This window comes from Neptunomonas concharum (genome assembly GCF_008630635.1).
Taxonomy (GTDB): Bacteria; Pseudomonadota; Gammaproteobacteria; order Pseudomonadales; family Balneatricaceae; genus Neptunomonas; species Neptunomonas concharum.
The window spans coordinates 2,477,537-2,847,500 of record NZ_CP043869.1 but is presented as its reverse complement, the minus strand read 5'-3'; the positions used below and the strand labels follow the sequence as shown (position 1 = coordinate 2,847,500).

Here is a 369,964-nt window from a genome sequence, read left to right as displayed (position 1 = left end):
TTCCGACCTGCACGAATGGCGTAACGATGGCCACACTGTCTCCACCCGAGACTCAGTGAAATTGAACTCGCTGTGAAGATGCAGCGTACCCGCGGCTAGACGGAAAGACCCCGTGAACCTTTACTATAGCTTCACAGTGGACTTTGACATTACTTGTGTAGGATAGCTGGGAGGCTTTGAAGCGTGTACGCCAGTATGCGTGGAGCCAATCTTGAAATACCAGCCTGGTACTGTTGAGGTTCTAACTCAGGTCCGTAATCCGGATCGAGGACATTGTGTGGTGGGTAGTTTGACTGGGGCGGTCTCCTCCCAAAGAGTAACGGAGGAGCACGAAGGTACCCTCAGGCTGGTCGGAAATCAGCCAATGAGTGCAAGCGCATAAGGGTGCTTAACTGCGAGACAGACACGTCGAGCAGGTACGAAAGTAGGTGCTAGTGATCCGGTGGTTCTGTATGGAAGGGCCATCGCTCAACGGATAAAAGGTACTCCGGGGATAACAGGCTGATTCCTCCCAAGAGTTCACATCGACGGGGGAGTTTGGCACCTCGATGTCGGCTCATCACATCCTGGGGCTGAAGCCGGTCCCAAGGGTATGGCTGTTCGCCATTTAAAGTGGTACGCGAGCTGGGTTTAGAACGTCGTGAGACAGTTCGGTCCCTATCTGCCGTGGGCGTTTGAGATTTGAGAAGAGTTGCTCCTAGTACGAGAGGACCGGAGTGAACGAACCTCTGGTGTTCCGGTTGTCACGCCAGTGGCATTGCCGGGTAGCTACGTTCGGACGGGATAACCGCTGAAAGCATCTAAGCGGGAAGCCCCCTTCAAGATGAGATCTCGCTGGGGCCTTGAGCCCCCTAAAGAGCCGTTTAAGACTAAGACGTTGATAGGCTGGGTGTGGAAGCGTTGTGAGGCGTTGAGCTAACCAGTACTAATTGCTCGTGAGGCTTGACCATATAACGCCAAAGGCGTGTGGAAGAGACAGAGTTGACGTAAAGAAGATAGAGTCCCATAGGGCTTGTGTTAGAGACAGGTTGTTATTCATCGAATCCGTATTGTGACAGTTTATGCTTGGCGACCATAGCGAGTTGGCCCCACCTGATCCCATCCCGAACTCAGTAGTGAAACGACTTAGCGCCGATGGTAGTGTGGGGTCTCCCCATGTGAGAGTAGGTCATTGCCAAGCGCCTTTTAGAGAACCCCGGTTACGCTGTAGCCGGGGTTTTTGCTTTTTGGGCGTATGAGGTAATTCTTTGCTGTTTGTTTTGCTAGCTGATTTTTAGGTTTTTTTAGAGCGCGGCATAGTGTTAAATATCTATCCCTTTATCAGGAAGTGATCGTGTTATGTATTCTGAAGAAGATATTCGTCGACTGACGTGGCAAAGCCGAAGAGGTATGTTAGAGCTGGATGTGTTGTTTATTCCTTTTATGGAGGAAGCGTTCAGAGATCTACAAAAGGAGGATCAAGACCGCTTTGTGAAGCTGTTGGCCTGTGAGGATCAAGATTTATTTTTATGGCTAATGGAGCGAGAGGTCCCTTCCGATCCTGATTTAAATCGTATGGTCAGAATTATTTTGGACCGTGTTCAGCCGAATTGACTTTAAACTAGGCCGCTCTCGTATAGATTTAGCGGTGAAAGCATCTGTCTTTGGTGTTGCTTTATGTGCGCTTGTTTATGCACAAATACAGCTACACTGGTTTTTTGTGTCCGTCTTAGTAGGGGCTTTGTTGGTTTCTATGGATAAGCGGATACATTGCCGTTTTCTTTGGGATATGCGTGTAGGTACTTTTAAAATCTATAGCGGCGATGTATGTCGGGCGGTTGTTAGATTAAGTAATATTAGGCTATTGCCTGGGTGGGTGGTTTTTAAAGTACACACCGAAGAGGGTAAGGTGAGTACTTTTGTAATATGCAAAGATGCTATGCCTGAAGAGGAGTATCGAAAGCTAAGGGTAGCACTCAAATATGCTTCCCTTAGCCTTGAGAAGGTCACCACTCATAGTTAATAGGCGTAAGAATTGTATCGCGTGCTTCTGCTGCTTGTTTCGGATAATCCAGCGTATAGTGCAAACCTCGACTTTCCTTCCTTCTAGCTGCTGAGCGAATAATCAGATCTGATACCAGAGCAAGATTCCTCAACTCCAGTAGATCCCTGCTTACTTTATAATTTGAGTAGTATTCAGTAATCTCTTGTTGCAGTAAATCAACCCGATGTTGTGCTCGCTGTAAGCGTTTGTTGGTTCTGACGATACCTACATAATCCCACATAAATCTGCGAAGCTCATCCCAGTTGTGTGAAATAATGACATCTTCATCTGAGTCGGTCACTTGGGACTCATCCCAAGCGGGAATTTCAACCGTACTCATATTCTCTTTCAGGTTTGGTAGAATATCCTCTGCGGCTGAACTGGCAAAGACTAGGCATTCTAGCAATGAGTTTGATGCCAATCTATTAGCGCCATGTAGCCCAGTAAAAGAGGTTTCACCAATGGCATATAGTCCTTTTAAGTCGGTTCGCCCTTTTTCGTCGGTCATAACTCCACCGCATGTATAGTGGGCGGCAGGTACTACAGGGATAGGGTCTTCCGTGATATCTATGCCGAGTTTCTTGCAGCGCTTATAGATGGTTGGGAAGTGCTCAATGATGAAGTCGGAGGGTTTGTGAGAAATATCTAGGTAAAGGCAATCGCTACCAAGCCGCTTCATTTCGTGATCAATGGCTCTGGCAACAATATCTCTGGGTGCGAGTTCACCTCTTGGATCAAACTTTTCCATGAAACGCGAACCATCAGGTAAAAGGAGTTGGCCCCCTTCTCCTCTCACCGCCTCTGTTATTAGGAAAGACTTAGCTTGTGGGTGGTAAAGACAGGTCGGATGGAATTGGTTGAACTCCATATTAGCGACACGGCAGCCAGCGCGCCATGCCATAGCAATGCCATCACCGCTAGCGCCATCAGAGTTGCTGGTATATAGATAGGCTTTTGACGCTCCCCCGGTGGCAAGCACAACCGCTTTCGCTTTGAAAACCTCAACTGCCCCTGTTTCATCATTAAGTATGTATGCCCCGACGCAGGCATTTTGTGGGAGTTTTAGCTTTCTGCGAGTGATTAAGTCGACGGCAACTCTGTGTTCAAATAGGTGAATGGATGGGTGCTCTTTAGCCCGAGAGATAAGGGTCTCTTGTACAGCACGCCCAGTCGCATCAGCAGCATGGATTATACGACGATGAGAGTGCCCACCCTCTTTTGTTAGGTGGTATTTGTTACCCTCTCGAGTAAAGGGTACTCCCTGCTCAATAAGCCAATCGATAGAGGCTTTTCCATGCTCAACAGTAAAGCTAACGGCATTCTCATGACAGAGATAGGCGCCTGCGGTTAAGGTATCGTTGATATGGTTTTGAATACCGTCTTCTTCATCAAGTACTGCGGCTATACCACCTTGGGCAAGCCAAGTTGAGCCACTTGTGAGTTTTCCTTTGCTGAGAACTGCGACCTTTGCATAGGGCGCAAGCCGTAAAGCCATGGATAAGCCAGCGGCTCCGCTACCGATAATAAGAACATCAAATTCCTGTTGCATGGTTACCTTATCTATTGGGTGACTTATGACATATTATGCCGCGGATTTCATGGTACAACATGCTTTTATTAAACATTGAGACGGAACTTTTTTTTAAAAGCTTAATCTTATTCAGTGAATTGACAAAACGGAAGAGGTTGCATTCTGGATATATCCAGTTACATACTGCGCTGATTAATGTATCCGTGGGTGTCGGGTAAGTTTTCGTTCTTTTGGTTTTTTAAGGATCTATGGTGTCGAGTGAGAACCAAACGGATATTGACCAGCAGTTGGTAGAGAGAGTTCAAGCGGGTGATAAACGCGCTTTCGATCTACTGGTGGGTAAGTATCAGCACAAGATTATTGGTTTAGTGGGGCGGTATGTGTATGACCACCACGAAGCGATGGATATAGCACAGGAAGCCTTTATTAAGGCCTACCGTGCTTTGCCTCGTTTTAGAGGGGATAGCGCTTTTTATACTTGGTTATACAGAATTGCTATTAATACAGCGAAAAACCACTTGGTTTCTCGTGGACGCCGTCCGCCTGATGTTGATGTTGATGTTGCAGACGCAGAGTATTTTGATGGCGACAATGATTTGAGGGAACTAGAGAACCCTGAAAATAGTCTATTCAGAGATGAGTTGGAGCTGGCGGTAAAAAAAGCACTTGATCAGCTTCCTGAAGATTTGCGCGCGGCGCTGACATTGAGAGAGTTTGAAGGGATGAGTTACGAGGATATTGCGATGGTTATGGATTGTCCGGTTGGCACAGTTCGATCGCGTATATTCAGGGCGAGGGAAGCCATTGATAAAGAGATAGCGCCTCTAATAACGTGATGCTATACGAACGATAAACGTTGGATAAAAATGCAAAGAGGGTTGTTGTGATGAGTAGTGAGTCTCACGAGTCGCTTTCGGCGGCAATGGATGGTGAAATATCATCCTTTGAGTTACGCCGTTTAATAGAGCGGACTCATCATGAGGAAGCGATTCCCCAAAAATGGAGCCGATATCATTTGGCTCAGCAGGTTATGCATTCGTCTGAGACAGTAAAAAGCTGGCCACTATCAAGTGATGTAAGCTTGATAGATAGAGTGCATGAGGCTTTAGAAAATGAGCCAGCTCTGTTAAAACATACCGAGGTCTCTCAGCCGTCTGATTCAGATGATCAGAACATATGGTGGAAGCCCTTGGCGAGTATGGCTATTGCCGCTTCTGTAACAGCTATGGTGATACTAGGTGGCCAACAGTTTTCTCAAGATGAGGGGGTAGATCCTTCTTTACGTCAGGCATATACCATTCCAGGTGTTCAAACCTCTAATGATTTTGTCCGAGCTCAGTATGGGAACTTCACGACGCCACGCTCTGCTGTAAACTCCGGTACTCAACCGGATGTTATCCGCTTATCTCAGGGGTTAGATCGTTATATTGATCAACACCGTCACCTTTTAAGCTCTACTCCACCTTCTTGGAAAACAGACTGGCTGCCAGAGGGGTTTGTACCTGTTCGCCATGAGGTCATGCCTCATGCCGAAGTTATGGTATATAGCGACGGGCGTCACTCTGTTTCTGTTAGCGTAGAACCTTTGGGGCGGCAAAGCGTCTCTGCAGGCGTGACTCAGTCAGATAACGTTGTTGCTGTTGGTATGGCGAAGTCTGAGAGCTTTGTAACGGTTGTCGGTGATGTCCCATTGATGATCGCGGACAGAATCGCTGCCTCTGTTAAAGAGATCCGATGATAGAAGAGTCTGCTACCGTTGTGAGTGTGTGCGAGGGGGCTGTAATTATAGAGTCGTCTCGTACATCTGCTTGTGCTCAATGTCAGGCAAAAGAAAGTTGCGGTCAAAAAGCACTGTCTGAGTGGGCATCTTCTAAGCTGATGCACCTTGAAGTCGATAATCCAAGTAAAATTGTTGTCAGACAAGGTGATAAAGTAGTTGTCGGTATTGATGAGGGAAGTTTTGTTGTTGCTTCCGCTTTGATATACCTGTTGCCGATTTTTACGATGATGCTAGGTGGAGCCATCGTATTCCTTTTTGATGGACCTGAGTGGGTGTCGATTTTGGTATCCTTTATCGGTCTTTTGATCGGGTTTGTCATGGTAAAACTGACAAGTAGGCGCCTAGAGCGTCGATGCCAGTATAAACCAGTGTTGCTTCGTACGTCTTAATAACTAATTTGAAAAGGATAGTTGAACAATGAAACGTTTATCTATTGCGTTTGTTTTTCTATTAACTGTCGTAGTCTCTTCCGTTAGTCGGGCTGAGTTGCCAGACTTTAAGTCTTTGGTCAAAAAGGCTTCTCCAGCCGTCGTTAATATCAGTACAGTTCAGAAAGTGCCAGATCAGCAAAATTATGGGTTTGATTTTAAAGGGCCGAATGGCGAAGAGATTCCCGAAATTTTCCGACATTTTTTTCGCTTCCCTGGTCAGGAACAGGGGCCGCAGCAGCGTCGTGCTCCCCAGTCACTAGGGTCGGGTTTTATTATCAGTGAAGATGGATATATTTTAACTAACCATCATGTGGTGAAAGGCGCGGATGAGGTTCTTGTTCGCTTAAATGACAGAAGAGAGCTTGAGGCCGAGGTGATCGGCTCCGATGAACGTTCAGACGTTGCTTTGCTCAAAATCAAAGCTACAGGTTTGCCAGTAGCAAAAATAGGTGATTCGACTCAGCTTGAGCCGGGCGAGTGGGTATTGGCGATAGGCTCACCTTTTGGGTTTGACCATACGGTCACCTCAGGCATCGTGAGTGCAACAGGCCGAGCCCTGGAAAATGAAACATATGTGCCTTTTATTCAAACTGATGTGGCGATAAATCCTGGTAACTCAGGCGGCCCTTTGTTCAATCTTGATGGAGAAGTTATCGGAATTAACTCTCAGATTTATACCCGCTCGGGTGGTTTCATGGGGCTGTCGTTTGCGATACCGATTGATGTGGCAATGGATGTTACTGAGCAGCTAAAAGCTGAGGGATTTGTTACCCGTGGATGGTTGGGTGTTGTTATCCAAGAGGTCAACAAAGATCTGGCAGAATCTTTCGGTTTAGAAAAACCTGCCGGTGCATTAGTAGCTAAAGTACTACCGGATAGTCCAGCTGAAGATGCAGGTCTTCGTGAAGGGGATATTATTCTTGAGTTTGATGGTCATGAAATAGAGTTGTCGTCTGACCTTCCGCATCAAGTAGGCAGAGTGATGCCTGGCTCTAAAGTGAAAGTGAAAGTGGTGAGAAATGGGAGAAATGAAAAAATTTCGGTCACCATTGGTACCTTACCTGATGCAGAGCGGCCTCTAAAGGCTGCGCGAAAAGGATCAGATGAGACCCCTGAGAATAATCGATTAAATGTGGTTATTTCCGAGTTGTCTCAAGCACAGAAAGACAAATGGAATATCCGTAATGGTGTTATTATACAATCTGTACTGCCAGGGGCGGGTGCCAATGCAGGTCTTGTGTCAGGAGATGTGATCACCATGTTAAATGGTCAGCGGGTTGAGTCTATTCGGCAATTTGTAGAGCTGGTGAATAAATTACCTGAGAAAAAGTCGGTTCCTATGCGAATCGTACGCAGAGGTAGTCCGTTGTTTATTCCCTTGCGTCTGGGAGATGAATAGTTAAAAGAATACAAAAGCACCCCGAAAGGGGTGTTTTTTCATCTAGATAGCGAGATAAAAGCCCCCCATTCTAATAGCTCAGAGGCGCCAAATAGGCTAAACTGGCGGCTTTAATTTTACCCGCTAATCGCCTAAATTCCTGAGAATTAAAATATCGTGAGTAAGCTCGACCATATCCGTAATTTCTCCATTATCGCTCATATAGACCACGGTAAATCTACCTTGGCTGATCGCTTTATTCAGACATGTGGGGGTTTAACAGCTCGCGAGATGGCCGCTCAGGTTCTTGACTCTATGGATTTAGAGAGGGAGCGGGGGATCACCATCAAAGCGCAAAGTGTAACGCTAAACTATACGGCGAAAGACGGTGTAACTTATCAACTGAATTTTATCGATACGCCGGGTCACGTAGATTTCTCCTACGAAGTGTCTCGCTCATTAGCTGCTTGTGAGGGTGCACTGCTCGTAGTTGATGCGGCGCAAGGCGTAGAAGCGCAGTCAGTAGCTAACTGCTATACCGCTCTCGAACAAGGATTAGAAGTACTGCCTGTTCTGAATAAAATGGACCTGCCACAAGCCGAGCCTGATCGTGTGCGTATAGAGATCGAGGAAGTAATTGGCATTGATGCAACTGATGCCGTACCTTGTTCTGCGAAAAGCGGTATGGGTATTGAAGAGGTGCTTGAAGCATTAGTTGCTACTGTACCAGCCCCAGAAGGGGATGTTGATGCGCCTTTGCAAGCGTTGATCATCGATTCTTGGTTTGATAATTACCTAGGTGTCGTGTCTTTAGTACGTGTTAAAAATGGTACTTTACGTAAAAAAGACAAAATCATCGTGAAGTCTACGGGACAGGCGCATCTGATTGACTCGGTCGGTATTTTTACGCCTAAACGAAAAGAAACCGGCGTATTACAAGCTGGCGAAGTAGGTTTTGTCGTGGCGGGCATCAAGGATATTCATGGCGCGCCGGTTGGTGATACGTTAACCCACGCTAAAACGCCGGATACTGAAAGTCTGCCAGGCTTCAAAAAAGTACAACCACAAGTCTATGCTGGCCTGTTTCCGACGAGTTCTGATGACTATGAAGATTTCCGCGAAGCATTAGATAAATTGACGCTGAATGATGCATCGTTGTTTTTTGAACCAGAAACATCTGATGCATTAGGATTTGGTTTTCGCTGTGGTTTCCTTGGTATGTTGCATATGGAAATTATCCAGGAGCGACTTGAGCGAGAGTATGATTTAGATCTCATTACCACCGCGCCAACGGTAATTTACGAGATTGTTCTAAACAATGGAGATATTGTCTCCATTGATAGCCCGTCCAAACTACCTGATCCTGCTCGTGTTAAAGAGATGCGTGAACCGATTGTTCAGGCCAATATCCTAGTACCCAACGATTATTTGGGGCAAGTGATTGGGCTATGTGTCGAAAAGCGTGGTATTCAGAAAAATATGCTTTTTGTCGGTCAGCAAGTTCAGGTTACCTATGAATTACCGATGGCTGAAGTGGTATTGGATTTCTTTGATCGATTGAAATCGGTAAGCCGAGGCTATGCATCACTGGAATATAACTTTGTCCGCTTTGAGGCGGCACCGTTAGTCAGGATGGATGTGCTGATTAATAGTGAAAAGGTTGATGCGCTTGCCGTTATTTTGCACCGAGATAATGCTCAGTATAAAGGGCGGCAATTGTGTGAAAAAATGAAAGATTTGATTCCACGCCAAATGTTTGATGTGGCGATTCAGGCAGCCCTAGGTGGGAAGGTTATTGCGCGTACAACCGTGAAAGCGCTGCGAAAAAATGTAACGGCTAAATGTTACGGTGGTGATGTCAGCCGTAAGAAAAAGCTTCTGCAAAAGCAGAAAGAGGGTAAGAAACGCATGAAGCAGGTAGGTAGCGTTGAAATCCCTCAGGAAGCCTTCTTGGCTGTATTGAAAGTTGATAGTTAAGGAGTTGCTATGAATTTTGATTTTGCTTTAATTTTAGTGCTTGTCACCTTTGCCACGGGATTGGCTTGGTTGGCAGATAAAATCTTTTTTGAAAAGCCTCGTCTTCAAATGATCGCTGCGGCTGAGCAGTCAGCAGGCGGCGTTTTACCCGAAGAGGTAAAAGAAAAAATCGAAGCGCTGCCGTGGTGGGCTGATTTCTCCAAGTCTATGTTCCCCGTCTTAGCGATTGTTTTAATCGTACGCTCTTTTGTTATTGAGCCTTTTCAAATCCCATCAGGCTCTATGTTGCCGACACTTAAAATTGGAGACTTTATTTTAGTTAACAAATTCCATTACGGCTTACGTTTGCCGGTTGTAAATACAAAGTTTGTCTCCTTGAATAGCCCTGAACGTGGGGATGTCGTTGTATTTAAATTTCCAAAAGACACCAAGGTTAACTATATCAAGCGTGTAGTGGGCGTGCCGGGTGACGTGATTACTTACAAAGATAAAATGATTTATGTTAACGGCGAGGTACAGATACAAACACTTTTGGCCAAGCTTCCGCCGCGTAGCCCTGAAACGATGCTTTATCGTGAACAGTTGGGTGCAGCTGAACATGAAATATACACGGACATTTATGCTCCCAACCTTAGTGGGGAGTGGACTGTACCAGAAGGCAAATACTTTGTGATGGGCGATAATCGTGATAACAGTAACGATAGCCGTTTTTGGGGTTTTGTGCCTGATGAACTGTTAGTAGGAAAGGCTTTTGCTGTTTGGATGCATTGGCCGGAACTTTTCAGCATACCTGATTTGACAGCGATACGTTCGATTAAATGAGCTAACAATGATAAGGAAATGGGCAATGTATAAACATGAAAAAGGTGCTTCTTTTTTTAGTATTCTGATCGTCCTTCTGATGGCTGGTACACTGTTGTCTATCGCGTTTAAATTGTACCAACCTTACATCGATCATTTAACGATAAAGTCAGTAGTTGAGGATATAACGACTGACTTAGATGAGCTTCGAAAGCCTCCTGCGACTATTCGCTCGGACATTAATAAGCGTCTATATATTAATCAGGTTAGTCTTCCATCACCTGAGGCTCTCGTTATCACAAAAGAGAAAGGTGTCATGACCTTTACCCTGAACTATGAAGTGCGTTTGCCGATGTTTTTTAATATCGATGCCGTAACAAAATTTTCTGAACAATATGAAGCAGTAGTCCCTTGATTAAACCGATTTCTGATTTAACACGTCGCCTTGGCTATACGTTTAACGATCTCTCTTTTTGTGAATTAGCCCTGACGCATCGTAGCTGCGGCAAAAACAATAATGAACGTTTAGAGTTTCTGGGTGACTCTATTGTTAATTTTGTCATTGCCGATGACCTCTTTGAACGCTTTCCAAAGGCTAGAGAGGGCCAATTGAGTCGCTTACGTGCTCGTATGGTGAAAGGTGAGACGTTAGCTGAGATTGCCAGAGAGCTACAACTGGGAGATTACCTAAGGTTAGGCCCGGGAGAGCTGAAGAGCGGTGGCTATCGCCGAGACTCTATACTAGCTGATTCGGTAGAAGCTTTAATCGGCGCTATTTACTTAGATAGTGATTTAGAAGTCGTGCGAGGGTTTATTTTAGGCTGGTTTGCTGAGCGTTTAGAAAAACTCGACATTGATGAGGCATTAAAAGATTCAAAAACGCGTTTGCAAGAGTTTTTACAGTCTCGTCGTTTGGAATTGCCTGAGTATGAACTCATCAGTGTTGAAGGTGAAGCGCATGCGCAAGTCTTTCATATCTGCTGTCATATATCACCCTTGCAAGCGCCTACCGAAGGTGTGGGTAGTAGCCGCCGTCAGGCTGAGCAAGAAGCAGCGAAACAAGCGCTGCTACGTTTGGAAAAAGAGGGCATAAAATGAGCGAAGATATGCAAAGCTGGTTACTTCCTAAAGAGGCTGGTAATCAAAAGTGCGGCTTTGTTGCCATAGTAGGTCGCCCTAACATGGGTAAATCTACACTGATGAATTTTATGCTCGGTCAAAAGTTGAGTATTACCTCCCGTAAGCCCCAAACAACACGCCATCAAATTTTAGGCATTAAAACCGAAGATGATCTACAAATTATTTTTGTTGATACGCCCGGCTTACACAAAGAGAAGGATAAAGCGCTCAACCGTTATATGAACAAAACCGCATCAGAGGCGCTTCGCGGTGTTGATTTAGTTTTATTTTTGGTTGATAGAACTGCTTGGACGGAAGAAGATCAGATTGTTCTAGATAAAGTAAAACATGCTTCCTGTCCTGTTATTTTGGTTGTCAACAAAGTGGACCAGCTAGCTGATAAGTCATCTCTTCTTCCGCAGTTGGGGCTATTATCTGAAAAAATGACGTTCGCAGATATTATTCCCATTTCTGCTAAAACGGGACGTAATGTTGATGCTCTTGAAGAGACTATTCGACGTTATATCCCAGATGGTGTTCATCATTTTCCTGAAGATCAACTAACCGATCGCAGCTCTCGTTTTATGGTAGCTGAAATTGTGCGCGAAAAGCTCATGCGAAATGTGGGTGATGAAGTGCCATACGGCGCGACTGTGGAAATTGAAGAGTTTCGTAATGATGGAACCTTGCTAACCATTAGTGCTTTAATTCTGGTAGAACGTGATGGCCAGAAAAAAATCATTATTGGTGATAAAGGCGAACGTATGAAAACAATCGGTAGAGACGCTCGCTTAGATATCGAAAAATTATTCGGTTGCAAAGTGATGCTGAATCTCTGGGTTAAAGTACGACGCGGCTGGTCCGATGATGAGCGAGCCTTGCGTAGCTTAGGGTATGATCACAGCGAGTAATGGAGTACCGGGTAGACACGCAGGCAGCTTATATATTGCACCTGCGCCCCTATTTAGAAACCAGCGCTATCGTTGACTTCTTTACGTTGAATAACGGTCGCGTAAGCGCTGTTGTTAAAGGTATCAGACGTCCACGCTCCAAATTAAAAGGTGTGTTGCAGCCTTTTGTACCTTTGCAGATTTCGTGGCAAGGAAAGCAGGAGCTTAAAACGCTGATTCATGCTGAAGCTGTTGGCTTAAATGGAATTCTCCAAGGGAACGCTTTAATGTGCGGCCTCTATGTCAATGAGCTTATGCAACGACAATTATCACCCTTTGACCCCCACCCCAAACTGTACGTTTATTACCAGTACGTGCTGAATGAACTGTTATCGGGTGAAGATATTCAGGGGGCATTACGAACATTTGAGCGAAGACTGCTTTCAGAAACCGGTTTCGGATTGCCATTGTCCGATATTCAGCCGCTGGATGTTTATTTGTTTAACATGGAGCAGTGGTGCTTTGAGCGGGTAAGTCAGGTGCCTGATCCTCTGCGCCGTTTTGCGTTTAGAGGGCAAGACCTTCTCGCGATTGCTGCAGATTGCTATGATACGCCTGCGCAGCAACAAGCGGCGAAGCGCTTAATGCGACTAGCGATTGATCATCTGCTCGCAGACCGGCCTTTGAGAAGTCGGGCTCTTTTTCAATAATTTTGAGGTATTAGATGTGATTGAACCAAGCCGACTACTGCTAGGGGTTAATATTGATCATGTGGCTACGTTACGCCAAGCAAGAGGTACTCGTTACCCTGATACGGTATTGGCTGCCGCGTTAGCAGAAGAGGCGGGCGCTGATGGCATTACCGTGCATCTCAGAGAAGATCGCCGACATATTCAAGACAGAGACATCTATCTGTTGCGTGATACGCTTCAGACGCGTATGAACTTTGAGATGGCTGTGACGAATGAGATGATAAGTATTGCGCAGAAAGTACGCCCTGCTCACTGTTGTTTGGTACCGGAAAAGCGAGAAGAGCTGACGACAGAAGGTGGTTTAGATGTGCTTAGTCATCTAGATCATGTTAAAGCGGCAACGGATAGGCTCCGTGCAAGTGAGATAGAAGTCTCTCTCTTTATCGACCCTGATAATGCGCAAATTGATGCTGCTATTGCTTGTGGGGCACCTGCTATCGAATTGCACACAGGCGCCTATGCTGATGCTGTGACGGCTGCCGAGCAAGCACAGGAGTTACAGCGTATACGGCATGCCGCTGCCTATGCGTATGAACAAGGCTTAATCGTTAATGCAGGACACGGTTTGCATTATCATAATGTTGAACAAATCGCCGAGATTCCTCATTTAAATGAACTGAATATCGGCCATGGTTTGATTGCGCGTGCAGTTTTTGTGGGTTTGAAAGATGCTGTTAGGGAGATGCGCCAATTGATGATGGAAGCTCAGGCTCGTGTCCAAACACAGCGAGACGCATTGGTGAGATGATTGTCGGAATCGGTACAGATATTCTGAGTATCGAGCGTGCCAAAGCTGCACTTATTAGAACGCCGGGCATTGCGCGGCGTGTGTTAACCGATGTGGAGCTTGAAAGGTTTAACGTTTCTCCTGATCAAGTACGCTATTTTGCTAAACGGTTTGCTGCCAAAGAAGCGATTGTTAAGTCACTAGGTACAGGCATCGGTAGAGGGGTGGGCTGGCAGCATATAGAGATTACTAAAACGCCCGCTGGGCAACCCAAGGTCGTACTCAGTGACGGTGCCCACGATGCGGCGCAGAATCTGGGGATTAGCAATGTTCATTTATCTTATAGTGATGAGCGTGACTACGTTGTAGCCTTTGCACTTGCTGAATCTCTGTAAGTAACCTTTAGATGCTGTTTTTACTGGGTTCGTCTTTGCTGGGTGATGAAATATCCAGTAAAGGGGCTGCATCGATAGACTCGGCATCCATCATTAAAGCGACTCGCTGCAGCGATGAAAGTATCTGCGTTTTCTCCCATTGATCTAAATTCTCAAATCGATTGATAAAGCGTTCATGTAGCATAGGTGGTGCACTTTCCAGCACTTGTAATCCTGCTTTGGTTAAGCGTGCATTGACTATTCTACGATCTGTAGTACCCCTAACCCGTTCAATTAATAATCTATCTTCCAAGCGGTTAAGAATGGTTGTGACTGTTGCTTGGCTGAGTGACACATCATCCGAAATACGTTTTACCGTGACATCACCTAAATCCTGAATAGCTTTGAGTACCATGATTTGAGGAATCGTGATGCCACACTCTTTCATGATTTTTTTAGATTGCAGATCGGTAGCACGAATAATTTTTCGTAAGGTGATCAAAACGTCTTGGCAATAGATGGGTGTATTCATTGGTCATTCCCGAATATAGATACCTTAGTATATATAAGACCGTGCTTTGAATTAATACAAGTGTAATAATTTGAGATGAAATCATTAGAGGTGTAAGGTATTAATTGAATTTAGATGATCATGAGGCAAGTAATTTATGAACAAGATGCTGTCAGCTATTCCTTTAGTTTTAATGAGTTCTATGGCATTTGCGAACGGAGAATGTGGCAAAGTGACCATCGCAGATATGAACTGGAGCTCAGCCAGTTTGATTGCCAATATTGATAAGTTTATCTTGGAACACGGCTTTGGCTGTGAGGCCGAATTGGTACCTGGTGATACTATGCCGACTGGCACCTCAATGATCGAGAAAGGTGAGCCTGAAATTGCGCCAGAGATGTGGAGTAACTCCATGCGTGAAGCGTTAGATAAAGGCGTTGCAGAAAAGCGCCTGCGCTTTGCAGGCCAGTCCTTGTCTGATGGCGGTGAAGAAGGTTTCTGGGTACCTGAATACTTAGTCAAACAGTACCCAGAAATGGCAACGATTGAAGGCGTCGTTAAACATGCCGCTATGTTTGAAAACCCCGAAGATCCAGACCGTTCCGCTTTTTATGGTTGCCCAGCAGGTTGGAACTGCCAAATATCGGCGGGCAATCTTTATAAAGCACTTAACTTAGACGGTGCGGGCTTTGACCTGATTGATCCGGGTTCAGGTGCAGGTTTATCTGGGGCAATTGCAAAGGCGTATGAGCGTCAGGAGCCTTGGTTTGGCTACTATTGGGCGCCGACAGCGGTCCTGGGTAAATACAAAATGGTAAAAGTCGATTTCGGTTCAGGTGTTGATAAAGAGGAGTATATCAACTGCACATCAAATGCCGATTGCTTAGAACCCAAAGTAACTATGTATCCACCATCGATGGTGCAGACGGTAACCACGGAGGCATTTGCTGCAAAAGCGCCAGCTGCTTATGAGTATTTAACGAAACGTTCTTTTAAAAATGACCAGATGAACGGGCTATTGGCGTGGATGGAAGAGAATCAGGCCGACGGTGATGTCGCTATGGAACATTTCCTGACGGAATATAAAGATAGCTGGAAGCCATGGGTATCGGCGGATGTTGCTGCAAAAATTGAACAAGCGTTGAATAACCTTTAATGCATTACGCCGGTCACGTTCGTTGGCCGGCTTCTCTTTTATCCGTTTTTTGTAAAGGTGCTAATATATGGCGGAGTCTTCATGGCTGACAAAATTCCCACAAATGGATCGCGCGAGCTTACTGGAGATCCGAAAAGGACTTGATTCAGCATACCGAGATTTTTCTCGTGAGTATGGCGATATTATCGAATCCTTCTTTGATCCCCTGTTAACGTTTTTAATTTGGTTTGAAAAGCTGTTACTGGCAACCCCTTGGTGGTTGGTGATTGTTATTGTCACAGGTTTGGTTTATATCGCCACACGATCAATTAAGCTATCTATTGGCGTGATCGTTTCTTTCCTACTGATTGGTTATTTTGGTATGTGGGAAGATACCATGAGGACCATGAGTATCATTACCGTCTGTACACTGATGGCGATAGCATTAGGTATACCGGTTGGTATTTTAATGGCGCGCTCAGATCGGGCCCAAAACCTGATCACGCCGCTTCTTGATATTATGCAGACCATGCCTGCATTTGTTTACTTGATACCTGTAGTGATGTTGCTTGGTATAGGAAAAATACCTGGGGTAATAGCCGTCATTATATACGCAATCCCACCTGTTATTCGCCTGACGAATCTAGGTATTCGACTGGTTGATCGGGAGGTATTGGAAGCCGCGACTGCCTATGGGGCCAGCCCTATGCAGCGGCTCTTTGGTGTGCAGCTGCCGTTAGCTATGCCTACGATAATGGCGGGTATTAACCAAACTATTATGATGGCGCTATCAATGGTAGTTATCGCGTCTATGATTGGCGTTAAAGGCTTAGGTCAGCCGGTGCTAAAGTCGATTACCAATCAATATTTCACATTAGGTCTATTCAATGGATTAGCTATCGTTGCCTTGGCCATTATCTTTGACCGTGTCTCACAAGCTTATGCTAAACGTACCCAGCGACATATGGGAGGTGGTCACAATGTCTGAAGCACTCATTCAAATAGAAGGGTTATATAAAGTTTTTGGTCGAGACCCTGCTAGTGTGATGCCGTTGGTGCATGAGGGTCGTTCTAAAGATGATATTTTGGCAGAAACAGGGCATACCGTGGGTCTGAAAAATATCAATCTCACTATTAATAAAGGTGAGATCTTTGTCATCATGGGGTTATCGGGTTCAGGAAAATCGACCCTTATTCGCCACTTCAATCGATTGATAGATCCTACCGAAGGGGTTATTCGTGTCGAAAATACAGACGTGATGCAGCTTTCCCCTAAAGCATTAGAAAGTTTTAGGCGGCATAAGATGTCCATGGTTTTTCAGCGCTTTGGCCTGATGCCGCATCGAAGCGTGATTGATAATGTCAGTTATGGCTTATCGATTCAGGGTGTGAGTAAAGAGGTTAGGCTTGAAAAGGCGAAAACTTGGCTGGAAACCGTGGGGCTTGCCGGTTATGAGGAGCAATACCCATCTCAGCTTTCAGGAGGTCAGCAACAGCGCGTCGGCTTAGCCCGTGCTTTATGCACAGATGCTGAGATTCTATTAATGGATGAAGCTTTTTCTGCCTTAGATCCGCTTATTCGAAGTGAAATGCAGGACCAACTCATTGAACTTCAAGAGAAACTGCATAAGACGATTATTTTTATCACCCATGATCTGGATGAAGCTTTGAGAATCGGTGATCGTATTGCCATCTTAAAAGATGGCGAAATGGTACAACAAGGCACACCAGATGAAATTTTGCTTAACCCGGCGACAGATTATGTTGAGGCGTTCGTAAAAGATGTGAACAGGGCTCGTGCGCTAACGGTCGAGACTGTGATGAAACCACCTTCGAGACGCATCACGGCAGATACCATCGGTGAAGCTTTATTACAGATGAAAGCCATCAAAGGCGATTATGCGTACTATGTCACCGATGATGGCTATCAGGGGATCGTCACTCAAGAAGCATTGGAAGCGGCTTACCAGCCAGGAGATGTTGCTCAACAGTTTGATGAAGAGATCCTAGAGGATCTAACGGCCATATCGCCTGATGCACTATTGGAAACAGTGATCCCCGAAACCTTAGAAGCAGATTACTCCCTGCCTGTTGTGGATGAAGAGGGTAATTTAAAAGGGGAACTCTCAAAAAGAAGCTTAGCGCAAGTACTTGGGGAGAGTGAGCGTCGTGACAGCGTAGCTGATTCACCTAAGTAAAGTCTCTATAATGGCCACTCATGAAGCACATTGGAGTGGCCATATTGTCCAGAAAAAAACGTTGGCTTATCGAGTTGTTCATTATGGCTCTGCTATTTTGGGCAGTAACTGCTTGGCAACAACGTGATCTCATTAAGCCTTCGCAGGTTGTCCCAAGCTTCACACTGGAACAGCTAGCTACTCACACCCCAACGCCTATTCATATGACTGGGCAGCGGACGCTCATCTACTTTTTTGCACCTTGGTGCTCTATCTGTAAATTGAGTATGAATAACTTGAATCATATCGATACAACCAATCTAAGAGTGGTGGCGGTAGCACTTGATTATCAGGATGAAGCATCTGTGGCCGCCTTCGTAGCGGATCAGGAAATTCATGTGCCTGTACTCCTAGGAACCAGCGAGGTCGCTGCTGCTTTTAGAATCAATGTATTTCCAACTTATTATGTACTTGATGAAAAGGGCAGCGTTGACTCTCGCAGTGTCGGATACAGCTCAGAGATCGGCATGAAGCTACGAACGGGTTGGTAAACTAATAGGTCAAAGGAAAACAGATGTCATTGTCGGGGAAAGAGATCCATCGAAGTTATGACGAATGGGGTCCCATTCGCGTCATGGATGATGGTAACAAGCGTTACCTAGCTTTTGGTGATACAGATGAGCAAAGTGCTTGGTTAAAATCGGAACCGACAGTCCCGCAGCATGAATATGCCCGTGCGATGCTACTGGTACTGCTTTTTTGTGACCCAAAGCGTTCCCTGAGTCTGGGTTTAGGGGCGGGGGCGCTTAACAGTTGCTTACATGCAAACTACCCCTCACTAAAACAAGAAGTGGTTGAGTTACGCTCTGGCGTCATCGACATAGCCTACAAGTATTTCCAGTTTCCACGTAGCAAACGTATAGCCCTGCATCATATGGATGCTTATGAATACCTTATGGCCGTTGAGGGAAAAAAGGTGGATCTGCTATTTACAGATATATACACCGAAGAAGGGCTTGACGAGCAGCAATTGCAACCGGATTTCATCCATGAGTGCCATCAGAGGCTAAAACCGAATGGCTGGTTAGTGATGAACTGTTGGCGTGATCATCGTGGTACAGCCACATTAGAGTGTCTCAAGAGCCTATTTGCTGATATTCGAAGCTGTCAAACTCAAAGTGGCAATTGGATTATTTATGCCGGAAAACAGCGAAATACAGAGACATTAAAACAGCTGAAAGTCCGAGCTAGAGATCTGGGGCAGCAACTTGGCTTCTCGTTCAGTACGCCATTAAGTAAGCTAAAAGAACACAGTTAACAAGGTTGTCCCTAAAATTATTAGCTTGGCGGTGCCGCTTAATTGACTAGCTCATCATGTCAGCCTATCATGCCTTAGTAGAATGCTCAGGTATAAGCCGAGCCTTTTTTATTCTTTTTGGTTTTGTCTAAGAGACAAGGTTTCGTTATGAATATTGAGTTCCCGACCATTGCTGATTATGTTGGCAAAACCCCGTTAGTCCGCTTGCAACGCCTAGGGGCTAATGAGAGAGGTAATGTGATTCTCTGCAAGCTGGAAGGTAACAATCCAGCGGGGTCAGTCAAGGACCGTCCCGCTTTGAGCATGATCGAGCGAGCAGAAAAACGCGGCGACATCTCTGCGGGCGATACCTTAATTGAAGCCACATCTGGGAATACAGGCATCGCGCTGGCGATGGCGGCAGCCATCAAAGGTTATCGTATGGTATTGATTATGCCAGATAATATGAGCATGGAGCGCAAAACAGCGATGACGGCTTACGGAGCTGAGTTAATCACCGTAACACGTGAGCAAGGTATGGAGTATGCACGTGATTTAGCCCTAGAGATGCAAGCAAAAGGTCAAGGTAAAGTGCTGGATCAATTTGCTAACCAAGATAACCCAGAAGCGCATTACTCGGGAACCGGGCCGGAAATTTGGGAGCAGACCCATGGGCGCATCACCCATTTTGTTAGTTCGATGGGGACTACCGGCACCATTATGGGTACATCACGTTACCTTAAAGAGCAAAATCAAGATATCACCATTGTTGGTTTACAGCCAGAAGACGGATCTCAGATCCCCGGTATTCGTCGTTGGCCTAAAGCCTATTTACCTACCATTTTCGATGAAAGCCGTGTAGATCGTGTATTGGATATTTCCCAACAAGTGGCTGAAACCACGATGCGAGACCTAGCTACCCAAGAGGGAATATTTTGCGGTGTATCCTCTGGAGGCTCTGTGGCGGGGGCGTTACGTCTGAGCGAACAGGTCGAAAATGCGGTGATCGTATGCATTATTTGCGATCGAGGGGATAGATACTTGTCAACCGGGGTGTTTGACCCCATATAGCCTATACTAAGAAAGCCGCTTTGCGGCTTTCTGCTTATTAGGCTGCTTGAGCTGTTACATGGAATGGAACTTGCTCGCGGTCTGCGGTCATAACGAATAGAATAGTCGGCTCTCTGATGTGGGGGCTGGTGGCCATTGTGTATCGTATAGGGCTATCACCCACACCAAAATAATAAAAATGATCCGCATAACGCGGCAGAGTCGAGAGTAGAGGAGTGGCAGCTTGCCATGGTAAAAGTTCGCGAAGATCACCCTGTCCATGAGGATGGGACGGTTGATCTTGATTTGTGGCTATTGCGTTTGCAGCAGCAGGTCGAGATTGACGATATAGAGCAGGTACGGCATGCCTGTGAAATGGCAAAACAGGTACTGAACCAGTCGGAGCCCCAAGACAATACGCGATCGGGGCGTTTAGCGGGAAGTTATCTTACCGGACTTGAGATGGCGCAAATCCTTGCCGAATTGCAGCAGGATCAAGAGTCCATCGTTGCCGCTATTTTGTACCGCAGTGTGCGAGAAGATAAGCTCAAACTCGATACTGTTGAGAACCAATTTGGCCCCACTATCAGTAACCTGATTTATGGTGTGCTACAAATGGCGGCCATTGGTAGCCGTGCTAATCCACGAGTTGATCACACGGTTCTTGGTGCTAATGCCCGCCAGATTGATACTGTACGTAAAATGCTGGTGGCCATGATTGATGATGTGCGTGTGGCACTGATCAAGATTGCTGAGCGAACCTGCGCTATTCGTGGGGTAAAAGATGCCTCACGGCGTAAGCGCTATCTGGTTGCACGAGAGGTGTTTGATATCTACGCACCCTTAGCGCATCGGTTGGGTATCGGGCATATCAAATGGGAGCTTGAAGACCTCTCTTTTCGCTATTTAAAGCCTAACGATTATAAGCATATTGCACAGCTGCTTGATGAAAAACGGCTGGATCGCCAAGAGTTTATCAATGATGTGGTTGGCACCCTTAAACGTGAATTGAAACTTCAAAATATTGAAGCTGATGTGAGTGGCCGTGCCAAACATATTTACAGTATTTGGCGTAAAATGCAGCGCAAAAACATCGATTTTAACCAAGTTTATGATGTTCGTGCCGTTCGGATTTTAGTGCCTGAAATACGCGACTGCTATACAGCACTGGGGATCATCCACGGTTTATGGCGCAATATTCCTCATGAATTTGATGATTATATCGCCTCACCCAAACCGAATGGTTACCGGTCTTTACATACCGCGGTGTTTGGCCCAGAAGGCAAAGTCTTAGAGGTGCAGGTGCGTACCTTTGATATGCATGAGGAGGCTGAACTCGGCGTCTGCGCGCATCACCTTTACAAGGGCACAGATACGAACTCCAAGAGTGATGCCTACGAAGATAAAATTGCGTGGCTGCGACAGGTTCTGGAATGGCATGAGGACTTGGGAGAGTCCGAAGCCTTTGGCGACATGTTAAGGGGCGATATTGTCCAAGATCGTCTTTACGTCTTTACCCCAGACGGGCATGTTATTGATATGCCGTTAGGCTCTACGGCGGTGGATTTTGCTTATCGAGTGCATACACAAATAGGCCATCGCTGTCGTGGTGCTAAGGTTAATGGCCGCATTGTTCCACTAAACCGAGCACTGAAAACAGGTGATCAAGTGGAGATCCTTACCGCAAAAGAGGAGATGCCGCGCAGAGATTGGTTAAACAATAACCTCGGTTTTGTTACCACATCCAGAGCCCGGGCTAAAATTGCCCACTGGTTCAAGATGCAGGATAAAGATAAGAACGAAGAAGCAGGCCGCCAGATTGTCGAAAAAGAGTTTAAGCGACTAGCGATTGATATACGCGAAGTCGATATGAAGCGCATCGCTGAAGAGGTGAACTACAAACTCGCGGAAGATGTGTTTGCAGCGTTAGGTGCAGGCGATATCCGTTTATCTCAAATACTCAATGCGGCGCAGCGTCAGGTAGATCACGTTGAGCATGACGAGCAGCTAGATCTTGGTTTACCTAGCGTCTCTTACGCTGGTAAGCAAGTCTCGCAGAAAGACCACGGCGTTCGTATTTTAGGGGTAGGCAATTTGTTGACCTCTATGGCGTCCTGTTGTAAACCGGTTCCGGGAGACCCGATTGTCGGCTTTATTACCCAAGGCCGAGGTGTCTCTATACACCGTGAAGATTGCTCTAACTTGTTGGCGTTGCGGGATAATGAACCTGAGCGAATCGTTGCTGTCGATTGGGGGGACGAGGGTGAAACCACCTATCCTGTCGATATCAGCATAGAAGCGTATGACCGTTCAGGTTTGTTACGGGATGTGATGATGGTTATGGCCAATGAAAACTTAAATATTCTTTCGGCGAATACCCTAACCGATAAAAACAGCAACATCGCACGGCTCTCCTTAACGGTAGAAATTTCCCGTTTAGAGTTACTTGGAAAGATCATGGATAAGATTAACCAAGTACCTAACGTCGTGGATGTCCACCGGCAACGCAGCGGGTTTGGTTCATGAGTCAGCAGCATTACAGTCTTGAAGACCTACGTTATTTGATGGCTCGGCTACGCCATCCTGAACACGGCTGCCCGTGGGATATCCAACAAACCTACGCAACCATTGTTCCGCACACGCTGGAAGAGGCTTATGAAGTTGCAGACGCTATCGAGCGCGAAGATTGGGATCATTTAGAAGATGAGTTAGGCGATCTGCTATTTCAGGTGATATTTTATGGCCAACTAGGAGAGGAGGAGCAAAGGTTCTCACTCGACTCGGTTGTCCATAATCTTGTTACCAAATTAATACGGCGTCACCCCCATGTCTTCCCTGATGGTGAACTACGTACGCCCCCAGGTGCTATCCATCTCACGGAAGAGGAGATCAATGCCAACTGGGAGCAGATCAAACAAGCAGAGCGTGCTGGTAAAAAGAAAGCGGGAATATTGGATGATATACCCAAAAGTCTACCTGCACTGATACGTGCCGATAAGCTACAAAAGCGCGCCTCTCAAGTGGGGTTTGATTGGAATGATCCACTATTGGTATTGGATAAAATAGAGGAAGAAATCGCTGAACTAAGAGAAGCGATTGAACAAGGCGACCAAGCAGCCGTGCTTGATGAGATGGGTGACTTAATTTTCGCGCAAGTGAATTTAGCCAGACACCTAAAAGTTAAAGCCGAGACCGCACTGCGCTCCACGAATCAAAAGTTTGAACGACGCTTTAATTACATTGAATCCAAAGTAGACAGCTCCGGTAAAGCCTGGGATAGCTACGCTTTAGACCAACTGGATCAGTTATGGGATGAGGCAAAGCAGAAAGGGCTATGAAAATGACATTATTTATTGTGGCGGTCGCCATTTTAGCCGGTTTAGGCTACTGGAATTGGAAAAAAGGCCAACAGCAGCTGGATCTGTTACGTTCCACAGGGTTTGTTGTGAGTGATAATTTAAATGGAAGCCCTCGGTTGGTCTTAGATCGTAATCAGCGGCAACTGGCTGTGGTTGCTGCCGATCGCCACCAGGTTGTTTCGATGGGCTCTGTCGTATCTGCGCAAGTAGCGTTTGATCGTGGTGTACAGATGGATGAAAACTTTCGCATTGAATTGACGACTACGACAGGCCAGCCATCTCTCCCAGCTATTCAGTATGAAAATGAAGCGATCGCCCAAACCGCGCTAAAAACTTTATTAGACGCGATAGAGTAAAAATATCCTCTAAAAACCGGCTATCAACTAAAGCCTGATTTGTGCAACGCGATAAAAGTACCTATGCTCAGTGTATTGTGATTGGAGATACACAAAGGAGCTGAGTTATGAGTGACCTGCATGAAGCTTTGCGGGATGATGTTCGTGCACTAGGGGGAAGTCTTGGCCAGACGATAGAAAATCACCTAGGCAGCGGCTTTCTTGAACGTGTAGAGCGGGTTCGCAAGCTCGCTAAAGCGGGCCGACATGGCACCGAGGAGGATCGAGAAAGCCTTCTGGAAGAGCTACGCAGCCTGAGTGAAGATGAAATGCTGCCTGTGGCACGTGCATTTACGCAATTTCTCAATTTGGCCAACATCGCTGAAGAGCACCACCGGGTGCGGCGCCACCAAGAGATTTGTGATCTGGAGTCCACCGACTCGTTTGTTCAGCTACTCAAACACTTGAAAAAAAGTGGTATTTCCCAAGAGCGTATTTTGGATACGCTTACCCAGATGCAGGTTGATCTTGTGCTGACTGCACATCCTACCGAAGTCAATCGACGCACGTTGATTCAAAAATATGATGCTATTACCGATTCTCTTCGAGCACAGGATCGTGGTGAAAATCAGCAACATCGCTTAAACGAACTTATTAGCCAGATCTGGCATACCAACGAAATACGACAAACACGCCCCACGCCTATTGATGAAGCTAAATGGGGTTTTGCGGTTATCGAGAACTCTTTGTGGGAGGCGGTACCTGCTTTTCTAAAACGTTTGGACCTTCAGACCAAAGCCATCATCGGTAAAGGCTTACCATTGGAGGCTTCTCCGGTTCGCTTTTCATCATGGATGGGCGGTGACCGCGATGGCAACCCCAATGTAACCTCAACCATTACTGAAGAAGTCTTACTGCTCTCTCGTTGGATGGCGGCGGATCTTTACCTAAGAGATATCGATGCGCTTCGGGCTGAGTTGTCCATGGAGCAATGTAGCAACGAGCTACGAGCGAAAGTAGGGGATGAGGCAGCCGAGCCGTATCGTGCCATTTTAGGCGATATCAGAGACCAGCTTGCGTGCACCAAGCGTTGGATTGAACAAAAACTGCATCATCAAACAGTGGATATTACCTGTCCACTGCTGACGTCAGAACAGTTACTCGAACCCTTAATGCTGTGCCATCGTTCACTGATTGAATGCGGCATGGAGATTATTGCCGAAGGGGCGTTAGAAGATATTATTCGCCGCATAGCCTGCTTTGGCGTAACTTTGGTGCGCCTTGATATTCGCCAAAGCTCGGATCGACATGCGCAGGTATTTGAAGAGTTATCCCAATTTTATGGCCTTGGCTCCTATACAGCATGGACTGAAGAGGGGCGTCAGGCTTTTTTACTCAAAGAGCTACAAAGTAAACGCCCATTAATCCCTCGGGATTGGCAGCCCTCAGCAGACGTTCAAGAGGTATTAGACACCTGTAGGGTAGTGGCTCTGGCCGATCCGGACTCACTTGGCTCTTATGTTATCTCCATGGCTAGTTCGCCATCGGATGTGCTATCCGTCATCCTGCTATTACGTGAGATGGGTATCACCCATGACATACGTGTTGTCCCCCTGTTTGAAACATTAAATGACCTAGAAAGTGCGCGTAGCTGTATCGATGCACTCTTATCTGTCCCTTGGTATAAACAGTACACCCATGGGCATCAGGAGGTGATGATTGGCTACTCTGACTCCTCAAAAGATGCAGGTCAGTTAGCGGCCGCGTGGGGGCAGTATAAAGCTCAGGAAGCGCTAACCGCGCTGTGTAAAGCTCATGATGTTCACTTAACCCTCTTTCATGGCCGTGGAGGCACCGTAGGGCGAGGGGGTGGCCCTAGCCATACGGCGATTATGGCGCAACCACCGGGATCGGTAGATCGCAGCCTACGTGTCACCGAGCAAGGGGAGATGATCCGCTTTAAATTTGGTATTCCTGAATTAGCGGTGCGTAATCTTGAGTTATATGCAGGTGCGGTTTTGATGGCGACCTTAGCGCCCACGCCAGCCCCAGAGGATGCTTGGCGGGAGCAGATGGAAAAATTAGCCGCGACGGGCCTGCAGGCATACCGTTCAGTTGTGAGAGAAGATCCGCAGTTTGTTCCCTATTTTCGTGCGGTAACACCAGAGCAGGAGCTTAGCAAGCTGCCATTGGGCTCCCGTCCTGCAAAGCGAAAAGCAGACGGAGGGGTAGAGAGCCTGCGTGCTATTCCTTGGATCTTTGCCTGGACCCAGATCCGTTTGATGCTACCGGCATGGTTAGGATCTGATACGGCGCTGTCATGTGCCATCAAAGGAGAAGAGTTGCCTGCGTTACGAGAAATGTACCGCAAGTGGCCTTTTTTCCGCTCCTATGTGGATATGCTGGAGATGGTATTGGCCAAAAGTGATAGCCGTTTGACAGAGTACTATGAGTCACGACTGGTTTCGGAAGAGCTTAAGGTGTTGGGTTCCAGCCTGAGAAGCCGGCTAGAAACGGCCGTAGAGATGGTGTTGACGATCAAGGAACGGGATCTGCTATTGGCCGATAACCCGGTGATTCGTCAGTCTATCGATGTGCGCAACCCCTACATTGACCCGTTGCACTTCTTGCAAGCTGAATTACTGTATCGAGATCGAAACAATCCTGACAAGCGCCTTGAAAAAGCGCTGATGGTGACAATGGCAGGTATATCTGCAGGAATGAGAAACACAGGATAAAGCAAAACGGGGTTGAGCTAATGTGAGCTTTAGCTTAACCTCACTGCTAAATAGTTGATGAACAACCTATAAACAGCAAAAATATCCTACTATTGGCGATTATGTAATCAAGTTGCTAGTGCTAACGTCGAATTGTCGTTATTCGGGCACGCCAGTAAGGTTCTGTCATCATAGTGCGGTCTTGTTTGAATAGATCATCCGAGACAAATACGCCGCTAACCATTAAAAGCGCAGCGTCAGCACAGAACGAATTCATTTTATTTATAAGTTAGAGCGGAGTAATCCTCAATGCGAATCATTCTTCTTGGCGCACCAGGCGCTGGTAAAGGCACTCAAGCGCAATACATCACCGAGAAGTACGGTATTCCACAGATCTCTACCGGTGATATGCTACGTGCCGCTGTAAAAGCGGGAACGCCGCTGGGTGTTAAAGCCAAAGCGGTAATGGATGCCGGAGAGCTGGTATCTGATGATATTATTATCGGTTTGGTAAAAGAGCGTATTACCGAATCTGATTGCGCTAATGGTTTTTTGTTTGATGGCTTCCCACGTACTATCCCACAAGCGGATGCGTTAAAAGAAGCGGGCGTATCTATTGATGCGGTTGTCGAGATCGACGTTGCTGATGAAGAGATCATCAAGCGTATGAGCGGACGTCGTGTACACCCAGGATCTGGTCGTACGTATCACGTTGTATTTAACCCACCTAAGGTTGAAGGCAAAGACGATGTGACTGGTGAAGACCTTGTTCAGCGTGCGGATGATGCAGAAGATATCGTACGTGGCCGTTTGAATGTATACCATGAGCAAACCGCACCACTGATCGCTTATTACAAAGGTTGGAACGAGTCCGACCCAGCTACGGGGCCTAAATACGTCTATGTGCCGGGTGTGGGTTCTGTGGATGATATTCGCGACAAAGTTTTCCAGGGTTTAAACTAAGATTTCAGCGAGTCTTAGATGAACGCAAGCCACCTTCGGGTGGCTTTTTTTATGCCTATACGTGCTTAACGCTTTTAACATTAATGCAATGCTGGGTTTTTCGGTGCATCTTCGGGATAATAGCTTTTTGAAACGGTAATACCACGTTATGCCCCCATCGACGAGAGACAACATGCAGCCTGAACTGATTTTTGGATTCCATGCAGTAAAAACAACACTGAAATATGACGCCTCCCGCGTCCAGAGTATTGTGGCACTCAAGGGCCGGGAAGATGAACGCCTCGTCTCGTTATTAGCAGATTCAACCCATATACCGGTTAAAAAGGCCAGCCGTCAGGAGTTAGACACAATGGCAGCTGGTGGAGTGCATCAAGGTATTATCGCAATCTGCACCCCCATGAAAGCCAAGGATGAACGCTTTCTTGATCACATACTAGAGCAGCTCGATGAACCCGCTTTTCTATTAGTGTTAGATGGCGTAACGGACCCGCATAATCTAGGTGCCTGCCTACGAACAGCGGATGCTGCGGGCGTTCATGCCGTTATCGCCCCAAAAGATAAATCAGCCCCCCTAAATGCAACCGTCTCCAAAGTAGCCTGTGGCGCTGCTGAAGTGGTGCCTTATGTGCAAGTCACAAACCTATCCCGAACCTTACAAGACCTCCAGCAACGAGGGATCTGGATTACAGGCACCGCAGGTGAGGCCGAACAAATGGTCTATCAATCAAGCCTGACGGGCCCCCTAGCTATTGTCATGGGAGCAGAAGGCAAAGGCATGCGTCGCCTGACCCGTGAATGCTGTGATTTTCTGATCAAAATCCCCATGGCCGGAGAAGTCAGTAGTCTCAACGTATCGGTCGCTACCGGTATTTGTTTGTTCGAAGCCGTACGGCAGCGTTCTATAAAATAGGTCATAGGCGCCTAGTCAATAAAACTTAATGCAGCATTCACTTGCGGGTTAGTGTTGTGCTGCATTAGTATCCATGGATTAAGGAATAAACAGGTTATGGAAAACTCCCTCGTATGGACACATATCTTCTTCTCACCGATACCTCCCTCAACAGTTTTATACCGCGAATCGTGCTAGCTCAATCCAACGTGGGTAAAAGAAAAGTGATTGAATTTTTCTTATCGCAGCTTAGGAAAAAGCAATCTAAAAGTTTAAGAGAGTTATAATGAAAGCCTTATTGGAGCCATTTTTTCTTATACCTTTAGTGATGTTTTTGATAAAACCTTTTCCAGACTTTATGTCCTTTCCTGAGAAAGAGCGCATTAACTATCACTACTTTAATATAATTGAGCCAGGTCGAATAGGTAAGCAATTTAATGGAGGGGGAGTTGCTTTTTATAAGCTGGATAATGAAAAGATATTAATGGAGACTTATTATGTTTATAAGAGTGGTTTGGGTAGTAAGATCTTTGATATAAAAAAGCCTGTTAGAGTAGGCTGGTATTCGTCCTGTATGCTAGCTGCGAATTTTATGTTTAGTGATGACTGTGGGATGGTTGTATCACTAGGTGAAGAGGGGAAGGAGTATTTAACCTATGAGCAGTCTAGGAGTATCTATTTAAAAAGAAGTGCTTTGGATAATTTTATAGATACCTATTTTATGCTGCTAATAGCATTTTTCTTTCTTGTCTTGCGAATATTTTTTGGATTAAGCTTGCTGAAGATGTAAGTGAGTATCACCGCTTATGAAAAAGCAATCTGAAAGTTTAAGAGAATTATAATGAAAGCCTTATTAGAGCCATTTTTTTTATACCTTTAGTGATGTTTTTGATAAAACCTTTTCCAGACTTTATGTCCTTTCCTGAGAAAGAGCCATTAACTATCACTACTTTAATATACTTGAGCCAGGTCGAATAGGTAAGCAATTTAATGGAGGGGGAGTTGCTTTTTATAAGCTGGATAATGAAAAGATACTAATGAGCACTTATTATGTTTCAAAGAGTGGTTTGGGTAGTAAGATCTTTGATATAAAAAATCCTGTTAGAGTGGGCTGGTATTCGTCCTGTATGCTAGTTGCGAATTTTATGTTTAGTGATGACTGTGGGATGGTTGTCTCACTAGGTGAAGAGGGAGAGGCGCATTTAACTTATGAGCAGTCTAGGAGTATCTATTTAAAACGAAGTGCTTTGGATAATCTTATAGATACCTATTTTATGCTGCTGATAGCATTTTTCTTTCTTGTTTTGCGAATATTCTTTGGATTAAGTTTGCTTAAAATATAGGGATATTATTCTGGGTCTTGAAAAGGCTGGTTATATGCCTGATTGTAAATGTTTGTTTTCTTATGGTTTTATTGGTTGTTTAAATAGAATAAGCTCAAATTTTGACTTTAAAAAGAGGTCGCTATGATCAGAATCAGCCAGACTGAATTACCCACTCAAGCACAGGTTGTTGCATTGTATCGTGCTAATGATTGGTCATCTGCTCAAAAACCTGATTTGTTGATGCAGGCGCTAGAAAATTCTCATAGCCTTGTGACGGCGTGGTCAGGTGATAGGTTGGTGGGGTTAGGGAATGCCATCTCGGATGGTTATTTAGTGGTGTATTATCCCCATATGCTCGTTGACCCTGAGTTTCATGGCTTAGGCGTGGGTCGGTTAATCATGAATACGATGCTGGCGCGTTATCAAGGTTTTCACCAGCAGATGCTGACCGCTGATGGCGGTGCTATCGAGTTTTACAAAAAAATGGGATTTGAGAGGGCGGGTAAGACAGAACCTATGTGGGTCTATGCTGGAAATGATCACTAATAGGGCTATTGGCTGCAATCAATCAGGCGTACCGCTTTGGGAAGATGAGTGATACGCCCGCCGTTATTATCAATGTTGAGTGGCTTGTTTTTTTAACTGCACCAAGCTTAGTGCTGTCAGCGTTGCGAAAAAAGCAGGGTCGCTCCAGCCAAAACCTGTAAAGATTCCCAGAACACCTGCATAGCCTGTGATCAAGACGCCTAACAGGTTAGTTATCAGTAAGGCTTTCAGTAGCTGAATCTGTGTCGGGGTATGTTCAATATCCCGTAACAAAAAGCTGACTGCGGCTAGTCCTCCCAAAAAAATACTGGTGTGTTGTGACAAGAAAAAGGCGTACTGGTCATTAATCTTGACGCCATACAGTGGCCAGACAGTTTCGGGCAGCATAAATAAGACGATAGCAAAGGCTGCATAAATAATACCGTGTAGTGTTAAGAAAGTTCGATTGCTCATGATCTTATCCTTCCTGAGGCACAGGGCCTTGGTTAATCCGTGTGAGTGGTAGGTTAACATCAAAAATGATCCCTCGAATATCGGATGCGCCCATTGTTTGTAGGCGTTTGCTATGCATTTGTAGATAGCGCTCGGCATTGGCCTCGCTATCAAATAAATAGATGCCGCCTCCGCGCTTATCTTTAATCTGCTCTGTCCAAATTTTCCAGATCAGTCCGGCTTCATCATTGATGCTATTAGCCAATTCGATCATCCCTTCAGAAAGTGTGCTTCCCATGAGATTAGGATAGGCAAAGTCTACTTGTAAGAGTTTCATGTTTTTTTCTCCCATGATGGTTTGTATGTAATTTCGATGGAGAGAATTTTCCTATTTAAAAAACGAACATTAAAGTTCATAATTTTGCGTATTACTGTTTAAAAAACTGACAGGTTTTACCGTGAGACTTAAAAGTACGTTAGAGCAGTGGGCAACACTGCAAGCCGTTGACCAAGCAGGCAGCATTCAGGCCGCGGCAACTGCGTTGAACAAAAGCCATACCACGCTGATCTATGCGATTAAAAAGCTAGAAGACCAGCTGGCGGTTCAGCTGGTAGAAGTGAGGGGGCGGCGCGCTGCTTTGACCCATCATGGCCGAACACTGTTGCGACGTGCAAACAGTATGTTAGAGCAGGCAAAAGCGCTGGAGGAGCTTAGTGCGCAGGTGAGCGCTGGGATGGAGTCTGAAATTATCGTGGCGGTTGATCATTTATGTGATCCGGCACTTTTGTATGCACCGATGGCTAATTTTTTGAAAGAAAATAGCAGCACTTCTATTCAGATCGTCGAAACATCCCTTTCCAAAACGACGGAGATGGTTGTATCAGAACTGGCCGATATTGCGATTATTAACCTGCCAATTACCAATTATCCAGCAGAGGCTTTTGCGTTGACTTCGATGGTGCTCGTGGTGTCGACTGAGCATCCGTTGGCGATGTTGTCACAGCTGACCATGGCGGATTTTTCTTCCTATTGCCAGATTGTTGTGCGCGATCTTGGTGCTCCGTCAACTACGCAGCCTGCGCAAAATGTGGGTTGGTTAAAGGCCAACCAGCGCGTCACGGTTGATAATTTTGATCATGCATTTTATGCCGTAGAACAAGGCAACGGTTTTTGCCGCTTACCTCTGTATTTGTTGAAAAAGCGTAACAGCGAACGCCTTAAAGTACTTCACGTGGAAGGGGGATCAAAATACAACGTACCCATTCATATCACTTTACCCAAAGGTGTCAGAACGGGGCCTGCTGCGCGACGTTTTTACGATTTTCTGCTGGGTAAACATGAGCCAACAACGGCGGTTTGATATGTGATGCTCAAGAACTTACTTGAGCAAACTTTTGAACTACCGGTACATAAGCTGCTAGGTCAGGGCGTCCTTGCCCTGAATCGCTTACTGATTAACCTTACCCGGTAAGCTTAAATCCCCCGAAGCCACATCCATCACATCCACCACACATAACAAGGGTGCATGTACACTTTGGTTGACCCGTAAGCCAGCTGTTACACCGTCATAGTTAGCGTTTGTAATATCGGTGGCGTTATCAAACGCGACTTTGACCTCAACGGTTTCACCATTAAATGTAGGGTTCCAGCCTGGGCTGTCTAGCAAAATAGGTAAACCTGGCCAGGTTTTTGGGAGTTTTGGTGTTGTACCGGCGGGAATATCCACCACGCCTAACGCACCCGGCCCACAAGCTTCGTTTGGTGTTAGCACCACCCAATGGCTATGCCATACATTGCCATCGTTGTTTGGGTTGTTGTCTGCATTTTCGTCATACAGTGGTGTGTCATCAAAGTCGGGATGTGCCGTTACGGCCAGTGCCAAAATACCTGCATTGTCTTCAAAACCAACCACCGCACTGTTGAGGCTGGTGGGCCAGACATATGAGAACACCTGACTACCCGCAAGTTTGCCGGTAGGCACCGGTTTGATGTTGCCAGCCTGTGCAGCAACCGCCATGTGAAAGGTTGCAATGTTATTTTGGGTGGTGACTTTGGCATGCACAATATCGAAACTGGTCAGTGTTTTATCTGCCGATGTTTGTGCCTGAATACCACCGTGGTGTGCGCCATCGGCCAGTGTAGGTTGAGCGATGCATGCAAAGATTGCGCTAAGGGAAAGACATTTAGTAAAGGTGTTCATGTGTTTTATCTCCTGTTGGTATCGAGTCGATACAAATAGATTTTCATAATAGAACTGCATTGTCAATATTGTTTTGATTCGATACTATTTGTTTATGGATATACAGATCACACAACAACTGCTTGAACGACTGGCTGGGCTGTTACGTAGCGAGGGGCGTAGTTTATTGCTGGAGCATGGCTTACAGCCGGTGCAGTTTGAGGCATTGCACTATCTTTCGATGTGTAATCGCTATTCGGATACGCCGATGGGCGTTACTGAGTTCTTAGGCCAAACTAAAGGTTCGGTTTCGCAGTCGTTAAAAATTCTGGAAAAAAAAGGGCTGATTACCAAAATGCCAGACAGTAAGGACAAACGAGTTACACACATGCAGGTAACGGATGCAGGCCGTGCAGTCATTGCTGCATTGTTACCATCGCCCCAGTTGCTGGCAGCCCAAGCACTGTGTGATACTCAAGATATCGAGTGCTTGAACACGCAACTAAGAGCGTTGTTAACGGCGATGCAACGCGCCAACCAGTTCCGTACGTTCGGACAGTGCGCCAGTTGTGTGCATAACCTACCAATGGAAGAGGGTGATTTCCTGTGCCGCCTGACTAACGAGCGCTTAAGTGCACAGGATGTTACGCTGATCTGTCGGGAGCATGAGCCTAAAACCTAAGGTATAAATCGTAAGGAGAGCGAGCGGTATGTCATCGGTTGTTAAATTGAGCTGCCAATGCGGGAATGTTCAAGGCGCGTTGAAGGTGGTTAAAGGCTCAAGCTTTCATGTGAAGTGTCTCTGCTGTGATTGTCAGAGTTACGCGTCTAAATTGAACAATGAAGACCTGATTTTGGATGAGCAGGGTGGCACTGAGTTGTTTCAAACCTACCCCGCCTATTTGACCATCACGCAAGGTCATGAGCATATTGGTTGTATGCAACTGAGCGAACAGGGCATCTTTCGTTGGCATACGACCTGCTGCAATATGCCATTGGGTAACACAATGCGCTCGCCTAACATGCCTTTTGTGGGTATTTCGGTTAAGTGGATGCAGTTTTCCGATGAACAAGAGAAGGAGCGTATTCTGGGGCCTGTAACGATGAAAGCTTTCGGTAAATATGCGCGCGGACCCATGCCGCACGATGCTTATGCTCGTTTTCCGCTATCTTACATGCCAAAAATTATAGGCTTTATGCTGAAAGGGATGATCGGTAAAAAGCAGTCGCCTTCACCTTTTTTTAAGGATGGTAAGCCCATCGTACCTGCCAAAATAGGTTAGGCATGGTTTGAAGGGATACGGCAGGGAGAACATCTCCCTGCGTTTAGCTGACGCTGATTAATGCCCAACACACTCAGTGACGTGCAGTGCGATCATTGCTTCTTCATTGGTTGGAATAACGCGCACGCTGATACGGCTGTCATCAGTGCTGATTACACGCTTGTTGGCTAAATTGGCTTTCTCATCAATGTTAATACCCAGCCATTGGCTTTGTTCCAGCACACGGGCACGAATGTCCGCATCGTTTTCGCCCACACCCCCGGTGAACACGATCTGCTCTAAGCCTTGCAGTGCCGCACTTAAACGGCCCACTTCTAGCGCAATGCGGTAGGCAAACATGGCGATGGCTTCTTCGGCTTCTGGAGCTTCGCTGCGGTGCAGCGTCAGCATATCAGAGGAGATACCCGACACACCTAACCAGCCGCTTTCCTTGTAGATCAGCTTTTCCAGTGCGTCTGCATCCATACCGTGATGGCGTTGTAAATACAGCATAACGCCTGGGTCGATATTGCCGCAGCGGCTGCCCATAGGTAAGCCATCAACAGCCGTAAAGCCCATAGTCGACGCAACGCTTTTGCCTGCTTTGACTGCGCACATGCTGGCACCGGCCCCTAAGTGGCAGATGATCGTGTTAGCTGTAGCGGCTTGTGGGCTGATCTCGGCGAGTCTGGTTTGAATAAACTCGTAAGATAAACCGTGGAAGCCATAACGCTGAATCCCTTCTTCGGTCAGCTTGCGTGGTAGGGCATAGTGTCGTTCGACAGCCGGTTGGCCAACGTGAAACATCGTATCGAAACATGCAATCTGTGGCAGTGTTGGTGCCAGCTGTTGGCAGGCTTCGATCAAGCGCAGGTTGTAAGGCTGGTGCAGGGGCGCCAACGGCACGAAGGCGCGTAGCGCTTCCAATGTGTTGTCATTAACGACCACTGGCGCACTAAAGTGTTCGCCACCATGTACGACGCGATGTCCAAATGCGGTAATGGGGTATTCAGGTGCATGTTCGGCCAGCCAATCTAGAACCGTTCCCAGTGCGGCCTGATGGCGTTGAGCCACAGGGATTGCGCTGACATCAATTTCGGGTGCGGCTAGCGATTTGCCCTGCGCGTCGGTAATACTGATGCGCGGGGTATCCAGAATATTACCTAACTTAAATACATACAGGGGGGTTAGCCCCTGCGGCTGAGCACTGAATAGTGCGCATTTCAGGCTGGAAGAGCCGCCGTTAACGGTAAGAATCGTCTGCATACTTATCCCTTAAGACACTGGGTGGTGGACCATGTGTGATGCGAGTGCGCATGAGGCCATTCTTCCCAAAGGTGTTTCAGCGCGGCTAGTCAGGATGATCGGTACTTTTGCGCCAACCGCGATACCCGCAGATTTTGCATCTGCCAAATAGATCAGCTGTTTAGCGATCATATTGGCGGCTTCAAGATCTGGTGCCAAAAGAATATCTGCATCCCCCGAAACTTCAGAGTTGATATGCTTATCCAGTGCGGCTTGTAGGGATATAGCGTTGTCAAAGGCGAGTGGTCCATCGAGCAAGGCGTTGGTAATTTGACCACGATCAGCCATTTTGCACAGGCAGGCTGCATCAATGGTGCTAGGCATGTACGCTTTTACTTTTTCTACAGCTGCTAAAATAGCCACTTTGGGTTGATTCACCCCCAGTGCGCGGCAAAAATCTACTGCGTTTTGGACAATATCGCGTTTTGTCATCAAGTCTGGCACAACGTTGATCGCACCATCAGTAATCACAAGCGGTTTATGATAGTTGGGCACATCAAAAACAAAGACGTGGCTTAGACGGCGCTCTGTTCGAATCCCTTTGGTTTTACTGATTACCGCACTGATCAGTTCTGAGCTACCCAGATCACCTTTCATAAGGGCTTCAACTTCACCCATTCGTGCTAATTCACACGCTTTTTCGGCTGCTGCGTGGCTGTGTTCTACATCAATAATTTCGTAACGGGTGATATCAAGGTTATCTTTTTCCGCTGCAGCTAAGATTTTGGCTTTGGGGCCGATCAATATAGGTTCTATTAAATGGTGTTCTGCCGACTCGATAGCACCCATTAATCCATTATGATCAACGGGGTGGACAACAGCGGTGCGGATAGGACGCGCTTTTACCGCTTGTTCAATAAAAAACTCAAGTTGGTTATGGACGGGAGGTGTTTCTTTGAGAATCATAATAGTATCGCCTTCACCATATAGTGCCTTGTGGGCTGGATGGAATGTTTTTCAAACTATAGTCTAGTCGAATGGCAGAATTATGACGCACTGCAACAAAAATAATTAGTGATCTATATCATAAAGTCTAATGATTCCCCGTTTGTTAGGGGATAGTCAGTGTCGGGTGGGCATCAAAATCCTCTAATGCTATGGCTGCATGTTGAGTCAGTGTTTGTGTCAGCTCTTGGGCCAAAGGGGCTTTGAGATTCCAGACGTGCCAGTAAAGCGGCACAGAAAGGTAGCTATTGGGCAATATCTCCGTCACGTGTCCCGACTCAAGGAAGGGTCTGACTTGTTGGTCTGGCACCATGCCGGTAGCAAGTCCTCTGATGATGAGATCCATAAAGGCTTCTGATGACGGTACTCTATGGGAGGGATAAGTCCCGCTATTTACTTTGAAAAACTGTTTTAAGTAGCGTTGCTGCAGTGCGTCTTTGTGATTGAATTCGACCACCGGGGCATAGCGGAATGCTGTTGCAGAAGGCCCATCGGGAAAGTGGCGCTCTATATACTCCAGAGAGGCAACGCAGCGGTAAACAGAGACCCCCAACGGAATACAGTGGCAACCTTGTAAAGGGGTAGAGCTGGATGTGATACACCCCATGACCTCGCCGTTTTTTAAGAATTTTTGCGTTTGATCTTGATCGTCAATTTTTAAGTCAATCAGGATTTTGTGCTGTTTAAGTAGGGGTTCAATTGCTGGTAAAAACCATGTCGCTAGGCTATCTGCATTGATACCGATAGATAATACCGTGTGGCCCGATTGCTCAGTAGAACTAAGGGACTGAATCACCTCATTTTGCAGTAGATCAACTTGGCGAAAGTGCTTCAGTAGTATTTTTCCTGCTGGCGTTGGCAGGATCGGTTGTGATCGTATTAAGAGTGCTTGCCCGATCAACTCCTCTAGTTGCTTAATCCGCTGAGAGACGGCGGATTGAGTGATGTTGAGGCGTAGCGCTGCTTTCTCGAAGCTTTGCTCTTCAATCACACTGGATAACGCTTTCAGTTGTCGATAATCAAGCATCAAAAACTCTAATGTAATATTAAACTTATTAGTTTTACTAATTTTGGTGGCGAATACATCATAGCCCTACTCACTCACTGAGGAAAGGTTATGTTCCTGTCTTTAATTAAGGGTTACTGGTCTGCGGCAGCATTAATTATGGCGATTGGTGCACAAAATGCGTTTGTTTTGGCACAAGCAGTTAAAAAACAGCACCATTGGCCGGTGGCGTGCCTGTGTATCGCCATTGACATGCTATTGATCAGTATCGGGATGATGGGGGCGGGGGCTGTGATCCAATTATGGCCTGCGGCGCTGAATATACTGTGTATCGGCGGTGTTGTATTTTTAAGCTGGTATGGCTTGCAGAGTTTTAAGGCCTTTTTTAACCCTGAGGCACTTTCAGCAGGCAGAGCGCAAACCACATTTAAAGCGGCTATTTTGACGGCACTGGGTGTTAGTCTATTAAACCCTCATGTGTACCTCGATACGGTGGTACTGCTAGGTAGTATTGGTAACCAGTTTCATGGTGCTGAAAAGTATGGTTTTTGGTTAGGGGCTATGCTGGCGTCTATCAGTTGGTTTGTGGCACTTACGCTATTAGCTAAGAGATTAGCTCCTTGGTTGGGGCGACCACAGGTTTGGCGCTGGGTCGAGCTGCTGGTTGCTTTAATGATGTGGGGAATTGCTTTTTGGCTAGTGTGGGAGCTATTAGCTGTTATATAGCGGCTTATACAAAGAAACCCGCATAAAGCGGGTTTCTGGAAGAAGTTTTGGAAGGTTTAGATAGACACGCCCAATGACTTCAGTGTTTTAATTGTTAGCTGGCCTGACGCCATACCTTTTGCTTTTTGATATGCGTTAACGGCTGCCATGGTATCTTGTCCCAAAACGCCATCGATACGACCTGGGTTGAAACCTTTAGCTTGCAGCGCTAGCTGAAGTTCACGAATTAAGCCCGGGTGAGTGTTGGTTTCACACAGAATTGGGCGCCACTCTAAGAAAGCATCGCTGACTTTTACACGTTTCTCGATCGTTTTGTACTCAGCTGGGATTGCAATTGCATGCTGTGCTGCAGGCTTAGCAAGTTTGCGTACTTTAATTGTCTTGTATTCCGCTGGAACGACAATCTTGCGTGTTGTTGCTGGTTGATCAACGACACGGCGGGTAACGGTTTGAGTTTTACCAGGAATAGCAACAGTTTTTACAGTTTCAGGTTCTACCATGACCGTTTTTGTTACTGTTTTATACTCGGCTGGTACTTCTACCAGACACATGATCTCACCTGTCGATGAGTCTACTTTTTGGATGGGGCCTGTGCCTTTTTTCCACTCGGTGTGGGCAGGACGAACCAGTACTTGTTCAGTCACGGTTTTGTACTTAGCAGGGACACGAACTAGCTGCTCAGACGCTTCGGCAGTCTGAATTGTCTCCGTTACCGTACGGTATGTTGCAGGGATTACTTCTAAACGCTCGTAAGCTTCTTTAACCAGTACTTGTTCTTCTGCCCAGGTGTATTCAGGAGCAGATGTTTCGATGCGTTTGCCTTCTGCGCGTACCTGAACGGTTTCCGTTTCAGTCGCGTATGTTGCTGGAATAACAACACGTGCGTAGCATTCGCCCGCTTTAGGGTTAGGCGGAAGCAAGCTTGTTGTTTTGCTTTCACGGGTGAGGCGTTCCAGCTCAGACTCCAGCTGTGCTGTACGGTTTGCATCCCCTTGTAAGCTCTTTGCCGCAGCAAGTTCTTGTTGTAGTGCTTTGTACTCAGCAGATTGTTTTACATCTACTTGAGCGGTGTTATTGGTAGCGGAGCAACCAGACAACACAGCGATAGCTAAAGCCGAAACAGCGAATGTAGAAATTTGTTTTTTCATGACAGAATGCCCTGCACGTTTTATTTGGGTGAGGGCAGTCTAGGCAAGAGGGTATTAAGCTAAAATGAACGAAAATGTTAATTTTTTGTTCATAATTGCCTGTAAAAATTCACTTAGATTGGTGCTTTTAACGTCTCTTGATAGGGAGGCCAGCCCATCGCTTTTCCACCTAATACGTGTAGGTGGATATGATAAACAGTTTGTCCACCATGGGTATTGCAATTGAAAACAGTGCGGTAACCATCTTCTGCAAAGCCTTGTTCTTTAGCGATTTTTCCGGCGGCCCCTACCATGGCGCCAACTAAGGTGTGATCAGCTTCACTAATATCATTCAGGGTACTGATATGCTTTTTAGGGATCACTAAAGCGTGGAAGGGGGCTTGAGGATTGATGTCATAAAAAGCAAGCACGTGTTCATCTTCATAGATGATATTTGCAGGAATTTCCTGATTAACAATTTTACAAAAAAGACAATCCATTTCGACTTCTCTACAGTAGTAAGTGTTGCTCCAGTATAGCGATGGCTATTCACTTAACTCAAGGGACTCTTTGGGTGGGCAATGATAACTCTGTACTAAGGTGTTATCTGGTTGCACAGACTCCAAGTGCACATCGAACCCCCATAGGTGGTGAATGTGCTTGAGAACCTCTTCGGTATCGCCACCGAGTGGTTGGTTGTTATGTACGAAGTGACGTAATGTCAGTGACCGATTACCTCGAATATCCACATTGTAGACCTGTATATTGGGCTCCCGGTTTCCTAGGTTATATTGAGCAGATAGGTCTTCTCTGATTTGGTAGTAGCCTTGTTCATTATGAATAGCAGAGACCTTTAGCGTAGGCTGATTAGCGTCATCTACGATAGTAAACAGTTTAAGTTCACGTATTAAATGGGGGGAAAGAAACTGCAAAATGAAGCTCTCATCTTTATAGTTTCGCATGGCGTAGTTGAGGGTTTCTTTCCAGTCACTGCCTGCATATTCAGGGAACCAGGCTTTATCCTCAGGCGTTGGGTTTTCGCAGTATCGCTTGATGTCTTGCATCATGTTGTAGCCCAGCGTGTATGGATTGATTCCTGAAAAATAGGGGCTATCAAACGGAGGTTGGTAGACAACACTGGTATGGGAGTGGAGAAACTCCATCATAAAGCCGTCAGTAACCAAGCCTTCATCGTAGAGTTGGTGTAACAGAGTGTAATGCCAGAAGCAGGCCCACCCTTCGTTCATAACTTGTGTTTGTTTCTGGGGATAAAAGTATTGCGCCATCTTCCTGACAATACGAATAATCTCGCGCTGCCAGGACTCTAAAAGTGGTGCATGCTTCTCGATAAAGTAGAGGATATTCTCTTCTGGCTCAGCTGGAAAACGAGGGAGTGCTGAGAGACTAGAATCTCCCTCTTTTTTAGGGATTGTGTTCCAAAGCTCATTAATGTGGCGTTGGTTATATTCCTCTCTGGCGTTAACCCGCGCTTTTTCTTCTTCCGGGGTGAGTGGTTTAGGGCGCTGGTAGCGGTTAACGCCGTAGTTCATGAGGGCATGGCAAGCATCTAAAATCGCTTCGACCTCTTCTACACCATGTCGCTCTTCGCACTTGGCGATATAGCTTTTCGCAAACACGATGTAGTCTATGATGGCTGAGGCGTCTGTCCATGTCTGGAAGAGGTAGTTGCCCTTGAAGAATGAGTTATGGCCATAGCAAGCGTGCGCAATCACGAGCGCTTGCATCGTCATGGTATTTTCTTCCATCAAATAGGCGATACAGGGGTCTGAATTAATGACGATTTCGTAAGCTAGCCCCATCTGTCCGCGTTTGTAGCGTTGTTCAGTTTCTACAAATTGCTTTCCGTAAGACCAGTGATGATAGTTTAAGGGCAGTCCAACGGAGGCATAGGCGTCCATCATCTGCTCGGAGGTGATGATCTCGATTTGGTTGGGGTAGGTGTCGAGCCCAAATTCGGCTGCGATGCGACCAATTTCACGATCATAGGTTTCGATCAGGTCAAAGGTCCATTCAGCACCAGTGGAAATGGGTTGTTTTTTCATACAGCCCCCTCGGTTTTACGCTCAAATAATCGACGAAATACGGGGTAGATATCTGCCAGTTCTTCAATATGTTGCATGGCAAACTGATCAGGATGCGTCTGGTGAACTTGCTCGTATTCATCCCATAGGTTTTGATGGGGGCCGTTGGTGATCTCGACATAAGCATAGTACTGCACCAAGGGCAGAATTTTTTCCTCTAGGAGTTTTGAGCACTTATGGGAGTCGCCTTCCCAGTTATCGCCATCGGATGCTTGGGCGATATAGATATTCCAGTCAGAACGTGGGTACTTCTCTTTGAGAATCTCTGCGGTCAGTTCTAGCGCGCTGGAGACGATGGTGCCGCCTGTTTCCCGTGAGTAGAAAAACTCCTCTTCATCCACCTCTTTTGCATGGGTGTGGTGACGAATAAAGACCACTTCAATCTGCTTGTAATTTCGAGTCAGAAAAAGATAGAGCAAGATAAAGAAGCGCTTTGCTATCTCTTTGATGGATTGTGTCATCGAGCCAGATACGTCCATGACACAGAACATGACGGCTTTGCTTGAAGGCATTGGAACCTTGACCACGTTGTTATAACGAAGATCAAAATCATCGATAAACGGCAGTTTTTTGGTGCTCTTTTCCAGTGTCGAGATCTGTTCTCTCAGTTCTGCCATCTGCTTGCTGCGCTCATCACTGGGTGGCTCTTCCTCTAGTGCCCATAACGCTTTTTTCAGTTCTCTGATGGTTTCTCTATTAGGCCCAGCGAGGGCGATGCGTCGGGCATGGGCAGCCCGTAATGAACGCACAATATTAAGCTTGTCTGGGGAACCTGCTTGAGTAAAGCCGGCTCGTCGGGTTTCAAACTGGGTGACATCCTGCAGTTGTTTTTTAACCAAATAGGGCAGTTCTAGGTCTTCAAACATAAAGTCTAAAAACTCTTCCTGATTAATAGAGAACGTGAACTCATCCTCTCCTTCACCTTGATCACTGGCTTTGCCTTGGCCACCTCCGCTACCGCCACCACCTTGTGGACGTTGGAACTCGTCTCCCGTGTTAAACTCTTTGTTGCCTGGATAAACGCGGGTTTGTTTGCCACCCTTGCCGTGGTGCAGTATAGGTTCCATGGTGCCCTTGCGGGGGATAGTGACTTCACCCCCCCGGTCAAGGTCTTGTATAGATCGCTCTTTAATAGCGCCTTCAACGGCTTGCTTGATTTGCTTTTTATAGCGACGAAGGAAGCGTTGCCGATTCACAGCACTTTTCTTCTTGCTATTGAGCCGGCGATCAATGATATAGCTCATGCTCCGTACTCCCTATCTCTGCAAACGAATAGAATGACAACTGCTTACTGGGATTTCCGTACCCGGATATACCATTCAGATAATAAGCGAACTTGCTTCTCGGTATAGCCTCGCTCTTTCATACGTTTGACAAACTCACTATGTTTGTTGTGATCATCGGTTGAGGCTTTGGCATTGAAAGAGATAACCGGTAACAGGTCTTCTGTGTTAGAGAACATTTTTTTCTCAATCACATTGCGCATTTTTTCGTAGCTCATCCACGTTGGGTTTTTACCATCGTTGCTCGCTCTTGCACGCAGTACAAAGTTGACAATTTCGTGGCGGAAATCTTTTGGATTGCTGATGCCTGCTGGTTTCTCAATCTTTTCTAGTTCCTCGTTGATGGATTGGCGATCGAGAATATCGCCGGTTTCGGGATCACGGTATTCCTGATCCTGAATCCAGAAGTCAGCGTAGGTGACATATCGGTCAAAGATGTTCTGGCCATATTCCGAGTAAGATTCCAGATAGGCGGTTTGTATCTCTTTACCTAAGAGCTCAATGTATTTAGGGGCGATATACTCTTTAATAAAGCCAACATATTTTTCTTGAACTTCTGGGGTAAATTGCTGCTGCTCGATCTCCCGCTCCAGTACATACATTAAATGGACAGGGTTTGCTGCCACCTCGGCTGGATCAAAGTTGAAGACCTTAGAAAGAATTTTGAAGGCAAATCGAGTTGATAGGCCATTCATGCCTTCATCAACACCAGCCATATCTTTGTACTCTTGCATCGATTTGGCTTTGGGGTCGGTGTCTTTGAGGTTCTCACCGTTATACACACGCATTTTAGAATAAAGATTGGAGTTTTCTGGCTCTTTCAGGCGCGACAGAACACTGAACTGGGCCAGCATGTTTAAGGTGTCCGGTGCGCAAGGTGCTTTACTCAAGGAGCTGTTTTCCAAAAGTTTTTCATAAATATGAATCTCTTCAGAGATACGTGTGCAATAAGGAACTTTGACGATATACACACGGTCGATAAAGGCTTCATTGGTTTTGTTGTTTTTAAACGATTGCCATTCCGATTCGTTGGAGTGGGCCAAAATGATGCCATCAAAGGGGATAGCTCCCATCCCTTCTGTGCTGTTGTAGTTGCCTTCTTGGGTGGCCGTCAGCAGAGGGTGAAGCACTTTGATAGGCGCTTTGAACATCTCGACGAATTCCATCAAGCCTTGGTTGGCATGACACAGTGCACCGGCAAAACTGTAGGCATCTGGATCGTGCTGTGGAAACTCTTCTAACTTACGAATATCCACTTTACCTACAAGGCTGGAGATATCCTGATTGTTCTCATCGCCTGGCTCGGTTTTTGCGATGGCGATTTGGTTGAGTATGGATGGGTAGAGTTTAACGACCCGGAATTTGGATATATCTCCCCCATATTCATGTAATCGTTTGACAGCCCATGGGGACATAATGCCCTTGAGGTATCGGCGAGGAATCGCGTACTCCTCTTCCAGGATTTGAGCGTCTTCTTCGGGGTTGAATAACCCTAATGGGGATTCGAATACGGGTGAACCTTTGATGGCATAAAACGGCACCTTTTCCATGAGGTGCTTGAGGCGTTCTGCCAATGAGGATTTACCACCACCAACAGGGCCTAACAAGTAGAGAATCTGTTTGCGCTCTTCCAAGCCTTGTGCTGCATGGCGGAAGTATGAAACGACGCTTTCTATAGCGTCTTCGGTGCCATAGAACTCACTGAAAGCAGGATAGCGCTTAATGACTTTGTTGGAAAATATACGGCTCAGTCGAGGGTCTTTGGCTGTATCTACCAGCTCGGGTTCACCGATCGCTTTCAGCATTCGCTCAGCGGCGCTGGCGTATGCCATCGGATCAGATTTGCAAAGCTCGAGATACTCCGTCAAAGACATCTCTTCTTGTGTCGTTGATGAATAACGTGTTTTGTAGTGTTCAAAGATACCCATAGCGTTCACCCTTCTGTTGGCTGGCGAGCTGGTAAGGCACTGCATATATCCTTGATTTTTAATCGCCTTGTAATGTCAGTGTAGCTCACAGTTGGTAAAAAGATCGGTTATTTCTTAGACATAAGTAGTGATTATTTGGTTTCAATTATTTACGAATCTTCTAATGCTCGAATAAATGTGGCTAAAAAACGGGCGGCTTCTCCTCCTGTGGCTACGCGATGATCAAAGGTCAGAGAGATGGGTAAGATGCGTCCAATGGCGAGTTTATCTCCCGAAACTACCGGTGCTTGCCTAATGACGCCCGCGCCGATAATGGCAACCTGAGGAGGGACGACAATTGGAGTGGCGTATCGGCCTGCCATCGTACCAAAGTTACTGAGTGTGATCGTTGCGCCTTGTAGCTCAGCTGGTGGGATGGTTCTTTGTGCGACATCCGCACGCAGTCGGTCCAGCCCGTCCCGCAGGTCAGCATTTTCGCGTTGACCGATATTGCGTAATACGGGTACGAACAACCCTTTTTCCGTATCAACTGCCACGCCTAAATCGATGTGATCATGTTGCCTTAGTGTAATGTTCTGACCATCAAACCAGCTATTGAGAATGGGTACCTCTTTGCACGCCATGGCGATCCCTTGTATAAGCCGCATGGTAATATCTGTGTTGTTGGGCCAATGGGTTATGTTGGCATCTTCAAAAAGGGAGACGGGTACGATATCTGCCTTGGCCAGCGTCATGTTGACGGCCATCTGTTTTCTAACGCCTTTAATACGTTCAGGTGCACCAAAGCGGGTATTGATGCGTGCCGTTTGTTCGAGGTCGGCTGTTGTGATGTTTCCGGATTTGCCTGTGCCTTGCACGGTGCTCAGGTCGATATTGAGGCGCTTTGCCAGTGCTCTAATGGCCGGTGTCGTGGCTTGTTGCTGGCGGTGGGCGCGTGTGCTGGGTGAGGCGCCGATAATAAAGTGATCTTCGCCGGAGGTCTCAGCGGCAGTGGCGAGTTGTCCGACCACCGTGCCGGAGTCATCATCGTCATCCGTTAAAAATTCAACAAGGGGTTCACCGGTGTGGATAGAATCACCTTCCTCGCCAAAAAGGTGAGCGATAACACCCGATTGTGGAGAGGGGACTTCAATCACAGCTTTGGCTGTTTCTACGGATACGAGCAGCTGGTCTTCTGCCACTTGGTCACCCACGTTAACATGCCACTCCAGAATTTCTGCTTCGGGTAAGCCTTCACCAAGATCGGGTAGTTTGAAGTATTTCATATCAGTCAAACTCCATTATCTGTTTTGCTTTGTCGACGATGTGTTGCGCTGTTGGCATATACTGCCCCTCTAAGCGGAAGTAGGGCATCACTGTGTCGTATCCTCCTATACGCCCCACGGGGGCGTGAAGATCTAAAATTCCTTCGCTAGCGAGCAACGCGGCTATTTCAGAACCGACTGAGCCATTTAAAGGGGCTTCATGGATAATTACACAACGGCCTGTTTTGCCAACGGACGCGAGTAGGGTGTCGCGATCCAAGGGGCTGAGTGTTGCGACATCGATCACCTCGCAATCAATGCCTTGTTCGGCGAGTTGGTCGGCCGCTTCCATTGTCTCTTTTATCATGGCGCCCCAGCTTATCAGGGTTAAATCGTTACCCTCTCGTAGTGTGAAGCAGGTATCCAAAGGAAGCGCTTCGCCGTTGTCTTCAACCGTTTGGTTTTGGCTGCGATAGATGCGTTTTGGCTCTAGGAATAGCACTGGATCTGGATTGCGAATGGCTGCCAGCAAGAGCCCGTAAGCCCGTTGCGCAGATGATGGCACCACAACCCTAAGGCCGGGTATTTGTGTGAACAGCGCCTCGGTGCTTTCTGAGTGATGTTCTGGCGCATGAATACCGCCGCCAAAAGGTGCTCGGATAACTAATGGGCAGCTTAAACGCCCTCGGGTGCGGTTTCTCATGCGGGCAGCATGGCAGATGATGTGTTCCATAGCCGGGAAGATAAAGCCCATAAATTGAATTTCAGCAACCGGGCGTAACCCTTGGGTCGACATACCAACCGCTAGTCCTGCAATCATATTTTCTGCCAAAGGAGTATCCATCACTCGTTTTGCTCCGAAGTTCTCCCGTAAATTAACAGTAGCCCTGAACACGCCACCGTTGGTGCCAACATCTTCACCTAGGATCACGACGTTTTCATCTTCTAGCATGGCACGGTGCAGAGCGAGGTTGACTGCCTCTACCATACAGATCATGTTTGCGTTATTCATGGTCATCCCTCCTTGAACTTTCACGAGCTAAGGCTAGTGATCGTTGTGATTGCAGGGCATTGGGTAAGGTCTCATAGAGATAGTCAAAGATCGTACTGATAGATTGGGCGGGTGTGTTGAGGTACTCGTCAACGGCTGATTGAACAGCTTGGCTAACCTCTTTTTGCAGAGCAGTTTCATCGGCTTCATTCCACCAATTTTGCTGATGAAGGAAGTTGCGTAAACGTTTAATGGGCTCTTTATCCCATGCGGATTTCAGTGCTTCTGGATCCCGATATCGCGTGGCGTCATCCGCTGTTGTGTGATCAGACAGTCGATAGCTGATAGCTTCTATTAACGTCGGGCCTTTTCCTTCTCTTGCTCGTTTTAGTGCCAACTCGATACTCTGGTGAAGTGCGATAGCATCATTACCATCTACTTGCTCACCCCGTATACCAGCGCCCAGAGCTTTTTGAGCTAAGGTGGGAGCTACGCTCTGTAAGCTGCGGGGAACAGAGATCGCCCATTGATTGTTATTAATGATAAAAACGACGGGAAGCTGCCAAACACCTGCAACATTTAAGGCTTCCATAAAATCACCCTTAGATGTAGCGCCATCCCCTTGCATACAGATCACGGCTTTATCTTGTTGGCGAATTTTTATGGCCGATGCAATACCACAAGCGTGTAAGCATTGTGTGGCGATAGGCACACAGTTAGGCAAATCTTGCCGCTGCGCCTCAGCGCTATTACCACGTTCGTCACCTCCCCAATAGAGTAAGACGTCTGAAAGTGACATACCGCGAATATGCTGCATGATGTGATTTCTATAATAGGGAACTAAGACATCGTTAGAGCTCATCAACGATGCTGTCACAACATCTATAGCCTCACTGCCGGCCAATGAGGCGTATGTCCCTAGCTGCCCTGTTCGTTGTAATGCAATGGCTTTGTTATCAAACTGCCGAGCAAGCACCATTCCCTTGTAATAGTCCGTTAGAGGTTGGCTATGGAGTGCCCATTCTGGTAAGGGCTCCACCACTTGGCTTCGCTCATCAAGATACTGTGAGAAGGTTATATTTCCTTCATAGACCGTTTTCATACGTATCCCTCCCCAAGTTGGGCTGATCTTTGGATGAAGTGAAAATCTGTTCTGCCATCTGGTTGGCTAATAAAAACGGAGCCATCTTGGCATCTTCAGCTTGTTGGAAAATGCGCTGCAAGGTGGGGTTAATTTGCATCACTTTGTGGCGAATTACAGAGGCTTCTTCATTAGCATGTGTAAGAGCAACATAGATCAGGCCGCCACTATTGATGACATAGTCAGGCACGTACAGGATTCCTCTTTCTGCCAACGCAATACCATGCCGCTCCTCAGCCAATTGATTATTAGCAGAGCCTGCGATAACGGGGGCTTTTAATCGAGGTAGGGTAGCGTCATTGAGAATAGCTCCCAAACCGCAAGGGCAGAAGATATCCGCATCAACATCATAGATGGCATCGGGTGTCACGGGGTGGGCGGAATATTCCTTTATTGCTGTCTGTACTAAGGAAGCGTCGATATCGGTTACCGTCAGATGCACTCCTTCCATGGCAAGGTGTGCAGCTACGGCCATGCCCACGTGACCTAAACCTTGAATAGCGACACGTAGACCTTCTAAATCCTGTTTTCCATAGCGATAGTGAACGGCGGCTTTTATGCCCTCAATTACCCCAATGGCTGTATAGGGAGAAGGATCACCACTTTGTGATGTGCACGAGACCCATCTTGTGCTGCAGGCGATAGCATCCATATCGGTGGTGAGGGTGCCACTGTCCATCGCGGTAATGTATCGACCATTAAGCGCTTCTATAAACTTGCCAAATGCTTTCATTAGCTTATGGCGATCAAATTCATGTTCTGGATAAATGATGACAGATTTGCCGCCGCCATGAGGTAAACCTGCCAATGCGGCTTTGTAGCTCATCCCCTTAGCAAGTCTGAGGGCATCTTCAACGGCGTCAAGTTCGTTGGCATATGGCAAGAAGCGGCAGCCGCCAATTGCAGGGCCAAGGTGGGTCGAGTGAATAGCGATAATAGCGCGTAGTCCAGAGGCAGGATCCAGACAAAAATGTAAATCAGTGGTTCCTGCACTTTCCATTCGGGTAAACATAACGGGGTCCTCCGTTTCTGTTAACACTGGGGAAATCAGGTCGTAATCACAGTCACTTTTGGAAACTGTTACTCTTACTGGATAGCACAGGAATAAAGAAAGTTCCGCCTATTTTTCTTTACAAAAAATTAAACCTACAGGAATTTTTGCGTTGCAAAAGCGTCATAAAGAACGATTCATGCGCACAATTGCTGCTAGATTTATGGGCTAATAGGCTTTTATGGTGCAATGAAGCAATTTATAAAATAATTTTTGCTAACCAAGTGTTATCGAGTAGTTGACTTGACTTTATATTGGCTAGCGATTTTTCTAAAATGCGAAGGAAAAATGGGGTACTATCTAGTATCTTTAAGGTATTTCCTTTATCTACTTATACGAAATTTGTGGTTTGGGCGACTAATGCAAACACTTAAGAAACTAATATTGGGCTCTTTGTTAAGCTTTTCACTCAGTGCCACTGCCTCCACCGATTATGGTATTTCAGAGGGAAATGAGGAGTTATTGATCCAAGGGTTGGAGTCCTTGGCTTCTCAGCAGTTTGACACCGCATTAACACAGTTTCGTGAATTAACCGAAAAACGCCCAGACTTTCGATTAGCACAGCTAGTGTATGCTGACTTATTAGCTGCTCAAGCTAACCCTCTGGGGGGAATTGGTAGCCTTGGTGGGCAGCGTCAAAAAGAGATTCAAGGCTTAATTGAAGAAGCAAAAGTGCGTTTGCGTGTTAATAAAGATAAGCCTGGCCCTGATCTTATCCCTGAAAGTCTGATTCAGATGAGTGACGATCAAAAGTATGTAATTGTGATTGATACAAACTACTCTCGATTGTTTCTTATGGAAAATCGCAATGGTGAACCCCATCTTGTCAAAGACTATTACGCATCCTACGGGCGAGGTGGAACAGAGAAGGAAAAGCGAGGCGATCTCAAAACACCACTAGGTGTGTATTTTGTTACGGGGCGATTTAAGGATGAAGCGTTGCCAGAACGCTATGGTTCAGGTGCATTGCCGCTAAATTATCCAAATGTATGGGATTATCGACATGGCCGAACGGGTAGTGGCATTTGGCTACATGGCTCGCCTGTGGATACCTATAGCCGTCCTCCGAAAGCGAGTGAGGGTTGTATCTCTTTAACGAACCCCGATTTTCAGGATTTAGATAAGCTGGTTGATATCCAGAATACCCCTGTATTGATTGGCCATAATATGAAGTGGGTTGGTCGTGATGAATGGCTTTCACGTCAAAAGAGTTTGAGGCAAACCGTTGAAAATTGGCGTAAGGATTGGGAAAGTCGTGATCATCAGCGTTATATTTCGCACTACTCTAAGCAATATAATGATAGCGATAAAAACTATGAGAGCTTTTCTGCCTATAAAGAACGGGTGAACTCCAGCAAGTCTTATATCAAGGTAGATATATCGGATTTAAGTTTGTTCACTTATCCCAATGATCCCAATTTGATGGTTGTGACTTTCAACCAGCGGTACGAATCGGATAACTATAAGGGAGATTCAATAAAAAGGCAGTACTGGTTAAACGAAAAAGGGAAGTGGAAGATTGCTTATGAGGGGGCGCCTTCAAAAGGGGTTCCATAGCGCTATTGTGTAACAAGGTTACTACATGCTTGATAGATTAGTCCCTGATGCTTTGAAAGGGCTGACACCTCAGAGTTCAAGCAGGCTACAAGATTGGTTGATTTCAGCCTTGCCTGAATTTGGCATCATTCAATTGGATGAGTCGAAAGATCGCCTAACCTCTATACTGACAGATATCCAGCTTTATAACTGGATACCTTCTATCTTTCCGACGTTCGCAGAATTTCTATGTGACCGGTTACAACTCTCCACGAGTGATCCCGCCTTGATTACTCATAGCCTTAGGCGCTGGGCTGAATCCGGAAATACGCTTTGGGTTTGTGTTGATGCGAGCGATTGCACGGATGACCAGTTGCTTGAATTATTGGCGTTCAGGCCTGTAAATCATTCGGGGCAATTTGCACTACGAATCATGCTGATTATGTCGGATCAGCGTTGCAAACAGGCAGCGCTTCGACCTCTCGTGGATGTGATTCCTGAGAGGCTTATCCGTCATACAGACGCTAAGAAGGCCCCGTTATCTAGGCAGGCTTCCCTTGCGTTGGGTGTTACTGTGGCGGCGATAGGAGTTTATTTAGGTGTTCGAGCGACTTCGGTTTTCCTGCCTGACTATTGGCATAACATTCAAATAGAAAGTGTGAGTGAGAAAAAAACGCTAAATAGTGTGGTAGACGTTCCTGCTGATGCAAACCCGCCAGAACTTATCCCTACCGAGGTGACGGCGGTTAAGGAGATGGTTTTTGAGTGGTTAAAGGCTTGGAATAATCAGAGCGTTTCGAGCTACTTGAGTTTCTACCATGAAGATTACTCAGGGCGTAAAGATATGTCTTCTGATGAGTGGCGTCGTTGGCGTGTTAAGCGCCTTATGGACCCTCTGTGGATTCGTATTGAGGTGGGGCCAATCACCGTTGAATCTTTAGGGGGGAAGGCGAGAGTGAGTTTTTGGCAAATCTATCGCTCACCAAGCTACCAAGATGAAACATTCAAAGAGTTGTTGTTAGAAAAATCGGATAAGCGCTGGGTCATAGTGGACGAGACTAGCCGGGAAGTTCGTCCACTCTAAGAGGCCTTTTTATAGAGAGCGCTCTTCAGTGATGCGCCACTGATTGTTGATACGTGTTAGCGTTAGCTGCTTGTTTGTAACATCACTATAAGTGTTTGATTTATAAATTTGTTTAAAAGAAACGTTGGCTGTTGTCTTATTGATAATACGTGTGCGCAAATCTTCAATTTTAACTTCGATGAACGTTGGTTTCGTTAAGCGCTGTTTACGTTGCTTTGCCCACGTTGAATGAGATAGACCATTGGATGGGCGGAAATCGTTGCTGTAGGCATTGAGGTAGCCTTCTGTATTTTGGCTACTCCAAGCACTTGCCCAGCTATCGACGTGTTTAACGGCCTCTTTAACCAAAATATGCTCCGGCACTGTTGGTGCAGGCTCTTTTTGTACTGGCGCTTTTGATACTGCAGGTGGTTGAGGTGTTGCAACCACTTGAGGCGCCTCTTTATCCTCAGGCTCGCTTTTGCTCGCTATGATAATGGGTTGGCTTTGTACAACTTCAGGTTCGATCACAGCCGGTGTAGGGGTAGGTTTACTAACCGTGGTGACGGCGCTGGTCACTGTTTTTGGAGCCGATTCTTTCACTTTATTTGAGTCGGCCAATACCAGTGTGCTTGATGTGGTATCTAATGCAGCGGGCTGGTAATTAATTTGTGGAAGATTGTTATCGGATGTTCGGCGTAACATTACCAATTTTGGTGCGTTAGCATTTTGTTCGTTGAGATCCAGTGCGCGCGTGTACGCCTGAGAGGCAACCGTGGCGTAAAGTTCACGTAGGTTTTGGTGAACCTGAGCATAGGTTGGATTGGTACTGAATGCCTGTAATAACGTTTCAATAGCTCGGCCATAATCGTTTTGGCCTGCATAAAGTACCGCTAGGTTGTTGTATGCTTCGGGGGAGGCAGGATAGCGGGCGATGGTGTTTTTAAGTAGAGCCTCAGCTTCTTTATCTTGTCCCATATTGCTCAATACGAGACTCTTGGTAAGTAAACCTTCCAATGCGTCAGGGCGAGATGCCATGTAACTATTAACTGCAGACATCGCACCACGATGGTTACCTTGGTTCGACATTGCCTCAATGCGCATAAGTTCTGGGTCAGTAGCAGCCGGGTTACGCACAGCAAGCCCTGAAGGGGGTGATGACTTTACTGTCGTACTAGGGGCTGATGTGCCTTCAGATTGCTCTTGCTGCAGCCATGCTTTGATTTCAGCTAGTTTGCTCTGCATCCAAGCTTCATCGGTCGAAGCTAAAGCGCGAGCGTCAATCAGCTCCTTATCTGGCTTTTGTGCATTTTCGTCACAAGTATAGTCGGTAGCAGAACCACCATTGCGACAATATTCAGAGTTATTATTGCCGTTGCTTTCGGCATTGCATCCCGTTGTTATCGTGGCGGCGAGAAATAGTGCAAGAGGGGTACGTTTAATATCCATGAATTGTCAACTTAGTCCGCTAAAGAGGTTGTAGCTTACTGCATTTCTTCACTATGAAAAATACAAATTCGAGCAATTATAACCTGAGCAAAGTCTGGTTGCGTAGGGTAGAACGCTATCCCTTAACTCGTGGTTAATTAATAAGTAATAATAAAGCCACCCTAAGGTGGCTTTATTAAAGGAAGATCAGACTTTCTCTCGAGCGATGGCGCGATAAGCGATATCGTTTCGATAATAAGCATCTTTCCAAGTCGTTTGTTCAACCAGCGTGTAAGCACGTTGTTGAGCTTCGGTGACCGTATTGCCAAGTGCTGTCACACACAGCACGCGACCACCTGCGGTTACCACTTGGCCTTGCTCTTCTTTTGTGCCTGCATGGAAAATCTTAGTGCCTTCCGGTGCTATGGCAGGGAAGGATATGACATCCCCTTTACGGTAATCACCTGGATAGCCGCCAGCAGCCATAACCACGCCCACCGCGCAGCGTGAATCCCACTCGGCTGTTGTTGTGTCCAGCTTGCCAGCTAAGGCCGCTTCACATAGCGCAACAATGCTTGTTTTCAGGCGAAGCATAATCGGTTGAGTTTCAGGGTCACCAAAGCGACAGTTGTATTCGATCACTTTTGGTGTGCCATCGGCCATAATCATAAGGCCTGCGTATAAAAAGCCTGTGTAGTCATTACCTTCGGCTTTCATTCCTTTCACCGTAGGCATGATCACTTCATCCATAATGCGCTGGTGGATATCAGGTGTAACAACCGGAGCAGGAGAGTATGCACCCATACCGCCAGTATTCAGACCGGTATCACCATTGCCTACGCGCTTATGGTCTTGGCTGGTGGCCATGCTAAGCACGTTGTTACCGTCGACCATCACAATAAATGAGGCTTCTTCACCATCGAGGAATTCCTCAACCACGACTCGGCTGCCTGCTTCACCAAAGGCGTTGCCTGCGAGCATATCGCGAATGGCATCTTCAGCTTCTTCTAGGGTCATTGCTACGATAACCCCTTTGCCTGCTGCTAAGCCGTCAGCTTTGACGACGATCGGAGCGCCTTTTTCACGTACGTAAGCGAGTGCAGGCTCAATTTCAGTGAAGTTTTGATAATCAGCGGAAGGTATGTTGTGGCGCGCTAAAAAGTCTTTAGTAAACGCTTTTGAGCCTTCTAGCTGAGCAGCACCCGCCGTTGGGCCAAAGATCGGAAGGCCTGCTGCTCTGAATTTGTCGACAATACCCGCAACCAAAGGCGCTTCCGGACCTACGATGGTCAGGTCAATAGCATTTTCTTTGGCAAAATCTATCAGGTTATCGATGTCTAAGACGTCAATCGCAACATTGCTCATACCCGGTTCTAATGCGGTAGCTGCGTTACCTGGTGCGACAAATACTTCGCTAACACGAGGGTCGTTAGTGGCTGACCAAGCTAATGCGTGTTCACGACCGCCTGAGCCTATAATGAGAATTTTCATATCATTTACTCTTTCCTAGGTAGGGGCCGAAGAAAGACCCCACACCGGTTAAACTTAGTGGCGGAAATGACGCATGCCGGTAAAGACCATTGCCATGCCGTGTTCGTTCGCTGCGTCTATCACTTCTTGATCACGCATTGAGCCACCGGGCTGAATGACTGCACTGATGCCTGCCGCTGCTGCAGAGTCTATACCGTCCCTGAAGGGGAAGAAGGCGTCAGAGGCCATCACAGAGCCGCGAACTTCTAAGCCTTCATCAGCCGCTTTAATACCCGCGATCTTGGCACTATACACGCGGCTCATTTGACCTGCGCCAATGCCAATAGTTTGCCCATTTTTGGCATAAACAATTGCGTTAGATTTTACAAACTTAGCGACTTCCCAGCAGAATAGAAGATCCCGAATTTCTTGTTCCGATGGGACTTTCTCAGTCACAACCTTTAGCTCAGCTGCGTTAACCATGCCAAGATCCCGATCCTGTACAAGCAAGCCACCATTGACGCGCTTATAATCAAAACCACGAACGCGATTAGCATCCCACTCGCCACATGCCAGTAAACGCACATTAGGTTTAGCAGCGACGATATCAGAGGCTTCTTGGGTAACGGAAGGAGCGATGATGACTTCAACAAACTGGCGTTCTACGATGGCTTGTGCAGTTTTGCCATCAAGTTCACGGTTGAAGGCGATTATGCCACCAAACGCAGAGGTAGGGTCTGTCTGAAAGGCTAAATTATAGGCCTCCAAGATGTCGTTACCTATCGCTACACCGCAAGGGTTGGCGTGCTTAACAATAACGCACGCAGGTTCACGGAAAGGTTTAACGCATTCAAGCGCCGCATCGGTATCAGCTACATTGTTAAAGGACAGAGCTTTTCCTTGTAATTGACGAGCCGTTGCAACAGAGGCTTCCGAAGGGTTAGCTTCTACGTAGAAAGCTGCGCGTTGGTGGGGATTCTCACCGTAACGCATATCTTGCGCTTTAACGAACTGCGTGTTGAAGGTTCGCGGAAAGTCTGCAGCTTCTTCCTCGTCATCACTCTCGACGATCGCGCCTAAGTAATTAGCAATCATGCCATCGTAAGCGGCTGTATGTTCAAAGGCTTGAACGGCTAAGTCAAAACGTGTTTTGTGGCAAAGTCCCTGATGGCTGGCAAGCTCTGCAAGTACAACAGGATAGCTGGAAGCATTGACAACAATGGCCACATCTTTGTGATTTTTAGCGGCTGAACGCACCATGGTTGGGCCACCAATATCGATATTTTCGATCGCCATAGGCAGGTCACAATCAGGGCGAGCAATGGTCTGTTCAAAAGGATACAGATTTACAACAACCATATCGATCGGTTGGATGCCATGTTCATTCATGATTGCATCATCTTGGCCACGGCGTCCCAGAATGCCGCCATGAACTTTTGGGTGCAAAGTTTTAACGCGCCCATCCATCATTTCAGGAAAGCCTGTGTAGTCAGACACTTCTACTGCAGGGATACCGTTTTCACACAGTAGTTTGTAAGTGCCGCCTGTGGATAGGATTTCAGTTCCCTGAGTGCTCAGTTCTTTTGCAAACTCAACGATGCCGGTTTTATCTGAGACACTGATAAGTGCTCGACGGATGGGTGTGTAATTTTGCTCAGCCATATTTATGCCACTATCGTTTTAAAAATGAAAATTTACAGTAAGCCGTATTGCTTCAGTTTTTTTCGCAGGGTACCGCGATTTAGTCCCAACAATTCGGAAGCTTTGGTCTGATTGTCTTTGGTATATGCCATCACTGTTTCGAAGAGAGGGGCTTCGATCTCCGACAGAACCATTTGGTACACATCAGTGACAGGTTGCCCATCCAACTGTTTGAAATAGTGGTTCAGAGAGCTCTGTACACTATCCCGTAGCGTTTGATGCTGCGTCTCTTCGTGTGATGTTCTGATAAAAGAGGTTGACATGTTTTCTTTAATATCCACAGTACTTATATACCCGTTGACTTGAATCAGGCAGCAGAGGAGCGAACCTGTTCGAAATAGTGTTCAATCGCTGCAACCTGTTCGACTGCTGATTCTAATTGGTTAAAATGAGCGCGGAACGATACGCCTTTTGGCTGATGATGCAAGTACCAGCCAACATGTTTTCGCGCAATTCGTACGCCCATAAAGTCGCCATAAAAGCGATGTAGCGCTGCAACATGGTGCAGCAGTGTATCTTTGACCTCTTTGCTTGAAGGCTTTTTAAGTAGCTTTCCATGGCGTAAATAGTGATCTATCTCTCTAAAGATCCAAGGATTCCCTTGAGCTGGCCGGCCTATCATGACAGCGTCTGCTCCGGTGAATTGCAAAACCTCTGCCGCCTTATGGGGCGAAGAGATGTCACCGTTTGCAAATAACGGAATATCAATAGCTTCTCTGACTTTGGCAATCGTTTGGTATTCGGCGTCGCCTCGATATCCGCAGGATCGAGTTCTTCCATGGATTGTTAAAGCCCGTATACCTGCATCTTCTGCCATCCTTGCGATTGTTTCTGCATTTCTGTTTTCAGGAGACCATCCTGTGCGAATTTTGAGTGTCACTGGCACATCAACAGCATCCACCACCGCTGTCAAAATGGAGCGCACCAAAGGCTCGTCTTTCATTAATGCAGATCCTGCCGCTTTGTTGCAGACTTTCTTAGCAGGACATCCCATGTTGATATCAATGATTTGAGCGCCGCGTTCCACATTCATACGCGCAGCCTCTGCCATCATATCCGGATCTCCACCGGCAATTTGTACAGAGCGTGGTTCTGCTTCCCCTGCATGATTGAGCCGATAGCTTGATTTTCGGCTTTTCCACAGTCGAGTATCGGAAGTCACCATCTCTGAAACCACCAAGCCGGCGCCTAAACGCCGACAAAGCTGTCGGAAAGGTTGGTCCGTTACACCTGCCATTGGGGCAAGTATCACCTGACTATCGATTTCATAGGGACCAATCTGGAACATTGCAAACCTTAGCTTCAGCAAGTGAACCATCCATCGCTTCAACGATAGATGAGAGAGTGTTCAAAGGAAGCGCGTAATGATACCCCTTAGCGCTTGTTGCTCCAACCTGTTTTGATGATTTTTTAACCGCTTTTTGGGGTTGCTGGAAGCAGTATAACCTGATAGCTGACGGCTCTTCGGCCGGGTGTCATCATGTCTAACTGTATCTGGATTGGTTGTGATACGGGCATCAGTGCTTGTGGGAAAAGCGTTGGGTCTATGTATTGCTTTGGGGATAATGTCCGTTGTGCTACAGGTCTGCCTTTTATGTCTGAAAAGACCAGCCTGAGTGTTGGGAAAGGTTGGCGAAAGCTTGCTGTATTTTCTAGGAGTAAGGAGATACGAATCGCATCCAAAAACTCTTCGTGAGGTTGAATGATCATCTGCTGATTCGTAATGAGATCCAAGCGACTGTTGTGAGGAAGCGCTTTATTCTGCAGTTCATAGACTGTGGCGTAGACCGGGCGAAGAAGGCTACTTTGTTGCCATTTATCTTGTTTGAACCAAAACAGCTGTACTACCAAAAGCACAGTAAAAAAGCCCACAGCTATCATGTAAAGCCAGTTTGCGGGTTGGCTTTTTTTTGTCGGGCTAAGGGACTCAGAATTTAGTTCTACAGGAGTCTCTGTAATACGTAAGGTTTGTGTAATGGCGCCCTCTTCAATATGGGAGGGAATTAATACCTGATCAACATCATTCTCAGGTGTTGAGTTTTGGGGTGAGCCATTTGAGGTCGGCTGCTCGGGATTGATAGGAGAGATCAGTGGCTCACTAACCTCAGCTTGCAAAGGTGGTTCCGGTTGGACGTTGTTTTCAGCGACAGCGTGCTTGGCTGCGTTAAAAACATTCAGACATGAGCCGCAACGGACGAGACCGTCAGCAATTTTTAACTGTCCATCAGTAACAACAAAAACAGTATTGCACGCAGGACAGCTTGTTTTTAGCTGCCCGTTGCTCATTTTTTAATGCCTGTTACCCGGATCCATTCCTCTTTCTCGGCAACCGGATCTAAATCAAACCAAGGGCTGTAAGCTTCGATAATTTCATCAGCTTGTTGGGTGAGTAGGCCTGATAATGCAAGCCGTCCTCCTGAGCGAATACGACCGGCGAGTTGAGGCGCTAAAGCAACCAATGGACCCGCGAGTATATTGGCAACGAGTAGATCGCTCTCCTCCTGTGGGGCATTTTCGGGAAGATAAACGTCCATTTTGCTGTTGGGTAACTGGTTTCTCTGTTGGTTATCTCGTGTTGCTTGTAAAGCTTGCGGGTCAATATCAACAGCAATGACATGTTTTGCACCCAACAGCAGAGCGGCAATGCCGAGTATTCCTGAACCGCAGCCGTAGTCTGTGACGGTGCAATCGGTCAGTGCCTGGCCGTCAAGCCATTCAAGACAGAGCGCCGTTGTTGGGTGAGTGCCGGTTCCAAAAGCGAGACCTGGATCCAGCATTAAATTAACAGCATTCGGATCAGGAACATCCCGCCAGCTTGGGCAGATCCATAAGCGTTGTCCAAATCTCATAGGGTGGTAATTGGCCATCCACTCGCGTTCCCAGTCCTTATCTTCGAGTATTTCGGCTTTAAAGGGAGGAAACGGCGTGTTGTCAAAGAGTTGCTGGTGCGCTTGTTTTATAAACGCTTCGGTTTCACTAATATCATGCTCTGCAGCAAACAGGCCTGTGATCGTTGTATGCTGCCAAAGAGGGGTCGTACCAAGATCTGGTTCAAAAATGGGTTGGTCGGCACCGTCTTCAAAGGTTACAACGGCGCAACCTGCTGCTAGCAGAATATCTTCAAACTGCTCGGAAGTATCGGGTTTGATATCCATTTTAATTTGTAACCAAGGCATTTTTTCTGGCGTCCTGACGATCTGGGATGGGTAGTATAGCGTGTAAATCACTGCTTCTGAAAACAAAAAAGCCCGCGATGCGGGCTTAGGGTATAAGTAAGGAGGCTTACAGTCCTAGTTTTTTCTCTAGGTAGTGGATGTTTACGCCCCCTTTACCGAAATGAGAATCTCTCATGATTTCCTGATGAAGCGGTATGTTGGTGCGAATGCCTTCAACCAGCATCTCGTCTAATGCATTTCGCATGCGAATAAGAGCTGTCTCACGATCTTCACCGTAGGTAATTAACTTAGCTACCAAAGAATCGTAATGAGGTGGTACGGTATAGCCATCATAGAGATGAGAGTCAACTCGCACACCGTTGCCGCCGGGAACGTGGAAGTGTCCTACCCGACCAGGACTTGGCAAGAAGGTTTTAGGGTCTTCTGCGTTGATTCTGCATTCAAACGCATGGCCGCGAGCCACGATATCTCCTTGCTTATAAGATAATGGCAAGCCTGAGGCGATACGCAATTGCTCTTTTACGATATCAACGCCCGTAATCATTTCTGTGACGGGGTGCTCTACCTGAACACGTGTGTTCATCTCGATAAAGTAGAAGTGACCATCTTCGTAGAGGAATTCGAAAGTTCCGGCGCCGCGGTAATTGATCTCAATACAGGCATCAACACAGGACTGCAGTACTTTCTTACGTGCTTCCTCATCAATGCCTGGAGCGGGTGCTTCTTCCACAACTTTTTGGTGACGGCGTTGCATCGAGCAGTCACGATCATAGAGGTGGATGGCATTGCCCTGACCATCGGCGATCACCTGAACTTCTACATGGCGAGGATTCTCTAAGTACTTCTCCATGTAAACGGTGGAATCGCCAAAGGCTGCACCTGCCTCGGATTGTGTAATATGGACGGAGTTCAAGAGAGCCGCTTCTGAGTGAACCACTCGCATTCCTCGTCCACCACCACCGGCAGCTGCTTTGATAATGACCGGATAGCCAATTTTCTTAGCGATTGCATGAATCTTATCGCCATCTTCAGGAAGTGGGCCGTCTGAACCGGGAACCGTCGGGACACCGGCTTTTTTCATCGCTTCAATCGCGGAAACTTTATCGCCCATCAAACGGATAACATCCGCTGTTGGTCCGATAAAGGTAAATCCTGAGCGTTCTACCTGTTCGGCAAAGCCTGCATTCTCAGCTAAGAAGCCATAACCGGGATGAATTCCGGTCGCGTCTGTTACTTCGGCAGCGCTGATAATGGCAGGGATATTTAAGTAACTCAGAGCAGAAGAAGCTGGGCCGATACATACAGCCTGATCTGCTAAACGTACATGCATAAGGTCACGGTCGGCTTGAGAGTGGATGGCAACCGTTTTAATGCCGAGTTCTTTACATGCTCTTAGAATTCGAAGAGCAATTTCGCCTCGGTTTGCAATAACTACTTTTTCCAGCATCTGGGTATTTCCTTTCGCTGACTTTCGGGCGATTAAACGATAGTAACCAGTGGCTGATCGTATTCGACAGGTTGGCCGTCTTCTACGAGAATGGCTTCGATAACGCCTGCTTTATCGGCTTCAATCTGGTTCATCATCTTCATGGCTTCAACGATACAGATCACATCACCCACTTTAACTGTCTGTCCAACCTCAATAAAAACCGGAGAGCTTGGGGAAGGGGAGCGATAAAAGGTACCCACCATCGGTGACAACACCACATGACCATTGTGTTTGGCTTCTTCTGGTTGGCTAGCGACCGGTGCAACTGCAGCAGGAGGAGCGACAGGTGCTGGTGCGGCTACAGGCATAGGGTACGGTGCCTGAATTGATGAGCCACGGCTGATGCGTACTGACTCTTCGCCTTCTTTAATCTCAATTTCGTTAATATTGGATTCTTCCAGAAGTTCAATCAGCTTTTTAACTTTGCGGATGTCCATTCTAATCTCTTTCTCTCAATAGAGGCGCGTATATACAGCGCAATTATCTGTTCGGGTTCAGGATTGTTCTGTCATCTTGATTGCAGAACTCAATGCATATCGATAGCCATCACTACCTAAGCCGCAAATGACGCCTTTAGCGATATCTGACAAGTAGGAATGGTGGCGGAAAGGCTCGCGAGCGTGCACATTAGATAAATGAACTTCAATAAAGGGAATGTTTACCCCTAGTAATGCATCCCTTATAGCAACACTGGTATGTGTATATGCCGCGGGGTTGATAATAATGAAGTCAATATTCTCTTTTTGTGCCTGATGAATCCGTTCAATTAATGCAAACTCTGCATTGCTCTGAAAATACTCAAGGTCGTGCCCAGCTGATATTGCCTCTTGTTGTAACTCTTGCTCGATATCCTGTAGGGTCGTTGCACCGTAAACATCAGGCTCACGAGTGCCTAGCAGGTTTAAGTTAGGGCCATTTAAGAGGAGAAATCTGGACATTCCAAGATGCCTTATTCACAGTGAGTTTGGTAGTGACAGTAAACTTGGGCAATAGTTTGCATTAAACATCGCAAACTGTCTACATGTAGGTTATTTATTTGCAGGATAGCCGCTTTTTTGCCGACGTTCGTTACTATATTCACAGCATTCTGCCCTGTGGTAGATGCTTGATTAAGTAGTTGTTCACTTTTATTTGCTAGAAGTCTGTTACCCCTACGCCGTATTGATTCTGGCCGGTAAATGGGTGATAGTGCGGTGCAGCACAAGCATTTATATGCAATGATGAAAAACGAGGGAAAATTTTGGATAAGTTGCAGCAGATCTGGTTTAGTTTCTGGGACTCACTCACTGCAGGAATTGGAGGAAGTCGGATTTTGAAAAGTTTTCTGGCTTTGGTTGTTGTGTATCTATTAATTGCAGGTGGCGTGGGTATTTACTGGAGTATTGAGCCTGATCCCTTTGAGGTGAGATCTACCGATGTTTCTGGTAAACCGGTTGTGGGTGTCGCAACGACAGGTGCGTTGGTACGAGTGACGGAAACATTATTAGAGAAGTCAGGCGGTTATTTGAGTAATGATCGAACTCCTCCCGGCGTCTGGTTGGATAATATGCCTAACTGGGAGTTTGGTGTATTGGTTCAAGCTAGGGACATGGCGAGAGCTATGCGTAAGGATTTCAGTCGCTCTCAGTCTCAATCAACGGAAGATCCTGATTTGGCTAAGGCTGAGCCTATGCTGCATTTCAATAATAACAGCTGGCTGTTTCCATCATCTGAAGGCGAGTATAGAAAAGCCCTTAAGGGGTTGAATAGCTATTACCTGCGTTTGCAGGACCCGTCTCAGCCTGATGCTCAGTTTTATGCTCGGGCGGATAATCTGAACAATTGGTTGGCAGATGTCAGTACGCGGTTGGGTAGTTTGTCCCAGCGCTTGAGTGCTAGCGTGGGGCAGAAGCGCCTAAATACTGACTTGGCTGGTGAGGCTGATGCAGGGCAATCAACTGCTTCTCTGAATGATATGGAAATTAAAACCTCATTTTTTGAGATTGATGATGTCTTTTATGAGGCAAGAGGAACGGCTTGGGCACTCATCCATCTACTAAAAGGTATCGAGCAAGATTTTGGTCCTGCATTGGATAAGAAAAATGCTCGAGTCAGCTTGTTGCAAATTATCCGAGAACTGGAAGCAACGCAGGGCACTATCTGGAGCCCTATGATTTTGAATGGAACGGAGTTCGGCTTTTTGGCAAATCATTCTTTGGTGATGGCTTCTTATATTTCCCGGGCCAACGCTGCCATTATCGATCTTCGTGAGCTATTGTCTCAGGGATAAGTGGAGTAATAACAGATGAGACGTGTCGTATTCAATCAGAAAGGCGGTGTGGGTAAGTCCAGTATCACCGCTAATCTTGCGGCTATCAGCGCCGCACAGGGTCTTAAAACGTTGGTTATTGATCTGGATCCTCAATGTAACTCAACCCAATACCTATATGGCCCCGGGAGTGAGAAACTCGATCAGGACATAAAGGCTTTTTTTGAGCAAACATTGACGTTTCAGCTCAAGCCTCAAGGTCCTGAGGCGTTTATCCATCAAACGCCTTACGAGAACCTTTTTTTACTGCCTGCGAACCCTGATGTTGCTGATTTACAAGCGAAATTGGAAACCAAGCATAAAATTTATAAGTTGAAAGAAGCGATTGAGCGTCTGGATGATTTTGATGCAATCTATATTGATACTCCGCCAGCGTTCAACTTCTTTACTTTGTCGGCGTTAGTCGCGGCGGAGCGCTGTTTGATACCGTTTGATTGTGATGAGTTTGCCCGCCATGCGCTTTATTCGTTGTTAGACAACGTTAATGAAACCCGGATGGATCATAACGAAGCTTTGCAGGTAGAAGGGATTGTGGTGAACCAATACCAGCCGCGTGCTTCGTTGCCCAAAAAGATGGTTGAAGAACTGCTGGCCGAAGAGCTACCTGTCCTTAATGCGAAGATATCTGCTTCAGTTAAGATGCGTGAATCGCATAATGAATCTAAACCTCTGATTCATCTAGCCCCTAAGCATAAGCTGACCCTCGAATTTGTGGAGCTGTTTAAAGAGCTTCACCCCTGATTTTCATTCTATTTACTGAGTAAAATGGCCGAACTTATCGGCCATTTTTTTAAGCACACTATTATTTGCCCTTGACTGCAAAAATGCCGGGCGCATTGCGCCAATAGCCGTGGTAATCCATTCCGTATCCAAAAATGTAGCGATCTTCTACATCTAAACCCACAAAATCTGCTTTTAAATCTTCGCTGGCTTTACGGTCATGCAGCTTATTTACTAGAACAGCGGTTTGAACGCTGGAAGCTCCTTTTTGGTGGCAGAAACTGATGATTTCAGCCAGCGTGTGGCCTTCATCAAGAATGTCGTCGACAATCAGAACTGGGCGGCCAGAAAAGTCGATCATCGGGGCTACTTTCCACTCCAGATCATGGCCTGATGTGGTATTCCGGTAGCGGGTAGCGTGCATGTAACCTGCTTCCAACGGGAAGTTAAGTTTAGTGAGAAGCTTCCCTCCAATGACCAAGCCGCCATTCATAATAGTAAAGATAACTGGGTCCGACTCGGCCAATGCGGCGGAGATGTCTGCTGCCATTTTATTGATGGCGGCTTCGACTTCGGACTCGCTATATAGCAAGTCAGCTTCAATATAGATTTTTTTTATATGATCGATATCAGTTTGGGACATAAATTAATCGCTTGATTGTGCTCATCTGTGAGCCTGAATAAGAAAACGCTGAAGATTGTGTAGAAACGATACTGTATCAGGGCAGAAAAGGGCAAGTTATTGATAACAAATCATGACATCAGAGTCAGGTTTCGCTACTCTTTCGACCTATGGATTATGAATTGAGTGCGTGTCGGGAAAGGCATCAAAGATTAGGAATAAAGCATGAGCGTACAAGAGATTAAACACCCACTGGTAAGGCATAAGCTGGGTTTGATGCGGTCGTCATCGAAAAGCACACGAGGGTTTCGGCAGTTGGCTGCAGAAGTTGGCGCTCTACTTACGTACGAAGCCACCAAAGACCTTGAACTTGAAACTTATGAGGTTGAGGGGTGGTGTGGCCCGATTCAGGCAGAACAGATCAAGGGGAAAAAGTTTACGGTAGTGCCCATTTTACGCGCTGGTATTGGGATGTTGGATGGCGTACTGGATTTGGTGCCGAGCGCAAAAATCAGCGTGGTTGGCCTATACCGTGATGAAGAGACTCTAGAGCCAGTTCCTTATTTTGAGAAGCTGGCACATGACATTGAGGAGCGCATGGCGCTGATTGTTGACCCTATGCTTGCGACGGGTGGCTCTATGATAGCCACTATCGATATGCTGAAAAAAGCAGGCTGTACTAGCATTCGTGCCTTGGTCTTGGTTGCTGCTCCTGAGGGTATCGCGAAGGTGGTCGCTGCCCACCCGGATGTGGATATTTTCACTGCATCTATCGATAGTCATCTGAACGAAGATGGTTACATCATTCCAGGTTTGGGTGATGCTGGCGATAAAATCTTTGGTACAAAATAGTGCATAATCATTCATAAGGCTGGAATAAAGATGAATTCAAACGAGTCTGTCTGGAAAAGTGCTTTAGCCGGTTCCCAGATGTTGTTCGTGGCGTTTGGTGCGCTGGTATTAATGCCACTGTTAACGGGTATGGATCCCAGTGTGGCCTTGTTTACCGCCGGTGTAGGTACGCTACTTTTTCAATTTGTGACAAAGCGGATGGTGCCCATCTTTTTGGCGTCGTCATTTGCGTTTATCGCCCCGATTCTTTACAGCGTTCAAACATGGGGGATGTCGGATACTTTAGGTGGTTTGTTTGCTGCGGGTGTTGTTTACATGATCCTCGGAGCGATGGTTAAGCTTAGAGGTGTGGGGTTTCTACATCGTTTAATGCCTCCCGTTGTGACGGGCCCTGTCATCATGGTGATTGGCTTGGGTTTAGCGCCCGTTGCAGTTAATTTAGCGATGGGTAAAACGGGTGATGGTGCTGCTGAATTATTCCCTTATCAGGATGCCATGATTGTTTCGATGATTTCGCTCCTGACCACTTTGCTGGCTGCCTCTTTAGCTAAAGGTATCTTTCGCCTTATACCTATCCTCTTTGGTGTATTGGCCGGTTATATCACAGCGAATGTTATGGGTATGGTCAGTTATGATGCAATTTCTGCGGCCCCCGTTTTTGCTATCCCAAACTTTACGTTACCAACCTTTAACTGGCAGACCATCCTTTTTATGGTGCCTGTTGCGATAGCTCCGGCTATTGAGCATGTTGGAGATATCTTGGCGATCAGCAATGTGACCGGTAAAGATTATGTGAAAAAGCCTGGTTTGCATCGTACGATCTTTGGTGATGGTGTAGCGACATCAGCAGCTGCGTTATTAGGTGGCCCGCCTAATACAACCTATTCTGAAGTTACCGGTGCCGTCATGCTAACGAGGTCATTTAATCCTGCAATCATGATCTGGGCAGCTATTTTTGCGATTCTGATGGCCTTGGTTGCTAAGTTTGGAGCTGCATTGCAAACAATTCCTACACCGGTCATGGGCGGCATTCTTATTTTGTTGTTTGGCTCCATTGCTGCAGTGGGTTTGAATACGCTGATCAAAGCCAAAGTGGATATGGCGCAACAGAGGAACCTGATTATCGTGGCCACGGTTTTGGTTTTTGGAATCGGTGGAATGGTTGTAGGTGGTAATGACTTTAGTCTGCAGGGTATCAGTCTGTGTGGTTTAGTTGCCATTGTACTGAACTTGATTTTGCCAAAAGAGTCTCCTGAATCTGATGATCTTCACGAAGAGCAAGAGGTTGTGGAAGATCTGATCGATCACGCTCGCTAGTAAAATTGTCAATAGAAGAGCTGCAGAGATTATCTAGCGGCTCTCTATTGCGCGGGCACTATTACTGTAGTCAGTGATGAGTGTCTTGCATGCGCGCCCTGCCAATTATATGCTTTGTGATATGAACAGCTCGTCTGGCAAGCCTTCGTTTGTCACTGTATCCGATCAGGATTGAACCCCATGCAACCTAAACAAAAACCTAAAGCCGCACCCTTTGGTACGCTGTTAGGTGTCGCACCTGGCGATGTGCCGGTGTTTTCTTCCGATTATGCATCAGCCGATGATAACGAGTTGCCTAATCGACATGCCTACCGCAGTTATGTGGATGGCATTTTTATGGGTTATAAGTGGCAGTGTGTCGAGTTTGCCCGCCGTTGGTTGTATATCAACCACGGCTACATCTTTGATGATGTGGCGATGGCCTACGATATTTTCCGGTTGCAGAATGTCCGCGTTGTGCAAGATAACACGCGCTTGCCGTTAAAGTCGTTCCGCAATGGCTCGCAACGCCATCCTGAGCCGGGTGCGATGTTGATCTGGAGCGAAGGTGGCGAGTTTGAAATCACTGGCCATGTTGCGATCGTCACCGAAGTTCACCCCGACCGTTTGTGCTTAGTGGAGCAGAACGTTACCCATGAAGTATGGCCACAAGGGCTGGGCTTTTCACGCGCGATACCAGCCAAAGTAACCGACGATGGCGGCTATTGGTTGCGCTGCTCATATGGTGATGCAACCATTCTAGGCTGGGTAATGCAGACTGAAGATGATCTGCATGCCGAAAAAATTGTGCCTGTCGACCCAGCGTTGTTTGATATTGCGTTGCGAGAGCTACCCGAGCCAACCGAGCCTGCCCGTAGTTGGCTGAATGTGGCAAACCCTGATGAAGAAGCGTACGTGGCGATGATGAAAGGCCATAAGCTAAGTAGTCAGGAGGCTGACCGTAACCGTTATATGGTGCTATCAGAAACCGCGCAGCGCGAGTTAAAACGCGCCACCAACGAGTTGCATGCGCTGTTTATGCATGCCACCGATTATGTGTTGCAGGATGAAGCCTTACTGGCCAAGTTTAATATCCCTTCTGCATTGTGGCCGCGTATCCGTCAATCGTGGGATAACCGTCGTAATCAGATGATTACCGGACGCTTTGACTTTGCTATGTCTGCAAAAGGTATCAAGGTATATGAGTATAACTGTGACTCTGCCTCTTGTTACATGGAAGCCGGCTTAGTGCAGGATAAATGGGCCGAATACCGCCATTGCACTGAGGGTGAAGGCTCAGCAGAAGAGCTGATCGAAGAGCTAGTCACGGCGTGGCAGCACAGTGATGTGAACGATGTATTGCATATCATGCAAGACACCGATCTTGAAGAAAGCTACCACGCGCTCTTTATGAAAAAGGCCATCGAAAGCGCAGGTATTCCCTGCAAAGTGATTACCGGTGTGAAAGGGTTGGCGTGGGATAGCGAGGGCAATGTCGTTGATGCCGTTGGCGATAAAATCTGCTGGGTCTGGAAAACTTGGGCGTGGGAAACCGCACTGGATCAGATCCGTGATGAGTGTGCCGATGATGAACGCCGATTAGCAACGTACAGTACCGAGCAGGTACGTAGTGAAACGCCTCGGTTGGTGGATGTATTGCTGCGCCCAGGCGTGATGGTGTACGAGCCTCTTTGGACGTTAATTCCCAGCAATAAAGCTATTTTACCCGTGTTATGGATGCTGTTTCCTGACCATCCTTATTTGCTGGAAAGTCATTTTGAACTGACCCCCGCACTGCAAAAAGCCGGCTATGTGAGTAAGCCGATTGTAGGGCGTTGTGGTGCCAACATCAGCCTGTATGACCGCGAATCCAACCTGATGGAAGAAACTCACGGGCAGTTTGCCGCGCAGGATCAGATTTATCAGGCGTTATGGAAGCTTCCTGATGTGTCGGGATATCGAGCGCAGGTGTGCACCTTCTCTACAGCTGGGCATTTTGCCGGCAGCTGTATGCGGGTTGATTCTGGGCTGGTTATCACCAAAGACAGTGATTTGATTGCACTGCGGGTAGTGGACGATAAGCGCCTGCATCAGTAATAATGCAGGCCTTGTTGTGGATGGAAGTATGTTTTGAACGCCAAACAGCCGCGTTATCAGCAGATCAAACAGCACATTGTTGATGCGATAGACCAAGGGGTTTACCCACCTCACAGCCAGATTCCGACTGAACATGCGCTGGCAGACCTGTTTTCTGTCAGCCGTATGACGGTGAATAAAGCGATTCGCGATCTGGTGCAGGTGGGTTTGCTGATTCGCACGGCGGGGCAAGGCACGTACGTAACGGATCTGAAAGCAGAATCCCCGCTGCAAACGATCAACAACATTGCCGATGAAGTGAAGCTGCGAGGCCACGTCTTTCATAGCGAAGTGCTTTGTTTAGAAGCGATTGCGGCCAGTGAGTCGGTGGCGGTGCAATTAGGTGTTCGAGTAGGCAGCGAGGTGTTTCACTCGCGGGTGCTGCACTTTGAGAATGAGCAACCTATCCAGCTTGAAGAGCGTTATGTGAACCCTGAGTGGGCACCTGAATACTTGGCGCAGGACTTTACCCGCGCCACACCCAATGAGTACCTGAGTAAAAACTGCCCTTTAACCGATATCGAGCACGTTGTCGAAGCAATTTTGCCAACGCCTGATACCGCTAATCTCTTGAAAATCAATACAACCGAGCCTTGTTTGCTTCTATTGCGAAGAACTTGGTCAGCGCGGCACCTCATTAGCTATGCACAGCTGATTCACCCCGGAAAACGCTATAAGCTGCGCTCGCAAATACACCTTTGAGAAACCAATAACACACCTTTTTGAACCAAGCTTTTCTAACGGGATCGCTTGACCCATTCGTTTATCTGTTATATTTGTATATACAAATAAATATTTGAGTATACAAATGCAGGCTTTTATCGACGCAGACCGTTACTGGCTGAATGTAAATCTGGCAACCATGCAGCAAGGGCGCTATGCCGTGCAGCAAGACCGTGCCGTGGCCGTTAAAGATGGCCGCATCAGCGCGATTGAGCCAATGAGTGCGTTGCAAGAATTTATTGGCCGCCCAGAAGCCTTGGCAGGTAAGGGCGGTTGGCTGACGCCCGGTTTAATCGATTGCCATACCCATTTGGTGTTTGCCGGTAACCGCGCCACCGAGTTTGAACAGCGCTTACAAGGTGTGCCCTATGAGCAGATTGCTAAGCAGGGTGGCGGCATTATGGCTACTGTGCGGGCAACGCGGGAGGCATCTGAGCAGCAACTGTTTGATTTGGCGGTGCCGCGCCTTCAGGCCTTGATGCGTGAAGGGGTAACCACGGTCGAAGTGAAGTCGGGCTATGGCTTAAGCGTTGCGGATGAACACAAGCTATTGCGGGTGGCGCGCCGTTTAGGTGAAGTGTTTGCGGTTAATATCGAGCCAACTCTCTTGGGTGCCCACGCACTGCCGTCTGAATATAAAGATAACCCCGATGCTTATATCGCACTCGTGTGTGAGGAGATGATTCCACAAGCAGCAGAGCAGCAACTCACCCGTGCGGTTGATGTGTTTTGTGAAGGCATTGGTTTTACTCCTGCGCAGTGCGAAGCTGTTTTTAGCGCCGCTAAAGCCCACGGGCTGGCCATAAAAGGCCATACAGAGCAACTATCAGATCTGAAAGGCTCACAGCTGGCGGCCAGTATGGGCGCGCTGTCGGTGGATCATCTGGAATATCTGGATGCAACACAGCTACAGCCTCTCGTGGATAACCACACGGTGGCTGTTCTGCTACCGGGAGCATTCTATTTTCTGCGCGAAACTCGCCTACCGCCCATTGAAGCACTGCGCGCGGCGGGCATTCCAATGGCAGTGGCCACCGACTTTAACCCGGGCACCTCACCTTTGGCATCCTTGCGCTGGATGATGGGTATGGCATGCACGTTATTCCGACTAACGCCAGAAGAGGCCTTAGCCGGTGTAACCTGCCATGCCGCTCAGGCGCTGGGTTGTGCTGCTGATCGCGGTTTACTGGCGGTCGGCCAGCGTGCGGATATGGTGCTGTGGGATATTCAGCACCCTGCCGAGCTTGCCTACCAACAAGGCGTATCTTGCCTGAAACAACGTATTTTTAATGGGGAGGTGCATCATGTTTAAAGCGCCCAATATGCAGTTATGGTGTGGCCGTGAAGATCATCTGGAAGGTGAGCAGGGTACGCGCTGGCATCAACACATTAAGCCGTGGCAGGAAGGGGCATCCTCTGGCGTGAGCTTATTGGGCTTTCCCTGTGATCAGGGGGTTATCCGAAATCATGGGCGCCCCGGAGCGCGATTAGGGCCTGATGCGATTCGCAGGATGTTAGCCAACCATGCCTGGCACCTGAAAACGCCGCTGTATGATGCTGGAGATATCGCGTGTGATGACTGCGACCTTGAAAGTGCACAACAGCAACTGGGCGATTGCATTAAACATCTGCTCAAGCAAGGGCAATTGCCGTTGGTGTTAGGGGGCGGCCATGAAGTGGCTTGGGGAAGCTGGCAAGGGCTGAATCAGTTTGCGCAAACACAAACGATACCGCCGGTAGTGGGCATTATTAACTTTGATGCGCACTTTGATCTGCGCGCGTATGACGAACAAGGTAGCTCAGGCACGCCGTTTAAACAGATTGCTGATCGCTGTGCCGAGCAGGGGAGCGCCTTTCACTATGCCTGTTTAGGAGTGGCGCAAAGTGCCAATACGCAGGCGTTATTCAATCGCGCTGACCGGTTAGGCGTGACTTATCGCAGCGATGAAGCGATGGGCATTCTGCAACTGGCCGAAATCCGTCAGCAGTTAGCCGCCTTTATGGCCGAGTGCGATTGGTTGTATCTCACCATTGATCTGGATGTATTACCCGCAGCGGTAGCACCGGGTGTGAGTGCACCCGCTGCCCGGGGGGTGTCGTTAGAGGTGATCGAACCATTGATCGCCGACATCAAAGCCACTGGCAAAATCAAGCTGGTGGATATCGCCGAACTAAACCCAGAAAAAGACATTGATCAGCATACCGCACGGGTAGCCGCCCGTTTGCTGGGGCTGATTGCGCGTTAACGCCTGCATCACCTGCTGTGATGTTGGCAAACGAACATAATAAGAGGAGTAGCCATGAGTTTTACCCGACTAGATACAACGCGTGAGATTCGCGCGCCACACGGCAGCCAGTTGCGCTGCAAAAGTTGGTTAACCGAAGCGGCCTTGCGCATGCTGATGAACAACTTAGACCCCGACGTTGCCGAGCATCCGCAAGCACTGGTGGTTTACGGTGGCATTGGTCGCGCCGCACGCAGCTGGGAGTGCTTCGATAAAATTGTCGAAGTGTTACAGCGCCTTGAAGATGATGAAACACTGTTGGTGCAGTCAGGTAAGCCGGTTGGCGTCTTTAAAACGCACAGTGATGCGCCTCGGGTATTGATTGCTAACTCCAACTTGGTACCGCATTGGGGTAACTGGGAGCATTTTAACGAGCTGGATAAAAAAGGTTTGGCGATGTATGGCCAGATGACCGCAGGCTCGTGGATCTATATCGGCTCGCAGGGCATTGTGCAGGGTACTTACGAAACATTTGTGGCCGTGGCTAAGCAGCACTTTGAAGGTGATGCATCGGGTAAGTGGATTCTTACCGGTGGCTTAGGTGGCATGGGTGGCGCGCAACCGCTGGCGGCGACGATGGCAGGGTTTTCGATGATCGCGGTTGAATGTGATGAAACCCGCATTGATTTCCGTCTGCGTACCCGTTATGTGGATAAAAAAGCAACGTCACTGGATGAAGCGCTGGCCATGATTGAAGCGGCTAAGCAGGCAGGCCAGGCTATTTCTGTTGGCTTATTAGGCAATGCTGCTGATGTCTTTGCAGATCTGGTAACCCGTGGCGTAACGCCTGATGTGGTGACTGATCAAACCTCCGCCCATGACCCACTCAATGGCTATTTGCCACAGGGCTGGAGCATGGCACAGGCTGCACAGATGCGCACGAAAGACGAAGCAGCGGTGGTCAAAGCGGCAAAACAGTCGATGGCTGTGCAGGTGCAAGCCATGTTGGCACTGCAAAGCCGTGGCGCAGCGACGCTGGATTATGGCAACAACATCCGTCAGATGGCACTGGAAGAGGGCGTAGCTAACGCATTTGATTTCCCAGGCTTTGTGCCAGCTTACATTCGCCCGTTGTTCTGTGAAGGTATTGGCCCATTCCGCTGGGCGGCGTTGTCGGGTGATCCTGAAGATATCTACAAAACCGATGCTAAAGTAAAAGAGCTGATTCCGGATAATCCACACCTGCACAACTGGTTGGATATGGCGAAAGAGCGCATCGCGTTTCAGGGGTTGCCGGCGCGTATCTGCTGGGTCGGCCTGAAAGATCGTGCGCGTTTGGCGTTAGCCTTTAACGAAATGGTCAAAAACGGTGAGCTAAAAGCACCGGTGGTGATTGGGCGTGACCATCTAGATTCGGGCTCGGTCGCTAGCCCTAACCGCGAAACCGAAGCGATGTTGGATGGCTCGGATGCAGTATCTGACTGGCCATTACTGAATGCGTTGCTGAACACCGCAGGGGGTGCAACCTGGGTATCAATCCACCATGGCGGTGGCGTTGGTATGGGCTTTAGTCAGCATTCAGGCGTGGTGATTGTTGCCGATGGCACAGACGCTGCGCATGCGCGTTTAAGCCGAGTGCTGCGCAATGACCCAGGTACCGGTGTGATGCGTCATGCTGATGCCGGTTACGATATTGCTAAACAATGTGCACGCGAGCAGCAGCTTGATTTGCCACTGCTGGATCTATAACGGTTTTACAGGAATAAATCCCATGTACGAATTAAATTTAACCCCCGGGACACTGACATTAGCGCAGCTGCGCCGGGTTTTTTTGGAACCTGTAAAGTTATCACTAGATACTGCCTGTTACGAGTCGATTGAGCAAAGTGCGGCGACAGTTCGCCAAGTGATAGAAGAGAACCGGGTCGTTTATGGCATCAATACCGGTTTTGGTTTGCTAGCGAATACTCGTATATCCACAGAAGATCTTGAACTATTGCAGCGTAGTATTGTGCTATCCCATGCCGCTGGGGTTGGGCAGGCGATGCAACCTTCGACGGTTCGCTTGCTGATAGTGCTTAAAATTAACTCACTTGCGCGAGGTTTTTCCGGTATTCGTCGAGAAGTGATAGAGGCGCTTATTACCCTGATCAATGCGGAAGTTTACCCCTGTATTCCTGAGAAAGGCTCGGTTGGTGCTTCAGGCGATCTTGCCCCACTTGCTCATATGAGTACCGTCCTGTTAGGAGAGGGAGAGGTGATCTATAAAGGTGAGCGTATTAGTGGGGCGGCTGGCTTGAAAGTGGCTGGATTGGGACCTATTACACTCGCACCCAAAGAAGGACTTGCACTGCTCAATGGTACTCAGGCATCCACTGCCTTCGCGCTGCAAGGGCTATTTTCGGCGGAAGATTTATATGCTGCAGCGACAGTGGCGGGAGCGCTCTCAGTAGAAGCAGCATTGGGTAGCCGTCGTCCATTTGATGACCGTGTTCATCAGGTTCGAGGACACAAGACTCAGATCGACGCGGCGATGGCTTACCGGCACCTATTGCAGGAGCGTTCCGAAATTGGGGATTCTCATCAAGGGTGTGAGAAGGTACAAGACCCCTACTCATTACGCTGTCAGCCGCAGGTGATGGGGGCGTGCTTACAACAGATCCGTCAGGCTGCTGATGTGTTGCTGGTGGAGGCGAACTCAGTCTCAGATAATCCGTTGGTTTTCGCAGATGATAACGACATCATCTCTGGGGGGAATTTTCATGCAGAGCCTGTTGCTATGGCTGCAGATAATCTGGCGCTGGCGATTGCTGAGATAGGCGCACTATCAGAGCGGCGTATGGCGTTATTAATCGATACAGGTTTGTCGAAGCTGCCTCCGTTCTTAGTCGATAACGGCGGCGTAAATTCCGGTTTTATGATTGCGCAAGTAACCGGTGCTGCATTAGCTTCCGAGAACAAAACCTTAGCGCACCCTGCATCGGTTGATAGTTTGCCCACCTCTGCGAATCAGGAAGATCACGTGTCTATGGCGACCTTTGCGGCGCGCAGATTGCGAGATATGTCTGAAAATACCGCCGGTATTTTAGCGGTGGAGTTATTAGCGGCTTGTCAGGGTATTGATTTTCGGTCACCACTTCAGCCATCGGTACCCTTGCAGAAAGCTCATAGCAAATTAAGGGCGGAGGTGACTTTTTATGATAAAGACCGATATTTTGCGCCGGATATCGAGCGTGCTCAGCGTTTAATACAGCGGGGTGATTTCAATAGTTTAATGCCTGGATCTATGCTACCTAGCTTTTAATTGTTTTTTGTAAAAAGAAACCCCGCCTAGGCGGGGTTCTTTGATATTTGTTACAAGGCTTTAGCTATATATTACAGCGGAGTGCCTGTACCATCCGCATGCCATTTGTAGATGCCAAATTCGAAGCCGATCAGGTCACCCTTTTGGTCCCACTTCAAAGGGCCCATAGCGGTATCGATGGTGTTCCCACGGATTTTATCAGCAACGGTATTGGCGTCTTCTGCACCGACTTCAGCAATCACTTTTGCCATCGTTTGTACGGCTGCAACACTGGTCCATACGAATGGGCCTGTAGGGTCCTGACCTTTTGACTTCATCAGGTCGACGATATCTTTGTTCATATCCAACAGGTCATAACGTGCAGGTAGCGTTACCAAAAGACCTTCAGCGCCTTCACCAGCGATGGTAGAAATCTCTTTGTTACCAACTGCTTCTGGGCCCATAAACTGTGGCTTAAAGCCTGTCGCGTGGCTTTGGCGCATAATCAGGCCAAGTTCGGGGTGGTAGCCGCCATAGTAAACGAAATCCACATTGTTCTTCTTCATCTTGGTAATCAATGATGAGAAGTCTTTATCGCCAGGTGTTACGCCTTCTGTCATAACGATATCGATACCTGCGTCCTTGAGGACTTTGTGTACTGACATCGCAATGCCTTCGCCGTATTGCTGCTTATCATGCACAATAGCTACGCGCTGAGGTTTGATGTTATTTAAAATATATTTGCCAGCCGTAGGGCCTTGGTCAGAGTCTAGGCCGATAGTACGGAAGATAAGCTGGTTTCCGCGTTCTGTGATAGAAGGGTTTGTAGAGCAAGTAATGGCGAGTACGCCTTCTTCTTCATAAACATCGGTTGCTGGCTGTGTAGAGCTGGAGCAAAGGTGCCCAACAACAAATTTAATGCCATCATTGACCACTTTGTTGGCAACGGCGACCGCCTGTTTTGGATCACAAGCGTCATCATATTCAACGGCTTCGATCATCATGCCATTAATACCACCGGCTTTATTGATCAGTTCGATTGCGGCGTGAGTTCCTTGGAATTGCATATCCCCATACTGGGAAACGGTGCCTGTCATTGGACCGGCGATACCGATTTTTAGGGTGTCAGCCGCGTGGGTTGCGACACTGACAGCCATAGATAGGGCCAGAATGCCAAAGGATTTCTTAAGAAGCTTCATTGTTGTTATACCTTTGTTTTTATTGGTTTTTTATTGCCTTTTGAGCGAGTTTCCAAATGGAAACATCTAAAACTACCACATTAAAGCTAGGCTTTGTAGTCTAAAGTCTTACTGATGATTGGGATATAGAGGCAACATGCCCGGACAGAGACTTCACTCGACTGTTCGGGCATCAAGAGGAAACGTTTACTTAGAAAGGTAACGGATACCTGCTTCTAGTCCTTCTAGGGTGAGGGGATACATATGGCCGTCGAGCTGCTGTCGAATCGCATCAGTCGTATGCGTGTAATCCCAAAAACGTTCTTGGGCAGGATTAAGCCAGATGGCTTTTTCCCACGTATCGAGTATTCGCTGAAGCCAGACATAGCCGGCTTCTTCATTCATATGTTCGACGCTACCATAGCGTTGTAATAGTTCATAGGGTGACATGGCAGCGTCTCCTATGAAGATGACGCGATAATCTTTGCCATAGGTATGTATGACATCCAATGTGGATAGCGTGTCATTATGACGACGATGGTTATCCTTCCAGACTTTTTCATAAACGCAGTTATGAAAATAAAAGTATTCGAGGTGTTTGAATTCGCTGCGAGCAGCCGAGAATAGCTGCTCACATAAGTGGATGTAAGGGTCCATAGAGCCGCCAATATCCAGAAACAGGAGTACTTTTGCGGCGTTATGGCGCTCTGGCACCATCTTAATATCCAACATGCCGGCATTTTGTGCTGTTGATCGTATGGTGTCGCTGAGATCTAATTCGTCTGCTGAACCGGTTCGGGCGAATTTACGAAGTTTACGAAGCGCCACTTTGATATTTCGTGTGCCTAACTCAACTTGATCATCTAGATTGCGAAACTCTCGCTTCTCCCACACTTTTACTGCACGTTTATGCTTACTTTCGCCGCCAATGCGAATCCCTTCAGGGTTGTAACCACTGTGTCCGAAGGGAGAAGTTCCGCCGGTACCTATCCATTTATTACCCCCTGCATGACGATCATGCTGCTCATTAAGCCGCTCGTTGAGGGTCTCTAATAGCTTATCCAGACCACCGAGGGCTTCAATCTGCGCTTTTTCCTCATCACTGAGGTTTTTTAAGAACTCAGAACGTAGCCAGTCTTCAGGTATATTGTTATCTGGAAATAAATTTAGCGCCTCAATCCCTTTGAAGTAGTGACCAAAAGCCCGATCAAAGCGATCAAAATGTTTTTCATCCTTGATCAAACAGGTACGGCTGAGTAAATAGAAGTCATCAATACTGGCGAACGCTATTTGTCGCTTTAAAGCTTCTATTAACACCAATAGCTCATTGAGAGAAACGGGTATCTGGGCGCGCCGCAAGGTGTTGAAAAAGTCGATCAGCATTAGCGGTTATCCCGTCGCGCCATAAATGCCAATCGCTGCAACATGTGTAAGTCCTGCTCATTTTTGAGTAGCGCACCGTACAGGGGAGGCATCGCTTGACTGTTGTCTTGATTCTGTAACAGGTCCGCTGGGATATCGTCAGCGATTAACAATTTCAGCCAATCAATGAGTTCAGAAGTTGATGGCTTTTTCTTTAGCGTATTCAAATCACGAATTTTGAAAAATATTTCCATCGCTTCGTGAACAAGGGTTTGCTGGATATTTGGATAGTGAACATCGATGATCTGCTTCATGGTGTCACGATCAGGGAAGTTGATGTAATGGAAGAAGCAACGGCGTAAAAAGGCATCGGGAAGTTCTTTTTCATTATTACTGGTAATAATGATGATGGGTCGATGCTTTGCCTGAACGCGCTCGCCAGTTTCATAGACATAAAATTCCATCTTATCGAGTTCAACCAGAAGGTCATTGGGAAACTCAATATCGGCTTTATCAATCTCATCTATCAGGAGTACTACTTGCTCGTCAGCGTCAAATGCCTCCCATAACATCCCTTTTTTGATGTAGTTTCCGATGTCATATACCTTTTCGTCGCCTAATTGGGAATCCCGCAAACGGGAAACAGCATCATATTCGTAGAGCCCTTGCTGAGCTTTTGTCGTTGATTTGATGTGCCAACGAAGCAGTTTTTTCCCTAAGGACGCCGCCACCTCTTCAGCTAGCATTGTTTTTCCTGTTCCAGGCTCGCCTTTAACCAGCAGCGGGCGTTGAAGCGTGATAGATGCTTTGACGGCCATCTGTAGCTCGTCGGTAGCTACGTATCGTTCGGTACCGTTAAAGTCCATAGTTGAATCCTATAAAAGCTAAGTGATTACCCTGATCTTAACAAAAAAATATTGGCTTTGTCGTGACAGATGCGTTCAGAATGTATGACAAGTTTATTTTTTACTATAGTTAATTGAACGGATACTCAACTTAATCATGCCGTTTGTGAGAAACCTATTGAGGTAGTGTTTGAAGATATTTTTGAATGTGTGCCTTGTTCTGTTTCTGCAGCTCTTCACTGTATCTGCTGCTATGGCAGATCATAAAGATATCAAGCTGCAGCTCAAGTGGAAACATCAGTTTCAGTTTGCTGGGTACTACGCTGCGCTTGAAAAAGGCTATTACGCTGATGCTGGCTTTAATGTGGAGCTGATCGAGGCTGTTGAAGGTGAAGATCCGGTAGATCGCGTACTGGCGGGGGATGTAGATTTTGGTGTAGGCACTTCTGAGTTGATGGTCCACCATGCAGGCGGTGCACCCGTGGTGGTATTGGGTGTGGTTTATCAGCATTCTCCTTTAGGTTTTTTGGCGTTAGAGGGGAGTGGGATTCGAACAGTACATGACCTTGCGGGTAAGCGTGTCATGATGGAACCGGGTGCGGCCGATCTAAAGCTGTATTTGCAGAGGGAAGGGGTGGCTTTAGAAGCCAGTGAAGTCCATAAGCATCAGTACAATACTCAGGCACTGGTAGAAAAACAAGTGGATGCTATGAGTGTATACACGACTGATGAACCTTATACGCTTGAGCGATTAGGATATAGCTATCGCTTGTTTGAGCCAACTTCGGCGGGTATCGATTTTTATGGAGATAATCTCTTTACCACCCAAGCGTTGGTTGAACATGATCCACAGTTAGTGGCTAAGTTTCGTGAAGCGAGCTTTAAAGGGTGGAAGTACGCGATGCAACACCCGGATGAGATCGTCCATTTGATATACAGCAAATATTCGCAGCGGCACTCCATAAATCATCTTCGTTTTGAAGCTCAGGAAATGAAGCGCTTACTTCTTCCGGATTTGGTTGAAGAGGGCTATATGCATATAGATCGTTGGCAACATATCGCCGATACGTATAAAGCGGTGGGGATGCTGCCTAAAGACTATGAGTTTCGAGATTTTTTATATCGTTTGCCTGAAGATCAGAAGCTGGAAAGGCTACAGAATTGGCTGCTAGTCTCGTTTGCTGTAACGCTGCTGATTTTTACAGCGGCCATCTATTTAGTAAGTCTCTATCGGCGTATCTCTTTGAGTGAGAGCAATCTGGCAACTTTGATGGAGCGTGCTCCACTTGCGTTAATGACGCTTGATCACAATGGAACAGTCGTTAGCTGGAATCGTGAGGCCGAAAAGACTTTTGGTTGGGCAGCCTCTGAAGCGGTTGGTTTACCAGTAGTTGATTTGATCGTTCCTGAGTCTGTCAGAGAGCACGTCAAGGCACTTATTCAAAAGGATAATGTTACTACGGCAAATAGCCAATCAGAAAACTGGAACGTTAGAAAAGACGGCTCAATGATTCTCTGTGAGTGGCGTAATACTTATGTTCAGCGGGTCGAGGGGCAATATCATATTATCTGCATGGCAAAAGATATTACCGAGCATAAGGAGTTAGAAGCTCAGCTAAGAGAGATGGCGCATTTTGACCCGCTTACTCAGTTACCTAACCGTATACTTTTTTATGAACGCTTCGATGAGGCGCTATCTCAAGCAAAAGCCGATCAGAGCCTGATGGGGGTTATTTTTCTCGATCTGGATGGTTTTAAAGTCGTAAATGACACCTTTGGTCATGAGGTGGGGGATAGAGTGTTACAGGTTGTTGCTAAGCGCTTAGCAACGTCTGTTCGGGATTCAGATACCGTTGCCCGAATGGGAGGGGATGAGTTTGTGATATTGCTTCCAGGGGTGCGTAATGAAAGTGATGTAGGCCGTGTGATTGATAAAATACAAAGTAAATTGGCCGACCCTGTGCAGCTGGATAGTGAAATATTTAGTTTTAAAGCCAGTATAGGAGTTAGTTTGTACCCGCGTGACGGCCAAATGAAAAATGACCTCTTACGTCATGCAGATAGAGATATGTACAAACAAAAGTATGCTTACCGAAAGGCTGCTGATGTAGGTTAACCACCTACAATCAGAAGCCCTTCTTCACATCTTTTTATACAGGGGTTCCTACTTCCTCGGCTTGAATAATTTCCTCTTCGCCCATTGCCTCGTCTGTCCACTCAATGACAGCAGGATGATTAAGTACTGAGGTGACATAGTCAGACGATAGGTCACTCAGTTTTGTTTGATAAGTTGCGAACCTAAGAGCGACGGGGGCATACATAATATCTGCAATCGAAAAGTCGCCGAATAACCATTCTCCTTGAGTGGATGACTTCTCTCTGCAGGTGGCCCAGATATTATCAATGCGTTTGATTTCCTCTAAGGCTAAATCTGATGGTTGCATGTTACGTTTAGCACGGCAATTCATTGGCATCTCTGCGCGCAGATTAAAAAAACCAGAATGCATTTCACAGCTGATAGAGCGTGCTAGCGCTCGATCCGAAGCTGAAAGAGGCCAGCCCTTCCCGTCAAGATACGTTTCATTGATATATTCACAAATCGACAGTGAGTCCCATACCCGAATATCACCGTCAATCAATGCCGGAACCTTTCTAGCGGCAGTATATTGGCCAATCTGTTGGTTAAAGATATCGGTGCGTAGTGGTAGCTTTATTTCGGTAAAAGGAATATCAAAACCTTTTAGCATTAGCCAGCCACGCAATGACCAGGATGAGTAGTTTTTATTGCCGATGATAAGTTCCATTAGTCAGTCTCCATTGATTGTTTGGGATAAAGTTATTCTGTCTACTTGTGTTTATATCGACTAGCGAATAGTTTTTATATGACTTATCAATAAAGCTGATAGATGGATACGGAGTTAATGTTTTGGATATAGAGGCTTTGAGAAGTTTTATTGCTTTTGTTGATACGGGTAGTTTTACAAGAGCTGCTAAACAGACCTTTAGAACGCAAAGTGCAATTAGTATGCAGATGAAAAAGCTGGAAGAGGACGCAGGTCAGACACTCTTTCAGAAAAATGGTCGGTATTTGGTGCTAACAGAGCAGGGGCGTTTGCTGGTTAGCTATGCACGCCGAATATTAGCCATGCATGATGAAGTTTTGGGGGAGCTCGCTAGCCATCGCCAGCACCAACCCATTCGAATCGGGTGCCCTGACGATTACGCCCAGTCCATACTTCCACAATTCGTAACGTTACTAATGCAGTCATTACCTCAGTCCAGTATTCGGATCCAGTGCGATTGCAGTACGCAATTACGCTTGATGTTAGATAACGGTGATATTGACCTGGCAATCCTTACCCGATCACCTGAAAAAGAGGAGGGATATTTGCTTAAACATGATAAAGGGGTATGGGTACATGGTGGTTTTCCTGAACTGATTGAGGCAGATGAGTTACCCCTAGTGATGTATGAAGCGGATTGTAAGTTTCATAGTACGGCAATTGATGGGCTGGAAAAGCAATCTCGTCGTTACCGTTTGCTGTGTGCGACATCCAGCGCGACAGCGATTAAAAGTTTGCTCAAGGAAGGCATAGGTATCAGTGCGATGGCCCGATCAAGCGTTTCGGAAGGGCTGCACAAAATCGATGAAAAGGCTCAATTGCCTGCGCTTCCAGCGGTCGATATTGTCCTAGCTGTGGCACCAATCCCACATCCATTAATCGGCGTGTCGATGGTGGCAGACCTGTGCGCGAAGTTTAGAGAAATAAACCATTAACGTGTAAGGAATCTGTATACCAAACGACTAATAAAAATAGCGGGTTCTACCGCTTATCAATGAGGAGTCGTTTATGTCGCTATTTTCTGTTGCGTATCGTTGCCTGTTTCGTGATTTAGTTCTGGTGTGCTGCTGCGTATTAGCGGCTGTATCGTCCTCCTTCGTAACAGCTGAGCCTGTTTCTGTTGGGCGCTTTGATAGCTCAAACTCTCAACCTGTCTCGCCTTGGCAAGTTGTAAGATTTGACGAGAAAATACCCGCGACACAATTTCAAATTATTGATTGGCACAACCGATCAGCGCTGGAAGCTGTTGCTGAATCCAGTATGGCTTTGCTGGCAAGACCAGTGGAAGTCGATATCGAGAAAACCCCTATTCTGTGTTGGCAGTGGTGGGTAGACATGCCTGTAGATCAGGCGGATATGAATATCAAAGCGGGGGATGATTACGCAGCACGACTGTATTTGACGTTTGATCTGCCTGATGATCAGCTCGGCTTAGGTACGAGATTAAAGCTATCCCTAGCCCGGCAAATTTATGGAGACCAAGTTCCGGAAGCTGCCATTAATTATGTATGGGACAACAAACACCCTATAGGTACACAACAAAATAATGTATATACCGACCGAGCTAAAATGGTTGTGCAGAGAACTGGGAGTGTGGATACCGGGCGCTGGGTAGATGAGCGTCGCAACGTTCAAACAGATGTCAATGAGCTGTTTAACTCAGCAGGTGCCAAGTTAATACAAATAGCTTTAGCCTCAGACACAGACAATACCAAAAGCTCTGCCCGTGCGCTGTTTGCTAATCTTCATTTTGTATCAAATAAAGAATCATGCTATTTCTAAAGGCTGGACATAATATCGCAACTGTTTTGTGATGATGTGCCTCTATGGATTCGACTTTTACAAATTAATGGATTATGGCCCGAAAAGACGACAACACTTTTACTGAGACACTCTATAACTACCTTACCGGTGATGAGGATGCTCGTGTATGCAAAGATATACCGGAGTCTGCATGCGATGATCAACCGCGTAATTTTTCGGCCTATCTGGCGGCTAATTTTTTTAGCAAACTTGCGGATGAGGCCGCAAGTGCCAAATTAATTTTACCTTGGCTTTTTGGAGCATTAGGCGTGCCCGCTTTTCTTACGGGTTTCCTTGTGCCTATTCGTGAGGGAGGGGTGCTCTTACCCCAGCTTGCGGTTGCAGCCATAGTCAGAAAGGTGGCTGTTAGAAAGAAAGTCTGGGTATTAGGTGCTTTATTGTCCGCGATTAGCCTATTGGTCATGGCCTACGTTGCTCTCAAATTAGATGGCATAGAAGCCGGGGCAGCCATATTAGTTATGCTATTGGTGTTTAGTGTTTGCCGAGGCCTATGCTCTGTATCAGCGAAAGATGTGCTTGGGAAAACCATTTCAAAAAGCCGGCGAGGAAAGCTTATGGGGTGGAGCGCCAGTTTTTCAGGCATTGCTGTTCTTATTCTTGGTCTGTACCTAGGAGGGAGCCATTTCCAACAGGCTGATACTCTTGTTTTTGCTGGCTTGTTAGCCTTTGGTGGTTGTGTATGGATTGTGGCAGCACTCTTCTTCTCATCAATTATCGAGCAGCCAGGTGCTACCGAGGGTGGTGGAAATGCGATCAGTGTCGCTTTGCAACAGCTTTCATTACTAAAAAGTGATCCCGTGTTTCGTCAGTTTGTTATTGCGAGGGGTTTGCTGTTATCGGTTGCTCTGTCTCCTCCCTTTTTCGTGCTTGCTATTCAAGAAAATGTAAGCGGTGCATTACTAGGGTTGGGTACATTGATCATCGCTAATGGGTTAGGTACAAGTCTATCGGCTCCTTTTTGGGGAAATATGGGGGATCGATCCAGTAAGAGTGTCATGATCATTGCAGCGACAAGTTCTGCTTTTATTGGAATATTCACTTTTTTGGCTATAACCAATGACTGGGCTTGGGTGATCAATGTCTATGGTTTTGCGGCTATCTTTTTTATTCTGAATGTAATGCATGGTGGTGTAAGACTAGGGCGTAAAGTGTACCTTGTTGATATGGCGAGTGCAGATAATCGAGCGGCTTATGTGGCCGTATCTAATACGGTTATCGGTGTTCTTATGCTGGCAGGCGGTTTGGTTGGCGTGGTAAGTGACTTATTAGGCGCTGAGGTGATTATCTTAGTATTATCATGTTTATCTTTGGTTGCCGCGATCTATATTAGGAAGTTACCTGATGTCAGTGGTGGCTCAGAGGATGGCTAGTCGATAGCATGACTCGACCGTGGGCTATGTCACTCCATCATAATTATTTACACAAAGAGGATTTACCGATGAGTGAAAAAATGAGTGAATCGGCATTGGAGGCTTTGAAAATAGCCTTTACTTATATGCCTAAGGCCATTGAGGTTACGAAATATGAGTATGGCGATCGATATCAGATTGTTCTGGATCATATTGAAGCGGTAAGGGAAGAATTGCTCATTAATGATGTAGATCCTGAAGAGGTTTATGGTGAAATAAATCCTGATATAACGCCTAATTCAAGTTACTAAAGTTAGGGGAGGTAAGAGAATATTTTTATGAATATTCCCAGCCTCCAAATGATTCAGCTAATTGGTCGAGTTGCGATACCGTTGTGTCGAAGCCACCTTCGGAGATGATATAGGATACTTTGACCTTATCCGCTCCTTGGAATAATTTCACTTTGACGTCGGTAACGTCCCATACTTTGAGGGTATTTAAAAATCGGTTAGCGTGCTGCCCTGTAGGAAAGGCGTAAACAATGTGTGATTCCATGATAGCTTCAGGATACCGAAAATCGCGAAGTGTGGCATAGTTCAAGTTACGAGAGCAACCACAGCCCCACTCAAAATGAAGGTGTTAGCCTTCACTATCATCGTAGGAGTGTGACATGTCTACCTATCGAGTTACAGGTAGTTGCCTTTGCAAGAAAGTTACCTATGTAATCACCGGTCATTTGGGAATATTCCAGTATTGTAATTGCTCCCGCTGCCGTAAATTTACAGGGAGTGCGTTCGCCTCCAATTTACTGATTTCTCCTCAAGATTTTAAGTGGTTAGAAGGTGAGCCCTATGTGGCCAACTATGAGCCACTAGAGACGAAACATTTCGCCACATCGTTTTGCTCTCATTGTGGTTCTTCCCTCCCGTGGGTCGCTAAAACGGGTAAAGCGGTCGTTATTCCTGCAGGTACGTTAGATGATGACCCACAAATTAAACCTAGCCAAAGCATCTTCTGTGCATCTCGTGGGGATTGGTATGTAGATCCTGAAAGTTTGCCACAGCATGATGAGATGCCGCCCAGAAAAGGGTGAATTAAAAGGTAAAGACTGATGAAAAAGCGCTTAGCTCAGGGGATGGCTTTATTCATACTCTGCTCTATGAATACGGTTATTGCAGGTGAAGTGAGTATTTTAGCCGCAGACTTTCGACATGCAGGTGGAAATACTTGGAATATCACTGTCACCCTACAGCATGACGATACGGGTTGGGATCATTATGCTAATCGTTGGCGCGTAGTGGATGCTAAGGGCAACCTATTAGGTGACAGGGTTTTACATCACCCTCATGTGGATGAACAGCCGTTTACCCGCGGGCTTAGCCAAGTAACTCTGCCTGATGGGATAACGACGGTTTACATCGAAGCGCAGGATAAAATTCATGGTTGGTCACCCATTAGGCTAGAGGTGGATCTGAAGAAGATAAAAGCGGGTAGAGTGCATGTAAAAGCTGCGGATTTAAATCATAAGTAGGCCTTGTTAATGCGAGATATAGCTGTATGACCCTACAAGACTATCATTCGGTATTGGCTGAGGTACGTGCTTGTACTTTGTGCGCTGCCCATTTAGCGCATGGTGTTAGGCCGGTGCTACAGCTAAATCCTAAGGCAAAAATTTTGCTTGTTGGACAAGCACCTGGCCGCAAAGTCCACGAGACAGGAATTCCTTTTAATGACGCGAGTGGTGACCGATTGAGATCTTGGCTGGGGATATCTCGCGAAGTTTTCTATGACGAAGAGCAAATCGCTATCGTTCCTATGGGATTTTGTTTTCCCGGTACCGGAAAGTCGGGGGATTTACCACCAAGAGCTGAGTGTGAACTGACATGGCGCGAAAAAGTACTCGCTCTGCTACCTAATATTGAATTTACGATAGTACTTGGCAAGTATGCCCAAGCGTATCATTTTCGAAATCATCGTGGGAATCTTACTCAGCTTGTGCAAACGTGGCAGCACTACTGGCCTGATAAGGTGCCTCTGCCTCACCCTAGCCCACGTAATAATCTATGGCTTCGTCGGAACCCTTGGTTTGAAGCAGAGCTACTACCTGAGCTTAGGCAGCGGGTCCATAGGCTTGTTGAAGCGCGTGTGAGTGTATGAATGTGCCTTTACATCTATTGTCAGACAGGTTGGTTATGCGAGAACTCGTCTTGGAAGATGCAGAATTCATATTTGACCTGTACAACACGCCTGCCTTCAAAAAGTTTGTTGGGGATAAACAGTTACGTACACTGGTTGATGCCGAAGCCTATTTAGTGGATACCTTGGTCGCAATGTACCAAATACCGGGTATGGGCTTATTAAAGGTCGAGCGTAAAGTTGATAATGTACCCATAGGACTTTGTGGGTTGATTAAACGTGATTCACTCAATGATATTGATTTGGGTTTTGGTTTTCTTCCGATGTGGGAAGGGCAAGGGTATGCTTTCGAGTCGGCCAATGAGGTACTGAATTTTGCTAAGCATGTGCTGGGCATAGATAGAGTGGTTGCAATTACGCTTTCTAATAATACCCCTTGCGTACGGTTATTAAGTAGGCTTGGTTTTTCATATGAGTGCGTCCAAGAGCGCGTATCGGATGAAGTGACATTAGGCTTATATGGAAAAGCGCTATAGCTAAATTTCCAGCCATAATCTGAGATAATGGCTGGTCGTCTTTGTTATGCCTGATTAAAAACAGGTGCATCAAAGTTTTCGGGTTCGTCGGTATAGATACATACGTTCCACTTTTCGACAGGCCCTTCTTCTGCAACGCAGTTGGTTTCAAAAAATTCTTGAATCTGTTTGCGCTGGCAGTGTGCTTCAAAGGTTTCCATATCCGCCCAAATTTCATGAAAAGCGATCGAATAGCTATCACCTTCAGCAAAAGGGCTGGGGATATGACGTGTTACCGTGTAAAGGATACAGCCATCTTCACGATGAGCGTTCGGTTCAAGTGCCTGTAGCAAAGCAAAGACCTCAGCTTCTTTGCCTGCTTTGGGTTGAAACTGTGCTGTGCAATAGACTTTCTTAGACATAATAATTCCTTTATAAATGAAAAAGCCTCCGCGAAGGGAGGCTTATCTTCGATCAGGGGTTAGCTTATTTTGCTGCTTCGTAAGCTTTAACGCCTTCAATGATCGCTGCACGTGCTGCATCAGCACCTTCCCAGCCATCCAGTTTAACCCATTTGCCTTCTTCCAAGCCTTTGTAGTTCTCGAAGAAGTGTTTGATGCGGGCCAGTGTCAGTTCTGGCAGGTCGCTGATGTCTTGCACATCTTTGTACATTTTAGTTAGCTTGTCGTGTGGTACAGCTAACAATTTAGCATCCTGACCGGCTTCGTCTGTCATGTTCAAAACACCGATTGGACGGCAACGAATCACAGAACCTGGGATTACCGGGTAAGGTGTCAGTACCAGTACGTCTACTGCATCACCGTCATCAGCTAGCGTATTATTTACGTAGCCGTAGTTTGCAGGATAGAACATAGGTGCAGCCATGAAGCGATCTACGAAGATAGCATCTTCTTCTTTTTCGATCTCATATTTTACCGGGGAGCTTTCCGCCGGGATCTCGATGATCACGTAGATGTCGTTAGGTACGTCTTTACCAGCAGGCACTTTTGCAAAGCTCATGGGATTCTTCCTGTGCTATAAAAGTTAAATAATAAAATTTTGATTAGGGCGCATTATAAGAGTCGTACACAAGGCTTTGTATACGACTAACCGCTGATTAAGCTTCTCGGGTGCTTTCTTCGCGTTCGTGGTACGCCATTAGTGTCTCAACTTCTTTAAGTGATCCTAATGCGATGGAGACGCGCTCATGGATATCATCTGGCTGAACATCCATAACATTTTTATAACAGTTTGTTGCTAACCCACCTGCTTGTTCAACCAACATACTCATCGGGTTACCTTCATACATTAAGCGAAGCTTGCCCGGTTTTCTGGGGGAGCGAGAATCCCAAGGGTAAGTGAAAATACCGCCACGGGTCAGTACGCGATGCACTTCAGCGACCATGGCTGCTACCCAGCGCATGTTGTAGTTTTTCTCGCGAGGGCCATCTGCACCGAGTAATAGATCGTCGATGTAGCTGCGCATAGCAGGCTCCCAGAAGCGGTGGTTTGACATATTGATAGCAAACTCACGCGTTTCTTCGGGGATGATGACATTTTCACGGGTCAATAAGAAGTCACCTGTGTGAGACAAGGTGAACATGTTGACGCCTTTACCGGTAGAAAGTACCAGAATCGCTGAAGGGCCATAGAGCACGTAGCCTGCGGCAATCTGCTTGCGCCCGTTTTGTAAATAAGCGTGTTCTTGGCTGTAATCTTCACCTTCTGGGGCTTCAAGAATTGAAAAGATCGTACCGACAGATACGTTGATATCAATATTGGATGAACCATCAAGTGGATCAAAGATCACTAAAAAGCGACCGTCAGGGTTACCCGCAACGGGTTCGCTTTCTTCTTCAGAGGCAACGCCTGCAACCAGAGAGTGATTTAGCAGAACGGTTTTCAGAATTTCATTGGAAATAACATCCAGTTTCTTCTGTGTTTCGCCCTGTACATTTGTGTTATCTGTTGTGCCGAGTACGCCAGCTAATGCGCCTTCGCGCAGTTGCAGGGCGATCTCTTTACAAGCCACCATTAGAGTAGCGATCAGATCCATAAGTTGTTCGTCAGTGTCGTGGCGTCTCAGAAACTGGCTAAGCAGTTGCATGGGGGGCATTACCTTTGCATTGATGGTTGAAATAGTGAGGCGATTTTACGCGATTTGCAGGGGAAAATCATGAGAAACTGGCAAAAAACAGTACCTAATTATCCTCCTTTCCTTGGTTTTTATCGGTATCATTACCCCTTGGCTTAGTTTGGAGTTTCAACGTGCATATTCATATCCTTGGTATTTGCGGAACCTTTATGGGGTCTTTGGCGATTTTAGCTCGTGAGTTGGGCTATCGTGTCACCGGTTCTGACGCCAATGTTTACCCGCCTATGAGTACCCAATTGGCGTCACAAGGCATTGAGTTGATGGTAGGTTACTCGCCTGATCACCTTGATCCGGCTCCCGATCTTGTGGTGATCGGCAATGCGATGTCTCGTGGCAATCCTGCGGTTGAATATGTGCTGGATAAAGGCCTTCATTATGTTTCAGGCCCCCAGTGGTTGTGTGAGCACGTGCTGCAAGACCGCTGGGTGTTGGCGGTGGCAGGCACACATGGAAAAACAACGACCGCTTCTATGCTGGCATGGATTCTTGAATACGCCAAGATGGAACCCGGTTACCTGATAGGTGGCGTACCGAATAATTTTTCAGTATCTGCTCGTTTAGGCGGCTCGCCCTTTTTTGTGATGGAGGCGGATGAGTACGATACGGCTTTTTTCGATAAACGCTCAAAATTTGTGCACTACCGCCCCAGAACCTTGGTGCTTAATAACCTTGAATTTGATCATGCCGATATCTTCCCCGATCTGGCGGCTATTCAACGGCAGTTTCATCATGTGGTGCGAACCGTGCCTGCCAATGGGCAGATTATTGTCCCTCATCATGATGGCGCCATCAGTGATGTGTTGGCGATGGGAAGTTGGACACCGATTGTAACAGCGTCGGTGGGTGAGGACGGGGAATGGCAGGCCCGACTCGTAAAAGAAGATGGTAGTGTTTTTGAGGTGATGCATCACGGCAACATACTCGGTCAAGTACATTGGGAAATGACAGGAAACCATAGTGTTTCAAATGGCTTAATGGCGCTCATAGCTGCCAGAAATGTGGGAGTGCAGCCACATCATGCTATCGAAGCGCTATCTGAATTCGGCGGAGTCAAACGTCGTATGGAGAAGATCGGCGAAGTCAGAGGCGTCACGATTTATGATGACTTTGCTCATCACCCAACCGCCATTCAGACAACCTTGGCTGGATTGAGAGCCCGCGTCGGAGATAAGCACGTGCTGGCTATCATTGAGCCGCGTTCTAATACTATGCGATTGGGATCGCATCGAAGTGAGTTGGCACACTCTGCAACACAAGCCGATCAGGTTATTTGGTATCAACCCCAAGGCCTCGACTGGTCATTAGACGATGTGATTGAAGGCCATGAAGCAACAATGCACGTTGCCAGCACGGTTGAAGCTATTATTGAAACTGTTGCGCAGCAAATGCAGGCGGGAGCCTATAACAATGGAGCGCATATTGTGGTGATGAGCAATGGTGGATTTGAAGGTATTCATCAACGTTTGTTAGCGCGTTTGCAGGAGGTGGGGCATGAGTGAATTTTCCCGCAGGGTGACATTGGCGATAACGGGTGCTTCAGGTGTGCAATATGCGATCCGTTTAATGCAGTGCTTAGTTGCTGCTGATGTACAGATTTTAGTAATGATATCGAGAGCGGCTCAGGTTGTGGCCGCGACCGAGACAGATCTAAAGATACCCGGCAGCAGCACAGATCAGGCGGCTTATTTCACGCAACTATTGAACGCCCGTGAAAATCAAATCGTCGTTTTTTCCAAAGAGCAGTGGATGGCGCCGGTAGCATCAGGTTCTGGTGCGCCCTCCAGTATGGTGGTGTGCCCTTGCAGTACAGGGAGCTTATCGGCGATAGCCACCGGGGCGAGTAATAACCTTATTGAACGTGCAGCGGATGTGGTGCTTAAAGAGCGCCGCCAGCTAATTTTGGTACCCCGTGAAGCACCTTATTCTGAGATTCACCTCGAACATATGCTAAAGCTAACACGGATGGGTGCGGTCATATTGCCTGCAAGCCCGGGTTTTTATCACCAGCCTCAGTCAATCGAAGACTTAATCGACTTTGTGGTAGCACGTATTTTGAGCCAGCTAGGTATTGAGCAGACACTTATGCCCCAATGGGGGGATGCGTTGCTGTAAATAGACCGCGCCAAAGGATGAAATACCGCCCTTGGATGATTAGAATGAGCCTCTTTTTCAACGCTAGATTAACAGGATTGGCTAATGCCTAAATTACTTGCTCTTGATACATCAACCGATGCCTGTTCCGTGGCGCTGTATTTGAACGGCGAGGTGCGAGAAGATTTTCGCGTGATTCCTCGTCAGCATACCAAGCAGCTGTTGCCAATGATTCAAACAATGTTAGAGGAAGCGGGCATAAAGGTGACGGATTTAGATGCCATTGCGTTCGGGCGTGGTCCGGGTTCTTTTGCCGGTATTCGCATTGCGACAGGTGTTGCTCAAGGCTTGGCTTTTGCTGCTGAAATTCCATTACTGCCGATCTCTACGCTGGAATCTATAGCGTTAAGCAAACTACAAACGGGTGACACACAGGTAGTGGCCGCCTTAGATGCACGTATGGATGAAATTTACTGGGCTGCCTACCGTAGTGAAGCAGGCTTGCCGATCGCCGTGACACCAGAGCGGGTAGATGCACCTGTGAATGTGGCCTTACCTGATGGCACTTTATGGTGTGGCGCAGGTTCCGGTTGGTGTTACTTGGCTGATATGCCAGAGTCGGTGCAAGCATCTGTAACCGTAAGTAGTGAGCTTTGTTATCCCACGGCCTCCACTATGCTAACGCTGGCGCTTAGAGATTTTGCAGCAGGCAAGGCGGTGTCGCCGGAGCAAGCACTACCGGTTTATTTGCGCGACGATGTCGCATGGAAAAAGAAGGGTCAGCAATAAATGGATTGGTTGCAGACGATTGTCCTAGCGCTTATTCAAGGATTGACAGAGTTTCTGCCAATTTCCAGTTCGGCGCATTTGATTCTCCCGTCACAGTTATTGGGCTGGGAAGATCAAGGGCTGGCTTTTGATGTCGGTGTACACGTAGGCACATTGGCAGCAGTGATGTTTTATTTTCGTAAAGATATCTACCAACTGTTGGCCGCCTTCTTTGCTTCATTAACCGGCAAGCACTCAGCGGATAGCCGTATTGCATGGTTTGTTATTTTTGCGACGATCCCCGCGTTATTGTTTGGTTTGCTACTAAATGATCTGATCGATCACTATGGTCGGTCTATTTTAGTGATTGCAGGTACCACGTTGATATTCGGTGCCTTGCTTTGGTGGGCTGATGTGACGCGAAAAGAGATTAAGCCGCTTGAAACAATCACACTGAAAGATGCCATCATAATTGGTCTGGCACAGGCTGTGGCGTTGATTCCAGGTACATCACGTTCCGGTATTACGATTACGGCAGCCCTTATGTTGGGATTTGAGCGCCAAGCGGCTGCGCGATTCTCTTTTCTGCTCTCGATTCCTGTTATCCTAGCGGCAGGCAGCTATAAAGGTTTGGAGTTAGCAACGACCGGTTCAGCGGCGCAATGGGAAATGGTCGCTGGTGGTATTGTGGTTTCAGCGTTAAGCGCCTTGGCTTGCATCCACTTTTTCCTAAAATGGTTAGATAAAATCGGTATGTTGCCTTTTGTTATTTACCGGTTCTGTCTTGGCGTTTTATTACTCTCTATTTGGTTTTTTGTGCCTGGCCATGTCTGAATCCATCGAAAACCTTTACGTTGCGGCGGCTGACCAGCCACTGCTTGAGCAAGCACGCCATATAGCAGGGCGCTTAGCCTTACCTTGTGCCGACGTTATTGAAGACATTGCAGCAACTGAATTCCCCATTCTTTTGTATGTCACCTATGACGGGTTGCAGTTACAGACCACAGGGCGCAAAGCACCGGGTCCTGTTTGGGTTGATTTTTTGTCAGGTGCCGTGGCCCATCGACGTAAATTTGGAGGTGGGGCAGGACAAATGATCGCGAAGGCCGTAGGCGTAAAAAGTGGTATTCGGCCAACGGTTTTAGATGCGACAGCAGGTTTGGGGCGAGATAGCTTTGTATTAGTGACGCTAGGATGTCATGTCACCATGACTGAGCGCTCTCCTGTGATTCATGCGTTGTTGGAAGATGGATTAGCGCGAGCCATGGCCGATGATGAGGTCTCAGACGTTTGTGGGCGAATGACGCTGCATCAAGGTAATGCCATTGAGTTGATAAGCCAAGGAGTGTTGCCAGCTCCACAAGTGGTTTATGTTGATCCTATGTTCCCCCATTCTGAAAAGTCGGCACTGGTGAAAAAAGAGATGCGTATCTTTCGCGATGTAGTGGGGGATGATCAGGATTCAGCAGCACTGCTGGATGCGGCATTGAGCATAGCCCAAGCCCGCGTTGTTGTGAAACGCCCCCGCAAAGCACCGACCATTGAGGGACGAGCGCCCAGTTATCAGCTGGAAGGCAAATCCAGCCGATATGACATCTATGCCTTAAGTAAATTGAGCTAGCGCGGTGTCAGGGCGTGTTCGATCCAAGCCGTATGCTGTGGATTAAGAATTTGATGGGCGCGTTTTAATAACGCATCATTATTGATGAGAGAGATCAAGCGTTGTGACTCCTCTGCTAGTACGTGTTGTTCTAACAGCGTATCTACAAAAACACTCAGCACGTTCTTGTCGGAGTATTCTGGTGAGTGAAAGCCAAACTGTCGATGCAAACTGGCAGCAATACGTTGGCTCTCTTCAATCACTCCCTGCTTTGTTAGCGGATGTCCGGTTGCCAGTAAGCGGAATACTAAATAGTACCGAAGCAGGACCGGCTCAGCGGTTTGCATAAGCACATAGGCAAGCGATTGATCCGACACCTCTAGGTACTTCGTTTGGCGGATCAATAAACCTCTTTTCTCAAGGTTTATTCGTATCTTCTTAATAGCCGGGGACAGTTCTTCAGAGCACCAAGGTAGGCACAGTTCTGCTTTCAGATAGGGGTAAAGTGGTGTCAGTAAGCGTGGCAACGTTTGTGGCAGGGGTTTAGGGTATCGGCTCGCTAATAGCAAATACAGCCCCGGTAGCAACGTTAGGTGGTGTAACTGATTGCGGTAAAACGCCATCTCCTGAGCCTGCTCTTCATAAAGAACGACCTCGCCATCTTCTAGGCTAAGTTGCTTACGTTGTGCTGCGTTATAAAGCCAGTCGTTGGGGTCGCCTTTTGCAATACCAGCAGGCGCATTAGGTAGGCGTTTTATCAACACCGATAACAGGGTTAGTTGCTCGACCATAGATTCGATGCCAAAAGAGCGCTTTGGGTTGGCCAACAGAATGGTAGCAATTAAGGCTGTTTCGTTAACCCAAGCCGCTTTGTTGATGCGGCTTAAGACCTCGTTACCAATAAAATGGGTATTGGTTTTTAGATCTTGTGTTTTACGGTATGCGTCTTGAAGAAGTACCGGCTCGCCAAAGCTTAAACTCGCATCACCAAAGCGCGTATTAAACATTTTTAACGTTTTTAGGAGTCCCCAAAAAGACTCCCCCCGCTTTTGTTTTCCTTGTAGCTCTTGCTGGTAGCTTTTACTTTCTACCAGCTTATCGTAGCTGATCCATACCGGAACGAGGGCAACGGGTTTACCGCGTTTACTGAGATGGTCTTCCAGGGTCATGGATAGTAGGCCAGTCTTAGCCGGTAAGAGTCGACCTGTGCGGCTACGACCTCCCTCAATAAAGTACTCTAACGAGTGTCCTCTACTCGCCATATAGCTCAAGTAGCTTTTAAATAGCTGGGTATAGAGTTGATCATTATTGAAACGACGGCGCATAAAGATAGCACCTCCCCGCTTTAAAATGCTTCCCAGAATAGGTGCGTTGAGGTTATCTCCAGCTGCAACATGCGGGATCATTAAACCATGCTGGTAGAGGCTCCATGACAGCATGACGTAGTCCATATGGCTACGATGGCACGGCAAGTAGACTAATTGATGATCTGGTGCGCAGGCTTGGACCTTCTCGATACCAGCTATATGCATCTTTCTGTAAACTTTATGCCAGAAAAAGCCAAGAAGTGGTGCTAAAAGTCGTGCGGTCGTTGGGCTGAAGTTAGCGGCAATGCCTTCAAGATTCGTTACTGCTTGTTTTTTAATAGATGCTAAAGAATGCGATGTGTGAGAAGCCTCGGCTTGTATTGCCTGTTTGACTTCTGGCGCGTTGAGAATGAGTTTTATCAGGGTTCTGCGGTGTGATAGGTCGGGGCCAATAATAGCCTGTCTTCGCCGATGAAAGTGAGCATGGAATACACGGGCTGCTTTATGGGCAACCACGCCGGCCGGTTGGTGAGGAGATTCCTGCTTCAGTTGTTTTAGTGACAGAGGTGGATCAATTTGGATCAATGTTTGTCGGCCATTGATCAACAGTTGCATCATACGGCCTATAATGCCCGCTTTATCCCAAGTTTCAGCGTAGAGTAAATTAAGTAACGAAGTTTCTCTCTGAGGCATTCTGCCGTGATAGATGGAAACAGGGATAATATGAATATCTTCATCATCAGCCAAAAACTCAAGACGTTCTACCTGCGATTCGAGCCGCCCACGTAAAGACTCTTGTTGATCATGAGCGGCACTGAGCATTTTTTGTTCGGGTAGCGTGTTACCGGCTTTGCGTAACTGCTCGATTACCAGAAAACGATGGCTATAGCGGGATGTTTCTAATACATACAAGGTATTAGGAGAAGGCGCGAGATAGTCTGCTCCTTGTACGTCTGAACGTACAAACAGCTTAACAATGAGTTGGCTTAGCCAGTAAAACCCTCGCATTGATGTACAACCTTAATAGTGGGGTGGAGGCGGTTCGTTATGTATTCCGCTCTGCCCTGAGTGATCTACTTTCTTAACTTGATCATGTAAAACCCGGATCATTTTTTCCAGATCCATGATGGTTTTATCTTGCTGAGCAATGACGTCGCTAAGTTTATCCAGCGCATCTTCCTGAAATGCGACGCGGCTTTCAAGCTCCGTTATGCGTTCATCGTAGTTCATGTTTTTACCAACAAGTGGGGTGAATGCGTAAGCATAACGGAGTGATGGCAGAAAAGTAAATTCAGATATAAAGGGTAAGCTATTGAAATTTTGAGTCTTATTCGGTATACCTGAGCGGTTGCCGTTTTTAGTTAAGTTCAGACGGCACAATTCTTAGTCATAATTTCTACAAAGAGATAGATAGATGAGTGGTAACCAAATAATTCGTAGTGTAGTTGTAAGTGGTATTGCAGCGGTTTTGATTCCTGTTTTGTTAAAAGCAATTGCAGGTGTAGAGGCCGGTCTGACAGCACCTGTTATCGCAGTGGTTTTCATTGTGGTGCTGATTAGTAGTCTGATTTCTGCTGCCGGTGGTAGCCAGAGCGTCGCTCCGGTTGAGAACGGTGCTGAAATGGATGATGATGAAGACCTCGAAAATGATGATCGTGAAATGGGCACGGTTAAGTGGTTCAATGTTTCCAAAGGCTTTGGATTCATTACCCGCGAAAACGGTGACGATGTATTTGTTCATTTCCGTAACATTCGTGGCCGTGGGCATCGCTCATTGAGTGAAGGGCAGCGTGTTCGTTTTAATGCCCGTGAGAGTGATAAAGGTCTGCAAGCCGAAGACGTTTCTATTGTACGTGGCTAATTGAGTCGCTTAGCGGAAGCCATAGGCTTCCGCTCTATCTTACAAACTTTCTCTGTTTTCCTTCCCTTGTTATGCATTGCTGAGCTGTTTTATAAGATCCCCAAGCCGTGCCTTAAGCGTTTCGGCGTCTGTATATCCATCACTTACCCGATAAACCTTTTCTTCATGCACTAAGCGTAACGAAGGAAAGCCTTGCGCCCCCAGCTGTTGCCCTAGCTGCATCTGCTGTGAGAGTTCTTTCTGGGTTGCGTCACTATCTAAGCGGCTTGCAAACGCGTTCGAATCCAGCCCTAGGTCAGTAGCAACAGTGATTAGTGTCTCTCGATCTGAGGGGTTCTTTGCATGAAGATAATAGGCTTCCTGTATGCCCTGTATCATATCGCCTGAAATGCCAGGCTGTAGCTGTTCTGCGCTAATGACTGCACGGCAAGCGCGCCATGTGCTGCGTCTGGGGATGCACTGTGTCCAGAAGTCATAGTTGAAAGTCGTTTGAGTTCGCTCAGCAATTTGCTGCCATATTGAAGCGATATAGTGTTTTTGCTCCTCGGGCATTGGCTCATCGGAGTCGGGTGCTAACCCTCCCATGACATAGGTGATAGGCAACTCAGGATGGACATTTTTTATGGATTTTAGTGTGGGAGAGAAAGCCCAACACCAGCTGCACATGGGATCCATGATATAGATAAGCTGCATTAGAAAAGCTCCGGTTGGGGGATATCTCTATCCCAGAGTGAGATCGCCGCAATATCGGGGCGAAGTTGATGGAGTGTTTGAGAAAAATACAGTGCAAGCTCAGGAGCTTCACGATTGTCGGGTGTATGAAAAAACAGATAGGGTGTGCGGCCCTCATCGATCCACTGTAGGGTTTTATTGATCCAAGGTTGGAGATATGCCTGACCTAACGTTAAGTCTAGCGGGCTGATAAAACGCACAAACGGTTGCTGACCTGTTGCGATCACATGAACCGGCATTCTCGGCTTTACATTTAGTGCCTCTTGGGTGGCGTCATCGGATGTTGGATGCTTGAATAAAGGGCGAGTATCAAAGGTGATGCGATTAACGCCATACTCCATGAGCAGTCGATTAAATTGCTTTTCCGTATCATCCTTAAGGAAAAATCCCGGGTGGCGTACTTCTATGCCGAGCGCGTAGTCTGTGGGTAAATGCGCCAAAAAGCGTTCCAGTTGCAGAATATCACTCGGCGAAAAGCTAGCGCCCATTTGCAGCCATAGCACCCCCAGTTTGTGTTCTAGTGGGCTGATACGCTTAAGAAACTCCGCCAGTGGCCGATCACAATGCCTAAGCTTAAGTTGATGCGTAATGGTGTTGGGAAACTTAAAGCAAAAGCGAAAGTGTGAGGGGCTACGCGTCTGCCACTCGTCAATGGTGGTGGCGCTAGGTAAGCCATAAAAGCTACTGTTACCCTCCACGCTGTTAAAGTGGCGAGCATAGGTGCTTAAGGCCGATGTTGTTGTGGCGCGCTCAGCATACCAATCGGGATGGTGCCACTGAGTTAATCCAATAAAGTATTTTGGTGGTTCTTGATTCATCAATCTATGGTGTACTGAACACCTGCTATACTCAAGCAAGTATTGAAATCAAATAAGAGACGGGAGTTTCTGACTTAATGGATTTTGCATCCCTTTTAGGCATTTTATCCGGCCTAGCCCTCATCGTATCAGCAATATTGATTGGCGGGAATGCGGATATATTTGTCAATGTGCCAGGGCTTATGATTGTCATCGGCGGCACGATGGCGGCGACGCTCTTAACGGTTCAGTTTCGCGATGTGATGAACGCCTTCAAAGGTGCCTATATTGTATTCACGCAAGATAAAACTAATCCGTCTGAAATGATCGATACCATGATCAAACTCAGTAAAATCAGCCACCGACATGGTTTACTGAAACTAGGGGATGTTAAAACCGACTCACCTGTTTTAAAAAGAGCCTGTAATTTGCTATCAGAAGCCGCCTCTGAGCAAGTGATTCGCAACACACTGCAAAATGAAATCGACTCCCTTATGGCTCGCCACTTCTCGGTACAAGATGTTTTCAGAAAAATGGCTGGTTATGCCCCAGCCTTTGGTATGTTGGGTACGCTGATCGGCTTGATACAGATGCTCAGCGAATTAGACAACCCGGATACCATTGGCCCTGCTATGGCGGTAGCACTACTGACAACCTTTTATGGATCGCTGCTTTCTACGATGGTATTTTTGCCGATCGCGGGTAAGCTAAAGGCCAGAACGCTACTTGAAGTCACCAATCTGGAGATCATACGCGAGGGCAGCATCAGTATTCTTACAAACGATCACTATGCGCATGTATATGAGCAGTTATCCTCATATCTTCCCGAGCGAGAGCGAAAATCCATCTTTAACCAATCCGATAAAAAAGAGGCTGCCAAAAAAGGAGCTAAGCAGTGAGTGCCCGCCGAGTCATTATGGATGAGCAGGAGCCTGGTTGGATTACCACGTTTGCTGACTTGATGACGCTGCTCTTAGTGTTTTTTGTCCTGCTGTTTTCTATCTCGACAGTGGAAAAAGAACAGTTCGCTACGACTGTGCGCTCCTTCCAATTAGCGATAGGGGATACGGGTGGAAGTATCATTCCATTACCCGAAGAACTCAGAGTACCGTCTATTGAGATGCCAGATAGCTTTGAGCCCACCAACTCTAAACCCCTCGAACAGCCGGACGTTATCGTTGAAGAAGCGCCCGAATACCAACCGCCTGAGAAGTCCAGCGTAGAGAAGCCTGAAGATTTAACCTATCTGTCAAATAGCCTGAAAGATGTATTTGCCACGATGGGGGTAACCGATGCCGTCGAAGTGGGTGCGCCCAAAGATGGAAAAATAAAAGTCAGAGTCAAAGGCGAAGTCCTGTTCGAATCGGGAGATGCCGCTTTTAACAGACAGATGATGCCAATACTTGACGGTATTCTAGGTACGTTGGAGAAAAATACTGAATTTAAAGTGGGCATACAGGGTCATACTGATGACATCCCCATAGAGACCGCTCAGTTCCCTTCTAACTGGGAGCTATCCGCTGTGCGCGCAACCACAGTGCTGCGCTACTTCATACGGGGAGGTGTTGACCCAGAGCGGGTCACGGCAACCGGGTATGGCGACTCCCTACCTATCAACCCCAATGATACGCCAGAGCAGCGTGCTAATAATCGTCGTATAGAGTTTGTGCTGGAGAAGATAAAGCAGTGAAACCCGTTATAGAAATAGATACCGACCAAGAAACACAGCGTAGGAACTTTAGGGTCGTACCTGCTAAAGATGACCCTGTAAGCCTAAAGGTTGCTGGGGTTCGGGTGAATATTGTTGATATTTCGGCACACGGTGTTGCGTTCCAATACGCAGGTGACGTTAAAAAAGAGGTCTACCCGATCACCCTGAGCTTTACCACCGATAAGGACTACGAAATTCACTGTCCGTTGAAACTCATCTGGCGTAAGCCACCAGAATACAGCGGCGAGTTTGTTGGGATAACGGAAAAAGACGTAAGCAACATCACAACCTTGATTGTCGAATGCCAAAAACGTGCAATCCGCAGACAAAAAGCGCAAGAAGCAGAGAAGCGTAAAAATAGTGGAGAATAAGGTTGCATAAGGTGAATGATGCCTATAATATACGCTCCACAATTTGATGCGGGGTGGAGCAGCTTGGTAGCTCGTCGGGCTCATAACCCGAAGGTCGTTGGTTCAAATCCAGCCCCCGCTACCAATTTTAAGAGGCTTATCAATAGTTTATTGATAGGCTTTTTTTGTGTCTGGGGTTTGTAAATTTGCGGTGTTTTTGGCACTGATTTGGCACATCCCCTAACATCACTTTCATTCATGCTTGAAAATTAACCATATAGTTTCACTATTTTTTAAATGTGTCCGCTAAGCAACCAGAAATAGCGCTTGCCTGCCCTTTAACAATTCTTCCAAAGCCTTAAAGACGTATATCCTTCTGTTTAAAGTTCGTTAAGGTATTCTAATGCATAAACCAGTTTTTCTTAGGAACGTTCTAGTTTCTCCTAAGTTCTCTATCTAGTTGTTAATTCCTCAATTTTCTCATATCCTCCCAATAGTCTAGAAGTGGATGATGTTATGAGTGATGAAATCTTGACCTTAAAAGAAGTAGCTGAATACCTGAAGCTCGCTGAGAAAACCGCATATCGTTTGGCCTCAGAAGGTAAGCTCCCCGGTTTTAAAGTGGGTGGTAGTTGGCGCTTTAAGAAGGAGGATGTAGAAAAGTGGATAGAAGAACAGAAGGTTAAAAACTAGCCAGATGTCGGTATGTTTGAGGTTTAATAAATAGTGAGCGGAGCAAAATATACTCTTAGTTTCACAACTGGCGCGGCGCTGATGCATGAATCAGTGCTAGTGGCTAGTTTGTATGCAGAGCTTCAGGGCTGGCCTGAAGTTCGATCCAGAGTAATGGCTGAAAATAGCTTTCAGTCACGTACTGAGAGTACCTTGAAAAAGCTCTATGGAGAAGTTTCTAGAAGGCTGAAGCACCTAACTGATGATCAGTTAAATCTACTGGCTACTGGTACTGAAGCACAGAAAAAGGCTTTAGTTTGGTTGGCTATTTGCCGCCAATACCAATTTATTTATGACTTTACCATTGAGGTCATCGTTCCCCAATATGACTCAGCACGGTTTTTGTTGACTCATGAAGACTATGATGCATTTTTTAATGCGAAGGCTGAGTGGCACGATAATTTGGATTCAGCCTCGCGACAAACAAAAGCAAAGGCGCGGCAAGTGGTTTTTAAAATGCTGCGTGAGTGCGGTTTTGTTGGGGATGGGAATGAATTAATGCATCAAATATTCAATGAGCAGTTGTGCCAAGTGATTGGTAAAGCATCTGGTGATTTAAGACTCTTTCTCGGCAATGGTTAAGAGCAATGATTGTAAATTGGGCTGCGGATATGAATAAGAAAGCGCGATGAAAAAATTAAAGCACACAACGATAAACACTAGGAATCTTCAGGAATGCCAAGAGCATCTTATGAAGGTCATCTCTAGTGACGCGTTTTTGAATAATGAGGGCTTGAACAATGAAGTCCCTTTTCATATCTGTCCTTATGAGCCATCTATTCAGAAAGATATAACGCAATTAACAAAACAACTTCGCAATGACCTTGAGGATAAAAAGATAAAAACGCTGGAAATAAACCTGTATGACTTAGTGGTTGAATTATTGAAGCGTGAAGGCGACTGGGATTGGATATTAGAAAATGAGCAGAAGATGTCCAGAGAAGAGCTAAAAGAAGAGCTTCAAGGCATTCTAGATATTGAAACCGTCATAACGCCGGAAATAGCGAAAAGAGTGGCAGATGAAAAACATGACTTAATGCTGCTAACAGGTATAGGAGAGGTATTCCCCTATATAAGGTCACATAACATTTTAAATAACTTGCAAAAAACAGCGAAAGATAAACCAACGTTAATGTTTTTTCCGGGAGAGTACCAGCATTCGTTGGAAAGTGGGGCATCCTTAGTTTTGTTTGGGAGTTTGCAAGATGACAAGTATTACAGGGCGTTCAATATACTAGACCGTGCAATATAAGCGTAGAGCGACTCTAAATAGGTGGTAAGGGATAAATATGCAATTAGAAAACCTATTCGTAAAAGCTGTAGACCGCCCTATCGAGGGTGTAATCAAAGCTGATGATGACGTTTCACTCTATGTCGAGCTTGATGAATATGTCATAACTAACGAAGTCGCTAAGCGACTTGATTTATTTCTTGATGCCTACCTTAACTACCAAGGTGCTAACGGTGTTTGGGTATCAGGCTTCTTTGGTTCTGGTAAATCCCATTTACTGAAAATGCTCGCTTTGCTATTGGAAAACAAGCCTATCGAAGACATTGCGCCTCTAGATATATTCCTAGAGAAACAACCGCTCAATGAAGGGGGCATATTTGCGAACGACCTAAAGCGTGCGGTCTCAATTCCTTCTGAAAGTATTCTCTTCAACATCGACCAAAAGGCAGACGTCATCAGTAAAACTGAAATTGATGCCTTAATTGCAGTGTTTGTAAAAGTATTTGATGAACACTGCGGTTACTACGGAAAGCAGGCTTATATCGCCCAGTTCGAGCGAGAACTGGATGCAGACGGCCATTTTGAGGCATTTAAAAGTGCATTCCAGAATGTCAGTGGTATGGATTGGGATAAAGGCCGAGCCCGTGCCAAGCGAATGGCAGACTCCGTAGATAGTGCCTATTCGGAAGTATCCGGCCAATCTGTCACAAGGATATTGGATAAGTACCGTCAAGACTATCGACTATCAATCGAAGATTTTGCCGATCAAGTAAAAGTTTATATCGATAATAAAGAGCCAGAGTTCAGGCTGAACTTCTTTGTTGATGAGGTTGGTCAATACATCGCCGATAACGTCAAACTCATGACCAACTTGCAAACGGTTGCTGAAAGCTTGGCGACTAAATGCCATGGTCAGGCATGGATCATCGTAACAGCACAAGAAGATATGTCGTCGGTGGTGGGTGAAACTAGCAAGCAGCAGAGCAATGACTTCACCAAAATCCAAGCCCGCTTTAAAAACAGAATGAAGTTAACGAGCCAAGACGTAGCAGAAGTCATTCAACTACGTTTGCTTGAGAAGCGTGAAGAGTATATCGAGCAGCTCAGTGATTTGTTCCACCAGCAAGAAAATAACTTTAAAACCTTGTTTGATTTTGCTGATGGCTCGGCAACCTACCGAAACTATCGAGATCGTGAGCACTTTATTCAGTGCTACCCCTTTGTGCCCTATCAATTCACGTTGTTTCAATCGGCTATACAAAACTTGTCAACTCACAGTGCATTTGAAGGGAAGCACAGCTCGGTGGGTGAACGCTCTATGCTGGGTGTCTTCCAACAAGTTGCTATCGCAATCAAAAGTCATAAGTTAGGAGAGCTAGCGACGTTTGATTTAATGTTTGAAGGAATTCGAACGGCATTAAAAACCGCGACCCAGCAGTCCATTCTAAAAGCCGAGCAGAATCTCGATAATCAATTCGCTATTCGGCTATTAAAAGCGTTGTTCCTTGTGAAATACATCAAGGAATTTAAGCCAACTATTCGAAATCTCTGCGTATTAATGCATGATAGTTTCGAGCGCGATATCCCGTCTCTCAAACTGCAAGTAGAAGAGGCTTTAAATATTCTTGAGAAAGAGACATATATTCAACGTAATGGCGACTTTTTCGAATACCTGACGGATGAAGAGCAAGATGTAGAGCAGGAAATCAAGAATACTGAGGTAGACAATGCTGCTGTAGCGTCAGAGCTGGAAAAGCTGATTTACGATGGTGTACTGAAAACGCGAAAAATTCGTTGGGATGAAAACGGCCAAGACTACCCCTTTACCAAGCGGCTTGATGACAATCTAAGTGGCCGTGAATACGAATTAGCGATCAACGTGATCACTTCATTTCATGATCATCGTGATGCTTTTGAAAAGCACAAGTCAGATACTGTCTTTAATGATGAACTGCGTATCGTCCTGCCAGAAAGTGAGAGGCTGGTTCGAGACCTGATCTTGTATAAGCAAACTGAGAAATATGTTGCCCATGAGACAAGAACCACTCAACAAGACAGCATAAAGCGAATTCTCGCTGAAAAAGGCTCCCAGAATACTGAGAGGCTCAATCAGCTAAAGCAGTTGAGTTCCAAGCTAGTGGGAACAGCAAAGTATTTTGTTGCAGGGCAAGAGCTGGAGCTGAGCGGTGAAGACGGCCAAAGTAAAATGATAAGGGCTTTTGGTGAGCTAATTAAGCACACATACCCAAATCTAAAAATGCTGCGCAGCGCGCAATACAGTGAAGCTCAAATAGCGGAAATTCTCACTCAAGCCGAGCAAGGCTTATTCGGTGAGGAAACACAGTTGCCTGAGCCGCAACAAGAGATGCTGTCGTTTATTCAGAGCAATAATCGTGGGGGCATACGCACTACGGTTAAAAGCCTGCTTCAAAAGTTTGAATCTAAACCTTATGGCTGGTCATTCGCAGCCGTGCTATGCACGCTGGCGCACTTGTGCGGCAGAGCCAAGATTGAAGTTCGAGAATCCACCAACTTACTGGATGACGCAGAGCTATCGCGGGCGCTTAGAAATACTGCTTCACACGGAAACTTGATTCTTGATCCGCAGGTTGAATTTAGTCAGTCACAGATTCGTAAGGTAAAAGAATTCTATAACGACTACTTTGAAAAAGTCGCACATGCAACCGAAGTGAAGGCGCTAGCGAAAGAGGTTCAAGAAGGCTTTGCTGAGCAGGCAATTGAATTAGACAAGCGTTTGGCGCAGGCGACACAGTATCCATTTTTACGCGCCTTAAGCCCTATTGTATCCGAGTTGCAAGAGCTGAAATCTAAGCCATATACATGGTTCATGTCCGAGCTAGCCTCGCAAGAAGACAAGTGGTTTGACTATAAAGAGAAGACCATTGACCCAATTTTGAAATTCATGAAAGGGCCAAATAAAGAAAGTTTCGATGAGGCAAGAAAGCTACTCGAAGATCAAAAGCCCAATCTGGAATATGTCAAAGGCGACGAACCCCAAAGCCTGAGAGAGGCCTTGGTTGATCCAACTATTTATAAGGGCTCTGCCGTTCAGCAACTCAAAGCAGATTGTGCGGCACTTCAACAGAAAATTGAAACCCAGATTGACGCTGAGCGCAACCAAGCACAAACCGTAATTGAAGCGCTAAAAGCCAAGTTGCTGGGCTACGGGGAATTTCAAAAGTTAGAGGCGGATAAGCAGGCCACGTTAAGAGCTGCTTTTGATGAGGTTGAATCTAAAGTTACGAGACAGTCCCTGATTGCGATGATTCGCGATGAAGCTCGCCGCTTTGAAGATCAACGTTACGCCTCTCTTGTACAACAACTTATGGAGTGGAACCAGCCGGAATCCGAGAAACTCGCTGGCCCAGTTGAAAGTGTTGAGCCTAAATCACCAAGCGAGGGGCAGTCTCCGGAGTCAACTGAGAATAAGGTTGATTCAAAGCCAGCAGTAGAGAAGCAGTTCAAACCAGCAACAGTATCTGCAAAAAATATCCAAGTTAACTTCCGCAAGCCTTGGCTAGCCGACGAAGCCGATATCGATGAATATCTTGCTAAATACCGCGATGCTTTGGTGGAAGAAATTAAGCAAGGTAAGAAGGTGCAGTTGTAATGGAAACCTCAAAACTCAAAAAATTCGCACAATTTGCCCGTAGAAGCCTCATTGAACAGGTGGGTAGCAAGCTTGCGCAGGTACTAAAAGAGGAAAGCTCGGAGCGCCGTGAGCTTCCCAAGGTTGTCGCAAAGCTAGAGGGTGGATTAAAGCAAAAAGGCAAAGAACAACTGATTGAGCAGGTGGCATACGTCTGGTTCAACCGCTTTTGTGCGCTTCGTTTTATGGATGTGAATGGTTATAACCGTATAGGTGTGTTGTCTCCCGCAGAAGGGCAGTTCCAGCCAGAAATACTGGCAGAAGCCAAAGCAGGTCATATTGATGAGGGTGTGGTCAATGATTCATCTAGAGAGAAAATCTTTGGTCTCTTGAATGGCTCTATAAAAAGTCGAGATGGGCAATCAGAAGCCTATCGCTTACTGATTGTCTCGGTCTGTAATGATTACCACCGCATCATGCCATACCTCTTCGAGCGCATTGAAGACTACACAGAATTGCTAATGCCTGATGACTTGTTGTCGGGCAACTCCATACTTGCCTACACCCGCGAGGCAATGACGCCAGAAGCCTGTGAATCTGTTGAATGTATCGGTTGGCTTTATCAGTTCTATATCTCAGAGAAAAAAGATCAGGTTTTTGAAGGGTTAAAGAAAAACAAAAAGATCACACCCGAGAACATCCCAGCGGCTACACAGCTATTCACCCCGCACTGGATTGTACGTTATCTGGTTGAGAATTCATTAGGCCGCTTGTGGATGTTGAATAATCCAAGCTCAAAAGTCATTGAGCAGATGGAGTATTACATAAAGCCCGTTGAAGAAGAGTCTGACTATCTTAAGATCACCAGCCCTGAAGAGATCAAAGTCTGCGACCCAGCCTGTGGTTCAGGTCATATGCTGACCTATGCCTACGACTTGCTTTACTCTATCTATCTGGATGCTGGTTACGATCCCGTTGATATCCCAGAGCTAATACTCACTAAGAATCTATACGGCATAGAAATCGATGAACGCGCCGCAGAACTGGCCGCATTTGCGCTGTCCATGAAGGCGCTCAAGGGTAATCCGAATGATGACAGTAATAATCGTCGCCGTTTCTTCCGTAACCCAATCAAACCCAATGTTTGTCGCATAGAAAGTATTGCCTTCAACAGCGATGAGCTGAATGAATATATTGAGTTTGTCGGTCGAGACCTGTTTACCCAAGACTTGCGAACTACCTTAAAAGAATTTGAAGAGGCTGACAATTTTGGCTCTTTAATTCAACCAACCTTAAAGTATGCTGAGGATGTAAGAGCTGATTTAGATGCAAAAGATGTTTCGGGACAGTTGTTTTTGGCAGAAATTCACAAACGCGTTTTACGAGCTATAGATCAGGCTGATTACCTGTCTCAGAAATATAATGTAGTTGTCGCTAATCCTCCCTACATGGGTGGAAAGGGTATGAATCCTAGATTGGCTAAGTGGGCAAAAGATAATTTCCCCGATAGTAAGTCAGACCTATTCGCAATGTTCATAGAGCGCGATATTGGTTTGACGGTCAATAAAGGGTTTTCAGCAATGATAAATATGCAGAGCTGGATGTTTTTATCATCGTTTGAAAGGTTGCGTCATAAGTTACTAAGAATGGCAACTATTACCTCTATGTGTCATCTGGGTGCAAGGGCATTTGATAGCATTGGTGGTGAGGTGGTCTCAACTACTGCGTATGTCTTAGAGAAAGGGAGTAATCCGCAGCGTAAAGGCCACTTTGTTCGTTTAGTTGATGGGAAGTCAGAAGCAGAAAAAGCACGATTGCTGTTACAGGCCTTGCGCGATCAAAACTGTAGTTGGTTTTACACAACCTCTTCAGAAAAGTTTCGTGTAATTAGTGGCTGCCCTATAGCTTACTGGATTAGTAGTAGGTTGGTGAGTTCTTTTAAAGAGAAAGAATTAATAGGGACAGGTTATGAGGTTAAGTCTGGGTTGACGACCGGAGATAATGAAAAATATTTGTTCTATTGGCACGAGGTTGGGTATTCAAGAATTTATTTTGGGTGCAAAGATGAGCAAGAGTATTTTTCACCGCACAACAAAGGTGGTGAATTTAGAAAATGGTACGGCAACATAGAATATGTCCTTAAGTATGGTGAGAACAATGTTGTTAACATGAAGAAATTGCCGGGGTTTAGAAACGATGGGGTCGATTACTTTTTTAGAGAAATGATCGGCTGGAGTAAGATAACTTCCGATAAAAGTGGGTTTCGATACTACCCAGAAGGACTTTCGTTTAACACTGCGGGCTTGGCAATATTTAGTCGCAGCGAGTCTGCGCAAGTTGACTATTCTTTGTTAGGTTTTCTTAACACAAAATTGTCAGAGCTGTTTGTGAGACTTCTTAATCCCACTATGAATGTCAGTCCCGGAATAGTGAAAAGCATACCGTTTGAGTCGGTTAATGTCGTGTCGCAGGTTAAACGCTGTGTCGAAATCTCCAAGATTGACTGGGATTGCTTTGAGTTGTCAATGGACTTTAGAAAGAACCCACTTCTTGAATATGCCGAGGAAAATGATTCGATAGCGAAAGCATATAAATGCTGTAAGGAATCATGGGAGGCGTTGGTTGTTGAATTGCAGCAGCTCGAAGTAGACATCAATACAAGATTTATTAACGCCTATGACGTTGAAGAAGAGGTTTCGGCTGAGGTCTCGTTAGATGAAATTACTCTGAATATTAACCCTGAATTTAAGTACAGTGCGTCCAAGGAAAGTGTAAAGAAGGAGAAAATGCTTAAGGGTGATGCGATTAGAGATTTCATATCTTATTCCGTTGGTTGTATGCATGGGCGTTATTCCCTTGATGGGGAAGGACTTGTTATTGCTGATAGGTCGAAAACTCTAAAAGAATTTATGGAACACTGCCCCAGGCTAAAATATATGCCGGATGAAGATAATGTCACCCCAATGATCGACTTCGAAGGCGACTGGTTCGAAGATGATATCAGCGAACGCTTTAAAGAATTTCTAAAAGTCACCTTCGGCGAAGAGCACTTCGTTGATAACTTAGTTTTTGTCGAAGAAGCCATCGGAAAAGACATCAAGAAGTACTTCGTTAAAGACTTCTATGCCGACCACGTAAAACGTTATAAAAAACGTCCAATCTATTGGCTCTTTTCTAGCCCCAAAGGCACCTTTAATGCCTTGATCTATATGCATCGCTATCGCTCCGATACCGTAAGCGTTGTATTAAACGACTATCTCCGAGAATTCCGCACGAAGCTGCAAGCGCGTAAAGAAAGCTACGAGCAAGTTGAAATAAGCGGCTCGAGTAGCCCGAAAGAAAAAACGCAAGCGATTAAGGCTATCGATAAAATCAAGAAAGTCTTGGATGAGGTGAATGACTACGAGCGCGATATTCTCTACCCCTTGGCTGGCCAAAATATTGAGATTGATTTGGATGATGGCGTAAAAGCCAACTACCCAAAATTTGGCAAGGCACTTAAGAAAATTGCGGGGTTGAGTTGATGGTGAAAAATACTCAAACCCCCACTATGCCCAACGGCTACGCGCCCTGGCTTGCGGATTTAAAAACGCGTATTCAGGGAGCGCAAAGCGGTGCGGCCTTAGCTGTTAATCGTGAATTGGTACAATTGTATTGGCATATAGGCCATGAAATTTTAACTCAACAACAAGCGCAAGGCTGGGGCGCGAAGGTGGTTAAGCAGTTGGCGCAGGATTTAAAGCGGGCGTTTCCTGAGTTGAAAGGTTTTTCTCGCGCAAACCTAATGCATATGCGTGCTTTTGCTGATGCTTGGCCTGATTTAAATCAAGATGCAATTGTCCAACAGGCTGTTGGACAATTGCCTTGGGGGCACAATTTAGCCTTGCTCAGTAAAATAAAAGATACCGAACAACGTTTGGCTTATGCTACGCAAGCCATAGAGCACGGCTGGTCACGCAATGTATTGGTGCACCATATTGAATCCAATCTGCTCACACGCCAAGGGGCGGCAACCACTAATTTTAAAGTGTCGTTGCCTGAGGCTACATCAGAATTAGCGCAACAAACCTTAAAAGACCCGTATATATTTGATTTTTTATCCCTTGGTGCTGAATCGAAAGAGCGCGATATTGAACGTGCCTTAACGCAACACATTAGCCAGTTTTTATTGGAGTTGGGTGCCGGCTTTGCATTTGTAGGCAAGCAGGTGCATCTTGAGGTGGCGGGCGATGACTTTTACATCGACCTTCTTTTTTATCACCTAAAACTGCGCTGCTACATTGTTATTGAGCTAAAGGCGGGTGCCTTTAAACCTGAGCATACTGGCCAGTTAAACTTTTATTTGTCGGCGGTAGATAGCCAAGTAAAAACCGATGCCGATGCCCCAACCATTGGTTTATTGTTGTGTAAAACGCGCAACAAGGTGGTTGCGGAATACGCCTTGCGCGACAACAGTAAACCCATTGGTATTGCCGAGTATCAGTTAGCCCAGTCGCTGCCAGCCGATTTAGAAGATCAGCTGCCAAGTATTGAACGTATTGAGCGAGAGCTAGGGCTGAATAATGACTGAAAACCGTATTCAACAAGCCATCAGTCGTTTATTTCAAAAGCACCGTATCGTGTTCTGGTATGACGATAAGCAAGAGCTGCGCGATGCTTTTGAAGCCCTTGCTATGGAGGGCGTTGAAAAGCTGGAAATTCAGAATAACGAATTTGGCATTAAACACAAACTGCTGCGTGAGGCACCAAAACAATCCTTCTTGGTTTACAAAGAAGGTAAGCAGCCAGAGCCTCTACAGAACTGGCTGTTAGATGTTGAGCTGGCGAACACGACCTTTAGAACCGATCAGGTAGCGATTTGGCTAAGTGAACTTGAGTTACCAAATGAGTTTACTGAAATTGTAGAAAAGCATACCGCTTTTTTTGATACCGCAAAGGCTAAGGTACAAGCGGAAAAACGGAAAGTTACGCTTAAAAAGCTACTCAATAATGAGGATACTCTCAGTAAAGTGCGGTTAAAAATGCTGGCTGTGTGCGTTGATGCTACTCAACTGGCTGATGCGCGTATTGATGTAATACTTGAAGCTTTGTTGGCGGAGTTGGTAAAACCAAAGCAGGCGCTGTTCGGATTGATACAGCGTTGTGAATTAGATGGCTTTTTGTGGCAGCAAGTAGAGCGTTTTTATGGCTATACCAGTAAGCAGCCCACGGTAAAAGACTTTGCGATTGAGCTATTTAAGTCTTGCTATTCTATGGGCGTAAACTCGTCACTCAATGGCGATGGCATTAATCTATCCAGTGATGCCTTAGTGTTTTTTAAACGCTGGAAAGACAGCCGTACACACCAAGAGGTGTTCGAAGCGCTATCGGATAATTACGCTGAGTTACTAGCGGTCGAAGAAGACCTAAACAAGCGAAATCTAAAAGAGGTCATCGAGCTAGATTACTTCCGTTTGATTGATAAAAAGGTGATCTATGAGCTGGTGAAGGCTGTCGAGCAGCGAACCTTGTCAGAGGGTGAAGTAACATTGTGGTGCCGTGGCAGACGCCAAGGTCACTGGTTTGGCGAGTTTAAATTTCTTTATGAAGCTGTCGATATTGCCAGCCAATTCTTTGCCCTGTTGGATGCTATTGCGCTTGATATGGCGACATCGAGTGAAGCTGTTCAGGGCTATGTTAGCCACTGGTATAAGCTGGATCAGCTCTATCGCCAGTATATCTATTGCCTTAAAGCGTCTTCTCAGAACACCTTGCTTAATTCACTCAGCGAGAAGATTGAAAATCTTTATACCAACCGCTATGTGCTGCCGCTGAATAATGCGTGGCAAACCCATGTGGATGGCATGACAAAATGGCAAGTACCTGATGTGACGTCTCAAAACCAGTTCTTCAGTAAATGGGTAAAACCCTATTTAGATAAGAACAACAAGATTTGTGTGATTATCTCCGATGCCTTCCGTTATGAGGCGGGTGAAGAGATGGTTGGTCGTGTACGCCAAGAAGATCGTTACCAAGCCAAACTAGAGCATGCGCTTTCTTCTCTGCCAAGCTATACGCAACTTGGCATGGCCTCACTTTTACCACAGGGTGACGCCTTGCTGAATATCGCTGATAATAAATCGGGGACGGTGAGCGCAGGAGCCCAGACTACACAGGGCACGGAGAATCGCGACAAGGTACTTAAGTCGGCGCTAGTTGAGCGTGCGGGTGCGGTGCAAGCCAAGCAAGTGCTAGAGATGACCATTGCTGAAAGCCGTGAACTCATCAAAGCGCACGATGTGGTTTATATCTATCACAATCGCATCGATCACACTGGCGACAAAATGCAGTCCGAAGGTGAGGCCTTTGAGGCGGTAGAAAAAACCTTTGATGATCTAATGAAGCTCATTAAAAAACTCGCAAATGCCAATGTAAACAACCTGCTGATAACTGCGGACCATGGCTTTATCTATCAGAACAAACCTTTAGAAGACAGTGACTTTTTGGCAAACGATGTCAAAGGCGAGGTGCTGTATAACGATAGGCGTTTTGTATTAGGCAAAAGTCTGAGTTGTGGCCAGTCTTTGAAGTCATTTACTGCCGAACAACTGGGCTTATCCGGTGATGTTCACGCTGTTATTCCGAAAGGTATCCAACGACTGCGTTTAAGTGGTTCTGGTAGCCGCTTTGTGCACGGTGGTGCTTCGTTGCAAGAAGTGATTATCCCGGTGATATCAATCAACAAGAAGCGTCAGAGCGATCTGACCTATGTTGAAGTGGATATATTGCGCGGTGGCACTAATGTCATTACTTCTGGCCAGCTTTCAGTTACGTTGTATCAGACCGAACCTGTGACAGACAAAATTCGCCCCAGACAGTTTAAGGCAGGTATTTATACCGAGAGCGGTACGCTTATTTCTGATAAGCATGACGTATTACTTGATTTAACTTCGGAAAACCCACGAGAGCGTGAACTGAAGCTACGATTTGTGCTCACGCAAGAAGCCGACGCGGCGAACAATCAACAAGTGTTACTTAAGCTAGAAGAGCCAGAGGAAGGCTCAAACCAATATCGAAAATACAAAGAGCTGCGCTATACCATTCGGCGTTCGTTTACGAGTGATTTTGATTTTTAATGGTGAGTTGGCAGAACTAAACAAACTAGAAGACGGAACTTCTGAGGAAAAAGAATGACAGGCTTAAACCAAAAAATATGCGATGTATTTGCGGGCTTAGTGGTGCGCAAAGATTTGGTTAAAACCGTAAAAGGTAATGCAATAGTCCCTTCTTATGTTCTGGAATATTTGCTTGGTCAGTATTGCGCAACGAATGATGAAGACAGTATTGAAAGCGGCATCCAAACGGTAAAAGAAATCCTAGCTAAACACTACGTACATAGGAATGAAGCGGGGCTGATCCGATCGACTATTCGAGAGAAAGGCCGCCACAAGGTTATCGATAAAGTTAGCGTCGCCTTGAATGACAAGAAAGATTGCTATGAAACCCAATTCGCAAATCTATGCATAAAGAAAGTTCTAATCGATTCTGGAACAGTAAAACAGCATCCCAAACTATTGGTAGGTGGTGTATGGGTTATCGCCGATATTGAGTATGAACATACTGAAGACAAAGACGCGAGCCCGTGGATACTAAGCACGATCAAGCCGATCCAGATGTCTCATTTCGACTATGACAGCTACATAGAAGCGCGTAGTCAATTTTCCTTAGATGAATGGATTGACGTGCTCGTCCAGAGCATTGGCTTTAACCCAGGGTACTTTGGCAAGCGTAGCAAGCTGACTCAGTTGGTCAGGCTCATTCCGTTTTGTGAACGAAACTACAACCTTATTGAGCTGGGACCAAAAGGTACGGGTAAGTCTCATATATACTCTGAATTCTCCCCGCACGGCATTTTGCTTTCGGGCGGTGAAGTGAGTGTGCCAAAGTTATTCGTCAACAACTCTTCTGGAAAGATCGGCTTGGTTGGCTATTGGGATACCGTGGCTTTCGATGAGTTTGCTGGCAAGCAGAAAAAGGTCGATAAAGCCCTTGTCGATATCATGAAGAACTACATGGCAAACAAGTCATTCTCTCGTGGTGTTGAAACCTTGGGTGCTGATGCTTCCATGGTGTTTGTGGGTAACACAGAGCACAGCCTCCCGTATATGCTCAAACATTCAGATTTGTTTGATGCACTGCCAGAGAAGTTCTACGACTCCGCCTTTCTTGACCGCTTACATTTTTATATTCCGGGCTGGGAAGTGGATATTATCCGTGGCGAAATGTTCTCGAATGGCTACGGTTTTGTCGTGGATTATTTGGCTGAAATTCTGCGCCACCTTCGTAACCAAGATTATTCAGATCAATATAAAGAGTACTTTACACTTTCATCAAACATATCAACTCGTGACCGGGATGCTATCAACAAAACGTTTTCAGGGTTGATGAAAATTCTTTTCCCGCAAGGCGGAGCAACGGCAGAAGAAATCGAAGAAATTTTGAAGTTCGCAATGGAAGGCAGGAAGCGGGTTAAAGATCAGTTATTCAGAATTGATACGACGTATGCTGATGTCAATTTCGCTTATTCTGATAAATCGGGTAAAGAAAAGCCCATCGCTACGTTAGAAGAACTTGAATACCCAAATTACTTCCACAAGACAGTTTCAAGTGACGACGTCAGCCTTCATGAATTACAGCCCGAAAAGGAGGCATCTGATACTTCATCGGCTGAAGCAAAAATTGTAGAGGAAAAACAGCCTATAGAAGGGCATCTTACCTTTTCTGAAAATCAGCGGGGCGTTTCTTATGACGACCTGTTCTCACCCTATTTACAGGGTGCAAAACACATCACCATTACTGACCCTTATATCCGTCTCTTTTTCCAAGCGCGTAACCTGATGGAATTGCTCGAAACTATCGTTAAAGGAAAAGTAGAAGAAGATGAGGTGGTAGTGAGCTTAGTGACCGTTGAGGATGAGTTCAAAGGGGATCAACAACGGGAGTTCTTTGAAAAGATACAGAGTGAAATGTTCACAGTAGGCATTAAATTCGCTTATTCCTTTGATAAAACTGGTTCGCAGCATGCTAGGCATATCGTTACTGATACAGGGTGGAAAATCTCCCTAGACCGAGGGCTCGATATCTTTCAGCAGTACGATATGGGAGATGCGTTTCAGCTTGCTAATCGCAACCAGAAGTATCGGGCGTGCAAAGCATTCGAAGTGACGTACATCAAGATATAACTCTACGTAGTATATGATAAAGTTGCTATTCGTTGCCTTCTTTTATCCTATTTCACTTCGTAACAGGCTCAGACGGTCTACTCCAAATAAACACTAGCGCGCCGACTACTGTCGCGGCGGCGAGCCCTTTTAAACCTAAATGGAAGCTTTTGAAAAGCAGCGGGTAGCTTACCATTACCAGCATCATGCTGGTGGCAAGCAGTTTGGCTTTGAAGGGGATAACGCCATGGTTTTCCCAATCCCTGATCAGGTGGCCAAACCAGGGATGGTTGAGCAGGTACTGGTGTAATCGTTCTGAGCTGCGGGAAAAGCAAAAGGCGGCCAGCAGTAAAAAGGGTGTGGTTGGCAAGAGTGGTAATACAACGCCAATTAGCCCTACCAATACGCAGAGCAGGCCTGCTAGCAGGTATAACAGACGTATAATCTGTCGGCTCATACTTTTCCTTATGCTATTTTCTTTAGCCCAGTACTCAAGGGGTTAGCTTTAAGATAGCGCATTTTCTCGCCCTTGATATACCCCTTCAGAGGAATAAGCTGTTGTTCTCTCCTGTGTAACAATGGTGGGCAGTACTATTAAGGAGGTTTTATGAGCGGTGAATTTTCAAAGTTGATCGAAGCTGCAAAACAACAGGAGCAACCGCAACGTTTGTTAATGTTATTTGCAAAAGCGGAAGGTAATAAGAAAAAAGGAAAAAACGCTGTTAACGAGACAGGTACGGTTACACCATTAATGTGTGTCGATAAGTTGCCAGAAGAGCTGCGGAGCTTTGATGCCCTGATTAAAGAGGCCGATGGTATTTCTGAGGATTGGAACTTTGTCTTAATCGCTGGCCTAGGAGGGAGCGATGGCGTTGCGCCACCGACCGAAGCGGCTGAACCTTACCTAAATCAGATGGCCAATGATGTGATGATGGGGCAAGATCTGACGGGATATACGATTCTTGATCGTCAGCAAAATCCTGTGCTACTCCAAGCTAGGTAAACATCTTAATCTTGTAGCCAAAGAGCGGCGATAAGGAACATCGAGGTGATAAACCAGACTAACGACATCATCTGCCAAAAAATAATATTGTAAGTTTGCTTCTCTTCCTTTTTAGGTAGTAAAAAGCTTGGATTTGGGTGTGTCGCGTCCTGCAGAAACTGTTCTATGGATTGATAACGTTCTTCGGGCCTAATGGAGAGGCCTTTCATGAGTGCTCGATCAAACCAAATAGGAAGGATGGGGTTATAGCGATCGGAGGGTATATATTTTAATTTCTCTAATTGCTGTGGCGTTTCGCAGCGCTCTAACCCCTCTCCGTAGGGCAGGTGATGGGTGAATATTTCATAAGTTATGCAGGCTAGAGAGAACAGATCGCCCTTAATACCTGTATTCTGGCCGAGTCTTAGCAGTGGGTCGGAGTAGTTAACGGTCCCCAGAATTTTATCCCGCTCGATGGGCACAAATATCTCGTCGATACCTGAGACATAAACCGAACCAAAATCGACAAGTGTGATATGCCCCTCTTTTGAAATCATAATGTTGCTGGGCTTTAGGTCTTGGTGAAGCGTTTCTCTTTGGTGAAAAGCTTTTAGGCCCTTGGCGATCTGCTTAACCAGTTTAATGGCTTCTGCCGGTTTCGGGTAAGGGTTCTCTTCAATCCACTGCTCCAGCGTAATACCGTCTACTTTTTGCATTAAGTAGTAAAGGAAGGTTTTAGGGCGGTTAGAGTTACAGATACGCACAACATGGGGGCTATCTATACGACTACCAACCCACTCTTCCATGATAAAGCGCTCAATATAGGCAGGGTCATCATTGTAGTTTTGGGAAGGGGTTTTCATGACCCACTCTTTGCCATCAGATAAATCCTTTACGCAATAAAGCTGGCTACGGTTGCTGGCATAGAGTTCGGAGAGGATTTCGTAGTCATCAATGCGCATTCCAGGCTCTAGATCAGGGGGGAAAGGAAGCGCCGTTAATTTGTCGGTGAGGTCATCAATACTTTCTCGAACCACTTGATCTACACGTATCAGTTGGCAGCTTAGGTTATCAGTGCTGCCCGCATTGTAGGCTTCAGTTATTAGCGTTTCACAGGCCTCATCCAGCGAGTCTGATTCATGAATAATGGTCTGGATCGTTCGTGGTTGTAACGTATCGTGAACGCCATCAGTCGTTAGTAAGAAGATATCGTGAGGCTCGATGGCGACGCTTCGGTAATCAATATCCAAATGAGTATCCATGCCCATTGCGCGTGAGAGGCAACTGGAGCTTTGGCTCAAAGGGGTCACATGATCGGTTGTCAAACACTCCATATGATCACCACGGATACGATAGATGCGGCTATCGCCAATGTGAAAAAGGTGAGCGGTATGAGATTTGATCACCAGTACCGAAAACGTACAAACAAACCCCCGAGTGCTGCTCAGGTATTCATGACTTCTGGCGTAAAGTGAGCGATTGATTGAGGTGAGGACTTTTTGTGCAGATTTTTTGACGGTCCAAATGTCAGGGGTGTCAAAATAGTCATTGATAAACTCCCGCACGCAGTACTCAGCGGCTTCGGCTCCCGCCTCAGCTGTGCTGACACCATCGGCGATCATACCACAGGCACCTTTCGTCGTTAGCAGATTACCCATAGGCATAAAAAAGCCCAAGCAGTCTTCATTACGCGCTTTGCGGCCGGTAATGCTCTGTTGGGCGGTGGATAATCTGATTTCACTGCTCAGGTGCATAATGCTTATTCCCCAGAGAAGGATGAGGGAGCAATGATGCTCCCTTTTTTGACTATAGCGTGTTATTCAACATCAATCAGCTGTACGGTGCCGTCAGGTAGAATCTCCGCCATTTTACCTGAGGGTTCATCCATAAATTGAACAAACAAGAAGACAACGGCTGCAGAAGCCCCGATCACCATGAAGAAAGTTGAGTAGTCCACGAAAGAGAGCACAGTTAAATAGCAAACAGCACCCACATTACCGTATGCGCCAGCCATACCTGCAATTTGGCCTGTCATGCGTCGTTGGATCAGCGGTACCGCTGCAAAGACAGCGCCTTCGCCTGCTTGAACAAAGAAAGAGCAGCACATAGTTGCAATAACAGCGAGCGGGATAAACCAGTTTGAATCAATCTGGCTAAGTACCATATAGCCGATAGCTAAACCTGCGATCAAAATCGATAGGGCTTTGCGACGACCATACTTATCGCTGAAGTGTCCACCCGTTGGGCGAGCAACCAAGTTCATAAAGGCAAAACCAGAGGCTAATAAGCCCGCTTGTACAGGGCTTAATCCCTCAAATGTTTCTAAGAAGAAGAGCGGTAACATAGAGACGACAGCTAGCTCTGATCCGAAAGTGACGAAGTAGGCGACATCCAACACCGCTACTTGTTTGAACTTATAGCGCTGGATTTCAGGTACGCCATGTTTTAAGTTTTCTTCGTTTACGTGGTAGATAGCTCGAACCTGAACCACAAATAACACGACTAATACGGCGTAGATACCATAGGTTGCTGTTTCGTTCAGTAGGCCGAGGTTAGAAGGTGAAAGCTTCCAAGTAAGTATTGCCAGTGCAAGGTACATTGGAATGTTCATTAATAGGTAAAAGAAGAAATCGCCTTTGCTGGTGACCTCTAAACCACCGTGTTTTTTCGGCTTGAAGTAAGTTGAGCCTTTTGGGGTGTCACGAGCAATTTTTCGGTAAAGTAAGCCATATAGGAATGCGAATACCCCAGTCATACCTAGCGCATAGCGCCAGCCATCCTCTCCACCGAACATTAAAGCAACCGTAGGCAGTGTCATAGCTGCAGCAGCAGAACCGAAGTTACCCCAACCACCGTAAATACCTTCGGCAATACCGACCTGTTTTGCAGGGAACCACTCAGAAACCATTCGAATACCGATAACGAAACCAGCACCGATGAAACCGCTCAGAAATCTTAATATCGCTAGTTGTTCGTATGTTTGAGCCGAGGCAAAGGCGATGCAGATCACGCCCCCGACCATCAACAACATACTGTAAATAGCGCGGGGACCATACTTATCTACAAGCGTCCCAATCACGATACGGGAAGGGATGGTTAGAGCAACGTTTAAAATTAACAGGGCTTTGACTTCTGCAGTTGTGAGGTCAAATGCCACTTTGATAGCTGCCAGTAGTGGTGCATGGCTGAACCACACAACAAAGGTCAGGAAAAAAGCGAACCAAGTGATATGTAATGTTTTAATTTTGGGGTCGCCAAAATTAAGCAATCGAAGTTTTTCAGTGGTCATAAGACTACTCCTGCAGCGGAACAGATCGCGACTACATGTGCGAATGAAACGGAAGTTAACAGTCTATCGATGTCGGTTTTTCGAAAGCCTGCTTACCAAGATGAGGCAAAAGTAGGTCAGATTCAGATGCAGCGTGTTGATGTGAATCAAAGCTTGTGAATAGCGAAACTTACCTAAAAATCGTAAGTACCTCCAAATAGGTATTACGATTTATTATTTCAACTTATTGATTCTTAATAAGTAAATCTTTTTTCTGGTCAAGGTTTCTTTGGTTCATACAGGGAGAGAATATTTAGGGGTAACAGTGTATACACAAAAGAGGCAAACGCCTCCTTTGTTATATCGTGCAGATTATGGTTTCTAATTGTGGATCAACCAATAAGCTGGTGGGAGTAATGGTACGACGTTGCCAAGGAATAAAGCCTAAATACCAAGCCCGCCAAAAGGTTAAGTTGGCTTGAGGGTTGGTTTCTATCAGCTCTTGGAGGGTTTCTACTTTTCCTACACTGATATCCAGAGCATCTTTGAAAACCTGATGAACAAACTTAGAACAAAACTGGCGAGTAGAGTCGAAGTTAAACCCGAGGTGGTACCAACGTCCCATACGCTTATCCGCCGCCGATTTGAGCTTTAGAACCTGCGTGGTGGTTAGTTCAGAGGGTAAACGGCGCAATGCAAATTCATTATTGCAGGTGCGCTTTAAAAATGTGTGAAGGGGTGTTTTTCGTACTGTAGGCACTGCGCTTTCTAGCACATACCATTTACCTTTTTCTTGGATGGCAAAACCAACGTGCGAACACCAGCTTCCTGTGCCCTGAGCCACTTGCTTGTAGAGAAAACTATTGATCGAAATGAATAGAATATCGCCTTCTTTGAGTTGCGCTGTTACTTGCTGTTCTAATGATGAGTGTGGAGACATTTGTATATCCTCGGCATTAATGACTTGCCAAGGAGTATGTTATGAGACGCTGACAATATGAACGGGAACGCAAAAGGTCTCACTATCTAATACCTTAAGTCGTGTTACTAGGCTTTGTGTTGCTGCATATAGTTAACAATAAAATCTAAAAGTCGTTTTGCCCGCACATTCATGAGTTTTCCGCCATGCCAAACGGCAATCACATCGCGGTTACGTCCCCTCCATTTTGGCAGAATGTGAATGAGACGACCGCTATTCAGAAGGTCGCGTATTTCTGTTTCGGGTAGCAAAGATATTCCTAATCCTTCACAGGCAAATTGTGTTGCTAAATTGACGTCATTAACCAATGTTGAAAAGCTGGGATGATAGGTTATTACCTGATCAGTTGCTTCGCTGGAAAGCTCCCAATTCATGATCGGCTTGGTGCCAATCAGGCGATGATTATTCAGTTCATCGATCATGGTGGGTGGGTTATTCTGTTGCAAATAGCGAGGGGCCGCTACTAATAAGGTTTTAATGACTCCTAGATGTTTTTGATAAAGATTAGAGTCTGGTTGTGGCCCTACACGTATCGCCAAATCGGCTTTTGATGCTAAATAATCCTCGAGCTGATTGCTTAAGCTTAGTTCTAACTGGATATGTGGATGATTGCGGATGAAGTCAGACCACATAGGCCTCATAAAGCCACTGGTAAGGTTAACAGGGGCCATGACTTTTAGCGCGCCTGACATACCGTGCATATCATCATGCAATTGGCGCTTAGTTTGTTCAAACTGATCCACCAAATGGCTGTATGCCCTGAAATAGACTTCACCCTCGGGTGTCAGGCTAAAGTTCCGTGCAGAGCGGTGGATCAACTGACAGCGCAATGTGTTCTCTAGCTTCTGTAACCGGCGGGTTACTGTCGCGGCTGGGATATCGAGTGCTTTTGCTGTAGGGGCTAAGCCCTGCTTTTGGACTATATGAATGAATAAGGCGATGTCATCTAACATGATTTCAAATATGAAATTAAATATTAATAAATAAGGTGTTTTTATTATATTTGTAATATTGGAGGATGGATACTTCTTGTATCAATTGGTAATAGGACTCAACTATGAACCCCTTATGGATCAGTGCAGGCCTTACGGTTTACGACAATCAATCACCGGCAAGAGCTAGAGAAGAGTTAGCGATATTGCGAGCCCACACAATGACTGAAGAAGGTTGTGTATCTTTTGAGATACGACCGCACCAGAATGCGCCGAATAAGTTTACATTATGGGAAGAGTGGATAAGTGCTGATGCGCTTACAGCCCACTTTGAGGCAGCCCACACAAAGCATTACCTATCATTAGAGTTAACGCATATCGATTATGTTGAGCGCTTGGAGGCAACTCTGTGAAGCAGCGTATTATTTTCTCTGTTTTGATGTCCTTTATGCTGTCTTCACTCATGACGGGCTGGGTAACATGGATCAATTTAGGCTGGAATGTAAACTTCTTTACACAGTGGCTGACTGCCTTTCTATCGGCTTGGCCTGCGGCGGCTTTGATATCAATGCTCAGTGGCCCTGAAATTCATCGCTTGTCAGCTTACTTGGCTAACCCTTCCCCTAAAGGTAAAGGGTGATACACATACGGAGGATTATTCGGGGGAGTAAAGCGACCTCTAACAGGCTGGTTCCTAAAGAAGAATCAGCCTGGTTTCTTAGTAGATATTTAGCCAAGCCCTTCCTGTACGGCCCAAACTGCAACCTCAACTCTCGATCGTAGCCTGAGTTTTTTCAGAAGGTGCTTTACATGGACTTTCACAGTACCTTCGGTAATGTTCAGCTTACGAGCGATCAGCTTGTTCGGTAACCCACCAGCGATTAACTTAATAATCTGCTTTTCTCGCGGTGTTAAGCTGCTGATATCGGCTTTATTACTACTTCGGCCTGACTGTAGTGCTTGGGCCAGTAGTGTGGTTAACTTATCGCTGATGACGACTTTGCCAAGCGCTGCCTGGTGCAGGCGTTCTAAGAGTTCTTCTGGCTCCATATCTTTGAGTAAATAGCCGTCTGCTCCCGCTTTAAGTGCTGCGACAACGTCCTCTTCATTGTCAGATACGGTGAAAACAATGATGCGTGAGGAGACATCCTCATCTCTTAGCATTTTCAGCGTTTCTATGCCGTTAATATCGGGCATATTCAAATCAAGTAAAATCAGATCAGGCTCTGTTTCTTTTGAAATTTTAACGCCTTCGATAGCATTACTGGCTTCGCCGACTACGCTCAGATCATCATCAAGCTCGATTAACTGCTTCACGCCTTTGCGTAGCAATGGATGATCATCTATCAGTACAATCGTTGCTGAAACCGATTCACTCATGAGGCTATTCCTTATTTTTATCGTTAGACGTGTTTAGATTTAAAGAGTAACAGAACTTCGACACCCCCGCCGTCGGTGTTCTTGACCGTGAGCTTGCCATTCAAGGTGGCAGCCCTATCTTGCATAATGACTAAACCGTAATGGTTGGTTGTTTCATTATTGTGTGGCAGGCCTACGCCATTATCCCGAATAGCGACAGATACTTGCTCATGGGTGGCTGTGACGGAGACACCAACATGAGAGGCTTTTGCATGTTTAACTACATTGGCGAGTGCCTCACGTACGACTTGTAGAACATGGATCTCTTCGTTTGGCGTTAGGGGTAAGTGTCGAATGCCATAATGGTAGTCAACAGGGAAGCCCAGCCGTTCAGTAAATTCGTTGATGGTGCTTTCAAGTGCAGGTTCCAGTCCTGGCTCATCGAGTTTTAGGCGGAATGTCGTTAAAAGCTCCCTGAGTTGGCGATAGGCATTGTTTAACCCCTCTTTGAGTTCTTCGATAACGTCGTTTATTTGCTCTTCGGGTACGCTTTTTCTGCGTAAAATTTGAAGTCTGGAGACTTGCATCTTTAAGTACGAGAGCGACTGGGCCAATGAGTCATGAAGTTCTCGTGCTATGACGGCACGTTCTTCGATCAGAGACATTTGCTGCTCTTGCTCGGCTTTCAGTTCTAACGACATGGCGGTAGCAAGGTTTTCTACAATCGTCTCAATCAACTTTATTTCAGAGGAGTTGGGTGGAGAGTGTGGGAGAAACTGTGCGTTAAACTCCCCAAAGTAAGTTTCTCTGGTTTGGATAGGCAGAGATAGCGTTTTATGGGAGCGAGGATCCACCTCAGAAACAATACAGTTGTTACAACTAAAATCCCGACACCCGTCAGGGCGTTCTAACGACTGGGTGGTTAGCTGACGATAGCTACGCTTATTGTTGGGCTCGCACAACGTGACTTCGATCGGTCCGAATGGACTGACGGTTTCGAGCTGTTGCATGACCGGCATCAGGCGGCGGCAAATATCTTCTTTGCGATTAAAACTCCGAGTCGTTTCATAGAGCAATTGTAGGGCCTCGTTAGATTGCTGCAGTAATGCGGTTTTGCGTTCGACTCGCTGCTCTAAATCGGAGTAAGTTTTTGATAGCTCTTCAGCCATCTGGTTAAACGTATCGCCTAGTACGCCAAGTTCATCTTGGCTTTCATATTCAACGCGGGCCTTTAGATCTCCGCGGCCTGCTCGCTTCGACATCTGAACGAGCTGCTGCAAGGGTAGGACGACATTGTTTTTAATATCTAGCATGGCGATAAAGATAATCAATACCGTCATGAATAGACTGATCCCCTGAACCAAGCTAAGGAGTTTGATCTTAGATTCAGTGCTACGTTCCAATAGGTGGACCATTTGGTCGATCCTTGAAACAAACGCTTCTATTTGTCCTATGTAACTTGGTGGGGCTAGCGGCTCAGCAAGGGCCTTCTCAAGCGCAGGCGTTATCTCTTCGTACCACTCTTTGAGTAGGTTATCGTGGTGAAGGTATAGATCATGGTCACCATCTTGAGGAATAACCGTCTCAAGAATAGGGCTGTTGATTCGTTTATCAAATTCATTGATCGTTGCTTTTATTTTAGCTTGGTTGCTTTCATTTGGGTTATTGGTGTACTGGCCTGTTTCCGCAATGATTCGATAGGAAAGCATACGTAGCGATCCAGCCAGATTGATACCAGCCGCATCTCCTTGAGTACTTTCAGCGACTATCACCGAGCCGATCATGCTGACAACCGCCATTAAACTGATGGCCAGCATAGCAGCGCCAAGACGGGCAATAATCGATTGTCTAAAGAAATGCATAAGTTATTCGTTTTCCAGAGTGACTGGGTACTCACAAAGATATCATGATGAATGGAGATCCAGATAGTTACATGAAGAACCCCTGTAAAATACCAGTGTAATCATGTGCTTACAAAGAGGATAAGAGGTACCACTAACGAGGTATATTCTTAAAATGTCATTTATTTCATATGGTTAGCAGTTGATTTCGATCAACAAACCTTATCTGTTGTTGGCTTATGTTCCCATCATCGAGCTTCCCCAAGTGGATGAAAAGATGATAGCCAATTCCAACCAACAGCAAATATCTGCGATCGCCATGGCTTCTCTGGCGTTTGCTGCCTGCTTTGCAGTCTGGACATTAGTCTCGGTGATTGGCTTACAAATTCGCCATGAGCTTAATCTTTCTGATACCCAATTTGGGATTTTAGTGGCCACACCCATTCTGACAGGTGCGCTTCTGAGATTGCCGATGGGTATTTTAGCGGAGAGGTGGAGCAGTCGTAATTTAATGATAGTACTGATGGCTTTTATCAGCTTACCGCTTTTTCTGTTTTCTTACGCGAGCACGTTTACACACTACCTGTTGCTTGGTTTATGTGTAGGGGCGTCAGGCAGTATGTTTAGTGTCGGTATTCATTTTGTTTCCTCCCGATCGAGTGAGCGTTCCCAAGGCTTGGCGATGGGGATATTTGGTGCAGGCAACTTAGGTGCTGCTATTACTAACCTGATCGTGCCTTTAGTGATTATTGCCTATGGGTGGCGTATGGCGCCGATGGTATATGGCGTGGTGCTGCTGCTGTTGGCTTTTCTTTTTTGGATGCTGACGGATTCTGACCCGCAAAGAACGAGGCCTACCCGTGTTGTTCCTTTAAAAGAGCAATTGCGCCCTTTAGCCGATGCGAGAGTCTGGCGCTTTGGGCTTTATTACTTTTTTGTGTTTGGAGGCTATATATCCTTGGTTTTGTGGTTGCCCGATTATTATGTCAATCATTACCGCTTGGATATCCAAACCGCCTCGTTTCTTACCTTGATGTTTACTTTGCCCGGTGCACTAACACGTGTACTGGGTGGCTGGAGTGCAGACCATATAGGGGCGCGCCATGTTAATTGGAGCGTTTTCTGGGTTTGCCTTGTTTGTCTGTTTTTCCTTTCTTATCCCCCCACCACCATGACCGTTCACGGAATTCGTGAGGACACGACGTTCGTGATCGATATGCCGGTCTGGCTGTTTACTGTACTTGTTATGGTGATGGGTGTGGCAATGGGATTTGGGAAGGCTAGCGTGTTCCGGATTGTCTACGACTACTACCCAGAACGGATGGGAGTAGTAGGAGGCACGGTGGGCATGGTGGGTGCAATTGGTGGGTTTGTTCTTCCCATTATGTTCGGTCTTGTGGCCGATATTATGGGGGTTCGTAGCTCCTGCTTCATGTTGCTCTACGGCGTGTTGGCTGTCTGTATGTGCGTTATGTACTACGGCATATCGGTTGAAGAGCGGCGTTCTCGATTGCAGGAAGCGATCCGCAATAACTTTCTGAAAGAAGATTCTGATGCAACAAGCGGCTGATATGTGCGTCAGCACGCGAGCATTAATCGGTTCAGGTTATGTAGGTCGAATACTGGGGCGCCGTAGGGCGGATAGTTCGGTATTCACTTTGGAGAAAAAATATGTCTGATATAAAAAAATGGGACGTAGAAGACGAGCAATTCTGGGAATCAGAAGGGAAGCGCGTTGCATCTCGCAACTTGTGGATTTCGATTCCCAGCCTATTGTGCGGCTTTGCGGTTTGGTTGTACTGGGGCATCATAACGGTTCAGATGCTGAATTTAGGTTTTCCATTTGCGAAAGCTGAGCTTTTCACACTGGCTGCCATTGCAGGATTAACAGGGGCGACGCTCCGAATACCCAGTAGTTTCTTTATTCGTATAGCGGGTGGGCGAAATACGATCTTCTTTACGACTGCGCTCTTGATGGTTCCGGCAGTGGGGGCGGGTTTTGCTCTGCAAGATAAAGATACGCCGCTATGGGTGTTCCAGTTACTGGCGTTCTTGTCAGGTATTGGCGGTGGTAACTTCGCATCTTCGATGTCCAATATCAGCTTCTTCTTTCCTAAGAAGCAGCAAGGCTTAGCACTAGGCTTAAATGCAGGCTTGGGTAATGCGGGTGTGACAACGATGCAGATCCTAGTGCCATTAGTGATGACTATGGGCATCTTTGGTGGCGCACCGATGATTCTGGAGAATACGTCAGGCACCTTGATCGGAAAAATTCCAGCAGGCTCTGAGACCTATATTCACAACGCTGGCTTTGTTTGGTTGTTATTCTTAATTCCTCTGGCCATTGCGGGTTGGTTCGGCATGAATAACATTCGTACCGAGGATGTGTCACCGGATATAGGCTCTCCTTTGGGGGCTATGTCTAAAATAGTGGGCCTTTTGCTCATTGGCTTTCTCACAGCGGCTGTGGGTTTATATATTATTCTTCCTGCACCTACAGGGTTGGGAGCCCCTGGCTGGGCTAAGTGGCCGGTAATTGCGGGTATTCTTTTCTTCACTGTGATGTTGATGAAAATGATACCAGGCGATATCAAGCCTAATTTGCAACGCCAATTTAAAATATTCAGTAACAAGCACACTTGGGTGATGAGCGTCATTTATACCATGACGTTTGGTAGCTTTATCGGTTACTCAGCTGGTTTTGCGTTAGCCATTAAAGTGGTATTCGGTTACCAACACATAATGGTAGATGGGGTAATGACGCATAATGTTGTCAATGCTAATGGCCCATCTGCGTTGATGTTTGCTTGGATGGGGCCTTTTATTGGCGCATTTATCCGTCCTATCGGTGGTTGGATGGCAGACAAAATGGGTGGTGCGCGTGTAACCCATTATGTATCTATCGTGATGATTGCAAGTGCGCTGGGTGTAGCTTACTTCCTAAAGGCTGCCTACCAGTCAGCTACACCTGAAGAGTACTTCGTGCCGTTCTTAGGGCTGTTCTTAGTGCTGTTCGCCGCAACCGGTATTGGTAATGGTTCTACCTTCCGTACGATTGCGATGGTGTTCCCTAAAGAGCAGGCAGGCCCGGCATTAGGATGGACATCTGCTGTTGCCGCATACGGTGCGTTTGTTATTCCTAAAGTGTTTGGTGAGCAAATTAAAATGGCTACACCAGAAATGGCACTTTATGGCTTTGCCGTATTTTACCTGCTGTGTTTGGCCCTTAACTGGTGGTACTACTTAGGCCCGAAAGCCGAGTATAAGAACCCATAAGCGTGATTGATGTGGTACTTTTCAAGAGCCCGTTCGGGCTCTTTTTTGTTTGTATGATGTAAGTTACGGACTGTCTTTTTAGGTGAAAAGCACTAGGCCCGTTACTCTACCTACAAAAAGCGCCGTTACCTGTTTACTACAATTTATCATTCGACTATTTGTTATTAACTACTTTTAAATCATATATTTATCTGTGTTTTTGGGTGATACCTCAAAAGAGGTATACGTCAATATACCCTCTCTGTCTCTGCCTTTCAGTGTTGATCTGTATCAACAAGCCTTAGCTGTTAATGCCGCTATTGTTGGCCCCACAGTAAGCAATAGAGTGTGTCTTCTATGGATGCTAGACACGCTTTAGGACCGGACAAATCGGCAAGCGCTGAATCGTTAAAACAGCAGCGCTTTAATAGAACGGCTCGGGGCTTCGACCCCGTCCTGACCTAGTGGTTTCAGGAGAGAATAAAATGAGTCATTTGCTTGATAGACTAAGATTTCTAAAGAAAAAACAGGGTACCTTTGCTAACGGGCATGGGGAGACTGTCAAAGAGAGTCGTGGATGGGAAGACGGCTATCGTCAGCGTTGGCAGCACGATAAAGTTGTCCGTTCTACCCACGGTGTTAACTGTACCGGCTCTTGCAGCTGGAAGATCTATGTTAAGAACGGTTTGATCACATGGGAAACCCAACAAACGGATTACCCCAGAACACGCCCTGATTTACCTAATCATGAACCTCGTGGTTGCCCGCGTGGTGCGAGCTACTCTTGGTATATTTACAGCGCTAATCGTCTGAAATACCCAACTATTCGTAAGCGCTTAATTAAATTATGGCGCGAGGCTCGTGCAACACAATCACCGGTTGAAGCGTGGGCATCGATTGTCGAAGACTCGGCTAAAGCTAAGTCTTACAAAAGCATGCGCGGCCAAGGTGGTTTTGTACGTTCAAGTTGGGATGAAGTAAACGAAATTATCGCAGCAGCCAACACCTATACCATCAAAAAATATGGTCCTGACCGCGTTATTGGCTTCTCGCCGATTCCAGCGATGTCGATGGTTTCTTATGCCGCAGGCGCACGTTATTTGTCACTGATTGGTGGTGCTTGCTTAAGTTTTTATGATTGGTATTGCGATCTACCGCCTGCATCACCTATGACATGGGGTGAGCAGACAGATGTGCCTGAATCCGCCGATTGGTATAACTCAAACTACATTATTGCCTGGGGATCAAATGTCCCTCAGACACGTACGCCGGATGCTCACTTCTTTACGGAAGTGCGTTATAAAGGGACGAAAACCGTTGCTATCACACCCGATTACGCCGAAGTATCTAAGCTGTGTGACCAGTGGTTAAATCCAAAACAGGGTACTGACGCGGCACTTGCGATGGCATTTGGCCACGTTATCCTTAAAGAGTTTCATGTGGAGAACCCAAGTGAGTACTTCACTGATTACTGTCGTCGTTACACGGATATGCCTTTCCTTGTTCAACTGGAAGCGCGTGAAGATGGCACTTTCGCCGCAGGCCGCTTTATTCGCGCCTCTGACTTTGATGGCAACATGGGGCAAGATAACAACCCTGAGTGGAAAACCGTTGCTTATGACGAAGAAACAGATAGCTTCGTTGTACCTAATGGCTCCATTGGTTTCCGTTGGGGTGAAAAAGGTAAGTGGAATATCGAGCAGAAAGAGGGCAGCGAAGGACGCTCGACTTCATTGAAGATGAGTCTGATCGAGCATCATGATGAGATTGCTTCAGTCGGCTTCCCTTACTTTGGTGGTGTTGAAAATGAACACTTCAGACACAATACCTTCAAAGACATTATCCATCACAACCTGCCTGCTAAGCGTGTCAAATTGGCCGATGGATCGGAAACCTTGCTGGTAACTGTCTATGACTTGATGCTGGCTAACTACGGTATAGATCGTGGCTTGGGCGGTGATTATGTCGCCAATAGCTATGACGATAATGCGCCATATACCCCCGCTTGGCAGGAACAAATTACTGGTGTGGATCGTAAAGTTGCGATTCAGGTAGCCCGCGAGTTTGCTGATAACGCAAACAAAACCAAAGGTCGCTCGATGGTGATTGTGGGTGCGGGTATGAATCACTGGTATCACATGGATATGAACTACCGTGGTTTGATGAACATGCTCATCATGTGTGGCTGTGTTGGCCAGACAGGTGGCGGTTGGGCTCACTATGTAGGCCAGGAAAAACTGCGTCCGCAAACTGGCTGGACTCCGTTGGCCTTTGCGTTGGATTGGCAGCGTCCACCACGCCACATGAACAGCACCTCGTTCTTCTATAACCACTCAAGTCAGTGGCGCTATGAGAAGCTGGATGTGACGGAGATCCTATCTCCTTTGGCTGATAAATCGAAATGGACAGGTAGCCTCATCGATTATAACGTGCGTGCCGAACGCATGGGATGGTTACCTTCTGCACCGCAGCTAGGCCGTAACCCGCTTGAGTTAACGAAAGCGGCTGAAGCGGCAGGAAAAACGGCCCAAGAGTATACCGTTGAACAGCTCAAATCGGGCGCTCTAGGCTTTGCGGCAGAAGATCCTGATAACCCGCAAAACTTCCCACGTAATATGTTTATCTGGCGCTCTAATTTGCTGGGTTCATCCGGTAAAGGGCATGAGTACATGTTGAAGTATCTACTGGGTACGAACCATGGCGTGATGAACAAGGATTTAGGTGAAGCAGGCACTAAAAAGCCTGAAGAAGTGGTATGGCATGATGAAGGTGCCGAAGGCAAAGTTGATCTACTGGTGACGCTGGACTTCCGTATGTCTACCACCTGCCTGTACTCAGATATCGTCTTGCCGACAGCAACGTGGTATGAAAAAGATGATCTGAATACATCAGATATGCATCCATTCATCCATCCATTGTCAGCGGCAACGGATCCTGCTTGGGAAGCTCGTTCTGATTGGGATATCTACAAAGGTATCGCCGAGAAGTTCTCTGAGGTTTGTGTCGGTCATCTAGGCGTAGAGCAGGATCTTGTTACCCTACCGATGCAGCATGACTCTCCGGGCGAACTTGCTCAGCCGTTGGGCGTTATGGACTGGAAAAAAGGTGAATGTGAGCCGGTTCCAGGGATCTCTATGCCACATCTTATGGTCGTAGAGCGTGATTATCCAAATACCTACAAGCGATTCACATCGGTTGGTCCTTTATTGGAAAATATCGGCAATGGCGGTAAAGGCATCGCTTGGGATACGAAAGACGAAGTTAAATTCCTTAAAGAACTTAACTGGACACATACGGAAGAAGGTATTCACAAAGGCAAAGCTAAGCTGGAAACCGCCATCGATGCCTGTGAAATGATTCTGAGTCTGGCTCCTGAAACGAATGGCCAAGTCGCTGTAAAAGCGTGGGATGCGTTAGGGCAGATCACAGGTTTGGATCATACACACCTTGCTAAGCCAAAGCAGGATGAAAAGATCCGTTTCCGCGATGTGCAGGCACAACCGCGTAAGATTATCTCTTCTCCAACCTGGTCAGGTTTGGAAGATGAACACGTCTCTTACAACGCTTGCTACACCAACGTTCATGAGCTGATTCCTTGGCGTACGGTGACAGGGCGACAGCAGTTCTATCAGGATCATGAATGGATGCGTGATTTCGGTGAGAGCTTTGTTTCTTATCGCCCACCGATAAATACCAAGTCGGTTGAGCCTCTAATGAACAAAAAACCGAACGGCAATCCTGAAATTGCATTGAACTGGATTACGCCTCACCAGAAATGGGGTATCCACTCAACCTATTCAGATAACTTGTTGATGCTGACCTTGTCTCGTGGTGGTCCGATCATTTGGATGAGTGAAGGTGATGCAAAAACAGCCGGTATAGAAGATAACGATTGGGTAGAAGTGTTCAACGCCAACGGTGCTATTGCGTGTCGTGTTGTTGTTTCCCAGCGCGTACCTGATGGGATGACCATGATGTATCACGCACAGGAACGTATTGTGAACGTACCCGGTGCTGAAACTACGGGAACTCGCGGCGGTATCCATAACTCCGTAACCCGTGCTTGCCCTAAACCGACCCACATGATCGGTGGCTATGCTCAGCAGGCCTATGGTTTTAACTACTACGGCACTGTGGGCTCTAACCGTGATGAGTTTGTCATTGTTCGTAAAATGAAAAATATCGAATGGTTAGATGGCGAAGATAATGATTACACTCAGGAGGCAGCCGTATGAAAATCCGTTCTCAAGTAGGTATGGTGCTGAACCTCGATAAATGTATCGGCTGTCACACCTGCTCCATCACCTGTAAAAATGTGTGGACCTCCCGTGAAGGGACTGAATATGCCTGGTTTAATAACGTAGAAACCAAGCCAGGTATCGGTTACCCGAAAGAGTGGGAAAATCAGGATAAGTGGAAAGGTGGCTGGATACGTAAAGGCGATGGCAGTATCGAACCACGTATTGGTGGAAAATGGCGTGTGTTGGCTAATATTTTTTCCAACCCAGATCTGCCAGAAATCGATGACTATTATGAGCCATTCGACTTCGACTATCAGCACTTGCATAACGCACCTGAAGGCAAGCACCAACCGGTAGCACGTCCGCGCTCGCTGATCACTGGCGAACGGATGAAAAAGATCGAATGGGGCCCAAACTGGGAAGAGATTCTCGGTACAGAGTTCACCAAGCGTTCGAAAGATAAAAACTTCGACAACGTGCAGAAGGAGATCTACGGCCAGTTCGAGAATACCTTCATGATGTACTTGCCACGTCTGTGCGAGCACTGTTTGAATCCTGCATGTGTGGCCTCATGCCCAAGCGGCGCGATCTACAAACGTGAAGAAGATGGTATCGTTCTGATCGATCAGGACAAGTGTCGCGGTTGGCGTATGTGTGTCAGCGGCTGTCCATACAAAAAGATCTATTACAACTGGAAAACCGGTAAATCAGAGAAGTGTATTTTCTGTTATCCGCGTATCGAGTCCGGTATGCCAACAGTGTGTTCAGAAACCTGCGTTGGTCGTATCCGTTACTTAGGCGTGATGCTTTACGACGCAGATCGTATTGCTGAAGTTGCAGCCTCTGGTAGCGAACAGGATCTGTATGAGAAACAGCTCGAAATCTTCCTTGATCCGTTTGATCCGAAAGTGATTGAACAGGCTAAGTTAGATGGTGTGACAGATAATGTCATCAAGGCAGCTCAGCAGTCTCCCGTGTACAAAATGGCGATGGATTGGAAACTGGCGCTGCCGCTTCACCCTGAATACCGGACATTGCCAATGGTTTGGTATGTACCACCATTAAGCCCGATTCAGTCAGCTGCCGATGCAGGCTCTATCGGTATGAATGGTGCTATTCCAGATGTCGACTCTCTGCGTATTCCGGTTAAGTATCTGGCAAACCTACTGACCGCCGGTGACGAAAAGCCTGTGAAGTTGGCGTTGAAACGCCTATTAGCGATGCGCGCTTATAAGCGAGATGAGCAAGTAGAAGGGCATAAAAACCTAGACGTGTTGGAAGAAGTGGGACTGACAGAAACGCAGGTACAGGAGATGTATCGTTACTTGGCGATTGCGAACTATGAAGATCGTTTCGTGATTCCAACCAGTCACCGAGAACTTGCGATGGATGCTTTCCCAGAACGTGGCGGCTGTGGTTTTAGCTTTGGTAATGGCTGCTCTGGCGGTGAAGAGGATATTAGCCTCTTTGGCGGTAAAAAGCAGACCGTGACTATGGTGAAAAAAATAAGTGGCGTACAGCAGGTTGATCCTGCGTTGCTAAACGATGGGGAGCGATAAGATGCGTAGTCTTAAAGTGATCTCATTATTGATGGACTATCCCAGCGCTGAGTTGTTCGAAGTCCGACAGGATCTGATTGAAGAGATCCGTGCTGATGGAGCGCTGCCCGAAGGGCAGCGTGCGCCGCTGATTGAGCTAATCGATCAGCTTTGCACTACCGATCTTTTGGATGCTCAGGATAGTTACGTTGGGCTGTTTGATCGTGGCCGCTCTTTATCTCTGTTGTTGTTTGAACATGTTCATGGGGAATCACGTGATCGTGGGCAAGCGATGGTCGATTTAATGGCGGTCTACGAAGATAACGGTTTTCAGATAGATGCGCGGGAACTGCCGGATTATATCCCTCTATTCCTTGAGTATTTATCAAAACGTCCAGTCGAAGAGGTACAGCATTGGCTATCAGACGTTAGCCATATCCTTGCCCTGTTGGAGGCGCGTCTTGAACAACGAAAAAGCCTCTATTCGGTTTTATTCACCGCGTTAATTGATATATCAGGCGTGGAAGTCGAGCGTGAAGAGCTATCCGAAAAAGTAGCATCTGAAACGCCTGACCACACACCAGAGGCTCTGGATAAGATATGGGAAGAGGAGATGGTGCGCTTTACTGAGCCGGCAGCTCAGGATTGCGGTAGTGATGCAATTACGCAACGCCGCCGTGAACTGGAGCAAGTGCAACCCTTACATATCAATCCTATCGTTGATCAATACGTACCCACTGGAACTAGTGGCTCTTAAGGGAGCCTGGGAGAAGAATAATGTCTTATTTAAATGACTTGCTCTTTGGAATTTACCCCTATATAGCGGGTGCCGTTTTCTTGATCGGCAGCTGGGTTCGGTATGACCGAGAGCAATATACCTGGAAAACAGGCTCAAGCCAGATGTTAAGCAGTGAAGGGATGAGCCTTGCCAGCAATTTGTTCCATGTGGGCATTTTGGCAATTTTCTTTGGGCATTTGGTCGGTTTGTTAACGCCTCACGCGTTTTACGAGCCATTTATGTCCTCAGGTACTAAACAGCTGATTGCGATAGTGATTGGTGGCGTAGCTGGCATTGCTTGTTTAGCAGGTGCTGCTATGTTGCTGAAACGTCGCTTATTTAATCCTCGTATTCGTGCGACCAGCACGACTGCTGATATTTTAGTGCTTGTCATTCTGCTGGTTCAGGTGACGCTCGGGTTGTTTACCATTTTTGCGTCTTTAGGGCACTTAGATGGTAGCGTCATGCTGCTGTTGGCAGGGTGGGCACAAAGTATTGTCACCTTCCAAGGAGGTGCAGCGGATTACCTTGTGGGAGTCAGCTTTATCTATAAGTTACATATCTTCCTAGGTATGACGTTGTTCCTTATTTTCCCGTTTACACGGTTAGTTCATGTTTGGAGTGTGCCGGTGAAATACTTCGCACGCAGCTACCAAATAGTCCGCCAGCGTTAATAAACCGATGATAATCGAGGGGTAGGTAACTACCCCTTTGTCAGGAGAATACTATGCAGCTTATTGACTCGGTCATGGTGTCTGATATCACCAATGATTTTCCTCGGGTACGTGTGAATGGTCAGCTTATAGAAGAAGCGATTATCCTGCAGGAGATGCAATATCATGGCGCAACCAGTGTAGAAGAAGCACATCAAAAAGCAGCTTCAGCGTTAGTGGTTAAAGAACTGCTTTTACAGCGAGCCAAAGAGCTTGAGATTGATACTGAGGTTCTTACAGGTGAGACGCCAGATGAAGCGCTTATTCGTGCGTTGTTAGCTCAGGAGGTGGATCAGCCCATTCCTGATGCAGATACATGCTACCGCTATTTTCGAGCAAACCCTGAAAAGTTTCGTACACCGGTCTTGATTGCGGCCAGCCATATCCTATTGGCAGCAGACCCTAAAGAGCCTGTGGATCGTGAAGAGGCTAAAAGAACAGCAGAAACAATAATCGATGAACTTCGTCAGAATCCAGAGTCCTTTGCATCAATGGCTAAGCGTTTTTCGTCATGCCCCTCTAAAGAGCTAAATGGCGAATTAGGGCAGCTTGAGAAAGGTCAAACTGTACCGGAGTTTGAGCGTCAGGTATTCCCTCAAGAAGAGGGGCTATGCCTTCATCCAGTCGAAAGTCGCTATGGATACCATATTGTCCGCATTGATAAACGCGTAGAAGGTGAGCCGTTGCCCTACGAAGCGGTCGCCGATCGAATAGCGACCTATCTAAAAGATCAGGTTTATCGTCGTAGTATCAATCAATACATTTCGCTGTTAGCGGGTCAGGCGAGTATTGAGGGGATCTCCATTCAAGGTGCTGACTCTTTACTGATGCAATAAAGGCAACCTATATGCTGAATGAATTATTGGACAACAACAAGCAGTGGGCACGCTTTATGGAAACCCAATGCCCGGGTTTTTTTAAAGAACTCTCTCAGCAACAAAAGCCGGATTATCTATGGATTGGCTGCTCAGATAGCCGAGTGCCTGCCAATGAAATCGTAGGTTTACTACCGGGTGAATTGTTCGTGCATCGCAATATAGCGAATCTCGTGCTGCATACTGACTTGAACTGTATTTCTGTCCTGCACTATGCAGTCGAAGTTTTACAAGTAAAACACATCATCGTGTGTGGACACTATGGTTGTGGCGGTGTTAAAGCGGCGTTGGGCAACCAAGATCTGGGTCTTATCGATAATTGGCTTCGTCATCTTAAAGATATCGGGTTTGAATATCGGGAGGTGTTGAGTGCTGAAGAGAGTGAAGATAAGCGGGTGGATCGCCTTTGTGAACTGAATGTGATGAAGCAGGTAGAGAATATCTGCCATAGCAAAGTGGTACAGCGGGCTTGGAAGCAAGGCAAAGAGCTAGCCGTGCATGGTTGGATCTATAGTATTGAAGACGGCATCATTAAAGAACTGAATGTAGACATTGCAGGGTTTGAGGATGTGCCGGATATTTATTGCATGGATACTTAGAAAGCCTGAGTGGTTAAGCATCGTAAGATAGATATGTTCATCTTATTGATATTAAGGAGCTTTTTGCAACGTTGTATCCCCTTTGCTCTCTTTAGTTACCACCTGTTAGGTATACTTTGGGGCGCTTACCACCCTCATAATAGAGCTAACTAAAAAGTGCCCATAACCTACCAAGATGTGGGCACTACCACTTGATATAAGACTGGTGGAATGACTATGAGCAGTACTACACTCCTAGAACTGAGCGATAGCTTTGGTCGACGAATAGAATATCTGAGGATGTCTGTTACGGATCGCTGTGATTTTCGGTGTGTGTATTGTATGTCAGAAGATGTTCGTTTTCTGCCTAGGTCTCAAGTACTTTCCCTTGAAGAGTTGGCGACAATAGGCCAAGCGTTTAGCGAGTTAGGTGTTAAGAAAATTCGTCTGACCGGTGGTGAGCCTTTAGTGCGCCACGATATCGTATCTTTAGCGGAAAAACTTGCCCAGTTGCCAGGGTTAGATGAACTCACCATGACGACCAACGGCTCTCAACTTGAGCGGTTTGCTATACCTCTTAAAAGGGCAGGGGTGAAGCGGTTAAATATCAGTTTGGATTCTCTAAACCCGCTCAGGTTTGCTGCATTAACGCGTCGTGAGAAGCTGAGTCAGGTTCTGACAGGAATACAAGCAGCTATTGATGCGGGGTTTGAGCGAATCAAACTTAATGCTGTGATCCTAAAAGGCCGTAACGACGATGAAGTTGGCTCTTTGGTCGCTTTTTCTCGTAAAGCGGGTGTGGATATCAGTTTTATCGAAGAGATGCCACTGGGTATTGTTAGTTCGCATAGTCGTAAAGAATCTTATTGTTCCAGTGATGATGTGAAAGCGTTGATCGACCAGCAGTTTCCCCTTGAAGCAGTCGCTGACAAAACCGGTGGCCCCTCTCGATACTACCAAATGCAAGATAGCGATATTCGTATCGGTTTTATTTCCCCCCATAGTCATAATTTTTGTGGCAGTTGTAACCGGATTCGTTTAACCGTCGAGGGCGAGTTATTACTGTGCTTAGGCCGAGAGAACTCTGTTGATCTGCGGGCAATTGTACGGCGTTATCCTGGTGACATTGAACGCCTAAAAGAAATCATTGTTGAAGCGGTGCAATACAAGCCAAAAGAACATCGTTTCTATCAGGATGATCAACCTCAGATCGTCCGATTTATGAATATGACGGGTGGTTAAATGAACCCAGTTTTAAGAGTGAAAGCACTGGATCAAGTGCGCTGCCACCCACTATTTAGTTCATTAGGTGAGGAGGCCTTGGCTCCTTTGTTTGAGAAGGCAAGGCCAATGGATTTAGTACCTCATGAAACCCTTTTTTCTCAGGGTGATAAGGCCGAGCGCTTTTATATTGTGCTATCTGGCAGCATTAAACTTTTTCGGTTCTCAAAAGAGGGGCATGAAAAAGTGATTGAAGTTATCGAAGAGGGTCACTCTTTGGCAGAAGCGATCATGTTTATGGATGGCATCACCTGTTATCCCGTGAATGCTGAGGCATTGGAAAAAACCACGGTAGTTGGGTTTAACAATCAGGTTTATCGTCAGCTGTTGGAATCCTCCCCGCAAAGTTGTTTCAAAATTCTTGGAGCACTTTCGCTTCGACTCCATAAGCGCCTTAATGAGATCGAAACACTGACGCTAAAAAACTCCCGACACCGCGTCTGCCGGTACTTAATGGATGTGATAGGGAAAGATGCGAAACCGGGAAGTCAGATTCATTTACCGGTAGCGAAGCAGCTCATAGCCGCTAGGTTAGCCATGCAGCCTGAAACGCTATCGCGCATTTTTAGAGATTTGATTGCTGAAGGAATTATCGAAGTAAAGGGGCGTTGCGTTACTGTTAGCAAGCCTGAAGGACTGATCATTATTGAGTAATGTTAAGCATTATTGTGCGGAGGACGTATGGGTCACGCAAAAGAGGGGGTTGTGTTTCAACCACTGAATATCGCTGTTTTAACGGTTTCGGATACACGTATACCAGAAACCGACACATCAGGAGATACACTGCAATCGTTGCTCGAAGAGAGCGGCCATCGGTGCGTAGAACGCAAAATAGTACCTGATGATATTTATCAGCTGCGAGCGGTTGTTTCAGGTTGGATTGCGGGTTCAGAGGTACAGATCATTTTAGTGACAGGTGGCACAGGTTTTACCGCCAGAGATAATACGCCAGAAGCATTAACGCCCTTATTTGATAAGCAAGTGGAAGGATATGGCGAGTTGTTCCGACATCTATCCTATGAAGAGATAGGTACGTCAACGATCCAGTCTCGCGCTATTGCAGGGATTGCAAACCGCAAAATAATATTTTGTATGCCGGGCTCGCCAAAAGCGTGTAGAACCGCATGGACCCGAATCATAGCTGAGCAACTTGATGCTCGCCATCGACCTTGTAATTTTGTCGAAATGGTCATTCCAGACGCTGCCACAGCATGTGGAGGTCGATCATGAATTGCCCGTGTGATACAGGGAAATTGCAATCCTTCGAGAGTGCGCTTGCACAATTGCTCAGTGCTGCAATACCTATTCAAGAAACCGAAATCATCGCCTTGGATCACGCACTAGGTCGCGTAGTTGCAAGGGATATGAGTTCCTCTATTGCTGTGCCTCCTGCGGATAACAGTGCAATGGATGGTTATGCGGTGCGTTATGCGGATATAGTTTCAGGGCAGATTTTGCCTATCTCGCAGCGAGTAGCTGCGGGTCAGCGAGCTGAAGCGATCAAGTCGGGCACGGTGGTTCGTCTGTTTACAGGCTCAGAAATCCCCGAAGGGGCTGATACGGTCATCATGCAGGAAGAGAGTATTCTGGAAGACGACGGTGTTCGTTTTACTACCCTTCCCAAACAAGGAGAGCATATTCGCCGTGCAGGGCAGGACATCAACATTGGCGATCAAATTATCGCCCAAGGTACGCTCCTTGCCCCCCAGCATTTAGGCGTCTTAGCGTCTATTGGCATAGCCGAAGTCTCTGTCTATCGTCGCTTGAAAGTTGCTGTGCTGAATACAGGTGATGAGTTAGTTATGCCTGGCGCATCTTGCCCAAAAGGTAAAATATACAACTCAAACTACTTTACGCTAGCTGGTTTACTCACCCGCTTAGGTTGTGACGTATGGACGCCAGGTGTTGTTAAAGATACCCCTGAAGCTACTGCGCAAGCATTAGCGAAAGCGGCAGTCAAAGCGGACGTAATCATCAGTAGTGGTGGCGTTTCGGTGGGTGAAGAGGATCATGTAAAAGCTGCCGTTGAATCACTGGGTTCTCTGAACCTATGGCGTTTAGCCATTAAACCCGGAAAACCGTTGGCGTTTGGCGAAGTAAAAGGTACACCGTTTATCGGTTTGCCCGGCAACCCATCGGCCGTACTCGTTACATTTTTAATGCTGGCGCGTCCTTACTTAATGAAGATGCAGGGACATAATAAACAGCAACCAAAAAGTTACCCTGTACTGGCGGGCTTTGACAGAGATAAGTTGGTTCAGAGGAAAGAGTTTTTGCGGGTATCGGTTGCTAACGATAACGGTCGACTCATGGCAATACCTGCACGCAGTCAGAGTTCAGGGATCTTAAGCTCTGCGGTGATGGCGGATGGATTATTAGTGATTCCAGAGCTGCATCCTATCGAGAGAGGAGCTTCGTATATGTTTATACCCTTTACTGAATTAGGTGCTATCTGATCAGGGGATACGTTGAAAAAATATTTCCATATCTCTACAACCCACAAATATGGATCGCTTAGTGTAATATGCATGTTAGGTCGATTAACACTGGCGTGAACAGAAGCATTGAATATATCGAAAGGGCGATTACCCCTAAAAAGCCTTAGCATTTTTGGCGTGGTTGCAGAGGTTAGCAGCTTTAAAAAAGCGGCTGAGGTACTTTGTGTTACCCCTCAAGCCGTTAGCTTGCAGATGAAAGGGCTAGAAGAGCAGCTGGGCTTGGTGCTATTTGAGCGCTTTCCGTCGGGGATTCGCCTGACAGCGGCTGGTGAGCGGCTCTATGAATATACACAACGTAGCTTTGGTCTACTTGAACAAGGCATAAAAGAGGCGCAGTCGTGCCAACAGCGTCGGCAGTTTCGCATCAATGCTTCACCTTGGTTTGCTGTGCATCGCTTACTACCGGCATTGAGCCAGTTTGAAAGCGCCTATCCCGATGTTGATATCCGTGTTACAGCGTCTGCTCGGTTCCCAGATTTTCAATCGGACAATTTAGATTGTGCGATTCAGTGGGGTTGGGGAGAGTGGCCAAGCAGTGCTAAACAGCTGCTATTAAAAGATGATAAACGGCTAGTGTGCGCACCCTCGCTGCTTAGCCAGCAGATGCCGCTGAAAACACCCCAAGACCTAAAGCATCACCGGCTTTTATGTACAGAGTTGTCGTTCTCATTATGGGAAAAACTAGCAAATACCTTAGGGCTAGATCTGCTAGTTGAGCAACAAGCGTTGATTTTAGATAGCCAAGCCAGTCAAGTAGAGGCTACTGAAAATGGTCTAGGGGTTGCGCTTTTATCAGACCGTGCTGCGCTGCCTGCGTGCGAGTCGGGTCGTTTAGTAATGCCTCTTTGGCAAGAATCTTTGAGCGAGATTAATCCCGCTTTGCTTCCCGGGTATTGGTTGGTTATGCGAGAGGGGCGAGAGGCTGACCCACTGCTAACCCACTTTAAGACGTGGATTAGCAGCTTCCTAACAGTATGAAGACTAGCCTAACTGCTCTCTGAGTGCTCTTTTGAGTAACTTGCCCGCAGTATTTTTAGGCAGCGAGTTGGCAAAGTTGATGGCTTTTGGCACCTTAAAGGCGGCTAAATGTTGCTGGCAATGTCTGATGAGCGCCTCTTTAAGTTCGGCGGATGCATCATAGGCCTCTTTTAGTACAACAACCGCCGTAATTGCTTCTATCCATTTTTCATGGGGGGTGCCAATCACGGCAACTTCGGCAACGGCTTCGTGTAGGTAAAGTGCCTCTTCTACGTCGCGGCTTGCCACTAATACACCGCCAGTGTTCACCACATCTTTGATACGGTCTACGATATAGATATAACCCTCTTCATCGGCATAGGCTAAGTCACCGGAGTGGAACCACCCCCCTGCAAATGCTTCTTCGGTTTCCTGTGGTTTATTCCAGTAGCCGACCATAAGATGGGGTGATCTATGGACAATTTCGCCACGCTCGCCGGGTGCGCACTCGACCAATGTGACCGGATCAACAATGCGAGTAGCTACCGACATGATAGGCTTACCGGCAGAGGCGAGCCGCCCTGCGTGTTCGTCTGGACCGAGTACCGTTGCCAATGGGGCAATTTCGCTCTGTCCGTAGCAGTTATAGAGACGGCTGCCGTTGAGCCGTTGCCCTAATTCAGCCACGATGGGTTCGGGCATGATAGAAGCACCATAGTAGATATTCTGTAGGGAGCTAAGATCATATTGATCGAACAGTTCATGTCGCAACAAGCTAATCCACACTGTAGGTGGCGCGAAAAATGAGGTGATCTTTTCGCGGCTAATAATATCGAAAACTTGATCAGCAACAGGTGCTTCCATCAGGTAGCTGACACTGCCGACCATCAGTGCGGGCATGGTAAACACATGCATTTGTGCTGAGTGATAGAGGGGCAGTGCGGCGAGTGAACGGTCGGCTGCGCTTAAATCTAAGTGCTGAATGCAACTACTATACTCGCACATAAAGGAGCGATGCGTATGCATAGCGCCTTTGGGATGGGAGGTGGTTCCTGAGGTGTAGAGAATCTGTACAACATCCGTATCGGCTATCTCTATCTGAGGCGGTTGATCGTCACCCTGAGCCTGCGCTGTTGCCAGAATATCAATATGATCGGCAGGGACGTTGCAACTACGCAGGCTGCCGACTAGTTCCAGTGCGGTTTCTGTTTCTACAGCACGTAGGTTATCGGCCAGTATGTCATCCACAAAGGCAGCTTTTGCCCCAGATTGTGCCAGCAGGTAGCTGAGCTCATCCTGTACCAATGCAAAGTTGATTGGCACATGAATCATGCCCGCCTTAGCACAGGCCAGCCATAGCATAAGGTAAGCGTCTGAGTTTTTTCCATACGCGGCTACACGGTCACCCTTGTTCAACCCACTGCTGAGTAGGCGGTTGGCAATGCGATTGACGGCTAAGTCTAACTGCTGAAATGTCCAGCGGCGGTTTCCAAAGACAACCGCTTCTTGATCAGAAAAGCGTAGGGCGGATCGTGTTAGTCCGTCGCCAATGGTATTTCGGGTGGCTTGCTGCACGTAGGAGGGCAAAGATAAAGATGTCTGCATACGATTTGGCCTCTGTTATTTTATTGTTTTTGTCATTACTGCCATGGATTTAGTCTCGATGAGTCAGGAGATCGAGACAATGATAGATCTGTCCAAAGCATTTAACGAAACCGGTCAGCTTAGTGAGCGAATAATTGATCTGTGTCGTAAAGCTAGCCTCTTCTTCGCCGATAGCTCCCTTAAGATGAGAACGATATAAATAATCTACAACCTAAACGAAAAAGTAGGTGTCCGTTTGAATACAGAACATTTCCAAGCAAGTACGGCGTACCTTGACGGTGCCTTGATGATGTTGGCGGGTGACAAGGTCGTTATCATTAGTTATGGGCAAAAGCAGGAACGATTCTACGTGTCTGAAACTGGTGAGGTTAACCGTTGTGGTGACCAAGGCCCGGTCAGTGGTACAGAAAGTGATTTCGAACTGTATCGTATGGCTTTTCTTGAGGCGCTGATGGATGGTGGTTCATTGCTGGTTCGCCAGCTCGGTGTGGGGGTTCTGCCGTTACCGCCTGCTTTAGGGGGTGGAAGTGTGCCGCTGGATTATCTGTCTGCCGCTAATGTAGGCCCTAAAGGGATACGCGCATTACGTGGGCAAGAACTACAGAGTTTCTATACTCAAGGGGCTGATGGCGCTGTAGAGTATCATGACTTTCCGAGTAAAGATCAGGTACGCATTGCGATGATGCAGCGTGTTGACACGGATTCCGAAACATAAGGGATCAGCGTCGGCTATAGGCACTTGGGGCGACTCCCGTCCAGTTTTTAAAGGCACGACAAAAAGCCGCCTGCTCTGTAAAGCCGGTGCGTTGGCTGATTTCTGCAATAGATAGGGATTCATCAGTGAGCAGGCGTATTGCGGTGTCGCAGCGCAGGCGATCTTTAATTTGTTGATAACTGCCACCCTCTTCTTTGAGCTTGCGTCGCAGCGTACGGGTGGTCATATGAAAAGCGTCGGCGACCTCGTCTAATGTAGGTAGCTGTTCAAGCCCTTTTTGATACAGCAGGCGGCGTATTTGAGCATGCAATGAGCTGTCATGGCCTACACGTCGTAAAACTTCCAGTGGCGCTTGGCGTAGAAACAGAGCGAGCTCATCTTCATCCCTCACTATCGGTAAGCTTAATAGCTTAGTCGGCAGTTTGAACCCGGCAGTTGGTTGCGAAAACAGCAAATGCTCTCCAAACATGGGTGGGTACTCTTCAATATGGGGAGGCTGAGGGTAATTGAAGCGTGTTTGTATAAAGGTGAGCTGTGTGTTTACCAGCCAACAACTAAAACGTTGCCACATCAATAACAGGTACTCCTGAAACAGGTGGTCAGGGTCATATTCAGGGTGTTGCAGGGTGAGTTCAATATCGGTTGTTTCGGCTTGCTCTTGGATAACAATGGCGATCTCATTTTGCACACGATTATAAAAGCGCGCACTTTGGTGCAACATGCCACCCAACGTTTTACTGTGCAGAACCGACTCGGCCATCAATTCAAATACCCCCAGATGACAAGGCGAAGCTGTTAGCCCCATAAACTCATCACCGGTTGTACGCCAGACTGCTCTTATCAGATTGGCGAGTTGTATTTCTGTAATTCGAGCACGGGGTTTGTCCATCAGCTCAGGAGGGATTCCCGCTTGGGCCAGCAATGGGTTGATGCAGTGCCCTGCTTTAAGTGCACCTCGTAGCGTTGCCTGAATATAGTGATTTGAAACCAGTTTCTTTTTCATAATGAATACGTAAAAACCCTAATCTTAGAGAATACTCTTTCGTGTATTGTCCTGCCAGTGACTTATTGGTAGCCCGTTTGGACATTTTGGTTAAACGTTTCGTCTGCTCTTGTCATGGTCAGACAGGCGCTGTTGTCGCGATACTCTTACGCCATTCATAGGTTAAATAACAATAAGTAAGAGGCACCCATGAACGACAATGAATCATTACCTCTCTACCGCGAGATGACCATTCGAGTATTAAAGAAAGAGGTAGAGCCTTTTTACGAAAGCTGGGAAGCCGCAGGCCAAGTACCACGTGAACTATGGAATATCTTGGGGCATGCGGGATTGCTCGGTGTCGATATGCCTGAATGTTATGGTGCGGCTGAGGCACCGTTCGATGTATCCCAAATGATCCTGCGTGAGGTATCTCGTATGGGGTTTGGTGGTTTGGCGAGTGGATTGAATATTCACTCTAACATCGTTATGCCTTATCTGCTGGCTTACGGTTCAGACGACCAAAAAACACAATGGCTACCCAAAATGATTGCGGGTGAAGCCGTTGGCGCCATAGCGATGACTGAGCCGGGGGCAGGTAGTGATCTGGCTGCCCTAAGAACCCGCGCCACCCGAGAAGCCGAAGGGTGGAGAATTAACGGTTCAAAAATCTTTATCACCAATGGATTGCATGCGGATCTTGTAATTGTGTGTGCAAAAACCGACCTGAACGCCGGGGCCAAAGGTGTTTCTCTCTTTTTGGTTGATGCCTCGCTGGCCGGTTTTTCCAGAGGGCCGGGTATTAAAAAGATTGGCCAACATGCCAGTGATACGACGGAGCTTTTCTTTGATGATCTGCTAGTGCCCCATGAAGCGTTATTGGGGGAAGAAAACCGTGGTTTTGCTTACTTGATGCAAGAACTACCCCGCGAGCGATTAGGGGTGGCGGCTCAGGCGTTAGGTGCGGCAGAAGGAGCGATGGCTCTGACGATCGACTATGTTCAGCAACGCAAAGCGTTTGGAAAGCCGATTGCTGAATTTCAAAATACCCGCTTTAAACTGGCCGAAATACAAGCAGACATTGCGTTGAACGATGCCTATTGCAAGCAATGTATGCAGGCCTATTTAGCCAGTGAAATGACAACCCAACAAGCCTCTATCTTAAAGCTTAGCGCTACCCAGATGCAGTGCCGCGTGGTGGATGAATGTCTGCAACTGTTTGGCGGATACGGCTACACCCAAGAGTATCCTATCTCCCGATTTTATCTGGATGCACGGGTGCAAACGATCTATGCCGGCACCTCTGAAATTATGAAAGAGGTGATCGCACGCGGTCTCTTCTCATCTCAGGCTTAACCGATAAACGGAGTGACAATAATGAAGCATGCAAAAATTGCTGGCGTTGGCATGATCAAATTTGCAAAACCTGGCCAACACCTGCCTTACAAACAGATGGTTAAGCACGCGGTAGAAGCTGCGTTAAGCGATGCAAATTTACCCTACAGTTCTATTCAGCAAGCTTATGCCAGTTATATTTACGGCGATAGCACATCGGGCCAGAACGCACTGTATCAGGTGGGTATGACAGGTATTCCCGTTATTAATGTGAACAATAATTGCTCCTCTGGCTCGACAGCACTGTTTTTAGCACGGCAAGCGGTTGCGTCGGGGGCGGCGGAATGCGTCTTAGCGTTTGGCTTTGAAGAGATGCAGCCGGGCGCTTTGGGCTCCCATTGGAGTGATCGTGAATCCCCCTTTGATCCGATGCTCAAGCAGCTTGAAATCATCGCCCCGCAAGCCCCCGAGGGGCCGCTGGCATTGAGAATGTTTGGTTCGGCAGGCACATGCTACATTGATACTTATGGTGCCAATCCAGATATTTTTGCCAAAGTTGCGGTAAAAACTCGCCAACATGCCGTGTTGAACCCTCTATCGTTATTCTCCCATGAGCTTAGCGTAGAGGAGGTGATGGCCGCCCCACAGATCTATGCTCCTTACCTGACACGGCTTATGGCTTGCCCTCCAACCTGCGGAGCGGCGGCGGTAATCGTGTGTAGCGATGCTTTCGCTAAACGTCATGGCATCAGGGCGAATGTCGACATCATAGGCCAAGCGATGGCAACCGATGTGGCGGATAGTTGGCAAAACCCTATGGACCTGATCGGTGCAAAAATGACCCAAAAAGCGGCCAATGAAGCCTATGAACAAGCAGGTATCGGCATAGACCGTGTTGATGTGATAGAGCTGCATGACTGTTTTACCCCCAACGAAGTGATCACCTATGAAGCACTGGGGATGTGTGGTGCAGGTGAAGCCGAACGTTTAATCAACGACGGCGATAACACCTATGGCGGGCGATTTGTGGTGAATCCCTCCGGTGGCTTAATGTCAAAAGGACACCCCATCGGAGCAACCGGGTTAGCCCAATGTGCTGAGCTGGTTTGGCACTTACGAGGGGCGGCCGGTAATCGACAGGTTGAAAACGCAAACGTTGCCCTACAGCATAACTTGGGGTTAGGCGGTGCCGCTGTAGTCACACTTTATAAAGCATCATAATTAAATGGGTAAATAAATCTTACTCTTGACGGTAAGTTTTATTGTTTGCGCAATCAGGTAATCCGTACCAGACTACATTGATTCCTATGTAGTCTGTTTTCGGAGTTTTGATCATGCAACCAGCCGCGTTCTTCCAGTCTCTTTGGCGTGATTACGTCAGTATTACCCCTCAGGCACAAGTCATACACGATCTATTTGAAGCCGCCGATGGTGAAGTGATTAATGACCATGTGGCGTTTCGAACCTTTGCAGATACGCCCCTACGCTTGGATGTGCTAGAACCTATCATTTTAGCGATGGGCTATGAGCGCCAAGACAGCTATGACTTTAAAGCGAAAAAGCTACGCGCCCACAGTTTTATTCATCCCGACCCAACCGTACCAAAAGTGTTTTGCTCCGAACTGCTGGTGGATCAACTCAGCGACGCGAGCCAACAGATCATCAAAAAATATACAGCCGAAATTCAAGAAGCAACACTCGATCCCTCTGTGTTCTGGTCAGGCCGCCATTGGTCCATGCCAAGCTGGGAGGAGTACAACGCGGTCATGGCAGAAAGCGAATATGGCGCTTGGCTGTTAGCGATAGGCGTACGTTGTAACCATTTTACCGTTAGTGTGAACCACCTAACGACAACAAGCGATATTCGCGAAGTACTCAACCGCGTAAAAACCGCAGGCTACGCGGTAAATACCGTCGGTGGCGAAGTCAAGGGAACCCCTGAAGCCTTGCTGGAGCAGGGATCAACCATGGCGGATAAACAGACATTCACCTTCGGCTGTGGCCAAGCACACGAAATCCCTACCTGCTTCTATGAATTCGCCCTACGCCATGCCGATAACCAAGGCGTAGTGTATCAAGGGTTTGTAGAAGCCAACGCTGATAAAATCTTTGAATCGACCAACGCGATGTAATCGCTAACCGATCGCTCCAACGCAAAACAGAAAAAGCTGATGTGTTATGCATCAGCTTTTTTACATATGGGCCCTGTACAGTGAACACCTATTGGTCGAAGCCGCCTTGTAAACCATCCCCAAGTACGTTAAATCAGTAGGTTAAAGTCATGGATGAAACATCTTAGGTGGAAATAGGTGGCCCGAATAGATGGAGTTTGTATATTAAGGTGTTAGGACACGTGTATTAAGATTGGAGCTTGAATGAAAGATTTGGATGATCACAAGAAAATGGCTGTGCTAATAGATGCAGACAATGCTCAATATTCAAAAGTTAAGGCTATATTAGATGAGATTTCAGCTCATGGTCACATTGTAATAAAAAGAGCCTATGGAGACTGGTCTAGCGAATACCTCAAGAATTGGAAACAGTCCCTAAATGAGTTGGCAATTCAGCCTATTCAGCAATTCGCCTATACAATAGGGAAAAATTCAACTGATGCATCAATGATTATTGACGCTATGGACTTGCTCTATTCCAATAAATTTGATGCTTTTGCTCTAGTTTCCAGTGATAGTGACTTTACGAAGTTGGCTTCTCGGCTTAGAGAGTCAGAAATTTTTGTTTTCGGTGTAGGAGAAAGAAAGACTCCAATTTCATTTAGGAATGCATGCGACGACTTTATTTTTACCGAAAACCTTGGTGATGAGGCTGTTTCATCCTCCTTAGAGCCTGAGCCTATAGCGAACCTAGCTAATATTTCAGAAAAGACTAATGCATCGGAGTTAGTGCCATTGCTAAAGAAGGCTTGGGAACAGTACCAAGATGATGATGGCTGGGCGAATGTTGCATCAGCTGGGTCGTTTGTGAAGCGTTCAACCCCTGATTTTGACCCCAGAAGCTATGGTGCAACAAAATTACCTGAAATAATTCAGGGCCTCAGTAATGACTTTGAAATGAAGAAATATAAGGGCAAAGGTACGGTAAATATCATTGCCTATCAGCCAAAAAAGCTTGACAAGGAAAGGTAGGCTGCGCGGTGAAACTGTAGGTGGCGAAGTCAAGGGAACATCCGAAGCCTTACTGGAGCAGGGTCAACCACGGCGGATAAACAGGCATTCACCTTCTGCTGCGGCCCTGTACAGTTACCACCTATTGGTCGAAGCCATATACTCAGTTATTATGTTTACAATGGACACAAGGAAGCGAGAGATTGTATATGAATGTTTTAAAGTGTTTAGTTTTTATAACTGTGCTCCTATCATCACCGGCGTGGTCTGATAAAGGGAGTGACATTAGCCTTAACTTTACTGATACACAAACAAGTAAAATTCTAAAAATTATTGCAGACTTCTCGGGCAAAGGCCTTGTTCTTCCTGATCCTAAGTTAGGTGTAACTTCAGTTTACTTAAAAAATGTGCCATGGAGAGAAGCTCTCCATGCAGTTACTTCGTCCGAAAATCTTAATTTTGAGATAACAGATAAGTTGATCATAATATCGAAGAAAAGATGCACTAAAGCCAGCATACTTTCAAAAGAAAAAACATAGTAATTAGATCTAGGGGGCGGAAGGACTACGCATTTGCAATGTATTTTTTCACGATCATTCAGCGATTCTTTTTCCCATAGAGTCATTGTTAGCTCCGGCTACGAATCTTTGCTTTTCGTTCAGCCATTCGTGCTTTGGCTGAGTCATGGTCAATAAATGAAGCTTCTCCAGAGTTAAACTTCTTAAATGCTAAGTCGACTTGTTCAGTTAACCACGCGTCGTGAGCTAATGCTTTTCGTTGCTGCTCAGCCATTTGCTGGGCTAAGCGTTTAATTTCGTCGTTAATGCGAAATTGAATTCGGGTGTCCATGAGTAGCTCCTAAATTGATGTGAATACAAATGTTAGCGCCAGCATTAGGCAAGGGCAATGTAAGGACCTCTTTTAAGGGAGTTATGGTATTACCCATCTAATATATATGAGTCTAAGTTACAGCTAATGCTCGATTACTATTTTCAACCCATTCTTGGTCTAGCCTTACGTTTGCAGTTGCCATAACATGTCTCCTACTAACATGAATTGATTTGTAGTAATGCGTTACATGTGTATAAATTGCTACAAAGCTTATCAATCTATGGATTCAAAAATAGATTCCCATATCGGCAATACTTAAATAGCTCTTAAATGTTGGTTACACATTTAAAAGAGCAGGGAATAAAAACTGTTTCCATTACTGTCATGGGTAAGGTTTGGGGCATGAGCTTTTCTGCAACTGAAAAAGAAAAATTGCTTACGCTCAAAGGTGTGGGTGAGACCGTTATCGCACGTTTGGAGCAAATTGGCTTTCGTCACTCTCGCAGTTAGTCGGGGAAGATCCGGCTTTTGTCACCAAGCAAATCTCTCAAATGATGGGTTCAACCTGCTGGCACAATAGTCCCCAAGCAAGAAACGCTATCAAGGCAATCATTACGCTTGCACAGGAAGACGCTAGGTAATTTATGAAACAGTTAGAGCTTAGTGTTCCTCCTGTTATCCAAGTGATCTTAACCGCTTTAGGTATGTGGGCGGTATCTTATCTACTGCCTGAGTTTGATGTCTATCTGAAGGTTGCGATACCTATTGGGGGCGCGCTTTTCTTAATCGGGATTACCATTGCATTTTTAGGTGTGCTTGCGTTCAGAAAAGCAAATACGACGGTTGATCCTCGGTTCCCTGATAAGTCGTCTCGGTTGGTCGTTACTGGTGTCTACCGCATCAGTAGGAATCCGATGTATTTGGGTTTCCTTTTTATGCTTTCTGGGTTTGCTTTTTATCTGATGAACTTTGCGGCTTTTCTTTTGTTACCGCTTTTTGTCGCTTATATGAATCGCTTCCAGATTAAACTTGAAGAGCAGTACATGCTGCAAAAATTCGAAGAGGAGTTTAACGAGTATGCTGAGAAAGTTCGGCGGTGGTTGTAGAACTTAGCGTATTCGAGCCTTCCTAAGTAAATAGATCAGTGATAAAACCCTTAGCGTAGGTGTAGGGTTTTATCACTTTTTTCGTATAGGGTTTGCCAGCAGCATTGCTGGCTTTTCCTTACGCTCGCTTGCCCATTTGTGCTTTTTCATCGGCGAGTTGTTTTGCTAAGTACTCTTCGTAAGTACCTTGGAAGTCGATGACTTGCTGATCTTTTATTTCGATCACTCGCGTTGCCAAAGAGGATACAAACTCGCGGTCATGGCTGACAAAAATCAGCGTGCCGGGGTAGTGTTCTAAAGCCATATTGAGGGCTTCTATGGCTTCCATATCTAGGTGGTTGGTGGGTTCATCCATGATAAGTACGTTGGGGTCCGCCATCATGAGTTTGCCAAACAGTAGGCGGTTTTTCTCACCACCGGAGCAGACTTTCGCTTTTTTGTTGTAGTCGTCGGCTGTGAATAGAAGTCTGCCGAGCGTGGCACGCACGATTTGGTCGCCATGGCTGGGCTTGCGCCATTGGCTCATCCAGTCAAACAGGTTGAGGTTATTGTCGAACTCAGCGGTACTGTCTTGTGGGCAATAGCCTATATCAGCATTTTCTGCCCATTTGATTTCCCCTTCATTGGCCTGTAACTCACCCAGCAGGCAGCGTAGAAAGGTGGTTTTCCCGACGCCATTTTCACCGATGATCGCGAGTCGGCTGCCTGCTTCCAGTAGGAGATTACCTCCTTTGAATAGGGCTTCTCCATCAAAGCCGTGGCCAACTTCTTTGAGTTCGATAGCTTGGCGGAATAGCTTTTTATCTTGGTTAAAGCGAATAAACGGATTCATGCGGCTGGAGGGTTTGACTTCATCCAGCTTGATTTTTTCTATCTGTTTAGCACGGGATGTAGCTTGCTTGGCTTTGGAGGCGTTGGCAGAAAAACGGCTAACAAACTGCTGTAAATCGGCAATTTGGGCGCTTTTCTTGGCATTTTCGGATAATAATCGTTCCTGTACCTGTGTGGCAGCGGTCATGAAATCATCGTAGTTGCCGGGGTAGACTCGCAGCTCGCCATAGTCAATATCGGCCATGTGGGTACATACGGCGTTTAAGAAGTGGCGGTCATGGGAAATAATTACCATGGTGCTTTTGCGCTCATTGAGAATATTCTCTAACCAGCGAATCGTATTGATGTCCAGGTTGTTGGTCGGCTCGTCCAGTAGCAGGATATCGGGATCAGAGAAAAGCGCCTGGGCAAGCAATACCCGTAGTTTCCAGCCGGGTGCGACTTCGCTCATTAAACCGAAGTGGAAAGCTTGGTCGATCCCAGCACCCGTTAAGATCTCTTGTGCACGGCTTTCTGCGCTGTAGCCATCCATTTCTGCAAAGAGTACTTCTAACTCGGCGACTTTCATGCCGTCATCTTCTGTCATATCTGGTAACGAATAGATACGATCGCGCTCTTGCTTAATCTCCCAGAGCGCTTTGTGCCCCATAATTACCGTATCTACAACGGTATATTGCTCAAACGCAAACTGATCTTGATGCAGTTTACCCACACGCTCATTCGGCGAAATAGAAACATTGCCTGAAGTCGGTGTGAGGCTGCCATCAAGGATTTTCATAAAGGTGGATTTGCCACAACCGTTTGCGCCGATCAGACCATAGCGATTGCCGCCGCCAAATTTAACAGAGATATTTTCGAACAGCGGTTTAGTACCAAACTGCATGGTGACATTAGCGGTGGCGATCACGAAGGGATTCCTGTGTTATGGATATTTATATGCTAATAAGCGGAGGCGTACTATATAGATAAAGCGCTGATAAGTCTCGCAATGTAAAAAGTGTTACTATCGAAAGAGCAGTGGGTTGATTTTGATAAATGGGGTAAGTGGTGTCACTAAATAAATTTTCCCGCCTTATATCTCAGGGGCGTACCATATTTGATATTAATCGCTTAAGGGAACAGCTATGGCTAAGGCCCTTTGTAATATGCCTTTTATCTATCTTAGGCGTGTTAGCGGCTAAATTAGCAGATGGTTCTGGTGATAATTTTATTCGGTATATTCCAGAGATAGATGCCGGTGCACTCGAAACCCTATTATCAATCATGGCCTCTAGTATGATGGTCATCGCTACTTTTTCGGTTACCTCTATGGTATCTGCCTACGCTTCGGCTAGTAGTACTGCTACACCTCGCTCATTTAAAGTGATTATCGCAGATGATGCTTCTCAAAATGCTCTGTCGGCTTTTATTGGAGCATTTATTTTTAGTATCGTGGCCCTAACGGCGTTGAAGAATGATTTCTTTGCGACAATAGGCGTTTTTATTTTATTTAGTTTAACTATTTTTGTGTTCAGTATTGTAATTATCACGTTTGTGCGTTGGGTCGATGGTATTGCCCGGTTAGGGCGTATGGGGTCCACTATTGGAAAAGTAGAGTCTGCGACTGCTAAAGCTTTAACGAGTAGAGCAAATGCGCCTGCCTTACATGGTTTGTGTAAAAGCGTTGCATCACTTGAAGGCCGTCCAATTTATGCTAACGCAGTAGGCTATGTTCAGCACATTGATATGGCTGCGCTCCAAAAGCACGCCGAAAAAACTCATGCTCGCATCACAGTCGTTGCATTACCTGGAACATTAGTAGCCCCAAGTAGAGTGCTGGCGTATGTCCAGACAGAGGCACAAACAGAACTAGATGAAGTGGACTTTATTCAATCATTCCAGATAGGTGAGGAGCGTTTATTTGATAATGACCCTAGGTTTGGATTAATTGTTCTGTCAGAAATTGCAGGCCGTGCTTTATCTCCGGCGGTCAATGATCCCGGGACAGCCATTGTGATTCTAGGAACAGTACTGAGGCTTTTTACGGACTACTCCCATATGCGGAAACACTGTAATGAGGAACCTATTTACAATCGTATTACCGTTCCAGAGTTATCGGTCGATGATATGTTTGATGATATATTTACGGTGATTGCTCGTGATGGTGCTGGACTGGTTGAGGTTGCTACTCGATTACAAAAATCCCTAAGCATATTGGCATCTTCGGGCGATCAAGAAATGAGATCGGCAGCGATACGGCATGGAAAATTGGCCTTGATGAGAGCTAAGAGCAGTCTTGTTATGGAAGAAGACTATAAAACCGTAACGGAAGCCAGTGGGTTTCATGAGAAAAGTGTAAACCTCTCTTGATTTTCCTAACATTTGGCTTATTTTTTGGGGTAAGGGTGCCAGTGTTTTCCTGTTTTAATAAACTTACTTTCCTGACGAATCGTAAATTCTTGGTTTTCTTGTTCAAGTGATATAAGGGTTAACTTTTTTGAATCTCCCTTGATAATATTGTAGCTGTTTGGTTGCCCTTCTATTAGTCGATCAGACACCGTTGTTCCTGCATGAGAAATAATTACCCCTCTGAGTATTTTCATAAAAGGGATATGAATATGCCCCCCCAGTATGATGTCTACACCTGCTTGGCTAAGTGCTTCTATTGCTTTGTCTCGTCCACCAATTAACTGCCTTCGCAAGTAGACAGTCGGTAACCAGAAAGGGTGATGGGCAACTAAAATTCGCAGCTTTTTCTCGTTAGTTTGATTGAAGTTTTCAACTACGTGGCTAATTTGTTTGCTATTGATACGGCCTCGTGACCAGTCGAGATATAGTCCTAGGCGTCGAGCAGAGTTAACTCCTACCACCTTACACTGATCATTTTCAATGCAAGGCTCAAGTTGTGGAGAAATGTATTGTTTCCACTTTTTCCACGGAAAAAAGAAACGCTCGATCAATTTATGAGCCGATAGATCATGGTTACCGGGGATAATGAAGTAAGGGTAGGGTAAGTTATCCAAAAATATTTTTGCTTGTTGAAACTCGTAACTTCTCGCACGTTGAGTTAAGTCACCGCTGATAATGACTAAGTCAGGACGTTGTTCTTGTAAAGAGGCAAGCAAATTATGTATTACTTGCGTTTGTTCTCGCCCAAAATGTAAATCAGAAAGATGTGCGATAGTAATCATGGTGTTTCTTCTAGAGGCCTCAATATATGCAGTACAGAAGGCTTAGAGTGGTAATCTAAAGGAAGTGAGTGCTCATTGAGTTCGCCATCGGTCATGATTTTGACTTTACGTCGCGGCTTGGATAACTGAATGCGCACATGGTCGGCCTTGAACATCAATATATCTTTATCGCTTTGCCAGTCTTTCCTAAGCAAGCGAAAAATTAAACGCGGTAGAGACCAAATAGATGTGTGTTTAGCAACGTAAACCCCGAGACAGCCTTTATCTAGTTGTTTCCTTTGAGGAATCAGCGAGCTATTTGGTTCCAGTAAGTTATTACTTATTGATATAGAGCGGGTTTGTAGGGTGTGGACTTGGTTACCCAGTTTGATATGGACTGATTGAGTTGGATAGGCGAACATAAATCTGATCATATAACCAGCCATTAAAGGCCAGCGTATCCAGCCAGATGTATGTCTCAATCGTTCACGCTCTTCAGTTAGTCGGGTTGACATGCCTATATTGGATATACACAGAAATGGAGCGCCATTAAGTTCAGCCATATCTATTTTGCTAATTGAAGCATGGCATAACTGTTTAATTGCAACTTTAACATCTAGAGACATGCCAAGGTCCCTAGCCATTAAATTCATAGTCCCAAAGGGAATAATGCCAATGGGTATGCCCGTATTAACGGACGATTGAGCGACGCTAAGGACTGTTCCATCGCCACCAGCAACCCAAATTTCATCCGGTTGTAGCTCGTTTAATTGTTCGCTAAGGAGGCTAGAAGGATCTGATTCTAGTTTGAAAAAAGTTAATTGGCATGTTTGTCTGTGCTCAGACAACTGTTCACGAAAGAAAGCCTCAGGATTATCTTCTTGTTTTTCCAGAAAATATCCTGAGGCTGGGTTATATATTAAAAGAATTGATTTAGGCATGTGCAAATTAATATTGCAGACGTGCACTAAGCTCGTCGATAACTTCAGCCCAGTCAGCATCCGCTGCTAAACCTTCTTGTAAGAACTTCGATTGGGAAGATGTCCAGAAAGAAGCATCGTGCAATTGGACGCCTTCGGGCAATCTATGATTCTGTATAAAAGTTTCTATTTCAGCTTGCTCTGCCGGTAAACCTAGCTGCTCAAAAAGTGTTTCTATCGAGTGATTAGGTTCAATCATCTTTGCCTCCATTATTCGCCTGAATATTACTTAGACACAAATATCTCTCTTTGTTCTTGCGTCTTTGTTACATAGTCACAGGTCAAGTTGAATTCTTTTCCCGAGGGTGGTTAAACCTAAACGGCAGCTCGCCCTCTGGGACCCATGAAGAACCACAAAATCAACCCAATAACAGGTAATAAAAGAATCAATAGTACCCACAGGAGTTTCGTACCGGTTGATGTTGGGCTTTGCAATGTCTGAATTACTGCCCAAATATCAAAAATAAGGATAAGTAGTCCTAAAATGCCACTGATTTCGATGCCCATGTTTTTCTCCTTGTTACTTTTAAGTGAGTAAGTTTTCATTGTGGTGATAACTTACATGAGATTAAGCATAATGCGTGCCAGTTTTATTTTTACTTTAATATCAATTGTTTATGGTTTTTTTTGAATAGGCTAGGTACAAAGGGTATAAATTTCACATACTTACAGTGAAAAAAATACAAGCTCTAATCACTATATTGTTCTAATTTGTTGTACAGGGTCTTTAAACTAATACCTAGCTGGTCAGCGGCTTGGGTTTTGTTACCACTGCAGCTATCTAATGTCGCTAAAATGAGAATTCTCTCTGCTTCCTTTAAGGGGGTTCCTGGTCGGATATCTTCTATGTTGGCAGTATTCTCATTGTCTGGCTTTAATAAAGCTAGTTCATTTGGACCTATAGTGTCAGAAGCAAGAATATGGGCTTGTTCGATACAGTGTTTTAATTCGCGTACATTTCCAGGCCACGTGTACTCCATCAATACTTGCATAGCACTATCAGATAAGACCTTATGGGTTCCTGTAACGGAGTTTCTATAGGCTAGAAAATGTTGAGCTAGCTCAGTAATGTCTTTCCCACGTTTACGCAGCGGGGGGAGCTGAATTGGAAAGTGTGCGAGACGAAAATAAATGTCTTCCCGTAAGAATCCGTCCTCGATTGCAGAGATTGGTTGGCGGTTTGTCGCAGCGATGATTCTGACATTAGTAGTTTTTACTTGATTACTACCTACCCGTTTGAACTCCCCACTTTCCAGCACGCGTAATAGCTTACTTTGTAAATCAACAGGCATTTCTGTTATCTCATCCAGAAAGAGAGTGCCTTCATTACCTTGCTCAAAACAGCCCTCTCGGTCTGAGACCGCACCAGTGAAAGCGCCTTTTAGATGCCCAAAAAGCTCGCTTTCAACCAACTCGGGCGTGAGAGCAGCGCTGTTAATAGCGATAAAGGGATGCTCCGCTCTTAGGCTTTGTTCGTGAATAGTGCGCGCTGCCAGTTCTTTACCTGTGCCACTTTCACCAACCAGCATGATATTAGTGTCTGTTTTACTGGCGCGCCGAATGAGACGATAGAGCCTTCGCATCACAGGGGATGAGCCTAGCAATAAGCCAAATTGATCTAATGTGGATGTAACTGGAGCTAAAGATTTTTGCTCCTCTTCCTGCTGAAACTCTTTGTGAAATTCTTGCAAAACCTCATTTAAGTGGTCGATGTCCAGTGGGGTTCTGAAATGGTAGCTGGCTCCCATGGTCATGAGCTTATCTATATATGGATTAGGTTTCCCATCGGTAATGATTATCCATTCGGTTTCATCGAACATGTCATGTTTTTGGAGCACGTCCAGCTCAACTTCACTGAAATGCTCAGGTGCATAAATAACCAGGCTAGAATTGGCTATTAATTCTTCCAGCGTCTCAACGCATGAGAACTGAAAACCTGATGTTTTAAGGAGGGGCACCAGCGTCTCTAAAAGCAGAGCTTGCTGAGAGATTAGGGTTATATGTAGCAAAATCATCTCCGTTACTAATCTGCCAAGCGAGTAAAGGCAGCAAAATAATATAATTCATGCTTAAAAGCATGGATTAGATCCTTGGAAGCGCTAACCCTATTCTAGGATTTGTCTAAGGAGGTAATGCTCTCAGATTGATAGGGGAGTGTATACTAATAGATAATGAAATAGATGACAGAGTTTGGAAAAGGCTTTGGGGGGAACAAAGCCTTTTCTGGACTCTATAGAGCTGATCGTTTTTCAAGTTCGACTTTATAAGCTTTTAGCTTGTCTTGTAACAATTGTAATGTCGCGATATGAAGAGCCAGTTTTTCTGCTAGTAGGGCATTTTTGATATTTTGTACACCTGCTCTAAACGTATTGATAACGTGCTCTTCTGCTAATTCCAGCTGCTCAACAAAGTACAAGCTATGTATGTCCGCCGTAAGCCACTTGAGCTGCTTATAGGTCGTTTTGGTTGTATCTACCACCTCATCAAAGCTACTACTTGTGCTCACTAAGTGGGCCTTTAGCGTAGATAGGTCACTAACAATATAGGCTCTGCAAGAGGCTATTTCGCGGAACAAAGACGCTAACGCAAGGTTCTTTGTATTCTGAGACATCTCGTGATAAAAGAGGCTGCCTTCTTGGCATACCTCAATCAGTTTATCTAAGAGGTCATGGTCGTATGTTCCGGACATAGGTACCTCCAGAGGGTCAGTTGACCACTCTTAGGTTGTCTTTTACGGATGTGACATCGTCATAACCTTTTGCGATCTCTACTGCTAGGTCTTTCGCTGCTTGGCTTTTGACTTCTCCCGTCAATTCGACAGCACCATTCTTGGTATCAATATCTATGCGAGTTGCCTCCAGCTCACTGTGCGCCGCAAATTCTATATTCAAACCCGCGGTTACTGCCATGTCCCGCATCTTTCTGGCGAACGTGGAGCCTTCATTGGCCTCACCTTCATATCCTTCTTTCACAGTCAATTTATTGATAACGGAGCTGACTCCATCCACTTTGGCAGCGATACGTCCGGCAAGATCTTTCTTGGCTTCGCTTCCTACTTCACCAGTTAACATGACTATTCCGTTGTTGACCTCGGTGTCAATTTTGAAGTTATTCACTTCTGTATTAAACATTAAGGCTGTTTCAACACGACCGTCTATCCATGCATCCTTCGCACTACCTTTCCAGCTTTTCTCTTTTGGATCGGGAGCAACGGTTATCTGATTTCGTACTTCTTTGATCCCGTCGACGTTGGACGCTAGTTGTAAAGCGAGATCTCGCTTCGCTTTCGTATCGATCTCACCTGATAGAATAGCGACGCCATTGTTAACGTCGGTGTCAATACGGAAACTGTTGATTTGCGTGTTCATCATGAGTGCGGTTTCAACTTTACCGTCTAACCAAGCATCCTTAGCTTCGCCTTCCCAAGTGTTAGCCATTGCAGGTACTGATACGAGAGCAGAAATTGTCATTGTTGCTAATAGCTTTTTCTTAGTATTCATATCATTCTCCTTTTTGTTGACTTCACTGTAGACTTAACATATTTCATGCCATTTTGAATTTTTTTATTAAAATCAAATAATTATTTGTTTTTTATGGTTCTGCTATTCATGTGCGTATGTATTTTTTACATAACACTTTGAAGGCATTTCATTTTTTATGGATAGCACTGATTATGTCCTCCAACACCATGAGATCGTGAATATGAAACTCAGTAAACGCCTGCAAGCTATCGATAACATGATTACTCAGCACTACGATCATCTTTGGGATTGCTGTTGTGATCATGGGTATCTGGGGATGCAGCTATTATCCAGACGTGCGGCAGGTCAGGTGCATTTTGTGGATCAAGTGCCAGATCTGATGGTGGATTTGCAGAGTAAGCTGGAGCGCTTTTTTCCTAATGAGCAAGCGATGTGGTCAGTGGAGTGTGTCGATGTTGCCACGTTGGTATTGCCGGATGTTAAAGCGCGGCATTTGGTTATCATTGCTGGCGTGGGTGGGGATCTTGCGGTGGCTCTGGTGCGAGCGTTGCTACGGAATAACCCCGATACTCCTATGGAGTTTCTTATCTGCCCTGTTTATCACACCTATTTTGTTAGAAAGTCATTGGCAGATGAAGGTTTGGGGCTTATCAATGAGGTGTTAATTGAGGAGGGCGGTCGCTTTTATGAGTTGATGCACGTTAGTCAAGCTGCAACGCGCGTGCTAACGCCAGTGGGTTCGCTTTTGTGGCAATCGGTATCCAAGGCGCATAGGGACTATTACTACGCCCTGTTGTTACATTATCAACGTATTGCGCAAAAGGGAGGTCAGGAAGCGATGAATGTTGTCGAGGATTATCAAGCGTTGGCCCATCAGATCCCAGCGCTCAAAGAGGTTTGACTCCCTGCGGTGCAGAGAGCCAAAGGGGATTAGTTGCGATCTTTTGCTTTACGCTTATTGCGCTCAGCCTGTTGCTGTTGGAAGCTTTTTAATTCGCTCTCACCCCATGCTGTTGCTTCTTCTTCGCTGGCAAAACCTGCCTGGCGCTTGGAAACGACAGTTTTTCTGGAACTTGCGCGGCGCAGAATTGATACTGCCCACTCAGCGTCGTTTTTCTCGACGCTGAAACTATATTTTTTACCTGCCGTCATAGCCTGTATCCTCGGTGGAATCATCATTGTGCAAAACGCGCTAAGGCTACCACAAAGTATCTGTAAGCGCTCAGGAATCATCGGGTTTATAGCGTAATAATCGCAAGGCATTGAGTGTCACCAGCACGGTTGCGCCGGTATCTGCCAAAATGGCCAGCCACAGACCTGTTATCCCTAAAATACTGGTGACTAAAAACACCGCTTTAAGCCCTAAGGCGAGGCTGATATTTTGGCGTATATTGCGCATTGTCGCTTTAGATAAGCGGATCTGTTCTGGGATGTCGGTAACGCGGTTTTTGAGGAGCGCGGCATCTGCGGTCTCTAGGGCAACATCAGTTCCACTTCCCATAGCAACGCCTGTCTGTGCAGCGGCCAGCGCTGGCGCATCGTTGATACCGTCGCCAACCATCATTACGTTTTGGGTGCTGGATAGGTTTTTGACGATGCTGACTTTGTCCTCTGGGAGCAGTGAAGCCTGAAAATCCAAGCCCAGCTCGGATGCGATCGCCTTTGCGGTACGAGTATTGTCGCCAGTGAGCATGAGCGGCTGAATCCCTAAAGATTTTAGCTGCTTGATAGCAGAAGCTGCATCAGCGCGTGGCGAATCTTGTAAGCTGATTAACCCCAAAATCTCGATGTTGCTGAAGAGGATGATAACGGTTTTGCCTTGTGCCTCCCAGGTTTCAATCTGTGTCAGTAGATCCGCTGCTATTGTTACTTTTTCAGCCGCAAATTTTGGTGAACCCAGATAGAAAGTTTCACCCGATACATCTCCATTGATACCTAAACCAGGCACGACAGACACAGCGTTTACAGGCTGGGGTGTAATACTTTCTTGAGTAGCATAACGTTGTAACGCCATCGCTAAAGGATGGCTGCTGCCATATTCCAAACCTGTTGCGATGGCAATGAGCGAAGCCTTGCTGGTGTTGATCGCTAGACAGTCAATAACGTGAGGTTGCCCCTCGGTCAACGTGCCCGTTTTATCAAAAGCAACTAAGGTAGTATTTGCCATGTTTTCCAGAGTGGCACCGCCTTTGATCAATAACCCATGGCGTGCTCCCGCTGAGAGTGCCGAGGCGATAGAGGCGGGAACCGAGATCACTAAGGCGCAAGGGCAGCCGATCAGAAGTAGCGCTAAGGCGCGATAGATCCATAACGACCATTCCTGAGCAAAGAATAACGGCGGAATAATACCAACCAAGAGCGCGGTAAGTACAATTGCGGGCATGTACCAGCGGCTGAAACGCTGGATAAAGCGTTCGGTGGGTGCTTTAGCCGCTTGGGCCTCTTCTACTCGCTTAATGATACGCGCAATGGTGTTGTCTTCGGGTGCGCGGGTAACGGTAACTTTGATGGCACTATCTAACACGATGGTACCCGCAAATACCGCCTCTCCTGTGGATTTATAAACGGGCACTGATTCGCCGGTTATAGGGGATTCGTCGATGCTGGTTCCTCCCTCAGCGATGTTGCCATCGGCTGGGAGCCGGTCGCCGGGGCGCACCAAAATCAGGTCGCTAATGCATAGTTTATCTGCATTAATTGGTATAGGGGTGGCTTGGTCATTGAGCTTAAGCGCGGTTTTAGGCACCAAATTACTTAGCGCTTGGATACTGGCGCGGGCACGATTGGCGGCTATGCCTTCTAGCCACTCGCCTAGCGTAAATAAAAATACGACAAGGGCGGCTTCTTGCTCGGCTCCAATAAATAAAGCGCCTAAGGCAGCAATGGTCATTAACATCTCAATGGTGAAGGGCATACCAGCGCGGAGCAGGGAGAGTGCTTTTTTTCCAATTGGCGCAAGAGCCACTAAGCAGGCACTGATAAATCCCCATTGGGCGGTGCTTTCGCTAAGGATAAAGCTAGCTAACCACGCTAATAACAGCAGTGTTCCGGTTAGTAATACCTGCTTGGCTTTTGGGTGGGAAAGCCAAGAGCTCTGTATATTTTGCGGCATATCCTTCTGGCCTTGTTCATAAAGGGAAGCCTGAAACCCCAGTGAGGAGAGGGAGTCTTCAATATGTTGTGTGCTGCTGTAGGTTGCGTCTAACGTCAGCGATAGCTTTCCTGACATAACCGACACCTGAATATCGGATACCCCCTCTAGACGACCGAGTGCATGTTCAATCTTGCCTGCACAGCTGGCGCAATCCATCCCTTTGACATCCCATTGATATTGGCTGTGAGTGGTGCTTAATAACGGGCTTTTCATCATGTTGATTCCTTGACGATCAATCGATGCAAACAGTATAAAAGCTCTAGTAACTATAGCTTCAAGGACTTTCTGTGACGACCTATTCGATTGGAAAAGCGGCAAAAGCTTCTGGATGTAAGGTGCAGACGATTCGCTATTATGAGCAGATTGGTCTTGTGCCAGAGCCCTTTAGAACGGAGGGAAACCAACGTTATTATCGGCAAGAGGAGGTAGACCGGATCGGCTTTATTCGTCATGCCAGGGCGCTAGGCTTTTCGTTGGCGGCTATCAAAGAGATTCTCACTTTAGCAGATATGCCTGATCACTCCTGTAAAGAGGCAGATGCGATTGCTAAAGCCCAGATAACAACGATTGAGCAACGCATTGCTCAGTTAGAGGCGCTAAAGATGGAGTTAACACGTATGGTGGAACACTGCAGTGGAGGCAAGGTGGCAAACTGTCGCGTGATACAGGTGTTAGCTGATCATCGTCTGTGCGCTGGTCAGCATCATGATAGGGTGGACTAGGGGATAGGTTTTCCCGTTTCGGCACAACGGTTTTCTAAGGCTAGTTGCACGAAGTTACGAATACTAGGTAATCCGCTGCGGGCTTTTAGCCAGACAACGTGCTCGACGATCTCCTCTTGTGCTTCCTGAATTGGCACCATTAGATATCGAGAGTCGGGGCGGATATCATTTGCCAAAGAAAAGCCGATACCTAGCCCGTAGATGACCGCTTCGCACGTATCATATCGGGAATCCATATGGATATGAGGAAAAGGCGTGAGCCCTGCTTCTTTGAAAGCATGATCGACTACTTTTTGTGTATAAGCATCAGTTTTAGAGAAAATCAGGGGATAATCAATCAGCTGATGAACACTAAGTTGCTTCTGATTACCCAGAGGGTGGTCGAGCGGTAAAATCGCCATTAAATGGTGGCTGTGATAAGCAAGTTTAGAGATGCTGTTCTCCTCCAGAGGGCAAGGAAATAAACCAATATCGACTTCACGATCCAGCAACATCTTGCGACACTCTGTTGTAGTGCCTGACACAATATGTAACTGGGACTCAGGGAAACGCTGGTAGAAGTTTGCAAATAACGGCATAAAGATGAGCGGAGAAGCCGTGGCGACATGAATGGTTTGTTGGGTCTGTCGTTCAGGCTCTGCTAATGCTTGAATTGAGGCTTCAAGGTCGGGGTATTGTCTGGTAACGCGATGGAGTTCTTGCCCGAGATTGGTCAAGCGCACGCCGTTGTTGATACGTTCAAATAGAGCACCATTAAAGCGTGATTCTATTTTACGTATCTGCACAGTAATAGCAGGCTGGCTGACGCCTAAATCTGATGCTGCTTTTGTGTAGTTACCGTTTTTAACCGTGGCATTAAATGCCCGGATCTCTGATAGGGATATGTCCAATACAGCTCCAGAAAATGACGTTTAAAAGACTATTGGATAACAGTTTGGTTACCGTGAGATGACGAAGCCCGTTTTGGGCGAGCAAGTGCTTCTGCGTCACTGCAGATCTCAAATGCGGCGGCCTGTTTTACTTTATCCAGCAAGGGGATAGCGCTAATCAGCTCTTGTGTGTATTGCTTTTCTGGGTTGAGGAAAATTTTCCTTACGCTGCCTTGTTCAATTAACTCACCGTGGCGCATCACACACACATGGTCGCAAAGGTTCGCTATGACACTCAAGTCATGGGATATGAACAAAATGGTTAAGCCTAGCTCCTCTTTGAGCTCTTTTAGCAGGTCAAGAATTTCGGCTTGTATCGATACATCCAACGCCGCTACCGATTCATCAGCCACCAGAAATTGCGGGTTCGCTACTAGCGCGCGAGCAATGCTGATACGTTGACGTTGCCCACCTGAAAACGCATGAGGGAAGCGACGTAGGTGGTTGATATCCAGATGGCACCGCTTTGCCATTTCGATAACCCGCTGATCGGTTTCAGCTTTGGAGCTTGTGAGCTTCATGGCTTCTAAAGGCTCCGCGATAATATCCCTTACTGTCATGCGGGGATTGAGTGAGCCATAGGGATCCTGAAAGACCATTTGCGCAACGGCGGCTATTTGGCGTCGTTTCAGTGCTTTGCCGGCCTTCAGCGTAAACGGTTGCTCGGTACGATATTCCACTTGCCCGGATGTGACGGGGGCAGCTCCCAGTATGGCTTTACCTAAAGATGTTTTACCGGAACCGCTTTCACCGACTAAGCCGATGATTTGTCCCTTAGGTAGGTCGAGAGAAACATTTTTTACCGCGTTAAAGTGATCCCCTTTACGGCCCTGCCCGGACATGGGATAAGTGATGGATAGATCAGATATACGCAGAATAGGCTCGGGTTGGTGTTGTGGAGGTTCCGGTAACGCTTCTAAATGCGGTAATGCGTCTAGCAATTTAATCGTATAAGGGTGTTGTGGACTATAGAGCACGTCGTCAGCTGTTCCTGCTTCAACCACGTTGCCTTGGCGCATCACGGTGACATTATCTGCGATTTTGCTGATCACGCCCAAATCATGGGTGATGAATAGAATTGCCATACCCATCTGTTCTCGCAGTTCTAACATCAAATCAAGTACTTGTGCTTGAATAGTAACATCGAGTGCGGTGGTCGGTTCATCGGCTATGAGTAGCTTGGGATTGGTAGATAAAGCCATAGCGATCATTGCCCGTTGGCGCATACCGCCTGACAGCTCGAAAACATATTGATCAAAGCGCTTTTCCGGCATGGGGATGCCTACTCGCTCAAACAGTTCTATACCGATTTTTCGAGCCGTGTTCCTGTCATGTTTAAGGTGAATCTGTATCGTTTCGATGATCTGCTCACCCAGTGTGATCGCTGGGGCAAAGCTCGCCATTGGCTCCTGAAAAATCATTGATACTTGCCCACCACGAACCGTGCGCAGATTTTTACCGTTTAGCCCCAGTACGTCGATTCGTTGTTGGCCATCATAAAGCTGTATTTCGCTTGGTTTCTGTATCAGAGCATTACCCGGATGCAAGCGCATAATTGCTTTAGCGGTGGCTGATTTGCCTGATCCGCTTTCGCCCACCAGCCCCATGACTTCGCCGGCATGAATATCCAGAGAAACACCATCTAGTGCCCTAACCAGCCCTTCATCGGTACGAAAATCCAATGTTAAGTCACGAATACTGAGCAGGGTGTTTATGGGATTAAGTGCCATCATTTACTTATTCCTCTCTGAGTAAGGGTCGGCGGCATCGCGTAGGGCATCGCCCACGAAAACAAAGGCCATAATCAGGGTGACAAACACCGCAACAGGGAAAAATTGCCAGACCATATTCTGCTGGATATCGGGATCTTGAGCTTTTTGTAGAAGAACCCCCAAGCTATTTACAGGCTCGGTTAAGCCTAGCCCTAAGAAGCTCAAACTGGTTTCTGCCAAAATGACATAAGGGAAGTTGATCAAAGTATCCACAATGATGTAGCTACCAAAACTGGGAATCAAATGCCGCCAAATGACTCGTCCATGGCTGGAACCGGCCAATTGTGCTGCCAGCACATAGTCTTGGGTACGCTCCACCAATATGTGTGTACGTAGGCGGCGACCCAATGCAGCAAAGTCCAACGCGCCAATCACTACAGCGATAGCGAAATAACGCTGGGTCGGTGTCAGGTCGATCTGAGAGAGCGCGACGGCACAGGCCAGATAGATGGGAATCGGCGGAATCACACGCACCGCTTCTGTGATGCTCATCAAGACGGCATCTACTTTACCGCCAAAGTAACCGCTGACGCCGCCAACAAGAAGTGAGACGAACAGCTTTACGATTAAGGCAACAATAGCAATGCTGATGGTTACCCAGATCGCATGTAGCGTTCGGCTGAACACATCCTTGCCGTCCTCATCTGTTCCCATCAGGTGAATAGATCCTTGGTCCACGCCAAACAGATGGCGATCCCATTTGATATCGATTCCTAATAGATCGATTTTCAGCAGTGAGTATTCCCACCCTGTAACTAAGAACTGCAGATAACGGCGTTGGTTTTTATCTACAGTAAATAAATTTTGAGTGGAAGAGTTCAATGCACCGCTGGATGTAAGGGCATCTAACGCTGCCAGATTACCGCCTTTGGCGAGGGCGCTTAAGTTGATTTTAGGTTTATCTTTGCTGTAGGTGTAAGTAAAGGGGCGCCATGAAAAGCCGTTCTCATCCCAAAAGTAGACCACCTGTGGTGCGCCGCGACGATAATCTGGATTCGCTCCCTCAATGGTGGGATCTACCGGAGAGAAGAAAGGGGCGAACAAACCGAGCAATACCATAAACCCCAGTAGTGATCCGGCAATCAGGCCTACGGTTTTTTTCATAAAGCGGGCTTTGATTAGCGCAAACTGCCCTGCGGTATAATAGCTCTCATCGTAGGTATCAGTTTGAGGCTTATTTTTACGAAAAATGGCTGTTAACATCAGGCTGGGCCTCCTGTGCCTAATACACTCTTGCGCACGCGTGGGTCTACGGCTGCAAGCACAATATCGGTAATAAAGTTCATCGAAATCACCACCAAAGCCACTAAAAACAGAATACCGGCGGCGAGTTCTTGGTCATTAGTCATTGCTAGAGCTTCAATTAAGAGGGCTGATGCATCGGTCAGACCAATCACAATGGCCACAATAGGGAGGTCGTTAAAGATTCGTTGGTAATCAAAGCCAACGCTGTTAAATAGCGGGCTAATGGAATGACGGACGGGATATTTTGCCCACAAGTTGAATCCATGTACGCCACGGGCTTTGGCTGCATCCACGTAAAGCTTGTTGGATTCGTCTACTACTAAGGCGCGAACAGTTTGCAGTTGAAGCGCTGTTGCTGACCAGCCAATAACAAAGATCGGTAGCCAGATATGCCCTAAAAAGTCGTTGAGTTTGCCCCATTGGAAACCGCTTTCGGTAAACCAGCTTACCTGTTTCCACTCATCAGAAAATAGCCCTGTGGGTGCCGCTTCTCCGGCAAACACGTAAAGCAAAATAATCGTGAGTGCCAAAAGGAAGTTAGGTAAAGCTAGACCGAGATAGCTGATGATTCGCAGCATCACGTCTGTCATTTTGGCAAGCCCTAGGCCTGCTGTGTTAAGGAGTCGTTTGGCTTGGGTGTGTTGAGGGCTCCGGTCTTTCCAGGGTTTGTTGAGTACCCATGCTGATAAAATCCCAAAAGGAACCGCGATCAGGTAGGAAAACACTAACCCAGCAATACAGAACCAGAAGCTTAACCAGAAACGGTCACCTAATGCCAAATTCACCGATTGTCGTTTTGCACAGCTAAAGCCTAGATCACCTTTTAACGTGAGATCGGTTACCCAGTTGACCCAGCGCTCGGGTAGCGATTTATCCAGCCCCATGCGTGCGCGTTCGGCAGCGATATCGGCTTGGGTGATGCTTTCACCCTGGGTATTTTTGTAAGCGATCATCTTTTCTGCACAGTCCCCAGGCAGTACTTCCATCAACGAAAAGACAATGGCACTGACGGTGAGTAAGGTAACCAGTGCTAACAAGTAGCGGTTAAATACATAATGAAAGTATTGACTGTTCCGGGAGGCTCGAAACAGAAGCGCACCGGTGAACAGAATCAACCAAAGGAGCCAAGTTTCTGATAAAAAGTGAATGATCACGGTATCAATATCTACAGTTAGTCAGAGAAAAGAACCCCGCCTGAAGACGGGGTTCATGTTTATTTACTGTTTAGCGACGCCGCCTTCTGATAAGAACCACTGTGTTGCCATGTAAGGGTAAACACGGTAGTAGTCGTAAGAGGAGGTTTTAGGTACTTCGAAGTTGCCTAGTTTGCGGCTGTAGTAGATAGGCGCAACGGCTTTTACCGTACCTATAACAAAGAGGTCATCGACCATTTTTTGAGCGATGGCATGACCAACTTTTGCAGAGGCGTCGCTACCCATGGGTAACTGAACAAACTCATTCGCTAATTGTTCCATTTCATCGACTGTGGCTGGTGGTTTGACGCCTTCAGCACCTTTTGTATTACGGTACTGCTCCCATAACATACCTGTGCGCAGATCAAAGAAGCTGCCGTAAGGAGGGAGTAAGTCAGTGGTATTACTAGCCAGCGTTGCCAGTGGACGTCCCATGGTCCAGAAAGTAACACTCAGGTCATTTGCAGACTGGGAGTTACGATACTCATCGGATGTCACTTCTTTCTGAGTGGTTTTAACACCTACTGCATTCCAGTTTGCGGCAATGATTTCAACAAGCTCAGTGGCAACGCCCTGAGTGGAATACTGGATGTTAAGTTCTAACTTCTTACCGGACGGCAGATCCCGTAGACCATCACCATCTTTATCCACTACACCGGCTTTATCCAGCAATTTGGCGGCTTCTTTTGTGTTGTAGGTTATCCACGCTTGCTTCTGCTTATCGGTAACAAAGGAAGCGGTGTCCGCGTCAAAGGCGGTGTATTGCGTAGGGGTGCCTAATCCAAAATAGGCGATTTCGTTTATCTGATCTCGGTTGACAGCAAGGGACATCGCGCGGCGAAAATCTACGTTATTGAAGATGTCGCGTTTTTCTAAGTCTTTATCGGTCAGGTTAAAGGCAAAAGCTACTTCACCGATAGTTGGGCGCAGGGCAACTTCATACCCACCTTTATCTTTGTTCTCCAGCAGTACCGGTGCGGCAGGCAGGTTAACTGCTTGGGCTTTGTAATCAATCTCACCGGCAATCATTTTGGTGGTTTGGATATCTTCGTCACCAATGAAAATTTCATTGATTTCGTTGATGTAGGGGAGTTGGTTACCGGCGGTATCGGTCTGGAAGAAATAGGGGTTAGCCACCAAGCGACGACCTTCTAATGTCTCTTCAACAAGGATATGAGATTCCAGTGTTGGGGCAACCGCTGTAAAACCGGATTTTACCAAGCTTTCTGCAGCAGCTTTATCTTTTAGTAATGGCGAAGGGACATCTTTCCAGTCAGATTGGCCGTAATAGAAATTGATCACGGCGTACCCATCTTCAAAGCCAAGTTCTTTCGCTAGTTTATTGGCATCTTGATTAAAGTCTGGGTGGAATTTGCTAAGTAGATGTTTGGGTTGGAATGGTTGCGCATAGTCCTGTGCAAACATAGCGGTCAGGCCCGGTTTCGGAGCATTCAGAGTAAAGCGCACGGTTGTTTCGTTAAGCGCTTCAACTTTCATGGGTTTGCCATCTGATAGGAAACGATCTTTCGGTGATTTGATGATGTTGGTATCCATCAACATGTTGTTGTACCAAAAGGCGACATCTTCGGCGGTGAAAGGGGCACCGTCAGACCACTTGTGGCCTTTACGCAGTTCCATGGTCAATTCTGTAAAGTTATCATTCCACTTCCAGCGCTTAGCGACATTCGGTACGACGGTTTTCAGATCGTCGCTAAAGCGAGTCAGGTTCACGTGACGAACGGACAGCAGGTCAGAGGTGCCTGACTCTGTGGCTTTGGATATACCGTCAAGAACTCCACCGTATTGACCAACTTGAACATAGGGTGCAATCACTAAAGGCTCTGTAGGCAGTCGATCTGTAAGCGCAGGTAGTGCAGGGTTGCCTGCAATACGCTCATTGAGTGCTTTAGCAGATGGGTTGCCTGTAAAGGATAGTTGGCACTGATAAATTTTCTCAAATTCAGCCTTCTCAAAGATATAAGGGTATTCACCCTTTGCATCTTTAGCGGTAACCGTTGGACAAGCCGCCATGACATTTGAAGCCATTAAAACGGCAGCACTTGCGAGTAATAGTCTGGACATAGCACAGTTCCTGATTAGTTTTTGAGTGTTAGTAGAGTGAGTCGTCATCGGTCTTAGCACGTCCATGTCAGGGTTTGCCATGTCCGTTCTATGGCTGTTTGCTTGAGTAAATCATCCGGGTTGGTTGCAATGGGATGAGGTACAGCTTCAAGCAGGGGAAGATCATTAATAGAGTCGGAATAGAAAGCGGCGTTTTCTAGCGTCTCATTTTGCCTATTCAGCCAAGCTTTCAGGCGGGTGACTTTGCCTTCGCGGTAAGAGGGTATTCCTCTGATTTGGCCGGTATAGTAGCCTGCTTCGCTCTCTTCAAGCTCGATGGCGATAACATCGTCAATACCTAAGTGCTGGCAGGCTGCACGAACGATAAAGGCGGCCGTGGCAGAGATAACCAGAATACGATCGCCTTGAGCCCTTAATTGGGCGATAAGCTCCAGTGCTTCAGGGTAGAAACGAGGAGCAATATAGTTTGCAACGAATGTGGGTAAAAGTGCTTCGATATCTGCCACGCTGATACTGGCCAAGGGCGATAATTGAAACGCAATGTAATCATCCATCGAGAGCTGTTGTTGGCTATAAAGCGCCATTAACTGCTGTTCTTTTACAATAAACGGCTGATCGGCTAACCCTTGCTCTACAAGGAAATGGCAAAACAGTGAAGATGAATCACCTGCTAGTAGGGTTTCATCTAAATCGAAAATAACTAGCGCCATTAGCTACACTCCTTGAGTGAAGGATCTAACAGCAATAGATCTTTGCAGATTGGCTTGTTGTGCATCCTGATGCCGAGCAGTTCGCAAACCGTCCCGCACAAGTCAGTCTGTGACGGTTTACATGTAGGTTGGTGAGAAAACGCTGAACCGATCACAAACAGGGGAACTTGCTGCTCCTCGGGCAAGGTGCCGCCATGGCTGCGGTCATTGTTCATACCGTGATCAGCGGTGATCAGGATCTGATAACCTGCTTCTATCCACTGGGGAAGATAGTCAGACAAGATCATGTCTGTCTTGCGGGTGGTATTGCGGTAATGGCTACTATCTAAGCCCTCTCTATGTCCAGCGTTATCGATGTTCATGGGATGGACTAATAAGAAGTCCGGGTCATGCTGGCGTCTTAGCCATTCAGCATCAAGAAATAGGTGATCATCGGGATAGTGATCGGCATGATAAAAGCAGCCATGTTGGATCAGTAAGGACTCATCACAGGTGTGTCGGTCACGTATAGCATCGTAGGGTGAGTGGTTATAGAGCTCGCTGATCCAGTGATAGCTGGCTGCCGCTGTGCTTAGTCCTGCTTGGCGAGCCAGGCTGAAAATACTTTGTTGGTTGGAGTTACGGATAACATGGTTGTGGACAATGCCACTCACAATCGGGGTGACACCTGTCAGTATCGCCTCATACAAAGGACGTGACATGGAAGGGAGTTCGCATGAGATTTGGTATCGGGTAGCAATCCCCTGTGCCCTTAAGGCCTCCATAAATCCCATGCATTCACTGGCAACCTGAGCATTCAGGCCATCCAATATAACGAGTATTACTTTATCAGACATATCTTCCTGCAGCCAAAACAGGTACCCGTAACAGACAGGTACTCAACGAATGGCAACAGAATAGAAAGCCTCTGTGTTACTTCTGTGACACAATTAAGATGAATTAATGAATCTTGCTAATCTTTCCTTAGAGTTATAATTCCTAATTATGATTTGTCATAATTGAGCAGCGAAATTCCTTGGTCTAAGTAAGCTTGTTGTTCAATCTCAGGGACCATATTGCCACCGGTTGCCCAGACAATGTGGGTGATCTTGTCAGCTTCTATAGCGTGCTGTTTTAGGTAGTCTTGCTGCTGGTTGGCCCAGTGTATGCCCGGCATACCGGCCAGCGCGGAGGGCTCGAGCATAATATTTTCACTTTGTTTGAGCAGCGCTAGCAATTTATAGAGCTCGTTATCCGCAACGGTGAATATCCCAGATAGCAATGGCTCCATTACTTTGCCAACAAAACCGGAAGGCCGACCCACCGCTAAGCCATCGGCACAGGTGTGATTATCCAAACCGATATCCTGTACGCTGATACCTTCATGTAACTCGGAGTACATGCCGAGCAACATACAGGGAGAGTGCGTCGGCTCTGCAAAGAAACAATGGACGTTATCGCCCCATAGTTGTTTCAGGCCAAAGGCAACACCACCCGGACCACCACCGACACCGCAGGGTAGATAAACAAATAGGGGATGCGCCTGATCTACCACGATGTTTTGTTCTCCTAACTGTTTTTGTAAGCGAAGTGCTGCCACGCTATAACCAAGAAATAGATCCTGAGAATGTTCATCATCCACAAAGTGGCTATTAGGCGAGGCTGAGGCTTCGAGTCTGCCTTGTTCTACCGCTTTGCTATAGTCATCGGCATGCTCAACGACGTCTACCCCTTTGCTGCGTAGTAGCTCCTTTTTCCACTGCCTAGCATCGGCCGACATATGCACTGTCACCTTAAAGCCTAAGCGTGCACTCATAATGCCGATACTGAGCCCTAGGTTGCCGGTGGAGCCTACAATCACACGATGTTGGGCAAAATGTTGGCGTAAGGCTTCATCATTAAATGTTACGTAGTTATCGGACTCTGTAATGAGCCCAGCTTCCAACGCTAATGTTTCGGCATATTTCAGGACTTCGTAAATACCACCACGGGCTTTGATTGAGCCGGATATGGGCAGGTGGCTATCACATTTGAGTAGGAAACGACCGGGGAGGGGAGTTTTGTAGTAATCAGATAGCGCCGTCTGCATCTGAGGAATAGCTCGCAGGGGAGACTCAATTAACCCTTGGGCTGGCTTGGTTTCTGGGAAAACCTGACGAATGTAAGTACTGAAACGCTGCAACCGCGCAGCTGCATCTTGAGTATCTTTATCACTCAGCGGTAGTGTAGTTTTGGCCTGATGAAATGGGATCAACTTTGGGTTCAGCCAAAATAGCTCTTCGGTGGCGATTAGTTGGTTGATTAACGGTAGGCGCTGACACCATTGATCAAGGGGTAACGATGCAAAAGAGAGGGGCGGCATAGGGTATGACTCATACTTTCGTTTATCTAATAGCGAAAGAGTATACCGAGAGCTTTGCAGAGAACATACAGCCTATCTGCCAATAAAGATCAGGCAGCATTGTAGGACAGAGAATCGATCTTTGAATCGGCCAGATGATCTTTTATTAGCTCTCTGGCTGAACGCGTACATTTCCCGCAGCAGCTGCCGACAGATAATGACTTATTAAGATCAGCGACGCTGGTGGCGCCTTCATCAATGGCGTTTCGAATGTGTGAGTCAGTGACGGCATTGCAAATACAGATATACATAATCATAAAACCTATATGTTAGTGTGATTGATAATAATTCTCATATAGATTTATATCAAGTGTTTGTTACTTTTTAATTGGGTTTTTGTACTTCTGTCGTGGCTTGCCATAAACTCTGTCTATACATTTAGCCTTTAGTCATATTTTTGGAGAGTTATATGCAGGGTGATAAGCAAGTATTAAGCATGCTCAACAAGGTGCTGACTGCTGAGTTGACATCTATTAACCAGTTTTTTTTGCATGCGCGTATGTATAAAAATTGGGGTCTGGGTGAACTCAATGAGAAAGCATACAAAAAATCCATCAAGGATATGAAACAAGCCGACGACCTTATTGAGCGCATTTTGTTTCTTGAAGGGTTGCCCAACCTCCAGCATTTGGAGCGTTTACGAATTGGTGAACACACGGCCGAGATGTTGCAAGGTGACCTGGATTTTGAAATGAGCCAACTTACATTGTTACGCGAAGCGATCGCTTTATGCGAAACACAGTCCGATTTTGTCAGCCGTGAATTGTTGGAAAAAATTCTATCCGAGGAAGAAGAGCATTTAGATTGGATTGAAGCGCAGCAACACTTAATTGGGCAAGTAGGCATAGCAAACTACCTTCAAAGTAAAATGTAGGCGAGGAAAAAAGAATGAAAGGTAATCAACGGGTTATAGACGGATTGAACTCCCTACTGGCAATGGAACTGGCCGCCATGGATCAGTATTTTATCCATTCGCGTATGTATGATGATTGGGGGTTGAGTAAACTCTTTGAACGTATAGATCATGAAGTAGAAGATGAAAAAGGGCATGCTGCTTTACTCATCGAACGTATGCTGTTTCTTGAAGGGACACCCAATATGGTGGCGCGTGAAGGGCTACAGATTGGAACACATGTAGCAGAGATGCTGGAAAGTGATCTGCGTATCGAATATGAAGTGGGTAACCGACTAAAAGAGGTTATCAAGGTCTGCGAAGAGGAGCAGGATTACCAGTCACGGGAGATCTTACAAAAATTGCTGGAAGATACTGAAGTTGACCATGCCTACTGGTTAGAGCAACAGCTACGTTTAATTAAAATGCTGGGTATAGAAAATTACCTTCAATCACAGATGTGATCGAAGGCAATCCAGTGTGGTTAGGCTTTCGGCTTACGCATCATCAAGGTTAAGATCGGTGTAGCTTTACCCGTGTTAGCGTTATTAGCTTACGGCTTTTAACGCTTTCTGCCTCAGTGCTTTGGCCGCAGCTACCATGTTTTCAAGAGCGGGTATCACTTCCTTCCATTGGCGGGTTTTTAAGCCACAGTCGGGGTTGACCCAAAGCCGCTCGGCAGGAATTCTACAGGCTGCTTTTTCCATCAAGGCAACCATCTGCGCTTGTGATGGGATATTGGGGGTGTGAATATCATAGACCCCTGGCCCTATGTCGTTGGGGTAATTGAAGTGTTCAAATACATCCAATAGCTCCATATCAGACCGTGAGGTTTCAATAGTGATCACATCGGCGTCCATGTTGGCGATCGATTCGATAATATCGTTAAACTCCGAATAACACATATGGGTATGAATCTGCGTTTCATCGTTGACGCCATTAGCGCTGATACGGAAGCTTTCAACCGCCCAGTCGAGATAGCTTTGCCATTGGGATTTACGCAGAGGAAGTCCTTCGCGTAGGGCGGCTTCATCTATTTGAATGATGTTGACGCCTGCTTTTTCTAAATCTTGTACCTCTTCCCGAATCGCTAAAGCTAATTGGTAGCAAGTGCGTGATCGCGGCTGATCATCCCGAACAAAAGACCAGTTTAGGATAGTGACAGGCCCGGTCAGCATCCCTTTCATTGGTTTGTTTGTCAGGGATTGGGCGTACTGAGTCCAATGTACTGTCATCGCCTTAGGTCGACTGATATCACCAAAGAGAATAGGGGGTTTGACGCAACGAGAGCCATAAGATTGGACCCAACCATATTGGCTAAATGCATAGCCTTGCAGCTGCTCGCCAAAGTATTCCACCATGTCATTCCGTTCGGCTTCACCATGAACAAGTACGTCTAAGTCTAATGCTTCCTGCTCATCCACAGCGCGTTTGATCTCAGCTTGCATTTGTTGTGTGTATTCAGCTTCGTTTAATCCCCCTTTTTTGAATTGCTGACGGGTGGCACGAATCTCCGTCGTTTGTGGGAAGGAGCCTATCGTGGTGGTTGGATACAGTGGCAGATTGAACTTAGCTCTTTGTAGCGCGGCACGATGCTCAAAGTCGCTTTTACGTTGGCCTAAGTGCGGGTAAATCGAGGCGATAGCGTGTTGTACCTGAGGGTTGTGTACACGTGAAGATGTTTGGCGATTCACGATAGCCTGACGGTTGCTTTCTAACTCATCAGCTACTTTAGCTCGACCTAGGTTAAGTGCGCGTGCTAACAGATCCAGTTCATCCAATTTTTGATAAGCGAAGGCAAGCCAGCTTTTAATGTCGGGGTCGAGTTGTTGTTCTGCTTCCAGGTCAACCGGCACATGTAATAATGAACATGAAGGCGCTATCCAAAGACGTTCTGCTAACGTTGCAGCAATCGGCTCCAGCCAGTCGAGGGTGGTACTCAGATCGGTTTTCCAGATATTTCGCCCGTTGATAATGCCTAAAGAGACCACGCTGTGGTTAGGTAAGCTATCAATCAGTGGTTCGACTTCGTGTCGAGCGTTGATCGCATCCAGATGTACACCATCAACGGGCAGTTGGCTTACTAGGGATAAGTTCTCTTTAAGCTCGCCAAAGTAGGTCGCTAGGAGTAATTTGACCGGGCTTTCTTGTAAGAGATCGTAGCTTTTTCTCAGAGCGTTTTTCCAGTGTTTATCTAGTTCTGTTACTAAGATCGGCTCATCAATTTGTACCCACTCAACCCCTTGATCGGCAAATGTAGCAAGCAATGCTTGATAGGTGGTAAGTAGTTGGTCAAGCAGGTCTAGCTTATTGGAACCATCTTTCTCTTTACCTAACCACAGATACGTGACTGGCCCAATAATGACAGGTTTGATGTTTTTATGATGAGTTTTTGCTTCGGCAATCTGTGTTAGCACGTTTTCAGGTTTAAGGGTGAAAACCGTCTCGTGGGTGAACTCAGGTACGATGTAATGATAATTGGTATCAAACCATTTGGTCATCTCACCTGCATGGATGCCACTGCAAGCACTGTCGTGAGCAGAGCGTCCACGGGCTACTCTGAAGTAGGTGTCTAGCTCTGCTGCACTATCAGTGTGTAGGTTGGATGCACGCGATGGAATGTTTCCCAGCGTGAAACTCATATCTAAAACTTGGTCATAGAATGAGAAGTCGCCCACCGGCAAATAATCTAAGGTGGATTGCCGTTGCCAATTGAGTGAGCGTAGCTGATGTCCGGTCTTGAGTAGCTCTGCTTGGTCAATCTCCCCGCGCCAATACCGCTCTTGTGCGAATTTCAGTTCCCGTTGTGCACCAATACGGGGAAAGCCTAGATTATGTGTTGTTGCCATGAGAGCTTGCTCCTTTTATACCAATCAAATTAAGCGATGAGTCTCATAGTAGTGATCGTTACCAATAAAAAATAATGGTATTGTTTTATCTATCTATAAATTTTATTCATGATTTGTGTGGGTGATATTGGCCATGCTAGAGCGAAGCCATTTAGAAATTTTACGAGCCGTAAACCAATACGGTTCTCTTACCGCAGCGGCTGATAAGTTATGTCTGACCCAACCTGCGCTGAGCCATAGCATTAAAAAGCTGGAGCAGCGATTAGGGACGCTCTTATGGCAGAAAGAGGGCAGGCAACTGCGTCTTACTGCCGCTGGGACGTACCTCTTGCGGTTAGCCGAGCGGTTATTACCTCAATTAGAGTTAGCTGAAGAGGTAGTGAGTGAAATAGCAGCTGGGCGACGCGGTACATTACGTATCGGTATGGAGTGCCACCCTTGTTATCAATGGTTGTTAAAGGTGGTCAGCCCCTACCTCAGTGCTTGGCCTGAGGTGGATGTGGATGTTAAGCAACGCTTCCAGTTTGGAGGTATAGGGGCTCTATATGCACATGAGATTGATATCTTAGTCACTCCGGACCCGTTATTTCGTAGCGGTTTACATTATGAGCCAGTGTTTGATTATGAGCAGGTGCTAGTGGTCGCTGATAGCCACCCTTTAGCAAGGAACATTTCGGTGACACCTGAGCAATTAATCAACGAAACCTTGATTACTTATCCCGTAGAGCCTGAGCGATTAGATATTTTTAGCCAGTTTTTAACACCTGCTAATTGCCAGCCTAAAAAACATAAAACCATTGAAACAACCGACATCATGCTGCAGATGGTAGCCGCAAGGCGTGGTGTAGCAGCCTTGCCGGGATGGTTAGTATCCGAGTATCAACAGCGCATGGCTATACAGCCGCTGCGGTTGGGTGAAGGTATCTACAAGCAAATTTTTTTGGGGCAACGCTCAACCGATCTTAAAACCGACTACCTTACAGCGTTTATTGAACAGGCGAAGCAGGGTACTGCCTCACCGACTCAGTAGCACAGCAGCCTCAAGCTGCGACAGCTTTGGGCATTTTGACCGATGCCTGATTCATCCGAATATAGCGAATAGGCTGGCCTGTCTGCACGTTAAGTTGGGTTTGAACATCCGCTTCAATAAGCAGACTGCCATCGTCCTGTAGTAGCGCCGGTGCGAGTGCGACACGGTAATTATCAAGATCGCCATTGCTGATAAGATAGCGCTCGCAGGTTTCAGACAGTTTACTCACAATCTGGAACGATCCTGTCTGGCTAGATTTCACACTGTGGATCTGGCTGGTTTCAGATTGGACGGATGGGCCGCCGTCAAAGAGATCCACATAGCCGCTGAACTGAAAGCCTTCTTTTTTCAGCATATGCAAAGCCGGCGCTGAAGAGTCATGAGGTTTGCCGATTACAGCTTGAGCCTCATCGGGTAATAGGTCGATATAAATTGGATATTTAGGCATCAAGTCGGAGATAAATTGCGTACCTTTTAAGGCGGCGGTGTTCACAGCATCTTGAAACTCAATATCAAAGAATGGCTTACCTAAGTTCTCCCATAGCGGGGAGCGGCCATTTTCATCCTGCCAGCCACGTAACTCTGCGATGACTTGGTTACCAAATCGCTCAGGAAAATCAGCGAGTGTTAAAAAGCGAGCACGGGACAGAAACTGACCAACGCCTGGTTTGCGATATTCGGGTAATAGATAAAGAGAGCCGATCTCGGTTGCCCCAGTGTAATCATTCACCAAACTCAATACGCGGGTTTGGCGAATAAGCCCTAAATCAGAAGAGCTATTAACTAAGGTGGAGATTTTATAGGAGTAAAATGGGCGACTTAAGCCAACGCCTGTGTAGATAGCAGTTGTACCGGCAAGATGGCCGGTCTCTGTATCCTCTAGCACCATAAAATAGGTGCTGATCTCTTGGGGCGCTTTTTGGCTATCAAAGGCCTCTGCTGATGCGGTGATCTTGTCCATCCATGCTTGCTTGTCGGCGGGCATAGAGGTCATGCCTTTTCCGACAACATGGGATATATGGAGTAGGTCGTCCAGATCGGATTCTGTACACGGGCGGATAATCAGCATAGATGGCTCGCTTATTTCTCGTTGTTATAGGCTAATTTTAGTCGTCAATCCGCAAAATGAGCTGTTTAAATAACCGATCTATCATTAATAATCTTCTGAAAAAAAACATATTACCGAATTTTATTCGGCTTTATCCTGAGAAACTACTTTTTGGTGAATATCCTGTAAGTAGAGGCTATTATCGTTTTATGGTCCGTTATAAATAATAAAAAAAGGTTTTAAAATGACGCTTGATCGGATTAACCGAAAGATTCTTTCGGCTTTGCAGAAAGAAGCTCGAATGACGAATCAGGACCTGGCTGACAAAGTGGGCTTATCGCCTAGTTCTTGCTTGAGTCGTGTTAAAAAGTTGGAGGAAGCCGGTTATATCGGCCCTTACATGGCTGTTTTAAATCTGCCGAAGTTGTGTCGCAGTGTGACTGTGATTGCGACGGTAAGCCTTAAAGATCAAAGCACAGAAGCATTTCGTTTATTTCGCCAAGCGGCACAAGAGATTCCTGAGGTAGTGGAGTGTGATACGGTCAGTGGCGTGTTTGATTTCTTCCTGAAAATTGTAGCACCTGATATGCTGCGCTATAACGCGATCAATGATCGCTTACTAGACTTGATTCCTGGGCAGATCAACATCAGTAGTCATGTGGTGTTAGAAACGGGTAAACCTTTTCGGGGATACCCGCTGGATCAGCTATTAGATAGCTAAACAGGCTATGCTTTTACTGCAGCTACTACTGAAATTTCTACGAGTAGCTCAGGCGATGCCATTTTGGCCTCGACACACGCGCGAGCAGGCGCGTGGCCTGCTGGTACCCAGTTGTCCCATACCGCATTCATGTCGGCAAACAGGCTCATATCTTTCACATAGATGGTAGCTGATAAGATATGCTCGCGATCACTACCGACAGAGGCTAACAACGCATCCACTTTAGCCAGCATGGTCTGTGTTTGCTCGGTGATACCGGCGGTGCGGTCTTCAGCCACCTGTCCACACAGGTAAACCGTGTTGTTATGGACCACAGCGCGGCTCATACGTGCGCCTGTTTCGTAACGTTGGATAGACATAGATTCTCCTAGTGTTTGGGCCTATTCAGCTAAATCGGCTAGCTCACCGATGGTTAATGGTTTGATCGGTGTGCGAATTCGGTAGTAGCCTACCTCATTCACGGGTAGTTGGTGAACGTCCGCAATCAGATTAGCGACAGTGAGTCCACATAAACGCCCTTGGCAAGGCCCCATGCCTGAACGGCAAAAGGATTTTGTCTGGTTGGGGCCGGTACAACCCAGTTTAGCAATGTTGCGAATTTCTCCGGCGGTGACTTCTTCGCACCGACATACGATGGTTTCATCAGGCGGTAACAGAAAGGAGTTTGCCGGTTGGTATAAGTGATCCAAAAATGGGCGGACAGATAACTGCTGTTGCAGGCGTTTTTCTATACCCGACGCTTCTTTTTGCAAACTATCAGTTGATGATGCATTAAGTTGCGTTGCAATTTTAAGGGCGCTGAGCTGACCTTGATACTCAGCGGCTTTGGCTCCTGCAATACCGCCACCATCGCCGGCAATAAAGATACCTCGTTTAGATGTTTCGCCCCAACGATCTCGCTCGGGACGCCAGCATTGTTGGAGTTCATCCCACTGATGCTTGAGCTGTAAAGCGCGACTCAGCTGGGTGTTAGGCACCACGCCTTGGTGTACTAACAGGGTCGTGCAGGTAAGGCTTTCCTGCCCCTTAGCGCTCGAAAATAAAACCTGTTCTATATGGCCATTATTGCCTTCGATAGCGGTCAGGTCAGTCACGTGGTTAATATAACGAATGCCTGCTTTTTTCAGTGTCAGTAACAGTCCCACCCCTTTCAGGAGTAGTGGGGTGTTTTTTAACGCATTAGGGAGATAACGCAATGCACTGCGATAGCGGCCTTTTGGGGTGGTATCTAAAATGGCGCTAATGGGTACACCCGCTCGGTGCAGCTGTACGGCGATCAATAGCAATAAAGGCCCGCTTCCTGCCAGTACTAAAGGCAATGCAGGTGTTAGCCCACTGGTTTTTAGCAGGATTTGTGCGGACCCACAGGTCATAACCCCGGGGGTTGTCCAACCCACGAAGGGAACCGGTCGTTCCATTGCGCCCGTGGCTAGTAAGATACGTTTAGCTTGTAGTTTTTCACTGCAACCGTTGCGACTAAACGCGATGTTTAGATCATCATCAATCGACCAAACCATGGTGCCGGGTAGGTAAGTCACAGGCGCATTTTCTAACCCTTCTAAGAGATGACGGCCATAATAGTAATCAGGCCCAAGGATGTGCTCATCCGCTGGGGCAGGCTGTTTTATACTACGATAAATCTGCCCGCCGGGTGTCTGTTGCTCATCGAGTATGGCTACGCGCAGTTTTTTTTGTGCCGCTGTGGCAGCCGCCGCCATACCCGCTGGGCCTGCACCGATAATGATTAGGTCATAGATGTCACTTTTCATGATTTAACCTCTACTGATAAATCATCGACCAAATGGCGTGCTCGCTGTTGGCGGCGTATGTGCATCCCTTCCGAAACCTGGGTCATGCACCCTTGCACGTTCTCTTCTCCGTTTATTTCGAGCAGACATTCAAAACATACGCCCATCATGCAATAGGGCGCACGAGCGCTGCCGCTTACCGCGCTGGTGCGGCTGGCGTTCAATCCTGCGGCTAATACCGCAGCTGCGGCTGAGTCATGAGAGCGTACTTTGATCGCTTGCCCTTCAACCCACACGGTAACCCAATGACCGTCGTGAGTCGGGAGGCGATTAAAGCTCGAAGCGTTTGGCATGAAACACCTCCAGAGGTAGTTGGGTTTGGCCGCTCGATATCCAATCGGCTAAGGGGCCTTCGTGAAGTGCTCCCAATGTCACACCGCTATGACAGGTAACTAAGTAAGCGCCCGGATATTGGGTGGATTGTTCATAGATGGGGTAGCCATCGGGTGTCATTACCCTAAGTGCTCCCCAAGCTCTGACTAAACGAGCTTTATCTAAAATAGGGAACATTTTTCGGGCGCGGGCGGCAATCTTGGCCATAACATCAAGGGTGGTACCGCTGTCAAAGCCGACATCTTCTTTAGAGTCACCGATCTGTACAGTACCCTCTGCCGTTTGACGAACATGACCCGTAGGATAATGGATAAACGGGTCGAGTCGCTCGCTGATCAGTACTTGTCCGCGATTCGGAACAACGGGAGCAGACAGCCCCACCATCGGCGCTAGATCACGGTTACCTAAGCCTGCTGTTAAGACGACTTTGTCACAATGAACAGTGTGAGTTTCTGTCTCGACTTTAAAGCCAGTCGATTGAGGGATTATTTTGTCGACTCGGCTACCTGTGACCAGTATCCCACCTTGTTGGCTAAACGCTTCGGTCATAGCGCGCAGGTACAGCAGTGGATTGAGGTGGCCGTCTTCAGGGCACCAAGTTGCGCCTGCGACTTCAGGACCAATCTGTGGAAAAAATTCGCGAACTTCTGCCAGATCCAGTGTTTTAAATGGATAATCCCCGCCGGCAGCTTGTTGCATTGTCATGAGCATGGTTTGGCGCTTTTTAAGCTCATCTTCGTGTAGGCAAACGTATAAGCCTCCCCGTTGCTGAAGCTGTATATCAATTCCCGTAGATGCCTGTAAGCGCTCGGCTAAGGTGCCCCATAGTTTGGCGGATTGTCGGCTGATTGCTGCATATTCAGGTAAGGTATCTCCTTTTCCCTGAACCCAGACAAGACCAAAATTTCCGCGGGACGCGCGCAGTGCAATATCACCTTCATCTAAAAGAGTGACCTGATGACCATTACGAAGCAGACCCAGAGCGATGGCTAGACCGACGATGCCTCCTCCCAGCACACAGATATCTGTGCCGTGTTGGCTTTCAGTTAAACGCATAAGTCAGACAATGTCCTGTAAGATTAAAAAAGCCCGACGCCGTAGCGCCGGACAAATGAGACAAGGGTAGAAACGCTTATTGCAGGGCTTTATCCAATACGCCTTGAGCCCATTCTGCGCCAATATCGTTGATCACTTCCGGCCAGACTTTCTCGCGAACGATTTTAGCGGTAGCTTCAATTTGCTCATCAGAAACCGGAACGATGGTGGCACCGGCTTTGGCCAGAAGCTGCTCATTTTTTGATTGATCCGCACGTGCGGTTTCCCAGCGGCTGTTTTCGAACTTTTCGGCGGCTGCCATCAGTTTTTCTTGGTGTTTTCCATCAAGCTCAGAGAAGACTTCATCACTGATAATCAGGTACCACATTTCAAAGTGGGTGTTGATAGGCAGGTAGCTTTTCGTTACATCACGGAACGATGCGTAGTAGCCTTCTGCACCTGAGCCCATGACGCCATCAACAACACCGGTTTGAACCGCAGTGAAGGCTTCCGAGAACGGTAGAGGGGAGCCGATAAAGCCGATATTGTCTGCTGTCAGCTGGAATGTTTTGATCGGTGGAACACGCAGTTTTGCACCTTTCATTACCGTTGGATCAGCGGCATTGTCGATCTCTTTGTTTAGCGAGATACCCCCAAAATAAACTGGCCACGCGCCGAGTACCTTAATTCCCTGAGCACCATACAGGTCAGCAACGGTTTGTCGCATAGGTGAGCCTTTGGCAAACACCTTTTGAGCGTCGTCCCAGGTTTTTACCAGATAAGGCATATACACCACTTGGAAGCGCTTATCGGCGCTGGATGCGGGTGGTTGGACGGCCATATCAATTGCACCCAAGCCAACACGCTCTTGTACCACGGTGTAATCACCGAGTGAGCTGGCAGGATAAATTTTGATTTTTACTTTGCCTTCTGTCGCTTCAGCAACATCTGCTGCAAAGCGTTTAGCATCCACATCGATGGCCGTCTCTTGAGGGCGCACATGGGACAATTTAAGTGTCGCAGCTTGTGCAATAGCGCTCATAGAAGCGGAGATGGCGACAGCCAGCGCAAGTTTTTTTACCAGGTTTGTTTTCATTGTTTTCTCCCGAGTATTTAGGATGAGCAGGGTTTAATAGCCAAAGGCACGTGGAATATATTCCGAGAGATCAGGCCAGACAGAGACCAAAATCACGACAGGAATGTAACCAAAAATCAGCAAAATCATGGCGGGCTTAACGACTTCAGTGAATTTCACTTTACCGATACGCGCCCCTAGGTAGAGAATGCTGGCATAAGGTGGAGTAACGCCTCCCATCGCGGTGTTAACACCCATAATGGCAGCGAATTGAACAGGGCTAACGCCAAGCGCTGTCATCAAAGGAAGCAATAGGGGAGCTGTTAGAATGATAGCGGTGATGTCGTTCACGATCATACCGATCCCAAACAGGAACAGATTGATCATAATAAGTAACAGCACTTTGTTATCGGTGAACTCAAAGATTTTGTCCACCAGTGCCTGAGGAATATCCTCCATAACGTAGATTTGACTCAGCATTAGACTGAACAAAATCATGATGAGGATTGCACCGACAGCAGAAGCAGACTCTTTACCAGCATCCAGTAACGTGCGGAATGTCAGCCCCTTGTAAATCATAAAACCAACAGGCAATGCGTAGATCACAGAAACAGCGGCGGCCTCGGTGGGCGTCATAATGCCGCCGTAGATACCACCTAGAATAATCACCGGCATCAGTAACGCAGGGATCGCATTGATAGTACGCTTACTGGCATGTTTCATCAGTGCTGCGGTATCCATCGGCTCATCGAGCACTAACGGAAACTTACGTGCCATTATCATATTGACGATGGAAAAGTTCAGCATAATCAGCAGGCCAGGACCCAGAGTGGCGAGGAAGCTTGCCAGAATTGAGGTGTCGGTCACCCAGCCATAAACAATCATGGTTACGCTTGGGGGAATCAGCAGACCAAGGATTGAAGAGTTAGCGACCAGCGCCGTGGCATAGGCCCTTGGGTACCCTTTACTTTCCATTTCAGGAATCAGTAAAGGGCCAATCGCTGCTACACCGGTGAGTCCGCTCCCGGATATTGCGCCGATAATGGCGCAACTAACTGTTGCGACAACGCCTAATCCCCCGCGAACCCTGCCTACAAAGATGTTAACAAACTTGAGCAAACTGGCAGCAATGCCACTGACGCTCATGATGGTTCCGGCAAAGACAAACAAAGGAATAGCTAACAGTACGGGGTTGGTAAGCTGACTAAACCCCCACAGCATCATGCCGCGCATAGTGGCTTCGCCGACCAATGTCATGACCATTAACCCTGCGCCAAAGCAGTAAGGCAGCGGGACGCCTAGCGTTAACAAAACTACGAGTACAGCAAAAGCGAGAATAGCGATCTCTATCATGATGCTTGTCCTTTGTTACGATCAGCCAATAATTGCATTTCATCTAATTCCGGGGTTGATGCGATCTCTGGATCACCAAACAGATCTTCTGGAATTGCTTTGAAACCAAACAAGTACTGCAGATGGCGATAGAGGTGCCATAGGGTAAATAACGTCATGAGTAGTAGGCCGATAAACAGCGCTGATTCGTAGACAAAGGTGGGTATATAAAGGGTGGGAGACTCTTTCCAAACGCGTAAGGCGTAGCTGAAATATTTCCAGGCCCACCATGTCAGCCAGATCGATATCACGATGCTAATGGCTTCAGATAAGGTGTGTAGGATCAGTTTGGCTTTTGGGGTTTTCAGAAAGATTTCTAATACATTGGCGCGTATCTGTGTATCTTCTCGGGAAGCGTTAACACTACCTAAAATATAAAGCCAGATGGTCGGAATTAATGCAGCTTCTTCGAGCCCCATGATAGGCGTCTCGAACACATAGCGGGTAATCACCTGAATGAATTGGCAGGCGGCAACCGTACTGATCAGTGCTGTAAGTACATAACGAAACAGTTGTTCCATTGAGACCTCGCATTGTTATTGTGTAAATGAGGTGAATGTTTGATTAATAATGAAGAGTTGCATAAATAACATCAAATCGTTTATTAGTATCACTTGATAATATTTTGTTATTAAGTGGAGTAGAGGATGGCACGTTTAACCTACCGGCAAATTGAGGCATTTCGGGCGGTGATGATTAGCGGAACAACCAGCGGAGCCGCCGGTATTTTGTGTGTCTCCCAACCGGCGGTCAGTCGCCTATTAAGCGATTTTGAAGAAGAAGTGGGCGTGCAGATGTTCGAGCGCCACAAGAAGCGTCTGATTCCAACCCCCGAAGCACATGTATTTTATGCCGAGGTCGAACGCTCATTTGTCTCTATTGAAACATTGGCCCGTGCAGCCGATGATTTACGTGCCTGCCATATAGGTTCATTACGTGTAGCCTCAATGCCGGCGGTTTCCGTAGAGTTTATTCCAAAGGTGACACAACTATTTAGCCAAGCTCATCCTGAAGTCTCTTTTTCATTGCAAGTACGTAGTACTCAGCAAGTGGCGGACTTAGTGGCTAGTCAGCAATATGATCTAGGCGTTGTGTCCGCTATTCCCTTAGCGGATGCTTCGATAGAAATGGAGCCTCTGGCTGAGAGCCGCTTGGTGTGTATTTTGCCACCAGGTCATCGTTTGGCAGCCAAAAGTTATATTTCACCCGCCGATTTGGAAGGGGAAGCGTTTATCTCTTTAGGCACTGAGCAGAGTATTCGCCATAAGATTGACAGCGTTTTTGATTCGGCAGGGGTAAGTCGGCAGTTATTAGTGGACACGCAATTAGCCTACAGCGCGTGCGCATTGGTGTTAGCGGGTAGCGGGGTTTCTTTAGTTGAGCCTATCACAGCACTGCATTATCAAAAGCTAGGGGTTGTGGTTAAACGCTTTGAGCCCCGTATTGCTTACCGCTACAACTTGATTTTTCCTGCCCATAAAACTAAATCAGCCATGACGTTGTCCTTCGTAAAGCTGATGCGTAAAGAACTTAAGCAGTTGCAGATAAGTAGCCTTGGATTGTTTGAAAGCATGTTGGAGTGAAAAAAACCGGGCTTGCGCCCGGTGACAGAAGAACAACTCGAAACATAAGTAACTGGAGCTAAACGCGTTGGAATGGGTACACGGAACCCAAGTTGAGAATCTGGGTTAGCTCATCCAAGGCACTGCGCGACTCATTAAGCAGTAAGGGGTCAGCTAAGTCACTTTCTAGCAAACGGTCGCGGTAGTGATTTTCTACCCAAGTAGTTAGCTGGCTATATAAAGCTTCGCTCATCAAGGTGTGCGCGTTACAAGCTGCTTTTTCCTGCTCATTGAGTACTACCCGTAGGCGCAGGCAAGCCGGGCCGCCGCCGTTACTCATACTTTGCTTGAGGTCGAACACTTTGAGCTCATCAATAGGGGCAGTACCACTTTGCAGCTCGTTAAGGTAAGCCCAAACGTTGGGTATTTGCTGACACTCTTCAGGAATGACCAATACCGTTTTACCCTTAACGTTAAGTAACTGGCTGTTAAACAAATAGCTTTTTACGGCATCCTCAACAGAAACACGATGAGAAGGCACTTCGATTACATGAAATTGATCCTGCATTGCTCTACTGAGTTGATTTTTCACCTCTGCTTGATTGAGGAATGCTTCTTCATGGCAAAACAAAAGATCGCGGTTGCCTACAGCGATAACATCGTTGTGGAAGACCCCTTTGTCGATAACAACGGGGTTTTGTTGGGCATAAACGACACCTTCTTGGCGTAATCCATGTAACCGTGCGACTGCTTCGGAGGCTTCATAGGTGTGGCGTGCCGGATAGCGTTGCGGAGCTGGCTTACTACCATCAAATGCATAGCGGCCAAAGACGAAAAATTCAACGCCTGCTTTACCGTAGTCATGGCAGAAACGGGTATGGTTTGCGGCACCTTCATCACCAAAGTGCTCGACGCCGGGGAGGGCGCTGTGATGAGCAAAATGTTTTTCATCAGCAAAGGTGGCTTGCAGAATACGCCCTGTGACTTCGTGCTCAATAGAACGATGAAATTTGTTAGTTAAATTGGCTGGCGTAAAGTGGACTTTGCCATCGCGTGTATCGGCGCTCGGTGATACCGTGGCCGCGTTGGCCGTCCACATACTGGAGGCTGAACAACAGGCGGCCAGAAGGCGTGGTGCTTGTTTTGCAGCAGCAGCGAGCACATCTGCATCGCTACCGCTAAACCCCAGTCGCCGAAGCGTGTTCAGATCTGGACGCTCCTGAGGCGCCAATACCCCTTGGGTCATCCCCAGATCGTGTAGGGCTTTCATTTTAGCAAGACCTTGCAGCGCCGCGAGTTTAGGGTTTGACGCCTGAGCAATATTGTTCTCGGAGGCGACATTGCCGAATGACAGTCCTGCATAGTTGTGCGTTGGGCCTACGAGCCCGTCAAAATTTGCTTCTACGGCGTTCATAGTATCCCTCAGTTCAAGGTTAGGCCGGGAGATAAACTCTCAGGCAAGCTCAGTTTTTCAGCTTCGATACCGGCTACAGGGTAAGCGCAGTAATCCGCTGCATAGTAGGCGCTGGCACGGTGGTTGCCGCTGGCGCCGATACCCCCAAAAGGTGCTGCACTGCTAGCACCGGTTAACTGCTTGTTCCAGTTGACGATACCTGCACGGATGCGGCGGTAGAAGTAGTCGAAACGCTCAGCATTGTCACTGAAGAAGCCCGCCGATAAGCCATATTGCGTTGCATTGGCTTGGCGAATAGCATCATCTAAGTCGGTATAGCGAATCACTTGTAACAGCGGGCCGAAATACTCTTCATCAGGCAATACTTCAACCGCACTGACATCAATTAAGCCGGGTGTGATCAAGCCTGTGCCTGGTTTGATTTTCTCGATGGTTAACAGTGATTTTGCCCCAATATCTAACAGACGCTGTTGAGCTGCAATCATGCCGTCAGCTGCCGCTTCTGAAATCAGGCTTCCCATGAAAGGTGCGGGTTCATCAAATTGCCCACCGACTTTGATCAGTGCAACAGCCTCTTTGAGTTCATTTAGGAATTGATCGCCAGTGTCATTATTAGGGACGAACAGGCGACGTGCACAGGTGCAACGTTGTCCTGAAGTAATATAAGCAGATTGGATAGTCTCGTGAACCGCAGCTTTGATATCGCTGATTTGGTCGATAATTAATGGGTTGTTTCCACCCATTTCTAAAGCCAAAATCTTTCCTGGGTGACCGGCGAACTGTTCATGCAGCAAATGACCCGTACGGGAACTGCCGGTAAAGAATAATCCATCTAAGCCATCATGAGCAGCTAGCGCAATACCGGTTTCTTTTTCACCTTGTACAAGGTTGATTACACCGGTTGGAAGACCCGATTTTTCCCAGAGCTGTACCATCAGCTCAGCTACTTTTGGGGTCATTTCACTCGGTTTTAGAATGACGGTATTACCCGCAATTAATGCGGGTACGATATGGCCATTAGGTAGGTGCCCTGGGAAGTTGTAAGGGCCAAATACCGCCACAACACCGTGCGGTTTATGGCGTAGTACCGCTTTAGCGCCTGCCATATCGCTGCTGCGCTCTCCTGTCCGCTCTGCTGCAGCTTTAATCGAGATGTCAATTTTTCCGATCATCGCAGCGGCTTCTGTTTGTGTTTCCCAGAAAGGTTTGCCGGTTTCTTCAGCTATGGTGCGAGCGAGTTCTTCTTTATGAGTGGTCAGTTGTTCAGCGTAGCGACGAACCTGCTCGCAGCGTTGCTCAAAAGAGAGGTTAGACCAATGAGGTGCGGCTGTACGTGCAGCGGCGACGGCGGCATCTACTTGCTCTGCATCTGCTGATGCGCCAGACCATATAACCTCGCCTGTTGCAGGGTTGTGTGATTGGAACATATGTCCGCGGCCTTCTAACCATTGGCCATTAATAAAAAGTGATGCACTCATTTAAAATCTCCTTCCAGAAGACAGCGGTACAATACGGATCGTGCTGCCTTCATTGATATTTAGGGCACTTGCCACGTCTGGGCTGACGGTGACCAAGTTTTTGCTGACGCGTGTAATGGGTGACATGCAACAGCGGAAATTTGAAAATTCCGTCGTGCTGATCAGATAGAGTTCACCTTCGGATGGTAGATCGGCAATATGCGCTTTGACATATTGACTCTCTTGCACGGCTCGAATGTCGTGTATACGTGCTTCGAGTGTTGGGCCACCATCAAAGATATCGACGTAGCCGGTGTATCGCATCCCTTCATTTTCGAGTAAACGGCGGGCGGGAGTTGTGGCTTCGTGGGTTTTACCAATCGCTTCTTGGGCTTCTTTGGGGAGCAGATTGGTATAAATCGTATTTTTAGGCATAAGCTCGGCAATGAAAACTTTGTTCATGGATGAGTGCCGGTCTGCTTCTGTAAAATCGAGTGAGAAAAAGTGCCGTCCGAGCCCCTCCCAAAAGGGTGAAATGCCGTTTTCATCGGAGTAGCCTCGCATTTCAGCGATGAGATGTTCATTGAAGCGTTGCGGGAACTCTGCCAAAAACATAAAACGCGATTTCGACAGTAACGATCCATTTTTACTATGGCGTGCATCAGGACTTAAAAATAGGGTGCACAGCTCAGAATAGCCGGTATGGTCATTGGTTATTGTGAGCGTATTGATCTGGTTATAAACTTTTAGTTCGCGTGAGGCGTGTACTAACGTACCAACGCGATAGTTGTACCACGGTTCAGACAGGCCAACAGCCGACTCAATACCGCATATGCCAACGACTTCATTGGTCTCCGTTTCTTCCATGACAAACAGATATAAAGCCTCTGCCAGAGGGGGGGAGGCGGAAAATGCGGCTAAACCGGCTTCCAGCTTTGCAGCAACCTGAGTATCGTTATCCTGAAGCGAGGTAAAGCCTGGGCCTGTTTTGCGAGCCAGCTCTCTCAGTGCTGTGTAATCTTCTGCCTGTATTGGGCGGACTACCATCATTGTTTAAATCTCTCCTGTTCTCACGGTACTAATTGCCGACTAGCTTAATTCAGAGTGGGATAATGCGAGCCTGATCACCTTGGCGTAGGTTCAGTAAGTCAGCAACCTCCTGAGTCAGCGTGGGCTGAGTGATATTGATTGAAGCTGACACACAGCGAAATGCTTCTCGACTCAGATTACTGATTAATGCAGGCTGCAGGTCCCCATTTTCGACAGGTTCGCCAATCTGTATGGTCTTTAACTGGCTTTGCACGACAGAGCGAACATCCAGCGTGCGAGTTTCCAGTGTTGGTCCTGCATCAAAGATGTCGACGTAACCTTTAAAATTAAAGCCTTCGCAAAGGAGTAACGACTCTACTGTAGACATATCCGGTCTGGGTTTGCCCAACGCCGCTTGTGCTTCTGCCGACAGTAGTGGAACGTATACAGGGTAGTGGGGCATCAAATCTGCAATGAAGCCTCTGGAGTTTATCCCCGTAAGGTAATTGGCTTTTGTGAAGTCCATATTAAAAAAGTGCCGCCCTAAACACTCCCAGAAAGGGGAGCGGTTTTGATCATCAGCAACGCCTTGTAGTTCAGCTATAAGACGGCTTGAGAAGCGCTCAGGGTTCTGGGCGATAAAGAGCATACGGCTGCGGGATAGCAGATTAAGGTTAGCCTCATTACGATAGGCTTTGTCCAGAAACAGCGTACATAAGCGAGCGGCACCGGTATAGTCTTGGCAAAGGTGTAGCGCGGGTATGCGATTATGGATCTGTAGTTCGTTAGATGCATGAACCACCTCATCTATGCGGTAGCTATAGAAGGGCGTGTTTAATCCGACGCTGGCATCGATACCACAGACGCCTACGATCTCGCCTCGCTCAAGGTCTTCGAGGGCGAAGTGATAACTCTCATCACTGTAGCGGTCTATTGTTTTCTTGAGAGATCGCTGAGTTTTGCTAATCAGTTCGCTTAAGTGATCTCGGTTGGCTGGTAAGGTGGTCATTTTACCACCAGAGATGACAGCTAGCCTCTCTAAACCTTGAAGATCAGCAAAGGTAAGGGGGCGAATTAACAGCATTCGGGGTTCTCCTTGAGCCAGCCCAGGTCTTCTGTAGTAGCCAGTTTCATGAGTAATAAGGCACTGAGTTTGGCTCTTTCTACCAAGCTGCTGACGAGCATATACTCCTCTGATGAGTGTATTTTCCCGCCTTGGACACCTAATGTGTCTATGTTGGGGATACCTGCCGCTGCAAGATTATTCCCATCACAACAACCCCCCGTTGCTTGCCAGCGAATGGGCATACCCAGTTCACTGCCACAATCGCGTGCCAATTCAAAAAGCCTTTGGTTAGCGGGTGATAACACTTTGGGCTTGCGACCAAAACCTCCGTGCAGTTGTGCTTGTATGCCATCACGGCCATTCAGATTCTGAATTAACTGATTGATGTGATCTAAACACCACTGCTCATCTTCTGGTTGCTCTAGTCGGATATTGAAACGCGAGATGCACAGCTCAGGAACGATATTGACAGCGCCGCCCCCTTCAATAAAACCTGGGTTAATCGTCACGCCTTCTCGCTGCCCATTGAGGTCATCTAGGGCTGAAATAAAATCGCTCATTGCCCGAATTGCGTTACGGCCAAGATGGTGTTCTCTCCCTGCATGGGCAGCCTTACCCCGGACCACAACGCTGAAATTACCACTGCCTTTACGGGCTCCAGCCAACGTACCATCGGGCATACAAGGTTCGTAGATCATGCCTAAGTCAACGCGTGTAGCCGCATCGGCTATCAATGGAGCAGAACCTGGAGAACCTATCTCTTCATCGGGATTAAAGAGAATCTCCCAGCCGATTTTATCTGCCCATGGACTGCGCTCTAGGGCTTCAATAGCTTTTAGCATGACTAACAGCCCACCTTTAAGATCGGCGACACCTGGACCATTGAGTGTGTTGTCATCCAGCCATGTCACGTTTTGAAAAGGATGGTCAATAGGGAATACGGTATCCATATGGCCGCAGAAAAATATCTGTAAAGGAGCGTCAGGGCGTTTTTTAATACGTAGAGCATCACCTAGCGGGGTGGTTTCTACAACGCCATTGGTGGCGACATATTCATAATCAGGAACAGGTATGACTTCGATTGTACCGCCTAGCGATTCGCAATAATCGCTGAGGGTCTGGCGAACGTGATTGACGCCTTCGGCATTTAACGTGCCAGAATTGATGAGTGACAGCTCAAGAGTGCGCTGCAGCATCAAATCTTGTTGTGTATCTAACCAATCTAACCAAGGCGTGTAATCAAATGTCATGTTCATAATCCTTTTTCTGATCTTCTCATTATTAGCGACTATCAGAAAAGTTTCTGTCGTCTATGCGACCTGATTTTCAGTATTGCGCCCTGAGGAGCATGTTAAGCCAATGAAGATGACAGTGTTTACAAAGCAAATGAAGGAGTACACTTGCCTACTCAGTGGGTAGGTGAATGTTGTATGGTTGATGTGAGAAAAGATAAAAAGCAAGAGAGTCAGCGTGTAAAGAAAGGGTTACACCCTCGTAATAAGCATCGTTTTGGATATGATTTTGACGCTCTATGTCAGCTGTTACCCGATTTGAAAGCATGGCTTGTCATTGCGCCTTCCGGCAACCCTTCGGTTGATTTTAGCAATCCTGTGGCTGTTAAATTATTAAATCAAGCACTGCTAAAGCAGGCATATGCCATTAACTTTTGGGATTTACCTGAAGGTTATTTGTGCCCACCCATACCTGGGCGGTCTGATTATGTCCATCACCTGGCTGATCTACTGGCGGAATCGCATGGAGGCATAGTGCCAACGGGGCGGGGTGTTAGGGGGTTAGATATCGGGACGGGGGCTAACGGTATCTATCCTATCATTGGTTGTTCTGAATATGGTTGGTCATTTACCGGCACGGATATAGATAGTGTTGCTATCAAAGCAGCTACATTGATTGCCCAATCTAATCCTGCACTGAAGAAAAATCTGGCGTTTAAGCTGCAAGCTGAAGCCCGTCATATTTTTGATGGTGTCATCGGTGCTAAGGATTATTACCATTTCACACTATGCAACCCGCCATTTCACACATCGGCTAAAGAAGCTTCTAAGGGAACAAAGCGAAAGTTACGGAACCTAGGCCAATCCGCTAAGGATATAGCGGGGCAGATGCCTACTCTGAATTTTGGTGGGCAAAGTAACGAGTTATGGTGTGAAGGTGGAGAGAGGCTTTTTATTCAGCGAATGATCGAAGAAAGTCAGAACTACAGTCAACAGGTAGGCTGGTTTACAACACTGGTCTCAAAAAAAGAAAACCTTGCGCCGTTGCGTCAGCAGCTTAAACACATAAACGCCGTGCAAGTACGCACGGTAAATATGGCTCAAGGCCAAAAACAAAGCCGTTTTTTGGCCTGGCATTTTTAAGCGAGGGTTATTCACCCTGATAAGAGCACTGTGGTGCTATTTTCTCGATACCTTTAAAGCTAAAGCTGACACAGCGCCAAGTCAGATCCGTCATGGCGTCCGCTTGGTTGGGTATCAGTAAAATACTTCCCCCATCGATGCCTGATTTCTCGTTATATAAGAGTTTGATTGTCCCTTTACCCATGATTGTTGCACTTTTTAGCGCTTTGGTGGCGAATGATTCAGGGGGAGGTATATTGGCTTCTTCATGAGAGGAGGGTAGCTCACCTTGCATATAATAATGCTGTGCGACCATCACTTTAAGGCGAGTTGCACTGGCTAAGCCTTCCGCGACAAAGCTTGCGTTAATGTAGTGCGCGGTTCTTTTGAGTTGGAATAATTGAAGCCCGCCCAAAATAATGACGGCAACCATAGTCCAGCGGATGAGTAAGCTCATTCTGCAAGCATTCCTTGTATATGAGTGTTATTTGCCGAATGTTGATGGAGTAAAAGTGAAGTTATTTTTTCAGCACACGTTGGGCGATGATAAAAGAAACCTTGTGCAAGGTCACATCCTTGTTCCTTAAGATATAAGGATGTAGATAAGTTTTCAACGCCTTCTGCTACGACTTTGATACCTAGGTTTTTTCCTAAGGATATGATGGAGTTAGCAATGGCTGCATCTTGTGGATTATCCATTAAGTGCAAAACAAACGACTTATCAATTTTTAGTGTATCTATCGGGAGCTGTTGTAGATAGCGCAGAGAGGAGTAACCGGTTCCGAAATCATCAATAGCAATGCTGATGTTGAGTGCTCGGATACGTGATAGTACTTTCTTTACAAACTTTATATCTTCCAAAAACATAGTTTCGGTAATTTCTAGCTCGAAGTGCTCACCTGAAATTCCATACTCTTGGAGTATATGCTGGAGACGCTGTGGCAAATGGGTATCAAGCAGCTCCCTTGGCGATAAGTTAATAGAGATCGTAACAGGTGAAAGGCCTAGGCTTCGCCAGTATACAATTTGCTGGCAGCTTTGGTGGAATACCCAGTTACTAATTTCATTGATTAAACCTGCTTGTTCGGCAACAGGAATAAACGTCATCGGGGAAATGTATTTCCCGTTGTCATCTTTCCAACGAATAAGTGCTTCGACAGAACTAAATTCGAGGTTAGATAAATTGACTTGTGGCTGGAAGTGTATTTCTAAATGACTCTGCTCAAGCGCTTCCCTTAGTTTGTTTTCTATGGATAGGTATTGCAGCGCAAACTGCTCCAATGCGGGATCAAAGTGTTGGAAATTGGAGCGGCCTTGGGATTTTGCGTGGTACATCGCCATATCCGCTTTTTTGAGCAGTAGTTCAGAGGTTGTCCCATCCCGTGGTGATAAACTGATGCCAATACTACAGGAGATAAAATATTGCTCATTTTCTAATAAGAATGGTTCTTTTAGAGCCTGAATAATACGGTTGCTCACAATGGTAGCTAATGTATTATTTTGGATGTTTTCCAGCAGGATGATGAATTCATCCCCTCCGACTCGTGCTAGCGTATCTTGTTCTCTTAAGCAGTTTTGTGTGCGGCTTGCTACCTCAATGAGTAGTTGATCCCCAGCTTGGTGCCCAGAGGTGTCATTGACCTTCTTGAAGTTATCTAAGTCAATGTAAAGTATAGCCGTGCTTTTATTGGTGCCATCAGCCAGATTTAGTGCGTGTTTAAGCCTATCTTCGAGAAGCGTTCGATTGGGGAGGTTGGTTAACTGATCATGGTGAGCTTGGTGGATCAGTAGTGCTTCATTTTTTTTCACATCGGATATATTTCTAAAACACCATACGCGACCTAATAGGTTGTTTCCTTGTAGTTGCGGGGAGGAGTGATATTCATAAATTTGGTTGTTTTTGAGATGAAGTATTCCAAAGCAATGTTTTTTTGGGGTGCTTTTCAAATGTTGCAGGTCATGAATGATGGTGCTGGGGTTATCAACCAAACGGTAAATTTTTACTAGAAAGCTATGGAGAGTATCAGTACCTTCGCAAATAGGGATGGATAACAAAGATGAGGCCATGTCATTACATTTTATCAGTTTTCCATGGGCATCGAATGAGAGTATGGCCTCGCCTGTGGAGTCAAAAATAGCACTAAGGGTTGAGATGGACTGTTCAAGCTTAATATGCGTGTCTTCTAGCTCATTAATTTGAGCACGTAACAACGCATTGCGCTCATTCAGCTCAAGTGAAGTGAGCTCTAAGGATCTTTCAATGAGTGCGCGATCTTGATCCGACTGTTGATAAGCATCATCTACAGCATTTAGGAAGTCAGAGAGCGACTCGGCAGGAAGCGCGTCTTTTAGGTGGCGCCTCAATTGCCGTTGTAAAAGCTTATGCATGCTGGGACTCTGAGAAGGTTGTAATTGTCATGGTCTGATTGTGTAGCCCGCAGACAGTTGCTCCCTCTATGGGTGAAATTTCGCCATAAGAGTAAAAGCCCGTAATTTTGCAGCGCTCAGATAGGACATCTTTTGCACTTTCTAGCTCAGCTTCCGTATTTTGCTGGAGAACAAGGCGACGCCCGACACAGCTGATAAGAATTGCAAACTCTGCTTCTTGATTGGCGGATTGAAGCGCTTTTTGAGCAGCCCCTTGAGCACCATCGATAAGGCGGTCAAGATTAGCCATCATTAATCTAGCGTAAGCCCCCTGAGGAACATCTCCTGCAAAGGTCATGCTTTTATCTTCCTCATTGACGCTAAGAATGGTTCTTACAACGCTTTGATTATCCTCAATATTCCGAACCCGTAATGGGAAGCGCAAAGCTGATGCGGGTAATTTTGAGGCATGATCAGCTAAATATTTTTTATAGAGATCTAAGGCTGGTTGGTCATCCATTTCATATAAAACATTGCCTTTGGAGCGGGTAATGAGTCTGTCAGGGCCAAACGTATCCCACCCTCCTAAAGAGCCGTATCCAATATTTAAATGCTCTCCATAGAAGCCTATAAGAACAATTAGGCCTGATTCGACTTTCTTGTTATGCCATACCAAGGTCTCTTCAAAACGATCTGCATCTCCAGCCATTCCGCCGCTGAGCATAATGTGTGTATCTAGATCGCGAGTAATCCCATTGACTAGCTCGGTTCCATTCACAAGCTGGCCATCAGAGAGAACAAATAAATGCTTGAGGTTTTCTTTAGGTAATTGATCAGTAAGATGAACACCCGCCTCAAAGCTAGATGAAAAAGCGTTGATATTACAACTCACAGCTTGGATTGAACTGCTCTCAAATGAGATGGCGGTGAGGACTAAAGTGTTATCGTAAATCTCGATATCCGAGATCTCGCCACTGGTGGTACAGCCTACTGTTTGTGCAAAAGGGAAAGCAGAGGAGAGTTGTGCTTGTATGGTGCTTGATTGTATTAGCTCTCTGTCTCCGAAGATTAGTACCCACTGGGCATCGTTTTGGCAAGGGAGGACTTGGCTCCATTGCCCATTTATAAACTGGCTTTGGAAAATTCTCATAAGAGCCCTATCAATTCAGCTAATGTATAACTGTCAGTTTAGTGCAGGATATTAAAGAATTCAGGCCAACATAGGTATTAGAGCGGTGTTTATTTAGATTTAGGAGAAAAGAAAGGGGGAACCTGCCATACTATAACGAGTATGGCAGGGTGTGATTTAGCCTAGTTTGCTTGGCTATTGATCACTTTTTCTACCGCTTTATCCAGAAGTGCCATACCATCACGAATATCTTCATCTGGAATGATCAGTGAGGGTGCCATACGCAAAACGTTAGGCCCTGCGACTAGAATCATCAAGCCTTCTTCTCGAGCAGCGGCGAGGAATTTTGCACCTTGCCCATGCCATTGCTCTGTCAATTCAGCGCCAATGAGCAACCCATCGCCGCGCACTTCAGTGAAAATGCTATGCTTGGCGTTAATTTTGTCGAGCTCTTCAACAAATACAGCGCGTTTGCCAGCAACTTGTCCTAACACTTCGGGTGTATTAATCAGCTCTACGGCTTTTTCTGCCACCGCACAGGCAAGTGGGTTTCCGCCATAGGTACTGCCGTGGGTGCCGAATCCGAAGCTTGGTGCTACTCGGTCAGTTGTCAGCATAGCTCCTATTGGAAAGCCGCCCCCAAGCGCTTTAGCGGACGTTAAAATATCAGGTGTTACACCTAAGCCCATATAGGCATAGAGATGACCAGTACGGCCTACGCCGGTTTGTATCTCATCAAACACAAGCAGTGCGTTGTGCTGATCACATAATTCCCTAACGCCTTTGGCAAACTCAGGGTCAGCAGGAATAACGCCACCTTCACCTTGAATTGGCTCCATGACAACCGCACACGTTTTATCAGAAATGGCGGCTTTAAGTGCTTCCAAATCATTAAATGGAACATGCGTGATACCACCGGGTGCAGGCTCAAAGCCCTCACGGTATTTGGCTTGTCCACCGACGGAAACGGTGAACAAGGTACGGCCATGGAAACCTTGGTAGAAGGCTATGATTTCATGCTTTTCAGGGCCGAAGTTATCATACGCATATTTACGCGCGAGTTTGAATGCCGCTTCATTGGCTTCTGCACCTGAGTTGCAAAAGAATATTTTATCCGCAAATGTCGTTTCTTTTAGTAAATTTGCCAGTCTTAAAGCAGGCTCGTTTGTAAAGGTATTACTGAGATGCCAAAGTTTATCGGCTTGCTCCTTCAATGTAGCAACGAGTTCAGGGTGTACATGCCCTAGGGCGTTGACAGCGATACCGCCAGCGAAGTCGATATATTCGTTATCTTCCTGATCCCATACTCGTGAACCTCGACCGCGCACTGGTACCATCTGTTGAGGGTTGTAATTAGGAACCATTACGTCATCAAAAAGAGCGCGATTAACCGGTTGTTTAGACATGGGTGTACTTCCTCATTCTTGATACGGATCTTAATGGCGGGCGTCCGCACATGCCCGTGACAGACGCTTCGATTTACTTATAGAAAGCGCTGTCTGAATCTGTTTATTCAGTATCTTTAAAAAACGTTTTAGAAAACAGGTCTCTAATTTCTGTAGCGCGACACGAAGTTGCGCTAAGCTGACATTTAGAAGTGAGGCTAAGGAATTGGTTAAAAAAGATCAGTATTCTTTCGCTCGACCCGATATAAGAAGAATATTAAGAGGTTTGTCACTTGGCAATGGTTAAACAGACCATAGAAGAAAAAAAAACCGGACCCAAAAGATTCGGCTTTTTATTGCTACCTAACTTTTCGTTGATTGCGTTCTCATCCGCTATTGAGCCCTTAAGAATGGCTAATTGGGTAACGGGGGATGAGTGCTATGAAACCTTACTGATCAGTCATGATGGTGAAGCGGTGGCGAGTAGCTTTGGTGTGCAAACACTGGTTGATTGCAGTTTGAATGATATGCCGACTTTAGATGCGCTTTTTGTCTGTGGTGCAAGCCCTGTGGCACGTACGGGTAACGAGGCAGTCATTGGTTGGTTGAGAAAACAGCGCCACGCAAATATTGCACTGGGTGGCATAGGTACTGGGTCTTATCTACTTGCCTGTGCAGGTCTCTTGAATAATTATCGGGCCACTATTCACTGGTGGGATATAGCGAGTCTCAAAGAAGATTTCCCCAATACGCAAGTGACGAATAATTTATTTGAGATTGACGGTAATCGCTACACGTGCAGTGGTGGCACTGCGGCGATGGATATGATGTTATTTTTGATTGGCAAAGAGCATGGGATGGACTTGGCAGCCTCCATTTCAGAGCAGTTTGTCTATGAGCGGATGCGCACTTCAGAAGAGCAGCAGAGAATCCCTTTGAAAGCACGAATCGGAGCCAGCCAGCCTAAATTGATAGAGGCGGTTACCTTGATGGAGATGAACATAGAGGAGCCTTTGTCCACTGATGATTTAGCGCATCATGTAGGCGTATCCCGACGCCATTTAGAGCGGCTGTTTAAAAAGCACCTGCAAACCGTACCCTCTAAATATTATCTGGATTTACGGCTTGAGCAGGCACGGCAACTATTACGACAGAGTGATAAAACGATTCTGCAGGTAGGGCTGGCTTGTGGCTTTTCAAGTGCTTCCTATTTTAGCACTGCATACCGTAATCATTATGGAATTACCCCAAGGGAAGAGCGTAAGCGGGATGTAGAATCTAATCCTGACAGTGAGCCGGTTATGTTGGGGCGGTCGAGTTATGTAGCTTCGTGAGCACTTTATGCGCACCACGAATCACTTTTTGAGCCTTATTTATATCACTCTTGGGCGGTAGTAAGCTGATATAAAAACACTCTTGTGCTACTTGAAAGCAAATATAACGCTCGTTTCCTATCTGAAGGTGAGCTTCATCATATTTCGTATTAACACGATGGGCATGTTTGAAAATATGATGAAAAGCTTGGTAAGCCAGTTTTGCATAACGGCTTTTCTCCACCGGGAACGTAGAGAAAGCGGATTGTCCTTGCGAGTAAAGAACACTGCATTGTGTTCCTGCCAAGGATTCAAGCTTCGTTAGAATCTTTGACATTGTCGCTCCACTGTAGCAGGTCATCGGCCTGCTGGCGTATTTGTTGATGAGTCATTGTTTGCTTTGTGATTAGACCTAAAGACTGATCGTGCTCTCGAAAAACAGATATGGAGTCTTGGTAGGGGCCATATAAGGAGATACTCTTAATTAATTCAGTCTCTGGCAGTTTACCTTCGACAGTGTCTGCTATTTTAGAGAGTGAGCAGAAAAGATCATTATATTTTTTCTCGTTAACAGACGTTTCCGTCACCTCTTTCTGAGCATTAATATGTGTAGCGCCCAGTATCCCTCTTACTTGAGTTGCCGCTTCGATAATCGATATCTTGGGTACGTCCCGCGTTTTTCTCATCCACTCAAATTGGGGGGAGTTAGGGTCAGGATTGCGTTTGCTGATCTCTGTTTTTGCGACCCGGTGGGAAACCTCTGTCCAGTTGATATTATGCGTCTCTTGGCTTAACGCAGATGACACGAGGTCAAGGACTTGAATAGACTGCCGGGCATCAATAAAGATGATAGGGGCAATAATCCCTTTGTTCTTCAATTGCTGTTGGTAGTCTGCTTCAGTCGGTTCGTTTTGGAGATCAGAGCGGGTAACGGCAATCACAAAATGTCGTTTAACGATGTAATCCCAGAACTCGCTCAGGTAGTAATCAATATCTTTAAAGGGGTAGTTACGGGTGTTGTCGACCAGCAGGATAAGCGCTGAGGCATCATTCGCTAAGTCGCTTACCATCAGGTCCCACATGAACTTAAATCGTTCTTGGCCGGGGGTACCATATAAGTGCAAAACTGCGTCATCACTTAAAGTAAGTTTACCGTAATCCATACCCACCGTGGTGGTACGCTTTCTTTTAATAGTAGAGTCCGACACTTTAGTATCTGTGTCTACAACATCCACTTCACTGATAGCACGAATAGCGGTCGTTTTACCCGAACCGGGAGAGCCCACAAAGAGCACTTTGTAAGATTTCATGAACTTCCTTTTCTACAGTGTGGTATGAATTAGAGGCAGTTTTAGATTAACTCAGAAGTGTTTTATTATCACTTTATTTGGTGAATCACGGCTGAACTTTCAGTGATATTGGTATTTCGATAGGCCAAATCTACTTTAGGCTGTTGAGTGTTTTTAAAATGCTACAAAAAAGCCGACAGGTGCCGGCTTGGAGTAGGGGGGGGTAACTAAGCGCTTAACATAGCGAGTCTAGTTTTTTCTTCATTACGCCTTGAACTTGGCCAGGGTTGGCTTTGCCACCCGAGGCTTTCATTACTTGCCCCATGAAGAAACCGATCATTTTTCCGCGTTTATCAGGCTCTGCCGCGATATATTGTTCAACCTGCTTCTGATTAGCAGCGATGACTTCGTCGACGATCTTTTCGATAGCGCCGCTGTCGGTTACTTGCTTCAGTCCTTTGGCTTCGATGATTTCATCAGCGGTTCCGCCCTCTGACCACATCGTCTCAAAGACTTTCTTAGCAATATTGCCCGAAATAGTATTGTCTTTAATGCGAAGTAGCAGTCCACCCAGCTGATCTGCCGTGACAGGGCTTACGCTGATATCTGTATCATTCTGATTGAGATGCTTAGCTAATTCGCCCATGACCCAGTTAGCGGATAGCTTGGCATCTCCTGATACTTGTACAACCGTTTCGAAAAAGTCGGACATGGGTTTGTAAGCAGAAATAACGCCAGCATCGTATTCAGACAGGCTGTAGGCTTCGATAAAGCGTGCCTGGCGAGCATCCGGCAGTTCTGGGAGCGATTGGCGGATTGTATCGATATACTCATCATCGATCACAATGGGTAGAAGGTCGGGGCAAGGGAAGTAACGGTAGTCATTAGCTTCCTCTTTGCTACGCATGGAGCGCGTTTCATCTTTATCCGCATCGTACAGGCGAGTTTCTTGAGTGATGCTGCCGCCATCTTCAAGAATATCGATCTGGCGTTCAACTTCACCTTTAATCGCTTTTTCGATAAAGCGGAAAGAGTTGATGTTTTTGGTTTCTGTACGATTCCCGAATTTCTCCTCTCCTTTGTATCGAACTGAAACGTTACAGTCGCATCGGAAGGAGCCTTCTGCCATGTTGCCATCGCAAATACCTAAGTTGGTCACAAGCGAGTGTATCTTTTTAACGTATGCAACGGCTTCTTCGGCAGAGCGCATATCAGGTTCTGATACGATTTCTAATAGTGGTGTGCCTGCACGGTTAAGATCGATCCCTGTCATGTTGGCAAAGTCTTCGTGAAGAGATTTGCCGGCATCTTCTTCTAGGTGGGCGCGGGTTACACCAATGCGCTTTGTAGAGCCATCAGCAAGTTCAATATCTACATGCCCTTTGCCGACAATAGGGTAAAAAAGCTGGCTGGTTTGATAGCCTTTCGGTAGATCAGGGTAAAAGTAGTTTTTACGATCAAAAACAGATACTTTCCCAATTTCTGCGTCAATGGCGGTACCAAACATTACCGCCATGCGCAGCGCGCTTTCATTAAATACAGGGAGTGTACCCGGTAGTGCTAAATCGACTGCACATGCTTGAGTGTTGGGTTCTGCACCAAAAGCGGTACTGGCACCCGAGAAAATTTTAGTGTTTGTTGCGAGCTGAGCGTGAATTTCAAGCCCGATCACTGTTTCCCATTCCATCTATATGTCCTCTCAGATACCTTCGGGCTTGCGGGTATGCCAGTCAGTTGCCTGCTGGAATTTATGAGCTACATTCAGCAGCTTTTCTTCAGCAAAATAGTTGCCAATGATCTGCAAGCCTACAGGTAGGCCATTACTGAATCCGCAAGGAATCGACATGCCGGGTAAGCCCGCCAAGTTGAGTGATAGCGTGAAGATATCTTCCATATACATTTCGACTGGGTCGGAGGTTTTTTCGCCCAGCTTAAATGCGGTTGTGGGTGTCGTTGGCCCCATAATGACATCGACTTCAGAGAGTACGCGTACAAAATCCTGCTGGATGAGTCGGCGAATCTGCTGTGCTTTCTTATAGTAGGCGTCATAGAAGCCTTCTGAAAGAGCATAAGTGCCGACCATGATACGGCGCTTTACTTCTGTGCCGAAGCCTTCACCACGGGTACGCTTGTACATATCTTCTAGGTCTTTAGGCTCTTCACAGCGGTAGCCATAGCGAACACCATCAAAGCGTGACAGGTTGGAAGAGGCTTCTGAGGGGGCAATGATGTAGTAAGCTGGTACAGATAACGCTGTATTGGGTAAGCTGACCTCTTTTACGGTAGCACCTAAGGCTTCATATTCCTTAATAGCGGCCTGGACGGTGGCGGCGATTTCGGGATTAAGTTGCTCGGCAAAAAACTCTTTAGGCAAGCCGATCTTCAGGCCGCTAAGAGGTTGATCCAAAGAGGCTGTATAATCCGGTACCGCTTTATCTGTACTGGTGGAGTCCAGCGGGTCCAATCCCGCCATAACATTCATCATCATAGCGGCGTCTTCGGCGGTGAGTGCCATTGGGCCACCTTGGTCCAGCGAAGATGCATAAGCAATCATTCCGTAACGTGATACGCGACCGTAAGTCGGTTTGAGTCCGGTTAAGTTGCAAAAGGCTGCTGGTTGGCGGATAGAGCCGCCAGTATCGGTGCCCGTCGCGGCGGGTGTAAGGCCTGCGGCAATTGCGGCTGCTGACCCCCCTGATGACCCGCCAGGTACACGGTCTAGATCCCAAGGGTTTTTGCAGGCACCGTAGAAGCTGGATTCATTCGATGAGCCCATGGCGAACTCATCCATATTAGTTTTGCCTAAGCTGACCGTGCCTGCTGCATTGAATTTTCGAATGATCGTGGCATCGTAAGGCGATACAAAGTTATCCAGCATCTTGGAACCTGCGCTGGTACGGACGCCTTGGGTACAAAAAATATCTTTGTGGGCTAACGGTAATCCTGTCATTGCAGTGGCTTGGCCGGCAGCACGCATGGCATCAGCATCAGCCGCCTGACGAAGTGCGAGTTCATCAGTTACCGTGATAAAACTATTGTAACGGCTATCTTCTTTATTAATGCGATCAAGATAGGCTTGAGTGAGTTCAACGCTACTGAATTCACCTTGATCAAGACCTTTGGCCAGCTCGGCGAGTGTTTTATTTAACATGGTTTTTCCTGAATCGTCTGGCATCTGTATTATTCAATGACTTTAGGCACAAGGAACAGGCCGTTTTCTACAGCAGGTGATACAGCTTGCAGCTGCTCACGTTGGTTCTGTTCGCTGACCTGATCAGCTCTTAGACGCTGAACTGCATCAAGTGGGTGAGCAAGGGGAGTGACTCCATCTGTGTCGACAGATTGCATCTGATCTACTAAGTCCAAAATGTTGGACAAATTTCGGGCATATTCAGGCACATCATTATCATCGATCTGCAGACGAGCCAGATGGGCGATTTTTTCTACATCGGTTCTATCTAGAGCCATATTTATCTCACTGACGTCTCAGTTGTGGCGAAAAGGGGTAACTTAACATATTTGTTCCTTGCTCTAAATCCCCGCCATTGTTAGAGTTACGTGTTTTTACAATACTTCGGCTATACCCGTAACTTTTAAGGTTTGCATTACACATGTTCAAGAAAATCCGAGGTCTTTTTTCAAGTGACCTTTCCATCGATCTGGGTACCGCCAACACGCTAATTTATGTTCGTGATAAAGACATTGTACTGAATGAACCTTCAGTGGTGGCTATTCGTCAAACGGGTAACCAAAAGTCTGTCGCAGCGGTTGGGGCTGATGCTAAACGAATGCTAGGGCGCACGCCTGGCAATATTACAGCGATACGTCCGATGAAGGACGGCGTAATCGCGGATTTCCATGTAACTGAAAAGATGCTGCAGTACTTTATCAGTAAAGTGCATGACAATAGTTTTCTTTCGCCAAGCCCACGGGTTTTGGTGTGTGTTCCTTGCAAGTCGACGCAGGTTGAACGCAGAGCGATTAAAGAGTCTGCTTTAGGGGCTGGTGCCCGCGAAGTGTATTTGATTGAAGAACCGATGGCAGCGGCGATTGGTGCTGGACTACCAGTAGAAGAAGCCAGTGGCTCTATGGTTGTTGATATCGGTGGCGGTACGACAGAGATTGCTGTTATTTCCCTGAACGGCATCGTCTATGCTGAGTCAGTTCGTATCGGCGGTGATCGCTTTGACGAAGCAGTTGTCACCTACGTTAGGCGCAATTATGGCAGCTTGATTGGTGAAGCAACTGCTGAACGCATCAAGCAAGAGATTGGCACGGCTTATCCGAGTAATGAAGTGCTAGAGATTGATGTACGTGGTCGTAATCTTGCAGAAGGTATTCCTCGTAGCTTTACTTTAAACAGCAATGAGATTCTTGAAGCGCTTCAAGAGCCACTGTCCTCTATTGTGCAGGCAGTAAAGAGTGCACTTGAGCAGTGTCCTCCTGAGTTGGCTTCCGATATTGCTGAGCGTGGTATTGTGCTAACCGGTGGTGGATCGATGCTAAGAAACATTGATCGTTTGATCAGCGAAGAAACCGGTTTACCGGTTATTCTGGCTGAAGATCCACTAACCTGCGTTGCCCGTGGTGGCGGTCGTGCACTAGAGTTGTTGGATAAGCATGCGTTCGAGCTGCTGACATTTGAGTAACGGCGGTTGTCGTGGAATGTCTTAAATACACCCGCTTTCCTGCTAGGAGAGCGGTGCTATGAATCCTATATTTAGAGGCGGTATTCCCCGCCTTTTTTTCGTTATCCTCGTTATCTTGGCCATCGCGTTCATGATTAGTGATGTCAATCAGTCGCGCACAAAAGAAGCCCGTGGCGTTTTGTCGTTGGTTTTGACACCGATTCAGTGGTTGGTGGATCTTCCCTCGCGAGTCGCTGATGATTTATCAGGGGTGCTTGTTAGCCGCCGGGCATTGGTGAAAGAGAACAATCAATTACGCTCAGAAATGATTCTGTTAGAGCAGCAAGTTCAACAGATGGCTTCCTTGATTGCAGAAAATGTACGTCTAAGAGAGTTGCTAAATGGCCGTGAGCGTATCGAAAATGAGATTCAACTAGCTGAACTTATTGGTGTTAATCCAGACCCATTTCAACATCAAATTATTCTAGGAAAGGGTAGTGAAGATGGAGTTTTTATTGGTCAGCCTGTATTGGACTCACGCGGTGTATTAGGGCAAGTGGTTGATACATCCCACTATACATGTCGGGTTATGCTGATTACGGATGCCCGCCATGCTTTACCTGTCGAGATTAATCGTAACGGTCTACGCGCTATCGCTCTAGGTAAGGGGGTCTTAGATGAGATAGAGTTGGAACATGTTCCTGATACTGCAGATGTACGTGTGGGAGATCTTTTGGTCTCTTCCGGTTTGGGAGGACGCTTCCCTTATGGTTACCCAGTAGCAACTGTGACCAGTGTGGTCAGAGATCCGGGTCGTCCATTTTCTATCGTGAAAGCGCAGCCTGCCGCAAGACTCGATAAGAGCCGTCATCTATTGCTTGTAAACGATTTAGAAAAACCTATCCAAGACCCTGCTGAAAACACGGATCAACCTTCGACAGAGGAAGCGGTGTCCGATGGCTGATCAGCACCCTGGTGGCGTTCTGATTGTTGTAGGAACCTTAATAGTGGGGTTTGTGTTAAGTCAGATGCCTCTGCCTGATATGCTGGTTTGGTGGCGCCCTGAATGGGTTGCCATGATCGTCATTTATTGGGTAATGGCCTTGCCGCACCGTTTTGGTATAGGCTCAGCTTGGGTGTCAGGCTTAGCGTTGGATGTGATTAAAGGTAGTCTGTTAGGTATGAATGCCTTGTCATTGACGATTGTTGCGTTCATTACACTGGTGCTTCATAAGCGTTTGCGTATGTACCCGCTATGGCAGCAAGCAATGATGGTTTTTGTGCTGGTGGGTATCAATCAGTTGATCTTCCACTGGATCCAGTCTTTTGTCGGTACCACTGGTGACACCCTTGTATTTTTGCTGCCAGCTTTAGTCAGCGCGTTGTTGTGGCCATGGGTGTTTGTTTTACTTCGGGGTATCCGTCGCACGTTTCGTGTTAACTAATTTGATGTTAATTTTAAAGAGTTCTTCTGTGAATTTATGAAATCGTTGATACTCGCTTCTGCTTCTCCCCGCCGAAAAGAGCTTTTACAGCAAATAGGTGTTCGTTTTACGCAAGTGAGTGTCGATATCGACGAGAGCGTACTCCCCAATGAAACGCCTGAGACGTATGTGCTCCGTTTAGCTTGTGAAAAATCAAAGGTTGGTCATGAGCGTTTTGCTGATTCTCCGTCTGTGGGAGTGCTTGGCTCCGATACCAGTGTTGTTATTAATGGCGCGATTTTGGGAAAGCCCGAGAATGAAGAGGAAGCCGTATCGATGTTGATGCGGTTGTCGGGTAAAACACATGACGTTATAACTGGCGTTGCATTGACTATACTTGGAGAAACCAAAGGACTGGTTGTTTCAACAAAAGTGACGTTTAAAACCCTGAATGAGGCGCAGTGTCGTCGTTACTGGTTGACCGGTGAGCCTCAGGATAAAGCCGGAGGGTATGGTATCCAAGGATTGGGTGCTGTTTTTGTTGATAAGATAGAAGGGAGTTATTCATCGGTGGTGGGCTTACCCTTAGCCGAAACGGCTGAACTCCTAGAAGAAAATGGAATCCAATATTGGACATAACGACCTAAAAAACAGGAAGGTACCTGTGGCAACAAGCATCGGTGAAGAGATACTCATCAACTTCACACCCATGGAAACGCGGGTGGCTGTAATAGAGAATGGAATGCCTCAGGAAATTTATGTCGAGCGATCTGCACGGCGAGGTATTGTTGGGAATATCTACCAAGGGAAAGTGGTCAGGGTATTGCCAGGTATGCAAGCGGCTTTTGTTGAAATAGGCTTGGAGCGTGCAGCCTTTATCCATGTTGAGGATGTTTTGCCACAGCAGTCGAGTAGCGAAGAGAAAAATAGTACATCTATCTCTCAAGTACTCAGAGAAGGGCAATCTTTAGTTGTTCAAGTGACTAAAGACCCTATCGGCACCAAGGGTGCTAGATTAACCACACATATCTCCATCCCATCTCGTTACTTGGTTTATATGCCAGCCAATAGCCATATTGGTGTATCACAGCGTATAGAGGATGCTGAGGAGCGTGAACGCTTACGTAATGCCTTACAAAGCTGTGTAGAAGAAAAATCAGACGAAATTGACCAAGCGGGTTTTATTCTACGAACGGTTGCTGAAGGTGCCGCAGAGGCGGAGCTTCAGGCAGATGTGCAGTTCTTACAGCGCTTATGGAAGGCGATTGAGCGCAAGCTAACAACGGCGCCCGTGCCCAGTATTGTGTATGAAGATCTACCGTTAAATATGCGTGCACTACGGGATATGGCGCATAGCGGTATAGAACGTATTCGTATCGACTCCAGAGAAACCTTCCAAAAAGCTGAGGAGTTTGCACAAGCTCTAGTTCCTGAAATTCGTGATCGGTTGGAGTATTACCCCGGAGAGCGTCCAATCTTCGATATGTACAATGTAGAAGATGAGATGCAAAAGGCGCTCGGGCGCAAAGTAGACCTCAAATCAGGTGGTTATTTGATCTTTGATCAAACAGAAGCGATGACCACTGTGGATGTTAACACGGGGGCATTTGTTGGCCACCGAAATCTTGAAGAGACCATCTTTAAAACCAACTTGGAAGCTGCAACGGCGATAGGTAGACAGCTTAGATTAAGAAACTTAGGTGGTATTATTATCATCGACTTCATTGATATGGAGTTGCAGGAGCATCAGCGGCAGGTGTTGCGTACGCTGGAAAGAGTTTTAGAACGGGATCATGCTAAGTGCAAGGTTACGGGGGTTTCAGAGCTGGGTCTGGTTGAAATGACTCGAAAGCGCACACGTGAAAGCTTGGAGCACATACTGTGCGAACCTTGTAATCAGTGTCAGGGGCGAGGTTCGATTAAAACGCCAGAAACCGTCTGTTATGAGATTTTTAGAGAGATTCTTCGTCAGCACCGTGCTTATGACACGGAAACGTATTTAGTCTTAGCATCCTCTGCCGTTGTTGAGTATTTGACAGATGATGCGTCTGATCATGTGGCTGAACTAGAAGCCTTTATTAATAAAACGATTCGTTTCCAAGTGGAAGCGATGTACAGTCCTGAGCAGTATGATGTAGTACTGCGCTGATTGTGCAGATTGGAAAAAATCAATGCTAAGACGTATCGATAGCGGGTTAGGCTGGGTAGCACTATCGCTGATTTTACTATCAGCTATCGCTGTGGCGGCTTTGAAGTACGCGTTTCCTGCAATTGGCACGCAAAAAACAAAAATTGAATCTTACCTGTCGAGCCAAACAGGGACGCGCATTCAAATAGGCTCTATCAAAGCAAGCTGGGAGCAGCTGTATCCCACACTTATCATATCCGATCTGGAGAGCACCTCCGACTCTGAACAAGGGCCTGTCAGGCACCTCAAAATTCATAAACTCGAAGCTAAGTTTGATTTCTTTGCATCTGTATATGAGTGGGCGCCAATTTTTGCGAGCCTGAAAATAGCGCAAGCAGAAATAGCACTGTGGCAGCAAGAGGGCAGATGGGTAGCTGTTGACTCTGGTGAGACTAAAAATAGTTCTGAGCAGCTGGATTTCTCTAAACGTCTGATTCAAACCCTGATACGCCAACCCGAAGCCTCGTTTGAAAATATCAGTCTGTTATTGCACCCTGAAACTGGAGATGTCAGATATATCTCTCCAATGGTGTTTTCTTTAAATAATGCTAGAGATCAGCATCGCATATATGGTTCGGCAGTTATCCACCTGCCAACGGGAACATCGGACTTCGAGTTTGCTATTGAGGCTGGTCGTTTACCTGAAGAACAGCCATTAGAGGGCGCCATTAGTTTTTATGCGCGTGCTAAAAATCTAGGGCAGCATCTACTTGAGTTGAAGGCAATTGAATTACCCATCACTCCCACTCGGTTGGAGTTGGATACTGAAGTATGGGCAACCTTCGATAAAGGGCGCATTACTGCCTTACAAGGTGATGTGGAATTAAGCCAACTGGAGTTTCAAGAAGAAGGGCTGGATACGCTACAAGCAAGCCGACTGAACTTTTCCTTGCAGCCTACACAACATGAACAGTACCAACTAGTGATCTCGGATATGCTGCTGTCTACAGTCAATCAGCAGTTATTGTTGCCTAAGCAGTTTGTGAATTTTCGATGGAAATCAGGCACGCCTCAATTGCTAAGCGTGGGTGCTACGGAGCTTGATCTTTTGCAGTTGTCTGACTGGTTCAAAAACAAACCTTATGTTCATGAAGAGATTCAGGATGCATTGGTGACGCTTAAACCCACAGGTAAAGTGAAAAACTTACTGTTGTCTTGGGAGAGTCCAGAAGAGCTTAGCCAGTTTTCTGGTGCGGCTGACCTGGATCAGGTTACGGTTCAGGACTACTACGGGGCACCTCATCTCGGGAATGTTTCAGGGCGCTTAACTATTCGGCCCGATGGCGGTTCAATCGACTTACATACTACGGATTTTGTCATGGGATTTCCTGATCTGTTTGCTGAAAATTGGCATTATGATCAGGCGCAGGGGCGTGTAAGCTGGAACATTGAAGCCCGAGAGGGACATGAACGGCCTGTCGTAACGGTCAGTAGTAATTTGCTTAATCTGAAAAACTCATCGCTGACCGCTGCGGGTCGTTTCAGTATGTTTTTACCAATCGATCGGCGCCATCAAACTGAGCTAGTGTTACTCATCGCTCTTAAGGATGCAGATGGTCTTCAGGCTGCTTCCTATATGCCGCCGCAAGAGGTGGGCGAAGGCTTATGGCAATGGGTAAAAGAGGGGATAAAAGGCGGGCGAGTGAATGACGGGATGCTGTTGCTAAGAACAGGCACACGGATTATGGAAGGAAGGGCGCCCCCTACCGTTCAATTATTTTTTGATGTTGAAGATGCTACCGTAAAATTCCAGCCGGATTGGCCTGAAGTTACTCAAGTAGACCTTCTTCTCAGCTTCGATCAAGGTGACTTGCAGATTGAAAGTAGGCAAGCGACGTTACTATCTAGCCAGGCTGAATATGTGTCAGTAAGTCTTCCATCAGACTCCGACCTTCTCACGGTTGAAACTCGCCTTTCTGGTAGTGCGAGTGATATCCAAACTTTACTAACCACGAGCTTAAAAGAGAGCGTGGGGGAGGGGTTCGAAGCGTGGGAACTTTCGGGGCGTCACCAAACAGAGGTGCGGGTTAATTTACCGCTTCAAGGTAAGCAAAACCCTGATATTAAGGTGCATGGTCAGCTGAATAATGTGCAGCTCACGGATAGTAAAAGCAATATTTCATTTACTCGTGTCTCGGGTGAGCTTGATTACACCTCAGCACGAGGGTTGGCTTCGAAAAAAATTACCGGGCAGTTCTTAGGGCGGCCGGTTAATGCTCGCATAGAAACGGTGCCAGCTACTAAAGAGTTGCCTCAGCTTTCGCGTATTTATCTTAGCAGTGTAGCTGATGCGTCAGCGATTATGAGCTGGCTATCTCTCCCTTTAGTGAACAGCGTGTCAGGAGATATACCGCTAAATGCACGGCTTGATCTTTGTTCAGGGTCTGCACTATGCAATAAGTTAGTGGTGGACTCTGATCTTCGCGGGACTGTCATAGAAGCACCTGCTCCTTTGGGGAAAGAGGCTGGTAATACGTCTTCGCTACAGGTGGTTGGACAGCTAGGTAATACGGCTTCTGTTTGGCGTTATAACTTGAGCGATAAGCTAAGAGGAGTGACCAAGGAGAATAACGAGGGAGTATCATGGACGCGGCTTCGGTTTGGGGGAGATCGCCCTAACGAGCCTACCGAGAGCGGGTTTACGATTGATGGGGCACTAGAGGCCGTGAATGCACAGGAGGTATATCACTTTCTACAAAGGAATGAGATATGGGACGCTTCTCAGGCAAAAAATCAAAAGACAGCTACAGAAGCACCTAAAGTACCCATGCAAATAGCAATGTCCATTGGGCAACTTAAAATGGGTGATGTGGCAATCAACGACCTAGATTTGAAATATCGAGAGTCCATCGAAGGTTTCTCTTTGGCTGTTGCCAGCCCGCAGGTGAATGGTGAACTGGTGCCTAACACTCGCGGCGTATACTCCCTGAAGCTTAAGCACCTTAAGGTTGAATCAGACTCAATGAGTTCATTGGAGCAGCTGACCACGCCCAAATCTGAAGTTTATGATTTATCAGGTTGGCCTAGTGTTGATCTGGCGATTGATCAGTTAGTGTGGAAAGGGACGCCGTTAGGTCAGTGGAGCGCTACGATAGAGACTTTAGACAAAGGAGCTATGTCGCTAAAGAATCTACAAGGTAGTTTATTGGATTTTCAGTTCAAAGGTAGCGCTGGTTGGGAAATACGCCAGCAACAGCCAGTTAGTTTCTTTGAGGGAACGTTGGAAGGCAAGGATTTTGGGCAATTACTGTCAACCTTTGGGTATAGCAATGTATTGGAGTCGCAACAGAGTTTCTTTGAGAGCAAGCTTTTTTGGACAGGCTATCCTTGGCATTTTCAAGCGTCGAGTTTAAATGGCCCTTTCACAATGTTATTAAAAAAAGGGCGTTTGGTTGAGACAGGGGAAACCAGTAATATTTTACGTATTTTTGGCATTCTCAATCTTAATACCCTAGCACGCCGCTTAAGCTTGAATTTTTCAGACTTGGTTGAAAAGGGTGTTGCTTTCGATCGATTAAGTGCGGACTACGTGCTTACCAATGGGGTTGCACAAAGTCAAAAGCCACTGGAGCTTTCAGGGCCATCTGCCAATGTTGAACTCTCAGGAAGTCTAGATATCGCAAATCAGACTTTGGATAGTCGAATGGAAGTGGTGCTTCCTGTCACAGGAAATCTACCCATTGCAGCTGTATTGTTGGGTGCACCACAGATAGCCGGTGCTGTTTTTCTCATAGATAAGCTCATGGGGGATAAGCTGGAGAAAGTATCTACCTTGAGTTATGAGCTTTCAGGTCCATGGGGAGAGCCCTCTATTAAATCGTTGGTAAATAAACCTGATGAACAGCAGAGTGATTTGCAGCCAGGGGGAGCACAATGAGTAAAGTAGCGGCGATCCAGATGGTTTCTGGAGCGACAGTCATCTCTAACTTAAAGCAGGCAGAGCGATTGCTCCGTGAAGCGGCAGCTCAGGGCGCAAACTTGTTGCTATTGCCTGAAAACTTTGCCTTATTTAATAGTCAAAATTTATACGAGCTTGCTAAGGATGAAGAAAAAACGGGTAGCGTTTTTCATTGGCTTAGCGAGTTAGCTCGAGAGCTAGCGGTTTGGATATTTGCAGGTTCCTTCCCGGTATTAACCTCGACACCGCAGTCGACGCGGGTACGTTCTTCACTCGTGGTGTTTTCGGATAAGGGTGAGCAAGTTGCTCGCTATGATAAACGCCACCTTTTCGATGTGGATGTATCCGATGGGCAGGGTAGCTATCGTGAGTCCCATTTTGTAGAGCCTGGTGATCACTTAGTAGTTGTGGATACGCCGCTGGGTGGCGTTGGTTTAAGCATCTGTTATGACTTGCGTTTCCCCCATCATTTCTGGGCGTTGAGAGAGCGAGGCGCGGATATCATTGTTGTCCCCTCTGCGTTTACGCGGGTTACCGGTGAGGCGCATTGGGAGGTGTTGCTACGAGCTCGGGCGATAGAAACGCAGTGCTATATTATAGGTGCTAATCAAGGTGGACGTCACGATGAAGCGAGAGAAACGTCCGGGCAGTCTATGATTGTCGATCCATGGGGGGGTGTTGCCAGCCGCTTGACGAGAGGGGAAGGGGTCGCTGTTGCCGAGATCGATCAGGAACTGTTAAGGTGTATCAGGCAGAAGATGCCTGTGCTTCAGCACAGGCGATCCGTCTAACGAGTCTCTTCAAGCTCCCGCAAATATTTAAATAATTTGCGGGTGGCTGCCGGTGGTTTATTTTGACTCTGCTCTTTCTGAGCGTTTCGTACTAACTGTCTTAGGTGTTGCATATCAGTCTGTGGGTATTCCGTTAAAATAACATCCAACATCCCTTTCTCATTATTAATGAGCCGGTCCCGCCACTTTTCCAACTTATGAAAAACCTGATTATGCGCCTGGGTTGTGACATCAAAGCGGTCAATGGCCGCTTGTATCTCTTCGCCATCTTCATTGCGCATGAGTTTACCGATATATTGCATATGTCGGCGGATAGCGCTGCGTGAAGTCAGACGCTTTGCCTCGATGACCGCATCACGAAGGGTATCGCTAATGTCTATTTTTTCAAGTTGATCGGGTTTTAGCTCGACCAGTCTTACGCCAATATCTTGCAATGCCTCGACGTCTCGTTTCTTCTGCGAGCGGCTGACCCAGTTTTCATCGTCATATTCAAGGTTGTCGAAATTATCTTCATTCATGCTGTTATCCGTAGAAGTAGGTTGCCAGACCCAGGAAGGCAAAAAAACCTACCACATCTGTAATCGTTGTTAGCAGGACGCTGCCAGCTAATGCGGGGTCTATACCCCAATTCTTTAAAATCAATGGTAGTAGTGTCCCGGACAGCGCACCGGCAATCAGGTTGATGATAATGGCTAAACCAATGACTAATCCGATGGTCGTGTCTTCGAACCAAAAAATGGACACACCTGCCACCACCAGTGCCCATAATAAGCCATTTAAGCCGCCTACCAACAACTCTCGATTCAGTAACCAGCCAGCATTGGAGCGCTCTACATGACCTAGTGCCTGGCCGCGAATGACCAATGTCAGAGTCTGGCTACCTGCGATCCCACCCATGGACGCGACAATGGGCATCAGTACCGCTAAAGCGACCACTTTATCTATGGTGTCTTGAAAAATACCAATCACAGCCGAGGCGGTCAGGGCTGTAATCAGATTGATACCCAACCAAACAGCACGACGGCGTGTGGTCTTCATTAAAGGGGCAAAAGTATCCTCATCTTCATCCAAGCCCGCCATGCTCATTAATGAGTGGTCAGCGTCTTCACGAATAACGTCAACCACGTCATCAATGGTGATACGGCCGAGAAGTCGCCCTTCAGTATTGACCACCGGTGCTGAAACTAAGTCATGCTTTTCAAACAGTTTAGCAACTTCGTCATCCGGCATGTCGGCAGGAATTGGGTCAATATCGGTATTCATTATCTCCCTAACCGTAATATTAGGGTCTGAAACCAATAGCTTTGTGAGTGGCAGGATGCCGATATAGGACTCTTTCTTTCGACTCACAACGAATAAGCTGTCAGTCATCTCAGGGATTTCATTATGCCTGCGTATATAACGTAATACGGTTTCTACGGTGATGTCTGGGCGGATCGTCACCGTATCGGTGTTCATCAAGCCACCAGCGGTATCTTCCGGATAGCCCAGAATCTCTTCTAAGCGTTCCCGGTTTTGCTGGTCCATGATTTGTAGCAGCTCTTTGGTTACCCGTTCTGGGAGCTGCTGTAATATGTCTGCGACATCATCTGTATCAAGGCTCTCAGTAACCGCTAAAACACGGTCTGTATCCATGGTGCTGAGAATGTCTGCCTGGATATCATCAGGCAAATACTGGAGTACTTTACCTTCATTCTCTTCTTTAATGAGATTCCAGAGAATTTGACGTTCTTTGGGTGGAGATTTCTCTAGCAGGTGTGCCACTTCCACCGGACGAAGCGAAGTGTTCAACGTGAAGCGTACCTGCTGAAGCGCGCCGCTTTCTAAAGCACGGTTAAGCTTGTCTAGTGCTGTGGTTTCTTCACGGGTTGTCATGATATCCCTTGCTGATGCCCAAAGAGGGGTCAATGTTGCTAAAAATTGCGGATTAGTATAGCGGAATGCGTTAATAGCTTCAGTGGTAGGGCGTTAAAAATTATTCGTCTTCGTCGAAGCGGTTATTAATGATCGTCTCTATGGCCTGCATCGCTTCTGTTTGGTCTTCACCATCAGTTTTGATGGTAAGTTCTGTCCCTTTGCTAGCGGCAAGCATCATAACTGACATAATACTCTTACCATCGACTTCGCGGCCATCTTTTTCGAGACGGATGTCAGCTGAAAAGCGGCTGGTTGTGCCAATTAACTTGGCTGCTGCTCTGGCATGCAACCCCAGTTTATTAATAATCGTTATCTTCTTTTCAAGCATTGCTATATCCGCTTCTTGGTCTTAGCTCAATGTAACTCTCTATGACGTACATTGACATTATCCATATGTTCTTTGAAATAACTAGCTAGTTGCTCTGAAACATAAACAGAGCGGTGATGACCACCTGTGCATCCTATACCGACCGTCATATAACTACGGTTATTCTTGATAAAGTGAGGTAACCACTTTTCAATGTAGTGTTGGATGTCATGGATCATCTCGGTGACTTCAGGTGCAGCACTGAGAAATGTTTGGACAGGTTGGTCTAGCCCTGTGTACTGTCTTAATTCAGTCACCCAGTAAGGGTTTGGCAGAACCCGCATATCAAATACAATGTCTGCATCCAATGGGACGCCATGTTTAAAACCAAACGACTCAAATTGCAGAGAGAGTGATTGCTCCGCACGGTCCGCAACGCGTAGCTTAATGGCGTCTCTCAGTTCATAGATAGATAAACGGGTAGTATCTATCCTGATATTAGCAAGGTCCGTAATAGGTTCTAGTAACTTCCTTTCATATTCTATCGCATCAGGAAGATTACTGACTCTTTCTGCCATGGGGTGTCTGCGCCGCGTGGAACTATAACGTTGCAGCAGTGTTTCGTATGAGGCGTCTAGGTAGACAAGCTCTACGGAAATTTCTGGATATTGGCGAAAATATGTCCACATCTGCGGCACCTTTTCCAGATTGCTGGACAGGTTGCGTGCATCAATGCAGACCGCAATTTTATTGAGCTGCGCATCATCATTTAGCATGTGAGTGACTAAATCGGGCATCAGCATGGCAGGTAAGTTGTCGATACAATAATATCCGACATCTTCCAGTGCCTGAAGGGCTGTACTTTTACCTGAACCTGAGCGGCCACTGATAATGATGAGTTTCATTGTTACTCTGCTGTTTAGTTAAAAACTTCTGAAGCCACTTGCAACAGATGAGTATTGGAGTCAGCTTTTCTTAGTTGTTCTCTAATCGCTTCTTGACTAAAGGACTCAGCGAGTTTCCCTAAAATATTTAGATGTTCTTCACAGGCTTCTTCAGGAACAAGCAAAAAGAAGAGTAGGTCTACGGGGCGATTGTCTATCGCATCAAAATCAATGGGTTCAGATAAATGGATCAGCGCACCGATCGCTTCGGTAATACCGGCAAGGCGGCAATGTGGGATCGCCACACCTTCGCCAATGCCGGTGCTGCCCAGCCTTTCTCTGCTTATCAATCCACTAAATAAATCTTCTGCGACAATACTGCCGTTTGATTCTGCAATGATGTTACTTACAAACTCCAGAATGCGCTTTTTACTGCCGCCTTCAATATGTTGAAGCGTTCGTTCGGGTGATAGCAAAGATATAATGGACATGTGTGCTATAAATCTAATGGTTATTTGTGACTTTTCAGTTTTTCTTTGTGCTTGATGATCTGGCGATCGAGTTTGTCAGTGAGACCGTCGATAGCAGCATACATATCTTCGTGTTCACTGGTGGCAAATACTTCCCCACCTGCAATATGCATATCGGCTTCAGCTTTTTGACGTAATTTATCTACACTTAGTGTCACTTGAACGTTTGTGATGTTATCAAAGTGGCGTTCCAGCTTTTCAAATTTAGTGTGTACGTATTCAGATAAAGCTTCTGTCAGTTCTACATGGTGGCCAGTGATATTGATTTGCATATTAAGTCTCCTTTTGACACGACAGGTATGTCGTAGTGTGTTCATTAAATCAGACGCTTTCTCTCATTTGAAGGCGCAATTCCCATTGCTTCCCGGTATTTGGCGATGGTTCGCCGTGCGACCTGTATACCTTCTTCATCTAATAGTTGGGCTATTTTATTATCACTTAAAGGTTTAGTTGGATTTTCAGCGGCTATCAGTTTTTTGATGACTGCGCGTATGGCTGTGGATGACGCAGCCCCTCCGTCACTTGTGCTAACGTGGCTGGAGAAGAAGTACTTAAGCTCAAAAATCCCTCTAGGTGTATGCATATATTTTTGAGTGGTTACACGAGATATCGTAGATTCATGCATCTCTACCGCCTCCGCGATGTCATGTAAAACCATGGGTTTCATCGCTTCTGGGCCGAAGTCTAGAAAGTCAGACTGTCTTTCAATGATTTGGCTTGAAACCTTCAACAAAGTTTCATTACGGCTTTGTAAACTTTTGATAAACCAGCGAGCTTCCTGCAGATGACTCTTGAGGTAGGTATTGTCTGCACTGTTGTCTGCTCGCCTGATGAGGTCTGCATAACGGGTGTTTATCTGTAAGTTAGGTGAGGCTTCCGAGTTAAGTCGTACAGTCCATACACCACGAATTTTCTCTACATATACATCTGGAATGACATACTCGGCTTTACTGTTCGATATAAAAGATCCTGGATGCGGATTTAACGATTGAATCAGCGTAATGATGGCTTGAAGTTGCGGCTCTTTTAGCCTCAGTTTACGCATCAACTGCTTATAGTCTCGGCTACCTAGCAGGTGTATATATTGGCGACAAAGCATCACTGATTGCTTCAAAAGGGGCGTGTCAGGAGGTAATTGCTGTAGCTGTATGCTCAGGCACTCACCTAAATCGCGTGCTGCAACACCTGGCGGATCAAATTGCTGAATGCGGTGCAGTACAGCCTCAAGCTCATCCAATTCAGCATCCTGAAAAAGTTCAGATTCTTCTTGGACGAAATGCTCAAGCAGCTCATCTAATGAAATACGTAGATAGCCTTCGGTATCGATACCGTCAATAATCGCCTCGGCGATCATCTGATCCGTAGGGCTCATTGGCGTAAGATTAAGCTGCCAGAGCAAGTGGTCCTGAAGGGTTTCTTCTGCACTATCATTGGACTCAAAGGGCAAGTCTTCATCCCTATGGGTTGTGCTGCCAGAATTGGTAGATGCTTGAAAGGTATCATCCCATGATGAGTCCGTAGCAAGCTCTTCTGGGATGCGATCATTCCACTGATCGTCAAAAGAGTCTTCTGTCTCTTGATACTCATCAAGTGAATCGTTTTGGCTGTTGCTAGGTTCCTCATAAGCGCTATCAGTATGCTCTTTCGAAGAGGTTGTTTCGGGCTCAGCTGATTGAGTGGCGTTATCCGCCTGTTCTGGCTGGCTTTGTTCATGAAGCTCATCCGCTTCTTCTGATGTCTCAAGCATAGGGTTGCTGTCGAGCGCTTCTTGGATCTCTTGCTGGAGATCAAGCGTCGATAATTGCAGTAAGCGAATAGCCTGCTGCAATTGAGGGGGCATTGTTAGGTGCTGACCCATTTTAAGTTGTAATGACTGCTTCATAAAATTACAACAATACTCCTAAGCGGTATCAATCTACTCAAAGTTTGAAGGTATCACCCAAATAGGCCGCTTTCACCTGATCGTTGGCGAGTATCTCTGCGGGAGTGCCTTGGGCTAAAATTACCCCTTCACTTACAATATAGGCTTTTTCACAAATATCGAGTGTTTCTCTAACATTATGGTCTGTGATTAATATGCCTATGCCTTTAGATTGTAGGTGCTTTATAGTCTGTTTGATATCATTTACTGAGATTGGATCTACGCCCGCAAAGGGTTCATCTAACAAAATGAAGGAGGGTTCAGAAGCTAGAGCTCGTGCGATTTCCACTCTTCGGCGCTCACCGCCGGATAAGCTCATACCTAGGCTTTCTCGCAAATGAGAGATATGGAATTCTTCAAGTAAGGTTTCGAGTTTCGTTTCCCTTTGGGAGGGCGTCAGCTCTTTTCGCATCTCTAGAATACCCATCAGGTTATCCTTGACGCTTAGCTTTCGAAAAATAGACGCTTCTTGTGGCAGGTAGCCAATCCCTTTCCTTGCACGAAGGTGCATAGGATCACGGGTTACGTCATCATCGCCAATGCGGATGGCTCCATCATTGGCTTGAATTAAGCCTACAATCATATAAAAACAGGTTGTTTTTCCAGCTCCATTTGGACCCAGCAACCCTACAATTTCCCCGCTATTTACTTCTAAGGAGACATCGCGAACAACCTGGCGTTTCTTATAGGCTTTGGCCAAGTGCAGAGCTTGAAGCAATTTACTCATAATTAGGGCTTAGCCTTAGGTTGAATAACCATCTGGACGCGCTGCCCGGTTTTACCTTCGCCGCTATAGGCATTTACGATGGCTTTGTCCATCTGATAAACAATTTTACTACCGGTAAACTGGTCGCTTTCTTGTTGGACTTTTGCATTGCCTGTGATCGTAATGGTCTGTTTGGCGATTAAATAATCAAGCTTTTCGCCAAAGGCATCCGTAATAGGCTTATCTTCAGCTGCTTGCTGTCGGAAATTAGCGGGGGAACCGTTTGCAATAATGCGGCTAACGCTGTCTTTTTCACGATAGAGATCAATACGGGCCGCTTTGATCTCCATTGAACCTTGTTTCATGAGTACATTGCCGGTGTAGGTTGTGGTGCCTGTTTTTTCATTGATCTGTGCTGCGTCAGCACTGATGTGAATCGGCTGATGCTTATCTGAAGGGAGTGCGTAAGCGAAGGAGGTTAATCCTAAGAAGTAAGCTCCTAGAATGCTCAGTAGAGTATGATATGAGCGTTTATTGGTCTGCATAAAAAGTACCTTTCACATCTGATAAAAGCTCAGATACACCTGTGTTGTAGTTGATAATCATACCCGTCGCTGTAGTAGTGTGTCCTTTTTGACGGATCTCGATAGGCGCATCTGTTTTTGCTATGCCTTCAAGGTGAAGCAGGGTTAATGATGACGTGGTTAGCTCAGTCGGCGCTTCATTGGTGGAATTATGCGTGACGACTACCGCTTCATCAAGCTGCAATGATTGAGTTGTGTCTGAACTAAAGCCTTTATTGCTTTGAAAGTTAATGCGGCTAGCACCTGGCCGATGTAACGCTATTTTGGGCGTAGTCAGAGCGGAGCCTTGCTTCTCAGGGAAGTGGTTTAATTCACTAGCGTTGAGCGTGCGTACTAGGTGTCCTGTGGCGCTAAACTCTCTAACGTTGACGTCCTTCATAAAATAGTCCACACCACTGGTTATTGGTGGCATGTCGGATGAGCCTTGGTCTGCGTCTGTTTGTAGAATCCAATACATGAACACAGGCACCAGTAACGCAATTGCGAGAAATAGCTGGGTTTGGTTACGGTTCAGAGGCAACATTATAAAAAGTCTTGGTAGGCTTTTTCGAGTAAGGCTTTCGCCTCAAGGATAGCTTCGCAGAATTCCCTTGCGGCGCCATATCCACCGGTTCTTTCCGTGCACCAATCAGCGTGTTCCCTTACAAAGGGGTGTGCATTTGGCACAGTGCACCCAAAAGCTACCGCTTTAATAGCAGAGAGGTCAGGTAAGTCGTCGCCAATATAAGCGGTGTCTTGCGCGCTGTGGCCGGTCATCGTCCATAGCTCCTCAAGTGCGGCTAACTTATCATCTCTCCCTTGACGTAAGTAGGAGATATTCAGCGCTTGTGCGCGAATTTCGACTTGTGGTGAGCGCCTGCCTGTAATGATAGCGGTTTCGATGCCGGCTTGGTGTAACATTTTCAGACCTAGGCCGTCTAACGTATTGAACATCTTGACTTCACGACCATCGGGTAAAAAGTGAAGGCTACCATCTGTCATAATGCCATCTACATCGAAGACTGCTAATTTAATCTTAGCGGCTTTCTCTTTAAGTGCTGGCGTCTCTATTCGTTTCATTAAATGACCCCTGCCTTCAGCATGTCGTGCATATTTAGTGCCCCAACAGGGCGGTTCTCTTGGTCGCAGACGATTAGCGCATTGATCTTTTTTGATTGCATTATTTGTAACGCTTCAGCCGCTAATAGTTCCCCTGAAACGGTCGTACAATGTTGAGTCATCACTTGATCAATACTTGTATTTTTTAGGTTGAGTTCTTGATCCAAGGTTCGACGAAGGTCACCGTCGGTAAATATACCAATGAGTTGCCCTTGTGTGTTCGTTACCGTGGTCATACCTAAGCGCTTGTCTGTTACTTCTAATAGACTTTCGTGGATAGGTGTGCCGGAAGATACACGAGGGACATCTTCGCCGCTGTGCATAATATCTTTGACTTTGAGAAGTAGCTTTCTCCCTAAGCTGCCACCTGGGTGTGAAAACGCGAAATCTTCTGCACTAAAGCCTCTGGCTTCTAAAAGTGCTATCGCTAACGCATCGCCAAGTACTAATTGGGTAGTTGTGCTGGATGTGGGGGCTAAGCCGAGAGGACAGGCTTCTTTTTCTACACCAATGTGCAAGTTGGCGTCGGCTTCTTGAGAGAGGGTGGAGTTAGGATTGGCGGTAATACTAATCAAAGGAATTGCCAGCCGTTTGATTAAGGGCAAAATAGTGACAATTTCTGCGGTTTCTCCAGAATTTGAAAGGGCTAGTACAACGTCATCAGCCGTAAACATACCCATATCCCCATGGCTGGCTTCAGCAGGGTGAACAAAGAATGAAGGTGTCCCGGTACTGGCCAGTGTAGCCGCTATTTTGTTGCCAATATGCCCTGATTTTCCCATGCCGGTAACAATAATACGACCCCGGCAATTTATCATTGCGTCACATGCAGCTTCAAAGTCGCCATCAAGGTGATTTAGTAGATCGCTAACCGCCTCTGCTTCAAGTTTAATAGTGCGGATAGCAGAGTCTAAAAAGGATTTGATTGTATCCATGATGCTCGCCTTTTTTATCAGATCGACATAGTGTACAGCACAAACATATAACCGGCATAAGCTGCAGCCAGTAGCCCGCCTTCTAAACGATTGATCCTTGCAGGCTTTTGAATCAGGCAAAAAATAACCAGGGTAATGGTGACAGCTAGCATGACAAGATAGTCTCGATTGAAAGCTACTGCATCCATAGTAATGGGGTTAACAAAACCGGGGATCGCCATGACGGCTGCTAAGTTGAAGATGTTAGAGCCTACAACGTTGCCTAATGCAATGTCGTGATGCTTTTTTAAAGCACTCGCGACCGAGGCGGCTAGCTCAGGCAAACTGGTACCAATCGCGACGATTGTTAATCCTATTACTAGCTCAGACACACCCATTTGAGTGGCAACTTCAACTGCGCCCCAAACGAGCATTCTAGAGCTTATGATAAGCAGGGTAAGGCCGAGAACGAGCCAAAAAATAGCTGTTTTTGTGGCCATCTCAGGGATCTCTTCGGCCTCATCATTTAAGTGATCGTCCGGGTCGCTGCTTTGCTGAAATTTGGCGAACAGTACGAGACAAAACAACAAAGCGGTAACGAGGATTATACCGTCCGTCAAAGATAGATGGAGATCGTATAACAGCGCACCAGCTAACAGGGTGACACCTACGAGCAAAGGGATCTCTTTCTTTAGTACAGCGGATTTGACAGGTAATGGAGCGATCATCGCAGTAATACCCAGAACAAGCGCTATGTTGGCGATATTAGAGCCTACTGCATTACCCACGGCGAGATTGCCTGACCCGCTTAGCGATGCCATCAGAGAGACTAATATTTCCGGAGCTGAGGTACCAAAAGACACAATGGTTAAGCCAATGAGTAGTGGCGACATGCCGGAGTTTTTGGCAGTAGCTGCGGCGCCGATAACAAAACGATCGGCGCTCCAGACTAAAACGACAAGCCCAGCAAGTATAGATAGGATCGGAAATAGCATGGCAGACAATAAACCTGTTAATAAGAAGGCGCCTATTAAAACAGAACCAAAAACAGGTGCAAGTTAAATACAGGATCTGTTCATGTTTTAAGCGCCTGATGGTATAGTTGGCGCCTTAATTTCAACCCTTGCACTAGCCGGTAAGTCTTACAGACTGGTGATGTTGTACTCAGAGTCAGGGAATGGGCCAGAAATCATGTCAACTCATGAACACGACACCCCTATCATTGATATACAAGGACTCAGTTTCAGCCGCAGTGGCCGAAAAATTTTCCGTGATATCAATATGCAAATTCCGCGTGGGCGGGTGACTGCCATCATGGGGCCGTCGGGCACAGGGAAAACGACATTATTGAAACTGATAGGTGGGCAACTGCGCCCAGATAGTGGAAACGTGCTTATTGATGGACAAAACGTACATCAAATTTCCCGCACAGCGCTATTTACCTTACGAGAAAAAATGGGAATGTTGTTTCAAAGCGGTGCTTTGTTCACGGACATGAGTGTATTTGAGAATGTGGCCTTTCCTATTCGCGTACATACCGACCTGCCCGATGATATGATTCGGGATGTGGTACTGCTCAAACTTCAGGCAGTTGGTCTGCGTGGAGCGAAAGATCTGATGCCGAGTGAGTTATCTGGTGGCATGGCACGTCGTGTCGCATTGGCAAGAGCTATAGCGCTTGATCCGGCTATTGTGATGTATGATGAGCCCTTTACCGGGCAAGACCCTATTGCGATGGGTGTGTTGGTCAATCTGATTAAACGTATGAACAAGGCTTTGGGCCATACCAGCATTATCGTATCCCACGATATACAAGAAACGATGGGGATCGCTGATCATATCTTTTTGCTGTCAGATGGTATGGTGATTGCCTCAGGTTCTCCCGATGAATTAAAAGCAAATCAAACAGAGCAAGTGAAACAATTTATGCATGGATTACCGGATGGACCGGTTCCTTTTCATTTTTCGGATGATGTGATGATGGATGAGCTGATCGGAGAGGCTCGAGTATGACTGACTTTCTGGCTCGATTGGGACGCACGCTGTTTGATCGTATTGCGGCAACAGGTCGGGCTGGAGCCCTGATATTCCAGTCGTTAGTTGCCAAGCCTACACCCATAGTGATGTTTCCTTTGTTAATGAAGCAGATCTATTTTGTTGGTGTGCTATCGCTGGTTATTATCGTGGTATCCGGGCTGTTTATCGGCATGGTGCTAGGGCTACAAGGTTATACCATTTTAGTGGACTACGGATCTGAGCAAGCTGTAGGTCAAATGGTTGCACTGAGCTTGGTAAGGGAGATGGCTCCCGTAGTGACTGCTTTGCTGTTTGCTGGGCGAGCTGGATCGGCACTGACCGCAGAGATCGGTTTGATGAAAGCTACCGAGCAACTTTCAAGTTTAGAGATGATTGGCGTAGACCCATTACGACGAATCATAGCGCCGCGGTTATGGGCAGGGTTTATTACCATGCCAATTTTGTCGATTATCTTTGCCATGGTCGGCATCTGGGGCGGTGCTTTGGTAAGTGTCGAATGGTTGGGCATCTTTGAAGGATCTTTTTGGGCCAATATGCAGAACTCGGTGGATTTTCAGGAAGATGTCGTCAATGGCATTATCAAATCCTTTGTGTTTGGCGTCGTTGTAACCTGGATTGCAGTATTTCAAGGGTATGATTGTTTGCCCACTTCAGAAGGGATTAGTCAAGCAACCACACGAACGGTTGTTTACTCCTCCTTAGCTGTATTGGGGTTGGATTTTGTGTTAACCGCATTGATGTTTGGAGATTTGTAAGGATGCGTATGCGCTGGGTAGAGATAATGGTGGGCTTTTTCATGGTGCTAGGACTACTGGCATTGATAGGCCTTGCATTGAACGTAAGTGGCCTCAAATTGTCAGATGCACAGGATGATTATTCCTTATTTGCGCGATTCGAGAACATTGGAGGGCTGACACCACGATCAAAGGTCTCCTTATCCGGTGTGCAGATTGGCGAAGTGAAGTCGATCAGTATTGATAAGCAAAGGTTGATGGCTGTGGTAGAGCTATCGATAAATGCTGATGTAGATTACCTATCAGCGGATACGTCTGCGCAAATATTGACTTCAGGGTTGCTTGGAGAGCAGTACATTGGTTTATCTGTCGGCTTCGAAGAGGACGTGCTCAAAGATGGCGACTACATCGCGGATACCCAGTCAGCTATGGTTTTGGAAGACCTGATTGGTAAATTCCTTTTTAATAAAGTGAGTGAGTAGGAGAGACTCGCACATGAAACAGTTGATGATACGTTTTTTGTTAGCTTTGGGACTGATGATGTCCCCATTAACGGTGTCGGCTAATTGGCAAGAGGCATCGCTACAAGTAGAACAAACAATCCAAGATATGATAGCGGTCATTGATCGACATAGCGGTAAAGAAACCGTCGATATTGATGAGGTATCTTCTGAAATAGAGATGATTGTCAATCGTGACGTCGACTTTCAGTACATCTCTAATTGGGTTATGGGGAAATACTACCGCCAGGCAACGGCTGCACAGAGAAGTCAATTTGCCCAAGTGTTTAAGCAAACGCTGATCCGTACTTATGCGAAGTCGCTGTTAGAGTTTGATATCGAAAAATATGACATTGCTGCCCCAGCAGCTGAAAGCCCTGAAGAGGACAAACAGATAGTCTCTGTGAACGTTACCTCTAAAACGGGTACCAGCTACACCATAGTGAACTATATGGTTAAGAAAAAGGACAAATGGAAGTTGGTGAATGTGATGATTAATGGCATAAATCTGAGAATCACCTTCAAGAATCAATTTGCGGATATGATGCAGCGCACGAAGTACGATGTAGGTGCAGTTATTGATAACTGGAAAGCTCAAATTGATGAAAAGCCTGTTCAGGAGTAGTGAATGCAGCTAGCTACTGATGGCGACCGCATCAAGCTGACAGGAGATATGCTGTTTCCTGATGCGGTTGATTTGCGAAGCCAACTGGAAGCGTCAATAAAACGTAGTTCAGGCTTGTGTATTATTGATTTTAAGGATGTTAAACGAGTCGATAGCTCTGCACTATCGGTATGTCTTTGCTGCATTCGTTTTGCGGCCGCGCAAAAGATAACCATTAACCTATCGGGTTTGCCTGAAGAGCTATTGGGTATCGCCCGTTTAGTTGGATTGGACCTAAGCCCATATAGCTAATTAAACTGCGGCCTTTTAATTTCGCCTTTTAATGGCTAATTCGGTATCATTCCGCCCCTATATTGTAAACATGACTCGTCCCGGAGCGCTTCATGCACGCTGAAGAAGTAAAAGAAATTATTGAATCTCAACTCGAAAACTCCCAAGTAATAACGGCTGGTGAAGGTTGTGATTTTCAAGTCACTGTTATTAGTGAGCAGTTTAACGGGCTGATGCCTGTGAAAAAGCAGCAGTTGGTCTACCAGTGCCTAAATGAGTACATAGCAAACGGTACAATCCATGCCGTGACAATCAAAACTTATACACCTGCGCAGTGGCAAGCATTGCAGGGTTAATCAACGGCTGGAAATTCCTTAATGGATAAATTAATGATAGAAGGTGGTGTCCGGCTGAACGGTGAAGTTCGCATTTCCGGCGCTAAAAACTCCGCCTTACCTATATTGGCGGCAACACTATTGGCTGATGAGCCGATTACGATCTGTAATTTGCCCCATTTGCATGATATCACCACCATGTTGGAATTGATTAGGCGCATGGGGGTCGAACTTACCATTGATGAAAAACTCAGTGTTGAAGTTGATACACGTACGATCAAAGAGTTTTTAGCACCCTATGAACTCGTAAAAACGATGCGTGCTTCTATATTGGTTTTAGGTCCTTTGCTTGCGCATTATGGCGAAGCTGAAGTTTCTCTACCTGGTGGGTGTGCCATTGGTAGCCGTCCTGTAGATCTCCATATTCGTGGCTTGGAAGCGATGGGTGCAGAGATTAAAGTGGAAGATGGCTATATTCGTGCTCGTAGCAATGGCCGCCTGAAAGGCGCTAAAATATTTTTTGATGTGGTGACAGTTACCGGAACAGAAAATATTTTAATGGCAGCAACACTTGCTGAAGGCCAGAGTGTTATAGAAAACGCGGCACGTGAACCCGAAGTTGTCGATTTGGCTAATTGCCTGATTGCAATGGGGGCTGATATCCAAGGTGCAGGTACAGATACGATCATAGTAAACGGCGTTGAGTCTCTGAAAGGGTGTCGTTATTCCGTGATGCCTGACCGCATCGAAACCGGTACATTTTTAGTAGCTGCTGCTGCCACACGTGGTTATGTGAAGACAAAGAACACGCGTGCGGACATTCTAGATGCTGTTTTGCTTAAATTGAAAGAAGCTGGCGCTAAGATTGAAACCGGTGAAGATTGGATCTCTCTAGATATGGAAGGGCGTCGCCCTAAAGCTGTTAATATAACAACGGCACCATACCCCGCTTTCCCGACCGATATGCAAGCACAGTTTGCGGCATTAAATGCGGTGGCTGAAGGGGTGGGTCATATCAAAGAAACCATCTTTGAAAATCGTTTCATGCATATGCAAGAGATGATTCGTCTAGGCGCGAATATTTTAATTGATGGCAACTCGGCAACGATTGAAGGTGTTGAGCTACTTAAGAGCGCGCCAGTGATGGCAACAGACTTACGTGCATCCGCGAGCTTGGTTATTGCAGCGTTAGTGGCTGATGGTGCGACAGTGATCGATCGTATTTACCACATTGACCGTGGTTATGAATGTATTGAAGAAAAGTTTCAGATGATGGGCGCTAAAGTTCGCCGAATTCCAGGCTAAGTGAAGGCATGATGAAAAAACAACAGCTTACGATTGCGCTCTCTAAAGGGCGAATTCTTGAAGAAACACTGCCTCTTTTAGAGGCTGCCAACATAGTACCGGCTGAGAATATTTTTAAGAGCCGTAAGCTGATTTTCGATACCAACCATGAAAATATCAAACTGGTTGTTATCCGTGCTACTGATGTTCCCACCTACGTTGAGTATGGCGGCGCTGATATGGGTATCGCTGGTAAAGACGTATTGATGGAACATGGCGGAGAAGGCTTGTATGAGCCGCTGGATTTGAATATCTCTCGCTGTAAGTTGATGGTGGCTGGTTTGAAGGATGCGCCAGCCGTCGAAGGTCGCATGAGAATCGCGACTAAATTTGTCAATGTGGCACGTCAGTACTTTGCTCAGCAAGGCAAGCAGGTCGATATTGTCAAACTCTATGGTGCAATGGAGTTAGCACCGATTATGGGGTTGGCGGATCGTATCGTTGATATTGTAGATACGGGCAACACATTACGGGCTAATGGGTTAGAGCCGATGGATTTTATTGCTGATATCAGCTCACGCTTGGTAGTAGGGCAGGCGGCAATGAAAATGAAGCATCGACAGATTCAACCAATCTTAGACATGATGTCCGCAGCAGTCGACAAACAACGAGAGGCATAAAGCGATGGATGATTTAACGATTGCCCGCTTAACAACACGTCAAGCAGATTTTAATGCGCGGCTTGATCAGCTACTGGCGTGGGAGAGTGTTTCTGATAAAAAGGTAAACCAGATTGTTGATGAAATTCTGGATGCGGTAAAGCAACAGGGCGATGCTGCTGTTGTTGAGTATACGAATCGCTTCGACCGCACAGTGGCCAGTACTATGTCACAATTGGAGCTTAGTTCGGATCGACTAAAGCAAGCACTTGATGGATTGCCGACAGAGCAAAGAGCTGCCTTAGAGCAGGCTGCAGTTCGTATTCGACAGTATCATGAGAAGCAGAAAAGTGATTCTTGGCAGTACACCGAAGCGGACGGCACTATGCTCGGTCAAAAAGTTACACCTATGGATCGTGTTGGTTTGTATGTTCCAGGTGGAAAAGCTGCTTACCCCTCATCTGTACTAATGAACGCGATACCTGCCCATGTTGCAGGCGTTCAAGAGATTATCATGGTGGTACCTACGCCGGGTGGCGAGCTCAATGAATTGGTACTTGCGGCGGCATCTTTAGCGGGCGTAGATCGTGTTTTCACGATTGGCGGTGCCCAAGCCGTTGCAGCATTAGCGTATGGCACGGAATCAGTACCGAAGGTTGATAAAATTGTAGGCCCCGGAAATATTTTTGTTGCGACGGCTAAGCGGGCTGTGTTTGGTGCGGTTGGCATTGACATGATTGCTGGCCCTTCCGAGATATTAGTGATTTGTGATGGTAAAACGGATCCTGACTGGGTCGCTATGGATCTGTTTTCTCAAGCTGAGCACGACGAAGATGCTCAGCCTATTCTGATCACACCCGATGCTGACTATATCGAGCAGGTAGAAGCGAGTATTCGAAAACTGCTGCCGACAATGGAGCGTCGAGAGATTATAGAGGTTTCATTGCGTAACCGTGCGGCACTCATCCATGTTAACGATATGGATGAGGCGATAGAGGTGAGCAACCGTATCGCGCCAGAACACTTGGAACTCTCGGTTGATAACCCTGAGGCGCTTCTTCCCTCGATACGTCATGCTGGCGCTATTTTTATGGGTCGCTACACAGCAGAAGCGTTAGGTGATTACTGTGCAGGGCCGAACCATGTTCTCCCTACGTCGGGTACGGCGCGTTTCTCCTCACCTCTAGGTGTTTATGACTTTCAGAAACGCTCTTCGCTCATCATGTTCTCGGCAGAAGGCGCATCAGAGACAGGTAAAATTGCTTCTGTGTTAGCTAGAGGGGAAAGCCTGACGGCTCACGCTCGCTCGGCTGAGTATCGTATTAAGTCTGATACATAAGAGCACCTAGTCTGCGTACATAAAAAAGGCTGATTTAATCAGCCTTTTTTATCGATTGTAATATTAGAGAGTTTTTTAGCGAGCTGGACGTGATTGAGGGCGTTCGCCGATAATAACGTCTGCTGTCAAGGCTTGGCCATTTCTGAGGAACTCAATTCGCAGCGTCTCACCAGGCTTAATATCGGCAATACTGATCATCGATTGCTTTCCATCCACAGCCTTACCATTAAGCGATAGCATGATATCCCCTGGCTGTAGACCCGCTTTATGGGCAGGCCCTTCACGGTATATACCCGCAATAATGAGTCCGTTCATATCGGTTAACCCGAAAGACTCAGCTAGGGTCGGTGTTAATTCTTGCACTTCGATGCCTAACCACCCTCGAATAACACGACCATGCTCAATAAGGTCAGCTAAGACTTTTTTTGCTAGGTTAGAAGGAATCGCAAATCCAATTCCCTGAGAACCGCCAGATTTCGAGAAGATCGCTGTATTAATGCCAATGAGATTACCAAGGGCATCTACCAAAGCTCCCCCCGAGTTTCCGGGGTTTATCGCTGCATCTGTTTGCAAAAAATCTTCATAGGTGTTTAATCCCAAACGGTTTCGTCCGGTAGCGCTGACAATCCCCATGGTAACAGTTTGCCCAACGCCGAAAGGGTTACCTATCGCCAAAACGACATCGCCAACACGTAATAGCTCAGAAGATGAGAGAGTAATGCTTGGTAAATTAGGCATCGAAATTTTCAGGATGGCCAAATCTGTTTCAGGGTCTGTACCTACCACTGTAGCCGGTGCTTCACGACCATCTCTGAGTGCGACAACAATACTATCGGCCGTTGCAATAACGTGGTTATTGGTAACAATGTAGCCTTGCTCGCTGATAATGACCCCAGACCCTAAGCTGGACTGAATACGCTCTCGTTGGGGCATATCCCCTAGATCAAAAAATCGCCGGAAAAGGGGATCATCAATTAGCGGATGGCGTTTCTCTTTAACCAAAGTGCGGGTATAAATGTTGACGACAGATGGAGCTGCGACGGCCACGGCATCGGCATAGGAAACAGGCCCATTCCCTAGTTGCTTGGGGGCCGATGTTTCTTTTATCTCAACGGTGGTTGCTGGAGGGGAGAGTAAGCTGGGGAAATACTGAAGCAAGATAACGGCCAGTAGCACTCCAGTAATAATGGGCCATACTAAAAAGCTGAGTTTTCGCATTAAGGCTCCAAAAATGTACCAAAAAATTAACGGATGCTCTAAGAGCGTTGGTGAATATTAATTAACACCGTAGAATTATACGGTTACTGTAAAGCGGTTGCTAATACAAGGGCTATTTTATGACAGTTTTGTCGTCAGATTTGGAAAAATATTGTGAAGATTTGTTAAGTGTGGGGTGGTTTAAAGATTACTGCCCTAACGGCTTGCAAGTAGAGGGTCGTAAAGAGGTTAAACGCATTGTCTCGGGTGTCACGGCATCACAGGCACTGTTAGATGAAGCGGTGAGCCTTGGTGCCGACTTAGTATTGGTTCATCATGGTTATTTTTGGAAAGGCGAAAACGCATGTGTCACCGGTATTAAAAAACGCCGACTGCAGACATTACTTACGAGTAATATGGGATTGCTGGCATATCATTTACCGTTAGATGCCCACCCCGAGTTAGGTAACAACGCCCAGCTTGCTAAAAAAATGGGATGGCAAATACAAGCCGGTTTAGAGGGCGAGCTAGGTCGCGCGATTGGTATGTTAGGACAATTGAATCAGGAGATGTCAGGGAATGAGCTAGGGAAACAAATATCTACGGTGTTGGGCCGCCCTGTGCAGTATATTCAGGGTGTGAATCGGCCAGTGAAAAAGATTGCCTGGTGTACGGGTGCTGCACAAAGCTATATAGAAAAAGCCCACGCGGCTGGAGCAGATCTGTTTATATCTGGTGAGATATCAGAGCCAACGGTGCATTTTGCCAGAGAGGCAGGGATAGATTACATCGCAGCAGGGCATCACGCGACAGAAAGGTATGGTGTGCAAGCGCTTGGAGAGCACCTGAAAAACCACTTTGGTGTAGAGCACCAATTTATCGATATCGATAACCCTGTATAGGGGCAGCCCCATCGTCAAGAGCGTGTTCGATCTGGTGCTATTTTCATCTCACCAGATCGACACGTTAAAAGTCAGACTAAGCTTTTTTCTCAGTGACTTCTTTTTCGGTTTCAGGGCTTACAGCGTCAGTATCGGCTTCTGCCTTATTTCTATCTTTTAGCCCATATTCTTCAGATAGGGCTCCCGCTTCATCTGCTTTCTTTGGAGCATAGTCACGAGGGGGCTCGATAGGTGCTTCAACTTCTGGCTCCTCAGTGGTTGTTTCATCGGCTACTGGAGCTTCTTCAACATCCTTTTGGACAGTGAGCTGAGGAGTCATGGTTGACTCAATGGAGCGAGCCGTTTCTGCATCACACAGTACTTGAGCACCTGTAGCGAGTTTTGCGTAAACTTCGCGATAGGATTCTGTCATTTTATTGACCAGCTCAGCGGTTTCTTCAAAGTGGCCGGCTACCTGCGCTTTGTAGGAGTCGAGCTCTTTCTGAACGTCTTCAAGTTTCTGCTGCTCTTCACTATTATCGGCTCCTGCACGACCTAACAGGTAGCCAATCAATGCACCTATAGCCAATGCAACGATCCCGATGATCCAGATATTACTTTCTTCCACAGTTACTCCTCACTGCCTGAATGTTTATTTTGTAGCCCATAGAATAAAGGAAAGCGTAATTAAAACCTATTAACCTTCATCAAGAAGGTTGTATTTATCATGAAATTTTTTTCAGGGTCTGCTATCAGCGACAGCTTGATAGAGATCGCTTAAATAGAGAATCTGTTCTTTCATGAAGTGTTCAGCTAACTCGGCATTTTTAGAGCTAATAGCCTCAAAGATTTGCTGATGTTGGCGGTAAATAATTTCTCTTTCACGAAAACGATGAGCCACCATATTGGCAACCGGCTGTAGTGCTTCAATGACGGCATACATGATAAAGCTTATCATCCGGTTGCCAGTGGCATCGGTGATGGCGCGATGGAACCTTACATCAGACGCACAGAGTTCTTCGGCGGTAAGGTCGGGGTTGGACTGGATAGTTAACTCTTTTTGCAGGTTATCTAAGTCGCTATCAGTACGGTGCTCGGCAGCAAGGCGACAGCATAGAGTTTCTAAGCTTAGTCTGGTTTGGGTGATTTCATCCAGCGAGAAACTTTCTAGGCCCACCAAAAGTGTTGTTGCCCCCGCAAGAGACTCACTTAACTCTCTGACACTGGGGCGATTGACAAAAGTCCCTCCGCTTGGGCCACGTTTAGAGCGCACGAGATTTTGTGCAGCTAGCCGCTTGAGTGCTTCACGTATGGTGGGGCGCGAAACATTGAAACGAACGGCTAGCTCCTCTTCGGTAGGTAGACGGTCGTCCGCCTCGAGAGACCCATCGACAATAGCCTGACGGATTTGATCAGCAATCTGCCTGGATAAGCTTTGTTGGTGAATCGGTTCAAATGCAATGGACTTCACAAATCACTCTCTTGAATAGCTGCTTTAGATCGCTTGTAAAAACGAACGCACCTTTGATTTTAGGGGAAAGCGTCAAATCTTAGACTAGAGGATTAGCTTAGCTTGACAGAGGAGAATTTAAAAGTAATTATGTATTTAAATATTTGTCATACAAATAGGTAAATAATCATGTTCAAGGCGCTCGTACTAGATCAAGTCGATGGGAAAACGGTCTCAGAGATTAAAACACTCAATGTGTCAGACTTACCGAATGAAGATGTGTTAATTGAAGTGGACTACTCTTCTATTAATTTCAAAGATGGGTTGGCTATTACCGGCAGCGGGAAAATTGTCCATAAGTTTCCTATGGTGCCTGGTATTGATTTGGTAGGTACGGTTTTAGCGTCTGAGTCATCACAGTTTTCCGTTGGTGAAAAAGTGATTATGACAGGCTGGAGTGTAGGTGAGCGCTTTTGGGGGGGATTATCTCAGCAAGCGCGTATGAAAGCAGAGTGGCTTGTGCCTTTGCCTGAAGGAATGGCGCCTAAAACTGCCATGGCAATTGGTACGGCAGGTTTAACGGCCATGTTATGCGTGATGGCGCTGGAAGAGGGTGGTGTTACACCGGATAAAGGAACCGTTGTGGTGTCAGGTGCCGCTGGTGGTGTGGGTTCAGTCGCGGTCGCTTTACTGGCTCGTTTAGGGTATGAGGTTGCAGCTATCACGGGTCGTGAGGAAACGGCTCCTTATCTGAAGGAATTAGGGGCTAAGCATATCTTGACACGCGAAGAGATGAGCGAGTCTCCCCGGCCACTGGAAAAGCAACGTTGGTCAGGTGCTATTGATACCGTTGGTGATGTTATTTTGTCACGGATACTCGCAGAAATGGATTACAGTGGTACGGTAGCCGCGTGCGGTTTGGCGGGTGGTTATAAGCTTCCTACCACGGTGATGCCTTTTATTTTGCGTAATGTTCGGCTTCAAGGGGTTGATTCGGTGATGTGCCCCTATGAGCGTCGTTCGCAAGCTTGGCAGCGCTTACAAAATGAGTTGCCGGAGCAGTTAATAGGTGAAATCGGCCAGGTAATCTCTTTGGAAGAAGTCCCTGAATATGCAGATAAGATCATTAAAGGGCAGGTGCAAGGCCGAACCATTGTTGATCTTAAAAAGTAACCCATTCGTTTGTTGATTTAAGCCACCTTCGGGTGGCTTTTTCGTTATGATTGATGGGAAGTTTTTCATAGAGGCAGCGTATGATTGTTTGCAGGGTTATTTTGTTGATTATGGTGTTCTCAAACATGGCATGGGCACTATCGGTAGAAGATGATAGTGGTCGCGTAGTTACGGTTGGCCAGCCTGCGATGCGAATTATAACACTGGCGCCTCATGCCACTGAGCACTTGTATGCATTGGGTGTAGGCGAGCGTATTGTGGCGACGGTGGAGCACAGTGATTATCCTAAAGCTGCTTTATCGATCCCTCGTTTAGGAGGGGCTGACGCTATCAGTGTAGAAAAGATCTACGCAATGAGCCCCGACTTGGTGATCGCTTGGCACGGGGGGAATCCCCCTGAGCTATTGGCGCAATTGGAAAGGTTAGGGCTTGTGGTGTATCGCTCTTCAGCAAAATCTCTCAAGGATATCGCCGATACTGTACAGCGTTTAGGGAAACTGACTGGTGCCGTAGAAAGGTCAGATGAGATTGTTCAAGATTACCGCCAAGCGCTATCTGAGCTGCAGATGCAATACCAATCAGCCCCTAGAGTTTCGGTATTCTATCAGCTTTGGAGCCAACCCCTCATGACGGCTAATCGATCCCTATTAGTGAGCCAGATGATAGAGCTGTGCGCAGGTGACAATGTGTTTGCAAATCGGCCTGAGGCTGTCCCAAAAACCAGTGTAGAGAGTGTCGTTCTACTGGGGCCTGATGTGATTTTAGCGCCAACGCAAGGCACGCCTGCGGACTGGAAGCAAACATGGCTAGCTTGGCCCGAGATTCCTGCGGTTAAGCACGAAACACTCTATACCCTAGATGCTGATTTGGTGAGTCGTCCAACGGTTCGTGTACTAGAGGGGGCTCGCCAGCTGTGTAAGCTGTTGGATAATGCGCGAACAAAACTTTCACGATAACTGTCAATTCTGCGTTCCATTGTCTACCTTTTAAGAGTGTAGTTACTAACGACAGGCGTATCGTGGTTAAGTATCAAGTCACTCTTTCTCAGATTAACACTCAGTTGCGTAAGACGGGCGATCTGCCTGTCTTTAGTGCGACCTTAAATCGTATCCGTGAGATTAGCAGCTCACCTGAAAGTGACGCGATGGCATTAGCTATGGCGATCATGAAGGATGTCAGCCTTTCAGCGAAGGTGCTGAAAATTTCTAATACACCGGAGTTTAATCGAGGGGTAGGGGAGATTCGGGTAATTTCAAGGGCGGTAGTGCTACTTGGCTTTGAACGCATTAAAAACCTCTCGATTACACTTAAACTCATCGAGAGTTTTACTGTTGCCTATCCAGAATCAGGTATTGAGAAACTCCTGCTAAGGGCTTTTCTTAATGCGTCAATGGCCCGAGAGTTAGCTGCGAAAGCGGGCCTTAGGGATATTGAAGAAACTTTCCTATGCGGATTGCTGTTTAGTTTGGGCGAGGTATGCGTGGCATGTTGTCTTCCCGAAACCTATGAGCAGATGCGGACAGCAAGGCAAAACGGAAAGAAAAGCTGGAACAACATACAGCTAGAAGCGCTGGGCGGGCAGTTCAGTGATATTGGACAGGATCTTGCGCAAAGCTGGGGCTTCCCAAGCTCAGTGGTACGGACAATGGATGAGATGACTGCTGATGAGTCACCCATACAGGTTCGCCATCAGCACCATATTGTGTCTGTTAGTCATCAATTGATAGAAACGATTTATGCTGAACAGCACCAGCATTGCTCTATAGAGCAACTAACCGAGGTGTTGCAAAAATCTTTACCTATTGCCAATGAGGCATTGGAGCAAAGTTTTGAAGTGGCCTGCAAACTGACAGCGGACATGACAGATGAATATGGCCTCAATATGTCAACGCTCGTCCCTAAATTACAGGAAACCGGTAACCTTTCCATTGATGATGCCATCCGAAGGGCCGCTTACTTCTTCCATTCCCGTAAAGAGCTATCACAAGATAAAACCAATGTGATTCAGCCTACTACGGTAGTATCTGACCCCACGAAGCAACTAAATTACTTGTCCCGTTTATCTGAACTAACAGCCCAAAAAGGCAGCCCGCATGATATTTTGGCACTGGTGGTTGAGGGGATTCAGGCCTGTACCGCGTTTGATCGTGTCGTGTTTTGTCTGTTTCGAACAGAACCCAGATCACTCGTGTTTAAAATAGGTGAGGGGAGTGATTTAACGGCTTTAGAGCGTTTCTTTACCCCAGCTACACATGAGGACTCATTACGTTTGTTCTATCAAATCTTACAAAAAGATATGACCCTTCTGGTTACGGATGTGCAAGAGCCGGGATGGTTAGAGCGTTTGCCCTCTTTGTTCATGGAACAAGTTAAGCCCTCAGGTATGGTCATGGCACCCATTCGGGTCAGGAAAAAGCCAATAGGCCTTTTGTATGCAGATTGCCATCATCGTGCCATCAAAGATGAGGACTTTGCTTGTTTCAATCAATTTGCTACGCAAGCGCGTATTGCGCTGGCTCACCCGGGGTAGAGCTATCTTTTGTGACGAGGTTGCCAATACACTTCGGCCTGCCCATCTTGGCGAGCCAGCGTTCTTGCGCAAACGAATAAAAGATCAGATAAACGATTAAGATAACTGATACTTAGCAAGTTCTGGGGTTGTTGTTCGTGAAGGCGAATCAGCTGTCGTTCTGCACGACGGCAGAGGGTTCTGGCCTGATGGCAATATGCAGCTGCTAAATTACCTCCGGGTAAAATGAATTCCGTCAGCGGAGGAAGGTTAGCGTTGAGTTTATCTAGCTCCGTTTCCAAGTGATCAATCATAGATTGGTCAATTGCTTGATATTCTTCTGAAGCCATTGCCAGCTCACCCCCTAAATCAAACAGATCATTTTGAATGAGAGATAGTAGGGTAATTAAAGCATCATCTTGTTTTATATGTTGTAGGAGAACACCTAAAACCGCATTCAGTTCATCAATGTCACCTAACGCTTCGATTCTGTCTGATGTTTTCGAGATACGGCTGCCATCGGCTAATCCTGTTGTGCCTTTATCGCCGCTGCGGGTGTAAATTCGTGTAAGGCGATTCGCCATAATAGATAGATCCCTATAACAGAGTGGAGGTTGGGCTATGGAAGGGAGTGTACTGTTGAGTGATATGAGTGGCAAATCAGAAACCGCCCACCGATGATGGTGGGCGGTAGAACGGCTTATGCGTCGTAATGCTCAGCGAAATTGCGGATTTCGTGAGATAGTTTTTCTACACGATCAGCAGCTTTTTCTAGTTCCTCTAGCACTGCTGTGCTCATTGCTGATTCAACCAATAGTTCCAGCATCGCAAAATTTTCATCACCCAGTTGGGAGACCAGTGCCGCAGGGAGTTTGTTTCTAAAGGTTGCGACGACTTGTTGAGAGTGTTGTGTTTGTTTTTGAGACATTTGTTTTCCCTCTATGCCTAATTACTGATTATCCGGCAGTAAAATATGTTCATCCTGCTCGTGAATATCCCGCGCATTACCCACAATTAACGGATCTGGCTCAAGGAGAATGTCCGTATTTTTATTAGGGTATGGAAGTGAATTCAAAATATGGCGCATGGCGTTGATACGAGCACGTTTTTTATCGTCTGACTTAATCACAGTCCAAGGTGCATCAGCGGTATCTGTGTAAAAGAACATCGCTTCTTTCGACTCGGTATACGAATCCCACTTATCTAATGAGGCTAAGTCAATTGGGGAAAGTTTCCATTGTTTGAGTGGATCAACTTTGCGTGCCTGAAAACGACGGAACTGCTCATCCCGGCTGACAGAGAACCATAGCTTAAAGAGTCGAATGCCACTACGAACCAACATACGTTCAAAGTCGGGTGTTTGACGCATGAATTCGAGATATTCCGCAGGTGTACAAAAATTCATAACTCGTTCGACACCGGCCCGGTTGTACCAAGAGCGGTCAAATAAAACGATCTCGCCTTTGGTGGGTAGGTGCTCAATATAGCGTTGGTAATACCACTGGCCTTTTTCTACTTCGGTAGGCTTTTCGAGCGCGATAACTTTTGCACCACGGGGGTTCATATGTTCCATAAATCGCTTGATGGTGCCGCCTTTACCCGCTGCGTCTCGTCCCTCAAACAGGATGACTACGCGCTCTCCGGTTTCTCGAACCCAGTTGTGCATTTTTAGCAGCTCAATCTGAAGCTCTTTTTTGCGCTTCTCGTACTCATCTCTAGAGATTTTGTCTTGGTAGGGGTAGTTGCTGTTGTTTTCATCGGAGGTCGGCAAATCAATCAGTGACGAAGCGGTCTGATTTGTTTCTGCTGCTTCTTGTAAAACGGCCTGATTTTCATGCTCCATACGCATCTCCTTTTAAGGGTTGTTGTGATTGATTATCCTCCTGTTAAACCTTGTTACCTTTGACTCAGGTCATGCTTTTTTGGGTCTGTTGTCATTAAATCTTCAAATAGGCGTTTTAAGCCATATTCCATTACTTCGAGCGCTCAGAGAGTGCTTGGATCTCATGACGTAACGCTTCATTGATAGGTGTGGCTATACCGTGTCGGGTTGCCTCATCGCAGATGAAACCTGTGATTTGTTCAATCTCTGTTGGCCGCTGGTGGAGTATATCTTGATGCATCGATGAGAAGTTGCCAGCCGTTTGCTTGGCAACGTGTGCGACAACGTCAAAAAGGGGTTGTTCAAAAAGCGGTTGATCACATGCGTTGGCAACGCGACTGATTTCATCGCAAAGGTCTGCCACGGTATTACGCCGTTCAACTGTATTGAGTAACTCGCCATTCTTACATTGATAAAGAGCGGTTAAAGGGTTAATGGCCGCATTAATAGCCACCTTACACCAAAGTTTGTGCAAAATATCGGGCGTCTGATTTATCTGAAGTTCTGGGAAAACTTGAGGAAAAAGAGTATCAGTAAACCCCGTTGCGCTTTGGTTGAGAGGCCCATAGAGGGTTTCTCCATAGCCCGCACGAATCACATGGAACGGCTTTTTAAGATAAGCGCCATCCGTCGTTGTCGCAGCCCAGATGGAGAGGTGGGGGTATTGTGCCGCTGCTTGCTGTTGTGGCCCCATGCCATTTTGTAGCATAACCACTTGGCTATGAGGTGTTAAGCGCTCTGCAACGCTGTTTAGGGCTTCAAGAGAGGCAAATGCCTTGGTCACGACCAATAGGTTTTCAATAGGCGAGTGGGCATCTATAAGTTCTGCATCGATATTAAGCTGATGTCTACCTAGTTTATCCGATTCGTAGACTAATCCCTGCTGTTGATAGGTTAGGAGTTTCTGTTTATTGCGTAATAACAGCGTCACTTGATAACCGGCTAAATGAAGCTGCGCCGCCCAAACGGAACCAATTGCGCCTACGCCAAGAATATGCCAATGCATTAAGATGTTCCTTGCTCACTAGGATTGTCAGTCTACGAGGGTGAAAAGCCTCGATAGCTTGGTTAAAATGGTACTAAATTTATGAGGACTTACGAATGCCATCATTTGATATTGTATCTGAACTGGATAAACATGAAGTAACCAATGCCGTTGATCAGGCAAATCGAGAGGTTCAGTCTCGTTATGATTTTAAAGGTGTCGCTGCCAAATTTGAGCTAAATGGCGATAGTGTTCAAATGGAAGCGGATGTGGATTTTCAGCTCAAGCAGATGATTGAGGTGCTTAGAGCTAAGCTGATATCACGGGGTATTGATATTAAATGCCTAGAAGAGAAGGACCCAGAACTATCCGGTGTTAAAGCCCGTCAGGAGCTAATGCTAAAACAAGGTCTGGATCAACCGACCTGTAAGAAAATCACTAAGCAGATTAAAGACGCGAAGCTTAAAGTACAGGCGCAGATACAAGGCGAGAAAGTGCGTGTAACGGGTAAAAAACGTGACGATCTGCAACAGGCTATTGCGCTACTAAAAGACGCAGAAATCGAAATGCCACTACAGTTTAATAATTTCCGCGATTAACTCGCGAAAAACACGGGGTGGCTGTAGAACCACCCCCTATCAAGCTTACTTCGCTTTTTTCAGCAGCTTTTTCAGTGCTTTCAGCTTGCCTTCGTGCTTAGCGATTTTTGCTTTGCGTGCTTTGATATCTTTTTTGATAGATTTTGCGTTTGACTTAGCCATTTCTAACTTCTCCTTGAGATTACTTGACCAACAGTGGTCACTTTAACGTGCTGTCTTTAGCACTGTCTGAAACACCGGTGTTTTCATCACCGTGCTCCAAAATAAAACTACGTATAAAACGACGTACTTCACGTGCCGCACTGGTATCTAATTCTTCACAAAGAGAGACAAATGCATCTCTCTCCTGATCATTAATACGGACGACCAGCTGACTGTTTTTTGCCTTCTTTTTGTTGCTCATACTTTCGGATCCTAAGAAAGATATGGTCAATAGATATCAAAAAACATATGAATTGGCTATCTAAGGTATATCGTTTGTATATACGTTTTACTTTACAGAGTGCATTCTCCTTAAGCAAGGCTTTAACAAAAAGTTCACATAACTGTGCTAGTGCTTTCTTCTAGGCATGAAAGTATGAAGAGTTCTTTAACTAACTCTTGGGTATTAATATTTGATGTTGAGAAATCAAAGGGGCAGAGGGCGCCTGAAGCGATCATTTCGTTAACTTGCTGACCTTTCCATTCCAGCACAGGAATCTTGCGCTCTTTGTGGATTACGCGAATATACGGATCAGAGCGTTCTAACCAAGCATCTATCATGTAAGTCATAGTCATTCTCCTTTTCAGTTAAATGAGAATAACTTTAACTCTATATAAAGTAAATGATAATTATTATCATTCGTGTTTGGTGTGATTTTTAGCTGCTAACCAAACAAGAAAGAGTACTGGCAACCCAATGAGTGCGACGCCGCAGAAGAAAACAACATAGCCGACATCATCAACAACGCCGCCAGAAAATCCTCCCAAAAATTTAGGGAATAGCAGCATTATGGAGCTGAATAAAGCATATTGAGTGGCCGAATATTGAATATTGGTCAGACTAGATAGGTAAGCCACAAAGGCTGCTGTTGCTATACCACCACTAAGATTGTCCAGTGAAATGACCAGAGTGAGCGCCAATACGTTATGTCCTAACGTCGCTAACCATGCAAACAGCAAATTAGTTAACGCGACCAGAAGGGCGCCAGCAAAGAGGATCTTCATAACGCCTAAGCGGTTGACTAAAATCCCGCCAATGCCGGCGCCTATGATCGTCATCACGACACCAAACACTTTGATGATCTGCGCGATCTCCTGCTTGGTGAATCCCATATCCACATAAAATACATTGGCGACAATGCCCAAAATGACATCGGATATTCGATACGTGCCAATCAGGGCTAGAATGATGATCGCTTGCAGGCCGTAGCGCCGAATAAAGTCAGCAAATGGGCTGATGATAGCTATATAAGCCCAAGCAATTAAGTGGGCTAAACTTTTGGGAAGATGCGCATAGTTTTCTGTAAATGCAAGGATACGCTCACGTTGCTGCGTTAGCTCGGCGTCCTGATCGGGTATCTGAGGTTCTGATATGAGCAATGTAGTAATTAGCCCTGTGCCCAGCAGTGCGGCCATGGATAGATACGCTACTTTCCACGAAGTTTGCGAATAGAGAGTGGCATCCGGGGCAACCCAAGCTGCAATAGCCAGGGCACCTGCGCCCGCAACTATCATGGCAAGCCGATACCCTGCCATATAAGTGGCAGCCATCGCCGCTTGTAAACGCTCACCGGCTGACTCGATTCGGTATGCATCTATCACGATATCCTGTGTCGCAGAGCTAAAGGCCACCGCTAATGCCAATATCGCCATTAACTCAATATCATTTAACGGATCAGAAAAGGCGAGTGCCGATAAGCTGGCAATTAGCATCGTTTGAGATAAGAACAGCCAGCTTCGTCTTCGGCCCAACCAGCGCCCTAAAAGCGGCAGCTGAATTCGATCCACTAATGGTGACCACAGCCACTTAAAGCCATATGCTAAACCGACCCATGAGAAGTAGGTAATTAAGCTTCGTTCGATGCCTGCCTCTCGTAACCAAAAAGAGAGGGTACCAAAGACCAAAAGCAGCGGCAGACCAGAGGAAAAGCCAAGAAACAGCAACGTAATGGCTCTGGGGTGTAAATAGATTTTGGCCGACTCAAGCCAAGTGCTTGAGTGTGAATCCGAAGGCGACATGCAGAGTCCTTTTAAAATCGACTCGCTATTGTGTCTGTCATTACAGAGGATGTAAAACAAACAAAAAAGCCGACACAAAGGCCGGCTTCTATGCAGAGCGCGATCTGGTTAGATACGCAGAGCGCCATCCACTTCGATACAACGACCATTAACGTAGTCGTTTTCGAGGATGAAGGTTACTGTGCGAGCGATCTCTTCAGGCTTACCAAGACGCTTAGCTGGGATACCTGCTGCGATTTTTTCCAGCGCTTCAGGCTTCATGCTCATAACCATTTCTGTACCGATGTAACCTGGAGCGATAGAAGCCGCACGAATACCGTAACGCGCCAGCTCTTTTGCCCATGTTACGGCCATCGCTTCTACACCTGCTTTGGTAGCTGTGTAGTTAGTCTGGCCCATATTACCAGAGCGAGAAACCGAAGAAATGTTGATGATACAACCTTCAGAACCTGTGTTGATCATCTGAGCGGCAGCTTCGCGAGCGCACAAGAACGTACCTGTCAGGTTAACGTCCATCACCAGATTCCACTGGTCCATAGACATCTTCTTAACGACTTTTCCGGTTTCGCGGTCAACTTTCAGGAACAAACCGTCACGGGTAATACCTGCGTTGTTAACCAAGCCATGAAGTGTTCCGAAGTCTGCTACGACGTCATTGAACAGTTTTTCAACGCTAGCTTCATCAGCAACGTTGGCAATGTATCCGCGTGCTTCAACGCCTTTTTCCATGCAAAGACCGACAGTGACATCCAAGTCTTCTGCATTCAGGTCAGCCAGAGCTAATTTAGCGCCACGGCCAGCCAGTTCCAAAGCCATTGAACGACCTAAACCACGGCCGCCACCGGTAATAACGATTACTTTATCTTTCAATTCCATCGTAGGGTACCTTGTTAATCTGTTATCTATGTTCTTATTGTGCACTGCAATATTTTGCAGTGCAACAATTTAGAGTGCCATTTCATGAATGTCTATTCATATTTTTGCTAAGTAGGTGAAAACCCTTATTTTTAGGCCGGCGCAGTTTAACAGGTTGCTTCTCGTAATCTACTGATTTTAAAGTTTAAATTTATCGAGGGTGAGGTTTGAGAAAGCTTACAAATCTTGTATTTAGACTATGGTCTAATGGTTGCGATTTTTCTCTGCATCTGGTCTGATGTTGGGAAAAATTTGGTTGATCACTCTATTTATGCCTTTTCTATTCTTACTCTTTATAATTATCCCTATTATCGAAATCACTGTGCTTATCAATGTAGGGCAGGCCATCGGTACATGGTATACCGTTGGATTAGTACTATTATCGGCGTTCATCGGCGTGAACATGCTGCGTTATCAAGGGATTTCTACTCTCTCTCGGGCGCAGCAGCGTATGAATGCGGGGGAAATGCCAGGCCAAGAGATGGTCGAAGGCCTAGTTTTGGCGGTAGGGGGAGCATTACTGATTACCCCAGGGTTTGTTACCGACGTTATAGGCTTCTGTTGTCTGATACCGTTTACCCGTCAGGCCTTTGCCAAAATGGTGATGTCTCGGTTTACGGTTGTTTCGATGGGTGGACAGCAAACCTTTAAAGATGAGCCTGACGTCTTTCATGACCCGCAACAAAAGCGCCAATCCCCTTTCAAGAAAGAAACGCCTCCGCCTAGACAAGGCGATGTCATCGATGGTGAGTATCGTCGCGAAGACGATGACTAATTTTCTAAAAAAAATCTTATTTAAGGGATTGAAATAGATCCCTTAGCCCCCATTTAGTATTTCAACCGGTAACCGGATGGTTACGGTCTTCGATTTATCAATTGCTAATTGGCTTTTTGATCAAACCATCAGGAGAAAGATCAGATGAAAATTCGTCCACTTCACGATCGTGTAGTAGTTCGCCGCAGTGAAGAAGAAAAAAAAACTGCCAGCGGTATCGTACTGCCAGGTTCCGCTGCTGAAAAGCCGAATCAGGGTGAAGTTGTTGCCGTTGGACAGGGTCGTGTACTTGAAAATGGTGAAGTACGTGCACTGTCTGTAAACGTTGGCGACAAAGTTCTATTTGGACAATACGCAGGCTCAAACGTTGTAAAAATCGACGGTGAAGAGCTGCTGATCATGAGCGAAAGCGAAATTTACGGTGTTCTGGAAGCATAATCCCAGCACTTTCACTGCTTTTGTCAAATTTACTCAGATTAACTAAGTACAGGATTAAGAAACAATGGCTGCAAAAGACGTACGTTTCGGAGATGATGCTCGCCAGCGCATGCTGGAAGGTGTAAACATTCTAGCTAACGCTGTTAAAACAACACTGGGCCCTAAAGGCCGTAACGTTGTATTGGATAAAGCATTTGGCGCGCCAACGGTCACTAAAGATGGTGTATCGGTTGCCAAAGAGATCGAACTGGAAGATAAGTTCGAGAACATGGGCGCACAGATGGTTAAAGAAGTAGCGTCTCAGGCTAACGATGTAGCGGGTGATGGTACAACAACGGCTACTGTTTTGGCTCAGGCGATTGTAAACGAAGGCCTGAAATCTGTAGCGGCAGGCATGAACCCAATGGACCTGAAGCGCGGTATCGACAAAGCAGCAGCAGCTGTAGTTGAACAGATCAAAGCGATGGCTGTACCTTGTGCCGATTCTAAAGCAATCGCTCAAGTAGGTACGATCTCTGCAAACTCTGACACTGTTGTTGGCGAACTGATCGCTGAAGCAATGGAAAAAGTAGGCAAAGAAGGTGTTATCACGGTTGAAGAAGGTTCAGGTCTGGAAAACGAACTGAACGTAGTAGAAGGTATGCAGTTTGACCGTGGCTACCTGTCTCCTTACTTTATCAACAACCAAGACAACATGTCTGTTGAACTAGAACAGCCATTCATCCTGTTGGTTGATAAAAAAATCTCCAGCATCCGTGACCTGCTGCCAACACTGGAGCAAGTAGCTAAATCTTCACGTCCTCTGCTGATTATCGCTGAAGATGTAGAAGGCGAAGCGCTAGCTACACTGGTTGTAAACAACATGCGCGGTATCGTTAAAGTAGCAGCGGTTAAGGCACCTGGCTTTGGCGATCGTCGTAAAGCGATGCTAGAAGATATCGCTATCCTGTCTGGCGGTACGGTAATCTCTGAAGAGGTTGGCCTGAGCTTGGAAACTGCAACACTTGAGCACCTTGGCCAAGCTAAGCGTGTATCAATCAACAAAGAAAACACAATCATTGTTGATGGTGTAGGCGCTGCTGACGCAATCCAAGCACGTGTAAACCAGATCCGTGCACAGATCGAAGAGACTTCATCTGACTACGACCGTGAAAAACTGCAGGAGCGTGTAGCTAAGCTGGCTGGCGGTGTTGCAGTCATCAAAGTAGGCGCAGCAACTGAAGTTGAAATGAAAGAGAAAAAAGCACGCGTTGAAGATGCACTACACGCAACGCGCGCTGCAGTTGAAGAAGGTGTTGTACCTGGCGGTGGTGTTGCACTGATCCGTGCACTACAGGCGATCGAAGGCTTGCAGGGTGACAACCACGACCAAACAATCGGTATCGAGCTGGCTTGCCGTGCGATGGAAGCGCCACTGCGCCAGATCGTAAACAACGCAGGTGGTGAAGGTTCGGTTGTTGTCTCTAAAGTACGCGAAGGCAAAGGCTCTTTCGGTTACAACGCTGGCAACGAAACATACGGCGACATGCTGGAAATGGGTATCCTAGATCCAGCTAAAGTAACACGCTCTGCGCTGCAAGCGGCGGCATCTGTTGCGGGTCTGATGATCACAACAGAAGCAATGGTTGCTGATAAGCCACAAGACGCTGGTGCTGGTATGCCTGATATGGGCGGCATGGGCGGCATGGGTGGTATGGGCGGCATGATGTAAGCTACTCAAACATGCTAGCGCTTAACTAGCCAACAGCTAACTAAGCGCGGTTAAAAAGGGATACCCAGTTGGTAACAACGGTATCCCTTTTTTGTGCCTGATAGTTAACTTGGAGTACGTAGATGCGGTATTGCTGAAATTCGCTTCTAGAGTGAATGCATGGATTTTTGCTGACTTAGCTGTAGCGTTTAAGGATTTCCATATACTTACTAATTTCTGCTGAAGTGCGCTGTTCTGGACTGAGCTTATCGGCGATGGTGAATGCTGTTTTTAAATCGCCTAAGGATTGCTTTTCCTTCTCGGTAAGAACGCTTGCGTTATCGCTTTTTAGATAATGATCAAGCTCTGCAGCAGCGGTGGTCGGATCTATAGGAAACACCTTTGATTTAGAACCATCAAGGTTATCGAGTATCTGCTGAGACTTATCCAGAACCGATAGCAGGCCAGATACGCCATCTTCATTCTTGATGCGTTCAAAAATGATCTCCACGGCCGATTTTAGTGTCTCTACACTCTCGGTGGATTGCGTGCCGCTGCTAGTCAATGGTAGCCCTTTATTAAGCTCAGTTGCCTCATTTTCGCTGATGAACCCTATTTCGGATAACCGGTTAATAAACTGCTGCGAAATACGAAAGCCTGGGGTAGTAATATCGAACTCTTTATTTATCTGTGCCAGCTTTTCTGCACGAGAGCTAAAAACAGGTTGGGTATCTTGGTTTTCACTCGTAACCGAAGGTGTGGTGCGAGTTGGCTGCACTTCATTTGCTTGAGCTTGAGAGGTTTTAGTTGAACTGGATGCCAATGCATTGCTAGTGAGGGTAATCACGTCCTAGTCTCCAAAAATCCATTCTGTTCTTAAAGAGCTATCATAGATCTTTTTCTAGGATAACAGAATGCCGCTAGACACTTTGTGCCAGCGCACGAATAAAAAGGTTGGCAAAAGAACTTACTGGCCAGATTGCAGTAAATAGGAATACACAAAAAAGTTTTTCTTATTTCAGTTTCGTTTCAGTTTTGGGTTTTAAAGTACACCCATCAACACAACGAATTAAGGAATACAGATTATGAAAACTTTACTAAACGCTACTTTGATCACTACCGCTCTTTTCGCATCACAGGCCTTCGCTAACCCACTGAACGATGTAGGTGCACAAGCGACCGAATCCAACCTAGCGCAAGGTGCTACTCACTCACATAGCTACACACCTACCAGCAACCCATTAGCTAATTTAGGTCACTCGGTTGAAGCGCACCTGGCGGATGGCCAAACGATTATCGCAAGCAGTGAATCCAGCCCAACGGTCTTCGCACTAGAACCAACCAACTCAAAAGAAGCGTTACTGTAACGCTTCTTCCGCCCCAGCAGCCGGGAGGTGCCAGCCTCCCGTAAGGCTAAACTCCCCGCTTAAGTCTTCTTGTTTTCTGTTTTTATACCCAGTATTTTTCCGTGTATGTAGCATTATCCTGCACTTATTTGCAAACTAACCATATATTATGTCCACCTATTGGTGAAAAACGGTTTGCATAAAAATGAAAAGTGAGCTAAATCAGTAAGTTCATATTTAGGGATAGGTCTTTGATGTGCTAATAGGTGGCCCCAATAAATGGAATCCGTATACTAAACTGTTACGTTTCAATTGGCCAAAGTTTTGCCAAGGAGGTTTCAAATGCGTGAATGGATAGAAAATGAATTTGCTGATGAGCTACCAGAAATTGAAGTTGGAGATATCGTTCATTTTAAAGTGCATGATGGGTTTGATTATTTTGTTAAGGCTGAGTGTATTGCTCTAGGCGATCAAACATTGGATGCTGAGGTTGAAGCAGTCTTTGACGGAGAGGGTGGAGAGCCAGGCGGGCAAATTAATGTCAGTCAGCATCGTATTGAAGAACTTGCTGGTGAAACTCTGGTTATGGGATATGAATTTGTTCATGCCGTGTACGAGCCATAAAACCTAACAAGTAAAGGCAATTTGACGTGTGATGCGCGCAAGTGCATTAAGCGTTATGTTTATTTGCAGCATGGAAGCCATTTAAATGTCTCAATATAGTTCACTAAGAATTACTCTCTTCAAGCATAGTGAATGTTCCTTTTTAGAAATGCTGGACGCTGAAGGCATCGAACACAATGGACTTGGGCTATATACAAACAACCCGCAAGCTAGTGGTTTTGTGGAAACAATAACGGCCTTATCTGAAGCTATGTCTTGGAACGCCATTGCAAAGATTGTTGTTGCTTGGCTTGATGCACGTAAAAGTAGGGAAGTGATAATAACGATTGAAGGGAATACGGTGTTTCATACCAAAGGATATTCAATTGAAGAGGTGCAAAAGGTACTTCCTAAGGCCATTAATATGGCTGTAATAGACACTAAGCCCGAAAATGAAACGTAACAAGAAAAGCCATCCGACGCATACTGCGCGGCTGCTTTAGGCGTTATACGGTGGGCGAAGTATGTCTGTTTCGACTCAAAGTGAACACCGAGATAAGAGACCAACTAGTAGAAATAACATGATAAATGTATCAATAAATAAGGAACGGAAGTAAGAGGTTAATATGACAGGAAAACCTCATACGGAGAAAACATCTGCAGCAGGGACAATTGCTGGCTTTGATTACCAATACTACTATTTTTTATACAAATTATTAACCCTCAAGAAGGGTGAAACAATTGGATTTGAATTGCTGGATGATGTACACACTCAGCTTGATAATGACCACCTTGTTCTCATTCAAATAAAACACACAATCCAAAGAAAAGTGGATGGAACTACAGCTAACTTAACTGAGCTTGACCCCGATCTATGGAAAACATTGCATAATTGGAGTGCAGTTATCAAGGATAGAAATGACGGCAGGGAGCACCCAGCTGAACAAAAGGCTTTTGTAGAAAAGACCAGCTTTGTTTTAGCTACCAATAAGTCATTTTCATCGACCAACGATTTCCTGTCGAACCTTTCAAAGTTTCAAGATAAAACTTTGAAGTTTGAGAATATAAAAAAATACCTGATTGGACTTCGCGGGTCAGCTGAATCAGAAGAAACTCAAAAATATATTGATTCAGTGATTAATCTTGATGAGCCAGTCTTAAAAGAATTCTTGAATAGCATAAAATCTGATCTAAAAGTTGATCAAATAATTGAAAAATGTAAAACAGCGCTTGAGGAGAAAGATGTTAATCCAAAGTCAATAGACAGCCTCTTCAATCAGTTGGATTCCGTTGTTCGGCAAGATATATTTTTAAACTTCTCTAACAGTAAAAAGCTAATTTATACCTTTGAAGAAAGGGCTCTAAAATTTCGGAGATACTTTGCCATAGCAAACAATCCAGAATTAAAGATACAAAAGTTTGATGGCGGTCTGCCTAACAGTATTGAAGAACAAATATTTATTAAGCAGCTCTTAGATATAGAAGATATTGATCTCAGTGAGCAAGAAATCATTCAAAATTACACTCGCTACAGACTTATGCTGGAAAGTAACTTATCCAAATGGGTGGAAGAAGGTCAGTTAACCTCTGAAGAAATTAAGGTGTTTGAAGATGAAATATTTAGGCAATGGGAAACGGAATACCGATCTTCATATCGAAGAAAAGATAACCCTGACGAATATATTGATATAGCCCATAAGATTTTAAAGGCGATGAGAGATAAAGAACTATCAATATCAGGGCAAAAATTACTATCAGATATGAGTCATGGAGGCTTATATAGCCTTTCAAATAAACCCAAAATTGGCTGGCTTAAGAACTGGGAAGAGACGTATAAATGAGAACGGAAACACTAAACAATCTAGCCTTTTCTTCATTGGCAATATCCATAGTAGTAGAAAAGTCGCAAGAGCTTGAGCTAACGAAAGCTCTGCTGATAATGCCCTTCATCGCACATAAAGAACTCTTGTCCTACTTGGCCAATGGAAGAACTCAAATAATAAGTCTAGATAAGCTGATAATAGACAAGCTTCACTGCTTCTCAAACTTCAATAAACGCTATTATGACAATATGAGTACATCTCTAAATGCCATTCAATTTCTTTCTGAGATGGACATGATATCTATAGATAATTCTCGCATGATATCAATTAAAGAGGTCGAGCACTCTAACTCAGTCGGAGATCGACTAAAGAGAGTTTCTAAAGCCTCTAATAATATATCAAAAATATTAAGTGAAGACGCATCAAGCTTATATTTGAACTTAAGGATTGAGATATGAAGTATTCCATAGCAAAAATAATTCTTTGGATGAACGATGAGAATAGCTATAGGAGAGAGCTTAAGTTTGAAGAAGACAAGGTAAATATCATAACTGGTGAGTCAAATACTGGAAAAACAGCCATTCTTCATATAATTGATTACTGTCTATTCGCGTCTAGGCACAAAATTGCAGAGAGTAAAATTAACGAGAATGTCGCTTGGTATGGAATTAATTTCAAGATAAATAATAAAAATTATACTATTGCGAGAAAGTCACCCAATAAAACCAAGACCTCGAGCGACTACTTCTTTTCATCGACTGGTGAAGTACCCGGTCTCCCTCTTTCAAATATGACAGAAGGAAGTTTGAAGGAAATATTAGAAACTGAGTTTGACATTGATAAGGATGTAACAATTCCGTTCGGCGGAAGGGCATTAAAAGCCAATAGCAAGATATCACTACGATACTTTATGTTATTTTGTAGTATTTCGGGCGACATTATTCAGCATAGTGAGGTATTTTTTGATAAACAGAATGATAATAGATATAGAGAAGCTCTTCCTAGAATCTTTGATCTTGCGGTAGGTATTGAAACAATCGAAAACATTCTTCTGCGAGAGAAAAAGCAAAATTTACAAGCAAAACTAGCGAAAATAGAAAAAAAGAATACGAGAGTCTCGGAGAAAAAGTCTGAATTCTATGATGAGCTTAAAAGCATAACCTCTCAAGCTAGGGAGTTCGGAATAATTAATGAAGAGAGCGAAACATTAGCATCTGTTGAGTCACTTAAGTCATTCATCGATACCGGAATAAGTCAAGCCTATAGTGAAAAAGGTAGTAGACTTGATGAAATAATTTCAGAGACAAGCTTTCTGGAGCGGAAAATTAGAAACCTTACGAGGTTTCAGTCAGCATACAATGAGTACAAATCTAGCCTGAACGTCATCGAGGACAGTTTGAGGCCAGTAGAATATTGGAAAAGCAAAGACGATATAGTAAAAACATCTATATTTGATGATCTGATTAGTTCTTTAGAGGATGATTTACATCAGATTAAGCAAGCAAATAAGAAAAGAACACCTATTGACGGAAAAACCTCAGATGAGATCGCAGAATGTAAACGATTGATAAAAGAGCTTGAAGAAGAAGCAAAGGCTCTACCTAAAAAGGTAAAAAGCTTTAGCGATGATAGGGAAAAGTACATTTTTCTGGGTCAAACTAAGACCAAGCTCGATCTTTACACCTCCAATGATGACTGCGACGAAATTACATCGACAAAAGAGATTGAAGATCAGTTAAGTTCAATTAAGGTTATTGATACCACAGAGAACAGGGATTTATGTATTAAGGTTTTGGAAGAAATCATACAAGGGTATATGAAATTAGTTGAACCATCATTAGAAAACTACGGAAGTTACCAGCCAGTCTTTAATTATAAAGACAAAAAAATCGATTTTAGAAAGCCCAAATCAACGTATATTGAAGCAGCCGGAAGTAGTTCAAATGATATGTTTAAACACCTCTTTATGTTCTTAGGGCTTCATGAGCTAATGCTAACAAACAACAGCAAACATGTTCCTTCATTCTTGCTAATTGATCAGCCCAGTAGGCCGTATTATGGTGAAGAAGCAAATCTTTCAGAAAAAAGATTGCAGCACTCGGATAAAGCAAAAGTCATCGATGCGTTTAAATTATTAGACAATTTCATAGGAAATATTTTAAAGGACATGCAGAAATCCTTTCAGATGATTGTTTTCGAGCATGTACCAAAGGACTATTTTGATGACTTTGACAACATCCACGTGGTGGAAGAATTTCGTGATGGAAACGCTCTTGTTCCCCAAGAGTATTTCGACAGCCTACATCATAATTCCTGATGAGAAGAATGAGTTATTCATGTCCGATTTTAGCCGGATTATGACATCGCGAGTATTGTTCAGGTAACGTATCAAGCGCATGTTGTCGGACTGGCTTTACGCTGCGCTCCAAACCAGCCGCAAATACGGGCGTGACTGTCCCACAATCTGTAGACACTTTCTATAGCTATATGTAACTGAAAGTGGGGGTGCTGACATGGCACGCAAAAAGAACCAAGCCTATACAGAAGAGTTTCGACTAGAAACGATTTGCCGATCTCAGCAGGAAGGTAACACGGCCGCATCAGTTGCTAAGGAACTGGGTATCAGCCCTTAGCAAAATCAGTATATTAGCTGAATTGCGACGATCATTTGAATCTACAGCGCCGTATTTTGCGAGCCAGCAAGAGTAAAGTACGCGGTTATTCGGGAGTGTGTGGGGCATTATTCACTGACATTGGAGTGTCGGTTCTGAGGGGCATTAAAGTAGTCGACCCACGCAACAGGCATTGACCAATATCATTTGTCTCCTCGCATTTCGTCAAGGTCGCCTTCCCACTTTATCCGGCCTCGGAGCTTACGAATTTCCTGTTGCTGGCTGCGCCGCATCAGAAGCTTAAGGCCTTGTGCTTTTACATACAGTAAGGAGATCTAGCTTGGTATTTGAGTAAATAAAACGGATACCCCGAAAGAGATAAACAACAATCCAATAGCAATGTTTACTTTCTCTATATATTGCTTCAAGTTTGAGGATATTTTTTCGACAAAAGCCGCATAAGCGATATGAACCAATATTGTGCAGATAACCAGTATGCTTGTTAATACGATAATCTGGTCAACGTAATCATAGCTCTTATCTATAAAAGCAGGAAAAAAGGCTGTAAAGAAGATGAGTGTTTTGGGGCTCGTAGTTGAAATAGTAAGCCCGTCGAAATAGTTAAATTTTCTAGTTGTTTTGTTATTAAATACACTTGCTTTGTAATGATAAATTGATTTTAACCCAAGGTAGGTAATGTACATTGCGCTAAAATAAACGAGAAAAGCAAAGTAGGTCTCATCAGACAATAGGACAATACCAACCCCGGTATTGGCAATAATGGAAACAAGCGTTAGTCCCGTCGACATCCCAAGCATAAGAGGAACTGTTTTTATAGCCCCTATATTTAGGCTGCTGCTTATCACTGCCACCATCCCTGGGCCAGGTGACATGGCTGAAAACAGGCATGTGATAATGAATACAGGGATAACTTCAATATTAAGCAGCATAATTTCTTGATTAGCAGTAGTTATTTGGGCGTAGGTATGTGTTAGTTACGTACCTAGCTCATGCTTTTTTATAACTTAAAGTAGCCATTTTTATTTTGCTTGTACGATACTAACCTAGGAGGTTTAGTAACACATTTTGTGCCCATGCGGGGTTTGGATATCTCACGGAAACCTTCGTATTTATGGGTTCATAGTCCTTCTAAATAGGCCAGGACTGATACCGTAGGAGCGTAGAAAATGGCGATGGAGGTGGCTTTGGTCGAAAAACCCGCAAGCTATTGCAACTTCGCTGGTAAGATGCCCCCTTTTTAACAAACTTTTAGCTTTGTTAATTTTTAGCTGAAGTTGATAGCGGTGAGGCGGTAAGCCAAATTCCTGTGTAAATGCCCTGATCAGGTAGTTTTGACTAAGCCCTGCGATTTCAGCCAGCTCTTTCAACGATATATTCTGATCAAATGTAGCCCTTAAATACTCCTTGGCTTCATAAAGCTTATGTTTACTATAGCGTTGTTTCTGTTTCTCCGGCTTTTTGATTGATAGCCTGAGAACCAACTTCATTAGCAGGGCGTACAACAGTGTTTCGGCATGTAGCCTGGTGGCATTGAGTGAAATTTGATCAAATACAAGCCGTAAATCGCGGGCAATATCCGGCGCAGACACGACTGATTCCGGAAAATAAGGAGCAAGGTCATATCCTAGGCCCAAGTCGTTGTAGACTTCACTAAAGTGTTCAGAGGTCGGATACATCGCTCGGTATCTCCACCCGTTCGGCGATGCTGCCTCTCCGGTATGGACATCATCAGGGTTGACGATGATAAGCTGGTTTTGAGAGGCTACTTTTAGCGCTTTTTGGTGAAGAAACTTCTGGGCTCCGGTTTCGATAACCCCAATAATGTATTCTTCGTGAATGTGCTTCCCAAATACCGTACTTGTGTATTGTGCATCGACAAGATCGAGCCCTTCAAGTGCCATTGATCTATTGGGGATGACGATTTCACGGTACATTATGTCCTCCTGACTTGTACAAAAATATCCATTTTGGTGCTAAGAATCTTCTGACTCTTAGTGAGTTTACCCGTGAATTTTAGGGCATTGGGGCAGTAATTAACAATCTAGATCCAGATTGAACATACTAAAAAGGTCAGTGGTTAAAAGAGCCTTACCCCTTTTATATCATGACAAGGAAATACGATGAGTAAAGTTATTCTAAAAGGCTTCATTATGGTGCCTCAAGCTAAGTTGGCGGTGGTAACACCAACAGTTACTGTCGCAAGAGATTCATAGAACTTAAGTATTACTATGCCAGTTTGGCAGCCGAATTTAGAGCTAGGCTGTTTGATTATTTTGAATTTCTCAATACAAATAAATGATGGATTTTTTCATAACCTATTGAAAAATATAACCTAATTTGGTTATTTAAATCCTCTATAGGGTCACTCGTAATTTCGATTGGTAACTTTTTGGCTATCCGGTAGGCTGATATACGTTCAAACGTAAAAACCCTAACACAATAATCAAAAAGGGAAACCGTGATGAAAAAGACCGCTTCGCTATTTGCAGGTGCAGCCCTTGCAATGAGCATTTTGAGTGCACAGGCCGCCACTCTGAAAATGGCTTATGATGCTGACCCCGTGTCGCTTGACCCTTACGAGCAGCTTTCCGGAGGCACGCTTCAGCTGTCTCATATGACACATGACCCTTTGGTGCGCTGGGATCGTAACTTCGGCTTTGAAGCCCGTTTGGCTGAAAAGTGGGAGCGTATCGATGATAAGACCATGCGTTTTCATTTACGCAAAGGCGTGAAGTTCCATAGTGGTAACGATTTCACTGCAAAAGATGTTGCTTTTACCTTTAAGCGCTTACAGGAATCCCCAGACTTTAAAGGTGTGTTTGCACCCTTTAAAGAGCTAAAAGTCATTGATGATTACACCGTAGATATGGTGACGGCTGAGCCGTTCCCGCTGGTGCTTAACAATATGACGTACCTGTTCCCGATGGATAGTGCGTTTTTTACCGGTGAAGATGCTAACGGTAAGGCAAAAGATCTTTTGGTAAAACATGGTGACTCTTTTGCGTCCCGCAATATTTCAGGTACAGGCCCTTATACGGTCAGCTATCGTGAACAGGGCGTTAAAGTTGAGTTTGACCGCAATAGCACATACTGGGATACAAAGTCTCCGGGTAATGTTGATAAAATCATCTTAACGCCAATCAAAGAAGCGCCAACTCGTGTGGCAGCTTTGCTTTCTGGCGGTGTTGATTTTATTGCTCCGGTCCCACCTACCGATCACGACCGTATCAAAGCAAGCGATAAGGTTGATCTGGTTACTATGAGCGGTACTCGTATTATCACGTTCCAGATGAACCAAGACCGCGTTGAAGCCTTTAAAGATGTGCGCGTGCGCCAAGCGATCAACTATGCGATCAATCAGGAAGGTATCGTTAAAAAGATCATGAAGGGCTTTGCAACGCCCGGTGCTCAGTTCTCGCCAGAAGGCTATCTTGGTCATAACCCTGACCTGAAGCCTCGTTATGATCTGAAAAAAGCAAAAGCGTTGATGAAAGAAGCAGGTTATGAAAATGGCTTTAGCATCACGATGATGGCACCTAATAACCGCTATGTGAACGATGACAAAATCGCGCAAGCAGTGGCGTCTATGCTGTCTAAGATCAATATTAAGGTTGATCTGAAAACTATGCCAAAAGCACAGTATTGGCCAACGTTTGATGAGCGTGCGGCGGATATGATGATGATCGGCTGGCACTCAGATACAGAAGATACCAACAACTTCTTTGAGTTCCTATCAGCTTGCCCGAACAAAGAAACGGGTATGGGGCAATATAACAGCGGTAATTACTGCAACCCGAAAGTTGATGAGATGATGGTGAAAGCCAATACAATCACCGACACAGCAGAACGAGCTAAGTTGATGCAGGCGATGGAAAAAGCAGTCTACGATGACGCTGCTTTTGTTCCTTTGCACTGGCAGAACCTGAGCTGGGGTGCGCGTAAAGGTGTTGATATTGCACCTATCGTTAACGGGATGAACTTCCCTTACCTCGGTGATCTGGTGATCAAAGAGTAAGTTGCTGTAAATTCAGGTGGCCAACTGGCCGCCTGAATGTTTTATGTTTTTCTAGGTGTCACTACTTACAATAAGAATTATATGGGTAGTGAAAGGTTGATTCGATGTTGGCCTGCCAAAACCTGATGCTTTATATCCATTATCCCAATGCCTAAGGCTGATTATCATGATTGCTTTTTTTATCAAACGGTTTTTTCAGGCCGTTGTCGTGATGTTCGTCATCAGTCTTATCAGTTTCTCTATTCAGGATAACTTAGGTGATCCGTTACGAGAGTTGGTAGGACAAGCAGTATCCGAAGAGGAGCGACAGGCGCTTCGCGATGAGATGGGTTTAAATGACCCCTTCTTGGTTCAATATGCTCGTTTTGCGTCTAAGGCGATCCAAGGGGATTTAGGAAACTCCTATTTCTTTAAGGAGCCTGCGCTTGAAGTCATTTTAAAGAAATTCCCTGCAACGATGGAACTGGTAATTGGCGCAACGTTAATTATTGTGTGCTTTTCTGTTCCTGTGGGTGTTTATTCTGCGATCAAGCCTAACGGTCTGTTCTCTAAGGTGGTGATGGGATTAAGTATCGTCGGGATTTCGGTTCCGGTATTCCTGACGGCTATCGGCTTGATCTATTTATTTGCGATTGAGTTGGGATGGATGCCTTCCTATGGTCGAGGGGAGACCACAACGATTTTGGGTTTCTGGGAAAGTGGCTTTTTTACAGCCGATGGTTTGATGCACTTGGTGCTACCTAGTTTTACCTTGGCGTCTATTATGTTGCCGCTTTTCATCCGCTTGATTCGTGCCGAGATGATGGAGGTGTTGCAGTCTGAGTATGTGAAGTTTGCGTGGGCAAAGGGTATTTCGCCAAGACGAATCTATTTCCTACATGCGCTAAAAAATACCATGTTACCGGTTATTACGGTGGGTGGGGTACAGATTGGTACGATGGTGGCTTACACCATTTTAACCGAAACCGTTTTCCAATGGCCGGGTATGGGCTTCCTGTTTTTAGAAGCGGTAAACCGAGTTGATACGCCGTTGATTGTGGCTTATTTGATTGTGGTTGGTGCGATCTTTGTGGTGACGAATACGCTGGTGGACTTGATTTATGGTCTTGTGAATCCAACCGTTAAGCTGGCAGGTAAAAAATAATGACTGACTCAACAATGAAAATGGATGCACCTCCATCAACATGGCAGCGCTTTAAAGAGTCTCATTTCTGGCATAGCTTTCGGATTGATCGGGTAGCGCAAATCAGTTTTGCTATCTTTGTTCTCTATGTGGTGATGGCGTTAAGTGCCTCTTTTATTGCGCCGTTTGACCCTTATGATCCTTCTCAGATTGATATCCTGGATTCTGAAATCCCACCGAGTTGGGATGATGAAGGGGATGAACGATTTTTATTAGGCACCGACGCTCAAGGGCGTGACATGCTGTCGACCATTCTTTATGGCACGCGAGTGTCTATCACGATTGGTATCTGTGCGGTTTTATTGCAAGCGTTTTTGGGTATCGTGATCGGGCTAACGGCGGGTTATGTGGGTGGCCGGGTCGATAGTTTATTGATGCGTATTGCAGATATTCAGCTGTCTTTCTCGACGATGATGGTAGCGATCATTGTACTGGCGGTGTTCCAGGCAACCTTTGGAACAGAGCTGTACCAAGAGTTGGCGATGATCATGCTGATACTGGTGATTGGTATTGCGGAGTGGCCACAGTATGCCCGTACGATTCGTGCTTCGGTGTTGGCCGAGAAGAAGAAAGAGTATGTTGATGCAGCGCGCGTCATGGGCTTTGGGCGCTTGCGCATTATGTTTCGGCATATTTTGCCCAATACGCTATCGCCTATTTTGGTTATCTCTACGGTACAGATCGCTAACGCGATTATTTCAGAGGCCTCCTTGTCCTTTTTAGGCTTGGGTATGCCGGTTTCCCAACCATCGTTAGGGTCACTGATATCCAGTGGTTTTGAATATATTTTCTCTGGGGCTTGGTGGATTACCGTCATTCCTGGTTTGGTATTAATTGTGCTGGTTCTGGTCATGAATTTGCTCGGCGACTGGATGCGCGATGTGCTTAATCCGAAATTGTATAAGGGGTAATGACACATGCCGTTGTTAGAAGTTAACCATTTAGAAGTGTGCTTTGGTTTACGTAGTGGCAGCGTTAAAGCACTCCGTGATGTCAGTTTTACTCTGGAGCGCGGTGAACGTTTAGGCGTGGTGGGTGAGTCCGGAGCGGGTAAATCGGTGCTGGGGTTCTCTATTTTGAATCTTTTGTCGCGCCCGGGTTTTATCTCCTCTGGTCATGTGAACTTTGAGGGTAAAGATCTGGCGAGTTTATCGCCGAGTGAGCTGCGCTCTATTCGTGGTAACCGTATCTCTATGATCTTCCAAGATCCTATGATGACGCTGAATCCGGTATTGACCATCGGCGATCAGATGGTGGAGTGTTTGTTGGCGCATCGTAAGATCAGTATGGCGGATGCCAAACGTGTTGCCTTGCAAAAGCTTAAGCAAGTACAAATACCATCGCCTGAAAAACGCCTTGATCAATACCCTCATGAGCTATCAGGAGGGATGCGACAGCGTATCGTCATTGCTATAGGGTTGTTACTAGACCCAGATATCATTATCGCGGATGAGCCTACGACAGCATTGGATGTGACGATTCAGGCTGAAATTATGGACCTGATGTTAGACCTGTGTGAGAAAAATAACGTTGCACTGATTCTGATCACTCATGATTTGGGGGTGGTTTCGCAAGTCACTCAGAAAATGTTGGTGATGTATGCCGGGCGTATTATTGAACAAGGCCCAACCAAAGAGATTATTAATGATGCACAGCATCCTTACACTCAAGGCTTGATGAATGCTTTACCGCAGATGGCGTTGCCGGGGCAAAAGTTGAATCAGATACGAGGCTCTATGCCGCCGCTTCAGAATATCCCTAGAGGGTGTGCATTTAATCCACGCTGTGAGTACGCTTTTGAAACGTGTAAGCACAACTTACCGAGTTTTACGCAATCAGGTAATTGTTTGGTTGCTTGTCATATGGTTGCCGAAATGAAACAGGTAGCGGCACATAAGGAGGAGCTCTGATATGACTGAGCAAACCAACTCATTGGTGCAAATTCGTGATTTGTATAAACGTTTTTCTATTTCGGGTGATTTGTTAGACCAGCTACAGTTTAAAGGCGGCAAGATTGTTCGACATCAAGAATACGTACACGCTATTAACGGTGTGAGTCTGGATGTGATGCAAGGTGAAGCCTTGTGTGTTGTGGGGGAATCGGGCTGTGGGAAATCCACGGTTGCACGCACAGTGATGGGCTTGCTGAATCCGACATCTGGACAGATCGCTTACAAGGGTGAGCGGATTGATCATTTAAATGATCGGCAAATTCTGCCTTTCCGTAAAAAGATGCAGATGATTTTCCAGAATCCCTATGCGTCTTTAAATCCGCGTATGACGATCCAGCAAACGTTACAAGAACCGATACAGTTCCATAATCCGAATATGAGCGCCGCTGAAGTGCGGGATAAGATTCATGAGGTGATGTTTTCGGTAGGGGTTGATCCAACGTGGGGTGAGCGCTATTCCCATGAATTCTCTGGTGGTCAGCGCCAGCGTATCAGTATCGCCCGAGCATTGGCTGTAGATCCTGAGTTTATCGTGGCGGATGAGCCGATTTCGGCGCTGGATGTGTCGATTCAGGCTCAGGTGCTAAACCTTATGATGGATGCGCAAGAGCAGCGTAACCTGACCTACCTGTTTATTACCCATGACCTTTCGGTGGTAGAGCATTTTGGCACCCGTGTGGCTGTTATGTATTTGGGTACGGTGTGTGAATTAGCCCCGACTAAACAGCTGTTCTCACAGCCACGACATCCCTATACACAGGCGTTATTGTCGGCGATTCCACGGTTAGAGGATGATCGCCCCGATTATATTAAGCTCATCGGCGAAGTACCGACGCCGGTAAATCTACCATCCGGTTGTGTATTCCACGGGCGTTGTCCACATGCTAATGAGCGCTGTCGACAAGAGATCCCTGTTTTGAGAGTGCTTGATGATGGTACGCAAGTCGCTTGCCACGGTGTAGAAGAAAACCGTTTATAACATCAGTTTGATAGAGGAGTTGTTGTTTTCATGGTCAAGATCAGCAGTCAGTTTGATGCCGGTAATATTCAAGTCGTGTCGGCCGAGCAGCCGTCGGATATACAGTTGCTGATCAAGCATGATACGCAATCTGAGTTCTATCAATGGTTTTATTTTCGAGTACAGGGTGCGGCTGATGAAGCGTTGACCCTTCGTTTTCTAAACGCGCAAGGCGCGGCTTACCCCGATGGTTGGCCAGATTATCGAGCAGCTGCCTCTTATGATCGTCGCGAGTGGTTTCGTGTACCTACTCGTTATACAGAGGCAGGGGAGCTGGTGGTTGAGCATACGCCAGAGCAAGGCAGCATCTATTATGCTTATTTTGCACCGTATAGTTATGAACAACATTTGGATCTGGTGGCAGCCGCCCAGCAATCTGAGCGTTGTGAAGTACTGGACATAGGCACGACATTGGATGGACGCGATATTAACCTGCTCAAAATTGGTGATGACGGTGCCCATAAAAAGCATATCTGGGTGACGGCGCGCCAACACCCAGGAGAAACCATGGCTGAGTGGTTTGCGGAAGGGATGCTGGGTCGTTTGTTGGATGAAACAGACCCATTGTCAGCCAAACTGCTAGAACAGTGTATCTTTTGGGTAGTGCCCAATATGAACCCTGATGGTTCAGTAAGAGGGCACCTACGTACCAATGCGGCGGGGATTAACTTAAATCGCGAGTGGCAATCTCCCACCCTAAAGAACAGCCCAGAAGTTTACTATGTGCGGCAAAAGATGATGGATACTGGCGTAGATCTGTATCTGGATATTCATGGCGATGAAGCGCTGCCTTGTAACTTTATCGCTGGGCAAGCAGGTTCACCGAGTGTATCCGAGCAAGTGTTGGCTCAAGAAGAGCAATTTAAGCAGGATTTGCAGCGGGTGAACCCCGATTTCCAAACCGTGCGTGGCTATGAGCCGGGGAAATTCGGACCTGAGACGATGACTATTGCAGGGTTTTGGGTAGGGGACTATTTCAATTGCCCCGCTATGACCTTAGAGATGCCTTTTAAGGATTATGATGAGCGACCTGATCATCTTGCAGGTTGGTCTCCAGAGCGATCTATACAGCTAGGATCGTCTATACTCAATCCTATTGCTGATTGGTTGGTCACATTGTAAATGAAGTTCATACTGAAAACGTCAGGCTGTGCCCTGATAACGTGGCAAGGTTAGGCCGAGGTTTCTATGGAGATTCGTTGGCTGGATGATTTTATCGCTTTAGCGCGGACGCGCCACTTCTCTCGTGCGGCGGAGGAGCAAAACGTGACTCAACCGACCTTAAGCCGTCGCATCAAGTTGCTTGAAGATGAGATGGGCGTGACATTGATCGACAGAAACACGCTGCCGCTCAGTCTCACACCTGCTGGGGAGATCTTCTTGTCGGGCGCAGAACAGATGGTCAGAATTGCCCGCGACACCAAAGCCCAATGCCGTGAAATTCGTGAACAAGAGGAGAGCCGTTTGCGTTTTGCTACGACGCAAACACTATATCTTCTCTATTATCGTACTTGGCTGATGCCAGCGTCTGAGCGTTATGGTATCGATATTGATCTGAATCTGACCTCTACGTCATGGGCTGCAAGTGATTTTGTGTCGGCGTTAACCCAAGGGCAATGCGACTTGGTCTTGTGTTATTGGCATCCCTTAATCAATTATGTTGAGGAGTTTAATGACCCTCGTTTTGAGCATCTTGTCGTATGTGAAGAGGAGTTAGTGCCAGTAACTGCCTTGGATGCAGATCATCAGCCCCTGTTCATGTTACCGGGCACTAAAAAAGCCCCCCTGCCTTATATTAGTTATCACGCCAGTTCGTTTTTACGACCATTGATTGAACACTCACTACAGCAGGCGCTGGAAACACCGCATCTAGTCACGATCAATGAAAATATGCTATCGGTCAGTGTAAAAGCGATGATCAAAGAAGGGTTTGGTGTGGGTTGGCTGCCCAAACGTTTGGTAGAAGAGAGCCTAGCGTATAAGCGCCTTGCTTTAGCGGGTGATGAACGTTGGCATATCCCATTACAAATCCGGCTCTATCGACTGAAAAATAGCAGCAGAACGACAACGCTTGAGCTTTTTTGGCAGAAAATGCGTGAAGAGCTTGAATCTCACGGCTTAATAGAGACACCGAACTCATGATACAGACTATGTATACAGATCACGTTCAACAGCTTATGCAGCGCTGTGGTAGTTTATTAGAGCAAGAAGGGTTCGATGGTTTACTGATTCACTCAGGCCGTCCGTCCTATCATTTTTTAGATGATTACACACAGGCCTATAAGCCGAATCCTCACTTTGTGCATTGGGTGCCTTTTTTAGCAGATTATCCTGATGGATGGTTGTTTATCGTACCTGATAGAAAGCCTGTGCTCGCCATCTATTCACCGGATGATTTTTGGCATATTACCCCAGAGATGCCAAATGAGTTTTGGTGTGAACACTTTGATATCCGCTTATATTCGGATAGAGCAACGGTTCTTAAAGAGATCGTGACGGGTAAGCGTATCGCGCTGATTGCAGAGCAACTCTGTGAGGTGGTTGGTAGTGAGTTGACGCATAACCCAACAACTCTCATGCAGCATCTGCACTACTATCGAGCTTATAAGACCCCATGGGAGCAAGCGTGTATTCGCGAGGCCAACAGAACGGCAGTTAAGGGGCATCATTATCTGTCGCAAGCGTTTGAAGAACCACTGAGTGAGTATCAATTACACCAAGGTTACTTAACTGCGATTGGTCATCAGGAAGGGCAGCTCCCTTACAACAATATTATTGGCTTAAATGAACACGCAGCGGTACTGCACTATCAGCATAAATCCCACCAGCCGCCAGCTGTTCGCAGAACCTTACTGGCAGACGCTGGAGCGGTTTACCAAGGTTACGTTGCTGATATTACCCGCACCGTCAGTCAAGGGAGTCATCTATTTCATTATCTCATCGAACAAATGGATATTGCGCAACAGGTTATTGTCGCTGAGGTTAAGCCTGGTGTTTCCTTTGTTGCACTACATGAAGCGATGCACCGACGTTTGTTCACGATTCTCGTAGCCAGTGGCATTGTACGACAGCCTGAGCAGATATCTTCTGCTGATGCGCTCGCTATCACCCGAACCTTTTACCCCCATGGGTTAGGTCATCTTTTAGGTATTCAGGTACATGATATAGGTGGCTGGCAAACAGACTTGTCTGGCAGCCAAACTCCACCCCCTGAAAATCATCCCTATCTTCGTTTAACACGAAACTTGGAAGCCGATTTTGTCGTGACGATTGAGCCGGGGCTTTATTTTATTCCAAGCTTATTAGGTGAGTTAAAACGGCACTCCGTCAAAGGGCATATTGACTGGCACTTGGTGGAGCAATTGACACCATGGGGTGGCATTCGTATAGAGGATAATGTCTGCGTATTACCCGAAGGTGTTGAAAATTACACCCGTGATGCTTTTAACGCGTTGCAGTAAAAAGATAAGCACGGCAGGACTTTTGTTGCTTAGGTAAAGCTGGTAACTTGATGCCAGTAATTTCTAATGGGAACTAAGTACACATGAGTCGTGATGATAATGACCTTCAGGTACCCGATTTAGGGCCTGCTGATCCTTCGGTAGTTAAAGCGCCACAGGGTAAGCCGCTTGATAAGGTAGAACCGGTGAGCGAGGCCGGGCAAACGACTCAAAATACTCGGCCTGAGCAATCTACATCGGGCGTTAAATCGACACCCAATGAGTTAGTGATTCGACAAGAGAGTAGTGGCGATTGGTTTGTAACCCTGATTTTGGTGCTGCTAACGGCGGCGGTCAGTGGATTGGGCTATATGATGTTTGGTTTACAGCAAACCATTGAGCAGCAACGCACTGACTTACAGGCATCAGCCGAGCGGATACAAACACTTGAAAAATTACTCAATGTCACCGCTGGTGCACCTAATCCGCAAGCACCCACACTAGAAGAGCGTCTTTCTAAGTTAGATTCGACCATGCTAGAACGGCACAAACACTTTGATGCCGAAATAGCAGGCTTGTGGAAACTGACAGAATCCCAGCAAAAATCCCAGTTAGAATCGCTTTCTGGTTCTCTGAAAACATTGCAAGCTCAGGTCGAGGGTCTAATAAAGGATCAGAAAACCGGAGCAGGTCAGATCAACCAAGTAGAAGAGAAACTAGTCAGTCTTGATAAACGGCTGGCAAGCAATAATGTAGCATCCGAGGTTGAAGCCCTTAAAAAGCAGCAGGCGCAAGCAGATAAACGCTTAATCGACCTGCAATCTGCACAAAAAACCGCAGTAGCGAAGCAAGCCTCAACAGCAACTGAGCAGAACAAGCAACTCGACAGCTTACAGCAAAGCTTATCAACACTAAGAACCCAATTAGCCATTCTTGAAGAAAGCCTCGCTGAAGGGCAAGCTCAGCTACAATCAGGATTAGCCAAGCAATCATCCAGAATAGCCAGTTTGGAAAAAGCGAACCGAAGTGGTGGTGGAGCGTTGTCTTCGCGGGTGCAAACCAACGAGCAAGCTATTCGCGCTATTGATGGCACACGCCGCCAAATGGTGGGTGATATTCAGGCTTTAAAACAAAAGCTGAACGCCTTGCAACTCCAAGTTAATCGTTTGTGATGCTAATAATAGGAAAAAGCTATGATTAAAGTATACGGTAGTGTTCTCTCACGGGCGGCCATGGTGATGGTAACGCTTGAAACACTCGGTTTGGAGTATGAGTTGGTTGATATTGGTACTCGCAGCGAGGCTTCCCAGTCAGACGATTATCGTGCACTCAATCCAACCGGCAAAGTACCTACATTGGTTGATGGCGATTTTACGTTATTTGAAACCCAGGCGATTCTGTATTACCTCGTGCGTAAATATGGCGAGGGGCAGCTGTGGGCCAATACGCCAGAAGGGGAGGCCGATATCTTACGCTGGTCTTTGTATATTAGTAACCAGCTCGAAGCTCCTGCGCTGGATCTTTTACTGCAAGTAAAGTATTCCGCTGCTAATCCTGATCAGCAAGTGGTTAATAAAGCTAACGCCGAATTGCTGCGTTTCTTCCCTGTGCTAGAGCAACAGCTAACCGGCAAAGAGTACCTTTGTGGCGAAAAAAGCATCGCGGATATTCACGGTGCTATGGTGTTAAGCTGGGCAAAGCTGTCAGGTTTTGATTTTACTCCGTTTCCTGCAATTCATGATTGGATTAGACGTATTCTCTCTTCTGAAGAAAATAAACGCGTTGCAGCAAAAGTGAAGCGCTAACGGATCACTGTAAAAAATTTGCGCAAGTGTTCTTCGCAAGGCAAAATACGCGGTCTATGAACAAAAAGGTATTAACCCCGAACCCATGAGGATTCGAACATTTTTCGCTTTAAGGCTGGCAGACTCTGTTGTAAGACAGCTGGCAGACCAAGCCGATGGTTTATGCGCCTATGATCGTAAACTGGAAGTTAACTGGGTTGATTCTGATCACTACCACCTGACGCTCTGTTTTTTGGGAGATACCGGATTAGATCAAATTGATCGTCTTGAAGGCTTAGCTAAAAGACATCTGGAAGAAGAACAGTCGTTTCAGGTATGTTTGGAGCAGGTCGATTATTACGAAATCAACCCTAAGGTTTCCTTGATAGCGGCGCTGCCAGCAGAGAATGATAAGCTGATCTCTCTGCAAAAGCGGGTAGCGGATGTGGTTGAAGAAGCGGGTATTAAAAACGACCCTGCTGACTTTACGCCGCATATCACGCTGGGAAAATTACCTCGCAAGAATAAATTTAAACAGCCTGAGCAATGGCCCAATTTAGAGCTTTATAGTTTGGCTGACTCTGTTGTGTTGTTCCAAAGCAAACAGGGTGAGCATGGCTCTGTTTATACCCCATTATTTGAAGTCGAATTGCAAGATCTTGACTGAAGACTAACTAACGCCTGAGTAATAACCCTATCTATGCGTACTCCTGAATTATTGTCCCCGGCAGGGACGCTAAAAAATATGAAATATGCGTTCGCTTATGGCGCTGACGCTGTTTATGCGGGCCAGCCTCGCTATAGTCTCCGTGTGCGGAATAACGACTTTAATATGGATAACTTGGCGGAAGGGATTAGTATTGCGCATAAGTTAGGTAAAAAGTTCTTTCTTGCGAGTAATATCCTCCCCCATAACAGCAAGCTAACGACCTATCTTGATGATCTGCGTCCTGTCGTTGAGATGGGGCCTGATGCTTTGATTATGTCGGACCCAGGTTTGATCCACATTGTGAAAGAGCATTTCCCGCATGTGCCGATTCACCTGTCTGTACAGGCAAACACGATGAATTGGGCTGCCGTAAAATTCTGGCACCAAGCAGGTATTGAGCGGGTTATTCTTTCTCGTGAGTTATCCTTGGATGAAGTGGCTGAAATTCGCCAGCGTTGTCCCGAAATGGAGATTGAAGTCTTCGTTCATGGGGCACTTTGTATTGCTTACTCTGGCCGTTGCTTGCTATCAGGTTATATCAACAAGCGCGACCCTAACCAAGGCACTTGTACGAATACTTGCCGCTGGAAATATGATGCCCATGAGGCGAAACAGGATGAGTCGGGCGATATTATCCCTGTTCAGAGTTTTGATCCTACCGCTGAGCCAGTACAACCGGATTTAGGTGAAGGTGCGCCAACCGATCGGATTTTCCTATTGCAGGAAGAAACCCGCCCTGGTGAATATATGCCTGCTTTTGAAGATGAGCATGGCACTTATATCATGAACTCTAAAGACCTGCGTGCAATTCAACATGTGCATAAGTTGGCAGAGATGGGCGTAGACTCCCTGAAGATCGAAGGGCGAACTAAATCCCACTACTATGTTGCGCGTACGGCGCAGGCGTACCGCAAAGCAATAGATGACGCTGTCGCTGGTAAACCATTTGATATGGGTCTGATGGATGAGCTTGAAAACCTCGCGAGTCGTGGTTATACCGAAGGCTTCTATCGTCGCCATGTGCATGATGAGTATCAGAACTACGAAAGTGGCCATTCAATCGGTGTTCATCAACAGTTTGTCGGAGAGGTTGCGAGTTATAACCAGCAAACAGGCATGATGGAAATTGAGGTTAAAAACCACTTTAAAGTAGGCGATACGCTAGAGTTGATGACCCCAGCGGGTAATCATAAATTCCGTTTGGATGAGATGCTCAATAAACATGGCGATAAGGTCGATGTAGCACCTGGTTCAGGGCATGTTATGCAGATTCCTATGGATGTCGATGCAGATATGACCTATGCCTTATTGATGCGTGATCTACCCAATGCGCCAAAGGTAGGATAAAGCGGTACAACACGTGCAGGAAAAGGTGCTTTGTTAAGCACCTTTTTTAACGGATTATTTAAATGACTCACTCTTCTGAATACAACTTCCTCAAGGCTTTACGTCCTTTCTCTTTCGCTGTTGCTTTGATCGCTTGTAGCTCGGGTATAACGGTTGCGTGGCTGGAAGGTGAGCAAGACTTACTGCGGATAGTACTCGTGCTGGTGGGTGGTGTGTTACTACAGGCGGGAGTTAATCTGATCAATGATTATGCAGATATATCCTTAAAATCGGAGCTTTCTTCCTCGCAGATAGCCTCTATTCTTAAAAACTATCGAATAGGCTTAATGTGCTTCCTGCTGGCTTCTTTTATAGGCTTTTGGTTTGTCTATCAAGTAGGTTTGTCCTTCTTGTTACTGTGTGCTGTTGGGCTTTTGGGAGCGCTGGGATACACCTTACAGCCGATTAATTACAAAGGCAGAGGGTTGGGCGTTATTCTTGTATTCTGGTTAATGGGGGTGCTAATGGTGGTAGGTAGCTACACTGCCGTTTCTGGCCGTTGGAGCCCAGATTTACTGCTGCTGAGTATTCCTATCAGCCTGCTGGTATCTCTCCTTTTGTTGAGTAACGAACTACGAGATTACGAGGCAGATAAGGCGCTCGGTATCGAAACGTTGGTGGTCAAACTAGGTTATCAGCGGGGTAGCCAGCTGTATCGCTTAGTGCTTTTGGTTACGGCATTGTTGGTTGTTGCGTTGTCAGCCTATCATCAAGCTCCGCTTATTCTTCTTGCATTGCTTTCTTTTGGGTTAGTGCCATCACTGCTTAAGTTACTGGGGCAGCCCCCGCAGGCACGCCAACGGTTAACACCCGGAAGTGGGCGCTTTCTTATGGTATTTGGGGTTTTGTATAACATCAGTCTCGTCTTTGGCCTAACGCTTTAGTTACTTGTAAAGGGTGTTTCATGATCTTACCGTGTAATAAAATTCATACACGCGTCATGAATGTATTACATAGGTATAATTCCTTGTTTTATAAGAAAAAAGTGCTTTCCTCCCGAAGCTAACTTGTCACTATATTAGTACCCTTGTTTTTCTTACGAGGGTCTGTCCATGTGTTAACCTTTTGATTATATTGTACTTTTAATATAAGGGTTTAAGTTTTGCTCTTCCTGTTTCTGGTTATTATTTAAGGAGTAGGGCTATGGAGCTAATTTATTGTTTGAATGACCTGCAAGTAGAGCGTTTACACCAGTTGTACCTATCTTCATGGTGGGCAAAAGATCGTTCTTTAGAAGAGACGAGGTGTTGTGTAGCAGGGTCGCAAATTTGTATTGGTTTAACGGACGCCACGGGATATCTGATAGGATTTGCTCGAGTTGTGACCGACTATACGTTTAAGGCTTTGATTTTTGATGTCATTGTCGATGAGTCATACCAAGGACAGGGTTACGGCCAACAAATAATGGAGGCGATTTGCAATCATTCAGATCTAGAGAGAGTAAAGCACTTTGAGCTTTATTGTCTTCCAGAAATGGCAAGCTTCTACGAACCATTTGGGTTTACTGATAAGGTTGGAAATATTTCGTTGATGAGGCGGGCTAAGTAGACGTACGAGAGATAAGTATCGGAACATAAGAAGATAATTATAAAAAGTGAGATTCCTATGGATAAAGTGTTTTTGAAGCGAATTCAAGTCTATCAGGCAACGGCTATTTTCAGTGTTATCTTTGCCTTAGTTGGTTTCTCATATAACGTCTGGCGGATGGAGATCTCTGAAGAGAATAATAATATTCGTACAGCTGCGTTTGAAATGTTGAAAGAGCTAGCTGATTTAGAGCAGCTGGTTTATGTCGCACACTACGACGGCGATGAAAAAGAGGGGAGTCCACGTAAAGGCTGGGTAAGTGTCGGCCTGATAAATGAACTGAGTATTCTCGCAGGTGATAACGTTCAAATGCGAGCGCAATCTCTCCATGAAATTTGGTCAAAACACTGGTCATCGATGCCGACGGAAATGGATTCCGTCAATGCAATTATTGAATCTATCGAGCAGGTTAGAATTGAAATAAGAGGCGTATTAATTTCATTAGAGTAAAGGTTAGATACGCTTTACAAGCAAGCTTACAGTTGTTTTTGCGATTGCTTCTAAGTCTTGTTTATTAACATAAATACCATCATTAAATAAACGGCATAGCCCGTGTAGCGAAGCCCATGTGGCCTGTGCGATGCGTAAAGCGGGCTCTTTATCGTCAAATAGGTTTTGCTGCTGTAGTCTTTCTATCCACTCTACCCATATACGAAAGCTGTTTTTTGAAACTTGCTTTAACGACTCTGTAGGTTTCCCTGCCTTCCAAATCTCCCTTCCGAACATCAGATCATAGGTTTCTGGGTGTTCATTAGCGAAACGAATGTAAGTTAATACGTAGTGCTCAAATAATGCATCAGGAGGTAGTGAAGGGAACTGCTCCGGTAAGCTCCTCACGGCTTTATCTTGTAGCAGGAAGCCCTGTTCAGCGATAGCGCACAGTAATTCGTTTTTATCTTTGAAGTGATGGTAGGGCGCCATGCGGGAAACACCCACATGGTCGGCTAGTTTGCGCATGGAAAGTGCTTCGAGGCCGTTGCCGCGAATAATGGAGGTTGCACTATCTAGCAATGACTGTCGCAAGTCACCATGGTGGTAAGTTTTTTTCTCTTTACTCATGGCGGCAATCTATCAAGCAATCTTGACAGTGTCAAAATAAGTCATTATCTTGACGGTGTCCAGATAAGAAAAAGGAGCACTGGCAATGTCTGCGTTACCGTTTGAGCTAACCGTCAATGAGTATGTCGCTCACCTACAATTGAATCGCCCTGAGGCTTACAACTCGATGAATCGAGCGTTCTGGCATTCCTTCCCAAAAGCGATTCGGGAGCTGGATGAGTCAGGGGAAGCCCGTGTGCTGGTGATCTCATCAACAGGCAAGCATTTCAGCGCGGGTATGGATTTAGAAATTTTTACTCAACCAGATCCTAAAATGTTTAACGGTGAAGCCGGAAGGCGTGCAGAGGCAATGCGCCGTCTTGTTCAGCAGCTGCAGGCCTGCTTTTCGGTACTGGAAGAGATACGTATGCCCGTACTGACGGCTATCCAAGGTGGTTGTATTGGTGGGGCATTAGATCTGGTCTGTGCAAGCGATATGCGCTATTGCACAGAGGATGCTTTTTTTACGGTAAAAGAAACCGAGCTTGGCATGACGGCCGATTTGGGCACTTTGCAACGTTTGCCAAAATTAATCTCAGAGGGTTTAGCCAGAGAGTTAGCGTTTACCGGGCGAAAGTTTTTTGCACAAGAGGCAAAACAGTCGGGACTTGTGAATAACGTCTATGCTGATCAGAGCGCTATGTTATCAGGTGTGATGGCACTAGCGGCTCAGATTGCACAACGCTCACCCTTAGCGGTAACAGGGTGTAAGCAGATGATCAATTATGCTCGTGATCACAGTATGGCCGATAGCCTGAATTATATGGCTACTTGGCAAGCTGGTATGTTTCAGCCCACGGATATGATGCAAACCTTTACGGCCAAAATGTCAGGAAAACCTCCTGTTTTTGAAAGTTTACGCCCTGTAAAAGAACCTTTTGCTAACGATTAATCGACGGCACAACAGAATAAAAAAGAGATCAACGATATGAACCAGACTGCTTATCCTCATCTACTACAGCCTTTAGATCTTGGCTTTACGACATTAAAAAACCGGGTGTTAATGGGTTCTATGCATTTAGGCCTTGAAGAGGCACCTCAAGGTTTTGAGCGCATGGCAGCTTTTTATGCTGAGCGGGCACGGGGGGGTGTTGCTCTCATCGTTACTGGGGGAATTGGCCCTAACAAAGAGGGCGCGGTACATGCCCATGCTGCACAAATGGCAACGGCTGAAGATGTGGAAAAGCACAAGATTGTAACGGAGGCGGTACATGCCGAGGGTGGCAAAATCTGCATGCAAATCCTGCATACTGGTCGATATGCCTACAACCCGCAACCGGTAGCTCCGTCGGCTATACAAGCACCCATCAATCCGTTTCCGCCAAAAGAACTATCTGAAGAAGAGATTGAGCAACAGATCGCGGACTTTGTACGTTGTGCGGCCTTGGCAAAAGAAGCAGGTTACGACGGCGTCGAAATTATGGGGTCAGAAGGCTACCTGTTAAACCAGTTTATTGCCGCACGTACTAATCACCGAGAAGATGAGTGGGGTGGGGCGTACGAGCAGCGTATACGTTTCCCGCTAGAGATTGTCCGTCGCGTGCGCGAAGCTGTAGGCGTCGACTTTATCATTATCTACCGCCTATCGATGCTGGATTTGGTTGAGGGCGGTAGCTCATATGAAGAAATTATTGCGTTAGGTAAGGCGATTGAGCAAGCGGGAGCGACGATAATCAATACCGGTATTGGTTGGCATGAGGCGCGAATCCCCACCATTGCCACCAAGGTGCCCCGCGCGGCGTTCACTTGGGTGACGGCAAAGGTTCGTGAGGCATTATCCGTACCGGTAATCACTTCCAATCGAATTAACATGCCTGATGTTGCTGAAGCGGTACTGGCACGGGGTGATGCGGATATGGTATCGATGGCACGCCCGTTCTTGGCTGACCCTGAGTTTGTGAATAAGGCTGAGCAGAATCGTGCAGATGAAATCAATACCTGTATAGGCTGTAATCAAGCCTGCTTAGATCATGTCTTTGCAGGCAAACTCACCAGTTGCCTCGTGAACCCTCGTGCCTGCCACGAAACTGAACTGTTGATAGTACCTACTGATACACCTAAAAAGTTAGCTGTTGTAGGTGCTGGCCCAGCAGGGTTAGCTTTTGCAACAACGGCCGCTAAACGGGGGCATCAGGTAACGCTGTTTGATGCAGCAGATCAGATAGGTGGCCAGTTTAACATCGCAAAACGCATACCGGGTAAAGAGGAGTTCTACGAAACACTACGCTACTTCGCAAAACAAGTGGAATTAACGGGTGTGACATTGCAACTAAATACCCGTGTGACGCCGGAGATGCTCGACCAAAGCGACTTTGATGAGGTCATAATGGCTACCGGAATTGCACCACGCAAACCCGGCATTGAAGGGATCGATCATCCCAAAGTGTTGAACTATCTTGATGTGATGAGTGGCGCGCCAGTAGGGAAAAAAGTCGCTGTTATTGGAGCGGGTGGTATTGGTTTTGATATTAGTGAAGTGTTGGTGCACCAAGGAGAATCAACCAGCCAGAATATCGAAGCATTTATGAAAGAGTGGGGTGTGGATATGTCGCTGCAGTCCCGTGGTGGTGTAGAGCAGATGCCACAAGAGTTTGAACCCGCCGCTCGCGAAGTCTTTTTGCTACAACGAAAAAAATCGAAAGTAGGTGCTAATCTGGGTAAAACCACCGGCTGGATTCATCGCACCGATTTAGTAAAAAAAGGCGTAAAAATGCTTAGCAGTTGTGAGTATCTGAAGATCGATGATCAAGGACTGCACCTGCTGGTAAAAGGGGAGCCACAATTACTGGATGTAGATAATGTCATTATCTGCGCAGGCCAAGAACCAGAAAGAACTGTGGCAGATCAGGTTCAAGCCAAACCTGTACATCTGATCGGTGGGGCAGATGTGGCGTCTGAGCTAGATGCTAAGCGAGCGATAGATCAAGGTACTCGACTGGCTGCTACCATCTAATTGTAGAAGTTAGCTAAAAAGTGCCTGTTTTCAATCTGTAATAAAAAATAGCCGATGTCCGCTTTTTGACAAAAGTGGACATCGGTGTCAGTACTTTTCACTGTGGCTCACAAACCGCTTTTTATAGCCTGCCTGCACTTATTTAATATGGGACAGCGGTAGTTCCGTTCGGTGCAATACGCGACGCATCACAAAGCTTGTGCGGATGCTGGAAACACCATCAATCTGATTCAATTCTTTAAGCAAAAATCGCTCGTAGTAGGACATGTCTGGCATGAGTACTTTGAGTAAGTAATCTGCATCTCCACCGGTGATGAGGGCGCATTCTTGAACTTCACTGTAAGTAGAAATCTTACTTTCAAAGTTCTCTAAAATTTTAGGTAGTTGTTTATCTAGGCTGACATGGATAAATACGGTAAGCGGTAACCCTAGAGCATCCTGATTTAACAGGGTGACTTGGCGGTCAATAATTCCTGCTTCCTCCAGTTGTCTTACCCTTCTTGAGCAGGGGGAGGGGGAAAGGCCGACGATATCCGCAAGTTCTAGGTTGCTGATATTGCCGTTGCGTTGAATTTCTTCGAGAATTCGGCGATCAATTCTGTCTAATTTTTTAATTGGCATAATTCACTAATTTTTTATTAAATTTTATTTTTATATGCCAAACATTCGTTTCTATCCATTGAATATGAACAGATTGGCTAACTAATGATGGCTATTCTAACCACTTAATTTTTTCTATTTCAACCAGTAAATTTAAGGGCGATAGTGCTGAGCTCGGTTTTGAACGAGAGTTTGATCGCTAAGTGGAGAATATGATGAACAATAATAAACCCCTCGCTTTCTCAACGCGTGCCATCCATTCTGGGTATGACGCCTATGATAATGAAGGTGCTTTAAACCCGCCTGTTTACATGACATCCACTTTCTGTTTTGAGAATGTCGAGCAAGGTGCTGCGCGATTTGCAGGAGAGGAGGCTGGGCATTTTTACAGCCGTATTTCTAACCCTACACAAGCCCTATTAGAGACGCGCTTAGCTGATCTTGAAGAAGGGGAGGCGTGTCTGGCAACCGCTTCCGGTATGGGAGCTATTACGGCGGCTATGTGGTCACTTCTGTCCCCTGGCGATAAAGTGGTGGCAGATATGACATTATACGGCTGCACTTACGCGTTTTTTCAGCATGGCTTAAAGAAGTTTGGTATTGAGGTAGAGTTTGTTGATTGCACGAATGCAGACGCTGTTGCCAATGCCCTCACACCAAATACCAAAGTGGTGTATTTCGAGAGCCCCGTAAATCCGAACATGCGCATTATGGATATTGCACATCTGAGCAAGCTAGCTCATGACTATAATCCTGACATAACGGTGGTGGTTGATAACACTTATTGTACGCCTGCGCTGCAGCGTCCATTAACGATGGGGGCAGATCTTGTTGTTCACTCAGCTACCAAATATTTAGGTGGGCATGGCGATCTTATTGCAGGTGCTGTTATTGGTAAACAGGATCTCATTACTCACATTCGTGTATTTGGTTTGAAGGATATGACAGGTGCCGTTATCGCACCGCTGACAGCCTTTCTGGTTTTACGGGGTATAAAAACACTAGAGCTTCGTATGGAGCGCCATTGCAGTAGTGCTCAGAAAATTGCTGAGCGCTTACAGCAGCATCCGGCACTTGAGTCTATCTATTATCCTGGTTTGAAAGATGATCCTTATCATGAGTTGTCTATGCGTCAGATGAAAGCCCCCGGCGGTATGATTGCAATGGAGCTGAAAGGTGGCTTCACTGCGGGGGTTGAGTTTATGAATAAACTACAGATGATCAAGCGTGCGGTCAGTTTGGGTGATGCTGAAACCTTGTGCCAGCACCCAGCGAGTATGACTCATGCGACTTACACGCAAGAAGAGCGGGCCTCTTATGGGATTAGCGAAGGTTTAGTTCGTCTTTCCATTGGTTTAGAAGCTGTCGATGATATCCTTGCTGATATCGAGCAGGCCCTTGCCGGTTAATCTTTTTCCTCCCCTGTTTATAGCGCGGTTTATCCGCGCTTTTTTATTTTGAAATGCCGTACTTTCTTAATTTTAGGGCAATGGTGTTATGAGAGACACCTAGTCGGTTTGCTAGCTTTCGGGATGAAGGGAAGTGTGGGAACAACGATGTTAGCAGTTGGGATTCAAATTCCGATATAGCATCCTCCCAGTTGCCTATTTTCAACGCTCCTTTGGGTTCAGTATGTTCTGAGCTTGAGTCGAAAGGAAGCTGCTTGGCGTCAATGTAAATATCATCTGACATGGCAACTGCCCGGAAAAGAATGTTTTGCAGCTCGCGTATATTGCCAGGCCATGAGTAGTTAAGGAGCATCTCCATGGCGGCTTCTGAGACTTCTGGGGTTGGACGGTTTGTTTGTTCAGCGGCGTGTTGAATGAAGTACCTTGTTAATTCTGGGATATCTTCGGTGCGTTCTCTTAGAGGAGGCACGCTCAAGTTCAGTACGTTTAAGCGGTAAAATAAGTCCTCTCTGAACTGGTGCTCCTCAGCCATGGCAAGTAAGTCTCTATGGGTGGCACTAATGATACGCACATTCACCGAGATCTCCTTCTCCCCACCAATACGCCTGAAAGAGTACTCCTGTAACACGCGAAGCAGCTTAGCTTGGAGGTAGGGGGACATTTCACCAATCTCATCAAGAAAAACAGACCCGCCATCCGCTAATTCAAATAAACCGGGTTTGCCGTTTTTGCTGGCGCCGGAGAAGGCGCCGGGTGCATAGCCAAATAACTCACTTTCTAGCAGGTTTTCTGGTAATGCAGCGCAATTGATCGCCATAAACGGCGCTTGTGAGCGAGCACCGTTTTCATGAAGCATATGTGCTAATAGCTCTTTACCCGTTCCAGTTTCCCCTTGAATAAGAACAGGCATATCTAGTTGGGAAAAGCGCTGTGTGTGGCTAATCAATTCTCGGGTGGATCGAGAAGTACCGATTAATGAGGTGGTGTTATCCCCAGGTGTGTGTGTTACCGCCGCAATTTGCTGGCCTATACGGCGAATGCTTTGCAAGAAAAGTACTGCACCGGAAACTTGTTTTATCCCTCGGTTATAGGAAAAAACAGGTGTGATGGCTGCAAGAAAAGACTGGCCCGCAAGGGTTATATCCAATGTGGTTGGTGATTTTTGTAGCAGCGACGACAAGGGGTAGTCAGTAAACTCAGTGATCTCCATACCTTGTAGTTGTTCTCTTGGTAACCCCAAAAGGGTGGCGGCGGCCGTGTTGCTTAATAGGATTTTTCCAAGATGATCTATGTCGAGAATCGGGTCTTGGAGTTTTGATAAAACAGCATCCAGATGTTGGCTGCGCCGCTCACCTGGTAGTAGGTCGACTTCAACCACCTCTGTTACGCCTTCCACCGAGAGTACGACGCTTTTTAAGTCTTCCAGCGTCGCCGTATCATCTAATTCTACGAAGGTGTGGTGCAAATGCATTTCCATCGTTACTAGATTCCAGTTCTGTCTAGAAAACACCTCAAGAATTTCTTGGGTAATGCCTAGGCGATCTTTAGAGCGGATATCAAATCTCATGGCGAAGCCTTGTAATGAGTATGTAATTTTATTATTACACTGTAATTATTACGTTACAAATTGATTTTATACTATGTTTTATAAGGAAATTAACTACTTTTTCGGAGTGTTAATTATATTTTTGTAATTTTATTATTACATATTTTTTAAAAATAGTTTTTATTTTTACTTAAGTATCTGTTTTTTAAAAAGTTTTTTTATTTGGCTTATGTTTTGCTCTAGTGAGTTTGAAGATTAATACTCACAGGGCAACATAATGATAAAAAAAGAAGGACACATTAAAGGGGATTCATTGGGCGTTAGTGCACTGTCTGAAGGCGTGCGCTGGAGTTCTGATCTCACTCGCTCTCGTAATCCCGGCCCCTCATTAACCCATAAAGATTGGTCAGATAAAGGCTTTTCAACGGCAGCTGTCCATGCCGGTACTATGGATGATGAAATATCGGGTGCTGTCGGTACGCCAATTTATCAAACATCAACTTTTTTGTTGGGTGATGAGCAATATCGCTCGGTAGAAGAGGGGTATGCGCGTGACCGCTTTATTTATACACGTTACGGAAACCCTAATCAGTGGGCCCTTCAAACAAAGCTTGCCGCTTTAGAAGGCGCCGAATCTGCTTTGGTGTTTAGTTCGGGTATGGCTGCCATTACAGCAACGGTTATGGCGATGTTGGATAAAGGCGCGCATATTGTTGCTTCCAACGAGTTGTATGGCGGGACTTATAACCTCTTCAATCAAGAGCTGCCAACGCTAAACATGAGCGTTAGTTATGTTGATCCACGCGATTACGAAGCCATAGAAGCAGCTATACGCCCTAATACGCAGATTCTCTACTTTGAGGCACTCACCAATCCTTTGCTGAAATTGGTTGATATTCGTCGTTTGGCTGAGATTGCTAAACGCAATGAAGTGCGTCTCATTATTGATGGTACTTTCCTGACACCCATTAGTTGTCGCATTGTTGAAATGGGTGCAGATTTGGTTATTCATTCAGCGTCTAAATACCTTAATGGGCATAGCGATCTGATTGCGGGTGCTGTGATGGGTAGCCGTAAGCTGGTGGATATGATCTGGCCTCGGTTGTTGGCATATGGTGGCAGTTTAGATCCACATGCGTGCTTCTTGTTTGAGCGCGGTTTGAAAACATTGGCGATTCGCATGGCCGCTCATGAGCGTTCTGCTCTGGCTCTTGCTCAGTATCTTGAGCAACACCCATCGGTTAATCGTGTTTTTTACCCACTCTTAGAGAGTCACCCAGATAACAAGCTAGCCCGCGCTGTCTTGAATAACGGCGGCGGCATGATTGCCTTTGAAGTTAAAGGTGGTGATGAGGCTGCGTTAACGCTTCTCAAACACCTAAAACTACCCAAACAAGCGACAAGCCTAGGGGGCGTGGAGTCCTTGGTTAGCCTGCCCTTTAACACTTCACATGCCGGTTATACCAGCAAGCAGCGTCAAGATATGGGAATTAATCCCGGTTGTATCCGTTTGTCTGTTGGTATTGAAGATGCCACTGATCTGATTGTCGATTTTGAACAAGCGCTTAAATCTATTTAACAGGAGCTTTTCCATGCGTAATGGTATTTCGGTCACAGGACTGAGTGAATTTGTAAACGAAATTAAAAGTAATCCAGAAGAGGGGATTGCTAAGTACGGTGTGCAGTTGGATTGGCAGTCAGGTACGCGCTCAAAAGTTACTACGTTACCAATGAGCATTGGCCCTCACACTATCAGCCGTGATTTCTCATGGGAGATTGATGAGCCTCGCCAGTTGTTGGGGTGCAACCATGCGCCTAACCCGCAGGAATATCTGCTTTCTGGTGTAGGTGCCTGTATTTTGGTGGGTTTTGCGGTTGGCGCATCAGTGATGGAAATTCAGCTGGAATCTTTAAAAGTCAGCTTAAAAGGCGAATTGAATCTTGCCGGTTTCTTGGATATTGACCCTAACGCTCCAATCCCATTTAAAGAGATTAATTACAGCATCGAAGTTTCTGGCGACGGTACGCCAGAGCAGTTTGAAATATTACGCCAAACGGCGCTTAGCCAGAGCCCTAATGCAATGACTATTATGAAAGGTGCTGATATTAAAGGCGAACTTATTATTCGTTAATAATCATTAAATATAAGGAGGTTTAAGAAAAATAACCTTTGTTTCTCGAAAAATAAATATAAAAAAAGGAAAACTTTGATGAAAAAAATAAATAAACTGTGTGCTGGCTTAGTTATGTTGGCCACAAGCTCTTTTGGTTTTGCTAACTCCTCTTCTTTATGGGAAGAGTCAACCCTGAATAAAGTGATAGGCGCTAATGAGCTGAGAGTTTGTTTTGAAGCGGGCTATATGCCGTTCGAAATGAAAGCAAAAAATGGCGACTATATGGGCTTTGATATAGATATTGCTAAGCTATTGGCAAAATCTATGGGAGTAAAACATACGCCGGTTAACACTGCATGGGATGGTATTATACCTGCCTTGTTAACGAATAAATGCGATATTCTGATTGGAGGTATGACGATTACTTCTCAGCGTAACCTTAAGGTTAACTTTGCTGATTCTTATATCGTTGTTGGCCAGTCTTTGCTAATTAAGCCTAGTCTGACAGGAACCATAAAAAGTTATAAAGACTTGAATGATCCTAAATACACCATCGCAGCTAAACTAGGTACAACCGGTGAAATCTCTGCGAAAAAGCTGATACCTAAAGCGACGATTCGTTTGTTTGAATCAGAAGCGGAAGGTGCTTTAGAAGTGGCTAACGGTAATGCCGATGCGCTGGTGTATGACTTCCCGTCAAATGCAATTTTCTCATCGCAAAACAAAGGTCGTGTTGTTCACTTAGATGAAGCCTTCACTTACGAGCCGCTAGGTTGGGCGATCCGTAAAGGTGATCCTGACTTCCTGAATTATCTGAATACATTCCTTCGCCAGATCAAAGGTGATGGTACGTATGAGCGTATCTACAACAAATGGTTTAAAGACGACGCCTGGTTGAAGAACGTTCAGTAAATAAAAAAGATAAAGCAGGGGTTGAGTGAAGATGGAAAACAGATCAAATACATTGCTCTGGTATGGCGTATTAATAGCTATTTTGCTAGGCGTTGTGTACTCGATTACTTTGGCAAGCCAGAGTATTCAATACACTTGGCGGTGGGAGCGTATAACGCCTTACTTGCTAAATACCGAGCCAAAATCCGTTCTGGCACCTTTTGATGGGGTTGCCAGAGTCAGTGCTGATGGTATGTCAGTTGTTGTCGAGTCAGAAAACGGGGAGCCGCCTTTAACGCTGAATAAGTTTGCAGAATTGTCGGTGATGGACGGTGATCTGGTATTTGAAGGTGATGAGGTTGTTACAACCGAAGATTGGCGCTTAGGGCCAATCATGCAAGGTTTGATAATGACACTCAAAATTTCCATCGTCTCACTCTTCTTTGCGATTATTATCGGCTTGTTTGTCGGGTTGGCGAGAATCTCTTCCAACCCGGCTCTAAAGCATCTTTCCTTGATTTACGTTGAGATCGTAAGGGGAACACCGTTACTGGTACAGATTTTTATTTTCTATTTCTTTATCGGTACCGTGCTTGGGCTTGATCGTTTTACGGCAGGTGCAGCAGCGCTCTCGGTATTTGCCGCAGCTTACGTAGCGGAAATAATACGCTCGGGTATTCAGTCTATCTCGCCAGGCCAAATGGAGGCGGCGCGTAGTTTGGGTATGAACTATGTGCAAGCGATGATTTATATCATTTTGCCGCAGGCATTCAAACGAACGCTTCCACCTATGGCAGGGCAGTTCATTAATCTCATTAAAGATTCTTCACTCGTGTCGGTTATTTCCATTACGGATTTGACGAAAGCGGGGCGTGAAGTGGTGAGCGGCACGTTCGCGCCTTTCGAAGTTTGGTTTACGGTTGCGCTCTTGTATTTGGTGCTCACAGGTTCTTTGTCCTGGATGGTGAAACGATTAGAGAAGAGGTTAGCAAGCAGTGACTAAAGATTACCAAGGCAATGACATGATCGTTGCGAATCAAATCGATAAGTTTTATCCCAATGGTTGCCATGCACTAAAAACGGTTTCTGCAACGATTCAACGTGGCGAGGTCGTCGTTGTCATCGGGCCATCTGGTTCAGGTAAATCAACTTTTTTAAGAACCTTGAACCAACTAGAGACGATTAGCAGTGGCTCCATTACTGTTGATGGTACGGATATGTATGCCAAGGGAACGGATATTAATAAGCTGCGTGAAGAAGTGGGTATGGTTTTCCAGAGCTTTAATCTTTTTCCGCATATGAGTGTGTTGGAAAATGTCATGCTGGCTCCACTTAAAGTCTCTAAACGCAACAAGCGTGAAGTTGAAGAGCATGCTAAAGCGTTGCTCTATAAAGTTGGGTTGGAGTCCCGTATGAACAACTATCCCTCTCAATTATCAGGTGGCCAGATGCAGCGCGTTGCTATCGCAAGAGCGTTGGCTATGAAGCCTAATATCATGTTATTCGATGAGCCAACGTCTGCGCTGGACCCGGAGATGGTCGGCGAAGTATTGGATGTCATGAAGAGTTTGGCAAAAGATGGAATGACCATGGTGGTCGTCACTCATGAAATGGGCTTTGCTAAAGAAGTGGCTGATAGAGTGCTCTTTATGGAAGATGGGGAGTTGCTGGTAGAAGATACGCCGGCGGACTTCTTTGAGAGGCCCTCACATCCTCGCTTATCAAAGTTTCTTTCACAAGTGCTTTGAGGCTTAAAACTACAGTTTCTGATAATGGTGAATGATAGTGCTATTTTTTTAATCAAACTTAGCACTATTAATTACAAAGAGGCGGTATTTTTAAAATATTTGCAATCTAATGCTAACAGCAGGGTGCTACATTAATCTCACAAACTGGCATTACAGACGATCCGTATCTCCTGGTTTGTATTCGATCCAAAAGATCGATAATCACTGTCCTTAAAAAGGGCTCTGTTTAGGGACTCTACTCGAGTCCCCTTAATTAACCTGTTGTTAAAGCCCTTTGGGAATAAATCTATGAATACAGTTAATCCTATAACTGAGTCAATTTATGATGAAGATTTGACTCAAGAAAATAAAGAGTGGATTGAAGCGCTTAACGATATATTGAGTGCCCAGGGAGAACACAGAGGAAAAGACATCCTACGCCTCTTACAAAACCACTTGTTAGGTAAAAATATTGAGTTAACAGAGGCTACTTTAAATACGCCTTATCGAAATAGTATCTCGATAAATAATCAGCCAGCATACCCAGGTAATCCAGAGATCGAAGCCAAGCTTGAGAATATTATTCGTTGGAATGCCGCAGCGATGGTTTTAAAAGCGAATGATAAGGGCACGGGTGTTGGTGGACATATTGCTACCTACCAATCAGCAGCCACAATGTTGGAAGTGGGTTTTAACCATTTTTTTAAAAACCGAACGGCTGAGTATGGTGGGGATCAATTATTGGTTCAGGCTCATGCTGCGCCGGGCCTTTATGCCCGTGCTTATGTTGAAGGACGCCTTACCGAGCAGCAGTTAAATAATTTCCGCCGAGAACTGCAAGAAGGTGGTGGGTTGAGCTCTTACCCTCATCCGCGTCGTATGCCTGATTTTTGGCAGGGTCCAACGGCTTCAATGGGATTGTCTACACCGTCGGCTATTTATCAGGCGCGGTTTATGAAGTACTTGGAAAACCGTGGCCTGAAAGATAAAGATGGTGGAAAAATCTGGTGCTTTATCGGTGATGGTGAATCTGATGAGCCGGAAGTGCTGGGCACCATCAATATGGCTACCCGCGACAACCTAGATAACATGGTTATGGTGATTAACTGTAACTTGCAGCGTTTGGATGGTCCTGTACGTGGCAACGGAAAAATTATCCAAGAGCTTGAGCGCAGTTACCGTGGTGCTGGTTGGAATGTAATTAAAGTGATTTGGGGTAGTGAATGGGATGAGCTTTTTGCCCGTGACCATGATGGTATTCTCCAGTCGCGTATGGATCGGGCAGTCGACGGCGATTATCAGTTCTACACTGTTTCTGATGGGCAGACGGTTCGTGACCATTGGATCGAGGGCGATCCACGACTTGAAGCCTTGATGAAAACATTAAGTGATGAACAAGTACGCTGTATCAAACGTGGTGGACAAGATCGCCGTAAAATTTTTGGCGCATTTGATCTGGCCTCCCGCAGTGAAGGAAAGCCAACAGTTATCTTGATGAAAACCGTTAAAGGTGATGGGATGGGGGCTTCTGCTGAAGGCCAAAATACCGCCCACCAGAAGAAACAGTTTACCGCGCAAGAACGCATCGAAATCGGACGCCGCTTTGGTATTCCGCTGACAGATGAACAGCTGGCAAATGGCGATCTATACCTGCCGGCTGATGATAGTGCGGAGATGAAGTACTTACATGAGCGCCGCCAAGCATTAGGTGGGTACTTGCCGTCAAGAGAAGTAAGCTATCCTGCGATAAAAGCACCGGATATGTCGCTTTTCCAAGATGCGGTTAAAGGTTCAGAGCGTGAGCAGTCTACGACTATGTCGTTTGTACGCATGCTGTCTAAGATGCTCAAAGATAAAGACTTTGGACGTTATATTGTACCTATCGTCCCTGACGAAGCGCGTACCTTTGGTATGGAATCACTGTTTAATCAGTTTGGTATCTACTCCTGTGAAGGGCAAAAGTATAAGCCGGTGGATTCAAGCAGTTTGCTGCCCTATAAAGAGAAGCAAGATGGCCAATTGTTACAGGAAGGTATCTGTGAAACAGGTGCAATGGCGTCCTTCTTAGCGGCAGGTACGTCTTACGCTAACTATGGTGTACCAACTATACCTTTCTACATCTTCTACTCTATCTTCGGATTCCAGCGTGTAGGAGATATGATTTGGGCATGTGCGGATAGTTTGGCGAAGGGCTTTTTACTCGGTGGAACCGCAGGTCGCACAACCCTAAATGGTGAGGGATTACAGCATCAGGATGGTCATTCTCATGCTATCGCTGCGACTGTCCCTAACATGTACAGCTATGACCCCGCTTTTGCTTACGAGTTAGCCGTGATTGTTCGTGATGGTATCTACCGTATGTATGAGCAAGATGAAAAGATCTTCTATTACATCACGGTTTACAACGAAAACTATTCCATGCCGGTCATGCCTGAAGGCGTAGAAGAGGGCATTCTTAAGGGAATGTACCGCTTCCGTAAAGATGAGTCTGCAGGGCATAAAGTTCACCTGCTAGGTAGTGGCAGCATTATGCAGGAAGTCTTGAAGGCCGCTGAACTGTTGGCCGGCTTCGGTTGCAGTGCAGATATTTGGAGCGTGACCAGCTATAACCAGCTGAATCGTGATGCGGTAGCAACAGAACGGCAGAATTTGTTGAACCCTGAAAATCCTCAGAAAAATTACCTGCAAACACTCTTGGCTGATGAGACGGGTGCTTTTGTTGCAGCCAGTGATTTCATGAAGTCGCTGCCGAACGGAATAGCGCGTTGGTTCCCAAGTGAGTTGGTTGCATTAGGAACGGATGGCTTTGGCCTTAGCGAAAGCCGCCCAACCCTGCGTGATCATTTTGAAGTGGATGCTCGTTATATCGCATGGGGCGCCCTAGTTAGCCTATTCCGCCAAGGAACGCTGTCGGCTTCTGAGTTGGATAAAGCACGTGAGACGCTTAATATTCCCAAGGAAAAAGCTGATCCAACCCTTTTCTGATGTGATCTATTAAGCACATATTTATTTCTATGAGTCATTCCGGCCTTTAGCTGGCCGGAATGCCCGTATTAATGGGAGCTATAAATGGCTACGCAAATAATAAAAATGCCGGATACCGATGGCAGTGGTGATGTAGTTGAATTCTGCATTCAGATTGGAGATGCAATCTCTGAAGGTGATTCGATTCTTGTTTTAGAGTCGGATAAAGCTTCAATGGAAGTACCCAGTGATATCAGTGGTTCTTTAGTTGAGTGGATGGTTTCAATGGGCGATACGGTCGAAACGGGCACCCCTTTGGCCGTGATCGAGGTGGCAGAGTCAGTATCTGCCGTAGCTGCAGAAGCACCCACAATATCTAGTGAGTCTGTATCTAAACCGCTTGCTGAGTCCGCCATAGCGGCACCTGAGAGTGTTGTGATAGCCGATGAATCTGTTGTTATCGAGATGCCAGATGCCGGTGGTAATGGCGATTTGATCGAATTTTATAAACAGGTTGGTGACAGCTTTAGCGAAGGCGAAGCCTTGCTTTTGGTCGAGTCGGACAAAGCGGCGATGGAAGTCCCTGCGCCTTTCGACGGTACGGTTGAGTCCTTGTTGGCAGCGATTGGTGATTCTGTTGGTGAAGGTACGCCTTTGATCCAAGCGCTCAGAACAGGTACGGTAGCCGTTGCTCAGGCAGCGCCTGCTTCTGTTACCGCTGCGCCCGAAAAAGCACCGGCTATGCCAGAAGCCACGAAACCGACATCTGCTGCACCATCCGTAGTTCGTGATACTTCATCTGTAGTCAACAATGGACCCGCGTATGCAGGGCCCGCAACACGAAAACTAGCGAGAGAACTAGGTGTTGATCTTTCGCAGGTGACGGGTACGGGTAAACGTTCACGTATTGTCAAAGATGATGTGAAGCAGTTTGTTAAGTCACGTATGACTAATCCAGTACAAACAATGGCTGTGGGGTCTGGTATACCTGCTATACCCGCTCAGGATTTCAGTCGGTTTGGTGAGATCGATACTGTGGATCTATCAGGTATTGCAAAAGCAACATCTGCGCATATGACACGCTGCTGGTTGAATATTCCTCATGTCACTTTATTCGACGAGGTCGATGTGACGGATTTGGAGGCGTTTCGTAAGTTGATTAATCCAGACCAACATGGGCTGGACAAGAAACCATCGATTCTGCCGTTTATCGTTATGTTTGCTGCAAGAGCTTTACGCAAGTATCCGCAATTTAATTCATCACTCCACCCGAATGGTGAGCAAATTATCTATAAGGATTACGTTAATATTGGTGTTGCAGTAGATACGCCTGCAGGTCTGGTTGTGCCAGTGATCAAAGATGCGGATAAGAAGTCGATTTCTGAGCTAACAAAAGATATCCAAATCTTAGCTACCAAAGCAAGAGACAGAAAGCTGAAGCCTGAAGATATGCAAGGTGGTTGCTTTACGGTTTCTAGCTTGGGTGCATCTGGTGGAACAGGGTTTACGCCAATTATTAACGGGCCAGAAGTGGCGATATTGGGTGTAGCTAAATCAGCCATTAAGCCTGTTTGGGATGGTGCTGCATTCCAACCTAGGCAGCAACTTCCCCTTTGTCTCTCATTTGATCACCGTGTGATCAATGGCGCTGATGCAGGTCGTTTTATGGCGATGTTGAATCAGTGTCTTTCCCACATGGGAAATGCACTCCTGTAAGCTGATCGTCCTTTGGGTGACCCACGGGTCACCTTTTTTAAAACGCAGCTTTTGGTACTTTTTGTCCTTATCCATGAGAGATTAGAGTATTTTCTGTACTTTTAAGCTCTATACTTCTATTTTTTACTCAGTAAGAAGTTATTAACCCTCTATTTTGTGTGGTTAGTAAGGAGTATGAAATTCTGAAGAACTTGCTGAGTTTTCTAACGATCCAGGGGCGCCCTGTCTTTGTCGAAGAAAAAGATTTTCGTCGTTATGTCATTGTCTCATTGCTATCCATTTTTGCGCTGATTGTTCATCTTTTCTTAATTTGTGTGTTTTGGCTTATTGGAGCAATAGAGCTAAGCGTTATTAATGTCGGTAGTGTTCTGATTTGGAGTGCTGGTCTTTACATAAATATCAAAGGGAAGCATGACCTTGCTATCCTACTTCTTTGCTTCGAAGTGATGATACATGCTGTGCTGGCGACATCATATCTAGGTTTAGGGGCGGGGTTTCAGCATTACCTTTGGGCTATTGCAGCGCTGGCTGTGCTCAATACGCGGCTCAACACCCTGTTTGCAGGGTTGTTTAGTTTTCTATTTATCATGATTTTTGCGTGCCTCTATTTAATTTTCTCAGAGGTGCAATACAGTTATCGTTTTGCGCAATGGCTCGAATGGGTGCACTTTGCCAATATTCTTGTGGCGGGTTTACCATTTATCATTGCGCTTGTAGCTATTCGATTTATCACCGTTGTTCAAGAAGCGCGCTTGTCTGAATTAGCTTCTGTGGATAGTCTAACAGGCCTTTATAATCGCAGATTCGCAACGGATGCGGCCAATAAGATTCTAAAACGAGCCGCTAGATTAAATGAACCAGTTAGTATAGTCATTGGCGATATCGATTTTTTTAAGGAAGTTAACGACCGTGCTGGTCACGAGGTAGGCGATGCTGTTCTGAAAAGAACGGGCTTGTTTCTTAGAGAACAGTTTAGAGAAGAGGATGTTGTTGCACGCTGGGGAGGAGAGGAGTTTCTTATTGTTCTTCCCGGCATGACAGGTGACACGGCTTTTAGAAAGATTGAATCGGTTAGAGAGCAGTTTGTTGACAAGTTTGAGGAGGATAATCCCCTCGATTTGATTACAATGAGTTTTGGCGTAACAGAGTGCCAACCGGGTAGCGTATTTAAGGACTCTTTACGTGTAGCGGATCATGCGATGTATGCCAGTAAAGAGAAAGGACGAAATTGCACGACATTATCCCCTCCTGCGAGAGTTTAGTATCTTGTATTGTGATCTCCGGTAACCTTATGGCACTTACGACTAATGCCGAACCCTGCTTTAGTTTGTGATTGGTGTATAATCCTGCCAACCTTCGCCCATTCGGGCTACATAATGACAAAGAACCAGAGGGAGAGCCTCGCATGAGCGTGATTCGCCAAGACGACTTCATCAGTAGCATCGCAGATGCATTGCAGTTTATCTCTTATTATCATCCGATTGATTTTGTTCAAGGCGTGCATGAAGCCTACCTGAAAGAGCAAAACCCGGCTGCTAAAGATGCCATGGCGCAAATTCTTATTAACTCGCGTATGTCTGCGGAAGGACATCGTCCGCTTTGCCAAGACACCGGTATCGTGACCGTGTTTTTGAAAGTAGGTATGGATGTTAAATGGGATGCGAAAATGGGTGTGACGGATATGGTGAACGAAGGCGTTCGTCGTGCGTACATGAACCCTGATAATGTATTACGTGCATCTATTTTGGCGGATCCTGCGGGTAAACGCCAAAACACAAAAGATAACACGCCAGCTGTGATCCATTATGAGATCGTTGAAGGTGCAGAGGTTGAAGTTCATATCGCTGCAAAAGGCGGTGGATCTGAAAACAAGTCTAAAATGGTGATGCTGAACCCATCTGACAGTATTGTCGATTGGGTAGTAAAAACTGTTCCTACGATGGGGGCGGGTTGGTGTCCTCCTGGCATGCTAGGTATTGGTATTGGCGGCACCGCAGAGAAAGCTGCTGTTTTAGCCAAAGAGTCTTTGATGGACCCTATTGATATCCATGAACTGCGTGAGCGTGGGCCGCAAAATCGTGTTGAAGAGCTACGTTTGGAAATCATGGAAGAGGTCAACAAACTCGGTATTGGAGCGCAAGGTTTAGGTGGTCTGACAACCGTTCTTGACGTGAAAATCAAAGATTACCCAACGCATGCCGCATCTTTGCCTGTTGCTATGATCCCTAACTGTGCGGCAACACGTCATACACACTTCACACTAAACGGTAATGGGCCTGCTATTCTTACGCCACCTAGTTTGGAAGATTGGCCTGAAGTTACTTTTGAAGTGGGTGCTAGCACTCGCCGAGTCAATTTGGATGAGATCACCCCTGAAGATGTTAAAGATTGGAAAGTGGGTGAGACAGTCTTATTGAACGGCAAGATGCTGACAGGGCGCGATGCAGCTCATAAGAAAATGGTTGAGATGCTAAATAACGGTGAAGAGCTGCCTGTAGATTTGAAAGGCCGCTTTATCTACTACGTAGGGCCTGTCGATCCAATTGGTGACGAAGTGGTGGGTCCTGCTGGTCCGACAACCTCTACGCGTATGGATAAGTTTACACGCCAGATTTTGGAAGCTACCGGCTTGTTGGGTATGATCGGTAAATCAGAGCGTGGCCCTGTTGCGATTGAAGCTATCAAAGATAATCAAGCTGTCTATCTCATGGCGGTTGGTGGTGCTGCGTATCTTGTTTCCAAAGCGATTGTTGGCTCTAAAGTGCTCGCATTCCCTGAGTTGGGAATGGAAGCGATCTATGAGTTTGAAGTGAAGGATATGCCTGTGACCGTCGCTGTTGATGTTAACGGCGAATCCGTTCACAACACGGGTCCTGCTAAGTGGAAAGATATTATCGCTTCTCAAGGCTAAGCTAAGCCTAAGCTAAAAAAGCAGCTCAAATGAGCTGCTTTTTTATATCTGAATTTTAGCGCTAGTCTGGGTACACACAGTTGCCGTTTTTCTGCTTGGCTTGTTTTAGGGCAACTAATGCTTCATCAATTAATTGATGAAAAGGCAAGTTGGCGCAGGCACTATCGTTGGAATCACAGCGGGTAGCAAAACCTACACTCGCTGTTATGACGTTAGAGCAACTGGAGCCTGAGTGCTCAATCTGCAACTCCTCTATATCTTTACGTACCTTCTCGGCAAGCGATTGGGCGATATTAAAAGGCGTCAGTGGGAGTAAAATAGCAAAGGTATCTTTATTAAACCGGGCGACTAGGTCTCGGTTTTTGCGTTTGTGTTGCTGTAAAAGCGGGCTGATTCTAGCAAGCACCCAATCTCCACGCTCCGGGCCGAAAGTATCTGTAAAACGATTAAAGGAGTCGACCTCTACCATCAGGATAGAGAGAGGTGTGTGCTTACGTTGGCTTTGCTCCCATTCAATACGAAGGGTTTCCAGTAGCATACGATGGTTAGCCAAGTCGGTAATGTTGTCGTTTCTTCTCTCGGCGTCGAAGCTGATCAAACGCGTCAGTGCGTATAAAAGCAAAACGCTAGCGATTCCTATTAAAGCTGGAGATAGAGGTAGCCAATAACCAAATCGTATCGCTAAGATTGGCAGCGCCAGAAGCCCAACAGCAGTGACTGCGACCAGCGTCCGGAGTATAGGTAAGCGCTCTAGAAAGAAGACCAAGCTATAGAGTAACGCTGTCAGTAAAATAGCATAAGATAGCCCCCAGATTGATAAGATGGGAGTCAGTAACGTGCTCTCTTTTAATCCGTAAAACAGGCTCGCCTGCAGCCAAGTACCTGATAACATCTCTCTGTGGTTAGCACCGGGTACTAAAAATTTAGGCTCGATCCCCGTGGCTTCAATGCCTACTAGAATCGTTCTGTCTTTTAGTAACTCAAGTGATACATTCCCTTCAAGGATGTCGATAAAGCTGTAATTGGGGAAGGGCGTTGCGGAAGCAGAGAAGGGGACCAGTACTTCTAAATCCCTTTGCCATTTATTATGCGTACCAACTCGCGATGAAGGGCTGCGGGTACCCGGTAAAAAGCCGGTGTGATTTTCTATACGCTGCAAGAGAGCCAGACCGAAGGCTGGCCAACGAGGTGTATCAATACCTGCTTTCAGGTAAAAACGGCGAACATAACCGTCTGGATCTACCTCAATATCAACATGCCCAAGACTACTACCATTAGTGGCCTGACCTTTCCTAAATGGGAGGAGTGTAACGCCTCTTTCTGCAAACACAGGGAAAACAAGATTCCCATGGTCGGCTACGTGCTGGCGTAGCAGATCATCAGATGAGTTTTCACTGTAGTCGGGCTCTATAAACGCAATATTATAGCCAATCGTTTTGGCATCTGCCTTTGTTAACAGATCAATCATTTCTGCGTGTAAGTAGCGGGGCCAAGGCCAGCGACCAAGTGCTTCTAAGCTCTTGGCATCAATACTGATAAGGCTGATACCTGAATCGCTTTTATAGACCGTTGTCCCAATCGTCAGGTCATAAATGTTATTGTCCAGCGAGCGGCTTAAAGGAAGCAATGCCAGTATCAGGACACAGGCTTGGCAAAAAATAAAGCCAATATCTTTCTGGCGAAGTAGATTCAACTACTAACTCCTATAAAGCTAAAGCAGGATCGCAATGGACAGAATCGTCCAAATAAATGCTGGCATATAGCTTTTGACTGGGACTTCAATTTTTTGCGGAGCTGTCCAGCCGCCAGCATAATTATCGGCATCGATACCTCTGACGCGCATGTAATAGTCACCAGAAACAGGCCTTGGGAATGACGCTTCGGAGATTTGGACTGTTTGCCCTGCTACAAGCTCTTTAAAATCAGAGTCCTTGGCTAGTTGGACTTCATAGGTCTGTGCAATCTCATCTTTTTGCCAAGCCAGCGTGAGCTCTGTGTCGCTGGTAGCGGGTGCCTTTAACTCGGGTGTTGGTGGCGTTGGTCTTACTTGAATCGTGTTAGTGTGACCCACTGGTCCTACTTTACCTGTATGGCTAACACTGGTTACTCGCCAGAAATACTGACCAGCTTCGATAATAGGTACAGTAAGGCTCTGTGCTTGGACAGTGGGATTGTCTATGAGGATTTCGGCGAATGTTTCATTTTTTGCTAACTGAAACTGAAAATTCTCTACGTTTTCCGGCTTAGCCCATGAGAATTCTACGTCACCGGTATATACCGGTGTTTTACTCAATGGCGCTTGGATCAACGGCGGGAAAGGGCGGGCATCGACGGTAAAGGACTGGATGGAGTCCAGACCTTGTAACCCTTTACTATCGACAGCTTTTACTTTCAGCCAATAGGTGCCATCCGCTAGAGTAGCGGGTAGGTTCATTTTAGTGGCTTCTCCTAGCTGGTCTAGCAAGAGTGCTTCAAACGTCTGAGATGGAGCGATCTGACTTCTATAATTCAAGGCTTGCGGGACTTTGTTCCAACTGAGCCGGGCGGGCAAATAACGGATAGTGCCCAGCTCTGGCAAATTAGGTGCTTTGAGTAGAGCTTGGGGCTTTTGAGGCGGTTTGTTTTTTGAAGCTAGCGTACCGAACGTTTGTTTGACTTGTGTGCTGCCCCGAGTGTTAGCAATCTGTATTTTGCCCTGTAAAACTTCAGCTGCTGTTGTGTCTTTTGTAGCCCTAACCCGATAAACGGTGCCGCGTGTAGTGGCGAAGGCTGATGGTGTTTCAATGATGAATCGGGACCCCGGGATTTTCTGAGGGTTAGCGCGAATTTCGGCTTCGCCGTCTTCCAGTAGTACATTGATGTCAATGACATTCTTTTTTGAGCCAATAACACTGGCTTTGTTAATTAGCAATTCACTTTCTTGGCTTAGTAAAACCTGCGTATCATCCTCAAAGCGAATCAGTGCACTGCCTTGGGAACCTGTCTTAATAAGATCTCCTGCGATTACCGATTGAGCCTCAGATAGGGGAACAGTCTCAGCGTTTTGGCGAATTAACGACACAGGCCCTGATACTTCAATAAGCTGTATGTCTGCATTGCGCTCCCGAATCATAGATGTTGGTATGCGAAGCACAGTACCTGCTGCCATTAGCTTGTCATTCTGCACGGAGTTAAAGCGGGCTACTTCTTGCCAACTACGCCAGTCAGTTAGTAGCTCATGGGCTATTTTCCAAATATGGTCACCCGGCTGCATCTCATAAGTCCATACCTCTTCTTCAGCATGTGTGTAGGGCACGAAAACCGGTGCGCTGATGAGCAGAACAAAAAATAGCGGTAGCGACTTTTGTATTTTTTTTATGGCAAACGAAAGCATTTTATAGACCACTTGTAAGAACATAGGTGAATTATAGCAGCCTTTGTTAATACCAGAGTATGGCTTTGTTGCCAATATTCATAACGAGTTCATTTTGGTTGTTGGGCAATAATAGTGGAGCATAAAGCGGCTTCAATGGTCTCCCAATCTAATTGCACCTCTGAAATTATCTCTATTCGGGAGTCTCGTCTCCATGCAATGGGTTGTACAGAGGTTTCATCTAACACGCGATTATAGAAGATTCTCTGGTTGCCTACGTTAAATACTCCTTTGAGTCGCCAGATAGAATCAAAGCTTTTAATAAGGCTCAGAAGTCGTTCGTGATCGAAAAGATCGTCCTGATGAAACACCCATCCACAGCTGTAAGCATCACTACTGCTACCTGTTTGCTTGATCGGTACGTTAGGCTTAGGGAAATATAGATTTGGCTTAGGGGCTTCTGTTGTATGGCTATGGTGGGCTTCAGGATAATCTGATTGGTGCTGGAAATTATGGCTCTGATTTAGCACTGAGAGTGATAGTTGCCCTTGGTGGGTACGAGTAACAAGCGATTTTGGCGGGAACATAGCTAAAGCACGTTGCTCGACCGCCGTGATCTGCTGCTCTGAAGCTAAGTCACATTTATTCAGGATTATGACATCTGCTAAATTGAGCTGATCGATAAAGGTACTGTGGCTTAGCACCTCCGGTTGGTCGATAACGCGAGGGTCAAGCAAACAAATAATAGAGCGCAGGTCTAATACTTCTTTAAATGATTCGCTTTGAATGATATCAATTAGCCCCTCTGGGTGGCCTAGGCCTGTAGGCTCAATGATCACACGGTCGGGGCGGGTCCGGCGAATCAGCATAGCTAAACTCATCGTTAAAGCAGGCCCTAGTGCGCAACACACGCATCCCCCTGCAATTTCTTTTATAGCTAAGCCGGTTTTGTCATCAATAGCGGTTTGGTCGATTCCGATTTTACCAAACTCATTGACGACAATAGCCCAAGTCTCATGGTCAGGTTTTTGTGAAATAAGGTAGTTGAGGGCTGTGGTTTTACCAACCCCAAGAAAACCAGTGATAATGTTGGTGGGTATATTTGATAGCATGAATAGAAGCGAAATTGTTATAAAGTAACAATAATGCAGGATTTGCGCTTTCTCTTCAATCTCCTTTGGGATTACTTTGTAGCCTTCGTTTTAAAGAGAGGCTTTTTCACTATAGTATGCACGTTACGAAACACGCTTAGAGTCTAGATAAAATGGTAAAAATCACCTTGTTAGTCGGTACAACTTACGGCTTTGCTCAAGAGTTAGCAGAACAAGCGGCTTGCCAGCTGCGTGACTTCGGATGTGAAGTCACGCTGTGCATGGCTGCTACCCTCGATGATATTGCTATAGGCGAGCCGGGTGTCATTATTGTATGTTGTGCGACGATTGGTCAGGGCGACATACCAAATAACTTGTTACCTTTATATGAAACGCTTCAAAAAGCAGCTCCAGCTATGCCATATAAGCGCTATGGTGTGATCGCATTGGGGGATAGTAGTTATGAATACTTTGCCGGAGGTGGAAAACAAATGGATGCTTTATTGGCTTCATTGCAACTCCAGCCTATCCAGCCGATGTTAATCATCGATGCATGCGAGTCTGATGATCCGGAAATTGAAGTTGCATCGTGGATTGAGCAGCTTTATCAGAAGATATGATCGCTTAGTAAAATTGCTTGTTGATCAAGCCAGTCTGAAAGTTGGTCAGCCGGTATCGGCCGATTAATTAAATAGCCTTGTAACTGGTCACAGTTTTCCCGCCTGAGAAACACTTTTTGCTCTTGTGTTTCAACACCTTCAGCACACACGGTTAAGTTTAAGCTGTGACTTAGAGCAATCACTGCACGAGCTATGGCTTCATCGTTGGGATCTGAAGGTATATCACGTACTAATGATTGATCAATTTTGACTTTCTGTACTGGCAGCATCTTTAGATAGCTTAGAGAAGAGTAGCCTGTACCAAAGTCGTCCAAGGCTAGCCTGACTCCGAGTTCTCTCAGTTGAGCGAGTACGGGCCTTGCGGCGTCAGCATGCTTCACGACAATATTTTCAACGATCTCTAACTCTAATAAGTCAGGCTTTAAGCCATGTCGTTTTAGCGTTGCCCCAACAAACTCGACAAAACCTTTGCTAAGAATTTGTTGACCATCAATATTCACCGCTATCCTAAATTCTGGATAACCCGCCGTTTGCCAGCGAATCGCTTGTTTACAAGCCTCTTCCAATACCCAGTTGCCTACTGGGGTCATTAGGCCTATCTCTTCCACAATGGGGAGAAATAGAGCAGGTGGCATCATGCCTTCGGTAGGGTGCTGCCAACGAATAAGGGCTTCGACGCCTGAAATTCGCCCGGTTGATGCATCGATTTGCGGCTGATAATAGACTTTGAATTGATTTAATTTGAGCGCTTTTCTGAGTTCAGGCTCAAGGCGTACCCATTGTTCAATGACCTCTGTTTGCTCTGGGCGATAGAAGGCGTAGTTGTTCCTGCCCCTGTCTTTTGCACGGTGTACAGCCGTATCGGCATTTTTGATTAGAGTTTCACTGTCAAATCCGTGCTGTGGGTATAGCGTGACGCCAATACTGGCAGTTGTGAAGAATCGATGGCCGTCTAAGTCAAACGGGTTTTCCAGTTGTTGAACAATTTGCAGCGCAGTGCGTTCGGCATCCCCTTGGTTTGCACAATGCTCAACCATGATCGCAAATTCGTCGCCACCTACACGTGCTAATAAACAGTTTTCGTCAATGGTGTCTCTGAGTCGTTCGGTAACCTGTAGTAGTAATTGGTCACCTATTTGGTGCCCCATGGTTTCATTTACATGTTTAAAACGATCTAAATCTACCATTAAAACAGCAACGTTTTCATCGGTTGCTATATGCTCTATGGTGTGATCAAGCAGCCTTTTGAAGAGTTGCCGGTTAGGTAAGTCGGTTAAGGCGTCATGCTGGCTCATGTGTCGTACTTTGGCTTCAGATTCTTTTATTTTACTGACATCTGCTGCCACGCTGACGTAATGGGTCAGATCTCCTTGATCATTATAAACGGCATTAACATTGAGCCATTGGGGGTAAGGCTCTCCATTCTTTCTTCGATTCCACACCTCACCTTGCCAGAGTCCATGTTCATGTATCGCTTTTTGTATCTCTTCAAAGGCGAATTGTTCATGAAAATTGGAATACAGTAGTGAGGGAAGTTTTCCAATTAACTCATCACGGGCATAGCCTGTCATTTCACAATAAGCCCGATTTACATCGATAATAATGTTACTAGGATCAGAGACCATGATGCCTTCATTGGTTGAAGCAAAGGCAATACCGGCTAGTTCAAGTTGGGCATAAGCCTCTTTCTCTCGGGTAATATCTAGAAGGATGCTGTTGAGCCTAATAAGCCGATTGTCTTTACTCCACTCTGGTGTTGAAGCGATATGAACCCACTTTATATTTCCTTGGCTATCGATAATACGGCACTCAATATTCCATAAAGCTCCGCTCTCTGGTGTGCGTAAACTGTATGCTTCGATATTGCTCTTGTCTTTGTGGTAAATACGTTTCCAAAACAGGTTGAAATCGGCAAGTACGTCGATCGCATTTAGGCCGCATAATGCTTTAATGCCTTCACTGACGAAGGTAAAGTAAGGAGAGGCATCAAGAGGGAATTCTGTTTGTAGTACAACACCAGGAATGGAGGAGGCTATGTGCTCAAAGCGTTGCTCTGAATCGCGTAAGCTGACACGGTGATGGTGATTAGATATAACGATACTGGCTAAATGAGCGGCGCTTTCTAACAAACGCGCATGAAAGGTCGAAGGTACTCTGGGAGTTGGGCTGAAAATAGAAATACTGCCAACAGTGATAGTGGCTGATTCATGCAATGGGTAAGACCAGCAAGAACCTATATTAAGTATTTCTGTAAGTGATTTGGAGTCAGCCCAGCGGGGGTCAGTGTGTGTATTAATAGTAAAAACCGGCTGGTTATCGAATACAGCAGCCCCGCATGACCTGGCAGTAGCAGAGGGCTGCAATTTACTTAAGAGCGGACGAAATTCCCGAGCTACTTTAGGTGCGCATAGCAAATTAAGAAATTCTTTCTGTTTGTCTAGAACGCTAACAGATACAAAACAGTTTCCAACTATCTCTTCAATCTCTGAACAAAGATCCCTGAGTACCTCTTTAAGTGGTCGATGCTGAGTAATCTTTTCCAGTTGATTACGCTGTAGCATCAGCAGGCGGTTAAGGTCCTGCACTGTGGGTTGGGAGTCGCTACTGCTTTTGGGTTGCTCCGGGGAAAATTTAATGTTCAGCTCTTTGTTAGGTTCCATTTTCACTCACTGATAAAAATTCCGCTCCCTATGCAGTATATATCAATATCTTAACATTGCATGAACAGTCCGAATTATTTTAGCAGATAGCCTTTTGATTGGAGAAAGCTCAGCATGTGCGGTCTGGCTTCTTTAACCAGCATGCCTGATATTTGCTCGCTCCAGCTCATCTCTTTGTTTCCGCCGGTTCGGTTGCGGTAATATTCCCGAATCTCGTTATCGTAATCGGCTAGTAGTGCGGTATCTTGAGCATCGGTGTAGGTATCTTGCTTTAAAACCATAGGGAGTGGTAATCGTGGTTTGACTTCTGGGTTTTGATCTGGATACCCAATGCATAAGCCAAATACAGGGTAAACTTTATCGGGTAGGCCGAGTAACTCGCTAACGTTAGCGATTTGATTGCGAAGGCCGCCTATATAAACAATGCCTAAACCCTCTGACTCCGCTGCGATCGCTACATTCTGAGCAAAAAGTGCGCAGTCGATTGTTGCAGTCATAAATTGCTCAGTAAAGCCGCTCTGCATATCAGCGTGATGAAGATCACAAGCTATTTTGTGACGGTGCATATCGGCACAAAAGACAAGGAAGACCGGTGCACTGACGACATAGGGTTGGTTGCCCGCATATTCTGCTAATGCAGCGCGCTTTTGCTGATTATTCACCTGAATGACCGTACAGGCCTGGATAAAGCTGGAGGTTGCTGCTGCCTGACCCGCTTTGATAAAGGTCTCTATTTTTGCTTGCTCAATAGGTTCTGGGGTAAAAGCGCGAATGGAGCGATGTGCCGTTAAAAGCTCAATAGTCGGGTTCATAGGGAAGTATCCTTTGGAATAATATATCGAAAAGTCAGGTTTATCCGCTCTTCGTGGATGCGTCGAGTTTCGGGTAGGGCATGTTGCCAATAGTGTTGAGTTTGCCCCGCCATAATCAGTAAGCTGCCGCAAGGAAGATCAAAGGTCAACTTAGGTTGGCTTTTGTCATAGCGATGTTTCAATACAAAGCGTCTGGTGGCACCCAATGTAATGGAGGCAATGACGGGATTTTTTCCAAGTTCTGGCTCATCATCACTATGCCAGCCCATTTTGTCACCTCCCGTACGGTATTGATTGAGCAGTACGCTATTAAAGGGGACATGGCAAAGAGGGACCAACTGGTCACGAAGGCTTTTTACATCCGGGTGCCACGGTTCTGCTGCCAGCTGTAAATTGGAGTATTGATAATGCAGTCCTGTTTCCCCTTGAAACGCCTGTCTTCTTGGGATGAGGTGGCTTTTCCCAAACAGAAAAATGCGATCCTGCCTCCAAGCAATTTCTCGGCGTAGTGTTTCTTGAAGTCGCTTTGCGTGCTCTGGGAAAATAAAGTCCGCATAAAAGCTCAAGTGTGCACCTGGAGGCGTGAAGACTTCAGGTGAGTTCATTTAATAGCTCATTAGCCGCATCTGCTATCGGTTGAGCAATTTCAATCCGATTGCTTGGATGGGGAATACATTCGGTTGTTACAATATCAGCAATTGCGGCTAATGCCTGATAAGCTTCCCCGGAAAAAATACCATGTACGCCGATACAGGTCGGTTTTTTCATACCTTGCTCTTGTAAACGTTTAACCGTTTCTATCATCGTCCTTCCACTGGAGATGATGTCATCGACTAATACCGGTGTTTTGTGCTGTAGATCACTATTTGAAGGTGTTGAAATTTCAACATCCTTATCGCCATGCCGAATTTTATTTAAGATTTCATAAGGCGCCTTAGCCAAGGTGGCGACTTGAGAAACCCACTGCTCACTCTCGATATCTGGGCCAATTAAAATGGGATTAGGAATATGCTGCTCGATCCAGTGAGCTATTAAAGGCGCTGCTGAAACGACTTTTGAATGGAGTGTATAAATATCATCCAAGGCGTGGTATCGGTGTAAATGAGGGTCCATTGTGATAAGACCATCAAGATAGGAGGATAAGAGTTTAGAGAAAGGTTTTGAACTAACGCATTCGCCTGAAAGAAACTGTTTATCCTGTCGCATATAAGGGAGGTAGGGGGTGATAAGAACAAGCTTATTGGCTCCCATTGCTTTCAAGGTATCCGTTAAAAAGATAAGACGCAGAATTTTGTCATCAGGCCGAAATAAATTGCAGAAAATAAAGATATCTTTACCTTGGCAGTCACTATTTACTCTTAAGTAATTTTCATTATCGGGGAAGCGTCGTTGTTCGAGTTCACCCATTTTCGCGGGCAAGGCGCTCGCCAAACTACTAAACAGGGAGGGGTCTGAATCTAAATTGAAGATAATAGGTAACATCAGTCTTCTCCTTGGGCGATGGTGATGAGCGTATGGTGATCTTCTAAAAAGTCTACTGCATAATTTAGCTCGCCAGCATTGGCTGCATGAATCGTTAGTAGAATATCATTGGCCTCTACCCGTTGGCCGAGCTTAACAAATATTTCTAATCCCGCTTCGGGGTCCGCAGGTGCCCCTGCTAATTTTGCAACCTGAGAAAGCTGTCGATTATCTATATGCTGGACGATGCCAGGCGTATGACAGACCATGCTATAACGATAGGGCGCAACAGGTGGTTTAAATAATCCCCCTTGAGCTTGGCAGATAGCGGTAAATTTTTCCCATGCTAAGCCGCTCTCCAGTACTTCTTTAGCTTTGAGGTGCCCCTTTCCGGCAGGGCATTGGTTAATCATCTCCAGCATGGCACCAGCAACTAAGCACGCCCTGTCTTTTAGGTCAGCAGGGGCTGTTTCCTGATTTTTTAGTACTGCCAGAATGTCTCTGGCTTCCAAAGCCGGCCCGATACCTCGGCCTACAGGTTGAGAGCCGTCGGTTAATAAGATATCTATGGCTAACCCCAGTTTCTTAGCAACGCTTCTAAAGCTATTGGCGAGTAGTTCTGCAGCTTCTGCTGTGCGCACTTTCGCAGTGGGGCCAACAGGTATATCTATCAGAACATGGGTCGCCCCTGCTGCCAGCTTTTTGGAAAGGACTGAGGCTATTAATTGTCCTTCGCTATCAATATCTAGTGCTCGCTCAACCTGGATTAGAAGATCATCAGCAGGGCTGAGTCGCATAGCCCCTCCCCATGCTAGGCATGCGCCTTCTTGCTTTACTACGTGACGCATTTCATCCAAGGATAAACTGACGTTCGTCAGTGTTTCCATGGTATCGGCAGTTCCTGCAGGGGAGGTAATCGCGCGTGAGGAGGTTTTTGGCATGATCAAACCACAGGAGGCAAGAATAGAGACGACGATAGGCGTTGTTCTGTTGCCCGGTAACCCACCTACACAGTGTTTATCGATCACCATGGGTGTTTTCCAATTAATAACGCTGCCGGCTTTGATCATGGCGTGAGTCAGTGCTGTGATCTCGTCATCGTTTAGGTGGTTGTCACCGCAGGCCGTTACAAAAGCCGCGACATGAACATCAGCATAGCGGCCATCGACAATATCGTTGATGATGCTTTGAAAAGCCATTTCATCTAGTTGGTGCCCATACACCTTAGCGCGAACGTGAGAGAGTGATTGAACAGGCTTAGGATGAGATAGCCACACTGAATCGCCAATGCTGAGATGCAGGCGTTGCCAGGCGGATTCCGAAAAACCAATTTGTCCGGTTTGTAGCAGTTCTCCCGTGACAATATTGAGTGTGGCAATTGCGTGCTGCTGATCGGTAGACACCAAAACCCGAGACATCGCAGAAAATCCTTCTGATCTGCACACGGGGCTGTCGGCTCTCAGATAGATAACCGGTTCCTGGCGAGTATCAATGCCTAACCGTATCGCCGTTAAAGGAGGCATTCGTTCGGGGGTAAAATGCATAGCGGCATAGTTCCTCAAATACGTTGTTATCCATAATAGCGGTAAAATTACATTTTCTTAACGATACATATCAGTTTTACATGGGATATTGATGCTTAGCTAGGTGGGAAGCTGGTATGATATTCGGCCCGTTTAAGCTGACTGGAATAATAAGCAATGGAACGTCGATATCGACTGGTACTGGCCTGCCCCGATAGAGTAGGCATTGTTGCCATGGTAAGTAACTTTATCTCAAGTCATGGTGGTTCGATTAGTGATGCTAACCAGCACTCTGATCCGACAACTGGTTGGTTCTTTATGCGTGTAGAGATCAGTGCGCAGAGCCTGCCTTTTAGTTTGGAGGCGTTACAAGAAGCGTTCAGCCCTATTGCCCAATCTTTTAATATGGAATGGCACATAACCGATTCGAGCAAGCCTAAACGCGTTATATTGATGGCAAGCCGGGAGTCTCATTGCTTAGCAGACCTCTTGTATCGCTACCATGCTAATGAGCTCTTCTGTGAAATACCTTGCGTCATTTCAAATCATGATGACTTGCGAAAAATGGTGGAGTGGCACGATATCCCTTATCACCACATGCCTGTGGACAAAGAGGATAAACAGCCACACTTTGACGCGGTGCGTTCGTTGATAGAAGAATACCAAGCGGATACGATTGTCCTTGCTCGTTATATGCAGATCCTGCCGCCGGAATTATGTGATCTTTACCCACACCGAATTATTAACATTCATCATAGCTTCTTGCCTTCCTTCGCGGGTGCTAAGCCTTACCATCAAGCTCATGAGCGTGGTGTAAAGCTGATAGGGGCTACCTGTCATTATGTGACTCAGGATTTAGACGCAGGCCCAATTATTGATCAGGATGTTATCCGGATTAGCCACCGTGACCTGCCAGAAGATATGGTGAGGTTAGGGCGTGACGTTGAGAAAAATGTGCTGGCTCGAGGCTTACGTTGGCACTTAGAAGATAAAATTTTAGTGCATGGTAATAAGACTGTGGTGTTTAACTAGACCAATAGCGGTTGCAGATTTCTGGACTAAAATGTAAAAGGGGGTATATAGGGTTGCATGGAGCCCCCTTCTTCGGGGCAGGAGGATAAGCATGTTAAAATCGGTGAAAGTTCAAGATTACATGAGCTCACGTTTGGTAACGTTTCGACCAGAGACGGATCTGTTTGAAGCCATCAATACCTTTTTGAAATTTAAAATCTCCGGTGCACCGGTGGTGAATGATCGAGGAGAATTGGTAGGCTTGCTCTCTGAAGTTGATTGCTTGAAAGCCATACTGACACTGACTTACCATGAGGAAGAAGTGGGAGGTCGGGTAGGTGACTGTATGACACAGGACGTTGAAACGATCAGCTACGATGCGAATATCGTAGAAGTTGCCAAAATCTTTATCGACAAAGGACGCCGTCGACTGCCAGTGACGCGAGATGGGAAGCTAGTAGGGCAGATCAGTCGTAGTGATATTCTTCGCGCAGTCGAAGAGTTTGCTCAACATATATAGTTTTGTAGATGCGTCTCCTCGAGGGTCGTTGTTCTGCACGGCCCTTTTTGGTATTTAATATCTGTGATGATTCCTGAAAAACCTATTTTACTTTACCCCTCTTTAGCGCGACGACTTGGTGTCAACGCGGCTTTGCTGCTGTATCTGTGTAGTGAGCAGTTAGCACATCAGGGATTGCAGGATCAAACGGGTGCCCGATCCGCTGTTTTATCACCAACACAATGGAAGAGCCTGACCGAACTATGGTCTGAGGCAGAGTTAACCGAGATGATCGCCGTGCTCTCGCAGCAGCAGTGTCTGCAAATACTTCGTCAAGCTGCCGGTACGGTTCACATCACGGAACTGATGGCATCGACTGGTTCACATCCAGAATCTACGGCGGCAAATTTGCCAACGGTTGAAAATATTTCAGCTCCGGATGAGCGCCCTATGACGACGAGACTACCGGTCGTAGATGCACCTCCTGCTTACCCGAGGCGCCCCTTGCCGTCGCGCAACCCTATTCGGGATAGAGGTCCGGCACCGGCATTTGGAGGGAGTACGGGCTGGAATAATCGACAGAAAGATGAACTTCAGCAGATTTTTGATCGCCATGAAGAACGGAATCAGCAATTACATGTTATGCATATGGGGTGGGTACCCTCGGAGCTTTTCTATTCTATGTTGCCCAGACATCAGATCCCCAGAGAATTTGTTGATACTTGCTTAGATGAGTTTATCCTTTACTACATAGATAAAGAGCGAAAAGAGAGTAATTGGGATCAAAAGTTTCTTGCGTGGGTTAAACGTGAGTGGGTGCAAAAGCAGACCCGTGATGCCAAAGCGCAGCGCCATGAACAGCAACGACACACCTCAGGTATAAATGATGAAAACACCCGCAGAGATACTCGGGAAAACCGCAAACGGGTTACCGCAGCCATCATGGACATCAAAGACACCGACTGGTAATGATGCACCAAGGCAAACCGCTTCGGCTGATCCTATTAGTCTAGAGACTAAAGCCCTAGTAAACATGATCTTTGCGCGCTTTATGGCAATCTACGGGCATAAGTTTAAAAGCTGCTTTGAAACGCAAGCTGAAATCAATATAGCAAAGCGTGAGTGGGCTTTGAGTCTCGCATATTATTCAGAAGGGCAATTGGTAGCCGCGGTTGATCGGTGTAAAGAAACCTTAGCGTGGATGCCAACCATATCTGAGTTTCTTAAAGTACTAGAAACCCTCGGTGCGGGTGACGGTATACCCGGGGTTAGAGATGCCTATCAGGAAGCATGTCGGTTTGCTGATCATCCAACAAAGCACTCATGGAGCCATATGGTTATTTATCATGCTGGGCGAGAAACTGGGTGGTTTCGGTTAAGATCAGAGGAAGAGAAGCTTGTCTATCCTGTGTTTGCTTACCACTACGAAATGGTCGTGAGGCGTTGTCGTCAAGGCGAGTCGATGGATATACCTTCGCCGCCAGCACTTGAAGACAAGCGGGAGACGGACCTCTATCTGTTTATTAAGCAATGGAGCCAAGCCCAGTCCCTTTCTGAGGAACAGGCAAGCTCACTGCTGTATTACCTCACCAAGCCTGAAGGCTCACGTGCCCGTGAGCGCTACCGCATTAAATCTGTGGAAAAGCTAAAAAGTATGGCATTGGATATTCCGCTACCTGATCGCCCAGACTTTTCCTTACTATCAGACTGAACCCGCGAACTGTTTTCCAAACATGTTACCCACGGCCGTGGTTAAAGCGTCTGAACGTTGTGGGTTACGGAATGCTTGCAGAATCAAAATACGCATGACGGGTATAAACATCAGATCGGCTAATATACGTGAAAATCCTGCTTGGCCCGCTTCAGAAACTGCCAGTTTTTCTAAGTATAAACTGAGCAGATCCGGATGTTGCAAGCTGGTATGGCAGCGCGTCGCTATGGCAGTCAGAATTTCGGCATTACCCGCATGCGTTGAGGTTAATACCGTCTCTATAGCCTCTTTCACCATTACATCATTATGGATATTTGATAAACCGCGCAAGAGGGCAGCAATTAAACTGGAGGCGTGTGCGTCGCTAATGGCAGATTCGAGCCTTCGTTGCAGTGCAGTTGCAATACGATGATTGGGCGAAGCATGTTCTAAACACGTACACAGAGCGACTAAAGGTTCAGTGGGAAGATGAGGTATGGCGTTTATTAAATAGGCGCTGTTATTGTCTTCATCAAGTCGAGTAACCAAGTCTGCAACCCCTTGATAGCCAACGCCCGACCAGTTTTTCCATCCCATCTCTCCCCCAAGATAAGCTTTAGCACCTGAGTAAAAGTGGCTAGCGCCTGCGTTTGTTAACTTGTTGGCCATACTATGAAACATAGCCATCTTTTCTTGATCCGGAGTGAAGGAAAAAGGGTTGTCCTTGAGCGCATCATTGCTGTCATCGAGTGAAGTTTGGTTCAGCATTTGTGAGATGTTTTGTAATAAACGATTAAGAAAATCGTCCCTCACCGCTTGCACTAAAAAACCTTGTTCATCTAAAGGGAATTTAAGAAACCAAACTACATTTTGATCTGTTTGCTTTGGATTCCACAACATCAGCGCGAGCCAGGCGTGGTGCAAGTAAGGAGATGGGTAGGGGATAAGCCCTTGCTCTAATTTTTCGAACTGGTCACTCGTGAGCTTTGAGATACGACGGCCCATATCAAAAATTCGATAGCTGGCTCCACTTTGATTTAAAAGTGCACTGATGGACGAAAAATCTGACATGAATACCTCAGTAACCGAGTGATGAAAAGAGGGCATTTTAGCAGTTTGCGCTGAAGTGGTCAGCCGACGAATCTATAGCGTTGATAAATAGAAAACCGGGAGACTGTCCGGTTTTTTGATGTGGGTCGATGCACGGTTTCTCAAAACCTGTAAACTGGGCCGGTAAGTGGCTTGTATGCTCTGCCGCTAGGAAGATTACAGATTATAAGAGAGATGGAATGTTAGCGCTTTTTCGGTCAATGTTGGGCAGCTTAAGGGATTTAGCCCCTATTATTTTAGTGATCGCCTTTTTTCAGATGGTTGTATTACAGCAGCCAGTTCCGGATCTTTTTGGGCTACTACTCGGTTTAGTCTGTGTAATGCTTGGCCTGACCTTTTTTATCTATGGATTAGAAATGGGCCTTTTTCCCATTGGTGAAACAATGGCGCATGCTTTCGCCCGAAAAGGGAGCCTCTTTTGGCTGTTGGCATTTGCATTTTCTCTGGGTTTTGGTACGACGATCGCGGAACCGGCCTTAATTGCGGTCGCTGCAGAAGCTTCGATCGTGGCGGCTGAAGGGGGCATGATCGATTCAGATGAGGCGTCAAAAGCAAGTTATGCCTCAGGCTTACGGTTGACGGTCGCTTTCTCCGTTGGGTTAGCTATTGTTTTAGGCGTCCTGCGAATTCTCAGGGGCTGGTCTATTCAGTATATGATCATTGCTGGATATATGCTGGTGGTGATCATGACCATCTTTGCACCCAAAGAGATTATCGGCATTGCATATGATTCTGGAGGGGTGACCACTTCGACGATCACCGTTCCTTTAGTCACCGCATTAGGCGTTGGGTTGGCTTCTTCTATTGAAGGGCGCAACCCGATGGTGGATGGTTTTGGGTTGATTGCCTTTGCTTCGCTCACGCCAATGATCTTTGTAATGGGCTATGGAATGGTGATTTGATGCTGGTTTTTCTGACCGAATTCTTTGAAGTGCTGGTGGCTACGGTGAAGGATGTTTTACCGATAGCGGCTATTCTATTTGGCTTTCAGTTATTTGTTATTCGCAAGCGTATACCTCATTTAAGTAGAGTCATTGTGGGGTTTATTTATGTGTTGATTGGTTTGGCGCTGTTTCTGTTAGGCCTTGAAAAAGCGCTCTTTCCTATAGGCAAGTTGATGGCCGAACAACTGACCAGCCCAGACTTTATACGTGAGTGGAGCCAGACCGCCTCTGATACGTTGCATTGGAGTGATTACTATTGGGTTTATCTGTTCGCGTTTGCCATAGGTGCCAGTACTACTATTGCCGAACCTTCGTTGATAGCGGTGGCTATTAAAGCTAATGAAGTATCAGGTGGTGCTATTGGTGTATGGGGCTTGCGATTAGCAGTGGCGCTGGGTGTGGCAGTGGGGATCTCTTTGGGAACCTGGCGAATTGTCACAGGTTATCCCATACATTGGTTTATTATTTCTGGCTATATCGTTGTTGTAATTCAAACCCTATTTGCACCAAAGCTTATCGTCCCATTAGCCTACGACTCAGGCGGTGTAACAACATCAACCGTTACCGTGCCTTTGGTTGCTGCTCTAGGATTAGGGTTAGCGGAAACCGTACCGGGTCGCAGCGCCTTGATTGATGGGTTTGGGTTGATCGCGTTTGCGAGCCTTTTTCCTATGATTACAGTGATGGGGTATGCACAGATGACAGAATGGTTGGCTCGTCGAGCAGTTCGCAACGCTTCGTCTAGCCCTCTCTCTCAGTAAGGAGATTACGAGAATGCACTTTAAATTATTGCTGGTGTTTGTCGAAGACAGTAAGACCGACGTCGTTATGAAAGCCGCAAGAGAAGCCGGTGCTACTGGTGCGACAATTATCAATAATGCGCGTGGGGAGGGCGTTACTAAAACAAAGACTTTTTTTGGTCTGTCTTTGGAAACACAACGTGATGTTTTGCTCTTTATTGTTGAAGAACACTTGAGCCGTAAAATTTTGGAGACCATCTCTTCTGTCGGCGGATTTGATGAAGCGCCGGGTCGGGGAATTGCGATTCAGGTTGATGTCGAGGATGCTGTGGGGGTCGCACACCAGATTGAGACGCTGACGAATGTGGTGGAGGGGGAGTTATGAGTGATCGACAGGTAGTACGTGTTAGGGATGTAATGACACAAGACTACGGCATGGTGGATGGGTTAACGACGATTCGAGATGCTTTAGATCAGTTCAAAGCCCGTGAAGCGTCTGTGTTAATCATCAATAAGCGTCATGAGGATGATGAGTTTGGCATTCTGTTGATATCGGATATCGCCAAAAAGGTTGTTGCCAAAGATAGAGCGCCTGAACGTGTTAATGTTTATGAAGTGATGGCTAAGCCAGTGATCTCTGTAGATCCGCAAATGGATGTGCGCTATTGCGCTCGTTTGTTTGAAAATTTCGGGCTATCGATGGCGCCAGTTATTAAGGGTGGTGAAATCTTGGGTGTGGTAAGTTATAACGAAATCGTACTGCAAGGGCTGGTTTAGACTGCTAATCCGAAAAGAGTGCTGAGTGGCCTTAAGCAACTCGGCACGGTTTCTTAATGCACAGTGTTTCGTAAGCAATTATCCAGTTCCAGAAACAGAGCTTCCAACTGTTGTGTATCTTGCGAGACCAATTTTAAAGCCTCTTCTGCCATTGAGAAGATGTCACTTTGATTGGGTAGTGGGTGGCCTTGATGAACCATCACCCCAAATCGAGGAATCATTATCCACTGAGCCCACTCTGCAAAAGTGAGTGTATCTACACAGAAAGGTTGCGTACTGGCTAATGCTTCTGGAGATGGAGGGGAGTCCTGCCAGAGGGCCTTACGCTTCAGCTCTTGAGTGATCTGATCAAGTATTACTAACAACTTTTGATGCTGATCGGTCATGATACGCTAGCCCTAGCGGCTTTCATCGTATCGGCGATCAAAAATGCAAGTTCTAGGGCTTGTTCGCCGTTTAGACGAGGGTCGCAGAACGTATCATATTGATCGGCAAGGCCTTCCTCTGTGATGCAGAATGCGCCGCCAATACACTCGGTTACATTGTGACCTGTCATCTCAAGATGGACGCCACCGGCATGGCTTCCTTCTGCGCGATGAACATCAAAGAAGCCTTTAATCTCGGCCAGAATCGCATCGACACTGCGGGTTTTGTAACCATTAGAGGCCGTGATAGTGTTACCGTGCATAGGGTCAGAACTCCAAACCACTTGCCGGCCCTCTTGCTGGACCAAGCGTACCAGAGGTGCGAGTTTTTCTGTGATTTGTTGAGCCCCCATGCGCGCAATCAGTGTAATTCGACCGGGCAGGTTTTCAGGGTTTAGTGTATCCAGCAGGCGAATTAAATCATCTTCCTGGGTTGTAGGCCCTATTTTAATGCCCAATGGATTTTTAATACCCCGTAAAAATTCCACATGCGCATGATCGGGTTGGCGCGTGCGGTCACCGATCCATAACATGTGAGCAGAGCAGTCATACCAGTCTTGTGTAATGCTGTCCTGACGAGTTAAGGCTTGCTCATAGCCCAACAACAATGCTTCATGGGACGTGTATACGGAGGTTTCTTTGATCTGTGGTGTATTATTAGCGGATATTCCACAGGCCTCCATAAAGGCCAGCGTCTGATCAATTTGATCCGCAAGGTGTTGATACTTTTCACCTAAGGGGCTTTTCTCAACGAAGCCTAAATTCCAGCGGTGGACTTGATGAAGATCGGCAAATCCGCCCTGTGCAAAAGCGCGCATTAAATTCAGCGTTGCAGCAGATTGATGATAAGCCTTTAGTAAACGCTCTGGGTCAGGTTGGCGGGCCGCTTCTGTGAATGCGATATCATTGACAATATCTCCACGATAACTAGGCAGTGATAGTCCATCTTTTGTCTCTACATCGGATGAACGGGGCTTTGCAAACTGTCCTGCCATACGGCCAACTTTAACAACAGGAAAACTACCTGCAAAGGTCATGACAATAGCCATCTGTAACAGTACTTTAAAGGTGTCACGGATTTTGTTTGCATTAAACTCAGCAAAGGTTTCGGCACAATCGCCGCCTTGTAGCAAAAACGCTTTCCCTTGTGCAACATCGCCAAGTTTCTGATGCAGTGCGCGAATCTCTCCGGCAAATACCAGTGGCGGTAGTTGGGTCAGTTGTTGCTCGACCTGCTGAACCTGCTGAGGATTTGTATAGGCAGGCTGTTGTACAATGGGATGGTTTCTCCAGCTACTCGGTGTCCAGATAGTCATGGTGGTCCGTCTTTAATTGGTGTTCGATAAATGAGCATGACAGTGTAAGGAATCACGATGAAGAAACAAGCGTTGTTTAATGAAAAAACTTATGGGTTGCCATAAATCACGCTACAGTCATTGTATTTTTATAAAAAGAGGTATGAGTTGATGTCAAAGCAGGACTACGAAAATGGGTTAAAGGTTCGTACAGAAGTAATGGGAGAAGCGTTTGTTCAGCGTGCTATGGATAATACGACGGAGTTTACGCAGCCGATGCAAGATTGGATTAATGAGAACGCATGGGGGTCGACGTGGCAGCGTGAAGGGCTTCCTAGAAGTACTCGCAGTTTAATTACCATTGCCATGTTAGCTGCGCTTAAAGCACCTACCGAGTTGAAAGGGCATGTGAGAGGGGCGCTAAGAAATGGTTGTACACCTGAAGAGATTCAGGAGGTGCTACTTCATTCTGTTGTATACTGTGGAGCCCCTGCCGCTCAAGAGGCATTTAGAGCTGCGAAAGAAGTATTAGACGAGTGGCAAGAGTAAGAAGCTGTTTTGCTAATGGTAGGCCTGGTAATTTATCAGGCCGATTTGATACCCGTAAGCGTGCTGAAGGATATTTCCTTGGCAGTATTAAGGAAGTCCATCATAAACTCCGCCTCTTTTTGATCTTCACGAATCGCTGCATATAACGTACACCAAACCCCTTTTTCACCCAAAGGGCGTGCAGCTACATAATCTCTTTGGAGGTATTCGTGAAGGGCCCAATTTGGTAAAGCAGCTACACCACGCCCACTAGCAACCAGCTGTAAAATCATTAAAGTGAGTTCAGCTGTGCGAATGGCATAGGGCTCGACATCTGCTGGTATTAAGAACTTTGTAAAAAGATCGAGCCTTTCCTGCTCAACAGGGTAGGTGATGACTGTTTCTTGAGCGAGATCTTCGGCATGAATAAATTTCTTAGCAATAAGGCGATGTCGCTTTCCAATAGCCAGCACGGACTCATAACTGAACAGAGGTATGTAAAAGATACCGTTTCTCTCTTCAGGATCCGATGTGATAACCAGATCAAGATCGCCCCGTGAAAGGGCGGGGAGAGGCTGAAACGTAAAACCGCTGGCCAGATCCATTTCCACTTCGGGCCAATGTTGTCTGAAGTGATCGATGGTAGGCATCAGCCAATCGAAGCAACTATGGCAATCTATGCTAATGTTAAGCCTACCGGCTTCTCCGCCTGCTAATCGCGCAATGTCTCTTTCGGTATTGCGAATCATGGGAAGCACTTCGTCTGCCAAGGTTAATAGCCGTTGGCCTGCAGAGGTAAAACAAATCGGTTTGGTTTTGCGAATAAACAGGGAGCAGTTGAGCCTGTCTTCAAGGTCTTTGATTTGATGGGATAGCGCTGATTGAGTCAAGTGTACCCGCTCGGCTGCTTCTACTAAGCTACCTGCGTCTCTTAATGCTGCTAGGGTTTTCAGATGCCTCAATTCAACCATGCTTGTATCCTGCGTCGGCCGACTAAAAAAGATCTATAAGACAGTGTAGCCGGAAAATGGTGTTTTCGGCTAATGCTTATCAAGCATTAGCCGAAGATCAGCTACTTTACGAGCAGAAACTCTAAGAGTGCTTTTTGTGCATGTAGGCGATTTTCTGCTTCATCAAACACCACAGAGCGTGGATCATCTAGCATATCGTCACTAACTTCCTCACCCCGGTGAGCAGGTAAGCAATGCATAAAGATAGCATCCGGTTCTGCTAAGTCCATCAATGCTGGGCTCACCTGAAAACCTGCAAAAAGCTTAAGGCGTTTTTCCTGTTCATCTTCTTGTCCCATGGATGCCCATACGTCGGTAACAACCAAGTTGGAACCTTTAACGGCTTCCTCAGGGGTGCGATAAACTGAAATACGCTCTTTGTTTTCATCGACCAGAGTCTGGTTAGGCTCAAAGCCCTCTGGGCAGGCGATGTTCAGGTGAAAATCCAGCAATGTAGCCGCATTAATGTAAGATTGGCACATGTTGTTCCCATCGCCAATCCACGTGACAGTTTTGCCTTTAATATCCCCACGATGCTCAAAAAAGCATTGCATATCAGCCAGTAACTGACAGGGATGATAGTCATCAGTCAGTGCGTTAATTACGGGGACTTTTGAATGAGCGGCAAAGGTTTCTACGGTTTGATGTTCGTATGTTCGAATCATAACCACATCTACCATGCTGGAAATAACTTTTGCTGCATCTTCTATTGGCTCACCGCGGCCTAATTGCGTATCACGGGAAGATAAAAACATCGCATGGCCACCAAGCTGAGCCATACCCGCTTCAAAGGATACGCGTGTTCGTGTGGAGGCTTTCTCAAAGATCATCGCCATAACCTTGTTGGTTAGTGGCTCGTAAACCTCACCCGCATTGCGTATTGCTTTTAGCTCAGATGCACGTTTAATTATTTGCTTAAACTCATCAGGCGTTACATCCTGAAGTGTTAAAAAATGTCTTGTAGTCATATACATCATGCCAGATAAAACTGGCTTTCCTTTATCATGCTGAAGCCATTAGCTTCTTGGCTTTGACCGCTCATCAGCGGCATAAATCTTAATGAGTTTGGACAGGGTGTTAACTAACAAATCAGCTTCTGTCTCTGTCATAATCAAAGGCGGAAGCAGTCTCACTACTTTTCCTCCCCCCGTTATGTTGAGTAGAATACCTTTTACTTTCGAAAGAACCGCTAACTCCGTGCCAGCTTCGGTTAGCTCGATCGCAATCATGAGCCCTTTGCCACGAATCTCTTTTACGTATTCCATTCCACCTAGTTGTGCTTCGAAGCCATCCAGCAGGCGTCTACCGATCATTTCTGCGTGGCCGCATAAATCGTTCTGCATGATGGTTTCAGTCACCGCCAGGCCAACAGCACATGCGAGAGGGGTTCCGCCAAAGGTTGAACCGTGATTTCCTTGTCCTAGTGTTGTAGCGGCACGCCCTTTTGCAAGGCAAGCTCCAATGGGGAAGCCGTTACCTAAGCCTTTGGCTGTAGTCACAACATCAGGTACGATGCAGGTGTGTTGGTAAGCGAAGTACCGTCCTGTTCTGCCATTGCCGGTTTGTACCTCATCTAACATGAGTAACCAATCGTTCTCATCACAGACTTGGCGCAGCTCGCTGAGGTATTCATCACTAGGTATCTGGATGCCGCTCTCGCCTTGGATGGGTTCGACAAGTATAGCAACCACTTCCTTGTTGTTTGCCGCAATGGACCGAATAGCGTCGGCGTCATTATAAGGTGCCCGAACAAAGCCACCGACCAAAGGCTCAAACCCTGCTTGGGCTGCACGGTTGCCGGTCGCGCTTAATGTTGCCATGGTGCGCCCATGAAAAGCACCTTCCATCACTACGATAGAGGGTTTTTCGATCCCTTTACTGTGGCCAAACTTGCGAGCAATTTTGATGGCTGCTTCATTAGCTTCTGCACCCGAGTTGCAGAAGAAAACACTATCCATACCTGAAATGCTGACTAACGTTTCCCCAAGTTGTTCCTGAAGGGGAATGGTGTATAAATTCGAGGTGTGGATTAATTTATTTGCTTGCTCAGTAATTGCACGAGTCACAGCAGGGTGAGAGTGGCCTAAACCGCATACCGCAATCCCAGAAAGCGCGTCCAAATACTTGTTACCATCGGTGTCATACAGCCAGACGCCCTCTCCTCGCTCAAAACTGACAGAGAGGCGATTATAGGTGTTCATTAAGGGCTGTGGTGCCATTTTATTTCTCCCTACAACGCAAAAAGGCAGCCTTGGCTGCCGTTTAAAGATCGACATTCTATTGATACTAGCCTTTTTTGGCAACTTTGCATGATGATTACCTTGAAACTGATGAAGGTAAACACCATAAATAGTCTCAGATGAAGAAAATGCTCCTAGTCATTAGCAATATTTTTGTCATTATGTCCGAGTATTTTAGTTGGGTATGTGGTAGCATTTTCTGAAAGTTTATCTTGTGAGTTGCATGACGTTAAAAGGGTCAGAAGATGAGTGTAGTAGATACAATTAAAGAACAGATCGAAAATAACTCTATCCTGCTGTATATGAAAGGCACACCACGTTTTCCACAGTGTGGCTTTTCAGCGCGTACGGTAGAAGCGCTAATGGCATGTGGCGAGCGGTTTGCTTTCGTAAATATTCTGGAAAATCAGGATATTCGTGCGGAGTTACCTAAATATGCTAATTGGCCGACGTTCCCTCAGTTATGGGTTAATGGCGAGTTAGTGGGCGGTTGCGATATCGTATGCGAAATGTCGGCCAGTGGTGAGCTAAAGCCGCTGATAAAAGCAGCGGCTGCGGCAGATGGTAATACAGATAGCGAATAATGAACTTTAGCTGGGGTAGTTTTCACCACAGTTATTTTAATGTGATAACCGGAAGATATCGGAGATAACAATGGGTGTATTAGTAGGTAAACAGGCTCCTGATTTTACAGCAGCGGCAGTACTGGGTAACGGTGAGATTGTTGATGCATTTAATCTGAGTGAAGCGATCAAAGGAAAGTATGGTCTGGTATTCTTCTATCCGCTGGACTTTACCTTTGTTTGCCCATCTGAGTTGATTGCATTGGATCACCGTATGGACGCTTTCACTGAGCGTGGTGTTGAGGTGATCGGTGTGTCTATCGACTCTCAATTTACACACAATGCTTGGCGTAACACACCCGTAAACGCCGGTGGTATCGGTCCTGTGAAATATACGCTGGTTGCTGATGTGAAGCACGAAATTTGCCAGGCGTATGATGTTGAGCATGATGCGGGTGTTGCTTTCCGTGGTGCGTTCCTTATTGATAAAGAAGGTAATGTACGTTCTCAAATCGTTAACGACCTGCCACTGGGTCGTAACATGGATGAGCTGATTCGTCTTTTTGACGCTCTGCAGTTCCACGAAGAGCACGGTGAAGTATGCCCAGCTGGCTGGAATAAAGGTGACAAAGGCATGAACGCAACAGCAGAAGGTGTTGCTAAGTACCTGTCAGAAGAGTCTGACAAGCTGTAAACCTTTATCGCTACTTAGAAAAACCGCATCTTGGATGCGGTTTTTTTTTGTTCAGCGTTGCTATTGTATTGTAGAGTAACTGTTGATAATAAATTAGCGATGTTTCGTTAAGCGCTTTTCGATGCGAACAGCTATAAACTATTTTTGGAGATCTGGGTAAATGAAACGTTTGGGGTTGGTTGGATGTTCAGTGGCTGCATTGGTGCTTTCCGGGTGTGCTCAGAAGCCGAGTCTGGAATGGCAGAATAGCCAGTATTCTGTATCCTCTGAAGGAGTCATTACTCCGTTTGAGAGTGTTTGTGATGCTGATGATGATCAAGATGGTGTTATGAATACTGCGGATATGTGTCCGTCAACACCCATAGGGGCGGTGGTTGATGGTGAAGGGTGTCCCGTGGTCGAGTCAATTTCATTAAACGGCGTGAATTTCGTCTACAAGTCAAGCGAGTTGACGGCAGAGGCTAAGTCTGTGCTTGATGAAGCGATTAAAGTATTGAAGACAGTCGATGATGCATTTGTTATTGAAGGGCATACTGATTCTATCGCATCTGACTCTTATAACCGTAAGCTATCGCAACAGAGAGCCGATTCGGTAAGGGCGTACTTGATGATGGGTGGTGTTGATTCCTCTCGCATGCAGTCCGTTGGTATGGGCGAGTCACAGCCTATTGCTAGCAATGAGACCGAGGAAGGGCGTCAAATGAATCGCCGAGTGGTTTTTAAGCTTAGCAAGTAGTGCTAGGGATAGCGTAAAGTGGGTGCAAACCCACTTCGCTTGTAGGATTAGTCGTGATCTTGCAGGGATAGAACCATTTCCCATCCGCCTAGATCTTTCCAGCGGTTAACAATACTGCAGAAGAGGTCTGCTGTTTTCTCGGTATCATATAGAGCTGAATGGGCTTTTTTTCCATCGAAGGGAATGCCTGCCACATCGCATGCTTTTGCTAACACTGTTTGTCCATAAGCAAGTCCGGCTAGTGTTGCTGTATCGAAGGAGGAGAAGGGGTGGAAAGGGTTTCTTTTGATATCGACACGGTTGGCTGCTGCGTTAACGAAACCATGATCAAAAGATGCATTGTGACCCACTAAGATTGCGCGTTTACATCCATGTGCTTTCACTGCTTTGCGTATAGGCTTGAAAATTTTTTCGAGGGCTTCACTTTCGGGAATCGACTCTCGGTTGGGGTCAAAAGGATCAATGCCGGTAAATTCAAGTGCAGAACGCTCTAAATTAGCGCCTTCAAAGGGCTCCACTTCGGCCATAACGCTCTGGTCTGGGATGAGATAACCTTGCTCATCCATTGTTAAAGTAACAGCAGCTATCTCGAGTAGCGCATCCGTACGAGCATTAAACCCAGCGGTTTCAACATCGATAACAACAGGCAGATAACCTCGAAAACGTTCGGCCATAAGTTGGGCAATGGTGTTATTACTCAAAAGGTATCCTTAATCTTTGTCCACTTGTATAGTTAATCTATATAACGCTGAAGTGGGTTTTTATTCTAGCGCTGCAGTTTTTGCGCTGGTGTTTGGCTGCATTCTAACAGCCTGTAGCTAGATAGACCAAGCAGAACGCTTTTGGTTAAAATTTTTATTCATGAGCCGATAATTGAATGCGTATCTTTTTATTGTGGGAATGCTAGGTTTGATTATTTTTAAACGCAGTCTTTGTGTCCTCTTGCTTTCTCTACTGGCGCAAGGTGTTGGTGCTGTTACCTTTGTAGCGGACATCGATCAGTCAAAATGGGCGGTAGAAGCCTCCCGTTTTAGTTGTCGGTTGCAGCAGGAGATTCCATCCTTTGGTGTGGCGAGTTTCTTTCATGAAGCTGGAGAACGAGCGGTTTTCCACCTAAAACCGACCCAGAGTAATGGTTTGTCGGGTAACGTCAGGCTGGTTGCGGAGGCTTCACCATGGCAGCCAGGTACAGCACCCAAGGTAATAGGCAATATAGCGCTAAAACCCAATGATAAACAGATCGCTGTTGCTGCTGATGAAACTGGTGAAATGCTCGTCTCTCTATATCGCGGGATGTCGCCCACTTTTACGATTACCCAGTGGTTAGGTTCTGCAGAAACAGTACGAGTCGCATTATCAGCTGCAAACTTTCAGCGCTCGTATGATGAGTTTATGGCCTGCGTAGAGGAGTTGTTGCCGGTCAACTATCGACAGGTCGCGAGAACGGCGGTTCTATTTCCACCTGCCCAGTGGCGGCTATCGGACTCCACAAAAGAGCGGCTTGAGCTTATCGCGCTCTACATGAAAACTGATCCTCAGGTGAAGTCTGTTTATGTCGATGGTCATTCTGATAATGCGGGACGACGTTTGTTAAATCGTGATCTCTCCAAGCAGCGTGCTGAAGAGGTGACCCGTTTTCTGATAGCCCAAGGAATTGATGAAAAAGCCATAACCACTCGCTATCATGGAGAACGCTATCCTGTGGTTGCAAATAACAGCGCTGCTAATCGTGCTAGAAACAGACGTGTTACGATTCGATTGAGTCGCGACTGATGGCGGTATTTCTTAGCCGGATTAACTGATATAATTCGCGCTCTCAAAAACGTATTCTGTGTGGCTGTACTTTAATTCATGTGCCAGCCGCGCTTTCTGTGGAGCTGACAGATGTCCGAAATTAAAAAGGTAGTACTGGCTTATTCTGGTGGACTGGATACATCAGTTATTGTCCGCTGGCTTCAGGAAACCTATAACTGTGAAGTCGTAACATTTACCGCTGATTTAGGTCAGGGTGAAGAAGTGGAGCCTGCTCGTGCTAAGGCGCAGGCATTAGGTGTCAAAGAGATTTACATCGAAGATTTGCGCGAAGAGTTCGTGCGTGACTTTGTTTTCCCAATGTTCCGCGCCAATACGATTTATGAAGGTGAGTACCTGCTGGGTACCTCCATTGCGCGCCCTCTAATCGCCAAGCGCTTGATCGAAATCGCGAATGAAACCGGTGCTGATGCAATTTCCCATGGTGCTACAGGTAAAGGTAACGACCAAGTACGCTTCGAGTTGGGTGCATATGCACTGAAGCCAGGTGTTCATGTGATTGCTCCATGGCGTGAGTGGAATTTGACTTCACGTGAAACCCTCATGAAGTATTGTGAAGAGCACAATATTCCTGTGGACTTCTCCAATGCTAAAAAGAAATCACCTTACTCAATGGATGCTAATTTACTGCATATCTCCTATGAGGGTGACATCCTAGAAGATCCGTGGGCCGAAGCGGAAGCGGATATGTGGCGTTGGTCTGTATCGCCTGAAGAGGCGCCTGATGAAGCGACTTACATTGAGCTGACCTATGAAAAGGGTGACATTGTTGCGATCAATGGCCAAGCGATGTCTCCTGCTACCGTGCTGGAGTACCTAAACAAGGTCGGTGGTGAAAATGGCATTGGCCGTTTAGATATTGTGGAAAACCGCTTTGTTGGTATGAAGTCTCGTGGTTGTTATGAAACACCAGGCGGAACCATCATGCTGCGTGCACACCGTGCTATTGAATCAATTACGCTTGATCGTGAAGCAGCTCATTTGAAAGATGAATTAATGCCACGTTACGCGAAAGTTATCTATAACGGCTTCTGGTGGTCTGAAGAGCGTAAGATGCTACAAAAAATGATTGATGAATCCCAGCGCTATGTTAACGGTGATGTTCGCTTGAAATTGTATAAAGGTAATGTGATTGTTGTTGGGCGTCGCTCAAAAGACACCTTATTTGATGAAAATATTGCGACCTTTGAAGATGATGCAGGTTCATACGATCAAAAAGACGCCGCAGGTTTTATCAAACTGAATGCACTGCGTATGCGTATTGCCGCAGGAAAAGGGCGTGACCTGTCTTAATCGTCGTACTTCGCTGTAAGAAAAACCCGCTTCTTAGCGGGTTTTTTTGTATTTAAGATGTTTTTCTAATAGTCTGATTTATATTGGATTCTGATGGGTAAGATGCGAGAGCATGACGACTAGCCGTTTTGGACAATCTGTTCTGATCGTAGACTGTAAGCTGGATGAGATGTCACGGCTCAGGGATATCGTTACGGGTCTGGCTTTTACAAATATTGATGTTGCGTCTTCAGCGAATATGGGGGTGAGTTATCTTCGCGAACAACAATATGACCTCGTGCTTATCGCTTATGATTTAGGTAAGAACGAAAAAAATGGCCTTCAGGTTATTCAAGAAGCTTTTGCGGAAAAGCTGCATCTTTTTCAGACTCTGTTTCTCTTAATCATTGATCCTGATGCTTCTACACTCTTGGTTGGATCACTTGAAAGTGCGCCTGATGCCTATATAGTGCGCCCCTATGATCGGGCAAAGATACAGTCACAACTCGAGAAATTGATACGCGTGAAAAAAGCGGTCGCTTGTGTTGAGGATTGTATGGATAAGGGGGATTGGCAGCGTGGTTTACTTTACTGTGAAAAATTGATCAGTGTTTATCCTGGTTTGAAGGTTTATCTAGAACGATTACAAGGTATTTGCTTATTAGAATCGAAAGAGTATGAGAAGGCTGAAGCTCTTTTTTCTCGATTATCAGAAACCAAAAAGCAAACGTGGTCTCTGGTAGGAAAGGGTATGTCCTGCTATTACCTCGGGCGTTATTCTGCATCTATTGAGGTCCTGCAAAAAGTGGTCGATCAACAGCACATATCTGTTGAAGCTTTTTCTTGGCTGGCTAGAAGTATGTATGTCATCGGAGAGTTGCAGCAAGCGGTTCTTCTGATGAGAAAGGCTGTGATGCTGCAGCCCACCGTCCCTCAATTACAATCTGAACTCGGAAACTTAGCTGCTTTTTCTGGAGAATGGACGCTTGCTGTGGATGCGTTTCGTGCAGCGGTTCGATATTCTCGATACTCCGTTTTTCAAGAGCCTGATCATTACTTTGCTCTGGTGCGAAGTATGATTGCATTACATGCGATTAAACCTATGAATGTTGCCGAGCTGGAGATGGAGTGCGTCAGGCTGATGGAGGATGTGAGTCGAGATACTATGGATGATCACTCGGTCAGGTGTCGTTCTCATATCATCTTGGCTGAATTGCGTGATGCGCTGGGTAATAGCATGATGGCTGAAGGTGAGCTGGATCTTGCGCTAACCCAGTTTAGGGAGCTGTCGGTTGATCAGCAGTGGCGCTGGATTGATTGGATGCAGGACGCTTCAGAGGGCAAACGGCAGGCAGAAGAAGTTAGGAAAATAAAGAATGCGTTAATTCAGTCCACCGATGCCAGTGAGTGGGTTGCGCTCATGATACAAGGACTGCAGTTATATAGAAAAAAGATGTTATCAAAATCATTCTCACTCTTTAGGCGTGCAATTGAGTCGGGGGCGGCTTGTCCTTCATTGGTACTAAATACCGCTCAAGTCGCAGTTGAGATGAAGGCGACAAAGGATAGTGGGCTGAGTGAAGCACAGTGGCATCTCTGCTTAAGAGACTTAAACGGTTTAAACTTCGGGGGTCTGGCAGTTAAGCAACAGACCCGTTATCAAAAGATCATGAAGCGGTTTATCGAACTACAGGTTTGAATAAGGCTTAAATTAATGTGCTGTCGTCCGCTAAGAAAGAGCTGTCTGATAGCGATGGTTCTGTATCATCTTCCTCTTCGCCAGCAATCAGTTTTCGTGCAAGTTTCCGAGTAAGAAGTTTACGTTGGGCGACATCAGGTAGGTCGGTAAAAATAATCAGATTTCTTGAGACCAAGAGTTCAATCAAGTCTTCGACAATCCTTGCGATGGCAATGTCGGATTGATCTAGGTAAGTATCCGGTGAAAAACTATCATCTTTGAAAGAGAGGAACGAGCGAACATCCGGGTGTGATAAGTCTACCGCTTCGGCGCCCTCTTGAAAGGTTTCCGATAAGCTGGTGATTTTTCCTTGTTCATTTCGAATGGCATATAACATAAAGCACTCGTCTTATAGTTAATTTATTTTATGCTAGTATGGAGTCCCTTTTAGAGGCTGGTCAAGAAAATGGAAGAAATTCAAGATCCTTTACTCAGTTGCTTAGTTTATTTGACCCAACAGAACCATCATCCTATGTCAGCCGAAGTACTGCGGGATGGTTTACCATTGGTCGATCATAAATTAACGCCTGCGCTGTTTATTCGCGCAGCTAAACGGGCGGGCTTTTCGGCGAAGCTGATGGAGCGAAAGCTGGAAACTATATCCCCATTGACCTTGCCTGCTGTGTTGCTTTTGGAAAATGACCAAGCTTGCATTTTGCAAGAGATTGATATGGAGAGCAGGGAGGCAGTGATTTTACAGCCGGAAAGTGGTGGAGCTCACCGTTTGCCGTTGGATCAGCTTGCAGATAGTTATTCTGGTTATGCTTTATTTGTGCGTTTGGAATATCGGTTTACTGAACGCGTGTCGAGAATATTGGACCAACAGGAAGGGCATTGGTTTTGGGGAACCGTTTGGCGATCAGCTAAAATCTATCGTGATGTATTAGTGGCCTCTTTTCTGATAAACCTCTTTGTGTTGGCAAACCCTTTGTTTGTCATGAATGTCTATGATCGGGTAGTACCGAACAGTGCTATTGAAACGCTCTGGGTGCTAGCGATTGGTGTGTTTGTCGTCTATCTGTTTGACTTTGGGTTAAAGATGCTCAGGGCCTATTTCATTGAAATAGCAGGTAAGAAAACAGACATTATCTTGTCTTCCATGCTGTTTGAAAAGGTGATGGCGCTCCAGTACGGTGCTATGCCTAAGTCGGTTGGTGTATTTGCAAACAATCTTAGAGAGTTTGAAAGTATTCGCTCCTTTTTAAGCTCGACAACCAATACAGTATTGATTGATATCCCTTTTGCGATCATCTTTTTATTAGTGATAGGGATGATCGGCGGGCCTTTAGTACTTGTGCCGCTGGCAGGTATACCGCTTATTCTTATCTATTCCTTGATTGTAACCCGTAAGCTTAAGGCTGCTGTTGAAAAAACCTTTGCTTCGTCTGCGCAAAAAAATGCGACGTTGATTGAGTCCCTGACGGCGATGGAAACAGTGAAGACGCAGCGGGCGGCTTCCTCTTTGCAGCTTCGTTGGGAACAAGCAGTAGGGTATATAGCTAAATGGGGCCTGCATGCAAAGATGCTATCCTCTTCTGTTGTGAATTTTGCAGGCTTTGTTACGCAGATGGCTTCTGTCTGTTTAATTATCGCCGGTGTTTACCTTATTTCTGAGCGCGAGCTATCTATGGGGGCCTTAATTGCCTGCGTTATGTTGTCTGGGCGCGTTCTGCAACCAATGGCGCAAGTGGCATCTTTGGTTACCAGTTATCATCAGTCACGCACCGCGTTAGAGACACTCAATCAAATCATGGCACTGCCGGATGAGCGGGATGCAGGAAGACAATTTGTGCATCGTCCGGAGTTAAAGGGGCAGGTGGAGTTTAAAGATGTCCATTTTAAATACCCAGGCACTGAGCAAGTTTCATTAGAGAAAATTTCTTTCAAGTTGAAGGCGGGTGATCGAGTGGCGCTGATTGGGCGAATTGGATCAGGTAAGTCAACAATTGAGAAGCTATTGATGGGACTTTACAAACCGGATCAGGGTACGATTCGGCTGGATGGTATAGATCTTAATCAAATAGACCCTGTCGATTTGAGGCGAAACATCGGATATGTGCCTCAAGATATTCTTCTGTTTGATGGCAGTGTGCGGGATAACATTGTGATGGGATCTCCTGAGGTGAATGATGCTACCTTGCTGGAAGCTGCGACATTGGCCGGGGTAGATCAGTTTGTCAACCGCCATGCAATGGGGTTCGATCTTGAGGTAGGTGAGCGTGGATCAGCCTTGTCTGGTGGTCAGCGTCAAGCTGTGGCTATTGCCAGAGCTTTGATTCATAAACCCAATATATTGATTCTCGATGAGCCAACAAATTCTATGGATAACACATCCGAAGACTTTATACGCCAGCGGTTACAGGAGTATTCGCATGACAAGACGCTGGTGTTGGTGACTCACAAAATGTCTCTCCTATCAATGGTTGATAGAATTATCGTGGTTGATAATGGTTTGATTGTTGCTGATGGGCCTAAAGCTGTCGTTCTGGATGCACTTAAACAAGGTCGACTCCACATTCAGCGTTAAGGGAAGCAAATGAATAAGAAAACATCTAAAGATGATTTAGTCTTTATGTCGAGTGTGAGCGAAGCTGTCTTAGAGCAAACGCCTAAGGGAGCGCAGCTTCTGTTATGGTGTGTGGCACTGTTTTTTACGATCGCTCTTGTTTGGGCAAATTGGGCAACCCTGGATGAAATTAGCCGCGGTGAAGGGGAAATTATTCCCTCTAAGCAGTTGCAGGTTGTTCAAAACTTAGAGGGTGGCATCATTTCGGAGATATTGGTTTCAGAGGGTGAGCTTGTCGAGAAAGGGCAGGTGCTCATGCGTATTGATGACACTCGGTTTGCAAGCTCCTTTAAAGAAAATAAAGTTCGCGAGATGGAGTTGCTAGCAAAAGCAGCGCGTCTTAAGGCAGAAGCAAGTGGGGAACCTTTTAAGGCACCTGAGAATTTCCCTGAAACCTTCCTTAATCTGATCGAGCAAGAGCAAACGCTTTATCAAGCCCGTAAGAACGAGCTAACTGCAAATCTGGCCGTGCTGGGACAGCAAGTTGAGCAAAAACGCCAGGAGCTTTTACAAGCTGAGTCTAAAAAAACACAGACTTCAAGAAGCTACAGCTTGCTGCGTCAGGAGATGAGGATAACTGAACCTTTGGTAGCGGAGGGGGTAATATCAGAGGTAGAGTTCCTCCGTCTTAAACGACAAGTAAATGACTTAGCGGGCGAGTTGGATGGTATTCGTTTAAGTATTCCCCGCATACAGTCGTCACTCAATGAGACACAGAAAAAACTTGATGAAGCTGAATTACAGTTTATCAGTATGGCGCGGGCTGAGTTAAATGAAACCTTATCTGAGGCGGCGCGTTTGAAAGAAGCTTTAGGTGGAATGCAAGACCGTATAACACGAACAGAAGTTCGAGCTCCGGTTAAAGGAACTATTAAGCAAATTCTTATTAATACCGTTGAAGGTGTTATTCAGCCTGGCGATACACTTCTAAATATTATTCCATGGGAGGATACTTTATTAGTTGAAGCTAAAATAAGGCCTTCTGATATTGCCCAAGTTAATAAAGGGCAAAAAGCTATAATAAAAGTTTCAGCTTATGATTTTAGTATTTACGGTGGAGTTGGTGCTGAAGTCTTTTTTATATCTCCTAGTACCGTCTTGAACGAAGAGGGCGACCCCTTTTATATTGTGCGCCTCAAAACCGATAAGCCCTATGTTGGGCAGGAAAATGAGAAACTACCTTTAATTACGGGTATGACCGTATCGGTGGATATATTAACAGGCGAGAAAACAGTCATGGACTACATATTAAAGCCAATTCTTAAAGCAAAAAGTAGGGCATTAACTGAACGTTAATGCCTCTTTAGTAGAATCGTAGAAAAGATCCTTCAATAATCTGAGCAGTGACTCATTTATGAACTATGCTTTTTAGATGGTTTAATGAATATTAATGGAATGTTAAGATGAAGTTGTATATTGTCGCTGCTAACGATGAAGTGATCCAGCGTTGGGCTAAGTTTGCAGGTATAAAACCATCTGTCATTGTAAATAGTAGAGAAAAGGTTGTTGTTAATAAAAGTGAGCAGAATATAGGCTTACTTCATTTGGGATCTACTCCTCCAGAGTATGTCAGTGACGTCTGTGAACAGTACCCAAATATTCTATGGATTGCTTTCTCTGATATGCCTAAGGATCAAGAAGGTCTTAGGCTGTTAGAGCGTGGATTTAGAGGCTATATCAATACTTATGTAACCTCTTCTTTATTTGATCAGTTGATCAATGTGGTTGCCAAGAATGATATATGGGCAGGACCTACGATTGTTCAAACATTGTTGAAACGACATATCGGCTCTGCTCAAACTTTAGGTGGAGTAGCTGATTTTAGTAAAAAAGTCGAGTATGATCTAACCGACCGTGAACAACAGGTGTTGGATAGGCTGGTTGGCGGGGCGTCTAACAAAGAGATTGCAAAGATATTGAGTATTACCGAGCGAACAGTCAAAGCGCACGTTACTTCAATACTACGAAAAACGAAAACGACGGATCGAGTTTCGTTAATTATAAAACTGACGAATCAGGTTGCGTAAGTAATCAACTATTGTCGAGGGCTAACATAGTGAAACTAAAGCAGGCGTTGTTGTCACTGGCGATTGCATTGGGCTCAGGGAACGCAGTACATGCAGCAGAACTGGAATCAGTTGTCGCTGATGCCGTTATGAAAAACCCTGAAGTGAAATCCGTAGTGAATGCTAGGAATGCGGTGTTTGAGGAGGTTCGTCAGGCACGAGGCGGTTTTTATCCAAAGATTGATGTGGCTGCTGGCTTGGGCTATGAGTGGACAAAAAACCAGTCAACTAAGAACACTGGCGACGGTGATGAAGATCTACAACGACGAGAAGCAAGCCTGAGTATTCGACAGATGTTGTTTGATGGTTTTCTGACTTCAAGCGAAGTAGATCGACATGCTGCGCGTTTGGAAGCACGCAACCATCGTGTTAGAGAAGTGGCTGAAGAGAAAGCGCTTGAGGCAACACGTGCTTATCTGGAAGTTATTAAACGTCAGGAGCTACTGAACCAAGCGAATGAAACACTTTACAACCATGTTCGTGTTTATGATCAGATTCGTAAGCGATCTAATTCGGGCTTAGGAACAAGGGCTTCTATTCAGCAGGCACAAGGTCGTTTATCGCTGGCTGAAGTTAATGTGTTGTCGGCTGAAAATAACCTTCTGGATGCAAAGACGAACTACCAGCGAGTTACGGGTGTGTGCTGTCCTGGGGCGTTAACGCCGCCTGTGTTTGATCAAACTGTGCTTCCTTCTAGCTCATCTGAAGCGGTTGATCGTGCATTAAAAAATCATCCGACTCTAAAGTTAGCTTTGGCTGATGTGGTTGCTGCTAATGAGCAATACAACTCGGCTAAGAGCCTGATGTATCCGAAACTCAACTTTGAAGTTGATCGTACATGGAACGACAACATTGATGGTGTTGAAGGAAGTAACGAAGACCTGACGGCGATGTTGCGTTTGCGTTATAACCTATATAACGGCGGTAGTGATAAAGCACGTATTCGTCAGACACATCATCAAATCAATGAAGCGAAAGAGATTCATGCTAATGCTTACCGTCAAACGCTAGAAAGTATTGAGCTTTCATGGAATGCCTATGAGATTCTTGGCCGCCAGATGAAGTTTTTGGAGCAGCATGTTGAATCCAGTATCTCCACACGTGACTCATACTTAAAGCAATTTGATATCGGGCAGCGCTCTTTGCTGGACTTATTGGATACTGAGAACGAGGTATTCTCTTCCAAGAATGCTTTGATTGCTGCGAAGTATGATTACATGGCTGCCCAGTACCGTTTGGTGCAGGGTATGGGTGAAATACTTGATTTAATGAAAGTAGATATGGCACCACTTGCATCAACTGATTTGCAAGAGCTTGTTGATACTGAGTCTTAACCAAACAGGTATGTTTGCATTACACGGGTATGGCCGATAAAATCCGCCTGCCTGAAGTCTTGAAAAGGGTTGCTGGCAAGCAGCCCTTTTTCGTTTATATAGGTTGTTATGAAGTCACATAAAATATTACAAGCACCGATACCGATGCGTTGGGTGGGTCCGCTCAAAATTAGCGGGCATCTATTAAATGAAAAAGTGTCGGTGCCTCTAGCGACCTATGAAACTCCGCTTTGGCACTCGGTGGGTCGTGGAGCTCGGGTGTCTGTGCTTACTGATGGTATCAAGACTACGGTAGTGGACGAGCGTATGACTCGCTCCATTTTGTTAGAAGCAGATGATGCTTATGAAGCACATAAAGCACTGACTAGCATCCTTTCTCGACAGGATGAGTTAAATGAGGTCGTGGCAAGCTCTAGCCGATTTGCAAAACTAATTGATATGCATAGCCAAATTGTGGGTAATTTACTTTACCTGAGGCTTGAATTTCATACCGGTGATGCATCCGGCCACAATATGGTGACCAATGCGGCAGATCGAATAATTCCTTGGATTTTACGTGAGTATCCTGCTCTGCGTTACTCATCTATTTCTGGCAATTATTGCTCAGATAAAAAAGCTACGGCAGTGAATGGTATCTTAGGTCGTGGTAAATATGTGGTTAGTGAGATTACTATCCCCCGTGATCTGTGTGAAAGACGCTTATTGACTACGCCTGAGAAAATTGTTGACCTCAATATCAAAAAAAATCTCATAGGAACAATGATCGCGGGTGGCTTGCGCAGTGCGAATGCGCACTATGCAAATATGTTATTGGGCTTCTACCTGGCGACAGGGCAAGATGCTGCTAATATCATCGAAGGCTCTCAAGGTGTTGTTCATGCAGAGGTCAGAAATGGCGACCTTTATTTCTCCTGCACCCTTCCAAACCTAATTGTTGGTAGTGTCGGTAATGGCAAAGGTTTGGGCTTTGTAGAAGAGAACTTACGGCTTTTAGGTTGTAAAGAGGAGCGGAAGCCAGGTGAAAATGCTCGCCGTTTAGCTGCTATATGCGCGGCGACGGTTTTATGTGGTGAACTTTCGCTTTTGGCTGCCCAAACTAATCCTGGTGAGTTAATGGAAGCGCATCTGAAACTGGAGCGTTAATGTCTGACCAAACGAATGAACGTAAAATAGAGCATATTAGAGCGTTTGATATTGATCCTGATATAGAAAGGGATCGGCGTTATTTTGATCGACTGCACTTGATTCATCGTGCACTGCCTGAAATTAATCTGACTGACATTGATACGTCGGTGAATTTTCTGGGTAAGACACTGAGTTTCCCGCTGTTGATTTCTTCTATGACCGGTGGGAATCATGAATTGGTGCGTAAGATTAATAAAAATCTTGCGTTGGCTGCCGAGCACTGTCAGGTAGCCATGTCGGTAGGGTCGCAGCGGGTAATGTTTGTTGATAAGGCTGCTCGATCCAGTTTTGAATTACGTCAATATGCGCCAACGGCCGTATTGATAGGAAATGTTGGGGCGGTGCAGCTGAATTATGGTTTTTCCGCTCAAGAATGCCAACAAGCTGCAGATGTTTTAGGTGCAGATGCGCTTTATCTGCACTTGAATCCTTTGCAAGAAGCCGTTCAGCCTGAGGGTGATACTAATTTCAAAGGACTGGCAGAAAAACTAGAGGTGTTGGTTAGCGAGCTTCGCGTACCTGTTTTATTAAAAGAAGTTGGTTCGGGTTTGTCGCCTGCGGATGTTGAGTTAGGGCTAGGTGCCGGAATTACACACTTTGATATGGCAGGAACCGGTGGAACCTCTTGGAGTCGTATCGAGCATCATCGGCGCTTGGACCCCACCGAAAATCTAGGCTTAGTCTTCCAAGATTGGGGGATTCCGACACCTGTTGCCTTAAGATTATCAGCGCCTTATCGCACTCAAGGATGTTTTGTAGCCAGTGGCGGTGTAAGAGATGGGATTGATATGGTCAAATCTGTTATACTCGGCGCCTCTGTTTGTGGAGTGGCGGCTCCCTTTTTACAACCCGCCATGGAGTCGGCTGAAGCTGTTATTGAAGCGATTGAGCGATTGCGCAAAGAGTTTACAACAGCGATGTTTTTATTAGGCATGCCGGATGTAGCGTCGTTATTTGGGAATGAGAGTCTCATTCTTGAGGAGCGTTGAGGAACGTACTCACATATGTCATCAGTTGGTATTGATCAAATTAGTTTCTACACCTCAAACTATTTCTTGGATTTGAGGACGCTTGCCCAAGTTCAGGAGACAGACCCTGATAAGTACTATCAGGGAATTGGGCAAGAAAAAATGGGTATGGCTGCACACGATGAAGATATCGTTACCATGGCTGCCAACGCTGCTTATCCACTTGTTCAAGAAGGGGCAGGGGAACAGGTTTCCAGTCTGCTCTTTGCCACGGAAACTGGTATTGACCAGTCAAAAGCCGCAGGTGTTTATGTTCATCGCTTATTGGGCTTAAACGAGAACTGCCGTATCGTCGAGTTGAAACAGGCGTGTTACAGTGCGACTGCCGCTATTCAGATGGCGTGTGCATTGGTTGCGCGCCAGCCAGAGAAAAAAGTATTGGTGATAGCGTCTGATATTGCCCGATATGATTTGAATACCCCAGGAGAAGCAACTCAAGGTTGTGGTGCCGTTGCGATCATGATCACTGCTAACCCTCGCGTGCTATCCATTGACCCAGAAGTGGGTAATTACGCAGAAGATGTTATGGATTTTTGGCGGCCGAACTATCGAAAGACCGCACTGGTAGATGGCAAGTACTCAACGAAAATCTATCTGAGAGCGCTTAAAAAAGCGTGGGAGCATTTCCGAGAGGCTAGCACTTATTCCTTTGCTGATTTTAGTCATTTCTGTTACCACTTGCCTTTTAGCCGAATGGCGCAAAAAGCCCATCAGCACTTGGCCAAGGTTAATAAAAGCGAGCTCTCGGTAGAGGCTTTAGAGCAACAAATCCAAGATACGCTTTCGTACAACCGAATCATCGGCAATAGTTATACCGCATCAATGTATATTGGTTTAGCTTCCTTGTTGGAGAATCATCAGAGGGATTTGTCTGGTAAGCGCATAGGCTTTTTCAGTTATGGTTCCGGTTGCGTGGCTGAGTTTTTTTCAGGTCGTGTTGTCCAGGGTTACCAGAACTGCTTATTTACGTCTGAGCACCAGATGATGTTAGAGCAGCGTAAAGAGGTAAGTTACGAGGAGTATCTCCATCTTTATAAAGCACCCGATCCGCAAGATGGTGATGTGCATGAGATTGCAGCAAGCGGATCTCAAGGGCGCTTTCGCCTATCTGCTATAGCGCATCATAAACGCGAATACGTCGCTATCTGATGCGAGCCTGTGCCCCAGGTAAAATAATCCTGAGTGGTGAACACTCAGTCGTATATGGTGCGCAGGCGGTTGCCGTTGCGGTTCGCAAACATACGGTAGTCAGTTTTAGACCCTTGAGCGAAAGTAAAACCATTAATACCCTCTTTTCTGGTATCTCGTCAGGTGTTCATTATCCCCTCAATGCATTGGGCTCTCTTAAAAAGAAACTTGATTCCCGCTTTGATGATTTTCTTCAGGGGCAATTACCGATCCAACAGATTCTTAATAAGCCCGATGATCTGCTGATCTATACCTTGTCATCGCTAATTCATCATTTACCTGTGCCGGGGCGCGCATCTAGTCAGAGTTATCTTCCTATGCCGGGTAGACTTTCCAGTCATTCTGATTTACCTCTAGGTGCTGGAATGGGTTCTTCTGCTTCTGCTATCGCTGCAACATTGGTGCTTTACGAACATCTGCTGGAAAAACCGCTCAGTATTGATCAGCGCTTCGAAATGGTCCGTTTTTGTGAGCGTTTACAGCATGGCCGAGGGAGCGCAATTGATGCGGCGGCTGTTACCTATGGTGGTATGAATCATATTCAGAACCAGCAGGTTAGGAAGCTGGATATTTCTCTTGGGCCAGGTTGGTATTGGGTGTTTACTGGAAAACCCATGGTATCTACGGGTGAGTGTGTACAATTTGTGCGCCAAACTCATGAAGCGGATACGATTTTGTGGGATGAGTTCTCCGGTATTACAGAACAGTTAATACATGAGATGGCGGCACATCATGCCGTCATAGAGCTTATTCGTGAGAATCACCAGCTTTTAAAACGTATTGGTGTGGTTCCTTGTTCAGCGTCACGCTTTATTGAACGCATTGAACGGGCGGGTGGCGCCGCTAAAATAAGCGGTGCTGGGGCTCATAAAGGTGATACAGCTGGCTTGGTACTTGCCTATTGGCCGGATGGTGATTTTAGCGAGATAATGACTGAGTATCCGGGGTATCGCTGGGGAAGCGTAGAAGAGGATTTGCAAGGTGCACGTTATATCGGAGATTAAAGTTTCAGCGCCGGGCAGTTTAATGCTGATGGGTGAACATGCCGTGCTTTTTGGCCACCGTGCCCTTGCTTGTGCGGTCGATAAACGCATACACGTAACTTTGAATCCAAGACCTGATCGCAACATTGTTATTCGGTCAGCCCTGGCTCAGTATCAAGGTTCTTTAGATGAACTACCTGATGATTCGCGATTAAGCTTTGTGCTCTTTGCTATTAATCAATGCAAAACACAGCTTTCATCTGGCTTTGAACTGCATATTGAGTCAGAGCTCTCCCATACGGTTGGATTAGGGTCCTCAGCGGCAGTGACGGTGGCGACAGTAAACGCGTTGCTGGCTTTTCGAGGTGACCAGGTTGGGCCGGAAGAGCTATTTGAGCATGCTTTATCTGTTGTCCACGGTGTTCAAGGAAGAGGTTCGGGCACAGACCTAGCAGCCAGTGTGTATGGTGGCCTAATTGCCTATACGGTATCGCCCCGACAAATCTCACCTTTGCCAGGATTACCAGCTATATCGCTTTACTATGCAGGCTACAAAACTAAGACCCCGGACGTGCTGGCGCGTGTTGCTGAGTCGACTCAAGCTTTCCCAGAACTATACCGGTCGCTTTATCAACTTATGAATGAAACCACACTAACGGCAGAGTCAGCGGTTGCAAGTCAAGACTGGCAACAGCTTGGGCAGTTAATGAATCTCTATCAGGGATTGATGGATGCCTTAGGTGTGAATGATGCAGTGCTCTCGGATATTATCTATCGGTTAAGAGAGTCGTCAGCCATACGGGGTGTTAAGATTTCTGGCTCGGGTTTAGGCGATTGTGTAATCGCCTTAGGGGAGGATACATCTTTATCTGTACCGTACGAGCGCATTGATGTGGCGGTGAGTAATACAGGGGTATTATGCGATGTTAACTAAAGCGGATATTGTTGGCCGGTATTTACCGAATCATTTAGTGTTTGGGGAGCAGGCAGAGGCGTTTGCACCCAGTAACATCGCTTTATGTAAATATTGGGGGAAAAGGGATAAGGTGCTTAACTTGCCCGTTAACTCCAGTTTATCCGTTTCGTTAGCGCACTTGGGTAGCCATACGCAAATACGGCCATCATCATCAGGTAAGGATGAAGTCTTTCTCAATGGGAAATCGTTACCATTAGAGCAAGCGTTCGCAAAAAAAGTCGTTTCCTTTGTCGACCTCTTTCGTCGTGATCAAGTACTCCCCTTAGTGGTTGATACTCGCAATAATATCCCTACAGCCGCAGGGTTGGCCTCGTCAGCATCAGGTTTTGCAGCACTTACGTTGGCGCTGAATCGGTTCTTCTCGTTGGATCTTGAGGATACCGTACTCTCTGTGTTTGCTCGAATGGGCAGTGGCAGTGCGTCGCGTTCTATTTATTCGGGTTTTGTTGAATGGCAAATGGGCCAACAAGCTGATGGTATGGACAGTCATGGGATTCCTATTCCTGTTTTCTGGCCAGATTTATGTATTGGTTTGGTGAAAGTTAGTACCGGTCAAAAAGCGGTAGACTCTCGCAGTGGTATGCAGAGAACCATCGACACCGCGCATCTTTATGGAAGTTGGCCAGCGCAAGCAGCAGGGGACCTAGAAAAGCTACATGCTGCTTTGCAGTCTCAGGATTTTGAAGCACTCGGAGCAACGGCTGAACATAACGCGATGTCTATGCACGCTACCATGATCGCCTCTTGGCCGCCGTTGGTGTATTGGAAGCCCGAGTCCCTTATGGCAATGCAAAAAGTCTGGCAGCTTCGAGAAGCGGGTATTCCTGTCTATTTCACCATGGATGCTGGTCCTAACTTAAAACTGCTTTTCCAGCAAAAACATCAAGCTTTGCTGGAAGCAGAGTTTAGTGGCTTGGAAGTGGTTACGCCGTTCGCAGTAGACTGATCGATGTCGCTGTCGCGAGGCTTTGTGTTGTCGCGCCATCAGCAAGATCAGTCTGACGGCATACAGTTGCGCTATTGGTTACGGCACACAACCGGAGCTGAGCTGTTCACTATTCAAGGCCAAGAGAGCGTTTTTTTTTTCTTAGCTGCAGATAGTGAGCGAATATCAGGCTTACTTTCTCATCTGGCTGGATGGCGTATCACCTCTCTTAATCTCGTAGATCTTAATCAACGGCCAGTTGCGGGGATCTATTGTCAATTTCTTAGTCTGCAACGGCAAATCTGCGAAATACTGACATCGCACCAGGTAGTGATGATAGAGGAGGATATCCGCCCGGTAGATCGTTATTTGATGGAGCGCTTTATCTTTGGTGGAGCTGAAGTCAATCCGGTCTCTAGTGGAGTGCGTTTGCAGCCAGTTGAGTTTCGCCCCACTTTAAAAGTACTGTCTATTGATTTAGAAACCTCCATGAAAGCCGATCGAATACACTCGATAGGATTATATGGGGCAGATATTTCCGTGGTGCTCATGCGTGGTGAAATAGAGTCATCTGAGCACCCCGATAATGTGGTTTGTTACCCTGATGAAGCGTCGCTGATTCGGGGCTTTATTCACCAAGTAGAAAAATATAATCCGGATCTGTTCATTGGTTGGAACGTTGTTGGTTTTGACTTCAGAGTACTAGCAGAGCGCGCTGAAGCGTTAAAAATACCACTACGTTTAGGGCGGGACCATCAGCCACTCAAAGTGGTCCGTTCTGAAGCCGGTAAATGGTACGTTCGGCTTGAAGGACGTTTAGTTATCGATGGTATCGATGCGCTTAAAGGCGCAACCTATCACTTTGAAAGCTATGCGTTGGAGTACGTTTCCCAGCAGCTTTTTCAGCGCGGAAAACTGATCCATCAGCCTAATGACAGAGGCGCAGAGATTCAGCGGTTATATCGTGAAGATAAGGCAGCACTGGCTCGTTATAACTTGGAAGATTGCAAACTGGTTTGGGATATATTCGAAGAAACACAGTTAATCGAATATTTGTTGGAGCGAACTCGACTGACAGGCTTGTCTCTAGATAAGGTAGGCGGTTCGGCGGCGGCTTTTGATTTTCAGTATCTCCCCCGATTGCATAGAGCCGGTTATGTAGCGCCTGAATATGCTTCGGGCGTCAGAGGTATGGATGCACCGGGTGGGTTTGTGATGGAGTCACAGCCTGGACTCTACCAGCAAGTCCTAGTGCTGGACTTTAAAAGCCTATATCCCAGTATTATCAGAACGTTTCGCATTGACCCCGCTGGATTGGCTGAAGGTCTTAAAGAAGGGGCTGATGAAGATGATCTTGTCCCTGGGTTTAACGGTGCAATTTTTAGCAAATCCAAAGCGATTTTACCCACGATTATTGAGGAGTTGTGGTGTGCGCGGGATTTGGCCAAGCAGAATAAAAACGCTGTGTTTTCTCAAGCGATTAAAATTATCATGAACTCTTTTTATGGGGTGTTGGGTTCTGATGTATGTCGCTTCTTCGATCAACGCTTGTCAGGTTCTATTACACTAAGAGGTCATCAGATTCTCCAACAAACGCGAGATGAGATTGAACGTTTTTTTGGTCACCAAGTGATCTATGGGGATACTGACTCGGTGTTTGTGCTTTTGGGAGAGGCATTCAATGAGCAGGCTGCCGAACAGCGTGGAAGAGAACTCGCCACCTATTTGAACGACTGGTGGAAAGCGCAGGTTGAAAAACAGTTCAACACGCCATGCTTTTTAGAATTGGAGTATGAAACTCTCTTTACGCGTTTCTTGATGCCGCGTATGCGCCATTCTGAAAAGGGCAGCAAAAAGCGCTATGCAGGTTTACAGCGTCAAGCGGATGGGAAGAGTAAACTGGTATTCAAAGGGTTGGAAAATGTCCGTTCCGACTGGACACCGTTAGCCCGAGAGGTGCAAAAAAATCTCTATGAAGCTGTTTTTACTGAGCAACCGTATCGACCGTACTTAAAAACGTTGGTAAATGACTTACGAGCAGGTCGTCTCAACGATCAGTTGGTTTATCGTCGGCGCTTACGCCAGCCACTGGATGCCTATCTGCGAATGAAGCCGCCCCATGTTCAGGCGGCGCTGAAAGCGCAGGTTTATTGGCAGCAGCAAGGAAGAGCAGACCCCTATCAGCCGGGTGATCATGTCAGCTATGTGATGACCGTAAGTGGGCCTGAACCTATCGAGCAGCTCAGATCCCCCATTGATTATGAACATTACATTGAAAAGCAATTGATGCCAGTGGTCGATGCTATCTTATGCTTTAAAGAAGAAAGCTTCGCTGAGTTGATCGCCACTCAGCGAGACTTGTTTCAATAGTTCAGCTTACGCTTAACCAATCCCAGAGTTGGTTTGCGTAACCTTTCCTGACCAAAAGCTCGAATGCATCGTTGGACTCTATGGACTCAATACGAATCGCTTGGGTGCCCGTAGTGGTTATCTGGGCTTCAGGCTGCTTACGAAAGGTTCGTGTGTTTGCCGAGCTTAGCAGGTAATTGATAGCTGCAGGGTTTAGGTGTGCCAAAAGCGTGGCGCCAGTTTGATTGCAGTCAAGGTGTAAATCATCACCAAAAGTACGTTGCAACAGCGTTGTCAGAGAGCCCTGTTCACCAGGTAAACGCAGGACCAACCAGTGCTGATCGCTTAACCATACAATCGCTAATGACCCCAAACAGGTGAGGCGGCAAGCGCTCAGCGGCTGCTTTACTCCTAGCATCTCGCCAACAGCAATTAGAAAGGCAGGATTATCTGGATCAGCATCGAGTTGTAAATCACCGATAAAAGGGCGTTCGTGAACACGAATACCCTGCACGCGATTATCCTGATCAATATGTGTACCGATAGCGATATGAACCAGAGCATCTGTGTTTGATTGAGCCTGCTGCATAGCTTGCCTCCACTTCTTTATTGATTAACCACGATAGTAGCGCTGTTCGATAAATGGCATTCGAGCTACGGTCATAGGTAATTTTTTACCACGGACTTCAGCAAATACTTGGGTGTCTAATGTGCTAAATGCCGTATCAACGTATCCCATGGCAACAGGTGCCTCAATCGTCGGGCCATAGGTGCCGCTGGTGACTATGCCAATACAGTTATTATCAGCATCAAAAAGCTCTGTACCTTCACGAACAGGTGCTCGACCTTCACCTAATAAACCAACGCGCTTGCGTGACCAGTTTTTCTTTTCTATCTGTTCTAGAATAATATCAGCACCTGGGAAGCCGCCTGCGCGCTCACCCTCGGCACGACGACATTTGGATATCGCCCAGATCAAACTGCCTTCAAGGGGCGTTGTAGTGTTATCCAGATCATGACCGTACAAGCACAGACCTGATTCCAAGCGTAACGAATCTCGTGCACCTAAACCAATTGCTTCGATCTCAGGTTGCTCAAGAAAGAGGCGAGTCAGACGCTCGGCATCAGCAGCAGGAATGGAAATTTCGAAACCATCTTCACCCGTGTACCCAGAGCGAGAGATGAAGCACTCAACGCCATCAATCATCATGATGCGAGAGTCCATGAACACCATCTCAGCAGCGGCTGGCTGAATACGAGCAACTGCAGCGGCTGCGGTTGGGCCTTGAATGGCGATGAGTGCGCGATCATCCAGTACTTCAAGTTCTACGTCTGTGCCTAGATTTGCCCTCATATGAGCAATATCTTGCTCTTTACATGCGGCATTCACCACGACATAGATCCAGTCGCCATAATTGGTGACCATCAAGTCATCCATGATGCCGCCCTGCTCGTTGGTGAATAGGGCATAGCGCTGTTTACCTTCGGGTAGATCAATAATATCCACCGGTACAAGCTTCTCTAAAGCTGCTGCCGCTTGGGGGCCTGTTAAGCGGACTTGGCCCATGTGTGATACATCAAATAAGCCAGCCTGGTTACGAGTTTGCAAATGTTCCTTCTTCACGCCCAGCGGGTACTGCACTGGCATTGAGAATCCTGCGAACGGTACCATTTTAGCGCCGAGCTCATGATGTAATGCAAAGAGCGGGGTTTTATTGAGTTCAGCTGTTTGTGAATCAGTCATCTTTTGTCTCCACATGTCAAAGTAGGCTGAGGGAGGCGTTTGATAGCCTCCCGCTTATGATTAGTTAGGGTGGTTATTTCGATTAAAATACTCGCGAGTCAAGGAGAACACCACAGGGCTCAAGAGTGCTAGCGCGATCAAGTTAGGGATAGCCATCATGGCATTCAAGGTATCGGCTAAAAGCCAGATAAAATCTAAACTGACACCCGCACCAATCGGCACAGCAATAATCCACAGGATTCGGTAAGGAGTGATCGCTTTTACACCAAAAAGAAATTCGACACAGCGCTCTCCGTAGAATGACCAGCCAATAATGGTGGTAAATGCAAAAATAGCTAACGCGATGGCTACAATATAATTGCCGAGCCCAGGTAGCGCATGGGAAAAAGCAGCCGAGGTGAGTGCCGCTCCCGAGACGCCCGAAGTCCACTCGCCTGAGGTGATAATAACCAATCCCGTAATGGAGCAGATTATGATCGTATCAATAAAGGTGCCTAGCATAGCAACCAAGCCCTGGCGAACAGGATCTTTTGTCTGAGCCGCAGCGTGGGCAATAGGTGCAGAACCTAGCCCGGCTTCGTTAGAAAAGATGCCTCGCGCCACACCAAAACGGATAGCCATCCAGACGGCAGCACCAGCAAAGCCCCCCTCGGCAGCTGACGGTGTGAAGGCATGGGTAAATACGAGATCCAGTGCATGAGGAATCGCATCAGCATTAATGGCGAGTACTACAAGTCCTGCACCCAGATAAGCTATTGCCATTAAGGGGACCAGTGCGCCAGCAACATGGCCGATGCGCTTAATACCACCGATTAATACGGCTCCCACTAATGCCATTAAGATAGCACCTGTTACCCAAGTATTTAGCCCGAAATTAGAATGTAGTACGTCTGCAACAGAGTTCGATTGCACGGTATTGCCAATGCCAAAAGCGGCTACGGCACCGAAAATGGCGAACGCAGTACCTAACCAAGCCCATTTAGCACCTAAACCATTTTTAATGTAATACATAGGGCCACCTACGTGGCGGCCTTCTTCGTCGACTTCACGGTACTTTACTGCTAGTACCGCTTCTGAGTATTTGGTTGCCATACCGACAAGGGCGGTACACCACATCCAAAAGAGTGCACCTGGACCACCCAAAAAAACAGCGGTGGCGACACCTGCGATATTGCCTGTTCCGACAGTTGCTGACAGTGCTGTCATTAGTGCTTGAAAGGGTGATATTTCCCCTTCATTCTCTTCGCCTTTTTTTGCGTTTCGCCCCTCAAAAAGCAATTTAAATCCAGTGCCTAACTTTAGGATAGGCATTAAACGTAAGCCGAGCATAAGAAAGAGACCGACGCCGAGAATTAAAACCAGCATGAGTGGTCCCCAAACGATGCCGTTGATTTCACCGATCAGGGTAGAAAGAGTATCCATAGATAGCTCACCTCAAAATTTATTTTTATTGTTGATGGAGAGTGTTTTTATTGGTTACTTTTAATGTACAAAGTTTCCAATAGGAAACAAGTTATCTTATCATGGCTTTATGTGCAAGCTGGAATAACTCTGATCGTGGGTAAACACGGGCTTTGGTATGTCGGCGTTGGACTGCTAAATATAGGTAATAGCTTTAAAGCAGCAATCTAGTCATACCTTGTACAAATGAAAGTTTCCTATAGGAAATTTATTTTGATTTCGGGAAACAATATTGCTAGGCTAAGATGCTTCTAGGGTGGCAGATATTGCACTATTGTCTTTATATAACGATAAAAATAATGTGGAGACGGCGCCATGGCGTTGAGTATTTTTGATCTGTTCAAAATAGGTATTGGTCCCTCTTCTTCTCATACCGTAGGCCCAATGGTGGCTGCGAATCGGTTTTTGGAGGAGTTAGAGGCACGTCAGCAATTTGATCAAGTGGCCAGTGTGCAAGTGGGACTATTTGGCTCATTGGCTATGACAGGTAAAGGCCACTCTACAGATGTTGCTGTAATATTGGGGCTGTTAGGGGAGAAGCCAGACCTTATCGACCCAGATAAAGTTAGTAGCTATATCCAAGAGGTAGAAAATACTGGGCAGTTGTTGCTAGGCGCAAAGCATTCTATCCCTTTTAAATATGAGTCCCATGTGCGCTTTAACTTTGGCGAATCCTTGCCTAAGCATCCGAATGGAATGCGTTTTCGGGCCTCAGATTCTGCCGGTATCGTGTTGCATGAAGCTGTTTTTTACTCTGTCGGAGGTGGCTTTGTTTTAAGTGATGCCGAGACAAATGATCAAGGCCAGAGTCATGTCGTGTCTACCATTGAGCTGCGCTATCCTTTTGAAAATGGCAAACAACTTTTAGCAGTTGCAAACGACAATGGCTTATCTATAGCGGATGTTGTTATAAGAAATGAGGCGGCGTGGCGATCAGAATCAGAGGTTGATGCGGGCTTGATGCATCTATGGCAGGTGATGAGTGACTGTATTGATCGCGGTTGTCGTGAGACAGGTATATTACCCGGCGGTCTGAATATTAAGCGTCGCGCTCATGCTTTGCGCAAGGAGCTAACAGATAAGCCTGAAGCGGGATTAAAAGACCAGCTGACAGTGATGGACTGGATCAACCTCTATGCGATGGCTGTGAATGAAGAGAATGCAGCAGGAGGTCGGGTCGTTACTGCACCTACCAATGGTGCTGCTGGAGTTATTCCTGCTGTTTTGGCCTATTACGTTCGATTTGTACCGACAAGTAATGATGCTGGTATCAAGCAGTTTTTAGCAACCGCTGCTGCCATTGGCATGTTGTACAAAAAGAACGCATCTATCTCCGCCGCAGAAGTGGGATGCCAAGGTGAGATTGGCGTGGCGTGCTCGATGGCTGCAGGCGCTCTGTGCGCTGTGATGGGCGGAAGTAATAGACAAGTTGAGAATGCAGCCGAGATTGGCATGGAACACAATTTAGGACTGACGTGTGATCCGATTGGTGGCTTAGTGCAAGTACCCTGTATCGAGCGCAACACCATGGGCGCCGTCAAAGCGATTAACGCGGCAAGACTGGCCTTGAGAGGCAGTGGTGAGCACCATGTTTCACTGGATAGTGTTATTGAAACGATGCGCCAAACTGGTGTTGATATGCAGGCAAAATACAAAGAAACCTCAACAGGTGGCCTTGCGGTAAACGTAGTGGCTTGTTGATCGTATTAACTTTCAGTCAAAGAGAAAAATAAAATGACGCAACAGCATAATACAGCAGCGCTGTCTGATTTCTTTTCACGGGGCTTATCCGAAAGTGATGAAGCCGTTGAACAGGCAGCACAGGAAGAGTTTCATCGCCAGAATACACAGATTGAATTGATCGCATCAGAAAATATTGTTTCCAAAGCGGTCATGCAAGCGCAGGGTACGGTGTTAACTAATAAGTATGCTGAAGGTTACCCTGGGCGACGTTATTATGGTGGTTGTGAGTTTGTCGATAAGGCAGAAGCGCTGGCAATTGAGCGTGCCAAGCAACTGTTTGGCTGTGAATATGTGAACGTTCAGCCTCACTCGGGGGCGCAAGCCAATGGCGCGGTTTTTATGGCTTTGTTGCAGCCGGGCGATACGATTTTAGGTATGTCACTAGATGCGGGTGGTCACCTGACTCACGGAGCGCGGCCTGCACAATCGGGTAAGTGGTTCAATGCTGTGCAATACGGCGTTTCCCAAGAGACCCAGCGTATCGATTACGATGCGGTTGAGGCATTGGCAGTAGAAGTGCAACCGAAATTGATTATTGCTGGTGGCTCTGCGATCCCTCGTGAAATTGATTTTGCCCGTTTTCGTCAAATTGCCGATAAGGTTGGCGCGTATTTGATGGTTGATATGGCACACATCGCAGGCTTAGTCGCCACGGGCGCACACCCAAGTCCAATGTCTCACGCCCATGTTGTGACAACGACTACACACAAAACATTGCGTGGCCCACGTGGTGGCATGATTCTTTCCAATGATTTGGAGTTGGGTAAAAAGTTTAACTCAGCAGTGTTTCCGGGGTTACAGGGTGGGCCGTTGATGCACGTGATCGCTGCCAAGGCGGTTGCTTTTGGTGAAGCACTTCAACCTGAGTTTAAAACCTATATTCAACAAGTCGTTGATAACGCAAGGGCATTGGCTAGCGTTATGGTTGAACGAGGCTGCGATATCGTCACAGGTGGTACTGATACGCATCTAATGTTGGTAGACTTACGCCCCAAAGGATTGAAGGGTAATCAGGTAGAAGAGGCATTAGAGCGTGCCGGGATTACTTGTAATAAAAATGGTATCCCTTTTGACCCAGAGAAACCCATGGTGACATCGGGTATTCGTTTAGGAACACCAGCCGGCACAACGCGTGGCTTTGGTGAAGAGGAGTTCCGTTTAATTGGACACCTTATTAGTGATGTTCTGGATGGTTTAGTCGCTAACCCAGAGGGAGATGCCACCGTAGAAGCCAACGTTAAGGCGCAGGTTGAAGCATTATGTCTGCGTTTCCCGCTGTATAATTGATCAACATTGAATCGAATTTTAATGCAGGTGCCGCTACGTGAAGCGAGCCTGAATGAACCAAGATAGGAAAAAATCATGAGTGTACCCGCTAATCTGAAATATACCGCTTCCCATGAATGGGTTCTTGATAATGGTGATGGCACTGTAACAGTTGGTATAACTGACCATGCCCAAGAGCTGCTCGGTGATGTGGTATTTGTGGAAGTGCCGGAAGTTGGCCGTAATGTAGATAAGGGCGAAGAGTTCTCACTGGTTGAGTCTGTAAAAGCCGCTTCTGATATCTATTCCCCGGTTACAGGAGAAGTGGTTGCCGTTAACGATGCGCTCGAAGATGCGCCAGAAACGATTAACGAGTCAGCATTTGAAGATGGCTGGATTGCAAAAATCAAACTTGCCGATGCTGAAGAGCTAAACGATCTACTGAGCGCAGATGCCTATGAGGCAAACGTCGCTGAAGAGGGGTAATCCAAAAGTGGAAAAACGTACTCTGAGTGAACTTGAACAAAAGCATGATTTTACCCGTCGTCATATCGGCTTATCACCGGATGATCAGCAGGCGATGCTGGAGGTTGTAGGTGCTTCCTCTTTAGATGACCTGATCCAGCAAACGCTACCGGGCTCCATTCGTTTGGATGATGCTTTGTCTATGGATGACTCACAGACAGAAGTAGAAGCATTAAGCTACCTGAAGTCTTTAGCATCAAAAAACAAAGTACATAAGTCGTATATTGGCATGGGGTATCACAATACCTTAGTGCCCAACGTTATTTTACGCAATGTTTTGGAAAATCCGGGTTGGTATACGGCTTATACGCCTTACCAGCCAGAGATCGCTCAGGGGCGTTTAGAGTCCCTGCTGAACTTCCAGCAGATGGTGATGGATCTTACTGGTATGGATCTGGCCAATGCCTCCTTGCTGGATGAGGCTACAGCTGCTGCTGAAGCGATGACGCTCTGCAAGCGCTCGAACCGCAAGAAAAGCAATACCTTCTTTATAGCGGACGATGTACATCCGCAAACGATAGAAGTCATTAAAACCCGTGCTGAATATTTTGGCTTTGAGATTGTAGTCGCTAACCCAAGTGAGTTAGCTAACCATGATGTCTTTGGCGTACAACTGCAATACCCGAGCACTTATGGCGATATTACCGATATTAAATCCATTATTGATGCGGCGAAGTCGCAGAATGCTATGGTGTCGGTTGCTGCGGATCCTATGGCGCTGGTGCTGCTAAAATCCCCAGGCGAACTGGGTGCGGATGTTGTTTTGGGTTCAGCCCAGCGTTTAGGTGTGCCGATGGGCTTTGGTGGCCCTCATGCAGCTTTCTTTGCTTCCAGCGATAAGCTTAAGCGTTCTGTTCCTGGTCGTATTATTGGTGTCTCTGTTGATGCACGTGGTAATCAAGCCTTACGTATGGCTATGCAAACTCGAGAACAGCACATTCGCCGTGATAAAGCGACTTCAAATATCTGTACCGCGCAGGCATTGCTCGCCAATATGGCGGCTATGTATGCCGTTTACCACGGTCCTGAAGGCTTGAAGGCGATTGCTGAGCGCATTCACCGATTAGCAGCAATTTTGGCAACAGGTCTGGCGGAGAAGGGGATGTCTGGTAACAGCACCTACTTTGACACGGTTACCTTTAATGTCGGTCAACAACAGGCTGCTATTTATCAGCGCGCTTTAGATCACGGGTGCAACCTACGAAAAGTGGGTGAGAATCAGCTAGGTGTCAGCTTGGATGAGTCAACCACGGCAGCCGATGTTGCGCAACTGTTTGATATTTTTCTCGGCTCGGATCATGGTTTGGATGTATCGGCTATTGATGCGCGTATTGTGGCATCGGGTGATACCGGTATTCGTGGTGAAATGCGCCGTCAGGATGCGATACTCAGCCATCCAGTCTTTAACCGCTACCATTCAGAAACGGACATGTTACGTTACCTGAAAAAGCTGGAAAATAAAGATTACTCACTGACTCATGGCATGATCCCTCTCGGGTCTTGTACCATGAAGCTAAATGCAACAGCGCAGATGATCCCTGTAACTTGGCCTGAGTTTGCCAATATCCACCCGTTTGCTCCTAAGGATCAAACGACAGGGTATCTGGAAATGTTCACAGAGCTACAAACAATGTTAGAAGAGATTACCGGTTATGATGCGGTATCTCTTCAGCCTAACTCGGGTGCATCGGGTGAATATGCGGGACTGCTTGCGATTCGTAAGTATCAGGAATCCATCGGTCAGGGGCATCGCAACATCTGCTTGATCCCTTCTTCTGCTCACGGAACTAACCCCGCTTCTGCTGCAATGATGAATATGAAAATTGTCATTGTGGAGTGTGATGAGAAGGGGAACGTGGATGTGGAAGATCTGCGTGCTAAGGCGCAAGAGCATAGTGCTGATCTATCAACATTGATGATTACCTATCCATCGACTCACGGTGTTTATGAAGAAGAGATCGTTGAGATCTGCGACATTATTCATCAGCATGGTGGTCAGGTGTATATGGATGGTGCAAACATGAATGCTCAGGTTGGTCTTGCTAAGCCAGGACTGATGGGCTCTGATGTTTCTCACCTTAATCTGCATAAAACCTTCGCTATCCCGCATGGCGGTGGTGGACCTGGTATGGGGCCAATCGGTGTTAAAAGTCATCTAGCGCCGTTTTTACCAAACCATGGCGTGACACCCGTAAATGGTCTGGAATCAGATGTAGGTGCTGTATCGGCATCGCCTTATGGCTCAGGCGCTATCTTGCCAATCAGCTATATGTACATTCGTCTTCTGGGTAAGTCAGGTCTGAAAGCGTCGACGCAAAATGCGATTCTGGGCGCAAACTATCTGACAGAAAAATTAGCCGAGCATTATCCAATTCTTTACCGCGGACGTAATAACAAGGTTGCCCATGAGTGCATCGTTGATATTCGACCAATCAAAGAAGCATCTGGTGTAACAGAAGAAGATATTGCTAAGCGTTTAATGGATTATGGTTTCCACGCGCCGACGATGTCTTTCCCTGTTGCGGGAACGTTGATGATCGAGCCAACAGAGTCAGAATCTAAGGTAGAGCTGGATCGCTTTATCGAAGCGATGGTGATGGTTCGTCAGGAGATCGCGAAAGTGCAAAGTGGTGAATGGCCAGCAGAAGATAACCCTCTGCATCATGCGCCGCATACCATGGTAGACATTACAGCAGAGTGGAATCGAGCTTATAGCCGCGATGAAGCAGTGTTTCCTACCGCGTCAACTCGCGATAGTAAGTTCTGGCCAGCCGTTAATCGCGTCGATAATGTTTATGGGGATAGGAACTTTATCTGTTCTTGCCCTGGTGTTGAGGCTTATCGCGATTAAACGTAGTTCTCCTTGTTACTTCCAAGGTAACCGTCGGGAGCGACGTTAATCACTTAAATAGCAAAAGGCCTTTAGCGGCTATCACATCAGTGGTAGCCGTTTTTTTTATCCCGTAGAAAGCTACGTGTATGTTAGTCTTGAGTGACTTCACTGAATTATTCCAACCTGTTATTGTCTACGGGTGAACTGATAATTTCTGTTATTGATTTAGGACTATGAATGAAAAAGTTATCAATTACTTTATTGGCGTTGGTTTTGGGCTTTGCTGTTTCAGGATGTAGTACTGTTGAAGGGATTGGCAAAGATCTGAAGAAAGGCGGTGCAGCTATCGAGAAAGCCGCGACTAAATAAAGTATTCTCGAAATACAAAGGGGCGTGTTTACGCCCTTTGTATGCTACGCAAGGTTATATCATCGATTGATTAATAGAATAATCAGGTCTTTGGGGCCGTGGGCACCCATTTGCAGCTTTTGCTCTATATCGGCACTGCGAGATGGGCCCGTGATCATATTGACGGTTCTAGGCATCTCTCCATTTGTTGACTCTCGCAGCTTCTGCCAAGCATCTTCATAGGGGCCTACGATGTCTGATCGATTCAGTACGACAAAATGGGTATCCGGCAGAAAATTTAGCGTAGTTGGGCTTTCCCCTCGTGAGTGGAGCATTAAGGTCCCAGTTTCAGCGATACCCGCAAAGCTAAGCGTTAAACTGGCTTGATCTCCCACTTGAGCGACTCGTTGCTCGGTTGCGATGTTTTCTGCTTTAGACCAATCAAGCGATAGCAGCTCGCTGTCACTGCCAGTCACTATGTGCGTCAGCCCATGAGAGGTGAGCCACTGGTTGCAAATCGCAGGCACATCATCAATGCTCTCAAGTTCAAATACCTCGGCAGCTGCTTCTTTGGCCATCTCAATAAAGAGTTTAATCTGCTCTTCATGGGGTAATTGGGCTCTTTGTGGAACTAGATTACGGGTATGTCGTGATAACCGTTGTGCTACCGATGCTTTCTGTTCTGTTGAGGCTTCGCCTCGTTTTAGGCCGCGGCGGATATTGCCTAAAATCTCTGATTTACTCATCTTAGGTATCCTCTAATTAATCTTTCTTGCCAGACTTGTACTGTTGCATAAAGGTTTTGCCACTGGGTGCTGGCATATCGCGCCAATTAGTCCAACCACTGGCCAGAGGAAGCTTTTTGATTCGCCCTTTCTTACCTGCAGCCAACCGTAAAAACAGATTCGAGCTACTGGAGAGAATCCGATACAGCGCTGGACGTTTAGCAAAGAATGCCCAGCCGCCTAAACCCCAGCGAACCGCTTTGGGGCTGAGATGGCGGCTGAATTCATCTTCGCGCCAGTGGCGCATCAGTTTTGGAAGAGGGATGCGTACAGGGCAGACTGATTCGCATTTTCCGCAGAAGGTAGATGCATTGGGTAGTAAACCAGCGTTCTCTATACCTATCATTTTAGGTGTAAGTACGGAGCCCATAGGTCCTGGATACACCCAACCATAAGAGTGGCCGCCCACCGCGCCATAAACCGGGCAGTGGTTCATGCAGGCGGAGCAACGAATACAACGCAACATTTCTTGAAACTCGCTGCCCACCATTTCACTTCGGCCATTATCGACTAGCACAACGTGAAAGTTTTCTGGTCCATCCTGATCTCCTGCTCTTCGTGGGCCAGTCGACAATGTATTGTATACCGTAAATTCCTGACCTGTAGCTGAGCGTGCCAGCAGACGTAGGAACAAGGTCATATCTTCTAATGTAGGCACTACCTTCTCGATAGAGGTTACAACGATATGCGTTTTGGGTAAGGTTTGGGTGAGGTCGCCGTTGCCTTCATTCGTCACAATAATGGTAGAGCCGGTTTCCGCCACAAAAAAATTAGCACCGGTGATGCCGACGTCAGCAGAGGCAAACTTCTGGCGGAGCATTTCACGAGCTTCTTGCATGAGTACAGCAGGATCACTGGATTTGGGGCGGTGGTGCTTTTCGTGAAAGATATCAGACACATCTTCCAGATTAAGATGTATGGCTGGTGCGATAATATGACTTGGGTGATCACCACGCAGCTGTAGAATATATTCTCCTAAGTCGGTTTCTATAGGTTCAACACCATTTTTTTCAAGGTAATCATTCAGATTGATCTCCTCTGAAACCATCGACTTACCTTTGGTAACCGTTTTGGCATCCACCTCTTTACAGATGTCGAGTATGGTTTTGCAGGCGTCTTTCGAAGTACGGCACCAATGAACATGGCCGCCGTTTTTAACAACATTCTCCTCGAATTGCTCAAGGTAGATGTCTAAGTTTTCGAGAATATGGTTTTTGAGCGCAGTGCCTTCATCACGAAGTTGTTCAAATTCAGGCATACGAGCGACAGCGGCGGCGCGTTTCGTTGGAAAGCCGGCCTTCAAATTACCCAAAGCCTTTTGTAAATTCACATCATGCAAGGCGATGCGGGCGTTTTCTTTAAATGCGGGACTGTTGATCTGCATAATTCAGGCTCCTACAGTGGCTTGCCGAGTGAATAGGCCGCTTCGCCTATAGCGGGTTCATCCGTCATACCGGCGAGGACTTCAACGATATGACGGGCTTCTATGTTATGGCCTTCGCGCTTCAGCTTACCTGCCATATTAAGTAAACAACCTAAATCACCACCGAGTAGCGTAGTTGCCCCGGAGTCCTGAATATAAGTGGATTTATTCTCGACCATGCGATTAGAGATATCAGCGTACTTGACGCAAAAAGTACCTCCAAAGCCGCAGCATGTTTCAGCTTCTTCCATTTCGCTTAGCTCCAGACCAGCGACTTTTGCTAAGAGCTTTCGGGGTTGCTGCTTGATACCCAATTGTCGTAAGCCAGAGCAGGAATCATGATAAGTTGCATGGCCTTCATAGCTGGCCAGTACCTGATCAAAGTTCAGCACATCGGTTAAAAAAGAAGTGATTTCAAAAGCGCGGCTTTTTAAGCTCTCAGCGCGGGCCTTCCATGGATCATCCTCATCAAATAGATCTACATAGTAGTGCAGCATACCAATGCAAGAGCCAGAGGGGCCAACAACATACTGGTACCCATCAAAGGCCTGAATGGTTTGGCGGGCTATCTCCTGAGTGGTTTTTTTATCCCCTGAGTTAAAAGCGGGTTGTCCACAGCAGGTTTGTGCCTCGGGTACTTCGACCTGGCAGCCTGCGCTCTCTAATAGCTTAATGGTTGCGAATCCGATACTGGGTCGGAACATATCTACAAGGCAGGTAACAAATAAACCAACCTGTATAGGCTTCTGGGATGATTGCATGGCAAATACCTGAGGTTCTTGAACTATTTTTGTTATATGAGCAATGTGCTTGCTTAGTTATAACAAAGATAGGCAAGCGGGCTGATTTAATAAACGTTAAGCGCTAAACTGGTCTGACCAAGAAATGAGAGGCGCATCATGAGTTCTCAGAAGCAGCAATTGTATGCTGATCTGACCGGTAAGATCTTGAAAGGAGATCTGGTACCTGGTCAAGCATTGCCTTCCCAGCGCCAGCTGGCGGATCAATACCAGATATCTCGAGCCACTGTCCGAGAAGTCGTCCAGCAAATGGAATTGGCACAGCTTATTACGACCCAGCATGGAGGGCGTAGTGTATGTGAAAATCTGATCGCACAACGCGCTGATATGCCGCAAGAAGTGGGAGGCGACCACTTAGAACTACAGCTTCGAGTGCTGGATGCACGTGCGTTTCTTGAAGGAGAAGCGGCCTATTTTGCGGCGTTAAGAGCGACCGATGAGCAATTACAGGATATCAGTGATGAATTTCAGCGTATGCAGCAACGCAGCTTAGGTGAAACGACTTTAGCCAAAGCTAAAGCGGACCTGCGTTTTCATATGATGATTGCAGAATCCAGCCATCACATGCTGATTGTGGCGTTTAGCCAGTTATTTTATAACCGATATTTCAATGCGATCTATGGGGTGCTTAATCGTACGCTTATCCGCTTTGGGCGATATCCTGACGGTATTCGTATGCAGCATGAACAGATCTATGATGCCCTAATGAAACGCGATCCTGAAAGAGCCAAAAAAGTAGCCGTTGAACATATTCTCTACACACGAAGGCAGCTGGAAGAAGCAGAATAAGATATCCCCGTCGACTAAGGTGGGATTGTGTTGTGCTTTGCGGTAGAATCGCCGCCGTTGGTGATTAGCACTTGGTTTGTGTGACACCTTTTTTATACGGCACAGTGGCCCTTCGTATCGGCCACCATAGAACTTTAAGGAAATAACATGCCTGTCATTACCCTCCCTGATGGAAGTAAACGCGAGTTTGCTAACCCGGTTACTGTATTTGATGTTGCTGCTGATATTGGCGCAGGTTTAGCGAAAGCGGCCTTAGCTGGTAAAGTGAATGGCACTTTGGTAGATACTACATATACCATTGCTGAAGACAGCAATCTCTCTTTAATTACGCCACGAGATGAAGAGGGGCTGGAAGTGATTCGCCACTCATGTGCTCACTTGATGGCGATGGCTGTGCAGGAACTATTCCCGGGTGCACAGGTGACGATAGGCCCTGTTATAGAAGACGGTTTTTACTACGACTTCGCCTATGAAAGAGCTTTCACACCAGAAGATTTAGAAAAGATCGAGAAAAAAATGGCAGAGCTGGCAAAGCAGAATTTGCCGGTTAGCCGCTCGATTATGAGTCGTGATGAAGCGACTAAAATGTTTGATGAGATGGGCGAGAAGTACAAGGTTGAACTGCTTCAGGCCGTACCCGAAGGGCAGGATTTATCATTCTACTCTCAAGGTGACTTTATCGACCTTTGCCGTGGTCCGCACGTGCCTTCTACGGGTCATATCAAAGCCTTTAAGCTCATGAAAGTAGCTGGTGCATACTGGCGCGGCGACTCTAACAACGAGATGTTGCAGCGCATATACGGTACTGCATGGGGCGATAAGAAAGAGTTGAAAGCGTACTTGCATCGTCTTGAAGAAGCCGAAAAACGTGATCACCGTAAACTCGGCAAGCAACTGAACCTCTTTCATTTACAGGAAGAAGCGCCAGGCATGGTCTTTTGGCACCCAAATGGATGGACGCTATACCAGAATATTGAAAGCTACATGCGCGAAAAACTTCGTCGTCATGGCTATCAAGAGATAAGAACGCCACAAGTAGTTGAGCGTACACTTTGGGAAAAGTCAGGCCATTGGGACAAGTTCTCAGAGGAGATGTTCACTACTCATTCTGAAAGCCGTGACTTCGCTATCAAGCCTATGAACTGCCCAGGTCATGTTCAGGTGTTTAACCAAGGGTTGCGTTCTTACCGTGATCTGCCACTACGTCTGGCAGAGTTTGGCTGTTGTCACCGTAACGAACCGTCTGGCGCGCTGCATGGTATCATGCGTGTACGTGGCTTTGTTCAGGATGATGCGCATATCTTCTGTGCAGAAAATGATATCCAAAAAGAGGTTGCCAGCTTTATCGACTTCCTGCATGAAGTCTATGCTGACTTTGGCTTCAATGAAGTAATTTATAAACTATCCACTCGCCCTGAACAGCGTGTCGGATCGGATGAAATCTGGGATAAAGCGGAAAAAGCCTTGGCTGATGCACTGGATAATGCCAACCTCGATTGGGATAAGCTTCCAGGTGAAGGTGCTTTCTACGGCCCTAAAGTTGAATTCTCTTTGAAGGATTGTCTCGGACGTGTCTGGCAATGTGGTACAATACAGGTAGATTTCTCAATGCCAGGGCGCTTAGGCGCACAATTTGTCAACGAGAGCGGCGAACGTGAGACTCCGGTCATGCTGCATCGAGCAATTCTGGGTTCGTTTGAGCGTTTTATCGGTATTTTGATTGAAAACTACGCCGGAGCATTGCCTACTTGGTTGTCACCTGTTCAAGCTGTTGTTATGAACATTACCGACAAACAAGCAGAATATTCCGAAAAAGTGGTAAAAATATTGGATAATTCTGGCTTTAGGGCGATATCGGACTTGAGAAACGAGAAGATCGGCTTTAAAATCCGCGAGCGTACTCTTCAGAAGGTTCCTTTCCTTTTGGTAGTTGGTGATAAAGAAGTCGAAAACGGCTGTGTCGCTGTGCGTACCCGTACCGGCGAAGATCTTGGCACTATGACTATTGAGGCATTCACAGATTTCCTCAGAAAAGATGTGGAACAGAAGAGCCGTACAGAATAATTATTAGGAGATATAGCAATTAAGCGCGATAACAGAAGAGGCGCCCGTGATAATCGCGCGCCTATTAATGAGAATATCAGAGCATCCGAGTTACGTTTGATTGGCTCTGATGGTGAACAGGTAGGTATCGTATCGCTTAATCAGGCTCTTGAGATGGCTCAAGAGGCTGAACTTGACTTGGTACAAATTTCTGACTCAGATCCCATCGTATGTAAATTGATGGACTTTGGTAAGTTCCAATACGAGCAGAAGAAAAAGATGGCTGAGGCTAAAAAGCAGCAGCATCAGACCCAGGTTAAGGAAATAAAATTCCGTCCTGCGACGGAAGATGGGGATTATCAGGTAAAACTACGCAACCTGATACGTTTCCTAGAAGCAGGGGATAAGGCTAAGGTTACATTACGTTTCCGCGGCCGTGAGATGGCTCATCAGGAACTGGGCATGCAGCTACTACTTCGGATCGAAAAAGATCTAGAAGAGCTGGCAGTCGTTGAACAGCGTCCAAAGATGGAAGGTCGTCAAATGATCATGGTGATCGCCCCGAAGAAGAAAAAGTAATTCCTAACGCCGCATAACCCGCGTCTATGTTTCGATATAGCTGCGGGTTTTTGCTGTTTCTATGGGTTACATATAACTAACGAATGCGTGGAGATTCCAAATGCCAAAGATTAAATCTTGCCGTGGTGCGGCAAAACGCTTCAAGAAAACTGCGAATGGCTTCAAGCACAAGCAGGCCTTCAAAAGTCACATTCTGACCAAGAAAAGCACTAAGCGTAAGCGTCAGCTTCGTCCGATGCTTCAGGTACACGCTGCAGATCAGGCTCTGATCCGTCGCATGTTGCCTTACATCTAAGTCGTTTTTTCACTAACAGAATTGAATATAGGAAGGTAAAGAATGGCTCGTGTAAAACGTGGTGTTCAGGCTCGTCGCCGTCATAAGAAAATCCTGAAGCAGGCTAAAGGCTACTACGGTGCTCGTAGCCGTGTATTCCGTGTAGCTAAACAGGCAGTTATCAAAGCTGGTCAGTATGCATACCGTGACCGTCGTCAGCGTAAGCGTCAATTCCGCGCTCTGTGGATTGCTCGTATCAATGCTGCTGCACGTTTGAATGGTTTGTCTTACAGCCGTTTCATCGCTGGTATGAAAAAAGCTAGCATCGAAATCGACCGTAAAGTACTGGCTGACTTGGCTGTTCACGAACAGGCAGCCTTTAGTGCTGTTGTCGAGAAAGCGAAAGCTGCTCTGGCGTAATGCACCCGCCTCTTATTGAGGTTGTTGAGTATTAAAATAGGGGAAGGGTGCAAACTCTTCCCCTATTTTTTCGGTTATTGCGCTGAATTTCTTTCAATTGAGCAGAATGACTGAATTAGATTATCAGATCTCATCTTCCCCCCAATCGGTTGGAGCTGGAAATGGAAAATATGACAAGCCTTTTGGAGCAGGCTGCGCAGGCGGTTGCCGCTGCGAGTAATCTTCAAGAGCTGGATCAGGTACGTGTTGAGTACCTCGGTAAAAAAAGCCCACTTACTGCTTTGCGTAAAGGTTTAGGTAAGTTATCCGCAGAGGAACGCCCCGCAGCGGGTGCTAAAATTAATGAAGCCATCCAGCAGGTTTCTGAGCAGATCAATGCTCGAAAGGCCTTGCTCGAAGGGGCGGCATTAGAAGAAAAACTGGCATCAGAGCGGGTCGATGTTACGTTACCTGGCCGTGGCCAGCACCTTGGTGGCTTACACCCTGTGACCAAAACCCTTGAGCGTATCGAAGCTTTCTTTGCTGGTATTGGCTACAGTGTTGCAGAGGGACCTGAGGTCGAAGATGATTATCACAACTTCGAAGCGCTGAATATCCCATCCCATCACCCTGCGCGTGCTATGCATGATACCTTCTATTTCAATGCTAATACGTTGCTGCGTACACACACATCGGGTGTGCAGGTACGTACGATGGAAACTCAACAGCCGCCTATTCGCATTATTTGTCCTGGGCGAGTATACCGTTGCGATTATGATCAAACCCATTCGCCGATGTTCCATCAGGTTGAAGGTTTATTAATTGACAAGAATATTAGCTTTGCTGACCTAAAGGGTACGTTGGAGCAGTTTCTACGTGAGTTCTTTGAAGAAGATGTCAAAGTGCGCTTTCGTCCCTCTTACTTCCCATTTACTGAGCCTTCGATTGAAGTAGATATAGATCGCGGTGATGGAAAATGGCTAGAAGTACTAGGCTGTGGCATGGTGCATCCGAAAGTATTTGAGATGTCAGGCATCGATCCTGAAGTCTATACAGGTTTTGCTTTTGGTATGGGTGTTGAGCGATTAGCAATGCTGCGTTACGGCGTAAATGATTTGCGCTTGTTCTTTGAAAACGACCTACGTTTTCTAGACCAGTTCAACTGAGTTTATATCTACTCGGTCGACATTAGCAGCAATATAAAGATTTTCAGGAAAGCAGCATGAAATTCAGTGAAAAGTGGTTACGAGAGCTGGTCAATCCCTCCATTACAACGCAAGCGTTGGTCGACCAGATCACGATGGCGGGTTTAGAGGTCGATGATGTAGAAGCGGTCGCAGGTGATTTTTCTAATGTTGTCGTAGGTGAAATCCTAACGGCAGAGCAGCACCCTAATGCCGATAAGCTACAGGTCTGCACAGTAACAGATGGAACAGAAACCTATCAGGTGGTTTGTGGTGCCCCTAATGCTAGAGCCGGTCTGAAAACGGCTTATGCAAAGGTGGGTGCGGTGTTACCAACACCTGAAGGCGGCGAGTTTAAAATCAAGAAAGCCAAACTGCGTCAGGTTGAATCCTTTGGCATGTTATGTGCCGATGATGAACTTGGTATCTCTGATGATCACGCAGGCATTATGGAGCTGGCTCAGGATGCTCCGGTAGGCACCTGCTTGCGTGAATATCTGGGCTTGGATGATAAAATTATCGATGTAGACCTCACACCTAACCGCGGTGACTGTTTGAGCATTAAAGGATTGGCTCGTGAAGTTGGTGTATTGAATAAAGCGCCTGTCAGCTTTGTTGAGATCAAGCCGGTTCCTGCAACAATCGATGATACTTTTCCAATTGTTTTGGATGCACCGCAGGCTTGCCCTCGTTATTTAGGTCGTGTAATTCGTAATGTGGATTTATCCGCTGAAACACCTCTATGGATGGTGGAGAAGTTGCGTCGATCAGGCATTCGTTCTATTGATCCTGTCGTAGATGTAACCAACTACGTGTTGCTAGAGCTGGGGCAGCCTCTTCATGCGTTCGATTTGAATAAGCTCAGTGGCAGTATTGTCGTTCGTATGCCAAAAGCCGATGAAAAGCTCACGCTGTTAGATGGCAATGAAGTGACCCTGAACGCCGATACTCTGGTGATTGCAGATCAAAGCGGTCCGGTTGCCATGGCCGGTATTTTCGGAGGTGAAGCCACCGGAGTTACTGCCGAATCTAAAGATATATTCCTCGAATGTGCTTTCTTTGATCAGATCGCGGTTGCTGGTAAAGCGCGTGCATATGGACTCCATACAGATGCATCACACCGCTACGAGCGCGGCGTTGATTGGCAATTGCAACATGACGCGATTGAGCGAGCAACAGCTTTGCTCTTGGATATCGTAGGTGGTCAGGCCGGTCCGGTTTCTGAGGCGGTTAGCGAAGCGCATTTACCCAAGGCTCGTTCGGTGACACTACGCCATGAAAAAGTGAATGCAATGTTGGCATTTGATATGCCCGCGAGCGAAATCGAAGAGATCCTAACTCGCCTAGGGATGCAGATCGAAGCGACGGGCCAAGGTGAGTGGGTGGTGGCTATTCCATCCTATCGTTTTGACATCAGCATTGAAGTGGATCTGATTGAAGAGTTAGCGCGTGTTTATGGTTACAACAACCTGCCGGTAAAAGTGCCTACAGCGACGTTACCCTTTACACCTATCGATGAATCTAAAGTCACTATTCAAACTCTGCGCCGCACACTCACGACGTTAGGCTATCAGGAAGCGATTACCTATAGCTTTATTGAAGCGGGTTTGCAAAAACAGTTTGATGATCAGTATGAAGCGCTAGCGCTGGCCAACCCTATCTCCGCTGAAATGGCAGTGATGCGTACCAGTATTTGGCCAGGCTTGGTCAAAGCTTTGCAATACAACCAAAATCGCCAGCAATCTCGTGTTCGACTATTTGAAACAGGGCAGCGTTTTTTACCAAAAGGTGAAGGGCTGGTTCAGGAAAATGTGTTAGCGGGTTTACTGTGTGGTAATCGTGATCCTGAAAACTGGACAGGTAAATCCTCTTCGGTTGATTTCTTTGATATCAAGGGTGATGTGGAAGCCGTCCTTAATCTGGGCAGCTCAGGTAATGAGTATCGTTTTGTGGCTGATCAGCACGTTGCGTTACACCCAGGCCAAAGCGCACGTATTGAGCGTGGCGGTGAGACGGTTGGTTTTATCGGGGCACTGCATCCTGCATTAGTGAAAAAGCTCGATCTTAACGGGCCGGTTTATCTGTTTGAACTTAGCTTAGACACCCTGCTTGAAGGGCATTTGGCAAAATTTTCGGAGTTATCCAAGTTCCCAGAGTCGCGCCGTGATTTAGCGCTACTGGTTGATGAAGCCGTTGCCTATGACACATTGCGCAGTGCTGTGCAGGAAAATGCTGGTGAATTCCTCAAACAGACGATCCTTTTTGATGTTTATCAAGGCCAAGGTATTGAAGCAGGACGAAAAAGTGTTGCCCTGGGCTTGACCTGGCAGCATCCATCGCGCACTCTTAATGAAGATGAGATTAATGCAGCGGTGCAAGATGTCGTTAAGGCGCTTGGTGCTGTAGGGGCAACCTTAAGAGACTAATAGGCAAGGTGGTGTTCATGAGTTCTTTAACAAAGGCAGACATGGCAGAACGTTTGTACGAAGAGTTGGGTCTGAACAAGCGTGAAGCTAAAGATATGGTTGAATCCTTTTTTGATGAAATTCGTGAAAGCCTTGCTGCCAATGAGCAGGTCAAGCTTTCCGGTTTTGGAAACTTTGACCTGCGGGATAAGCGACAGCGCCCTGGTCGAAACCCAAAAACCGGTGAAGAAGTGCCCATTTCAGCACGCCGCGTTGTGACTTTTCGACCAGGCCAAAAACTAAAGGACCGTGTAGACGCCTATGCAGACAGCAGGTCCGAGCCAGCCTGATCTTCCTGCCATACCCAGTAAACGCTATTTTACCATCGGTGAGGTAGCGACTTTATGCGACGTGAAAGCGCACGTACTAAGGTATTGGGAACAGGAATTCGATCAAATAAAACCCGTTAAGCGTAATAATCGTCGCTATTACCAGCAGCAGGATGTACTCATCATCCGCCAGATTAAAAGCTTATTGCACGATCAAGGCTACACCATCAGTGGTGCCAAGCAGTGGTTGGTAGGGGATCAAAGTGTTGATGAGAGCGCTCGTTACAAACAGTTATTAAAACAAACCATTAGCGAACTCGAAGAAATCCTCAAAACCCTCAAATCTGGCCGTTAACCCCTTTTCACAAGCGTTTTGCTAGGGTAATATACGCGCCTCTTCGGAGCTTAACAGCTCCCGCCTTCGTCGGGGCGTAGCGCAGTTTGGTAGCGCACTTGCATGGGGTGCAAGGGGTCGCAGGTTCAAATCCTGCCGTCCCGACCAATTCAACTTCCTAATACTACCTATATATTTCTTTAAGCCTTGTAACGACGGGGCTTGCGGCTTAATATCGTTCCTATGTGTTCCTACTATTTCTTGCTCAATCTTGAACAAAGTGGGGGTATTGTTGGGGGTATCGGGTCTTTTTCGTTGTGGTGATACCCCCAGACAACCCTCAAAGCTAGAAATCATTGAGGGTTTATAAAAAGATGCCGCTATCACCACGCGAGGTACAAACAGCCAAGCCTAGAGAAAAAGATTACAAGCTTTCTGATGAGAGAGGCATGTATCTTTTAGTGAAAAAGAACGGGGCTAAGCTATGGCGGCTTAAATACCGTATTCATGGCAAAGAGAAAACCCTCTCTATCGGTCAGTATCCTGACATCACGCTAAAGAGAGCGAGAGAAATTAGGGATGAAGCTAGAAGCCAGTTAACCGAAGGGATCGACCCATCAGCCCATAAGCAAGCCACCCGAGAGGAAAGACGGCTAAGCGCTGTAAATAGCTTTGAGGCGATAGCCAGAGAGTGGTATTCGATCCACATGGCTAATAAGTCCGAAAGCCACCAGCAAAGAACAATGCGCTGTATGGAAATGTATCTTTTCCCCTTTATCGGCCATATGCCTATTACCGCTATAACGCCCCCTATGCTGCTTAACACCCTTCGAAAGACTGAGAGCACAGGCAAAATAGAAACGGCTCAGAGAGCGAAACAAGCAGCGGGGCAAGTATTCAGGTTTGCCGTCGCCACCGGCAGGGCTGACCGGGATCCTACCCCAGACCTGAAAGGGGCGCTTAAGTCTCCAGTGAAAACGCATTATGCCTCAATTATCGAGCCTAGAGAGGTAGGTAGGTTGCTGGTGGATATTGACCATTTTACGGGCACCCACGTTGTTCGATGTGCGCTTAAGTTATCAGCGCTATTTTTCTGTAGACCTGGGGAGCTTCGCCACCTGAAATGGTCGAATATCAACTATGAAGAAAGGCGTATTGAAATTATTGCTGAAAAAACCAAGCAAGAGCACATCATCCCCTTAGCTAATCAAGCTATCACTATCCTAGAGGAGTTACAGCGCATTACTGGCGATGGGGAATACCTGTTTCCGTCTGCTAGGGGTAGAAGTCGCCCTATGTCTGATAACGGGGTGAGAACAGCCTTGCGGGATATGGGGTACAGCAATGACAAAATGACTCCCCACGGATTTAGGGCAATGGCGCGCACACTGCTAGATGAGGTTTTAAATTACCGTATTGAGTGGATAGAGCAACAGCTTGCCCATGCGGTTAAGGATCCAAACGGCAGAGCTTATAACCGTACTAAGCACCTCCAGCAAAGAACAGAAATGATGCAACGCTGGGCTGATTATCTGGATCAACTCAAAGCGCAGGCTTTAGCGGGTAATGTAGTAACAATTAAATTCAGAAGTTTATAAGACTTTATGAGAGGAGAATTACATGTCAGTTTCGTTGCCTTACCCGAATGACAGTGTTTACTCAATAAGTGATATCTTAGATAGATGGAGTTCAAATCAGATAGGTGAGCCCGAGACCATATGCCTTATTGGCGAGGCGATCAATTCTCGCCAGCTAAAAGCTTGGATTAACCTACCTTTGAATCAAGCCATCAAAGACCAACTGGGTATATCAGATAGCAATAAAAGTAATAGAAAGCTTGTGCTTATAACGTCTTGTTCTTTCGCATATGAACCAGATGAATCTGACCCTCTGGGTGGAACAATTTGGATTAATGCAGAACAGTGCATGAATCCTCAAACAAAAAAAGTAGCTGATATTGAACTTAGCGAAAGCTCTTCAGATTTTTCCATGATGTTTGTGTATCAAGCTGATTTATTGGATGCTGAAGAAATAATCTTTCCAGCCGAACATAAAAAAAACACCGATAAAGAATCGACAATAAACTTTGAGAATGAGTCAAACAATACTGTAAGAGATTCATCAACAGGGGGTCATATAGACCATTACTACATCCACCCTAATACATCCCCTCAATTACGACACCTACTAGAAGCAAATAACCGTTTTTGGAAGAACTACGATCCTTCAGATAAAGAAACAGCACCTACAAAAAACCAAGTCGTTGAATGGCTAAAAGATAAAGGTTATTCGGGCTCTGGTGCTAAGTCGATGGATACTATTTTACGTGCGGGTAGGTGGCGAGTAGGTGGACGACCAGCAATTTCATAACCCCTTTTACCCCTTTTATTAAAGGGGTTTCATCTATTTAGCCGTAAAAAACCTATTCATGCTTTGCCTGTATTCCACTCACTACACAGGAAAGCAGAGCATGACTATTCGATTACTAAGACGTCCCGAAGTTGAGCAATTAGTTGGGCTATCACGCAGTACTATCTACAACCGACTTGAAAAAGGCACCTTTCCAAAACCAGTCCCTTTAGGCGGCAGATTGGTAGCATGGGTAGAAAGCGACATTCAAGCATGGATTCAAGAACGGATTGAAGCAGCAGGGAGGGCATAAGCATGAAAACGCCAGCAGCCCCCACCACAGAAGCCACCAGCACTACCGATGATACCAGACCGCCAACAAAGCTCGAAAGGGTTCTAACTTGGCTGGTGGAGCATGGATCTATCAATCGACTTGAAGCAGAAAAAGCCCCTATATTCGATCATGCTTTGCCAAGTACTATGAGCAATGAAATCAAAAAAAGGTTAGGGCTTGAGTTCACAAGCGTACTTGAAAAGAGCACAGGCTTTAACGGAATGGGCGCATATTACAAACGCTATAAGTTCACATTCACAAGCTCGCAAGCTGCTAAGAAGATAATCAACAATCTTAGAAAGAAGCGAGGAGCACCTCCTATACAGTGGGTTAGTGAGTGTGATTAATGGCAAGCCGAGACAGGAAAAAGAAAGAACGGTTTGCTGGTATCCCATTCCATGTATTGAAATCTCAGCAAGGGGCTAATTTAAAAGCCCCTGAGATCAAACTATTGATGGATTTGTTGCTTCAGTACAATGGGAATAATAATGGCTCACTATCCCCTTGCTATACGCTAATGAAAAAGCGTGGTTGGGCAACCAGTTCATTGTATCGAGCATTTAGAAACCTAGAAGATAAAGGCTTTCTAATTGTAACAAGGCAAGGCTGGAAGGTGAGAGGGCGACCTACGCTAGTGGCTATTACATGGGATGGCATTGATGAACCTAAAGGCTTTGCATACGACCAAGGCATACAGCCCAGTCCAATACCATTGGCTTATTGGTGCAAGGACAAATCAGCATGGGAGCACCAACCGAAAGAGAAACATTAGCAGATTTTTCCCCTCCTATATGGAGTGGGAAGTGGCGATTAGCTCTCCTATTTGGAGTGGCTGGTATTCTGGCTACCACCAACCTATGCCATATAGGAGAACTATAAGGAGTTTTTAGGGGGTTCTCTTTTCCCATATTGGAGAGTCTTATATATAACCATACCCTGTTGACTAACAAAGCTGACATATCATTATCAAAGGCAAGGTATTGGCAAGGCTACCAAGAGCAGTTTTAAACCTTGAATTGCCGATAACGAATAAGCAGGTCACAGACTTCAGGTTAACAACAAGCAACCTAATAAAACCTGATATCGAGAATGCTCACAGGCTACCGGTTTTACTCTGCAATAATGGTAATTTGAATACGCTAGAATCAGACAAATTCCGCTAACACTCCACTCAACACCATCCAGGAGAAAGCGCATTCGACAATAGATCAAATTCAGTGAAACGTGACGTGTCACCTGATGGGCGTTTAGCTCAGTCATTGCAATGTGGGGGTATTTTTGGGGGTATCTTGATAACCATGAAAATTAAAGTTATTTTTAATCAAGTGTTTATTGGCGGTATTCAAATGATGCCGTCCCATTTATTTCCTCCCTACTCTTCATATTATTTATAACACCTGTATCTTCCTATACTAAGCATCTATCGTAGAGGGCATTGAAATGCTCCAAAGAGCTTCAGAGATTGGTCTTACCTTAACGATATAGCAGAAATATCAGAAGCTGCCCTTATGAGTTGAAAAGCTGACAATGGCACCAGTTAACATTGGTAACTTAAGGCTCTTTGTTTTTGACATAACATGGATTGTGGAGATAGCGATGAAGAATATAGCTAGGCATACTTTGTTTTACGGGCTAGTAATAAGTTATTCAGCTTATTCTGAGGTAGGCCTTAAAGTTGAGCCATCTTTCGTAACAACTGCCAGCGAGGTAATCATTGAGGTAGAGGACATTTGTGATGCACCCAACACTGGTGTGATATATGGCGATAGAAGGGTTATCAGCGTGGACCAAGGCAATCAGCGTATAGAGGTGTCTTTTATTGAACCTAGTTTTCTTTGGGGGACGCCACTCCCTTGTTCTTCTTCTTTGTCTGTTCCTATAGGATCTTTACCTTATCCCAGCACTTGGAGTGTAAGTATCTATGCAGGAAATTCGCTTATAGATCCATTTAACCCCTCTCAGAAAGTGCTGACAACAGAGATCATGGTGCACAATAAAACCCTGGAAAGGCATCACGAAGCACCTAGCCAGAACTCTGTTCAAAGCGGTGTGGGATTAATTCGGGGTTGGGCCTGCGATGCCAATAAGGTAGAAATATCTATTGACGGCGGCGATCGGATTCCTGTCGCTTACGGTACTACACGTGGTGATACTGAATCCATTTGTAATGATACTAATAATGGCTATGGCATGGTGATGGCATGGGGGCTGCTTAGTGAAGGCACTCATCGTATGCAGACTTTCGTGGATGGAGCCCAGATTTCTGACGTGCAGTTTGAGGTTGCGGGGATTGGTAAAGAGTTTGCCAAAGGTTTGAGTGGGATCTATGAGCTGCAGGATTTTCCTACTCTAGGCGAGTCTGTCACTGTGGAGTGGAGTGAGGCTGCACAGAATTTCATAATCGTTGATCATAGCGCGCCCTGAGTTAAAATTACGGGAGGTTTACACAAAAAACTAGCCTGATGGTCTTATAGGCTATTCGTTGCAGATTGGGGATGTCGGTGTGCATGCTGGCTTAAATTTCCAGTCCGTCTCGGGCAACATATATCCCCTCTGGTAAGTCATTATCTAGCAACCATTCATCCATTTTGTGATTTAAGTGGGTTAGCCACAGCGCTTTAGGTTGGAGTGTTTGGTGTATGTGCAATACGCTGTTTAGATCGTTGTGGTTGCGTGGTGGGTTAGGTTGAGGAGGTTCACTACAGTCGATGATAATTTCCAGTTCAGTGTGTCTTTGTAAAAAGGTGGTGGTTGCTTCTGGAAGGCCTACGGTGTCCGTGAGGTAGGCCAGTTGTCGTTGTTCGCTTTCAAAGAGGTAGCCCAGTGTGGGTTTTGAGTGGATGAGTGGCACTGGTGTGATTTTCAGTTCCCCCAGATAGAAGGGTTTGAAGGGCTTAAGTGGCGCTTGAAAATCGAGTATGCCAGGATGTTTGGTCAGGTCGGCACAGCCTTGAGTATCTTCAGGCCCGTAAACGGGTATTTTCTCACCGATTCCCCAGCGTAGATGGAACAGCCCTTGTACATGATCAACATGGTAGTGGGTTAGCAATATTGCGCTCAGCTCCCCCGGTTGAAAACGCTCTGCTAAATCGATGATTCCACCATCAAGGAGTAGCTTACCGTAAGGCGTTGTTAACAAAGCGCTACAAGGGCGGCGGCGTAGTGCTGGGTTTTGGCGGGCGGTGTTGCAGGCTCTGCAATTACACCCAAAAACAGGTACTTGTCGTACGTCGCCAGTGCCTAAAAATGTGAGTTTCATGGTAGCCCGTTTCAATAAGGTATGGGGGAGCGATGTATTAAACGGTATTGCTAAGTTGCCATCAAGAGGGTAGTTAACGTGCTGTTTGGAATCGCATAGAATAGAGTTCTCTTTTTTTGGATGCTTTATCGATGTCCCGCCGCCAACGTAATAGCTTTTTTCAGTGTCAGCAATTTCGTATTGAGCAGGGGGACTGTGCTATGAAGGTGACGACGGATGCGTCGCTGCTGGGTGCTTATGCTAAGGTAACTGATGCCAAGCGTATTTTGGATATTGGTGCAGGTACTGGATTGTTAAGTTTGTTTGCAGCACAGCGCTCCACAGCTGCTATTGATGCGGTTGAGCTTGATGCAGGAGCAGCAAGGCAGGCGAGGCTAAACTTTGAGCACAGCCCTTGGTCTGACCGGCTCCGCTTGATTGAGATGGATATTCGGGTTTACGCAAAGCAGCCCGCTACTCAGTATGATGTAATACTCTGTAATCCGCCTTTTTTTACAGACTCAACAAAAAACTCTTGCGAGCGGGCAGCCCTAGCAAGGCACAATACCTATTTGCCGCTATCTGACTTAATCCAGTCTATTGATGCTTTGTTAAGCTCTGAGGGAGTTACGTGGTTGTTGCTGCCCTTACCTGAAACAGAAACGGTGATTCAGTTGGCTGAGGGTTTCGGTTTGTATCCACAAGAACGTATGCAAGTACGTAATAGTGCAGAGCACCTGCCACATCGTGAGATTATTGCGTTAAGTCGTGGCCCGAAGGTGTGTGCCCACACAGATTTCACCTTGTATAAACAACATCCCTACCATACGCGGGCAGCCGCTGAGTTGTTCGGGCCTTATTATACGCATATGAAGGTTGCGGATGAGTAGAGCGCATAAAAAACGCCGGCATAAGCCAGCGTTGATTACACACGTCATGCCGGGTGTTAGCCTTTTTTCATATCCGGCATATTTCGGCCATAGAATATCTCGTTCATCTCTTTGAATAGACGTTCGGAGATCTCTTCGACTTCGTTACCGGTTAAGTCTTTGCGCGTTGCGCCAAACAGATACTGATCTAAGTCGTAATCGTTGAGCATCATTTTGGTGTGGAAGATGTTCTCTTGGTAAACGTTTACATCAACCATTTGGTATTGCTCACGAATATCGTCACTCATAAAGTTCTGAATCGAGTTGATGTCATGATCAATGTAGTGTTTGACACCCTGTACGTCTCGGGTAAAGCCACGCACTCGGTAGTCGATGGTAACAATATCTGACTCCAGTTTATGGATCAGGTAGTTCAGCGCTTTCAATGGTGAAATAACGCCGCAGGTTGATACTTCGATATCTGCCCGGAAGGTACAGATGCCATCATCCGGGTGGCTCTCTGGGTAGGTATGAACACAAATATGGCTCTTATCCAGATGAGCAACCACGGCATCAGGTAGTGGCCCCGGTTTTTCGGTCTTATCTACGCGGTCTGAGTCTTTGATGGGCTCTTCCGAAACCAGAATCGTTACACTGGCCCCTTGCGGCTCATAGTCTTGGCGAGCAACATTAAGGATGTTCGCACCGATAATGTCGCAAACTTCGGATAGAATTTCCGTTAGGCGGTCTGCGTTATACTGCTCATCGATATATTCGATGTACTCGGCTTTCTGCTCTGGTGTTTTTGCATAACAAACATCATAGATACAGAAGCTTAGACTTTTGGTAAGGTTGTTAAACCCTTGCAGTTTAATTTTGCCGTTAGATGCCAACGTCGTAACTCTCCAATCGTTGTAGGTGGCGCTTTTTACGCCCGATAGTTGATTCCACCCATATGGATAGAGTTAAGCGCGCATTTTATGCTAGCTGGGCGCTAAGACAAAGCATAATTTCGGCTGTTGTTTGATCTTAAGGAATTTTTTTGTGTTGGACTATTTTACAGATTTGGCTGATTGGTTGGCATTCACGCTTTTGGGGCTGGATGCGAATTCAAAACTGGGGGATGCGGTACACTTTTTTATCGAAGACACGGCAAAAATATTTGTACTCTTAGTGGTCATGATTTATCTCATTGCACTTGTGCGTGCTTCTTTAAGGGTAGAGGTTGTCAGGGCTTGGTTGGTGGGTAAAAACCGCTTGGTTGGTTATATGATGGGGTCGGCTTTTGGTGCGGTTACTCCGTTTTGCTCCTGCTCAAGCATTCCTTTGTTCTTAGGCTTTACCTCGGCGGGGATTCCGGTAGGTATTACCATGTCATTTTTACTGACGTCCCCTTTAATCAATGAAGTAGCCATTGTTTTATTAGGGAGCTTGTTAGGCTGGCAATTTACTATTGTTTATGTGCTGGTTGGGCTAGCGGTAGGTATGCTGGGCGGTTTGTTTCTCGATACCATTAAGGCTGAACGATTATTGCAACCTTTTGCGGCGAAAGCCTATGCCGATGCAGCCCAGGCCAATGTTCAAGCTGAAGTTAGGAAAATGAGCCTTATGGATAGGCATCAATTTGCTAAAGATGAACTCAAGGATATTTTTGGTCGTGTTTGGAAGTGGGTCATCATTGGTGTTGGGCTGGGAGCGGCATTGCACGGTTTTGTCCCAGAAGGGTGGTTTGAGCAGCATCTAGGGCAGGGGCAGTGGTGGTCTGTCCCCGCGGCTGTAGGGCTAGGTATCCCTCTGTACTCTAATGCTACCGGTGTGATCCCTGTCATGGAAAGTCTGATATCCAAGGGGCTGCCCATTGGTACAACATTGGCGTTTTGTATGAGTACTGTCGCTGCCAGTTTCCCAGAGTTTATTCTTCTTAAACAAGTCATGCAGTGGCGTTTGCTGGTGATATTATTTGTCTTACTATTATGTGCGTTCACGTTGGTGGGCTGGGTCTTTAATGCTTTGGGTCACTGGTTTGTTCTTCTATAGAAAAGGGTACAAAGATGAAATCCATCAAAGTTCTGGGTTCTGGGTGTGCTAAGTGTACTAAAACAGCGGAAGCTATCGAGGCGATTGCCAAAGAGAAAGCGGTAGCGGTTGATGTCATCAAAGTGACAGATCCCATGGCTATCATGGGGTATGGCGTGATGAGTACACCCGCCGTTGTTGTCGATGAAGTGGTGGTTCACAGTGGTTCTATACCTCATCGCGCAGATATTGAGTCATGGATTGTATAAGGTAGTTTTTCAATGACAATTAAAGTAGGCATTAATGGTTTTGGTCGCATAGGGCGTTTGATGATGCGAGCTGCATGGTCGTGGCCAGAGATTGAATTTGTACATATCAATGACCCTGGTGGCGATGCTGCAACGTTGGCTCATCTACTGAATTTCGATTCTGTGCATGGGCGCTGGGCTTATGAAGCTAACGCTGAGGGTTATAGAATTTTCGTAGGCGAGCAAGGTTTCACGGTAAGCCATAACCGCAGTATCGAAGACACCGATTGGTCAGGTTGTGACATCGTAGTTGAAGCGTCCGGTAAAATGAAAACCAAATCGGTTTTACAGGCCTATTTAGAGCAAGGGGTTAAGCGGGTTGTTGTCAGCGCGCCAGTTAAAGAAGAGGGTGTGCTGAATGTGGTGATGGGTGTCAATGATGATCTATATGATCCTGATCTGTATCCGATTGTAACGGCTGCCTCATGTACGACGAATTGTCTTGCTCCGATTGTTAAGGTGCTTCATGAGTCATTGGGTATTCGACACGGTTCTATGACAACGATTCATGATGTTACCAATACGCAAACTATTTTGGATGCGCCCCATAAGGATCTACGCCGTGCTCGTGCTTGCGGGATGAGTTTGATACCTACAACCACTGGCTCTGCGACGGCGATTACTCATATCTTTCCTGAGCTTAAAGGAAAGCTGAATGGTCATGCTGTGCGGGTTCCGTTAGCCAATGCCTCGTTAACCGATTGTGTCTTTGAGGTCGAGAAACCGACGACGGCACAAGCCGTTAATCAGCTCTTCAAGACCGCATCCGAGGGAAGTCTGCAGGGTATTTTGGGGTATGAGGAGCGACCGTTGGTGTCTATCGACTATAAGACAGATCCACGCTCCAGCATTGTGGATGCGCTTTCGACCATGGTGATCAATAACACTCAGGTTAAAATATATACCTGGTATGACAATGAGTGGGGTTATGCAAACCGTACGGCTGAGTTAGTCAAAAAAGTAGGTTTGTTGGATAAAAAGTAATCGTGCTTGCCTCATTATCTTCAGATATTCGTCAGTACTTACTGATCACGGGTAATTATTGGACGTTTACCTTAACGGATGGTGCCTTACGTATGTTAGTGGTTCTGCACTTTCATACGTTAGGGTATTCGCCTTTGGAAATTGCTTTTCTTTTTATCTTTTATGAGTTCTTTGGTGTTGTCACAAACTTGATAGGTGGTTGGTTAGGAGCTCGCATTGGCCTTAACCGCACTATGAATATCGGCTTGGCTATGCAAGTGGTGGCGTTAGGTATGTTAGCTGTGCCCTCCTCGTGGTTGAGTATTCCTTGGGTGATGATGGCGCAGGCAATATCCGGTGTTGCCAAAGACTTAAATAAAATGAGTGCTAAAAGTGCCATTAAGCTCTTGGTGCCGCCTGATGCTCAGGGGCGTCTCTATCATTGGGTGGCAGTGCTGACAGGCTCAAAAAATGCACTGAAAGGCGTGGGCTTTTTCTTAGGAGGTGTGCTGCTGACACTGTTTGGCTTTCGCGCCTCTGTTGTCTTGATGGCGGCTCTGTTATGCAGCGTGCTAATTATCTCTTTAGTGAAGTTAAAAGGATCATTAGGGCGGAGCCAGTTTAAACCCAAATTTACCGATGTTTTCTCAAAAAGCGTAGCGATTAATGTGCTCTCTGGCGCACGACTGTTCCTGTTTGGTGCTAGGGATGTGTGGTTTGTGATTGCGGTCCCCGTCTTCTTTGGTGAAGTGCTGTTGTGGGATCATTGGTCTGTTGGCAGTTTTATGGCGATGTGGGTTATCGGATATGGCGTGATTCAGTCATTCGCGCCGCGCATTACCGGTAAGCACAAAGGAAGCGTTCCAAGTGGTAAGGCAGCATTATGGTGGTGCCTGCCTTTAATGGTGATTCCTGCAATCATGGCGTACTTTTTGGGTGTGACGTCTAACCCTGAGCTGTTAATGGTTGCTGGCTTGCTGATTTTTGGGGCGTTTTTTGCGATTAATTCATCTTTACATAGTTATTTGATTGTCAGCTATGCAAGAGATGAAGGAGCATCGATGGATGTCGGATTCTATTATATGGCTAATGCGATGGGACGTTTATTAGGAACGGTTTTGTCGGGTTGGGTTTATCAGGATTTTGGTATAGCTGCTTGCCTGTATGTCTCCTCACTCTTTCTTGGGATAACTTTACTTTTGTCGATTTTCCTTCCGCAGCGAGAATTCGCTAAGTCGAACATCTAAGCTAAGATGTATTGTTGAAAAATAAAAACTATTGATTTGTAAGGTTTACAGATCTGCGACGACTAATACATAAACAGCAAAAGCAAAAGGACACATCATGCACGAAATGCTGCCACACCTTATCCAGACTGATTTTCCAAGAATTCGTCGTACAGCATTAACGACGCTTCAAGCCAATATTGGTTATCGTTGCAATCAGTCATGTGTGCATTGTCATGTTGCTGCAAGCCCTCAGCGTACCGAAGAGATGTCATGGGAAACCATGGAGTTATTACTACAGTTTATGCAGCAAAGTGGTGCTAAGACACTGGATTTAACAGGTGGTGCGCCGGAGATGAACCCCCACTTTAAGCGGTTAGTCTCGGCAGCGACTTCCCAGGGAATTCATGTAATGGATCGCTGCAACCTGACTATTCTTACAGAGCCTGGTTATGAAGATATGGCGACTTTTCTGGCGGATCATAAAGTCGAGATTGTCGCTTCATTGCCCTGTTA

360 protein-coding genes, 2 tRNA genes and 2 rRNA genes (2 of these 364 cut by a window edge) are annotated in these 369,964 nt (G+C 46.2%); 218 read left to right on the top strand and 146 right to left on the bottom strand.

The features are described 5' to 3' along the window. The 4 genes from F0U83_RS13480 to F0U83_RS13465 form a co-directional block, all read left to right on the top strand. Positions 1-950, top strand: a 23S ribosomal RNA gene (locus F0U83_RS13480) (it extends 1,940 nt beyond the left edge of the window). 114 nt (positions 951-1,064) lie between these two features. Beyond that, positions 1,065-1,180 (top strand): 5S ribosomal RNA (gene rrf / locus F0U83_RS13475). 158 nt (positions 1,181-1,338) lie between these two features. Then, a complete protein-coding gene (locus F0U83_RS13470) occupies positions 1,339-1,593 on the top strand; it encodes an FAD assembly factor SdhE (protein WP_138986710.1) in 255 nt (84 codons plus the stop codon). Continuing rightward, entirely contained in the window at positions 1,577-2,002 is a 426-nt protein-coding gene (locus F0U83_RS13465) for a protein YgfX (RefSeq protein WP_170221743.1), read from the top strand. The genes F0U83_RS13470 and F0U83_RS13465 overlap by 17 nt, the downstream gene beginning before the upstream one ends. Here F0U83_RS13465 and nadB read toward each other — a convergent pair. After that, a complete protein-coding gene (nadB, locus tag F0U83_RS13460; protein ID WP_138986712.1) occupies positions 1,986-3,572 on the bottom strand; it encodes an L-aspartate oxidase in 1,587 nt (528 codons plus the stop codon). The two genes, F0U83_RS13465 and nadB, sit on opposite strands and share 17 nt — an antisense overlap. A gap of 233 nt (positions 3,573-3,805) precedes the next feature. Here nadB and rpoE point away from each other — a divergent pair, with 233 nt between their 5' ends. The 12 genes from rpoE (at position 3,806) to acpS (ending at position 13,804) form a co-directional block, all read left to right on the top strand. After that, positions 3,806-4,390, top strand: coding sequence for an RNA polymerase sigma factor RpoE (rpoE, locus tag F0U83_RS13455; protein WP_420813334.1), 585 nt, complete (start codon positions 3,806-3,808; stop codon positions 4,388-4,390). A 50-nt stretch (positions 4,391-4,440) separates the two neighbouring features. Beyond that, complete coding sequence (locus F0U83_RS13450) at positions 4,441-5,292, top strand: MucB/RseB C-terminal domain-containing protein (RefSeq protein WP_138986714.1); 852 nt, start codon at positions 4,441-4,443, stop codon at positions 5,290-5,292. Continuing rightward, the gene (locus tag F0U83_RS13445; protein WP_138986715.1) at positions 5,289-5,723 is read left to right on the top strand and encodes a SoxR reducing system RseC family protein; all 435 of its coding nucleotides are present in this window, start codon (positions 5,289-5,291) and stop codon (positions 5,721-5,723) included. The genes F0U83_RS13450 and F0U83_RS13445 overlap by 4 nt, the downstream gene beginning before the upstream one ends. Before the next feature lie 28 nt (positions 5,724-5,751). Further along, positions 5,752-7,164 carry a DegQ family serine endoprotease gene (locus F0U83_RS13440; RefSeq protein WP_138986716.1) on the top strand — a complete coding sequence of 471 codons (1,413 nt, stop codon included), beginning with the start codon at positions 5,752-5,754 and terminating at the stop codon, positions 7,162-7,164. 156 nt (positions 7,165-7,320) lie between these two features. Beyond that, positions 7,321-9,120, top strand: a complete 1,800-nt coding sequence (gene lepA, locus F0U83_RS13435) for a translation elongation factor 4 (protein ID WP_138986717.1) — start codon at positions 7,321-7,323, stop codon at positions 9,118-9,120. Positions 9,121-9,129: 9 nt separating this feature from the next. Then, positions 9,130-9,942 carry a signal peptidase I gene (lepB, locus tag F0U83_RS13430; protein WP_138986718.1) on the top strand — a complete coding sequence of 271 codons (813 nt, stop codon included), beginning with the start codon at positions 9,130-9,132 and terminating at the stop codon, positions 9,940-9,942. Between the two features lie 25 nt (positions 9,943-9,967). Beyond that, positions 9,968-10,336, top strand: coding sequence for a DUF4845 domain-containing protein (locus F0U83_RS13425; protein ID WP_246077661.1), 369 nt, complete (start codon positions 9,968-9,970; stop codon positions 10,334-10,336). Next, positions 10,333-11,019, top strand: a complete 687-nt coding sequence (gene rnc, locus F0U83_RS13420; RefSeq protein WP_138986720.1) for a ribonuclease III — start codon at positions 10,333-10,335, stop codon at positions 11,017-11,019. The genes F0U83_RS13425 and rnc overlap by 4 nt, the downstream gene beginning before the upstream one ends. After that, positions 11,016-11,951, top strand: a complete 936-nt coding sequence (era, locus tag F0U83_RS13415; protein WP_138986721.1) for a GTPase Era — start codon at positions 11,016-11,018, stop codon at positions 11,949-11,951. The genes rnc and era overlap by 4 nt, the downstream gene beginning before the upstream one ends. Continuing rightward, complete coding sequence (recO, locus tag F0U83_RS13410) at positions 11,951-12,640, top strand: DNA repair protein RecO (RefSeq protein WP_138986722.1); 690 nt, start codon at positions 11,951-11,953, stop codon at positions 12,638-12,640. The genes era and recO overlap by 1 nt, the downstream gene beginning before the upstream one ends. Positions 12,641-12,656: 16 nt before the next feature. Then, positions 12,657-13,430: a pyridoxine 5'-phosphate synthase gene (gene pdxJ / locus F0U83_RS13405; RefSeq protein WP_138986723.1), complete on the top strand. Its 774-nt coding sequence runs from the start codon at positions 12,657-12,659 to the stop codon at positions 13,428-13,430. Continuing rightward, on the top strand, positions 13,427-13,804 hold the full coding sequence (gene acpS / locus F0U83_RS13400) for a holo-ACP synthase (RefSeq protein WP_138986724.1): 378 nt from the start codon (positions 13,427-13,429) through the stop codon (positions 13,802-13,804). Before pdxJ ends, acpS begins: the two co-directional genes overlap by 4 nt. Positions 13,805-13,811: 7 nt before the next feature. On the opposite strand, the gene F0U83_RS13395 is transcribed toward acpS, so the two are convergent. Next, positions 13,812-14,315 carry a MarR family winged helix-turn-helix transcriptional regulator gene (locus F0U83_RS13395; protein ID WP_138986725.1) on the bottom strand — a complete coding sequence of 168 codons (504 nt, stop codon included), beginning with the start codon at positions 14,313-14,315 and terminating at the stop codon, positions 13,812-13,814. Between the two features lie 136 nt (positions 14,316-14,451). On the opposite strand from F0U83_RS13395, the gene F0U83_RS13390 reads away from it, so the two are divergent. The 14 genes from F0U83_RS13390 (at position 14,452) to F0U83_RS13325 (ending at position 30,087) form a co-directional block, all read left to right on the top strand. Next, entirely contained in the window at positions 14,452-15,450 is a 999-nt protein-coding gene (locus tag F0U83_RS13390) for an ABC transporter substrate-binding protein (RefSeq protein WP_138986726.1), read from the top strand. Between the two features lie 67 nt (positions 15,451-15,517). Next, on the top strand, positions 15,518-16,417 hold the full coding sequence (locus tag F0U83_RS13385) for an ABC transporter permease (protein ID WP_138986727.1): 900 nt from the start codon (positions 15,518-15,520) through the stop codon (positions 16,415-16,417). Continuing rightward, a complete protein-coding gene (locus F0U83_RS13380) occupies positions 16,410-17,627 on the top strand; it encodes a quaternary amine ABC transporter ATP-binding protein (protein ID WP_138986728.1) in 1,218 nt (405 codons plus the stop codon). The genes F0U83_RS13385 and F0U83_RS13380 overlap by 8 nt, the downstream gene beginning before the upstream one ends. Positions 17,628-17,671: 44 nt before the next feature. Further along, positions 17,672-18,157: a redoxin domain-containing protein gene (locus F0U83_RS13375; RefSeq protein WP_170221745.1), complete on the top strand. Its 486-nt coding sequence runs from the start codon at positions 17,672-17,674 to the stop codon at positions 18,155-18,157. A gap of 23 nt (positions 18,158-18,180) precedes the next feature. Then, positions 18,181-18,924, top strand: coding sequence for a spermidine synthase (locus F0U83_RS13370; protein ID WP_138986730.1), 744 nt, complete (start codon positions 18,181-18,183; stop codon positions 18,922-18,924). 147 nt (positions 18,925-19,071) lie between these two features. Next, positions 19,072-19,974 (top strand): cysteine synthase CysM, encoded by a 903-nt coding sequence (gene cysM, locus F0U83_RS13365; RefSeq protein ID WP_211343631.1) that lies wholly within the window; start codon positions 19,072-19,074, stop codon positions 19,972-19,974. A gap of 228 nt (positions 19,975-20,202) precedes the next feature. Continuing rightward, positions 20,203-22,479: a GTP diphosphokinase gene (gene relA / locus F0U83_RS13360; RefSeq protein ID WP_138986731.1), complete on the top strand. Its 2,277-nt coding sequence runs from the start codon at positions 20,203-20,205 to the stop codon at positions 22,477-22,479. Beyond that, on the top strand, positions 22,476-23,291 hold the full coding sequence (mazG, locus tag F0U83_RS13355) for a nucleoside triphosphate pyrophosphohydrolase (protein WP_138986732.1): 816 nt from the start codon (positions 22,476-22,478) through the stop codon (positions 23,289-23,291). Before relA ends, mazG begins: the two co-directional genes overlap by 4 nt. Then, on the top strand, positions 23,288-23,668 hold the full coding sequence (locus tag F0U83_RS13350; protein WP_138986733.1) for a hypothetical protein: 381 nt from the start codon (positions 23,288-23,290) through the stop codon (positions 23,666-23,668). The genes mazG and F0U83_RS13350 overlap by 4 nt, the downstream gene beginning before the upstream one ends. 107 nt (positions 23,669-23,775) lie before the next feature. Continuing rightward, positions 23,776-26,385 (top strand): phosphoenolpyruvate carboxylase, encoded by a 2,610-nt coding sequence (ppc, locus tag F0U83_RS13345; protein ID WP_138986734.1) that lies wholly within the window; start codon positions 23,776-23,778, stop codon positions 26,383-26,385. Positions 26,386-26,673: 288 nt separating this feature from the next. Next, positions 26,674-27,327, top strand: coding sequence for an adenylate kinase (adk, locus tag F0U83_RS13340; protein ID WP_138986735.1), 654 nt, complete (start codon positions 26,674-26,676; stop codon positions 27,325-27,327). Positions 27,328-27,499: 172 nt separating this feature from the next. After that, positions 27,500-28,237 (top strand): 23S rRNA (guanosine(2251)-2'-O)-methyltransferase RlmB, encoded by a 738-nt coding sequence (gene rlmB, locus F0U83_RS13335; protein WP_138986736.1) that lies wholly within the window; start codon positions 27,500-27,502, stop codon positions 28,235-28,237. Between the two features lie 265 nt (positions 28,238-28,502). After that, entirely contained in the window at positions 28,503-29,006 is a 504-nt protein-coding gene (locus F0U83_RS13330) for a hypothetical protein (protein WP_138986737.1), read from the top strand. 676 nt (positions 29,007-29,682) lie between these two features. Further along, positions 29,683-30,087, top strand: coding sequence for a GNAT family N-acetyltransferase (locus F0U83_RS13325; protein ID WP_138986738.1), 405 nt, complete (start codon positions 29,683-29,685; stop codon positions 30,085-30,087). A gap of 69 nt (positions 30,088-30,156) precedes the next feature. Here F0U83_RS13325 and F0U83_RS13320 read toward each other — a convergent pair whose 3' ends face one another. Continuing rightward, complete coding sequence (locus tag F0U83_RS13320) at positions 30,157-30,540, bottom strand: hypothetical protein (protein WP_138986739.1); 384 nt, start codon at positions 30,538-30,540, stop codon at positions 30,157-30,159. A gap of 4 nt (positions 30,541-30,544) precedes the next feature. Continuing rightward, positions 30,545-30,856 carry a monooxygenase gene (locus F0U83_RS13315; RefSeq protein ID WP_138986740.1) on the bottom strand — a complete coding sequence of 104 codons (312 nt, stop codon included), beginning with the start codon at positions 30,854-30,856 and terminating at the stop codon, positions 30,545-30,547. Between the two features lie 121 nt (positions 30,857-30,977). Here F0U83_RS13315 and F0U83_RS13310 point away from each other — a divergent pair, with 121 nt between their 5' ends. Beyond that, a complete protein-coding gene (locus tag F0U83_RS13310) occupies positions 30,978-31,880 on the top strand; it encodes a LysR family transcriptional regulator (protein ID WP_138986741.1) in 903 nt (300 codons plus the stop codon). 87 nt (positions 31,881-31,967) lie between these two features. Here F0U83_RS13310 and F0U83_RS13305 read toward each other — a convergent pair whose 3' ends face one another. Continuing rightward, entirely contained in the window at positions 31,968-32,720 is a 753-nt protein-coding gene (locus F0U83_RS13305; protein WP_138986742.1) for a hypothetical protein, read from the bottom strand. 94 nt (positions 32,721-32,814) lie between these two features. On the opposite strand from F0U83_RS13305, the gene F0U83_RS13300 reads away from it, so the two are divergent. Further along, entirely contained in the window at positions 32,815-33,381 is a 567-nt protein-coding gene (locus F0U83_RS13300) for a MarR family winged helix-turn-helix transcriptional regulator (protein WP_138986743.1), read from the top strand. A 28-nt stretch (positions 33,382-33,409) separates the two neighbouring features. Beyond that, positions 33,410-33,982, top strand: a complete 573-nt coding sequence (locus F0U83_RS13295; RefSeq protein ID WP_138986744.1) for a DUF6151 family protein — start codon at positions 33,410-33,412, stop codon at positions 33,980-33,982. A gap of 57 nt (positions 33,983-34,039) precedes the next feature. Here F0U83_RS13295 and F0U83_RS13290 read toward each other — a convergent pair whose 3' ends face one another. The 3 genes from F0U83_RS13290 to F0U83_RS13280 all read right to left on the bottom strand — a co-directional run bounded on the left by F0U83_RS13290 (position 34,040) and on the right by F0U83_RS13280 (position 37,238). Beyond that, on the bottom strand, positions 34,040-35,227 hold the full coding sequence (locus F0U83_RS13290; protein WP_138986745.1) for an acetate/propionate family kinase: 1,188 nt from the start codon (positions 35,225-35,227) through the stop codon (positions 34,040-34,042). 9 nt (positions 35,228-35,236) lie between these two features. Beyond that, entirely contained in the window at positions 35,237-36,172 is a 936-nt protein-coding gene (locus F0U83_RS13285; RefSeq protein ID WP_138986746.1) for a bifunctional enoyl-CoA hydratase/phosphate acetyltransferase, read from the bottom strand. 145 nt (positions 36,173-36,317) lie between these two features. Then, the gene (locus F0U83_RS13280) at positions 36,318-37,238 is read right to left on the bottom strand and encodes a LysR family transcriptional regulator ArgP (RefSeq protein ID WP_138986747.1); all 921 of its coding nucleotides are present in this window, start codon (positions 37,236-37,238) and stop codon (positions 36,318-36,320) included. A gap of 90 nt (positions 37,239-37,328) precedes the next feature. Between F0U83_RS13280 and F0U83_RS13275 the strand changes: the two genes are divergently transcribed. Continuing rightward, positions 37,329-37,943, top strand: coding sequence for a LysE/ArgO family amino acid transporter (locus tag F0U83_RS13275; protein WP_138986748.1), 615 nt, complete (start codon positions 37,329-37,331; stop codon positions 37,941-37,943). 56 nt (positions 37,944-37,999) lie between these two features. On the opposite strand, the gene F0U83_RS13270 is transcribed toward F0U83_RS13275, so the two are convergent. The 9 genes from F0U83_RS13270 to F0U83_RS13230 form a co-directional block, all read right to left on the bottom strand. Next, positions 38,000-39,091 (bottom strand): peptidoglycan-binding domain-containing protein, encoded by a 1,092-nt coding sequence (locus F0U83_RS13270; protein ID WP_138986749.1) that lies wholly within the window; start codon positions 39,089-39,091, stop codon positions 38,000-38,002. Positions 39,092-39,204: 113 nt separating this feature from the next. After that, positions 39,205-39,570, bottom strand: coding sequence for a histidine triad nucleotide-binding protein (locus F0U83_RS13265; protein WP_138986750.1), 366 nt, complete (start codon positions 39,568-39,570; stop codon positions 39,205-39,207). A 45-nt stretch (positions 39,571-39,615) separates the two neighbouring features. Continuing rightward, complete coding sequence (locus tag F0U83_RS13260; RefSeq protein ID WP_138986751.1) at positions 39,616-41,133, bottom strand: SpoVR family protein; 1,518 nt, start codon at positions 41,131-41,133, stop codon at positions 39,616-39,618. Beyond that, a complete protein-coding gene (locus F0U83_RS13255) occupies positions 41,130-42,416 on the bottom strand; it encodes a YeaH/YhbH family protein (RefSeq protein ID WP_138986752.1) in 1,287 nt (428 codons plus the stop codon). Before F0U83_RS13255 ends, F0U83_RS13260 begins: the two co-directional genes overlap by 4 nt. Before the next feature lie 44 nt (positions 42,417-42,460). Beyond that, entirely contained in the window at positions 42,461-44,383 is a 1,923-nt protein-coding gene (locus F0U83_RS13250) for a PrkA family serine protein kinase (RefSeq protein WP_138986753.1), read from the bottom strand. A 149-nt stretch (positions 44,384-44,532) separates the two neighbouring features. Further along, positions 44,533-45,648, bottom strand: a complete 1,116-nt coding sequence (locus F0U83_RS13245) for a dihydrolipoamide acetyltransferase family protein (RefSeq protein WP_138986754.1) — start codon at positions 45,646-45,648, stop codon at positions 44,533-44,535. 1 nt (position 45,649) lies between these two features. After that, positions 45,650-46,639 carry an alpha-ketoacid dehydrogenase subunit beta gene (locus tag F0U83_RS13240; RefSeq protein ID WP_138986755.1) on the bottom strand — a complete coding sequence of 330 codons (990 nt, stop codon included), beginning with the start codon at positions 46,637-46,639 and terminating at the stop codon, positions 45,650-45,652. Continuing rightward, positions 46,632-47,720 carry a pyruvate dehydrogenase (acetyl-transferring) E1 component subunit alpha gene (pdhA, locus tag F0U83_RS13235; RefSeq protein WP_138986756.1) on the bottom strand — a complete coding sequence of 363 codons (1,089 nt, stop codon included), beginning with the start codon at positions 47,718-47,720 and terminating at the stop codon, positions 46,632-46,634. Before pdhA ends, F0U83_RS13240 begins: the two co-directional genes overlap by 8 nt. Further along, a complete protein-coding gene (locus F0U83_RS13230; protein WP_138986757.1) occupies positions 47,704-48,771 on the bottom strand; it encodes a Leu/Phe/Val dehydrogenase in 1,068 nt (355 codons plus the stop codon). Before F0U83_RS13230 ends, pdhA begins: the two co-directional genes overlap by 17 nt. Positions 48,772-49,170: 399 nt before the next feature. Between F0U83_RS13230 and F0U83_RS13225 the strand changes: the two genes are divergently transcribed. Together F0U83_RS13225 and F0U83_RS13220 are read left to right on the top strand one after the other, a co-directional pair. After that, positions 49,171-50,367 carry a L,D-transpeptidase family protein gene (locus F0U83_RS13225; protein ID WP_138986758.1) on the top strand — a complete coding sequence of 399 codons (1,197 nt, stop codon included), beginning with the start codon at positions 49,171-49,173 and terminating at the stop codon, positions 50,365-50,367. A gap of 25 nt (positions 50,368-50,392) precedes the next feature. After that, positions 50,393-51,430 (top strand): L,D-transpeptidase Cds6 family protein, encoded by a 1,038-nt coding sequence (locus F0U83_RS13220; RefSeq protein WP_138986759.1) that lies wholly within the window; start codon positions 50,393-50,395, stop codon positions 51,428-51,430. Between the two features lie 9 nt (positions 51,431-51,439). Here the strand turns inward: F0U83_RS13220 and F0U83_RS13215 are convergent, their stop codons facing one another. From F0U83_RS13215 to aroQ, 10 genes are all read right to left on the bottom strand, one after another. Next, positions 51,440-52,858: a L,D-transpeptidase Cds6 family protein gene (locus F0U83_RS13215; RefSeq protein ID WP_138986760.1), complete on the bottom strand. Its 1,419-nt coding sequence runs from the start codon at positions 52,856-52,858 to the stop codon at positions 51,440-51,442. 186 nt (positions 52,859-53,044) lie between these two features. Next, positions 53,045-54,328, bottom strand: a complete 1,284-nt coding sequence (gene purD / locus F0U83_RS13210; RefSeq protein WP_138986761.1) for a phosphoribosylamine--glycine ligase — start codon at positions 54,326-54,328, stop codon at positions 53,045-53,047. Positions 54,329-54,382: 54 nt separating this feature from the next. Beyond that, a complete protein-coding gene (gene purH / locus F0U83_RS13205; RefSeq protein WP_138986762.1) occupies positions 54,383-55,969 on the bottom strand; it encodes a bifunctional phosphoribosylaminoimidazolecarboxamide formyltransferase/IMP cyclohydrolase in 1,587 nt (528 codons plus the stop codon). A 32-nt stretch (positions 55,970-56,001) separates the two neighbouring features. After that, entirely contained in the window at positions 56,002-56,271 is a 270-nt protein-coding gene (fis, locus tag F0U83_RS13200) for a DNA-binding transcriptional regulator Fis (RefSeq protein WP_138986763.1), read from the bottom strand. A gap of 44 nt (positions 56,272-56,315) precedes the next feature. Next, on the bottom strand, positions 56,316-57,296 hold the full coding sequence (gene dusB, locus F0U83_RS13195; protein WP_138986764.1) for a tRNA dihydrouridine synthase DusB: 981 nt from the start codon (positions 57,294-57,296) through the stop codon (positions 56,316-56,318). A gap of 122 nt (positions 57,297-57,418) precedes the next feature. Next, entirely contained in the window at positions 57,419-58,294 is an 876-nt protein-coding gene (locus tag F0U83_RS13190; RefSeq protein ID WP_138986765.1) for a DUF3426 domain-containing protein, read from the bottom strand. Beyond that, positions 58,291-59,184: a 50S ribosomal protein L11 methyltransferase gene (gene prmA / locus F0U83_RS13185; protein ID WP_138986766.1), complete on the bottom strand. Its 894-nt coding sequence runs from the start codon at positions 59,182-59,184 to the stop codon at positions 58,291-58,293. Before prmA ends, F0U83_RS13190 begins: the two co-directional genes overlap by 4 nt. 106 nt (positions 59,185-59,290) lie before the next feature. After that, positions 59,291-60,631 (bottom strand): acetyl-CoA carboxylase biotin carboxylase subunit, encoded by a 1,341-nt coding sequence (gene accC, locus F0U83_RS13180; protein WP_138986767.1) that lies wholly within the window; start codon positions 60,629-60,631, stop codon positions 59,291-59,293. Positions 60,632-60,663: 32 nt separating this feature from the next. Next, complete coding sequence (accB, locus tag F0U83_RS13175) at positions 60,664-61,110, bottom strand: acetyl-CoA carboxylase biotin carboxyl carrier protein (protein ID WP_138986768.1); 447 nt, start codon at positions 61,108-61,110, stop codon at positions 60,664-60,666. A gap of 57 nt (positions 61,111-61,167) precedes the next feature. Next, entirely contained in the window at positions 61,168-61,611 is a 444-nt protein-coding gene (gene aroQ / locus F0U83_RS13170; RefSeq protein WP_138986769.1) for a type II 3-dehydroquinate dehydratase, read from the bottom strand. Between the two features lie 302 nt (positions 61,612-61,913). Between aroQ and F0U83_RS13165 the strand changes: the two genes are divergently transcribed. Both F0U83_RS13165 and F0U83_RS13160 read left to right on the top strand, forming a co-directional pair. Further along, entirely contained in the window at positions 61,914-62,942 is a 1,029-nt protein-coding gene (locus F0U83_RS13165) for a DUF2333 family protein (protein WP_138986770.1), read from the top strand. Between the two features lie 15 nt (positions 62,943-62,957). After that, positions 62,958-63,722, top strand: coding sequence for a ParA family protein (locus F0U83_RS13160; protein ID WP_138986771.1), 765 nt, complete (start codon positions 62,958-62,960; stop codon positions 63,720-63,722). Positions 63,723-63,783: 61 nt separating this feature from the next. Here F0U83_RS13160 and F0U83_RS13155 read toward each other — a convergent pair whose 3' ends face one another. Then, positions 63,784-64,344 (bottom strand): hypoxanthine-guanine phosphoribosyltransferase, encoded by a 561-nt coding sequence (locus F0U83_RS13155; protein ID WP_138986772.1) that lies wholly within the window; start codon positions 64,342-64,344, stop codon positions 63,784-63,786. Between the two features lie 204 nt (positions 64,345-64,548). Here F0U83_RS13155 and upp point away from each other — a divergent pair, with 204 nt between their 5' ends. From upp to hutH, 8 genes are all read left to right on the top strand, one after another. Further along, positions 64,549-65,175, top strand: coding sequence for a uracil phosphoribosyltransferase (upp, locus tag F0U83_RS13150; protein ID WP_138986773.1), 627 nt, complete (start codon positions 64,549-64,551; stop codon positions 65,173-65,175). Between the two features lie 30 nt (positions 65,176-65,205). Then, a complete protein-coding gene (locus F0U83_RS13145) occupies positions 65,206-66,492 on the top strand; it encodes a uracil-xanthine permease family protein (protein ID WP_138986774.1) in 1,287 nt (428 codons plus the stop codon). A gap of 180 nt (positions 66,493-66,672) precedes the next feature. Then, entirely contained in the window at positions 66,673-68,568 is a 1,896-nt protein-coding gene (gss, locus tag F0U83_RS13140; protein WP_138986775.1) for a bifunctional glutathionylspermidine amidase/synthase, read from the top strand. 33 nt (positions 68,569-68,601) lie between these two features. Further along, the gene (gene hutC / locus F0U83_RS13135; protein WP_138986776.1) at positions 68,602-69,309 is read left to right on the top strand and encodes a histidine utilization repressor; all 708 of its coding nucleotides are present in this window, start codon (positions 68,602-68,604) and stop codon (positions 69,307-69,309) included. Between the two features lie 106 nt (positions 69,310-69,415). Next, positions 69,416-70,642: an imidazolonepropionase gene (gene hutI, locus F0U83_RS13130; RefSeq protein WP_138986777.1), complete on the top strand. Its 1,227-nt coding sequence runs from the start codon at positions 69,416-69,418 to the stop codon at positions 70,640-70,642. Then, positions 70,635-71,576 (top strand): formimidoylglutamase, encoded by a 942-nt coding sequence (gene hutG / locus F0U83_RS13125; protein WP_138986778.1) that lies wholly within the window; start codon positions 70,635-70,637, stop codon positions 71,574-71,576. The genes hutI and hutG overlap by 8 nt, the downstream gene beginning before the upstream one ends. 54 nt (positions 71,577-71,630) lie before the next feature. Further along, a complete protein-coding gene (gene hutU / locus F0U83_RS13120) occupies positions 71,631-73,304 on the top strand; it encodes a urocanate hydratase (protein WP_138986779.1) in 1,674 nt (557 codons plus the stop codon). A 22-nt stretch (positions 73,305-73,326) separates the two neighbouring features. Further along, entirely contained in the window at positions 73,327-74,859 is a 1,533-nt protein-coding gene (hutH, locus tag F0U83_RS13115; RefSeq protein WP_138986780.1) for a histidine ammonia-lyase, read from the top strand. A gap of 71 nt (positions 74,860-74,930) precedes the next feature. Here the strand turns inward: hutH and F0U83_RS13110 are convergent, their stop codons facing one another. The 3 genes from F0U83_RS13110 to F0U83_RS13100 form a co-directional block, all read right to left on the bottom strand. After that, complete coding sequence (locus F0U83_RS13110; RefSeq protein ID WP_138986781.1) at positions 74,931-76,037, bottom strand: branched-chain amino acid ABC transporter substrate-binding protein; 1,107 nt, start codon at positions 76,035-76,037, stop codon at positions 74,931-74,933. A 186-nt stretch (positions 76,038-76,223) separates the two neighbouring features. Then, a complete protein-coding gene (locus tag F0U83_RS13105) occupies positions 76,224-77,399 on the bottom strand; it encodes a vWA domain-containing protein (RefSeq protein ID WP_138986782.1) in 1,176 nt (391 codons plus the stop codon). Continuing rightward, complete coding sequence (locus tag F0U83_RS13100) at positions 77,399-78,244, bottom strand: AAA family ATPase (RefSeq protein ID WP_138986783.1); 846 nt, start codon at positions 78,242-78,244, stop codon at positions 77,399-77,401. Before F0U83_RS13100 ends, F0U83_RS13105 begins: the two co-directional genes overlap by 1 nt. A gap of 232 nt (positions 78,245-78,476) precedes the next feature. Between F0U83_RS13100 and F0U83_RS13095 the strand changes: the two genes are divergently transcribed. Then, positions 78,477-80,339, top strand: a complete 1,863-nt coding sequence (locus F0U83_RS13095; protein ID WP_138986784.1) for a diguanylate cyclase domain-containing protein — start codon at positions 78,477-78,479, stop codon at positions 80,337-80,339. Positions 80,340-80,373: 34 nt separating this feature from the next. On the opposite strand, the gene F0U83_RS13090 is transcribed toward F0U83_RS13095, so the two are convergent. Further along, positions 80,374-81,027, bottom strand: coding sequence for a glutathione S-transferase family protein (locus tag F0U83_RS13090; protein WP_138986785.1), 654 nt, complete (start codon positions 81,025-81,027; stop codon positions 80,374-80,376). Positions 81,028-81,149: 122 nt separating this feature from the next. On the opposite strand from F0U83_RS13090, the gene F0U83_RS13085 reads away from it, so the two are divergent. The 4 genes from F0U83_RS13085 to F0U83_RS13070 all read left to right on the top strand — a co-directional run bounded on the left by F0U83_RS13085 (position 81,150) and on the right by F0U83_RS13070 (position 84,550). Further along, entirely contained in the window at positions 81,150-82,001 is an 852-nt protein-coding gene (locus F0U83_RS13085; RefSeq protein WP_138986786.1) for a LysR family transcriptional regulator, read from the top strand. Between the two features lie 73 nt (positions 82,002-82,074). Next, a complete protein-coding gene (locus tag F0U83_RS13080; RefSeq protein WP_138986787.1) occupies positions 82,075-82,848 on the top strand; it encodes a DUF3047 domain-containing protein in 774 nt (257 codons plus the stop codon). Positions 82,849-82,922: 74 nt separating this feature from the next. Next, a complete protein-coding gene (locus F0U83_RS13075) occupies positions 82,923-84,260 on the top strand; it encodes an MFS transporter (RefSeq protein WP_138986788.1) in 1,338 nt (445 codons plus the stop codon). A 68-nt stretch (positions 84,261-84,328) separates the two neighbouring features. Then, positions 84,329-84,550, top strand: a complete 222-nt coding sequence (locus F0U83_RS13070; protein ID WP_138986789.1) for a penicillin-binding protein — start codon at positions 84,329-84,331, stop codon at positions 84,548-84,550. A gap of 25 nt (positions 84,551-84,575) precedes the next feature. On the opposite strand, the gene F0U83_RS13065 is transcribed toward F0U83_RS13070, so the two are convergent. Further along, positions 84,576-84,794, bottom strand: a complete 219-nt coding sequence (locus F0U83_RS13065; RefSeq protein WP_138986790.1) for a hypothetical protein — start codon at positions 84,792-84,794, stop codon at positions 84,576-84,578. Positions 84,795-84,909: 115 nt separating this feature from the next. Between F0U83_RS13065 and F0U83_RS13060 the strand changes: the two genes are divergently transcribed. Genes F0U83_RS13060 through F0U83_RS13045 form a run of 4 tightly spaced genes read left to right on the top strand, consistent with a single transcriptional unit; the run spans position 84,910 to position 86,911 of the window. Beyond that, a complete protein-coding gene (locus F0U83_RS13060; RefSeq protein ID WP_138986791.1) occupies positions 84,910-85,332 on the top strand; it encodes a GFA family protein in 423 nt (140 codons plus the stop codon). An 18-nt stretch (positions 85,333-85,350) separates the two neighbouring features. Then, on the top strand, positions 85,351-85,770 hold the full coding sequence (locus tag F0U83_RS13055) for a hypothetical protein (protein ID WP_246077663.1): 420 nt from the start codon (positions 85,351-85,353) through the stop codon (positions 85,768-85,770). A gap of 26 nt (positions 85,771-85,796) precedes the next feature. Further along, the gene (locus F0U83_RS13050) at positions 85,797-86,396 is read left to right on the top strand and encodes a uracil-DNA glycosylase family protein (RefSeq protein WP_138986792.1); all 600 of its coding nucleotides are present in this window, start codon (positions 85,797-85,799) and stop codon (positions 86,394-86,396) included. Between the two features lie 35 nt (positions 86,397-86,431). Continuing rightward, positions 86,432-86,911, top strand: coding sequence for a GNAT family N-acetyltransferase (locus F0U83_RS13045; protein ID WP_211343632.1), 480 nt, complete (start codon positions 86,432-86,434; stop codon positions 86,909-86,911). A 44-nt stretch (positions 86,912-86,955) separates the two neighbouring features. Here the strand turns inward: F0U83_RS13045 and F0U83_RS13040 are convergent, their stop codons facing one another. The 3 genes from F0U83_RS13040 to F0U83_RS13030 all read right to left on the bottom strand — a co-directional run bounded on the left by F0U83_RS13040 (position 86,956) and on the right by F0U83_RS13030 (position 88,997). Further along, positions 86,956-87,312, bottom strand: a complete 357-nt coding sequence (locus F0U83_RS13040; RefSeq protein WP_138986794.1) for a putative quinol monooxygenase — start codon at positions 87,310-87,312, stop codon at positions 86,956-86,958. Between the two features lie 64 nt (positions 87,313-87,376). Beyond that, a complete protein-coding gene (gene ppa / locus F0U83_RS13035) occupies positions 87,377-87,910 on the bottom strand; it encodes an inorganic diphosphatase (protein WP_138986795.1) in 534 nt (177 codons plus the stop codon). Positions 87,911-88,007: 97 nt separating this feature from the next. Continuing rightward, positions 88,008-88,997 carry a class 1 fructose-bisphosphatase gene (locus F0U83_RS13030; RefSeq protein ID WP_138986796.1) on the bottom strand — a complete coding sequence of 330 codons (990 nt, stop codon included), beginning with the start codon at positions 88,995-88,997 and terminating at the stop codon, positions 88,008-88,010. Positions 88,998-89,158: 161 nt separating this feature from the next. Here F0U83_RS13030 and mpl point away from each other — a divergent pair, with 161 nt between their 5' ends. From mpl to F0U83_RS13005, 5 genes are all read left to right on the top strand, one after another. After that, a complete protein-coding gene (mpl, locus tag F0U83_RS13025) occupies positions 89,159-90,544 on the top strand; it encodes a UDP-N-acetylmuramate:L-alanyl-gamma-D-glutamyl-meso-diaminopimelate ligase (protein ID WP_138986797.1) in 1,386 nt (461 codons plus the stop codon). Then, positions 90,537-91,157, top strand: a complete 621-nt coding sequence (locus tag F0U83_RS13020; protein WP_138986798.1) for a flavin prenyltransferase UbiX — start codon at positions 90,537-90,539, stop codon at positions 91,155-91,157. The genes mpl and F0U83_RS13020 overlap by 8 nt, the downstream gene beginning before the upstream one ends. An 84-nt stretch (positions 91,158-91,241) precedes the next feature. Beyond that, positions 91,242-91,925, top strand: a complete 684-nt coding sequence (tsaB, locus tag F0U83_RS13015) for a tRNA (adenosine(37)-N6)-threonylcarbamoyltransferase complex dimerization subunit type 1 TsaB (protein ID WP_138986799.1) — start codon at positions 91,242-91,244, stop codon at positions 91,923-91,925. After that, a complete protein-coding gene (locus tag F0U83_RS13010; RefSeq protein WP_138986800.1) occupies positions 91,926-92,738 on the top strand; it encodes an undecaprenyl-diphosphate phosphatase in 813 nt (270 codons plus the stop codon). After that, entirely contained in the window at positions 92,731-93,525 is a 795-nt protein-coding gene (locus tag F0U83_RS13005) for a class I SAM-dependent methyltransferase (protein ID WP_138986801.1), read from the top strand. The genes F0U83_RS13010 and F0U83_RS13005 overlap by 8 nt, the downstream gene beginning before the upstream one ends. Here F0U83_RS13005 and plsB read toward each other — a convergent pair. Both plsB and F0U83_RS12995 read right to left on the bottom strand, forming a co-directional pair. Continuing rightward, positions 93,522-95,819 (bottom strand): glycerol-3-phosphate 1-O-acyltransferase PlsB, encoded by a 2,298-nt coding sequence (plsB, locus tag F0U83_RS13000; RefSeq protein ID WP_138986802.1) that lies wholly within the window; start codon positions 95,817-95,819, stop codon positions 93,522-93,524. The genes F0U83_RS13005 and plsB overlap by 4 nt on opposite strands. Before the next feature lie 12 nt (positions 95,820-95,831). Further along, positions 95,832-96,041, bottom strand: a complete 210-nt coding sequence (locus F0U83_RS12995; protein ID WP_138986803.1) for a SlyX family protein — start codon at positions 96,039-96,041, stop codon at positions 95,832-95,834. A gap of 184 nt (positions 96,042-96,225) precedes the next feature. Between F0U83_RS12995 and F0U83_RS17345 the strand changes: the two genes are divergently transcribed. After that, positions 96,226-96,672 (top strand): cold-shock protein, encoded by a 447-nt coding sequence (locus F0U83_RS17345; protein WP_138986804.1) that lies wholly within the window; start codon positions 96,226-96,228, stop codon positions 96,670-96,672. A 69-nt stretch (positions 96,673-96,741) separates the two neighbouring features. On the opposite strand, the gene F0U83_RS12985 is transcribed toward F0U83_RS17345, so the two are convergent. Further along, complete coding sequence (locus tag F0U83_RS12985) at positions 96,742-97,365, bottom strand: DsbA family protein (protein WP_138986805.1); 624 nt, start codon at positions 97,363-97,365, stop codon at positions 96,742-96,744. Then, complete coding sequence (locus F0U83_RS12980; protein ID WP_138986806.1) at positions 97,365-98,222, bottom strand: DUF72 domain-containing protein; 858 nt, start codon at positions 98,220-98,222, stop codon at positions 97,365-97,367. Before F0U83_RS12980 ends, F0U83_RS12985 begins: the two co-directional genes overlap by 1 nt. 77 nt (positions 98,223-98,299) lie before the next feature. Here F0U83_RS12980 and F0U83_RS12975 point away from each other — a divergent pair, with 77 nt between their 5' ends. From F0U83_RS12975 to brxL, 12 genes are all read left to right on the top strand, one after another. Then, a complete protein-coding gene (locus tag F0U83_RS12975; RefSeq protein ID WP_138986807.1) occupies positions 98,300-99,100 on the top strand; it encodes a motility protein A in 801 nt (266 codons plus the stop codon). Next, positions 99,097-99,891 carry an OmpA/MotB family protein gene (locus F0U83_RS12970; protein WP_150036815.1) on the top strand — a complete coding sequence of 265 codons (795 nt, stop codon included), beginning with the start codon at positions 99,097-99,099 and terminating at the stop codon, positions 99,889-99,891. The genes F0U83_RS12975 and F0U83_RS12970 overlap by 4 nt, the downstream gene beginning before the upstream one ends. Then, positions 99,888-100,283 (top strand): PilZ domain-containing protein, encoded by a 396-nt coding sequence (locus tag F0U83_RS12965; protein ID WP_138986808.1) that lies wholly within the window; start codon positions 99,888-99,890, stop codon positions 100,281-100,283. The genes F0U83_RS12970 and F0U83_RS12965 overlap by 4 nt, the downstream gene beginning before the upstream one ends. 47 nt (positions 100,284-100,330) lie before the next feature. Beyond that, positions 100,331-100,407, top strand: a tRNA-Met gene (locus F0U83_RS12960). A gap of 371 nt (positions 100,408-100,778) precedes the next feature. Continuing rightward, entirely contained in the window at positions 100,779-100,955 is a 177-nt protein-coding gene (gene mads1, locus F0U83_RS12955) for a methylation-associated defense system helix-turn-helix domain-containing protein MAD1 (protein ID WP_138986809.1), read from the top strand. 33 nt (positions 100,956-100,988) lie between these two features. After that, complete coding sequence (locus F0U83_RS12950; protein ID WP_138986810.1) at positions 100,989-101,576, top strand: DUF1819 family protein; 588 nt, start codon at positions 100,989-100,991, stop codon at positions 101,574-101,576. Between the two features lie 46 nt (positions 101,577-101,622). Beyond that, complete coding sequence (locus tag F0U83_RS12945) at positions 101,623-102,246, top strand: DUF1788 domain-containing protein (protein ID WP_170221747.1); 624 nt, start codon at positions 101,623-101,625, stop codon at positions 102,244-102,246. A 37-nt stretch (positions 102,247-102,283) separates the two neighbouring features. Continuing rightward, entirely contained in the window at positions 102,284-105,856 is a 3,573-nt protein-coding gene (brxC, locus tag F0U83_RS12940) for a BREX system P-loop protein BrxC (RefSeq protein WP_138986811.1), read from the top strand. Continuing rightward, complete coding sequence (gene pglX / locus F0U83_RS12935) at positions 105,856-109,359, top strand: BREX-1 system adenine-specific DNA-methyltransferase PglX (RefSeq protein ID WP_138986812.1); 3,504 nt, start codon at positions 105,856-105,858, stop codon at positions 109,357-109,359. The genes brxC and pglX overlap by 1 nt, the downstream gene beginning before the upstream one ends. Further along, positions 109,359-110,405 carry a PDDEXK nuclease domain-containing protein gene (locus tag F0U83_RS12930; protein WP_138986813.1) on the top strand — a complete coding sequence of 349 codons (1,047 nt, stop codon included), beginning with the start codon at positions 109,359-109,361 and terminating at the stop codon, positions 110,403-110,405. The genes pglX and F0U83_RS12930 overlap by 1 nt, the downstream gene beginning before the upstream one ends. Then, positions 110,398-112,950 (top strand): BREX-1 system phosphatase PglZ type A, encoded by a 2,553-nt coding sequence (gene pglZ / locus F0U83_RS12925; RefSeq protein ID WP_138986814.1) that lies wholly within the window; start codon positions 110,398-110,400, stop codon positions 112,948-112,950. The genes F0U83_RS12930 and pglZ overlap by 8 nt, the downstream gene beginning before the upstream one ends. Positions 112,951-113,004: 54 nt before the next feature. After that, positions 113,005-115,056, top strand: coding sequence for a BREX system Lon protease-like protein BrxL (gene brxL / locus F0U83_RS12920; protein ID WP_138986815.1), 2,052 nt, complete (start codon positions 113,005-113,007; stop codon positions 115,054-115,056). A gap of 52 nt (positions 115,057-115,108) precedes the next feature. On the opposite strand, the gene F0U83_RS12915 is transcribed toward brxL, so the two are convergent. Further along, positions 115,109-115,492 (bottom strand): YbaN family protein, encoded by a 384-nt coding sequence (locus tag F0U83_RS12915; protein WP_138986816.1) that lies wholly within the window; start codon positions 115,490-115,492, stop codon positions 115,109-115,111. Between the two features lie 150 nt (positions 115,493-115,642). On the opposite strand from F0U83_RS12915, the gene F0U83_RS12910 reads away from it, so the two are divergent. Further along, entirely contained in the window at positions 115,643-116,038 is a 396-nt protein-coding gene (locus F0U83_RS12910) for a ribonucleotide reductase subunit alpha (protein ID WP_138986817.1), read from the top strand. A 5-nt stretch (positions 116,039-116,043) separates the two neighbouring features. Here F0U83_RS12910 and F0U83_RS12905 read toward each other — a convergent pair whose 3' ends face one another. The 4 genes from F0U83_RS12905 to F0U83_RS12890 all read right to left on the bottom strand — a co-directional run bounded on the left by F0U83_RS12905 (position 116,044) and on the right by F0U83_RS12890 (position 121,217). Continuing rightward, a complete protein-coding gene (locus tag F0U83_RS12905) occupies positions 116,044-117,771 on the bottom strand; it encodes a bifunctional protein-serine/threonine kinase/phosphatase (RefSeq protein ID WP_138986818.1) in 1,728 nt (575 codons plus the stop codon). A gap of 62 nt (positions 117,772-117,833) precedes the next feature. Beyond that, positions 117,834-119,306, bottom strand: a complete 1,473-nt coding sequence (locus F0U83_RS12900; protein ID WP_138986819.1) for a NarK family nitrate/nitrite MFS transporter — start codon at positions 119,304-119,306, stop codon at positions 117,834-117,836. Between the two features lie 337 nt (positions 119,307-119,643). Then, positions 119,644-120,225: a YiiX/YebB-like N1pC/P60 family cysteine hydrolase gene (locus F0U83_RS12895; RefSeq protein ID WP_138986820.1), complete on the bottom strand. Its 582-nt coding sequence runs from the start codon at positions 120,223-120,225 to the stop codon at positions 119,644-119,646. 107 nt (positions 120,226-120,332) lie between these two features. Continuing rightward, positions 120,333-121,217 (bottom strand): LysR family transcriptional regulator, encoded by an 885-nt coding sequence (locus F0U83_RS12890; RefSeq protein WP_138986821.1) that lies wholly within the window; start codon positions 121,215-121,217, stop codon positions 120,333-120,335. A gap of 104 nt (positions 121,218-121,321) precedes the next feature. On the opposite strand from F0U83_RS12890, the gene F0U83_RS12885 reads away from it, so the two are divergent. After that, the gene (locus F0U83_RS12885; RefSeq protein WP_138986822.1) at positions 121,322-121,609 is read left to right on the top strand and encodes a putative quinol monooxygenase; all 288 of its coding nucleotides are present in this window, start codon (positions 121,322-121,324) and stop codon (positions 121,607-121,609) included. Beyond that, complete coding sequence (locus tag F0U83_RS12880; protein ID WP_138986823.1) at positions 121,606-121,836, top strand: DUF2798 domain-containing protein; 231 nt, start codon at positions 121,606-121,608, stop codon at positions 121,834-121,836. Before F0U83_RS12885 ends, F0U83_RS12880 begins: the two co-directional genes overlap by 4 nt. Before the next feature lie 89 nt (positions 121,837-121,925). Here F0U83_RS12880 and narL read toward each other — a convergent pair whose 3' ends face one another. Further along, positions 121,926-122,576 (bottom strand): two-component system response regulator NarL, encoded by a 651-nt coding sequence (gene narL, locus F0U83_RS12875; protein ID WP_138986824.1) that lies wholly within the window; start codon positions 122,574-122,576, stop codon positions 121,926-121,928. 23 nt (positions 122,577-122,599) lie between these two features. Beyond that, on the bottom strand, positions 122,600-124,417 hold the full coding sequence (locus F0U83_RS12870) for a type IV pili methyl-accepting chemotaxis transducer N-terminal domain-containing protein (protein WP_138986825.1): 1,818 nt from the start codon (positions 124,415-124,417) through the stop codon (positions 122,600-122,602). Positions 124,418-124,598: 181 nt separating this feature from the next. On the opposite strand from F0U83_RS12870, the gene F0U83_RS12865 reads away from it, so the two are divergent. From F0U83_RS12865 to F0U83_RS12805, 13 genes are all read left to right on the top strand, one after another. After that, positions 124,599-125,966, top strand: coding sequence for a nitrate/nitrite transporter (locus tag F0U83_RS12865; RefSeq protein WP_246077665.1), 1,368 nt, complete (start codon positions 124,599-124,601; stop codon positions 125,964-125,966). A 101-nt stretch (positions 125,967-126,067) separates the two neighbouring features. After that, complete coding sequence (locus F0U83_RS12860; RefSeq protein ID WP_138986826.1) at positions 126,068-127,672, top strand: MFS transporter; 1,605 nt, start codon at positions 126,068-126,070, stop codon at positions 127,670-127,672. A gap of 464 nt (positions 127,673-128,136) precedes the next feature. After that, positions 128,137-131,886 (top strand): nitrate reductase subunit alpha, encoded by a 3,750-nt coding sequence (locus tag F0U83_RS12855; RefSeq protein WP_138986827.1) that lies wholly within the window; start codon positions 128,137-128,139, stop codon positions 131,884-131,886. Continuing rightward, complete coding sequence (gene narH / locus F0U83_RS12850) at positions 131,883-133,451, top strand: nitrate reductase subunit beta (RefSeq protein ID WP_138986828.1); 1,569 nt, start codon at positions 131,883-131,885, stop codon at positions 133,449-133,451. Before F0U83_RS12855 ends, narH begins: the two co-directional genes overlap by 4 nt. A gap of 1 nt (position 133,452) precedes the next feature. Beyond that, positions 133,453-134,187: a nitrate reductase molybdenum cofactor assembly chaperone gene (gene narJ / locus F0U83_RS12845; RefSeq protein WP_138986829.1), complete on the top strand. Its 735-nt coding sequence runs from the start codon at positions 133,453-133,455 to the stop codon at positions 134,185-134,187. Positions 134,188-134,207: 20 nt separating this feature from the next. Beyond that, positions 134,208-134,882, top strand: coding sequence for a respiratory nitrate reductase subunit gamma (gene narI, locus F0U83_RS12840; RefSeq protein ID WP_138986830.1), 675 nt, complete (start codon positions 134,208-134,210; stop codon positions 134,880-134,882). Positions 134,883-134,935: 53 nt separating this feature from the next. Then, complete coding sequence (locus F0U83_RS12835; protein ID WP_211343634.1) at positions 134,936-135,757, top strand: peptidylprolyl isomerase; 822 nt, start codon at positions 134,936-134,938, stop codon at positions 135,755-135,757. 11 nt (positions 135,758-135,768) lie between these two features. Next, positions 135,769-136,395: a carbonate dehydratase gene (can, locus tag F0U83_RS12830; RefSeq protein ID WP_138986831.1), complete on the top strand. Its 627-nt coding sequence runs from the start codon at positions 135,769-135,771 to the stop codon at positions 136,393-136,395. A 216-nt stretch (positions 136,396-136,611) separates the two neighbouring features. Continuing rightward, positions 136,612-137,616, top strand: a complete 1,005-nt coding sequence (gene moaA / locus F0U83_RS12825) for a GTP 3',8-cyclase MoaA (protein ID WP_138986832.1) — start codon at positions 136,612-136,614, stop codon at positions 137,614-137,616. Beyond that, positions 137,617-138,309, top strand: a complete 693-nt coding sequence (locus tag F0U83_RS12820) for a Crp/Fnr family transcriptional regulator (RefSeq protein ID WP_138986833.1) — start codon at positions 137,617-137,619, stop codon at positions 138,307-138,309. Positions 138,310-138,336: 27 nt separating this feature from the next. Further along, positions 138,337-138,885: a molybdenum cofactor biosynthesis protein B gene (gene moaB / locus F0U83_RS12815; RefSeq protein ID WP_138986834.1), complete on the top strand. Its 549-nt coding sequence runs from the start codon at positions 138,337-138,339 to the stop codon at positions 138,883-138,885. Continuing rightward, a complete protein-coding gene (locus F0U83_RS12810) occupies positions 138,882-140,111 on the top strand; it encodes a molybdopterin molybdotransferase MoeA (RefSeq protein ID WP_211343635.1) in 1,230 nt (409 codons plus the stop codon). Before moaB ends, F0U83_RS12810 begins: the two co-directional genes overlap by 4 nt. Before the next feature lie 108 nt (positions 140,112-140,219). Beyond that, positions 140,220-141,131, top strand: coding sequence for a LysR substrate-binding domain-containing protein (locus F0U83_RS12805; protein WP_138986836.1), 912 nt, complete (start codon positions 140,220-140,222; stop codon positions 141,129-141,131). A gap of 3 nt (positions 141,132-141,134) precedes the next feature. On the opposite strand, the gene F0U83_RS12800 is transcribed toward F0U83_RS12805, so the two are convergent. Next, a complete protein-coding gene (locus F0U83_RS12800; RefSeq protein ID WP_138986837.1) occupies positions 141,135-142,715 on the bottom strand; it encodes a fatty acyl-CoA synthetase in 1,581 nt (526 codons plus the stop codon). A gap of 235 nt (positions 142,716-142,950) precedes the next feature. Between F0U83_RS12800 and F0U83_RS12795 the strand changes: the two genes are divergently transcribed. Further along, positions 142,951-143,430 (top strand): hypothetical protein, encoded by a 480-nt coding sequence (locus F0U83_RS12795; RefSeq protein ID WP_138986838.1) that lies wholly within the window; start codon positions 142,951-142,953, stop codon positions 143,428-143,430. 4 nt (positions 143,431-143,434) lie between these two features. On the opposite strand, the gene F0U83_RS12790 is transcribed toward F0U83_RS12795, so the two are convergent. Beyond that, complete coding sequence (locus F0U83_RS12790; RefSeq protein ID WP_138986839.1) at positions 143,435-144,433, bottom strand: AraC family transcriptional regulator; 999 nt, start codon at positions 144,431-144,433, stop codon at positions 143,435-143,437. Between the two features lie 189 nt (positions 144,434-144,622). On the opposite strand from F0U83_RS12790, the gene F0U83_RS12785 reads away from it, so the two are divergent. From F0U83_RS12785 to F0U83_RS12765, 5 genes are all read left to right on the top strand, one after another. Further along, positions 144,623-145,768, top strand: a complete 1,146-nt coding sequence (locus tag F0U83_RS12785) for an acyl-CoA dehydrogenase family protein (protein ID WP_138986840.1) — start codon at positions 144,623-144,625, stop codon at positions 145,766-145,768. 21 nt (positions 145,769-145,789) lie between these two features. Next, on the top strand, positions 145,790-146,968 hold the full coding sequence (locus F0U83_RS12780; protein WP_211343636.1) for a lipid-transfer protein: 1,179 nt from the start codon (positions 145,790-145,792) through the stop codon (positions 146,966-146,968). 113 nt (positions 146,969-147,081) lie between these two features. Beyond that, positions 147,082-147,879: a DUF1338 domain-containing protein gene (locus tag F0U83_RS12775; protein WP_138986841.1), complete on the top strand. Its 798-nt coding sequence runs from the start codon at positions 147,082-147,084 to the stop codon at positions 147,877-147,879. 243 nt (positions 147,880-148,122) lie between these two features. Continuing rightward, the gene (locus F0U83_RS12770) at positions 148,123-148,890 is read left to right on the top strand and encodes an NYN domain-containing protein (RefSeq protein ID WP_138986842.1); all 768 of its coding nucleotides are present in this window, start codon (positions 148,123-148,125) and stop codon (positions 148,888-148,890) included. Positions 148,891-149,078: 188 nt separating this feature from the next. Beyond that, entirely contained in the window at positions 149,079-149,408 is a 330-nt protein-coding gene (locus F0U83_RS12765; RefSeq protein WP_138986843.1) for a hypothetical protein, read from the top strand. A gap of 88 nt (positions 149,409-149,496) precedes the next feature. Here F0U83_RS12765 and F0U83_RS12760 read toward each other — a convergent pair whose 3' ends face one another. Beyond that, complete coding sequence (locus F0U83_RS12760; protein WP_138986844.1) at positions 149,497-149,718, bottom strand: damage-inducible protein J; 222 nt, start codon at positions 149,716-149,718, stop codon at positions 149,497-149,499. Positions 149,719-150,344: 626 nt separating this feature from the next. On the opposite strand from F0U83_RS12760, the gene F0U83_RS12750 reads away from it, so the two are divergent. Then, on the top strand, positions 150,345-150,806 hold the full coding sequence (locus F0U83_RS12750; RefSeq protein ID WP_138986845.1) for a methyltransferase family protein: 462 nt from the start codon (positions 150,345-150,347) through the stop codon (positions 150,804-150,806). A gap of 118 nt (positions 150,807-150,924) precedes the next feature. Here the strand turns inward: F0U83_RS12750 and F0U83_RS12745 are convergent, their stop codons facing one another. Continuing rightward, a complete protein-coding gene (locus F0U83_RS12745; RefSeq protein ID WP_138986846.1) occupies positions 150,925-152,544 on the bottom strand; it encodes an ABC-F family ATPase in 1,620 nt (539 codons plus the stop codon). Between the two features lie 140 nt (positions 152,545-152,684). On the opposite strand from F0U83_RS12745, the gene F0U83_RS12740 reads away from it, so the two are divergent. After that, positions 152,685-153,986, top strand: a complete 1,302-nt coding sequence (locus tag F0U83_RS12740; RefSeq protein ID WP_211343638.1) for a DUF2254 domain-containing protein — start codon at positions 152,685-152,687, stop codon at positions 153,984-153,986. A gap of 17 nt (positions 153,987-154,003) precedes the next feature. Here F0U83_RS12740 and F0U83_RS12735 read toward each other — a convergent pair whose 3' ends face one another. From F0U83_RS12735 to F0U83_RS12705, 7 genes are all read right to left on the bottom strand, one after another. Beyond that, on the bottom strand, positions 154,004-154,807 hold the full coding sequence (locus F0U83_RS12735; protein ID WP_138986847.1) for a metallophosphoesterase family protein: 804 nt from the start codon (positions 154,805-154,807) through the stop codon (positions 154,004-154,006). After that, positions 154,804-155,727, bottom strand: coding sequence for a diacylglycerol/lipid kinase family protein (locus F0U83_RS12730; RefSeq protein WP_170221749.1), 924 nt, complete (start codon positions 155,725-155,727; stop codon positions 154,804-154,806). Before F0U83_RS12730 ends, F0U83_RS12735 begins: the two co-directional genes overlap by 4 nt. Positions 155,728-155,734: 7 nt before the next feature. Continuing rightward, positions 155,735-155,965, bottom strand: a complete 231-nt coding sequence (locus F0U83_RS12725; RefSeq protein ID WP_138986849.1) for a DUF2789 domain-containing protein — start codon at positions 155,963-155,965, stop codon at positions 155,735-155,737. Between the two features lie 116 nt (positions 155,966-156,081). Beyond that, positions 156,082-156,273 (bottom strand): PLDc N-terminal domain-containing protein, encoded by a 192-nt coding sequence (locus tag F0U83_RS12720; RefSeq protein WP_138986850.1) that lies wholly within the window; start codon positions 156,271-156,273, stop codon positions 156,082-156,084. A gap of 182 nt (positions 156,274-156,455) precedes the next feature. Next, positions 156,456-157,775, bottom strand: coding sequence for a sigma-54 interaction domain-containing protein (locus F0U83_RS12715; protein ID WP_211343639.1), 1,320 nt, complete (start codon positions 157,773-157,775; stop codon positions 156,456-156,458). A 221-nt stretch (positions 157,776-157,996) separates the two neighbouring features. Then, positions 157,997-158,455: a DUF2383 domain-containing protein gene (locus F0U83_RS12710; RefSeq protein WP_138986852.1), complete on the bottom strand. Its 459-nt coding sequence runs from the start codon at positions 158,453-158,455 to the stop codon at positions 157,997-157,999. Positions 158,456-158,471: 16 nt separating this feature from the next. Beyond that, positions 158,472-159,266, bottom strand: coding sequence for a BON domain-containing protein (locus F0U83_RS12705; protein WP_138986853.1), 795 nt, complete (start codon positions 159,264-159,266; stop codon positions 158,472-158,474). A 202-nt stretch (positions 159,267-159,468) separates the two neighbouring features. On the opposite strand from F0U83_RS12705, the gene F0U83_RS12700 reads away from it, so the two are divergent. Further along, positions 159,469-160,149, top strand: a complete 681-nt coding sequence (locus F0U83_RS12700; RefSeq protein WP_170221753.1) for a tRNA (adenine(22)-N(1))-methyltransferase — start codon at positions 159,469-159,471, stop codon at positions 160,147-160,149. Positions 160,150-160,178: 29 nt separating this feature from the next. On the opposite strand, the gene F0U83_RS12695 is transcribed toward F0U83_RS12700, so the two are convergent. Both F0U83_RS12695 and F0U83_RS12690 read right to left on the bottom strand, forming a co-directional pair. After that, positions 160,179-160,400: a DUF3622 domain-containing protein gene (locus F0U83_RS12695; RefSeq protein ID WP_170221755.1), complete on the bottom strand. Its 222-nt coding sequence runs from the start codon at positions 160,398-160,400 to the stop codon at positions 160,179-160,181. Between the two features lie 70 nt (positions 160,401-160,470). Continuing rightward, complete coding sequence (locus tag F0U83_RS12690; RefSeq protein ID WP_246077668.1) at positions 160,471-162,618, bottom strand: heavy metal translocating P-type ATPase; 2,148 nt, start codon at positions 162,616-162,618, stop codon at positions 160,471-160,473. 71 nt (positions 162,619-162,689) lie between these two features. Here F0U83_RS12690 and F0U83_RS12685 point away from each other — a divergent pair, with 71 nt between their 5' ends. Beyond that, positions 162,690-163,124 carry a MerR family transcriptional regulator gene (locus tag F0U83_RS12685; RefSeq protein WP_138986856.1) on the top strand — a complete coding sequence of 145 codons (435 nt, stop codon included), beginning with the start codon at positions 162,690-162,692 and terminating at the stop codon, positions 163,122-163,124. Here F0U83_RS12685 and F0U83_RS12680 read toward each other — a convergent pair. From F0U83_RS12680 to F0U83_RS12640, 9 genes are all read right to left on the bottom strand, one after another. After that, a complete protein-coding gene (locus F0U83_RS12680; protein WP_138986857.1) occupies positions 163,121-164,014 on the bottom strand; it encodes a LysR family transcriptional regulator in 894 nt (297 codons plus the stop codon). The two genes, F0U83_RS12685 and F0U83_RS12680, sit on opposite strands and share 4 nt — an antisense overlap. A 29-nt stretch (positions 164,015-164,043) precedes the next feature. Next, on the bottom strand, positions 164,044-165,786 hold the full coding sequence (locus F0U83_RS17340) for a dipeptide ABC transporter ATP-binding protein (RefSeq protein ID WP_276469554.1): 1,743 nt from the start codon (positions 165,784-165,786) through the stop codon (positions 164,044-164,046). After that, on the bottom strand, positions 165,787-167,028 hold the full coding sequence (locus F0U83_RS12670; RefSeq protein ID WP_138986858.1) for an ABC transporter permease: 1,242 nt from the start codon (positions 167,026-167,028) through the stop codon (positions 165,787-165,789). Then, positions 167,028-168,224 (bottom strand): ABC transporter permease, encoded by a 1,197-nt coding sequence (locus F0U83_RS12665; RefSeq protein ID WP_246077670.1) that lies wholly within the window; start codon positions 168,222-168,224, stop codon positions 167,028-167,030. The genes F0U83_RS12670 and F0U83_RS12665 overlap by 1 nt, the downstream gene beginning before the upstream one ends. A gap of 63 nt (positions 168,225-168,287) precedes the next feature. Further along, entirely contained in the window at positions 168,288-170,345 is a 2,058-nt protein-coding gene (locus F0U83_RS12660; RefSeq protein ID WP_138986859.1) for an ABC transporter substrate-binding protein, read from the bottom strand. Positions 170,346-170,398: 53 nt separating this feature from the next. After that, positions 170,399-171,055, bottom strand: coding sequence for an HAD family hydrolase (locus tag F0U83_RS12655; protein WP_138986860.1), 657 nt, complete (start codon positions 171,053-171,055; stop codon positions 170,399-170,401). Continuing rightward, the gene (locus F0U83_RS12650) at positions 171,055-171,891 is read right to left on the bottom strand and encodes an alkaline phosphatase family protein (protein ID WP_138986861.1); all 837 of its coding nucleotides are present in this window, start codon (positions 171,889-171,891) and stop codon (positions 171,055-171,057) included. Before F0U83_RS12650 ends, F0U83_RS12655 begins: the two co-directional genes overlap by 1 nt. A 146-nt stretch (positions 171,892-172,037) precedes the next feature. Then, positions 172,038-173,396: a D-serine ammonia-lyase gene (locus tag F0U83_RS12645; protein WP_138986862.1), complete on the bottom strand. Its 1,359-nt coding sequence runs from the start codon at positions 173,394-173,396 to the stop codon at positions 172,038-172,040. 89 nt (positions 173,397-173,485) lie between these two features. After that, entirely contained in the window at positions 173,486-173,686 is a 201-nt protein-coding gene (locus tag F0U83_RS12640; protein WP_138986863.1) for a bacterioferritin-associated ferredoxin, read from the bottom strand. A gap of 158 nt (positions 173,687-173,844) precedes the next feature. On the opposite strand from F0U83_RS12640, the gene bfr (F0U83_RS12635) reads away from it, so the two are divergent. Then, complete coding sequence (gene bfr / locus F0U83_RS12635; RefSeq protein ID WP_138986864.1) at positions 173,845-174,309, top strand: bacterioferritin; 465 nt, start codon at positions 173,845-173,847, stop codon at positions 174,307-174,309. Positions 174,310-174,323: 14 nt separating this feature from the next. Continuing rightward, positions 174,324-174,791 (top strand): bacterioferritin, encoded by a 468-nt coding sequence (gene bfr, locus F0U83_RS12630; RefSeq protein WP_138986865.1) that lies wholly within the window; start codon positions 174,324-174,326, stop codon positions 174,789-174,791. Positions 174,792-174,875: 84 nt separating this feature from the next. Here the strand turns inward: bfr (F0U83_RS12630) and metE are convergent, their stop codons facing one another. After that, positions 174,876-177,176 carry a 5-methyltetrahydropteroyltriglutamate--homocysteine S-methyltransferase gene (gene metE / locus F0U83_RS12625; protein ID WP_138986866.1) on the bottom strand — a complete coding sequence of 767 codons (2,301 nt, stop codon included), beginning with the start codon at positions 177,174-177,176 and terminating at the stop codon, positions 174,876-174,878. Between the two features lie 133 nt (positions 177,177-177,309). Here metE and F0U83_RS12620 point away from each other — a divergent pair, with 133 nt between their 5' ends. Then, positions 177,310-178,206: a LysR family transcriptional regulator gene (locus F0U83_RS12620; protein ID WP_138986867.1), complete on the top strand. Its 897-nt coding sequence runs from the start codon at positions 177,310-177,312 to the stop codon at positions 178,204-178,206. Positions 178,207-178,216: 10 nt separating this feature from the next. On the opposite strand, the gene F0U83_RS12615 is transcribed toward F0U83_RS12620, so the two are convergent. Then, positions 178,217-179,275, bottom strand: coding sequence for an arginine N-succinyltransferase (locus tag F0U83_RS12615; protein ID WP_138986868.1), 1,059 nt, complete (start codon positions 179,273-179,275; stop codon positions 178,217-178,219). Between the two features lie 223 nt (positions 179,276-179,498). Between F0U83_RS12615 and F0U83_RS12610 the strand changes: the two genes are divergently transcribed. Further along, positions 179,499-179,975: an Lrp/AsnC family transcriptional regulator gene (locus F0U83_RS12610; RefSeq protein WP_138986869.1), complete on the top strand. Its 477-nt coding sequence runs from the start codon at positions 179,499-179,501 to the stop codon at positions 179,973-179,975. 5 nt (positions 179,976-179,980) lie between these two features. Here F0U83_RS12610 and F0U83_RS12605 read toward each other — a convergent pair whose 3' ends face one another. The 7 genes from F0U83_RS12605 to F0U83_RS12575 form a co-directional block, all read right to left on the bottom strand. Beyond that, positions 179,981-180,334: a RidA family protein gene (locus F0U83_RS12605; RefSeq protein WP_138986870.1), complete on the bottom strand. Its 354-nt coding sequence runs from the start codon at positions 180,332-180,334 to the stop codon at positions 179,981-179,983. A 21-nt stretch (positions 180,335-180,355) separates the two neighbouring features. Continuing rightward, positions 180,356-181,744 carry an FAD/NAD(P)-dependent oxidoreductase gene (locus tag F0U83_RS12600; protein ID WP_138986871.1) on the bottom strand — a complete coding sequence of 463 codons (1,389 nt, stop codon included), beginning with the start codon at positions 181,742-181,744 and terminating at the stop codon, positions 180,356-180,358. After that, entirely contained in the window at positions 181,741-182,076 is a 336-nt protein-coding gene (locus tag F0U83_RS12595) for a (2Fe-2S)-binding protein (protein ID WP_138986872.1), read from the bottom strand. Before F0U83_RS12595 ends, F0U83_RS12600 begins: the two co-directional genes overlap by 4 nt. Next, positions 182,054-183,172 (bottom strand): NAD(P)/FAD-dependent oxidoreductase, encoded by a 1,119-nt coding sequence (locus tag F0U83_RS12590; RefSeq protein WP_138986873.1) that lies wholly within the window; start codon positions 183,170-183,172, stop codon positions 182,054-182,056. The genes F0U83_RS12595 and F0U83_RS12590 overlap by 23 nt, the downstream gene beginning before the upstream one ends. 76 nt (positions 183,173-183,248) lie before the next feature. Beyond that, positions 183,249-184,247, bottom strand: coding sequence for a TRAP transporter substrate-binding protein DctP (gene dctP, locus F0U83_RS12585; protein WP_138986874.1), 999 nt, complete (start codon positions 184,245-184,247; stop codon positions 183,249-183,251). 33 nt (positions 184,248-184,280) lie between these two features. Continuing rightward, positions 184,281-185,579 carry a TRAP transporter large permease gene (locus tag F0U83_RS12580; protein WP_138986875.1) on the bottom strand — a complete coding sequence of 433 codons (1,299 nt, stop codon included), beginning with the start codon at positions 185,577-185,579 and terminating at the stop codon, positions 184,281-184,283. Then, positions 185,576-186,139 carry a TRAP transporter small permease gene (locus F0U83_RS12575; RefSeq protein ID WP_138986876.1) on the bottom strand — a complete coding sequence of 188 codons (564 nt, stop codon included), beginning with the start codon at positions 186,137-186,139 and terminating at the stop codon, positions 185,576-185,578. Before F0U83_RS12575 ends, F0U83_RS12580 begins: the two co-directional genes overlap by 4 nt. Positions 186,140-186,265: 126 nt before the next feature. Here F0U83_RS12575 and F0U83_RS12570 point away from each other — a divergent pair, with 126 nt between their 5' ends. Next, complete coding sequence (locus tag F0U83_RS12570; protein ID WP_138986877.1) at positions 186,266-187,201, top strand: LysR substrate-binding domain-containing protein; 936 nt, start codon at positions 186,266-186,268, stop codon at positions 187,199-187,201. Positions 187,202-187,259: 58 nt separating this feature from the next. Here F0U83_RS12570 and astB read toward each other — a convergent pair whose 3' ends face one another. The 5 genes from astB to F0U83_RS12545 are packed head-to-tail and all read right to left on the bottom strand — an operon-like array spanning position 187,260 to position 193,396. Further along, the gene (gene astB, locus F0U83_RS12565; protein ID WP_138986878.1) at positions 187,260-188,594 is read right to left on the bottom strand and encodes an N-succinylarginine dihydrolase; all 1,335 of its coding nucleotides are present in this window, start codon (positions 188,592-188,594) and stop codon (positions 187,260-187,262) included. An 8-nt stretch (positions 188,595-188,602) separates the two neighbouring features. Further along, positions 188,603-190,072, bottom strand: a complete 1,470-nt coding sequence (astD, locus tag F0U83_RS12560) for a succinylglutamate-semialdehyde dehydrogenase (protein ID WP_138986879.1) — start codon at positions 190,070-190,072, stop codon at positions 188,603-188,605. Beyond that, positions 190,073-191,101, bottom strand: a complete 1,029-nt coding sequence (astA, locus tag F0U83_RS12555) for an arginine N-succinyltransferase (RefSeq protein ID WP_138986880.1) — start codon at positions 191,099-191,101, stop codon at positions 190,073-190,075. A 49-nt stretch (positions 191,102-191,150) separates the two neighbouring features. Beyond that, positions 191,151-192,164 (bottom strand): arginine N-succinyltransferase, encoded by a 1,014-nt coding sequence (gene astA / locus F0U83_RS12550; RefSeq protein WP_138986881.1) that lies wholly within the window; start codon positions 192,162-192,164, stop codon positions 191,151-191,153. Then, complete coding sequence (locus F0U83_RS12545; RefSeq protein ID WP_138986882.1) at positions 192,155-193,396, bottom strand: hydrolase; 1,242 nt, start codon at positions 193,394-193,396, stop codon at positions 192,155-192,157. Before F0U83_RS12545 ends, astA (F0U83_RS12550) begins: the two co-directional genes overlap by 10 nt. A gap of 180 nt (positions 193,397-193,576) precedes the next feature. On the opposite strand from F0U83_RS12545, the gene rlmF reads away from it, so the two are divergent. Further along, entirely contained in the window at positions 193,577-194,521 is a 945-nt protein-coding gene (gene rlmF / locus F0U83_RS12540; protein WP_138987145.1) for a 23S rRNA (adenine(1618)-N(6))-methyltransferase RlmF, read from the top strand. Positions 194,522-194,528: 7 nt separating this feature from the next. On the opposite strand, the gene F0U83_RS12535 is transcribed toward rlmF, so the two are convergent. The 4 genes from F0U83_RS12535 to F0U83_RS12520 all read right to left on the bottom strand — a co-directional run bounded on the left by F0U83_RS12535 (position 194,529) and on the right by F0U83_RS12520 (position 199,402). Beyond that, positions 194,529-194,957, bottom strand: coding sequence for a pilin (locus tag F0U83_RS12535; protein ID WP_138986883.1), 429 nt, complete (start codon positions 194,955-194,957; stop codon positions 194,529-194,531). After that, positions 194,954-196,888, bottom strand: a complete 1,935-nt coding sequence (locus F0U83_RS12530) for a putative bifunctional diguanylate cyclase/phosphodiesterase (protein WP_138986884.1) — start codon at positions 196,886-196,888, stop codon at positions 194,954-194,956. Before F0U83_RS12530 ends, F0U83_RS12535 begins: the two co-directional genes overlap by 4 nt. Beyond that, positions 196,881-198,017, bottom strand: coding sequence for an FIST signal transduction protein (locus tag F0U83_RS12525; protein WP_138986885.1), 1,137 nt, complete (start codon positions 198,015-198,017; stop codon positions 196,881-196,883). Before F0U83_RS12525 ends, F0U83_RS12530 begins: the two co-directional genes overlap by 8 nt. Positions 198,018-198,178: 161 nt before the next feature. Then, positions 198,179-199,402 (bottom strand): aspartate aminotransferase family protein, encoded by a 1,224-nt coding sequence (locus F0U83_RS12520; protein ID WP_138986886.1) that lies wholly within the window; start codon positions 199,400-199,402, stop codon positions 198,179-198,181. Positions 199,403-199,680: 278 nt separating this feature from the next. On the opposite strand from F0U83_RS12520, the gene F0U83_RS12515 reads away from it, so the two are divergent. Continuing rightward, positions 199,681-200,715 carry a GlxA family transcriptional regulator gene (locus tag F0U83_RS12515; protein WP_138987146.1) on the top strand — a complete coding sequence of 345 codons (1,035 nt, stop codon included), beginning with the start codon at positions 199,681-199,683 and terminating at the stop codon, positions 200,713-200,715. On the opposite strand, the gene F0U83_RS12510 is transcribed toward F0U83_RS12515, so the two are convergent. The 5 genes from F0U83_RS12510 to gatC form a co-directional block, all read right to left on the bottom strand. Then, positions 200,681-201,031 (bottom strand): hypothetical protein, encoded by a 351-nt coding sequence (locus tag F0U83_RS12510; protein WP_138986887.1) that lies wholly within the window; start codon positions 201,029-201,031, stop codon positions 200,681-200,683. The two genes, F0U83_RS12515 and F0U83_RS12510, sit on opposite strands and share 35 nt — an antisense overlap. Next, positions 201,006-202,004, bottom strand: a complete 999-nt coding sequence (locus F0U83_RS12505; protein WP_138986888.1) for a GTP-binding protein — start codon at positions 202,002-202,004, stop codon at positions 201,006-201,008. Before F0U83_RS12505 ends, F0U83_RS12510 begins: the two co-directional genes overlap by 26 nt. 214 nt (positions 202,005-202,218) lie before the next feature. Beyond that, the gene (gatB, locus tag F0U83_RS12500) at positions 202,219-203,670 is read right to left on the bottom strand and encodes an Asp-tRNA(Asn)/Glu-tRNA(Gln) amidotransferase subunit GatB (protein WP_138986889.1); all 1,452 of its coding nucleotides are present in this window, start codon (positions 203,668-203,670) and stop codon (positions 202,219-202,221) included. Positions 203,671-203,682: 12 nt separating this feature from the next. Continuing rightward, the gene (gene gatA, locus F0U83_RS12495; RefSeq protein WP_138986890.1) at positions 203,683-205,134 is read right to left on the bottom strand and encodes an Asp-tRNA(Asn)/Glu-tRNA(Gln) amidotransferase subunit GatA; all 1,452 of its coding nucleotides are present in this window, start codon (positions 205,132-205,134) and stop codon (positions 203,683-203,685) included. A 29-nt stretch (positions 205,135-205,163) separates the two neighbouring features. Then, the gene (gatC, locus tag F0U83_RS12490; RefSeq protein WP_138986891.1) at positions 205,164-205,451 is read right to left on the bottom strand and encodes an Asp-tRNA(Asn)/Glu-tRNA(Gln) amidotransferase subunit GatC; all 288 of its coding nucleotides are present in this window, start codon (positions 205,449-205,451) and stop codon (positions 205,164-205,166) included. A gap of 143 nt (positions 205,452-205,594) precedes the next feature. On the opposite strand from gatC, the gene F0U83_RS12485 reads away from it, so the two are divergent. The 7 genes from F0U83_RS12485 to F0U83_RS12455 are packed head-to-tail and all read left to right on the top strand — an operon-like array spanning position 205,595 to position 214,912. Next, positions 205,595-206,632 (top strand): rod shape-determining protein, encoded by a 1,038-nt coding sequence (locus F0U83_RS12485; RefSeq protein ID WP_138986892.1) that lies wholly within the window; start codon positions 205,595-205,597, stop codon positions 206,630-206,632. Between the two features lie 58 nt (positions 206,633-206,690). Further along, positions 206,691-207,575, top strand: a complete 885-nt coding sequence (gene mreC / locus F0U83_RS12480; RefSeq protein WP_138986893.1) for a rod shape-determining protein MreC — start codon at positions 206,691-206,693, stop codon at positions 207,573-207,575. Beyond that, entirely contained in the window at positions 207,568-208,056 is a 489-nt protein-coding gene (gene mreD / locus F0U83_RS12475) for a rod shape-determining protein MreD (RefSeq protein ID WP_138986894.1), read from the top strand. The genes mreC and mreD overlap by 8 nt, the downstream gene beginning before the upstream one ends. A 36-nt stretch (positions 208,057-208,092) precedes the next feature. Continuing rightward, complete coding sequence (locus tag F0U83_RS12470) at positions 208,093-208,674, top strand: Maf family protein (protein WP_138986895.1); 582 nt, start codon at positions 208,093-208,095, stop codon at positions 208,672-208,674. A 37-nt stretch (positions 208,675-208,711) separates the two neighbouring features. Then, the gene (rng, locus tag F0U83_RS12465; protein WP_138987147.1) at positions 208,712-210,184 is read left to right on the top strand and encodes a ribonuclease G; all 1,473 of its coding nucleotides are present in this window, start codon (positions 208,712-208,714) and stop codon (positions 210,182-210,184) included. Between the two features lie 22 nt (positions 210,185-210,206). After that, the gene (locus tag F0U83_RS12460) at positions 210,207-214,100 is read left to right on the top strand and encodes a YhdP family protein (RefSeq protein ID WP_138986896.1); all 3,894 of its coding nucleotides are present in this window, start codon (positions 210,207-210,209) and stop codon (positions 214,098-214,100) included. Continuing rightward, on the top strand, positions 214,097-214,912 hold the full coding sequence (locus F0U83_RS12455) for a carbon-nitrogen hydrolase family protein (RefSeq protein WP_138986897.1): 816 nt from the start codon (positions 214,097-214,099) through the stop codon (positions 214,910-214,912). The genes F0U83_RS12460 and F0U83_RS12455 overlap by 4 nt, the downstream gene beginning before the upstream one ends. Here the strand turns inward: F0U83_RS12455 and yjgA are convergent. The 13 genes from yjgA to F0U83_RS12390 all read right to left on the bottom strand — a co-directional run bounded on the left by yjgA (position 214,909) and on the right by F0U83_RS12390 (position 224,768). Next, entirely contained in the window at positions 214,909-215,430 is a 522-nt protein-coding gene (gene yjgA, locus F0U83_RS12450; RefSeq protein ID WP_138986898.1) for a ribosome biogenesis factor YjgA, read from the bottom strand. The two genes, F0U83_RS12455 and yjgA, sit on opposite strands and share 4 nt — an antisense overlap. A gap of 4 nt (positions 215,431-215,434) precedes the next feature. Next, entirely contained in the window at positions 215,435-216,787 is a 1,353-nt protein-coding gene (mgtE, locus tag F0U83_RS12445) for a magnesium transporter (RefSeq protein ID WP_138986899.1), read from the bottom strand. A 100-nt stretch (positions 216,788-216,887) separates the two neighbouring features. Next, the gene (locus F0U83_RS12440; protein WP_138986900.1) at positions 216,888-217,157 is read right to left on the bottom strand and encodes an HPr family phosphocarrier protein; all 270 of its coding nucleotides are present in this window, start codon (positions 217,155-217,157) and stop codon (positions 216,888-216,890) included. A gap of 26 nt (positions 217,158-217,183) precedes the next feature. Next, positions 217,184-218,041 (bottom strand): RNase adapter RapZ, encoded by an 858-nt coding sequence (gene rapZ, locus F0U83_RS12435; RefSeq protein WP_138986901.1) that lies wholly within the window; start codon positions 218,039-218,041, stop codon positions 217,184-217,186. Positions 218,042-218,055: 14 nt separating this feature from the next. Then, positions 218,056-218,511, bottom strand: a complete 456-nt coding sequence (gene ptsN / locus F0U83_RS12430; RefSeq protein WP_138986902.1) for a PTS IIA-like nitrogen regulatory protein PtsN — start codon at positions 218,509-218,511, stop codon at positions 218,056-218,058. Positions 218,512-218,531: 20 nt separating this feature from the next. Next, a complete protein-coding gene (hpf, locus tag F0U83_RS12425) occupies positions 218,532-218,822 on the bottom strand; it encodes a ribosome hibernation promoting factor (protein WP_138986903.1) in 291 nt (96 codons plus the stop codon). A gap of 44 nt (positions 218,823-218,866) precedes the next feature. After that, complete coding sequence (locus F0U83_RS12420) at positions 218,867-220,432, bottom strand: RNA polymerase factor sigma-54 (RefSeq protein WP_150036814.1); 1,566 nt, start codon at positions 220,430-220,432, stop codon at positions 218,867-218,869. A gap of 37 nt (positions 220,433-220,469) precedes the next feature. Continuing rightward, entirely contained in the window at positions 220,470-221,198 is a 729-nt protein-coding gene (lptB, locus tag F0U83_RS12415) for an LPS export ABC transporter ATP-binding protein (RefSeq protein ID WP_138986905.1), read from the bottom strand. A gap of 2 nt (positions 221,199-221,200) precedes the next feature. Continuing rightward, positions 221,201-221,722, bottom strand: coding sequence for a lipopolysaccharide transport periplasmic protein LptA (lptA, locus tag F0U83_RS12410; protein WP_138986906.1), 522 nt, complete (start codon positions 221,720-221,722; stop codon positions 221,201-221,203). Further along, positions 221,709-222,284, bottom strand: a complete 576-nt coding sequence (gene lptC, locus F0U83_RS12405; protein ID WP_138986907.1) for an LPS export ABC transporter periplasmic protein LptC — start codon at positions 222,282-222,284, stop codon at positions 221,709-221,711. Before lptC ends, lptA begins: the two co-directional genes overlap by 14 nt. Continuing rightward, positions 222,284-222,820, bottom strand: a complete 537-nt coding sequence (locus F0U83_RS12400; protein WP_138986908.1) for a KdsC family phosphatase — start codon at positions 222,818-222,820, stop codon at positions 222,284-222,286. Before F0U83_RS12400 ends, lptC begins: the two co-directional genes overlap by 1 nt. Next, a complete protein-coding gene (locus F0U83_RS12395) occupies positions 222,820-223,794 on the bottom strand; it encodes a KpsF/GutQ family sugar-phosphate isomerase (protein WP_138986909.1) in 975 nt (324 codons plus the stop codon). The genes F0U83_RS12400 and F0U83_RS12395 overlap by 1 nt, the downstream gene beginning before the upstream one ends. Positions 223,795-223,811: 17 nt before the next feature. Then, the gene (locus F0U83_RS12390) at positions 223,812-224,768 is read right to left on the bottom strand and encodes a calcium/sodium antiporter (RefSeq protein WP_138986910.1); all 957 of its coding nucleotides are present in this window, start codon (positions 224,766-224,768) and stop codon (positions 223,812-223,814) included. 196 nt (positions 224,769-224,964) lie between these two features. Here F0U83_RS12390 and F0U83_RS12385 point away from each other — a divergent pair, with 196 nt between their 5' ends. The 9 genes from F0U83_RS12385 to hisD all read left to right on the top strand — a co-directional run bounded on the left by F0U83_RS12385 (position 224,965) and on the right by hisD (position 231,556). Further along, entirely contained in the window at positions 224,965-225,786 is an 822-nt protein-coding gene (locus tag F0U83_RS12385; protein WP_138986911.1) for an ABC transporter ATP-binding protein, read from the top strand. Continuing rightward, a complete protein-coding gene (gene mlaE, locus F0U83_RS12380) occupies positions 225,783-226,565 on the top strand; it encodes a lipid asymmetry maintenance ABC transporter permease subunit MlaE (RefSeq protein ID WP_138986912.1) in 783 nt (260 codons plus the stop codon). The genes F0U83_RS12385 and mlaE overlap by 4 nt, the downstream gene beginning before the upstream one ends. A gap of 2 nt (positions 226,566-226,567) precedes the next feature. Beyond that, entirely contained in the window at positions 226,568-227,026 is a 459-nt protein-coding gene (mlaD, locus tag F0U83_RS12375; protein WP_138986913.1) for an outer membrane lipid asymmetry maintenance protein MlaD, read from the top strand. A gap of 13 nt (positions 227,027-227,039) precedes the next feature. Next, positions 227,040-227,669, top strand: a complete 630-nt coding sequence (locus tag F0U83_RS12370; protein WP_138986914.1) for an MlaC/ttg2D family ABC transporter substrate-binding protein — start codon at positions 227,040-227,042, stop codon at positions 227,667-227,669. Between the two features lie 3 nt (positions 227,670-227,672). After that, positions 227,673-227,960 (top strand): STAS domain-containing protein, encoded by a 288-nt coding sequence (locus F0U83_RS12365; protein WP_138986915.1) that lies wholly within the window; start codon positions 227,673-227,675, stop codon positions 227,958-227,960. Positions 227,961-228,052: 92 nt separating this feature from the next. Then, positions 228,053-228,295 (top strand): BolA family protein, encoded by a 243-nt coding sequence (locus F0U83_RS12360; protein ID WP_138986916.1) that lies wholly within the window; start codon positions 228,053-228,055, stop codon positions 228,293-228,295. 21 nt (positions 228,296-228,316) lie between these two features. Continuing rightward, on the top strand, positions 228,317-229,579 hold the full coding sequence (murA, locus tag F0U83_RS12355) for a UDP-N-acetylglucosamine 1-carboxyvinyltransferase (protein WP_138986917.1): 1,263 nt from the start codon (positions 228,317-228,319) through the stop codon (positions 229,577-229,579). A gap of 11 nt (positions 229,580-229,590) precedes the next feature. Next, entirely contained in the window at positions 229,591-230,238 is a 648-nt protein-coding gene (gene hisG / locus F0U83_RS12350; protein ID WP_138987148.1) for an ATP phosphoribosyltransferase, read from the top strand. 4 nt (positions 230,239-230,242) lie between these two features. Beyond that, the gene (gene hisD / locus F0U83_RS12345; RefSeq protein ID WP_138986918.1) at positions 230,243-231,556 is read left to right on the top strand and encodes a histidinol dehydrogenase; all 1,314 of its coding nucleotides are present in this window, start codon (positions 230,243-230,245) and stop codon (positions 231,554-231,556) included. A 75-nt stretch (positions 231,557-231,631) separates the two neighbouring features. On the opposite strand, the gene F0U83_RS12340 is transcribed toward hisD, so the two are convergent. After that, positions 231,632-232,774 (bottom strand): S1C family serine protease, encoded by a 1,143-nt coding sequence (locus F0U83_RS12340; protein ID WP_138986919.1) that lies wholly within the window; start codon positions 232,772-232,774, stop codon positions 231,632-231,634. A gap of 119 nt (positions 232,775-232,893) precedes the next feature. On the opposite strand from F0U83_RS12340, the gene F0U83_RS12335 reads away from it, so the two are divergent. Continuing rightward, positions 232,894-233,655, top strand: a complete 762-nt coding sequence (locus F0U83_RS12335; protein ID WP_138986920.1) for a Nif3-like dinuclear metal center hexameric protein — start codon at positions 232,894-232,896, stop codon at positions 233,653-233,655. 76 nt (positions 233,656-233,731) lie between these two features. On the opposite strand, the gene F0U83_RS12330 is transcribed toward F0U83_RS12335, so the two are convergent. Together F0U83_RS12330 and F0U83_RS12325 are read right to left on the bottom strand one after the other, a co-directional pair. Beyond that, positions 233,732-234,262: a Z-ring associated ZapG family protein gene (locus F0U83_RS12330; protein WP_138986921.1), complete on the bottom strand. Its 531-nt coding sequence runs from the start codon at positions 234,260-234,262 to the stop codon at positions 233,732-233,734. 111 nt (positions 234,263-234,373) lie between these two features. Continuing rightward, positions 234,374-235,105 carry a FadR/GntR family transcriptional regulator gene (locus tag F0U83_RS12325; protein ID WP_246077671.1) on the bottom strand — a complete coding sequence of 244 codons (732 nt, stop codon included), beginning with the start codon at positions 235,103-235,105 and terminating at the stop codon, positions 234,374-234,376. 168 nt (positions 235,106-235,273) lie between these two features. Here F0U83_RS12325 and acuI point away from each other — a divergent pair, with 168 nt between their 5' ends. The 3 genes from acuI to F0U83_RS12310 all read left to right on the top strand — a co-directional run bounded on the left by acuI (position 235,274) and on the right by F0U83_RS12310 (position 238,787). Next, complete coding sequence (gene acuI, locus F0U83_RS12320) at positions 235,274-236,257, top strand: acrylyl-CoA reductase (NADPH) (protein WP_138986922.1); 984 nt, start codon at positions 235,274-235,276, stop codon at positions 236,255-236,257. Positions 236,258-236,337: 80 nt separating this feature from the next. After that, positions 236,338-237,213 carry a cobalamin-binding protein gene (locus F0U83_RS12315; protein ID WP_138986923.1) on the top strand — a complete coding sequence of 292 codons (876 nt, stop codon included), beginning with the start codon at positions 236,338-236,340 and terminating at the stop codon, positions 237,211-237,213. A gap of 62 nt (positions 237,214-237,275) precedes the next feature. Then, complete coding sequence (locus F0U83_RS12310; protein ID WP_138986924.1) at positions 237,276-238,787, top strand: HDOD domain-containing protein; 1,512 nt, start codon at positions 237,276-237,278, stop codon at positions 238,785-238,787. A 2-nt stretch (positions 238,788-238,789) separates the two neighbouring features. On the opposite strand, the gene F0U83_RS12305 is transcribed toward F0U83_RS12310, so the two are convergent. From F0U83_RS12305 to F0U83_RS12290, 4 genes are all read right to left on the bottom strand, one after another. Then, positions 238,790-239,350, bottom strand: a complete 561-nt coding sequence (locus tag F0U83_RS12305) for a cob(I)yrinic acid a,c-diamide adenosyltransferase (RefSeq protein ID WP_138986925.1) — start codon at positions 239,348-239,350, stop codon at positions 238,790-238,792. Between the two features lie 116 nt (positions 239,351-239,466). Further along, positions 239,467-239,694 carry a phosphatase gene (locus F0U83_RS12300; protein WP_138986926.1) on the bottom strand — a complete coding sequence of 76 codons (228 nt, stop codon included), beginning with the start codon at positions 239,692-239,694 and terminating at the stop codon, positions 239,467-239,469. 21 nt (positions 239,695-239,715) lie between these two features. After that, positions 239,716-240,609 carry a polyphosphate kinase 2 gene (ppk2, locus tag F0U83_RS12295; RefSeq protein ID WP_246077673.1) on the bottom strand — a complete coding sequence of 298 codons (894 nt, stop codon included), beginning with the start codon at positions 240,607-240,609 and terminating at the stop codon, positions 239,716-239,718. A gap of 130 nt (positions 240,610-240,739) precedes the next feature. Further along, complete coding sequence (locus F0U83_RS12290) at positions 240,740-241,654, bottom strand: ketopantoate reductase family protein (RefSeq protein ID WP_138986928.1); 915 nt, start codon at positions 241,652-241,654, stop codon at positions 240,740-240,742. A gap of 95 nt (positions 241,655-241,749) precedes the next feature. Between F0U83_RS12290 and F0U83_RS12285 the strand changes: the two genes are divergently transcribed. Beyond that, entirely contained in the window at positions 241,750-242,232 is a 483-nt protein-coding gene (locus F0U83_RS12285; RefSeq protein ID WP_138986929.1) for a YajQ family cyclic di-GMP-binding protein, read from the top strand. A 199-nt stretch (positions 242,233-242,431) separates the two neighbouring features. Here the strand turns inward: F0U83_RS12285 and F0U83_RS12280 are convergent, their stop codons facing one another. The 4 genes from F0U83_RS12280 to F0U83_RS12265 all read right to left on the bottom strand — a co-directional run bounded on the left by F0U83_RS12280 (position 242,432) and on the right by F0U83_RS12265 (position 245,328). After that, positions 242,432-242,635, bottom strand: a complete 204-nt coding sequence (locus F0U83_RS12280) for a hypothetical protein (RefSeq protein WP_138986930.1) — start codon at positions 242,633-242,635, stop codon at positions 242,432-242,434. Between the two features lie 134 nt (positions 242,636-242,769). Beyond that, positions 242,770-243,003, bottom strand: coding sequence for a hypothetical protein (locus F0U83_RS12275; RefSeq protein ID WP_138986931.1), 234 nt, complete (start codon positions 243,001-243,003; stop codon positions 242,770-242,772). A gap of 66 nt (positions 243,004-243,069) precedes the next feature. Next, positions 243,070-244,452 (bottom strand): AmpG family muropeptide MFS transporter, encoded by a 1,383-nt coding sequence (locus F0U83_RS12270; RefSeq protein ID WP_138986932.1) that lies wholly within the window; start codon positions 244,450-244,452, stop codon positions 243,070-243,072. 108 nt (positions 244,453-244,560) lie between these two features. Beyond that, positions 244,561-245,328 (bottom strand): SDR family oxidoreductase, encoded by a 768-nt coding sequence (locus F0U83_RS12265; RefSeq protein ID WP_138986933.1) that lies wholly within the window; start codon positions 245,326-245,328, stop codon positions 244,561-244,563. Between the two features lie 310 nt (positions 245,329-245,638). Between F0U83_RS12265 and F0U83_RS12260 the strand changes: the two genes are divergently transcribed. From F0U83_RS12260 to groL, 3 genes are all read left to right on the top strand, one after another. After that, positions 245,639-246,142: an FxsA family protein gene (locus tag F0U83_RS12260; protein ID WP_138987150.1), complete on the top strand. Its 504-nt coding sequence runs from the start codon at positions 245,639-245,641 to the stop codon at positions 246,140-246,142. 144 nt (positions 246,143-246,286) lie between these two features. Continuing rightward, positions 246,287-246,580: a co-chaperone GroES gene (locus tag F0U83_RS12255; RefSeq protein WP_150036813.1), complete on the top strand. Its 294-nt coding sequence runs from the start codon at positions 246,287-246,289 to the stop codon at positions 246,578-246,580. Positions 246,581-246,644: 64 nt separating this feature from the next. After that, entirely contained in the window at positions 246,645-248,291 is a 1,647-nt protein-coding gene (gene groL / locus F0U83_RS12250; protein WP_138986935.1) for a chaperonin GroEL, read from the top strand. A 175-nt stretch (positions 248,292-248,466) separates the two neighbouring features. Here groL and F0U83_RS12245 read toward each other — a convergent pair whose 3' ends face one another. Further along, positions 248,467-249,117 carry a hypothetical protein gene (locus F0U83_RS12245; RefSeq protein ID WP_138986936.1) on the bottom strand — a complete coding sequence of 217 codons (651 nt, stop codon included), beginning with the start codon at positions 249,115-249,117 and terminating at the stop codon, positions 248,467-248,469. 238 nt (positions 249,118-249,355) lie between these two features. Here F0U83_RS12245 and F0U83_RS12240 point away from each other — a divergent pair, with 238 nt between their 5' ends. From F0U83_RS12240 to F0U83_RS12210, 7 genes are all read left to right on the top strand, one after another. Further along, on the top strand, positions 249,356-249,637 hold the full coding sequence (locus F0U83_RS12240) for a hypothetical protein (RefSeq protein WP_138986937.1): 282 nt from the start codon (positions 249,356-249,358) through the stop codon (positions 249,635-249,637). 321 nt (positions 249,638-249,958) lie between these two features. Then, positions 249,959-250,240 (top strand): hypothetical protein, encoded by a 282-nt coding sequence (locus F0U83_RS12235; RefSeq protein ID WP_138986938.1) that lies wholly within the window; start codon positions 249,959-249,961, stop codon positions 250,238-250,240. 85 nt (positions 250,241-250,325) lie between these two features. Continuing rightward, positions 250,326-250,682, top strand: coding sequence for a hypothetical protein (locus tag F0U83_RS12230; RefSeq protein WP_138986939.1), 357 nt, complete (start codon positions 250,326-250,328; stop codon positions 250,680-250,682). A 163-nt stretch (positions 250,683-250,845) separates the two neighbouring features. Beyond that, the gene (locus tag F0U83_RS12225) at positions 250,846-252,060 is read left to right on the top strand and encodes an ABC-three component system protein (RefSeq protein WP_138986940.1); all 1,215 of its coding nucleotides are present in this window, start codon (positions 250,846-250,848) and stop codon (positions 252,058-252,060) included. Continuing rightward, positions 252,057-252,500 (top strand): three component ABC system middle component, encoded by a 444-nt coding sequence (locus F0U83_RS12220; RefSeq protein ID WP_150036812.1) that lies wholly within the window; start codon positions 252,057-252,059, stop codon positions 252,498-252,500. The genes F0U83_RS12225 and F0U83_RS12220 overlap by 4 nt, the downstream gene beginning before the upstream one ends. Continuing rightward, on the top strand, positions 252,497-254,359 hold the full coding sequence (locus F0U83_RS12215) for a DUF3732 domain-containing protein (protein WP_138986941.1): 1,863 nt from the start codon (positions 252,497-252,499) through the stop codon (positions 254,357-254,359). Before F0U83_RS12220 ends, F0U83_RS12215 begins: the two co-directional genes overlap by 4 nt. A 196-nt stretch (positions 254,360-254,555) precedes the next feature. After that, entirely contained in the window at positions 254,556-254,675 is a 120-nt protein-coding gene (locus F0U83_RS12210) for a transposase (RefSeq protein WP_138986942.1), read from the top strand. A gap of 314 nt (positions 254,676-254,989) precedes the next feature. On the opposite strand, the gene F0U83_RS12200 is transcribed toward F0U83_RS12210, so the two are convergent. Next, complete coding sequence (locus tag F0U83_RS12200; RefSeq protein ID WP_138986943.1) at positions 254,990-255,604, bottom strand: LysE family translocator; 615 nt, start codon at positions 255,602-255,604, stop codon at positions 254,990-254,992. Positions 255,605-255,784: 180 nt separating this feature from the next. Continuing rightward, on the bottom strand, positions 255,785-256,609 hold the full coding sequence (locus tag F0U83_RS12195) for an AraC family transcriptional regulator (protein ID WP_138986944.1): 825 nt from the start codon (positions 256,607-256,609) through the stop codon (positions 255,785-255,787). Between the two features lie 527 nt (positions 256,610-257,136). On the opposite strand from F0U83_RS12195, the gene F0U83_RS12190 reads away from it, so the two are divergent. The 15 genes from F0U83_RS12190 to F0U83_RS12120 all read left to right on the top strand — a co-directional run bounded on the left by F0U83_RS12190 (position 257,137) and on the right by F0U83_RS12120 (position 272,199). After that, positions 257,137-258,690: an ABC transporter substrate-binding protein gene (locus F0U83_RS12190; RefSeq protein WP_138986945.1), complete on the top strand. Its 1,554-nt coding sequence runs from the start codon at positions 257,137-257,139 to the stop codon at positions 258,688-258,690. 166 nt (positions 258,691-258,856) lie between these two features. Further along, a complete protein-coding gene (locus F0U83_RS12185) occupies positions 258,857-259,834 on the top strand; it encodes an ABC transporter permease (RefSeq protein WP_138986946.1) in 978 nt (325 codons plus the stop codon). Then, a complete protein-coding gene (locus F0U83_RS12180; protein ID WP_138986947.1) occupies positions 259,834-260,784 on the top strand; it encodes an ABC transporter permease in 951 nt (316 codons plus the stop codon). Before F0U83_RS12185 ends, F0U83_RS12180 begins: the two co-directional genes overlap by 1 nt. Before the next feature lie 6 nt (positions 260,785-260,790). Further along, complete coding sequence (locus F0U83_RS12175) at positions 260,791-261,783, top strand: ABC transporter ATP-binding protein (protein WP_138986948.1); 993 nt, start codon at positions 260,791-260,793, stop codon at positions 261,781-261,783. 1 nt (position 261,784) lies between these two features. Then, positions 261,785-262,804, top strand: coding sequence for an ABC transporter ATP-binding protein (locus F0U83_RS12170; RefSeq protein ID WP_138986949.1), 1,020 nt, complete (start codon positions 261,785-261,787; stop codon positions 262,802-262,804). A 30-nt stretch (positions 262,805-262,834) separates the two neighbouring features. After that, positions 262,835-263,965, top strand: a complete 1,131-nt coding sequence (locus F0U83_RS12165; protein ID WP_138986950.1) for a M14 family metallopeptidase — start codon at positions 262,835-262,837, stop codon at positions 263,963-263,965. A gap of 66 nt (positions 263,966-264,031) precedes the next feature. After that, positions 264,032-264,985 (top strand): LysR family transcriptional regulator, encoded by a 954-nt coding sequence (locus F0U83_RS12160; protein ID WP_138986951.1) that lies wholly within the window; start codon positions 264,032-264,034, stop codon positions 264,983-264,985. A gap of 8 nt (positions 264,986-264,993) precedes the next feature. After that, positions 264,994-266,304 carry a Xaa-Pro dipeptidase gene (pepQ, locus tag F0U83_RS12155; protein WP_138986952.1) on the top strand — a complete coding sequence of 437 codons (1,311 nt, stop codon included), beginning with the start codon at positions 264,994-264,996 and terminating at the stop codon, positions 266,302-266,304. An 83-nt stretch (positions 266,305-266,387) separates the two neighbouring features. Continuing rightward, a complete protein-coding gene (locus F0U83_RS12150; protein WP_138986953.1) occupies positions 266,388-267,455 on the top strand; it encodes a coiled-coil domain-containing protein in 1,068 nt (355 codons plus the stop codon). Between the two features lie 21 nt (positions 267,456-267,476). Beyond that, the gene (locus F0U83_RS12145) at positions 267,477-268,088 is read left to right on the top strand and encodes a glutathione S-transferase family protein (RefSeq protein ID WP_138986954.1); all 612 of its coding nucleotides are present in this window, start codon (positions 267,477-267,479) and stop codon (positions 268,086-268,088) included. A gap of 85 nt (positions 268,089-268,173) precedes the next feature. Beyond that, positions 268,174-268,734, top strand: a complete 561-nt coding sequence (gene thpR / locus F0U83_RS12140; protein WP_138986955.1) for an RNA 2',3'-cyclic phosphodiesterase — start codon at positions 268,174-268,176, stop codon at positions 268,732-268,734. 33 nt (positions 268,735-268,767) lie between these two features. Then, positions 268,768-270,123, top strand: coding sequence for a prephenate-dependent tRNA uridine(34) hydroxylase TrhP (trhP, locus tag F0U83_RS12135; protein WP_138986956.1), 1,356 nt, complete (start codon positions 268,768-268,770; stop codon positions 270,121-270,123). Between the two features lie 62 nt (positions 270,124-270,185). After that, the gene (locus tag F0U83_RS12130; RefSeq protein WP_138986957.1) at positions 270,186-271,046 is read left to right on the top strand and encodes a prenyltransferase; all 861 of its coding nucleotides are present in this window, start codon (positions 270,186-270,188) and stop codon (positions 271,044-271,046) included. Positions 271,047-271,305: 259 nt separating this feature from the next. After that, complete coding sequence (locus F0U83_RS12125; RefSeq protein WP_138986958.1) at positions 271,306-271,710, top strand: GNAT family N-acetyltransferase; 405 nt, start codon at positions 271,306-271,308, stop codon at positions 271,708-271,710. A gap of 57 nt (positions 271,711-271,767) precedes the next feature. Continuing rightward, positions 271,768-272,199, top strand: coding sequence for a hypothetical protein (locus F0U83_RS12120; RefSeq protein ID WP_138986959.1), 432 nt, complete (start codon positions 271,768-271,770; stop codon positions 272,197-272,199). 3 nt (positions 272,200-272,202) lie between these two features. On the opposite strand, the gene F0U83_RS12115 is transcribed toward F0U83_RS12120, so the two are convergent. Then, on the bottom strand, positions 272,203-272,808 hold the full coding sequence (locus F0U83_RS12115) for a TetR/AcrR family transcriptional regulator (protein ID WP_138986960.1): 606 nt from the start codon (positions 272,806-272,808) through the stop codon (positions 272,203-272,205). A gap of 85 nt (positions 272,809-272,893) precedes the next feature. Here F0U83_RS12115 and F0U83_RS12110 point away from each other — a divergent pair, with 85 nt between their 5' ends. Next, positions 272,894-273,739 (top strand): crotonase/enoyl-CoA hydratase family protein, encoded by an 846-nt coding sequence (locus F0U83_RS12110; RefSeq protein ID WP_138986961.1) that lies wholly within the window; start codon positions 272,894-272,896, stop codon positions 273,737-273,739. Positions 273,740-273,775: 36 nt separating this feature from the next. After that, entirely contained in the window at positions 273,776-275,800 is a 2,025-nt protein-coding gene (locus F0U83_RS12105) for an NADPH-dependent 2,4-dienoyl-CoA reductase (RefSeq protein WP_138986962.1), read from the top strand. Positions 275,801-275,938: 138 nt separating this feature from the next. Here F0U83_RS12105 and F0U83_RS12100 read toward each other — a convergent pair whose 3' ends face one another. After that, on the bottom strand, positions 275,939-276,421 hold the full coding sequence (locus tag F0U83_RS12100; RefSeq protein WP_138986963.1) for an Lrp/AsnC family transcriptional regulator: 483 nt from the start codon (positions 276,419-276,421) through the stop codon (positions 275,939-275,941). Between the two features lie 194 nt (positions 276,422-276,615). On the opposite strand from F0U83_RS12100, the gene megL reads away from it, so the two are divergent. After that, positions 276,616-277,809: a methionine gamma-lyase gene (megL, locus tag F0U83_RS12095; protein WP_138986964.1), complete on the top strand. Its 1,194-nt coding sequence runs from the start codon at positions 276,616-276,618 to the stop codon at positions 277,807-277,809. Positions 277,810-277,852: 43 nt separating this feature from the next. Here megL and F0U83_RS12090 read toward each other — a convergent pair whose 3' ends face one another. Then, positions 277,853-279,376 (bottom strand): sigma 54-interacting transcriptional regulator, encoded by a 1,524-nt coding sequence (locus tag F0U83_RS12090; RefSeq protein ID WP_138986965.1) that lies wholly within the window; start codon positions 279,374-279,376, stop codon positions 277,853-277,855. A gap of 256 nt (positions 279,377-279,632) precedes the next feature. Between F0U83_RS12090 and F0U83_RS12085 the strand changes: the two genes are divergently transcribed. The 9 genes from F0U83_RS12085 to F0U83_RS12045 all read left to right on the top strand — a co-directional run bounded on the left by F0U83_RS12085 (position 279,633) and on the right by F0U83_RS12045 (position 291,678). Then, positions 279,633-280,934, top strand: coding sequence for a trans-sulfuration enzyme family protein (locus tag F0U83_RS12085; protein ID WP_138986966.1), 1,302 nt, complete (start codon positions 279,633-279,635; stop codon positions 280,932-280,934). 13 nt (positions 280,935-280,947) lie between these two features. Continuing rightward, positions 280,948-281,487 carry an OsmC family protein gene (locus F0U83_RS12080; RefSeq protein WP_138986967.1) on the top strand — a complete coding sequence of 180 codons (540 nt, stop codon included), beginning with the start codon at positions 280,948-280,950 and terminating at the stop codon, positions 281,485-281,487. A 78-nt stretch (positions 281,488-281,565) separates the two neighbouring features. Beyond that, positions 281,566-282,381, top strand: a complete 816-nt coding sequence (locus F0U83_RS12075) for a transporter substrate-binding domain-containing protein (protein WP_138986968.1) — start codon at positions 281,566-281,568, stop codon at positions 282,379-282,381. Positions 282,382-282,412: 31 nt separating this feature from the next. Next, entirely contained in the window at positions 282,413-283,363 is a 951-nt protein-coding gene (locus F0U83_RS12070; RefSeq protein WP_138986969.1) for an amino acid ABC transporter permease, read from the top strand. 19 nt (positions 283,364-283,382) lie between these two features. Further along, complete coding sequence (locus tag F0U83_RS12065; protein ID WP_138987151.1) at positions 283,383-284,108, top strand: amino acid ABC transporter ATP-binding protein; 726 nt, start codon at positions 283,383-283,385, stop codon at positions 284,106-284,108. Between the two features lie 288 nt (positions 284,109-284,396). Then, positions 284,397-287,072, top strand: coding sequence for a pyruvate dehydrogenase (acetyl-transferring), homodimeric type (gene aceE / locus F0U83_RS12060; RefSeq protein WP_138986970.1), 2,676 nt, complete (start codon positions 284,397-284,399; stop codon positions 287,070-287,072). Between the two features lie 84 nt (positions 287,073-287,156). Next, positions 287,157-288,767, top strand: a complete 1,611-nt coding sequence (locus tag F0U83_RS12055) for a dihydrolipoyllysine-residue acetyltransferase (RefSeq protein ID WP_138986971.1) — start codon at positions 287,157-287,159, stop codon at positions 288,765-288,767. Between the two features lie 191 nt (positions 288,768-288,958). Further along, positions 288,959-290,029 (top strand): GGDEF domain-containing protein, encoded by a 1,071-nt coding sequence (locus F0U83_RS12050; RefSeq protein WP_138986972.1) that lies wholly within the window; start codon positions 288,959-288,961, stop codon positions 290,027-290,029. Between the two features lie 143 nt (positions 290,030-290,172). Then, positions 290,173-291,678 carry a fumarate hydratase gene (locus F0U83_RS12045; RefSeq protein WP_138986973.1) on the top strand — a complete coding sequence of 502 codons (1,506 nt, stop codon included), beginning with the start codon at positions 290,173-290,175 and terminating at the stop codon, positions 291,676-291,678. A gap of 61 nt (positions 291,679-291,739) precedes the next feature. On the opposite strand, the gene F0U83_RS12040 is transcribed toward F0U83_RS12045, so the two are convergent. From F0U83_RS12040 to F0U83_RS12030, 3 genes are all read right to left on the bottom strand, one after another. Further along, complete coding sequence (locus F0U83_RS12040) at positions 291,740-293,371, bottom strand: CHASE2 domain-containing protein (protein ID WP_138986974.1); 1,632 nt, start codon at positions 293,369-293,371, stop codon at positions 291,740-291,742. An 18-nt stretch (positions 293,372-293,389) separates the two neighbouring features. Next, complete coding sequence (locus tag F0U83_RS12035; RefSeq protein WP_170221758.1) at positions 293,390-295,051, bottom strand: FecR domain-containing protein; 1,662 nt, start codon at positions 295,049-295,051, stop codon at positions 293,390-293,392. Between the two features lie 89 nt (positions 295,052-295,140). Continuing rightward, positions 295,141-296,142 (bottom strand): CobW family GTP-binding protein, encoded by a 1,002-nt coding sequence (locus tag F0U83_RS12030; RefSeq protein WP_138986976.1) that lies wholly within the window; start codon positions 296,140-296,142, stop codon positions 295,141-295,143. A 152-nt stretch (positions 296,143-296,294) separates the two neighbouring features. Here F0U83_RS12030 and F0U83_RS12025 point away from each other — a divergent pair, with 152 nt between their 5' ends. Beyond that, the gene (locus tag F0U83_RS12025; RefSeq protein WP_138986977.1) at positions 296,295-296,741 is read left to right on the top strand and encodes a flavodoxin domain-containing protein; all 447 of its coding nucleotides are present in this window, start codon (positions 296,295-296,297) and stop codon (positions 296,739-296,741) included. On the opposite strand, the gene F0U83_RS12020 is transcribed toward F0U83_RS12025, so the two are convergent. The 5 genes from F0U83_RS12020 to F0U83_RS12000 all read right to left on the bottom strand — a co-directional run bounded on the left by F0U83_RS12020 (position 296,729) and on the right by F0U83_RS12000 (position 303,218). Continuing rightward, entirely contained in the window at positions 296,729-299,401 is a 2,673-nt protein-coding gene (locus F0U83_RS12020) for a sensor domain-containing phosphodiesterase (RefSeq protein ID WP_138986978.1), read from the bottom strand. The genes F0U83_RS12025 and F0U83_RS12020 overlap by 13 nt on opposite strands. 74 nt (positions 299,402-299,475) lie before the next feature. Continuing rightward, complete coding sequence (nfsA, locus tag F0U83_RS12015; protein WP_138986979.1) at positions 299,476-300,213, bottom strand: oxygen-insensitive NADPH nitroreductase; 738 nt, start codon at positions 300,211-300,213, stop codon at positions 299,476-299,478. Next, positions 300,210-300,818 carry an alpha-ketoglutarate-dependent dioxygenase AlkB family protein gene (locus F0U83_RS12010; protein ID WP_138986980.1) on the bottom strand — a complete coding sequence of 203 codons (609 nt, stop codon included), beginning with the start codon at positions 300,816-300,818 and terminating at the stop codon, positions 300,210-300,212. Before F0U83_RS12010 ends, nfsA begins: the two co-directional genes overlap by 4 nt. Continuing rightward, a complete protein-coding gene (locus F0U83_RS12005) occupies positions 300,805-301,695 on the bottom strand; it encodes a ribose-phosphate pyrophosphokinase (RefSeq protein WP_138986981.1) in 891 nt (296 codons plus the stop codon). The genes F0U83_RS12010 and F0U83_RS12005 overlap by 14 nt, the downstream gene beginning before the upstream one ends. Next, positions 301,695-303,218 carry a thymidine phosphorylase family protein gene (locus tag F0U83_RS12000; protein WP_138986982.1) on the bottom strand — a complete coding sequence of 508 codons (1,524 nt, stop codon included), beginning with the start codon at positions 303,216-303,218 and terminating at the stop codon, positions 301,695-301,697. The genes F0U83_RS12005 and F0U83_RS12000 overlap by 1 nt, the downstream gene beginning before the upstream one ends. Positions 303,219-303,374: 156 nt before the next feature. Here F0U83_RS12000 and purU point away from each other — a divergent pair, with 156 nt between their 5' ends. The 4 genes from purU to F0U83_RS11980 all read left to right on the top strand — a co-directional run bounded on the left by purU (position 303,375) and on the right by F0U83_RS11980 (position 306,418). Continuing rightward, complete coding sequence (gene purU, locus F0U83_RS11995) at positions 303,375-304,229, top strand: formyltetrahydrofolate deformylase (protein ID WP_138986983.1); 855 nt, start codon at positions 303,375-303,377, stop codon at positions 304,227-304,229. A 91-nt stretch (positions 304,230-304,320) separates the two neighbouring features. After that, a complete protein-coding gene (locus tag F0U83_RS11990) occupies positions 304,321-304,728 on the top strand; it encodes a CBS domain-containing protein (protein ID WP_138986984.1) in 408 nt (135 codons plus the stop codon). A gap of 66 nt (positions 304,729-304,794) precedes the next feature. After that, complete coding sequence (locus F0U83_RS11985) at positions 304,795-305,676, top strand: DnaT-like ssDNA-binding domain-containing protein (RefSeq protein ID WP_170221760.1); 882 nt, start codon at positions 304,795-304,797, stop codon at positions 305,674-305,676. After that, positions 305,594-306,418, top strand: coding sequence for a replication protein P (locus tag F0U83_RS11980; protein WP_246077676.1), 825 nt, complete (start codon positions 305,594-305,596; stop codon positions 306,416-306,418). Before F0U83_RS11985 ends, F0U83_RS11980 begins: the two co-directional genes overlap by 83 nt. Here the strand turns inward: F0U83_RS11980 and F0U83_RS11975 are convergent. Continuing rightward, positions 306,410-307,468, bottom strand: coding sequence for a DUF3549 family protein (locus tag F0U83_RS11975; protein ID WP_138986986.1), 1,059 nt, complete (start codon positions 307,466-307,468; stop codon positions 306,410-306,412). The two genes, F0U83_RS11980 and F0U83_RS11975, sit on opposite strands and share 9 nt — an antisense overlap. Before the next feature lie 218 nt (positions 307,469-307,686). Here F0U83_RS11975 and F0U83_RS11970 point away from each other — a divergent pair, with 218 nt between their 5' ends. From F0U83_RS11970 to F0U83_RS11955, 4 genes are read left to right on the top strand one after another with little or no spacing between them, the layout of a single operon-like run. After that, complete coding sequence (locus F0U83_RS11970) at positions 307,687-308,409, top strand: DUF1538 domain-containing protein (RefSeq protein ID WP_138986987.1); 723 nt, start codon at positions 307,687-307,689, stop codon at positions 308,407-308,409. Beyond that, the gene (locus F0U83_RS11965; protein ID WP_170221761.1) at positions 308,409-309,212 is read left to right on the top strand and encodes a DUF1538 domain-containing protein; all 804 of its coding nucleotides are present in this window, start codon (positions 308,409-308,411) and stop codon (positions 309,210-309,212) included. Before F0U83_RS11970 ends, F0U83_RS11965 begins: the two co-directional genes overlap by 1 nt. A 13-nt stretch (positions 309,213-309,225) precedes the next feature. Then, positions 309,226-309,576, top strand: a complete 351-nt coding sequence (locus tag F0U83_RS11960) for a P-II family nitrogen regulator (protein WP_138986988.1) — start codon at positions 309,226-309,228, stop codon at positions 309,574-309,576. Continuing rightward, the gene (locus F0U83_RS11955) at positions 309,573-309,968 is read left to right on the top strand and encodes a CBS domain-containing protein (RefSeq protein ID WP_138986989.1); all 396 of its coding nucleotides are present in this window, start codon (positions 309,573-309,575) and stop codon (positions 309,966-309,968) included. Before F0U83_RS11960 ends, F0U83_RS11955 begins: the two co-directional genes overlap by 4 nt. Positions 309,969-310,021: 53 nt before the next feature. On the opposite strand, the gene F0U83_RS11950 is transcribed toward F0U83_RS11955, so the two are convergent. Together F0U83_RS11950 and F0U83_RS11945 are read right to left on the bottom strand one after the other, a co-directional pair. After that, a complete protein-coding gene (locus F0U83_RS11950) occupies positions 310,022-310,354 on the bottom strand; it encodes a YqcC family protein (protein WP_138986990.1) in 333 nt (110 codons plus the stop codon). After that, complete coding sequence (locus F0U83_RS11945; RefSeq protein ID WP_138986991.1) at positions 310,351-311,709, bottom strand: class II 3-deoxy-7-phosphoheptulonate synthase; 1,359 nt, start codon at positions 311,707-311,709, stop codon at positions 310,351-310,353. The genes F0U83_RS11950 and F0U83_RS11945 overlap by 4 nt, the downstream gene beginning before the upstream one ends. A 150-nt stretch (positions 311,710-311,859) precedes the next feature. On the opposite strand from F0U83_RS11945, the gene F0U83_RS11940 reads away from it, so the two are divergent. After that, entirely contained in the window at positions 311,860-312,237 is a 378-nt protein-coding gene (locus tag F0U83_RS11940) for a carboxymuconolactone decarboxylase family protein (protein WP_138986992.1), read from the top strand. Between the two features lie 35 nt (positions 312,238-312,272). On the opposite strand, the gene F0U83_RS11935 is transcribed toward F0U83_RS11940, so the two are convergent. The 3 genes from F0U83_RS11935 to F0U83_RS11925 form a co-directional block, all read right to left on the bottom strand. Further along, on the bottom strand, positions 312,273-313,187 hold the full coding sequence (locus tag F0U83_RS11935; protein ID WP_138986993.1) for a LysR family transcriptional regulator: 915 nt from the start codon (positions 313,185-313,187) through the stop codon (positions 312,273-312,275). Positions 313,188-313,288: 101 nt separating this feature from the next. After that, positions 313,289-314,194: an ornithine carbamoyltransferase gene (gene argF / locus F0U83_RS11930; protein WP_138986994.1), complete on the bottom strand. Its 906-nt coding sequence runs from the start codon at positions 314,192-314,194 to the stop codon at positions 313,289-313,291. Positions 314,195-314,242: 48 nt separating this feature from the next. After that, positions 314,243-315,445, bottom strand: a complete 1,203-nt coding sequence (locus F0U83_RS11925) for an aspartate aminotransferase family protein (protein WP_138986995.1) — start codon at positions 315,443-315,445, stop codon at positions 314,243-314,245. Positions 315,446-315,711: 266 nt separating this feature from the next. On the opposite strand from F0U83_RS11925, the gene grxD reads away from it, so the two are divergent. The 3 genes from grxD (at position 315,712) to F0U83_RS11910 (ending at position 317,459) form a co-directional block, all read left to right on the top strand. Then, positions 315,712-316,050 carry a Grx4 family monothiol glutaredoxin gene (grxD, locus tag F0U83_RS11920; RefSeq protein ID WP_138986996.1) on the top strand — a complete coding sequence of 113 codons (339 nt, stop codon included), beginning with the start codon at positions 315,712-315,714 and terminating at the stop codon, positions 316,048-316,050. A gap of 70 nt (positions 316,051-316,120) precedes the next feature. Beyond that, positions 316,121-316,723, top strand: coding sequence for a peroxiredoxin (locus tag F0U83_RS11915; RefSeq protein ID WP_138986997.1), 603 nt, complete (start codon positions 316,121-316,123; stop codon positions 316,721-316,723). Positions 316,724-316,883: 160 nt separating this feature from the next. Continuing rightward, positions 316,884-317,459, top strand: coding sequence for an OmpA family protein (locus F0U83_RS11910; protein ID WP_138986998.1), 576 nt, complete (start codon positions 316,884-316,886; stop codon positions 317,457-317,459). A 47-nt stretch (positions 317,460-317,506) separates the two neighbouring features. Here F0U83_RS11910 and rnt read toward each other — a convergent pair whose 3' ends face one another. Further along, positions 317,507-318,133 (bottom strand): ribonuclease T, encoded by a 627-nt coding sequence (gene rnt / locus F0U83_RS11905; RefSeq protein WP_211343646.1) that lies wholly within the window; start codon positions 318,131-318,133, stop codon positions 317,507-317,509. A 199-nt stretch (positions 318,134-318,332) separates the two neighbouring features. Between rnt and F0U83_RS11900 the strand changes: the two genes are divergently transcribed. The 3 genes from F0U83_RS11900 to F0U83_RS11890 all read left to right on the top strand — a co-directional run bounded on the left by F0U83_RS11900 (position 318,333) and on the right by F0U83_RS11890 (position 322,242). Then, a complete protein-coding gene (locus F0U83_RS11900; protein WP_249042188.1) occupies positions 318,333-319,232 on the top strand; it encodes a flagellar protein MotY in 900 nt (299 codons plus the stop codon). Positions 319,233-319,343: 111 nt separating this feature from the next. Then, positions 319,344-320,564 (top strand): argininosuccinate synthase, encoded by a 1,221-nt coding sequence (locus F0U83_RS11895; RefSeq protein WP_138987000.1) that lies wholly within the window; start codon positions 319,344-319,346, stop codon positions 320,562-320,564. Positions 320,565-320,676: 112 nt separating this feature from the next. Then, positions 320,677-322,242 carry a hypothetical protein gene (locus F0U83_RS11890; RefSeq protein ID WP_138987001.1) on the top strand — a complete coding sequence of 522 codons (1,566 nt, stop codon included), beginning with the start codon at positions 320,677-320,679 and terminating at the stop codon, positions 322,240-322,242. A 7-nt stretch (positions 322,243-322,249) separates the two neighbouring features. On the opposite strand, the gene F0U83_RS11885 is transcribed toward F0U83_RS11890, so the two are convergent. Continuing rightward, positions 322,250-322,618 (bottom strand): hypothetical protein, encoded by a 369-nt coding sequence (locus tag F0U83_RS11885; RefSeq protein ID WP_138987002.1) that lies wholly within the window; start codon positions 322,616-322,618, stop codon positions 322,250-322,252. A gap of 69 nt (positions 322,619-322,687) precedes the next feature. On the opposite strand from F0U83_RS11885, the gene F0U83_RS11880 reads away from it, so the two are divergent. The 11 genes from F0U83_RS11880 (at position 322,688) to F0U83_RS11830 (ending at position 336,902) form a co-directional block, all read left to right on the top strand. Next, positions 322,688-324,808: a type I secretion system permease/ATPase gene (locus F0U83_RS11880; RefSeq protein ID WP_211343640.1), complete on the top strand. Its 2,121-nt coding sequence runs from the start codon at positions 322,688-322,690 to the stop codon at positions 324,806-324,808. Positions 324,809-324,817: 9 nt separating this feature from the next. Continuing rightward, entirely contained in the window at positions 324,818-326,143 is a 1,326-nt protein-coding gene (locus F0U83_RS11875) for an HlyD family type I secretion periplasmic adaptor subunit (protein WP_138987004.1), read from the top strand. Positions 326,144-326,250: 107 nt separating this feature from the next. Continuing rightward, positions 326,251-326,874 carry a response regulator transcription factor gene (locus F0U83_RS11870; protein WP_138987005.1) on the top strand — a complete coding sequence of 208 codons (624 nt, stop codon included), beginning with the start codon at positions 326,251-326,253 and terminating at the stop codon, positions 326,872-326,874. Between the two features lie 29 nt (positions 326,875-326,903). After that, positions 326,904-328,247 (top strand): TolC family outer membrane protein, encoded by a 1,344-nt coding sequence (locus F0U83_RS11865; RefSeq protein WP_138987006.1) that lies wholly within the window; start codon positions 326,904-326,906, stop codon positions 328,245-328,247. A gap of 108 nt (positions 328,248-328,355) precedes the next feature. Further along, the gene (locus tag F0U83_RS11860) at positions 328,356-329,390 is read left to right on the top strand and encodes a hydroxymethylglutaryl-CoA reductase (RefSeq protein ID WP_138987007.1); all 1,035 of its coding nucleotides are present in this window, start codon (positions 328,356-328,358) and stop codon (positions 329,388-329,390) included. Continuing rightward, complete coding sequence (gene fni, locus F0U83_RS11855) at positions 329,390-330,421, top strand: type 2 isopentenyl-diphosphate Delta-isomerase (RefSeq protein ID WP_138987008.1); 1,032 nt, start codon at positions 329,390-329,392, stop codon at positions 330,419-330,421. Before F0U83_RS11860 ends, fni begins: the two co-directional genes overlap by 1 nt. Positions 330,422-330,436: 15 nt before the next feature. Continuing rightward, positions 330,437-331,609, top strand: coding sequence for a hydroxymethylglutaryl-CoA synthase (locus tag F0U83_RS11850; RefSeq protein WP_138987009.1), 1,173 nt, complete (start codon positions 330,437-330,439; stop codon positions 331,607-331,609). After that, on the top strand, positions 331,609-332,652 hold the full coding sequence (locus F0U83_RS11845; RefSeq protein WP_138987010.1) for a mevalonate kinase family protein: 1,044 nt from the start codon (positions 331,609-331,611) through the stop codon (positions 332,650-332,652). Before F0U83_RS11850 ends, F0U83_RS11845 begins: the two co-directional genes overlap by 1 nt. Continuing rightward, positions 332,630-333,565 carry a mevalonate kinase gene (gene mvk / locus F0U83_RS11840; RefSeq protein WP_246077680.1) on the top strand — a complete coding sequence of 312 codons (936 nt, stop codon included), beginning with the start codon at positions 332,630-332,632 and terminating at the stop codon, positions 333,563-333,565. The genes F0U83_RS11845 and mvk overlap by 23 nt, the downstream gene beginning before the upstream one ends. Next, the gene (mvaD, locus tag F0U83_RS11835) at positions 333,555-334,553 is read left to right on the top strand and encodes a diphosphomevalonate decarboxylase (RefSeq protein WP_138987011.1); all 999 of its coding nucleotides are present in this window, start codon (positions 333,555-333,557) and stop codon (positions 334,551-334,553) included. The genes mvk and mvaD overlap by 11 nt, the downstream gene beginning before the upstream one ends. A gap of 3 nt (positions 334,554-334,556) precedes the next feature. After that, entirely contained in the window at positions 334,557-336,902 is a 2,346-nt protein-coding gene (locus F0U83_RS11830; protein ID WP_150036811.1) for a DNA polymerase II, read from the top strand. 1 nt (position 336,903) lies between these two features. Here F0U83_RS11830 and F0U83_RS11825 read toward each other — a convergent pair whose 3' ends face one another. The 3 genes from F0U83_RS11825 to F0U83_RS11815 are packed head-to-tail and all read right to left on the bottom strand — an operon-like array spanning position 336,904 to position 340,047. Further along, positions 336,904-337,470 (bottom strand): sarcosine oxidase subunit gamma family protein, encoded by a 567-nt coding sequence (locus F0U83_RS11825; protein WP_138987013.1) that lies wholly within the window; start codon positions 337,468-337,470, stop codon positions 336,904-336,906. A 24-nt stretch (positions 337,471-337,494) separates the two neighbouring features. Further along, positions 337,495-338,625 (bottom strand): glycine cleavage system aminomethyltransferase GcvT, encoded by a 1,131-nt coding sequence (gcvT, locus tag F0U83_RS11820; RefSeq protein ID WP_138987014.1) that lies wholly within the window; start codon positions 338,623-338,625, stop codon positions 337,495-337,497. A gap of 60 nt (positions 338,626-338,685) precedes the next feature. Further along, positions 338,686-340,047, bottom strand: coding sequence for an alanine/glycine:cation symporter family protein (locus tag F0U83_RS11815; RefSeq protein WP_138987015.1), 1,362 nt, complete (start codon positions 340,045-340,047; stop codon positions 338,686-338,688). A 354-nt stretch (positions 340,048-340,401) separates the two neighbouring features. Here F0U83_RS11815 and F0U83_RS11810 point away from each other — a divergent pair, with 354 nt between their 5' ends. The 5 genes from F0U83_RS11810 to F0U83_RS11790 all read left to right on the top strand — a co-directional run bounded on the left by F0U83_RS11810 (position 340,402) and on the right by F0U83_RS11790 (position 346,822). Then, on the top strand, positions 340,402-341,787 hold the full coding sequence (locus F0U83_RS11810; RefSeq protein WP_138987016.1) for an L-serine ammonia-lyase: 1,386 nt from the start codon (positions 340,402-340,404) through the stop codon (positions 341,785-341,787). Between the two features lie 33 nt (positions 341,788-341,820). After that, a complete protein-coding gene (glyA, locus tag F0U83_RS11805; protein ID WP_138987017.1) occupies positions 341,821-343,116 on the top strand; it encodes a serine hydroxymethyltransferase in 1,296 nt (431 codons plus the stop codon). Positions 343,117-343,188: 72 nt separating this feature from the next. Then, positions 343,189-343,581, top strand: a complete 393-nt coding sequence (gene gcvH, locus F0U83_RS11800) for a glycine cleavage system protein GcvH (protein WP_138987018.1) — start codon at positions 343,189-343,191, stop codon at positions 343,579-343,581. After that, positions 343,553-346,471: an aminomethyl-transferring glycine dehydrogenase gene (gene gcvP / locus F0U83_RS11795; protein WP_138987019.1), complete on the top strand. Its 2,919-nt coding sequence runs from the start codon at positions 343,553-343,555 to the stop codon at positions 346,469-346,471. Before gcvH ends, gcvP begins: the two co-directional genes overlap by 29 nt. Before the next feature lie 219 nt (positions 346,472-346,690). Then, positions 346,691-346,822 (top strand): entericidin A/B family lipoprotein, encoded by a 132-nt coding sequence (locus F0U83_RS11790; RefSeq protein WP_138987020.1) that lies wholly within the window; start codon positions 346,691-346,693, stop codon positions 346,820-346,822. Positions 346,823-346,881: 59 nt separating this feature from the next. Here F0U83_RS11790 and F0U83_RS11785 read toward each other — a convergent pair whose 3' ends face one another. Genes F0U83_RS11785 through F0U83_RS11775 form a run of 3 tightly spaced genes read right to left on the bottom strand, consistent with a single transcriptional unit; the run spans position 346,882 to position 349,770 of the window. Then, complete coding sequence (locus F0U83_RS11785; protein WP_138987021.1) at positions 346,882-347,547, bottom strand: LutC/YkgG family protein; 666 nt, start codon at positions 347,545-347,547, stop codon at positions 346,882-346,884. Between the two features lie 16 nt (positions 347,548-347,563). Next, positions 347,564-348,970, bottom strand: a complete 1,407-nt coding sequence (locus F0U83_RS11780) for a LutB/LldF family L-lactate oxidation iron-sulfur protein (protein WP_138987022.1) — start codon at positions 348,968-348,970, stop codon at positions 347,564-347,566. 11 nt (positions 348,971-348,981) lie between these two features. Next, on the bottom strand, positions 348,982-349,770 hold the full coding sequence (locus F0U83_RS11775) for a (Fe-S)-binding protein (RefSeq protein ID WP_138987023.1): 789 nt from the start codon (positions 349,768-349,770) through the stop codon (positions 348,982-348,984). Positions 349,771-349,908: 138 nt separating this feature from the next. Here F0U83_RS11775 and F0U83_RS11770 point away from each other — a divergent pair, with 138 nt between their 5' ends. From F0U83_RS11770 to F0U83_RS11695, 16 genes are all read left to right on the top strand, one after another. Continuing rightward, the gene (locus tag F0U83_RS11770) at positions 349,909-350,598 is read left to right on the top strand and encodes a FadR/GntR family transcriptional regulator (RefSeq protein WP_138987024.1); all 690 of its coding nucleotides are present in this window, start codon (positions 349,909-349,911) and stop codon (positions 350,596-350,598) included. Between the two features lie 147 nt (positions 350,599-350,745). Further along, positions 350,746-352,662, top strand: a complete 1,917-nt coding sequence (gene thrS, locus F0U83_RS11765) for a threonine--tRNA ligase (RefSeq protein ID WP_138987025.1) — start codon at positions 350,746-350,748, stop codon at positions 352,660-352,662. Positions 352,663-352,674: 12 nt separating this feature from the next. Further along, entirely contained in the window at positions 352,675-353,220 is a 546-nt protein-coding gene (gene infC / locus F0U83_RS11760; RefSeq protein WP_138987026.1) for a translation initiation factor IF-3, read from the top strand. A gap of 100 nt (positions 353,221-353,320) precedes the next feature. Further along, positions 353,321-353,515 (top strand): 50S ribosomal protein L35, encoded by a 195-nt coding sequence (gene rpmI / locus F0U83_RS11755; RefSeq protein ID WP_138987027.1) that lies wholly within the window; start codon positions 353,321-353,323, stop codon positions 353,513-353,515. A 42-nt stretch (positions 353,516-353,557) separates the two neighbouring features. Then, on the top strand, positions 353,558-353,914 hold the full coding sequence (rplT, locus tag F0U83_RS11750; protein ID WP_138987028.1) for a 50S ribosomal protein L20: 357 nt from the start codon (positions 353,558-353,560) through the stop codon (positions 353,912-353,914). A gap of 161 nt (positions 353,915-354,075) precedes the next feature. Beyond that, positions 354,076-355,059, top strand: a complete 984-nt coding sequence (pheS, locus tag F0U83_RS11745; RefSeq protein WP_138987029.1) for a phenylalanine--tRNA ligase subunit alpha — start codon at positions 354,076-354,078, stop codon at positions 355,057-355,059. Positions 355,060-355,115: 56 nt separating this feature from the next. Further along, the gene (gene pheT, locus F0U83_RS11740) at positions 355,116-357,503 is read left to right on the top strand and encodes a phenylalanine--tRNA ligase subunit beta (RefSeq protein WP_138987030.1); all 2,388 of its coding nucleotides are present in this window, start codon (positions 355,116-355,118) and stop codon (positions 357,501-357,503) included. Positions 357,504-357,520: 17 nt separating this feature from the next. Then, complete coding sequence (gene ihfA, locus F0U83_RS11735; protein WP_138987031.1) at positions 357,521-357,832, top strand: integration host factor subunit alpha; 312 nt, start codon at positions 357,521-357,523, stop codon at positions 357,830-357,832. Then, entirely contained in the window at positions 357,804-358,166 is a 363-nt protein-coding gene (locus F0U83_RS11730; protein WP_138987032.1) for a MerR family transcriptional regulator, read from the top strand. The genes ihfA and F0U83_RS11730 overlap by 29 nt, the downstream gene beginning before the upstream one ends. A gap of 70 nt (positions 358,167-358,236) precedes the next feature. Next, positions 358,237-358,313, top strand: a tRNA-Pro gene (locus F0U83_RS11725). 206 nt (positions 358,314-358,519) lie between these two features. After that, positions 358,520-359,743 carry a tyrosine-type recombinase/integrase gene (locus F0U83_RS11720; RefSeq protein WP_138987033.1) on the top strand — a complete coding sequence of 408 codons (1,224 nt, stop codon included), beginning with the start codon at positions 358,520-358,522 and terminating at the stop codon, positions 359,741-359,743. Positions 359,744-359,765: 22 nt separating this feature from the next. Further along, positions 359,766-360,515, top strand: coding sequence for a hypothetical protein (locus F0U83_RS11715; protein ID WP_138987034.1), 750 nt, complete (start codon positions 359,766-359,768; stop codon positions 360,513-360,515). A gap of 100 nt (positions 360,516-360,615) precedes the next feature. Then, the gene (locus tag F0U83_RS11710; protein ID WP_138987035.1) at positions 360,616-360,807 is read left to right on the top strand and encodes a helix-turn-helix transcriptional regulator; all 192 of its coding nucleotides are present in this window, start codon (positions 360,616-360,618) and stop codon (positions 360,805-360,807) included. A 2-nt stretch (positions 360,808-360,809) separates the two neighbouring features. Continuing rightward, the gene (locus tag F0U83_RS11705; RefSeq protein WP_138987036.1) at positions 360,810-361,175 is read left to right on the top strand and encodes a hypothetical protein; all 366 of its coding nucleotides are present in this window, start codon (positions 360,810-360,812) and stop codon (positions 361,173-361,175) included. Continuing rightward, on the top strand, positions 361,175-361,600 hold the full coding sequence (locus F0U83_RS11700; RefSeq protein WP_138987037.1) for a hypothetical protein: 426 nt from the start codon (positions 361,175-361,177) through the stop codon (positions 361,598-361,600). Before F0U83_RS11705 ends, F0U83_RS11700 begins: the two co-directional genes overlap by 1 nt. Positions 361,601-362,424: 824 nt before the next feature. After that, entirely contained in the window at positions 362,425-363,252 is an 828-nt protein-coding gene (locus tag F0U83_RS11695; RefSeq protein ID WP_138987038.1) for a hypothetical protein, read from the top strand. A gap of 91 nt (positions 363,253-363,343) precedes the next feature. Here F0U83_RS11695 and phnP read toward each other — a convergent pair whose 3' ends face one another. Continuing rightward, the gene (gene phnP / locus F0U83_RS11690; protein ID WP_138987039.1) at positions 363,344-364,087 is read right to left on the bottom strand and encodes a phosphonate metabolism protein PhnP; all 744 of its coding nucleotides are present in this window, start codon (positions 364,085-364,087) and stop codon (positions 363,344-363,346) included. 131 nt (positions 364,088-364,218) lie between these two features. Between phnP and F0U83_RS11685 the strand changes: the two genes are divergently transcribed. Beyond that, positions 364,219-364,956 carry a tRNA1(Val) (adenine(37)-N6)-methyltransferase gene (locus F0U83_RS11685; RefSeq protein WP_138987040.1) on the top strand — a complete coding sequence of 246 codons (738 nt, stop codon included), beginning with the start codon at positions 364,219-364,221 and terminating at the stop codon, positions 364,954-364,956. A gap of 56 nt (positions 364,957-365,012) precedes the next feature. Here F0U83_RS11685 and speD read toward each other — a convergent pair whose 3' ends face one another. Next, positions 365,013-365,828 (bottom strand): adenosylmethionine decarboxylase, encoded by an 816-nt coding sequence (speD, locus tag F0U83_RS11680; protein WP_138987041.1) that lies wholly within the window; start codon positions 365,826-365,828, stop codon positions 365,013-365,015. 151 nt (positions 365,829-365,979) lie between these two features. Between speD and F0U83_RS11675 the strand changes: the two genes are divergently transcribed. The 5 genes from F0U83_RS11675 to arsS all read left to right on the top strand — a co-directional run. Continuing rightward, positions 365,980-366,972, top strand: a complete 993-nt coding sequence (locus tag F0U83_RS11675) for a permease (RefSeq protein WP_138987042.1) — start codon at positions 365,980-365,982, stop codon at positions 366,970-366,972. Positions 366,973-366,986: 14 nt separating this feature from the next. Then, positions 366,987-367,220 carry a thioredoxin family protein gene (locus F0U83_RS11670; RefSeq protein WP_138987043.1) on the top strand — a complete coding sequence of 78 codons (234 nt, stop codon included), beginning with the start codon at positions 366,987-366,989 and terminating at the stop codon, positions 367,218-367,220. A 12-nt stretch (positions 367,221-367,232) separates the two neighbouring features. Beyond that, positions 367,233-368,243, top strand: a complete 1,011-nt coding sequence (locus F0U83_RS11665) for an ArsJ-associated glyceraldehyde-3-phosphate dehydrogenase (protein ID WP_138987044.1) — start codon at positions 367,233-367,235, stop codon at positions 368,241-368,243. Positions 368,244-368,245: 2 nt separating this feature from the next. Continuing rightward, entirely contained in the window at positions 368,246-369,469 is a 1,224-nt protein-coding gene (gene arsJ / locus F0U83_RS11660) for an organoarsenical effux MFS transporter ArsJ (protein WP_211343641.1), read from the top strand. 97 nt (positions 369,470-369,566) lie between these two features. Continuing rightward, positions 369,567-369,964 carry the 5' portion of an arsenosugar biosynthesis radical SAM (seleno)protein ArsS gene (gene arsS, locus F0U83_RS11655; RefSeq protein WP_138987046.1) on the top strand. The gene runs 562 nt beyond the window's last position, so only the first 398 of its 960 coding nucleotides appear in the window; the start codon lies at positions 369,567-369,569; its stop codon lies beyond the right edge, outside the window.

What these genes read in the sequence shown, in the direction of transcription:
- F0U83_RS13470 (WP_138986710.1), top strand. Translation starts at nt 1,339, where the DNA reads ATGTATTCTGAAGAAGATATTCGTCGACTGACGTGGCAAAGCCGAAGA.
- nadB (WP_138986712.1), bottom strand. Translation starts at nt 3,572, where the DNA reads ATGCAACAGGAATTTGATGTTCTTATTATCGGTAGCGGAGCCGCTGGC.
- F0U83_RS13450 (WP_138986714.1), top strand. Translation starts at nt 4,441, where the DNA reads ATGAGTAGTGAGTCTCACGAGTCGCTTTCGGCGGCAATGGATGGTGAA.
- F0U83_RS13445 (WP_138986715.1), top strand. Translation starts at nt 5,289, where the DNA reads ATGATAGAAGAGTCTGCTACCGTTGTGAGTGTGTGCGAGGGGGCTGTA.
- F0U83_RS13440 (WP_138986716.1), top strand. Translation starts at nt 5,752, where the DNA reads ATGAAACGTTTATCTATTGCGTTTGTTTTTCTATTAACTGTCGTAGTC.
- lepB (WP_138986718.1), top strand. Translation starts at nt 9,130, where the DNA reads ATGAATTTTGATTTTGCTTTAATTTTAGTGCTTGTCACCTTTGCCACG.
- F0U83_RS13425 (WP_246077661.1), top strand. Translation starts at nt 9,968, where the DNA reads ATGTATAAACATGAAAAAGGTGCTTCTTTTTTTAGTATTCTGATCGTC.
- era (WP_138986721.1), top strand. Translation starts at nt 11,016, where the DNA reads ATGAGCGAAGATATGCAAAGCTGGTTACTTCCTAAAGAGGCTGGTAAT.
- recO (WP_138986722.1), top strand. Translation starts at nt 11,951, where the DNA reads ATGGAGTACCGGGTAGACACGCAGGCAGCTTATATATTGCACCTGCGC.
- acpS (WP_138986724.1), top strand. Translation starts at nt 13,427, where the DNA reads ATGATTGTCGGAATCGGTACAGATATTCTGAGTATCGAGCGTGCCAAA.
- F0U83_RS13395 (WP_138986725.1), bottom strand. Translation starts at nt 14,315, where the DNA reads ATGAATACACCCATCTATTGCCAAGACGTTTTGATCACCTTACGAAAA.
- F0U83_RS13390 (WP_138986726.1), top strand. Translation starts at nt 14,452, where the DNA reads ATGAACAAGATGCTGTCAGCTATTCCTTTAGTTTTAATGAGTTCTATG.
- F0U83_RS13385 (WP_138986727.1), top strand. Translation starts at nt 15,518, where the DNA reads ATGGCGGAGTCTTCATGGCTGACAAAATTCCCACAAATGGATCGCGCG.
- F0U83_RS13380 (WP_138986728.1), top strand. Translation starts at nt 16,410, where the DNA reads ATGTCTGAAGCACTCATTCAAATAGAAGGGTTATATAAAGTTTTTGGT.
- F0U83_RS13370 (WP_138986730.1), top strand. Translation starts at nt 18,181, where the DNA reads ATGTCATTGTCGGGGAAAGAGATCCATCGAAGTTATGACGAATGGGGT.
- cysM (WP_211343631.1), top strand. Translation starts at nt 19,072, where the DNA reads ATGAATATTGAGTTCCCGACCATTGCTGATTATGTTGGCAAAACCCCG.
- relA (WP_138986731.1), top strand. Translation starts at nt 20,203, where the DNA reads ATGGTAAAAGTTCGCGAAGATCACCCTGTCCATGAGGATGGGACGGTT.
- mazG (WP_138986732.1), top strand. Translation starts at nt 22,476, where the DNA reads ATGAGTCAGCAGCATTACAGTCTTGAAGACCTACGTTATTTGATGGCT.
- F0U83_RS13350 (WP_138986733.1), top strand. Translation starts at nt 23,288, where the DNA reads ATGAAAATGACATTATTTATTGTGGCGGTCGCCATTTTAGCCGGTTTA.
- ppc (WP_138986734.1), top strand. Translation starts at nt 23,776, where the DNA reads ATGAGTGACCTGCATGAAGCTTTGCGGGATGATGTTCGTGCACTAGGG.
- adk (WP_138986735.1), top strand. Translation starts at nt 26,674, where the DNA reads ATGCGAATCATTCTTCTTGGCGCACCAGGCGCTGGTAAAGGCACTCAA.
- rlmB (WP_138986736.1), top strand. Translation starts at nt 27,500, where the DNA reads ATGCAGCCTGAACTGATTTTTGGATTCCATGCAGTAAAAACAACACTG.
- F0U83_RS13330 (WP_138986737.1), top strand. Translation starts at nt 28,503, where the DNA reads ATGAAAGCCTTATTGGAGCCATTTTTTCTTATACCTTTAGTGATGTTT.
- F0U83_RS13325 (WP_138986738.1), top strand. Translation starts at nt 29,683, where the DNA reads ATGATCAGAATCAGCCAGACTGAATTACCCACTCAAGCACAGGTTGTT.
- F0U83_RS13320 (WP_138986739.1), bottom strand. Translation starts at nt 30,540, where the DNA reads ATGAGCAATCGAACTTTCTTAACACTACACGGTATTATTTATGCAGCC.
- F0U83_RS13315 (WP_138986740.1), bottom strand. Translation starts at nt 30,856, where the DNA reads ATGAAACTCTTACAAGTAGACTTTGCCTATCCTAATCTCATGGGAAGC.
- F0U83_RS13305 (WP_138986742.1), bottom strand. Translation starts at nt 32,720, where the DNA reads ATGAACACCTTTACTAAATGTCTTTCCCTTAGCGCAATCTTTGCATGC.
- F0U83_RS13300 (WP_138986743.1), top strand. Translation starts at nt 32,815, where the DNA reads ATGGATATACAGATCACACAACAACTGCTTGAACGACTGGCTGGGCTG.
- F0U83_RS13295 (WP_138986744.1), top strand. Translation starts at nt 33,410, where the DNA reads ATGTCATCGGTTGTTAAATTGAGCTGCCAATGCGGGAATGTTCAAGGC.
- F0U83_RS13290 (WP_138986745.1), bottom strand. Translation starts at nt 35,227, where the DNA reads ATGCAGACGATTCTTACCGTTAACGGCGGCTCTTCCAGCCTGAAATGC.
- F0U83_RS13285 (WP_138986746.1), bottom strand. Translation starts at nt 36,172, where the DNA reads ATGATTCTCAAAGAAACACCTCCCGTCCATAACCAACTTGAGTTTTTT.
- F0U83_RS13280 (WP_138986747.1), bottom strand. Translation starts at nt 37,238, where the DNA reads ATGCTTGATTATCGACAACTGAAAGCGTTATCCAGTGTGATTGAAGAG.
- F0U83_RS13275 (WP_138986748.1), top strand. Translation starts at nt 37,329, where the DNA reads ATGTTCCTGTCTTTAATTAAGGGTTACTGGTCTGCGGCAGCATTAATT.
- F0U83_RS13270 (WP_138986749.1), bottom strand. Translation starts at nt 39,091, where the DNA reads ATGAAAAAACAAATTTCTACATTCGCTGTTTCGGCTTTAGCTATCGCT.
- F0U83_RS13265 (WP_138986750.1), bottom strand. Translation starts at nt 39,570, where the DNA reads ATGGATTGTCTTTTTTGTAAAATTGTTAATCAGGAAATTCCTGCAAAT.
- F0U83_RS13260 (WP_138986751.1), bottom strand. Translation starts at nt 41,133, where the DNA reads ATGAAAAAACAACCCATTTCCACTGGTGCTGAATGGACCTTTGACCTG.
- F0U83_RS13255 (WP_138986752.1), bottom strand. Translation starts at nt 42,416, where the DNA reads ATGAGCTATATCATTGATCGCCGGCTCAATAGCAAGAAGAAAAGTGCT.
- F0U83_RS13250 (WP_138986753.1), bottom strand. Translation starts at nt 44,383, where the DNA reads ATGGGTATCTTTGAACACTACAAAACACGTTATTCATCAACGACACAA.
- F0U83_RS13245 (WP_138986754.1), bottom strand. Translation starts at nt 45,648, where the DNA reads ATGAAATACTTCAAACTACCCGATCTTGGTGAAGGCTTACCCGAAGCA.
- F0U83_RS13240 (WP_138986755.1), bottom strand. Translation starts at nt 46,639, where the DNA reads ATGAATAACGCAAACATGATCTGTATGGTAGAGGCAGTCAACCTCGCT.
- pdhA (WP_138986756.1), bottom strand. Translation starts at nt 47,720, where the DNA reads ATGAAAACGGTCTATGAAGGAAATATAACCTTCTCACAGTATCTTGAT.
- F0U83_RS13230 (WP_138986757.1), bottom strand. Translation starts at nt 48,771, where the DNA reads ATGTTTACCCGAATGGAAAGTGCAGGAACCACTGATTTACATTTTTGT.
- F0U83_RS13225 (WP_138986758.1), top strand. Translation starts at nt 49,171, where the DNA reads ATGCAAACACTTAAGAAACTAATATTGGGCTCTTTGTTAAGCTTTTCA.
- F0U83_RS13220 (WP_138986759.1), top strand. Translation starts at nt 50,393, where the DNA reads ATGCTTGATAGATTAGTCCCTGATGCTTTGAAAGGGCTGACACCTCAG.
- F0U83_RS13215 (WP_138986760.1), bottom strand. Translation starts at nt 52,858, where the DNA reads ATGGATATTAAACGTACCCCTCTTGCACTATTTCTCGCCGCCACGATA.
- purD (WP_138986761.1), bottom strand. Translation starts at nt 54,328, where the DNA reads ATGAAAATTCTCATTATAGGCTCAGGCGGTCGTGAACACGCATTAGCT.
- purH (WP_138986762.1), bottom strand. Translation starts at nt 55,969, where the DNA reads ATGGCTGAGCAAAATTACACACCCATCCGTCGAGCACTTATCAGTGTC.
- fis (WP_138986763.1), bottom strand. Translation starts at nt 56,271, where the DNA reads ATGTCAACCTCTTTTATCAGAACATCACACGAAGAGACGCAGCATCAA.
- dusB (WP_138986764.1), bottom strand. Translation starts at nt 57,296, where the DNA reads ATGTTCCAGATTGGTCCCTATGAAATCGATAGTCAGGTGATACTTGCC.
- F0U83_RS13190 (WP_138986765.1), bottom strand. Translation starts at nt 58,294, where the DNA reads ATGAGCAACGGGCAGCTAAAAACAAGCTGTCCTGCGTGCAATACTGTT.
- prmA (WP_138986766.1), bottom strand. Translation starts at nt 59,184, where the DNA reads ATGCCTTGGTTACAAATTAAAATGGATATCAAACCCGATACTTCCGAG.
- accC (WP_138986767.1), bottom strand. Translation starts at nt 60,631, where the DNA reads ATGCTGGAAAAAGTAGTTATTGCAAACCGAGGCGAAATTGCTCTTCGA.
- accB (WP_138986768.1), bottom strand. Translation starts at nt 61,110, where the DNA reads ATGGACATCCGCAAAGTTAAAAAGCTGATTGAACTTCTGGAAGAATCC.
- aroQ (WP_138986769.1), bottom strand. Translation starts at nt 61,611, where the DNA reads ATGTCCAGATTTCTCCTCTTAAATGGCCCTAACTTAAACCTGCTAGGC.
- F0U83_RS13160 (WP_138986771.1), top strand. Translation starts at nt 62,958, where the DNA reads ATGAGACGTGTCGTATTCAATCAGAAAGGCGGTGTGGGTAAGTCCAGT.
- F0U83_RS13155 (WP_138986772.1), bottom strand. Translation starts at nt 64,344, where the DNA reads ATGTCCCAAACTGATATCGATCATATAAAAAAAATCTATATTGAAGCT.
- upp (WP_138986773.1), top strand. Translation starts at nt 64,549, where the DNA reads ATGAGCGTACAAGAGATTAAACACCCACTGGTAAGGCATAAGCTGGGT.
- F0U83_RS13145 (WP_138986774.1), top strand. Translation starts at nt 65,206, where the DNA reads ATGAATTCAAACGAGTCTGTCTGGAAAAGTGCTTTAGCCGGTTCCCAG.
- gss (WP_138986775.1), top strand. Translation starts at nt 66,673, where the DNA reads ATGCAACCTAAACAAAAACCTAAAGCCGCACCCTTTGGTACGCTGTTA.
- hutI (WP_138986777.1), top strand. Translation starts at nt 69,416, where the DNA reads ATGCAGGCTTTTATCGACGCAGACCGTTACTGGCTGAATGTAAATCTG.
- hutG (WP_138986778.1), top strand. Translation starts at nt 70,635, where the DNA reads ATGTTTAAAGCGCCCAATATGCAGTTATGGTGTGGCCGTGAAGATCAT.
- hutU (WP_138986779.1), top strand. Translation starts at nt 71,631, where the DNA reads ATGAGTTTTACCCGACTAGATACAACGCGTGAGATTCGCGCGCCACAC.
- hutH (WP_138986780.1), top strand. Translation starts at nt 73,327, where the DNA reads ATGTACGAATTAAATTTAACCCCCGGGACACTGACATTAGCGCAGCTG.
- F0U83_RS13110 (WP_138986781.1), bottom strand. Translation starts at nt 76,037, where the DNA reads ATGAAGCTTCTTAAGAAATCCTTTGGCATTCTGGCCCTATCTATGGCT.
- F0U83_RS13105 (WP_138986782.1), bottom strand. Translation starts at nt 77,399, where the DNA reads ATGCTGATCGACTTTTTCAACACCTTGCGGCGCGCCCAGATACCCGTT.
- F0U83_RS13100 (WP_138986783.1), bottom strand. Translation starts at nt 78,244, where the DNA reads ATGGACTTTAACGGTACCGAACGATACGTAGCTACCGACGAGCTACAG.
- F0U83_RS13095 (WP_138986784.1), top strand. Translation starts at nt 78,477, where the DNA reads ATGGCAGATCATAAAGATATCAAGCTGCAGCTCAAGTGGAAACATCAG.
- F0U83_RS13090 (WP_138986785.1), bottom strand. Translation starts at nt 81,027, where the DNA reads ATGGAACTTATCATCGGCAATAAAAACTACTCATCCTGGTCATTGCGT.
- F0U83_RS13080 (WP_138986787.1), top strand. Translation starts at nt 82,075, where the DNA reads ATGTCGCTATTTTCTGTTGCGTATCGTTGCCTGTTTCGTGATTTAGTT.
- F0U83_RS13075 (WP_138986788.1), top strand. Translation starts at nt 82,923, where the DNA reads ATGGCCCGAAAAGACGACAACACTTTTACTGAGACACTCTATAACTAC.
- F0U83_RS13070 (WP_138986789.1), top strand. Translation starts at nt 84,329, where the DNA reads ATGAGTGAAAAAATGAGTGAATCGGCATTGGAGGCTTTGAAAATAGCC.
- F0U83_RS13065 (WP_138986790.1), bottom strand. Translation starts at nt 84,794, where the DNA reads ATGGAATCACACATTGTTTACGCCTTTCCTACAGGGCAGCACGCTAAC.
- F0U83_RS13060 (WP_138986791.1), top strand. Translation starts at nt 84,910, where the DNA reads ATGTCTACCTATCGAGTTACAGGTAGTTGCCTTTGCAAGAAAGTTACC.
- F0U83_RS13055 (WP_246077663.1), top strand. Translation starts at nt 85,351, where the DNA reads ATGAAAAAGCGCTTAGCTCAGGGGATGGCTTTATTCATACTCTGCTCT.
- F0U83_RS13050 (WP_138986792.1), top strand. Translation starts at nt 85,797, where the DNA reads ATGACCCTACAAGACTATCATTCGGTATTGGCTGAGGTACGTGCTTGT.
- F0U83_RS13045 (WP_211343632.1), top strand. Translation starts at nt 86,432, where the DNA reads ATGCGAGAACTCGTCTTGGAAGATGCAGAATTCATATTTGACCTGTAC.
- F0U83_RS13040 (WP_138986794.1), bottom strand. Translation starts at nt 87,312, where the DNA reads ATGTCTAAGAAAGTCTATTGCACAGCACAGTTTCAACCCAAAGCAGGC.
- ppa (WP_138986795.1), bottom strand. Translation starts at nt 87,910, where the DNA reads ATGAGCTTTGCAAAAGTGCCTGCTGGTAAAGACGTACCTAACGACATC.
- F0U83_RS13030 (WP_138986796.1), bottom strand. Translation starts at nt 88,997, where the DNA reads ATGCAACTGCTTAGCCAGTTTCTGAGACGCCACGACACTGACGAACAA.
- F0U83_RS13020 (WP_138986798.1), top strand. Translation starts at nt 90,537, where the DNA reads ATGAGTGAATTTTCCCGCAGGGTGACATTGGCGATAACGGGTGCTTCA.
- tsaB (WP_138986799.1), top strand. Translation starts at nt 91,242, where the DNA reads ATGCCTAAATTACTTGCTCTTGATACATCAACCGATGCCTGTTCCGTG.
- F0U83_RS13010 (WP_138986800.1), top strand. Translation starts at nt 91,926, where the DNA reads ATGGATTGGTTGCAGACGATTGTCCTAGCGCTTATTCAAGGATTGACA.
- F0U83_RS13005 (WP_138986801.1), top strand. Translation starts at nt 92,731, where the DNA reads ATGTCTGAATCCATCGAAAACCTTTACGTTGCGGCGGCTGACCAGCCA.
- plsB (WP_138986802.1), bottom strand. Translation starts at nt 95,819, where the DNA reads ATGCGAGGGTTTTACTGGCTAAGCCAACTCATTGTTAAGCTGTTTGTA.
- F0U83_RS12995 (WP_138986803.1), bottom strand. Translation starts at nt 96,041, where the DNA reads ATGAACTACGATGAACGCATAACGGAGCTTGAAAGCCGCGTCGCATTT.
- F0U83_RS17345 (WP_138986804.1), top strand. Translation starts at nt 96,226, where the DNA reads ATGAGTGGTAACCAAATAATTCGTAGTGTAGTTGTAAGTGGTATTGCA.
- F0U83_RS12985 (WP_138986805.1), bottom strand. Translation starts at nt 97,365, where the DNA reads ATGCAGCTTATCTATATCATGGATCCCATGTGCAGCTGGTGTTGGGCT.
- F0U83_RS12980 (WP_138986806.1), bottom strand. Translation starts at nt 98,222, where the DNA reads ATGAATCAAGAACCACCAAAATACTTTATTGGATTAACTCAGTGGCAC.
- F0U83_RS12975 (WP_138986807.1), top strand. Translation starts at nt 98,300, where the DNA reads ATGGATTTTGCATCCCTTTTAGGCATTTTATCCGGCCTAGCCCTCATC.
- mads1 (WP_138986809.1), top strand. Translation starts at nt 100,779, where the DNA reads ATGAGTGATGAAATCTTGACCTTAAAAGAAGTAGCTGAATACCTGAAG.
- F0U83_RS12945 (WP_170221747.1), top strand. Translation starts at nt 101,623, where the DNA reads ATGAAAAAATTAAAGCACACAACGATAAACACTAGGAATCTTCAGGAA.
- brxC (WP_138986811.1), top strand. Translation starts at nt 102,284, where the DNA reads ATGCAATTAGAAAACCTATTCGTAAAAGCTGTAGACCGCCCTATCGAG.
- pglX (WP_138986812.1), top strand. Translation starts at nt 105,856, where the DNA reads ATGGAAACCTCAAAACTCAAAAAATTCGCACAATTTGCCCGTAGAAGC.
- F0U83_RS12930 (WP_138986813.1), top strand. Translation starts at nt 109,359, where the DNA reads ATGGTGAAAAATACTCAAACCCCCACTATGCCCAACGGCTACGCGCCC.
- pglZ (WP_138986814.1), top strand. Translation starts at nt 110,398, where the DNA reads ATGACTGAAAACCGTATTCAACAAGCCATCAGTCGTTTATTTCAAAAG.
- brxL (WP_138986815.1), top strand. Translation starts at nt 113,005, where the DNA reads ATGACAGGCTTAAACCAAAAAATATGCGATGTATTTGCGGGCTTAGTG.
- F0U83_RS12915 (WP_138986816.1), bottom strand. Translation starts at nt 115,492, where the DNA reads ATGAGCCGACAGATTATACGTCTGTTATACCTGCTAGCAGGCCTGCTC.
- F0U83_RS12910 (WP_138986817.1), top strand. Translation starts at nt 115,643, where the DNA reads ATGAGCGGTGAATTTTCAAAGTTGATCGAAGCTGCAAAACAACAGGAG.
- F0U83_RS12905 (WP_138986818.1), bottom strand. Translation starts at nt 117,771, where the DNA reads ATGCACCTGAGCAGTGAAATCAGATTATCCACCGCCCAACAGAGCATT.
- F0U83_RS12900 (WP_138986819.1), bottom strand. Translation starts at nt 119,306, where the DNA reads ATGACCACTGAAAAACTTCGATTGCTTAATTTTGGCGACCCCAAAATT.
- F0U83_RS12895 (WP_138986820.1), bottom strand. Translation starts at nt 120,225, where the DNA reads ATGTCTCCACACTCATCATTAGAACAGCAAGTAACAGCGCAACTCAAA.
- F0U83_RS12890 (WP_138986821.1), bottom strand. Translation starts at nt 121,217, where the DNA reads ATGTTAGATGACATCGCCTTATTCATTCATATAGTCCAAAAGCAGGGC.
- F0U83_RS12885 (WP_138986822.1), top strand. Translation starts at nt 121,322, where the DNA reads ATGAACCCCTTATGGATCAGTGCAGGCCTTACGGTTTACGACAATCAA.
- narL (WP_138986824.1), bottom strand. Translation starts at nt 122,576, where the DNA reads ATGAGTGAATCGGTTTCAGCAACGATTGTACTGATAGATGATCATCCA.
- F0U83_RS12870 (WP_138986825.1), bottom strand. Translation starts at nt 124,417, where the DNA reads ATGCATTTCTTTAGACAATCGATTATTGCCCGTCTTGGCGCTGCTATG.
- F0U83_RS12860 (WP_138986826.1), top strand. Translation starts at nt 126,068, where the DNA reads ATGTCTGATATAAAAAAATGGGACGTAGAAGACGAGCAATTCTGGGAA.
- F0U83_RS12855 (WP_138986827.1), top strand. Translation starts at nt 128,137, where the DNA reads ATGAGTCATTTGCTTGATAGACTAAGATTTCTAAAGAAAAAACAGGGT.
- narH (WP_138986828.1), top strand. Translation starts at nt 131,883, where the DNA reads ATGAAAATCCGTTCTCAAGTAGGTATGGTGCTGAACCTCGATAAATGT.
- narJ (WP_138986829.1), top strand. Translation starts at nt 133,453, where the DNA reads ATGCGTAGTCTTAAAGTGATCTCATTATTGATGGACTATCCCAGCGCT.
- narI (WP_138986830.1), top strand. Translation starts at nt 134,208, where the DNA reads ATGTCTTATTTAAATGACTTGCTCTTTGGAATTTACCCCTATATAGCG.
- F0U83_RS12835 (WP_211343634.1), top strand. Translation starts at nt 134,936, where the DNA reads ATGCAGCTTATTGACTCGGTCATGGTGTCTGATATCACCAATGATTTT.
- can (WP_138986831.1), top strand. Translation starts at nt 135,769, where the DNA reads ATGCTGAATGAATTATTGGACAACAACAAGCAGTGGGCACGCTTTATG.
- moaA (WP_138986832.1), top strand. Translation starts at nt 136,612, where the DNA reads ATGAGCAGTACTACACTCCTAGAACTGAGCGATAGCTTTGGTCGACGA.
- F0U83_RS12820 (WP_138986833.1), top strand. Translation starts at nt 137,617, where the DNA reads ATGAACCCAGTTTTAAGAGTGAAAGCACTGGATCAAGTGCGCTGCCAC.
- moaB (WP_138986834.1), top strand. Translation starts at nt 138,337, where the DNA reads ATGGGTCACGCAAAAGAGGGGGTTGTGTTTCAACCACTGAATATCGCT.
- F0U83_RS12810 (WP_211343635.1), top strand. Translation starts at nt 138,882, where the DNA reads ATGAATTGCCCGTGTGATACAGGGAAATTGCAATCCTTCGAGAGTGCG.
- F0U83_RS12800 (WP_138986837.1), bottom strand. Translation starts at nt 142,715, where the DNA reads ATGCAGACATCTTTATCTTTGCCCTCCTACGTGCAGCAAGCCACCCGA.
- F0U83_RS12790 (WP_138986839.1), bottom strand. Translation starts at nt 144,433, where the DNA reads ATGAAAAAGAAACTGGTTTCAAATCACTATATTCAGGCAACGCTACGA.
- F0U83_RS12785 (WP_138986840.1), top strand. Translation starts at nt 144,623, where the DNA reads ATGAACGACAATGAATCATTACCTCTCTACCGCGAGATGACCATTCGA.
- F0U83_RS12780 (WP_211343636.1), top strand. Translation starts at nt 145,790, where the DNA reads ATGAAGCATGCAAAAATTGCTGGCGTTGGCATGATCAAATTTGCAAAA.
- F0U83_RS12775 (WP_138986841.1), top strand. Translation starts at nt 147,082, where the DNA reads ATGCAACCAGCCGCGTTCTTCCAGTCTCTTTGGCGTGATTACGTCAGT.
- F0U83_RS12770 (WP_138986842.1), top strand. Translation starts at nt 148,123, where the DNA reads ATGAAAGATTTGGATGATCACAAGAAAATGGCTGTGCTAATAGATGCA.
- F0U83_RS12765 (WP_138986843.1), top strand. Translation starts at nt 149,079, where the DNA reads ATGAATGTTTTAAAGTGTTTAGTTTTTATAACTGTGCTCCTATCATCA.
- F0U83_RS12760 (WP_138986844.1), bottom strand. Translation starts at nt 149,718, where the DNA reads ATGGACACCCGAATTCAATTTCGCATTAACGACGAAATTAAACGCTTA.
- F0U83_RS12750 (WP_138986845.1), top strand. Translation starts at nt 150,345, where the DNA reads ATGAAACAGTTAGAGCTTAGTGTTCCTCCTGTTATCCAAGTGATCTTA.
- F0U83_RS12735 (WP_138986847.1), bottom strand. Translation starts at nt 154,807, where the DNA reads ATGATTACTATCGCACATCTTTCTGATTTACATTTTGGGCGAGAACAA.
- F0U83_RS12730 (WP_170221749.1), bottom strand. Translation starts at nt 155,727, where the DNA reads ATGCCTAAATCAATTCTTTTAATATATAACCCAGCCTCAGGATATTTT.
- F0U83_RS12725 (WP_138986849.1), bottom strand. Translation starts at nt 155,965, where the DNA reads ATGATTGAACCTAATCACTCGATAGAAACACTTTTTGAGCAGCTAGGT.
- F0U83_RS12720 (WP_138986850.1), bottom strand. Translation starts at nt 156,273, where the DNA reads ATGGGCATCGAAATCAGTGGCATTTTAGGACTACTTATCCTTATTTTT.
- F0U83_RS12710 (WP_138986852.1), bottom strand. Translation starts at nt 158,455, where the DNA reads ATGTCCGGAACATACGACCATGACCTCTTAGATAAACTGATTGAGGTA.
- F0U83_RS12705 (WP_138986853.1), bottom strand. Translation starts at nt 159,266, where the DNA reads ATGAATACTAAGAAAAAGCTATTAGCAACAATGACAATTTCTGCTCTC.
- F0U83_RS12700 (WP_170221753.1), top strand. Translation starts at nt 159,469, where the DNA reads ATGAAACTCAGTAAACGCCTGCAAGCTATCGATAACATGATTACTCAG.
- F0U83_RS12695 (WP_170221755.1), bottom strand. Translation starts at nt 160,400, where the DNA reads ATGACGGCAGGTAAAAAATATAGTTTCAGCGTCGAGAAAAACGACGCT.
- F0U83_RS12690 (WP_246077668.1), bottom strand. Translation starts at nt 162,618, where the DNA reads ATGATGAAAAGCCCGTTATTAAGCACCACTCACAGCCAATATCAATGG.
- F0U83_RS17340 (WP_276469554.1), bottom strand. Translation starts at nt 165,786, where the DNA reads ATGATGGCACTTAATCCCATAAACACCCTGCTCAGTATTCGTGACTTA.
- F0U83_RS12670 (WP_138986858.1), bottom strand. Translation starts at nt 167,028, where the DNA reads ATGTTAACAGCCATTTTTCGTAAAAATAAGCCTCAAACTGATACCTAC.
- F0U83_RS12660 (WP_138986859.1), bottom strand. Translation starts at nt 170,345, where the DNA reads ATGTCCAGACTATTACTCGCAAGTGCTGCCGTTTTAATGGCTTCAAAT.
- F0U83_RS12655 (WP_138986860.1), bottom strand. Translation starts at nt 171,055, where the DNA reads ATGGCGCTAGTTATTTTCGATTTAGATGAAACCCTACTAGCAGGTGAT.
- F0U83_RS12650 (WP_138986861.1), bottom strand. Translation starts at nt 171,891, where the DNA reads ATGTCTGATAAAGTAATACTCGTTATATTGGATGGCCTGAATGCTCAG.
- F0U83_RS12645 (WP_138986862.1), bottom strand. Translation starts at nt 173,396, where the DNA reads ATGCCGCCCCTCTCTTTTGCATCGTTACCCCTTGATCAATGGTGTCAG.
- F0U83_RS12640 (WP_138986863.1), bottom strand. Translation starts at nt 173,686, where the DNA reads ATGTATATCTGTATTTGCAATGCCGTCACTGACTCACACATTCGAAAC.
- bfr (WP_138986864.1), top strand. Translation starts at nt 173,845, where the DNA reads ATGCAGGGTGATAAGCAAGTATTAAGCATGCTCAACAAGGTGCTGACT.
- bfr (WP_138986865.1), top strand. Translation starts at nt 174,324, where the DNA reads ATGAAAGGTAATCAACGGGTTATAGACGGATTGAACTCCCTACTGGCA.
- metE (WP_138986866.1), bottom strand. Translation starts at nt 177,176, where the DNA reads ATGGCAACAACACATAATCTAGGCTTTCCCCGTATTGGTGCACAACGG.
- F0U83_RS12620 (WP_138986867.1), top strand. Translation starts at nt 177,310, where the DNA reads ATGCTAGAGCGAAGCCATTTAGAAATTTTACGAGCCGTAAACCAATAC.
- F0U83_RS12615 (WP_138986868.1), bottom strand. Translation starts at nt 179,275, where the DNA reads ATGCTGATTATCCGCCCGTGTACAGAATCCGATCTGGACGACCTACTC.
- F0U83_RS12610 (WP_138986869.1), top strand. Translation starts at nt 179,499, where the DNA reads ATGACGCTTGATCGGATTAACCGAAAGATTCTTTCGGCTTTGCAGAAA.
- F0U83_RS12605 (WP_138986870.1), bottom strand. Translation starts at nt 180,334, where the DNA reads ATGTCTATCCAACGTTACGAAACAGGCGCACGTATGAGCCGCGCTGTG.
- F0U83_RS12600 (WP_138986871.1), bottom strand. Translation starts at nt 181,744, where the DNA reads ATGAAAAGTGACATCTATGACCTAATCATTATCGGTGCAGGCCCAGCG.
- F0U83_RS12595 (WP_138986872.1), bottom strand. Translation starts at nt 182,076, where the DNA reads ATGCCAAACGCTTCGAGCTTTAATCGCCTCCCGACTCACGACGGTCAT.
- F0U83_RS12590 (WP_138986873.1), bottom strand. Translation starts at nt 183,172, where the DNA reads ATGCGTTTAACTGAAAGCCAACACGGCACAGATATCTGTGTGCTGGGA.
- dctP (WP_138986874.1), bottom strand. Translation starts at nt 184,247, where the DNA reads ATGAAAACAAACCTGGTAAAAAAACTTGCGCTGGCTGTCGCCATCTCC.
- F0U83_RS12580 (WP_138986875.1), bottom strand. Translation starts at nt 185,579, where the DNA reads ATGATAGAGATCGCTATTCTCGCTTTTGCTGTACTCGTAGTTTTGTTA.
- F0U83_RS12575 (WP_138986876.1), bottom strand. Translation starts at nt 186,139, where the DNA reads ATGGAACAACTGTTTCGTTATGTACTTACAGCACTGATCAGTACGGTT.
- F0U83_RS12570 (WP_138986877.1), top strand. Translation starts at nt 186,266, where the DNA reads ATGGCACGTTTAACCTACCGGCAAATTGAGGCATTTCGGGCGGTGATG.
- astB (WP_138986878.1), bottom strand. Translation starts at nt 188,594, where the DNA reads ATGAACGCCGTAGAAGCAAATTTTGACGGGCTCGTAGGCCCAACGCAC.
- astD (WP_138986879.1), bottom strand. Translation starts at nt 190,072, where the DNA reads ATGAGTGCATCACTTTTTATTAATGGCCAATGGTTAGAAGGCCGCGGA.
- astA (WP_138986880.1), bottom strand. Translation starts at nt 191,101, where the DNA reads ATGATGGTAGTCCGCCCAATACAGGCAGAAGATTACACAGCACTGAGA.
- astA (WP_138986881.1), bottom strand. Translation starts at nt 192,164, where the DNA reads ATGCTGTTAATTCGCCCCCTTACCTTTGCTGATCTTCAAGGTTTAGAG.
- F0U83_RS12545 (WP_138986882.1), bottom strand. Translation starts at nt 193,396, where the DNA reads ATGACATTTGATTACACGCCTTGGTTAGATTGGTTAGATACACAACAA.
- rlmF (WP_138987145.1), top strand. Translation starts at nt 193,577, where the DNA reads ATGGTTGATGTGAGAAAAGATAAAAAGCAAGAGAGTCAGCGTGTAAAG.
- F0U83_RS12535 (WP_138986883.1), bottom strand. Translation starts at nt 194,957, where the DNA reads ATGAGCTTACTCATCCGCTGGACTATGGTTGCCGTCATTATTTTGGGC.
- F0U83_RS12530 (WP_138986884.1), bottom strand. Translation starts at nt 196,888, where the DNA reads ATGCATAAGCTTTTACAACGGCAATTGAGGCGCCACCTAAAAGACGCG.
- F0U83_RS12525 (WP_138986885.1), bottom strand. Translation starts at nt 198,017, where the DNA reads ATGAGAATTTTCCAAAGCCAGTTTATAAATGGGCAATGGAGCCAAGTC.
- F0U83_RS12520 (WP_138986886.1), bottom strand. Translation starts at nt 199,402, where the DNA reads ATGTCTAAACAACCGGTTAATCGCGCTCTTTTTGATGACGTAATGGTT.
- F0U83_RS12515 (WP_138987146.1), top strand. Translation starts at nt 199,681, where the DNA reads ATGGTTAAACAGACCATAGAAGAAAAAAAAACCGGACCCAAAAGATTC.
- F0U83_RS12510 (WP_138986887.1), bottom strand. Translation starts at nt 201,031, where the DNA reads ATGTCAAAGATTCTAACGAAGCTTGAATCCTTGGCAGGAACACAATGC.
- F0U83_RS12505 (WP_138986888.1), bottom strand. Translation starts at nt 202,004, where the DNA reads ATGAAATCTTACAAAGTGCTCTTTGTGGGCTCTCCCGGTTCGGGTAAA.
- gatB (WP_138986889.1), bottom strand. Translation starts at nt 203,670, where the DNA reads ATGGAATGGGAAACAGTGATCGGGCTTGAAATTCACGCTCAGCTCGCA.
- gatA (WP_138986890.1), bottom strand. Translation starts at nt 205,134, where the DNA reads ATGTTAAATAAAACACTCGCCGAGCTGGCCAAAGGTCTTGATCAAGGT.
- gatC (WP_138986891.1), bottom strand. Translation starts at nt 205,451, where the DNA reads ATGGCTCTAGATAGAACCGATGTAGAAAAAATCGCCCATCTGGCTCGT.
- F0U83_RS12485 (WP_138986892.1), top strand. Translation starts at nt 205,595, where the DNA reads ATGTTCAAGAAAATCCGAGGTCTTTTTTCAAGTGACCTTTCCATCGAT.
- mreC (WP_138986893.1), top strand. Translation starts at nt 206,691, where the DNA reads ATGAATCCTATATTTAGAGGCGGTATTCCCCGCCTTTTTTTCGTTATC.
- mreD (WP_138986894.1), top strand. Translation starts at nt 207,568, where the DNA reads ATGGCTGATCAGCACCCTGGTGGCGTTCTGATTGTTGTAGGAACCTTA.
- F0U83_RS12470 (WP_138986895.1), top strand. Translation starts at nt 208,093, where the DNA reads ATGAAATCGTTGATACTCGCTTCTGCTTCTCCCCGCCGAAAAGAGCTT.
- F0U83_RS12460 (WP_138986896.1), top strand. Translation starts at nt 210,207, where the DNA reads ATGCTAAGACGTATCGATAGCGGGTTAGGCTGGGTAGCACTATCGCTG.
- F0U83_RS12455 (WP_138986897.1), top strand. Translation starts at nt 214,097, where the DNA reads ATGAGTAAAGTAGCGGCGATCCAGATGGTTTCTGGAGCGACAGTCATC.
- yjgA (WP_138986898.1), bottom strand. Translation starts at nt 215,430, where the DNA reads ATGAATGAAGATAATTTCGACAACCTTGAATATGACGATGAAAACTGG.
- mgtE (WP_138986899.1), bottom strand. Translation starts at nt 216,787, where the DNA reads ATGACAACCCGTGAAGAAACCACAGCACTAGACAAGCTTAACCGTGCT.
- F0U83_RS12440 (WP_138986900.1), bottom strand. Translation starts at nt 217,157, where the DNA reads ATGCTTGAAAAGAAGATAACGATTATTAATAAACTGGGGTTGCATGCC.
- rapZ (WP_138986901.1), bottom strand. Translation starts at nt 218,041, where the DNA reads ATGAAACTCATCATTATCAGTGGCCGCTCAGGTTCAGGTAAAAGTACA.
- ptsN (WP_138986902.1), bottom strand. Translation starts at nt 218,511, where the DNA reads ATGTCCATTATATCTTTGCTATCACCCGAACGAACGCTTCAACATATT.
- hpf (WP_138986903.1), bottom strand. Translation starts at nt 218,822, where the DNA reads ATGCAAATCAATATCACTGGCCACCATGTAGAACTGACAGAAGCTTTA.
- F0U83_RS12420 (WP_150036814.1), bottom strand. Translation starts at nt 220,432, where the DNA reads ATGAAGCAGTCATTACAACTTAAAATGGGTCAGCACCTAACAATGCCC.
- lptB (WP_138986905.1), bottom strand. Translation starts at nt 221,198, where the DNA reads ATGAGTAAATTGCTTCAAGCTCTGCACTTGGCCAAAGCCTATAAGAAA.
- lptA (WP_138986906.1), bottom strand. Translation starts at nt 221,722, where the DNA reads ATGCAGACCAATAAACGCTCATATCATACTCTACTGAGCATTCTAGGA.
- lptC (WP_138986907.1), bottom strand. Translation starts at nt 222,284, where the DNA reads ATGTTGCCTCTGAACCGTAACCAAACCCAGCTATTTCTCGCAATTGCG.
- F0U83_RS12400 (WP_138986908.1), bottom strand. Translation starts at nt 222,820, where the DNA reads ATGAAACGAATAGAGACGCCAGCACTTAAAGAGAAAGCCGCTAAGATT.
- F0U83_RS12395 (WP_138986909.1), bottom strand. Translation starts at nt 223,794, where the DNA reads ATGGATACAATCAAATCCTTTTTAGACTCTGCTATCCGCACTATTAAA.
- F0U83_RS12390 (WP_138986910.1), bottom strand. Translation starts at nt 224,768, where the DNA reads ATGCTATTTCCGATCCTATCTATACTTGCTGGGCTTGTCGTTTTAGTC.
- F0U83_RS12385 (WP_138986911.1), top strand. Translation starts at nt 224,965, where the DNA reads ATGTCAACTCATGAACACGACACCCCTATCATTGATATACAAGGACTC.
- mlaE (WP_138986912.1), top strand. Translation starts at nt 225,783, where the DNA reads ATGACTGACTTTCTGGCTCGATTGGGACGCACGCTGTTTGATCGTATT.
- mlaD (WP_138986913.1), top strand. Translation starts at nt 226,568, where the DNA reads ATGCGTATGCGCTGGGTAGAGATAATGGTGGGCTTTTTCATGGTGCTA.
- F0U83_RS12370 (WP_138986914.1), top strand. Translation starts at nt 227,040, where the DNA reads ATGAAACAGTTGATGATACGTTTTTTGTTAGCTTTGGGACTGATGATG.
- F0U83_RS12365 (WP_138986915.1), top strand. Translation starts at nt 227,673, where the DNA reads ATGCAGCTAGCTACTGATGGCGACCGCATCAAGCTGACAGGAGATATG.
- F0U83_RS12360 (WP_138986916.1), top strand. Translation starts at nt 228,053, where the DNA reads ATGCACGCTGAAGAAGTAAAAGAAATTATTGAATCTCAACTCGAAAAC.
- murA (WP_138986917.1), top strand. Translation starts at nt 228,317, where the DNA reads ATGGATAAATTAATGATAGAAGGTGGTGTCCGGCTGAACGGTGAAGTT.
- hisG (WP_138987148.1), top strand. Translation starts at nt 229,591, where the DNA reads ATGAAAAAACAACAGCTTACGATTGCGCTCTCTAAAGGGCGAATTCTT.
- hisD (WP_138986918.1), top strand. Translation starts at nt 230,243, where the DNA reads ATGGATGATTTAACGATTGCCCGCTTAACAACACGTCAAGCAGATTTT.
- F0U83_RS12340 (WP_138986919.1), bottom strand. Translation starts at nt 232,774, where the DNA reads ATGCGAAAACTCAGCTTTTTAGTATGGCCCATTATTACTGGAGTGCTA.
- F0U83_RS12335 (WP_138986920.1), top strand. Translation starts at nt 232,894, where the DNA reads ATGACAGTTTTGTCGTCAGATTTGGAAAAATATTGTGAAGATTTGTTA.
- acuI (WP_138986922.1), top strand. Translation starts at nt 235,274, where the DNA reads ATGTTCAAGGCGCTCGTACTAGATCAAGTCGATGGGAAAACGGTCTCA.
- F0U83_RS12315 (WP_138986923.1), top strand. Translation starts at nt 236,338, where the DNA reads ATGATTGTTTGCAGGGTTATTTTGTTGATTATGGTGTTCTCAAACATG.
- F0U83_RS12305 (WP_138986925.1), bottom strand. Translation starts at nt 239,350, where the DNA reads ATGGCGAATCGCCTTACACGAATTTACACCCGCAGCGGCGATAAAGGC.
- F0U83_RS12300 (WP_138986926.1), bottom strand. Translation starts at nt 239,694, where the DNA reads ATGTCTCAAAAACAAACACAACACTCTCAACAAGTCGTCGCAACCTTT.
- ppk2 (WP_246077673.1), bottom strand. Translation starts at nt 240,609, where the DNA reads ATGGAGCATGAAAATCAGGCCGTTTTACAAGAAGCAGCAGAAACAAAT.
- F0U83_RS12290 (WP_138986928.1), bottom strand. Translation starts at nt 241,654, where the DNA reads ATGCATTGGCATATTCTTGGCGTAGGCGCAATTGGTTCCGTTTGGGCG.
- F0U83_RS12285 (WP_138986929.1), top strand. Translation starts at nt 241,750, where the DNA reads ATGCCATCATTTGATATTGTATCTGAACTGGATAAACATGAAGTAACC.
- F0U83_RS12280 (WP_138986930.1), bottom strand. Translation starts at nt 242,635, where the DNA reads ATGAGCAACAAAAAGAAGGCAAAAAACAGTCAGCTGGTCGTCCGTATT.
- F0U83_RS12275 (WP_138986931.1), bottom strand. Translation starts at nt 243,003, where the DNA reads ATGACTTACATGATAGATGCTTGGTTAGAACGCTCTGATCCGTATATT.
- F0U83_RS12270 (WP_138986932.1), bottom strand. Translation starts at nt 244,452, where the DNA reads ATGTCGCCTTCGGATTCACACTCAAGCACTTGGCTTGAGTCGGCCAAA.
- F0U83_RS12265 (WP_138986933.1), bottom strand. Translation starts at nt 245,328, where the DNA reads ATGGAATTGAAAGATAAAGTAATCGTTATTACCGGTGGCGGCCGTGGT.
- F0U83_RS12260 (WP_138987150.1), top strand. Translation starts at nt 245,639, where the DNA reads ATGCCTTTTCTATTCTTACTCTTTATAATTATCCCTATTATCGAAATC.
- F0U83_RS12255 (WP_150036813.1), top strand. Translation starts at nt 246,287, where the DNA reads ATGAAAATTCGTCCACTTCACGATCGTGTAGTAGTTCGCCGCAGTGAA.
- groL (WP_138986935.1), top strand. Translation starts at nt 246,645, where the DNA reads ATGGCTGCAAAAGACGTACGTTTCGGAGATGATGCTCGCCAGCGCATG.
- F0U83_RS12240 (WP_138986937.1), top strand. Translation starts at nt 249,356, where the DNA reads ATGAAAACTTTACTAAACGCTACTTTGATCACTACCGCTCTTTTCGCA.
- F0U83_RS12235 (WP_138986938.1), top strand. Translation starts at nt 249,959, where the DNA reads ATGCGTGAATGGATAGAAAATGAATTTGCTGATGAGCTACCAGAAATT.
- F0U83_RS12230 (WP_138986939.1), top strand. Translation starts at nt 250,326, where the DNA reads ATGTCTCAATATAGTTCACTAAGAATTACTCTCTTCAAGCATAGTGAA.
- F0U83_RS12225 (WP_138986940.1), top strand. Translation starts at nt 250,846, where the DNA reads ATGACAGGAAAACCTCATACGGAGAAAACATCTGCAGCAGGGACAATT.
- F0U83_RS12220 (WP_150036812.1), top strand. Translation starts at nt 252,057, where the DNA reads ATGAGAACGGAAACACTAAACAATCTAGCCTTTTCTTCATTGGCAATA.
- F0U83_RS12215 (WP_138986941.1), top strand. Translation starts at nt 252,497, where the DNA reads ATGAAGTATTCCATAGCAAAAATAATTCTTTGGATGAACGATGAGAAT.
- F0U83_RS12210 (WP_138986942.1), top strand. Translation starts at nt 254,556, where the DNA reads ATGGCACGCAAAAAGAACCAAGCCTATACAGAAGAGTTTCGACTAGAA.
- F0U83_RS12200 (WP_138986943.1), bottom strand. Translation starts at nt 255,604, where the DNA reads ATGCTGCTTAATATTGAAGTTATCCCTGTATTCATTATCACATGCCTG.
- F0U83_RS12195 (WP_138986944.1), bottom strand. Translation starts at nt 256,609, where the DNA reads ATGTACCGTGAAATCGTCATCCCCAATAGATCAATGGCACTTGAAGGG.
- F0U83_RS12190 (WP_138986945.1), top strand. Translation starts at nt 257,137, where the DNA reads ATGAAAAAGACCGCTTCGCTATTTGCAGGTGCAGCCCTTGCAATGAGC.
- F0U83_RS12185 (WP_138986946.1), top strand. Translation starts at nt 258,857, where the DNA reads ATGATTGCTTTTTTTATCAAACGGTTTTTTCAGGCCGTTGTCGTGATG.
- F0U83_RS12180 (WP_138986947.1), top strand. Translation starts at nt 259,834, where the DNA reads ATGACTGACTCAACAATGAAAATGGATGCACCTCCATCAACATGGCAG.
- F0U83_RS12175 (WP_138986948.1), top strand. Translation starts at nt 260,791, where the DNA reads ATGCCGTTGTTAGAAGTTAACCATTTAGAAGTGTGCTTTGGTTTACGT.
- F0U83_RS12170 (WP_138986949.1), top strand. Translation starts at nt 261,785, where the DNA reads ATGACTGAGCAAACCAACTCATTGGTGCAAATTCGTGATTTGTATAAA.
- F0U83_RS12165 (WP_138986950.1), top strand. Translation starts at nt 262,835, where the DNA reads ATGGTCAAGATCAGCAGTCAGTTTGATGCCGGTAATATTCAAGTCGTG.
- F0U83_RS12160 (WP_138986951.1), top strand. Translation starts at nt 264,032, where the DNA reads ATGGAGATTCGTTGGCTGGATGATTTTATCGCTTTAGCGCGGACGCGC.
- pepQ (WP_138986952.1), top strand. Translation starts at nt 264,994, where the DNA reads ATGTATACAGATCACGTTCAACAGCTTATGCAGCGCTGTGGTAGTTTA.
- F0U83_RS12150 (WP_138986953.1), top strand. Translation starts at nt 266,388, where the DNA reads ATGAGTCGTGATGATAATGACCTTCAGGTACCCGATTTAGGGCCTGCT.
- F0U83_RS12145 (WP_138986954.1), top strand. Translation starts at nt 267,477, where the DNA reads ATGATTAAAGTATACGGTAGTGTTCTCTCACGGGCGGCCATGGTGATG.
- thpR (WP_138986955.1), top strand. Translation starts at nt 268,174, where the DNA reads ATGAGGATTCGAACATTTTTCGCTTTAAGGCTGGCAGACTCTGTTGTA.
- trhP (WP_138986956.1), top strand. Translation starts at nt 268,768, where the DNA reads ATGCGTACTCCTGAATTATTGTCCCCGGCAGGGACGCTAAAAAATATG.
- F0U83_RS12130 (WP_138986957.1), top strand. Translation starts at nt 270,186, where the DNA reads ATGACTCACTCTTCTGAATACAACTTCCTCAAGGCTTTACGTCCTTTC.
- F0U83_RS12125 (WP_138986958.1), top strand. Translation starts at nt 271,306, where the DNA reads ATGGAGCTAATTTATTGTTTGAATGACCTGCAAGTAGAGCGTTTACAC.
- F0U83_RS12120 (WP_138986959.1), top strand. Translation starts at nt 271,768, where the DNA reads ATGGATAAAGTGTTTTTGAAGCGAATTCAAGTCTATCAGGCAACGGCT.
- F0U83_RS12115 (WP_138986960.1), bottom strand. Translation starts at nt 272,808, where the DNA reads ATGAGTAAAGAGAAAAAAACTTACCACCATGGTGACTTGCGACAGTCA.
- F0U83_RS12110 (WP_138986961.1), top strand. Translation starts at nt 272,894, where the DNA reads ATGTCTGCGTTACCGTTTGAGCTAACCGTCAATGAGTATGTCGCTCAC.
- F0U83_RS12105 (WP_138986962.1), top strand. Translation starts at nt 273,776, where the DNA reads ATGAACCAGACTGCTTATCCTCATCTACTACAGCCTTTAGATCTTGGC.
- F0U83_RS12100 (WP_138986963.1), bottom strand. Translation starts at nt 276,421, where the DNA reads ATGCCAATTAAAAAATTAGACAGAATTGATCGCCGAATTCTCGAAGAA.
- megL (WP_138986964.1), top strand. Translation starts at nt 276,616, where the DNA reads ATGAACAATAATAAACCCCTCGCTTTCTCAACGCGTGCCATCCATTCT.
- F0U83_RS12090 (WP_138986965.1), bottom strand. Translation starts at nt 279,376, where the DNA reads ATGAGATTTGATATCCGCTCTAAAGATCGCCTAGGCATTACCCAAGAA.
- F0U83_RS12085 (WP_138986966.1), top strand. Translation starts at nt 279,633, where the DNA reads ATGATAAAAAAAGAAGGACACATTAAAGGGGATTCATTGGGCGTTAGT.
- F0U83_RS12080 (WP_138986967.1), top strand. Translation starts at nt 280,948, where the DNA reads ATGCGTAATGGTATTTCGGTCACAGGACTGAGTGAATTTGTAAACGAA.
- F0U83_RS12075 (WP_138986968.1), top strand. Translation starts at nt 281,566, where the DNA reads ATGAAAAAAATAAATAAACTGTGTGCTGGCTTAGTTATGTTGGCCACA.
- F0U83_RS12070 (WP_138986969.1), top strand. Translation starts at nt 282,413, where the DNA reads ATGGAAAACAGATCAAATACATTGCTCTGGTATGGCGTATTAATAGCT.
- F0U83_RS12065 (WP_138987151.1), top strand. Translation starts at nt 283,383, where the DNA reads ATGATCGTTGCGAATCAAATCGATAAGTTTTATCCCAATGGTTGCCAT.
- aceE (WP_138986970.1), top strand. Translation starts at nt 284,397, where the DNA reads ATGAATACAGTTAATCCTATAACTGAGTCAATTTATGATGAAGATTTG.
- F0U83_RS12055 (WP_138986971.1), top strand. Translation starts at nt 287,157, where the DNA reads ATGGCTACGCAAATAATAAAAATGCCGGATACCGATGGCAGTGGTGAT.
- F0U83_RS12045 (WP_138986973.1), top strand. Translation starts at nt 290,173, where the DNA reads ATGAGCGTGATTCGCCAAGACGACTTCATCAGTAGCATCGCAGATGCA.
- F0U83_RS12035 (WP_170221758.1), bottom strand. Translation starts at nt 295,051, where the DNA reads ATGCTTTCGTTTGCCATAAAAAAAATACAAAAGTCGCTACCGCTATTT.
- F0U83_RS12030 (WP_138986976.1), bottom strand. Translation starts at nt 296,142, where the DNA reads ATGCTATCAAATATACCCACCAACATTATCACTGGTTTTCTTGGGGTT.
- F0U83_RS12025 (WP_138986977.1), top strand. Translation starts at nt 296,295, where the DNA reads ATGGTAAAAATCACCTTGTTAGTCGGTACAACTTACGGCTTTGCTCAA.
- F0U83_RS12020 (WP_138986978.1), bottom strand. Translation starts at nt 299,401, where the DNA reads ATGGAACCTAACAAAGAGCTGAACATTAAATTTTCCCCGGAGCAACCC.
- nfsA (WP_138986979.1), bottom strand. Translation starts at nt 300,213, where the DNA reads ATGAACCCGACTATTGAGCTTTTAACGGCACATCGCTCCATTCGCGCT.
- F0U83_RS12010 (WP_138986980.1), bottom strand. Translation starts at nt 300,818, where the DNA reads ATGAACTCACCTGAAGTCTTCACGCCTCCAGGTGCACACTTGAGCTTT.
- F0U83_RS12005 (WP_138986981.1), bottom strand. Translation starts at nt 301,695, where the DNA reads ATGTTACCTATTATCTTCAATTTAGATTCAGACCCCTCCCTGTTTAGT.
- F0U83_RS12000 (WP_138986982.1), bottom strand. Translation starts at nt 303,218, where the DNA reads ATGCATTTTACCCCCGAACGAATGCCTCCTTTAACGGCGATACGGTTA.
- purU (WP_138986983.1), top strand. Translation starts at nt 303,375, where the DNA reads ATGGAACGTCGATATCGACTGGTACTGGCCTGCCCCGATAGAGTAGGC.
- F0U83_RS11990 (WP_138986984.1), top strand. Translation starts at nt 304,321, where the DNA reads ATGTTAAAATCGGTGAAAGTTCAAGATTACATGAGCTCACGTTTGGTA.
- F0U83_RS11985 (WP_170221760.1), top strand. Translation starts at nt 304,795, where the DNA reads ATGATTCCTGAAAAACCTATTTTACTTTACCCCTCTTTAGCGCGACGA.
- F0U83_RS11980 (WP_246077676.1), top strand. Translation starts at nt 305,594, where the DNA reads ATGAAAACACCCGCAGAGATACTCGGGAAAACCGCAAACGGGTTACCG.
- F0U83_RS11975 (WP_138986986.1), bottom strand. Translation starts at nt 307,468, where the DNA reads ATGTCAGATTTTTCGTCCATCAGTGCACTTTTAAATCAAAGTGGAGCC.
- F0U83_RS11970 (WP_138986987.1), top strand. Translation starts at nt 307,687, where the DNA reads ATGTTAGCGCTTTTTCGGTCAATGTTGGGCAGCTTAAGGGATTTAGCC.
- F0U83_RS11965 (WP_170221761.1), top strand. Translation starts at nt 308,409, where the DNA reads ATGCTGGTTTTTCTGACCGAATTCTTTGAAGTGCTGGTGGCTACGGTG.
- F0U83_RS11960 (WP_138986988.1), top strand. Translation starts at nt 309,226, where the DNA reads ATGCACTTTAAATTATTGCTGGTGTTTGTCGAAGACAGTAAGACCGAC.
- F0U83_RS11955 (WP_138986989.1), top strand. Translation starts at nt 309,573, where the DNA reads ATGAGTGATCGACAGGTAGTACGTGTTAGGGATGTAATGACACAAGAC.
- F0U83_RS11950 (WP_138986990.1), bottom strand. Translation starts at nt 310,354, where the DNA reads ATGACCGATCAGCATCAAAAGTTGTTAGTAATACTTGATCAGATCACT.
- F0U83_RS11945 (WP_138986991.1), bottom strand. Translation starts at nt 311,709, where the DNA reads ATGACTATCTGGACACCGAGTAGCTGGAGAAACCATCCCATTGTACAA.
- F0U83_RS11940 (WP_138986992.1), top strand. Translation starts at nt 311,860, where the DNA reads ATGTCAAAGCAGGACTACGAAAATGGGTTAAAGGTTCGTACAGAAGTA.
- F0U83_RS11935 (WP_138986993.1), bottom strand. Translation starts at nt 313,187, where the DNA reads ATGGTTGAATTGAGGCATCTGAAAACCCTAGCAGCATTAAGAGACGCA.
- argF (WP_138986994.1), bottom strand. Translation starts at nt 314,194, where the DNA reads ATGACTACAAGACATTTTTTAACACTTCAGGATGTAACGCCTGATGAG.
- F0U83_RS11925 (WP_138986995.1), bottom strand. Translation starts at nt 315,445, where the DNA reads ATGGCACCACAGCCCTTAATGAACACCTATAATCGCCTCTCTGTCAGT.
- grxD (WP_138986996.1), top strand. Translation starts at nt 315,712, where the DNA reads ATGAGTGTAGTAGATACAATTAAAGAACAGATCGAAAATAACTCTATC.
- F0U83_RS11915 (WP_138986997.1), top strand. Translation starts at nt 316,121, where the DNA reads ATGGGTGTATTAGTAGGTAAACAGGCTCCTGATTTTACAGCAGCGGCA.
- F0U83_RS11910 (WP_138986998.1), top strand. Translation starts at nt 316,884, where the DNA reads ATGAAACGTTTGGGGTTGGTTGGATGTTCAGTGGCTGCATTGGTGCTT.
- rnt (WP_211343646.1), bottom strand. Translation starts at nt 318,133, where the DNA reads ATGGCCGAACGTTTTCGAGGTTATCTGCCTGTTGTTATCGATGTTGAA.
- F0U83_RS11895 (WP_138987000.1), top strand. Translation starts at nt 319,344, where the DNA reads ATGTCCGAAATTAAAAAGGTAGTACTGGCTTATTCTGGTGGACTGGAT.
- F0U83_RS11890 (WP_138987001.1), top strand. Translation starts at nt 320,677, where the DNA reads ATGACGACTAGCCGTTTTGGACAATCTGTTCTGATCGTAGACTGTAAG.
- F0U83_RS11885 (WP_138987002.1), bottom strand. Translation starts at nt 322,618, where the DNA reads ATGTTATATGCCATTCGAAATGAACAAGGAAAAATCACCAGCTTATCG.
- F0U83_RS11880 (WP_211343640.1), top strand. Translation starts at nt 322,688, where the DNA reads ATGGAAGAAATTCAAGATCCTTTACTCAGTTGCTTAGTTTATTTGACC.
- F0U83_RS11875 (WP_138987004.1), top strand. Translation starts at nt 324,818, where the DNA reads ATGAATAAGAAAACATCTAAAGATGATTTAGTCTTTATGTCGAGTGTG.
- F0U83_RS11870 (WP_138987005.1), top strand. Translation starts at nt 326,251, where the DNA reads ATGAAGTTGTATATTGTCGCTGCTAACGATGAAGTGATCCAGCGTTGG.
- F0U83_RS11860 (WP_138987007.1), top strand. Translation starts at nt 328,356, where the DNA reads ATGAAGTCACATAAAATATTACAAGCACCGATACCGATGCGTTGGGTG.
- fni (WP_138987008.1), top strand. Translation starts at nt 329,390, where the DNA reads ATGTCTGACCAAACGAATGAACGTAAAATAGAGCATATTAGAGCGTTT.
- F0U83_RS11850 (WP_138987009.1), top strand. Translation starts at nt 330,437, where the DNA reads ATGTCATCAGTTGGTATTGATCAAATTAGTTTCTACACCTCAAACTAT.
- F0U83_RS11845 (WP_138987010.1), top strand. Translation starts at nt 331,609, where the DNA reads ATGCGAGCCTGTGCCCCAGGTAAAATAATCCTGAGTGGTGAACACTCA.
- mvaD (WP_138987011.1), top strand. Translation starts at nt 333,555, where the DNA reads ATGTTAACTAAAGCGGATATTGTTGGCCGGTATTTACCGAATCATTTA.
- F0U83_RS11830 (WP_150036811.1), top strand. Translation starts at nt 334,557, where the DNA reads ATGTCGCTGTCGCGAGGCTTTGTGTTGTCGCGCCATCAGCAAGATCAG.
- F0U83_RS11825 (WP_138987013.1), bottom strand. Translation starts at nt 337,470, where the DNA reads ATGCAGCAGGCTCAATCAAACACAGATGCTCTGGTTCATATCGCTATC.
- gcvT (WP_138987014.1), bottom strand. Translation starts at nt 338,625, where the DNA reads ATGACTGATTCACAAACAGCTGAACTCAATAAAACCCCGCTCTTTGCA.
- F0U83_RS11815 (WP_138987015.1), bottom strand. Translation starts at nt 340,047, where the DNA reads ATGGATACTCTTTCTACCCTGATCGGTGAAATCAACGGCATCGTTTGG.
- F0U83_RS11810 (WP_138987016.1), top strand. Translation starts at nt 340,402, where the DNA reads ATGGCGTTGAGTATTTTTGATCTGTTCAAAATAGGTATTGGTCCCTCT.
- glyA (WP_138987017.1), top strand. Translation starts at nt 341,821, where the DNA reads ATGACGCAACAGCATAATACAGCAGCGCTGTCTGATTTCTTTTCACGG.
- gcvP (WP_138987019.1), top strand. Translation starts at nt 343,553, where the DNA reads ATGAGGCAAACGTCGCTGAAGAGGGGTAATCCAAAAGTGGAAAAACGT.
- F0U83_RS11790 (WP_138987020.1), top strand. Translation starts at nt 346,691, where the DNA reads ATGAAAAAGTTATCAATTACTTTATTGGCGTTGGTTTTGGGCTTTGCT.
- F0U83_RS11785 (WP_138987021.1), bottom strand. Translation starts at nt 347,547, where the DNA reads ATGAGTAAATCAGAGATTTTAGGCAATATCCGCCGCGGCCTAAAACGA.
- F0U83_RS11780 (WP_138987022.1), bottom strand. Translation starts at nt 348,970, where the DNA reads ATGCAGATCAACAGTCCCGCATTTAAAGAAAACGCCCGCATCGCCTTG.
- F0U83_RS11775 (WP_138987023.1), bottom strand. Translation starts at nt 349,770, where the DNA reads ATGCAATCATCCCAGAAGCCTATACAGGTTGGTTTATTTGTTACCTGC.
- F0U83_RS11770 (WP_138987024.1), top strand. Translation starts at nt 349,909, where the DNA reads ATGAGTTCTCAGAAGCAGCAATTGTATGCTGATCTGACCGGTAAGATC.
- thrS (WP_138987025.1), top strand. Translation starts at nt 350,746, where the DNA reads ATGCCTGTCATTACCCTCCCTGATGGAAGTAAACGCGAGTTTGCTAAC.
- rpmI (WP_138987027.1), top strand. Translation starts at nt 353,321, where the DNA reads ATGCCAAAGATTAAATCTTGCCGTGGTGCGGCAAAACGCTTCAAGAAA.
- rplT (WP_138987028.1), top strand. Translation starts at nt 353,558, where the DNA reads ATGGCTCGTGTAAAACGTGGTGTTCAGGCTCGTCGCCGTCATAAGAAA.
- pheS (WP_138987029.1), top strand. Translation starts at nt 354,076, where the DNA reads ATGGAAAATATGACAAGCCTTTTGGAGCAGGCTGCGCAGGCGGTTGCC.
- pheT (WP_138987030.1), top strand. Translation starts at nt 355,116, where the DNA reads ATGAAATTCAGTGAAAAGTGGTTACGAGAGCTGGTCAATCCCTCCATT.
- ihfA (WP_138987031.1), top strand. Translation starts at nt 357,521, where the DNA reads ATGAGTTCTTTAACAAAGGCAGACATGGCAGAACGTTTGTACGAAGAG.
- F0U83_RS11730 (WP_138987032.1), top strand. Translation starts at nt 357,804, where the DNA reads ATGCAGACAGCAGGTCCGAGCCAGCCTGATCTTCCTGCCATACCCAGT.
- F0U83_RS11720 (WP_138987033.1), top strand. Translation starts at nt 358,520, where the DNA reads ATGCCGCTATCACCACGCGAGGTACAAACAGCCAAGCCTAGAGAAAAA.
- F0U83_RS11715 (WP_138987034.1), top strand. Translation starts at nt 359,766, where the DNA reads ATGTCAGTTTCGTTGCCTTACCCGAATGACAGTGTTTACTCAATAAGT.
- F0U83_RS11710 (WP_138987035.1), top strand. Translation starts at nt 360,616, where the DNA reads ATGACTATTCGATTACTAAGACGTCCCGAAGTTGAGCAATTAGTTGGG.
- F0U83_RS11705 (WP_138987036.1), top strand. Translation starts at nt 360,810, where the DNA reads ATGAAAACGCCAGCAGCCCCCACCACAGAAGCCACCAGCACTACCGAT.
- F0U83_RS11700 (WP_138987037.1), top strand. Translation starts at nt 361,175, where the DNA reads ATGGCAAGCCGAGACAGGAAAAAGAAAGAACGGTTTGCTGGTATCCCA.
- F0U83_RS11695 (WP_138987038.1), top strand. Translation starts at nt 362,425, where the DNA reads ATGAAGAATATAGCTAGGCATACTTTGTTTTACGGGCTAGTAATAAGT.
- phnP (WP_138987039.1), bottom strand. Translation starts at nt 364,087, where the DNA reads ATGAAACTCACATTTTTAGGCACTGGCGACGTACGACAAGTACCTGTT.
- F0U83_RS11685 (WP_138987040.1), top strand. Translation starts at nt 364,219, where the DNA reads ATGTCCCGCCGCCAACGTAATAGCTTTTTTCAGTGTCAGCAATTTCGT.
- F0U83_RS11670 (WP_138987043.1), top strand. Translation starts at nt 366,987, where the DNA reads ATGAAATCCATCAAAGTTCTGGGTTCTGGGTGTGCTAAGTGTACTAAA.
- F0U83_RS11665 (WP_138987044.1), top strand. Translation starts at nt 367,233, where the DNA reads ATGACAATTAAAGTAGGCATTAATGGTTTTGGTCGCATAGGGCGTTTG.